Annotated in this window: 407 protein-coding genes, 1 tRNA gene, 7 pseudogenes and 1 riboswitch (2 of these 416 running past the window's edge); of the genes and pseudogenes, 240 read left to right on the top strand and 175 right to left on the bottom strand. The window is 68.1% G+C overall.

Annotation, left to right across the window (positions count from 1 at the left end):
• The 4 genes in view from DYE23_RS00295 to DYE23_RS00310 are tightly spaced (at most 28 nt apart) and all read right to left on the bottom strand, a layout consistent with a single transcriptional unit that may run on beyond the window.
• Nucleotides 1-573 carry the 5' portion of an acyl-CoA thioesterase domain-containing protein gene (locus DYE23_RS00295; protein ID WP_115326165.1) on the bottom strand. It extends 234 nt beyond the left edge of the window, so the window shows 573 of its 807 coding nt (coding positions 1-573); the start codon lies at nucleotides 571-573; the stop codon falls past the left edge of the window.
• Nucleotides 574-601: 28 nt separating this feature from the next.
• On the bottom strand, nucleotides 602-934 hold the full coding sequence (locus tag DYE23_RS00300) for a GNAT family N-acetyltransferase (protein ID WP_115326166.1): 333 nt from the start codon (nucleotides 932-934) through the stop codon (nucleotides 602-604).
• 7 nt (nucleotides 935-941) lie between these two features.
• Entirely contained in the window at nucleotides 942-1,907 is a 966-nt protein-coding gene (locus tag DYE23_RS00305; protein WP_115326167.1) for a pirin family protein, read from the bottom strand.
• Nucleotides 1,904-2,338, bottom strand: coding sequence for an EVE domain-containing protein (locus tag DYE23_RS00310; protein ID WP_115326168.1), 435 nt, complete (start codon nucleotides 2,336-2,338; stop codon nucleotides 1,904-1,906). Before DYE23_RS00310 ends, DYE23_RS00305 begins: the two co-directional genes overlap by 4 nt.
• Before the next feature lie 101 nt (nucleotides 2,339-2,439).
• Between DYE23_RS00310 and DYE23_RS00315 the strand changes: the two genes are divergently transcribed.
• Entirely contained in the window at nucleotides 2,440-2,709 is a 270-nt protein-coding gene (locus tag DYE23_RS00315) for a DivIVA domain-containing protein (RefSeq protein WP_115326169.1), read from the top strand.
• Complete coding sequence (locus tag DYE23_RS00320; RefSeq protein WP_172527678.1) at nucleotides 2,702-4,258, top strand: acyl-CoA carboxylase subunit beta; 1,557 nt, start codon at nucleotides 2,702-2,704, stop codon at nucleotides 4,256-4,258. Before DYE23_RS00315 ends, DYE23_RS00320 begins: the two co-directional genes overlap by 8 nt.
• Nucleotides 4,259-4,437: 179 nt before the next feature.
• Here DYE23_RS00320 and DYE23_RS00325 read toward each other — a convergent pair whose 3' ends face one another.
• The gene (locus tag DYE23_RS00325; RefSeq protein ID WP_099962253.1) at nucleotides 4,438-4,731 is read right to left on the bottom strand and encodes a WhiB family transcriptional regulator; all 294 of its coding nucleotides are present in this window, start codon (nucleotides 4,729-4,731) and stop codon (nucleotides 4,438-4,440) included.
• Between the two features lie 348 nt (nucleotides 4,732-5,079).
• Here DYE23_RS00325 and DYE23_RS00330 point away from each other — a divergent pair, with 348 nt between their 5' ends.
• Nucleotides 5,080-5,814 (top strand): hypothetical protein, encoded by a 735-nt coding sequence (locus DYE23_RS00330; RefSeq protein WP_013470296.1) that lies wholly within the window; start codon nucleotides 5,080-5,082, stop codon nucleotides 5,812-5,814.
• 9 nt (nucleotides 5,815-5,823) lie between these two features.
• Here the strand turns inward: DYE23_RS00330 and DYE23_RS00335 are convergent, their stop codons facing one another.
• Complete coding sequence (locus tag DYE23_RS00335; protein WP_372516204.1) at nucleotides 5,824-7,092, bottom strand: MinD/ParA family ATP-binding protein; 1,269 nt, start codon at nucleotides 7,090-7,092, stop codon at nucleotides 5,824-5,826.
• Between the two features lie 246 nt (nucleotides 7,093-7,338).
• Here DYE23_RS00335 and DYE23_RS00340 point away from each other — a divergent pair, with 246 nt between their 5' ends.
• The 14 genes from DYE23_RS00340 (at nucleotide 7,339) to DYE23_RS00405 (ending at nucleotide 22,426) form a co-directional block, all read left to right on the top strand.
• Entirely contained in the window at nucleotides 7,339-8,190 is an 852-nt protein-coding gene (locus DYE23_RS00340; protein ID WP_115326170.1) for an ESX secretion-associated protein EspG, read from the top strand.
• A 17-nt stretch (nucleotides 8,191-8,207) separates the two neighbouring features.
• Nucleotides 8,208-8,645 (top strand): hypothetical protein, encoded by a 438-nt coding sequence (locus DYE23_RS00345; RefSeq protein ID WP_099962811.1) that lies wholly within the window; start codon nucleotides 8,208-8,210, stop codon nucleotides 8,643-8,645.
• On the top strand, nucleotides 8,642-10,366 hold the full coding sequence (gene eccA / locus DYE23_RS00350; protein ID WP_115326171.1) for a type VII secretion AAA-ATPase EccA: 1,725 nt from the start codon (nucleotides 8,642-8,644) through the stop codon (nucleotides 10,364-10,366). Before DYE23_RS00345 ends, eccA (DYE23_RS00350) begins: the two co-directional genes overlap by 4 nt.
• Nucleotides 10,367-10,369: 3 nt before the next feature.
• Nucleotides 10,370-11,851, top strand: coding sequence for a type VII secretion protein EccB (gene eccB / locus DYE23_RS00355; RefSeq protein ID WP_115326172.1), 1,482 nt, complete (start codon nucleotides 10,370-10,372; stop codon nucleotides 11,849-11,851).
• Entirely contained in the window at nucleotides 11,848-14,076 is a 2,229-nt protein-coding gene (gene eccCa, locus DYE23_RS00360; RefSeq protein ID WP_115326173.1) for a type VII secretion protein EccCa, read from the top strand. The genes eccB (DYE23_RS00355) and eccCa (DYE23_RS00360) overlap by 4 nt, the downstream gene beginning before the upstream one ends.
• Complete coding sequence (eccCb, locus tag DYE23_RS00365) at nucleotides 14,073-15,824, top strand: type VII secretion protein EccCb (protein WP_115326174.1); 1,752 nt, start codon at nucleotides 14,073-14,075, stop codon at nucleotides 15,822-15,824. The genes eccCa (DYE23_RS00360) and eccCb overlap by 4 nt, the downstream gene beginning before the upstream one ends.
• A 178-nt stretch (nucleotides 15,825-16,002) precedes the next feature.
• Nucleotides 16,003-16,299, top strand: coding sequence for a PE family protein (locus DYE23_RS00370; protein WP_011891675.1), 297 nt, complete (start codon nucleotides 16,003-16,005; stop codon nucleotides 16,297-16,299).
• Between the two features lie 26 nt (nucleotides 16,300-16,325).
• Entirely contained in the window at nucleotides 16,326-17,636 is a 1,311-nt protein-coding gene (locus tag DYE23_RS00375; RefSeq protein WP_115326175.1) for a PPE family protein, read from the top strand.
• Between the two features lie 103 nt (nucleotides 17,637-17,739).
• Nucleotides 17,740-18,057 carry a WXG100 family type VII secretion target gene (locus DYE23_RS00380; protein WP_011891673.1) on the top strand — a complete coding sequence of 106 codons (318 nt, stop codon included), beginning with the start codon at nucleotides 17,740-17,742 and terminating at the stop codon, nucleotides 18,055-18,057.
• Nucleotides 18,058-18,090: 33 nt separating this feature from the next.
• A complete protein-coding gene (locus DYE23_RS00385) occupies nucleotides 18,091-18,375 on the top strand; it encodes a WXG100 family type VII secretion target (protein ID WP_011891672.1) in 285 nt (94 codons plus the stop codon).
• A 92-nt stretch (nucleotides 18,376-18,467) separates the two neighbouring features.
• Nucleotides 18,468-19,856, top strand: a complete 1,389-nt coding sequence (locus tag DYE23_RS00390; protein ID WP_115328821.1) for a MinD/ParA family ATP-binding protein — start codon at nucleotides 18,468-18,470, stop codon at nucleotides 19,854-19,856.
• Nucleotides 19,853-21,379, top strand: a complete 1,527-nt coding sequence (eccD, locus tag DYE23_RS00395; protein WP_115326176.1) for a type VII secretion integral membrane protein EccD — start codon at nucleotides 19,853-19,855, stop codon at nucleotides 21,377-21,379. The genes DYE23_RS00390 and eccD (DYE23_RS00395) overlap by 4 nt, the downstream gene beginning before the upstream one ends.
• 7 nt (nucleotides 21,380-21,386) lie before the next feature.
• Nucleotides 21,387-22,112 carry a hypothetical protein gene (locus DYE23_RS00400; RefSeq protein ID WP_115326177.1) on the top strand — a complete coding sequence of 242 codons (726 nt, stop codon included), beginning with the start codon at nucleotides 21,387-21,389 and terminating at the stop codon, nucleotides 22,110-22,112.
• A complete protein-coding gene (locus DYE23_RS00405; protein ID WP_115326178.1) occupies nucleotides 22,109-22,426 on the top strand; it encodes a type VII secretion target in 318 nt (105 codons plus the stop codon). The genes DYE23_RS00400 and DYE23_RS00405 overlap by 4 nt, the downstream gene beginning before the upstream one ends.
• Here the strand turns inward: DYE23_RS00405 and DYE23_RS00410 are convergent, their stop codons facing one another.
• A complete protein-coding gene (locus tag DYE23_RS00410; RefSeq protein ID WP_115326179.1) occupies nucleotides 22,427-23,467 on the bottom strand; it encodes an ESX-1 system-associated protein in 1,041 nt (346 codons plus the stop codon).
• 15 nt (nucleotides 23,468-23,482) lie between these two features.
• Complete coding sequence (locus DYE23_RS31170; protein WP_041787511.1) at nucleotides 23,483-24,346, bottom strand: EspK C-terminal domain-containing protein; 864 nt, start codon at nucleotides 24,344-24,346, stop codon at nucleotides 23,483-23,485.
• Nucleotides 24,347-24,833: 487 nt separating this feature from the next.
• Between DYE23_RS31170 and DYE23_RS31175 the strand changes: the two genes are divergently transcribed.
• Nucleotides 24,834-25,067: a hypothetical protein gene (locus tag DYE23_RS31175; protein WP_235660289.1), complete on the top strand. Its 234-nt coding sequence runs from the start codon at nucleotides 24,834-24,836 to the stop codon at nucleotides 25,065-25,067.
• Between the two features lie 577 nt (nucleotides 25,068-25,644).
• On the opposite strand, the gene DYE23_RS00420 is transcribed toward DYE23_RS31175, so the two are convergent.
• From DYE23_RS00420 to DYE23_RS00445, 6 genes are all read right to left on the bottom strand, one after another.
• The gene (locus tag DYE23_RS00420; RefSeq protein ID WP_235660290.1) at nucleotides 25,645-26,610 is read right to left on the bottom strand and encodes an ESX-1 system-associated protein; all 966 of its coding nucleotides are present in this window, start codon (nucleotides 26,608-26,610) and stop codon (nucleotides 25,645-25,647) included.
• A gap of 192 nt (nucleotides 26,611-26,802) precedes the next feature.
• On the bottom strand, nucleotides 26,803-27,147 hold the full coding sequence (locus DYE23_RS00425; RefSeq protein ID WP_115326181.1) for a YbaB/EbfC family nucleoid-associated protein: 345 nt from the start codon (nucleotides 27,145-27,147) through the stop codon (nucleotides 26,803-26,805).
• Nucleotides 27,144-28,781, bottom strand: a complete 1,638-nt coding sequence (locus tag DYE23_RS00430) for a PPE domain-containing protein (protein WP_115326182.1) — start codon at nucleotides 28,779-28,781, stop codon at nucleotides 27,144-27,146. Before DYE23_RS00430 ends, DYE23_RS00425 begins: the two co-directional genes overlap by 4 nt.
• A 22-nt stretch (nucleotides 28,782-28,803) precedes the next feature.
• On the bottom strand, nucleotides 28,804-30,201 hold the full coding sequence (eccE, locus tag DYE23_RS00435; protein WP_011891662.1) for a type VII secretion protein EccE: 1,398 nt from the start codon (nucleotides 30,199-30,201) through the stop codon (nucleotides 28,804-28,806).
• Nucleotides 30,198-31,544 (bottom strand): type VII secretion-associated serine protease mycosin, encoded by a 1,347-nt coding sequence (gene mycP / locus DYE23_RS00440; RefSeq protein ID WP_115326183.1) that lies wholly within the window; start codon nucleotides 31,542-31,544, stop codon nucleotides 30,198-30,200. Before mycP (DYE23_RS00440) ends, eccE (DYE23_RS00435) begins: the two co-directional genes overlap by 4 nt.
• A gap of 469 nt (nucleotides 31,545-32,013) precedes the next feature.
• Nucleotides 32,014-33,249 (bottom strand): IS256 family transposase, encoded by a 1,236-nt coding sequence (locus DYE23_RS00445; RefSeq protein WP_070356446.1) that lies wholly within the window; start codon nucleotides 33,247-33,249, stop codon nucleotides 32,014-32,016.
• A 178-nt stretch (nucleotides 33,250-33,427) separates the two neighbouring features.
• Nucleotides 33,428-33,539: riboswitch (TPP riboswitch) on the top strand.
• On the opposite strand from DYE23_RS00445, the gene thiC reads away from it, so the two are divergent.
• Nucleotides 33,532-35,118, top strand: a complete 1,587-nt coding sequence (gene thiC / locus DYE23_RS00450) for a phosphomethylpyrimidine synthase ThiC (protein ID WP_011891660.1) — start codon at nucleotides 33,532-33,534, stop codon at nucleotides 35,116-35,118. It overlaps the preceding riboswitch by 8 nt.
• A gap of 229 nt (nucleotides 35,119-35,347) precedes the next feature.
• Here the strand turns inward: thiC and DYE23_RS00455 are convergent, their stop codons facing one another.
• The 4 genes from DYE23_RS00455 to DYE23_RS00470 are packed head-to-tail and all read right to left on the bottom strand — an operon-like array spanning nucleotide 35,348 to nucleotide 39,415.
• Complete coding sequence (locus tag DYE23_RS00455) at nucleotides 35,348-35,605, bottom strand: HPr family phosphocarrier protein (RefSeq protein WP_013470312.1); 258 nt, start codon at nucleotides 35,603-35,605, stop codon at nucleotides 35,348-35,350.
• Nucleotides 35,606-35,643: 38 nt separating this feature from the next.
• Nucleotides 35,644-37,638: a PTS fructose transporter subunit IIABC gene (locus DYE23_RS00460; RefSeq protein ID WP_115326184.1), complete on the bottom strand. Its 1,995-nt coding sequence runs from the start codon at nucleotides 37,636-37,638 to the stop codon at nucleotides 35,644-35,646.
• 14 nt (nucleotides 37,639-37,652) lie between these two features.
• Nucleotides 37,653-38,639 carry a 1-phosphofructokinase gene (pfkB, locus tag DYE23_RS00465; protein ID WP_115326185.1) on the bottom strand — a complete coding sequence of 329 codons (987 nt, stop codon included), beginning with the start codon at nucleotides 38,637-38,639 and terminating at the stop codon, nucleotides 37,653-37,655.
• Nucleotides 38,636-39,415 (bottom strand): DeoR/GlpR family DNA-binding transcription regulator, encoded by a 780-nt coding sequence (locus DYE23_RS00470; protein WP_115326186.1) that lies wholly within the window; start codon nucleotides 39,413-39,415, stop codon nucleotides 38,636-38,638. Before DYE23_RS00470 ends, pfkB begins: the two co-directional genes overlap by 4 nt.
• Nucleotides 39,416-39,487: 72 nt before the next feature.
• Here DYE23_RS00470 and ptsP point away from each other — a divergent pair, with 72 nt between their 5' ends.
• Nucleotides 39,488-41,242: a phosphoenolpyruvate--protein phosphotransferase gene (gene ptsP / locus DYE23_RS00475; RefSeq protein WP_115326187.1), complete on the top strand. Its 1,755-nt coding sequence runs from the start codon at nucleotides 39,488-39,490 to the stop codon at nucleotides 41,240-41,242.
• A gap of 18 nt (nucleotides 41,243-41,260) precedes the next feature.
• On the opposite strand, the gene DYE23_RS00480 is transcribed toward ptsP, so the two are convergent.
• Nucleotides 41,261-41,506, bottom strand: coding sequence for a hypothetical protein (locus tag DYE23_RS00480; RefSeq protein WP_115326188.1), 246 nt, complete (start codon nucleotides 41,504-41,506; stop codon nucleotides 41,261-41,263).
• Nucleotides 41,507-41,565: 59 nt separating this feature from the next.
• Here DYE23_RS00480 and DYE23_RS00485 point away from each other — a divergent pair, with 59 nt between their 5' ends.
• Nucleotides 41,566-42,540, top strand: coding sequence for a pirin family protein (locus DYE23_RS00485; RefSeq protein ID WP_115326189.1), 975 nt, complete (start codon nucleotides 41,566-41,568; stop codon nucleotides 42,538-42,540).
• Between the two features lie 3 nt (nucleotides 42,541-42,543).
• Here DYE23_RS00485 and DYE23_RS00490 read toward each other — a convergent pair whose 3' ends face one another.
• Nucleotides 42,544-44,682, bottom strand: coding sequence for an FUSC family protein (locus tag DYE23_RS00490; RefSeq protein ID WP_115326190.1), 2,139 nt, complete (start codon nucleotides 44,680-44,682; stop codon nucleotides 42,544-42,546).
• A gap of 106 nt (nucleotides 44,683-44,788) precedes the next feature.
• Nucleotides 44,789-45,367, bottom strand: a complete 579-nt coding sequence (locus DYE23_RS00495; protein ID WP_115326191.1) for a TetR/AcrR family transcriptional regulator — start codon at nucleotides 45,365-45,367, stop codon at nucleotides 44,789-44,791.
• A 167-nt stretch (nucleotides 45,368-45,534) separates the two neighbouring features.
• On the opposite strand from DYE23_RS00495, the gene DYE23_RS00500 reads away from it, so the two are divergent.
• The 8 genes from DYE23_RS00500 to DYE23_RS00535 all read left to right on the top strand — a co-directional run bounded on the left by DYE23_RS00500 (nucleotide 45,535) and on the right by DYE23_RS00535 (nucleotide 52,494).
• Nucleotides 45,535-46,170, top strand: a complete 636-nt coding sequence (locus DYE23_RS00500; RefSeq protein ID WP_172527869.1) for a TetR/AcrR family transcriptional regulator — start codon at nucleotides 45,535-45,537, stop codon at nucleotides 46,168-46,170.
• A gap of 99 nt (nucleotides 46,171-46,269) precedes the next feature.
• Nucleotides 46,270-47,199 (top strand): class I SAM-dependent methyltransferase, encoded by a 930-nt coding sequence (locus tag DYE23_RS00505; RefSeq protein ID WP_099962269.1) that lies wholly within the window; start codon nucleotides 46,270-46,272, stop codon nucleotides 47,197-47,199.
• A 75-nt stretch (nucleotides 47,200-47,274) separates the two neighbouring features.
• Complete coding sequence (locus tag DYE23_RS00510; RefSeq protein WP_011891648.1) at nucleotides 47,275-48,681, top strand: aldehyde dehydrogenase family protein; 1,407 nt, start codon at nucleotides 47,275-47,277, stop codon at nucleotides 48,679-48,681.
• Between the two features lie 29 nt (nucleotides 48,682-48,710).
• Entirely contained in the window at nucleotides 48,711-49,574 is an 864-nt protein-coding gene (locus DYE23_RS00515) for an SDR family oxidoreductase (RefSeq protein ID WP_011891647.1), read from the top strand.
• Nucleotides 49,575-49,576: 2 nt separating this feature from the next.
• Entirely contained in the window at nucleotides 49,577-50,539 is a 963-nt protein-coding gene (locus DYE23_RS00520; protein WP_115326193.1) for an NADPH:quinone oxidoreductase family protein, read from the top strand.
• A 5-nt stretch (nucleotides 50,540-50,544) separates the two neighbouring features.
• Entirely contained in the window at nucleotides 50,545-51,246 is a 702-nt protein-coding gene (locus tag DYE23_RS00525) for a haloacid dehalogenase type II (RefSeq protein ID WP_115326194.1), read from the top strand.
• A 21-nt stretch (nucleotides 51,247-51,267) separates the two neighbouring features.
• Nucleotides 51,268-51,978, top strand: a complete 711-nt coding sequence (locus DYE23_RS00530; RefSeq protein WP_115326195.1) for a methyltransferase domain-containing protein — start codon at nucleotides 51,268-51,270, stop codon at nucleotides 51,976-51,978.
• A 30-nt stretch (nucleotides 51,979-52,008) separates the two neighbouring features.
• Nucleotides 52,009-52,494, top strand: a complete 486-nt coding sequence (locus DYE23_RS00535; RefSeq protein ID WP_115326196.1) for a DUF456 domain-containing protein — start codon at nucleotides 52,009-52,011, stop codon at nucleotides 52,492-52,494.
• 11 nt (nucleotides 52,495-52,505) lie between these two features.
• Here DYE23_RS00535 and DYE23_RS00540 read toward each other — a convergent pair whose 3' ends face one another.
• Genes DYE23_RS00540 through DYE23_RS00555 form a run of 4 tightly spaced genes read right to left on the bottom strand, consistent with a single transcriptional unit; the run spans nucleotide 52,506 to nucleotide 56,192 of the window.
• Nucleotides 52,506-53,399 carry an alpha/beta fold hydrolase gene (locus DYE23_RS00540; protein WP_115326197.1) on the bottom strand — a complete coding sequence of 298 codons (894 nt, stop codon included), beginning with the start codon at nucleotides 53,397-53,399 and terminating at the stop codon, nucleotides 52,506-52,508.
• Between the two features lie 7 nt (nucleotides 53,400-53,406).
• Entirely contained in the window at nucleotides 53,407-54,207 is an 801-nt protein-coding gene (locus DYE23_RS00545; protein ID WP_011891641.1) for a tyrosine-protein phosphatase, read from the bottom strand.
• The gene (locus tag DYE23_RS00550) at nucleotides 54,207-55,463 is read right to left on the bottom strand and encodes an acyl-CoA dehydrogenase family protein (protein ID WP_011891640.1); all 1,257 of its coding nucleotides are present in this window, start codon (nucleotides 55,461-55,463) and stop codon (nucleotides 54,207-54,209) included. The genes DYE23_RS00545 and DYE23_RS00550 overlap by 1 nt, the downstream gene beginning before the upstream one ends.
• 57 nt (nucleotides 55,464-55,520) lie before the next feature.
• A complete protein-coding gene (locus tag DYE23_RS00555) occupies nucleotides 55,521-56,192 on the bottom strand; it encodes a hypothetical protein (protein ID WP_011891639.1) in 672 nt (223 codons plus the stop codon).
• Nucleotides 56,193-56,295: 103 nt separating this feature from the next.
• Here DYE23_RS00555 and DYE23_RS00560 point away from each other — a divergent pair, with 103 nt between their 5' ends.
• Entirely contained in the window at nucleotides 56,296-57,804 is a 1,509-nt protein-coding gene (locus tag DYE23_RS00560; RefSeq protein ID WP_115326198.1) for an FAD-dependent oxidoreductase, read from the top strand.
• A gap of 1 nt (nucleotide 57,805) precedes the next feature.
• On the opposite strand, the gene DYE23_RS00565 is transcribed toward DYE23_RS00560, so the two are convergent.
• Nucleotides 57,806-58,786: a helix-turn-helix transcriptional regulator gene (locus DYE23_RS00565; protein ID WP_115326199.1), complete on the bottom strand. Its 981-nt coding sequence runs from the start codon at nucleotides 58,784-58,786 to the stop codon at nucleotides 57,806-57,808.
• 310 nt (nucleotides 58,787-59,096) lie between these two features.
• On the opposite strand from DYE23_RS00565, the gene DYE23_RS00570 reads away from it, so the two are divergent.
• Both DYE23_RS00570 and DYE23_RS00575 read left to right on the top strand, forming a co-directional pair.
• A complete protein-coding gene (locus tag DYE23_RS00570) occupies nucleotides 59,097-59,741 on the top strand; it encodes a response regulator (RefSeq protein WP_011891636.1) in 645 nt (214 codons plus the stop codon).
• 1 nt (nucleotide 59,742) lies between these two features.
• Nucleotides 59,743-60,939 (top strand): sensor histidine kinase, encoded by a 1,197-nt coding sequence (locus tag DYE23_RS00575; protein ID WP_115326200.1) that lies wholly within the window; start codon nucleotides 59,743-59,745, stop codon nucleotides 60,937-60,939.
• On the opposite strand, the gene pntB is transcribed toward DYE23_RS00575, so the two are convergent.
• Both pntB and DYE23_RS00585 read right to left on the bottom strand, forming a co-directional pair.
• The gene (gene pntB, locus DYE23_RS00580) at nucleotides 60,936-62,375 is read right to left on the bottom strand and encodes a Re/Si-specific NAD(P)(+) transhydrogenase subunit beta (protein WP_011891633.1); all 1,440 of its coding nucleotides are present in this window, start codon (nucleotides 62,373-62,375) and stop codon (nucleotides 60,936-60,938) included. The genes DYE23_RS00575 and pntB overlap by 4 nt on opposite strands.
• A gap of 12 nt (nucleotides 62,376-62,387) precedes the next feature.
• On the bottom strand, nucleotides 62,388-63,935 hold the full coding sequence (locus DYE23_RS00585) for a Re/Si-specific NAD(P)(+) transhydrogenase subunit alpha (RefSeq protein WP_011891632.1): 1,548 nt from the start codon (nucleotides 63,933-63,935) through the stop codon (nucleotides 62,388-62,390).
• 179 nt (nucleotides 63,936-64,114) lie between these two features.
• Between DYE23_RS00585 and DYE23_RS00590 the strand changes: the two are divergent.
• The 5 genes and pseudogenes from DYE23_RS00590 (at nucleotide 64,115) to DYE23_RS00610 (ending at nucleotide 68,462) form a co-directional block, all read left to right on the top strand.
• A pseudogene (locus DYE23_RS00590) lies at nucleotides 64,115-65,205 on the top strand (NAD(P)-dependent alcohol dehydrogenase).
• Between the two features lie 65 nt (nucleotides 65,206-65,270).
• A complete protein-coding gene (locus DYE23_RS00595; protein ID WP_115326201.1) occupies nucleotides 65,271-66,143 on the top strand; it encodes an ABC transporter permease in 873 nt (290 codons plus the stop codon).
• Entirely contained in the window at nucleotides 66,140-67,177 is a 1,038-nt protein-coding gene (locus DYE23_RS00600) for a taurine ABC transporter substrate-binding protein (RefSeq protein WP_115326202.1), read from the top strand. The genes DYE23_RS00595 and DYE23_RS00600 overlap by 4 nt, the downstream gene beginning before the upstream one ends.
• Complete coding sequence (locus DYE23_RS00605) at nucleotides 67,161-67,970, top strand: ABC transporter ATP-binding protein (RefSeq protein WP_115326203.1); 810 nt, start codon at nucleotides 67,161-67,163, stop codon at nucleotides 67,968-67,970. The genes DYE23_RS00600 and DYE23_RS00605 overlap by 17 nt, the downstream gene beginning before the upstream one ends.
• A 90-nt stretch (nucleotides 67,971-68,060) precedes the next feature.
• Nucleotides 68,061-68,462 (top strand): hypothetical protein, encoded by a 402-nt coding sequence (locus DYE23_RS00610; RefSeq protein WP_235660535.1) that lies wholly within the window; start codon nucleotides 68,061-68,063, stop codon nucleotides 68,460-68,462.
• On the opposite strand, the pseudogene DYE23_RS31180 reads toward DYE23_RS00610, so the two are convergent.
• Nucleotides 68,432-68,542: pseudogene (locus DYE23_RS31180) on the bottom strand (CAP domain-containing protein); the annotation flags it as partial. The gene DYE23_RS00610 and the pseudogene DYE23_RS31180 sit on opposite strands and share 31 nt — an antisense overlap.
• A 153-nt stretch (nucleotides 68,543-68,695) precedes the next feature.
• Here DYE23_RS31180 and DYE23_RS00620 point away from each other — a divergent pair.
• Complete coding sequence (locus DYE23_RS00620; protein WP_172527679.1) at nucleotides 68,696-69,364, top strand: TetR/AcrR family transcriptional regulator; 669 nt, start codon at nucleotides 68,696-68,698, stop codon at nucleotides 69,362-69,364.
• Here DYE23_RS00620 and DYE23_RS00625 read toward each other — a convergent pair.
• On the bottom strand, nucleotides 69,348-70,439 hold the full coding sequence (locus DYE23_RS00625; protein ID WP_011891625.1) for a M42 family metallopeptidase: 1,092 nt from the start codon (nucleotides 70,437-70,439) through the stop codon (nucleotides 69,348-69,350). The genes DYE23_RS00620 and DYE23_RS00625 overlap by 17 nt on opposite strands.
• Before the next feature lie 50 nt (nucleotides 70,440-70,489).
• Between DYE23_RS00625 and DYE23_RS00630 the strand changes: the two genes are divergently transcribed.
• Entirely contained in the window at nucleotides 70,490-71,218 is a 729-nt protein-coding gene (locus DYE23_RS00630; RefSeq protein WP_011891624.1) for a DUF72 domain-containing protein, read from the top strand.
• 37 nt (nucleotides 71,219-71,255) lie between these two features.
• The gene (locus tag DYE23_RS00635) at nucleotides 71,256-71,696 is read left to right on the top strand and encodes an SRPBCC family protein (protein WP_011891623.1); all 441 of its coding nucleotides are present in this window, start codon (nucleotides 71,256-71,258) and stop codon (nucleotides 71,694-71,696) included.
• Between the two features lie 7 nt (nucleotides 71,697-71,703).
• Here the strand turns inward: DYE23_RS00635 and DYE23_RS00640 are convergent, their stop codons facing one another.
• Nucleotides 71,704-72,390: a GntR family transcriptional regulator gene (locus DYE23_RS00640; RefSeq protein ID WP_013470334.1), complete on the bottom strand. Its 687-nt coding sequence runs from the start codon at nucleotides 72,388-72,390 to the stop codon at nucleotides 71,704-71,706.
• A gap of 143 nt (nucleotides 72,391-72,533) precedes the next feature.
• Here DYE23_RS00640 and fadD5 point away from each other — a divergent pair, with 143 nt between their 5' ends.
• The 18 genes and pseudogenes from fadD5 (at nucleotide 72,534) to istB (ending at nucleotide 91,917) form a co-directional block, all read left to right on the top strand.
• Entirely contained in the window at nucleotides 72,534-74,216 is a 1,683-nt protein-coding gene (gene fadD5, locus DYE23_RS00645) for a fatty-acid--CoA ligase FadD5 (RefSeq protein ID WP_115326206.1), read from the top strand.
• Between the two features lie 213 nt (nucleotides 74,217-74,429).
• The gene (locus DYE23_RS00650) at nucleotides 74,430-75,227 is read left to right on the top strand and encodes an MlaE family ABC transporter permease (protein WP_011891620.1); all 798 of its coding nucleotides are present in this window, start codon (nucleotides 74,430-74,432) and stop codon (nucleotides 75,225-75,227) included.
• A gap of 1 nt (nucleotide 75,228) precedes the next feature.
• Entirely contained in the window at nucleotides 75,229-76,101 is an 873-nt protein-coding gene (locus tag DYE23_RS00655) for an MlaE family ABC transporter permease (RefSeq protein ID WP_011891619.1), read from the top strand.
• A 4-nt stretch (nucleotides 76,102-76,105) separates the two neighbouring features.
• Nucleotides 76,106-77,323 carry an MCE family protein gene (locus DYE23_RS00660; RefSeq protein ID WP_115326207.1) on the top strand — a complete coding sequence of 406 codons (1,218 nt, stop codon included), beginning with the start codon at nucleotides 76,106-76,108 and terminating at the stop codon, nucleotides 77,321-77,323.
• Entirely contained in the window at nucleotides 77,320-78,351 is a 1,032-nt protein-coding gene (locus DYE23_RS00665; protein WP_115326208.1) for a virulence factor Mce family protein, read from the top strand. Before DYE23_RS00660 ends, DYE23_RS00665 begins: the two co-directional genes overlap by 4 nt.
• Nucleotides 78,348-79,919, top strand: coding sequence for a virulence factor Mce family protein (locus tag DYE23_RS00670; RefSeq protein WP_115326209.1), 1,572 nt, complete (start codon nucleotides 78,348-78,350; stop codon nucleotides 79,917-79,919). The genes DYE23_RS00665 and DYE23_RS00670 overlap by 4 nt, the downstream gene beginning before the upstream one ends.
• A gap of 14 nt (nucleotides 79,920-79,933) precedes the next feature.
• On the top strand, nucleotides 79,934-81,571 hold the full coding sequence (locus tag DYE23_RS00675) for a virulence factor Mce family protein (protein WP_115326210.1): 1,638 nt from the start codon (nucleotides 79,934-79,936) through the stop codon (nucleotides 81,569-81,571).
• Nucleotides 81,568-82,713, top strand: coding sequence for a virulence factor Mce family protein (locus DYE23_RS00680; protein WP_115326211.1), 1,146 nt, complete (start codon nucleotides 81,568-81,570; stop codon nucleotides 82,711-82,713). Before DYE23_RS00675 ends, DYE23_RS00680 begins: the two co-directional genes overlap by 4 nt.
• 3 nt (nucleotides 82,714-82,716) lie before the next feature.
• Nucleotides 82,717-84,279 (top strand): MCE family protein, encoded by a 1,563-nt coding sequence (locus DYE23_RS00685; protein WP_115326212.1) that lies wholly within the window; start codon nucleotides 82,717-82,719, stop codon nucleotides 84,277-84,279.
• Nucleotides 84,249-84,878, top strand: coding sequence for an Rv1363c family protein (locus tag DYE23_RS00690; protein ID WP_115326213.1), 630 nt, complete (start codon nucleotides 84,249-84,251; stop codon nucleotides 84,876-84,878). The genes DYE23_RS00685 and DYE23_RS00690 overlap by 31 nt, the downstream gene beginning before the upstream one ends.
• Nucleotides 84,875-85,858: an RDD family protein gene (locus tag DYE23_RS00695; protein WP_099962285.1), complete on the top strand. Its 984-nt coding sequence runs from the start codon at nucleotides 84,875-84,877 to the stop codon at nucleotides 85,856-85,858. Before DYE23_RS00690 ends, DYE23_RS00695 begins: the two co-directional genes overlap by 4 nt.
• Nucleotides 85,855-86,427 carry an Rv1363c family protein gene (locus tag DYE23_RS00700; RefSeq protein WP_115328823.1) on the top strand — a complete coding sequence of 191 codons (573 nt, stop codon included), beginning with the start codon at nucleotides 85,855-85,857 and terminating at the stop codon, nucleotides 86,425-86,427. Before DYE23_RS00695 ends, DYE23_RS00700 begins: the two co-directional genes overlap by 4 nt.
• Entirely contained in the window at nucleotides 86,394-87,335 is a 942-nt protein-coding gene (locus DYE23_RS00705) for a mammalian cell entry protein (protein WP_115326214.1), read from the top strand. Before DYE23_RS00700 ends, DYE23_RS00705 begins: the two co-directional genes overlap by 34 nt.
• Nucleotides 87,336-87,350: 15 nt before the next feature.
• Nucleotides 87,351-87,809, top strand: a pseudogene (locus tag DYE23_RS00710) (DUF1275 family protein); the annotation flags it as partial.
• A gap of 448 nt (nucleotides 87,810-88,257) precedes the next feature.
• On the top strand, nucleotides 88,258-88,590 hold the full coding sequence (locus DYE23_RS32055) for an Rv1352/Rv1906c domain-containing protein (RefSeq protein ID WP_483310428.1): 333 nt from the start codon (nucleotides 88,258-88,260) through the stop codon (nucleotides 88,588-88,590).
• A 106-nt stretch (nucleotides 88,591-88,696) separates the two neighbouring features.
• Nucleotides 88,697-89,098, top strand: coding sequence for a DUF2510 domain-containing protein (locus DYE23_RS00715; RefSeq protein WP_011891606.1), 402 nt, complete (start codon nucleotides 88,697-88,699; stop codon nucleotides 89,096-89,098).
• A 397-nt stretch (nucleotides 89,099-89,495) separates the two neighbouring features.
• Nucleotides 89,496-91,118 (top strand): IS21 family transposase, encoded by a 1,623-nt coding sequence (istA, locus tag DYE23_RS00720; protein WP_115326215.1) that lies wholly within the window; start codon nucleotides 89,496-89,498, stop codon nucleotides 91,116-91,118.
• Nucleotide 91,119: 1 nt separating this feature from the next.
• Nucleotides 91,120-91,917, top strand: a complete 798-nt coding sequence (istB, locus tag DYE23_RS00725) for an IS21-like element helper ATPase IstB (protein WP_067388237.1) — start codon at nucleotides 91,120-91,122, stop codon at nucleotides 91,915-91,917.
• Between the two features lie 225 nt (nucleotides 91,918-92,142).
• Here istB and DYE23_RS00730 read toward each other — a convergent pair whose 3' ends face one another.
• The 3 genes from DYE23_RS00730 to DYE23_RS00740 form a co-directional block, all read right to left on the bottom strand.
• The gene (locus DYE23_RS00730; RefSeq protein WP_115326216.1) at nucleotides 92,143-93,249 is read right to left on the bottom strand and encodes a phosphodiester glycosidase family protein; all 1,107 of its coding nucleotides are present in this window, start codon (nucleotides 93,247-93,249) and stop codon (nucleotides 92,143-92,145) included.
• Nucleotides 93,250-93,378: 129 nt separating this feature from the next.
• Entirely contained in the window at nucleotides 93,379-94,710 is a 1,332-nt protein-coding gene (locus DYE23_RS00735; RefSeq protein ID WP_115326217.1) for a PQQ-dependent sugar dehydrogenase, read from the bottom strand.
• Nucleotides 94,688-95,455: a pirin family protein gene (locus DYE23_RS00740; RefSeq protein ID WP_115326218.1), complete on the bottom strand. Its 768-nt coding sequence runs from the start codon at nucleotides 95,453-95,455 to the stop codon at nucleotides 94,688-94,690. The genes DYE23_RS00735 and DYE23_RS00740 overlap by 23 nt, the downstream gene beginning before the upstream one ends.
• 96 nt (nucleotides 95,456-95,551) lie before the next feature.
• Here DYE23_RS00740 and DYE23_RS00745 point away from each other — a divergent pair, with 96 nt between their 5' ends.
• Nucleotides 95,552-96,004, top strand: coding sequence for a MarR family winged helix-turn-helix transcriptional regulator (locus DYE23_RS00745; protein ID WP_115326219.1), 453 nt, complete (start codon nucleotides 95,552-95,554; stop codon nucleotides 96,002-96,004).
• A 2-nt stretch (nucleotides 96,005-96,006) separates the two neighbouring features.
• Here DYE23_RS00745 and DYE23_RS00750 read toward each other — a convergent pair whose 3' ends face one another.
• Entirely contained in the window at nucleotides 96,007-97,017 is a 1,011-nt protein-coding gene (locus DYE23_RS00750) for a sigma-70 family RNA polymerase sigma factor (RefSeq protein ID WP_235660292.1), read from the bottom strand.
• 66 nt (nucleotides 97,018-97,083) lie between these two features.
• Here DYE23_RS00750 and DYE23_RS00755 point away from each other — a divergent pair, with 66 nt between their 5' ends.
• The 6 genes from DYE23_RS00755 to DYE23_RS00780 all read left to right on the top strand — a co-directional run bounded on the left by DYE23_RS00755 (nucleotide 97,084) and on the right by DYE23_RS00780 (nucleotide 102,176).
• Nucleotides 97,084-97,923, top strand: coding sequence for an alpha/beta hydrolase (locus tag DYE23_RS00755; protein WP_115326220.1), 840 nt, complete (start codon nucleotides 97,084-97,086; stop codon nucleotides 97,921-97,923).
• Nucleotides 97,920-98,918 carry a hypothetical protein gene (locus DYE23_RS00760; RefSeq protein WP_115326221.1) on the top strand — a complete coding sequence of 333 codons (999 nt, stop codon included), beginning with the start codon at nucleotides 97,920-97,922 and terminating at the stop codon, nucleotides 98,916-98,918. Before DYE23_RS00755 ends, DYE23_RS00760 begins: the two co-directional genes overlap by 4 nt.
• 81 nt (nucleotides 98,919-98,999) lie before the next feature.
• On the top strand, nucleotides 99,000-99,752 hold the full coding sequence (locus DYE23_RS00765; RefSeq protein WP_115326222.1) for a DUF2786 domain-containing protein: 753 nt from the start codon (nucleotides 99,000-99,002) through the stop codon (nucleotides 99,750-99,752).
• Entirely contained in the window at nucleotides 99,749-100,240 is a 492-nt protein-coding gene (locus tag DYE23_RS00770; protein ID WP_115326223.1) for a TIGR04338 family metallohydrolase, read from the top strand. Before DYE23_RS00765 ends, DYE23_RS00770 begins: the two co-directional genes overlap by 4 nt.
• Nucleotides 100,241-100,262: 22 nt before the next feature.
• Nucleotides 100,263-100,925, top strand: a complete 663-nt coding sequence (locus DYE23_RS00775) for an O-methyltransferase (RefSeq protein ID WP_115326224.1) — start codon at nucleotides 100,263-100,265, stop codon at nucleotides 100,923-100,925.
• Between the two features lie 45 nt (nucleotides 100,926-100,970).
• On the top strand, nucleotides 100,971-102,176 hold the full coding sequence (locus DYE23_RS00780) for an IS4-like element ISMfl1 family transposase (RefSeq protein ID WP_011891513.1): 1,206 nt from the start codon (nucleotides 100,971-100,973) through the stop codon (nucleotides 102,174-102,176).
• Nucleotides 102,177-102,401: 225 nt separating this feature from the next.
• On the opposite strand, the gene DYE23_RS30700 is transcribed toward DYE23_RS00780, so the two are convergent.
• A complete protein-coding gene (locus DYE23_RS30700; protein WP_158022048.1) occupies nucleotides 102,402-102,563 on the bottom strand; it encodes a hypothetical protein in 162 nt (53 codons plus the stop codon).
• A 152-nt stretch (nucleotides 102,564-102,715) separates the two neighbouring features.
• Between DYE23_RS30700 and DYE23_RS00790 the strand changes: the two genes are divergently transcribed.
• From DYE23_RS00790 to DYE23_RS00805, 4 genes are read left to right on the top strand one after another with little or no spacing between them, the layout of a single operon-like run.
• A complete protein-coding gene (locus tag DYE23_RS00790) occupies nucleotides 102,716-102,886 on the top strand; it encodes a hypothetical protein (RefSeq protein WP_011891512.1) in 171 nt (56 codons plus the stop codon).
• Nucleotides 102,886-103,665 carry a DAPG hydrolase family protein gene (locus tag DYE23_RS00795; protein WP_115326225.1) on the top strand — a complete coding sequence of 260 codons (780 nt, stop codon included), beginning with the start codon at nucleotides 102,886-102,888 and terminating at the stop codon, nucleotides 103,663-103,665. Before DYE23_RS00790 ends, DYE23_RS00795 begins: the two co-directional genes overlap by 1 nt.
• A gap of 25 nt (nucleotides 103,666-103,690) precedes the next feature.
• Entirely contained in the window at nucleotides 103,691-104,071 is a 381-nt protein-coding gene (locus DYE23_RS00800; protein WP_115326226.1) for an SRPBCC family protein, read from the top strand.
• A gap of 18 nt (nucleotides 104,072-104,089) precedes the next feature.
• Complete coding sequence (locus DYE23_RS00805; RefSeq protein WP_011891509.1) at nucleotides 104,090-104,527, top strand: SRPBCC family protein; 438 nt, start codon at nucleotides 104,090-104,092, stop codon at nucleotides 104,525-104,527.
• A 73-nt stretch (nucleotides 104,528-104,600) separates the two neighbouring features.
• Here the strand turns inward: DYE23_RS00805 and DYE23_RS00810 are convergent, their stop codons facing one another.
• The 3 genes from DYE23_RS00810 to DYE23_RS00820 form a co-directional block, all read right to left on the bottom strand.
• Nucleotides 104,601-105,077 (bottom strand): DUF4262 domain-containing protein, encoded by a 477-nt coding sequence (locus DYE23_RS00810; protein WP_115326227.1) that lies wholly within the window; start codon nucleotides 105,075-105,077, stop codon nucleotides 104,601-104,603.
• 122 nt (nucleotides 105,078-105,199) lie between these two features.
• Entirely contained in the window at nucleotides 105,200-106,387 is a 1,188-nt protein-coding gene (locus DYE23_RS00815) for an ABC transporter substrate-binding protein (protein WP_115326228.1), read from the bottom strand.
• Nucleotides 106,388-106,406: 19 nt separating this feature from the next.
• On the bottom strand, nucleotides 106,407-114,815 hold the full coding sequence (locus DYE23_RS00820; RefSeq protein ID WP_235660293.1) for an Ig-like domain-containing protein: 8,409 nt from the start codon (nucleotides 114,813-114,815) through the stop codon (nucleotides 106,407-106,409).
• Nucleotides 114,816-115,169: 354 nt separating this feature from the next.
• Here DYE23_RS00820 and DYE23_RS00825 point away from each other — a divergent pair, with 354 nt between their 5' ends.
• Nucleotides 115,170-116,264: a coiled-coil domain-containing protein gene (locus tag DYE23_RS00825; RefSeq protein WP_115326230.1), complete on the top strand. Its 1,095-nt coding sequence runs from the start codon at nucleotides 115,170-115,172 to the stop codon at nucleotides 116,262-116,264.
• Between the two features lie 6 nt (nucleotides 116,265-116,270).
• On the opposite strand, the gene DYE23_RS00830 is transcribed toward DYE23_RS00825, so the two are convergent.
• The 3 genes from DYE23_RS00830 to DYE23_RS00840 form a co-directional block, all read right to left on the bottom strand.
• The gene (locus tag DYE23_RS00830; protein WP_115326231.1) at nucleotides 116,271-117,038 is read right to left on the bottom strand and encodes a DUF1906 domain-containing protein; all 768 of its coding nucleotides are present in this window, start codon (nucleotides 117,036-117,038) and stop codon (nucleotides 116,271-116,273) included.
• A gap of 74 nt (nucleotides 117,039-117,112) precedes the next feature.
• On the bottom strand, nucleotides 117,113-118,543 hold the full coding sequence (locus tag DYE23_RS00835; protein WP_115326232.1) for a GntP family permease: 1,431 nt from the start codon (nucleotides 118,541-118,543) through the stop codon (nucleotides 117,113-117,115).
• A gap of 36 nt (nucleotides 118,544-118,579) precedes the next feature.
• On the bottom strand, nucleotides 118,580-119,092 hold the full coding sequence (locus DYE23_RS00840; RefSeq protein WP_013470398.1) for a gluconokinase: 513 nt from the start codon (nucleotides 119,090-119,092) through the stop codon (nucleotides 118,580-118,582).
• Between the two features lie 124 nt (nucleotides 119,093-119,216).
• Here DYE23_RS00840 and DYE23_RS00845 point away from each other — a divergent pair, with 124 nt between their 5' ends.
• Nucleotides 119,217-119,930, top strand: coding sequence for a FadR/GntR family transcriptional regulator (locus DYE23_RS00845; protein WP_013470399.1), 714 nt, complete (start codon nucleotides 119,217-119,219; stop codon nucleotides 119,928-119,930).
• 24 nt (nucleotides 119,931-119,954) lie between these two features.
• Here DYE23_RS00845 and DYE23_RS00850 read toward each other — a convergent pair whose 3' ends face one another.
• The 5 genes from DYE23_RS00850 to DYE23_RS00870 form a co-directional block, all read right to left on the bottom strand.
• Nucleotides 119,955-122,090: a DNA gyrase subunit A gene (locus tag DYE23_RS00850; RefSeq protein WP_115326233.1), complete on the bottom strand. Its 2,136-nt coding sequence runs from the start codon at nucleotides 122,088-122,090 to the stop codon at nucleotides 119,955-119,957.
• Between the two features lie 19 nt (nucleotides 122,091-122,109).
• Entirely contained in the window at nucleotides 122,110-124,143 is a 2,034-nt protein-coding gene (locus tag DYE23_RS00855; protein WP_115326234.1) for a toprim domain-containing protein, read from the bottom strand.
• A gap of 94 nt (nucleotides 124,144-124,237) precedes the next feature.
• Entirely contained in the window at nucleotides 124,238-125,653 is a 1,416-nt protein-coding gene (locus tag DYE23_RS00860; RefSeq protein ID WP_011891495.1) for a serine hydrolase domain-containing protein, read from the bottom strand.
• 48 nt (nucleotides 125,654-125,701) lie between these two features.
• A complete protein-coding gene (locus DYE23_RS00865; protein ID WP_115326235.1) occupies nucleotides 125,702-126,370 on the bottom strand; it encodes an NADPH-dependent F420 reductase in 669 nt (222 codons plus the stop codon).
• Between the two features lie 72 nt (nucleotides 126,371-126,442).
• Nucleotides 126,443-128,818 carry a PEP/pyruvate-binding domain-containing protein gene (locus DYE23_RS00870; RefSeq protein WP_115328825.1) on the bottom strand — a complete coding sequence of 792 codons (2,376 nt, stop codon included), beginning with the start codon at nucleotides 128,816-128,818 and terminating at the stop codon, nucleotides 126,443-126,445.
• A 27-nt stretch (nucleotides 128,819-128,845) separates the two neighbouring features.
• Here DYE23_RS00870 and DYE23_RS00875 point away from each other — a divergent pair, with 27 nt between their 5' ends.
• The 4 genes from DYE23_RS00875 to arr all read left to right on the top strand — a co-directional run bounded on the left by DYE23_RS00875 (nucleotide 128,846) and on the right by arr (nucleotide 130,765).
• Nucleotides 128,846-129,427 (top strand): TetR/AcrR family transcriptional regulator, encoded by a 582-nt coding sequence (locus DYE23_RS00875; protein ID WP_011891492.1) that lies wholly within the window; start codon nucleotides 128,846-128,848, stop codon nucleotides 129,425-129,427.
• Nucleotides 129,428-129,511: 84 nt separating this feature from the next.
• Nucleotides 129,512-129,745: a hypothetical protein gene (locus DYE23_RS00880; protein ID WP_013470401.1), complete on the top strand. Its 234-nt coding sequence runs from the start codon at nucleotides 129,512-129,514 to the stop codon at nucleotides 129,743-129,745.
• A gap of 44 nt (nucleotides 129,746-129,789) precedes the next feature.
• Nucleotides 129,790-130,227: a hypothetical protein gene (locus DYE23_RS00885; RefSeq protein ID WP_115326236.1), complete on the top strand. Its 438-nt coding sequence runs from the start codon at nucleotides 129,790-129,792 to the stop codon at nucleotides 130,225-130,227.
• A gap of 109 nt (nucleotides 130,228-130,336) precedes the next feature.
• Entirely contained in the window at nucleotides 130,337-130,765 is a 429-nt protein-coding gene (gene arr, locus DYE23_RS00890) for an NAD(+)--rifampin ADP-ribosyltransferase (RefSeq protein ID WP_011891490.1), read from the top strand.
• A 5-nt stretch (nucleotides 130,766-130,770) separates the two neighbouring features.
• Here the strand turns inward: arr and DYE23_RS00895 are convergent, their stop codons facing one another.
• The 4 genes from DYE23_RS00895 to ilvD all read right to left on the bottom strand — a co-directional run bounded on the left by DYE23_RS00895 (nucleotide 130,771) and on the right by ilvD (nucleotide 134,746).
• Complete coding sequence (locus tag DYE23_RS00895) at nucleotides 130,771-131,586, bottom strand: nitroreductase family protein (protein ID WP_011891489.1); 816 nt, start codon at nucleotides 131,584-131,586, stop codon at nucleotides 130,771-130,773.
• 40 nt (nucleotides 131,587-131,626) lie between these two features.
• Nucleotides 131,627-132,379 (bottom strand): chymotrypsin family serine protease, encoded by a 753-nt coding sequence (locus DYE23_RS00900; RefSeq protein WP_142360631.1) that lies wholly within the window; start codon nucleotides 132,377-132,379, stop codon nucleotides 131,627-131,629.
• 84 nt (nucleotides 132,380-132,463) lie between these two features.
• A complete protein-coding gene (locus DYE23_RS00905) occupies nucleotides 132,464-132,898 on the bottom strand; it encodes a hypothetical protein (RefSeq protein WP_011891487.1) in 435 nt (144 codons plus the stop codon).
• Nucleotides 132,899-133,012: 114 nt separating this feature from the next.
• Complete coding sequence (gene ilvD, locus DYE23_RS00910) at nucleotides 133,013-134,746, bottom strand: dihydroxy-acid dehydratase (RefSeq protein WP_041799738.1); 1,734 nt, start codon at nucleotides 134,744-134,746, stop codon at nucleotides 133,013-133,015.
• Nucleotides 134,747-134,822: 76 nt separating this feature from the next.
• Between ilvD and DYE23_RS00915 the strand changes: the two genes are divergently transcribed.
• Genes DYE23_RS00915 through DYE23_RS00925 form a run of 3 tightly spaced genes read left to right on the top strand, consistent with a single transcriptional unit; the run spans nucleotide 134,823 to nucleotide 136,951 of the window.
• A complete protein-coding gene (locus DYE23_RS00915; protein ID WP_115326237.1) occupies nucleotides 134,823-135,446 on the top strand; it encodes a DUF305 domain-containing protein in 624 nt (207 codons plus the stop codon).
• Nucleotides 135,443-135,757 (top strand): copper-sensing transcriptional repressor RicR, encoded by a 315-nt coding sequence (ricR, locus tag DYE23_RS00920; protein ID WP_011891484.1) that lies wholly within the window; start codon nucleotides 135,443-135,445, stop codon nucleotides 135,755-135,757. Before DYE23_RS00915 ends, ricR begins: the two co-directional genes overlap by 4 nt.
• Before the next feature lie 42 nt (nucleotides 135,758-135,799).
• Complete coding sequence (locus DYE23_RS00925) at nucleotides 135,800-136,951, top strand: glycosyltransferase (protein ID WP_115326238.1); 1,152 nt, start codon at nucleotides 135,800-135,802, stop codon at nucleotides 136,949-136,951.
• Between the two features lie 5 nt (nucleotides 136,952-136,956).
• On the opposite strand, the gene DYE23_RS00930 is transcribed toward DYE23_RS00925, so the two are convergent.
• The gene (locus DYE23_RS00930) at nucleotides 136,957-137,253 is read right to left on the bottom strand and encodes a thiamine-binding protein (RefSeq protein WP_013470405.1); all 297 of its coding nucleotides are present in this window, start codon (nucleotides 137,251-137,253) and stop codon (nucleotides 136,957-136,959) included.
• Nucleotides 137,254-137,430: 177 nt separating this feature from the next.
• On the opposite strand from DYE23_RS00930, the gene DYE23_RS00935 reads away from it, so the two are divergent.
• The 7 genes from DYE23_RS00935 to DYE23_RS00965 all read left to right on the top strand — a co-directional run bounded on the left by DYE23_RS00935 (nucleotide 137,431) and on the right by DYE23_RS00965 (nucleotide 143,032).
• On the top strand, nucleotides 137,431-138,405 hold the full coding sequence (locus DYE23_RS00935; protein ID WP_013470406.1) for a L,D-transpeptidase: 975 nt from the start codon (nucleotides 137,431-137,433) through the stop codon (nucleotides 138,403-138,405).
• A gap of 99 nt (nucleotides 138,406-138,504) precedes the next feature.
• The gene (locus tag DYE23_RS00940; protein ID WP_115326239.1) at nucleotides 138,505-139,461 is read left to right on the top strand and encodes a DUF4129 domain-containing protein; all 957 of its coding nucleotides are present in this window, start codon (nucleotides 138,505-138,507) and stop codon (nucleotides 139,459-139,461) included.
• Entirely contained in the window at nucleotides 139,458-139,940 is a 483-nt protein-coding gene (locus DYE23_RS00945) for a hypothetical protein (RefSeq protein ID WP_011891478.1), read from the top strand. Before DYE23_RS00940 ends, DYE23_RS00945 begins: the two co-directional genes overlap by 4 nt.
• Nucleotides 139,937-140,890, top strand: a complete 954-nt coding sequence (locus DYE23_RS00950) for an AAA family ATPase (protein WP_115326240.1) — start codon at nucleotides 139,937-139,939, stop codon at nucleotides 140,888-140,890. Before DYE23_RS00945 ends, DYE23_RS00950 begins: the two co-directional genes overlap by 4 nt.
• A gap of 4 nt (nucleotides 140,891-140,894) precedes the next feature.
• Nucleotides 140,895-142,106, top strand: a complete 1,212-nt coding sequence (locus tag DYE23_RS00955; protein ID WP_115326241.1) for a DUF58 domain-containing protein — start codon at nucleotides 140,895-140,897, stop codon at nucleotides 142,104-142,106.
• The gene (locus DYE23_RS00960) at nucleotides 142,106-142,513 is read left to right on the top strand and encodes a hypothetical protein (protein ID WP_115326242.1); all 408 of its coding nucleotides are present in this window, start codon (nucleotides 142,106-142,108) and stop codon (nucleotides 142,511-142,513) included. Before DYE23_RS00955 ends, DYE23_RS00960 begins: the two co-directional genes overlap by 1 nt.
• Nucleotides 142,514-142,591: 78 nt before the next feature.
• A complete protein-coding gene (locus DYE23_RS00965) occupies nucleotides 142,592-143,032 on the top strand; it encodes a thiol-disulfide oxidoreductase DCC family protein (protein WP_115328826.1) in 441 nt (146 codons plus the stop codon).
• Between the two features lie 20 nt (nucleotides 143,033-143,052).
• On the opposite strand, the gene DYE23_RS00970 is transcribed toward DYE23_RS00965, so the two are convergent.
• Nucleotides 143,053-145,053, bottom strand: a complete 2,001-nt coding sequence (locus tag DYE23_RS00970) for a M13 family metallopeptidase (protein ID WP_115326243.1) — start codon at nucleotides 145,051-145,053, stop codon at nucleotides 143,053-143,055.
• Between the two features lie 63 nt (nucleotides 145,054-145,116).
• Between DYE23_RS00970 and DYE23_RS00975 the strand changes: the two genes are divergently transcribed.
• From DYE23_RS00975 to DYE23_RS01000, 6 genes are all read left to right on the top strand, one after another.
• Entirely contained in the window at nucleotides 145,117-145,671 is a 555-nt protein-coding gene (locus DYE23_RS00975) for a dihydrofolate reductase family protein (protein ID WP_115326244.1), read from the top strand.
• A 25-nt stretch (nucleotides 145,672-145,696) separates the two neighbouring features.
• Entirely contained in the window at nucleotides 145,697-146,302 is a 606-nt protein-coding gene (locus DYE23_RS00980) for an Rv1363c family protein (RefSeq protein ID WP_115326245.1), read from the top strand.
• Nucleotides 146,299-146,988, top strand: coding sequence for a hypothetical protein (locus DYE23_RS00985; protein ID WP_011891470.1), 690 nt, complete (start codon nucleotides 146,299-146,301; stop codon nucleotides 146,986-146,988). Before DYE23_RS00980 ends, DYE23_RS00985 begins: the two co-directional genes overlap by 4 nt.
• A gap of 11 nt (nucleotides 146,989-146,999) precedes the next feature.
• Nucleotides 147,000-148,580 (top strand): glycosyltransferase family 39 protein, encoded by a 1,581-nt coding sequence (locus DYE23_RS00990; RefSeq protein WP_115326246.1) that lies wholly within the window; start codon nucleotides 147,000-147,002, stop codon nucleotides 148,578-148,580.
• Between the two features lie 115 nt (nucleotides 148,581-148,695).
• Entirely contained in the window at nucleotides 148,696-150,891 is a 2,196-nt protein-coding gene (locus tag DYE23_RS00995) for an MMPL family transporter (RefSeq protein WP_115326247.1), read from the top strand.
• On the top strand, nucleotides 150,891-152,135 hold the full coding sequence (locus DYE23_RS01000) for a glycosyltransferase (protein ID WP_115326248.1): 1,245 nt from the start codon (nucleotides 150,891-150,893) through the stop codon (nucleotides 152,133-152,135). Before DYE23_RS00995 ends, DYE23_RS01000 begins: the two co-directional genes overlap by 1 nt.
• A 3-nt stretch (nucleotides 152,136-152,138) precedes the next feature.
• Here DYE23_RS01000 and DYE23_RS01005 read toward each other — a convergent pair whose 3' ends face one another.
• Together DYE23_RS01005 and DYE23_RS01010 are read right to left on the bottom strand one after the other, a co-directional pair.
• Nucleotides 152,139-152,645 carry an XRE family transcriptional regulator gene (locus DYE23_RS01005; RefSeq protein WP_115326249.1) on the bottom strand — a complete coding sequence of 169 codons (507 nt, stop codon included), beginning with the start codon at nucleotides 152,643-152,645 and terminating at the stop codon, nucleotides 152,139-152,141.
• On the bottom strand, nucleotides 152,642-155,578 hold the full coding sequence (locus DYE23_RS01010; RefSeq protein ID WP_115326250.1) for an MMPL family transporter: 2,937 nt from the start codon (nucleotides 155,576-155,578) through the stop codon (nucleotides 152,642-152,644). Before DYE23_RS01010 ends, DYE23_RS01005 begins: the two co-directional genes overlap by 4 nt.
• A gap of 270 nt (nucleotides 155,579-155,848) precedes the next feature.
• On the opposite strand from DYE23_RS01010, the gene DYE23_RS01015 reads away from it, so the two are divergent.
• The 4 genes from DYE23_RS01015 to DYE23_RS01030 all read left to right on the top strand — a co-directional run bounded on the left by DYE23_RS01015 (nucleotide 155,849) and on the right by DYE23_RS01030 (nucleotide 158,955).
• Nucleotides 155,849-156,259 (top strand): hemophore, encoded by a 411-nt coding sequence (locus DYE23_RS01015; protein ID WP_115326251.1) that lies wholly within the window; start codon nucleotides 155,849-155,851, stop codon nucleotides 156,257-156,259.
• 149 nt (nucleotides 156,260-156,408) lie between these two features.
• Nucleotides 156,409-156,810, top strand: a complete 402-nt coding sequence (locus DYE23_RS01020; RefSeq protein ID WP_115326252.1) for a heme-binding protein — start codon at nucleotides 156,409-156,411, stop codon at nucleotides 156,808-156,810.
• 8 nt (nucleotides 156,811-156,818) lie between these two features.
• Entirely contained in the window at nucleotides 156,819-157,565 is a 747-nt protein-coding gene (locus tag DYE23_RS01025; protein WP_011891462.1) for a response regulator transcription factor, read from the top strand.
• Nucleotides 157,566-157,611: 46 nt separating this feature from the next.
• Nucleotides 157,612-158,955, top strand: a complete 1,344-nt coding sequence (locus tag DYE23_RS01030) for a HAMP domain-containing sensor histidine kinase (RefSeq protein WP_115326253.1) — start codon at nucleotides 157,612-157,614, stop codon at nucleotides 158,953-158,955.
• A gap of 5 nt (nucleotides 158,956-158,960) precedes the next feature.
• Here DYE23_RS01030 and DYE23_RS01035 read toward each other — a convergent pair whose 3' ends face one another.
• Both DYE23_RS01035 and DYE23_RS01040 read right to left on the bottom strand, forming a co-directional pair.
• Complete coding sequence (locus tag DYE23_RS01035) at nucleotides 158,961-159,350, bottom strand: DUF3054 domain-containing protein (protein WP_115326254.1); 390 nt, start codon at nucleotides 159,348-159,350, stop codon at nucleotides 158,961-158,963.
• Nucleotides 159,351-159,359: 9 nt separating this feature from the next.
• Nucleotides 159,360-160,463 (bottom strand): lysylphosphatidylglycerol synthase transmembrane domain-containing protein, encoded by a 1,104-nt coding sequence (locus DYE23_RS01040; protein WP_011891459.1) that lies wholly within the window; start codon nucleotides 160,461-160,463, stop codon nucleotides 159,360-159,362.
• Nucleotides 160,464-160,540: 77 nt separating this feature from the next.
• Here DYE23_RS01040 and DYE23_RS01045 point away from each other — a divergent pair, with 77 nt between their 5' ends.
• Complete coding sequence (locus DYE23_RS01045) at nucleotides 160,541-161,692, top strand: AI-2E family transporter (RefSeq protein WP_011891458.1); 1,152 nt, start codon at nucleotides 160,541-160,543, stop codon at nucleotides 161,690-161,692.
• 84 nt (nucleotides 161,693-161,776) lie between these two features.
• On the opposite strand, the gene DYE23_RS01050 is transcribed toward DYE23_RS01045, so the two are convergent.
• The 3 genes from DYE23_RS01050 to trmB are packed head-to-tail and all read right to left on the bottom strand — an operon-like array spanning nucleotide 161,777 to nucleotide 166,656.
• Nucleotides 161,777-165,094 carry an efflux RND transporter permease subunit gene (locus DYE23_RS01050; RefSeq protein ID WP_115326255.1) on the bottom strand — a complete coding sequence of 1,106 codons (3,318 nt, stop codon included), beginning with the start codon at nucleotides 165,092-165,094 and terminating at the stop codon, nucleotides 161,777-161,779.
• 60 nt (nucleotides 165,095-165,154) lie between these two features.
• A complete protein-coding gene (locus DYE23_RS01055; RefSeq protein WP_011891456.1) occupies nucleotides 165,155-165,868 on the bottom strand; it encodes an NYN domain-containing protein in 714 nt (237 codons plus the stop codon).
• The gene (gene trmB / locus DYE23_RS01060) at nucleotides 165,865-166,656 is read right to left on the bottom strand and encodes a tRNA (guanosine(46)-N7)-methyltransferase TrmB (protein ID WP_115326256.1); all 792 of its coding nucleotides are present in this window, start codon (nucleotides 166,654-166,656) and stop codon (nucleotides 165,865-165,867) included. The genes DYE23_RS01055 and trmB overlap by 4 nt, the downstream gene beginning before the upstream one ends.
• Nucleotides 166,657-166,846: 190 nt before the next feature.
• On the opposite strand from trmB, the gene DYE23_RS01065 reads away from it, so the two are divergent.
• The 5 genes from DYE23_RS01065 (at nucleotide 166,847) to DYE23_RS01085 (ending at nucleotide 173,629) form a co-directional block, all read left to right on the top strand.
• Complete coding sequence (locus tag DYE23_RS01065; protein ID WP_172527681.1) at nucleotides 166,847-167,815, top strand: hypothetical protein; 969 nt, start codon at nucleotides 166,847-166,849, stop codon at nucleotides 167,813-167,815.
• A 20-nt stretch (nucleotides 167,816-167,835) separates the two neighbouring features.
• A complete protein-coding gene (locus tag DYE23_RS01070; protein WP_115328828.1) occupies nucleotides 167,836-169,062 on the top strand; it encodes a hypothetical protein in 1,227 nt (408 codons plus the stop codon).
• Nucleotides 169,063-169,223: 161 nt separating this feature from the next.
• On the top strand, nucleotides 169,224-171,053 hold the full coding sequence (locus tag DYE23_RS01075; protein ID WP_115326257.1) for a phosphoenolpyruvate carboxykinase (GTP): 1,830 nt from the start codon (nucleotides 169,224-169,226) through the stop codon (nucleotides 171,051-171,053).
• Nucleotides 171,054-171,194: 141 nt separating this feature from the next.
• Complete coding sequence (gene fadD4 / locus DYE23_RS01080) at nucleotides 171,195-172,745, top strand: fatty-acid--CoA ligase FadD4 (protein ID WP_115326258.1); 1,551 nt, start codon at nucleotides 171,195-171,197, stop codon at nucleotides 172,743-172,745.
• Entirely contained in the window at nucleotides 172,742-173,629 is an 888-nt protein-coding gene (locus tag DYE23_RS01085; protein WP_115326259.1) for an enoyl-CoA hydratase/isomerase family protein, read from the top strand. Before fadD4 ends, DYE23_RS01085 begins: the two co-directional genes overlap by 4 nt.
• Nucleotides 173,630-173,730: 101 nt before the next feature.
• Here DYE23_RS01085 and DYE23_RS01090 read toward each other — a convergent pair whose 3' ends face one another.
• Both DYE23_RS01090 and DYE23_RS01095 read right to left on the bottom strand, forming a co-directional pair.
• Nucleotides 173,731-174,453 carry a GntR family transcriptional regulator gene (locus DYE23_RS01090; protein ID WP_115326260.1) on the bottom strand — a complete coding sequence of 241 codons (723 nt, stop codon included), beginning with the start codon at nucleotides 174,451-174,453 and terminating at the stop codon, nucleotides 173,731-173,733.
• A complete protein-coding gene (locus DYE23_RS01095) occupies nucleotides 174,453-175,580 on the bottom strand; it encodes an acyl-CoA dehydrogenase family protein (protein ID WP_276051619.1) in 1,128 nt (375 codons plus the stop codon). Before DYE23_RS01095 ends, DYE23_RS01090 begins: the two co-directional genes overlap by 1 nt.
• 84 nt (nucleotides 175,581-175,664) lie before the next feature.
• Here DYE23_RS01095 and DYE23_RS01100 point away from each other — a divergent pair, with 84 nt between their 5' ends.
• The 3 genes from DYE23_RS01100 to DYE23_RS01110 are packed head-to-tail and all read left to right on the top strand — an operon-like array spanning nucleotide 175,665 to nucleotide 179,097.
• Nucleotides 175,665-176,693 carry a MaoC family dehydratase gene (locus tag DYE23_RS01100; protein WP_115326262.1) on the top strand — a complete coding sequence of 343 codons (1,029 nt, stop codon included), beginning with the start codon at nucleotides 175,665-175,667 and terminating at the stop codon, nucleotides 176,691-176,693.
• 41 nt (nucleotides 176,694-176,734) lie between these two features.
• Nucleotides 176,735-177,829, top strand: coding sequence for a CoA transferase (locus tag DYE23_RS01105; protein WP_115326263.1), 1,095 nt, complete (start codon nucleotides 176,735-176,737; stop codon nucleotides 177,827-177,829).
• Nucleotides 177,823-179,097: an amidohydrolase family protein gene (locus DYE23_RS01110; protein ID WP_115326264.1), complete on the top strand. Its 1,275-nt coding sequence runs from the start codon at nucleotides 177,823-177,825 to the stop codon at nucleotides 179,095-179,097. Before DYE23_RS01105 ends, DYE23_RS01110 begins: the two co-directional genes overlap by 7 nt.
• Here DYE23_RS01110 and DYE23_RS01115 read toward each other — a convergent pair.
• Both DYE23_RS01115 and DYE23_RS01120 read right to left on the bottom strand, forming a co-directional pair.
• Nucleotides 179,094-179,999 (bottom strand): alpha/beta hydrolase, encoded by a 906-nt coding sequence (locus DYE23_RS01115; protein WP_115326265.1) that lies wholly within the window; start codon nucleotides 179,997-179,999, stop codon nucleotides 179,094-179,096. The genes DYE23_RS01110 and DYE23_RS01115 overlap by 4 nt on opposite strands.
• A gap of 33 nt (nucleotides 180,000-180,032) precedes the next feature.
• Nucleotides 180,033-182,240: an acyl-CoA dehydrogenase family protein gene (locus tag DYE23_RS01120; protein WP_115326266.1), complete on the bottom strand. Its 2,208-nt coding sequence runs from the start codon at nucleotides 182,238-182,240 to the stop codon at nucleotides 180,033-180,035.
• A 183-nt stretch (nucleotides 182,241-182,423) separates the two neighbouring features.
• Between DYE23_RS01120 and DYE23_RS01125 the strand changes: the two genes are divergently transcribed.
• Both DYE23_RS01125 and DYE23_RS01135 read left to right on the top strand, forming a co-directional pair.
• The gene (locus DYE23_RS01125) at nucleotides 182,424-183,653 is read left to right on the top strand and encodes an alpha/beta hydrolase (RefSeq protein WP_115326267.1); all 1,230 of its coding nucleotides are present in this window, start codon (nucleotides 182,424-182,426) and stop codon (nucleotides 183,651-183,653) included.
• A 124-nt stretch (nucleotides 183,654-183,777) separates the two neighbouring features.
• On the top strand, nucleotides 183,778-185,196 hold the full coding sequence (locus DYE23_RS01135) for a WS/DGAT/MGAT family O-acyltransferase (RefSeq protein ID WP_013470418.1): 1,419 nt from the start codon (nucleotides 183,778-183,780) through the stop codon (nucleotides 185,194-185,196).
• A 68-nt stretch (nucleotides 185,197-185,264) separates the two neighbouring features.
• On the opposite strand, the gene DYE23_RS01140 is transcribed toward DYE23_RS01135, so the two are convergent.
• Nucleotides 185,265-185,573, bottom strand: coding sequence for a hypothetical protein (locus tag DYE23_RS01140; protein WP_011891439.1), 309 nt, complete (start codon nucleotides 185,571-185,573; stop codon nucleotides 185,265-185,267).
• Between the two features lie 98 nt (nucleotides 185,574-185,671).
• Between DYE23_RS01140 and DYE23_RS01145 the strand changes: the two genes are divergently transcribed.
• A complete protein-coding gene (locus DYE23_RS01145; protein ID WP_115328829.1) occupies nucleotides 185,672-186,202 on the top strand; it encodes a TetR/AcrR family transcriptional regulator in 531 nt (176 codons plus the stop codon).
• Here the strand turns inward: DYE23_RS01145 and DYE23_RS01150 are convergent, their stop codons facing one another.
• The 3 genes from DYE23_RS01150 to DYE23_RS01160 are packed head-to-tail and all read right to left on the bottom strand — an operon-like array spanning nucleotide 186,203 to nucleotide 189,845.
• Complete coding sequence (locus DYE23_RS01150; protein WP_115326268.1) at nucleotides 186,203-187,471, bottom strand: alpha/beta hydrolase; 1,269 nt, start codon at nucleotides 187,469-187,471, stop codon at nucleotides 186,203-186,205.
• Nucleotides 187,464-189,098, bottom strand: a complete 1,635-nt coding sequence (fadD12, locus tag DYE23_RS01155; RefSeq protein WP_013470420.1) for an acyl-CoA ligase FadD12 — start codon at nucleotides 189,096-189,098, stop codon at nucleotides 187,464-187,466. Before fadD12 ends, DYE23_RS01150 begins: the two co-directional genes overlap by 8 nt.
• Nucleotides 189,099-189,101: 3 nt before the next feature.
• On the bottom strand, nucleotides 189,102-189,845 hold the full coding sequence (locus tag DYE23_RS01160) for a 1-acyl-sn-glycerol-3-phosphate acyltransferase (protein WP_255207097.1): 744 nt from the start codon (nucleotides 189,843-189,845) through the stop codon (nucleotides 189,102-189,104).
• A 413-nt stretch (nucleotides 189,846-190,258) separates the two neighbouring features.
• Here DYE23_RS01160 and DYE23_RS01165 point away from each other — a divergent pair, with 413 nt between their 5' ends.
• The 5 genes from DYE23_RS01165 (at nucleotide 190,259) to DYE23_RS01185 (ending at nucleotide 194,938) form a co-directional block, all read left to right on the top strand.
• A complete protein-coding gene (locus DYE23_RS01165) occupies nucleotides 190,259-191,086 on the top strand; it encodes an arylamine N-acetyltransferase family protein (protein ID WP_013470421.1) in 828 nt (275 codons plus the stop codon).
• 59 nt (nucleotides 191,087-191,145) lie between these two features.
• Entirely contained in the window at nucleotides 191,146-192,069 is a 924-nt protein-coding gene (locus DYE23_RS01170; RefSeq protein ID WP_013470422.1) for a helix-turn-helix domain-containing protein, read from the top strand.
• Complete coding sequence (locus DYE23_RS01175; protein WP_011891432.1) at nucleotides 192,070-192,591, top strand: dihydrofolate reductase family protein; 522 nt, start codon at nucleotides 192,070-192,072, stop codon at nucleotides 192,589-192,591.
• Between the two features lie 68 nt (nucleotides 192,592-192,659).
• Complete coding sequence (locus DYE23_RS01180; protein WP_115326269.1) at nucleotides 192,660-194,495, top strand: acyl-CoA dehydrogenase; 1,836 nt, start codon at nucleotides 192,660-192,662, stop codon at nucleotides 194,493-194,495.
• A gap of 44 nt (nucleotides 194,496-194,539) precedes the next feature.
• Nucleotides 194,540-194,938: a YybH family protein gene (locus DYE23_RS01185; protein ID WP_115326270.1), complete on the top strand. Its 399-nt coding sequence runs from the start codon at nucleotides 194,540-194,542 to the stop codon at nucleotides 194,936-194,938.
• An 86-nt stretch (nucleotides 194,939-195,024) separates the two neighbouring features.
• Here the strand turns inward: DYE23_RS01185 and DYE23_RS01190 are convergent, their stop codons facing one another.
• Together DYE23_RS01190 and DYE23_RS01195 are read right to left on the bottom strand one after the other, a co-directional pair.
• Nucleotides 195,025-196,503, bottom strand: coding sequence for an aldehyde dehydrogenase (locus DYE23_RS01190; protein ID WP_013470424.1), 1,479 nt, complete (start codon nucleotides 196,501-196,503; stop codon nucleotides 195,025-195,027).
• 54 nt (nucleotides 196,504-196,557) lie between these two features.
• Nucleotides 196,558-197,325: a class I SAM-dependent methyltransferase gene (locus tag DYE23_RS01195; protein ID WP_013470425.1), complete on the bottom strand. Its 768-nt coding sequence runs from the start codon at nucleotides 197,323-197,325 to the stop codon at nucleotides 196,558-196,560.
• Nucleotides 197,326-197,363: 38 nt separating this feature from the next.
• Between DYE23_RS01195 and DYE23_RS01200 the strand changes: the two genes are divergently transcribed.
• On the top strand, nucleotides 197,364-198,524 hold the full coding sequence (locus DYE23_RS01200) for a glycosyltransferase family 4 protein (RefSeq protein ID WP_011891427.1): 1,161 nt from the start codon (nucleotides 197,364-197,366) through the stop codon (nucleotides 198,522-198,524).
• Nucleotides 198,525-198,527: 3 nt separating this feature from the next.
• On the opposite strand, the gene DYE23_RS01205 is transcribed toward DYE23_RS01200, so the two are convergent.
• Entirely contained in the window at nucleotides 198,528-199,748 is a 1,221-nt protein-coding gene (locus tag DYE23_RS01205; RefSeq protein WP_115326271.1) for a cytochrome P450, read from the bottom strand.
• Between the two features lie 81 nt (nucleotides 199,749-199,829).
• On the opposite strand from DYE23_RS01205, the gene DYE23_RS01210 reads away from it, so the two are divergent.
• Genes DYE23_RS01210 through DYE23_RS01220 form a run of 3 tightly spaced genes read left to right on the top strand, consistent with a single transcriptional unit; the run spans nucleotide 199,830 to nucleotide 201,166 of the window.
• Nucleotides 199,830-200,051, top strand: a complete 222-nt coding sequence (locus DYE23_RS01210) for a hypothetical protein (protein WP_235660294.1) — start codon at nucleotides 199,830-199,832, stop codon at nucleotides 200,049-200,051.
• The gene (locus tag DYE23_RS01215) at nucleotides 200,048-200,905 is read left to right on the top strand and encodes an oxygenase MpaB family protein (protein WP_013470429.1); all 858 of its coding nucleotides are present in this window, start codon (nucleotides 200,048-200,050) and stop codon (nucleotides 200,903-200,905) included. Before DYE23_RS01210 ends, DYE23_RS01215 begins: the two co-directional genes overlap by 4 nt.
• The gene (locus DYE23_RS01220) at nucleotides 200,906-201,166 is read left to right on the top strand and encodes a hypothetical protein (RefSeq protein WP_013470430.1); all 261 of its coding nucleotides are present in this window, start codon (nucleotides 200,906-200,908) and stop codon (nucleotides 201,164-201,166) included. It abuts the gene before it with no gap.
• On the opposite strand, the gene DYE23_RS01225 is transcribed toward DYE23_RS01220, so the two are convergent.
• Both DYE23_RS01225 and pgfA read right to left on the bottom strand, forming a co-directional pair.
• Complete coding sequence (locus tag DYE23_RS01225) at nucleotides 201,107-202,864, bottom strand: MmpA family trehalose lipid delivery protein (protein WP_115326272.1); 1,758 nt, start codon at nucleotides 202,862-202,864, stop codon at nucleotides 201,107-201,109. The two genes, DYE23_RS01220 and DYE23_RS01225, sit on opposite strands and share 60 nt — an antisense overlap.
• Before the next feature lie 20 nt (nucleotides 202,865-202,884).
• Entirely contained in the window at nucleotides 202,885-204,090 is a 1,206-nt protein-coding gene (gene pgfA / locus DYE23_RS01230) for a cell envelope lipid trafficking protein PgfA (protein ID WP_011891422.1), read from the bottom strand.
• Between the two features lie 181 nt (nucleotides 204,091-204,271).
• Between pgfA and DYE23_RS01235 the strand changes: the two genes are divergently transcribed.
• Complete coding sequence (locus DYE23_RS01235) at nucleotides 204,272-205,477, top strand: acyltransferase family protein (RefSeq protein WP_115326273.1); 1,206 nt, start codon at nucleotides 204,272-204,274, stop codon at nucleotides 205,475-205,477.
• A gap of 14 nt (nucleotides 205,478-205,491) precedes the next feature.
• Here DYE23_RS01235 and DYE23_RS01240 read toward each other — a convergent pair whose 3' ends face one another.
• From DYE23_RS01240 to DYE23_RS01250, 3 genes are read right to left on the bottom strand one after another with little or no spacing between them, the layout of a single operon-like run.
• Nucleotides 205,492-209,682 carry a DUF3367 domain-containing protein gene (locus tag DYE23_RS01240; RefSeq protein WP_218566994.1) on the bottom strand — a complete coding sequence of 1,397 codons (4,191 nt, stop codon included), beginning with the start codon at nucleotides 209,680-209,682 and terminating at the stop codon, nucleotides 205,492-205,494.
• A 34-nt stretch (nucleotides 209,683-209,716) separates the two neighbouring features.
• A complete protein-coding gene (locus DYE23_RS01245; protein ID WP_011891418.1) occupies nucleotides 209,717-209,890 on the bottom strand; it encodes a DUF2613 domain-containing protein in 174 nt (57 codons plus the stop codon).
• Nucleotides 209,891-209,944: 54 nt separating this feature from the next.
• Nucleotides 209,945-210,430 carry a universal stress protein gene (locus DYE23_RS01250; protein WP_011891417.1) on the bottom strand — a complete coding sequence of 162 codons (486 nt, stop codon included), beginning with the start codon at nucleotides 210,428-210,430 and terminating at the stop codon, nucleotides 209,945-209,947.
• 200 nt (nucleotides 210,431-210,630) lie between these two features.
• On the opposite strand from DYE23_RS01250, the gene DYE23_RS01255 reads away from it, so the two are divergent.
• Nucleotides 210,631-211,830, top strand: coding sequence for a glycoside hydrolase family 3 N-terminal domain-containing protein (locus DYE23_RS01255; protein WP_041787542.1), 1,200 nt, complete (start codon nucleotides 210,631-210,633; stop codon nucleotides 211,828-211,830).
• A 75-nt stretch (nucleotides 211,831-211,905) separates the two neighbouring features.
• On the top strand, nucleotides 211,906-212,553 hold the full coding sequence (locus DYE23_RS01260) for a TetR/AcrR family transcriptional regulator (protein ID WP_172527683.1): 648 nt from the start codon (nucleotides 211,906-211,908) through the stop codon (nucleotides 212,551-212,553).
• On the opposite strand, the gene DYE23_RS01265 is transcribed toward DYE23_RS01260, so the two are convergent.
• The gene (locus DYE23_RS01265; RefSeq protein ID WP_011891414.1) at nucleotides 212,543-213,391 is read right to left on the bottom strand and encodes a MaoC/PaaZ C-terminal domain-containing protein; all 849 of its coding nucleotides are present in this window, start codon (nucleotides 213,389-213,391) and stop codon (nucleotides 212,543-212,545) included. The genes DYE23_RS01260 and DYE23_RS01265 overlap by 11 nt on opposite strands.
• Nucleotides 213,391-214,743, bottom strand: a complete 1,353-nt coding sequence (locus tag DYE23_RS01270; RefSeq protein ID WP_115328830.1) for a 3-oxoacyl-ACP reductase — start codon at nucleotides 214,741-214,743, stop codon at nucleotides 213,391-213,393. The genes DYE23_RS01265 and DYE23_RS01270 overlap by 1 nt, the downstream gene beginning before the upstream one ends.
• Nucleotides 214,744-214,893: 150 nt before the next feature.
• On the opposite strand from DYE23_RS01270, the gene DYE23_RS01275 reads away from it, so the two are divergent.
• The 4 genes from DYE23_RS01275 (at nucleotide 214,894) to DYE23_RS01290 (ending at nucleotide 218,817) form a co-directional block, all read left to right on the top strand.
• Nucleotides 214,894-216,195: an acetyl-CoA C-acetyltransferase gene (locus DYE23_RS01275; protein ID WP_115326276.1), complete on the top strand. Its 1,302-nt coding sequence runs from the start codon at nucleotides 214,894-214,896 to the stop codon at nucleotides 216,193-216,195.
• Between the two features lie 273 nt (nucleotides 216,196-216,468).
• Nucleotides 216,469-216,711, top strand: coding sequence for a hypothetical protein (locus DYE23_RS31185; protein ID WP_235660295.1), 243 nt, complete (start codon nucleotides 216,469-216,471; stop codon nucleotides 216,709-216,711).
• Complete coding sequence (locus DYE23_RS01285) at nucleotides 216,708-217,712, top strand: IS3 family transposase (RefSeq protein ID WP_011891385.1); 1,005 nt, start codon at nucleotides 216,708-216,710, stop codon at nucleotides 217,710-217,712. The genes DYE23_RS31185 and DYE23_RS01285 overlap by 4 nt, the downstream gene beginning before the upstream one ends.
• A gap of 184 nt (nucleotides 217,713-217,896) precedes the next feature.
• Nucleotides 217,897-218,817, top strand: a complete 921-nt coding sequence (locus tag DYE23_RS01290) for a TIGR03564 family F420-dependent LLM class oxidoreductase (protein ID WP_115326277.1) — start codon at nucleotides 217,897-217,899, stop codon at nucleotides 218,815-218,817.
• Nucleotides 218,818-219,153: 336 nt separating this feature from the next.
• On the opposite strand, the gene DYE23_RS01295 is transcribed toward DYE23_RS01290, so the two are convergent.
• A complete protein-coding gene (locus DYE23_RS01295; protein ID WP_099962318.1) occupies nucleotides 219,154-220,989 on the bottom strand; it encodes an acyl-CoA dehydrogenase in 1,836 nt (611 codons plus the stop codon).
• Nucleotides 220,990-221,227: 238 nt separating this feature from the next.
• Between DYE23_RS01295 and DYE23_RS01300 the strand changes: the two genes are divergently transcribed.
• Nucleotides 221,228-222,316 (top strand): NAD(P)H-dependent amine dehydrogenase family protein, encoded by a 1,089-nt coding sequence (locus DYE23_RS01300; protein WP_011891409.1) that lies wholly within the window; start codon nucleotides 221,228-221,230, stop codon nucleotides 222,314-222,316.
• 81 nt (nucleotides 222,317-222,397) lie between these two features.
• On the opposite strand, the gene DYE23_RS01305 is transcribed toward DYE23_RS01300, so the two are convergent.
• The 3 genes from DYE23_RS01305 to DYE23_RS01315 all read right to left on the bottom strand — a co-directional run bounded on the left by DYE23_RS01305 (nucleotide 222,398) and on the right by DYE23_RS01315 (nucleotide 234,800).
• Nucleotides 222,398-223,189 (bottom strand): SDR family oxidoreductase, encoded by a 792-nt coding sequence (locus DYE23_RS01305; RefSeq protein WP_011891408.1) that lies wholly within the window; start codon nucleotides 223,187-223,189, stop codon nucleotides 222,398-222,400.
• An 18-nt stretch (nucleotides 223,190-223,207) separates the two neighbouring features.
• On the bottom strand, nucleotides 223,208-223,684 hold the full coding sequence (locus DYE23_RS01310) for a TspO/MBR family protein (protein ID WP_372516238.1): 477 nt from the start codon (nucleotides 223,682-223,684) through the stop codon (nucleotides 223,208-223,210).
• Between the two features lie 76 nt (nucleotides 223,685-223,760).
• A complete protein-coding gene (locus tag DYE23_RS01315) occupies nucleotides 223,761-234,800 on the bottom strand; it encodes a type I polyketide synthase (protein WP_115326279.1) in 11,040 nt (3,679 codons plus the stop codon).
• 238 nt (nucleotides 234,801-235,038) lie between these two features.
• Here DYE23_RS01315 and DYE23_RS01320 point away from each other — a divergent pair, with 238 nt between their 5' ends.
• The 4 genes from DYE23_RS01320 to pe all read left to right on the top strand — a co-directional run bounded on the left by DYE23_RS01320 (nucleotide 235,039) and on the right by pe (nucleotide 242,543).
• Nucleotides 235,039-236,460, top strand: a complete 1,422-nt coding sequence (locus DYE23_RS01320; RefSeq protein WP_115326280.1) for a condensation domain-containing protein — start codon at nucleotides 235,039-235,041, stop codon at nucleotides 236,458-236,460.
• 36 nt (nucleotides 236,461-236,496) lie between these two features.
• Nucleotides 236,497-239,502, top strand: a complete 3,006-nt coding sequence (locus tag DYE23_RS01325) for an MMPL/RND family transporter (protein ID WP_115326281.1) — start codon at nucleotides 236,497-236,499, stop codon at nucleotides 239,500-239,502.
• 113 nt (nucleotides 239,503-239,615) lie between these two features.
• Complete coding sequence (locus DYE23_RS01330) at nucleotides 239,616-241,337, top strand: AMP-binding protein (RefSeq protein WP_235660296.1); 1,722 nt, start codon at nucleotides 239,616-239,618, stop codon at nucleotides 241,335-241,337.
• A gap of 63 nt (nucleotides 241,338-241,400) precedes the next feature.
• The gene (pe, locus tag DYE23_RS01335) at nucleotides 241,401-242,543 is read left to right on the top strand and encodes an acyltransferase PE (protein WP_011891402.1); all 1,143 of its coding nucleotides are present in this window, start codon (nucleotides 241,401-241,403) and stop codon (nucleotides 242,541-242,543) included.
• 26 nt (nucleotides 242,544-242,569) lie between these two features.
• On the opposite strand, the gene DYE23_RS01340 is transcribed toward pe, so the two are convergent.
• Nucleotides 242,570-243,226 (bottom strand): GAP family protein, encoded by a 657-nt coding sequence (locus DYE23_RS01340; RefSeq protein ID WP_115326283.1) that lies wholly within the window; start codon nucleotides 243,224-243,226, stop codon nucleotides 242,570-242,572.
• Nucleotides 243,227-243,300: 74 nt separating this feature from the next.
• Here DYE23_RS01340 and DYE23_RS01345 point away from each other — a divergent pair, with 74 nt between their 5' ends.
• Nucleotides 243,301-243,801, top strand: coding sequence for a flavin reductase family protein (locus tag DYE23_RS01345; protein ID WP_011891400.1), 501 nt, complete (start codon nucleotides 243,301-243,303; stop codon nucleotides 243,799-243,801).
• 12 nt (nucleotides 243,802-243,813) lie between these two features.
• Here DYE23_RS01345 and DYE23_RS30705 read toward each other — a convergent pair whose 3' ends face one another.
• Nucleotides 243,814-243,975 (bottom strand): hypothetical protein, encoded by a 162-nt coding sequence (locus DYE23_RS30705; RefSeq protein WP_013470440.1) that lies wholly within the window; start codon nucleotides 243,973-243,975, stop codon nucleotides 243,814-243,816.
• Between the two features lie 104 nt (nucleotides 243,976-244,079).
• The gene (locus DYE23_RS01350; RefSeq protein ID WP_115326284.1) at nucleotides 244,080-245,819 is read right to left on the bottom strand and encodes an acyl-CoA dehydrogenase family protein; all 1,740 of its coding nucleotides are present in this window, start codon (nucleotides 245,817-245,819) and stop codon (nucleotides 244,080-244,082) included.
• Nucleotides 245,820-245,855: 36 nt separating this feature from the next.
• On the opposite strand from DYE23_RS01350, the gene DYE23_RS01355 reads away from it, so the two are divergent.
• The gene (locus DYE23_RS01355; protein ID WP_011891398.1) at nucleotides 245,856-246,338 is read left to right on the top strand and encodes an Lrp/AsnC family transcriptional regulator; all 483 of its coding nucleotides are present in this window, start codon (nucleotides 245,856-245,858) and stop codon (nucleotides 246,336-246,338) included.
• A gap of 11 nt (nucleotides 246,339-246,349) precedes the next feature.
• Here DYE23_RS01355 and DYE23_RS01360 read toward each other — a convergent pair whose 3' ends face one another.
• The 5 genes from DYE23_RS01360 to DYE23_RS01380 form a co-directional block, all read right to left on the bottom strand.
• Nucleotides 246,350-246,793, bottom strand: a complete 444-nt coding sequence (locus tag DYE23_RS01360; protein WP_115326285.1) for a hypothetical protein — start codon at nucleotides 246,791-246,793, stop codon at nucleotides 246,350-246,352.
• 40 nt (nucleotides 246,794-246,833) lie between these two features.
• On the bottom strand, nucleotides 246,834-247,586 hold the full coding sequence (locus DYE23_RS01365) for a succinate dehydrogenase/fumarate reductase iron-sulfur subunit (protein WP_115326286.1): 753 nt from the start codon (nucleotides 247,584-247,586) through the stop codon (nucleotides 246,834-246,836).
• Between the two features lie 4 nt (nucleotides 247,587-247,590).
• The gene (locus tag DYE23_RS01370) at nucleotides 247,591-249,525 is read right to left on the bottom strand and encodes a fumarate reductase/succinate dehydrogenase flavoprotein subunit (RefSeq protein WP_115326287.1); all 1,935 of its coding nucleotides are present in this window, start codon (nucleotides 249,523-249,525) and stop codon (nucleotides 247,591-247,593) included.
• 55 nt (nucleotides 249,526-249,580) lie between these two features.
• Nucleotides 249,581-250,402: a succinate dehydrogenase subunit SdhC gene (gene sdhC / locus DYE23_RS01375; RefSeq protein WP_115326288.1), complete on the bottom strand. Its 822-nt coding sequence runs from the start codon at nucleotides 250,400-250,402 to the stop codon at nucleotides 249,581-249,583.
• A gap of 72 nt (nucleotides 250,403-250,474) precedes the next feature.
• Nucleotides 250,475-250,777 carry an Rv0250c family protein gene (locus tag DYE23_RS01380; RefSeq protein ID WP_115326289.1) on the bottom strand — a complete coding sequence of 101 codons (303 nt, stop codon included), beginning with the start codon at nucleotides 250,775-250,777 and terminating at the stop codon, nucleotides 250,475-250,477.
• A gap of 114 nt (nucleotides 250,778-250,891) precedes the next feature.
• Between DYE23_RS01380 and DYE23_RS01385 the strand changes: the two genes are divergently transcribed.
• Nucleotides 250,892-251,653 carry an isocitrate lyase/PEP mutase family protein gene (locus tag DYE23_RS01385; RefSeq protein WP_115326290.1) on the top strand — a complete coding sequence of 254 codons (762 nt, stop codon included), beginning with the start codon at nucleotides 250,892-250,894 and terminating at the stop codon, nucleotides 251,651-251,653.
• Between the two features lie 94 nt (nucleotides 251,654-251,747).
• On the opposite strand, the gene DYE23_RS01390 is transcribed toward DYE23_RS01385, so the two are convergent.
• The 3 genes from DYE23_RS01390 to DYE23_RS01400 form a co-directional block, all read right to left on the bottom strand.
• Nucleotides 251,748-252,197, bottom strand: a complete 450-nt coding sequence (locus tag DYE23_RS01390; protein ID WP_115326291.1) for a universal stress protein — start codon at nucleotides 252,195-252,197, stop codon at nucleotides 251,748-251,750.
• Between the two features lie 55 nt (nucleotides 252,198-252,252).
• A complete protein-coding gene (locus tag DYE23_RS01395; protein WP_115326292.1) occupies nucleotides 252,253-252,684 on the bottom strand; it encodes a hypothetical protein in 432 nt (143 codons plus the stop codon).
• A 71-nt stretch (nucleotides 252,685-252,755) separates the two neighbouring features.
• Nucleotides 252,756-253,196: an Hsp20/alpha crystallin family protein gene (locus tag DYE23_RS01400; protein WP_172527685.1), complete on the bottom strand. Its 441-nt coding sequence runs from the start codon at nucleotides 253,194-253,196 to the stop codon at nucleotides 252,756-252,758.
• Nucleotides 253,197-253,395: 199 nt separating this feature from the next.
• Here DYE23_RS01400 and nirB point away from each other — a divergent pair, with 199 nt between their 5' ends.
• From nirB to fdxA, 3 genes are all read left to right on the top strand, one after another.
• Nucleotides 253,396-255,954, top strand: coding sequence for a nitrite reductase large subunit NirB (nirB, locus tag DYE23_RS01405; protein WP_115326293.1), 2,559 nt, complete (start codon nucleotides 253,396-253,398; stop codon nucleotides 255,952-255,954).
• Between the two features lie 5 nt (nucleotides 255,955-255,959).
• On the top strand, nucleotides 255,960-256,319 hold the full coding sequence (gene nirD / locus DYE23_RS01410; protein WP_115326294.1) for a nitrite reductase small subunit NirD: 360 nt from the start codon (nucleotides 255,960-255,962) through the stop codon (nucleotides 256,317-256,319).
• A gap of 131 nt (nucleotides 256,320-256,450) precedes the next feature.
• A complete protein-coding gene (fdxA, locus tag DYE23_RS01415) occupies nucleotides 256,451-256,804 on the top strand; it encodes a ferredoxin (RefSeq protein ID WP_115326295.1) in 354 nt (117 codons plus the stop codon).
• A 17-nt stretch (nucleotides 256,805-256,821) separates the two neighbouring features.
• Here fdxA and DYE23_RS01420 read toward each other — a convergent pair whose 3' ends face one another.
• From DYE23_RS01420 to DYE23_RS01440, 5 genes are all read right to left on the bottom strand, one after another.
• Entirely contained in the window at nucleotides 256,822-257,562 is a 741-nt protein-coding gene (locus DYE23_RS01420; protein ID WP_115326296.1) for a sirohydrochlorin chelatase, read from the bottom strand.
• The gene (locus DYE23_RS01425) at nucleotides 257,559-258,701 is read right to left on the bottom strand and encodes a uroporphyrinogen-III synthase (protein WP_115326297.1); all 1,143 of its coding nucleotides are present in this window, start codon (nucleotides 258,699-258,701) and stop codon (nucleotides 257,559-257,561) included. Before DYE23_RS01425 ends, DYE23_RS01420 begins: the two co-directional genes overlap by 4 nt.
• A gap of 120 nt (nucleotides 258,702-258,821) precedes the next feature.
• Nucleotides 258,822-259,364: a GNAT family N-acetyltransferase gene (locus DYE23_RS01430; RefSeq protein ID WP_115326298.1), complete on the bottom strand. Its 543-nt coding sequence runs from the start codon at nucleotides 259,362-259,364 to the stop codon at nucleotides 258,822-258,824.
• A 32-nt stretch (nucleotides 259,365-259,396) separates the two neighbouring features.
• Nucleotides 259,397-260,293 (bottom strand): 5-oxoprolinase/urea amidolyase family protein, encoded by an 897-nt coding sequence (locus tag DYE23_RS01435; protein ID WP_115326299.1) that lies wholly within the window; start codon nucleotides 260,291-260,293, stop codon nucleotides 259,397-259,399.
• The gene (locus DYE23_RS01440) at nucleotides 260,290-261,045 is read right to left on the bottom strand and encodes a 5-oxoprolinase subunit B family protein (RefSeq protein WP_115326300.1); all 756 of its coding nucleotides are present in this window, start codon (nucleotides 261,043-261,045) and stop codon (nucleotides 260,290-260,292) included. Before DYE23_RS01440 ends, DYE23_RS01435 begins: the two co-directional genes overlap by 4 nt.
• A 392-nt stretch (nucleotides 261,046-261,437) precedes the next feature.
• Between DYE23_RS01440 and DYE23_RS31190 the strand changes: the two genes are divergently transcribed.
• Nucleotides 261,438-261,680 (top strand): hypothetical protein, encoded by a 243-nt coding sequence (locus tag DYE23_RS31190; protein ID WP_235660295.1) that lies wholly within the window; start codon nucleotides 261,438-261,440, stop codon nucleotides 261,678-261,680.
• On the top strand, nucleotides 261,677-262,681 hold the full coding sequence (locus tag DYE23_RS01450; RefSeq protein ID WP_011891385.1) for an IS3 family transposase: 1,005 nt from the start codon (nucleotides 261,677-261,679) through the stop codon (nucleotides 262,679-262,681). Before DYE23_RS31190 ends, DYE23_RS01450 begins: the two co-directional genes overlap by 4 nt.
• A 57-nt stretch (nucleotides 262,682-262,738) precedes the next feature.
• Here the strand turns inward: DYE23_RS01450 and DYE23_RS01455 are convergent, their stop codons facing one another.
• The 6 genes from DYE23_RS01455 to lysE form a co-directional block, all read right to left on the bottom strand.
• The gene (locus tag DYE23_RS01455) at nucleotides 262,739-263,419 is read right to left on the bottom strand and encodes a queuosine precursor transporter (protein ID WP_115326301.1); all 681 of its coding nucleotides are present in this window, start codon (nucleotides 263,417-263,419) and stop codon (nucleotides 262,739-262,741) included.
• Nucleotides 263,420-263,433: 14 nt separating this feature from the next.
• Nucleotides 263,434-264,390, bottom strand: a complete 957-nt coding sequence (locus tag DYE23_RS01460; RefSeq protein WP_115326302.1) for an ABC transporter substrate-binding protein — start codon at nucleotides 264,388-264,390, stop codon at nucleotides 263,434-263,436.
• 13 nt (nucleotides 264,391-264,403) lie between these two features.
• Nucleotides 264,404-265,519, bottom strand: coding sequence for a YeiH family protein (locus DYE23_RS01465; RefSeq protein WP_115326303.1), 1,116 nt, complete (start codon nucleotides 265,517-265,519; stop codon nucleotides 264,404-264,406).
• Nucleotides 265,516-265,638, bottom strand: coding sequence for a hypothetical protein (locus DYE23_RS31105; protein WP_115326304.1), 123 nt, complete (start codon nucleotides 265,636-265,638; stop codon nucleotides 265,516-265,518). The genes DYE23_RS01465 and DYE23_RS31105 overlap by 4 nt, the downstream gene beginning before the upstream one ends.
• Before the next feature lie 66 nt (nucleotides 265,639-265,704).
• The gene (locus DYE23_RS31680; RefSeq protein WP_272940046.1) at nucleotides 265,705-266,226 is read right to left on the bottom strand and encodes a hypothetical protein; all 522 of its coding nucleotides are present in this window, start codon (nucleotides 266,224-266,226) and stop codon (nucleotides 265,705-265,707) included.
• 47 nt (nucleotides 266,227-266,273) lie between these two features.
• Nucleotides 266,274-266,882 (bottom strand): L-lysine exporter, encoded by a 609-nt coding sequence (lysE, locus tag DYE23_RS01480; protein WP_115326305.1) that lies wholly within the window; start codon nucleotides 266,880-266,882, stop codon nucleotides 266,274-266,276.
• A 316-nt stretch (nucleotides 266,883-267,198) separates the two neighbouring features.
• Between lysE and DYE23_RS01485 the strand changes: the two genes are divergently transcribed.
• On the top strand, nucleotides 267,199-268,029 hold the full coding sequence (locus tag DYE23_RS01485; RefSeq protein ID WP_234810329.1) for a TnsA-like heteromeric transposase endonuclease subunit: 831 nt from the start codon (nucleotides 267,199-267,201) through the stop codon (nucleotides 268,027-268,029).
• A 211-nt stretch (nucleotides 268,030-268,240) separates the two neighbouring features.
• Here the strand turns inward: DYE23_RS01485 and DYE23_RS01490 are convergent.
• Nucleotides 268,241-269,469 (bottom strand): IS3 family transposase gene (locus tag DYE23_RS01490; protein WP_115326306.1). Its coding sequence is split into 2 segments (ribosomal slippage): nucleotides 268,241-269,157 and nucleotides 269,157-269,469, totalling 1,230 coding nucleotides; the frame shifts between segments, so codons are not numbered across the junction.
• Nucleotides 269,470-269,578: 109 nt separating this feature from the next.
• On the opposite strand from DYE23_RS01490, the gene DYE23_RS01495 reads away from it, so the two are divergent.
• Both DYE23_RS01495 and DYE23_RS01500 read left to right on the top strand, forming a co-directional pair.
• Nucleotides 269,579-270,463, top strand: coding sequence for an FAD-dependent oxidoreductase (locus DYE23_RS01495; RefSeq protein ID WP_235660298.1), 885 nt, complete (start codon nucleotides 269,579-269,581; stop codon nucleotides 270,461-270,463).
• Between the two features lie 94 nt (nucleotides 270,464-270,557).
• Nucleotides 270,558-271,802: a cytochrome P450 gene (locus DYE23_RS01500; protein ID WP_115326308.1), complete on the top strand. Its 1,245-nt coding sequence runs from the start codon at nucleotides 270,558-270,560 to the stop codon at nucleotides 271,800-271,802.
• Between the two features lie 87 nt (nucleotides 271,803-271,889).
• Here DYE23_RS01500 and DYE23_RS01505 read toward each other — a convergent pair whose 3' ends face one another.
• From DYE23_RS01505 to DYE23_RS01515, 3 genes are all read right to left on the bottom strand, one after another.
• Complete coding sequence (locus tag DYE23_RS01505) at nucleotides 271,890-273,281, bottom strand: ISNCY family transposase (RefSeq protein ID WP_435404777.1); 1,392 nt, start codon at nucleotides 273,279-273,281, stop codon at nucleotides 271,890-271,892.
• A 352-nt stretch (nucleotides 273,282-273,633) separates the two neighbouring features.
• Complete coding sequence (locus tag DYE23_RS01510; protein ID WP_115326309.1) at nucleotides 273,634-274,845, bottom strand: acetyl-CoA acetyltransferase; 1,212 nt, start codon at nucleotides 274,843-274,845, stop codon at nucleotides 273,634-273,636.
• Nucleotide 274,846: 1 nt separating this feature from the next.
• Complete coding sequence (locus DYE23_RS01515; RefSeq protein WP_115326310.1) at nucleotides 274,847-276,304, bottom strand: zinc ribbon domain-containing protein; 1,458 nt, start codon at nucleotides 276,302-276,304, stop codon at nucleotides 274,847-274,849.
• Nucleotides 276,305-276,453: 149 nt separating this feature from the next.
• Between DYE23_RS01515 and DYE23_RS01520 the strand changes: the two genes are divergently transcribed.
• The gene (locus DYE23_RS01520) at nucleotides 276,454-277,596 is read left to right on the top strand and encodes an acyl-CoA dehydrogenase family protein (RefSeq protein WP_115326311.1); all 1,143 of its coding nucleotides are present in this window, start codon (nucleotides 276,454-276,456) and stop codon (nucleotides 277,594-277,596) included.
• Here the strand turns inward: DYE23_RS01520 and DYE23_RS01525 are convergent.
• A complete protein-coding gene (locus DYE23_RS01525) occupies nucleotides 277,593-278,978 on the bottom strand; it encodes a TetR-type transcription factor C-terminal domain-containing protein (protein ID WP_235660299.1) in 1,386 nt (461 codons plus the stop codon). The genes DYE23_RS01520 and DYE23_RS01525 overlap by 4 nt on opposite strands.
• Before the next feature lie 248 nt (nucleotides 278,979-279,226).
• Between DYE23_RS01525 and DYE23_RS01530 the strand changes: the two genes are divergently transcribed.
• From DYE23_RS01530 to DYE23_RS01555, 6 genes are read left to right on the top strand one after another with little or no spacing between them, the layout of a single operon-like run.
• The gene (locus DYE23_RS01530; RefSeq protein ID WP_115326313.1) at nucleotides 279,227-280,465 is read left to right on the top strand and encodes a CaiB/BaiF CoA transferase family protein; all 1,239 of its coding nucleotides are present in this window, start codon (nucleotides 279,227-279,229) and stop codon (nucleotides 280,463-280,465) included.
• A gap of 19 nt (nucleotides 280,466-280,484) precedes the next feature.
• Nucleotides 280,485-281,453 (top strand): hydroxymethylglutaryl-CoA lyase, encoded by a 969-nt coding sequence (locus DYE23_RS01535; RefSeq protein WP_234810334.1) that lies wholly within the window; start codon nucleotides 280,485-280,487, stop codon nucleotides 281,451-281,453.
• Complete coding sequence (locus tag DYE23_RS01540) at nucleotides 281,450-282,712, top strand: acyl-CoA dehydrogenase family protein (RefSeq protein WP_115326314.1); 1,263 nt, start codon at nucleotides 281,450-281,452, stop codon at nucleotides 282,710-282,712. Before DYE23_RS01535 ends, DYE23_RS01540 begins: the two co-directional genes overlap by 4 nt.
• Nucleotides 282,709-283,215, top strand: coding sequence for an FAS1-like dehydratase domain-containing protein (locus tag DYE23_RS01545; protein ID WP_083157640.1), 507 nt, complete (start codon nucleotides 282,709-282,711; stop codon nucleotides 283,213-283,215). Before DYE23_RS01540 ends, DYE23_RS01545 begins: the two co-directional genes overlap by 4 nt.
• Nucleotides 283,212-283,634 carry a MaoC family dehydratase gene (locus DYE23_RS01550; RefSeq protein WP_083157641.1) on the top strand — a complete coding sequence of 141 codons (423 nt, stop codon included), beginning with the start codon at nucleotides 283,212-283,214 and terminating at the stop codon, nucleotides 283,632-283,634. The genes DYE23_RS01545 and DYE23_RS01550 overlap by 4 nt, the downstream gene beginning before the upstream one ends.
• A 3-nt stretch (nucleotides 283,635-283,637) precedes the next feature.
• Nucleotides 283,638-284,381, top strand: coding sequence for an SDR family NAD(P)-dependent oxidoreductase (locus DYE23_RS01555; protein ID WP_115326315.1), 744 nt, complete (start codon nucleotides 283,638-283,640; stop codon nucleotides 284,379-284,381).
• A gap of 10 nt (nucleotides 284,382-284,391) precedes the next feature.
• Here DYE23_RS01555 and DYE23_RS01560 read toward each other — a convergent pair whose 3' ends face one another.
• On the bottom strand, nucleotides 284,392-285,516 hold the full coding sequence (locus DYE23_RS01560) for an acyl-CoA dehydrogenase family protein (protein ID WP_083157649.1): 1,125 nt from the start codon (nucleotides 285,514-285,516) through the stop codon (nucleotides 284,392-284,394).
• A gap of 186 nt (nucleotides 285,517-285,702) precedes the next feature.
• Between DYE23_RS01560 and DYE23_RS01565 the strand changes: the two genes are divergently transcribed.
• The 9 genes from DYE23_RS01565 to DYE23_RS01605 all read left to right on the top strand — a co-directional run bounded on the left by DYE23_RS01565 (nucleotide 285,703) and on the right by DYE23_RS01605 (nucleotide 297,493).
• Nucleotides 285,703-286,152: a nuclear transport factor 2 family protein gene (locus DYE23_RS01565; protein ID WP_235660300.1), complete on the top strand. Its 450-nt coding sequence runs from the start codon at nucleotides 285,703-285,705 to the stop codon at nucleotides 286,150-286,152.
• A 50-nt stretch (nucleotides 286,153-286,202) separates the two neighbouring features.
• Nucleotides 286,203-287,402, top strand: a complete 1,200-nt coding sequence (locus DYE23_RS01570) for a cytochrome P450 (RefSeq protein ID WP_235660301.1) — start codon at nucleotides 286,203-286,205, stop codon at nucleotides 287,400-287,402.
• Entirely contained in the window at nucleotides 287,395-289,521 is a 2,127-nt protein-coding gene (locus DYE23_RS01575; RefSeq protein WP_115326316.1) for an acetate--CoA ligase family protein, read from the top strand. Before DYE23_RS01570 ends, DYE23_RS01575 begins: the two co-directional genes overlap by 8 nt.
• Nucleotides 289,522-289,607: 86 nt before the next feature.
• Nucleotides 289,608-290,789: an amidohydrolase family protein gene (locus DYE23_RS01580; RefSeq protein ID WP_218566973.1), complete on the top strand. Its 1,182-nt coding sequence runs from the start codon at nucleotides 289,608-289,610 to the stop codon at nucleotides 290,787-290,789.
• Between the two features lie 4 nt (nucleotides 290,790-290,793).
• On the top strand, nucleotides 290,794-291,600 hold the full coding sequence (locus DYE23_RS01585; protein WP_083152503.1) for an SDR family oxidoreductase: 807 nt from the start codon (nucleotides 290,794-290,796) through the stop codon (nucleotides 291,598-291,600).
• On the top strand, nucleotides 291,597-293,033 hold the full coding sequence (locus DYE23_RS01590; protein ID WP_115326317.1) for an aldehyde dehydrogenase family protein: 1,437 nt from the start codon (nucleotides 291,597-291,599) through the stop codon (nucleotides 293,031-293,033). Before DYE23_RS01585 ends, DYE23_RS01590 begins: the two co-directional genes overlap by 4 nt.
• 16 nt (nucleotides 293,034-293,049) lie before the next feature.
• On the top strand, nucleotides 293,050-294,216 hold the full coding sequence (locus DYE23_RS01595) for an acyl-CoA dehydrogenase family protein (RefSeq protein WP_115326318.1): 1,167 nt from the start codon (nucleotides 293,050-293,052) through the stop codon (nucleotides 294,214-294,216).
• 33 nt (nucleotides 294,217-294,249) lie between these two features.
• The gene (locus tag DYE23_RS01600; RefSeq protein ID WP_083152509.1) at nucleotides 294,250-295,890 is read left to right on the top strand and encodes a GMC family oxidoreductase; all 1,641 of its coding nucleotides are present in this window, start codon (nucleotides 294,250-294,252) and stop codon (nucleotides 295,888-295,890) included.
• Nucleotides 295,877-297,493, top strand: coding sequence for an AMP-binding protein (locus DYE23_RS01605; RefSeq protein WP_083152510.1), 1,617 nt, complete (start codon nucleotides 295,877-295,879; stop codon nucleotides 297,491-297,493). Before DYE23_RS01600 ends, DYE23_RS01605 begins: the two co-directional genes overlap by 14 nt.
• A gap of 405 nt (nucleotides 297,494-297,898) precedes the next feature.
• Here DYE23_RS01605 and DYE23_RS01610 read toward each other — a convergent pair whose 3' ends face one another.
• Both DYE23_RS01610 and DYE23_RS01615 read right to left on the bottom strand, forming a co-directional pair.
• The gene (locus tag DYE23_RS01610) at nucleotides 297,899-299,188 is read right to left on the bottom strand and encodes an NAD(P)/FAD-dependent oxidoreductase (RefSeq protein WP_083152513.1); all 1,290 of its coding nucleotides are present in this window, start codon (nucleotides 299,186-299,188) and stop codon (nucleotides 297,899-297,901) included.
• Nucleotides 299,185-299,517, bottom strand: coding sequence for a 2Fe-2S iron-sulfur cluster-binding protein (locus DYE23_RS01615; protein ID WP_308207171.1), 333 nt, complete (start codon nucleotides 299,515-299,517; stop codon nucleotides 299,185-299,187). The genes DYE23_RS01610 and DYE23_RS01615 overlap by 4 nt, the downstream gene beginning before the upstream one ends.
• Before the next feature lie 320 nt (nucleotides 299,518-299,837).
• Here DYE23_RS01615 and DYE23_RS01620 point away from each other — a divergent pair, with 320 nt between their 5' ends.
• From DYE23_RS01620 to DYE23_RS01670, 11 genes and pseudogenes are all read left to right on the top strand, one after another.
• Nucleotides 299,838-300,773 carry an SDR family NAD(P)-dependent oxidoreductase gene (locus DYE23_RS01620; protein WP_083152516.1) on the top strand — a complete coding sequence of 312 codons (936 nt, stop codon included), beginning with the start codon at nucleotides 299,838-299,840 and terminating at the stop codon, nucleotides 300,771-300,773.
• Complete coding sequence (locus DYE23_RS01625) at nucleotides 300,773-301,939, top strand: thiolase family protein (protein ID WP_115326319.1); 1,167 nt, start codon at nucleotides 300,773-300,775, stop codon at nucleotides 301,937-301,939. Before DYE23_RS01620 ends, DYE23_RS01625 begins: the two co-directional genes overlap by 1 nt.
• Nucleotides 301,936-302,358 carry a Zn-ribbon domain-containing OB-fold protein gene (locus tag DYE23_RS01630; protein WP_083152522.1) on the top strand — a complete coding sequence of 141 codons (423 nt, stop codon included), beginning with the start codon at nucleotides 301,936-301,938 and terminating at the stop codon, nucleotides 302,356-302,358. Before DYE23_RS01625 ends, DYE23_RS01630 begins: the two co-directional genes overlap by 4 nt.
• Nucleotides 302,358-302,807 (top strand): FAS1-like dehydratase domain-containing protein, encoded by a 450-nt coding sequence (locus DYE23_RS01635; RefSeq protein ID WP_083152525.1) that lies wholly within the window; start codon nucleotides 302,358-302,360, stop codon nucleotides 302,805-302,807. The genes DYE23_RS01630 and DYE23_RS01635 overlap by 1 nt, the downstream gene beginning before the upstream one ends.
• Complete coding sequence (locus DYE23_RS01640; RefSeq protein ID WP_083152528.1) at nucleotides 302,804-303,226, top strand: MaoC family dehydratase; 423 nt, start codon at nucleotides 302,804-302,806, stop codon at nucleotides 303,224-303,226. Before DYE23_RS01635 ends, DYE23_RS01640 begins: the two co-directional genes overlap by 4 nt.
• 22 nt (nucleotides 303,227-303,248) lie before the next feature.
• Nucleotides 303,249-303,677: a nuclear transport factor 2 family protein gene (locus DYE23_RS01645; protein ID WP_083152531.1), complete on the top strand. Its 429-nt coding sequence runs from the start codon at nucleotides 303,249-303,251 to the stop codon at nucleotides 303,675-303,677.
• Nucleotides 303,674-304,930: an acetyl-CoA hydrolase/transferase family protein gene (locus DYE23_RS01650; RefSeq protein WP_115326320.1), complete on the top strand. Its 1,257-nt coding sequence runs from the start codon at nucleotides 303,674-303,676 to the stop codon at nucleotides 304,928-304,930. The genes DYE23_RS01645 and DYE23_RS01650 overlap by 4 nt, the downstream gene beginning before the upstream one ends.
• Nucleotides 304,927-305,412, top strand: a complete 486-nt coding sequence (locus tag DYE23_RS01655; RefSeq protein WP_083152537.1) for a MaoC family dehydratase — start codon at nucleotides 304,927-304,929, stop codon at nucleotides 305,410-305,412. Before DYE23_RS01650 ends, DYE23_RS01655 begins: the two co-directional genes overlap by 4 nt.
• 28 nt (nucleotides 305,413-305,440) lie before the next feature.
• Nucleotides 305,441-306,040: an aldehyde dehydrogenase family protein gene (locus DYE23_RS01660; protein WP_235660303.1), complete on the top strand. Its 600-nt coding sequence runs from the start codon at nucleotides 305,441-305,443 to the stop codon at nucleotides 306,038-306,040.
• A gap of 55 nt (nucleotides 306,041-306,095) precedes the next feature.
• A complete protein-coding gene (locus tag DYE23_RS01665) occupies nucleotides 306,096-307,643 on the top strand; it encodes an IS1182-like element ISMgi3 family transposase (RefSeq protein ID WP_011892097.1) in 1,548 nt (515 codons plus the stop codon).
• 159 nt (nucleotides 307,644-307,802) lie between these two features.
• Nucleotides 307,803-308,789 (top strand): annotated as a pseudogene (locus DYE23_RS01670) (aldehyde dehydrogenase family protein); the annotation flags it as partial.
• Between the two features lie 185 nt (nucleotides 308,790-308,974).
• Here the strand turns inward: DYE23_RS01670 and DYE23_RS01675 are convergent.
• On the bottom strand, nucleotides 308,975-310,369 hold the full coding sequence (locus DYE23_RS01675) for an IS1380 family transposase (protein WP_115326321.1): 1,395 nt from the start codon (nucleotides 310,367-310,369) through the stop codon (nucleotides 308,975-308,977).
• A 331-nt stretch (nucleotides 310,370-310,700) separates the two neighbouring features.
• Between DYE23_RS01675 and DYE23_RS01680 the strand changes: the two genes are divergently transcribed.
• Nucleotides 310,701-312,638, top strand: coding sequence for a flavin-containing monooxygenase (locus DYE23_RS01680; RefSeq protein ID WP_115326322.1), 1,938 nt, complete (start codon nucleotides 310,701-310,703; stop codon nucleotides 312,636-312,638).
• A gap of 161 nt (nucleotides 312,639-312,799) precedes the next feature.
• On the opposite strand, the gene DYE23_RS01685 is transcribed toward DYE23_RS01680, so the two are convergent.
• Entirely contained in the window at nucleotides 312,800-313,345 is a 546-nt protein-coding gene (locus DYE23_RS01685) for a hypothetical protein (protein ID WP_133056558.1), read from the bottom strand.
• A 748-nt stretch (nucleotides 313,346-314,093) separates the two neighbouring features.
• On the opposite strand from DYE23_RS01685, the gene DYE23_RS01690 reads away from it, so the two are divergent.
• The 9 genes from DYE23_RS01690 (at nucleotide 314,094) to DYE23_RS01730 (ending at nucleotide 323,913) form a co-directional block, all read left to right on the top strand.
• Nucleotides 314,094-314,804, top strand: a complete 711-nt coding sequence (locus DYE23_RS01690) for an MlaE family ABC transporter permease (RefSeq protein ID WP_083152548.1) — start codon at nucleotides 314,094-314,096, stop codon at nucleotides 314,802-314,804.
• Nucleotides 314,801-315,655, top strand: coding sequence for an ABC transporter permease (locus DYE23_RS01695; protein WP_083152562.1), 855 nt, complete (start codon nucleotides 314,801-314,803; stop codon nucleotides 315,653-315,655). Before DYE23_RS01690 ends, DYE23_RS01695 begins: the two co-directional genes overlap by 4 nt.
• Before the next feature lie 5 nt (nucleotides 315,656-315,660).
• Complete coding sequence (locus tag DYE23_RS01700; protein WP_115326323.1) at nucleotides 315,661-317,007, top strand: MCE family protein; 1,347 nt, start codon at nucleotides 315,661-315,663, stop codon at nucleotides 317,005-317,007.
• Between the two features lie 28 nt (nucleotides 317,008-317,035).
• Nucleotides 317,036-318,061 (top strand): MCE family protein, encoded by a 1,026-nt coding sequence (locus DYE23_RS01705; RefSeq protein WP_083152568.1) that lies wholly within the window; start codon nucleotides 317,036-317,038, stop codon nucleotides 318,059-318,061.
• On the top strand, nucleotides 318,058-319,398 hold the full coding sequence (locus DYE23_RS01710; protein ID WP_083152571.1) for an MCE family protein: 1,341 nt from the start codon (nucleotides 318,058-318,060) through the stop codon (nucleotides 319,396-319,398). The genes DYE23_RS01705 and DYE23_RS01710 overlap by 4 nt, the downstream gene beginning before the upstream one ends.
• Entirely contained in the window at nucleotides 319,395-320,708 is a 1,314-nt protein-coding gene (locus DYE23_RS01715; protein ID WP_115326324.1) for a virulence factor Mce family protein, read from the top strand. Before DYE23_RS01710 ends, DYE23_RS01715 begins: the two co-directional genes overlap by 4 nt.
• A 44-nt stretch (nucleotides 320,709-320,752) precedes the next feature.
• Nucleotides 320,753-321,844: an MCE family protein gene (locus DYE23_RS01720; protein ID WP_115326325.1), complete on the top strand. Its 1,092-nt coding sequence runs from the start codon at nucleotides 320,753-320,755 to the stop codon at nucleotides 321,842-321,844.
• A gap of 1 nt (nucleotide 321,845) precedes the next feature.
• The gene (locus tag DYE23_RS01725) at nucleotides 321,846-323,300 is read left to right on the top strand and encodes an MCE family protein (RefSeq protein ID WP_083152577.1); all 1,455 of its coding nucleotides are present in this window, start codon (nucleotides 321,846-321,848) and stop codon (nucleotides 323,298-323,300) included.
• A gap of 154 nt (nucleotides 323,301-323,454) precedes the next feature.
• The gene (locus DYE23_RS01730; RefSeq protein WP_083152580.1) at nucleotides 323,455-323,913 is read left to right on the top strand and encodes an Rv1363c family protein; all 459 of its coding nucleotides are present in this window, start codon (nucleotides 323,455-323,457) and stop codon (nucleotides 323,911-323,913) included.
• Between the two features lie 317 nt (nucleotides 323,914-324,230).
• Here the strand turns inward: DYE23_RS01730 and DYE23_RS01735 are convergent, their stop codons facing one another.
• Nucleotides 324,231-325,466, bottom strand: coding sequence for an IS256 family transposase (locus tag DYE23_RS01735; protein WP_115326326.1), 1,236 nt, complete (start codon nucleotides 325,464-325,466; stop codon nucleotides 324,231-324,233).
• Between the two features lie 404 nt (nucleotides 325,467-325,870).
• On the opposite strand from DYE23_RS01735, the gene DYE23_RS01740 reads away from it, so the two are divergent.
• Complete coding sequence (locus DYE23_RS01740) at nucleotides 325,871-326,368, top strand: CAP domain-containing protein (RefSeq protein ID WP_083152583.1); 498 nt, start codon at nucleotides 325,871-325,873, stop codon at nucleotides 326,366-326,368.
• 1,110 nt (nucleotides 326,369-327,478) lie between these two features.
• On the opposite strand, the gene DYE23_RS30710 is transcribed toward DYE23_RS01740, so the two are convergent.
• A complete protein-coding gene (locus DYE23_RS30710; RefSeq protein WP_172527688.1) occupies nucleotides 327,479-327,718 on the bottom strand; it encodes a hypothetical protein in 240 nt (79 codons plus the stop codon).
• A gap of 104 nt (nucleotides 327,719-327,822) precedes the next feature.
• Here DYE23_RS30710 and DYE23_RS01745 point away from each other — a divergent pair, with 104 nt between their 5' ends.
• A complete protein-coding gene (locus DYE23_RS01745; protein WP_115326327.1) occupies nucleotides 327,823-329,241 on the top strand; it encodes a pyridoxal phosphate-dependent decarboxylase family protein in 1,419 nt (472 codons plus the stop codon).
• 150 nt (nucleotides 329,242-329,391) lie between these two features.
• Here the strand turns inward: DYE23_RS01745 and DYE23_RS01750 are convergent, their stop codons facing one another.
• Together DYE23_RS01750 and DYE23_RS01755 are read right to left on the bottom strand one after the other, a co-directional pair.
• Complete coding sequence (locus DYE23_RS01750) at nucleotides 329,392-330,357, bottom strand: alpha/beta fold hydrolase (RefSeq protein WP_115326328.1); 966 nt, start codon at nucleotides 330,355-330,357, stop codon at nucleotides 329,392-329,394.
• 7 nt (nucleotides 330,358-330,364) lie between these two features.
• Nucleotides 330,365-330,733: a SpoIIAA family protein gene (locus DYE23_RS01755; RefSeq protein ID WP_115326329.1), complete on the bottom strand. Its 369-nt coding sequence runs from the start codon at nucleotides 330,731-330,733 to the stop codon at nucleotides 330,365-330,367.
• A 235-nt stretch (nucleotides 330,734-330,968) separates the two neighbouring features.
• On the opposite strand from DYE23_RS01755, the gene DYE23_RS01760 reads away from it, so the two are divergent.
• On the top strand, nucleotides 330,969-331,265 hold the full coding sequence (locus DYE23_RS01760) for a hypothetical protein (protein ID WP_115326330.1): 297 nt from the start codon (nucleotides 330,969-330,971) through the stop codon (nucleotides 331,263-331,265).
• A gap of 76 nt (nucleotides 331,266-331,341) precedes the next feature.
• Here the strand turns inward: DYE23_RS01760 and DYE23_RS31685 are convergent, their stop codons facing one another.
• Nucleotides 331,342-331,476 carry a hypothetical protein gene (locus DYE23_RS31685; RefSeq protein ID WP_264032950.1) on the bottom strand — a complete coding sequence of 45 codons (135 nt, stop codon included), beginning with the start codon at nucleotides 331,474-331,476 and terminating at the stop codon, nucleotides 331,342-331,344.
• 85 nt (nucleotides 331,477-331,561) lie between these two features.
• Between DYE23_RS31685 and DYE23_RS01765 the strand changes: the two genes are divergently transcribed.
• Both DYE23_RS01765 and DYE23_RS01770 read left to right on the top strand, forming a co-directional pair.
• A complete protein-coding gene (locus DYE23_RS01765; protein ID WP_115326331.1) occupies nucleotides 331,562-332,371 on the top strand; it encodes a DUF5718 family protein in 810 nt (269 codons plus the stop codon).
• A gap of 51 nt (nucleotides 332,372-332,422) precedes the next feature.
• Nucleotides 332,423-333,445 carry an NAD-dependent epimerase/dehydratase family protein gene (locus DYE23_RS01770; RefSeq protein ID WP_115326332.1) on the top strand — a complete coding sequence of 341 codons (1,023 nt, stop codon included), beginning with the start codon at nucleotides 332,423-332,425 and terminating at the stop codon, nucleotides 333,443-333,445.
• Here DYE23_RS01770 and DYE23_RS01775 read toward each other — a convergent pair.
• Complete coding sequence (locus DYE23_RS01775; protein WP_115326333.1) at nucleotides 333,442-334,140, bottom strand: TetR/AcrR family transcriptional regulator; 699 nt, start codon at nucleotides 334,138-334,140, stop codon at nucleotides 333,442-333,444. The two genes, DYE23_RS01770 and DYE23_RS01775, sit on opposite strands and share 4 nt — an antisense overlap.
• A 98-nt stretch (nucleotides 334,141-334,238) precedes the next feature.
• Here DYE23_RS01775 and DYE23_RS01780 point away from each other — a divergent pair, with 98 nt between their 5' ends.
• Nucleotides 334,239-335,900 carry an alpha/beta fold hydrolase gene (locus DYE23_RS01780; RefSeq protein WP_011891366.1) on the top strand — a complete coding sequence of 554 codons (1,662 nt, stop codon included), beginning with the start codon at nucleotides 334,239-334,241 and terminating at the stop codon, nucleotides 335,898-335,900.
• A gap of 138 nt (nucleotides 335,901-336,038) precedes the next feature.
• Here DYE23_RS01780 and DYE23_RS01785 read toward each other — a convergent pair whose 3' ends face one another.
• Both DYE23_RS01785 and DYE23_RS01790 read right to left on the bottom strand, forming a co-directional pair.
• On the bottom strand, nucleotides 336,039-336,701 hold the full coding sequence (locus DYE23_RS01785; RefSeq protein ID WP_115326334.1) for a TetR/AcrR family transcriptional regulator: 663 nt from the start codon (nucleotides 336,699-336,701) through the stop codon (nucleotides 336,039-336,041).
• A complete protein-coding gene (locus DYE23_RS01790; RefSeq protein WP_115326335.1) occupies nucleotides 336,694-337,923 on the bottom strand; it encodes a cytochrome P450 in 1,230 nt (409 codons plus the stop codon). The genes DYE23_RS01785 and DYE23_RS01790 overlap by 8 nt, the downstream gene beginning before the upstream one ends.
• 180 nt (nucleotides 337,924-338,103) lie before the next feature.
• Here DYE23_RS01790 and DYE23_RS01795 point away from each other — a divergent pair, with 180 nt between their 5' ends.
• Genes DYE23_RS01795 through DYE23_RS01810 form a run of 4 tightly spaced genes read left to right on the top strand, consistent with a single transcriptional unit; the run spans nucleotide 338,104 to nucleotide 341,963 of the window.
• On the top strand, nucleotides 338,104-338,973 hold the full coding sequence (locus DYE23_RS01795; protein WP_115326336.1) for a LysR family transcriptional regulator ArgP: 870 nt from the start codon (nucleotides 338,104-338,106) through the stop codon (nucleotides 338,971-338,973).
• A gap of 22 nt (nucleotides 338,974-338,995) precedes the next feature.
• Nucleotides 338,996-339,760, top strand: a complete 765-nt coding sequence (cobF, locus tag DYE23_RS01800) for a precorrin-6A synthase (deacetylating) (RefSeq protein ID WP_115328834.1) — start codon at nucleotides 338,996-338,998, stop codon at nucleotides 339,758-339,760.
• Nucleotides 339,757-341,232, top strand: a complete 1,476-nt coding sequence (locus DYE23_RS01805) for a cobyric acid synthase (RefSeq protein ID WP_115326337.1) — start codon at nucleotides 339,757-339,759, stop codon at nucleotides 341,230-341,232. Before cobF ends, DYE23_RS01805 begins: the two co-directional genes overlap by 4 nt.
• Nucleotides 341,232-341,963: a cobalt-precorrin-6A reductase gene (locus DYE23_RS01810; RefSeq protein WP_115326338.1), complete on the top strand. Its 732-nt coding sequence runs from the start codon at nucleotides 341,232-341,234 to the stop codon at nucleotides 341,961-341,963. Before DYE23_RS01805 ends, DYE23_RS01810 begins: the two co-directional genes overlap by 1 nt.
• Here DYE23_RS01810 and DYE23_RS01815 read toward each other — a convergent pair.
• Nucleotides 341,951-343,333, bottom strand: a complete 1,383-nt coding sequence (locus DYE23_RS01815) for an aspartate aminotransferase family protein (RefSeq protein WP_013470457.1) — start codon at nucleotides 343,331-343,333, stop codon at nucleotides 341,951-341,953. The genes DYE23_RS01810 and DYE23_RS01815 overlap by 13 nt on opposite strands.
• 18 nt (nucleotides 343,334-343,351) lie before the next feature.
• Entirely contained in the window at nucleotides 343,352-344,857 is a 1,506-nt protein-coding gene (locus tag DYE23_RS01820) for a CoA-acylating methylmalonate-semialdehyde dehydrogenase (RefSeq protein ID WP_013470458.1), read from the bottom strand.
• Between the two features lie 80 nt (nucleotides 344,858-344,937).
• Between DYE23_RS01820 and DYE23_RS01825 the strand changes: the two genes are divergently transcribed.
• Together DYE23_RS01825 and DYE23_RS01830 are read left to right on the top strand one after the other, a co-directional pair.
• Entirely contained in the window at nucleotides 344,938-346,536 is a 1,599-nt protein-coding gene (locus DYE23_RS01825) for a PucR family transcriptional regulator (RefSeq protein ID WP_115326339.1), read from the top strand.
• Nucleotides 346,537-346,572: 36 nt separating this feature from the next.
• Nucleotides 346,573-347,097: a bifunctional adenosylcobinamide kinase/adenosylcobinamide-phosphate guanylyltransferase gene (locus tag DYE23_RS01830; RefSeq protein WP_115326340.1), complete on the top strand. Its 525-nt coding sequence runs from the start codon at nucleotides 346,573-346,575 to the stop codon at nucleotides 347,095-347,097.
• A gap of 3 nt (nucleotides 347,098-347,100) precedes the next feature.
• On the opposite strand, the gene DYE23_RS01835 is transcribed toward DYE23_RS01830, so the two are convergent.
• From DYE23_RS01835 to DYE23_RS01865, 7 genes are read right to left on the bottom strand one after another with little or no spacing between them, the layout of a single operon-like run.
• The gene (locus tag DYE23_RS01835) at nucleotides 347,101-347,400 is read right to left on the bottom strand and encodes a hypothetical protein (RefSeq protein ID WP_115326341.1); all 300 of its coding nucleotides are present in this window, start codon (nucleotides 347,398-347,400) and stop codon (nucleotides 347,101-347,103) included.
• A complete protein-coding gene (locus DYE23_RS01840; protein ID WP_115326342.1) occupies nucleotides 347,390-348,466 on the bottom strand; it encodes a spore photoproduct lyase family protein in 1,077 nt (358 codons plus the stop codon). Before DYE23_RS01840 ends, DYE23_RS01835 begins: the two co-directional genes overlap by 11 nt.
• A gap of 24 nt (nucleotides 348,467-348,490) precedes the next feature.
• Nucleotides 348,491-349,129 (bottom strand): 5,6-dimethylbenzimidazole synthase, encoded by a 639-nt coding sequence (gene bluB / locus DYE23_RS01845; protein WP_011891354.1) that lies wholly within the window; start codon nucleotides 349,127-349,129, stop codon nucleotides 348,491-348,493.
• On the bottom strand, nucleotides 349,126-349,896 hold the full coding sequence (locus DYE23_RS01850; RefSeq protein ID WP_115326343.1) for a cobalt-precorrin-4/precorrin-4 C(11)-methyltransferase: 771 nt from the start codon (nucleotides 349,894-349,896) through the stop codon (nucleotides 349,126-349,128). The genes bluB and DYE23_RS01850 overlap by 4 nt, the downstream gene beginning before the upstream one ends.
• Before the next feature lie 39 nt (nucleotides 349,897-349,935).
• Complete coding sequence (locus DYE23_RS01855; RefSeq protein ID WP_115326344.1) at nucleotides 349,936-351,177, bottom strand: amidohydrolase family protein; 1,242 nt, start codon at nucleotides 351,175-351,177, stop codon at nucleotides 349,936-349,938.
• 53 nt (nucleotides 351,178-351,230) lie between these two features.
• Nucleotides 351,231-351,809, bottom strand: a complete 579-nt coding sequence (locus DYE23_RS01860; protein ID WP_013470464.1) for a TetR family transcriptional regulator — start codon at nucleotides 351,807-351,809, stop codon at nucleotides 351,231-351,233.
• 38 nt (nucleotides 351,810-351,847) lie between these two features.
• Complete coding sequence (locus tag DYE23_RS01865; protein WP_115326345.1) at nucleotides 351,848-353,272, bottom strand: WS/DGAT/MGAT family O-acyltransferase; 1,425 nt, start codon at nucleotides 353,270-353,272, stop codon at nucleotides 351,848-351,850.
• 335 nt (nucleotides 353,273-353,607) lie between these two features.
• On the opposite strand from DYE23_RS01865, the gene DYE23_RS01870 reads away from it, so the two are divergent.
• Together DYE23_RS01870 and DYE23_RS01875 are read left to right on the top strand one after the other, a co-directional pair.
• Entirely contained in the window at nucleotides 353,608-354,198 is a 591-nt protein-coding gene (locus DYE23_RS01870) for a TetR/AcrR family transcriptional regulator (RefSeq protein ID WP_011891349.1), read from the top strand.
• Nucleotides 354,199-354,246: 48 nt separating this feature from the next.
• Nucleotides 354,247-355,863, top strand: coding sequence for a diflavin oxidoreductase (locus DYE23_RS01875; protein WP_013470465.1), 1,617 nt, complete (start codon nucleotides 354,247-354,249; stop codon nucleotides 355,861-355,863).
• Nucleotides 355,864-355,878: 15 nt separating this feature from the next.
• Here the strand turns inward: DYE23_RS01875 and DYE23_RS01880 are convergent, their stop codons facing one another.
• The 6 genes from DYE23_RS01880 to DYE23_RS01905 all read right to left on the bottom strand — a co-directional run bounded on the left by DYE23_RS01880 (nucleotide 355,879) and on the right by DYE23_RS01905 (nucleotide 361,893).
• Nucleotides 355,879-357,291, bottom strand: coding sequence for an NCS2 family permease (locus DYE23_RS01880; RefSeq protein WP_011891347.1), 1,413 nt, complete (start codon nucleotides 357,289-357,291; stop codon nucleotides 355,879-355,881).
• Nucleotides 357,292-357,300: 9 nt separating this feature from the next.
• On the bottom strand, nucleotides 357,301-357,561 hold the full coding sequence (locus tag DYE23_RS01885; RefSeq protein ID WP_013470466.1) for a hypothetical protein: 261 nt from the start codon (nucleotides 357,559-357,561) through the stop codon (nucleotides 357,301-357,303).
• A 10-nt stretch (nucleotides 357,562-357,571) separates the two neighbouring features.
• Nucleotides 357,572-358,738 (bottom strand): acyl-CoA dehydrogenase family protein, encoded by a 1,167-nt coding sequence (locus tag DYE23_RS01890; protein ID WP_115326346.1) that lies wholly within the window; start codon nucleotides 358,736-358,738, stop codon nucleotides 357,572-357,574.
• Between the two features lie 25 nt (nucleotides 358,739-358,763).
• Nucleotides 358,764-359,948: an acyl-CoA dehydrogenase family protein gene (locus DYE23_RS01895; protein WP_099962338.1), complete on the bottom strand. Its 1,185-nt coding sequence runs from the start codon at nucleotides 359,946-359,948 to the stop codon at nucleotides 358,764-358,766.
• Nucleotides 359,949-360,089: 141 nt separating this feature from the next.
• A complete protein-coding gene (locus DYE23_RS01900) occupies nucleotides 360,090-360,497 on the bottom strand; it encodes an STAS domain-containing protein (RefSeq protein ID WP_011891344.1) in 408 nt (135 codons plus the stop codon).
• 157 nt (nucleotides 360,498-360,654) lie between these two features.
• Nucleotides 360,655-361,893 carry a DNA polymerase domain-containing protein gene (locus DYE23_RS01905; RefSeq protein WP_115326347.1) on the bottom strand — a complete coding sequence of 413 codons (1,239 nt, stop codon included), beginning with the start codon at nucleotides 361,891-361,893 and terminating at the stop codon, nucleotides 360,655-360,657.
• 55 nt (nucleotides 361,894-361,948) lie between these two features.
• On the opposite strand from DYE23_RS01905, the gene fadD2 reads away from it, so the two are divergent.
• Nucleotides 361,949-363,658, top strand: a complete 1,710-nt coding sequence (fadD2, locus tag DYE23_RS01910; RefSeq protein ID WP_115326348.1) for a long-chain-fatty-acid--CoA ligase FadD2 — start codon at nucleotides 361,949-361,951, stop codon at nucleotides 363,656-363,658.
• A gap of 78 nt (nucleotides 363,659-363,736) precedes the next feature.
• Here fadD2 and DYE23_RS01915 read toward each other — a convergent pair whose 3' ends face one another.
• The 8 genes from DYE23_RS01915 to DYE23_RS01950 all read right to left on the bottom strand — a co-directional run bounded on the left by DYE23_RS01915 (nucleotide 363,737) and on the right by DYE23_RS01950 (nucleotide 372,088).
• Nucleotides 363,737-364,057 carry a hypothetical protein gene (locus DYE23_RS01915; protein ID WP_099962341.1) on the bottom strand — a complete coding sequence of 107 codons (321 nt, stop codon included), beginning with the start codon at nucleotides 364,055-364,057 and terminating at the stop codon, nucleotides 363,737-363,739.
• Nucleotides 364,058-364,085: 28 nt separating this feature from the next.
• On the bottom strand, nucleotides 364,086-365,354 hold the full coding sequence (locus DYE23_RS01920) for an NAD(P)/FAD-dependent oxidoreductase (protein WP_115326349.1): 1,269 nt from the start codon (nucleotides 365,352-365,354) through the stop codon (nucleotides 364,086-364,088).
• The gene (locus DYE23_RS01925) at nucleotides 365,351-366,253 is read right to left on the bottom strand and encodes a ferredoxin family protein (protein WP_115326350.1); all 903 of its coding nucleotides are present in this window, start codon (nucleotides 366,251-366,253) and stop codon (nucleotides 365,351-365,353) included. Before DYE23_RS01925 ends, DYE23_RS01920 begins: the two co-directional genes overlap by 4 nt.
• Nucleotides 366,250-367,458, bottom strand: coding sequence for a cupin domain-containing protein (locus DYE23_RS01930; RefSeq protein WP_115326351.1), 1,209 nt, complete (start codon nucleotides 367,456-367,458; stop codon nucleotides 366,250-366,252). The genes DYE23_RS01925 and DYE23_RS01930 overlap by 4 nt, the downstream gene beginning before the upstream one ends.
• 10 nt (nucleotides 367,459-367,468) lie before the next feature.
• Nucleotides 367,469-367,648 (bottom strand): hypothetical protein, encoded by a 180-nt coding sequence (locus DYE23_RS01935; RefSeq protein ID WP_013470467.1) that lies wholly within the window; start codon nucleotides 367,646-367,648, stop codon nucleotides 367,469-367,471.
• A 112-nt stretch (nucleotides 367,649-367,760) separates the two neighbouring features.
• A complete protein-coding gene (locus tag DYE23_RS01940) occupies nucleotides 367,761-369,947 on the bottom strand; it encodes an acyl-CoA dehydrogenase family protein (protein ID WP_115328835.1) in 2,187 nt (728 codons plus the stop codon).
• 60 nt (nucleotides 369,948-370,007) lie between these two features.
• The gene (locus DYE23_RS01945) at nucleotides 370,008-370,955 is read right to left on the bottom strand and encodes a 2-hydroxyacid dehydrogenase (protein WP_115328836.1); all 948 of its coding nucleotides are present in this window, start codon (nucleotides 370,953-370,955) and stop codon (nucleotides 370,008-370,010) included.
• Entirely contained in the window at nucleotides 370,952-372,088 is a 1,137-nt protein-coding gene (locus DYE23_RS01950; RefSeq protein WP_115326352.1) for an alpha/beta hydrolase, read from the bottom strand. Before DYE23_RS01950 ends, DYE23_RS01945 begins: the two co-directional genes overlap by 4 nt.
• A 108-nt stretch (nucleotides 372,089-372,196) precedes the next feature.
• On the opposite strand from DYE23_RS01950, the gene DYE23_RS01955 reads away from it, so the two are divergent.
• Complete coding sequence (locus tag DYE23_RS01955) at nucleotides 372,197-372,772, top strand: VOC family protein (RefSeq protein WP_115328837.1); 576 nt, start codon at nucleotides 372,197-372,199, stop codon at nucleotides 372,770-372,772.
• 6 nt (nucleotides 372,773-372,778) lie between these two features.
• Here DYE23_RS01955 and DYE23_RS01960 read toward each other — a convergent pair whose 3' ends face one another.
• Nucleotides 372,779-373,408 (bottom strand): TetR/AcrR family transcriptional regulator, encoded by a 630-nt coding sequence (locus DYE23_RS01960; protein WP_115326353.1) that lies wholly within the window; start codon nucleotides 373,406-373,408, stop codon nucleotides 372,779-372,781.
• 98 nt (nucleotides 373,409-373,506) lie between these two features.
• Here DYE23_RS01960 and DYE23_RS01965 point away from each other — a divergent pair, with 98 nt between their 5' ends.
• The 12 genes from DYE23_RS01965 to eccE (DYE23_RS02020) all read left to right on the top strand — a co-directional run bounded on the left by DYE23_RS01965 (nucleotide 373,507) and on the right by eccE (DYE23_RS02020) (nucleotide 389,060).
• Nucleotides 373,507-374,412, top strand: coding sequence for an oxygenase MpaB family protein (locus DYE23_RS01965; RefSeq protein ID WP_115326354.1), 906 nt, complete (start codon nucleotides 373,507-373,509; stop codon nucleotides 374,410-374,412).
• Nucleotides 374,413-374,579: 167 nt separating this feature from the next.
• Nucleotides 374,580-376,430, top strand: coding sequence for a type VII secretion AAA-ATPase EccA (gene eccA / locus DYE23_RS01970; protein WP_218566974.1), 1,851 nt, complete (start codon nucleotides 374,580-374,582; stop codon nucleotides 376,428-376,430).
• Nucleotides 376,427-377,965, top strand: coding sequence for a type VII secretion protein EccB (gene eccB, locus DYE23_RS01975; protein WP_099962350.1), 1,539 nt, complete (start codon nucleotides 376,427-376,429; stop codon nucleotides 377,963-377,965). The genes eccA (DYE23_RS01970) and eccB (DYE23_RS01975) overlap by 4 nt, the downstream gene beginning before the upstream one ends.
• Nucleotides 377,962-381,948, top strand: a complete 3,987-nt coding sequence (gene eccCa, locus DYE23_RS01980; RefSeq protein WP_115326356.1) for a type VII secretion protein EccCa — start codon at nucleotides 377,962-377,964, stop codon at nucleotides 381,946-381,948. The genes eccB (DYE23_RS01975) and eccCa (DYE23_RS01980) overlap by 4 nt, the downstream gene beginning before the upstream one ends.
• Nucleotides 381,948-382,256 carry a PE family protein gene (locus DYE23_RS01985; RefSeq protein ID WP_011891327.1) on the top strand — a complete coding sequence of 103 codons (309 nt, stop codon included), beginning with the start codon at nucleotides 381,948-381,950 and terminating at the stop codon, nucleotides 382,254-382,256. Before eccCa (DYE23_RS01980) ends, DYE23_RS01985 begins: the two co-directional genes overlap by 1 nt.
• A 35-nt stretch (nucleotides 382,257-382,291) precedes the next feature.
• Complete coding sequence (locus DYE23_RS01990; protein WP_013470468.1) at nucleotides 382,292-383,884, top strand: PPE family protein; 1,593 nt, start codon at nucleotides 382,292-382,294, stop codon at nucleotides 383,882-383,884.
• Entirely contained in the window at nucleotides 383,881-384,174 is a 294-nt protein-coding gene (locus DYE23_RS01995; RefSeq protein ID WP_011891325.1) for a hypothetical protein, read from the top strand. Before DYE23_RS01990 ends, DYE23_RS01995 begins: the two co-directional genes overlap by 4 nt.
• A 13-nt stretch (nucleotides 384,175-384,187) precedes the next feature.
• The gene (locus DYE23_RS02000; protein ID WP_011891324.1) at nucleotides 384,188-384,475 is read left to right on the top strand and encodes a WXG100 family type VII secretion target; all 288 of its coding nucleotides are present in this window, start codon (nucleotides 384,188-384,190) and stop codon (nucleotides 384,473-384,475) included.
• Between the two features lie 9 nt (nucleotides 384,476-384,484).
• The gene (locus DYE23_RS02005; RefSeq protein WP_011891323.1) at nucleotides 384,485-385,357 is read left to right on the top strand and encodes an ESX secretion-associated protein EspG; all 873 of its coding nucleotides are present in this window, start codon (nucleotides 384,485-384,487) and stop codon (nucleotides 385,355-385,357) included.
• A complete protein-coding gene (gene eccD, locus DYE23_RS02010) occupies nucleotides 385,339-386,787 on the top strand; it encodes a type VII secretion integral membrane protein EccD (RefSeq protein ID WP_115326357.1) in 1,449 nt (482 codons plus the stop codon). The genes DYE23_RS02005 and eccD (DYE23_RS02010) overlap by 19 nt, the downstream gene beginning before the upstream one ends.
• Before the next feature lie 3 nt (nucleotides 386,788-386,790).
• Nucleotides 386,791-388,158 (top strand): type VII secretion-associated serine protease mycosin, encoded by a 1,368-nt coding sequence (gene mycP / locus DYE23_RS02015; protein ID WP_099962354.1) that lies wholly within the window; start codon nucleotides 386,791-386,793, stop codon nucleotides 388,156-388,158.
• The gene (eccE, locus tag DYE23_RS02020) at nucleotides 388,155-389,060 is read left to right on the top strand and encodes a type VII secretion protein EccE (protein ID WP_115326358.1); all 906 of its coding nucleotides are present in this window, start codon (nucleotides 388,155-388,157) and stop codon (nucleotides 389,058-389,060) included. Before mycP (DYE23_RS02015) ends, eccE (DYE23_RS02020) begins: the two co-directional genes overlap by 4 nt.
• Here the strand turns inward: eccE (DYE23_RS02020) and DYE23_RS02025 are convergent.
• Entirely contained in the window at nucleotides 389,047-390,252 is a 1,206-nt protein-coding gene (locus tag DYE23_RS02025; protein ID WP_115326359.1) for an alpha/beta hydrolase family protein, read from the bottom strand. The genes eccE (DYE23_RS02020) and DYE23_RS02025 overlap by 14 nt on opposite strands.
• Nucleotides 390,253-390,291: 39 nt before the next feature.
• On the opposite strand from DYE23_RS02025, the gene DYE23_RS02030 reads away from it, so the two are divergent.
• Both DYE23_RS02030 and DYE23_RS02035 read left to right on the top strand, forming a co-directional pair.
• A complete protein-coding gene (locus DYE23_RS02030) occupies nucleotides 390,292-391,059 on the top strand; it encodes a trans-aconitate 2-methyltransferase (protein WP_099962357.1) in 768 nt (255 codons plus the stop codon).
• A 91-nt stretch (nucleotides 391,060-391,150) separates the two neighbouring features.
• Nucleotides 391,151-392,689: an HNH endonuclease signature motif containing protein gene (locus DYE23_RS02035; RefSeq protein WP_099962358.1), complete on the top strand. Its 1,539-nt coding sequence runs from the start codon at nucleotides 391,151-391,153 to the stop codon at nucleotides 392,687-392,689.
• Nucleotides 392,690-392,702: 13 nt separating this feature from the next.
• Here DYE23_RS02035 and DYE23_RS02040 read toward each other — a convergent pair whose 3' ends face one another.
• On the bottom strand, nucleotides 392,703-393,185 hold the full coding sequence (locus DYE23_RS02040) for a hypothetical protein (RefSeq protein WP_011891314.1): 483 nt from the start codon (nucleotides 393,183-393,185) through the stop codon (nucleotides 392,703-392,705).
• Between the two features lie 134 nt (nucleotides 393,186-393,319).
• Here DYE23_RS02040 and DYE23_RS02045 point away from each other — a divergent pair, with 134 nt between their 5' ends.
• Nucleotides 393,320-393,988: a phosphatase PAP2 family protein gene (locus DYE23_RS02045; RefSeq protein ID WP_099962359.1), complete on the top strand. Its 669-nt coding sequence runs from the start codon at nucleotides 393,320-393,322 to the stop codon at nucleotides 393,986-393,988.
• Here the strand turns inward: DYE23_RS02045 and DYE23_RS02050 are convergent.
• A complete protein-coding gene (locus DYE23_RS02050) occupies nucleotides 393,942-395,435 on the bottom strand; it encodes a bifunctional phosphatase PAP2/diacylglycerol kinase family protein (protein ID WP_011891312.1) in 1,494 nt (497 codons plus the stop codon). The genes DYE23_RS02045 and DYE23_RS02050 overlap by 47 nt on opposite strands.
• A 58-nt stretch (nucleotides 395,436-395,493) precedes the next feature.
• Between DYE23_RS02050 and DYE23_RS02055 the strand changes: the two genes are divergently transcribed.
• Entirely contained in the window at nucleotides 395,494-396,153 is a 660-nt protein-coding gene (locus DYE23_RS02055; protein ID WP_013470475.1) for a L,D-transpeptidase family protein, read from the top strand.
• 11 nt (nucleotides 396,154-396,164) lie between these two features.
• Here the strand turns inward: DYE23_RS02055 and DYE23_RS02060 are convergent, their stop codons facing one another.
• On the bottom strand, nucleotides 396,165-396,623 hold the full coding sequence (locus DYE23_RS02060; protein ID WP_011891310.1) for a nuclear transport factor 2 family protein: 459 nt from the start codon (nucleotides 396,621-396,623) through the stop codon (nucleotides 396,165-396,167).
• Nucleotides 396,624-396,702: 79 nt separating this feature from the next.
• Here DYE23_RS02060 and DYE23_RS02065 point away from each other — a divergent pair, with 79 nt between their 5' ends.
• Nucleotides 396,703-398,499, top strand: a complete 1,797-nt coding sequence (locus DYE23_RS02065) for an Hsp70 family protein (protein ID WP_115326360.1) — start codon at nucleotides 396,703-396,705, stop codon at nucleotides 398,497-398,499.
• Between the two features lie 162 nt (nucleotides 398,500-398,661).
• Nucleotides 398,662-399,615 carry an L-lactate dehydrogenase gene (locus DYE23_RS02070; protein WP_013470478.1) on the top strand — a complete coding sequence of 318 codons (954 nt, stop codon included), beginning with the start codon at nucleotides 398,662-398,664 and terminating at the stop codon, nucleotides 399,613-399,615.
• On the opposite strand, the gene DYE23_RS02075 is transcribed toward DYE23_RS02070, so the two are convergent.
• The 4 genes and pseudogenes from DYE23_RS02075 to DYE23_RS02090 all read right to left on the bottom strand — a co-directional run bounded on the left by DYE23_RS02075 (nucleotide 399,604) and on the right by DYE23_RS02090 (nucleotide 403,312).
• Complete coding sequence (locus tag DYE23_RS02075; RefSeq protein ID WP_099962360.1) at nucleotides 399,604-400,326, bottom strand: hypothetical protein; 723 nt, start codon at nucleotides 400,324-400,326, stop codon at nucleotides 399,604-399,606. The genes DYE23_RS02070 and DYE23_RS02075 overlap by 12 nt on opposite strands.
• Before the next feature lie 63 nt (nucleotides 400,327-400,389).
• Nucleotides 400,390-401,168, bottom strand: a pseudogene (locus DYE23_RS02080) (SDR family NAD(P)-dependent oxidoreductase).
• 10 nt (nucleotides 401,169-401,178) lie between these two features.
• Nucleotides 401,179-402,408, bottom strand: a complete 1,230-nt coding sequence (locus tag DYE23_RS02085) for an FAD-dependent oxidoreductase (RefSeq protein ID WP_216701232.1) — start codon at nucleotides 402,406-402,408, stop codon at nucleotides 401,179-401,181.
• Between the two features lie 40 nt (nucleotides 402,409-402,448).
• Complete coding sequence (locus DYE23_RS02090) at nucleotides 402,449-403,312, bottom strand: endonuclease/exonuclease/phosphatase family protein (RefSeq protein ID WP_235660305.1); 864 nt, start codon at nucleotides 403,310-403,312, stop codon at nucleotides 402,449-402,451.
• A gap of 69 nt (nucleotides 403,313-403,381) precedes the next feature.
• Between DYE23_RS02090 and DYE23_RS02095 the strand changes: the two genes are divergently transcribed.
• Genes DYE23_RS02095 through DYE23_RS02105 form a run of 3 tightly spaced genes read left to right on the top strand, consistent with a single transcriptional unit; the run spans nucleotide 403,382 to nucleotide 405,872 of the window.
• The gene (locus DYE23_RS02095) at nucleotides 403,382-403,882 is read left to right on the top strand and encodes a peroxynitrite isomerase (protein ID WP_115326361.1); all 501 of its coding nucleotides are present in this window, start codon (nucleotides 403,382-403,384) and stop codon (nucleotides 403,880-403,882) included.
• Between the two features lie 3 nt (nucleotides 403,883-403,885).
• Nucleotides 403,886-405,352, top strand: coding sequence for an MFS transporter (locus DYE23_RS02100; protein ID WP_115326362.1), 1,467 nt, complete (start codon nucleotides 403,886-403,888; stop codon nucleotides 405,350-405,352).
• 49 nt (nucleotides 405,353-405,401) lie between these two features.
• Nucleotides 405,402-405,872, top strand: coding sequence for a hypothetical protein (locus DYE23_RS02105; RefSeq protein ID WP_115326363.1), 471 nt, complete (start codon nucleotides 405,402-405,404; stop codon nucleotides 405,870-405,872).
• Nucleotides 405,873-405,948: 76 nt separating this feature from the next.
• Here DYE23_RS02105 and DYE23_RS02110 read toward each other — a convergent pair whose 3' ends face one another.
• Entirely contained in the window at nucleotides 405,949-407,172 is a 1,224-nt protein-coding gene (locus tag DYE23_RS02110; protein ID WP_115326364.1) for an esterase/lipase family protein, read from the bottom strand.
• Between the two features lie 34 nt (nucleotides 407,173-407,206).
• Entirely contained in the window at nucleotides 407,207-408,997 is a 1,791-nt protein-coding gene (locus DYE23_RS02115) for a lipocalin family protein (protein ID WP_115326365.1), read from the bottom strand.
• A gap of 260 nt (nucleotides 408,998-409,257) precedes the next feature.
• Between DYE23_RS02115 and DYE23_RS02120 the strand changes: the two genes are divergently transcribed.
• Nucleotides 409,258-410,070 carry a glycoside hydrolase family 16 protein gene (locus DYE23_RS02120; RefSeq protein WP_115328838.1) on the top strand — a complete coding sequence of 271 codons (813 nt, stop codon included), beginning with the start codon at nucleotides 409,258-409,260 and terminating at the stop codon, nucleotides 410,068-410,070.
• 57 nt (nucleotides 410,071-410,127) lie between these two features.
• On the opposite strand, the gene DYE23_RS31690 is transcribed toward DYE23_RS02120, so the two are convergent.
• The 3 genes from DYE23_RS31690 to DYE23_RS02135 form a co-directional block, all read right to left on the bottom strand.
• Complete coding sequence (locus DYE23_RS31690; RefSeq protein ID WP_147292253.1) at nucleotides 410,128-412,566, bottom strand: Calx-beta domain-containing protein; 2,439 nt, start codon at nucleotides 412,564-412,566, stop codon at nucleotides 410,128-410,130.
• Nucleotides 412,567-413,374: 808 nt separating this feature from the next.
• Nucleotides 413,375-413,448 (bottom strand) — tRNA-Gly (locus DYE23_RS02130).
• Nucleotides 413,449-413,573: 125 nt separating this feature from the next.
• Entirely contained in the window at nucleotides 413,574-414,932 is a 1,359-nt protein-coding gene (locus DYE23_RS02135) for a hypothetical protein (protein WP_235660306.1), read from the bottom strand.
• Nucleotides 414,933-415,520: 588 nt separating this feature from the next.
• On the opposite strand from DYE23_RS02135, the gene dcd reads away from it, so the two are divergent.
• The 8 genes from dcd (at nucleotide 415,521) to rfbA (ending at nucleotide 423,044) form a co-directional block, all read left to right on the top strand.
• Complete coding sequence (gene dcd / locus DYE23_RS02140) at nucleotides 415,521-416,093, top strand: dCTP deaminase (RefSeq protein WP_115326368.1); 573 nt, start codon at nucleotides 415,521-415,523, stop codon at nucleotides 416,091-416,093.
• A 229-nt stretch (nucleotides 416,094-416,322) separates the two neighbouring features.
• Nucleotides 416,323-417,966, top strand: a complete 1,644-nt coding sequence (locus DYE23_RS02145) for a DUF7159 family protein (protein ID WP_115326369.1) — start codon at nucleotides 416,323-416,325, stop codon at nucleotides 417,964-417,966.
• 77 nt (nucleotides 417,967-418,043) lie between these two features.
• Complete coding sequence (locus tag DYE23_RS02150; protein ID WP_115326370.1) at nucleotides 418,044-419,378, top strand: UDP-glucose dehydrogenase family protein; 1,335 nt, start codon at nucleotides 418,044-418,046, stop codon at nucleotides 419,376-419,378.
• 9 nt (nucleotides 419,379-419,387) lie between these two features.
• Nucleotides 419,388-419,711, top strand: a complete 324-nt coding sequence (locus DYE23_RS02155; protein ID WP_115326371.1) for a DUF1330 domain-containing protein — start codon at nucleotides 419,388-419,390, stop codon at nucleotides 419,709-419,711.
• Nucleotides 419,711-421,045 (top strand): cytochrome P450, encoded by a 1,335-nt coding sequence (locus tag DYE23_RS02160; protein ID WP_115326372.1) that lies wholly within the window; start codon nucleotides 419,711-419,713, stop codon nucleotides 421,043-421,045. The genes DYE23_RS02155 and DYE23_RS02160 overlap by 1 nt, the downstream gene beginning before the upstream one ends.
• Nucleotides 421,046-421,047: 2 nt before the next feature.
• A complete protein-coding gene (locus tag DYE23_RS02165; RefSeq protein WP_115326373.1) occupies nucleotides 421,048-421,794 on the top strand; it encodes a maleylpyruvate isomerase family mycothiol-dependent enzyme in 747 nt (248 codons plus the stop codon).
• A gap of 18 nt (nucleotides 421,795-421,812) precedes the next feature.
• A complete protein-coding gene (locus DYE23_RS02170; RefSeq protein ID WP_115326374.1) occupies nucleotides 421,813-422,181 on the top strand; it encodes a nuclear transport factor 2 family protein in 369 nt (122 codons plus the stop codon).
• The gene (rfbA, locus tag DYE23_RS02175) at nucleotides 422,181-423,044 is read left to right on the top strand and encodes a glucose-1-phosphate thymidylyltransferase RfbA (protein WP_011891286.1); all 864 of its coding nucleotides are present in this window, start codon (nucleotides 422,181-422,183) and stop codon (nucleotides 423,042-423,044) included. The genes DYE23_RS02170 and rfbA overlap by 1 nt, the downstream gene beginning before the upstream one ends.
• A 5-nt stretch (nucleotides 423,045-423,049) precedes the next feature.
• Here the strand turns inward: rfbA and DYE23_RS02180 are convergent, their stop codons facing one another.
• From DYE23_RS02180 to DYE23_RS02195, 4 genes are read right to left on the bottom strand one after another with little or no spacing between them, the layout of a single operon-like run.
• Nucleotides 423,050-425,149 carry a xanthine dehydrogenase family protein molybdopterin-binding subunit gene (locus DYE23_RS02180; protein WP_115326375.1) on the bottom strand — a complete coding sequence of 700 codons (2,100 nt, stop codon included), beginning with the start codon at nucleotides 425,147-425,149 and terminating at the stop codon, nucleotides 423,050-423,052.
• Complete coding sequence (locus DYE23_RS02185; protein ID WP_011891284.1) at nucleotides 425,146-426,138, bottom strand: FAD binding domain-containing protein; 993 nt, start codon at nucleotides 426,136-426,138, stop codon at nucleotides 425,146-425,148. The genes DYE23_RS02180 and DYE23_RS02185 overlap by 4 nt, the downstream gene beginning before the upstream one ends.
• On the bottom strand, nucleotides 426,135-426,656 hold the full coding sequence (locus tag DYE23_RS02190) for a 2Fe-2S iron-sulfur cluster-binding protein (protein ID WP_013470508.1): 522 nt from the start codon (nucleotides 426,654-426,656) through the stop codon (nucleotides 426,135-426,137). The genes DYE23_RS02185 and DYE23_RS02190 overlap by 4 nt, the downstream gene beginning before the upstream one ends.
• Nucleotides 426,657-426,697: 41 nt before the next feature.
• Nucleotides 426,698-427,933 (bottom strand): YibE/F family protein, encoded by a 1,236-nt coding sequence (locus DYE23_RS02195; RefSeq protein ID WP_115326376.1) that lies wholly within the window; start codon nucleotides 427,931-427,933, stop codon nucleotides 426,698-426,700.
• A 66-nt stretch (nucleotides 427,934-427,999) separates the two neighbouring features.
• Here DYE23_RS02195 and DYE23_RS02200 point away from each other — a divergent pair, with 66 nt between their 5' ends.
• A complete protein-coding gene (locus DYE23_RS02200; RefSeq protein WP_011891281.1) occupies nucleotides 428,000-428,632 on the top strand; it encodes a DUF4304 domain-containing protein in 633 nt (210 codons plus the stop codon).
• Between the two features lie 61 nt (nucleotides 428,633-428,693).
• Here the strand turns inward: DYE23_RS02200 and DYE23_RS02205 are convergent, their stop codons facing one another.
• The 4 genes from DYE23_RS02205 to DYE23_RS02220 form a co-directional block, all read right to left on the bottom strand.
• Complete coding sequence (locus tag DYE23_RS02205) at nucleotides 428,694-429,962, bottom strand: pyridoxal phosphate-dependent aminotransferase (RefSeq protein ID WP_011891280.1); 1,269 nt, start codon at nucleotides 429,960-429,962, stop codon at nucleotides 428,694-428,696.
• A 100-nt stretch (nucleotides 429,963-430,062) separates the two neighbouring features.
• Nucleotides 430,063-433,233, bottom strand: coding sequence for a 4Fe-4S dicluster domain-containing protein (locus DYE23_RS02210; protein WP_172527689.1), 3,171 nt, complete (start codon nucleotides 433,231-433,233; stop codon nucleotides 430,063-430,065).
• Between the two features lie 141 nt (nucleotides 433,234-433,374).
• Nucleotides 433,375-435,876, bottom strand: coding sequence for an isoniazid response ATPase/transcriptional regulator IniR (gene iniR / locus DYE23_RS31110; RefSeq protein WP_115326377.1), 2,502 nt, complete (start codon nucleotides 435,874-435,876; stop codon nucleotides 433,375-433,377).
• A 3-nt stretch (nucleotides 435,877-435,879) separates the two neighbouring features.
• The gene (locus tag DYE23_RS02220) at nucleotides 435,880-437,703 is read right to left on the bottom strand and encodes an Hsp70 family protein (protein WP_115326378.1); all 1,824 of its coding nucleotides are present in this window, start codon (nucleotides 437,701-437,703) and stop codon (nucleotides 435,880-435,882) included.
• Nucleotides 437,704-437,906: 203 nt separating this feature from the next.
• Between DYE23_RS02220 and DYE23_RS02225 the strand changes: the two genes are divergently transcribed.
• The 5 genes from DYE23_RS02225 (at nucleotide 437,907) to DYE23_RS02245 (ending at nucleotide 444,976) form a co-directional block, all read left to right on the top strand.
• Nucleotides 437,907-438,422 carry an Rv0340 family IniB-related protein gene (locus DYE23_RS02225; protein ID WP_011891276.1) on the top strand — a complete coding sequence of 172 codons (516 nt, stop codon included), beginning with the start codon at nucleotides 437,907-437,909 and terminating at the stop codon, nucleotides 438,420-438,422.
• Between the two features lie 261 nt (nucleotides 438,423-438,683).
• Nucleotides 438,684-439,700 carry an IniB N-terminal domain-containing protein gene (locus DYE23_RS02230; protein WP_115326379.1) on the top strand — a complete coding sequence of 339 codons (1,017 nt, stop codon included), beginning with the start codon at nucleotides 438,684-438,686 and terminating at the stop codon, nucleotides 439,698-439,700.
• A 100-nt stretch (nucleotides 439,701-439,800) separates the two neighbouring features.
• Nucleotides 439,801-441,627, top strand: coding sequence for a dynamin-like GTPase family protein (locus tag DYE23_RS02235; RefSeq protein WP_115326380.1), 1,827 nt, complete (start codon nucleotides 439,801-439,803; stop codon nucleotides 441,625-441,627).
• 9 nt (nucleotides 441,628-441,636) lie between these two features.
• Nucleotides 441,637-443,130 carry a dynamin family protein gene (locus tag DYE23_RS02240; RefSeq protein ID WP_115326381.1) on the top strand — a complete coding sequence of 498 codons (1,494 nt, stop codon included), beginning with the start codon at nucleotides 441,637-441,639 and terminating at the stop codon, nucleotides 443,128-443,130.
• Between the two features lie 37 nt (nucleotides 443,131-443,167).
• Complete coding sequence (locus tag DYE23_RS02245; RefSeq protein ID WP_115326382.1) at nucleotides 443,168-444,976, top strand: Hsp70 family protein; 1,809 nt, start codon at nucleotides 443,168-443,170, stop codon at nucleotides 444,974-444,976.
• Here DYE23_RS02245 and DYE23_RS02250 read toward each other — a convergent pair whose 3' ends face one another.
• From DYE23_RS02250 to DYE23_RS02275, 6 genes and pseudogenes are all read right to left on the bottom strand, one after another.
• On the bottom strand, nucleotides 444,977-445,498 hold the full coding sequence (locus DYE23_RS02250) for a hypothetical protein (RefSeq protein WP_115326383.1): 522 nt from the start codon (nucleotides 445,496-445,498) through the stop codon (nucleotides 444,977-444,979).
• A gap of 26 nt (nucleotides 445,499-445,524) precedes the next feature.
• Nucleotides 445,525-445,968, bottom strand: a complete 444-nt coding sequence (locus DYE23_RS02255; RefSeq protein ID WP_308207157.1) for a hypothetical protein — start codon at nucleotides 445,966-445,968, stop codon at nucleotides 445,525-445,527.
• A 39-nt stretch (nucleotides 445,969-446,007) separates the two neighbouring features.
• Nucleotides 446,008-446,949 (bottom strand): LLM class F420-dependent oxidoreductase, encoded by a 942-nt coding sequence (locus tag DYE23_RS02260; protein ID WP_011891269.1) that lies wholly within the window; start codon nucleotides 446,947-446,949, stop codon nucleotides 446,008-446,010.
• Nucleotides 446,950-447,335: 386 nt separating this feature from the next.
• Nucleotides 447,336-447,797: pseudogene (locus DYE23_RS02265) on the bottom strand (transposase); the annotation flags it as partial.
• 91 nt (nucleotides 447,798-447,888) lie between these two features.
• The gene (locus DYE23_RS02270; protein WP_079654850.1) at nucleotides 447,889-449,109 is read right to left on the bottom strand and encodes an IS110 family RNA-guided transposase; all 1,221 of its coding nucleotides are present in this window, start codon (nucleotides 449,107-449,109) and stop codon (nucleotides 447,889-447,891) included.
• Nucleotides 449,110-449,323: 214 nt separating this feature from the next.
• Nucleotides 449,324-450,127, bottom strand: a pseudogene (locus tag DYE23_RS02275) (IS256 family transposase); the annotation flags it as partial.
• A gap of 676 nt (nucleotides 450,128-450,803) precedes the next feature.
• On the opposite strand from DYE23_RS02275, the gene DYE23_RS02280 reads away from it, so the two are divergent.
• The 7 genes from DYE23_RS02280 (at nucleotide 450,804) to DYE23_RS02310 (ending at nucleotide 456,287) form a co-directional block, all read left to right on the top strand.
• Complete coding sequence (locus DYE23_RS02280; RefSeq protein ID WP_115326385.1) at nucleotides 450,804-451,520, top strand: hypothetical protein; 717 nt, start codon at nucleotides 450,804-450,806, stop codon at nucleotides 451,518-451,520.
• Nucleotides 451,517-452,881 carry a cutinase family protein gene (locus DYE23_RS02285; RefSeq protein WP_115326386.1) on the top strand — a complete coding sequence of 455 codons (1,365 nt, stop codon included), beginning with the start codon at nucleotides 451,517-451,519 and terminating at the stop codon, nucleotides 452,879-452,881. Before DYE23_RS02280 ends, DYE23_RS02285 begins: the two co-directional genes overlap by 4 nt.
• A gap of 49 nt (nucleotides 452,882-452,930) precedes the next feature.
• Nucleotides 452,931-453,251 (top strand): hypothetical protein, encoded by a 321-nt coding sequence (locus DYE23_RS02290; RefSeq protein ID WP_115326387.1) that lies wholly within the window; start codon nucleotides 452,931-452,933, stop codon nucleotides 453,249-453,251.
• Nucleotides 453,252-453,904: 653 nt separating this feature from the next.
• Nucleotides 453,905-454,165 (top strand): type II toxin-antitoxin system Phd/YefM family antitoxin, encoded by a 261-nt coding sequence (locus DYE23_RS02295; protein WP_115328840.1) that lies wholly within the window; start codon nucleotides 453,905-453,907, stop codon nucleotides 454,163-454,165.
• A complete protein-coding gene (locus DYE23_RS02300) occupies nucleotides 454,162-454,566 on the top strand; it encodes a PIN domain-containing protein (protein WP_115326388.1) in 405 nt (134 codons plus the stop codon). Before DYE23_RS02295 ends, DYE23_RS02300 begins: the two co-directional genes overlap by 4 nt.
• Nucleotides 454,563-454,943 carry a hypothetical protein gene (locus DYE23_RS02305; RefSeq protein ID WP_115326389.1) on the top strand — a complete coding sequence of 127 codons (381 nt, stop codon included), beginning with the start codon at nucleotides 454,563-454,565 and terminating at the stop codon, nucleotides 454,941-454,943. The genes DYE23_RS02300 and DYE23_RS02305 overlap by 4 nt, the downstream gene beginning before the upstream one ends.
• A gap of 348 nt (nucleotides 454,944-455,291) precedes the next feature.
• Nucleotides 455,292-456,287, top strand: coding sequence for a hypothetical protein (locus DYE23_RS02310; protein ID WP_235660307.1), 996 nt, complete (start codon nucleotides 455,292-455,294; stop codon nucleotides 456,285-456,287).
• Between the two features lie 35 nt (nucleotides 456,288-456,322).
• Here the strand turns inward: DYE23_RS02310 and DYE23_RS31920 are convergent, their stop codons facing one another.
• Entirely contained in the window at nucleotides 456,323-456,643 is a 321-nt protein-coding gene (locus DYE23_RS31920) for a four-helix bundle copper-binding protein (RefSeq protein WP_072501656.1), read from the bottom strand.
• Nucleotides 456,644-456,883: 240 nt separating this feature from the next.
• Here DYE23_RS31920 and DYE23_RS02320 point away from each other — a divergent pair, with 240 nt between their 5' ends.
• The 4 genes from DYE23_RS02320 to DYE23_RS02330 all read left to right on the top strand — a co-directional run bounded on the left by DYE23_RS02320 (nucleotide 456,884) and on the right by DYE23_RS02330 (nucleotide 459,836).
• Nucleotides 456,884-457,537, top strand: coding sequence for an LOG family protein (locus DYE23_RS02320; protein ID WP_371304220.1), 654 nt, complete (start codon nucleotides 456,884-456,886; stop codon nucleotides 457,535-457,537).
• A gap of 16 nt (nucleotides 457,538-457,553) precedes the next feature.
• Nucleotides 457,554-457,964, top strand: coding sequence for a hypothetical protein (locus tag DYE23_RS02325; protein WP_235660308.1), 411 nt, complete (start codon nucleotides 457,554-457,556; stop codon nucleotides 457,962-457,964).
• Nucleotides 457,965-458,229: 265 nt separating this feature from the next.
• On the top strand, nucleotides 458,230-458,394 hold the full coding sequence (locus DYE23_RS30720; RefSeq protein WP_159449420.1) for a hypothetical protein: 165 nt from the start codon (nucleotides 458,230-458,232) through the stop codon (nucleotides 458,392-458,394).
• A gap of 218 nt (nucleotides 458,395-458,612) precedes the next feature.
• Nucleotides 458,613-459,836, top strand: a complete 1,224-nt coding sequence (locus tag DYE23_RS02330; RefSeq protein ID WP_115326391.1) for a L,D-transpeptidase — start codon at nucleotides 458,613-458,615, stop codon at nucleotides 459,834-459,836.
• A 77-nt stretch (nucleotides 459,837-459,913) separates the two neighbouring features.
• Here DYE23_RS02330 and DYE23_RS31210 read toward each other — a convergent pair whose 3' ends face one another.
• Nucleotides 459,914-461,032 carry a recombinase family protein gene (locus DYE23_RS31210; RefSeq protein ID WP_235660309.1) on the bottom strand — a complete coding sequence of 373 codons (1,119 nt, stop codon included), beginning with the start codon at nucleotides 461,030-461,032 and terminating at the stop codon, nucleotides 459,914-459,916.
• 42 nt (nucleotides 461,033-461,074) lie between these two features.
• Between DYE23_RS31210 and DYE23_RS02340 the strand changes: the two genes are divergently transcribed.
• A protein-coding gene (locus DYE23_RS02340; RefSeq protein WP_235660310.1) for a discoidin domain-containing protein crosses the window boundary here: on the top strand, nucleotides 461,075-461,373 show its start. 358 nt of this gene lie beyond the right edge of the window; only the first 299 of its 657 coding nucleotides appear in the window; its start codon is at nucleotides 461,075-461,077; its stop codon lies beyond the right edge, outside the window.

Consider the following 461,373-nt stretch of genomic DNA (forward strand, 5'->3'; position numbering starts at 1 on the left):
GCTGGCCATGTCGCCGGCCAGGGCCGCGCGTTCGAACGGTGTCAGCTCGGTGCCGGCGACGATCGGGGCGAGTTCGAGCGCCCAGATGTACTTGGGACCGTCGTAGGTCCACGCGCCGAGGCCCAGGCTCGGTGTGTCGCCGTCCTTGCCGTAACTCCATACCAGCGTGGCGATGTCGTCGGGGATCGGATCCGGCCTGGGCACTGCCGGCATCGGAACCGTGGTGGTGAAGCGGGGTCCGGGCGGCTGCTCTCCGCGACGCAGGAACAGCGTGCTCGCGCGGGCGACGACGGTGCCGGCCTGGGTCATCACGGCATCGACGAGCTTGAGCCGGCGCCCTTCGCGCACGACGGTCGTCTCGACGCGCACGGGTTCGGCGAGGCCGGCGGGCCGGCACAGGTCGACGGTGAATCGTGCCGGCTGGAGATCGGCGTCGCCCGCGTCCCGCTCGACGACGTGGCCGAGCAGGCCGCCGACGTAGTTGCCGCTGATGGTCTTCCCCCAGGGCCCGCGGGCCCATTCGATCGGGGCGAACGCGTCACCGTCGGGGAGGAAGAAGGCCCGGCTGCTCACCGCGGCGACGATAGCGCAGCCGCGGGGATCACTTCTGCGACAGGAGCCGCTTGACCTCGGTGGTGACCGGATCGGCGATGTCCTTGTACTCGGGGTTCTTGTCGATGAAGCCGGCGACCATCGAGCAGACCGGCACGACGCGCAGCCCTGCGTCGCGGGTCGCGTCGAGGGCACCGCGGACGAGAATCGTGGCGAGTCCGCGCCCGCCGAACTCGTCGTCGATCTCGGTGTGCGGGAAGATTCGCTGGTTCTCGTGGTCGACAAACTCCGTGAAGCCGGCCTTCTTTCCGTCGACGGAGATGCTGAAGCGGTCGGATTCCTGGGTGACCTCGGTGGGGGCGCCGGTCTTGTCGGTGGTCATGGGTCCTCTATACCCCTGGCGCGGGCCGCGGACGCAGGGTGGCGTTCGGCAGCGGTGGGGCGGGCAGGTGAGTGACGGCGCCCGTGTAGCCGTCGACGGCGCCGAACCGCTCGTCGTGCTGCTGCCACTGCTCGCGGTAGGCGACGATCTCGTCGTGGCTGCGGCCGACGAAGTTCCACCACATCACCAGCTCTTCGCCGAACGGGGTGCCCCCGAGCAGAATCACCCGGGCCGGGTTGTCGCCGCGGTTGACCAGCCGCAACCGGTCGTGCCCGGTGCCCTGGTAGGCGAGGTCGGCGACCGCCAGCGCGGATCCGCAGGCCTCCACGTCGCCCTGGTCGACGAGCACGCCGTGCTCGAACGATGTGTCGACGTCGAGGGTGACCTCGACGCCCGGGTCGAGGTCGAGCTGGGCTCCGAGCAGCGGGGTGAAGGTGTGCACGGGGGAGTGCTCGCCCTCGAGTTCGCCGAGGAAAACCCGGGTCGTCACGCCGCCCGAGGCCCGGGCGGGGGGTGCGTAGTGCGCGAAGTCGCGTTCGGTGTTGCGGTCGGAATCGGGGAGCGCCACCCACAGCTGGGCGCCGTGCAGCACAGACGTCGACGCGGTCGACACCTCGGAATGGCAGATGCCCGCGCCGGCGGTCATCAGGTTGAGCTCACCGGGCCGCACCATCGCGTGCACACCGGCGCTGTCGCGGTGTTCGACCTCGCCGCTGAACAACCAGCTCACGGTCTGCAGGCCGGTGTGGGGGTGCGGTGGAACGTCCATCCCGGCGCCGCCGCGGACGTCGTGCGGACCGTAGTGGTCGGCGAAACACCAGGCGCCGATCAGCGAACGCTCGCGCTGCGGCAGCGTGCGCCGCACCCTTATCGCCCGGGGACCGCCGAGTGGCACCTCGCGCGGATGAAGCACCCCGGTGAAACCCGAAGCGACGCAGTCCACTTCATCAGGGGCGGTGTCGGTGTTGCTCACCCCTCCAGAGTAGGAGCTACAGCGGTCATCGCCGAGCGGATCACGTCGAGGTCGTGGTCGTCGATCCGGAACACCCCGAAGCGGAACTTGTAGCCCCACCGGGCCTTGTCCTCGATGAAGTCGAGCGCGTCGATCAACGGCCGGATCGGCGTCTCGACGCACTCGAGGAAGTCGACGTTGCGCCGCCACGGCTGGAAATCGGGCGTCATCTCGACCTGGTAGGGCTCGTCGTCGGCGACCCGGCCGATCGCTGTGAACGCCTGCAGCGGCGCACCGTTCGGGTGTTCGGTCCTCGGCGAGTAGAAGATGATCCAGTCGCCGCGTGACATCTTGCGCAGCATGTGGGGCTTGCCGTGGTTGGCCTGAGTGAAGCGGCCGCGAACGCCGCGTTCGACGTGATCGCGGCTGACCGTGTTGATCCAGTTCGTCATGACCGCACGCTATGCCCGGCACCCGACATTCCACAGGGGCGATATGTCCGCCTGTGGACAACGTCGGGTCAGCCGTTGGTGCCGGCGTCTAGTCTGGCGCCATGAGCGACGGCGCCGTCACGGCTGAGTACCTGCGCAACTTCGTTTTCGACAAGCCCCCCTTCGGCAAGCGGGGCTACAACGAGAAGGCCGTCGCCGATTTCGTCGCACTGTGCGCACGCCGGTTGGAGGGCCGCGGCCATCTCACGGCCGACGACGTCCGCAGCGTGCGCTTCAACAAGCCGCCCATCGGCCGGCGCGGCTACGACGATGCCCAGGTCGATCAGCTTCTCAACGAAATCGCCACGGCCATCGCCGAACTCGATGCCTGACCCCGAGTCCGTCCGCGACGATCTGGCCGAGCTGACGCGGCGCCGCGCACTGAACGAGGACGGCGCGCGGCCCGACGCCGTGAAGCGGCGTCACGACGCCGGCGGCCGCACCGCGCGGGAGAACGTCGCCGATCTGGTCGACCCGGGATCGTTCGTCGAATACGGCCGCTTCGCCGTCGCCCCGCAGCGCATGCGCCGCGACGTCGAGGACCTGATCGCACGCACCCCCGCCGACGGTCTGATCGCCGGCACCGCGCGGATCCACGGCGGCGCGTGCGCGGTGCTGTCCTATGACTACACGGTGCTGGCAGGCACCCAGGGCGGCCTGGGCCATCGCAAGAAGGACCGGCTGTTCGAGCTCATCGAACGGATGCGGTTGCCGACCGTGTTCTTCGCCGAGGGCGGGGGAGGCCGGCCCGGCGACACCGACTATCCCGCGGTGTCCTCGCTCGACACCCGGGCATTCGCGTTGTGGGCCAAGCTGTCCGGGCTGGTGCCCCGTATCGCGGTGGTCAAGGGACGGTGCTTCGCGGGCAACGCGGTGATTGCGGGCGCGTCCGACCTGATCGTCGCGACGCGGGACGCGTCCCTGGGCATGGGCGGGCCGGCGATGATCGCCGGGGGCGGGCTGGGCGACGTCGCACCCGACGACGTCGGACCGATGGCGGTGCAGGAACCCAACGGCAACGTCGACGTCGTCGTCGACGACGAGGCCGAAGCGGTCGCCGTCGCGAAGCGGTTGATCGGCTACTTCCAGGGACCGGTCGCACAGTGGTCGGCGCCGGATCAGACCGCGTTGCGTACTGCCGTACCAGAGCGTGCCCGCCGCGCCTACGACGTCGCGCCGGTGATCGAGACCCTGGCCGACGAGAACTCGGTGACGTTCCTGCGTCCGCGGTTCGCGCGGGAGATGGTGACGGCGCTGGCACGGATCGAGGGCCGACCGGTCGGGGTGATCGCCAACGACACCAGGTTCACCGCGGGGGCCATCACGGCGGCGGCGTCCGACAAGGCCGCCCGCTTTCTGCAGCTGTGCGACGCGTTCGGGCTCCCGGTGCTGTCGTTGATCGACTGCCCGGGATACATGGTGGGCCCGGCCGCCGAGGCGGAGTCGCTGGTGCGGCGCGCGTCGCGAATGTTGGTGGCGGGAGCCGCACTTCGGGTGCCATTGATCGCGGTGATCCTGCGTCGCGGTTACGGCCTCGGCGCACAGGCGATGGCCGGCGGCAGCCTGCACGAACCGGTGCTGACGGTCGCGTGGCCCGGGGCTCATCTCGGACCGATGGGTCTGGAGGGCGCGGTGCGGTTGGGCATGCGCAAGGAGCTGGAGGCGATCGCCGACGAAGAGGAACGGGAAGCGCTCGTCGCGGCTGCCACCGCCGCGGCGCAGGAGAACGCGAAGGCGCTCAACGCGGCGATGCTGTTCGAGATCGACGACGTGATCGACCCGGCCGAAACCCGCGCCGTGGTCGCGGCGACGCTGGCGGCGGCCGAGCCCGGCACGAAAAAACCGGCTCCTGACCGGAGCCGGTTCATCGATACCTGGTAGCTCGCTACCCGGTAGGGGACGGTGCCGTCTGCGCCTCTCGGCGAGCGGTGGCTCGTGGCGACTGATGTGGATGGGGCCCGGGGCATGCCCGGCACCGTCGCACTGTGTAACCGCCCGGGGGCGACACCTATTCCGCGTCCGTCCGCCGCCGACCCCCCGAGACCGGCGGCGGACGGGGGTCATGCGCTCTCGGCGTAGTACACGCGGCGTTCACCGACGGGGTAGCCGTTCTGCTCGGCCAAGGACTTCAGCTGCCGCAGCGCGAAGGTTCGGCCGCGGCCGGCCTCGGGAACATAGATCCCGGCCCAGAGGCCCTCGGCGCGCGGTGACTCGTAGGCCTCGCGGGCGCACAGCCAGCGCCGGGGGCATGAGCGGCAGATCGTCTTGGCGTCGTCGTCGGCGGTTGTCGTCCACCGCTCCGGATCCCGCGTGCACTCACCGATCGGCGTGTCGTCCCATGACTGTGCGTTCATTCGCTGTTCCTCCCCTGGTCTACCGGCGGGCCGTGTGCCGCGATGCGCACAACGTAACCACAAAACCGTAGCGATGCAACGGTAACTGCTTCGGAATAGGCCACCCGTAGGTCGGGGGTGCGAGGACACACAACACAGAAACATGTGCTGACGTCGGAAAACAGCTTCTGGATCGAGATGCGACCCGCACCGGAAATTCGTGCAGATTCACCGTTGCATTGGTACGGTATAGACCAGCGCGATGATGTAGTTTTGGTGCGGGTCCGCGCCAGGAATCGACGCTGAACCGTGAATACAAAGCTCGGTACGATGACCGCACCGCACCAACCGCATGAGGGATTCCGGTAGATGACCAACGCCGAGCCGATCGACGAGTCGATCGGTGCACCGGACCCGGGTATGGCCCGGGCGGGTGCCGCGGCGGCCGCGCGACGCCGTGAGCTCAACATCAGCCAGCGGAGTCTGGCGGCCGAAGGGATCATCAACGCCGGCGCGCTGATCGCGTTCGAGAAGGGCCGCAGCTGGCCCCGCGAGCGGACGAGGGCACGACTCGAGGACATCCTGCAGTGGCCGCCGGGCACCATCGCGGCGTTGCGCCGCGGTGAACCGGCCAAGGCGCCGGCCCCCGAGGTCCGCCCTCCGGCGAACGGAGACGAGGTGTCGCTGATCGCTCAGGCCGTCATCACCGCGGTCCATGCCTTCGGCTCGACCATCTCCACCCTGCCGCCCGCCGACGACGCGGCGTTCATCCCGAGGGTGACGGCGATCCTGTCCGATCTACGTCAGCTCGAGGCCGTCGCCGCCCGCGCCGCGCGGATCGGCCGCGTCACGCCGGCGCTGATCAAGGCGCTGAGCACGGTCCGCAGCCTGTACGACGACCTGATGCTGCGGGCCGCCGGCGCACCGCAGGCCGGTCTGGGGCACCGGCTGTACGCCGCACGCCGCGGAGCCAACCTCACCGTGCTCGAAACCGCGCAGGCCGCAGGCGTTTCCGAGCGGGCGATCGAACAGGCCGAGGCGGGGGAACCCGTCACCGCGAGCGAGGCCGACGCGATCGAGACGCTGGTCGGTCAGATCGCGTGAGCACCGGTCTCAGCGACGCTGACGCGAGCGGTCGTCCTGGGTGGGAAAGAACGCGGCGAGCGCCGCGCACACCTCGACGAGCTTGCTCCGCGCCGTCCGCGACATCTGCGCCGTCCCGTCGATGACGCCCCCCGGTCGTAGGTGACCGTCGAACGGAACTTCGACCACCAGTTGACCGTGCCCGGAGAACTGTTGGGCGAGGACTCTTTTCGTCCGCTTGTCGGCGTGCCCATCCGAATCGTTGAGGACGACCACGGTGTGTTGCAGCAGTGTCGTCATCCCTCTGGCCACCAGCCAGTCCAGGGTCTGCCCGGCGGCCGCGGCACCGTCGACCCACGGTGAGGACACCACCACCAGCGCGTCGAGATCGCGCAACACCTCCTCGGTGACCGGTGAATCCATCGTGGAGCTGCAATCCACGACCGTGATGGTGAAGTAGCGGTCCAGGCGGGCCGTCGCCTCGCGGTAGACAGCGGCATCGAGCACCCGGCGCCGGGCCGGGCTCTCCTCGCCGGCCAGGACGAAAAGGCCGGCGGCGTTGCTGCCCAGGTGATGACGGATGTCGGCGAACGTCTCCAGGTACTGGTCGGCCGTGAGTTCCCAGAACGAATGCCGGGCCCGCGGGTCCACCCGGCTGCCGAGCTTGCCGAACGCGGTGTCGGCGTCGACGGCGACCACGCGGTCGTCGTGGCGCAGTTCGGCGAACAGCGACCCGATGCACGCCGAGACCGTGGTCTTGCCGACCCCGCCCTTGCCCATCACGCCGACCTTGAAGTGTCCGCGCAGCGGTGCGCGGATGGCGGCCTCCAGCGCGGCCGATCGGCGTTCCTCGGGCGACGGGCCGACGTTGACCAGTCCGAACGTGGCCTTCAACAGTGCGAGCCGCCAGCCGTGACCGGGTAGGGGCTTGCGGCTCGGAACGAGGTCGGCGGGCCGGATACGGTCGGTGTACGTCGACGGCTGCGGCGGGACCGGTTGGTGACCCTGTGGCCGGGGATGGTCCGGCCACGGTGGTCGCGGCGGGTAACCGGGCGCAGGGGCCGGCACCGGACGCGTCGGCGGCGTCCAGTCCTGCGGTGGTTGCGGGTTGGGCTGACGGAACATCCCTCCGGGGCGTTCCTGGTCGGGCCGCTGCGGCACCTCGCGGTCGGTCACCCGGCCAGGGTAGCGCCACTGCCTTGACAGCAAACAAATCGTGCCGGGCGGACGGTAGGTTGACGGGTGAGCGCGGCGGGGCCGGCTCCGAGGGTGCCCGGCGGTCGGGCCGATGAGCTGCATATCTGATCGATCACGGTACCTCTCGTTGCTGTGTACGAATATCAGGACTACACAGCGCATTATTGGCATTGCCTACGCCGGTGCATTCCTGCGGACAGGACACCCGAAAAGGTGAGAAATTAGTGTCAGGACCTGCCCGTTCACGCTGGTACAGTCCCGTGAGGAAGGGGTGTGACGCATGACGCGGTTCGACGGCCCGCACGGGTTCGGCAAAGTAAAAAGCCCGTCCGCTGTGGGCGGTACCGGATGACGACACCGCTCTTCGCGGACGGCGAGCCCACCCACTACGACGACGTGGTGGGTGTCGAGCTCACGATCGACGGGATGCTCGTGGTCGCCGACCTGCTCCATCTCGTCGACTTCCCACTGGCCTTGGGCATCCGCCCCAACATCCCGTACGAGGAGCAGCGCAAGGTCGTCTGGGATCAGGTCACCCACGATCTGACCGCGCAGGGCATTCTGACGGCGTACGGCGACCCGCACCCCGAGGTCGCGGCGATGGTCGACGCGCTCAGTCGAGCCGACCGCACGCTCGACTGCCGCTGGTGGCGCCGCGACGTCGGAGGCAAGATGGTGCGCTTCGTGGTGTGCCGCAAAGGGAAGCGGCACGTGGTCGCCGCGCGCGACGACGACATGCTGGTGCTGCAGCGGGTCGCACCGCAGATCGGTCTCGCCGCGATGGTCAACGTTGTCATCGGCGCCGGCGCACCCGCGAATGTGGAACCGCTGACCGGTCTCGCCACCGAACTGGCCCAAGCCCGTTCCGCCGAGCAACTCGGCCGGTACGGCCAACCGCCGCATTCGGCGAAGGTCTACGCCGAGGCGAGTGCGTCGCCCGACAGTTGGGTCGAGATCACCGCCAACGAGCGGCATCCCGGCGGCACGTACTCCCAGGCGGGTGTCGGCGCCGGCGTCCTGGACTCGTCCCACGGCAGGATCGTGTCGATCCCGAGGCGCGTGAACGGTGAACTGTACGGAAGTTTCCTACCGGGGACTCCGGAGAATCTGCAGCGCGCGCTCGACGGTCTGATCGAATTCCTGCCGTCCGCAACGTGGTTCGAGCATCAGGACGCCGCCGAGGGCTCCGTCAACGATTGAGAAAGGCGCACGACACCGTGGTCACTCCCCCGCCCGGTCCCTACGCCTCGTCAGAGTTCGACGAGGACGGGGACCACTACGATCCGGCGGCGCTGGACCTGCGCTCCCAGGTCGACGACGGGGAGATGCCGATGTTCACCGTCACCAACCCGCCGGGAACGGTGTCCGTGACGACCTGGCTGGACGGGCGTGTGCGCGACGTCGCACTCTCACGTCACGCCGCGGTGCTCAGCGAGATCGCACTGGCCGACGAGATCGTCGTCATCGCAGGCCTCGCCACGCAGGACGCGAGATCCGCGCAGTACACCGTGATGTTCGACGGTATGCGCGAGCACGGACACGACACCGTCACCACCCGGGACTTCCTGACCCGGGATCTGCATCTGCCCAGCCCAGAACAGGCCCGGGCCGCCCGTGCCGAGCTGTTCACGACCCGTTACGCAGGTGAGGAATGACCGAACATCTGGCAAGCGTCTTCGGCACCGCCGTGGGACTGCTGCCCACCGCGCAGGCCAAGTCGCTCGAACTGTTCACCGAGATCACGACGTTCGACGAGACCGCCTGTGACGCCTGGGTGGGGCGGATCCGCTGCGGCGACACCGACCGCGTCACGATGTTCCGAGCCTGGTACTCGCGCAACAACTTCGGCCAGCTCGCCAGCGCCGCGGAGATGTCGATGAACAGCCTGGGCGCCAGGGTGCCGATAGGCGGAATGTTCGGCGACATCACGTATCCGGTGAACTCGCCGCTGGCCATCACGCTGAGCTTCGCGGTCAGCGAGGCGGCCGTCGGCAACTACGCGGATGCGATCGAAGCCCTGGAAGGGGCGCCGGCGTCCGGCGGCGAACATCTGGTGTCCTGGGTGAAGGCCGTCATCTACGCCGCGGCCGAACGCTGGACCGATGTCGTCGACGAGGTGCGCACCGCTGCGGCGTCGTGGCCGGACAAGTTCCTGGTGGGCGCCGCACTCGTCGCGCACGGTGTGGCCGCGGCCAACCTCGGCCTGTTCACCGAGGCCGAGCGGCTTCTGGTGGAGGCCAATTCGGGCCCTGCGGGCCAGGCCTGCAGCCGGGTGATCGCGTGGTATTCGGCGATGGCCTACCGCGGACTCGGCAACGAAGAGGCCGCGGTGCGTCTGCTCGAGTGGCTTCAAGCCTCCCATCCGACGCCTGAAGTCGCTGCCGCGCTGAAGGATCCGGGGTTCCGGTTGCAGACGACATCGGGGGAGAAGATCGCCTCGCGCCGAGACCCTTGGGATCCCGACAGCGCGGAGGCGGACAACTCGGGGCGGGAGACGCTGCTGGCCGAGGCGCAGTCCGAACTGGACCGCCAGATCGGACTGACCCGCGTCAAGGAGCAGATCGAGCGATACCGGGCGGCCACGCAGATGGCGAAAGTGCGCGCGGCCAGGGGAATGAAGGTCGCCCAGGCGTCCAAGCACATGATCTTCACCGGTCCGCCCGGCACCGGAAAGACGACGATCGCGCGGGTGGTGGCCAACATCCTGGCGGGCCTCGGGGTGATCGGTGAGCCCAAACTGATCGAGACGTCCCGCAAGGATTTCGTCGCCGAGTACGAGGGACAGTCCGCGGTCAAGACCGCACGCACCATCGATCGGGCCATGGACGGGGTCCTGTTCATCGACGAGGCGTACACACTCGTGCAGGAGCGCGACGGGCGCGCCGATCCGTTCGGCACCGAGGCCCTCGACACACTGCTGGCCCGGATGGAGAACGACAGGGACAGGCTCGTGGTCATCATCGCCGGCTACAGCAACGACATCGACCGCCTGCTGGAGAGCAACGACGGACTGCGGTCGAGGTTCGCGACCCGCATCGAGTTCGAGCCCTATGCACCGCAGGAGATCGTCGACATCGCCAAAGTCATTGCCGCCGGCAATGACTCGAGCCTCAGCGAGGACGCCGCCAAGCACGTCCTGGAAGCCGCGACACTGTTGACGCAGAGCACGTCCAACGGCAAACCTGCGCTCGACGTCGCCGGCAACGGCCGCTACGCGCGCCAACTGGTCGAGGCGGGCGAGCAGAACCGGGACATGCGGCTGTCCCGCTCGCTGGATTTCGACAACCTCGACGTCGAGACGCTCAGCGAGATCACCGGCGACGACATCGCGGCGGCCATCGCCTCGGTGCACGCCCGACTGAACATCAGCGGGTGACCCGTGGCAGGTTTCCGGCTCACCACCAAGGTGCAGGTCAGTGGATGGCGCTTTCTGCTGCGTCGTGTCGAGCATGCGATCGTCCGGCGCGACACACGCATGTTCGACGATCCGCTGCAGTTCTACAGCCGCGCCGTGTCGGCGGGCATCGTGATCGCGGTCCTGATCTGTCTGGGCGCGGTGCTGCTGGCCTACTTCAAACCGTTGGGTAAGCGCGGTGACGACACGCTTCTGGTGGACCGCACGACGAATCAGCTCTATCTGGTGCTGCCGGACAGCAGCCAGTTGCGGCCCGTCTACAACCTGACCTCGGCCCGACTCATCCTCGGAGAAGGCAAGACGCCCGTCGCGGTGAAGTCCGATGAGCTCGACAGGATGCCGAAGGGCCTGCCCGTCGGGATCCCGGGCGCCCCGTACGCGACGGCGGTCTCTGCGTTTTCGGAATCCCAATGGAGCCTGTGCGATACCGTCGTCAAACCCGACAGCGTCGCGCCGGCGGTCGAATCCTCGGTGCTGGTGACCCCGTTGGCCCTGGACGCTTCCGTCGGTGCGATGCGCCCCGAGCAGGGCATGCTGGTGACCTATAAGGACCGGACGTGGCTGGTCACCCCGCAGGGACGCCATCTGATCGACATGGCCGACCGTGCCGTAACCTCCGCGGTCGGTATCCCGGTGACCGCCAGGGCGGCGCCGATATCGGAAGGCCTGTTCAACGCCCTGCCGGACGAGGGTCCGTGGCGGCTGCCCGACATCCCCGGCGCAGGGACGCCCAACACAGTGGGTCTGCCACCGGCGCTGGTGATCGGGTCGGTGTTCGTGACCGTCACCGACATGGGTGAGCAGACTGATGAACAGGGTTACGTCGTGCTGCCCAGCGGGGTTGCGAAGGTCAACAGCACCACCGCTGCTGCGTTGCGGGCCACCAACTCCTACGGGTTGATCGAGCCGCCGTCGATGGAGTCCAGCGTGGTGGCGCGGATACCCGAGCAGGTGTACACCTCGCCGTTGCCCGACCGGCCGATGGATGTGCTCGGGCGGCAAGAGGTTCCGACGCTGTGCTGGTCCTGGCAGCGCGTCGCCGGCGACCAGGCGCCGAAGATGACGGTGATCGCCGGGAGACGGCTGCCGCTGCCACCGTCTGCCCTGGCGACGGGAATCGACCAGATCTCCGGGGATGCGACGGTATACGTCGACGGAGGGCAGTACATCCAATTGCAGTCCCCCGAGCCGAGATACGGCGAGAACCTCTACTACATCGATCCGCAGGGTGTCCGGTACGGGCTGCCGGATCAGGAGACCGCGGCGCGACTCGGGCTGAGCGCACCGCGCACCGCACCCTGGGAGGTGGTGAGTCTGCTGGTCGACGGACCGGTGCTGTCGCAACAGGCGGCGCTGATCGAACACGACACTCTGCCGCCGAATCCCCACCCGCGCAGGGCCGGTGGCGGCGCCGCCGCACCGGCGACTCTTGGAGGCGGAGGATGACCACACGCAAATTCACTCCGATCATCAAGCGCGGGCCGCGCCTGACGCCCGGTGAGATCAACGTCGCTCCGCCCGAGGACCTCGGCGTCGACATTCCGCCGTCGGGAATGCAGAAGGCCCTGCCGTGGGTGATGGGCGGCTGCATGCTCGGCATGATCGCGATCCTGATCTTCGGCGGCCTGCGCAACTTCTCGCCGTACATGCTGATGATGCCGATGATGGTCGTGATGGGCGCGGTCGGCATGATGGCCAGCGGCGGAAGCGGCGGTAAGAAGGTGCCGGAGATCAACGCCGACCGCAAGGAGTATCTGCGGTACCTGGCCGGTCTGCGGACGCGCGTCACATCCTCGGCGGCGGCACAGGTGTCGTTCTTCAACTACCACGCCCCGCATCCCGACGATCTGCTGTCGATCGTCGGGACGCATCGCCAGTGGTCGCGCGCGGCCAACCACGACTTCTACGCGGCCACCCGCATCGGCCTGGGGTCTGAGCCCGCTGTCGACCGTCTGCTCAAACCCGCGGTCGGCGCCGAACTCGCCGGCCCGGCGGGGGCACCCCAGCCGCATCTGGAACCGGTCAGCCACATGTGGGTGACCAAGTTCCTGCGCACCCACGGCCTCATCCATGACTGCCCGAAGTTGGTCCAGCTCAAGACGTTCCCGACGATCGCCGTCGGTGGCGACAGTGAGGGGGCGGCCGGGTTGCTCACCGCGATGATCTGCCATCTGGCGGTGTTCCATCCGCCGGACATGCTGCAGATGCGAGTGCTGACCGACAATCCCGAGGATCCGGTCTGGGCATGGTTGAAGTGGTTACCCCACCTGCAGCACCAGACCGACACCGACGCCGCGGGTGCGACCAGGATGGTGTTCACCCGCACCGACGGTCTCAGCGATCTGGCCGCGCGCGGCCCGCACACCGCGGATGCGACCCCGAGTGGCCCGTACGTCGTCGTCATCGACCTGACCGGTGGCCGGGCGGGGTTCCCGATGGACGGCCGGTCCGGGGTGACGGTGCTGACCCTGGGCAATCACCGGTCGACCTATCGCATCAGGGTCGACGCCGGTGACGGCACGGCAGACGACAAGCTGCCCGGTGCGTCGTTCCGTCTGGTGGCCGGTGAGGTGGACCGGATGTCACCGGCACAGGCCGAACGGCTTGCGCGCAAGCTCGCCGGATGGTCGATCACCGGGACCATCATCGACAAGGGCACCCGGGTGCAGAAGAAGGTCGCGACCGAGTGGCACGAGATCGTCGGCGCGCAGTCTGTCGAGGAGGTGACGCCGGCGCGGTGGCGGATGTTCACCGACACCGACCGCGACCGGCTGCGGATCCCGTTCGGGCATGAGCTCAAGACCGGCGACGTGATGTACCTCGACATCAAGGAGGGCGCAGAGTTCGGCGCCGGTCCCCACGGGATGCTCATCGGCACAACGGGTTCGGGAAAATCGGAGTTCCTGCGGACCCTGATCCTGTCGTTGGCGGCGACGCATCACCCTGACCAGATCAACCTGCTGCTGACCGATTTCAAGGGTGGTTCGACCTTCCTGGGCATGGAGAAGCTGCCGCACACCGCGGCGGTGGTGACGAACATGGAGGAAGAGGCGGAGTTGGTCAGCCGCATGGGGGAGGTCCTCACCGGGGAACTCGACCGCAGGCAGTCGATCCTGCGCCAGGCCGGGATCCAGGTTGGGGCGGCGGGCGCACTCTCCGGTGTTGCCGAGTACGAGAAGCACCGGGAACGCGGCGCCGACCTGCCGCCACTGCCGACGCTGTTCGTCGTCGTCGACGAGTTCGCCGAGTTGCTGCAGAATCATCCGGATTTCATCGGGTTGTTCGATCGGATCTGCCGCGTCGGACGGTCGCTGCGGGTGCATCTGTTGCTGGCCACCCAGTCGCTGAACACCGGCGGCACCAGGATCGACAAGCTCGAGCCGAACCTGACCTACCGAATCGCCCTGCGCACCACCAGCTCCGCTGAGTCCAAAGCGGTGATCGGGACGCCGGAGGCGCAGTACATCACCAACAAGGAGAGCGGTGTCGGCTTCCTGCGGGTCGGGATGGAGGACCCGGTGAAGTTCCAGAGCGTCTACACCGGCACCCCGTACGTCCCGACGGTGGTCGGAGCCGGGGACGACGATGCGCCCCGAGCGCACGCAGACAGCGGAATCCGTATCCACCCGTTCACCACGGCCCCCATCGCCGACGCGACGGTGACCGCATGAGCATCGATTCCGGACAGAAGGTGCTGCGCGAGGTCGTCCTCGAACAGCTGACCACCGCAGACAACCACGCCTACCGGATGTGGTTGCCGCCGTTGGCCGATCCGACGCCGGTCAACGAACTCGTCACACGTGATTACGACCGGCGGCCGCTGCGGGTGGGGCTGGGCATCATGGACGAGCCGCGGCGGCACCGCCAGGAGGTGTGGGGTGTCGACCTGACCACTGCGGCGGGCAACATCGCGATCGGCGGTGCCCCGCAGACGGGCAAGTCGACGCTGTTGCAGACGTTGATCCTGTCGGCCGCCGCATCGCACACACCGCGTCAGATCCAGTTCTACTGCGTCGACATGGGCGGCGGCGGACTGATGTACGTGGAGGACCTGCCCCACGTCGGCGGAGTCGCGACCCGGGCCGAACCGGACCGGGTGAACCGGGTGGTCGCCGAGGTCAAAGCCGTGCTGCGGCAGCGGGAACAGACTTTCAAGCAGTACCGCGTCGGGTCCGTCGCCGATTACCGCGCGATGCGGGAGGATCCGAGCCATCCGGCGTCGGCGGACCCGTTCGGTGATGTGTTCCTGGTGATCGACGGGTGGCCGGCGTTCGCCGCCGAGTTCGACGCGCTCGAGGCCGCAGTGCAGGATATCGCCGGGCAGGGACTCGCGTACGGCGTGCACACCGTGATCTCCACACCGCGCTGGACGGAGCTGCGCGCCCGCATCCGCGACTACCTCGGGACGAAGATCGAGTTCCGGCTCGGCGACGTCAACGAGACGCAGATCGACCGCATCACCCGCGAGATCCCGGTCAACCGGCCCGGGCGCGCGGTGTCGACGGAGAAGCACCATCTGATGATCGGGGTGCCGAGGCTCGACGGTGTGCACAGCGCCGAGGGGCTCGTGCCGGCGATGACCGCCGCGGTCAAGGAGATCGCGGCCCGCCACACCGATGAGGCGCCTCCGGTTCGGGTGCTGCCGAGTCGAATCCATCTGCGGGATCTCGACCAGAGTCCGCCCGGTCCCGACGCGGACTACCGCACGCGCTGGACGATCCCGGTCGGTCTGCGGGAGGCGGATCTGACGGTGGCGCACAACCACATGTACAGCACGCCGCACCAGTTGATCTTCGGCGCGCCGAAGTCGGGCAAGACGACGATCGCGCATGCGGTCGCGCGGGCGATCTGCGCGCGCAACAGCCCGAAGCAGGTGCGGTTCATGATCGCCGACTATCGGTCGGGCCTGTTGGAGGCGGTACCCGAGACGCATCTGCTGCCCGCCGGGGCGATCAACCGGAATCAGGGCACGCTCGAGGAGTCGATCAAGGCGCTCGCGATCATCCTGTCGAAGCGGCTTCCCCCCGCGGACCTGACGCCGTCGCAGCTGCGGGCACGGTCGTGGTGGGACGGGCCCGACATCGTTCTGCTGGTCGACGACTGGCACATGATCACCGCCGCAGGGGGGTTGATGCCGCCGATGACCCCGCTGGGCCCGCTGCTTCCCGCTGCCGCCGACATCGGTCTGCACCTCGTGGTGACGTGCCAGATGAGTCAGGCGAGCAGAGCCACCATGGACAAGTTCGTCGGGACCGCGCACGGGTCCGGCAGCCCGACGATGTTCCTGTCGGGGGAGAAGCAGGACTTCCCGTCGCGCGAGATCATCGTCAAGAAGAGACCGCCCGGTCAGGCGTTTTTCGTGACTCCTGATGTGAAGGAAGTGATTCAGGCGGCGTATGTGGATCCGCCCGATGAATAAGTGTTCGGACCACCCCCTGACGGCGGTTAACATTGAGAAAGCGGACTTTCAGCAAATACGAGTTACCGCGGCGAGGAAGTTATTTGCGGGACAGTAAAAATGGTGTCCACGCACTGTGATCGCGTTTTACTCATAACCGAATAGCTCTGTGTGTGTTGACTGACGAAGGGGACAGCAAATGCAACCGTTGAACCACAATCCCGCGGCCGCCGGAATCGGCGGCCAGGTCACCGCGAACGGTGCGCGCGGACTGGGCGTCGGGACTGCGGCGACCGCCGAAGTCAGCGCCCTCGCACCTGCCGGGGTCGACGAGATCTCAGCGGTCGCTGCGCTGAGCTTCGCCTCGGAGGGCATCCAGACACTGGGCATCAACGCGATGGCGCAGCAGGAGATCGCCCGCGCCGGGGCGACCGTCATCGAAGCGTCCGTCGCCTACGAGGCCACGGACGCCGCGAACGGCGCCAAGCTCATCTGATTCGCAGCGCAACGAGCTGACCGACCATGGCCAACATCGGTATCCCCGTCCCGCCGTCTTGGGTGGCGTTTCCGCCCGAGATCAATACCTCGCGCCTCCAGGCGGGGGCCGGCGCGGTACCGATGCTGCAGGCCGCGGCAGGGTGGGAGGCCTTCGCCATCTCGCTGGAGACCCAGGCCGACGAACTGGCCTCCAGCCTGGCGTCGCTGTCCCAGAACTGGCAGGGCATGGCCAGTGAGCGGGCCGTGACGGCGGCCATGCCGATGGTGCTGTGGCTGCGGATGCTGTCGCTGCAGGCGCAGAAGCGCGCCCTGCAGGCCTCGGCGCAGGCCAGTTCGTGGACCGTCGCGGCGACGGGCACGCCGCAGTTGCCCGAGATCGAACTGAACCACGTCACGAACGCGACGCTGCATGCCACCAATTTCCTCGGTGTGAACGGGATTCCGATCGCGCTCAACGAGGCCGACTACATCCGGATGTGGAATCAGGCGGCGGCGGTGATGACCGCGTATGAAACCGAGACGGTTCTGAACACCACGTTCGAGCCGGTGGCGCCGCCGAAGCCGATCGCGGTACCGCCGGGTTCCGAGGCGGCTTTCGCCGGTGCGATGTCCGGTGCCGTGCCCGGCACGGGTGAGGCCGTCATGCGCAACGCGATCATCTCGAAGGTCAGTTCCACCGCGAAGCTCGACACCGCGAACCAGATCGCCGGCCGTGCCGAGGGCACTCTGCGCGGGGTCGTCGACCGGGCCGGTTCGCACGCGGAGAAGAGCCAGGGACTGGAGCAAGCGCCCCAGCAGGGGATGCAGATGGGCATGCAGATGGCATCCCAGTTGGGTTCGACGCTGGGCCAGATGCCGCAGCAGATGATGCAGGGCGTCACCCAGCCGTTCCAGCAGCTGACCCAGCCGCTGCAGCAGATGTCGTCACTGTTCGGCGGAATGATGAACGGCGACAAAGGAGCTCAGATCGGGATGGTGGGGGCGACGCCGTTCTCGAACCATCCCGCGATCGGGGGGACAGGGCCGGCGACCGGGTCGGGCTTGGTCCGGGCGGCGTCGCTGCCCGGTGCAGGAGGCTCCGCGCCTCAGACACCGCTGATGTCCAACCTCGTCGGATCCGGCCTGCAGCCCACCAGCCCGGTCGCGGTGGGCGCGGGGGCCGGTCCGGGCGCCGGAGTCGGACTGGCTCCCGTCGGCACCGGTGGCGGCATGGGCGCGGGCGGACCCATGGGCATGTTCGGCCAACGCGGAAAGAGCGGCGGCAACAAGCCGGGGCTGAACGCACCGGTGCCGTTGGATCACGATCTCGGCGAAGACGAGGACGACGAATGGTGATCGTCCACAACAGACTTGCCGGCCACCTGGGTCGGGAGGGCTCGCTCTCCATGGGCGAGAACACAGGTAACCGCAGCACACGTTCAACAGAAAGGTCAGGATCATGACATCACCGGGTATGGAGGCGGATACCCCGCAGTTGGTGATCGAGGCAGGGAACTTCGACCGGATCTCCGGCGACCTGACCGCGATTCTCGGCTCGGTGCAGGGCACGGCGGAGGTTCTCAAGGTTGACCTCGCGGGCGGATCGTCGGGTCCCGCGGTGCAGGCCGCGCTGACACGATTCTCTGAGGCCGCACACCAGCAGATCCAGCTGCTCAACGAGATCTCGGAGAACATCCACACCAGCGGCATCGAGTACGACACGGCTGATCAGCACAACGCCGACGCCCTCGCCGCCGAAATCGCACGCAACCTCTGACCCACCACCACACCCAGAAACGGAGAAACAGACATGGCACTCGCTTACAACTTCGCCGGCATCGACAACAACGCCGGGGAGATCATGGGTGCGGTCGGTCGCACCGAAGGCCTGCTGCAAGAGGGCCAGGGATCCCTCGCCCGCCTGTCGGCGGTGTGGGGCGGAACCGCTTCGGACGCCTACGTCGCGGTCCAGAACCGTTGGGACAGCAGCTCGAACGAGCTGAACATGGCGCTCAAAAGCCTGGCGAACGCGATCGCCCAAGCCGGCCACGACATGGGCGCCACCGAAATGCGCAACCAGGGAAAGTTCGCCTGACCCGTCGAGCACGCCGTGGGCGATCGATCACCGACGCATCGCCCACGGCGCGCCTCGTTCCGCTGCACAACGAAAACCCTTGAGAGGTGACCATGTCGGCCGACTATGACCGGCTCTTCCACTCCCCGGACGCTGTCCGAACGGCCGACGAGGACTCGGAGCGCGACATCCCGCCGTCCGTCCGTGACAACGCGCCGCCTCTGGGGAGCCCGCCGGCGAGCGAGGCGACACCTCCGCCGATCCCGGTGGCACCGCCACGGACCCAGGCCGCGCAGCAGGTCCCGCCGCCGTCATGGCAGGCCGAAACCCCCGGCCACGCGGGCAATCAGCATCACGCGGTGCACCATCCGGCCCCGCAGCGCGTCCCGAACAACGGCATGATGCGTGCGCCGCAGGCGTCGCCGCAGGGGGCCCGCCACGAGCAGCGTGCGGCACCCCCGCCCCCCGCGCGCCCCATTCCGGCACCGCCGCCCTCGCACTCCTACGCCGAGAGCAGCGACCAGCGGGCGGCTGCCCAGCCACCGCAGCCCTCGGCCGCCTCCATGGGCAATCACCGTGCCATCGACGCCCTGTCGCATGTCGGGGTGCGCTCGGCGGTGAAGATGCCGTCACAACGCGGATGGCGGCACTGGCTGTACGTGACGACACGCATCAACCTGGGCCTCTCGCCCGATGAGGTGTACGAACTCGACCTGTTCACCCGGATCCGGCGAAATGCGCGCGACTCCTACCAGATCGGCGTGTTCGGGCTCAAAGGCGGTGTCGGCAAGACGGCCGTGACGGTCGCTCTGGGATCGGCGTTGTCGAACATCCGTGGCGACCGCATCCTGGCCATCGACGCCGACCCCGACGGCGGAAATCTCGCGGACCGGGCCGGGCGGCAGTCGGCGGCGACCATCGCCGACCTCCTCTCCGATCAAGAGCTGAGCCGCTACAACGACATTCGCGCCTACACGAGCATGAACTCGTCGAATCTCGAAGTGCTGTCCTCCGAGGAGTACAGCGCGGCGAGGCGGGAGTTCAACGACGACGACTGGCGCGCCGCCACCGACATCGTCTCGCGCTACTACAATCTGGTGCTGGCCGACTGCGGCGCAGGGCTTTTCCAGCCGGGCGCTCGGGGGGTGCTTTCCACGGTATCGGGGCTGGTAATCGTCGCCAGCGCGTCGATCGACGGTGCCCGGCAGGCCGCCATCACCATGGACTGGTTGCGCCAGAACGGCTATCAGGATCTGCTCGGACGGTCGTGCGTGGTCATCAACCACGTGACCCCGGGTAAACCGAACATCGACGTCGAGGATCTCGTGCAGCAATTCGAGCGGCACGTTCCTGCAGGACGAGTCATCGTCCTGCCGTGGGACAAACACATCGCGGCGGGCACCGAAATCCAGCTCGGGCTGCTGGGCAAGGCGTTCCGCCGCCGGGTGGTGGAACTGGCCGCCGCGCTCTCCGACGATTTCGACAGGCTCGAACGGCGTTGACCGCGACCGCATCGCCGTCCTCACCGGCGGCCGTCACGCCCGGTCGGCCCACGACCACCCGAGTGACGATTCTGACCGGGCGTCGCATGACGGACCTGGTGCTCCCGTCGGCCGCGCCGATCGAGACCTACGTCGACGAGACGGTCGCCGTGCTGGGCGACATCCTGTCGGACACGCCACCGGATGTTTTGGCGGGCTTCGACTTCACAGCTCAGGGCGTGTGGTCGTTCGCACGGCCGGGAGCGCCACCGATCAAGCTGACCGACTCACTCGACGACGCCGGTGTGGTCGACGGGTCACTGCTCACCGTCGTATCGGTCAGTCGGACCGAACGCTATCGGCCTTTGGTCGAGGACGTGATCGACGCGATCGCCGTCCTCGATGAGACCCCGGAGTTCGACCGTCGGGCGCTGTATCGCTTCGTCGGGGTTGTTCTCCCACTGGTCGCGCTGTTGACCACTGTCATGGCGGTTTTGTCATGGTCGTCGACCGGTCGCGACTGGTGGTGGGCGGCGGCGCTCGGCGTCCTCGGGGCCGGGTTACTGGGGGGCAGCGCTCTGTCGCAGAGGCGGTACGGCAATCTCGACATGGCCGAGAGCCTGCTGGTGTCAGCGCTGGTGACGATGACAGGTGCGGTGGTGCTCGCCGTTCCACTGCCTGATGGCGTGGAATCCCTTGGGGCGCCCCAGGTTGCCGGAGCCGGTGCACTGATCCTGCTGATGGTGCTGGCCACCCGCGGAGGGCCGCACCGACGGGCGGAGGTGGCCGCGTTCCTCGCGGTGGTCGCACTCGCGCTGACGTTCGCCGCTGTCGCGTACGGGTACGGGTGGAACGCGTGGGTGCCGGCGGGGGCCATCGCGTTCGGGCTGATCGTCGTCACCAACGCGGCGAAGATGACCGTGGCGGTGGCACGCATCGCGCTGCCGCCGATCCCGGCGCCGGGTGAGTCGGTGACCAACGATGAGCTTCTCGATCCGGTCGCGACCACGGATGCGTCAGAGGAGTCCGAGACCTGGCAGGCGATCATCGCGTCGGTACCCGACTCCGCGGCGCGACTGACCGAGCGCAGTCGGCTTGCGAAGAGGCTGCTGATCGGCTTCCTGACCGCCGGTGCACTGATCCTCGTGCTCGGCTCGGTGTTCGTTGTGGTGCAGGGGCATTTCTTCGTGCACAGCATGATCGTCGCCGGGCTGGTGACCATGCTGGCGGGGTTCCGCTCGCGGTTGTACGTGGAGCGGTGGTGTGCCTGGGCGCTGATGGCGGCGGCGGTGGCGATTCCGTCGGGGATCGCGGTCCGCATGAGTCTGTGGTATCCAGACCGCGCGTGGTGGGTGCTCGGGATCTACACCGTCGCGGCGGCGGTCGCCCTGATCGTCGTGGGCGCCACCGACGGCGTGCGGCGGATATCACCGGTCACCAAGCGGATCCTCGAATTACTGGACGGCGCAACAATCGCCGCAGTGATCCCGCTGCTGCTGTGGATCTCCGGCGTGTACGACGTCCTGCGAAACCTGCGGTTCTAGGAGAGATATGGTCTCGGGCGGTCTACCTCCACTGTCGGTCGACCCGGCGCAACTGAGCGCGGCCGGCGGTGCCTTGAAGTCGTCGGCGCTGGATCTTCCCGAGGCGCCGGCACCTTTCATGCCTGTCGGCACGGATCCGTTGTCGGTCGCGATCATCGGGCAGATCCCTGCGATCGAGACGCCGATCGCGACGCAGCTGCCACTGATCAAGGCTGAGGCGACGACGACGGCCTCGAACGTGGAGGACGCTGCGCAGGCCTACGCGGCCACTGACGAACAGAACAGCGCGGCGATCGACCAGGTCATGCAGAAGACTCCGTCGCAAATGCCCTCTGGCGGCGGTGGATCCGCCCCGGGTGGCGGGGCTGATGCGGCGGGCCAGATGAGTCAGATGATGGGCATGCCCATGCAGATGGCGCAGATGCCGATGCAGATGATGAGCGGGATCGCCTCGGCACCACAAGGTCTCATGCAGGGAGCCCAGCAGGCGGGTCAACAGGTCCAGCAGATGGCGGGTCAGTTCGGACAGGGAGCCACCGGCGGCAGCGCGAGCTCTGGCGCCCAGGTGCCGGCGCCTGATGCACCTGCACCCGAGCCCGCCTCCGAGGGCGCCGCAGCGGGCGAGCCCGATTCCGAACGCGCGCCGACGCCGGACGAGAGGTCCGATCGGGAGGACACCGGGGCGCCGGGGCGACACCGGGCTGCTGAGGCGGACGACAGGATTGATCTGTGACCCGGCCACTCGACGTCGACACCGATCACCTGCGGGCCACCGCGGCGTCTTTCGTCGCTGCCGCCGAGCAGATCGCAGAGCTGGATGCCGATGCGCCGCTGGCCGATGCGGCGGCAGCGGTACCGGCGTTGAGGACGGCGGCGGCCTGCGCTGCGGCGATCACCACGGTGCTCGACGACACGACGAGCATCGCCGACAGGGCGCGCACGTTCGGCGCCGACCTGCGGAGCGCCGCCGAGACCTACGAAGCCACGGATGATGCATCAGCTGCCCAGGTCGACGGGGTGGAGGCACCGGCTACCGCGCCCCGGTAGTCAGCTCTGAACCGCGTAGCAGGCCTGATTGGTCAACGCCTGCAGCCGCAGAGCAGTGTTGTCGAGGTGGATGTCGGGCAGGGCGAATGTCGGGATCGCCATCGCGAAAGCCCTGCGGTACTGCGCCGACAAGGCGGCGAAGTCGGCTGCGACCAGGTTGCCGCTCAGCAGGCCGAGCAGCTGGGTCCGGTCGGCGTTCTGTCGCATGACGCCGGCGGTGTCGTCGCCGAGCTTCCGCTGCTCGGGCGCCCAGTAACGTGCCGGGATGTTCGGATCCAATGTTTCGCGCCACGTTCGGGTTACGCCCGCGTAGTCAGCCACCATCGCATTCCATTCCGCGCAGAACGGCGACGGTGTGTCGACGTACCTGGCGGGTGCGTCGGGATTGGTCGGCGACACGTCGGGTACCGGCGGCGGACCCGGCAGCAGCACAGGGCTGCGTGCGGATGCGGAGCCGAAATCGATTGAGGCGCAGATGCCGTTGACTGCTTCGGCGGCGTTGACCGCGGCCCGCGCCAGATGATCGGCAGGTGGCCGGTACGTCTCGATGCTGTCGGCGTAGGTGCGCCAGTACGCGATCGCCTGCCCGTAAAGCTCCCGCATGACCCGGTGCGGTGTCGCCTTCGCGAGGTTGACTGTCCTGTCGGCTGCGGCCCGCATGGAATCGGCCACGGCGAGATGCTGCCTGCGCTGTTCGTCGGTCCACGCGCTGGCCGGCACGGCCGGGTCCCGGCGCAGCCAACCGTTGCCCATATCAGCGTTGAGGGCATTGTTGATCGGCTCCCAGTCCCGACAGGTCGGGTCGTCGGTGATGATGCTGACCGGGTCGTCGTCGGAGGCGGACGCGAAATCGGCGGTGAAGGCCGAAGGGCTCGGTGTCGGAGCAGGAGCCGGCGGGGGCTGCCCCTGCGGCTGGTCACTCCGGCTGAACCACAACGTCGTCAGCGTGATCAGCACCGCCAGGACCAGCGCACTCGAGCCGACGATGCGGTCTCTTCGGTCGTCGTGCCGAAGCCAGGGTCCAGTCGGTGGCAAGGTCATCGGTACCGACGGTACCTAGGCAGAGGCATCCGCGTTCACGGCGTCGTTCATGATGACCGCGAGATGCTGCCAGTACACCCAGTCGGCGATGGCCAGGCGCTGGTCGGCGGGTTCAGCCGCGGTGTGGGCACGGTACACCGCGAGCTCTTGGGCGTGGTTGGCGTAGGTGATGAAGGCCTGCAGGTGAGCTGCGGAGCGTTGGGGATTGGTGCTCATCAGAGGCTTGGCGACCTCGAACCAGAGCGTGGCGGTCTGGTCGGCGGGTGGTTCCAGGTCGGTCGGGGCCGGGGGCAGCAGGTCATTCAGGCCGAAATCTCCGACAGCACTGAGCTGTTGGGCGGCAGTGGGGGAGATCACCTCGAGGCGGGTGCGGCCGGACATGGTCCCGTCGTCGGGGATGTCTTCTGCGGTGAGGATGATCTTGGCGACGCCCGGGTCGAAGTTGGCGAACTGTTCCTCGGTCGCGACCACTGCACGCAACTGAAGCTCGTGGTGCTGTGCCCACCCTTGGACGGCGAGGATCGGGTAGGTGGCCCACTTGGCGCGTTCGTCGGCCGGGATGGTGTCGTCGGCGGACGCCATCCGGACATTCTCGGGTAGCCGGACACCGTCGGGGATGTAGCCGATGCCATAGCTGTTGGCGACGACGATGGTGCCGTCCGTTGTGACCGCGGTGACCCAGAAGAAGCCGAAGTCTTTGACCCCGACGTTGAGGGCAGCGCCGATATGGCGGGCCCGCTGGAGTGGGTCGCTGCCGTTGTTCTTGCGGCGTAAGGCGCCCGCGGTTGATGCGGCGAGAACGGCGTCGCGTTCGGCACGTGCTTGCGAGACGGGAATGGGCGCTGCGGCGGCGCCGCTGCTACTGGATGTGGCCGACATCGGTGCGACACCGGCGCCGAGACCGGCTGGGGCGGCGCCGGGAGCGCCTGTGGGTGGCGGCGCGGGCGGGGCTGGTGATGTAGGCGGCGCGAGTGGGACGGGGGGTGCGGCTGGGGGTGCGGCGCCGGCCGGTGCGCCCGCGACGGGTGCGGGGCCGCCGGAGGTTGATAGGCCACCGCCGGCGCCGGTGCCGGCGGTGGGTGCCGCGCCGGCCGGTGTGGTTGGGGCGGGCGCACTGGACGGGGGTGCGGCCGGCGATTGAGCGGGCGCCGAGGACGCCAGCGGCGCCGACTGATTGAACACCTGCTGGATCGGGGAGGGCTGAGCTTTGGCGGCGCCGGCGGGCGAGGCGTTCGAAGGCTGGGCGCCTGCTGCACCCGAGGTAGTGGGCGAGGCAGTCGACGGGGAACCACTCGCGGGAGACGTTGACGCGCTGGGGGATCCGGAACTCGCGCCGCCAGTGGAGGGGGGCCCTCCGGAGCTGCTCATGGGGCTGGAGGCGGATGGGGTGGAAGCAGACGCGGCCGACGGGGAGTTGGCGGCGCTCACGCCTCCACTGGAGGTGGTCGGCGAGGTCGCGGTGGCGGGGTGGGGGGGTGTGACGGCTGACCGCGGGCCGTGGGGATTCGCGTTCGCCGCCAGCTCGGGCGCCTCCTTCGGCCCGACTCTGTTGGATGCAAGTACCACTCTCGGCGATGTCAGTCGTACCGGACCGAAGTGATCAAGGGATGACTTTGGTACCGAGGCTGCAGACGTGTCGGGAGAGTGCGGTACGCGCACTGGCTGGGGGGGCGGCTGCCACGTAGTGAACGCGGGTACCTTTGCCATTGCTCCAAGAATTATTGCTGTGTTGACTACATTTTGTGAACGAACCCAATTTTGAATGAGCGCTTCCTTTTCGCCGGGCTCCAACTCGGGCGATTTGCGTATTACCGAGAAATAATCTTGTGCGGCCAGGAGATTGTCATTGACCGCGAGTTTCGCATCTACCACGACACGGGCGATCATGCTGTACCAAGCTATCGCCTTCTCGAGCTGCGCTATTAAGGAATGCATTTGCTGCAAGCGGTTTTCGACAGCAGACTTGGCCGCGTCCGCAGCTCCGCCTGTCCAGACTCCATCAACAAACATTTTCGATTGCTGTCCCTGCCAGACAGCCATCGAACTGACGACTTCAGTGACCGTCTTGTTTAGGGCGGTCGAACGCTCGTTGAGAACATCTTCGTCGATGTCTGGCCACCCAGCGGGCTCTGTCATCTGATCTATGTATTCGCCATCTGCCTTCGAAATGGCCATCGCTAGTCCATCACGATTCGACATGCTTCGCTTATGGCGCCTGCCGTTGAACCGGCCGCAACTTGAAGGTCGTTGTCAGAAGGCGAGTAGGTGACGAGAGCGCTTACGTAAGCACGCCGATACTGAGCGCTGAGTGCAGCTAAGTCAGCCCAAATTGGGTTGTTACTCCGTCGGCCTAGTTGCTGTGACTCAGTTGCGAAAGCCTCCATCACGGGGGCTACTGCCGCGTTGACGGCTCGTTGGTCAGCTGTGAGTTCAGACGCCGGGATATTCGGATCGATACCTCGCCAAGCGGCAGTGTCATTAGTGAATTTTTCTGTTGCATAGAGCCATTGCCCACAGGAGGAAGATGGTGACGTCATGAAGGGTTTCGCATTGTCGGGGTCAAGCTCCCTTTCGAGATCCCTCGGGGGAGCCGAGCCAGGAACGAGCGGAGCACGCGCGCCAGCAGCCCCGAAAGCTATTGAATCGCAAATGGCATTGAGTGTGCCCGAGAAGCTGATTGCAACCCGGACAAACCGGTCATCCTGCTCAGTGTAAGTGGACAATTTACCCACGTAGGCACGGCTGTATGCAACAAACTGCTCGTACAGGATTCGCATGACGCGATGAGGTGTTCTCTTTGCCAATTCAACGGTGCGATCCGCGATGCTCTGCATCGCTGCTCCCATCGCTTCGTACTGGCGAGATTGTTCAGGCGTCCAGCTTGCCGCAGGAGACGTGGGGTCCCGAGCGTCCCATCCGTTGCGGGATGCGTCGACGAATGCAGTCACTATTGTCGTCCAACTGGAGCACGTGGGATCCTCGGTGATGATCTCGACTGGGCCGTCGTCATCAGCGCTCGCGATCTCAGAGGTGTCGACCGCGGTCGTCGGCGATGGCTTTGTCGGATCGGGGCCTGCCTCCTCGGACTGACGTCCCGTGACGAACAGCGTCGCGGCCACGGTGAGGACGATGACCACCAGCACCGCGAGTCCACCCAGCACCCACACAGCTGCACCCCTGCCCCGAGGGCCATTGGGTTGCGCTGCGCCCCAGGGGGATCCGCCCGGATAACCCGGCGGGGGGCCAGACGGCGGTGGCGGCGGCCGATCTCCAGGAGGTGTGCTCACATGCACTCCCCACTGTGGCTTGTCATCCCATCCTCCATACTCGTCCCGCTACCCATCGTTCACGTCCGCGATGCCCGCGGTGATCTCCGCGACCACGGCATCGAGCCGCTCACGGTCGGCGTTGATCGCCTCGGTCGCTTCGGCATTCGCCTTCTGCAGCGCCTCGTTGACCCGATCCTCGACGGTCTCGGATCCCAACCGCAGCAGACCGTCCTGGATGTAGACGTCCTTGAGCCAATGATGGCCGTTGAGAGTCACTTCCACAGTGTCGGTCTCATCAGCCGCGGTGAAGGATCCCGTCGCCATCTTCTCGAGCTGCTCGTCCATCAACTCCTGCAACCGCCTCGCCTGCTTCAGAACCGCAGCCACCTCTGGATGCATGTCATCGCTCACGATGTTTCTCCCCTCTTGCCATCCTCAGGCGTGCCCCGCCGCCGCGGTCGAACACCGATCACCGGTTCTGTGTGCGGACGATCCTCCACATAGAGCGATTCATCCACCGACAGTTGCGGATTGCGCTTCTTTTCACCGGCCCCGCCGCCGTGCGCACCGTGCATCGGCGCCATACCACCGACGCCTCCGCCCATCGCGCCACCACCACCGCCCGATCCGGCGGATGCCATCGGGATGGGCGCTCCTGGTCTGGCCGGACTGGGCGCCACCGTCTCCGCTCCGACGGCCGGCTGCAACGGTCCGGCCGGTACTCCGCCGCCCCCACCGCCGCCACCGCTCGAACCACCGCCTGCCGCAGCAGGTTTCAAGCTTGGATCGGTCGGTAACCTCGGCTCGGTGCCTTTGCCGGTCGTCGGCATACCACCTCCGGGTGATCCACCTCCCGGTGATCCGCCTGGTGATCCTCCCGGGGCGCCGCCCTGCTGCCCACCGCCTTGCTGGCCACCTGCCGGCGAACTCTCTTGCTGGCCGCTCTGTTGTGTGGCCTGCGGAGGTTGTTCAGCAACAGGCGGGGAGACCGGTGCTTCCTGGGGCGTCTGCGGTTGCTGCGGTTCGCCACCGGACGGCGCGCCGCCGCCCTGCGCGTTCGGTTGCTCTCCAGCACCCCACGGGTCGCGGCGCTCCTCGTCCTCGGTCCGGGCGGGGACACCGCGATCTCGTGGATCACCGTTCGCCGTCACCGGGGAAGTCGGCGCCACCGAGTCCGGTCGCGGCTGCGGCGGCTGCACGGGCGTTGGACGGCCACCGTTGGCGTATATCTCGCGGACAGCTTCAGACTCCCGGTACAGCTGCTGCAGACGGTCCCGGGACGCTTGGCTCGCCGCCATCCCCTGCTTCACGAACTCTGATTGCAGCGCCTCGAACTCGATCCGGATGGGCGCGTTGGCAGCTTTGGCCTGGTCGTGAGCAGTCGCCAACTTCTCGGCTTCCGCAGCGAGTTGGTTCCACTTCCCCGCGAGTGCCTGGAGCCATCCGCCGAAGGACTTCAGCTTCGTATACGCGGCCTCGGCGGCGACACCTTCCCAGTTCTGCATTCGAACTTCGAAAGGTATGGCGGCTTCGGTGAGCCTGGCGGCGTTCGCGGTCCATTCCGTGGCCGCCGCGCGCAGGGACGCGCCCTGGTCGCCTTCGGCCAGCTTCTTGTCGGTCTGGATCGGGTCGAGCGAGCCGTCGTTGTCGGACACGTACCCGAACGGCTCCATAGGTTGTGGCACCGGCGGCGGGGGTGTCGCGTTCAGCCCGATCGGGATGGGCGCCGGAGCGGAGACGGACGCACCGCCGGGAATCGTCGCGTCGATGTTGCTACTCGATGCCTCGTCGACATCCTGGTACGCCTTCGCGACCAGTCTGAGTGTCTCGGCCAGCCGCCTGCTCTCGGCCTGTCCCCACTTCTGTTCGGCGCCGAGTGCCGTAGCGTTCTTGACCAGATTCTGCACGGAAGCCGTTGTCGAAGAGAGCTTGTCCGGGTCGGACAGAGGGACAGCGGCCGGATCGCTTCCCCACGGTATGCCCTCGACCGTGGCGGCCTTGGTGGTGAGGTCGTTGGGATCGACCTTGAGTTCGCCGTCGGCCACTACGCACCCTCCTGTTTGCGTCTCACGGCTCGAGCGCCATCTGGTAGCGACTTTCCTCGCGCGGGTTGATCAACCTGATCGGTAGTTCCTTGTGCCGCGGAGTGGCGATGAAGTTGTCCCGCAGCACAACCCGGCCCACCCCGGGCTGGGGACGCAGGTAGGTCGTCGCGTGCGGCCATGCGACCTTCGCCGTCGGCCCGATCTGTGCGTTGACGTAACCCGCGAACTCTCCGAACTGCGGTTGCAGCGTGACGTTCGCGCCGGCCGCCGCCGAACGCACGACGAACTGCGTGAACAGCCGCGCGTTCCCGAGGTTGATGCTGACGTCGGTGTCGTCGAACGGCATGTACACCGGATAGCGATCCGCGGTCTCGCCCACGAGGACGCCCGCCGACCCGATCGGGAGCTCGTAGTGGCGATCCGTCACCGGGCTCTCCCCGAGCAGTGCCGCCCGCTGGCCGCCGTACAGGCACGAGAAGCCGCGTGGTGTCGAGGGATTGGCCAGTGTGGTCAGCAGGACGGTCGCGGTCGGCGCCGCGCCGGGAACGATACGTACCCGCGTCAGCGTGTAGTCCGCGCGTGCGGACCACCACACGTCGGGTCCGCCGGGAGCGTGGTAGGCGGCGGTGAATGTGCTGCGGCCCTTGACCATCGACCAGGTTTCGCGTTCGAAGCTGATCTCCGTCGCGCCGTCGAAGTCGTCGAAACTGCGTGCCGGGCGTGCGTCGATGCCGTTGCTTGCCAGATGGTCGGCGATCCGGGTGGTCGACGAGACCACGTACTGGGCGAGGCCGGACACGCCGACGTCGCGGCGCAGAGCGGACTTCCGGGTCTTGTCCGGATCGGCCCGCAGCACGATCCAGGTGCGGCGCCTGGCGGGGGCGGGGTAGGGCCCGACGACCTGCTCGTAGAGTCCGACCAGAGCCGCCGGCGCGGTCCGGCCCACTCGGTAGCCCGCCGACACGATGTCGGCCTCGAGGTCGGGACAGTATGCGGCCAGGAGCTTCTCCAGCTGGCGGCTGTCGATGACGTCGTCGGTGAACGCTTCCCCGTTGACGATGACCGTCGGTGTGAACGGCCGGGGTATCAACTCGATGGCCGAGACGAGATAGCCGTGTTGCCAGCGCAGCGCGACGTGGTCGCCCGGAACCACGGTCGCCCCCACGGCGGGCTCCGACGGTGCGGGCGGTGGTTGGCGGTGCCGGCGCCGCCATGCGAACAGCGCGGCGATCCAGCCGGTGATGCGTCGCCCCCGAATCGTCACCAGCGCGCAGAGCGCGATCAGCACCGCCAGCGTGATGCCCAACCACAGCAGGTTCAGCTGCGCGAAGATCAGGATGCACGCAGGGACGAGCACCGCGGCCCACAACGCGTGACCGGTGGTGAACCGCACACCGAAGATCGACAGGAACCTGCTCATCGGCGCCTCAACGCCCGTCGCGCCATGGCACCGATACCCAGCAGTGCGGCCACCACGATCGCCACAACGACCACTCCGGTGATGGGGCTTCGGTCAGGTGGCGGGATGTGCACCGGCGGAGGTATCTCCTTGATCTGGTACGGAATGTCGGCCGGGCCCGCAGGGACGTCCCACGTCAGCGCCGCCACCGGGTCGATCACGCCGGCGCCGACTACGTTGTTGACCCCGCCACCCGGGTGACGAGCCGTCGCGGTGATCCGATTGATGATCTGGCCCGGCGTCAGCTCCGGGAATCGCTGCTTGATCAGCGCGGCCACCCCGGAGACGAACGCGGCGGAGAACGATGTGCCGCTGATCGGGATCGGTCCGTCCTCGCCCTGTAGCGCGTTGACCGGGTTGCCGTCGTATCCCAGCGCGACGAGATTCTCGCCGGGAGCGGCCGCGCCGACCCACGGGCCCTGCACCGAGAAACCGCTGGGCTGACCGTTGGGGGCGATGCTGCCCACGGTCAGGACCAGCGGCGAGTACCAGGCCGGGGACACGATGGTCTGCACCTGCTGCCACCCGCGCGGATCGGCCGGCACCGCAGGATCGGGCGGGGGATTCTGGGCGCAGTTCTCTCCGGTGTTACCTGCGGCCGCGACGATGACCGTGCCTTTGACGTTGACGGCGTAGTTGATCGCCGCTCCGACGACGGCCTCGTCGATGCGCCGGGTCACCTTGTAGCAGGCGGCCTCGCTGATGTTGATGACCTGCGCGCCGAGGTTGGCGGCATGCACGATCGCTCTGGCGAGACTGCGCAGCGACCCGGCAGTCTGCGTCGCGTTGGGATCGTTCGGATCGTTGCGGGCGCCGACCGGCGAGAAACTGTCCGAGGTCTGCCGTAACGACAGGATTCGGGCATCCGGGGCGACACCGACGAAGGCATCGGTGGGAGCGGGCCTGCCGGCGATGACCGCGGCGGTGAGGGTGCCGTGCGCGTCACAGTCCGACATCCCGTCACCGGCGGCGTCGACGAAGTCGCCTCCGGGTTCGGCCGGCACCCTGGGTGAACCGTTCACCCCGGTGTCGATGACCGCCACCGTGACGCCCGCGCCGGTCGCGAACTGCTGCGCGTCGGCCAGCCGTAGGTAATCGCTCGCCCATGGGCGGTCGGCGAAATTCGCGTTCGGGAAGACCGTCGGCGCCGCGCACACCCGCCGCTGTTCCATCGGTTGGTCGGGTCCGGTCTCGTCCGGAGGTATCGCTGCGGGGTCGATGACCGGCTGCTCGACTGCCCCGGCGGGCGGGGCGGTCAGCAGCACCAGCAACAGTGCGGCGATCAGCGCCCCGATACGCCGCACGCGTCGTCACCCCCGGAAAACAAGCACCCTGGGATATCGGGCCCAGTCGTGATCAGCAAACTCACCGGCGAAGCTGTACGAGCGCAGAGGCCCACGTCGAGCACGCGCGTTACAGACACATCGGCAATGTTAGAGGCGCTTGGGGAGGGGTCTTTCCGCTTTCTTTGGGGGCCGCACCGGGCGCCGGAGCCGGAATCTGGCGACGATTGGCCGACGCCGGGTGAGGCGTCGAAGTCTTTGCTTACGTGGCGCGCATGTGATTTGTCGACCGGACCGCACACTTCCAGTCGTAATCCCACTTCGTCTCAAATCTGGTGAACCAAGAGTGATCGAGTCTTATCGCGCTGGATCTATCTCGGTACGGAAGCAGGAACCCTTGATGGGTGCGGAGGCATCGCCGGATACGTTGCGGGTCAAGTCCAGGGACGTGGTGTACGACGTCGTCGTGTGATTCTTCGAGGTAGTTGGGTCAGGCGGTCAGTGCCGCTGGGGTGGCCTCCTGTTCTGTCGGTGTGTCGTTGACGGTGCGTGATTTGCTGAGGACGTCGAGGCCGAGGTAGCGCCGCGATTCTGCCCATTCGTCGTGTTGTTCGGCCAGGACGGCGCCGACGAGGCGGATCAGAGCGTTTCGGTCGGGGAAGATGCCGACGACGTCGGTGCGTCGGCGGATCTCCTTGTTGAGGCGTTCCTGGGGGTTGTTGCTCCAGATCTGGCGCCAGATCTGCTTGGGAAACGCAGTGAACGCCAGCAGGTCCGCCCGGGCTTCTTCCAGGTGGTCGGCGACCTTGGGGAGCTTGTCCGCGAGGGCCTCGATGATCCGATCATATTGCGCAGCAACCGATTCAGCGTCTGGTTGATCGAACACCGAATGCAACAATGTCCGGACCCACGGCCACGACGACTTGGGAGTGACGGCCATCAGGTTGGTCGTGTAATGCGTTCTGCACCGCTGCCAGGCCGCCCCGGGCAGCGTCGCCCCAATGGCCGCTACCAGCCCGGCATGGGCGTCGCTGGTGACCAATTTGACCCCGGACAGGCCGCGGGCGGTCAGCGACCGCCAGAACGTCAACCAGCCCGCTCCGTCCTCGGCGGTACTGACGTCAATACCCAGGATTTCGCGATGGCCCTCGGCGTTGACCCCGACCGCGATCAGGGCGTGCACGTTGACCACCCGCCCGCCCTCGCGGACCTTGAGCACCAGGGCGTCGGCGGCCACGAACGTGTACGGGCCGGCGTCCAAGGGCCGGGTGCGGAAGGCTTCGACGGCGGCGTCGAGTTCCTTAGCCATCACGCTGACCTGGGACTTCGACAGCGACGTGATCCCCAGGGTCTCCACCAGCTTGTCCATCCGCCGCGTCGAGACCCCCAGCAGGTAGCAGGTCGCGACTACCGTGGTCAGAGCCCGTTCGGCGCGTTTGCGGCGTTCCAGCAGCCAGTCCGGGAAGTAGGAGCCGTGGCGCAGCTTCGGGATCGCGAGATCCAATGAGCCTGCGCGGGTGTCGAATTGGCGGTGCCGGTAGCCGTTGCGGGAGTTGGTGCGCTCGGTGCTGCGTTCGCCGTATCCGGCGCCGCACAGGGCGTCGGCCTCAGCGCCCATCAGGGTGTGGATGAATGTGGCGAGCAGCTCGCGCAGCACGTCGGGATGGGCGGTGGTGAGTCGTTCGGCCAGCACGGTGGGCAGGTCGATATTGTGGGCAGTGGTCATCGCGTCGGTTCCTTTGCTCGAGAAACTTTGGTCGGTCTCTCGAAGAATCACGCGATGACCTTCAATCATTCGGCTACGACACGCCGGTACCGCTGATCAGGTCCGACTCGTACACCACCTTGGTGGACGCAACCACGTTGCGTTCGCGCGGACCATCCATGCGGCTGCTAAGTTCAGGTCGACCACTCGCGGGAGTGCTCACCTAGAGCGCTGAGAGGACGGCTATCGGGCCGTCGACCGTCTGAACCTGACCGGGTAATGCCGGCGTAGGGAGCTTCTGAGATGACTGCTGTGTCCGACACCGTTTCCGTCACCACCGGCCCTATCACGGGCAGTTCGAAGGTTTATCGCGAGTTGTCCGACGGCGGTCGAGTGCCGTTTCGGCGGGTGCACCTGACCACCGGTGATCACCTCGACCTGTACGACACATCGGGTCCGTACACCGACGATACCGCGGTGATCGACCTCGCCGCCGGCCTGCCTGAGCGGTCCGGTGTCGTGCGCGACAGCGGCACTCAGTTGATGCGCGCGCGCAAAGGCGAGATCACCGCCGAGATGGCCTTCATCGCAGAGCGCGAGGGGTTGCCCGTCGAGCTGGTCCGCGACGAGGTAGCCCGAGGCCGAGCTGTAATCCCGGCCAACCACAACCATCCCGAGAGCGAGCCGATGATCATCGGCAAGGCGTTCGCGGTGAAGGTCAACGCCAACATCGGCAACTCGGCGGTCACGTCCTCGGTGGCCGAGGAGGTCGACAAGATGGTGTGGGCCACCCGTTGGGGCGCCGATACGATCATGGACCTGTCCACCGGCGCCGACATCCACCTCACTCGCGAGTGGATCCTGCGTAACTCGCCGGTCCCAGTCGGCACCGTCCCGATCTACCAGGCGCTGGAAAAGGTCGACGGCGATCCCACCCAACTGACGTGGAAGGTGTACCGCGACACTGTGATCGAGCAGTGCGAGCAAGGCGTGGACTACATGACCGTCCACGCCGGGGTGCTGCTGCGCTACATCCCGCTCACCGTGAATCGGGTCACCGGCATTGTGTCGCGCGGCGGGTCGATCATGGCCGCCTGGATGCTCGCCCATCACACCGAGTCATTCCTCTACACCCACTTCGCCGAACTCTGCGAAATCCTGGCCCGCTACGACGTCACCTTCTCCCTCGGCGACGGACTGCGTCCGGGGTCGATTGCCGACGCCAACGACGAGGCTCAGTTCGCCGAACTGCGCACCCTCGGTGAGCTGACCAAAATCGCAAAAGCCCATGGCGTGCAGGTGATGATCGAGGGGCCCGGCCACGTCCCGATGCATAAGATCGTCGAGAACGTGCGCCTCGAGGAAGAGCTTTGCGAGGAAGCACCGTTCTACACTCTGGGGCCCCTGACCACCGACATCGCACCGGCATATGACCACATCACGTCCGCGATCGGCGCGGCGATCATCGCGCAGGCCGGCACTGCGATGCTCTGCTACGTCACGCCCAAGGAACACCTCGGTCTACCCGACCGCAGCGACGTCAAAACGGGCGTCATCACCTACAAGATCGCCGCGCATGCCGCCGATCTCGCCAAGGCCCACCCGCGCGCCCAGGAACGGGACGACGCACTGTCCACCGCACGCTTCGAGTTCCGCTGGAATGACCAGTTCGCGCTGTCCTTAGATCCCGATAGCGCCTGTGGGTTTCACGACGAGACGCTGCCCGCCGTACCGGCGAAGACTGCCCACTTCTGTTCCATGTGCGGCCCGAAGTTCTGCTCTATGCGCATCAGCCGCGACGTCCGCGACGCCTACGAAAAGGGGATGACGGACAAATCGCAAGAGTTTGCCAAGCACGGCAATCGCATCTACCTACCGTTGCATCCGTGACCACCACTTCGCCTAGCGCAAGCGGCACCTGTTCAAGTTTCACGTCCGGGCGACAGGCAGGACTAGCGCCCGGCCCAGAACCCGCGGTCAGTTTCGACTGTTTGCCCACCTACCTCGCGCCATTGCGTCGCGGCACACCATCAACGCGCACGCTCGCGAAACTGGGCGGTTACCGCGCCCGGGCGGCTCGCTGGCGACGATTCGCGGCCCCGGCGTCACGCCTGGGAGGTCAGGCGTCGAGGTCTTTTTCCACCAGGTCGGCGATGGTGTTGAGCGCCGACTCGTCGTCGGATTCGACGGTGACCTCGGCGCCCTTGCCCGCCCCGAGCGTCATGATCATCAGGGCCGATCCTGCGTCGACGGGCTCGCCGCCGTCCACCGAGAGCGTGACGGGAACGCCGGCTTCCACGGCGGCCTCGGAGATGATCGCGGCGGGACGGGCGTGCAGGCCGATCGCGGATCCGACGATGACGGTCTTGCTGGGCATGGGTTCTCCTTATTTCTGGTGAGGGATCTTCGGGACGGTCAGGCAGCGACGAGGTCGGCGTCGGTGCGGTCGGCGGGCTTGATGAACTGCTTGGCCGCGACGACGGTCAGCCCGGCGACGACGGTGCCGACGACGAGCGCGATGACGAACCAGAGCAGGTTGCCGATCGCGAAGAACACGAAGATGCCGCCGTGCGGGGCGCGCAGGGTAACTCCAAACGCCATGCACAGCGCGCCGGTGATGGCGCCGCCGAACATCATCGACGGGATGACGCGCAGCGGGTCGGCCGCGGCGAACGGGATCGCGCCCTCGGAGATGAACGAGGCGCCGAGAAGCCAGGCGGCACGACCATTCTCACGCTCGGGCTCGCTGAACAGTCCCGGGCGGATGGTGGTGGCCAGCGCCATCGCCAGCGGCGGCACCATGCCGGCGGCCATCACGGCCGCCATGATCTGGAAGGAGCCGGTGGTGGCGGCGGCCAGGCCGGCCGTCGCGAAGGCGTAGGCGGCCTTGTTGACCGGGCCACCGAGGTCGAAGCACATCATCAGGCCGAGGATCACGCCGAGCAGCACCGCCGAGGTGCCGGTGAGGCTGTTCAGCCAGTTGGTCAGGCCGGTGTTGATCAGGGCGAGCGGGCGGCCGATCAGGAAGAACATGATCAGACCCACTGCCAGCGACGCGATCAGCGGGATGATGACCACCGGCATCAGACCCCGCAACCATGCCGGCGTCTTGATATTGCTGATCCACAGGGCCGCGAAGCCGGCGATCACACCGCCGACGATGCCGCCGATGAAGCCGCCGCCGACGAACACCGCCAGTGCTCCCGCGGTGAAACCCGGTGCGAGGCCGGGACGGTCGGCGATCGCGAACGAGATGTAGCCCGCCAGCGCAGGAACCAGGAAGCTGAACGCCAGCCCGCCCAGGGTGAACAGGATCGCGCCGAGGTACTGGAGGAAACCGCCGTCGGGGAGGTTGGTCAGCGAGTTGTTCAGCGCGATGTCGTTGCCGCTGTCGGCGATCTCGTAGCCGCCGAACAGGAAGCCCAGCGCGATCAGCAGTCCGCCGGCGGCGACGAACGGGATCATGTAGCTCACGCCGGTCAGCAGGATCTGTCGGGTGCGGGTGCCCCACCCGACATTGCCCGACGGCGCGTCTGAGGCAGCCGCACCAGAGCCCTCCACCCGGGCGGCGTTCGGATTGTCCGCGGCGGCAACGGCTTCGGCGATCATCTTGGCGGGCTCGTTGATCGCGCGCTTCACCCCGGAGGCGACGACGGGCTTACCGGCGAAGCGGCCTTTGTCCTTCACTCCGACGTCGGTGGCGAAGATGACCGCGTCGGCCTTGGCGATCGTGTCGGACGGCACCGGGGTGCTTCCTGACGAGCCCTGGGTTTCGACGACCAGCGTCACCCCGGCCTCCATGGCGGCCTGGCTCAGGGAGTCGGCGGCCATGTAGGTGTGGGCGATGCCGGTGGGGCATGCGGTGATCGCGACGATCGTCTTTGCCGCGGGCGGCGCTGCTGCGGGGGCTGCGGTAGGTGCAGCCGCAGCCGGGGCGGCCGGCGCCGGGTTGACGACCCCTTCGACCAGGTCGACGACTTCGTCTGCCGAGGCGGCGTTGCGCAGCGACTCGACGAAGTCCTTGCGCACCAATGCCCGTGCCAGACTGGACAACAGCTTCATGTGCTCCTGGCCGCCGGAGTCCGGCGCGGCGATCAGGAACGCGAGATCGGCGGGGCCGTCCGGTGCGCCGAAGTCCACGGCGGGCTTCAGACGTGCGAAACCGATGGTCGGGGTGTCGACATACGGTGAGCGGCAGTGCGGGATCGCGATGCCGCCCGGCAGACCGGTGGCGGACTGCTCCTCGCGCGCCATCGCGGCGCCGACGAGTCCGGCAGCGTCGCCGGTGCGGCCCGCCGCGGCCAGGGCGTCGACGAGCCGGGCGATCACCGCCTGCTTGTCCCCGTCGACCGAGGCGTCGAGCAGGACCATGTCGCGGGTGATGATCGGTCCGGGGGTGGAGCTGGTCATGGCGATACCTTCGTTCAGAGTTGCTGCTGGGTCACGGGAACGGGCGAGATCGGCGTCACGCGAACACCGTCGACGTCGATCTCGGCGGGGGAGGGGAGTGTGGTCCCCGGCAGTGCTGCGGCGGCGCTGCCGTAGGCGACGGCCATCTGCAACCGCTGCGGTGCCGGCGCCCCGGCGACCTCGGCGCGCAGATACCCGGCCAGCGACGAATCGCCGGCGCCGACGGTGCTGCGGGGAACGATCGGCGGAGGTGTCGCCAGCCAGGCGCCGTCCTTGTCGACCAGCACGGCCCCCGCGGCGCCGAGGGTGGCCAGCACAGCGCCGATCCCGCGGTCGATCAGCTGGCGGGCCGCCGCGACGACCGGGGCCGGATCCCCCTCGGCCACTGCGGTTTCCAGCGCCGCGGCGTCCAGGCCGAGAACCCCGGCCAGTTCCTCGGCGTTGGGCTTGATGAGGTCGGGCGCGCCGCGGTCGAGGGAGTCGACGAGCGCCGTCAGCGGCGCATCGGAGGTGTCGACGGCGATCCGGCAGTTCTGCCCGGACAGTCGGGCGGTGATGTCGGCGTACCACGACGCCGGCATGCCCGGGGGCAGTGACCCCGACATGACCACCCAGTCTGCGCTCTCGGCGGCGCCGAGCACCGCTGCCGAGAAGGCTTGCAGCGCAGCGCCGTCGAGCGTTCCGCCCGGCTCGTTGATCTTCGTGGTGGTGCCGTCCGGTTCGGTGATGGTCAGGTTGGTGCGTGCGGGCTCGCCGGTGGTGACGATCCGGTAGGGCACCGCGGCGGCCTGCAACGCGGTGATCAGTGGATCGTTGGCGGCGGCCGGCAGCACCGCGACGGCGTCGACGCCGGCCATCGTCAGCACCTTCGCGACGTTGACGCCCTTGCCGCCGGCCTGGCTGGTCACCGAGGTGACCCGGTGCACCGCGCCGCGGCTCAACGCCGACGGCAGCGTGACGGTCCGGTCGATGCTCGGGTTGGGTGTCACGGTGACGATCACGATCGGCCCCCTGCGCAGATGACCTCGACACCGTGTTCGGCCAGCTCGGCGCTGTCGGCGGGCGAGATCTCGGGATCGGTGATGAGGGAGTCGACACTGGACAGCGGCGCGAAGCTGACGAAGTCCTCGCGGCCGATCTTGGAGGAATCCGCCGCGACCACAACGTAATTGGCGGCCTTGACCATCGCCCGCTTCACCGCGGCCTCCTCGCTGTCCGGGGTGGACAGGCCGTGGCGCGCGCTGATCGCGTTCGTGCCGATGAACGCGATGTCGACGCGCAGGGTGTCGAGCACGCGCAGCGCCTGCTCCCCGACGGCGGCCTGGGTGACTCCGCGGACACGTCCGCCGAGCAGCTGCAGTGAGATCGAGGGCGTGGTGGCCAGCCGGGCCGCGATCGGGACCGAGTTGGTGACCACGACGAGCTCGCGGTCGGCCGGGATCTGGCCGGCGATCCTCATGGTCGTCGTGCCCGCGTCGAGGAGCACGCTGGCGCCGCTGAGGGGGAAGAACTCCGCGGCCGCCGCCGCGATCGCGTCCTTGTGCTCGGCGCGGGTCACGTCGCGTTCGCCGACGCCCGGCTCGACGAGCTGCAGTGAACGTGCCGGGACGGCGCCGCCGTGCACCCGGCGCACGATCCCGGCCTTGTCGAGAACCGCGAGATCACGGCGCACGGTCTCGGTGGTGACGTCGTACGCGTGGGCCAGTTCGGTCACCGACGCGCGTCCCTTCGTCATCACCAGCGACGCGATGGCCTGCTGCCGTTCTTCCGGATACATGTGACTCCGAGCGGGTGGTTGGTGTTCGTGTGAGCGTGGAGAGTGTGGAGATGAAGCCAATTCAATGTTGATATGTTTGGTTTTACTCTTGAATGTGTTGACTTGTCAACGGTTTCTTGTAACCTGGTTCACATGACCGCGACAACGCCGCCTACGTCACTGGCAGCCGGCTCGGTGCTGCACGGGGTTCCGGTGGTGCCCGGAGTCCAGTACGCACCCGTGATCCGCCCCGGCAAGCTGCCGGAGACCGACCTCGATGCCGGCGGCGACGTCGCCGAGGCCGACCGCGACGCCGAGAAGGAACGCTTCACCGCCGCCGCGGCGACCGTGGCCGGCCGCCTGCGGGAGCGCGCGGCGCACGCGACCGGAGCGGCGTCGGAGGTCTTGGCCGCAACCGCGACGCTGGCCACCGACCGCGGCTGGCTCGGCGCCGCGGAGAAGCGCATCAGAGACGGGGCACCGGCGGTGCGCGCGGTCGACGGCGCCATCGACCAGTTCGTCGAGATGTTCACCAAGCTCGGCGGTCTGATGGCCGAGCGGGTCACCGACCTGCGCGACATCCGCGACCGCGTGATCGCCGAGCTCAACGGCCTCCCCGAACCGGGTGTTCCGCTGCCGGACGAGCCGTCGATCCTGTGCGCCGAGGACCTCGCGCCCGCGGACACCGCCGGTCTGGATCCGTCGCTGGTCGTCGCGCTGGCGACCACGCTCGGCGGCCCGACCAGCCACACCGCGATCATCGCCCGCCAGCTCGGGATCCCGTGCGTCGTCGCGGTGGCCGGTCTCGACGACGTGCCCGCGGGCACCCCGGTGCTCGTCGACGGGACGCGCGGCACCGTCACCCTCTCCCCCGACGAGGATTCCGCACGCGCGGCGGTCGCCGAGGCGCGCCGCGCCGCGGAGGCCGCGGCCGACTGGTCCGGGCCGGGGACGACCGCCGACGGCCACGCGGTGGCGGTACTGGCCAATGTGCAGGACGGCGCGGCGGCCCGCTCCGCCCGGCAGACTCCCGCCGAGGGCGTCGGACTGTTCCGGACCGAGCTGTGCTTCCTCAACTCCGACAGCGAGCCCACGGTCGACGAGCAGGCCGGCATCTACGCCGAGGTGCTCGAGGCGTTCGCCGGCAACAAGGTCGTCATCCGCACGCTGGACGCCGGCTCGGACAAACCGCTGAAGTTCGCCGGCCATCCCGACGAGGCCAACCCGGCTCTCGGCGTGCGCGGAATCCGCGTCTCGTTCAACAACCCCGGCCTCTTGGATCGGCAGCTCGAGGCCATCGCGGCCGCCGGGCAGCGAACCGGGAACCCGCCGTGGGTGATGGCCCCGATGATCGCGACCGCGGAGGAGGCGAAGACCTTCGCCGACAAGGCCCGCACGCACGGTCTGACGCCCGGGGTGATGATCGAGGTTCCCGCGGCGGCCCTGCTGGCCGACCGGATCCTGGAGCACGTCGATTTCCTGTCGATCGGCACCAACGACCTCGCGCAGTACACGATGGCCGCCGACCGGATGTCCGCAGAGCTCGCGACCCTGACCGACCCGTGGCAGCCGGCCGTGCTGGCCTTGGTCGCCGCCACGGTGAAAGCCGGTGCGGCAGTGGGCAAACCGGTGGGTGTGTGCGGGGAAGCGGCCGCCGACCCGCTGCTGGCCTGTGTGCTGACCGGCTTCGGGGTGACCTCCCTGTCGGCGGCGGCCGCCGCGGTGCAGGGTGTCGGCGCGCGACTGGCGGCGGTGACGGTGCAACAGTGCCGCGACGCCGCCGGGGCCGTGCTCGGCACCGCCAGCGCGGCTGAAGCGCGCGCGGCGGCACTCGACGTGCTGGGCTAAACCCGGGCTAAACCTGGGCTAAACCGTCCAGCCGGTGGCCTGCGGCCACGACTCGACGTCGCGACCGTCGTGGCGCAGCCTGACGTACTCGTAGCCGCGGTCGCCGGCCTGTGCCGTGGTGTCGGAATAGACGCGGCGCGCTTCGAACTCGGTGCCCCGCGCGACGCAGGTCTCCTCGGCGCCGTCTGCCGGGTTGCCCTGGTTGTAGGCGGTCGCGGCCACGACCTCCCAGTCGCCGGCGCCCGCATCGTTCGTGTCAGCCATCGTCGCCGGGTACCCGGGGGAGCCGGAATTATTCGGACTGCAGTCCGGTTCAATGGGGTATGCCTGCTGTCACCGCCAACACACTCGAACTGCCCCGCATCGCGGGCCCCGGTCCGGCCGAGACCGAACGGCCCGTGCGCAGCGTCACCACCGGCCCCCGCGGCTACGAAGGCGAGGGCTTCCCGGTCGTCCGCGCATTCGCCGGGGTGAACCCCCGCGACCTCGACCCGTTCGTGCACATGGACCAGATGGGTGAGGTCGAGTACCAGCCCGGCGAACCGCGGGGCACCGACTGGCACCCGCACCGCGGCTTCGAGACCGTCACCTACATGATCGACGGCCGCTTCGCCCACCAGGACTCCCACGGTGGCGGCGGGTTGATCACCGACGGGGCGACGCAGTGGATGACCGCGGGATCGGGCATCCTGCACATCGAGACTCCGCCCGCCGAACTGGTCGACAGTGGAGGGCTGTTCCACGGCATCCAGTTGTGGGTGAACCTGCCGAAGGTGGACAAGTTCGCCGACCCGCGGTACCAGTCCATCGAGGGTGAACAGGCGGCGCTGCTGTCCTCCGACGACGGCGGTGCGCTGGTGCGCGTCATCGCCGGCGAGATCGCCGGTCACCGCGGACCGGGTTCCACCCATACCCCGATCACGCTGGCGCACACCAGCATCGAGCCCGGAGCGAGGGTGAACCTGCCGTGGAACCGCGACTTCAACGCACTCGTCTACGTGCTGTCGGGCCGCGGCTCGGTCGGGCCGGTCGGGCACCCGATCCAGCAGGGCCAACTCGCCGTGCTCGGCCCCGGCGACCGCATCACCGTCGCCGCGGACGCCGCCCAGGACTCCCATCGCCCGGCCATGGAGGTTCTGCTGTTGGGGGGCAGGCCGATTCGGGAGCCGATTTTTCAGTACGGCCCGTTCGTGATGAACTCCAAGTCCGAGCTGATCGACGCGGTCGAGGACTTCCAGGCCGGAAAGTTCGGCACCGTCCCGCCGAACGCGCTCCAGCCGTACCGGCCGACACGGTGAGGCTCAGGGCGGGCTCGAATTCCACGGATAGATGAGCTCGAGCTCGCCCAGCGCGGCAGCGGCCGTCAGCAGCGGCAGGGCCGCCGCGACTCCCAGGGTGTCCTCGCGTGCCTCCGAGCGCAGCGCGCGGACGAAATCCTCGCTGATCGGGACCCAGGCGGCGGCGGGCTCGGATCTGCCCGACACCCGAGCGCAGATCGCGTCGGTATGCGCTTCGAGCACCTCCCGCACCTTCGGGTACGTGCCCAGCGGCGGCGGGGTGGGAATGTCGGCGATGAGATCCGCGGCCCCGCGCAGTCGGGTGGCGCGGTTGGAGGACCGCACCACCGGGGCACGGAAGTCCGTCTCGCCGCTGCTTTCCGAAAGATATTGCCGCACTGCGTCATCCACGACCCGCGACGCGTCCAGTGCGGCATGGCTGAGTGTGACGACCTCGTTCGTGCGTTCCTCGTAGGCGCCCCGGGTGATGTGCAGCACCGCAGCGCGCAGATACCGGGCCGCGGTGAAGCGCGCCGAGTCGATCGCCCGGGTGACCGACGCCGTCGCGCCGCGCGGCCAGAGCAACACCGACACCGCGACACCCACGAGTGCGCCGACGAAGACGTCCTCCACCCGGATCAGTCCGACCTCCCATCCGGTGGGGGCGATCAGGTTGAACGAGATCAGCACCATCATCGTGAACGCGGCCTGCGCGGCGATGAACGACGCGATCTCCGGCACGTAGGCCGACCCGAACACCGCCAGCGGCATCAGGATCCACATCACCACCGGGTCGACGCCGACGAGGCTGATCAGCAGGGCTCCCAGCAGGAAACCGATCCCGGTGCCCACCACCGCGCGCCACACCCTGGTCCCGGTGGTCAAGGCGCTGCTGCGCAGCACCGACAGCGCGCCCAGGACCACCCAGAATCCGTGCTCGACCGGGAACAGATGGGTGACGGTCACGGCGAGCGCGAGTCCCAGGCCGGTGCGCAGGCTGTTGCGCACCGCGACCGCCCGGTTCCCGACGAAGCCGGTGGTGATCTTCGCTGCGGCAACGGTTTCGGGCAGCAGGCGGTCCGACGCGCCCGTGGGTGGCAGGCGCAGTCCCAGCGCCCGGGCCCACACCGGGCGCGCGTCGGCGGCGGCGGCCGCGGCGATGATCCGGCCGGTGGCACTGACGGTCGCCGCGATCGTCCGCCGGCGCAGCAGATCTCGCCCCTGGGCCACGGCCTGCTCATCGTCGGGGGCACCGAGAATCTCGTCGATGTCCTCGCGCCACCGGCCCCGGGCCAGGGTCCGCAGTGCCAGCAGCGCGCCCTCCAACTCGGCGCGGGCCATCTCGCGGTCGGCCGGGCGCGAGATGCTCAGTACCGCAGCAGACGCGCGCAGAACCCGGACCACGGCGTCCTTGTCGCGCAGGGTGACACCGGTGCCGCGACCGGTGCGGTCGGCGACCCACTCGAGATCGTCGACGACACGCACCAGCGCGCGGCTGCCCGCGGTGAGGCCGACCGGTCGAAAGTCGGCTCCCAGGAACGTTTTTCGGAGTGCGTCCATCGCGCGCTGGACGTCGTCGGGCGTGACCTTGCCGTCCAGGCGGTCGGCCAGCGCGGTGCATGCCCGCGCCGCGCGTCGCCGCAACTGCCCGTGATGGCGTGGCGGTAGCAGGAACAGCGCGGCGGGCACGCACACGGCCAGCGCGATCGTCCAACCGAGCAGGCGTTCGGCCACCGGACCCGGCGGTGTGCACGCGGGAAGCACGAACGTCAGCAGCGTGGCGCGCTGGCCTGCGGCCAGCGTCTCGCTGAGAACCCCGGAGAACGTCACCGCGACACCGATCACGAACATCGCCGCCACCGCCGGCCAGGGATACGGCGCGACCAGGGTTCCGAGGGTGATGAGCAGGAATCCGTTGAGCCCCAAGCCGCCATATGCGACGGCGCGGTTCTGCCGGTTGCCGGGAAAGTCGGAGAACACCAGGAGCGCGACCGCACCGAAAATCGTGAACAACGGTGTTTGTGTACTGCCGCCGGCCACCGCGAAGCTCACCGCTCCGGCCGCCGGCACCACGACGGCGGCGCGCACGGCCCGGCGCAGCGCGTCCCTGTCGGGATCACGCTGTGCGACGCGGTCTGCGACCCGCTGGCGGAGGCTGAGCATCAGTCCGGGTCGACCTCGACGCCGCGGAAAGGCGATCTGAGACGCCAGAGTAAGGGAACTGTAACAATTTGCTGGAGCGTAGACGGCCGCGTCTGTCGCGGGGACATCAGAGCAACATCTCACTCATCGGCGGCACGGAGTCGAAGCGGCCCGAGTCGAGCGCCTCCAGCAGCTGGCTGACGATCCAGCGAAGGCTGGAGATGTCGCGGGGGAGGATGGCCTGCTCGTACCCGACGAGCAGGTACACCGCCCATGCCGCGAACAGCTCGGCCTGGCGGGGACTGTCCAGGATCTGTATCGCCGAATCGTAGAGCACGTCGAAACGCTGTCGGTCCACCGCGGCCTGTACCTCGTGAACCTGCGGATCGATGAAACTCCACACCCGGATGGCGGACTCCGCACCGTGCGGCAGCGCGAGGCCGACCTCGATCAGATGACCGATCCGCCGGCGTGGGTCGGCTTCGGACTGCACCGCCTCGACGACGCGGACCGTCAGGCCCTCGTGCCAGTGCGCCACCAGCTGGCCTGTGTAGGAGCCCCAGTTCGCGAAGTAGTGATAGAACGAGCCGGTCGTGACGCCGAGCCTTTGGCAGACCGTTGCCAGCTTGAGTCCGCCGTAGCCACGATCGGAGAGCACCTCCAGCCCGGCCTCGAAGAACGCCTCCCGCGATGACACTGCCCCCATACCGAAAAACCTTAGTTCGACGGCGCGCTATGGGGAGTCCGCAACGTCCGATCACGAGGGATTCGGGCGCCAGGAAGTCAGGCTGTGAGTTTGCTGGAGGGGTCGAGGCGCGCGGCGTCGACCAGGAGCGTGCGGGAAGGCAGGTTGACGTGTGGCACAATTTCAACGTGCCGTATACGGCTAGTAGAGGTCCAGGACGCCCTCCCGCAGCGAAAGCCGCTGAAACTCGGGAGCGCATCCTGCGTGCCGCGCGCGAGGTATTCAGCGAACTCGGTTACGACGCGGCCACGTTCCAGGCGATTGCCATACGGGCCGATCTCACGCGCCCCGCGATCAATCACTACTTCGCGAGCAAAGGCGTTCTGTGGGCCGAAGTGGTCGAGCAGACCAACGCCACCATCGTCAGCGAAGCGATCGCACGGGCGCACGAGCACACGAGCCTCGTCGAACGTCTGTCCGCGTTTCTGACGGTGGCCACTCAGGCGGAGTCGGACGACCGCTCCGCCGCGGCCTTCCTGGTCACGTCCGTGCTGGAGTCCCAGCGGCACCCAGAACTCATCAACGATGAGCACGACTCGTTGAAGAACTCGCGCAGGTTCGTGTCGGCGGCGGTCAGCGATGCGATCGAGCGCGGTGAATTGAGCGCCGACACGGACGTCACGCACCTGGTGGAGATGCTCGTCGCGGTGGTCTGGGGGATGGGCTTCTACGCCGGATTCGTCGGTGACCGAAGCGATCTGAGCGCTGTCGTGCACAAGCTGGAGCTGCTGCTGGCCGGCAAGCTCTGGAACGTCGCCGACTGAGAACTTCCTGTGGCTTCACTCTGCGAGTGCGGCCGACTGCCGTTGTTTAGATAGACTCGCAATGTATTTTTTGGCGGGTATCGACAACTTGGAGCGCTCATGAGTTCACTACGCACCGACGACGACACCTGGGACATCGCATCCAGCGTCGGAGCGACGGCGGTGATGGTGGCCGCCGCCCGCGCCGCTGAGACCGAACGCCACGACGCACTGATCAACGACCCGTACGCCAAGGTCCTCGTCGAAGGGGCCGGGGCCGGCGCCTGGCGGTTCATCGCCGACGAGGACCTCGTCGCGAAGGCCTCCGAGTCCGATCCCGAGGTCGGCGCGCTGTTCGAGCACATGAAGAACTACCAGGCCGTGCGCACCCACTTCTTCGACGCGTTCTTCAGTGCCGCCGTAGACGCCGGCGTCCGCCAGATCGTCATCCTGGCCTCGGGCCTCGACTCCCGCGCATTCCGGCTGCCCTGGCCGGCCGGCACCGTCGTCTACGAGATCGACCAGCCGCTGGTGCTGGACTACAAGTCCTCCACGCTCGCCGCCCACGGCGTCGCACCCACCGCGGAGCGTCGCGAAGTTCCCATCGACCTGCGTCAGGACTGGCCCGCCGCGCTCGTCGCCACCGGTTTCGACCCCGCCAGGCCGACGGCGTGGCTGGCCGAGGGGCTGCTGATGTACCTGCCGGCCGACGCGCAGGACCGACTGTTCGCACAGATCACCGAGTTGAGTGCGCCCGGCAGTCAGGTCGCCGCCGAGTCCATGGGTGTCCACGCCCCGGACCGCCGCGAACGGATGCGCGAGCGGTTCGCCTCGATCGCCTCGCAGATCGACATCGAACCGATGGACATCACCGAGCTCACCTACGAGGACCCTGACCGCGCCGAGGTCGCCGAGTGGCTCGCCGCGCACGGGTGGACGGCGCAGGCGGTCCCGTCGCAGGACGCGATGCGACGACTCGACCGCTACGTCGAGGTGGCCGACAGTGACGGACAGTCGTTCTCGACATTCACCACCGGGACCAAGCTCTGAACTCTTGACGGGTGTTGCCCAACCGGCTGGTTGGTTAGGATTCGGGTTACTCCTAGGTCAGGAAGGGACCCCATCATGACCACCGAATCCGTCGCACCTGTTCAGGCCGCCGAAGGCGCCGACATCCCCGCCATTGTGCAGCGACTCCGCCGTACCTATGCGACAGGCCGTACCCGCAGCGTCCAGTGGCGCAAAGAGCAACTGCATGCGCTCGAACGACTGATGACCGAGAACGAAGGCGTGATCACCGAAGCGCTGGAAAAGGACCTGGGCCGCGCCCCGTTCGAAGCATGGCTCGCCGACATCGCGAGCACCGCCGGCGAAGCCGCCTACGCCGCCAAGAACGTCGGCAAGTGGATGAAGCGCCGCTACCGGTTGCTGGAGATGTCGCAGCTGCCGGGCAGGGGCTGGGTCGAATACGAGCCCTACGGCACCGTGCTGGTGATCGGGGCTTGGAACTTCCCGTTCGCGCTCACCCTCGGTCCGGCCGTCGGTGCCATCGCAGCGGGAAACACCGTGGTGCTCAAGCCTTCTGAGGTCGCCCCTGCCTCGTCGGCGGTGATGGCCGAACTCGTCCCGCGCTACCTCGACAACGACGCCATCGCCGTCATCGAGGGCGACGGCGCGGTCAGCCAGGAGCTCATCGCCCAGGGCTTCGACCACCTGATCTTCACCGGCGGCACCGAAGTCGGCCGCAAGGTGTACGAGTCCGCCGCCACCCACCTCACGCCGGTCACCCTCGAGCTCGGCGGCAAGAGCCCGGTGATCGTCGCGAAGGACGCCGACATCGAGGTCGCCGCCAAGCGCATCGCCTGGACCAAGCTGATCAACTCCGGCCAGATCTGCATCGCGCCCGACTACGTGCTCGTCGAAGCCCCCATCCGCGACAAGCTCGTCGACAGCATCCGCAGCGCGATCGACACGTTCGAGGCGGGCAACGCCCCCGGCAAGAAGATCGTCAACGAGCGGCACTTCAACCGGCTGTCCAACGCGCTGGCCGCCACCAAGGGCACCGTCGCGGTCGGCGGGGACTCCGACGCGGTCAACCTCAAGATCTCGCCGACCGTCGTCGTCGACCCCGACCCGGCAGAGCCACTGATGACCGACGAGATCTTCGGGCCGATCCTGCCCGTGCTGACGGTGCAGAACCTCGATGAGGCGATCTCGTTCGTCAACTCGCGGCCCAAGCCGCTGGCCGCCTACCTGTTCACCAAGGCCAAGGCCGTCCGTGAGCGGGTCATCAAGGAGGTCCCGGCCGGCGGCATGGTCGTCAACCATCTGATCTTCCACTTCGCGACCCACAAGCTGCCGTTCGGCGGCGTCGGGCCGTCCGGTCTCGGTGCGTACCACGGCAAGTTCGGCTTCGAGGAGTTCAGCCACCGCAAGTCGGTGCTGACCAAGCCGACCCGACCCGACCTCGGCTCCATGATCTACCCCCCGTATACAGAGAAGGCGTTCAAGCTCGCCCGCAAGTTGTTCTGACCGGCGGGCCCATTCAGAGAGGAACATCAGTGCCTGGAGTGCAGGATCGTGTCATCGTCGTCACGGGTGCCGGAGGTGGACTGGGGCGCGAGTACGCGCTGACGCTCGCGCGTGAAGGCGCCAGCGTCGTCGTCAACGACCTCGGCGGCGCACGCGATGGCACCGGCGCCGGGTCGGCGATGGCCGACGAGGTGGTCAAGGAGATCAAGGACGCCGGCGGCCGCGCCGTCGCGAACTACGATTCCGTGGCCGAGCCCGAGGGTGCGGCCAACATCATCAAGACCGCGGTCGACGAGTTCGGCAAGGTCGACGGTGTGGTGAGCAACGCGGGCATCCTGCGCGACGGCACCTTCCACAAGATGGAGTTCGCCAACTGGGACGCCGTGCTCAAGGTGCACCTCTACGGCGGCTACAACGTGATCCGCGCCGCGTGGCCGCACTTCCGGGAGAACGGGTTCGGCCGTGTCGTGGTCGCGACGTCGACCAGCGGTCTGTTCGGCAACTTCGGCCAGGCCAACTACGGCGCCGCCAAACTCGGCCTCGTCGGCCTGATCAACACGCTCTCGCAGGAGGGCGCGAAGTACAACATCAAGGCCAACGCGATCGCGCCGATCGCCGCGACCCGCATGACGCAGGACATCCTGCCGCCCGAGGTCTTCGAGAAGCTCACCCCCGAATACGTTGCACCGATCGTGTCCTACCTGTGCACCGAAGAGGTCCCCGAGACCGCGTCGGTGTTCATCGTCGGCGGTGGCAAGGTGCAGCGGGTGGCGCTGTTCCAGAACGAAGGCGTGACGTTCACCGAGGTGCCCTCGGTCGACGACGTCGCCGCCAAGTGGGGCGAGATCACCGATCTGTCCGCAGCCGAGCGCGCCACCTTCAGCCTCGGCTGAGTATGAAAGCACTTGTCGCACAGGAGCTGACAGGGCCGGCAGGGCTGGCGTACACCGAGGTCGATGAACCGAACGGCGCTGACGCCGTGGTCATCGACGTCGGTGCCGCCGGCGTCTGCTTTCCTGACCTGTTGATGCTGCGGGGCGAATACCAGATGAAGGTGCCCGCACCGTTCGTCCCCGGCCTCGAGGTGGCGGGCACCGTCCGGTCCGCACCCGAGGGGTCGGGATTCGCCGCCGGACAGCGGGTCTCGGGTTTCAGCCTGCTCGGCGCGTGGGCCGAGCGGGTCGCACTGCCGGTCGGCAGCGTCGTGCCGACGAACCCCGCGCTCGACGACGGCGAGGCCGTCTGCCTGCTGGGCAACTACTACACGATGTACTTCGCGTTGCATCGTCGTGGCGCCCTGCAACCCGGCGAGACGGTACTGGTGCTCGGCTCCGGCGGCGGCATCGGCACGGCCTCCATCCAAATCGCGAAGGCGTTGGGCGCCAAGGTGATCGCGATGGTGCACCGTTCCTCGGCCACCGACTTCGTCAGGTCGCTGGGTGCTGATGTCGTGTTGCCGCTGACCGACGGGTGGCTGGACGCGGTCAAGGCCGAGACCGGCGGGCGCGGTGTGGACCTGGTCGTCGATCCGATCGGCGGGCCCGCGTTCGACGATGCGGTGCGTGCGCTGGCCACCGAGGGCAGGCTGCTGGTGATCGGCTTCGCCGCCGGCGGGATCCCGACCGTCAAGGTCAACCGGCTGCTGCTGCGCAACGTCAGCGTGGTGGGCGTCGGGTGGGGAGAGTTCGTCAACCGCACGCCGGGTGCGCAGGCAGAAGTCGGTGCCGCGCTGGCCGATCTGGTCGACAGAGGACTCAAACCCCCGGCGCCGGTGCGTTATCCGCTGTCCGACGGGGTTGCGGCGCTGCAGGCGTTCGCCGACGGCGCAGTGAACGGCAAACTCGTCCTGGAGCCGTAACCGGTATGCCGATCAGAGCGCTGGCCTTCGACGTGTTCGGCACCGTCGTGGACTGGCGCTCCAGCATCATCGCCGAATTGTCGGAGTTCGGCCGCGAACACGGGGTGGACGCGGACTGGTCCCGGTTCGCCGACGACTGGCGGGCCGGGTACGTCCCGGCGATGGACAGGGTGCGCCGCGGCGAGCTCCCCTGGACCCGCATCGACGATCTGCACCGCGGCCGTCTCGTCGAACTTCTCGACCAGGCCGCAATCACGGTCAGCGACACGGACATCGACCATCTCAACCGGGCGTGGCACCGGCTGGACCCATGGCCCGACAGCGTCGCCGGCCTGACCCGGCTCAAGCAACGCTTCCTCATCACCACGCTGTCGAACGGCAACGTGTCGCTGCTGACCGACATGGCCAAGCGGGCCGGGCTGCCGTGGGACTGCGTGCTGTCGGCGGAGATCTTCGGGCACTACAAGCCTGACCGGGAGGCTTACCTCGGCACCGCACACATCCTCGACGTCGCGCCCGGGGAATTGATGATGGTCGCCGCGCACCCGTCCGATCTGCGCGCGGCGCGCGACGCCGGGTTGGCGACGGCCTACGTCCACCGGCCCCTGGAGCAGGGCCCCGACCGAACCCCGAAACCGCCCGACCGCGACGAATTCGACATCACCGCATCGGATTTCGGTGACCTCGCAGACCAGCTGGGCGCCTGATCGGGCGCGTACCGTGGAGCCATGACTGAATCCGCGTTGCGCATGGCCGAGCGGCTGCTCGCCGATCCGCCGGAACATCCCGACGTCAGCAAGGGCTATCTCGACCTGCTCGGCGACCGCCCGGCCGGCGACGCCGGCGCGATCCAGGCGCTGTGGGCGTCGCGGCTCGGATCGCTGTTCTATGACAACGCCCAGACGGTGATGCGCCGCGTGCTGACCGCATGGCATGAGCCGACCGAGTGGCTGAAGCTCCCGGTCGGGGGCGTGGCGCTCGACGTCGGCAGCGGTCCGGGCAACGTCACCGCCGCACTGGGCCGCGCCGTCGGTCCCGGCGGGCTGGCGCTGGGCGTGGACGTCTCCGAGCCGATGCTGGCGCGTGCCGTCGCCGCAGAGGCCGGACCCAACGTCGGGTTCCTGCGCGCCGACGCCCAGGACCTGCCGCTGAGTGACGAGTCCGTGGACGGCGTGGTGTCGATCGCGATGCTGCAGCTCATCCCCGAACCGGCGCAGGCGGTGGCCGAGATGGTGCGGGTTCTGCGATCGGGCCGTCGCGTCGCGGTCATGGTGCCGACCGCGGGACCGGCAGCCGCAGCGCTGCGCTACCTCCCTCACGCCGGCGCGCACTCCTTCGGCGACGACGAACTCGCCGACGTCTTCGAGGGTCTCGGGTTGACGAGCGTGCGGGCCAACACCGTCGGCACCATTCAGTGGGTGCGCGGCAAGAAGCCGTGACCGCCGTGCCGTCACCGTAGTGTCGGGGGCGTGAGCGTTCTCGGGATCGTCGTCGTCGCACTGGTCATCGCCGTCGGCCTGGTCGGCATCGTCGTGCCGATTCTGCCCGGCGGCATCCTGGTGATCGGCGCGATCGGCGTGTGGGCGTTCGTCGTGAACACCGCGGTGTCGTGGATCGTCTTCGGCGTCGCGGCCGCCCTGTTCGCCGCATCGCAGGTGATCAAGTACACCTGGCCGGTCAAACGGATGCGGGCCGCCGACGTGCGCACCTCGGTGCTCGTGGTCGGCGGCATAGCCGGTGTGGTCGGCTTCTTCGTGATCCCTGTGATCGGGTTGCTGATCGGGTTCGTCCTCGGCGTCTTCGCCGCCGAGATGAGCATCCGCGGGGACGCCACCCGCGCCTGGGCGTCGACGTGGCACGCCCTCAAAGGCGTCGCGCTCTCGGTCGGCGTGGAGCTGACAGGCGCCTTGCTGGCGACCGTCGCGTGGGTGGTCGGCGTGGTGCTGACGCTGTAGGCGCGATCACGTCACGTGATCGACCAGACCTCCAGCAGCGTGCGCAGCGTCGCCACCAGCGGCAGGGGTTGGTCCAGCATCGGATGGTGACCCGCCTCGACCAAGTCGACGAAGGGGCCGCGCAACTGCAGGATGTCCCGGACGACATCCGCCATCTCGGGCGGGACCAGTCCGTGCTCGCACCGCAGATACCCGACGCGACAAGGCATCTGGTTCATCATCGCTTCCATGACCTCGCGCTCTGCTGGGGTCTGCTCAGCGAGGTGCCCGCCGAAGATCGCCGGGTCGAACTTCCAGACCCATCCTTTGAGCGTGCGCCGCACGGACTCGCTCGCGATGTGCGCCGAGACATACGGCAGCACACCCTGCTGCGCGGGGACCGGCCGGAACCGGCCGACGATCTCGTCCTTGGAGCGGTACGCCTTCGGGGTGCGGCGACTCAGATGCCGTTCCTCGGGCGCGCGGTCGCGCAGCGGCGAGTCGACGACGACGATGCTGTTGATCTGGTCGCCGAAATGCGACGCCGCGGTCGCGGTGACCCAGCCGCCCAGGCTGTGACCGACGATCGTCGGGTGCCCGTCGGAGAACGCGGCGGCCGCGGCCATGACTTCCCGCGACCAGCGGCGCAGGTCGTAGGAGTCCCTCGTGCCGCTGTCGCCGTGTCCGGAGAGGTCGGGGGCGACGATCCGGTGGGTCGAAGACAGCAGGGGTGCGATGTGGTCCCACCATCCGGAGTGGGCGGCCCCGCCGTGCACCAGCACCAGCGGCGGATTCTCCCGCGCGCCCCACACCCGGACGTGGATCTCACAGCCTTCGACATCGACGTGCGAATGCTCCGGTTTGTCGGCCAGCGCGGTGGTGAACCATGCCGGTGCCTCGTCGACGGACCGGGAGCGCGAGAACATCAGAGGACTAGCCGTGCAGGACTCTGCGCAGCCGCGCCAGATCCTCGTCGGTCACGCCGGCCGACTCGAGATAGTCGCGCAGCGAACCGAACTCGGCTTCGAGGGTGCGCCGCGCCACGTCGAGATAGTCCTCCCGCACGCCGAGCACCGAATCGGTGAGACGGGCCTCGGCGAACTCCATGATCTCGGGTGCCTCGGCGGCCCGCACCCGGATCGTCTCCAAGATGCTCTCCCGTAGTTGCGGAACGGCCTCGTTGCTGCGCAGGTAGTCGGCCATGATCGCGTCGCGGTCGACGCCGGCGGCCTCCAGCACGACCGCGACGGTGAACCCGGTTCGATCCTTGCCGGCGAAGCAGTGCGCGAGCACGCTGCGTCCGGAACCGAGCAGCGTCACCACCCGGTGCACGGCGCGCTGAGCGAGCGGGGCCGTCGCAATCCGGCCGTACTCCTCGGACATGTAGCGTGCGGCGGCTTCCGCGATGGGCTCGCCGTCGGGTTTGTCGGTCATCATCCGCTGGAACGCGTGCTCGTGCGGTGACTCGCCGTCGGCGGCCATCGTCTCGACGAACGGCAGGTGGTGGACCTCCACCTCGGTCGGCACCCGCCCGGGGCCGTGCCGTTCCAGTTCGCGCGCCGTGCGCAGATCGGCGACATCGGTGACGCCGAAGCCGATCAGCGCGCCGCGGCCGTCGTCATCGAGCTTCGACAGCTCGCTGGACCTGAAGAGGTGACCGGGCGCGATACCCGCGGGCTCGGAGACGTCGCGAAAGTTCCACGCGCCGGACAGTTCTCGGCCGGAGAACGGCACTAGCCCGCCGCCCCGGGATGGGAGACGCGGCACGCCGCCGTCGCCAGCGCCGACTTCTCCCTGCCGAGCTCGGCCCGGGCGATGGTGCGCATGTGCACCTCGTCGGGCCCGTCGAACAGCCGCATCGCGCGGTGCCAGCTGTAGAGGCGCGCCAGCGGGAAGTCGTCGGACACCCCGGCGCCTCCGTGCACCTGGATGGCCCGATCGATCACGTCGCACGCCATCTGCGGTGCGACGGCCTTGATCTGCGCGACGAGCAGCTGGGCGTCCTTGCTCTTGTTGCCGTGCTGGTCGATGGTCCACGCCGCCTTGTGACACAGCATGCGGGTCTGCTCGATGTCGTTGCGCGACTTCGCGATCGCCTCGCGGACCACGCCCTGCTCGGCCAGCGGCTTGCCGAAGGCGATGCGCGTCTGCACCCGGTCGACCATCAACGCCAGGGCGCGCTCAGCCGCACCGATCGCGCGCATGCAATGGTGGATGCGGCCCGGGCCGAGTCGCGCCTGCGCGATCGCGAACCCGGAGCCCTCCTCGTCGAGAAGGTTCGACGCCGGCACCCGAACGTTGTCGAAGGTGATCTCGCAGTGCCCGTGCTGGTCCTGCCAGCCGAACACCGGCAGCGACCGCTCGATCGACACCCCGGGGGTGTCGGTCGGGACGAGGATCATCGACTGCTGGCGGTGACTCGGGCCGTCGGGATTGGTGCGTCCCATCACGATCAGGATCTTGCAGCGCGGATCGGCGGCGCCGGTGATCCACCATTTGCGGCCGTTGATGACGTAGTCGTCCCCGTCGCGCAGCATGGTCGTCTCGATGTTGCGGGCATCGCTGGAGGCCACCGCGGGCTCGGTCATCGCGAACGCGCTACGGATCTCGCCCGCCAGCAGCGGCTCCAGCCACTGCGTGCGCTGCTCCTCGGTGGCGAACAGATGGAGCGTCTCCATGTTGCCGGTGTCGGGTGCGGCGCAGTTGGTCGCCTCGGGGGCGATCTCCATGCTCCACCCGGTCAGCTCGGCCAGCGGGGCGTACTCCAGGTTCGACAAACCGGACACCGACGGCAGGAACAGATTCCACAGGCCACGTTCCTTGGCCTGCTTCTTCAGTTCCTCGACCACGGGGGGCACGGTGTGGTCCTTCGGTCCGGCTTCGGCACGGTAGGAGTGGTAGGACTCCTCGGCGGGGAACACGTGTTCCGTCATGAAGTCGGTCAACCGGTCGTGGTAATCCTGCGCCTTGGCTGACATCGCGAAGTCCATGACCGTCACGATATGACACGTGTGAACACCGGACTTGCCGGAGGTGCCCGGACAACCTCAGGACTGCGCGTCGCGGCCCTCCCGGCTGTTTCGGTAGGCGGACCGGCGCAGCGACGTCAGCCATCCGGGCAGCAGCGTGACGTTCGTGCCGCTGCGCACGGTCGGGTCGAACGCCTGATCACAGTCCTCGTCGTCGGCGCACAGCTCACGATCGAAGGTGAGCGTCGCCAGCGGGAAGAACGGGCCGATGCCGAACGCCTGCTCGACGGCGAACTCGATGCCGCCGCTGTTCAGGCGCTCGCGGACGGCGTCGAGCGACAGCCCGTCCCCGTCGAGCGGTGTTGTCATGGTGGCCCGCAGCCAGAAGATGCCGCTGGGGTAGCCCAGCGGCATCAGCGTGGAGTACTGCGCCGCGTTCCAGGTCGCGACGGGCCGCAGCGCCACGCGCGCCGACGACGAGACCGTCAGCACGTCCCACGGGTTCGATCCGTCGGCGTCGCGCGGCATGCGCCACGCCAGCCCCGCGAAGTCGGGCAGCGAGCCCGGGGTGCCCGCCCCCTTGGAGATCCGTCCCACGACGTCGCCGGACACCATCGGCAGTCCCTCACCGGCCGGCGCGGTGCGGGTCAGGGTGCCACCGCACAGCACTCCGGTGGGGTGGAAGAAGCGCTTGTCGCGCAGCGCCGCTCCGGCCCGGAGAGGAAGCGTGGTCAGATCGGAGATCGTCATGCGTCCTGACTGCCCGGTTACGACGTGCTGAAACTCCGACAGCGCACCGTCGGGGAACCTGTCGGGGCGTTTGCGCCGATCAGCACCGGGTAAACGGCGCGCCATGTCATCACTGTGGACCGACGGCCGCGTCGAAACCCCTTCGCGGCCCGACGAGGTGGCCGCGGTCCGGACCGCTGACGTCGTCGTCGTCGGCGCCGGCATCACCGGGTTGACGACGGCCCTGCTGCTGGCCCGCGCCGGCAAGAAGGTCGTGGTGGTCGAAGCGCGTCACATCGGCGCCTGCGCGACCGGCAACACGACAGGCAAGGTCAGCGTTCTGCAGGGCAGCAAGCTCGCGAACGTGGCCGGCAAGCACGGCACCGACACGCTGCGTGCGTACGTCCTCGGCAACACCGAGGGCCGCGACTGGCTGCTGCGCTACTGCGACGAGCACGGGATCAGCGCGCAGCGCGAGGACGATCACGCGTATGCGCAGAACGAGAAGGGCCTCGGCACGGCGCGCAAGATTCTGGCGGCGTGCCGCGAGGCGAACCTGGACGCCCAGTGGGTGGACGAGGCGGACGTGCCGTTCCCGTTCGCCGGCGGGGTCCGGTTACGCGAGCAGGCCCAGATCGATCCGATGCCGTATCTGAGCAGTGTGGTGACCGAGCTCGAAAGGCACGGCGGCACAGTGCTCCAGGGCGTGCGGGCCACGTCGGTGTCCGGCGTGCGGTCGGTGACGGTGACGTTGCGGATGACCACCCGGCCCGATGACACCCGCGACGAGGACTTCTCGATCACCGCCGAACGCTGCGTACTGGCCACCGGCATACCGGTTCTCGACCGCGGATTCTTCTTCGCCCGCGCCGAACCGATGCGCTCGTACTGCATGGCCTTCGACGTGCCCGGTGAGCTGACCAGGTCGATGTACATCTCCGTCGACTCCCCGACGCGGTCGGTACGCTACGCACCCACCCCGGGCGGCGAGAAGCTGATCGTCGGCGGCGCAGGGCATCCCGTCGGGCGGGCGGACGATCCGAAGAGCGCGGTCGACGAGTTGGCCCGCTGGGCCGCGCTGCACTATCCCGGTGCGGTGCAGACCCACTTCTGGTCGGCGCAGGACTACCATCCCGCCGACGAGCTGCCCTACGTCGGACCGCTGCTTCCCAAGCTCGAAAACATTCTCGTGGCAACAGGATTCGACAAGTGGGGGATGACGAACGGCGTCGCGGCGGCGTTGGCGCTGACCTCGCGGATCCTCGGCGGGCGGATGGACTGGGCGCAGGCGTTCGCGAGCTGGAGTCCGCACGAGCTGAGCGGCATCCCGACCGCACTGCAGATGAACTTCGAGGTCGGGCTGCACCTGGCCAAAGGCTGGGTCACCCCGGTCACGACGCCGGCCGGTCCGCCGGGCGAAGGCGAGGGCATCGTCACCGGACCCCCGTGGAACCTGCGGGCGTGCAGCGTCGTCGACGGTGTCGAGCGCACCGTGTCGCCGGTGTGCCCACATCTGGGCGGCATCGTCGAGTGGAACAACATCGACCACGCGTGGGAGTGCCCGTTGCACGGGTCGCGGTTCGCCCCCGACGGCACGCTGCTGGAGGGTCCCGCCACCCGCGGGCTCACCTAGATCAGTTACGCAGCGTGTCAGAAGGGTTGCGGCCGTACGCATCCCGATACATCGACGCGAACCTGCCGGTGTGCCCGAAGCCCCACCGCGACGCCACCATCTGAATCGTGGTGGTCGCCGGGTCCGCCTGGAGCAGATCCCGGTGCGCATGGTCCATCCGGACCCTGCGCAGGTACTCCATCGGCGTCATCTCCAGATGCCTGCGGAACATGTACTGCAGTGCGCGGGGAGTGACGTGGACGCTCGCGGCGATGTCGCCCAGCGCGATGTCACTGTCGGCGTTGCCCTCGATGAACGCGATGGCGCGGCGCAGCAGCGCGGGTTTGGCGTCGAGCCGGTCCGTGGCCGTCGGCTCCAGGCTGGCGTTCGACGGCAGCGTGTGCAGCACCACGGCCGCCAGCATCGACGCCGTGGTGGAAGCGACCAGCGGCGTCGCCTCGAGCCCGTCCGACCGCACCACGGTGCGCACGTAGTCGATCGCATCGGAGAGCCGTTGCTGCGCCTGCGGTGACACGGGGCGGTGGCCGGTCAGACGGATCCCCTGGTCGGCCCGCCCGTTCGCCGGGGCCGCCACGCGGTCGAGCAGCGCGGTGTCGAACATCGTCAGGTCGAAGGTTGCCCCGCAGACACGACCGGAATACGGCAGTTCCGGCGGGCTGAGCAGGGCCACCTGGCCGGGGGCGAACACGTCGGGTTCCTCGCCGATGAAGTTCTCCTCGATACGCCCGTCGTGTACCCGGCACAGGCAGATGCGGCCGAGGGCGGCGGCGTCGTAGGACATGTGGAAGTCGAGTTCGAGCTCGTCGAAGGTGACCGAACCGAGCCACCGGCGGTCGATGCGCGCCGACGGACTCTCCCCCTCGCCGGCGGCGATGCTCATCTTCGTGTATGCGCGGACCAGGAAGTCCTCGGTCTCGGCGAGGTCGTCGCTCTCGAAACGCAGGTTGTCGCCGGATGTCGTCGACGACGGTGATGTGTGCATGCTGACACTCCGCTGTTCGCGGTAAAGCTATGGGGCATCTGCTCAGCCCCCCGTTCGTCCCTCACCATACAGGGAACGAACAAAGAACCGCCAAATGGCCGGCAAGCGAATCCGAGCCGAATGCTGGTGCCGTTCTTTGTATACCGTGAACAGCCCAGTTGCCATTGTGGGAGCTGCCTAGAGGTGGTGTGCCGTGCTTTATGTCCCGGGAAATATACGCGCTCAGGAATGGTCGCTGCTAATCGCAATTCGCGACAATATGCGGCCGCCCGTCGTATCCGTTGTGGGAAGCTGACCGGATGGTGGGGCGATGACCGGTCCGGGCAGAGTGCGTGTGGTGGTCGGCGACGACCACCCGATGTTCCGTGACGGAGTCGTGCGGGCGTTGCAGTCCAGCGGCGCGATCGACGTGGTCGCCGAGGCCGACGACGGGACCGCGGCGCTGGCCGCGATCCGCGAGCACCGGCCCGCGGTGGCGCTGCTCGACTACCGCATGCCGGGGATGGACGGAGCCGAGGTCGCCGCCGCCGTGCAGCGCGGCGCCCTGCCGACGCGGGTGCTGCTGATCTCGGCCCACGACGAGTCGGCGATCGTCTACCGGGCACTGGCGGACGGGGCCGCCGGATTCCTGCCCAAGGAGTCCACCCGCAACGAGCTGATCACCGCGGTGCTGGACTGTGCCAAGGGCCGCGACGTCGTCGCGCCGAGCCTGGCGGCGGGGCTCGCCGGTGAGATCCGCCGCCGCGCCGAACCCGAAGGTCCGGCGCTCAGCCCCCGCGAGCGCGAGGTGCTGGTGCTGATCGCCGCGGGCAGCACGATTCCGGCGATGGCCCGGGAACTGTTCCTCGCCCCGTCGACCGTCAAGACCCACGTGCAGCGCCTCTACGAGAAGCTGGGCGTCAGCGACCGGGGCGCCGCCGTCGCCGAGGCGATGCGCCGCAAGTTGCTGGATTAGCGTGACCGGTCCCTTTCGGTTCCCGAGCGCCTGGCGGGAGTTCCTGGCTGCCGAGCCGGTGCGGGTGTCGGCGGTGCTGCGGCTGCCGCTGATCGGGCTGATCGCGGTACTCGTCTGGATCTGGGAGGTCAACCACTGGCTGCCGGGGCTGTACGCCGCGATCCTGGGCAGCTACGCCGTCGTCGCGGTGGTGTGGCTGCTGGCGGTGTCGCGCGGACCGGTGCCGCGGTGGGCCGACTGGGCGTCCAGCGCCGTCGACGTGCTGGTCATCGTGTCGTTGTGCGTCGTATCCGGTGGGGCGACGGCTGCGCTGCTCCCGGTCTTCTTCCTGCTGCCCATATCCGTGGCATTCCAGGACCGGCCCGCGCTGACCGCGATCATCGGATCGGTCACGGCCGTCGCATATCTCACGGTCTGGGTGTTCTACTCCCGACGCGACGACGAGGTGGGCCTGCCGAACATGGTCTACACCCAGTTCGGGTTCCTGGTGTGGATGGCGGTGGCGACGACGGCTCTGAGCTTCGTGCTGGCCCACCGCGCGGTCCGGCTGAGGAACCTGCAGGAGGTGCGGGTGCAATTGGTCTCGGAGGCAATGCAATCCGACGAACGCCACAACCGCGAGGTCGCCGAGAGCCTGCACGACGGGCCCTTGCAGACCCTGCTGGCGGCGCGTCTGGAACTCGACGAGGCACGCGAACGCCATCCGGATTCCGCCCTCGACGCGGTCTACGCGGCGTTGCAGGAGACCGCCGACGGGCTGCGCGCGACGGTCACCGAGCTGCATCCGCAGGTGCTGGCCCAGCTCGGCCTGACCGCGGGGATCCGGGAGTTGTTGCGGCAGTTCCAGTCCCGGCATCTGCTTGAGGTCGACGCCGAACTCGAGGAGGTCGGCGAGCCGCAGTCCCAGGCGCTGCTGTACCGGGCGGCACGGGAACTGCTCACCAACATCGTCAAGCATGCGGACGCGACCACGGTCCGGGTGCGGCTGGCCCGGCGTGGCGACCGCGTCGTCCTCAGCGTCGCCGACGACGGGGCCGGATTCGATCCGGCGATCCTCGGAACGTCGCTGGGACAGGGCCACATCGGCCTCGGGTCGCTGATCGCGCGGTTCGACGCGATGGGCGGCTCGATGCGCATCACCTCGAGCGACGGTCACGGCACCGAGGTGACCGCGACCTCGCCGCCGGAGCCTGCCTAGACCTTCGCGGTCTCCGACAGCGCCGCGTTGATCGCGTCGACGCGGTCTTTCGCGTCGCCGAACAGCATCTGGGTGTTCTCGCGGAAGAACAGCGGGTTCTGCACGCCGGCGTACCCGGACGCCATCGAGCGTTTGAACACGATCACGTTGTCGGCGTTCCACACCGTCAGCACGGGCATACCCGCGATCGGGCTGCTCGGATCCTCCGACGCCGCCGGGTTGACGGTGTCGTTGGCGCCGATGACGAGCACGACGGAGGTGCCGTCGAAGTCGTCGTTGATCTCGTCCATCTCCAGCACGATGTCGTAGGGCACCTTGGCCTCGGCGAGCAGCACGTTCATATGGCCGGGCAGCCGGCCCGCGACCGGGTGGATGCCGAACCGCACGTCGACGCCCCGCTCGCGCAGCTTGCGGGTCAGGTCGGCGACCCCGTACTGGGCCTGCGCGACGGCCATCCCGTAGCCGGGGGTGATGATCACCGAACTCGCCGAGGCGAGCAGTTCGGCGGCGCCGTCGGCGGTGATCTCGCGGTGCTCGCCGTAATCCTTGTCCTCGGCGGGCCCGGCCTCGATCCCGAAACCGCCGGCGATCACCGAGATGAACGACCGGTTCATGGCCTTGCACATGATGTAGGACAGGTACGCACCGGACGAGCCGACGAGTGCGCCGGTGACGATCAGCAGGTCGTTGCCGAGCAGGAAGCCCGCGGCCGCGGCGGCCCACCCGGAGTAGCTGTTGAGCATCGACACCACCACGGGCATGTCGCCGCCGCCGATCGAGGCCACCAGATGCCACCCGAGCAGCAGTGCGAGCACGGTCACGACGATGAGCAGCCACAGTGCCGGGTCGATGACGAACCACACGGTCAGCGCGGCGAACACCACCAACGCGCCGACATTGAGGAAGTTCTTGCCGGGCAGCATCATCGGGGCGCTCTTCATCTTCGCCGACAGCTTCAGGTTGGCGACGATGGAGCCGGTGAACGTGACCGCGCCGATGAAGACGCCGATGACGACCTCGCCGGAGTGGATGCCGAGCATGCCTTCGGAGGCGAGGTGGGCGGCTTCGGCGCCGCCCGGGTCGCCCTCGACGTGCAGGTAGCCATTCCAGCCGACCAGCACCGCGGCCAACCCCACGAACGAGTGCAGCAGTGCGATCAACTCGGGCATGCCGGTCATCTCGACGATCTTCGCCCGCCACAGTCCGATCGCCGCACCGATGGCCATCGCGGCGAACAACAGCGCCAACCCGAGCGGTTCGATGTCGCGGGCGATCGCCAGCGCGACCGTCGCGATGAGCGCGACGGCCATGCCGGTGATGCCGAACGTGTTTCCTGCCCTGGACGTCTCGTGCTTGGACAGGCCGGCGAGGGCGAGGATGAACAGCAGCGCCGCGACGACGTAGGCGGCGGTGGCGGCGGTTTCCAGAGTGAACATGTGTACGTCGTCCTAGCTTCTCGAGAACATCGCGAGCATGCGGCGCGTGACCGCGAAGCCGCCGAAGATGTTGATACTGGCGAGCAGGATCGCGACAAAGGCGAGCCCGGTGATCAGGGCACCGCCGGAGTCCAGGTCGTGGCCGATCTGCAGGAGCGCGCCGACGACAATGATCCCTGAGATCGCGTTGGTCACCGACATCAGCGGGGTGTGCAGCGCGTGGTGCACATTGCCGATCACGTAGTAGCCGATCACGATCGCCAGCGCGAACACGGTCAGGTGCACCTGCAGCGCGGCGGGGGAAAGCGCGATGAGCAGCAGTAGCGCGGCGGCGACGCCGAACGTCACCCCGAGCCTGCGCGCCGTCGTCATCGGCTTTTTGGCGGGTTTGGGCTCGACCGGCGTCGCGGCGACCGCGGCGGCCGGTGCCGCCGACACCTGCACCGGGGGCGGGGGCCAGGTGATCTCGCCGCCGCGGACCACGGTGACCGAGCGCTGCACCACGTCATCCCAGTCGAGGGTGAGCTGGCCGTCCTTCTCCGGGGTCAGCAGCTTGAGAAGGTTGACCAGGTTGGTGCCGTAGAGCTGCGACGACTGCGCCGGCAACCGGCCGGCCAGGTCGGTGTAGCCGATGATCGTGACGCCGTTGGCGGTGACGACGGCCTCGTCCTTGACGGTGCCCTCGACGTTGCCGCCGTTGGCCGCGGCCATGTCGACGATCACGCTGCCCGGCTTCATCGAGGCCACCATCTCGGCGGTGATGATGCGCGGCGCGGGGCGGCCCGGTATCAGCGCGGTGGTGATGATGATGTCGACGTCCTTGCACTGCTCGGCGTACAGGGCCGCCTCGCGGGCCTTGTAGTCGTCGCCCATCTCCTTGGCGTAACCGGTGGCCGACACCTCGGCCGCGGCCGGGTCTACGGCCAGGTATTCGCCGCCCAGCGACGCCACCTGGTCGGCGACCTCGGGACGGGGGTCGGTGGCGCGCACGATCGCGCCGAGACTGCCCGCCGCGCCGATCGCGGCCAGGCCGGCCACTCCCGCGCCGACGACGAGCACCTTGGCCGGCGGCACCTTACCCGCGGCGGTGACCTGCCCGGTGAAGAACCTGCCGAACTTGTGGGCGGCCTCGATGACCGCGCGGTATCCCGCGATGTTGGCCATCGACGACAGCACGTCCAGCGACTGGGCCCGCGAGATCCGGGGCACGGCGTCCATCGCGAGCACGGTGATCGGGCGGGTCGCGAGTTGCTCGACCAGTTCGGGCTTCAACGCAGGCGAGATCAGGCTGATCAGGGTGGCACCGTCACGCAGGGCCGCGATCTCGGCCTCGCTCGGTGCGTTCACCTTCAGCACCACGTCGGAGGCCAGCACCTCGGTGTTCGGCCCGACGGTCGCCCCCGCGGCGGTGTACGCGTCGTCGGAGAAGCTCGACGCCGCCCCGGCGCCCGTCTCCACGGCTACCTGGTAGCCGAGCTTGACCAGTTGTCCCACGGTCTGCGGGGTCGCGGCGACGCGCGTCTCCCCGGGCATGGACTCTCTCGGTATCCCGATGATCATCGATGTCGATCCGATCTAGGCTTGCTGCGCGCGTATGCGTTGATCCGTCTGTGGACGGTTGGAACTTGACAGTGTAGGAGGTCCGCGAGGGCCCCTGCGCACTCTGTAGCGCAGCTAATCAGTATCCGCGACACCGGCGGACAGTTGACGGCTGTCAAGCGCGGGTTACCGTAGCGCGCATGCCCGAGACCACCGCAGTGTTGTCCTACGCGCCCGAGGGCCCCTTCTCCGTCGCCGAGGTTCGCGTCGACGATCCGCGCGCCGACGAGATCCTGGTGCGTATCGAAGCAGCCGGCGTCTGCCATACCGATCTTGTCAATCGTGTTGCGGCCAGTCAGATCGGCCCGTGTTGCTCGGCCATGAGGGCGCCGGGACCGTCGAACGGGTCGGCGACGGCGTGCAATCGGTGAAACCGGGCGACCGCGTGGTGCTCTCCTTCCGGTCCTGCGGTGCCTGCACGAACTGCAGGGCACGACGACCGGCCTACTGCCGCAAAGCCGTTCGGCTCAATCAGTTCGGTCAGCGGGCCGATGGGACCCCGCGGGTGACGGTCGACGGCCGGCCGGTGCTCGATGGATTCTTCGGGCAGTCCAGCCTCGCGGGTTACGCGCTGACCACGCAGGACAACACGGTCGTCGTCGGTCCCGATGTGGACCCCGTGCTGGCCGCGCCGCTGGGGTGCGGGTTCCAGACGGGAGCGGGGGCGGTGCTCAACCTGATGCAGCCGGCGGCAGGTAGCTCCGTGGCGGTATTCGGAGCCGGCGCAGTGGGTTTGGCGGGTGTGCTGGCGGCACTGGCCGTCGACGTGGAGACCGTCATCGTCGTGGAGCTGTCCCCGCAGCGGCGCACACTGGCCGAAAGTCTCGGTGTACGAGCGGCTTTGAGCCCTGACGACCACACCGTCCGCACCATCCGCGAGATCACCGGTGGCGGAGTGGACTACGCCCTCGACACCACGGGTCGTCCCGAGGTGCTGGCCTCCGCCGTCGCCGCGCTGGCCGTCGGTGGCACGGCCGTGGCGGTCGGCCTCGGGACAGGCGTACCGGCCATCGACCTGGCGGACCTGGTGCTGCGGGGCAAGACCGTGCACGGATGCCTGGAGGGCGACTCCATACCGTCGGTGTTCATCCCCGAACTGCTCGCCCTGCATGCCCGCGGGCGTTTCCCGATCGAACGGCTCGTCACCGAGTTCTCCCACCGCGACGTCACCGAGGCGCTGGCGGCCCAGCACGCTGGGGACGTCGTCAAGCCCGTGCTGACCTGGCCCTGAGCCGACTTTCGCTCAGCATGAGCGCAGCCCTTCCCCGATCATGACGTTTCCGTCAATGTTCGCCGGTGTCCGTTTTCGTCGACATCACGCCGTCCGAGGCCGAGGCGCCTTCCCCGGTGCCCCGCACCGGCGCGCGCCCGGCACGGCAGTGGCGTAGCCGGCTGACCCGTGCGGCGCTGCCGCTGCTGTCGGTCGTCGTCTTCGGCGTCGTGTGGCAGCTCGCCGCCGCCAGCGGCATCTGGAACCAGACCTTCGTGCCCTACCCGGCGACGGTGTGGAACGCGTTCGTCGACGTCTCGACCACCCACGACGGAGTCCGCGGCTACGCCGGCTACCTGCTGTGGGAGCACCTCTACATGACGCTGCGCCGCGTCTTCGCCGGCGTTCTCATCGGAGTGGCCCTCGGAGTGCTGCTGGGCCTGCTGATGGGATCGGTGCCCTGGTTGCGCAGCGTGCTCGAACCGTGGCTGACGTTTCTGCGGGCACTTCCGCCGCTGGCCTACTTCTTCCTGCTCGTCATCTGGCTGGGGATCGACGAGGCGCCGAAGATCACGCTGCTCGCGCTGGCCGCGCTGCCCGCCGCCGCGGTGGCGACCACCGCGGCCGTCGTCGCAGCGCCGGTCGGGCTCACCGAGGCCGCGCGTGCCCTCGGGGCGAGCCGGGGCCAGGTGATCCGCGACGTGGTGATCCCGTCCGCGCTGCCGGAGACCTTCACCGGGATCCGGCTCGCCGTCGGCATGGCCTATTCGGCGGTGGTCGCCGCGGAGCTGTTCAACGGCATCCCCGGAGTGGGCGGACTGGTGAAGGACGCGAGCAACTACAACAACACCCCGGTGGTGCTGGTCGGGATCTTCGCGATCGGCTTCTCGGGCCTGGTCATCGACGGTTTACTGCGCGCTGCGGAACGCCGCAGCGTCCCCTGGAGAGGAATGATATGAGATTCAAGGCCCTTCTCGTCGCGCTCGTCGCGGGCATGCTGGCGTTGGCCGGGTGCTCCGTCGGCTCTGGGGGTCAGTCCGGCAATGACCCGGAGAAGCCCACGATCCGCATCGGGTACCAGACCTTCCCGAGCGGCGACCTGATCGTCAAGAACAACAAGTGGCTCGAAGAGGCACTGCCCGATCACAACATCAAATGGGTCAAGTTCGACTCCGGGGCCGACGTCAACACCGCGTTCGTCGCCGATGAGCTCGACTTCGGCGCGCTGGGCTCCAGCCCGGTGGCGCGCGGGCTGTCCGAACCCCTGAACATCCCCTACCAGGTCGCGTTCATCCTCGACGTGGCCGGCGACAATGAGGCGCTGGTGGCACGCAACGCCGCCGGCATCACCACGATCGCCGACCTCAGAGGCAAGCGCGTCGCCACCCCGTTCGCATCGACGGCGCATTACAGCCTGCTCGCGGCGCTGGACCAGAACGGGTTGTCGCCCAACGACGTTCAACTGATCGACCTGCAGCCGCAGGCCATCCTCGCCGCGTGGGAGCGCGGTGACATCGACGCCGCCTACACGTGGCTGCCGACCCTGAACGAGCTGCGCAAGACCGGCAAGGACCTCATCACCAGCCGCCAACTCGCCGCCGAGGGCAAACCCACGCTGGACCTCGCCGTGGTCTCGAGCGAATTCGCGAAGTCCCACCCCGAGGTCGTCGACACCTGGCGCAAGCAGCAGGCGCGCGCCCTCGACGTCATCGCCGAGGATCCCGCAGCCGCCGCGAAAGCCATCGCCGCCGAGGTCGGTCTGACACCGGAGGACATCGAAGGGCAACTGACGCAGACGGTGTTCCTGACCCCCGAGCAGGTCGCGTCGGCCGAATGGCTCGGAGACGACGGCAAGCCCGGCAATCTGGCCGCCAACCTGCAGAGCGCCTCGGAGTTCCTCGCCGAGCAGAAGCAGATCCCGGCTGCGGCGCCGCTGAAGACGTTCCAGGACGGGCTCTACACCAAGGGACTGCCGGGTGTCCTCACCGAGTGACACCGAACCTGTTGCGCCACAGCGACGTAGCGGTGCGATCCAGATCAGGTCGGTGTCGCACCGCTACGGGCAGGGGCGTGACGAGGTCACCGCGCTGGGCCCCGTCGACCTGACCGTCGAACCGGGATCGTTCCTGGTGCTCGTCGGGGCCTCGGGTTGCGGCAAGAGCACGCTGTTGCGACTGCTGGCCGGGTTCGAGTCGCCCACAGACGGTTCGGTGGACGTCGAGGGTGTGCCGCCCACACCGGGTGTGACGGCGGGCGTGGTGTTCCAGCAGCCGCGGCTGTTCCCGTGGCGCACCGTCGGCGGCAATGTCGAGCTCGCACTGAAGTACGCGAAAGTGCCGCGCGACAAGCGTTCTGAGCGGCGTGACGAGCTACTCGAGCGGGTCGGTCTCGGCGGGACCGCGGGACGGCGCATCTGGGAGATCAGCGGCGGGCAGCAGCAGCGGGTCGCGATCGCCCGGGCGCTGGCCGCCGAGACCCCGCTCTTCCTGCTCGACGAACCGTTCGCGGCGCTCGACGCGTTGACCCGGGAACGGCTGCAGGAGGACGTCCGTCAGGTCAGCGCCGAATCGGGCAGGACGACGGTGTTCGTCACCCACAGCGCCGACGAGGCGGCGTTCCTCGGCTCCAGGATCGTCGTGCTGACCCGCCGGCCCGGACAGATCGCGCTCGACATCCCGGTCGATCTGCCGCGCACGGGCGTCGATCCCGAGGAGTTGCGGCGGTCGCCGGAGTACGGCGAGTTGAGGGCGGAGGTGGGTGCCGCGGTGAGAAGAGCCGCGGCGTAGCCGCAGATCTCGAAACGGCACCGATCGGGCATCGACCTGAAATTTCCCGTGCGTCGGATGCGCTGCGGGCCGCACGATATCGGCGTGAGCATGGTTGTCGAACGCGGGTTAGCCCGATGCCCGCGCTGCGTCGGGGTCGCCGATTACGTCTTCATCGAGCCGGCGGAACCAGGGCCGCGCGGATTGCGATACGAGGTGCGGTGCCGCAAGTGCGGCGAGTACTACAGCGAGGACAGCCGGACGGTGGCCAATCTGCCGGCGGTGGTCGAGGAGTCGTTGCACTGGCCGCCGGATCTGGAGCCGGTTCCGCCGCGCGACTGGCGCAACGAGGTCCGCGAGAAGTGGGCGGTCACCGCGGAGCGCGGCAAGACCGAGCTGGAGGCGCTGGGGCAGCAGGTGCACACCGTGTTCGACCTCACGCGGACGTGGGTCGAGGAGCGCCGGGCGGCGCGGACGCTGAATCAGACCGGCGGGTACGCGGGAGGCGGATAAACCCCGCGCAGGATCCACGCGAACCAGTTGATGCCGTACTCGAGCTCGTCGCTCGCGTCGTAATCCGGATTCGGATCCATCGCGCCACCTCTCCGTCACCCTCGACCACCTACGGTGGCCTGGCACGAGTCTAGACCTGCGTGATTCAGGACAACACCGCAACGGCCTAGACTGCACCAACCAGTTAGTAGACCGCGATCGCCGGTCGTGCCGAGTGCCTGAAGTGAGCCGCCATGTCAGAGTCCGTAGTGAACTCCGGGTCGACCAACGGGATGTCCCGTCGCGAGGAACTGCTGGCCGTCGCCACCAAACTGTTCGCCGCGCGCGGCTACCACGGCACCCGGATGGACGACGTGGCCGACGCGGTGGGTCTGAACAAGGCCACCGTCTACCACTACTACGCCAGCAAGTCGCTGATCCTCTACGACATCTACAAGGGCGCCGCCGATTTCACCGTCGACGCGCTGCACGACGATCCGAGCGCGTCGGCGCGGGAGACGATCTACCACTTCACCCGGCGTCTGCTCGTCGGCATCGCCAGCGACATCGAGCGCGCGGCGGTGTACTTCCAGGAGGGTCCCTACATTTCCGAATGGTTCACCGAGGAGCAGGTGGACTACATCAGGGAGAAAGAGGCCCAGGTCTACGAGCACGTCCGCGACGTGATCGACCGCGGCATCGCCAGCGGCGAGTTCAACGACTGTGACTCGCACGTGCTCGCGCTGGGCTACATCGGGATGACGCTGGGCTCCTACCGCTGGTTGCGGCCCCACGGCAGACGCACCGCACAGGAGATCGCCGTCGAGTTCAGTTCGGCACTGCTGCGCGGGCTGATCCGCGACGAGACCGTGCGCGCGACCTCGCCGCTGGGCGTCGGCATCGACGTCACTGCGAAGCAGTAGGCCTGCTGTCGGGTCCGGGTCCGCCGAGGAAACGGGTCAGCACCGCAGCCATGTCCGGGATCGCGCTGCGGGCGATCACCTCGTACCCGTGGGTGCTCAGCGTCGGCAGGCACAGCAGGCCCGCTCGGGCGCAGGCTCCGTTGGCCTTCGAATGGGACGCGTCGGATTCGAACGCCCCGAGCACCGCGGACTGCGGGTGGAGTTCCAGACCACGCGCGACGTCCATCAGGCCGTCGGCCACGTCCCGGTCGTAGATGCACATCGCGTCGCCGTAGGCGACGATCGGGCCGCCGTGCACCGAGGTCCCGTACTCGGGTTCGGTCGGCCCCACCTCCAGGGCCAGCGTGAGTTCGCCGGGCAGGGTTCGGCTGGCGTACGTGCCGCCGAGCCCGCCGAGTTCCTCGTTGACGGTGAACACGAAGTACACGTCGCCGGTGGGTGCCGGCCCGCTGCTCAACTCTGCCGCGCACATCAGCAGTGCTGTCACCGCGGCGCGGTCGTCGAGGAAATAGCAGCCGAGGTAGTCGTGGCCGACTTCGGTGAGCGTGCGCCGAGTGCGCTCGACACACACCCGGGTCCCCGCAGCGACGCCTGCCTGCGTGAGCTCGTCGGAGGTGAGGCCGGTGAAGACGTACACGTCGGGCCAGTCCAGGGCCTTGTCACCCTGGTCCGGCTTCGTTCGCCAGATCCGGGTGGACTCGTGGGTGGTGTGTTCGGAGCCCAGGGCGAGCACGCCGCACACCGTGGTGTGCGAGCCCAGCACCGCGACCGGGCCGAGCCCGAAGTTGCCCGGGTACATCGTGCCCAGTGGCGTCAGATGCAGGATGCCGTCGGGATCAACGCGTTTGACCAGCATCGACAGCTCGTCCATGTGTGCCATGACCCGCACCGCGGGCCCGTCCCCGCCGCGCAACACCCCGACCAGGTTGCCGGCGGTATCCACCCAGGTCTCGTCGACGATCGGTGCGAGTTCGCGTCGGCAGACCTCACGCACCGCGTCCTCCTGCCCGCACGGCCCGTACGCGAGAAGTAGTTCCTGCAACAGCGTGCGGTAGTCCTGCTCGTCAACGGCCATGCCCTGAGATTGCCCCGAGCCTGCGGCTCAAACCGGGGTACCTGGTCGGGATGAGCGTGCGAATCGGCACCTCGGGCTGGGCGTACACCCACTGGCGCGGCGTTCTCTACGAACCGGGCCTGCCGACCACCCGATGGCTGCAGCGTTATGTCGACGAGTTCGACACCGTGGAGCTCAACGGCAGCTTCTACCGCTGGCCCTCCGACGCGCAGTTCGAGCGCTGGCGAGACCAGTTGCCCGACGGTTTCGTGATGGCCGTGAAGGCGGCGCGGGGCCTGACCCATGCCCGCCGGCTGCGTTCGCCCGAGGTGTGGGTGGAGCGGTTGGAGCGCGGCTGGCGGGCGCTCGGAGAGCGCAAGGGGCCGCTGCTGGTGCAACTGCACCCCGCGCTGGAACGCGACGACGCGCGGCTCGACCGTTTCCTCGGCGTGATGCCCGCGGACATCCCCGTGGCCGTCGAGTTCCGGCATCCGTCGTGGGACGACCCGCAGGTGTACGAACTTCTGGAGCGCCACGATGCGGCCTACGTCGTGATGAGCGGCGCGCACCTCCCGTGCATCCTGAAGGCGACCGCGTCGCTGGTGTACGTGCGGCTGCACGGGCCGGACCCCGACGCGTTGTACGGCGGGTCCTACAGCGCCGACGACCTGCGGTGGTGGGCCGACCGGATCCGGGAGTGGACGGCACAGGGCAGGGACGTGGTGGTGTACTTCAACAACGACCTGGGCGGCAACGCCGTGCGCAATGCGCGGGATCTGAAAGCGGCCCTGAGCCGGTGACGGCGAGACCGCGAACCCGCCTCGATATGCTCTGCCAATGCCGCTGGTGAGTAAGACCGTCGAGGTCTCCGCATCCGCCGAGACGATCATGGCGATCGTCGCCGACTTCGAGAAGTACCCGGAGTGGAACGAAGAGATCAAGGGATGCTGGATCCTGGCGCGCTACAACGACGGCCGACCCAGCCAGCTGCGCCTCGACGTGGTCGTGCAGGGCCAGGCCGGCACCTTCATCACCGCCGTGTACTACCCGGCCGAGAACCAGATCTTCACGATGCTGCAGCAGGGTGACCACTTCACCAAGCAGGAGCAGCGGTTCGCCGTGGTCCCGATGGGCCCGACCTCGCTGCTGACCGTCGACCTGGACGTCGAGGTCAGCATGCCGGTGCCGGCCGTCATGGTGAAGAAGGTCATCGGCGACACCCTGGACTACCTCGCGGAGAATCTGAAGACCCGGGCCGAGCACCTCACCGCGTCGTAGAACGGCGTCAGCTCCAGAGCCCCACCTGCTCCAGCCACGCGATGAGCCGGTGCAGGCCGTCGGTGAACTGGCCCCGGGTCAGCTCGACGACCACGTCGACGTCGCCTCGGCGCAGCGCAGCGATCAGCTCGGCGTGGCTGACCACTGCCTGCGCGCCCCAGTCGTCGTCTGAGGCGAACAACTGCGGTGGCAGGTACCGGGCGGCGTGCAGCAGGAACCACGAGAGTTTGACGCGTCCCGCCGCTCGATTGAAGGTGCGGTGAAACTCGAACTCCGCCTGGGCGATTCGCTGGACGTCGCGTTGCTCCACCGCCGATGCCAGCGTGTCGTTCAGGCGCGACAACTGTTCGATCTGTTCCTCGGTGATACGCCGGGTGGCCGTCGCGGCGAGCTCCTGGGCGATTGTCGACTGTAGCCAGAAGATGTCCTCGATGTCGTTGCGCGACAAGGGAATCACCCGATGCCCGCGGTGGGGCTCGAGCTCGACCATGCCCTCGCCACGCAGTGTGCGCAACGCTTCACGCACCGGTGTGATGCTGACGCCCAACCGGGCCGCTGTCTCGTCGAGCCGGATGAACGATTCGGGCCGGAGGGCGCCGGTCATGATCTCGACCCGCAGTCGCGCGGCCACCTCGTCGGAGAGCTGCTCGCGCCGCACCGCGCCCGCGGTGCGGGCTCTGGCGGGCGCGTTCATCGCATCTGCTGCTCTCACTTCGGTGCCGCGGGCCGAGGGTGGCCGATTCTCCGGGAGGGTTGTCCCGAAGACTCCGGGATCATAGTGTGACCCGGACGACATCATGTTTGATCAAATGTCATACTTCCGCAAATCCCTCGACGATGGAGCGAAAGACGTTGACCGACCCCACGGGCCTGTCCGGATCAGCCACCGAGCAGCCGAACCTGGCGCGCAGGCGGAACTGGGCCAACCAGCTCTCCCGGCACGCGCTGATGCAACCGGACACCGTGGCGCTGAGGTTTCTCGGCCGGTCCACCACCTGGGGTGAACTTGACCGCCGGGTCACCGCGCTGGCAGGTGCGTTGCACGAGCGCGGCGTCGGGTTCGGCGACCGCGTCCTGATCCTGATGCTCAACCGGACCGAGTTCATGGAGTCGGTCCTGGCGGTCAACAAGCTCGGCGGCATCGCGGTCCCGGTGAACTTCCGGATGACGCCGTCGGAGATCGCGTTCCTGGTGTCCGACTGCGCCGCCGAGGTCGTCATCACCGAATCGGTGTTGGAGAACGTGGCGACCGCCGTCCGCGACATCGACCCGAAGCTGGCCACGGTGATCGTCGCCGGCGGCACCTCGCGCGACGACGTCCTCGACTACGACGACGTGCTGGCCTCCACCACCGCAGCGCCGCCGCTGGTCGACATCCCGGACGACTCTCCGGCGCTGATCATGTACACCTCGGGGACCACCGGGCGGCCCAAGGGCGCGGTGCTGACCCACAACAACCTCGCGGGTCAGGCGATGACGCTGCTGTTCACCAACGGCGCGGACATCAACCACGACACCGGGTTCATCGGTGTGCCGTTCTTCCACATCGCCGGCGTCGGCAGCATCGTGTCCGGCATGATGCTTGGCCGGCCGACCGTCATCTATCCCCTGGGCGCCTTCGATCCGAACGAACTGCTCGACGTCCTCGAAGCGGAGAAGGTGACGGGCATCTTCCTCGTCCCGGCCCAGTGGCAGGCAGTGTGCGCCGCCCAGAAGGCCAACCCGCGCAACCTCAAATTGCGCTTTCTGTCCTGGGGCGCCGCGCCCGCGTCGGACACGCTGCTGCGGCAGATGTCGGAGACCTTCCCGGGTGCCCAGATCCTCGCCGCGTTCGGGCAGACCGAGATGTCACCGGTTACGTGCATGCTGTTGGGCGACGACGCGCTGCGCAAACTCGGCTCGGTCGGCAAGGTGATCCCGACGGTGTCGGCGCGCATCGTCGACGAAGACATGAACGACGTCCCCATCGGTCAGGTGGGCGAGATCGTCTACCGCGCACCCACTTTGATGACCGGTTACTGGAACAACCCCACCGCGACCGCAGAAGCGTTCGCGGGCGGCTGGTTTCACTCCGGTGACCTGGTGCGACAGGACGAAGAGGGTTACATCTGGGTCGTCGACCGTAAAAAGGACATGATCATCTCGGGCGGCGAGAACATCTACTGCGCCGAGGTGGAGAACGTCCTCGCCTCCCACCCCGACATCGTCGAGGTGGCCGTGATCGGTCGCTCCCACCGCAAGTGGGGTGAGGTTCCCGTTGCTGTGGCGGTACTGCGGAGTTCGCTGAACTCGACCGGTTCCGGACGGTTGGAGCTCACCGATCTCGAGCAGTTCCTCGGCGACCGCCTGGCCCGCTACAAGCACCCCAAAGCGATCGAAATCGTCGAGGCCCTGCCCCGAAACCCCGCCGGCAAGGTGCTCAAGACGGAACTGCGCGTGCGCTTCGGCAGCGAGGAGTCCGTTGACGCCGGCGAAAGTGCCACTGCGGCAACATCTTCTGCGGCAGCGCCGAAGGATTAGCGGGTGCGTCGGACGTCACCTAACGGTTCAGGACGCAATCGCGTCGATGCGGTACATGCGGCCCAGAGCATCGGGTACAGTCCTGTGGTCTGTAGCACTACTGGCCGGTAGGGAAACCGGCCTCACACGGACGGGGATCAGGCTGGAAGGGAGCGTGCGACAGGTGCTGCCAGTGCGCTACGCCAGTGATGAGGACGTCGCGGGAGCCCGCCGTTGACAACGACTTCGGGACTGTCGGGCTACGTCCGCGAACAGGTCAAGCCCGGCCTACTGGCCGTCGGCGGATTCGTCCGCATGTGCGTGCTCGTCGGCAAGGCGACCTTCCGTACGCCCTTCCAGTGGCGGGAGTTCATCCTCCAGAGCTGGTTCCTGCTCCGGGTGGCCTTCCTGCCGACGGTCGCGGTGTCGATCCCGCTGACCGTGCTGCTGATCTTCACGCTCAACATCCTGCTGACCGAGTTCGGCGCCGCCGACATCTCCGGAGCGGGTGCGGCGCTCGGCGCCGTCACCCAGCTCGGCCCGCTGGTGACCGTGCTCGTCGTAGCCGGCGCGGGCTCCACGGCCATCTGCGCCGACCTGGGCGCCCGCACCATCCGTGAGGAGATCGACGCCCTCGAGGTCCTCGGCATCGACCCGATCCACCGGCTCGTCGTGCCCCGCGTCATCGCCTCCACCTTCGTCGCGATGCTGCTCAACGGCGCGGTCATCACCATCGGCCTGGTCGGCGGCTTCATCTTCGGCGTCTACCTGCAGAACGTCTCCGCGGGCGCCTACGTGTCCACGCTGACCCTGGTCACAGGTCTTCCCGAGGTGCTGATCTCGCTGGTCAAGGCCCTCACCTTCGGTCTGATCGCCGGCCTCGTCGGCTGCTACCGGGGCCTGACGGTCGCCGGCGGCGCGAAGGGTGTCGGGACCGCCGTGAACGAGACGCTGGTGCTCTGCGTCATCGCGCTGTTCGCCGTCAACGTGGTCCTGACGACCATCGGTGTTCGTTTCGGAACGGGGACCTGACGTGTCCGATACCGCAGCAGTCCTGAGGTCGCGCTTCCCGCGCGGCGTCGCGCGCGCCGAGAAGATCGTCGGCGCGCCGGGTCGCGGCCTCGACAGCATCGGCCATGTCGCGTGGTTCGTCGTCACCGCGGTCGGCTCGATCGGTCACGCGGTGCGTTACTACCGCAAGGAGATGCTGCGGCTGATCGCCGAGATCGGCATGGGCACCGGCGCGATGGCCGTGGTCGGCGGCACCGTCGCGATCGTCGGCTTCGTGACGCTCTCGGGCTCGTCGCTGGTCGCGATCCAGGGCTTCGCCTCGCTCGGCAACATCGGCGTGGAGGCGTTCACCGGCTTCTTCGCCGCACTGATCAACGTCCGGATCGCCGCGCCGGTGGTCGCGGGTCAGGCGCTGGCGGCCACCGTCGGCGCCGGCGCGACCGCCGAACTGGGCGCCATGCGGATCAGCGAGGAGATCGACGCCCTCGAGGTCATGGGCATCAAATCGATCTCGTATCTGGTCTCGACGCGCATCGTCGCCGGCTTCGTCGTCATCATCCCGCTCTACGCGATGGCGATCATCATGTCGTTCCTGTCCGCACAGGCGACCACCACGATCTTCTACGGCCAGTCCACCGGCACCTACGAGCACTACTTCCGCACATTCCTGCGTCCTGACGACGTGTTCTGGTCCTTCGTGCAGGCGGTCATCATCTCGGTCATCGTGATGCTCAACCACTGCTACTACGGCTTCTACGCCAGCGGCGGACCCGTCGGCGTCGGTGAGGCGGTCGGCAGGTCCATGCGGGCCTCGCTGGTCGCGATCGTCTGTGTCGTGCTCTTCGCCTCGTTGGCGCTCTACGGCGTCGACCCGAACTTCAACCTCACGGTGTAGCGCGATGACAGCACCCATGAACACCAAACGCCAGCCGCCGTACAAGATCGCCGGCATCGTCCTGGCGCTCGTCACGATCCTGATCCTGGTCCTGGTGTACCTGCAGTTCCGCGGTGATTTCCTGCCGCGCACCCAGCTGACGATGATCTCGGCCCGCTCCGGTCTGTCGCTGGACTCGGGCTCGAAGGTCACCTTCAACGGCGTCGAGATCGGCAAGGTCAGCGAGGTCGAGGAGACGACCGTCGGCGGCGAGCCACGCGCCAAGATCCTGCTCGAGGTGAACCCGAAGTACCTCGACCTGATCCCGCGCAACGTCAACGCCGACATCAGCGCGACGACGGTGTTCGGCAACAAGTACGTGTCGTTCACCTCGCCGGAGAACCCGCAGTCCGAGCGGATCTCGGCGTCGGACGTCATCGACGTCACCTCGGTGACCACCGAGTTCAACACCCTCTTCGAGACGGTGGTCGAGGTCGCCGAGCAGGTCGACCCGATCAAGCTCAACCAGACGCTGACCGCGACCGCGCAGGCGCTCGACGGGCTCGGCGACCGGTTCGGCGAGTCGATCATCAACGGCAACCAGATTCTCGCCGAGATCAACCCGCAGATGCCGCAGATCCGCCGCGACAACCAGTTGCTCGCCGACCTCGGCGAGGTGTATTCGAACGCCGCGCCGGACCTGTTCGACGGTCTGCAGAACGCGGTGACGACCGCGCGCACGCTCAACGAACAACAGGGCGACGTCGATCAGGCGCTGATGGCGGCGGTCGGATTCGGCAACACCGGCGGCGACATCTTCGAACGCGGCGGCCCATACCTGGTGCGCGGCGCCCGGGATCTGGTGCCCACCTCCGCGCTGCTCGACAAGTACAGCCCGTCCTTCTTCTGCATGATGCGCAACTATCACGACGTCGAGCCGAAGATCGCCGATGCGCTCGGCGGCAACGGCTACTCGCTGAAGACCCATTCGCAGGTCCTCGGACTGGGCGCGGGCAACGCCTACGTCTACCCCGACAACCTGCCGCGCGTGAACGCCAAGGGCGGACCGGGCGGACGGCCGGGCTGCTGGCAGCCGATCACCCGTGACCTGTGGCCGGCGCCGTTCCTGGTGCTCGACACCGGCGCGTCGATCGCCCCGTACAACCACATGGAGCTCGGACAGCCGCTGTTCACCGAGTACGTCTGGGGACGCCAAGTCGGGGAGCACACGATCAACCCATGAAAATCACCGGTACTGCGATCAAGCTCGGCGCCTTCGCGCTGGTGCTGCTCATGTTCACCGCGATCATCATCGTGGTCTTCGGCCAGATGCGTTTCGACCGCACGACCGGCTATTCGGCGATCTTCTCCAACGCCAGCGGTCTGCGCTCCGGACAGTTCGTCCGCGCGTCCGGGGTCGAGGTCGGCAAGGTCAAGGGTGTCGAGCTGATCGACAACGGCTCCAGGGTCCGGGTCGACTTCGACGTGGACCGCTCGCTGGAGCTGTTCGACGAGACCACCGCGTCGGTGCGCTACCTCAACCTCATCGGCGACCGGTACCTGGAGCTCGCGCGCGGCGACAGCAACACCCGACTGGCCGCGGGCGGCACCATCCCGGTCGAACGCACCCAGCCGGCACTGGACCTCGACGCGCTCATCGGTGGTTTCCGCCCGGTGTTCCAGTCGCTGGACCCGGAGAAGGTCAACACCATCGCGCAGTCGCTCATCACGGTTTTCCAGGGACAGGGTGGCACCATCAACGACATCCTCGACCAGACCGCGTCGCTGACCTCGGCGCTGGCCGACCGCGATCAGGCGATCGGCGAGGTGGTCACCAACCTCAACACCGTGCTCGACACGACCGTGCGCCACCAGCAGGAGTTCGACGACACCGTGAAGAACTTCGAGGTGCTGATCACCGGGCTGAAGAACCGGGCCGATCCGCTCGCGGAGTCCGTGGCCGACATCAGCGACGCCGCGGGCACGATCGGCGATCTGCTCGCCGACAACCGCCCGCTGCTGCAGAGCACGATCAGCAAGCTGGAGATCCTCAACCAGCCGCTGGTCGATCAGCGCGACCAGCTCAACCAGCTGCTGGAGCAGATTCCCGACGCGCTGGCGATCATCGGCCGCTCGGGTGGCATCTACGGCGACTTCTTCAACTTCTACGCCTGCGACGTCACCCTCAAGCTCAACGGCCTGCAACCGGGAGGCCCGGTCCGCACGGTGCGGGTGTGGAGCCAGCCCACGGGTAGGTGCACGCCGCAATGAGAGTCCTCGAAGGATCGAACCGCGTCCGCGGCGGGTTGATGGGCATCATCCTGCTGGTCGTCGTCATCGGCGTCGGGCAGAGCTTCGCCAGTGTGCCGATGCTGTTCGCGAAACCCACCTATTACGCCGAGTTCTCCGACACCGGCGGTCTCAACACCGGCGACAACGTCCGAATTGCCGGCGTCGACGTCGGCACCGTCAAGTCCCTGGAGATCGACGGTGACCGCGTGCGGATCGGCTACTCGCTGGGCGGCACCGAGATCGGCACCGAGAGCCTGGCGGCCATCCGCACCGACACGATCCTCGGCCGCCGCAACATGGAGATCGAGCCTCGCGGCTCGGATCCGTTGCAGGCCAACGGTGTTCTGCCGCTGGGGCAGACCACCACGCCGTATCAGATCTACGATGCGTTCTTCGACGTCAGCAAGAACACCGCCGGCTGGGACACCCAGACGGTCAAGGAGTCGCTGAACGTCCTCTCCGAGACCATCGACCAGACCTACCCGCACCTGAGCGCAGCGCTCGACGGCGTCGCACGGTTCTCCGACACCATCGGAAAGCGCGACGACCAGATCAAGCAACTGCTCGCCAACGCCAACAAGGTGGCCGGCGTCCTGGGCAACCGCAGCGAACAGATCAACCAGCTGTTCGTCAACGGGCAGACACTGCTCGCGGCGGTCAACGAACGCAACTACGCCGTCAGCCAGCTGCTCGAACGCGTCGACACGTTCTCGACCCAGGTCCGCGGCTTCATCGACGACAACCCGAACCTCAACCATGTCCTCGAGCAGCTGCGGGTGATCACCGACGTGCTGGCCGCGCGCAAGCTCGACATCACCGACACGCTGTCGTCGCTGTCGAAGTTCATGGTCTCGCTGGGTGAGGCGCTCGCGTCCGGCCCGTACTTCAAGGTCATGCTCGCCAACCTGGCGCCGTACTGGATCCTTCAGCCGTTCGTCGACGCCGCGTTCAAGAAGCGCGGGATCGACCCGGAAGAGTTCTGGCGCAACGCAGGCCTGCCCGCGTTCCGCTTCCCGGACCCCAACGGCGTCGGTTTCGAGAACGGCGCGCCACCGCCGGCGCCGACCACGATCGAAGGCACGCCAAAGAACCCGGGACCCGCGGTGCCCCCCGGCTCGCCGTGCTCCTACACCCCGCCCGCCAACGGCCTGCCCACGCCGGGCAATCCGCTGCCGTGTGCGAGCCTGACCCAGGGTCCGTACGGGCCGGTGCCCGGCGGTTACCCGCCACCGAACGTCGTGACCTCGGAGCCGAATGCGCATGGGCCGCAGGCATCCCCGGGTGTTCCCGCCGCCGCCATCCCCGGCCAGCTGTCCCCGGAGGTGCCGGGTGCGCGCCCGCCGTTGCCGTCGGCCCCGCCCGGCGCGCGCACCGTGCCGCTGGCGCCGCAGCCCGCACCGGCGGACTTCACGCCGGGTATCGCCCCTTTGCCGCCCGCACTGACCGGCCCGCCGCCACCGGCGGGACCCGGTCCGGCACCCGCACCCGCGGGGGAGCCGCTGCTGCCGGGTAATCCGCCGTTCCTCCCACCGGGATCGCAAGGGTAGGGGGCGAGAGAATCATGTCGACAATCTTCAACGTCCGAAACATGAAGGGGCCTGGGCTTTCCCGCGCCCTGATCATCGGAACCATCGTCCTGGTGCTCGTCGTGGTCGGCGCGTTCCTCGGGATGAAGCTCTACAAGCAGATGACCACCAAGACCGTTGTCGCCTACTTCACGCAGACCCTCGCCATCTATCCGGGCGACAAGGTCCAGATCATGGGTGTCCAGGTCGGCTCGATCGACAAGATCGAGCCCGCCGGGGACAAGATGAAGGTGACATTCCACTACGAGGACAAGTACAAGGTCCCCGAGAACGCCACCGCGTCGATCCTGAACCCCAGCCTGGTGGCGTCGCGCACCATCCAGCTCTCGCCGGCCTACACCGGTGGAAACACGTTGCCCGACAACGCTGTTCTCGACATCGACCGCACCCAGGTGCCGGTCGAGTACGACGACCTGCGGGACTCGATCAGCAGGCTGCTCACCGATCTAGGACCGACGCCCGAACAGCCCAAGGGCCCGTTCGGCGACATCATCGAGTCGGCGGCCGACGGATTCGCCGGTAAGGGCAAGCAGCTCAACAGCACGCTGAACAACCTCTCCGAGGCTCTGTTCGCCCTCAACGAGGGGCGCGGGGACTTCTTCAGCGTGGTCAAGAGCCTCGCGACGTTCGTCAACGCGCTGCACCAGAGCGATCAGCAGTTCGTCGCGCTGAACAACGATCTGGCCCAGTTCACCAACGCGTTCACCGACACCGATCGCGAGGTCGCCAACGCGCTGCAGGACCTCAACGAACTGCTCACCACCACACGGGGTTTCATCGACGAGAACGGTGAGGTGCTCACACACGACGTGCAGAACCTCGCCGAGATCACCAATGCGATCCTGCAGCCCGAGCCGCTCGACGGTCTCGAGACAGCGCTGCACGCGTATCCGAACGTCGCGGCGAACCTGATGAACATCTCGTCGCCGAACGCCGGTGGAATCGTCACGCTGCCGGTCATCTCGAACTTCGCCAACCCGATGCAGTTCCTGTGCAGCGCGATCCAGGCGGGCAGCCGGCTGGGCTACCAGGAGTCGGCGGAGCTGTGCGCGCAGTACCTCGGGCCGATCCTCGACGCGATCAAGTTCAACTACCTGCCGTTCGGCGCCAACCAGTTGCAGACGGCGATGACGCTGCCCAAACAGATCTCGTACTCCGAGGAGCGGCTGCGTCCGCCCCCGGGTTACAAGGACACCACCGTGCCGGGCATCTTCTCCCGCGACACCCTGTTCTCGCACGGCAACCACGAGCCGGGCTGGATCGTTGCACCCGGTATGCAGGGCGTCGAGGTGCAGCCGTTCACCAGGAACATGCTGACGCCCGAGTCGCTGTCCGAGCTGATGGGCGGCCCGGACATCGCGCCGCCGCCGGCCCCGCCGGCGTTCGGGACGACCCGCTACGGCAACCTGCCCGGTCCGCCGAACGCGTTCGACCAGAACAACCCGCTGCCGCCGCCGTGGTACCCGCAGCCGGGTCCGCCGCCGGCACCGGCTCCGGGCGTCGTCCCGGGCAATCCGGCTCCGGTCAGTGCGCCCGCCCCCGCCGCGCCGGCACCGGCCCCCGCGGTACCGTCGGGACCGCTGTTGCCTGCTGAGGCTGGAGGAACGCGATGAGGAGGCTGGGAACTCTGGCCAAGCGCGCCGTCGCGCTCGGCGCCGCGGCGCTGGTCCTAACGTCGTGTGGGTCCTGGAAGGGCATCGCCAACATCCCGCTGCCGGGTGGTCCCGGCACCGGGTCGGAGCGCACCACGATCTACGTGCAGATGCCCGACACGCTGGCGCTGAACGTCAACAGCCGGGTGCGGGTGGCCGACGTCTACGTCGGTCGCGTCCGCGCGATCGAGCTGCGCAACTGGGTGGCGACGCTGACGCTGGACCTGGAGCCGAACATCGCGCTGCCGGTCAACACGCAGGCCAAGATCGGCCAGACCAGCCTGCTGGGCTCGCAGCACGTCCAGCTCGACCTGCCGCCGAACCCGTCCTCGCAGCGGCTCGAGAGCGGCGACACCATCATGCTGGAGAACGCGTCGGCGTTCCCGACCACCGAGCGGGTGCTCGCGAGCATCGCCTCGATCCTGACCGGCGGCGGCGTGACGAACCTCGAGACCATCCAGTCCGAGGTCTACAACGTGCTCAACGGCCGTGCCGACCAGATCCGGGACTTCCTGGGGCAGCTCGACACGTTCACCGCGGAGCTCAACCAGCAACGCGACGACATCACCCGCGCGATCGACTCCACCAACCGGTTGCTGACGATCGTGGCGCAGCGCAACAACACCCTGGACGCGGTGCTGACCGAGTTCCCGCCGTTGATCAAGCATTTTGCGGACACCCGGGATCTGTTCGGCGACGCCATCGAGTCGCTCGGCCGGATCAGCAACGCCGCCGTCGAGGCGCTGGAACCAGCGAACGCCGACATCAACCAGAACCTGGAGAACCTGCAGCGGCCGCTGCGCGAGCTCGGGAAGTCCGGGCCGTACCTGCTCGGCGCGCTGAAGATCTTCCTGACCGCGCCGTACAGCATCGAGAACGTCCACAAGGCGATCCGCGGCGACTACATCAACACATCGATCGGCGTCGATTTGACGCTCTCGGCGATCGACAACGGGTTCTTCTCTGGCACCGGTATCTCGGGCATGCTGCGCGCCCTCGAGCAGGCGTGGGGTCGTGACCCGGCGACGATGATCCCGGATGTGCGCTTCACCCCGAACCCGAACTCGGCGCCGAACGGGCCTCTCATCGAGAGGAGTGAGTGAGCGATGCTGACCCGCTTCATCAAGATTCAGCTCATCATCTTCACAATCCTGACCGTCGTGGCGCTGGGTGTTCTCGGGCTGTACTACCTGCGGCTGCCGAGCCTGGTCGGCGTCGGGCAGTACACGCTGTACGCCGAGCTGCCACGCTCCGGAGGCCTGTACCCGACGGGCAACGTGACCTACCGCGGCACCCAGATCGGCAAGGTGACCGAGGTCGAGCCGACGGAGACCGGTGCCCGGGCGACGATGAGCATCGACAACGAGTACAAGATCCCGGCCGACGCGACGGCCAACGTGCACTCGGTGTCGGCGATCGGTGAGCAGTATCTGGACCTGGTGTCGACCAGCGGCACCACCCAGTACCTCAGCCCCGGCCAGACCATCACCGAGGGCACGGTGCCCAGCGAGGTCGGTCCGGCGATCGACGCGGCCAACGACGGGCTCGCCGTGCTGCCGAAAGAGAAGATCGACGCCCTGCTCACCGAGACGTCGGAGGCCGTCGGCGGGCTCGGACCGTCGCTGCAGCGACTGGTTGATTCGACGACCAACCTCGCCGAGGGATTCCGGGACAACCTGCCGCAGGTCACCGACATTATCAACAACGCGGCGCCGATCCTGGACAGCCAGGTCCAGTCCGGTGACGCGATCGAGCAGTGGTCGCGCAACCTGAATGTGATCGCATCGCAGACCGCGGAGCAGGACCCCGCGCTGCGCAGTGGTCTGCAGCAGGCGGCCCCGACGCTGGACCAGGTCAACACGGTCTTCAGCGATGTGCAGGAGGCACTGCCGCAGACGCTGGCCAACCTCGCCGTCGTCAACGACATGCTCAAGCGCTACAACAAGGGCATTGAGCAGACCCTGGTCATCTACCCGCAGGGTGCGTCGCTGCTGCAGATGGGCTCGATCTTCCAGGACGGCGGTCTGCTGCACTTCGGTCTGTCCATCAACCAGCCGCCGCCGTGCATGACCGGCTTCCTGCCCGCCTCGGAGTGGCGCTCGCCGGCCGACACGAGCACAGCGCCTATTCCCTCGGGTATGTACTGCAAGATCCCGAAGGACTACCAGGGCAATGTGGTGCGCGGTGCCCGCAACTATCCGTGCGTCGATGTGCCGGGCAAGCGTGCGGCCTCGCCGAAGGAATGCCGCAGCGACGAACCGTACGTCCCGCTGGGCACCAACCCGTGGTACGGCGACCCGAACCAGATCGTGGCGTGCCCGGCCCCCGGCGCCCGCTGCGACCAGCGGGTGGCGCCCGGTCAGGTGGTTCCCGCACCGTCGATCAACAACGGTCGCAACCCGCTGCCCGCCGACGAACTGCCAGCGCCGCAGACCACGGCACCTGTCAGCGATCCGGTGAGCCCTCCGGGCTCCGGTACGGTCAGGTGCAGCGGCCAACAGCCCAACCCGTGCACCTACACCCCCGCCCAGGGTCCTCCCGGCACGACCGCCGGGTACAGCCCGAGCAGCGGTGAGGTCGTGGGGCCTGACGGTGTCAGGTACAACGTGACCAATTCGACGAATCCAGGAGACGACGGATGGAAGGAGATGCTGGCACCAGCCGGCTGATCCCCGAAGCCGACACTGCCGACGAGGTGGTCGACACCCCGACGGCGGAGGCTTCCGACCCGTCACCCGACCAGGACGTTCCTGCCGACACCCGCAGGCCGACGCGGCTGGGCAACGGCTGGGTCGCGACCCTCTGCGCGGTGTTGCTGCTGCTGGCCGGCGGTGCCGTCGCCGCAGGTGTGCTGTCGATGCGCGCCAACGAGCGCGCCGCGGAGGTCGCCCGCTCCGACGAGGCGGCGTTGCAGGCCGCCAAGGACTGCGTGGCGGCCACTCAGGCGCCGGACACCGCGGCGATGACGGCCGCACAGTCCAAGATCCTGGAGTGCTCGACCGGTGAGTTCGGGGTCCAGGCCGGGTTGTTCAGCAGCATCGTCGCCGAGGCGTATCAGGCCGCGAACGCGACGGTCGCCGTCGATGACCTGCGGGCCGCCGTCGAGCGGCACAACGAGGACGGCACCGTCAACGTGCTGGTCGCGGTGCGGGTCCGGATCACCAACGCCGAAGCCGCTGATCAGCGGGTCGGCTACCGGCTGCGGGCCACGATGGCCTGGGACGAGGGGCAGTACCGGATCTCGAGCCTGGACCAGGTCAACTCGTGACGGCGGTGCTGGACGTGACCGCGACGATCTCCGAACCCGAGCCGACGGCGGAAGTCAGGCCGGCGTCCTGGGGTGCGCGGGCCGGGGCGCTGGCGCTGGACATCCTGCCCGCCCTCGGTGTGATCGCGACGTGCGTGGTGCTGGCGTTGACGGCGCCGTTCGACGGCTGGGTCCGGTGGCTGTTCACCGCGCTGGCGGCGGTGGTGTTCGTGTTGATGGTCGTGAACCGGCTGGTGCTGCCCGCGGTCACCGGGTGGACGCTCGGGCGGGCGCTGTTCGGTATCGCGGTGCGCCGCGCCGACGGTGGCACGGTCGGGATCGGCCGGTTGACCGTCCGTGAGGTCGCCCATCTGCTCGACACGCTCTCGCTGTTCGTCGGATGGCTGTGGCCGCTGTGGGATTCGCGGCGCCGCACGTTCGCCGACATGGTGGCGCGGACGCGGGTGGTGCGGGTGGCGTCGCCCCGGCGCGACATGCGCCGGGTGGTATCTGGTGTGCTGATCGCGACGATGGTGGCCGCGGTGGCCGCCGTCGGCCTGGGCTACGCGTTGATCTTCCGCGAGCAGCGCGCGCTGGACTCGGCCCGTGAGCAGGTCGCCGAGCAGGGCCCGCGGATCGTCGAGCAGATGCTGAGCTATCACGTCGACACACTGGTCGACGACTTCGCCAGGGCGCAGACGCTGACCACCGACGGGTACCGCCCGCAGCTGATCGATCAGCAGCAGGCCGTGCAGGGTGCGGGGCCGGTCAACAACGAGTACTGGGCAGTCAACAGTGCGGTGCTGACCGACCCGCCCGTCACCGCGAACCGGGTGTCGATGTTGTTGGCGATGCAGGGGCAGCGGGGCACCAACGCCGAGGACATGAAGCTCATCACCGCGACGGTGCAGGTCGACTTCGAGAAGGCGGCCGACGGCCAGTGGAAGGTGGCCAACCTGACTGTGTTGAAGAGGCCGATGATGAACGCGGGTGGCGGATGAGCCCGCTGCGCAAGTTCGCCGACGGCGATCCCGGTGAGAGCACCGTCGATCCCGGATTCTTCCGGGCAGAGCCCAAAGCTGCTGTGCGCTGGGGGCTTCCGGTTCTTTCGGCGGTTGCCACGCTGGTGGTGATCGCGGCCATCGCGGCGGCGACGTTCATGCTGATCCGTCAGGAAGACGATCGCCGGGCCGCGGTGAACGAGGCGTCTGCGCTGGGATACACCCGCGAGTTCATGGTGACCTACACCAGCCTGGACCCGTTCAACGCCAACGCGTATGCCGACCGGATCAAGGCCCAGGCCACCGGCGAGTTCGCGAAGAACTTCGGTGAGCGGCTCAACGAGATCCTGGTTCAGGTCGCGCGTTCGGAACCGAGCACCGGCGAGGTGCTCGCGGCGGGCGTCCAACGATGGAATGACGACGGCAGTGCCGACGTGCTGGTCGCGACGAAGGTCAGCTCGAGGACTCCGGACGGGAAGGCGACGATCGAGAGCGGAAGCCGTTGGGTCGCAACGACGATCAAGGAAGGACAGCAGTGGAAGATCAGCAACCTGGTTCAGGTGATCTGACCGGCGACGCCCCCGCTGCGCGCCCGCGCCGACGGTTGTTCGGGCGACGTCCGAAGAGCGCGGCTGCGGAGCCGGTAGCGGACGCTGTCGAGGCCGAGACCGAGCAGGCCGCTGCAGCGGATGCTGTGGAGGACGCGCCGAAGCGGCCGATGGGCAAGGGTGCGCGGGCGAAGGGTGCTGTGTCCGAGAACGCGGAAACTGCGCCTGACCTCGAAGCGGAAACACCGGCCGCCGAGGCGGATCCGGCGCCGGCGGATTCCGAGGCGTCGGAGGACGAGTCGACGCCCGAGGTCTCGGAACCCGAAGCGACTGAGCCTCAGGCCGAAGCCGAAGTCGAGGCCGACCCCGAGCCCGAGCCCGTCGTGATGGTCCCGCACCGGCCCGCCGGGCGGGGAGTGCTGATCGCCACGGCCGTCGCGTCGGTGGTGTTCGTCGGGGCGAGCGGCTTCGCCGCGGCAATGGCGCAGCCTTACCTGTCTGAAAGGGCGCTGGTGCAGACGAAGCTCACGATCGCGCGCACCGCGACCGACGCGATCACCACGTTGTGGTCCTACACGCCGGAGGACATGAGCTCGCTCGCCGAGCGGGCGTCGGCGTACCTGACCGGTGATTTCGCTGCCGAGTACCGCCGCTATATCGATGCGATCGTCGAGGCCAACAAGCAGGCGCAGGTCACCAACACCACGCAGGTGATGGGTGCGGCCGTGGAATCGGTGTCGCCGCCGTCGATTCCGACCGAGGCGACCGCTCTGGTCTACACGAACTCGGTGGCCACCAGTCCGGTGACGAAGAACATCCCGTCGCTGCGCTACCTGTCCTACCGGCTGACGATGAACCGCGATGGGGGCGAGTGGCGCATCACCCGGATGTCGACGATCACGTCCTTCGATCTGACACCGCAGCTGTAATCGGGCCCTATCGCCGTGGCGTTCCCCTCACCGGTGTCGCGGAGGCAAACGGTTATCGCGCTGCTGTTGCTGACATTCACCACGGGGCTGGTCGATGCGGTCAGCGTGCTGGTGCTGGGACATGTGTTCGTCGCGAACATTACCGGAACGTTGTGTTCCTCGGCTTTTTGGTACGTGCCACATTCCGGGGGTGGACCTCACTGCAGCGCTGGTCGCGTTCGTCGGCTTCTTCGACGGGACGATCATCGGCGGGCGATTGTCACGCCACCTCGACAGCAATGTGCGGGTGTGGCTGACGACGGCGCTGGGACTCGAGGTCGTTGCGCTCGCGGTGCTCGCTGCCGTTGCCGGGGCCGGTCTGGTGCACTATCACGACTACTCCAAGCTGATCCTGATCGTCGGGCTCGCAGTGGTTTCGGCAGCCAGAACGCAACCGCCCGGCAGTTTGGCATCCAGGTGCGCGCCACGGTTCTGTCGCCCATATTCGCCTGAATCATTGCGGCCGCTATTTCGTGCGGGTGGGTGTGCTTCTCACTCCCTTGCCAGTCCTGATAATCACGATCAGGGGAATGAATCGAGAGCAGAAATCGCGGGCACTGATGGACAGTGGGTTCGGCAGCAGAAGGTTTCACCGCGCAGCATCGAAGACTTCCGGTCCGTCGTCGAATCCGACCGCATATTTCAACTCTGATGCGTTGCACGAAGAAGATCAGGGCGCGATCCGTTTCGTTCTGCTCTGACGGCGGCTGACGGTTCGGGCGCAAAACAAATCTCAGTTGAGTGCAACATCAGCCTCATTCATGATTAACCCCTGGGGGAAGGTGGCGATGTGCGGTGATCAGCTGCCTGCATGATCAAGATGGCCTAGCATCTCCAGCCATGCGGGGGAGGGTTCGGGCTGTGACGACATCTGTCATCGGCATTGCATGCGGCACGTCGATCGCTGCCGTGCGGCGGCAATGGAATAACTTCACCAATAACCGTCACCGAGACAAAGCTGGTCACAATCACAGCGACAGTAGCGCCATCTGCGTCCCACCCTCAACCCCCACCAACGCCCAGGGGGCCGTCCACCTCCATCCCCGGGGACGGCACCCTCATGGTTGGGACCGACATGGCGCCTGGGGTCTACAGGAGTGCAGGCCCCGCAAGCGGTTCGCCGTTTTGCAGCTGGGCACGCCTGAACAAGCTGAGCGGCATTACCGATTTCGACGCGCGGCGATCCTGCGAGGTAATAACACCGGTCAAGGCGTAGTGACGTTTGAACCGAGCGATGTCGCTTCCGCCACCCAGACGTGTCAAACGTGGCAGAAGGTCGGCTAAGAGTTGATCAGCGCAGAACTTTCAGAGGGGATGTAATTGTGAGTCAATCGCCATCACCTGCGCCTGGCTGGTACCCCGACCCGTTGAATCCTGGAAAGCAGATTTACTGGGACGGCGCTTCGTGGGGCGAACCGGTTGGCGTGCCGGACAATTCAAGTAATGCCAAGAAGACGGGTGTTGCGATCGGCGTCTGTGTGCTGGCAGTCGTCGGACTTGTGATGTCAATGCAGTCGGTCAGCCTGATGACCGGCTCGGGGCCGGTGTGGACCGGTGTTGCAGTGGTGGGAGTCGCCACAGCTATCGCGTTTTTCATGGGTGCTGCTACCTGGGTCCGTGTCTTAGCCTGCGTGCTCTTGGCGTTGTCGCTCGTAAACGGCTTCTACATCGAGAGCCAGATGTCCGAAAAGCGTGACGAGTTGACACGGGTGTTCGACAACTAGCCAGGCTGCGTCCAGCGGATCGCTCACCGGCGATCTCTTGCCGGTCTAGTGAATCAGTTCGGGTTCCGTGAAAGTATTACCGTCCGAATGTGATTGTCCGATGGGGGGATTGATGCGTGCGTAGGCGATGACTGGAGTTGGAAGCGGAGCGCTGCTCGTCATCGGTTGCGGCGGGAACCCTGACGGTGGTTCTTCGTTAACTGTCCTCGCAGCGGCTGTGCCTTCCACCGTTACGATTGTCGCCTGCCATGAGGATGGGACCAGTGTGACCTGATTTTTGCCAGGGTGATGGGACCACCTGGATTGCCAGTTATGGGACCACCGGCGCGTCGCGTCGGTGGTCTTTTCATTTGTTCGTTCGATCGCCGTGACAGCTCAAGTCACGGAGGTCGCCGGCATGGCTTTTCGGGAGGTCAGTGTGAACGAGATCAGGGAAGTTCTGCGGGTGTGGCTGGGCGTGGCGGGGTTACCGGCGCCGGGGTACCGGACGATCGCCGCGCATTGCGGTGTGGATCGCAAAACGGTGCGCCGTTACGTCGAGGCCGCCCACGCGGCCGGTCTGCGCCGCGGCGACGACGCCGGCGCGATCGACGACGGTCTGATCGGGATGGTCGCCGAAGCGGTGCGCCCGGTTCGCCCCGATGGTCACGGCGCGGCGTGGGAGCAGTTATTGGGGTTCGAGGATCAGATCACCAAGTGGGTGGCCGGCTCTGGTGAGCAGCGGCCGTTGACAGTGACCAAGATCCACACTCTGCTGGGAAGGCAGGGCTGTGTGGTGCCGTATCGGACGTTGCACCGATTCGCCAGCCAGCGTTGCGGTTTCGGCCGCAAAGATCTCACGGTGCGGGTCGCTGATGGTGATCCCGGGGTGGAGTGCCAGGTCGACTTCGGCTATCTGGGGATGCTCACTGACGTCGATGATGGGCGCCGCCGCAAGGTGCATGCGCTGATCTTCACCGCGGTGTACTCCCGGCACATGTTTGTGTGGCTGTCCTACTCGCAGACTCTGGCCGCGGTGATCGCCGGCTGCGAGGCGGCCTGGGAGTTCTTCGGCGGCGTGTTCGCCGTGCTGATCCCCGACAACCTCAAACCGGTGATCGCCGCCGCCGATGCGGTCAACCCGCAGTTCAGCCAGGGCTGGCTGGACTACGCCGGGCATGTCGGGTTCCTGACCGACCCGGCGCGGGTGGCCTCGCCGAAGGACAAGCCGCGAGTGGAACGCGCCGTGCAGTACGTGCGCCGAAACTTCTGGGACGGTGAAACATTCACCAGCCTGGCCCATGCGCAGCAGGCGGCGACGGTGTGGTGTCGTGACACCGCGGGCACCCGCACACACGGCACCATCTGCGCTCGTCCGCTGGAGGTGTTCACCGCCGAGGAACAGTCCCGGCTGTTGCCGGTGCCAGGGGTTTATGACGTGCCGGTGTTCAAGACGGTCAAGGTGCACCGCGATTTCCACGCCGAGGTCGCCAAGGCGCTGTATTCGCTGCCCGAGTGCTGGATCGGTCAGTACCTGGACGTGCGGGCCGACACCGAGTTGGTGAAGTTCTATCGCCGCGGCGTGCTGGTCAAGGTCCATCCTCGCCAGCCGGCCGGTGGGCGCAGCACCGACCCCGCTGATCTGCCCGAACACAAGACCGGCTACGCGCTGCGCGATGTGACGACATTGATCGCCACCTGCGCCGCGCACGGCCCCAACGTCGGGATCTACGCCGAACGCATCCTCGATGACCGGCTGCCCTGGACGAAGATGCGCACCGTCTACCGGCTGCTGGGCCTGGTGCGCCGCTACGGCGCCGACCGGGTCGAACAGGCCTGCGCACTGTCGCTGGATCTTGATGTCGTCTCGGTGAACAAGATCGCCTCCATGCTCGAGCGTGCCACCGAGACCAGCACACCCGCGCTGCCGAAGGCCGTCCGCCACACCGCCACCCGCTTCGCCCGCGATCCATCCGAATTCAGCTCCACCCCAACACCATTGACCATCATCACGACCACCGTTGCCGAGGAGAACCGCTGACATGACCACCACCGCCCGTGGCGCCACCGACCCGATCGGCGCTGACCTGCTCCGACTGCTCAAGACCCTCAAACTCGGCGCGATGGCCGACACCCTGCCCGAACGCGCCGCTCTGGCCCGCCAACACAAACTCAGTCACATCGGGTTCCTGGAAACGCTGCTGGCCGACGAGGTCTCCCGACGCGAATCCCGCTCCGCCGCGTTGCGGGCGACCAAAGCCGGACTCGACCCCACCATGCGGTTTGATACCTGGACCGCACACGAGGACCTGCGCTATGACCGCACCCTGCTGGGGGATCTGACCTCACTGCGGTTCCTCGACGCCGGCCAGTCCGCGATCGTCCTCGGGCCCGTTGGTGTTGGCAAGACGCATCTGGCAACAGCATTGGGACACATGGCCATTCGACGCAGACACACCGTAGTCTTCGGCCGGGCCGACAAACTGTTCACCCGACTGCGCGCCGCAAGGCTCGACCACACCGTCGACGCCGAGATCCGCCGCCTGGCCGCCGTCGACGTCCTCATCATCGACGACTTCGCGCTACGCCCGCTCGACGCCACCGAAACCAGCGACTTCTACGAAATCGTCGTCGAGCGCCACCGCGCCAAGACCACCATCGTGACGTCGAACCGCGAGCCCGCTGAATGGCTGACCATGACCGCCGACACCCTGCTGGCTCAATCAGCCATCGACCGGCTGACCTCCGCCGCGCACACCCTGGTCATCGAAGGACCGTCCTACCGCCAACGGACCCGGCCCCAGCTTGACCCAGACCCCGCCGACGAGCATCCTCAGTAACGCGCCACGGTGGTCCCATCCCCCTGGCAATCAGGTGGTCCCATCACCCTGGCAAGCGACAACGATCATTGCCTGACAGCGAGAACAGATCGGACGGATAGCTCAAGGCGTCCCCCCGCGAGGCATTCGATCTCAGCGCGCGACACATCCCCCTGCGAGCGTGCGCGAAGTTCGACAGTAGCTCGGCGTGTCTGCCGCGGACACGCACGCTCGCGGGGCTGGGGGTCAGTTGAAGGCGAGCCAGGCCGGCTGGGCGCGCTCGCGGGAGTCGCACAGCACCGCCATGGTGTCGCACGATCCGCGGGGCGCGCCCGCACCCGCCCACATACCGCCGGTGTCGCGGCGCAACACGATCGCCGACGATCCGCCGCCGTCGAGCAATATCGCTGTGTCGCTACCCAATCCGCGGAACAGGTCCTGGATCTGGTCGGGTGTGTAGCTGCCGCCCTGGAACACGTACATCTCGTCGCGGTCCTTGACGTAGGCCAGTGCGGTGCGTGCCGCGCTCGGGCCCGGATCGTTGAGCTGCCCGGCGTCACCCGGCGCGAGCAGCCCGATGCCGGCCACGGCGACGAAGCGCGTGCCCTGGTCGATCAACTGCGTCACCACCGGCGTCGCGGCGTCGTAGTCGTCGTCGCTGCGGGGTGGGACGACGAACGGCGTTCCTTGCACCGGCAGCACCATCGTCGACAGCGCCATCCAGTTCTCGTTGCCGCCGGAGAGCCCCTGCTTCCCGGCGTAGGCCAGCGTCCCGGTGACTTTCGCGTTGGTACGGCCCAGGTTTCGGGTGTTGTCGACGTAGGCGCCCAGCGGGGAGCTGCACCCGGTCGTCTTCCACGAGCCGCCCTGCTGACCCCGCACGTCGAAGAAGTTCGCGTTGATCGCGATCGTCGGCTGGCCGAGCGCCTGCCACGCCTGGATCGGGGTGTAGATCTCGGCGGACTGCCACAGGCCTTCGCCAGTGCGGGCGCGCGGATCCTGTTCGCAGCGGGCCTGATATCCGGTGTGGGAATCGGCGAGCAGGCGCGGCGCGAGACGCTGCGATGCGTTCTTGATGATCATCAGCCGGCCGCCGTTGTTCATCTCGTACCAGTTGCCCGCGGCGTCGAGCATCGGCGCGGCGAACCCGCTGCCGAAGTTGTAGACCAAATACGAGCCGCGGGTGTTGGCGATCGCGCCGGCGAGCAACTCCCGGGCGTTTGCGGCGCGGGCCGGAGGTGCCACCGCCACCGCGGCGAGCATCGCGCACAGGGTCACGACCGCGAGTTTGGCGACGAGCGCGGTGCCGGTCCGCATCGGGAGACGCCGGAAGTTTGCGGTCGGAGTCGTCACCGGCGGCTCCTATCGGAAAAACGGATCAGTCCAGATCACAATAATCCCAGCAGAACCACTGTCAACTTTCGTCACAGCAGCATCACAGGTTGGTCGCGACAGGGTCGCTGCGGCCTTTGCTGTCCGGGATCAGGCCGGTGGTGTCAGCCGGTAGATCGCGTCGGCGGCGTCGTCGGTGATGTAGACGGAGCCGTCCGGCCCGGTCGTCGCGGCCACCGGGCGGCCCCAGCGCGAACCGTCGTCGGCCTGGAATCCGCCGACCAGCGTCTGCTGGTCACCGAGGCCGCCGTCGCGCCACGGGTAGAACGACACCTCGGGCGCCCGGGGCGGCTGCCGGTTCCACGACCCGTGCACGCCGACGAGGGCGCCGCTGGCGTACGGCTCGGGCAGAACCCCGTCGGTGAAGCTCAGGCCGAGCGGGGCCGAGTGCGCGCCCATGCTCTGCTCGACGGGAGGTAGCGCCGCACAGTCGAGTAGTTCGCCGTCGGGGTTGGTCTGTACGTCGCGGACGAACGGCAGGTCCGCCGGTCCACCGACGTTGTTGCAGTACGGCCAGCCGAGTTCGCGGCCCGGCGAGAGCCTGGCGATCTGCTCGGGCGGATTGTCGTCGACGTAGTCCGGCAGCACTTCGCCATAGGACGGCCCGGGATCGGGAAACGCGATGTTGTCACGGCCGTTGTTGGCGATCCAGACCGCACCGTCGGGTGCGACGGCCAGTCCGGTGCCGTTGCGGACGCCGGTGGCGAACGGTTCGGCGGGCCCGCCGCCGGGTGGCACCCGCATGATCGTCGCGCGCGGCGGGGTCGCGTCCCGGTCGTCTGCGGAAATGTTTCCCGTGGAACCAATCGAGAAGTACACCGCGCCGTCGGGGCCGACCGCCACGCTCTTGAGCACGTGCGAGTACGCCCCCCGTAGGTCGGGGCTGCGGTCGTCGGGCAGGCCACCCGCGACCACGCGGGGGTTGGTGGCCGCGCCGCCGGCGTAGTCGTACCCGTCGACCTGATCGCTCTGTGCCACGTACAGCGTCGGCCCGCCGAACGCGAGGCCGTGGGGTTCGTCGAGGTCGTCGAGCAGCACCGACTCCTCGGGCGGACTGTCGCCGCGCGGCCGGAACGACAGCACCTGGCCGGTGCTCGGCACCGACACAAGCAGCGCGCCGTCGGGTGCCCACGCCATCAGCCGGGGACGCGAGGTGCGCGCCCATACCGACAGCGTCCACCCCTCGGGGACCACAGCTTGGCGAGGCTCGTCGAACGGCGAGTCCCCGAGATCGGGTGCGACTTCGACGGTGACCGTCTGCGTGCCGGCGACAGGCTGCGTCGTCGACGTGGAGCTGGAAGACGGTGCCGCGGTCGGGGTCGGGGTCGACGATGGTGACGGCTGCTCGCCGGAGCAGCCGGCAAGCAGCGCGCACCCCAGGACCAGGACGCCGATTCTGTTATGCCGCACCGATTCCCGCATGCATCTCCCAGACCAGGATCTCGGCCGGGGTGGTCGCGGTGATGCGCTGCCCCCCGGTAGCGGTGAAGCGCACCGCGTCGCCTTCCTGCAGCGCGCCGGCGCCTTCCAGCGTGACCGCGCCCCGAGGCACGAACAGGTGGAGGTAGGGCGCGTCCGGAAGGTGCACACTCTGGCCCGGTTCCAGGCGCGCACCGTGCAGCGCGGCGTACCGGTTGCGAATGGTGATCGCGGCCTCGTTGCTGTGCTCGGGCATGCCACTCGCGATGGTGACCAGGTTGCCGCGCAGCAGTTCGTCGTCGATCTCCAACTGCTGGTAGCCCGGTTGGATGCCCGACTCATCGGGCACCACCCACATCTGGACGAAATGCACCGGTTCGCTGTGGGATTGCTGACCGGTCAGCGTCCAGGAGTCGTTCTTCTCCGAGTGCAGGATGCCTCGGCCGGCCGACATCCGTTGTGCCAGGCCGGGATAGATGACTCCGGAGTGCCCGGTGGAGTCCTGGTGGACGAGGGAGCCGCGAAGCACCCAGGTGACGATCTCCATGTCGCGGTGCGGGTGGGTGTCAAACCCCGCACCGGGGGTGACGATGTCGTCGTTGTTGACCAGGAGCAGCCCGTGGTGGGTGTTGTCGGGGTCGTAGTGGCTGCCGAACGAGAAGGAGTGCTTCGAGTCGAGCCACTCGATCGCTGTCTTCGCGCGCTCGTCGGCACGCCGGACGTCGATGACGCTCGTGCTGCGGGTCATGGGCGATCTCCTTCGGAGTCCTCGTCAGCCTAGGTGGCCGACATGCCCTCGACAACATAGATGATGCATCATGTATTCCACGGTTAGGCTGAGGAGATGGAGTGGCTGAGCGACGAGCAGCAGCGGATCTGGCGTGACTACCTGGCCATGGTCAGCAAGCTGCACACCGCGATGCACCGCCAACTGCAACAGGACTGCGAGCTGTCCCTGTCGGACTACGACGTGCTCGTCGCGCTGTCGGAGCGCGGGCCGATGCGCATCAACGAGCTCGGCGAGCTGATCGGCTGGGAGCAGAGCCGGCTGTCGCACCAGCTGCGCCGCATGCGCGGCCGGGGACTCGTGGCGCGCGAGGGCGACGGCGACGACCGCCGCGGCGCCACCGTCGCATTGACCGATGCCGGTCTGGCCGCGGTGCAGACCGCCGCGCCGGGTCACGTCGACCTGGTCAGGACCGTGGTGTTCGACGGGTTGAGCAAAGCCGAGGAGCGCGCGTTCGGCGCGACGATCGCCGCGGTGCTCGAACGGCTGAACGCCCGCTCGGCCGGGTGACCTCAGAGCGTCTCGGGCAGACCGAACTTGCGGAACAGCGACACGTCCATGAACGCGACGACGTGTGCGATGCCTCGGGTGCGCAGGTCGAGGACGTGCAGCTGGAACGCCTCGTGCACGTTGGTCTCCGGGTTGCGCATGTACAGCGCGGCCACCGGCTGACCGTTGGCTGTGGTCCTCAGGAACCGCATATCGCCCGCGCCCGCGGCGGGGCAGTGGTACTTCGACAGCGCGATGATGTCGGCCGGACCCGAATACCAGCCGTCGAACGGCGGCATCTCCCACACCGCATCGGCGGTGAACAGCTCGACCAGCCTGTCCATGTCGTAGTCCTCGAACGCGGCGATGTACTTCGCGAGCGCCTCTGCCGCCTCCGGGGATTCCGGTGAAACCGGCTGATCGTCGCGCGAGGGTGCGACCTCGTCGAGCTGCGCCCGGGCGCGCTGCAACAGGCTGTTGACCGCGGCGGTCGACGCCCCGATCACCTCACCGACCTCGGCCGCCTTCCATTGCAGGACTTCGCGCAGCACCAGAACCGCCCGCTGACGTGGGGACAGGTGCTGCAGTGCCGCGATGAGCGCCAGCCGCACCGACTCCCGGGACTCCGCGATCACCGACGGGTCGGCCGGATCCTCATGCGGGTCGTCGGGGATCGGCTCGAGCCAGGCGATCTCGTGGCGCTCGGTCAGGTCGGCGTAGGGATCCGCCGACGGCCCGCCGAGGCCCGACGGCAGCGGCCGGCGCTTGCGCCCGTCGAGCGCGGTCAGGCAGGTGTTGGTCGCGATCCGGTACAGCCACGTCCGCACCGAGGATTTGCCTTCGAACCTGTCGTAGGACTTCCAGGCCCGCAGATACGTCTCCTGGACCAGGTCCTCCGCGTCGTGGAGCGAGCCGGTCATGCGGTAACAGTGCGCCAGCAGTTCGCGCCGGTACTTCTGTGCATCGGCGAGAAACGCGTCCTTCGCACCGCCCTCGTCGAGAGCCAAGACGGTCACGAAAAGCAGCTTACGCATCGGGTGTGACAACTTCAGCTGTCCGCGGACCGCGGTCGTCCAGCTGGGCCCGATAGTCTCCCTGGCATGCCCGTGACCCACTCCGAACGCAGTTTCGACGGCCTCGGCGGCGTCCGGATCGTGTACGACGTCTGGACGCCCGAGTCGGATTCGCGCGGCGTGGTGGTTCTCGCGCACGGCTACGCCGAACACGCCCGGCGCTACGACCACGTCGCGGCGCGCTTCGCCGAATCCGGCCTGATCACCTACGCGCTCGACCACCGCGGTCACGGACGTTCCGGCGGAAAACGCGTCTATCTGCGCGACATCACCGAGTACACCGGCGACTTCCACACCCTGGTCGGCATCGCGCGGAACGCTCACCCCCACCTGAAATTGATCGTGCTGGGACACAGCATGGGGGGCGGCGTCGTGTTCACCTACGGGGTCGAGCACCCCGACGACTACGACGCGATGGTGCTGTCCGGACCGGCGGTCAACGCCCACGACTCGGTGCCCGCGGTCAAGCTGGTGATGGCCAAGGTGCTCGGCCGGATCGCCCCCGGTCTGCCGGTCGAGAACCTGCCCGCCGACGCGGTGTCACGCGACCCGCAGGTGGTGTCGGACTACGAGAACGACCCGCTGGTCCACCACGGCAAGTTGCCCGCCGGCGTCGGGCGCGCGCTGATCGCGGTGGGGGAGACCATGCCGGCGCGCGCCGCGGCGATCACCGCGCCCCTGCTGGTGGTGCACGGCGACAAGGACCGGCTGATTCCGGTCGCGGGAAGCAGGCAGCTGATGGAGTGCATCGGCTCGCCTGATGCGCACCTGAAGGTGTATCCCGGCCTCTACCACGAGGTGTTCAACGAACCCGAGAAGGAACTGGTGCTCGACGACGTGACCTCCTGGATCGAGTCGAAACTGTGAAAAGGCTTGCCGTCGTAGTGTTTTCGGTACTGCTGTTGGTGGTCGGCTGCGGCCGGGGGGAGGATTCCGCCGAGCAGTCGGGCTGGACCGACGAGGAGGTGACGTTCGAGGCCGACGGCCTCACGTTGCACGGCACCTACCGGCACCGCACCGAGGGAGAGCCCGCTCCGGCGGCCCTGCTGCTCTCCGAGAGCGGCGGCACCGATCGCAACGGTGACAACGTCGTCGCGGGCCCGATCGGCAACATGCGCCAGCTCGCCGAGTTGCTGTCCGACCGCGGGGTGGCGAGCCTGCGCTACGACAAGGTGGGCACCGGACGCACCGGGCTGGGGCCGTTCCAGGACAGGCCCACCGAGGTTGTCAGCGCCGTCTACACCTCGGGCGCGAAGGCCGCGGTGCGGTTCCTGGCGGATCGTCCGGCGACCGACCCCGAGCGGATCTCGGTCTACGCACTCGGCGAGGGCACCGTCCACGCGCTGGCGCTGGCCGGCGACACGTTGCCGGACGCCCCGAAGGTGCACTCGCTCGGCCTCTTTCAACCGCTGCCGGGGCGCTATCTGGACATCATCACCAACCGGGTGACGGCCGACGGAACGCCGGAGACGATCGCGACCTGGCGTGCCGCGGTCGAGGAGATCCGCACCAAGGGCACGGTCCCGGACACACTTCCCGACGGCCTGAACTCCATCGTCAACCCCGGCAACATCGCCGCCGTCATCGCGGCCGACGAGGTCGACCCGGTCGCGTTGGCCGCCGCGGTCCCCGCCGGGACCCCCGTCCTGCTGACCTGTTCGGATTCCGACAGTCAGGCCCGGTGCGACGCCGTGAAGCCGCTCGTCGACGCGCTGGCGCACACCGATCTGACCGTCGTGGAGCTCAAGGGTGTCAATCATGTGCTGCGCGACGACCCGACCGACAACATCGCCAACTACGCCAAGCAGGACCCGCTGTCGGAGCAGTTGGTGACGGCGCTCGACGAATTCGCCGGCAAGTGAGCCTGTGGATGAAATCGGCTGTGGGGATAACGGATACTGGTCGACGATGCCACGTCAGACCCGGCCCCTAACGTCGCCGTCATGAGTACCGACGAGAAGATGCTCGGCCGCATCGCGGCGCTTCTGCGCCAGGCCGAAGGCACCGACAACGCCCACGAAGCAGAGGCCTTCATGGCCGCCGCCCAACGGCTGGCCACCGCGACGTCGATCGACCTGGCGGTCGCGCGCAGCCACGGGGACAAGCGCACCGGGGCCCAGACGCCGGTGCAGCGCACCATCACCATCGGCGAACCGGGCGCGCGGGGCCTGCGCACGTATGTGCAGTTGTTCGTGGTCATCGCCGCCGCCAACGACGTCAAGTGTGATGTCGCGTCCAACTCGACGTTCGTCTATGCCTACGGCTTCGACGAGGACATCGACGCCAGTCATACGCTCTACACCAGCCTCGTCATGCAGATGGTGCGGGCGTCCACCGAGTACATCTCCTCCGGTGCGCACAAGCCGACGCCGACGATCACCGCGCGCCTGAACTTCCAGCTGGCCTTCGGCGCCCGCGTCGGCCAGCGACTGGCCGAGGCCCGCGAGCAGGCGCAGCAGGAGGCCAAGAGCGGACCGTCGGCCATCCCTGGAACAGCGATCGCGTTGCGCAACAAGGACCTTGAGCTCAAGGACTATTACCGCAAGGCGTCGAAAGCGCGTGGGACGTGGCGCGCCACCAGCGCCACGGCAGGCTATTCGTCGGATGCGCGCCGGGCCGGCGACCGAGCGGGACGACGGGCCCGGCTGGGCGGGGACACCGAGCTCACCGGCGCGAGGTCTGCACTGGAGCGATGACCCGGGACGCGCAGCGCGCAAAGGTCTATGCCGCAGAGGGATTCGTGCGCACCATGTTCGACCGAGCGGCCGAACGCGGTGATCCGGTGGCGGATTTCTTCGGCACCCACCTGACCCTGCCGCCCGAGGCCCGCTTCGCCTCGGCGGAATCCGTCCAGACCTATGTCGACGACGTGCTCGCGCATCCGGCGGTCCGGGAGCGCTGGCCGGCAGCCGGTGCGGTGCGGGTGCGGGCACGCCGGGGCGCATCCGCCGCGCACTACGAATCGGCCGGCGGGGAGGCGACGATCGCAGTCCCGCACGGGCGCGACACGTGGGCGCTGCGGGAGTTGGTGGTGCTGCACGAGCTCGCACATCACCTGTGCCCCAGCGATCCCCCGCACGGACCGGAGTTCGTCGCCACGCACTGTGAGCTCGCCGGCGCCGTGATGGGTCCCGAGGTGGCCCACGTGTTGCGGGTGGTCTACGCGAAGGAGGGCGTGCGGTGAGCCGGGGCGTACCGTCACCATCGTGACCACCTCCGAATGGGCCTCTCTCGACAACCTGTTCACCTCCGTGCTGCACAGCGAGGACGACGTGTTGCGCGCGGCCCGTGAGTCTGCCGACGCCGCGGGTATGCCGCCGATCGAGGTGTCGGCCCAGCACGCGAAGCTGCTGTCGCTGCTGGTACGGATGTCCGGCGCGCGGCGGGTGCTCGAGATCGGCACGCTCGCCGGATACAGCACGATCGCGTTGGCCCGCGCCGTGGGCGAGGGTGGCACGGTGGTGACGCTGGAGTTCGCGCAGGCCCACGCCGACGTCGCCCGGCAGAACCTGGAGCGTGCGGAAGTGTTCGACCGCGTCGAGATCATCGTCGGCGCGGCACTCGACTCACTGCCGACGTTGCAGCAGCGCGGCGAGTCCTTCGATCTCGTCTTCATCGACGCTGACAAAGAGAACAACGTCTCCTATGTCGAGTGGGCGATCACGCTCGGTCACCCCGGCACCGTGATCGTGGTCGACAACATCGCCCGCAGCGGCCGCGTACTCGACCCTGCGCCCGACGACGCCCAGGCGACGGGGATTCGCGCGATGTTCGACATGATGGGCGCCGACCCGCGTCTGGACACTGCCGCGATCCAGACCGTCGGCACCAAAGGGTGGGACGGTTTCGCGGTGGCTCTGGTGCGTTAGGCCCAATACCGTTCAGTTAAGACTACATGGGTGTAGTTTGTTGGTATGCCTCGCGCGGGTTGGCGGAAGCCTGAATCGGATCGTCGGTTGTCGGATCTGGTGTCTGTGGGTGTCCTGACGAGGGTGTTCCCGCCGGCGATGGTTGATGAGGTGATCGAGGCGACGGGGCGTACTCAGGTGCGTCATCGTGCACTGCCGGCACGGGTGATGGCGTATTTCGCCATCGGCATGGGCCTGTACTCCGATGGCTCCTACGAGGATGTGTTATCCCAGCTCACGGATGGTTTAGCGTGGGCTTCCGGGTGGCGTGAGCAGTATCAGTTGCCGGGGAAGTCGGCCATTTTCCAGGCGCGGGAGCGATTGGGGTCCCAGCCGTTGGCTGCGTTGTTCGCGAGGGTCGCTCGTCCGTTGGGCGCGGCGGATACGCCGGGGACGTGGGTGGCCGGACGCAGGGTGGTCGCGATCGACGGGACGTGCCTGGATGTGGCGGATAGCCCGGTCAATGAGGAGTTCTTCGGGCGTCCGGGGGTGAACAAGGGTGAGAAGTCGGCGTTTCCGCAGGCGCGGTTGTTGGCGGTCGCCGAGTGCGGCACTCATGCGATCTTCGCCGCCACGATCGGCGCCTACCGCGACGCGGAGTCCACGATGGTCGAGCACGTGCTCGATGCACTGACACCGGAAATGCTCGTGCTGGCTGATCGTGGATTCTTCTCATACGCGTTGTGGCGTAACGCTTCCGATACCGGAGCCGATCTGCTGTGGCGCGTGAGCACCGGACGCAACGGCCCGACCCCCACTCACGTCGAGGATCTCGCCGACGGTTCGTGGCTGGCCCACCTGCGCGCGGCCAAGGACCGACACGGCGAGCCAATGCTGGCTCGCGTCATCGACTACACCGTCGACGACGGCCGCGACAACCCCGTGGCCTACCGGTTGCTCACCACGCTGACCGACCCGGACACCGCACCCGCGGTCGAGTTGGCGGCCGCGTACGCCCAGCGCTGGGAGATCGAGAGCGTCTTCGACGAACTCAAGACCCACCAGCGTGGGTCGAAGGTGGTGCTGCGGTCGAAGTCGCCCGACCTCGTCCTGCAGGAGATCTGGGGATACCTGTGCTGCCACTACGCGATTCGCTCGTTGATGAGCCAAGCCGCACACCACAGCGGACACGACCCGGACCGACTCAGCTTCACCGCCGCGTTGCGCGTCGTGCGCCAATCCGTCGCCCATCAGGGCGCTTTTTCCCCCTAACCGGCGCCGATCCGCCGACCCTCACTGGCAGGCGTTCCTCCGTCGCCTCCTCGACCGCATCAACCCGGCACGCCGCACACGGTCAGCTCCCCGCGTGATCAAACGCAAAATGCCCAAGTGGCATGTCAAAAGATCAGCGCACCAACACTGGCCACAACCCGAACACCCACCCAGCGTCACCGTCATCAGCCACTAACTGAACGGTATTGGCGTTAGGCCTGCAGGTCAGCGTCGCCGGCCGGCGCGCTCGGCGAATGCGTCGAGGGCGGCAAGCACTTCGGGAGAGCGCCACACCCGGTTGCGGGGCCCGCGGGCGGTCTCGATGCCGAGCTCTTGCGACAGCAGCGCCACGTTGACGACGCGTACCGCGCACCGTCCGGCCCCCATCGGACGCCTTCCTATGTGATGGGCCGAAGTGAAGTCGCCGCCATGTGTAACTTCACTCATCCAGCCAAGTGAGGTCGAAGGGCGCGGGTGACCTCAGTTCGCGCCGAGCTCGCCGCGGCCCGCCGTAACACCTAACAGGTCGTCCTGGCCCGGTGCGTGACAGGGCGATCGCCGCGGTGCCGTATGTGCCCGCGGATCTGGAGACCTGGTACGCAGGCATCATGAGCAACTATCCCGACCGGCACCGCTATGCCGCCGACAATATGTGGACCTGCGCGTCGGCGGACGAGCTGATGCCGGGTAGCCGGATGGGACGGATCTGATGGGCACCCGCGCCTACCTGGGATACCGCGGCGACGACGCCAAGACACCGTGGGGCGAGTTCTTCAACCCGGAGATGGCGCCATTGCCGGCGCACGTCGTCGACGCGCTGCACCACGGTCCACAGGCCGATCAGGTTCTCCTCGGATTCGACAGCGCCGCAGAGCTTCTCGAAGCCGGTTACCACCAGACCGAGACCGGGTACGGACATCTTCCCAACGGCGCCTTCCAGGTGTCGGTGCGCACCGACATGCCGGGCGTGACACCGCGGATGTGGGACTGGTGGTTCGGCTGGCACGGCACCGACACCCGCCGCTACAAGCTGTGGCATCCCCGCGCTCATGCGTCGGCACGGTGGGCCGACGGCGGCGGCGACGGGCACTATGTCGGCCGGACCTCGCTGATCGAGGAGTACCTGGGTTCGTCGTATGCCAAGGCCGCGATCCGGTTCGTCGAACCGGACAAGATCGGCGTCCCGGCGCAGAGGCTGGGCGACTCGGTCGCGGTGTGCGCCCGGCTGGGCTCCTCGGAGGTTCCGGTCGACATCGGCTGGTTCGTCCATCACATCCGCAGGACACCCCAGGGCGCCGAGATGCGATCCCGATTCTGGATGGGCGGACCCTACGTCGGCGTCCGGCACGGAAACCTGTTCGCCAACAGCATGGTTCGGCCCGTAGCGGCACGGCAGCTGCCCGACCCGCGGGATCTGATGGTGCATTGCGCCCAGGAGATGAACCACCTGGCCGCATTCCTGCCGGACCTGCACGCGCGTTTCGGATAGCGCGTGGCGGGGGTATGCCCGCGGCATGTGGACGGTGGACAGGACCCTCGATGCACCCGCGGACACCGTGTGGCAGATCCTGACGGATCTCGACGCGTGGCCGCGGTGGGGTCTTACCGTCACCAAGGCTGAGATGGACGGGTCCGCGTTCGAACTCGGGGCGACGGGGCGGGTGTGGACGCCCGTGGGGGTGCCGTTGCCGTTCGTGATCTCCGAACTGGACCAGGGCCGGACGTGGGCGTGGAATGTCGCCGGCGTCCCGGCGACCCGGCACGGAGTCGAGCCGCTGGAGAACGGCTCCCGGGTCTGGATGAGCGCCCCGGTGTGGGCGCCCGCCTACCTGCCGGTGCTGTCGCTCGCCCTGCGGCGCATCGACGAGATGGCCGCGCAGTTTCGAACGGGCTGACTACGGCAATCACACAGCATGGCCATCACCGAAAACCGCGAGATCGTTATCGAGGCGACGCGCGATGAGATCCTCGCAGTGCTCTACGACCTCGAATCCCTGACGGAGTGGTCGTCGGCGCACCAGACCGTCGAGATCCTGGAACGCGACGAGGAGGGTCGCCCGAAACGATCGCGGCAGGTCGTCAAGATCGTCGGCGTCAGCGACGACCAGATCCTCGACTATCACGTGTACGACGACGGGGTGGGCTGGACGCTCGTCCGCTCCGATCAGCAGCGCGCACAGGAGGCCCGATACCGCCTGACGCAGGAGGGTGAGAGCACCCGGGTGCGACTCGAGCTGATGGTCGACCTGAAGGCGCCGCTGCCCGGCTTCCTGGTCAAGAAGGGCGCCAAAGGACTGATGGACACCGCGACCCACGGCCTGCGCAAGCGCGTGCTGAAGATCAAGGGCTGAGCGCAGCGAACACCATCTCGTCGGGCAGGTGCGCGAGAAGTCCGACGCTGCGGTGGAGCGTGCTCTACTGCGCTCAAGGAGAGTGCGCGCTGGGACCGCGATTGCCGAGCACGGGTTGACGGAGTCCGCCCTTGTTGAAGTCAGGACACCACGGCGTATGTCCGTCCCTGTCGCGCCACACGAACTGGAGGCCGCGTAACCCGGGGCCGTACAACTCCAGACCGAGCCCCATGTGCGCGTGCGGTTCTGCCACGGCGACGAACTCGCCGTGCCACTCGTCGGCCAGCTGCATGGTGTCGCCGGGTGCGGGCTCCACCTCGCGGACCATGTAGCCGGCAAGTGTGTTGAGGATCTTCAGCGTCGTCTCGGGCGGCAACCCGGCCACCAGCAACTCGGGCAGCCCGGCCGGGTGCAGCCCGATGGTGTAGCCGAACGGAGTGCGCTCACTTTCGACGTATTGCACGGCCCAGCCGTGCGCGAGAATCTTTCGCCGAAGTACGTCGTGATAGTCGGCTCGTGTGGCCTCGGGGTGATCGCACTGCCAGCACATGGCAGCTCCTTCCTGTCGGCTGTCTCTGTGAACAGCCTCCCCCGAGGGTCCGACAACGATTCGTCGAGGCAACGGGCTCTCCTTGGGCGCGGTCGTGTCCCGATGCGCGACGCTGAAGGCCGTCAGTTGTGTGAGGTGCGCCAGAAGTCGTCCCACGCCGACTTGTTACGGTAGTCGCTGACCAGGTCGGCGCTGCGCAGCGGCGCCATCTGGTCGAGCAGTTCTGCCACACCCGACGGGTCCTTCGGCGCGGGCACCTCAGAGTTCGAGGAGGGCTTGCCGTCGGCGAGCTGCAGGGCGAAGCCTTCCTCCGTCAGCATGTAGTGGATGTAGAGCTTCGCGGCATTCGGGCTGTCCGTCTTCGATGCATACGCGATCGCCGACGGGAACGACTGCAACGTCCAGGGTTTCATGCCGTCACACAGCGCCAGGTGGTAGCCCTTGTCGGCGTTGTTGCGGAACTTCGCCATGGACATCGGTCCGAAGCTCGGCTCCTTCTGGTCGGGGGCGCCGACGGCTTCGGAGACCTCCTCGTCGGTCGGGGTGATCATCGGGTTGTTCTGAGCAAGGCGTTTGACCCATTCGTGGGCGGCGTCGGGCTGGTCGGTCTCGAGGTCCGTGCCGAAGTGCTGCTTGTAGGCCTCCCGCAGCGCGGCGTCGTCGTTGAGCGCCATGGAGTTGAACCAGTAGGGGTACTTGGGATTGCTCAGCGGGTCGGCCATGGCGACGCGTCCGTTGAACTCCGTATCGGTGAGCTGCCAGATGTTGGACACCGGGCAGCTCTCGTAGGTCTGGCTGTTGTAGGCCCAGCCCATCGGGCCATAGTGGACGACGAGCGGGTACTGGTCCTCGGGGTTGATGGTGTCCTTCATGTCCCGGGGCACCCAGTTGACGAGGACACCCTGATCCAGCAGCTCGACGGCGTAGGACGGTAGATCCTCGTTGATGACGACGTCGCCGATGACATCGCCGGACTCGTTCTCCTGCAACACCTTGTCGATGGCGCCGAGCTCGACCTTCACGCCGGTTGCCTCCAGCCCGTACTTGGCGGCGAAGGCTTTGGCGGTGTCGACGACCTTGCCGGTCTGGTCGTAGACGGTGATGCCGGGCTCGGTGCGGGCCGCGGCGATCAGCGCGTCGAGATCGAAGTTCGCCGGGTCCTCGTCGGGTTGGGTCGTCTTCTGCGCCAGTGGCGCCGGCGTGGTGCCGGTGCCGGTGGTGGGGTCGGACGGCGCGCAGGCGGTCACCAGCAGGGCGAGGACGGCGCCGGCCAGCGTGACGCGCCGCATCCGAGAGAGGTTGGTGTGCATCGGTTTTCCTTCGGCAATGTCAGCTGACGTTGAGGGTGACGGTCGCGATCGCACTGTCGACCTTCCCGTCGTTGACCTTGTAGGTGAACGAATCCTGCCCCGTGAAACCGGTGTTGGGCCGGTAGGAGAATGCGCGGTTGGTGCCGTCGAAGAACAGTGTGCCGTGGGTGGTCCCGCTGATCAGCGTCGCGGTCAGCGTGTCACCGTCGACGTCGGATGACCTGTTGGCCAACGAGAATCCGATGAAGCCGTCCTTCGGGAACGGAATCGTGTCGTTCTGCACCACCGGGGTGTCGTTGATGGGGGTCACCGTGATGGTCGCCGTCGCCGGCGCGGACGGTCCGGAGCCGTCGCTCACCTGATAGGTGAACGAGTCCGTGCCGTGGAAATTGGCGACCGGTGTGTAGGTGAAAGAGCCGTCCGAGCGGAGCGTGAACGTCCCGTGCGACGTCGGGCCGGCCGCCACGACCGAGAGGGGGTCGCCGTCGGCATCGGTGTCGTTCGCAAGGACGCCGGGCCCGGTGACGTTCAGCACGCCGTCCTCGGCCACCGTGTAGCTGTCGGCCACCGCCACCGGAGCCTGGTTGTCCACGGCGCTGACGGCGATGGTCACCGTCGCCTGCGCCGTCGACGTTCCGTCGCTGATCGTGTAGGTGAAGGTGTCGGTGCCCGAGTATCCCGCGGCGGGGCGGTAGGTGAAGGAACCGTTGCTGTAGAGCGGATCCACCGTGCCGTGCTGAGTTCCGGTGGCCGCGACGATCGTGAACGAATTGCCCTCGGGATCAGAGTCATTGGCCAGAAGACCCGGGGCGCTGATCACGAGCACGCCGTTCTTCGCGACGGTGTACGCGTCGTCGACGGCGACGGGTGCGTCGTTGACGGGGGTGATCGTGATGGACACGGTGGCCTCGTTACTCGTGGCTCCCTTGTTGTCGTTGACCCGGTACGCGAAGCTGTCCGCGGACACCTCCGCGCCGTTCGATACGTAGGTGACGGTGCCCCCGGCGTTGACGGTCACGCTTCCGGAGGTCGGTTGCCGGGTGATCACGACGGTGGCTGTATTGAGGGTTCCGTCGGTATCGGTGTCGTTCGCGGTGACAGAGAACGTGATGGTGCCGCCTTCGGCGACGGTGGCTGCGTCGTTGGTGGCCAACGGTAGCGAGTTGAATGACGAGGAGGTGCTGAAGAGCAGCACAGTGTGGTTGCTGGCAGCGGCCTGGGTGTAGACGAGACCGGCAGGCAGGACCGGGATGTTGAGCTGTGAGCTGGCGTTCTGCCCAAAGCCGATGGCGGTACCGTCGGAGCGCAGCCGCATCGAATTGTAGCGACCCGCCGCAACCTGGGTGTACCTGAGGCCCGCCGGCAGCGCCGGAACGGTGGATTGTCCCCACTGGTTGTTCCCGAACGCGACGACGCTGCCGTCGGATCGGAGGAGCACTGAGTGCAGATCGCCGGCGGCGACCTGGGTGTATTTGAGTCCTGTTGGCAATGCCGGAATGACGGTTTGTCCAAAGGCGTTGTCTCCGAGCGCGACAGCGGTGCCGTCCGATCGCAGCAGCACGGTGTGGGTCAGGCCGACGGCGGCCTGGGTGTAGGTCACCCCGGGGGGAGGCTGTGGGATGTTGAGCTGCCCGTAAGTGTTGTATCCCGCTCCGACGGCGGTGCCGTCGGAGCGCAGCAGAACCGTGCCGTAGTTGCCCGCGGCGATTCTGGTATAGGTCACCCCGGCCGGTAGCCGCGGGATGTTGAGCTGTCCGTCGCTGTTGTTGCCGACGGCGATGGCGGTGCCGTCGGAGCGCAGCAGTACCGTGTGCTCGGTGCCGTTCGCCACCTGGGTATAGGTCATCCCGGTCGGTAGCGGTGGGATGTTGAGCTGTCCGCGGAAGTTGTCGCCTACGGCGACGGCGGTGCCGTCGGAGCGCAGCAGCACCGTGTGACTCAAACTCGCCGTCGCTACTTGGGTGTAGGTAACCCCTTCCGGCAGCGCGGGGATGTTGCGCTGTCCGTATATGTTGTGCCCGAAGAATACTGCGTTGCTGACCGTGCCGATCGTCAACTGTTTGGTGGCGCTGATGTTTTCGGCATCGGTGACGGTTACGGTGACCGGTAGTTGTGCGCCGGGGTGCGCTCTGGCCCAGGTGGGGTCGATGTCGACCTGGATCGCCCCACCGGGCAGGCGGGTGATGGTGAGCGGGACGGTGGCATTGGCGCTCGTGACGGTGGTTGTCAGTGCGCCGCCATCGTCGTCGGACGCGTCCACAGACAACACCCAAGTGTTGCCGACCCCCGGCGTGGACGTCACTCGGTGGATGACCGGGGCCTCGCTGATGGGAGTGACGATGACGGTGACTGTGGCGGTGGCGCCGCCATTGAGGGTGTAGGTGAAAGTTTCGGTGCCGTGGAAGTTTGGTGCCGAGAAGTAGCGCACCCGGTTGCCGATCACGAGGGCGTGACCGCCGGCCGGCGAAGTGATCGAGGTGATGGTCTTGGGCCCGCCGTCGATGTCGGTGTCGTTGGCGAGGACATCGATGAACGTGGCGAGGGTGTCCTCGGTGATCGTGACCGTGTCGTTCACGGCGACGGGCGCGTCGTCGACGGGTGTCACCGTGATGATGACGGTCGCCGCATTGCTGACCGCGCCGGCGACGTCCCTGACGGTGTATTCGAAGCTGTCGGTGGTGATTTCGCTGCCGTCCGAGGCGTAGCTGACGGTCCCGTCGGAGTTGACAGTGGCGGTACCGGCCGTGGGTTGTCTGACGATGACGACCGTCGCGGTGTCGATATCGCCGTCGGCATCGGTGTCGTTGGCGATGACCGCGAGGGTGGTGGTGCCGCCTTCGTCGACGGTGACCGTGTCGTTCACCGCGACCGGTGGGGTCGCCGTGGCGGTGACGTTGACGGTCACGGTGGCCGGGTTGCTCACCAAACCGGTGGTGTCCTCGACGGTGTACGTGAAGATGTCGGTGGTCGTGGTGGTACCGGTGGAGGTGTAGGTGACGGTTCCGTCGGAATTAACCGTGACGGTGCCGGCCGACGGCTGGGTGCCGATGACGATGGTGGCCGGGTCCACGCCGTTGTCGGTGTCGACGTCGGTGTCATTGGCGGTCAGGGTGATGGTGGTGGTGCCGCCGGCATCGACGGCGGCGGAGTCGTTGACGGCCACCGGTACGTCGTTGACGGGGGTGACGTTGATGGTGATCGTGGCCCAGTTACTGAAAACCTGCCCGTCCCAGACGGTGTAGGGAATGGTGATCTGTCCGGTGTAATTGGCCGGTGGGTAGTAACGCAGAAGTCGCTGTATGCCCAAGTTGTCCGAGTCCACGAACGTGCTGCCAATCGCCGGGTAGGTCACATATCCCCGCCTCAGGGGATCGCCATCGACGTCGGTAGCGCCGTCGGTCAAGTGGATCGCGACAGACCACGTGTCTTCCGAAATGGTGACGACCTTGTCGGGTGCGACGGGCGCGTCGTTGACCGGGGTGACGGTGACGGTGACCTCGGCAGAAGTTCCGCCATTGAGGGTGTAGGTGAAGGTATCGGTGCCGTGGAAGTTCTCGTTCGGGGTGTAGGCGACCCCGGTCGCGGTGATTGTTGTTGTGCCGCTGTTTGGTTGAGTGATGCTCGTGATGGTTTTGGGTCCGGCGTCGATGTCCGTGTCGTTGGCCAGGACGTCGATCACGGTGGTGCCGCTGTCCTCGGCGACGGTCACGGCGTCGTTCACGGCCACGGGTGCGTCGTCGACCGGGGTGATCGTGATGGTCACGGTGGCGGTGTTACTGGTCAGGCCGGTGACATCGTTGATCTGGTACGTGAAGGAGTCGGTGCCGAAGTATCCCGCGTGTGGTCGATAGGTGAAAGAGCCGTCACTCAAGATTCCGTCGAAAGTCCCGTGCCGCGGATTGGTGATCGTGGTGATGTAGATGAAGGGGTGCTCGGAATCAAGGTCGTTGCCCAGTAATCCCGGGGCGTCGATGACCAGCAGGCCGTTCTCGGCGACGGTGTAGGCGTCGTTCACCGCGACGGGTGCGTCGTTGACAGGATTGACGGTGATACTCACCGTTGCCACATTGCTGGTGAGGCCGGCGGTGTCTTTGACGGTGTAGGTGAAGCTGTCGGAGGTGACCTCGCTGCCGTCGGAGACATAGGTGACAGTCCCGTCTCCGTTGACGGTGGCGGTGCCGGCCGTCGGCTGTGTGACGATGACGACGGTAGTGGTGTCGATGGTGCCGTCGGCGTCGGTGTCATTGCCGATGACCGCGATGGTGATGGTGCCGCCCTCGGCGACGGTCACGGCGTCGTTCACGGCCACGGGTGCGTCGTCGACCGGAGTGATCGTGATGAACACGGTGGCCTCGTTGCTCGTGGCTCCCAGGGCGTCGTTGATGCGGTACGCGAAGCTGTCTGCGGTCACTTCGGTGCCGTTCGACACGTAGGTGACGGTGCCGCCGGCGTGGATGGTCACGGTGCCGGCGGTGGGTTGGCGCGTGATGACGACGGTGGCTGTGTCGATCGTGCCGTCGGCATCGGTGTCGTTCGCGGTGACCGAGATGGTGGCGGTACCGCCTTCGGCGACAGTCACGGTGTCGTTGGCCGCCACTGGCGGCGTGTTGAACGGCACGGCTGCCGTGGAGGAGATCAACCAGGTGCTGTAGCCACCCGCGGCGACTCCGGTGTATGTGACTCCCGTGGGTAGTACCGGGATGTCGAGTTGCTCAGAGGTGTTCTGTCCGACGGCGACTGCGGTGCCGTCGGAGCGCAGCAACACCGAGTGGTAACGGGAGGCCGCAATGTTTACGTAGACGACTCCGGCAGGCAGTGCCGGGATGTCGGTCTGCCCCCAGTCGTTTGCCCCGAACGCGACGGCGACGCCATCGGAACGCAGCAGCACCGCGTGTCCCGCACCGGAAGCCACCGCGATGTACGTGACGCCGGCAGGCAACGTCGGGACAGCATCGTTCATTCCCACCGTGACCACGGTCCCGTCGGAGCGCAGCAGCACGCTACGGACGGAGCCGATGGCGGCCTGGGCGTATCTCACCCCTGTTGGGAGAGTTGGGATTTCGAGTTGACCATACTGACCATCCCCCACTGCGACGGCGGTGCCGTCCGAGCGCAGAAGGATCGTGCCCAATTCGCCTGCGGCGACTCCGGTATAGCTGACCCCCAGCCCCGGTTCAGGAATGTCGATCTGCCCTTTGAAGTTGTCCCCGACGGCGACAACGGTACCGTCGGAGCGCAGCAGCACTGTGTGCCAACTGCCGGCTGCCACCTGTGTGTAAGTGACACCGGCCGGCAGCGGCGGAATGTCCAGCTGTCCATAGTTGTTCTGACCCGCCCCGACGACGCTGCCGTCGGAGCGCAGCAAGACTGTGTGGAATGCGCCGCCGGCGACCTGCGTGTAGCTGACCCCGGCGGGTAATGCAGGGACATGTCCCACCCCGGCTGCATCCCACCCGAGGGAGATCACGTTGTAGGCGGTGCCGATGGCCGATGTGGTCGTGGCGCTCGACCCGTAGGTGTCGGTGACGGTCACGGTGACCGCGATCTGAGCGGCCGGGTGAGCGCTGGCCCAGGTGGGGTCGGCGACCACTTGGAAGGTGCCGTCGGTTTGCTTGGTGACGGTGAGTGGGACCGTGGGATCGGCGCTCGCGACAGTGGTTGTCAACGTGTCATTTTCGGCGTCGTCGGCGGAGACCGACACCACCCAGGTGTTGCCCTCTCCGGGGGTTGTCGTCACCTGCCCGATGACCGGAGCGGCGTTGACGGTGACGGTGACGGTAGCGGTGGCTCCGCCGTTGAGGGTGTAGGTGAAGGTGTCGGTGCCGTGGAAGTTGGCGCCTGGGGTGTAGGTGACCCGAGAAACGGTGAAATCGATTGTACCGTTAGTGGGTTGAGTGACAGCGGTGATGGCTATCGGGCCGTTGTCGATGTCGGTATCGTTGGCCAGGACATCGATGGTGGTGGGTCCGCTGTCTTCGGCGACGGTGACGCTGTCACCGACCGCGATGGGTGTGTCGTCGACCCGGTCCACAATCACGGTCACCACGGCGACCGATCCGCCGTTGAGGGTGTAGGTGAAGGTGTCGGTGCCGTGGAAGTCAGAATTCGGTGTGTACGTGACACCGGTCGGGGTGAATGTGACTGTGCCATCGACAGGTTGGGTGACGGCAGTGATGGTTTTGGGCCCGGCGTCGATGTCGGTGTCGTTGACGAGCACGTCGATGATGGTGGGGCCGCTGTCTTCGGCGACGGTCACGGCATCGCCGACTGTGACGGGGGCGTCGTCGACGGGGGTGACGGTTACGGTGACCGTGGCGGTGGCGCCGCCGTTGAGGGTGTAGGTGAAGGTGTCGGTGCCGTGGAAATCGGCGCCTGGGGTGTAGGTGACCTCAGAGGCGGTGAATGTGACTGTGCCATCGACAGGTTGGGTGACAGCAGTGATGGCTATCGGGCCGGCGTCGATGTCGGTGTCGTTGGCGAGCACGTCGATGATGGTGGGGCCGCTGTCCTCGGCGACGGTGGCGGTGTCGCCGACGGCGACGGGGGCGTCGTCGACGGGGGTGACGGTGACGGTGACGGTGGCGGTGGCGCCGCCGTTGAGGGTGTAGGTGAAGGTGTCGGTACCGGTGAAATCCGCTGTGGGGGTGTAGATCACCGTGGTGCCGGTGACCACGACGTTGCCTTTGGCGGGCTGGCTCACTCCGGTGATGGTCTTGGGTCCGGCGTCGATGTCGGTGTCGTTGGCGAGCACGTCGATGACGGTGGGGCTGCTGTCCTCGGCGACGGTGACAGTGTCGCCCACCGCAACAGGTTTGTCGTCCACCGGCGTCACGATCACGGTCACGGTGGCAGTGGAGCCGTCGTTCAGGGTGTAAGTGAACGCGTCGGTGCCGTGGAAATCAGCTGCGGGGGTGTAGCTCAACGAGGGGCCGATCGCGGTGACCGTGCCGTGAGCAGGTGGGGTGACGCCGGTGACGACCTTCGGTCCGCCGTCGACGTCGATGTCGTTGGCCAGCACGTCGATGACGGTGGTCCCGCTGTCTTCTCCGACGGTGACGCTGTCACCCACCGCGACGGGCGCGTCGTCGACGGGGGTGACGGTGACCGTGACGGTGGCTGTTCCTGCGGAACGCCCGTCGGTCGCGGTGTAGGTGAACGTGTCGGTCCCGGTGAAGTCGGCGTTCGGGGTGTACGTGACACCGGAGGCGGTGAAAGTCACTGTGCCGCTGGTTCCCTGGGTGACACCGCTGACGGTCAGCGCGTCCCCGTTGGCATCGGTGTCGTTGTCGAGGACGGCGATGGTGACCGGCCGGTCCTCGACCGTGGTGGCGGTATCGCCGTTGGTCACCGGCGCAACGTGCACAGGGTTCAGCGTCACGGTCACGATCCCCGTGGCTGTGGTGGCACTGCGGGACAACGGGATACCGAAGAAGGTCCTGCGGGCGCCGGCATCGCTGACGGTATAGGTGAAGGTGTCGGTGCCACCGATCAGCGCGTAGGCGTCGTCCGGGTTGTAGGTGAACGTCCCGGTCGTTTGATCGACGGTCACGGTCCCGTGGGTGGGTCCACCCACCGCGCCTCGCCCGGGGACGGTGTAGACCAGCGGATCGTCGTCAACGTCGTCGGCGTCGAACTCTATGGGCCCGCTCACCGACGTCGCGGAGTCCAGCGTGAGGGTCACGCTCTGGGGCGTCGTCGTGGGCGTCGAGTTCGCGAAGGTGCGCTGCAATTCGCGCCGCACCCACGCCAGCACCACCCACAGCAGCGGAGGCTGCGACGGAGCTGCCGGAGCGCCTCCGGAGAACGGTGCCAGCACGGTGCTGACGAGGGCGCCGACGAGGGACACCGGCTGGGACACCGGAGTGGAGAGCGCGCCGACCGAAGATGCCGGCGCCTGGATCGCGGGACTCGTGCGCGGATAGGCGGCGGGGACGTCCGTCCGTGGCGGCTGGGAAGCGGGCTCCTCCGGAGGCGCGCTTGTCGGCAGATCCGCGACGGTCGTTGCCGTGATCGAGTGCACGGGTTCGGGCGTCGAGCCGGACTCCGGGTGAAGAGTCGACGGCGCAAGGGACTCGGCGGGGTCGGGGTCGGCGAGAGCCTCGTCGGTGGTGTCCTCGACGACGGGGTCGGCGGGCGGCTCAGGTGACGTGGCGGGGGTGGACGACGGCTCGGTGTCCTCCTCGGTCGGCTCGCTGCCGTCGGCATTCGGCTCGTCGCCGTCCGGGCCCGATGTTTCGGTGTCGTCCGAGTCCGACGGCCTGGTCGCAGCGGGCTTCGAGGGTGAGCTCGAGGATTCGCGGTCGGAGGTACCGGTGGTTCCGGACGCTGGTTCTCGGGAGGAGGAGCTCACCGACCCGTTGGAGCCGGCTCCTTCGTCCGCGAGGGCGGTGTGCGGGAAGGCGACGGCGGTGCCGACTCCCAGCGCCACTGCTAGAGCTCCGACACGACCGACGCAGCGGCTGACGCCCATTCCATGACTCCGATTGCACAACTGGTTAACAAGATCAGCTAGCCGATCCGGCGTCGCCACCTATATCTACCGCAGCGTAAATGCTCGGTACGGCGTTTTCCGACAATGCACGGTGCTTTGCAGCAAAGTTCAGTAGTCCCGACGCCGGCAACGCCCGTAGCTCAGTAGTCGCTGCAGCATCGACGTCAGCGATCGGCGTCGGCCGCCCAGCGGTCGTCGAGTGGACATCGTCAAGGTCACTTCGTAGCCTGTCCCGGGGGCATCGACGGCGGGCCGGAAGCGGTCCTCGAACGAAGGGTCGGGAGAATTCGCGTGACCGGCGTGCGCCACCCCCTTCGACAAGCGGTCTGCGGTGCCGCGGCTGCCTGCCTGGTCGCCGTGACGGCGATCGGCGATGTCCACGCCGATCCGGCGTCAGACGCCCTCGCCACGCTCAACGACCTCTCCCAGCAGGCCGTTCAGAGTCGTGAAGCCCTCACCGCGGCGCAGCGGGACGCGGACGTCAAGTTCGCCGAGCAGGCTGCCGCCGACGACCGGCACCGCGCCGATCGGGCCGCGCTGGACGCCGCGAACGCCGAGCTGGATCCCCTCCAGAACGCCGTCAACCGGATGGCAGCGATGGACTACACCAGCGGGCGCAACGGGCAGGGCGCTGCCGTGCTGACCGCCTCCTCGCCCCAGAACCTGATCGACCGGTTGTCACTGCAGCGCACGGTCGGCGCGCGGATGGCCGAGAACATGAAGGCCTATCGGGCGGCCCGTGAGCGCGCCGCCGAGGCAACTCAGGCGTCCGAGAAGTCGGCTGCCGACGCCCGCGCCGCGGCCGAGCACGCGGAGGCGGTGCGTGCCGACCTGCAGGCGAAACTCGGTGAGCTGCTGCGCCAGATCGCCGCCGCTGAGGCGCAGTACGCGGCGCTGACACCGCAGCAGCAGGCGATCGTCGACGCCGCGCCGCCGCCGGCCGCCGCGCCCGCCCCGCCGATCCTCGCCCTACCCGGCATACCTCCCGGCGACGTCGCCCCGCCCCCCGCGGCGCCGATCCTGGACATCCCCGAGGCGTTGCCGATGGGTGTCGCGGTCGAGGCCGGGCTGCAGCCGAACGCCATCCTCGCCGCGCGGGCCGTCAGCCATCAGTTCCCGCAGATCGCCGAGATCGGCGGGGTCCGGCCGGACTCCAAACCGTGGCATCCGAGCGGCCTGGCGATCGACATCATGATCCCCAACCACGGCAGCCCCGAGGGCATCGCGCTCGGCGACCAGATCATGGCCTACGCGATGGCCAACGCCGCCAGATTCGGACTCCAGGACGTGATCTGGCGCGGGACCTACTACACGCCGGCCGGTCCGCAGGCGTCAGGCTACGGCCATTTCGACCACGTGCACATCACGGTGATGCCGCGGCGCTGAGCCTCGTCAGGGATGCAGGTTCCACTGGCCGCAGTCCTGGGCCAGCACGTCGTTGACGTCGACGCGGATGCCGCCGACGATCGGCCCCGGATTTGACGCGGTGTCGATGATGCGCTGGTAGAGGACCGCGCCCGGGTAGATCTGACCGTTCGACCAGGACCGCGTCTGCCACGCCCACACGCGGCCGGGGGTCCCCGACCGACCGATGACGCCGTCGGCCGTCGCCCACTGGCACGGCCTGACGCCCGCGTAGATCCCGGTGCGCTGCACTCCGATCACCGAGTTGATGCCGCGGAACCATGGCAGCGCGAGGTCGTTCCACGCCTGGCGGTCGATGTCGTCGTCGACGCTGAAGAAGATCGGCGCGCTCTTGCCACCGCCGGCGGCGGTGTGCAGTGCCCACCCGGTGCGCGCGTCGGCGACGCCACCGGCGAACCCGCGGGTGAAGTCCGACGGCGCCGTTCCGCCCGGCTTGCCGTACTGGTAGTTGCTGACGATCACCAGCCCGGCCGCGGTCAGTTGCTTCGCATACGGCAGCGTGATCGGCTTGGCGCCGAAGTTCGACCCGGGCCGTGAGGTCGACACGTAGTTGATCACCCCGGAGTGCCCGGCCGCCCGGATGTCCTGCGCGGGGATCTGGCGCATCGCGAAATCGATCAGCGTCGGAGCGGCGGCCGACGCCGCCGGTGCCAGCGCAGCAGCTGCTGCGTTCAGCCCGGCCAGCGCCGAGGCCGCGGCGGCGTAGCGCAGCGCGTCACGCCGGGTTATCGACACCGGGCGATGTTAACAATGTGATGGATGTGGCCGGCGGGATCTGCGTCGGGACACGCCGGGGGGCGACGCCCGGTTCAGGCGATAGCCCACAACCCCAGGCTGATCACGAAGACGCTGAGGCCCAGCGTCGTCTCCAGGACCGTCCACGTTTTCAGGGTGGTCTTGACGTCCATGTTGAAGAAGCGGTTGACCAGCCAGAACCCGGAGTCGTTGACGTGGGACAGCACAGTCGCGCCGGCCGCGATCGCCATGACCAACGCCACGAGCTGCAGGTTGCTCAGGTCGGCCGCGGCGACCGCGGCGCTGATCAGACCCGCGGTCGTGGTCAGCGCGACGGTGGCCGAACCCTGCGCGACGCGCAGCAGCGTCGAGATGATGAACGCCTGCAGGATCAGCGAGATCCCGAGATTCGACAGCGAACCACTCAGCGCGTCGCCGATACCGCTGAGGCGCAACACGCCACCGAACATGCCGCCGGCGCCGGTGATCAGGATGATCGCGCAGATCGGACCGAGGGCTTTGTCGAGGATGTCGCTGACCGTGCCCATCGACCGGCCGCGCAGTCCGAGCACGAGGGTCGCCACGATGACGGTGATCAACAGCGCGATCGAGGTCGTGCCGATCAGCTTGAGGTATTCGGCCCACGTCGCGCCCTCCTCGATCACGCCCGCCGTCATCAAGGTGTCGATGACGGTGTTGAACGAGATCAGCACGAACGGCAGCAACAGCACGCCGAGCACCGTGGCGAAGGCCGGTGCGGTACGGGTGGCCGTGGTCGCGGCGCCTGTTCCGGGGGTGTCGTCGGTGGGGTGTTCGGTGTCGCGGCCTCCGTTGATCTCACCGAACAACGCGGTCGGAATGTCGACGTGGATGCGTCGGCCCATGGCCTGGGACACCAGATAGGCGCCGACGTACCAGGCGGCGACGGCCACCGGAGCGCCGACGAGCAGGGTGAGACCGATGTTGGCGCCGAGCAATTCGGCCGCGGCAACGGGACCCGGGTGCGGCGGGACCAACGCGTGCATGGCCGCGAAGGCGCCGGCGGCGGGGAATGCGTACAACAGCAGTGAGCCGCCGAAGCGCCGTGCCACCGTCATGATGATGGGCAGGAACACCACCAGCCCGGCATCGAAGAAGATCGGGAAACCGAACAGGAGCGCCGCGACGCCGAGCGCCAGCGGGGCCCGCTTCTCGCCGAAGCGGCCGATCAGAGTGTCGGCGAGAACCTGTGCGCCACCGGTGATCTCGAGCAGCCGGCCGATCATGACGCCGAACCCGACGAGCAGGGCGACCGAGCCGAGGGTGTTGGAGAAACCGAATGTCAGGGCGCTGGGGACGTCGGCGACCGGGATCCCCGCCGCCAGCGCGGTCAGCAGGCTCACCAGGACCAGCGCGACGAACGCATGCAGTTTGACCTTGATGATCAGGAACAACAGCAGTGCGACCGCGCCGGCTGCGATCAGCAGCAGCGTGGTGGTTCCGAATGCCGGATCAATGGCCTCCATCGTTCCCCCTCACCGCAGCGCTGTGTGTGCCTGAAATCATCGGTCCTCCTCGGCTGTCGGGGAATGCGTTGAGCTGATGTAACTTTCGATGATGCCGTCGATGCTCTGATCGACGTCGATGACGACTCCACGCTCGTCCGGCTCCAGTGGCTCCAGCGTCTGGAACTGTGACTGCAGCAGGTTCGCCGGCATGAAGTGGCCCGGCCTGCTCGCCTGTCTTCTGCTGATCGTCTCGACGGCCCCGGCCAGGTGCAGGAACTCGATGTCCGGGCAGTGCCGGCGCAGCTGGTCCCGGTAGAAGCGCTTCAGCGCCGAGCAGCTCATCACGCCGCCGTGCGGATGGTCGGCCAACCATTCGCCGATGGACTCCAGCCAGGGGTACCGGTCCTCGTCGTCGAGCGGGTGGCCGGCGGACATCTTGGCGATGTTGGCCGGCGGGTGGAAGTCGTCGGCGTCCGCGAAGGGCACACGCAGACGTTGCGCGAGCGCGGCGCCCACGGTCGATTTCCCGGAGCCGGAGACCCCCATGACGACGATCGGTATTGCCATGCCTCTGCCTTGTCAGATGTGTGTGTCGTCACACAGTGTGGTGGAATAGGCAGACTATTGCAAGACCCTCACGGCAATCACTGGTTCTTTCCGACTATGCCGCGCGTTCTGGCATGATCAGCTGATGCTCGAACGGCCTGTTGTCGGTGCTCTCCACAGCAGTCTGGTGACCGCGTTGGGTACCGGCATCGTCTCTGGGAAGTACCCCGTGGGGTGCGTTCTGACTCTCGAGGCGGTCAGCGCCGAGCACGGAGTGTCCCGCAGTGTGGCGCGCGAGGCCGTCCGCGTGCTGGAGTCGATGGGCATGGTCGAATCGCGGCGCCGCGTCGGGATCACGGTCCTGCCCGCCGACCGGTGGAACCTCTTCGACCCCGTGGTGATCCGATGGCGCCTGGAGGTGGGCGACCGCACGGCACAATTGGTCTCCCTGTCGGAACTGCGCATGGGTTTCGAACCGGCCGCCGCGGCGCTGGCGGCTCGACGTGCCAGCCCGCACCAGTGCCGGGTGATGGCGACCGCGGTGTCGGACATGGTGATGCACGGGCGAACAGGCGACCTCGATGCATATCTGTTGGCGGACAAGTTGTTTCACCAGACGATGCTGGAGGCCAGCGGCAACGAGATGTTCCGGGCGCTCAACGGGGTGGTCGCCGAGGTGCTGGCCGGCCGAACCCACCACGGCATGATGCCGGAGAAGCCGAACATGGCGGCGATCGCGCTGCACGACGAGGTCGCTCGTGCGATCAGGATGGGCGAGCAGGAACAGGCGCAGCGGGCGATGCGCGCCATCATCGACGAGTCGGCGACCGCCATAGTCGAGGATGCACCGGGGGAGTAGTCCCGACCGGGAGGGTTTCGCGGGTCAGCCGGCCGGCGTCACGTCCGCGCCGGAGCCTTTCGCGGCCGCCTTGGCGCGGATCTCGGCGCGCACCGGTTTCGTGCCGCGCACGAAGCCGTTCGGCGACACCGATGCCGACACCAGCGTCGTCTCCCCCTTCGCGAACGGGTGGAAGCCGACACCGGCACCGCCGCGGCCCTTCACCGGGATGTCGGCGACGTCGGTGACCTTCCAACCCTTTTCGGACACCGACAGGATCGCCTCGCCGTTACCGCAGGTGAGCGGCAAGGCCGCGATGACAGAATCTTCCGGGTGGCCTGCCGCCAGTTTCACCCCCGCCACGCCGTTGCCGGCCGCGCCCTGGGGATTGACCGCCGCCGGATCGATGCGCAGGACACGGCCGCGCCGCGTGATCAGCGCCAGGTGTGAGCCCGGCGCGAGGACCCCGGACTGCAGCAGCCCGGTGATGTCCGGCGAGACGGGGATGTCGCGGATCTTGAACGGAAGTCCGCCGCCGGTGGTGAACTTGATCCGCCCGTCGGTCCACACCGCCCAGCCCAGGCCGGAGGACAGCAGTGTTCCGTGGCTGTCGGAGAACACCCCGCGGTCGTCGAGGCGCCAGGCGGCGTTCACCTTCCGCTCCCGGGGCCCGTCCTCGGAGTTGTTCGCGGCCACCGGGGTGGCGTCGTAGTCCAGCACGGTCCGCCGGTCGTACTCGGGCCCCTTGAACAGTTTCGCGGTCTCGACCAGCTCCTGGTCGATCACCTTGCGGCGCGCATCCGGGTTGGACACCAGCTCGGTGAGCGCGGCGAACTCCGCATCGAGCTTCTCCGCCTCGGCCTGCAGCTCGATGACATCGAGCTTGGTGAGGCGCCGAAGCTGAAGTGCCAGAACGTAATCGGCCTGGACGGCATCGATCGCGAAACGCTCCTGCAAGCCCTGGCGGGCATCGTCGACAGTGTCGGAAGCCCGAATGATCGCGACGGCAGTATCAATGTCCAGGTGGATCGTCATCAGGCCCGCGACCAGGTGACGGCGCGCGGTGACCTTCTCCAGCCGGTACTCGCTGCGGTGCAGGACCACCGAATCCCGCAGGGACAGGAACGCGGCGATCAACTCACGCACCGACCACCACCGAGGCACCCGGTTCTCGTCGAGAGCGACCAGGCTTGCGGCGAACGACGACTCCAGCGGAGTCAGGGCCAGGAGCTGGTCGCGGATCTGCTCGGCGCTGTGGCCGCGCTTGGCCGTGACCACGATGCGCAGTCCGTTGCGGCGGTCGGTGAGGTCGGACATGTCGGCCACGCCGGCCATCTCGCCGGACTCGACCAGGGCCCGGATCCTGTCCTGCACAGTGCCGCTCGCGACACCGGGTGGCAACTCGGTGATGATGCAGTTCTTGCCGTCGACCGAGACCGTGCCCCGGACGGTGAACAGACCGCGGCCGGTGGTGATGTACTCGCGCAGTCCGTCCGTACCGATCACCGACGCACCACACCCCCAGTCCGGTCCGGGAATGAGCTTGACCAACCGGTCGTCGGTCATGTTGGGCGTCTTGAGCAGTGCCCGGCACGCCGCCATCACCTCGCGAGGATTGTGCGCGGGCACCTTGGTCGCCCAGCCTTCGGCGATGCCGACCGCGCCGTTGCACAGCAGCACCGGCCACTGCGCCGGCAGCACCGTCGGTTCGGTCCACTCACCGTCGAACGTCGCGACCATCGGCACCGCATGGCTGTCGAGTTCGGCGGTCAGCGCCGCGCCCGGTGCGGACAACCGCATCTCGGTGTAGCGGTCCGCGGCGGGGATGTCACCCTGGATACGGGGGAAAGCGCCTTGTCCGTCAATGACTTTCACGCGCTGGAAGTCAGCGGCCATCAGCGCCGCGGCACCGTACATCGAGGCGCCGCCGTGCGGATGCAGGTTGCCGGTCACCGCCGAGCAGATCTTCGAGGACTTCTGGGGCTTGTTCCCGGGCAGCAGCCTCGACTCGTGCATCTGGTAGAGCAGCCGCCGCTGACCGGGCTTGAGCCCGTCGAACGCCGACGGGATGGCGCGGTCGCTGACGCTGTAGAGCGCGAAGGTCAGCTGATAGTGGTTCCAGTACTCGTCGGCGCTCTGGTCGAGCACCAGTTCAGGGTTCTGCTCGATGGTCGCGGTCACGTCTGTTGTCTCCTGCGTACTACGTCAAGTCGAGGGAAGCGGTGTCGACACGGGCGGCGATCTCGGCCATCCACGTGCGCCGGCCCTCGGGTGGTCCGCCGAAAAGCGTGTGGTGCAGCTTCTTCTCGGCATCGTCGGGATGCAGACGAATCACTGTGCGCCGCTGGGGATCCAACACCGTGTTCCAGAAGTCGTCGGCGTCCATCTCGCCGAGGCCCTTGTTGCGCTGCACCTCGACCTTGCGCTTGGACGTCTCCTTGAGCCGGGCCACGGCCGCGTCGCGCTCGGATTCGTCCTGGCAATAGATGCGCTCGTCACCGGCCTTCACGACGAACAACGGCGGCAGGGTCACGTAGACCATCCCGGCCTCGACCAGCGGACGGTAGAAGTCGAGGAACATCGAGATCAGGCTCGAGTTGATGTTTCCGCCGTCGGGGTCGGCGTCGGAGGCGAACAGGATGCGGTCGTAGCGGCACAATTCCGGATCGCAGTTGTCCCGCACACCGCAGCCCAGGATGCGCTCGATCGAATCGAACTCGTCCTTGGCGCGGGCCTTGCTCAGCGCGAACCCGTAGACGTTGGGCGGCTTGCCCTTGAGCGGGAACGCGGCCTGGAAGGTCGCATCGCGCGCCGCCTTGATCGTCCCGAGCGCCGAGTCGCCCTCGCACAGGAACAGTTCAGCACCCGAGCCTCGCCCGGTTTCCCTGCTGGGCAACAGCTTCGGCGGCAGCGACAGGTTCGTGCCCAGGCCTTTGGCCTTCGACGCCGCTCGTGAACGTGCCTTGGCGCCTTCGGCGCTGCGCCGTGCGCGCGCCGACTCGAGGGCGAGCTTCGTCCAGAGCGACACGGTGTCGCTGTTGGCCGGGTTCGCGGCCCACACGGTGACGCTGCGCGCGACGTCCGGTGCCATCGCGATGTTCAGCGAGCGGGACGACACCGCGGTCTTGGCCTGCGAGTCCCACGCCACGTCGGGGGCGCGGGTGTCGACGGCCAGCGCGGTGACGGCGGCGAAGTCCTGCGGCTCCGGGCCCTCTTCGCCCTTGGCCAGGCCCAGGTCGCGGATGCGGGAGGCGCGGTCGGCCAGCGCCTCGGAGAGGCCTTTGACCGCGGCGGTCAGATGCGATCCGCCACCGGGCGTGCGGACGGTGTTGCAGAACGCGGCCACCGTCGCCGGTTCGGCGGGACCGGCGGTCAGCGACCAGCGGAACGGCGTCGGCCCGCGTCCGGTGGTGTACTCGCCGCGGCCTTCGACGACGGCGCGCACGCCGGGGGCCGGGGTGCCGGCGGCGGTGCACATCAGGTCGAGCAGCGTGTCGGTGCCCCATGGGCCCTTGAACGGCTCGAGCAGCGCCGGCGGTATCTCCTCGCCGGGCCAGCCCTCGTCGACGACGAAGAGCTGGACACCCGGGGACATCCGTGCGGCGGCGTGGGCGCGCAGCAACACCTCGCAGACGTCCACCGTGGAATCCGGCACGACGGCCGGGTCGAACAGGATGCGCACCGTGGTGCCGTGCGCGTCGGGCTTGCGGTTGCCGACGCCGCGCAGCTTCTGCGTGTCGGAGCGGGTGAACGGTGCGTCGGGGTCGAACTCCTTGCCCTCGAACACGCCCGGGTAGCCGCGACCGAAGCTCTGCAGATAGGTCTTGCCCCCGCGGCGCACCGTCACATCGGTGCGCGCGGAGATGAATACCGCTGCTGCGGCGCCGATTCCGTTGAGGCCGGCCCCGGTGCTGGTGGCGTCGGTGTGGGCGGAGAACTTGCCGCCCGCGCGGGCGGTGCCCAGCGTCTTGACGATGCCGTTCTTGCCCGTCGTCGGATCGGTGTCGACGGGCAGGCCGCGGCCGTCGTCGGCGACGCTCACCGAACCATCGGCGTGCAGCGTGATCGTGACGACCGATCCGCCGTGGTCGGGGTCGGCGACCTCCTCGACCGCGTTGTCGATCAGCTCGCGCAGCGCGGTGTTCAGCACGTCCAGACCGAGGTTGACCGCCGGCCGCAGGCGGGTGTGCTGGACATCGTCGAGCTCGGTGATGTCAGCGGCGGTGTAACTCACGTCTCAGAATTCTTTCGATCAGCAGTGGGGCTTTCGGGGGAATGGTAGTGGTCCGAGGCGACAATCCCGCACATCCGCACGTGACGAAGATCGCCTAGCTTCCGTAGAGGTGCAGCGCCCTGGCTGCTTCGGTGGCCACGGCACCGCTCAACGGCGTGATCGGGGGACCGCCACGCTGGTGGATCACATTTCCCAGGATGACGACGTAGGTGTCCGACTCCGGATCCAGCCACACCGACACACCGGTGAAGCCCGTGTGACCGAAGCTGCCGACCGGGAACACCGACCCGCGGGGCCCGGAGTGCGCGGTGTCGATGTCCCAGCCGAAGCCGCGCAGGTCCCGGCCCGGCGCGGGTTGCTGCGGTGTCGTCATCATCCGGGCGCCGGCCTGCGAGAGCGGAAACGGACTGGGACGGCCGGCGACGCGATCGAGCAGGGCCTGGGCGAACCGGCCCATGTCGTGGACCGTGGTGAACACGCCGGCACTTCCGGCCACCCCGCCCATCCGGCGGGCAGTGGGGTCGTGCACGGTCCCGCGGAGCGGGTATCCGTAGTCGGGATTGAGGCCCGGGGTGTCCTCGTCGAGAGCCGTCGGGGCGATGCGCTCGAGCAGGTCGATGTTCCACGTCCCGTCCGGGCAGTTGTCGACCGCCTGCCCGTGCGGGTCCGCGGCGATCGCTGTCCCCCGAACACGGTGCGGACCACAGACTTTGGTGACCGGCAGATAGCGTGTTTCCGACATCTTCAGTGGCGCAAAGACATTGCGATCAACATAGGAGTCCTCGGGTTCGCCGGTGATCTTCTCCACCAGAGCGCCGAGGATGATGAAGTTGATGTCCGAGTAGTGGAAACCCTCGCCGGGGTCCGAGACCACCCACGCACCCAGGGCCCGCCGCACCCCGTCGGCTTTGTCGGGTCCGGCCAGTCCCCACGGGCCGTCCAGGCTCAGATCACCCGCGATTCCCGAGGTGTGGGTCAGCAGCATGCGCACCGTGACCGCGGCGCGACGCGGATCGCCGGCCGGGTTGAACCCGGGCAGATACGTCTGCACCGGTTCGTCGATGCGGACCCTGCCCTGCTCGTGCAGCTGCATGACGGCGGTGGCCGTCGCGAGGCTCTTGGTCAGGGACGCGATGTCGAAGACGGTGTCCTCGGTCATCGGCTCGGCGGGGGCCGGCGCGCCGTCCAGACCCGGTTCGCTCTCGAGCTTCCGGACGCCGAATGCGCGCCGGAACACGACCTTTCCGGCATGCCCGACCTGCACCACCGCCCCCGGCAGCCGTCGTGCGGCGATCGCGTCCTCCACGAGTCGGGCGACCGCGGAGAAATCGCCGGTGGGAGTCACCTCGGGAACCGGGGGCGGCGGTGACGGGAGCACCCGGGTCGGGGTGGCCGGTGGGCGGACTGCCGATGTACCGGGTGGCTCAGGTCGATCCCCGCACGCCCCGAGAGCCAGCACGACGGCGCCGGCGGCGCCGAGCCGGCGGAGTCGCGTCGATGACCGCGTCATCCGACCGACGGTAGCCGTGCCCGGCGTCGACGACACCGGATCCGAGGGTCAGGCCGTACGAGCGCTCCACTCCGCTGTCCGTTCCGGAGCCGCCTCGGCGAGCGCGGCGCGGGTCTTCCCGACGCCGAAGTCTTTGCCGTACACCGGTGTTCCGGGCTGCTGGCGCCAGGATTCGGAGACCGGGCCGGCGTTCACGGGGTCGAATCCGAGTTGGTCGACGACGATGTGGACCAGTTCGCGGTTCGGTCCGTCCTCGCCGGCGACCGGCAGTGCGATGCGTCCCGGTGATCCGGTGGAGGTGCCTCGCTCGAGCAGGTGCTTCCAGAAGATCCCGTTGAAGACCTTGTACACCGGCGCGCCGATCTGCTCGGCGACCCAGGCGCTTTCGGGTTGTCCGTCCTCGATGGCCGCGATCTCGCCGTCACGCTGCTGCGGGTAGTAGTTGTTGGTCTCGATCACCGGTGCACCCGGTTTCCGCGCATCGACGATGCCGTCGGCGAGGTCGGGAACGTTCTTCTGCGGGATGCTGACGATGACCAGGTCGGCGTCGGCGGCGGCGTCCTTGGCCCACACGGCCGTCGCGCCGGTCTCCCTTTCCAGGTCCGCCAGGGTCTCAGGGGAACGGGAGTTCGCCACGTTCACCTCGTGGCCCAGTTCCCGTAGCCGGCGTGTCAGTGTCCCGCCGATGTGGCCCGCACCGATGATCCCGATCTTCATGCTTCCTCCGTATGTGTTGCCTGGGCGGGGCAACACCGGGCGTGGGGAGGCTATTCCGCTCGCCGGAAACCGTCAGGGACTGTCGAGTACCGTCACCAACCCGCGGTCGCCGTCCACGCGCACGCGGTCACCGGTGCGCAGCACCTGCGTGCCCACCAGAGTGTTGACCACGCAGGGCAATCCGTACTCGCGTGCCACCACGGCGCCGTGCGACACCGAGCTGCCGATGTCGGTGACCAGGGCGGCGATCACCGCGAAGTACGGTGTCCAGCCGACATCGGTGACCGGAGCGACCAGGATCTCGCCGGGCTGCAGATCGCGCGCCTCGACGACCGAACGTGCCACGCGGACAACACCTTCCACCGTGCCGTGACCGGCCGGCCGTCCCGCGACCACACCGTCGCCGGAGACGGCTGCGCGCACGATCGGCGTCGGCCGCCCGACCGACACGTCGCCGAACTCGAGCGCGGCCTGGAACGGGAGGGCCTCGCGACGCTGCCGGGCGCGGTGCACCAGCTCGGTGACGTCGTCGCCGGACACCACAAGGGGCAGTTCGCGGCGGTCGAAGAAGAACACCAGGTCCGCGTCCGGCAGACGCCCGGCCTCGTGCAAGACCTCACCGAGGTGGCGGTAGCCGCGCTTGAGCAGATGCGCCATCAATGCCATCCGCGACTTGGTCTCCTCCCGGCCGCGGGCGCCCGCCTGCGCCAGGCGGGCCAGCACCCGCAGGGTCCGCGACTGTGCCGGATCCGAGGGCGCGGTGGCGGCGGGGTTCTCCGGTGCCGCCCCGCGCAGCATGACCTGCATCATCGCGCCGAGACCGTCCGGATCATCCGCCCAGGACGGATCCCGCATGCACAGTTCGCGGTAGCCGCGGTGCCCGTGCCGGTCCAGGAACGTGCGGAGGGCGGCCCCGCTCGGCGTCTCCGCCGCCCGCAGCCGGGTGACGGCCTCGCCCGCGGGGGCGGCAAGGAACCGGGCGGCGGCGTCCCCGTCGCGCCGCAGCATCGAGACCACCGCGGTGAGTTCCTCGACCATCAGGGCACTTTCGACGCCCGCCCCGGTCATCAGCCGGATGGCCTCCGCGCTGCCCGCGGTGTCGGACGCGCCACGCTTGGCGGCACGGCGCACGAGGTGGCTCTCCAGCACATTGGCCGCGACCGCTGACCGCGACGACGACCGGACGTGGATCAGCGTGACCTCGCGGTAGATGTCGACGCCGGCCTCGAGGTGGCGCAGTACGACGGCAGGGTCGCGGCTGGTGATCGGCGGAAACGCGGCGATGGTCTGCGGCAGGCGGCGGATCGCGGGAGCCGAGCTGAGCGCGAAGGTGCTGAGCCGGACAGTGTTGATCAGCTTGCGCACGAACGGTTTCGGCGGTCCGGGCTCCAGTTCGTCGATCACGCGGCCGCATACCGACAGCGAGAACTGCTCCAGGGAGTTGCCGAGGATGCCGGAGCTCAGCGCCGTGCCCTCAGTCATGTTCAGGAACATGTGGCCGAAGAAATAGCCGACCTGGCGCGCGCGGTCCTCGTAGCGCTCCTGGACCCCGCCGGCGACCTGGACCATCTGCATCGCGTAATCGATGGCGTGCCCACTGACCGATGCGGTCAACGGGCAGAACGCCCCCGGCATCATCTCGCCGATGTTGCAGCGGGTGTACACATGGGTGGGTCCGGTGACCGGGGTGTCCATCTCGTTGGGGTCACCGGGCAACGTGGTGATCGGGCGCGCCTGCAGCCACCACAGCAGCCCGTCGCGGTCGATCGCCCATTCGAGGTCCAGCGGGCGGCCCCAGTGCGCGGCGGCCAGCAGTGCCCCGGTGCGGATCCGGTCGATCTCGTCGTCGGCCAACGCGGGCTGTGACGAAGCTTCCGTGGTGACGGTGTCCCCCGCGTGGGTCAGCACGAAGTGGTCCGACGCGGTGGACCCGTCGACCAGGCTCTCCCCGAGCCCGCGCACCGCGTCGATCACCAGCAGGTCCCGCCGTCCCGAGGTCGGGTCGGCGGTGAAGACCACGCCCGCGGCGCGGGCGTCGACCATCTGCTGGACCACCAGGTGCATCCTGGCGGCTGCACCGCCGTCCTGGTAGGCCGCTGCGCGCTCGGAACCGGCTGAGCGGACACACTTCTCGACGGCCGCGGTCAGCTCGTCGACAGAACCGACACCCAGCACCGTGTCGTACTGGCCGGCGAACGAGTGCTCGGCGCCGTCTTCTCCTGCGGCCGACGAGCGTACCGCGACCGGGGTCTGACCGGCGGCGCGCATACGCGAAAACCGTTCTGTCACCGCGTCACCGAGCGAGGTGCCGGAGGCGTCAGCGATCACGAACCCCGGAGGAACCGGCAACCCGAGTCGCGTCAGCTCGGCGAGTCCCAGCGCCTTGCCGCCGAAGCTGTCGTCGAGGACGTCGGCGAGATCGACGATCCGTGAACTTGCGTCAAACACCGGCATAACGTTACACCTGTCACGTATATGAGCAGCGACAATGGACGGCCCCGGGACACGCGGATCGACTCCGCGGTACTCGATGCTGCCGCCGAGCTGCTGTTGGCGGTGGGTTATGCGGATCTGACGGTCGCCGCGATCGCCGAGCGGGCGAACACGTCGCGGCCCGCGGTGTACCGGCGCTGGCCGAGCAAGGCCCACCTCGTGCACGAGGCGGTGTTCCGCGAAGCGGACACCTCCCGGGTGCCGGTGACGGGTGATCTGGGCCGGGACCTGCACAGCATCGTCGCGCGCACCGCAGCGCTGCTGACCTCCCCGCTCGCCCGCCTCGCGGTCCCCGGGCTGATCGGGGAGGCGGCCTCGGACCCGTCGTTGAACCAGCGGGTGCTGGACCGGTTCGCCGGCAGCGGCTGGAGCGGTCTGGACGCCTACCTCGCCGATGCCGCCGCGCGCGGGGAGTTGCGCGCGGGTTTCGACGCCGCGGCCCTGCTGGAGGTGGTGATCGGGTCGGCGCTGGCCGCGGTCCTGGTGCGGGGACCCGACGGACTGACCGATACGTGGGTTTCCGACACCACCGCGATCCTGCTCGACGGCGTGCGCGCGCGCTGAGGTCCCGGCGGAATCAATCCGCTGCGTCCCGGGTTTCAGCAGACATCCGGGTTTCCGGTGACGAGCAGGAAAGAGGCGAGGGCCGTGAAGAAGATCGGATTGCTCAGTGTGGTCGCAGGAGCGTTGTCGGCGGCCGTGATCGGCTTCGCCGGAGCGGCGCAGGCCGACGGCACCGGTCCGGCGTTCGGCGGGCAGGGCGACGGAAACGGTTACGGTTGGGGCGATTACGGCTACGGCCGCGACAGCAACAACCCCTGGCTGAACCAGCTCTACCCCCAGGTGAAGGTGCCGAAGGTCGACACGCGGGTGCGCAACTGAGGCCGGGCGCTAACACCTGTGCTCGACTCTCCGATATCCCGGGCATGACAGCGATCCGGGCGGTGGGCACGCTTGCCGTTTCACTCGGCGTGGCATGGGCGGGAGTTCCCACCGCACACGCTGACACATTTGCCCAACTCGCACCCGTTCCGGTGCAGCCGTCCCCGGCATGCGGCGGCACCGTGCGGGCCGAGGCGATGGTGGCGCCGGTGCAGACCGAGGACCGGGTCGAGAACGGCGTGCGGGTGACGATCAACTACGACGCCGGAATCTATGACGGGTCGTGTGCGCTGACCGTGACCGCCGCGTGGACCAACCTCGACACCGGACGTGCCGGAAGCGGTGACATCACCGCGGTGTCGACCATCGACGGGCACTACGGCTTCATCGGTTACGCCAACACGATGTTCGTGACGGGTGAGGAAGACGTCGTGGTGACGCTCAGCTCGCACCCGGACGCCCAGCTGCGGGTGACCGCCTGAACCGGTCTGTCCCACTCTCACTGTAGGCCGGGAAGGGGGTCTTGCGGCAATACCCCCCTGGTGCGGCACAATCGCGCGGTCCGAATGAGCCGGCGAACAGGGAGTGGTTATGGTGCAGCGGCCGAAGCCTTTTGAAGTCCACGCCTCAGGGGCGTATCTGCACGGCACCAAAGCTCAACTGGCTGTGGGCGATTACTTGATGCCCGGGTACCGGTCCAACTACGACGACCGGCGGGTGATGAATCACGTCTACATCACCCAGACCCTGGACGCCGCGGTGTGGGGAGCCGAGTTGGCCGCCGGCGAAGGCCGAGGCCGCATCTACATCGTGGAACCGCAGGGACCCTTCGAGGACGACCCGAACGTGACCGACAAGAAGCTGCCCGGCAACCCGACGCGGTCATTCCGCACCCGCGAACCGGTCCTGGTCGTCGGCGAGATCACCGACTGGGAAGGGCATTCCGACGAACAGTTGCAGACCATGCGGGACAACCTGGCAGAACTGCGGCGCCGGGGGCTCGACGTCATCTACGACTAGAGACCTCAGAGGTCGAACGTCGTCGTCTCGGCGACCGACCGGCGCGACACCGGCGGGAGCGGATCGCCGACCGACTGCGGCCCGAGCCGGATCAGTGCCTGCGGAACCGCCTGCCCGTCGAAGAGCTCGCACGACAGCATCAGGCGGTCGCGGGCCTCGCGCAGCGCCTCGGTGAGCGGGCATGTGACGAGCCCGAGCGCCGCCGCCGACAGCGTGACCGCGCTGAGCGCTTCCCCCGCGCGCAACCGCATCGCCTCGGTGTCGGTGTCGGTCGCCAGCACGAGCATCGCGGCGTCATCACCGGGGTGGCCCGGCGACCCGTCGCCGTAGCGCAGCGCGACGGTGTCCCCGTCCCGGGCCCACCGCGCCGACGGCACCACCGTCAGCCTGACCCCGAAACGTTCCGCACGCAGCATCAGCAGTTCGATCGTGCCCGCGTCCAGGTCGCCTCGGAAGGGTCGGCGATCGGCCCGTCGACGCGATATCGCCTCGACCAGTTCCAGGCTCCCGCCTCCCGGGGGTGCGGGTTCGAGTTCGACCGTCGCCAGCACGTCGTGGTCGGGGAAGCGGTGGATGCGGCTCGACCAGCCCTGCGCCGCCAGCGCGACCGCGCAGTGGTGCAGGACCGCGCCGCAACTGAGGACGACGTCGCGCCGGTCGTGGTCGGAGTCCCCGAGGCGCCGGGTCCAGTCGGCGAACAGCATGACCCCGCGATCATCGACGAGCCAACGCCACGGCTGTGCGTTGCGGGCCGACGGGGCGTGTGCGGCGAGGTCCAGTACGCGCTCCAGAGCGGGCGCGTCGGGAAATGCCGTGGGCATACCGCGATTGTAGGAGAGACGTGGGAAAGCCCTGGTCGGCTCAGCCCCAGGTGCTCAGGCCCCACAACGACATGACCGGCGCCACCAGCGACGCGTGCACGATGCGGCCGAACGCATCGTCACTGTGCGCGAACAGGATTCCGACCGCCGCGACCGTCCCGTCTGGTTGGCGCGCGTACACCGGCGCGCCGGAGTCTCCGAGATCGTCCCAGGCGCGGAAGGACACCTGGTTGTCGGTGACCGACGTGACGGGCCCGCACGACAGCCCCGTGCGTGCGCCGGACTTGCACAGCTCGGGTTGTTCCCGCCGCACGTCGTCGCCGGACATCACCCGGGACACCCGCATGCCGTCGACCTGGTCGACCAGCGGGACCGAGCTGCCCGCCAGATCCACCAGACCGACGTCGCGGACGCCCGGCAGCACCTCCCACCGCACGTAGCGGCCGACCACCCGGTCGCCGGTCGGGGTGCGCTGCAGCACCGTGTCGTTGAGCGGGTCACGGTCGCAGTGGCCCGCGGTGAGCATGCCCGGGCTTCCGCCCGGGGTGCGCACGGTGAAACCGGCGGTGCACTGGTACGGCAGGCCGTTGCCGGCGAGGGTGGTGCTCACCAGGTGCGCCCCCGGGCTGGCCACGGGATACTCGCCGAAGGCGTGCGCAACGGGTGCCTGTGTGAAGGTCAGCGCGGCGAGAGCAGCCGCGGCGGTGCCGCCGACGGTCTTGAGTAGGTTTCGCATCACCCTGCTGCGTACCCACTTCCGGCGACCGATGGTGCGGTGTGACGGTTCTCGCACCGCCCCAGTCTGCGGGACCCGGCGCTGCCCGGCTGTGTTTTTACCCAAATCGGTAATTGCCGCTGGCGCAACAGTATTGGCGCGCTACAGCCAGGCGGGCATCACTTCGATCGGGTTCACCCGCATGCCGTGCCGACCGATGTCGTAGCTGACCAGTATCCGGAGATCCTCGGTCTTGACCGTCCACCCGTTGAGCTTGCTGATCTGGCCCGGTCCCAGCACGAGGTCGGCGGACGGGTCACCCGGCACCGTCCCCGAGATGTAGTACTGCTCACCGGTCGCGAGCAGCACCGCGAGAGGCTTGCCCTTCGGCGAGATCTGGAAGGGCGCGCCGTCGGTCCTGCCGCACACCGTCGCGGGGCGCCCACGTCCCTCGTAGTCGGCGCTGAGCAGGCACCGGATCTGACCGTCGAGCACCCGGATCGTCCGATCCGGGGGAGTCGCGGAGGCGAGCGGTAGGACCGAGACCGCCCCCATGACGGCCATTGCGGCCGATGTCGCGGCAACCACACGAAGCATGTTGTCTCCACCCGGAGTGACCAGTCACTGGCATCGCGATGCTCTCATGTCCAGAAGTCACACACGCGTGAATCGGCGGTAAACATGACCGGTTGCCGCCATCGACCCCCGGCGCTAACTGCAGACCGCGCCGACCGCCGCCGAACCCACCAGCTTCGTGTACTTGGCGAGCACCCCCGTCGTGTAGACCGGCGGCAGCGGTTCGAAGCCCGCCTTGCGCGATTCGAACTCGGCCTCGTCGACGAGGATGTCCAGCGTGCCGTTGGCGACGTCCAACCGGATCCTGTCCCCGTCACGCACGAATGCGATCGGTCCGCCGTCGACGGCCTCCGGCGCGATGTGCCCGACGCACAGACCCGTCGTCCCGCCCGAGAACCGTCCGTCGGTCATCAGCAGCACGTCCTTGCCCAGCCCGGCGCCCTTGATCGCACCGGTGATCGCCAGCATCTCGCGCATCCCCGGGCCGCCCTTGGGGCCCTCGTAACGGATGACGACGACGTCGCCGTGGGTGATCGTGCCGTCCTCCAGCGCGTCGAGCGCCGCCCGTTCGCGCTCGAAAACCCGTGCGGTGCCCTCGAACACGTCGGAGTCGAAGCCGGCCGACTTGACCACCGCGCCCTCGGGGGCCAGCGATCCGTGCAGGATCGTGATGCCGCCGGTCGGGTGGATCGGGTTGTTCATCGCCCGCAGCACCTTGCCGTCGGGGTCCGGCGGCTCGATGTGGGCCAGGTTCTCGGCCATCGTCTGACCGGTCACCGTGAGGCAGTCCCCGTGCAGCAGTCCGGCGTCGAGCAGTGCCCGCATCACCACCGGCACGCCGCCGATCTCGTCGACGTGCTTCATCACGTACGCGCCGAACGGCTTCACATCCGCCAGGTGCGGCACCTTCTGCCCGATCCGGGTGAAGTCCGCCAGCGTCAGCTCGACCTGCGCCTCCCACGCGATGGCCAGCAGATGCAGCACCGCGTTGGTGGAACCGCCGAAGGCCATCACGACGGCGATCGCGTTCTCGAAGGCCTCCTTGGTCAGGATGTCGCGGGCGGTGATGCCGCGACGCAGCATCTCGACCACCGCCTCGCCGGAGCGGCGCGCGAAGTCGTCGCGCCGCTTGTCGATCGCCACCGGAGACGCGCTGCCCGGCAGCGACATGCCGAGCGCCTCGGCGGCCGAGGCCATGGTGTTGGCGGTGTACATGCCACCGCAGGCGCCCTCACCGGGGCAGATGGCCCGCTCGATGATGTCGACGTCCTCCCGCGACATCAGCCCGCGCGCACACGCACCGACCGCCTCGAAGGCGTCGATGATCGTGACTTCCTTCTCGCTTCCGTCGGTGAGCTTCGCGACGCCCGGCATGATCGAGCCGTTGTAGAAGAACACGCTCGCCAGATCGAGGCGGGCCGCGGCCATCAGCATGCCGGGGATCGACTTGTCGCAGCCGGCCAGCAACACCGTGCCGTCGAGGCGTTCGGCCTGCACCACGGTCTCGACGCTGTCGGCGATGACCTCGCGGGACACCAGCGAGAAGTGCATGCCCTCGTGGCCCATCGAGATGCCGTCGGAGACGGAGATCGTGCCGAACTCCAGCGGGTAACCCCCGGCCTCGTGCACACCGCCCTTGACCGCCTGGGCCAGCCGCTGCAACGACATGTTGCACGGCGTGATCTCGTTCCACGACGAGCCGACCCCGATCTGGGGCTTGACCCAGTCGTCGTCGGTCATGCCGACCGCGCGCAGCATGCCGCGCGCGGCGGTGCGCTCGAGCCCGTCGGTCACGTCGCGGCTGCGGGGTTTGATGTCGACCGATGAGCCGCTTGCGCGAAGAGAATGCGAGCGTGAGTCTGAGGGCATGGGGTGATTATGCGCCCGTCGATTCGTCGGCCACATCTCGGTCGATACCCCCGAGGGGTACTAGTACGCTGGCCGCATGACGTCGCTCCTCCTGCGCCTGTTCGCCGTGCTCGCAGTCCTGGCGCTGGCGACGGGCTGCGGCGGTGGCGGTGACGAGGTCTCCGGCGACGGTTCGACCGGACCCCAGATCCCCGAGTCGCCCGTCATCACCGGGAACCCGGCCGGCTACAACGCCGCCGACATCACGTTCGCGTCGACGATGGTCAAGCACCATCAGCAGGGGATCGAGCTCGCGAAACTCGTCTCGGCGCGCTCGGGGAACCAGCAGCTGACCGCGCTCGCCGACCAGATCGTCGCGATCCAGCAGCCCGAGATCAACATCCTCAACGTGTTCCTGGTGCAGTGGGACGAGAACCCGGACATCCGCACCGGGCCGGGAGGCGACGAGCCTCGCGACCAGTCCGTCCCGGGAACCGTCGACGACGCGACCGTCGCCCGGCTCGAGTCGCTGCAAGGGCCGCAGTTCGACACACTGTGGCTGGAAACGATGCTCGGCCACCACCAGGGCGGTGTCGACATCGCCACCCGCGAGATCGACAACGGCGCCAACGTCGACGCCGTCTCGGTGGCGAAGTCCATCGTGGCGGGCCTGAATCCTCAGATGAGCGTGATGAGACAGATGCTGGAGGGGATGCCGTGAGCGACGACTCGACCACACCGCCCGACGAGACCCATGGCTACTCCGCGCAGAAGGAGAACTACGCCAAACGACTGCGGCGTATCGAAGGCCAGGTGCGGGGCATCGCGAAGATGATCGACGAGGACAAGTACTGCATCGACGTCCTCACCCAGATCAGCGCGGTGAACAGCGCGCTGCAATCCGTCGCCCTCGGGCTGCTCGACGAGCATCTCGGGCACTGCGTCAGCCATGCCGTCGCCGCGGGCGGCGCCGACGCGGACGCGAAACTCGCGGAGGCCTCCGCGGCGATCGCCCGCCTCGTCCGCTCCTGACACGGGTGTCTAGCCGCAGGCGATCGCGGCAATACGGGACGGATGCGTGTCGCACTGATCGCCCCCCACCACTTCCCGATCCGTGAACCGTTCGCCGGCGGAATCGAGTCCCACGTCTGGCATCTGGCCCGCGCGCTGATCCGGCAGGGTCACGCCGTCACGCTGTGCGCTGCGGCGGGGTCCGACCTCGCGATGGAACATCCGGCGCTGACCGTCACGGTGATGCCGCGCAGCGCCGCCGCCTCGCGCGTGTTCCCGCCGCCCGGCGCGATCAAGGAGTCCGCCCACCACGCGTTCGTCGAGCTGATGTCCGAGCTCGCCGATCCGGCGAGCGGTGTCGACGTTGTCCACAACCACAGCCTGAACCCCGTCCCGGTGCTGACGGCCCGCCGCCTGCCCGTCCCGGTGCTGACGACGTTGCACACGCCGCCGTTCCCGGCCCTGGAGGCCGCGGTCGGCGCCGTCGCGCGCAGCGGTCAGGCGTTCGCCGCGGTGAGCCCCCAGGCTGCCGCCGCATGGGAGCACGTCGGGATACGTCGAATGGCATTGGTGCGCAATGGAATCGACACGTCGCGGTGGCCTGCCGGCCCCGGTGGTGAAGACCTCGTGTGGTCGGGTCGGCTCCTTGAGGAGAAGGGTCCGCATCTCGCCGTCGACGCCGCGCTGCGGGCCGGCCGCCGGATCGTGCTCGCCGGGCCGATCGTCGACGACCACTTCTTCCGGCGCAGGATCGCGCCGACGCTCGGCAGCCGGGTGAGCTACGCGGGTCACCTCGGCCAGCGGGAGCTGGCAACGCTCGTCGGTCGCGCCGCCGCCGCGCTGGTCACCCCGCTGTGGGACGAGCCCTACGGGCAGGTCGTCGCGGAGGCGATGGCCTGCGGAACACCGGTCGTCGCCTTCGCCGGCGGCGGCATCCCCGAGCTGGTCGACGAACACAGCGGACGGCTGGTCGAACCCGGCGACGTCGCGGCGCTGGCCGCCGCGGTGCCCGAGGCGGTGGCGCTGCCGCGGGCCGGGGTGCGACGGGTCGCCCGGCAGCGGCACGGGCTGGCGCGGATGGTCACCGGGTACGTCGCGCTCTACCGCGCCCTGATCGCCGAGGCCACCCCGCCCCCACGCCCGCCGAAATTGCATTCCAGCAGAGAAAGTGCGAGTGGCGACCTGCTGGAATGCAAGTTCGGCGTCGGAAGATAGGCGGGTCAGGCCAGGGCGTCGTCGATGCGCTGCACCTTCGCGGTGAGCTGCGCGGTGAAACCCGGACGGATGTCGGCCTTGAGCACCAGGCTGACCCGCGGGGAGACGGCGGCGACAGCGTCGACGGCCTGCTTGACCACGGCCATCACCTCGTCCCACTCGCCCTCGATGTTGGTGAACATCGCATTGGTCTCGTTGGGAAGCCCGGAGGCACGCACCACCCGGACGGCTTCGGCGACCGCGGCACTGACGCCGCCGGTCTCATCGGCGCCGGAGGGACTGATGCTGAACGCGACGATCATGGGGTCCAGTGTCACCCGGGCGGCCCCGGCGTAACGATCCGTGGCCGGGCGACGAACATCAATGCAGGTCAAGACCCTCCTTGTCGAGGGTGTGGAGGGCCGGCGCATCCGTCGACCGGCGAGAACGACCGCGACGCTGTGCCACACTGGGGTCAGTCGCCGGACTGGAGGTAATGCATGCGGCAGCGAAACAGGAAACGGCTCATGGCCCTGCTGATGACGGCGGGCGTGGTCGCGGGACTGACGCTCGGCGCACCGTCGGCACTGGCCCAACCGGCCCCGGCCCCGGCGCCCGCCCCGGTCCCGCCACCGCCGGCGACGGCCACCGGAGCGACGACCCCGGCCACCGCCGACCCGTTCGCCGTGATCCCCGGGACGCCGCAGCCGATCCCGGAGGGCACCCCGGCCGGGCAGAATCCGAACCCGTTCGTCGGTCAGCCGCCGTTCGTGCCGCCGTCGTTCAACCCCGTCAACGGCTCGATCGCCGGCGCGGCCAAGCCGATCTACATCAACTTCCAGCGGCCGATCGCCAACCGGCAGATGGCCCAGGACGCGGTCCACATCTCGTCGAATCCCCCGGTCCCCGGCAGGTTCTACTGGGTCACCGACACCCAGCTGCGGTGGCGCCCGCAGGACTTCTGGCCGGCCGGCACCGTCGTCACCATCGACGCGGCAGGCACCAAGTCGAGCTTCACGGTGCCCGAGCAGCTGACCGCGACCATCGACAACGACACCAAGCAGATGGAAGTCCACCGCAACGGCGTCCTGGAGAAGACCTTCCCCGTCTCGCTCGGCAAGCCGGGCTATGACACCAAGAACGGCACCTACTACGTGCTGGAGAAGTTCGACGAGATCGTGATGGACTCCTCGACCTACGGCGTTCCGGTCGACGACCCGTCCGGCGAGGGCTACAAGCTCAAGGTCAAGGACGCGGTCCGCATCGACAACAGCGGCATCTTCGTCCACGGCGCCCCGTGGTCGGTCGGCTCGCAGGGCGAGAGCAACGTCAGCCACGGCTGCATCAACCTCAGTGCCGAGAACGCCAAGTGGTTCCGCGAGAACTTCGGCAGCGGCGATGCGGTGGTCATCAAGAACACCGACGGCGGGCTCTACACCCAGCCCGACGGCGCCTCCGACTGGCAGATGTTCTGACCGGATAGCTTTTTCGCGGCCCCCCGCGCGCCTGCCGTGCCACGATGAGCACAGGCCGGCGGCGGCCCTGCCGTCGGCGCTGCAGCCGAGGGTGGGCCCATGCCCGAACACACCGGACCCGGTGATCACAGGGCGGTCGTGCGGACGATCGCGGTGATCGTGCTGATCGCCGTCGCCCTCGTCGCCCTGCGCGGATATCTGCCCGAGGCCTCCGAACCGCGTCCCGAACCCGAACGCCTCGACAGCGGGTCGGGCAGCGTCGCGGCGGTCGTCGCGATGCTGGCGGTGTCGCTCGCGGCCATCGCGATCTCGGTGCTGGCGCAGGCGCGGCAGCGCTCCGGGATACCCTCGGCGGCCGAACCGCACCGCGCACCGCGTGCCGGCCCGCTGCGACTGCGCTGGCGGCCGTTGCTGATCGCCGCCGCGATCCTGCTGGCCTGGTCGGTGGTGTTGCTGCTGCTGATGCGCTGGGTGTCGCCGTTGCCGCTCGACGAACCGCCGGCCCCGCAGGGCGCGTCCGCGACCGACCCCGCCGAGGGCGCGGAGCCCGGGCCCGCCCCGGCACCGCGCCAGACCGGCGCCGGCGACAGCGTGTTCGGGATCCTGGCCGTCGCGACGGTGGTGCTCCTCGGGCTGTCCGTCGTCGGGACGCTGCGGGGACGCCGGCGGACCCCGGCGCCGGCCGTGCCCGTCGAGGCACCCTCCGACGCCACCACCGGCGGCGCGGGACCTGATCTCGTCCGGGCCGCCGAACTCGGGCTGGCCGAGGTGGACGATCCGAATCGCGATGCCCGCGAGGCGATCATCGCGTGCTACCTCGCGATGGAACGCGAACTGGAGAAGTCGCCGGGCACCACACCGCAGGACTCCGACACCCCGTCCGAAGTGCTGGCCCGCGCGACCCGGCACCACGCGCTGCAGGCCGACAGCGCCGCCGAACTCGTCGACCTCTTCGAGGAGGCGCGCTTCAGCCCCCACGTCATGGACGACGGTCACCGTGTCGCCGCCGTGCGGGCGCTGCAGGCGGTGCTACGGGATCTGCGGGTCGCGCCGTGACGAAACTCGTTGTCGGCGGCGTCGTCCTGGTGATCGCGGTGCAGGCGTTCGCGCTCACCCAGCTCGAGCGTGAAGTCGTCGTCGCGGTCACGGGCGGTGCGCTGGCGTGCGTGCTGATCGCCGTGCGGGCCCGGCTGGATCATGATGCCGTACCGGACGACGACGCGCGCGCCGACGACGCCGCCGCGGCGATCCGGCGGTGGCTCTCGCGCACCGAGACTTTGATCTCATGGTCGGAATCGTCGCGATCGGACTGGGACCGGCGGCTGCGCCCCATGCTGGCCCGGCAGTTCGAACTCGCCGCGGGCCGACGGAAAGCGAAGGACCCCAGAGCATTCGAGGCCACCGGACGGATGGTGTTCGGCGACGAGCTGTGGCAGTGGGTGGATCCGGACAACATCTCGCGATCCGGCAGCCTCGAACCCGGACCGGGACGGCGCACACTCGACGACATCCTGCGACGCCTGGAGCGACTGTGAGCACGCCGGCGCTCACCACCGCGCGGTGCGAAGCCGTGCTCGACGAGATCGGGCGCGGCGTCGTCGGAAAGCGCGGTGCGCTCAACCTGATCCTGATCACGGTGCTGGCCCGTGGCCACGTGCTCGTCGAGGACCTACCCGGACTCGGAAAGACGTTGATCGCCAAATCTTTTGCCGCCGCGCTCGGTCTGGAGTTCACCCGGGTGCAGTTCACGCCCGACCTGCTGCCCGCCGATCTGCTGGGCTCCACCATCTACGACATGCAGTCCGGGCGTTTCGAGTTCCGTCGCGGCCCCGTCTTCACCAACCTGCTCCTCGGCGACGAGATCAACCGGACCCCGCCGAAAACCCAGGCGGCCCTGCTGGAAGCGATGGCCGAGCGGCAGGTGAGCATCGACGGCGCCACCCACCGACTGCCCGAACCGTTCCTGGTTCTGGCCACCGACAACCCGATCGAATACGAGGGCACCTACCCGTTGCCCGAGGCGCAACTCGACCGGTTCGCGATCCGGCTCGAGCTGAAGTACCTCTCCGAGTCGGAGGAGGCGACGATGCTGCGCCGCCGCCTCGACCGCGGATCCGCGCCGGCCACGGTGAATCAGATCGTCGACGCGCAGGATCTGCTGCACATGCAGGAATCCGTGGAACAGGTGTCGGTGCACGACGATGTCGTGCAGTACGTGGTGTCGCTGGCCGCGGCCAGCCGGCAGCACCCGCAGGTCGCCGTCGGCGCCAGCCCCCGCGCCGAACTCGACCTGGTGCAGCTGGCGCGGGCCCGGGCCTTGCTGCTCGGCCGTGACTACGTGATCCCCGAGGACGTCAAAGCCCTTGCGGTGCCGACGATGGCGCACCGCATCAGCCTTCGCCCCGAGATGTGGGTGCGCCGGGTGCAGGGCGCCGACGTGGTCGAGGAACTGTTACGCCGTACCCCGGTGCCCCGGGCGCGGTGAGAGCATGGTCGCCGTCGAACTGCGTTGGCGCGCCTCGGCATTGACCCAGTCGATCGCGACATGCGTGGCGGCGGCGATCACGGTCGCGCTGGTGGCCGGACGCTGGGAGCTGGTCGCGTTCGCCGCGCCACTGGCCGGGGCGCTGTGCTCCATCGGGTGGCAGCGACGGCTGCCGACCGTGACGGTGACCGGAAGTCCGCCGTTTCAGAGGTGTTTCGAGGATGAGCAGGTGTCGGTGGGGATGACGGCCGTGGCCGACGACGGCGCCGCGGTCACGCTGGACTGCACCGCCCCCGCCCCGATGGTGCTCACCCATCGGCCGGCGGGTGAGCTGACCGTGCAGTCGTCTCGGTGGGGCAGGTATCCGGTGCGCGCCGGTGTGCGGGTCTGCGGTCGGGGCGGTCTGGTCACCGGAACCGGAACCGTCGACGCCGCGGAGGTCTGCGTGTTCCCGCTCGCGCCGGCGCAATCCACTGCGATACCGCGCACCGACCTGCTCGACCGGCTGGGTACCCATCTGACCCGGCACACCGGCCCGGGTGTCGAATTCGCCGACATCCGGCCCTACGTGCCCGGCGATCAGCTGCGCATCGTCAACTGGCCGGTCAGTGCCCGCCGCGGAACTCTGCACGTCACCGAACGGCTCACCGACCGGGCCGCCGACGTGGTGGTGCTCGTCGACACCTATCCGCAGCCACCGGGCCCGGCCACCGCGGCCACGGAGCGCACGGCCCGCGGCGCCGCGCAGGTTGTGCAGAGCGCGCTGCGCTACGGCGACCGCGCGGGGCTGGTGGCGCTGGGTGGCCGCAGCACCCGCTGGCTCGGCGCCGACATCGGCCGGCGGCAGTTCTACCGCATCCTCGATACGGTGCTCGGCGCGGACGACACATTCGAGAAGGCCACCGGCACACTGGCTCCCCGCGCCGCCGTGCCGACGGGCGCGATCGTCGTCGCGTTCTCGACGATGCTCGACACCGAGTTCGCGCTCGCACTGATCGATCTGCGCAAACGGGGTCACCCGGTGGTCGTCGTCGACGTGCTCGAAGGCAGCCCGGTCGAGGGCGAGCACGACCCGCTGGTGCACCGCATGTGGGCGATGCAGCGCTCGTTCATGTACCGCGACATGGCCACCGTCGGCGTCGACATCGTGGCCTGGCCGGGCGACGCGACGCTGGACCAGGCGATGGCGCTGGTCCCCGCGCGCCGGAGACGCTGATGACGAGATCGCTGCTGCCGGTCGCCTTCGGGGTGCTGATGACGGGCGCCGCCGCCTACCGGGCGAGCGGGCCGGCACTGCTGGTGCTGGGCGCCGCGGTGGCCGCGGTGGTCGCGTCGGCATGGCTGCGTCCCGCGGGCACGGTGGCGGTCGTCCTGGTCGTCGGAGCCATCGTCCTGAACCCGTCCGCACCCCTGCACACGGTGCTGGCCGGATTGGCCGCGACCGTGTATCTCGTTGTCCTGCACACCGCGGCGACCGTGCCGACGATGGTGTTCGCCGTCGGGTTCGGTGCGGTCGCCGCCGTCGTCGCGGCGTTGCCCCTCGGTGTGCCGTGGCTTCCTCTCATCGCAGCGCCGGCGCTGCTCGCCGGCTATCTGCTGGCCCTGCGGCCGTTCACCCGCTGAACCGGCGTTCCGTTCGTCACAGCGTGCATCACCGGCAGCAGATGGGGAATGCCGTCACAGGACGAGGAGGTCCCCCGAATGTCGCACCCGACGCCCGACCTGACGACCCGGCCCGCCCCCGTGCTGCTCTACGACGGGATCTGCGGATTCTGCAACGGCGCCGTGCAGACCATCCTGCGGCTGGACCCGCACGGCAGCCTACGGTTCGCGGCTCTGCAGGGTGAATTCGCCGACGGCGTGCTCACCCGCCACCCGTACCTGGCGGGGGTCGACTCGATCGTGTTCGTCGAGAACCCGGGACAGTCCGACGAACGGGTGGCCGTCAGAACCGATGCGGCGCTGCGCGTCGCGGCGTACCTCGGTGGTCCGTGGCGGGTGCTGAGGGTGGCGGGTGTCATCCCCGCCCCTGTGCGCGACCGGCTCTACGACGGATTCGCCCGGGTCCGGTACCGCATCTTCGGCACCCACGACACCTGCCCGATCCCCGCGCCGGAGGTACGCGCCCGCTTTCTCGGCTGACGCGCACCCCCGGCGTCGGCTCAGTTCCAGATGTGCACGCGCCGTTGAGGTTCCAGATACAGGGCGTCCTCGGGATCGACGTCGAACGCGTCGTAGAACGCGTCCATGTTGCGGATCACGCCGTTGCACCGGAACTCCGGTGGTGAATGCGGGTCCACCGCCAGCCGCCGGATCGCCTCGGCCTCACGGGATTTCGTGCGCCACACCTGCGCCCACCCATAGAAGACTCGTTGCACACCCGTCAATCCGTCGATGACGGGCGCCGGTTCACCCTTGAGCGAGAGCCGGTAGGCGAGCAGTGCTATCGAGAGCCCGCCGAGGTCACCGATGTTCTCGCCGACGGTGAACGCGCCGTTCACGTGGTGCGAGGGCTCCAGCCCGCGCGGGGTGAACTGCTCGTACTGCTCGATCAACGCCGTTGTGCGCTTGCCGAATTCCGCGCGGTCCTCGTCGGTCCACCAGTCCACCAGGTTGCCGTCGCCGTCGTACTTGGCGCCCTGGTCGTCGAACCCGTGCCCGATCTCGTGCCCGATCACCGCGCCGATACCGCCGTAATTGGCCGCGTCGTCGGCATCGGCGTCGAAGAACGGCGGCTGCAGGATCGCCGCGGGGAACACGATCTCGTTCATCCCCGGGTTGTAGTACGCGTTGACCGTCTGCGGCGTCATGAACCACTCGTCGCGGTCCACCGGCCCGCCCAGCTTCGCCAGATCGCGGTCGTACTCCAGCGCATACCCGCGCCGGTAGTTGCCGTACAGGTCGTCACGCTCGATGACCAGTGCCGAATAGTCGCGCCACGTGTTCGGGTAGCCGATCTTCGGCGTGAACTTGTCGAGCTTGACCAGGGCCTTCTCGCGTGTCTGCGCCGTCATCCAGTCCAGCGTGTTGATGCTGACCCGGTAGGCCTCGCGCAGGTTGGCGACCAACTCGTCCATCCGGGCCTTGGCCTGCGGCGGGAAATGACGCTCCACATAAAGCTTGCCCAGCGCCTCGCCCATCAGGGCCTCGACGACCGACACGCCGCGCTTCCAGCGATCCCGGATCTCCTCGGTGCCCGAGAGGCGCTTGCCGTAGAACGAGAAGTCCTCCGCGATCAGCTCGTCGGTGAGCAGGAAGGCTCGGCCGTGGATGACGCGCCACCGCAGCCAGTCCTTCCAGTCCTCAAGGCTTGAGCCGCTCCACAGCGATGCGAACGCCGTCAGATAGTCCGGCTGGCGCACCACGACCTCGGCGGCCTTGTCCCGATCGGCACCGAGTCCGCCGAGCCAGCGTGTCCAGTCGAAACCCGGTGACTCGTCGGTCAGTTCGGCGAACGTGCGCAGGTTGTAGGTCAGGTCGGCGTCGCGCCGCTTGACCACATCCCAGTGCGCGGCGGCGAGTTTGGTCTCCAGCGCGACGATCCGTTGGGCCGTCGCGGCGTGCTCCCCGGGATCCCCGCCCAGCACGAGCCCGAACATCGCCGCGATGTGGCCGGGGTAGGCGGCCAGGATCTCGGCGTGCTGCTCCTCGCGGAAGTACGACTCGTCGGGCAGCCCGATGCCCGACTGGGTCAGATGCAGCAGGTAGCGACTGGAGTTCTTCGAGTCGGTGTCGACGTAGAGACCGGTCGCACCGCCGATTCCGGTGCGCTGCAGCGAGCCCAGGACCTCGGCCAGCGCGTCGGGTGACCCGGCCGCGTCGATGGCCGCGAGCTCGTCGAGCAACGGCGCCAGGCCGCGGTCGCGGACCGTCTGCTCGTCCATGAAGCTCGCGTACAGGTCCCCTATCCGCTGCTGGTCGGTGCCCTCGGCGGCGTGCGCCGACGCGGCTTCGGTGATCAGATCGCGGATCTGCTCCTCGGCCCGGTCGTACAACGTGCGGAACGCGCCGTCGGTCGCCCGGTCGCCGGGTATCTGGTACTCGGCCAGCCAGCGACCGTTGACGTGACCGAACAGGTCGTCCTGGGGGCGGGCGTCGGCGTCGACGTAGCGCAGATCGATGCCGGATTTCGCAGAGGTGTCAGATGTAGCTTCTACCGTCACCCCACCAGGGTGCCAGAAGGACGCGACCGCTGAGTTTGCACCGGCACGCGGGTCTGAACACCCATGACCGAGATTTTTCTGTCCATCCAGGTGAGTGTCGACGGCTACATCGCCGGACCCGACGGCGATCTGAGCTGGACCGACGTCGGCGACGACGACGTCGACGAGCTGATGGCCGAGCAGCTGCGCGGCATCGACGCGATGATCTTCGGACACACGTCCTACCGGCTGCTGGCGCCGTACTGGCAGGACGGCCCGACCGAACGCGCCGTCGACCGTGAGCACACCCGGCTGATGAACACGGTGACCAAGCTGGTGCTTTCGCACGGCACGCCGGACCTGAGCTGGGGGCCGGCCGAGCGGATCGGCGCCGACCTGCCCGCCGAGATGGCGCGACTCAAGGACAGCGGCGGCAGAGCCGTCGCGGTCTTCGCCGGCGCCGAGACCGCCCGGACGCTGCTGCCCTACGTCGACGAGATCAGGCTGGTCGTCTATCCGGTCCTGCTGGGCTCGGGTCTCGCGCTGTTCGGTGAGCGGCGTCAACCGCTGAGCCTCGTCGGGGCCAGGGAGTTCCCGGCGTCCGGAGTCGTGCAGCTGCGCTACCGCCGCGGGAGCTGACCGGCACCCGGGTACCCTCACGCGCATGCCCGATGACGAGCAGCCTTCCGACCCGGCGCCGGGGGGCGGTGTCTCCGGCGTCTCAGGTGTCTTCAGTGGCTACGGCGTCGCCTCCGCCGTTGCCGGGGTGGTGGCTGTCGTCGCCGTCGTTCTCGCGGGCCTCTTCTGGTCCGGCCACCGCGCCGACACCGACGAACTCCGGTACCGCACGCAGGTGCTGCAGACCGCGGCGGACTGGACGGGCATCCTGATCAACCTGAACAAGGACACCATCGAGGCCGACATGGCCAGGCTGCACGACGGCACCGTCGGCCGGCTCAACGCCGATTTCGAGAGCAGCATGGAGCCGTTCCGCACGCTGGTGCAGACACTGAAGTCGAGCACCACCGGGCAGGTCGACTCCGTCGCGATCGAGACCATCCATCACGACGACCCGGACGCGCCCGCGGCGCCGCCCGCCACGGACCTGACCGGGTTCTCGTCGCGCACTGACACCGTGATGGTGATCGCGACGTCGCTGTCGGAGAACTCGGGCACCGAGGCGCCGCAGACGGTGCGCTGGACGCTGCGCCTGGACGTCACCGACGTCGACGGCGCGCTGAAGGTGTCGCGGCTGGAGTCGGTGCGATGAGGAACCGTTGGCGCGTCCTGGTTTTCGACCTGCTCGCACCGGCCGCCGCGATCGCTGCGCTGGTGTACATCGGGGTTGCGCTGAGCTGGCCGCTGTGGTGGGTGGCGGTGTGCTCGGTGCTGTGCCTGCTGATCGTCGAGGGTGTCGTGGTCAACCTCGTGCTCGCACGCCGCGACGCGGTCACCGTCGGCACCGACGACGAGGGCCCCGGTCTGCGGCTCGCCGTGGCCGGGACCGCGGCGGCGGCGGTGGTCGCCGCGGCCGTCGTCGGTTACGTGTCCTGGACTGTCCCCGACCGCGTCCTGCGCGACGACACCGCCGAGGTGGCCGGCATCGCCAGCAGTGTCGCCGAGGCATCGGCGACCTTCACCCCGCAGAACCCCACCGGATCCATCGACCGGGCAGCGGCGATGATGTCGGCCGCCAGCGCCGAGCGGTTCAAGAGCGAATTCGCCGCCGTGGCCGAGGATCTCGGAAGCAGAAACGTGTCGGCCCAGGCCCGCACCGTCTCCGCCGGCGTCGAGGCCATCGGTCCGGATGCCGCCAGCGTCGCGGTCATCCTGCGCGGAACGCAGTCAGCGCCCGGCCGGCGGCCCGACACCGCGGTGCTGGCGCTGCGCGTCGCGCTGTCGAAGACCGACGGGCGGTGGGTCGTCGAGGACGTGTCGCCGATCCACTCCCGGTAGGCCCCGCGCGAGTGCTTCGGGGGGACGGACCGGGCCCGGCCCGGCAGTGGAGCGCCGACGCCGTCGTGGTCGGTGTGCTGGCGTTCGCGCTCGGCGTCGCGGCCGCCTTCCGCCCGTCGCTGTGGGTCGACGAGGCCGCAACGCTGTCGGCCGCGACGCGCCCGGTGGACGCGCTGTGGACGCTCGTGCACCACGTCGACGCCGTGCACGGCCTCTACTACCTGCTGTTGCGGGGCTGGTTCGAGATCGTGCCGGTCACGGAGTTCTGGGCCCGTGTCCCCAGTGCGCTCATGGTGGGTGTCGCAGCGGCAGGCACCTGCGTGCTCGGCTCCCGGTTGTCGGGCCGGAAGGTCGGGATCGCGGCCGGGGTGGTGTTCGCGGTGCTGCCCCGCACCACGTGGGCCGCCGTGGAGGCGCGGCCCTACGCGCTGTCGATGGCGTGCGCGGTGTGGCTCACCGTGCTGTTCGTGGCGGCCGTGCGCCGCGGCGGACGGCGATGGTGGCTCGGCTACAGCGCGGCGCTCGTCGGCGCGGTCACCGTGAACGTGATGGTGGTGCTGATCCTCGCCGGGCACGCGGCGATGCTGGCGGCGACGAGGCCCGACCGGCGCACCGTGCGGGCCTGGCTGGTCACGGTCGTCGTCGCATCGGTCGCGCTGATCCCGCTGTTCGTCGTCCTGCTGTCCCAGCACGCCCAGATCGCGTGGATCTGGCCGGTGGGGCCGGTGACGCTGGGCCAGATCGCCGGCGAGCAGTACTTCCCGTCGGTGTACTCCGACAGCGTGCGCGCCGTCGGACCGGACCAGCAGCAGTTCAGCGCCGAGCAGCTGCGTGTCGCGATGTCGGCGTGGGCGCGGGTGGCGCCGCTGATCGTGGTGATCGTGATCGTGGCCGCGCTGGCGGTGCGCGCCCGTCGCCGCCACGGTGCCCTCATCGAAAACCCCTCGGGCACCAGGGTTCTGGTGTTCGGCGCGGTGGCGTGGATCGTCGTTCCGACCGTCGTGCTGCTCGGGTACTCGGTGCTGGTGCGGCCGCTGTACCAGCCGCACTACCTGACGTTCACCACGCCGGCGCTCGCACTGCTGATCGGGCTGTGCGTGGTGACCCTGTGCCGGGACGACACCCGGCGGCTGACCGCGACCCTGGCGGTGCTCGCCGTCGCCGCGGCGCCGAACTACCTCGCGCAGCGCGGGCCCTACGCCAAATACGGGTCGGACTACAGCCAGGTCGCGGAGCTGCTGGCCCGCGAATCCGGACCCCGCGACTGCGTCGTCGTCGACGACCGCACGGCCCCGTCGGTGCCCCATGCGATCGAGGGCGCCCGCCGGGCGCATCCCGTCGCCGCGCGCGACCTAGGGCTCGCCCCGCCCGAGCGCACCGCACTGTTCTCCGCGCGGGAACCGCTCGGCGTCCGCGCCGACGACCTGCGCACCTGCGCGGTGCTGTGGACCATCGGCGATGCGGCCCCGGGTTCGCCGGCCGACGCCCCCGTGGACCGGGTCGCGCGCGTACAGGGATTCGTGCCCGCCGAACGGTGGCGGTTCAACCAGACCGAGGTGGTGCGATCGGTGCCGGCCGGCGCGCGTTCGTGACGGACGCGTTCATGACGGATCGGTGACGGTGCGGGCCGCGAGCCGTCATGACGCCGCGGGTGGGTAACCACGTGTGGTTCCGTTGTCGTCGAGCCCGCATTGTCATGAGGTCGGAGTGTTGTCACGCTGTGCACGATGGGCGCTGGAAGCGCCCAGACGCGTCGTCGTGTGCATCGCGCTGCTGACGGTGGCGGCCGGCATCATCGGGTTCCCCGTGGTGTCGCACCTGTCGGCCGGCGGGTTCGCCGACCCCGGTGCGGAGTCCTCGCAGGCGAACCGGGTGCTGTCGGAGAAGTTCGGCAAGGGCGACGTCCAGCTGATCCTGGTGGTCTCCGGCGGCGAGGGTGACGGTGAAGCCACCGCCGCCGAAGGCCGGCGAATCGTCGATCTCCTCGCAGGCAGCCCGAATGTGCTGGGCGTGCTGTCGCCGTGGACGTCGCCGCCCGAGATGGCGGCGGGACTGCGCAGCGCCGACGGGCGGGCCGACCTGATCGTCGCCGACCTGAGGGGCGGGGAGAGCGATGGACCCGGCTACGCGCGGGAACTGGTGGAGCGCATCGACGCCGACCTCGCGGCCGGCGGGTCGTCGGTGTCGGTCACCCCGGGCGGCTCGGCGATGGTCTTCGACCAGATCACCACGCAGACACTGCGTGACGTGCTCATCATGGAGTCGATCGCGGTGCCACTGAGCCTCGCGGTGCTGGTCTGGGTGTTCGGCGGGCTGTTGGTGGCGGCACTGCCGGTGCTGGTCGCGGTGGTCGCGATCGTCGCGACGATGGCGGTGCTGCGGCTCATCGCGATGGGGACCGATGTGTCGATCTTCGCGCTGAACCTCGCGTCGGCGCTCGGGCTGGCGCTCGCGATCGACTACACGCTGTTGATCGTCAGCCGGTTCCGCGACGAGATGACACTCGACCACGACCGGTCGCGAGCACTGCGCACCACGATGGCCACGGCCGGACGCACCATCGTGTTCTCGGCGCTGACCGTCGCGCTGTCGATGTCGACGCTGGTCCTGTTCGACGTGCCGTTCCTGCGATCGTTCGGCTACGCCGGGGTCGCCACCGTGGTGCTGTGCGCCGTTGCGGCGCTGGTCTTCTCACCGGCGTTGATGGTGCTGCTGGGTGATCGTCTGATGAGACGGCCCGGCCGGCACCGTGCGGACGGCGACGGCCGGGACGCGGTGCACCACCGATTCTGGTTCCGCAGCACGCAGTTCGTGCTGCGGCATGCACTTCCGGTGGGCCTGGCCGGTTCGGCGCTGCTGGTGTGCGCCGGCCTGCCGTTCCTCGGCGTGAAATGGGGCTACCCCGACGACCGGGTGCTGCCGGCTTCCGCGTCGGCGCATCAGGTCGGTGATCAGCTGCGCGAGCAGTTCGTCGGCCTCTCCGGCACCGAGACCACCGTCGTCGTCCCCGATGCCAGCGGGATCAGCGACGCGGACTGGGAGCGCTATGCGACCGACCTGTCGCGCGTCCCCGACGTCACCGCCGTCGCGGCTCCGGCGGGCACCTTCGTCGACGGCAGACCGGCCGGACCCGCCGCCGTCGGCGCCGAGATCGCCGACGGCAGTGCCTATCTCACCGTCACCGGAAGTGCGGCGCTGTTCTCGGCGGAGTCGGAGAACCAGTTGGCCGACTTGAAGGCGGTGCCCGGCCCCGGCGGGCGGGACGTGGTGATGACCGGGGCGGCCGCGGTCAACCGCGACAGCATCGACTCGATCGCCGAGAAACTCCCGACGGTCCTGGGCCTGACCGCGGCGGTGATCTTCGTCGTGTTGTTCGCCCTCACCCGCAGCGTCGTCCTTCCTCTCAAAGCCCTTGTACTGAACGGACTCTCACTCACCGCGGCATTCGGCGCCCTGGTCTGGATATTCCAGGACGGGCACCTCGGGGCGTTCGGGACGACGCCGACGGGGACCCTGGTCGCCACCATCCCGGTGCTGTTGTTCTGCATCGCGTTCGGACTGTCGATGGACTACGAGGTCTTCCTGCTCGCCCGTATCCGCGAGTTCTGGCTGCGCAGCGGCCGATCGGCCGCCGACCTCGACCGCAGCGTCGTCCTCGGCCTCGCCTACACCGGCCGTGTCGTCACCGCGGCGGCGCTGATCATGACGATCTCGTTCGCCGGGCTGATCGCCGCGCAGGTGTCCTTCATGCGCATGTTCGGTGTCGGACTCGTCCTCGCGGTGCTCGTCGACGCCACCCTCGTCCGGATGGTGCTGCTGCCCGCGTACATGAAACTGCTGGGCCGGTTCAACTGGTGGGCGCCGCGCCTGCCGACCCGTGCCGTGGTGCGGGAGCGTGTGTGATGGCGGTGATCCTGGCCTACACCGCGCCCGCGCTCGGGCACCTGTTCCCGTTCTGTGCGGTACTGCAGGAACTCGCGCGCCGAGGCCACGACATCCACGTCCGCACCCTGGCCGCCGGACTGCAGATCTGCCGGGACGAAGGATTCACCGCCGCCGCCGTCGACCCGCGCATCGAGGCGATCCAGGCCGACGACACCCTGACCGGGACCGTGCGCGCGGCAGCCGACACCGTCGAAGTACTCACCGCGCGAGCACCTTTGGAGGTCGCCGACCTGCTGTCCGCGGTCGAGTCCGTGCAGCCGGATGTCGTGATCGTGGACGCGAACTGCTGGGGTGCGATGTCGGTCGCCGAGACGCTGGGACGGCCGTGGGTGGTGCTCTCGCCGTTCACGCCGTATCTGCGCTCGCCCGGGGCCCCGCCGTTCGGTCCGGGCGCCACGCCGTGGCCGGGACCGCTGGGAAGGATCCGTGACTGGGGCATCGGGCTGGTCACCACGGCGGTGTTCGACCGGCCGTTCGCCCGTCAGATCGCACCGCTGCGCCGTGCGCTGGGGCTGACGCCGGTGCGTACCGCCGGCGACCTGCTGTTGCGCGCCCCCGCAGTGCTGGTCGCGACGGGCAAGCCACTGGAGTACCCGCACACCGACTGGGGCGAGACGGTCACCATGATCGGCCCGGCCGTCTTCGAACCCCGTGTGGCGCAACGACTTTCGTGGCTGGACCAGATCGACGACCCGATCGTGCTGGTCACCACGTCCTCGGTCGGGCAGTCGGACGCGGCGCTGGTCGAGACGGCCGTCGAGGCATTGCGCGACGAACCCGTCCACCTCGTCGTGACGGCACCCACCGGTGACGTCGACGTGATGACGCGGCCCGGCGTCACCCAGGTCCGGTTCGCCCCGCACTCGATGCTGCTCGAACACGCCGTCTGCGTGATCACCCACGGCGGGATGGGGGTCACCCAGAAGGCGCTCGCCCGAGGGGTTCCGGTCTGCGTGGTCCCGTTCGGTCGCGACCAGTTCGAGGTGGCCCGCCGGGTGGAACTCGCGGGATGCGGCACCAGGCTGCCTGCCGGCAAGCTCAGCGTCGGGCGGCTGCGCACCGCGGTGAAGACCGCCGCGACGATGACCGGCGGCGCGGCACGGGTGGCCGCGGGATTCGCCGCGACCGGCGGCGTGGCCCGCGGCGCGGACGTGGTGGAGAGCCGTCTGGTGGCGCGGTGCGCGCTGCCCGAGGAGCAGTAGCCGCTATGAGGGTGGGCGCTGAGCCCGCATGCGGGCGAACCGGTCCGAGAGCCGTCCCATCCGGATCATCAGCGACGCGGCGGGGCTGACGGAGCCCTGCAGATACGTCGCGAAGTCGTCGGCGGGCACCCCGATGCGGGACGCGAACTCCTGTTCGCCGAGCCCGGAGCGCTCCAGCAGCAGGCGGACGTGGCGGGCCACCTCGGCGCACTCGTTGGCCTCGAGGTGTTCGCGGGTCCGGGTGAGCACCTCGGCCATCGCCTTCGACACGCCGTACGGCCGCGCGGTCTCGAGGACCTCCTCGACCTGGCGGGCGGTGCGCCCGTACGGGTCCCGCTTGATCGCCACGACGATGCGCTGCCACACGCTGAGGTCATCGCCCTCCAGCGCGGCGCGGATCGCGGCGGTCGGCCAGAACTCGACCGGCCGGGTGTCGGCGGGCGGGGGAGTCGCGCTCTCGGCGCCGGTGTCGCGCCGGGTCTGCGGGGTCTGGGACACGCCCGGGGTCACCTGGTCTCCTCCAGCATGGCCACCGCGACCGACAGGCAGCGCTGCCTCACTGTTGCCCATTCCGCCTCTCCGTCGGCTCCGGCCGCCGCGATGTCAGGTCCGTCGGCGGGCGCGGGCTCGGCCAGCCGGCGCACCAACTGGGTGGCGACCCAGTGTCGGGTGCGGGCGCCCGCCTGCTGGTCGCGCGCCGACTGCCCAGAGTAGTACCGGTCCATGGACGCCAGCACTTCCGCCGCGGTGCTGGTGTCCATCGAGTCGACCAGCTCGCTGAACTCGGAGAAATCGCGGGTGCTGTTGCGCTCCAGGATCAGGTAGCTCTTCAGACGCAGGGTCTCGGCCCCGGTCGGGATCTGCAACCGGTCCCCGGTCGGCAGCAGCACGTTGGTGGTCTCCAGCGGGCTGATCCGTTCGATGGTCGGGTGGTCCTCGTTCTGCGCGCGCTCGGTCGCCAGCGCCTCCAGCGCCACGTCGAGCCGGCCCCGCCACATCGTCACCGGATGCTTGGGCAGCTTCACCGCGACGGTCTTGCCGTGCGCCCGGTTGCTGACCGCGGCGGTGATGCGTTCGTCGCGGCCCACCCGGGTGCCGGTCATCTTGTTGCAGGGCAGGCAACCGCTGAACGCCAACGGATCGGCGACGGTGACGGCCTGCGGGACCAGGGTCTTCAGCTTCGCCGCGGACTTGACGACGGTGCGCAGATCAGACCCCGACGGTGCCAGCGCGGAGATGTCGTCGGGGATGATGACCAGGTCGCCGATGTCGGCCTTGGGCAGCGGCTTCTCGAAGTCCACCGACGGCAGGAGCCGGTCCAGCCAGCGGGGCAGCCACCAGTTCCACTCGTCGAACATCGCCATCAGCGCGGGCACCAGCACCAGCCGCACGATCGTCGCGTCCACCGCGATCGCGACTGCACACGCGACCCCGAGCTGGGCGACCAGCGGCATGCCGGCGAACGCGAAACCGATGAACACCGCGATCATGATCAGCGCCGCGCTGGTGATGGTGCGTGCGCTGGTGGACACCCCGTAGGCGACGGCGTCGCGGGTGTTGCCGGTCTGCAGGAAACGCTCCCGGATCCGGGTGAGCAGGAAGATCTCGTAGTCCATCGAGAGGCCGAACGTCAGCGCCAGCACCAGCGGCGGGATGGTGCTGTCCAGCGACGAGAGCTGATCGAAGCCCAGGCTCGACAGCCAGCCCCACTGGAACACCACCACCAGTGAGCCGTACGCGGCGGCCACCGACAGCACCGTCATCAGGACGCCCTTGAACGCCAGGAACACCGACCGGATCGACACCAGCAGCATCACGAACGCGATCAGGGCGACGAACGCGAACACCAGCGGCTGGGTCGCCGAGACCTTGTCGTCGAAGTCCTTGATCAGCGCGGTCGGCCCGCCGACGTCGATGCTCGCGGCGTCCCCGGCGACCGGCGGCAGCTTCTCGCGCATCCAGTCGATGGTCTCGCGTGCACCCATGTCCTCGGGGTCGACCGACAGCACCGCCGACAGCAGCGCGATGCGGTAGTCGGTGCCGAACACCGGCGGCGTCACCGACACCACGTTCGGCGCCCCCGCCATCGTCTGGCGCAGTTCGGCCAGCAGTGGCTCCTTGGCCGACGCCGACGCGGCGTCGCCGTCGGGGAAGGTGATCAGCACGCGGATGGGTCCGAGCGCGCCCGGCCCCAGGGCCTCGGCGGCCGCGCTGACCCCGCCGCGGATCTCGTGGGTGGTGTCGAACTGCCGCTGCATGCTGTTGCCGAGCATCATCGAGAACGCCGGCGCGGCGAACGTGAGCAGCACCGCCGCCGCGGCCATCGCCGACAGCCACGGCCTGCGCATCACCCAGCCGGTCCAGCGGGTCCAGAACTTCGACTGGGTCGCCTCGACGCCGCGGCCCCAGTGCAGGTACGACGACCGCTTGGCGGCCCTGCGGCCGAAGGTGGCCAGCACCGCCGGCGTCAGCGTCGTCGAGGTCAGCACCGCGATCGCGACGGCCAGGATCGCGCCGGTGGCCATCGACTGCAGCACCGGGGTGTTGATGAGATAGATCCCGGTCACCGACGCGATGACGGTCAGGCCCGACAGCACCACCGCCAGACCGGAGGTGGCCATCGCGGCATCGGCGGCGTCCTCGGGCTCGCGCCCGGCGCGCAGCTCCTCCCGGAACCGCATCAGGATGAACAGTGAGTAGTCGATCGCGACCGCGATGCCGAACATCGACACCGTCGAGGTCACGAACACCGACATCGTCGTGTACATCGACAGGACGAAGACCACGCCCATCGTCACGACGACCGTGCAGACCCCGAGCAGCAGGGGCATCGCCGCGGCGGCCAGCGAGCCGAACACCGCCAGCAGGATCACCAGGACGATCGGGAAGTTCCACTTCTCGGCTTGGGCGATGTCGTCCTTGGTGGCCTCGGTCGCCGCGGCCCCGAGCGCGCCCTGCCCGATGACGTAGAGGCGGACCTTGCCGTTCTCGGTCTCCCCGGCGTCCTCGCCGTCGACGCCGACCTTCTCGCGCAGCTGCTTGGCGATGTCGACCGCGCCGGTGTTCTCGAAGTCCATCGCCAGGGTGACGACATACGGTCGGTCGGGCTGCGGGGGCGGTTGCTGTGGCGACGGGACGACGGTGATGCTGGGGATCTCCGCGGCAAGGCTCTCCAGCTGGGCGACGGCGTTGTTCATGTCCTCGAACGAGGCGTCCGGCCTCGGCGCCGCGACGAGCGCCAGCGGGGAGGCGCCCTGATCGGGGAACTGCGCTTCGAGCTGGCGTTGCACGTAGAGAGACTGTGAGCCCTCGACCTCGAATCCGCCCCCGGTGAGGTTGCCCGCCTGGTTCATGGCCAGATAGACCGACGGCAGCAGGAGCAACAGCCACACCGCGAATACCGCCCAGCGGAATCTGCGCAGGTTGCTGCTCACGCGCATCATGAACTGCTGGATCGGAGCTCCCCACTTTCTCCCCGGCTTTTCGTAGCGGAAGCGTACAGCAGGTACCTGTCCTCGGGCTGACCACGAGAGCCCTGCCAGAGATGCCTCATGCAGCCTTAATACCTGCACGTTCGCGCGCTGGGGTCGTCACCCCGACGGGGTCGATGGCACTATGGCGACAGCGCCGCAACAGCGTCGGGGATCCTTTACCAATGATCGCAGTGAGTTTGCGCAGCGGCTGCAACGCGTGCAAACCGTTAGGAGTTCGCAATGAATTCAGCACTCGGTGTCGCGGCGCTCGCCGCGGCTCTGGTCGTGGGTCCCGTCCTACCGTCGGCGTCCGCGGCGCCCGACCCGTGCGCGGCCAGTGAGGTGGCCCGGACGGTCGCCGAGGTGGCCACCTACACCGGCAACTACCTGGAGGCCAACCCGAAGGCGAACAGGGCGCTGACGTCCATCTCGCAGCAGGGCGGACCCGAGTCGATCGCCGCGCTCAAGACGTACTTCGATGCCAACCCGCAGGTCGCCTCCGATCTGCAGCGGTTGCAGGCGCCGCTGGCGACGCTGTCGGGCCGTTGCCGGCTACCCGTCACGCTGCCGCAGATCTTCGGGCTGATGCAGGCCGCCCAGCAGAACGCGGCACAGCCGGTGGCCCACGACGCCGCACCGCCGCCCCGGTGACCCTCGACGGCGTTCGTCTGCTGACTTTCTCACTGTCGATTAACCGCTAGGCAAGAAAGTGTCCGGTTGTTCTGCTTAGCTTCCTAGGATGGTCGTGCCGGCGGCTGGAATGGGTCCCGGTCTCTCTAACCCCTCAAGAAGGAGCCTCCATGTTGAACTCGGCCCCGATGGTGCGCCGCGCGGTTGCAGGTGTACTCGGCGCGGGTGCGGTGTCCGGCGCCGTGCTGTTCGGTGTGCTCGGCGCAGCGCCGGCCTCCGCCCAGCCCGCCCCGCAGAACCATCCGCCGAACTGCACCGCGGCCGACTTCGCCGGTGTCGCATCCGGTGTCTCGGCGGCCACGTCGGCCTACCTGTTCACCCACCCCGAGGTGAACACCTTCTTCAGCAACCTGCATGGTGCGCCGCGCGCCCAGATCGACGCCGAGGTCGCCGAGTACCTCGCCTTGCATCCGCAGGTGGAAGCCGAGCTCAAGGGTGTGCGCCAGCCGCTCGCCGACATCAAGCACCGCTGCGGGTTCACGCCGACGGACCCGGACGGACCTGACTTCTAATCGCACCGATGCGAGACCGGGTGGACGCTCCTCCCGCTCGCGGGGGGGAGCCGTCTGCCCACGACGGCGCGGGCCGGACGGTTCTGATGGTGGACGACGACCCCGATGTCCGTACCTCGGTGGCCCGGGGTCTGCGGCATTCGGGGTTCGACGTGCGGGTCGCCGCGACGGGTAAGGAAGCGCTGCGGCTGCTGTCCAGTGAGTCGCACGACGCGCTGGTGCTCGACGTGCAGATGCCCGAACTCGACGGGGTCGCGGTCGTCACCGCGCTGCGCGCGCTCGGCAACGACATACCGATCTGCGTGCTGTCGGCCCGCGACACGGTCAACGACCGGATCGCCGGCCTGGAGGCCGGCGCCGACGACTACCTGACCAAGCCGTTCGATCTGGGTGAACTGGTCGCGCGTCTGCATGCGCTGCTGCGGCGCGCGCACCACTCCGATCCGACGTCGGACACCATGACCGTCGGATCGCTGACGATCGACACGGCCCGCCGGCTGGTGTTCGTGGCCGGCGAACGGGTCGAGCTGACCAAACGCGAATTCGATCTGCTCGCCGCGCTCGCCGAGAACGCGGGCGTGGTGCTGAGCCGGCAGCGGCTGCTCGAGCTCGTCTGGGGCTATGACTTCGACGTCGACACCAACGTGGCCGACGTCTTCGTGTCCTACCTGCGGCGCAAGCTGGAGCGCGACGGCCTTCCCCGGGTGATCCACACGGTGCGCGGCATCGGCTACGTGCTGCGAGAAGAGGCGTGACGCACGGCCCGCACATCTCGACCGCGCGGGCTTCGTGAGGGTCGCCGTGCCCAGATTGCCGCGCTTCCTCAGCTCCGCCTCGCTGCGCACCCGCGTCGCCATCGCGTCGGCGGCCGCGGCGGCCGCCGTCGTCGCCGCGTTCACGATCCTGACCTCGCTGGTGCTGGCGAACAACGATGCGGCGCAACTGGATCGGCGCCTCGACGCGATCGTCGACGCCAGTGTGTTCCCCGACCAGTTGACCGACCCGCGCCGCGGGGTGCTGCAGACGGGCCGGTCGCGGTCGTCGGGCCAGGTGGTGTTCCAGCGCGGATTCCAGCTGCCGCCGCTGCCGCCGGGCACCGAGACCGTCATCGTCAACGGCGTCGAGTACCGGGTGCGGACCATCCCGGTCGACGAAGGCGGCGGGGTGCTGATGTCGATCGGCATCCGGGCCGACAGCATCCTGCTCAGCGCGGCCCGGGTGCCGTTCTACATCGGCGTCGGGGTGGTCACGGTGCTGCTCGCGGGAGTGCTCGGCTGGCTGCTCGCCGGCCCGGCGATCCGCCCGCTACGCAAGCTGACCGAGCACACCAAGCAACTCGGCGACGGCGCCGAACAGATTCCGGCGGTGCGCGGGGTGCGCGAAGCCGAGGACCTGTCGGAGGCGATGAGCGCGATGCTCGACCGGCTCGCCGCCGCCCAGCGGGTCACCACGAACTCGCTGCAGGCCGCCCAGGATTTCGCCGCGAACGCCGCCCACGAGCTGCGCACACCGTTGACGGCGATGCGCGCGGACCTCGACACACTGCGCATCCACAATCTGCCCGACGAGGAACGCGACGAGGTCGTCGCCGACCTGGCCCGTGCCCAGCGCCGTGTCGAGGGCATCATCACCGCGCTCGGTCAGCTCGCGTCGGGCCAGCTCGCCCAGGTCGAGGACCGTGAGCCGATCGACGTCGCCGACCTGCTCGACCGCGTCGCGCGGGAGAACATGCGGGTCAGCCGCGACGTGCAGATCGACATCGACGCCGCCGACGACCTGGGCACCGTGCAGGGCTGGCCGACCGGTCTGCGGCTGGCCGTCGACAACCTGGTGCGCAACGCCGTGACCCACGGGCAGGCGGGCCAGATCGTGCTCAGCGCCCGCCGGGAGAACTCGGCGATGACGATCGTCGTCGACGACAACGGCCGCGGCCTACCCGCAGACGAGCACCAGACCGTCCTCGGCCGGTTCTCCCGCGGGAGCACCGCGGCTCCCGGCGGTTCCGGGCTGGGGCTGGCGCTGGTGGCTCAGCAGGCCGCGCTGCACGGCGGGACCATCGAGCTCACCGACGGACCGCTCGGCGGACTGCGCGCGACCCTGACGATCTCGACAAGCCTTGTGCCATCGGCTGATTCAGAGTCCTGAGCCGGTCATCGGGTGCGGGCCGAACGGCGCGACACGGCGAGGGCGACACCTCTCCACCCGAGCAGCAGCACCGCGGTCGTCAGCGATGCGACCACGATGAAGCTCGTCGCGGTGCCCTGCCCGGTGACCTTGCGCAGCAGCATCCCGACGACGACCGTCGCCACCCACACGATCACCCCGGTCGGCAGCAACGCGACCGGCCGCTGCCACGCCCTGGCCAGCACCCAGCCCGCGGCGGTGCCCGTCAGGAACGGCCAGGCGGTCTCGGCGATCCCGGCCAGGCTCAGGCCCTCAGCGTGACTGCGGCGCCCGATCGTGCAGAACACCACGACGCACACCAGGTCGGCGGCGAGAGCCTTCAGCGCGGATCCGGGAGAGGAGGGTTCGGTGGTCACGGGTGAAGGCTAATCGTCCGTGCGCGGCGCCGGCTCGGCGCCGTTGCCGGGTGGTGGGGCGTCGGGATCGATCTGCTGCTCGGTGCGGAACATGAAGAAGAACACCACCCAGCCGATCGCCGAGATGAAGATCCAGCTGATCAGTCGGTAGATCAGCATCGCCGAGATCGCCGCGGCCAGCGACATGCCGCTCGACACCAGGCCCGGCACCAGCACCGCCTCGACGACGAGCAACCCGCCCGGCATCAGCGGGATCGAACCGACGGCGCGCGCGGCCGCGTACGCGACGGTGACACCGGCGATCGACGGATGCCAGCCGGTGGCGTAGCACGCGAACAGCAGGCAGGCCACGTCGGCGACCCAGTTGAACAGCGACCAGCCGAACGCCGCGCCGAGGTCACGCCTGCCGAGCTGCACCGCCTCCAGCTGGGACAGGATCTCGCGCCACTTGGCCAGCCCCGTGTCGGCGTCCTTGCCGCGCACCGAGTTGAACCACGTCAGCACCCGCGCGCCGATCCCGTCGATCAGCTCGGGACGCGTCGCGACGGCCTGCGCGAGCAGGATCAGCGCGACGAAACCGCCGACCGAGAAGATCAGCGACAGCGGGTTCTTGCTCGCGCCCAGCAGGAACGCCCCGCCGAGCCCGAGCAGGGCCAGCCCGATCACCTGCAGCACCCCGGACATGACCAGCTGCCAGGACGCCACCAAAGGTGTTGCGCCCCAGAGCCTTTGCTGGCGGTACAGGAACGTCGCCGACAGCACCGGGCCGCCCGGCAGCGTGGTGGACAGCGCGTTGCCCGCATAGAACGCCGCCTCGGACCGCCACTGGTGCACGCGCACCCCGGCCGAGCGCAGCAGGGTGCGCTGAATCTGGGCGAAACTGTGCATCGACGCCATCGCCGCGACCACCGCGGCGATCAGCCACACCCAGTTCGCCGAGAGCAGGCTCTTCCACGCCTTGGCCAGCTGGTCGCGCACCAGCGCGATCTCGACGGCCAGCACGATGACCGCGACCGCGATGACCACCCAGCGCAGCCACCAGTACTTGCCGCGGCCACGCGCGGCGCCGGCGGATCCGGGCAGGGTGTCGCTCGCGGGCACGTCGTGGGACACGCCCCTCAGAGTAAGCCCGGAATCGGCGGGAATCGCAGATCCCGGGCACGGGCCTGCGGCGCCGTTACGCTACCGGAATGTCAGCCCGCCCGCCCTTCGATTCGATCGCCGACGACTCGGTGACCCCCCTGGTCCGCATGGCCGCGGCGTGGTCGTGGCGTCTGCTGGTGATCTTCGCCGCGATCGTCACCTTGCTGTGGCTGGTGCTGCGGCTGGAGATCCTGGTGGTGCCGGTCGCGCTGGCGACCATCATCGCGGCGCTGCTGCTGCCCGTCGTCGACTTCCTGGACCGCCGGGGCGCGCCCCGCGGCGGGGCGGTCGCGCTGGTGCTGCTCACCGGTTTCGCGTTGTTCGGGGGGCTGCTCGCGTTCGTCGTGACCCAGTTCGTCGAGGGCGCACCGGATCTGGTGGGTCAGGTGTCGACGAGCATCGAGGGGGTCGGCAAGTGGCTCACCGACGGTCCGCTGCAGGTCAGTGACCAGCAGATCAACCAGGCCCGCGACACGGCGATCGAGGCGCTGCAGAGCAACCAGGAGAAGCTGACCAGCGGTGCGCTGTCGACCGCGGGCACGCTGACCGAGATCGTCACCGGTGCGCTGCTGGTGTTCTTCACGCTGATCTTCCTGCTGCACGGCGGCCGCAACATCTTCAGCTTCGTCACCCGGATCTTCCCGTCCCATGTGCGGGGCCGGGTGCACGACGCCGGACGGGCGGGTTTCCGGTCGCTGATCGGCTACGTGCGGGCGACGTTCCTGGTGGCCGCCGTCGACGCGATCGGCATCGGGGTGGGCCTGGCGATCATGGGCGTACCGCTGGCGCTGCCGCTGGCGTCGCTGGTGTTCATGGGCGCCTTCGTCCCGCTGGTCGGCGCGGTGGTGACCGGGTTCCTCGCGGTGATCGTCGCGTTGATCGCGAAGGGCTGGATCTACGCGCTGATCACGCTCGGCCTGATCATCGCGGTGCAGCAGCTCGAAGGCCACGTCCTGCAGCCGTTGGTGATGGGCCGCGCCGTGGCGATCCACCCGTTGGCCATCGTGCTGGCGATCGCGGGCGGCGCGGTCCTGGCCGGCATCGTCGGCGCGCTGCTGGCGGTGCCCGTGCTGGCGTTCCTCAACAGCGCGATCCGTGTGCTCACCGCTGATGACCCCGTCGCCGAGGAACAGGCGATGGAAGAGCAGGACGAGGGCCTGGTCAACGCCGAACCCGACGACGTCGAGGCCCGCGAGTAGCGCTGCCGCCTCGCGAAACCGCCATCACGGTAGAGACGCGGCGTGCGCAGCAACCGTGGGGGCGGTTTCGCGAAACGGCAGGCTCTACAGTCGGCCCTCGCGACGCAGCAGGTCCTGCGCGCTGACACCGGAGCCACCGCGGCGCGGTGCATTGGGATCGGGCCGGGTGTTGAGCTTCTCCGTCGCCGCCTCGGCGTCCGGCTTGCGCTGCGCCGGGATGGCCCGGGTGGCGGTGTCGTCGGGCTCGTCGTCGGACGCGGCGTCCTCACCGCTGTCGGGCATCGCCCGGGTCGGTTCGGCCGACGGGCGCATCGGCTGCGGCGCGCCGGCCGGGCCGGTGGTGCCGCCGCCGCGCAGGTCGCCGAGCCACGACTCGATCTCCCGCTCATCGCGGGCCGGAGAGCCCGACGGCGGCGGTGTGGGAGACGGCGGTGTGGGAGACGGCGGAGTGGGAGACGAGGACGGCATCGCGCGCTGCGCTGCGGCCGCGGCTCCGCTGACCGCGTTGCGCACCGCGTTCTTCGCGATCGACAGCCGGGTCGTCTGCGGCTCGTCCTGCGCCGGGGGCGGAGGAGTAACGGGTGGCCGCGGCGGGGCGGTCGGGATGCGGGTGGTCCCGGCGGCCGCCGGGTCCGGGTACGTCGGGGTGCCCATCCGGGTGGTGACGGCGGGAGGCCGCACCGGCGCGGGATGCGTGGGGTCGTGCGGCGGCAGTGCGCGCGGCGGCGCCATCACCGGGGGTCCGCCGGCGCCGACGAGCGCCTCTGCGGGCGCCTCGCGCTCCTCGCGCACGGCGGGACGCTTGCGCTCGTCGGGCAGTTCGGTCTCGCCGAGGCCCAGCTTCTCCTGGATGCGCTTCATCCAGCGCGGCGCCCACCAGCAGTCGTCGCCGAGCAGCTTCATGATCGCCGGCACCAGGAACATACGGATGATCGTCGCGTCCAGCAGCAGCGCGATGAGCAGGCCGAACGCCAGGTACTTCATCATCACCAGGTCGGAGAACACGAACGCACCCGCGACCACGGCCAGCACCAGAGCCGCGCCGGTGATGAGGCGGCCGGTGGTCGCGGTGCCGATGCGGATGGCCTCGGCCGTGGAGAGCCCGCGCTCGCGGGCCTCGACCATGCGGGAGACCAGGAACACCTCGTAGTCGGTCGACAGACCCCAGATCACCGCGATGATCAAGCCGATCATCGGGGCCATCAGCGGCTGCGGTGTGTAGTTCATCAGCCCGGAGCCGTGGCCGTCGACGAACATCCACGTCAGGATGCCCATCGTCGAGCCGAGCGTCAGGGCGCTCATCAACGCCGCCTTGATCGGCAGCACGATCGAGCCGAACGCGAGGAACATCAGGATCGTCGTCGTGACGATCAGCACCAGACCCATCAGCGGCAGCTTGTCGAACAGGCTGTGGATGCTGTCCTGCTCCAGCGCGGGCGTGCCGCCGACCGAGATGTCCACACCGCGTGGCGGCTGGATGGAACGGAGCTCGTCGATCTTCTGTGACGCGTCGTTGCGGTCGACCAGTCCGTTCTGCAGCACCCGGATCGACGGATCCTTGGTTCCCGTGTCCTGGGCGGCGCGCTCCTGCCACATCTTGGACGGATCGTTGTCCGGATCGATGAAGCCGGGGACCGTCATCGCCTTCGCGCGCACCTCGGCGAGCTGCTGGTCGGTGACCGGCTCGCCGTCCTGGCGTTCGATCACCAGCGTCAGCGGCTCGGTGCGGAAGCCGGGGAAGGTGCGGTCGAAGTCCTCCTGCGCCGTACGGACACCGTTGTCCGGCGGCAGATACTTCTCGCTGATACCGCCCAGCGCCAGCTGGCCGAGCGGCAGGATCAGCAGGATCATGCCGATCAGGATCGGCGCGGCGAATGCGATCGGCCGCTTCATCACGACGTTGACGAGTTTGCCCCAGAAGCCCTTCTCGACCTCGGCGCGCGTCTTGGTCTTCTGCGTCTTCTCGGCCAGCCACTCGACCCACCACACGATGGGACCGCGCGCCAGCGGGACGTAGCGCGCGAGTGCCAGGCCTCCGGCGACGACGGCGACGAAGATCACGACGCCGATGAGGACCCAGTACAGGCCGTCGCCCAGGGACTCCCTGTTGGCGATCGCGAGGTAGGCGATCCAGCCGAGCAGCCCGACGTAGCCCAGGGCCAGGCCGATCATGGTCAGCGGCAGCCCCTGCTCACCGGTTTGGCGGATCTGCTTGCGGGCCCGGTGGCCGAGGAAGATGCCCACCGGCGGGAGCAGCAGGCCGGCCGGGATGGAAGCGATGGCGAACTGGTTGGTGCGGGTGTTCGAGGGATCCGAGGACACCTCGTTGTTGACGAACTTCAGCAGCCAGCGGACGCCGAGCGCGTCGACGCGGGGGCCGAGGATGGCCAGCGCGGCGGGCAGCACCGTGACCGACAGGATCGCCGCGAGCATGACCGACGCGATGATGGCGTAGGTGATCGACTTCAGGAAGCCCTGCGGGAACAGCAGCAGCGGTACCGAGGACGCCACCAGGATGACGGCCGAGAACATGACCGTGCGGCCCGACGTCATCACGGCGCGACGGACGGCGGCCTCGGTGTCGTAGCCCTCGGCGATCTCCTCACGGAACCGGCTCACCATGAACAGGCCGTAGTCGATCGCGATGCCGAGCCCCATCAGGGTGACGACGGGTTGGGCGAAGAAGTGGACGGGCATGAACTCGGCGAACACCCGCATGATGCCGAGCGCACCCGCGATGGTCAGACCGCCGATGATGCCGGGCAGGGCCGCGGCGATCACGCCACCGAAGACGAAGAAGAGCACGACGCAGACCAGCGGGATCGCGGCCACCTCGGCGCGCTTCTGGTCCTCGCCGATGGTCCCGGTCAGCTCGCTGGCCAGCGGTTGGAGTCCGGCGAGCTGGATGCCGCCGTCGTTGACCTGGGACAGCTGGGGTTCGATCGCCTGGTAGTTCTTCAGGATCTCGTCGTCGTTCTCGCCCTTGAGCGGGATGCTGACGAAGGTCTTGGACAGATCCTCGGTCTTCATCTGCTGCACGGTCTCGGCCGCCGCGTCCGGTGCGCGCAGCCAGCCGACCCAGCTGACGATCCGGTCCTCGTTCTCGGCGACGAGATCGTTGAGCTCGCCGGTGACCTTTTCCATCCACTCCGGGTTGTCGACCTTCTCGCCGTCGGGCGGCGTGAGGATCGCCACCACGTGGCTCGTGCGGTCGCGGCCGTAGGCCTCGTCGGACACCAGCGACGCATGGACGGACTGGCTGCCCTCGTCGTAGAAACCGCTCTGGGTGACGTGCTGTCCCAGGCTCATGCCGTAGACGCCGCCGCCCAGGCACAGTGCGACCATGACACCGATCACTATGTATCGGTACTGGTACACCGTTCGACCCCACCAGGCGAACACGTTTCGCTCCTTCAGTTCATGTCAATCGGTCCGCGCACGTCGTCACCGATGCTTGTGTGTCTAGACGCGCGAGGTCAGTAGCGACGACAGCGGCCGGAACGGTTGCAGCCATGCGCCCTGCTCGGGTAGCGAATCAAGTCCGATTCTCGGTAACGATTCCCGGAAGACACCAGGGATGTCCTCCAGATCGACGAACTCCAAGGTATCCGACGCTAATGCCCAACTGGCATGTTCGCGAAATCCGAGTACCTGGACCTCGACACCGCTCCTGGCGATGTCCTCCAGCGGTTGTTTGAACGCCTGACCGTCCGCCGAGGCGACGATCAGACCGGCCAGCCCCTGCTCGTTGCGCAGTGCGATGTGGGCGAGCATGTCGCTGTCGACGTCACTGTCCTCGTCGATCTTCGGCTTCGCGAACACCGCGAAGCCGACGTTGCGCAGTGCCTCGACCCAGGGCCGGACGACGTCGGCGCTGCCGGGCGCGATGTTGGTGAAGACGGTCGCCTCGGGTTCCAGCGCCACCGTGCGGCCTGTCCGGGCGTATTCGGTGGACAGGTCGGCGGTGCGCGACAGCAGCCAGCGGCCGAGTGCGTCGAAGCGGGGACGGTGCGCGGCGGTCGGCCGCCCGCCGAGGATCGATCCGAGACCCATGTCGAGGTTCGGCGCGTCCCACACCAGCAGGACTCGGGCCGCGAGGGCCGTGTCGGCGCCGAGGTCGGCCGGCGTGACCGGGGCCTCGTCGGTGCTCGCCGGCATGTTCTCGGTCATGCTCACGGCGTCCGCTCCCAGAGCAGCTCGGTCACGACGGGTCCGGCGAGCGCCTTGCGTTCGTATTTGGTGACGGGCCGGGTGACCGACATCGGCAGGTCAGCGGAGTCCATCGCCACGCGGCGCAGACGGGGCTCGGCGTCGCCGACCTCGGCGATGTGCGCGGCGTACCCCTGATGGTCGGTGGCGGCGTGCAGGACACCGCCGGGCCGCAGGCGATCGGCGATCAGCGCCATCGTGTCGGGCTGCAGCAGGCGGCGCTTGTGGTGGCGTGCCTTCGGCCACGGGTCGGGGAAGAAGACCCGGACGCCGGTCAGCGACGCGGACCCGAACATATGGGTCAGGACGTCGACGCCGTCACCGCGGATCAGCCTGATGTTGGAGACCGGGTGTTCGGTCGCGGCGGTGCGGTCGATCGCGCTGAGCAGCTGGGCCAGTCCGCGCCGGTAGACCTCGACCGCGACGACGTCGATCCCGGGCTCTGCCTGGGCCATCGCCAGCGTCGAGGTGCCGGTGCCACAACCGATCTCCAGCACCACCGGCGCGTGGCGCCCGAACCAGGCGTTCGTGTCGAGCGGGCCGGGCGGCTCGTCGCCGTCGCGGGCCTGCCGTCCGAGCTGCGGCCACAGCCGGTCCCAGGTGGCCTGCTGACCGTCGGAGATCGTCGAGCGGCGGGCCCGGAAGCTGGTCACCCTGCGGTTGAAGTGCGGATGGACACCCTCGGTGTCGGGGTCCGGAGCCACCGGTGCGGCGACCTCGGAACCCGTGGAATGCATCCGTCCATGGTCGCTCATCAAGACCGTGCTCCCCGCATCGTGTTACAGATTGATACCCAACAGTTGCCTACCGCTGGTACAGGCAAGTACCCGTGCACGTACCCAGGGTGCCGGACGCGTAAAAGATGTGTCGTCGGCCACCTGCGACCGATGCCAGGATTTCTTCGGGGACGGTTCCCGCCGGCCCTCGTGGACCGGAGGGTCGGGCGTGCCGATATTCACCGAAGTGCTCGCGCAGTTCGTCGCCGACCGTCCAGCCCTGGCGGCCGTCGACGCGAGGCTGCGGGCGCCGTTGAGCGTCACGGTCCAGGGGCGGGCCGGCGTGGGTTGCCGCACGGTCACGGGCGCGCTGGCCGCCGCCGGAGTGCGGATCGCGCCGCCGTCCACCGCCGCCGACGTGCACGTCGTGGCCGTCGCCGAAACGCTCAAGCCCGAGGACCGGCGGCTGCTGAGGGCTTCGCGACCCGTGGTGGTCGTGCTCACCAAGGCCGACCTGGCGGGCCGGGTGCACGGCGGGCCGCTGGCCCACGCCGAGCGCACCGCGACCGAACTGACCGCGTCGACGGGTGTGCCGGTCGTGCCGATGGTCGCGCTTCTCGCCGGCGTCGAGATCGACGACGACCTGTTCGAGGCGCTGCGGACGCTGACGACCGCACCGGCGGACATGACGTCGGTCGACGCGTTCCTCGCCGGTGACCACGCCGTGCCCGCGTCGGTGCGCCGGGCACTGGTGGCCCGGCTGGACCGCTTCGGCATCGCGCACGCGGTGCTGGCGGTGGCCGGCGGGGCGTCGCGGGCGGAGGTCGCGTCGTCGCTGCACGCGCTCAGCGGCGCCGAACGGGTCCTCGATGTCCTGGCCGGGACGGCCGCCGAGGTCGGCTACCGCAGGGTGCGCAGCGCCCTCGACGAACTGGCGCACCTGGCCGTCGAGACCGGCGACGACGGTCTCTGGTCGTTCCTGACCGGCGACGCGGTGGTGATCGCCGTGATGGCCGCCGCGGTCGACCTGATGCAGGCGGCGGGTCTGCGTGTCGATCCGCGCGACGACGCCGAGGCCCACCTGCGCCGTGCACTCCGATGGCGCCGCTATGCCCACACCCCGATGAACGCGCTGCACCAGCAGTGCGCGGCCGACATCGCGCGCGGTTCGCTGCGGCTTCTCGGACGGTCGCGGTGAGCGCTCCGGAGGTCGTACTCGTGACCGGACCGCCGCGGGCCGGGGTCAGCGCGGTCGCGGCCGGGCTGCGGCACCGGATGCCGGCCGTGCGCGTCCTCGACGGCGCGGAGGCCGGGACGACGCCCGTCGCGGTGGTGTTCGTCGTGTCGGCGGTGGCGCCGTTGACCGAGTCGGACTGCGTGCTGGCCGATGCGGCAGCGGTCGACGCCGAGGTCGTGGTCGCGGTGGTGTCGAAGATCGACGATCACCGCGGCTGGCGCGAGGTACTCGAGGCCGGTCGCGCCGTGGCGGACCGGTCGTCGGGGCGGCTGGCCGGCGTGCCGTGGCTCGGTGTCGCGGCCGCGCCGCGGTTGGGTCAACCCCGGCTCGACGACCTCGTCGACATACTGCGGCGCGCACTCGCCGACCCGACGCAGCGGGCCCGAAACTCGTTGCGCACCAGGCAGTTTCGAGTGAGTCAGCTGCAGGACGAACGGGATGGGCTGGTCGCGCTGCGACGGCGGACCCGGCTGGACGCGGCGGGCAGGTCATCTCGGGACCTTCGTCAGCTCAGGGTGACGCTGTCCCACGACGTCCGGCGCCGGTGCGTCGCGCTGCGCGCCGATCTGCTGCACCGGGCCGGCGCGGTCGGCCGGCGCGACGTCGCGGACTTCCCGCAGCACGCGTGGGAGCGCTGCACCGAGGTCCTTGCCGGCATCGAGCAGGACGTCACCGACGTGACCGGGGCCGACGTCGGGTGCGGGGACGTCCCCGTGAACCTGCCGGCGGACCCGCCTCCGGACCCGCCGTCACGGTCCTGGCGGTTGGAGCGGCGGCTGACCGCGGTGCTGGGTGCGGGGTTCGGGCTCGGGGTGGCGATGGTGGTCACCCGCTTCGTGGCGGGGCTGGCGCCGGGACTGACGGCGGCAGGTCTGGCGGTCGGCGGCGTCCTCGGGTTCCTGACGACCGCGTGGGTGGTGCGCGCCCGCGCCCTGCTGCACGACCGGGCGGTGCTGCAGGCGTGGGCGGCCGATGCGGTCGCCGCGGTGCGGGCCGCTGCCGACGAGCGGGTCGGGACCGGGATCCTCGCGGTGGAGGCGGGCGGGGCGGGAGCCGGCGCGAGGTCCGATGAGGACGTCGCGCTGGGCCGTCGCATCGCCTCACTGGACGCCGAAATACAACGCCTCTCGCAGCGGCCGCCGGACGGGCCCGTGTTACCCGTCGGTAGACCTGCCGGTGGTGGCCATCTGAATCGTTCCTGTGAGTGAATGGACATGCTCCTGGTTAACGGCGGGTATGTCACCAGGGTTAACCTCAATACACAGTGACGGCCGCGGCTGCCTTTCACTGCGAGCGTGTTCCGGCACCGACCGGGCGCTTGCGTCCAGGCAGACCGCTCGCTCAGCAGATGCAGGGGAGACGACACAGCATGACCGCAGCGACCATCCCGGGACTGGATTCCGCGCCGACCAAGCACGAGGGCCTCCTCGCCTGGGTCCGTGAAGTCGCGGAGCTGACGCAGCCCGACCGAGTGGCGTGGGCAGACGGCTCCGAGGAGGAGTACGAACGCCTCTGCGCGCATCTGGTCGAGGCAGGCACCTTTCAGAAGCTGAACCCGGACAAGCAGCCGAACTCCTACCTGGCGCTGTCCGACCCGTCCGATGTGGCGCGGGTCGAGTCGCGCACCTACATCTGCTCCGAGCGCGAGATCGACGCCGGTCCGACCAATAACTGGATGGACCCCGCCGAGATGCGCGGCATCATGACCGACCTGTACCGCGGCTCGATGCGCGGCCGCACGCTGTGGGTCGTCCCGTTCTGCATGGGCCCGCTGAACGCCGAGGATCCGAAGCTCGGTGTCGAGCTCACCGACTCCGAGTACGTCGTCGTGTCGATGCGCACCATGACCCGGATGGGCGCCGCGGCACTGGAGAAGATCGGCGACGACGGCTTCTTCGTCAAGGCGCTGCACTCGATCGGCGCCCCGCTGGAACCCGGCCAGGCCGACGTGCCGTGGCCCTGCAACGACACCAAGTACATCACCCACTTCCCGGAGACCCGCGAGATCTGGAGCTACGGCTCGGGCTACGGCGGCAACGCGTTGCTGGGCAAGAAGTGCTACTCGCTGCGCATCGCCTCGGCGATGGCCCACGACGAGGGCTGGCTCGCCGAGCACATGCTGATCCTGAAGCTGATCAGCCCGGAGAACAAGGCGTACTACATCGCCGCGGCGTTCCCGTCGGCGTGCGGCAAGACCAACCTGGCGATGCTGCAGCCGACCATCCCGGGCTGGCGCGCCGAGACCGTCGGCGACGACATCGCGTGGATGCGCTTCGGCAAGGACGGCCGGCTCTACGCGACCAACCCCGAGTTCGGGTTCTTCGGCGTCGCGCCGGGCACCAACTGGGATTCCAACCCGAACGCGATGAAGACCATCGCCGCGGGCAACACCGTCTTCACCAACGTCGCCAAGACCGACGACGGTGACGTGTGGTGGGAGGGCCTGGAGGGTGAGCCCGACCACCTGATCGACTGGAAGGGCAACGACTGGGTCCTGCGGGAGACGGAAACCAAAGCGGCGCACCCGAACTCGCGCTACTGCACCCCTATCTCGCAGTGCCCGACGCTGGCCCCGGAGTGGGACGATCCGCAGGGTGTGCCGATCTCGGCGATCCTGTTCGGTGGCCGCCGCAAGACCACGGTGCCGCTGATCACCGAGGCCCGCGACTGGCAGCACGGTGTGTTCATCGGCGCCACGCTGGGTTCGGAGCAGACCGCCGCCGCCGAGGGCAAGGTCGGCACCGTGCGCCGCGACCCGATGGCGATGCTGCCGTTCCTGGGCTACAACGTCGGCGACTACTTCCAGCACTGGATCAACATCGGCAAGCAGGCCGACGAGTCGCAGCTGCCGAAGGTGTTCTTCGTCAACTGGTTCCGCCGTGGCGACGACGGCCGCTTCCTGTGGCCCGGGTTCGGTGAGAACAGCCGCGTGCTGAAGTGGGCCGTCGAGCGCATCGAGCACAAGGCCGACGGCAAGAGCACCCCGATCGGCATCGTGCCGACCGCGGCCGACCTGGATCTGTCCGGACTCGACGTCAACGCCGCCGATGTGGATGAGGCGCTGGACGTGAAGGTCGACGAGTGGCGCGCCGAGCTCCCGCTGATCGAGGAGTGGTTCGAGTTCGTCGGCGAGAAGCTGCCGACCGGCATCAAGGACGAGTTCGACGCGCTCAAGACGCGCCTGGCCGAAGAGAACTGACTTTCCCTCACCGCGAGCGTGCGTGTCTGCAGTGGACACGCCGCTCGCGGTGTGCATTCCGCGCACGCTCGCGGCCTGTCTGCGCCGCTGCGATGCGGTACTTCTTGACACGTGTCAACTGTGACTTAGTAGAGTCTGTCCATGCAGATTCGCGACACCGCTGTTGCCACCCCGGACAAGCCCGCCGTCATCATGTATCCCGCCGGAACGGTGGTGACCTTCGGAGAGTTGGAGGCACGGGCGAACAGGCTCGCCCACCTGTTCCGCGACGCAGGTCTCGTCGAGGGCGACGCGGTCGCGCTGCTGATGGAGAACAACGAGCACTTTCACGCGGTGATGTGGGCTGCCCGACGCGCCGGTCTGTACTACGTGCCGATCAACACCCATCTCACCGCCGCCGAGGTGGCCTACATCGTCGACAACAGCGGCGCGAAGGCGATCGTCGGATCGGCCAAGCTGGCCGACACCCTGGCCGGACTCGGGGCCGAACTGCCGAACGGTCTGCCGCAGCTGCTGCTGGTCGCCGGAGCCGAATTGTCGGCGACCAGCGCCTCCGGCGGCGATGTGGACGGCTGGCAGCGCTACCCCGAGTGTGTGGCCGACAAGCCCGACACCCCGATCGCCGATGAGATCGACGGTGACCTGCTGCAGTACTCCTCGGGGACCACGGGCCGGCCGAAGGGCATCAAACGCGAACTGCCGCACCTGCCTCCGGCCGAGGTGCCCGGCATGATGGCCATGCTGGTGGAGTTCTGGATGCACCCCGACGCGGTCTATCTCAGCCCGGCGCCGCTGTACCACACCGCCCCGTCGGTGTGGTCGATGCAGGTTCAGGCCGGCGGGATCACGACGGTCGTGATGGAGAAGTTCGACGCCGAGGGGGCGCTGGACGCGATCCAGAAGTACAAGGTGACGCACGGCCAGTTCGTGCCGGTGATGTTCACCCGGATGCTGAAACTGCCCGAGGACGTGCGCAAATCGTACGACGTGTCGAGCCTGCAGCGCGTCATGCACGCCGCCGCTCCGTGCCCGGTGGAGATCAAGAAGCAGATGATCGACTGGTGGGGCCCGATCGTCGACGAGTACTACGCGTCCTCCGAGGCGCACGGCTCGACGCTGATCACCGCCGAGCAGTGGCTGGAACGGCCGGGCTCGGTCGGTAAGCCGCTGACGGGTGTCGTGCACATCGTCGGCGAGGACGGCAACGAGCTGCCGGCCGGTGAGGCGGGGGAGATCTACTTCGAGGGCGGCTACGACTTCGAGTACCTCAACGATCCGGACAAGACCGCGTCGTCACGGCACCCGCAGGGCTGGAAGACGGTGGGAGACATCGGGTATGTCGACGAGGAGGGCTTCCTCTTCCTGACCGACCGGCGCCACCACATGATCATCTCGGGCGGGGTCAACATCTATCCGCAGGAGGCCGAGAACCTGCTCGTCACCCATCCGAAGGTGATGGACGCGGCCGTCTTCGGCATTCCCGACGAGGAGATGGGCCAGCGGGTCAAGGCCGTCGTCCAGCTCGTCGACCAGGCCGACGCCACCGAAGAGTTCGCCGACGAACTCATCGGCTGGCTGCGGGATCGCCTGGCGCACTACAAGTGTCCGCGGTCGCTGTCGTTCGAGGAGCAGCTGCCCCGCACCGACACCGGCAAGCTGTACAAGCAGGAGCTGATCAAGAAGTACTCGTGAACACTCTGGTCGAGCTCGCGGGCGGGATCGTCGTCGGCGTCGGAACACCCTCCGACGCCGCAACATTCACGCTCACCGACGAGGACACCGACGACCGGCGGGCGGTGCGGGTCGCGTCGGTCGACGAGGCACTCGCCGAGCTGACCGAACGGTGTCTCCGGTGGCCGCAGGCGGCCGCGGTGTGTGACGACGTACTGCGGGCGTTCGATCCGCAGGGGTGCACGTTCACCGGCGTCATCACCGAGTCGCTGGCCTACTCGACCCTGCAGGCCGGGGCCGAGTTCGCCCGGTGGCTCGACGCGCGAGGACCGGCCCGGGTGCCCGAGATCGCCGATCCCGTTGTGGCCGAACGCGTCGACGATGTGCTGACCATCAGGTTCAATCGCCCGCAACGCCACAATGCGTTCTCGACCGACGCGCGCGCGGCGCTGCTGGACGCGCTGGAGGTCGCGCGGCTGGACCCGTCGGTCACCGGGGTGGTGCTCGCAGGAAACGGCCCGTCGTTCTGCAGCGGTGGCGATCTGGCGGAATTCGGCACGTTCACCGACCCGGCCAGTGCGCATCTCGCCCGCACCCGGCACAGCCCCGCGCTGGTGCTCGCCGAGATCACCGCCCGCTTGGGCGAGAAATGCCGGGCCGAGATCCACGGCCAGGTGCAGGGCAGTGGACTGGAGATGGCCGCGTTCTGCGGGACGGTGTCCTGCGACGCCGGTGCGGTGCTCGGACTTCCGGAGCTCGCGCTGGGTCTGATCCCCGGCGCGGGCGGCACGGTCAGCATCACCCGCAGGATCGGTCGTTGGCGCACAGCCTATCTCGTGTTGTCCGGGCGGTCGATCGATGCCGCCACCGGGCTGCGGTGGGGGCTGGTCGACGCTGTCGGGTGAAACCAGCGCGGTCCATGCCCGGTGAGTGAGCGTTCCTGCACGCGACACGCCGCAGATTGATGTGCAAACACGCGCGGCCGCGGAGCTGGGTGCTGCGTCGGCTAACCGGACCGCCGCAGCGTCACCCGGTAGGTGTACTGCTCGGGCAGGAACTGGCTGACGGCCAACTCGACCGGACGACCGTCGACGTCGGCGTACAACCGGTCCACGCGCAGCATCGGATGCCCGGGTGCGCAGTGCACCGCCGCGGCGGCCGCCTCGTCTGCGGACACGACCGTGATGGACTGCGCCGCCTCGTCGATGGGCCGCTCGAGGTGCGGCTCGAGCAGGCCGATGACGGTGTGGGTGCTGACCGCACCGGTCATCAGGTGCGGCGACGCCAGCACCGGCGCGGCCACCGCGGGGGGAAGGTGCACCATGGTGTGCCCGAATGCGATTCCGTCGTGCAGCCGGCGGAACACCACGGTGTAGACGACGTCGCCGTCGAGGCGCAGCCGGCTCGCCGCATCGATGTCGACCCGGCGGCGCAGTCCGTCGAGGACCTCCATCGTGGTGTCCTCCGACAGGCTCAGCAGATCCTCGATCGATCCCAACTGGCGCAGGTACCGACGGCCGCGGTCACCGGCGTAGCTGCCGCGGCCCGGCACCCGGTACACCGCACCCTCGGCGACCAGATCCTGGAAGGCCCGCCGCACCGTCTGGCGGGACAGCCCGAACCGGGCCACCAGCTCCGACTCGGTCGGCAGCCGTGTCCCGTCGGGGTAGCAGCCTGCGGCGATCTCGTCGCGAAGCCGTTCCCGCAGAACCTGATACGCCGGCGGCATCAGATACCGCCCCGGGCCACCAACTGTCCGGTGATCACGTTGCGCTGGATCTCGTTGGTGCCCTCTCCGACGATCATCAGCGGCGCGTCGCGGAAGTACCGCTCGACGTCGTACTCCGTCGAGTAGCCGTACCCGCCGTGGATGCGCACGGCATTCAAAGCGATCTCCATCGCGACCTCCGACGCGAACAGCTTGGCCATACCGGCTTCCATGTCGGCGCGCTCACCGCTGTCGTAACGGTCGGCCGCATACAACGTCAGCTGCCGGGCCGCGGTGAGCTTGGTGGCCATGTCCGCCAGGTAGTGGCCGACCGCCTGGTGCTTCCAGATGGGCCGGCCGAAGCTCTCGCGGTCCTGTGCGTAGGCCAACGCGTCTTCGAGTGCGGCCGACGCCACCCCCAGCGCACGCGAGGCGACCTGGATACGGCCCGTCTCAAGGCCTTTCATCATCTGCGAGAAGCCCTTGCCCGGGGTCCCGCCGAGGATCGCCGAGGCCGGGACCCGGCAGGCGTCGAACGCGAGCTCGCAGGACTCGACCCCCTTGTAGCCGAGCTTGGGCAGGTCGCGTGACACCGTGAGCCCCGGTGTGGGGTTGTCGACCAGGACCACCGAGATACCCGAGTGCTTCGGCGTCGCGTCGGGATCGGTCTTGCACAGCAGCGCGATCAGGCCGGAGCGGCGGGCGTTCGAGATCCACGTCTTCGTGCCGCTCAGCACCAGGTCGTCACCGTCTCGCCGGGCGACGGTTCCCATCGCCTGCAGATCGGATCCGCCGCCGGGTTCGGTCAGCGCCATGGTCGCGCGGATCTCGCCGGTCGCCATCGCGGGCAGATGGCGCTGCTTCTGCTCCTCGGTGCCGAACAGCGTCAGCAGTTTCGCGACCACGGTGTGCCCACCCATCGCACCGGCCAGGCTCATCCAACCCCGCGCCAACTCCTGGGTGACCAGCACGTAGCAGCGGGTCGACACCGGAGTGCCGCCGTAGGACTCCGGCACCGCGAGGCCGTAGATGCCGATCTGCTTCATCTGGTCGATCCACGCCTCGGGATAGGTGTTGGCGTGCTCGACGTCGCGCACCGTCGGCTTCACATCGCGGTCGATGAACGCGCGCACCGTCTGGACCAGCATGGCCTCTTCGCTGCTCAACCCGTCGACCACGGCGTCCTCCTATATGTACGGCCATATTGACATCGCATCGCACCTGGTGCCAGCATGCCAGCCGTGACTTTGTACGGCCAAATACCGGGCGGTCCCTTCTTCGACGACCTGTCGGTGGGCCAGGTTTTCGACGCCGCGCCGTCGATGACGTTGACGCCGGGGGTGGCCGCAACGCACCAGGCAATCCTCGGTGACCGGCTGCGGCTGCCGCTGGATGCCGACCTGTCTTCGGCCGTCACGGGGTCCACCGCGGCACTCGCGCACCCCGCGCTGGTGTGCGACGTCGCGATCGGGCAGTCGACGCTGGTGACCCAGCGGGTCAAGGCAAACCTCTTCTACCGCGGTCTGACATTCCACCGGTACCCGGTGCTCGGCGACAGCATCTACACCCGCACCGAAGTGGTGGGCCTGAAACAGAATTCGGCGAAGCCGGGCCGCGCCACCACCGGCCTGGCCGCACTGAGGATGACCACCATCGACGGCATCGGCAGGCTGGTGCTCGACTTCTACCGGTGCGCGATGCTGCCGCTGAGCTCCGACGACGTGCAGACCGGCCACGACGACGATCTGTCGACGGTCGGGGCCGGGGGAAGTGACGCCGCGAGTGGCACAAGACCCGTCGATCCGACCCGGGACTGGGACGATGCGGCCTTCCGCGACCGTGTGCCCGGCCCGCACTTCGACCCGGCACTGGCCGGCACCGTGCTGCGCAGCACCGCCGACGTCGTCAGCAGCGCACCCGAGCTGGCCCGACTGTCACTGAACATCGCAGCGACCCACCATGATTCGCGTGTCGCCGGCAAGCGGCTGGTGTACGGCGGACACACCATCGGTCTGGCCCTGGCGCAGGCATCGCGGCTGCTGCCGAACCTGGTGACCGTGCTGGGCTGGAAGTCCTGCGATCACACCGGCCCGGTGCACGAGGGGGACACCCTCTACAGCGAACTGCGCGTCGAGGCCGCCCAGCCCCGCCCGGACGGGCGCGGCGGGACGGTGGCGCTGCGCTCGACCGTTTTCGCCGCATCCGACGACAGCGAGGATCGGCGGGTTCTCGACTGGCGGTTCACCGGCCTGCTGTTCTGATTCGGCGTCACCCCCGATTCCGCGTCACCCACAATGGAGGCGTGAGCCCCGTGCGTGTCCCCGTCGCGGTACTGGCGCGCGCGCAGGCCGCGCTCGGTGACCTGCGCGCCGACGCCGAGGTGTTGATCGGCGGCCGCGCGGCGCTGCTCGGGCTGGCGCCCGATGGCCGGATCTCGGCGGGCGGGGCGACGCGGTTGCTCGCGGGTCCCGACGGCTGGTGCGCGCTGACGCTGTCACGGCCTGACGACGTCGACGCCGTGCCCGCCCTGCTCGGCGCCGATGACCTACCCGACGACATGTGGTCGGCGATCGGCCGGGTGATCGCCGAGACCGGGGTGTGGGTGTTCGCCGAACGCGCGCGGCTGCTGGGATTGCCGGTGGGTGTGCTCGGCGAGGCAACCGAAGTGCCAACGGCGTTGTGCCGCAATGGCGAACGCAAAGCATTTGGTGATCTGAACGGTCTCCTGGTGGCCGACCTGTCCTCGATGTGGGCCGGTCCGCTGTGCGGACGGCTGCTGAGCGACGCGGGCGCGACGGTCGTCAAGGTGGAGACGCGCACCCGCCCGGACGGCACACGGCAGGGCTCTGCGGCGTTCTTCGACTGGATGAACTCCGGGAAGCTCTCGTACGCAGCGGATCTGGAGGATCCGGGCCTGCGTCGACTGCTCGGCGCGGCGGACGTGGTGATCGAGTCGTCGCGGCCTGCCGCGCTGCAGCGGCGCGGACTCGGGCCGACGGATGTCGCGGGCCCCGCGGGGCGGGTCTGGGTGCGGATCACCGGTCACGGCACCGACGGCGCCCGCGCCGACTGGGTGGCGTTCGGCGATGACGCCGCCGTGTCGGGCGGGCTGGTGTCGGGTTCCCCGGCGGACCCGCGGTTCTGCGGGGACGCGATCGCCGACCCGCTGACCGGTATCCGCGCGGCCGCCGAAGTGCTGGCGTCGCGCCGTCGCGGGGGCGGGGAACTGATCGAGCTGTCGATGGCGGGCGTTGCCGCGGAGTACGCACAGCTGCCGCGCGGCGACGAAAAACCCTGTGTGGCAACACCGGTGGCGGCGCCACGGGGACCGGCGCTGGGCGCTGACAATGCCGCCGTCGACCGGCTGGTGGCGGACCGGGCGACGCTGCCGTGCTGATCCGCAACGCGGTCCTGATCGACGGCACCAGGACCGACATCCGCGTCGGTGACACGGTCACCGAGGTCGCCGACGACGTGACCGCAGCCCCGGGCGAGGATGAGTTCGACGCCGCCGGCGGTACGGTGCTGCCCGGACTGAACGACCACCACCTCCACCTGCGCGCGGCGGCTGCGGCATTGCGGTCGCTGCGCGTCGGACCGGACGAGGTTCGCGACAGGGCAGCTCTGGCAAGGGTTCTCGCGGCCGCTGTGCCCGATCAGGACGGCTGGATCCGGGCCGTGGGGTATCACGACTCGGTCGCGGGGCCGCTGACCCGCGACCTGCTCGACGCGATCGCTCCCGAAGTGCCGGTCCGTATCCAGCATCGCAGCGGCGTGCAGTGGACGCTCAACACTGCGGGGCTGGCCCGCGTCGGCAAGCACGACCACCCGGACGGGGTGCTGCGCAGCGCCGACCCGAGCTGGACGCTCCCCGCCACCGAACCGGACCTCGAAGGGCTCGGCGCGACGCTGAGCCGGTACGGGATCACCGGGGTCACCGACGCCACACCGGATCTCGGCGCGGGCGACATCACCGAGCTGCAGCGCCGGATGCCGCAGACGGTGCGCGCGCTGGCGCCGGGCAAACGCATCCTGCACGATGACGAGCTCGACCTCGACGCGCTCACCAGCTGGATCCGGCATACCCACTCGGTGGGTGTCCCGGTGGCGTTGCACTGCGTCACCGCCGCGCAGTTGGTGGTGACCCTGATCGCGTTGCGCAGCGCCGGTCGGCATCCCCTCGATCGCATCGAGCACGCCGCCGTGGTCCCCGACGGCAGCGTGACCGACCTCGCCGACAGCGGCGTCACCGTGGTGACCCAGCCGAACTTCGTCGCCGAACGCGGCGACCAGTACCTCGTCGATGTTCCCGAACACGAACACCACGAGCTGTGGCGGGTCGGCTCCCTGCTGGAAGCCGGTGTGCCCGTGGCATTGTCGACGGATGCGCCGTTCGGCCACAGCGACCCGTGGGCGGCGATGCGCGCCGCGGTGCATCGCCGCACGCCGTCGGGAACGGTTCTCGGTCCGAGCGAGAGGATCACGGCGGCAACGGCATTGGCGATGTTCACCGGTAACCGCGCCGGACACCCGGGCGCCGTCGTGCCCGGTGCACCGGGTGATCTGTGCATCCTGGCGGCGCCTCCACCGCAGGCGCTGGCCGAACTCGACGCGGCAGCGGTGGCCGCGACGGTGATCGCGGGCCGTGTCGTCTACGAACGCTAGGCGGCGGCCGGCTCGAACGCGCCGCGCAGCAGCGCGCACTGACTTCTGAAGAACGACTGCGACACTTCGGCTTTGGGCGCGATCCCGTCGAAACCGTGGAACGCGCCCTTGACCACCTCCACCTCGCAGGGCACGCCCGCGGCACGCAACCGCTCGGCGTAGGCGAGGTCCTCGTCGTGGAACAGATCGAGGGTACCGACGCCGATCCACGCGGGCGGGAGACCGGCCAGATCCTCGCGGCGCGCGGGCACCGCCACGTCGCGGTCGGCGTCGCCGAGATAGGCCTGCCAACCGAACCGGTTGCTCGCCTGGTTCCACAACCGGTGGCCGGGATTGTCCAGACCGGTGCGCAGCACCGTGCGGTCGTCGATCATCGGATAGACGAGAAGCTGTGCGGCCAGAGTGATCTCGCCGCGATCCCGGGTGACGAACGCCAGTGCGGCGGCCAGGCCCCCACCGGCGCTGGCGCCGCCGATCGCGACGCGGGAGGGATCTACCGCGGGCAGGGCCGCCAGCCACGTCAACGCCGCGTAGCAGTCCTCCACCGGAACCGGATACGGGAAGTCAGGGGCCAGGCGATAATCGACGGAGGCGACCGTCGCACCGAGTTCGTGGGCGAAGCGCCGGCACAGGACGTCGTCCTGGGCCGCGTCCCCCAGGACGTAGCCGCCGCCGTGGATCCACAGCAGCGCCGGGCCGGGACGGGTGACACCCGCCGGGCGGAACAGCCGGACACCGACGCCCGACTCCAGGGTGAGCACTTCGACGTCGGGTGCGGGGGCCCGCCGCCACATCAGGCGCGACGCCCGGCGGATCAGCGGCAGGGTGACGGGTGTGACCACCTGTCGGGGCAGCATCCGGGCGTGGCGCCGGAGCTCGGGATGGAAGTCGATGCCGTGCATCCGGTCAGTATGCGTGGACGGCGACCTGCTGCGTCAGCGAAGCAGCGGATCCCGTGGCAGACCGAGGATGCGTTCGGCGATCGTGTTGCGGGTGATCTCGGACGTGCCGCCCGCGATCGTCATCGCGCGATTGCCCAGGTAGCTGCGCGTCAGCTGGGGCATCTTCTCGACGACCGCGGCGGTGCCCGCCAGATCGAACGCGAGCTCGGTGAGATGCTGGCCCGACTCGGCGACCACCAGCTTCGTCACGTTGCCCTCCGGACCGGGCTCGGCTCCGGAGATGGCGCGGGTCGCGCGGCGCAGGTTCAGCAGTCGCAGCGAATGGATCTCGGCGATCACCTCGCCGGCCCGCCGCACGAACATCGGGGCATTGTCGGGGGAGCTGTCGAGCAGCTTGATCAGGTGCTCGGGGGTGGTGCCGGTGACGCCGCCGGATCCGCCGCCGATCGACACTCGCTCGTTGCCCAGCGTGGCCCGCGCGACCAGCCAGCCCTTGTTGACGTCGCCGACGACATCCGCGTCGGGCACGAACACGTCGTCGAAGAACACCTCGTTGAAGTGGGAGTCGCCGGTGAGGCCGCGCAGCGGGTTGACCGTCACGCCGTCGGCGTTCATGTCGATCGCCATCATCGTCACGCCCGCGTGTTTGGCGGCGTCGGGGTCGGTGCGCACGGTGGCCAGACCCCACTGGCACATGTGCGCGAGGCTGGTCCAGACCTTCTGGCCGGTGACCCGCCAGCCGCCGTCGACTTTCTTCGCCGACGTGCGCACCGCGGCGGCATCGGAGCCCGCGCCCGGCTCGGAGAACAGCTGGCACCACATCACCTGGCCCCGCAGCACCGGTTCGACCCAGCGTTCGCGCTGCTCATCGGTGCCGGCCTGGGCGATGGTGAGCGCGACCCACCCGGTGATGCCCATGTCGGCGCGCTCGATCGCGGCAAACTCCTCCTCGATGACGAGCTGTTCCAGCACGTCGGCTGCCCGTCCCCACGGCTTCGGCCAGTGCGGGACGAGGTATCCGGAGTCGACCAGATAGTCGCGCTGCTGCTCGGCGGGCAGTCGCCGGACCGCTTCGGCGGCCTCGCGCGCCTGGCTGCGGTACTCGTCGGCCTCGGGCGGCAGGGTGAACGACGCGCCGTGGGCGCGACCGGTGCGCTGGCCGTCGACGATGTCGATCAGCGGGTCGACACCGTCGGCCATCAGCGCCGCCAGCGTGCGCGCGCGGCGGAGATAGAGGTGGGCGTCGTGCTCCCACGTGAACCCGATGCCGCCGTGGAGTTGAATGTTGTTCTGCGCGTTGAAGACCTGGGCCTTGATCGCGAGCGCTGCGGCCACCGCCGCCGCGAACCAGGCGCTATCGAGATCATCGGCGCGCGCGGCGTCCCACACCGCGGCCGTCGCGGTCTCCGCGCTGACGAGCATGTTGGCGGCGTGGTGTTTGACCGCCTGAAAGGTGCCGATGGTGCGGCCGAACTGCTCGCGGACCTTGGCGTACTCGACGGCCATGTCCAGCGCGGCCCAACTGACGCCGACGGCCTCGGCCGCCGTGAGGGTCCGGAACACGGTGCGCGCGTCGCGGGCGGCACCGCGCAGGATGCGGTCTGCGGGAACGGCGACGCCGTCGAGGGTCACCGAGCCGATGCTGCGGGTGGTGTCGAGGCAGTCCAGTCGGGTGACGGTGACACCGTCGTCGCCGGCGTCGACGATCACGACGTCGTCGCCGGCGACCAGAACCAACAGCGAGGCGTCGGGCGCGCCGAGAACGGTGGCGCATTCTCCGGTGGCGGTGTTGTCGGCGCCGACGGCGACCGTGCCGGAGATTCCGAGGGCCGCGACGGTGTCTCCCGACGCCGATCCCGGCAGCAGTTCGGCGCGGACGGAGTCGGGCGCACACCGGTCGATGACCACCGCCGCCGACACGCTGGTAAGGAACGGGCCGGGGGCGAGCTGGTGGCCGAGGCACTCGACGACGACGGCCAGCTCGGCCAGGCCGAAGCCCGACCCGCCGACGTCCTCGGCGAGAGCCAATCCGGTCCAGCCGAGACCCGTGGCCGCCGACCACAGGTCGCTCGGGTTCGACGCACCGTCGGTGTCGGCCGCATCGAGGGTCGCTCGGGCCAGGACCAGCGCTTTCAGCCGATCCAGCTGGCCGCTCACCGCCGCAGCGAGGTCCTGGTGGTCATCGGTGATGGCTAGTTTGGACGCGCTCGCGGTCTTGCTCACGGAAATGGACCTCTTCATCGGTGTCTCGGCGGTGTCGGCGGAGGATCGGCGTGTTGGCGGTCGAAAATCGACGTTAGCGAAGTGCGAAAACGCCTGGATCGGCTGTGATGCCGATCACAAATTGACCACATCTGAACATCAGTAGACAACTTCGATCGGATTGTCGTTTGAGACGTGCGTCACGGGGGTAGGCTCGCGCCCATGACGGCACGTCCGGATACCAGGTATCCCGGTCCCACATTGACCACCCGCTTGGAATGGTTGCTGAACGCGGGTCCATCCGATTACATGCTGGCGCTGAGCGTCGCTTCGGCATCGTTGCCGGTGATCGGCAAACACCTTGAGCCACTGGGCGCGTTGACCGCGGCCGGGGTCTGGGGCGCGCGGCACGCGCCGGACTTCGTCGGTGCGCTCGCGAAGTCGCTGGTCGCGCCCAACGATGCGGGCAAGAAGGAAAAGCAGCAACAGGAACGCGACAGCACCAACGCGATCACCCAGGCCGCCCTGCGCGGCCTGGTGTCCCAGAAGGACCTCGAGATCGAGTGGCCCGCCGCCGAGCGGACCCCGCCGGTGTGGAAGATGCGCGAACACCGCCGGCATGTGCACCGCACATCGGTGCGGTACGGCCCGCGGCCGACCCAACTGCTCGACGTGTGGCGTCGCGACGACGTCCCCGCCGATGCGCCGGTGATGATCTTCGTGCCCGGCGGCGCGTGGGTGCACGGCGGCCGGATGCTGCAGGGCTATGCCCTCATGCACCACCTGGCCGAGATGGGCTGGGTTTGTCTGTCGGTGGAGTACCGCGTCGCCCCGCACAACCCGTGGCCGGCACACATCAACGACGTGAAGACCGCGATCGCGTGGGCCCGCGCCAACGTCGACAAGTTCGGTGGGAACCGCGACTTCGTCGCGATCGCAGGCACCTCGGCCGGCGGCCATCTCGCCGCACTCGCCGGTCTGACCGCCAACGATCCGGAGATGCAGGGCGAACTGCCCGAGGGCTCCGACACCTCGGTCGACGCCGTGGTCGGCATCTACGGACGCTACGACTGGGAGGACAAGTCGACGGTCGAGCGGGTCCGGTTCATGGACTTCCTCGAGCGCGTGGTCGTCAAGCGCAAGTTCGACAAGCATCCCGACGTGTTCCGCAAGGCCTCGCCGATGGCGCGGATCCACTCCGAGGCGCCACCGTTCCTGGTGATCCATGGGACCGGCGACAGCGTCATCCCGGTCGCCCAGGCACAGAGCTTCGTCGAGCGTCTGCGCAACGTGTCGCGCTCGGTGGTCGGGTATGTGGAGCTGCCGGGTGCAGGCCACGGTTTCGACATGACCGACGGCGCGCGCACCGGAGCGGCCGCGACGGCAATCGGCTTGTTCCTCAACCACATTCACCGAAACCGCAGCCTGGTCGGAGCGAAAGAGGTTATATAGTCACCTTCGGCCGACGAGCGCTTGCGCGAGGAGCCGGCGGGCGCCGACGAGCGCTTGCGCGAGGAGCCGGCGGGCGCCGACGAGCGCTTGCGCGAGGAGCCGGCGGGCGTGGGAAGGTGGCACGGTGAAGAGGCTTCGTGGATGGGACGCTGTGCTGCTGTACAGCGAAACCCCCAGCGTCCACATGCACACGCTCAAGCTGGCGGTGATCGAACTCGACGATCTCGGCGGCGCGAAGTTCGGTGTCGAGGAACTCCGCAAGGTGATCCACGGCCGGCTCTACAAGCTCGATCCGTTCCGCTATGAGCTCGTCGACATCCCGTTCAAGTTCCACCACCCGATGTGGCGCGAGAACGCCGAGGTCGACCTCGACTACCACGTCCGGTCGGTCCGGGTGGACGCCCCGGGCGGACGGCGCGAACTCGACGAGGCCGTCGGGCGCATCGCGAGCACTCCGCTGGACCGCAGCAGGCCGCTGTGGGAGATGTACTTGATCGAGGGTCTCGCCGACGGCCGGATCGCAGTCCTCGGCAAGATCCACCACGCGCTCGCCGACGGCGTCGCGTCGGCGAACCTGCTCGCACGCGGTATGGATCTGCAGGACGGACCGCAGGTCGACCGTGACTCGTACGCAACGGATCCCGCGCCGAGCAAGGGTGAGCTGGTCCGCACCGCGTTCACCGACCACCTGCGCCAGATCCGGCGATTCCCGGACGTCGTGCGCTACACGGCGGCCGGAATGCGCCGGGTCCGCAGCAGCGGACAGAAGCTGTCGCCGGAGCTGACCCGTCCGTTCACCCCGCCGCCGTCGTTCATGAACCATCAGATCGATGCGACCCGCAAGTTCGCGACGGCGACCCTGGCGCTCGACGACGTCAAGCAGACCGGCAAGCACCTGGGCGCCACCATCAACGACATGGTGCTGGCCATGTCGGCCGGTGCGCTACGAAAGTTGTTGCTGCGCTACGACGGTCAGGCCGACCATCCCTTGCTCGCCTCGGTGCCGGTGAGCTTCGACTTCTCCCGCGACCGGATCTCGGGCAACTATTTCACCGGAGTACTGGTCAGCATCCCCGTGGAGCTCGACGATCCGGTGGAGCGGGTTCGCGCCGCCCACGACGCCGCGGTGGCCGGCAAGGAGAGCAACAATCTGCTCGGACCGGAGCTGGTCAGTCAGTGGTCGGCGTACCTGCCGCCCGCTCCCGCCGAAGCGCTGTTCCGTTGGCTCGGTACCAAGGACGGCCAGAACAAGGTGATGAACCTGCCGATCTCGAACGTTCCGGGCCCCCGCGAGCGGGCCCGTGTCGGCGGGGCGCTGGTCACCGAAATCTATTCGGTCGGCCCGTTGACCGTCGGCAGCGGCATCAACATCACGGTGTGGAGCTACGTCGACCAGCTCAACATCTCGGTGCTCACCGACGGCAAGACGCTGGAAGACCCGCACGAGCTGACATCGGCGATGCTCGACGATTTCGTCGAGATCCGTCGCGCCGCAGGGCTTTCCGAGGAGCTGACGGTCGTCGAGACCGCCCTCCCGAACTAGCCGAAATTGCATTCCACCAGGGCGTCACTCGCACTTCTTCTGCTGGAATGCAATTTCGGCGGACGGGGTCACGCGGCGTTGCTGCGGTAGCGGGCGAGATAGCGCTCGGCGGCGCTGCGGTCGGTGTCGCCCCGGATGGGGTCGAAACCGAGAACGATGTCGGCGTCGGGATCCGCGGCGGCCATCTGGCGCGAGCGGAGCACGAAACACAACACCGCTAGCGCGTAGCTGGCGACCATCGCGATGCCGAAGAATCCCGCCAGAGTGCTGCCCAATGCCAGTGCGGCGGTGAAGCTTCCCAGGAAGACGAAGCCGACCAGCGTCAGCAGGTAGCCGAATATCGGCAGGGGGGCCTTGTTGAACGACTTACTTCGCATATCCACCATCTCCTGTCTCAATACGCTACGCGTAGCGTAGCGATACGCCCAGTGTAGCGTGAACGGGTCGGATGTGCACGGGCCGGTGAGGAGTGTCGATGGCGGCGAACAGCGGTGACGACGTCGGCGCACGCATTCTCGATGCGGCGCTGGAACTGTTGCGCGCGCGGGGGCCGAAAGCGGTGACCATGCAGGCCGTCGTCGATGCGACGGGCATCGCCAAGACCACGATCTACCGGCGGCACCCCAACAGGCGCACTCTGCTCGCCGCCGCGCTGGAGACACTCGGGGAGCGGCCGTCGGTACCCGCGGCCGCGACCCGCCACGAGCGGCTGAACTGGGTCATCACCCAGTCGGTGGACGTGATCGCCCGCGGTATCGGCGCCGGCGGGTTCGCTGCGCTGCTCACCGATGACGACCCCGAATTCAGCGATGCGTTCCGCGCGATCCTCGGCGCGTACCGCCGGCATGCGATCGACGCACTCGACGTCGACGTCGCGACCGGAGAAACGGTCATCGACCTGATCGTCGGCGGCTACGTCGCCGAGCTGGCACGCACTGGGTCGGTCGACGACGGCTGGAACGCCAGGATGGCCGACGCGGTCGAACGCGTACTGCCGAGCCGCTGATCAGCTGGCGCGCACCGGGCTGGTCGGTCGGTCCGCCGACTCCGACCTGCGGGTCGCCATCACCCAGGACAGGAACGTCTCGATGGCCTGGGCGGTGTAGTGGGCCCGCGGTGAGCCGTAATAGAAGTCGAACGCGTGCTGGGCGTAAGGGATCTCGGCGTAGACGACCGGTGAGGTCGACACCTCTTTGAGCGCTTCGGCGAACTCGCGACCCTCGGGAACGGGGATGATCGAGTCGTCCTGTCCGTGCAGGATGAAGAACGGCGGCGCGTCGGCGCGCAGCCGGTGGGTGGGCGATGCGTCGACATACACCTGACGGTTCCGCGTGACGGGCTTCTTGACGACGAACTTCTGCAGGAAGGCGAGGAACTCCCTACGGCCGCTGCCCTGTGCCGAGACCCAGTCGTAGCGGCCGTAGACGGGGACGGCGGCGACCACCGAGATGTCGGCGTCCTCGAAGCCGGGTTGGAACTGCGGATCGTCGGCGGTCAGCGCGGCCAGCGACGACAGGTGCCCACCGGCCGAGCCACCGGTGATCGCGACGAAATCGGGGTCACCGCCGTATTCGGCGATGTGCTCCTTGATCCAGGCCAGCGCGCGCTTGACATCGACGATGTGGTCGGGCCAGGTGTTACGCGGGCTGACGCGGTAGTCGATCGACACACAGATCCAGCCGTGGTCGGCGAGGTGGCTCATCAACGGATAGCTCTGCGGCTTACGCATGCCGATCGCCCATGCACCACCCGGAACCTGAAGCAGCACAGGCGCTTTACCGTCGCGTGGCAGATCGGGGCGCCGCCAGATGTCGGCTCGGTTGACCCGCAGCGGGCCGTACTGCACGGTGCCCGCCTTCTCGACGTAGCGCCGCCGGATGACCTCGTTGGGGAAGACCCCGAAGTAGCGGCGCCGCGACGACTTCGCCTTCTCCGCGATCTCCTGGTAGTCGTCGCCGAGGACGTCGCGCAGGGGCTCCTCGAAGTGGGGCTGCGACGCGACGTTGCGGCGGTGGATGAGATACAGCAGCGCCCACGCCACAGCCGTGAGACCCAACGCGATCCGTCCGCGCGGCCCGCGGAAGTCACCGCGGATGCCGCGGCGCACCGCGTCGGCCATCGAACCGGCCATGTAGAGCGGGGAGAGTTCGGAGGTCGGCCATCCGAACGCGAAGACGGGGATCGTCGGGTACCCGTCGCGGGCCAGTGGCTGCACACCGTTGGCGGCGTTGAGCAACTCCGCGGCCGCACGGAGGAGGGGCCTGGGTTTAGGCATTATCGAGACGATCCTTCAGGTCCTTGCGCGAGATCTTGCCGGTGATGCTGCGCGGTAACTCGTCGAGCACCGTGATCTCCCTGGGAACTTTGTAGTTCGCGAGGTTGTCGCGGACATGCTGCTTCAGCGCCTCCGGGGTAGCCGCCGCGCCGGGGTTCAAAACCACGAAGGCCGCCAGTCGCTGTCCGAACTTCTCGTCGTCGACGCCCAGCACGGTTGCCTCGGCGACGTCGGGGTGGGACGTCAACGTCTTCTCGACCTCGATCGGGTAGACGTTCTCACCGCCCGAGACGATCATCTCGTCGTCGCGGCCGACCACGAACAGCCGGCCCTCCTCATCGAGGTATCCGACGTCGCCCGAGGACATGAAGCCGTCATGGAAGTCTTTGGTCGACCCTGAGGTGTAGCCGTCGAACTGCGTCGAGTTACGCACCCAGATGCCCCCGGTCTCACCGGTGGGGACCTCGTTGAACTCGGAGTCGAGGATCTTGATCTCGGTGCCCTCGGCCGGGCGGCCCGCGGTGTCCGGCGCGGCCCGTAGATCTCGGGGCGTCGCGGTGGCGATCATGCCGGCCTCGGTGGCGTTGTAGTTGTTGTAGATCACGTCGCCGAAACGGTCCATGAACTTGATGACGATATCGGGGCGCATCCGGGAGCCCGACGCCGCGGCGAACCGCAGGGAGCGTCCGCTGTACTTGTCGAGGACCTCCTCGGGCAGCTCCATGATGCGGTCGAACATCACGGGCACCACGCACAACCCGGTCGCGCGGAACTTGTCGACCAACTCCAGCGTCGCCTCGGGGTGGAACTTGCGGCGGGTGATGATCGTGCAGGACATCGACGCCGCGAAGGCCAGTTGCGAGAAGCCCCAGGCGTGGAACATCGGCGCGACGATCACCACGGGCTGCTCGGCGCGCCACGGGGTGCGGTCGAGGATCGATTTCAGGACTCCGGGGTCGCCGCCGGAGTGCTTGGCGCCCTTGGGGGTTCCGGTGGTGCCCGACGTCAGCAGGATTACCCGCGCCTTTTCCACCGACCGCACCGGTTCCTGCCCGCCGTGCTCGGCGATAAGGCCCTCGACGGTCAGCGCGTCGGTGTCGCTGTCGGTCCAGGCGAGGATGCGGGTTGTCTCGGGGCGGTCGGCCACCGCGCGGTCGACGGTCTCGGTGAATTCCTCGTCGTAGATCACGGCGACGGCGCGTCCTTCACCTTCGCGCTGCAGCACCTCGGCCAGGGCGGGGCCCGCGAACGACGTGTTGAGCAGCAGCACGTCCGCGCCGATCCGGTTGGCCGCGATCAGGGAGTCGACGAACCCGCGGTGGTTGCGTGCCATCAGCCCGATCACCTCGGGCTGCCCTTCCGGAAGTGCCTGCAGCGCCGCGGCGAGGGCATCGGCCCGCTGGTCGATCTGGCGCCACGTCAGGATGCCGAGTTCGTCGACCAGGCCCGCCCGGTCGGGGCAGCGCTGGGCGGCGGCGGCGAAGCCCGACGTGATGGCCATGTTCTCCCGCTGCATCGCGCCGACGATGCGCATGTACTTGTCGGGACGCATCGGCGCGATCACGCCGGCGCGCATCATCGTCGAGATCAGGCCGAGGGCGTTGGTCACGGGGTCGGTGATGCCCATCGCTCAGCCCAGGATCGGGAGCTTGCGCTCTTGGGCCAGTTCGTCGAGCGCGCGTTGCATGACCCGCCGTACGTGGGCGTCGACCTCGTCGATGTCGGGGTCCTCACCGAACTCCTCGACGATGTCGATCGGCGGCAGGGCCTTCATCGTGATCTTGGCGGGCAGCGGCACGTTGAGCGGCAGGACCACCGACAGGCCGAACGGGAACCCGAACGACACCGGGATGATCTTGGTTCGGGCCAGTTTCGCGATCGGGCCGAGCGCCTTGGCCAGGTCGGTGCCCCGTGCCAGGAACAGCTGGCTCTCCTGGCCGCCGATGCCCACCGTCGGCACGATCGGCACGCCGGCGTTCAGTGCGGCGCGGACGTACCCGGTGCGGCCGCCGAAGTCGATCTTGTTTGCCGCCAGCGAGGGTCGGTAGACGTCGTAGTCACCGCCGGGGAAGACGACGACGACGCCGCCGGAGCGCAGTGCCTCGTCGGCGTTCTTGTGGTTGGCCGGGATGAAGCCCGTCTTCTTGAAGAACGCGCCGGTCGGACCGACCATCAGCATGTCGTGGCTCAGCGTGTAGACGGGACGGTCGAAGCCGAACTTGTCGTAGAAACCGCTGGCGAAGACCGGTACGTCCATCGGAAACAGCCCGCCGGAGTGATTCGACACGACCAAGGCGCCGCCGGCGGGGAAGTCGTCGAGGCCGCGGACCTCGGCGCGGTGCCATCCCTTCAGGAACGGCTTGAGGAGCCCCATCACCCGTTCGGTGAGCGCGGGATCCCACTTGGTGATCTCGGACGGGATCTTGTCGGACGCACCCACGCGGCCCCCTTGATGACGACGGTGTCGGACTGGAACGTGTTCTAGTTTTGCTAGTCTACCCGCTGCTCACAGACAGCCATCGCGCTGAGATCAGCATCACGTGACCGAAGAATTCAGTACCGCGGAGCGGCCGTCAAGGTCGTCGGCCAGATCGCAACCTTGATCTTGATCAGGCCGAAGTCTGCGACAGGTGGCCAGGGCGACACAGCCAAAGTCCGGCGGACGCGGTACTCCGCGTTATAGGTTCGGGAGGCACTATGGCGGGACCCGGTCGGGGGATTCCGCCATAGTGCTTTTCGGGCCGGTCTGCTTGACCTGAACCTCCGTTGAGGTCACATGATGTCGACATGTCCCGTCTGTCCGACGCGTATCTCTCCCGTATCGGGTTCTCCGGTCCCGCTGCCGCGACCGTCGACACCCTGCGGCGCATCGTCGCCGCCCACAATGCCGCCATCCCGTTCGAGAACCTCGATCCGCTGATGGGGGTCCCGGTGGTCGATCTGTCGGCAGAAGCGTTGTCGGACAAGCTCATCGGTCGGCGCCGCGGCGGCTACTGCTACGAACACAACGGATTGCTCGGCTACGTCCTCGAAGATCTCGGCTACGCGGTGGAACGTCTCGTCGGCCGCGTCGTCTGGATGCACGAAGGTGACGCCCTCCCCGCCCAGACCCATCAGGTGCTGGCGGTGACGCTGCCGGACGGCGACGGGCCCTGGCTCGTCGACGTCGGATTCGGCGGCCAGACACTGACGTCGCCGATCCGGTTGCAGACCGGCGTCGTCGCCCAGACCCGGCACGAGCCCTACCGGCTGCTCGACCACGCCCACGGGATGCAGCTGCAGGCCTTGATCCGCGATGTCTGGCAGCCGCTGTACCTGCTCGACCCGGCCCCCCGCCCGCGGATCGACCTCGAGGTGGGCAGCTGGTACGTGTCGACGTTCCCGCGGTCGGGCTTCGTCACCGGGCTCACCGCCGCGCTGGTCACCGACGACGCCCGCTGGAACCTGCGCGGCAGGCATCTCGCCGTGCACCGCGCGGGCGGCACGGAGAAGACCCGCCTGGACACCGCGGCCGAGGTGATGGAGTTGCTTGCGACGCGATTCGGGATCGACCTGGACGATCTCGGAAACCGTGCCGACGTGGCGTCGCGCATCACCGCCGTCCTCGACACCTGAACCGGCACAGCAGGAATTGTCATGTCCCTGACGGCGGCGGCCGACGATACTCGGACACCGTGAACGATCCCGCCAGACGAGACCGGCTGCGTGAGTTGCTCGACGCCGTGACCGATGCCGGCAACAGCGGCGTCGGGGACATGGCCCGCAGCACCTACGCCTCGGAGTTCCACTTCTCCCGGGAAGTCCGGCGTCTCACCGGAGAAGCGCCGGCGGCGTTGCGGCGGCGGGTGATGCTCGAACGCGCCGCGTGGCGGCTGCAGCACGGCGAGCCGGTCTCCGCGGTCGCCGCGGACGAGGGATGGTCGTCGCCCGAGGTGTTCTCGCGTGCCTTCCGGCGCACCTACGGGGTGCCGCCGTCGCAGGCCGTCGACGTGCACTTCCGACTGCCCAGCCCCAACGGACTGCACTTCCATCCGCCGCAGTCGCTGTGGCTGGACAGCGATCGCAGCGACGATCCCGGCGTCCCCGACATCGCGGCCCTGATGATCGCCCACGACATCGACGACACCACCTACCTGCTCACCCGGGCCGCGGAACTGACCCGGGCGCAGTGGACGGCCGAGGTCGCACCCGGCCAGACGGTGCTGGAATGGGACGGCCCCGAACCCAGCGTCGGGGCGGTACTGGGTGCGCTCGTGTGGAACAAGGAGGTCTGGCTGGCGACCATCGCGGGTGAGGACTTCCCGTCCAGGGCCGCGACGCAGCCCGACCTCGTCGACGCGCGAACCCTGGCCGCGCACCACGACGACATCGCAAAACGTTGGCGCGCAATGATTTCCGAATACGCGGCGGCGGGCCGTCTCGGGGACACCGTGATCGACGCGCTGTGCGATCCGCCCGAGTCGTTTCAGCTCTACGGCATCGTCGCGCACGTGTTGACCTACTCGGCGCACCGCCGCGAACTCGTCCGCGCCATGCTCGCCGGGCACGGCGTACCGACGGGACTCGGAGACCCCCTCGACTGGATGAGAGGCCGCTAGATGAGCACGATCTACTACACCGCATCGAGTCTCGACGGCTACATCGTCGACGACCACGGCAGCCTGGACTGGCTGACCAGTCGCGCGATCGACGCCGACGGCCCGTTCGGGATCGAACCGTTCATGGCCGACATCGGCTCGCTGGTCATGGGCGCCGACACCTACGAGTGGATCCTGCGAAACCACCCCGGGGAGTGGATGTACACCCAGCCGTCGTGGGTGGTGACCCACCGCCCCGACATCGTCGCCGCCGACCACCCGGTCCGCACGTTCGCCGGTGACGTCGTCGACCTGCACCCGACCCTTCTCGACGCCGCAGCCGGCCGGAACGTCTGGGTGGTGGGCGGCGGCGACCTCGCGAGACAGTTCGCCGCCGCGGGCCTGATCGACGAGATGATCGTGTCCTACGCGCCGTGCACGCTGGGCGCCGGATCCCCGGTGCTCCCGATGCGCTCGGAGTGGACGCTGCAGACCTGCGCCGCCAACGCCGACTTCGTCTGCGCGCACTGGCGTCGCGTTTAGGCGCCTCCCGGCTGCGGACGTAGGCTGACGGCAAACCCGATCGGGCGGCCGGAACCGGAGGATGCAGCATGGGTCACTACAAGAGCAACGTCCGCGACCTGGAGTTCAACCTGTTCGAGGTGCTCGCCCTCGAGAAGGCGCTCGCCACCGGCGATTTCGGTGACCTCGACCTCCAGTCCGCGCGCGACATGCTCGCCCAGGCCGTCGAGCTGGCCGAGGGGCCGGTCGCCGAGGCTTTCTCCGAAACCGACCGCCGGCCGCCGAGCTTCGACCCCGCCACCCACGTCGTCAGCATCCCGGAGCCGTTCAAGAAGTCGTTCCGGGCCTGGTATGACGGCGAGTGGTTCCGCGTCGGCATGGCCGAGGAGATCGGCGGCGTCCCCGCGCCGTCGATGCTGGAGTGGGCGATCAACGAGCTCGCGCTGGGGGCGCAGCCGGCCGCCTTCATGTACGCCGCGGGCCCGAAGATGGCCCACATCCTGCACGCGATCGGCAACGAGCAGCAACGGCACTGGGCCGGGCTGATGATCGAGCGCGCCTGGGGCGCCACCATGGTGCTGACCGAGCCCGACGCCGGCTCGGACGTCGGCGCCGGCCGGACCAAGGCCGTCCAGCAGCCCGACGGCACCTGGCACCTGGACGGCGTGAAGCGCTTCATCACCAACGGCGACGCCGACGACCTGTTCGAGAACATCGTGCACGTCGTCCTTGCCCGGCCCGAGGGCGCCGGTCCCGGTACCAAGGGGCTGTCGCTGTTCATCGTGCCGAAGTTCCACTTCGACCCGCAGACCGGTGATCTCGGGGAGCGCAACGGCGTGTTCGTCACCGGCCTCGAGCACAAGATGGGGCTCAAGGCGTCGGCGACGTGCGAGCTGACGTTCGGCCAGCACGGCGTGCCCGCCGTCGGATGGCTCGTCAACGACACCCACAGCGGCATCGCCCAGATGTTCAAGGTGATCGAGTACGCGCGAATGATGGTGGGCACCAAGGCGATCGCGACGCTGTCGACGGGCTACCTCAATGCGCTGGCGTACGCCAAGACCCGCATCCAGGGCGCCGACATGATCCAGATGACCGACAAGACGGCGCCGCGCGTGACGATCATGCACCACCCCGACGTGCGCCGGGCCCTGATGACGCAGAAGGCCTACGCCGAGGGGCTGCGCGCGCTGTATCTGTACACCGCCGCGCACCAGGACACGACCGTCGCCGACATCGTGTCCGGTGCGGACGCCGCGATGGCAGGACGGGTCAACGATCTGCTGCTTCCCATCGTGAAGGGCGTCGGCTCCGAACGCGCCTACCAGTGTCTGACCGAGTCGCTGCAGACGTTCGGCGGATCGGGCTTCCTGCAGGACTATCCGGTCGAGCAGTACATCCGCGACGCCAAGATTGATTCGCTCTATGAGGGCACCACCGCGATCCAGGCGCAGGACTTCTTCTTCCGCAAGATCGCCAGGGACCAGGGCGGCGCCCTGCTGCACGTGGTGAGCCACATGAGGCGGTTCCTCGACGACGCCGCGGCCCGCCCGGAACTGGCGACGGAGCGGGCACTGCTGGACACCGCCGTCGGCGATGTGCAGGAGATGGTCGCGGCGATGACGAAGTTCCTCGTCGACTCGCAGGAGAACCCGCGCGAACTGTATCGCCTTGGGCTGGAATCGGTTCCGTTCCTGCTGTCGGTCGGCGACCTGCTGCTCGCCTGGCTGTTGCTGCAGCAGGCCGAGATCGCGCTCAACGCCCTCGACGGCACCGTCTCCGAGCGGGACCGCGCGTTCTATACCGGCAAGGTCGCGACCGGGAAGTTCTTCGCCCGCAACGTACTTCCGCGATTGAGCGCCCAGCGCGCGATCCTGCAGGCGGTGGACCTGACGGCGATGGACCTGCCCGAGGCCGCGTTTTGACCGGTGCTCGATGAGTTCCGGGCGCGGCGCCGGTCGGTACACACATGAGCGATGACCAGCGTCAGATCCGGGACACCGTCGAGCGATGGGTCGAGGCGATCCGTGCGCGCGACCTCGACGGCGTGCTCGCCGCCCACACCGACGATCTCGTGATGTTCGACGTACCCCCGCCCTACGACGGGATCCGGGGTATGGACGCCTACCGCGACTCCTGGCCGCCGTTCTTCGACTTCCTCGCCGGTGGGGCGCAGTTCGAGCTCGTCGAGCTCGACGTCGTCGCCGGGGAGACCGCGGGGTTCGCCTACGCGCTGCTGCGGTGCGGTCGGCCGGAGGACTTCGAGGCCGAACCCGACGTCCGCCTGCGGATCACGATGGGACTGCGCAAGGTCGACGGCCGGTGGCTCATCACCCACGAGCACCACTCGTTCCCGATCAAGGGCTGAGCAGTGCGCCGAACGCACGCTTTATGACCGTTTTTCGGTGATTTCACGGCATATTTCGTGCATTCGGCGACCCGCGTCTTCTGGCGTCAGGAAGCCGGCGGGGTGTACCCGAACGGCAGCAGGATGCTCTTCTGCTCGCAGTAGGCCTCGATGCCCTCCCAGCCGTTCTCCCGGCCGATGCCCGAGTTCTTGTAACCGCCGAACGGGGCACACGGATCGAACGCGTACATGTTCACCGCGTAGGTGCCGGTGCGGATACGCCGCGCGATCTTGAGCGCCCGGTCGTTGTCGGTGGTGTACACCGAACCGGCCAGCCCGTAGACCGAGTCGTTGGCGATACGGACCGCGTCGTCCTCGTCCTCGTAGGGGATCACCGACAGGACGGGTCCGAAGATCTCCTCCTGCGCGATGGTCATCGAGTTGTCGACGTCGGCGAAGACGGTCGGCTCGACGAACCAGCCGCTGTCCAGGCCTTCGGGGCGGCCACCACCGGTGACGACGCGCGCGCCCTCCTCGATGCCCTTCTTGATGTAACCCTCGACGCGGTCGCGCTGCTTCTCGCTGATCAGCGGGCCGATCATCGCGGCGGGGTTGTCCGGCAGGCCCGGGGCCATATTGCGGACAGCTTCCCCGAGTTTCTCTATGACCTCGTCGTAGCGCGAACGCGGCGCCAGGATGCGGGTCTGCCCGACACACGCCTGGCCCGAGTTCATCAGGCCCGAGAACACCAGCATCGGCAACGTCGAGTCCAGGTCGGCGTCCTCGAGGATGATCGCGGCGGACTTGCCGCCGAGCTCCAGGGTGCACGGCTTGAGCTTGTCGGCGGCGATCTTCGCGATCTCCTTGCCCACACCCGAGGACCCGGTGAACGTGTACTTGTCCAGGTTCGGGTTGGCGGTCAGCGCCTGACCGGTCTCCGGACCGCCGGGCACGATCGACAGCACGCCCTCGGGCAGGCCGGCCTCGACGAACATCTCGGCCATCGCGAAGACCGACAGCGGGGTCTCGGCAGCAGGCTTCAGCACCACCGTGCAGCCGGCCAGCAGCGCTGGGCCGAGCTTGTTCGCGGCGAGGAAGAACGGCACGTTCCACGCGGTGACAGCGCCGACCACGCCGACCGGCTCACGCACGACCAGGGTCTGGCCGTACACGCCGTCGCGGATGTCCTGCCAGGTGAACTTGTCGGCGGCGCCGGCGTAGAACTGGAACGACGACATCGCGGCGCCGTACTGCATCATGTCGACGATCGTCGGCGGCTGCCCCGTCTCGGCGGCCAGCAGGAACTTCAGCTCGTCGGCGCGCTCCTCCATGAGCTTCACGGCGCGGCCCAGCACCTCGGCGCGCTCGGTCGGCGACATCTGCGGCCACGGGCCGTTGTCGAAGGCCTCGCGGGCGGCGGCGCACGCGGCGTCGACGTCGGCGGCCGAGGCCAGCGGCACCTTGCCGACCACGTCACCGGTGGCGGGGGAGCGCACCTCGATCACCTCCGAGGAGGCCGGCTCGACCCACTTGCCGCCGATGAACAACTTGTCCCATTCGGTTCTGAAGGCAGTGCTTTGCGTCATGTACGTCACACTACCGACCGCGGGCCCAAACGAGAACCTGTTGCAAGACAGCCGTCAAGTCGGGCGCAACACCAGCACCAGGTTGCTCACCAGAAATTCCCGGACCCCGGGCACCCGCGTCAGACCCCACGCCCATCGCGGGTGGTAGCGGGGAAATGCGGCGGCCAGCGCGCCGGTGCTGCGGGCCCAGCGCAACCCGTCGGCCGCCGACACCGCGAACAACGACGATCCGTAGTCGTTCTTGGGCCGGTGGCCGTGTCTGCGCGTGTAGCGTTCGGCGGCCCGGTAGCCGCCGAGGTAGTGCGACAGGCCCATCTCGTGGCCGCCGAACGGCCCCAGCCACACCGTGTAGGACAGCACCGCGAGCCCGCCGGGCCGGGTCACCCGCAGCATCTCCTCGCCGAGCCGCCACGGCTGTGCGACGTGTTCGGCGACGTTCGACGACAGGCAGATGTCGACGCTGCCGTCGGCGAACGGCAGCGCGGTCCCCGACGCCCGGACGAATGATCCGGCGCGACTGTGGGTGCGCGGCGCCGCGGCGTGCATCTCCCCGGGGTCGGGCTCGACACCGACATAGTGCAGGCCGGCCTCGGTGAACGCGCTCGCGAAGTAGCCCGGTCCGCCGCCGACGTCGAGCACCGTCAGATTCCGTGTCGACGTGCCGGTGGCCGCCCGCCACAGGTCGTCGACCATCGCGACGGTGTCTAACGCCAGCGCGCCGTAGAAGCGGTCCGGGTCGGTCTGCTCGGACCGGAACGCCGAGAGCAGCCGTAGCGACCGTGACAGCGTCGCGCGACCGGCCAGGAGATCGGTAGCGGCCACCCGGACACCCTACTGATCGTCCAGTTAGGCTGGCACGGATGTCTGACCTGCCCCTGCGCTCGGTGCTGCTGCTGTGCTGGCGCGACACCGGTCACCCCCAGGGTGGCGGCAGCGAGACCTACCTGCAGCGCATCGGCGCACAGCTCGCGGCGTCGGGCACCGAGGTGACGCTGCGCACCGCGCGCTACCCGGGTGCCGCGCGCGACGAGGTCGTCGACGGAGTGCACGTCCAGCGGCGGGGCGGCTCATACACCGTGTACGTGTGGGCCGGTCTGGCGATGGCCGCGGCCAGGCTCGGGCTCGGCCCGCTGCGCCGGGTGCGTCCGGACGTGGTGGTCGACACCCAGAACGGGCTGCCGTTCCTGTCCCGGCTCGTACACGGCCGACGCGCCGTCGTGCTGGTGCACCACTGCCACCGCGAGCAGTGGCCGGTCGCCGGCCCGGTGATGAGCCGCATCGGGTGGTTCGTCGAGTCCCGCCTCGCGCCGCGGCTCTACCGGCGCAACCAGTACGTGACGGTGTCGCTGCCGTCGGCGCGCGACCTCGCGGTGCTCGGTGTCCCCGCCGACCACGTCGCGGTCGTGCGCAACGGCGTCGACGCCGCCCCCGGGGAATCGCTGACCGTGCCGAGGTCGGCGACCCCGAGGGTCGTCGTGCTGTCACGGCTGGTGCCGCACAAGCAGATCGAGGACGCCCTCGACGTCATCGCCGCGCTGCGCGGCAGGATCGCCGACGTGCACCTCGACGTGCTGGGTGACGGCTGGTGGTCGCAGAAGCTGGTCGAGTACGCGCACCGGCTGGGCATCTCGGACGCCGTCACATTCCACGGCCATGTCGATGATGCGACCAAACATGTTGTGCTGCAACGTAGCTGGGTGCACGTCCTGCCGTCGCGCAAGGAAGGCTGGGGCCTCGCCGTCGTGGAGGCCGCGCAGCACGCGGTGCCGACCATCGGGTACCGGTCCTCGGGAGGTCTGACGGACTCGATCGTCGACGGTGTGACCGGCGTGCTGGTCGACGGCCCCGCCGATCTGGCCGATGCGCTGGAACGCCTGTTGACCGACGACGTCCTGCGCGAACAGCTCGGCGCGAAGGCGCAGGTGCGCAGCGGCGAGTTCTCGTGGAAGGAGAGCGCCGATGCGATGCGCACGGTGCTCGAGTCGGTCCACGCGGGGCGGATGACCAGCGGCGTCCTGTGATCCCTAGGCGGGCACCACTGCCGGGGTGAACTGGACGGGCATCGAACGGATCCCGTTCATCAGCACCGAGCGCACCCGCTCGACCGGTCCCACGAGCCCGATTTCCCTTGTGCGGGTGATCAACTCGCGAAAGATCGCCGCGGCCTCCACTCGGGCCAGGCTCGCGCCGAGGCAGAAGTGCGTGCCTCCGCCGCCGAAGGCCAGATGCGGGTTCGGCATACGGCCGATGTCGAAGCGGTCGGGATCGGCGAAGTGCTTCTCGTCGCGGTTGGCCGACGGGTAGAACATCGCGACCCGTTCGCCTTCGCGCAACCGGATCCCGCCGACGTCCGTATCGCGGGTCGCGGTGCGACTGAACACCGTTACCGGGCTGGTCCAGCGCAGCATCTCCTCGACGGCGGTGGGCATCAACGACGGGTCGGCCGCCAGGCGCCGCCACTGATCGGGGTGCTCGATCAGCGCGAGAGTGCCTGCGGCGACGAGGTTTCGGGTGGTATCGCCACCGGCGTTGATCAGCAGCAGGAAGAAGAGGTTGAACTCCAGGTCGGTGAGGCGCCGGCCGTCGACCTCGGCGTGCAGCAGCGCCGTCGCGATGTCGTCGCCCGGCTCGGATCGCTTGCGGGCGGCGAGCTCGGCGGCGTACTCGAACATCTGCATCTGCGCGGCCACCAGCTCCGGGTCGTGCAGCGGGCGGGTGTTCATGATGTCGGTCAGCGTGTACAGGCGGCGCCCGTCCTCGAGCGGGATTCCGAGCAGCTCGGCGATCACATACGACGGCAGCGCCCCGGCCACCTCGTCGACGAACTCGCACTGGCCGTGCGCCAGCGCGTCGTCGACGATCGCGCGCGCCATGTCCGCGGTCCGCGCGCCCAGCCGGGCGACGTGGCGCGGCGTGAAGCCGCGACTGACCAGCGCCCGCAGCGCGGTGTGCCGCGGCGGATCCATCGTCAGTATCATCAGGGCCAGCTGATAGGAGTCCTCCGGGGCGGGGACGTCGAGAAACACCCCGGTCGCCTGCGACGACCACGTCTCGCTGTCGCGGGACACCGCGTAGATCTCGTCGTATCCGGTGAGCGCCCAGAACCTCGGCTTGTCGACCTGTGGATGCCAGGCGACGGGCGCCTCGCGGCGAAGGGTCCGGAACGCGTCGTAGGGCATGCCCGCGAGATAGGTGTCGGGGTCGGCGAGGTCGGCCCCGCCGAGGGTGATCGCGTCTGCGGGCATAGGCCGAACTGTAGATCGGCCAGTCTGATTCGCGCCCCGGTATTGCAGACAAAGCCGTGAATAGTCATTAACATAATGGGCATGCTCAGCGACCTGCGCCGACTCCTGAGCTACGAGATGACCCTCGCCGAGTGGCTGGGCACCGCAGTTCTGCTCGTGACGCCGCACCTCGTACTCGGGGTGGTCTACGCGGTCCTGCAACCCGGCTACATCACCTCCGTCGACGGTGCGGAGAGGGTCGCCGCGACCGTGGGCACCGTGGTGTTCTGGCCCGTGCTGCTGATCGCCGAGTTGTGCCCATGAATGCCAACAGGATTCAGATCACCCGCCGCACCGCGCGGTGGAGCGACGACCCGGTGCGCGTCGGTGACGCGATGGACTTCTGGTCGTTCGCGGCGGGCGCCGCCAACGTGATCATGCAGCTGTCCCGGCCCGGCGTCGGGTACGGCGTGGTCGAGAGCAAGGTCGACTCCGGCAACCTGATGAAGCACCCGTGGAAGCGGGCGCGGACCACGTTCCAGTACCTGGCCGTCGCGATCTTCGGTTCCGACGACGACCGTGCCGCGTTCCGCGCCGCCGTCGACGAGGCTCACCGTCATGTGAAGTCCACGCCGTCAAGCCCGGTGCGCTACAACGCATTCGACCGCGACCTTCAGATGTGGGTGGCGGCGTGCCTGTTCGTCGGACTGGAGGACACCTACCAGTTGCTGCGCGGCGAGATGACCGCCGAGCAGGCCGACCAGTTCTACGCCTCGGCATGGACCCTCGGCACCACCCTGCAGGTCACCGAAGACCAGTGGCCGCCCACGCGTGCGGATTTCGACCGCTACTGGGACGAGGCGTGCGGGCAGGTCGCGATGGACGACGTCGTCCGGTCCTATCTGCTCGACCTGGTCAACCTGCGGATGATCAACCCCGTCCTCGGGATTCCGTTCCGTCCGCTGCTGAAGTTCCTCACCGCCGGGTTCCTGGCCCCGGTGTTCCGCGACGCGCTGGGCCTGACGTGGGGTGACGGTCGACAGCGGCTCTTCGAGCGGCTGTTCCTGAGCGTCGCGTTCGTCAACCGCTTCATCCCCGGGTTCCTCCGCCAGGGCGGCAGTCATGTGCTGCTCGCCGACGTGCGGATGCGGGTACGCCGACACCGGCAGCTGGTCTGAATGATGTCCCTTCGTACCCGCACCCGCAGCCTGCTGGCCCGCAGGATCTCGGTCGAAGGAATGATCGAGTTCGGCTTGTGGATGGCGATCCCTTACCTCGTGATCGGCTTGACCTGGGCGTTCTTCAACGTCACGAAGGTGCGGCACCTCGAGGAGCTGCTGGAGTCGGCGATCCCCGCGGGCGGGGGTGTGGGGGCCTATCTACTGGTCGCCGGCCTGTGGCCGGTCTACCTCCTGCTCCCGTCCGTGTGCGCGGCGTGACCGCCGTCGCGCGACGAGCATGCCGAGAAGACCGACACCGAGCGCCGCGAGCCACACCGAGTGCGCCGCGATCACGACGCCGCGGTGCGCCGACGACGGGCTGTGGCCACCGACCCGGTACACGGTGAGGTTCTCGTCGCGGTAGGACTCCGGCAGCGCGAGCCGCACCCCGGATCCCTCGACCACGACCCAGCCCACACCGGCAGCCGCCAACTCGTCGCGGTCCGCGCCTGAGGTGAGCATCTGCTGCACCTCACGGGCGCGGGCACCCTCGCCGAGCACCGTGGTCCCCGCGATCGTCAGGTCACCGGTGCTGAGCACGTCGGCCCGCAGCCAGCGCGGCAGCGGGTCGAGTACCGGTGCGCCCGGCGCCCAGGCGAACCGGCGCATGCTGTCGACGGGCAGGACCGCGACGGTGGCGGGCTCGGCGTTGATCACGGACGCCGCCGCCGACCAGCCGGGCGGGTAGTCCACCGGTGTGACGCGTCCGCCGACGCCCCACGCCAGGTCGGGCAGCGTCGCGATCAGGGCCGCGCAGCACACCGCACCCGTCGCGAGCGTCGGGATCCGCGAACGCAGCGCCAGTACCGTCGCGGCGCCGGCCAGCGCGTAGGCGGGCATCGCCAGCGCGACCCACTTCTGTCCGTCGCGCAGCACACCCAGACCCGGGACCGCGCCGATCACCGCCTCGACGGCGAGCAGACCGGGGCCCGTCGCCATCATGGCCGGCGCCACCACCGCCACGACCGCGAGGATGACCAGAGGCACCGGAACCCGGCGACGCACCAGGAGCGGGACACCGACGGCGACGATCGCCAGCAGCACCGCCGTCGACACGATCGCGAAAGGCGTTGTCCGCGACGCCGGGACCGCATCGGCGTTCCAGATGCCTCCCAGGCCCGCGAGACTGCCCAGGGTGCCCAGCCCGGGTTCGGCACGCGCCGCAAACGCCTCGACGCCCGCCTTCTGGCCGGCGTCCGCAGCAGCCCACCCGGGGGCCACCGCCGTCGCGACGAGCCAGGGCAGTGCCGCCGCGAGCGCGGCCGCCATGCCTACCGCGGCACACCACCAACGGGGCCGGCCGGCACCGGGCGCCAGCGCGCACGTCAACGCGATCGTCGCGGCCAGCATCAGTCCCGTCGGGGTCAGCCCGGCCAGCGCCACCCAGAACACCACCGCCGCCACCCCGCCGAACTTGCATTCCAGCAGGCGACTACTCGCACTTTGTCTGCTGGAATGCAATTTCGGCGAGGCGGCCCGGGGGGACCCCGCGCGCAACGACAGCATCGACACCGCCACCCACGGCAGGCACCCGTAGCCCACCAGCAGGCTCCAGTGACCCTGTAGAAGCCGTTCGGCGACGTACGGATTCCAGATCGCGATCGTCACCGCGACGCACTGCCCGGCCACCCCGGCCTGAAGTACGTCCGCGACCAAACGGGCCGCACCCCAGCCGGCCAGCCACAGCCCAAGGATCAGCAGAGCCTTGACCACGACACCGCCGTCGACGACGGTCGAGACCAGCGCGACGAGATAATCCTGCGGAAGGGCCCGCGGTGCGGCCTGCGTCAGACCCAGCGCCGCGTCGGTCAGATACGACCGCGGCGTCGACACGGCGTCGCGCAGCAGCAGGTAGCCGGGCTGCAGCAGCGGCGCGGTCACCGCGACGGTCAGCGCCAGCGCATAGGCCGGCGCCACCGACGCGCGGGTGAGAGCGATCAGACCGGTCGGTCCGGCGGCAGATCAGAGGGTCGCTGCGCCGGGAGCTTCTCGGTCATCGCCTCCGCGCCCGGCACCGGCTCGCCCTCCTCGTCCCGCTTGCCGTAGAAGCGGTCTCCTGCGCCGTCGAGTCCCGGATCGATCAGCATCGACTCCGCGCGCAGGCTGAACGTGCCCAGCACCGCTCCGCCGACGAGGGCCACCAGACCCAGCGCGGTGAAGGTGATCGGCAGGATGCGTCCCCACAGCGAGATGCGGTCGCGCTCGTCCTGCGCGGAGGCCACCTGGGACTCCACCGACTCCTCGTCGGTCGTGACGGTGTAGTCGACGTAGGTCATCTCGGGCTTGAGCGCCTCGCGGGCGTAGTAGTGGTAGCCGCGATCGGTCTGCTTGACGATCGTGCCCGAGACCGGGTCGACCCAGAACGTGCGCTGCGCGGCGTAGTACCGCGTCATCGTGATCGGCTCTTCGGGATCGCCCTCCAGGCCCCACAGCGACGCGCGCGCGGTCACCTGCGCGTCGGCGTCGTCGTCGTAGAGCGACGCGAACCGGACCGGCTCGACCAGCTTGCCGTCGGCGTCGAAGCCGACGTTCTGGGTGAACTTCAGCGCGGTCAGGCCGTTGACGTCCTCCTCGCCGGAGTAGTTGGCGTCGAACGGCTCCTGGGCGATCGGGTCGAACACCTGATAGGTCTTCTTCTCCGTGTCGAACGGGAAGCGGTACGTCAGACCCTCGTGCGGCAACGCGATACTCGTCGGCGGGTTCTCGTCCTCCATCGCGCGCGGCTTCTGCACCGACCCGCCCGGGTTGGTCTCACTGGAGACCGCCTCCGCGGTTTCGCGGTTCATCGTGACGGTGTCGACCATCGCCAGCAGCAGGCCGTTGTCGCCCTGCTGATCGGTGCGCCGCAGCGACGTGCCGACCTGAAGCGTCACGACGTCGGCGTTGGCGGGCGCCTCGACGCTGGTCTGCTGCTGCGACACGACCGGGACGTCCTCGTTGACCACGAAACGTTCCCCGAGCAGCGACGCCGGATCGAACGCGGTCGCGGTGCCGTCGCTGACGAGTGTCGAGTCAACGGTGAGCGGAATCTTCGCGATCTTGCCCTGGGTGTAGGTGGACAAGAGCAGGGCGGCGATGAGCAAGGCAGCTCCGAGCCCCATGATTCCGCACGCGGCGATCCTCAGCGCAACTGCGCGGTTCAATACCGTGTCTCCCTTCGAGCGCCGCCACGGGCGTGGCGGTGGCGGCGCCCAACCAGACGCCCAAAAGTCGGTTCGACACTAACAGCACTGTGTAAGGCCGGCGTTTACTACAACGTCTTCACCGGCAGCCCTGACTACCCGTTTTCGCCACGGGCACGCCCCGGCGGGCACACTGATCGGCGTGAGCGCAACCGGAACCGCGTCCTCCCGCGGGGATGTCGGTGCGACCGGCGACGGCGTCGGAGGCACCCGCAGCTTCCTGCCGGCCGTCGAAGGACTGCGCGCATGGGCGGCCATCGGCGTCGTCATCACCCACGTGGCGTTCCAGACCGGACAGAGCGGCGGCGCCGTCGGACGCATCCTGGGCCGCTTCGACCTCGCGGTCGCGGTGTTCTTCGCGCTGTCGGGTTTCCTGCTGTGGCGCGGCCACGCCGCCGCGGCGCGCGGCCTACGGTCCCGTCCGTCGACCGGCCACTATCTGCGGTCCCGCATCGTGCGCATCATGCCGGGCTACCTCGTCGCGGTGGTGGTGATCCTCACGCTGCTGCCCGAGGCCAAGGCCGACGTCACGGTGTGGCTGGCGAACCTGACCCTGACGCAGATCTACGTGCCGCTGACGTTGACCGCCGGGCTGACGCAGATGTGGAGCCTCTCGGTCGAGATGAGCTTCTATCTGGCACTGCCCCTGCTGGCGCTGCTCGCGCGCCGCGTCCCGGTGCGCGCGAGGATCCCGGTCCTGATCGGTGCCGCCGCGGCCAGCCTGCTGTGGGTGCACATCCCGTTCGACGGCGCCACCGGACACAATCTGTGGAACTGGCCGCCGGCGTTCTTCTCCTGGTTCGCCGCGGGCATGGTGCTCGCCGAGTTGACCGTCAGCCCCGTCGGCTGGGCGCACCGGCTGGCCCGGCGCCGCGTGTTGATGGCGCTGCTCGCGCTGACGGCGTTCCTGATCGCGGCGTCCCCGCTGGCGGGCCGCGAGGGCCTGCATCCCGGGTCGATCGCGCAGGTGACACTCAAGACGGTGATGGGTGCGATCGTGGCCGGCGCGCTGCTGGCGCCGTTGGTGCTCGACCGCGTCGACACGTCGCACCGGATGCTCGGCAGCCCCGTGATGGTGACGCTGGGCCGCTGGTCCTACGGCTTGTTCGTCTGGCACCTCGCGGCGCTGGCGATGGTGTTCCCGGTGATCGGCGCCTTCCCGTTCAACGGGCATTTCACCGTGGTGCTGCTGCTGACGCTGCTGTTCGGCTTCGCGATCGCCGCGGTCAGCTATGCGCTGGTGGAGTCGCCGTGTCGAAACGCGTTGCGGCGCTGGGAGAGACGCAATGCCCCGACGCCGCTGGACTCGTCGGTCACCGAGGAGGTCGAGCCCGAGGTCGCGCGGTAGCCGGCGGGTCTCGATCAGGCCCGCCTCGGGCGCCCGGAATCGGGGACGGACACCGTCGACACCGCGACGGCGACCACCGACAGCAGCGCCAGGAACTGGACACCGGCCGAATGGCCGACGTAGCCGTCGACCGAACGCCACGGGTTCCCGCTGAGCACCGCGCCCGCCAGGATCAGCCCGGACGCCGCGACGCCGACCGTCAGCCGGTCCACCAGCCTCTCCCGGTGCCGCAGCAGATAGCGGACACCGAGGGCGACACCGGTGACCAGCAGTCCGCCCACACCGGAGATCACCGTAGCCGCAACGGCTGCCGCAGCGCCGACAGCCACGGCGGGCGGCTGCCATGGCCGCGCGGCTGTGCTCGCAGCCGCCCCCGCCCGCACCGGCACGAACGCCAGCACGAGAAGCAGCGGCAGCAGGGCGAGGCCGCCGATCAGCCCGGCCCGGTAGGTGCTGTTGGACGTGAAGTGCAGCGTGACAGGGCCTTCGGTGTCGGGGGGCAGCACCCAGCCCTGCTGCCAACCGTTGACCGTCACCGGGTCCAATGTGGCCCCCGACGCGGCGCGTGCCACCCAGCCCGGGTTGACGCTCTCGGGCACCACCAGCACCTGCGTGCTCTCCGAAGGCGGTGTGCTCACCTCGCGGTCAGCGGGGCCCCACCGGTTGACGGACACCGACGATGTTGTCGCCGAGCCGATTTCAACGGCTCTCGCAGTGGACAGCTGGACTCCGTCGACGATCAAAGCGCCACCCGGGCTGATCAACAGCTCCTGCTGGCCCGCGGGAAGACGGATCGGTTGATCCCGGCACGGCTGCGCGGGGACGGGCCGGCCGGCGAGGAGATCGCCGACGGTGGTGGTCACCGACGTTTGCACGAACTCTCCGGCCACGCCGATGACGGGGCCGCGGCCGCAGGGCAGGCTCACGGTGCGCTCCCGATTGGCGGCCGCGTCGGCGGCGCCGATGGGCTGCCCGCGGTCGTCGAGCACCGTCGCCTCGGCCAGGCCGGGCGGTTTGAGCTGATCGAAACCCAGTGCGTTGCGGTCGATCACGTCGTCCCAGTCCATCAGCCACACCGTGACCGAATCGGTCACCCTCGGGTGCAGATCGAAGGTCTGCGTACCGTCGGCGGACATCCTGCGCACCTGCGGTCCGTCACCGAGGTCGACGGCGATCATCCGTGGGTGGGCGGGCAGCGCCGACGAGCTCGGGGCGAGTCGGATCCCGGCGACGTTACGCGGCTCGGGAAGGCGAAGCACGAGCGACGGCGGGGTGTGCGGTTGCACCGAACGCTGGGGGGCGGTCCACGACGTGCCCGGGTCCCCGTCGGCGGCGGCGTAGGCGGAGCCGAGCACGTCGATCGGGTCGGAGTCACCCACCGCCCGCGTGGTGCCGGGCTGGGCGACGAGCTCGGCGAGCTGCGGCCCCTGCCGTGCCCGCACCCACACGGTCGGTGTCACCTCGATCGGCTCCGGCACGGCCAGCGTCCGGCTCAGGTTCGCCGGCTCCTCCGAGGCCAGTGCCATCGCCGCCGCGCACCGGATACCGGTGGGGCTCTCGGCGCACCCGGCGCGGCCCAGCAGCTCGGACCCCAGGTCCCATTGCGCCACAGCAGAACCCGGGGGTGGGCCGGGGACGTCGACGGTGTGGCGCAGCGTCACCGGGTGGGCGAAGCCGTTGGCGTCGTACTGGGTGACGTTGATGTCGGTGAGACCGAACTGCACGCCGGGTGACCCGTCGTCGGTGCCGGTGGCGGTGATGCGCACCCACGGGGACTCGCCGTACGGGAGCGCGACGGTCAACGGCTTTCCGGCCTCCTCGAAGCGCACGGACGTCGTGCCGTTGACGGTGGAGACCTCCATCCGGCGTACCTGGGCGCCGACGGCGGTCGCGCTCGGGGTGATCGTCAGCGTGGCGTTGGTGACCGGCAGGTCGAAGTCGACCTGCAGCCACTGGCCGATCGCGGTCTGCAGGGCGTTGGACACCCAGCTGGTCGAGGTGTCCCCGTCGATCGCCGACGCCGGCCCGGAGGACGGCGAGACATTGGGCAGCGCAGTCGAATCCGATGCCGCACTGGACACCGTCACCCGGCCGCCGTCCCATTGCCCGTAGACCAGGTCGGCGCCCTCGGCGGGATAGTCGGGGACCCTGTTGAAGGTGTTGCGGGCATCGTCGGGGCCGCGGATCGCCGACGAGTGGTCGTCGACCCGCCCGTAGTCGGTCTCGCGGGCGGTCGGGGTGTCGGTGACGGTGACCAGCGGGGCGGGCAGACCGGCACGCGCCGCGTCCTGGGTCAGCAGCACGGGTCCCAGCGCAGGCTCGCCGGTGAGCCTGCGGCGCTCGTCGAGCCGCATCAGCGATTCGGGCCCGCCGTCCACGCGCGCCATCGAATCTGCTTCGGCCACATACGGAGTCAGTGACCCCGGGCTGTCGACGCGGTAGATCTCGACCGCCGGATAGCGCGGCCGCAGCCCACTGTCGGCGACGAACCCGTCGAGGGTGCCGGGCCCGACAGGATCCCCGAACGAGGCGACCCGCGTCAGGCCGGGCGAGCCGTCGACCGCGCGGTGCACCAGGATCGGCCGCGCCGACCGTGACGTCTCGGGATCCAGGTCGTTGCGCACGACGACATACGAAATACCCTGACGGGCAAGGGTGTCGGCGAGACCGTCGGACGGCCGTCCCGCCGCGAAGAGCCGCTGGACCGAATCGAGGGCGCGGATGGTCTCCGGCGGTGTCAGCGGGATCGAGTCCCGTACCCCCCAGGCGCTGTCGCCGAGGACCTGCAGGGGTTCGTCGTGGCTGTTGCCCCAGACCTGGGTGGCGAACGGTGCCCCGGGGGCGACGAGCACCCGGCCCCCGGTGTTGTTGTCGTCCAGCCAGTCCGCGGTGTCATGCCAGTACTGCGGGATCGCGTCGAACGTCCCCGGCGGCGTCAACCGGCCCGTCCAGGCCAGCGAGGTGGCCGCCGTCAGCGCGGCCAGCAGCACGATGCCGACCGCGACCCGACGGTCGTTCTCCGGGTGGGCGAACGCGTCCCGCCACACCGGGCGCCCGACGCTGCCCGGCAGCGGGATGCGGCCGAGCAGATGGATAAGCCCCAGCGCCAGCGGCAGCCTCAGCAGCGGTTCGAGTTTGTGCAGATTGCGCAGCGGTGTGCCGTCGGCGTCGAGGAAGATCTGCACCGCGTGCGCGATCGGCGAGCCCAGGCCACCGGAGTAGGTCGAGGCGAGCAGCACGACACCGACCAACAGCATCGTGATCAGCCGGCCCCGGGCGGGCATCCGCGTCATCGCCAGTCCCGCGAGGCCGCCCGCGGCCACCAGCGTCGTCGCCAGCACCGCGACCGAACCCGTCACCAGCGGCGCCCCGGCGGTCGCGGTCGGCGCAACATACGGCGTCCACGCACCGGTGCCGCGAAGCATCTCGGTCAGCGACATCCACCGCGTCGTGACCCCGGAGGACTCGATGAAGTCCAGGAACGGCGGGCTGATCCGGCCCAGATGCAGCAGCGCGATCACCCACCACGTCACCGCCAGCGCGACGCACGGCAGCCACCACGCCACGAACCGCCACCACACCCGGTTCGGCCGGTGACACAGCAGCCACACCGCGGCGCACAGGCACGCGGTCAACGTCGCGACCGCGTTCACCGCGCCCATCAGCGCGATCGCCAGCGCCGAACGCGCCGCCAGGGTCCGGATCCGGCGGCCGTCGCGAAGCGCCAGGATCACCGGCAGCAGCACCCACGGCGCCAGCATCATCGGCAGGGTCTCCGACGAGATGGCGCCGAGCGTGGTCAGCACCCGCGGCGACAACGCATACGCGACCGCGCCGATCACCCGTGCCGGGGTGGTGCCGATGCCGAGCGCCTCGGCGACGCGCAGGACGCCCCAGAACCCGACCACGAGCAGCAGCGCCCACCAGAGCCGCTGGGTGACCCAGCCGGGCACACCGAGGAGGTCGCCCGCCAGGAAGAACGTGCCGTGCGGAAAGAGGTAGCCGTAGGCCTGGTTCTGCGCCTGCCCGAACGGCAGGTCGCTGTTCCACAGATTGAATGCGCGCGCGAGGAAGCGCAGCGGATTCGCGGTGAGGTCGAGCTTGGTGTCGGGGGAGATCTGGCCGGGAGACTGGGCGAATGTCAGGACCAGCGCCGCCGCACCGGCAACCCACAGCCAGCGCCGGGACAGCGGCGGGGGCGTCAGGTGATCGGAGACCGGTGGCGAAGCGACCGGGGAATCAGGTGCGGTCGCCGTACTCGACCCTGTTGAGCACCGAGGACGCCGGGTCGCCCGCCTGCAGCGGAGGCTTTGTGTCCTCCTGCACCATCAGCGTCACACCGAACACGGCAGCCGCGCCCAGCAGCAGGCCGACGACAATGCTGGCTGCGGCGGGCACGAGGAACCGATTCATGCGGCCAACCTAGCAGAACGGGCGGTGCGGCCTCCGCGCCGCGGAGCGGCGCAATCACGGCTCGGGCGGCACGATGAGCACCGGACGGTGCCCCCGGCGCAGCACGTGGTCGGCCACGCTCGACTGGATCAGGGACCGGAAACCGGTGGTGGCCCTGGTGCCGGTCACGATCAGATCGGCGTCGAGTTCGTCGGCGGCCTCGATGATCGCCTGCCAGACGGTGAAGGTCACCGCGCGGCGCATCGGCTCGGCGGGAAGCCCCGCAGCGACGGCGAGCTCCACCCCCTCGTCGTTGATGCGCTGCGCTTCGGCCAGTGCGATGTCGAGCTCCTCGTCGCGCGGATCGGGCGGGCCGTCGAGGTCGTAGTCGTAGTCCTGCGGGTCCGTCCCGCGGTTCAGCGGCGTCCACGCGGTCAGCACCACCGCGCGGTCGGCGGTCAGGAACCGTGCCGCGTACGCGACCGCGCGGCGCGCGGTGGGAGATCCGTCGAAGGCAATGACGATCACCGTCTTCTTGTCCGTGGGCACGGGGCTCGTCATCACCGCTCCTGTCTACCGCTGCCTCCGGGTATCAGGATATTTGGTTCCGGCTTGCCGTCAGCGCCGTTTCTGGCGCGCCGGACACGATGTGCCGGAAATGCCGACGACCTGCGACGGCCGGTGAGCGGACCCCGCCGGCGGGCCGACGCGGGCGACGAGGACGTGGATCGACGCGTCCAATGCCGTTACTGTCAGGACGCATGCCCGCCCCACGAAGCGTTTCTCACGCCCTGATCGGAGTGCTGGCGGCATCGGCGCTGCTGGTGGGCTGCACGTCTGCCCAGCCCGAGCCCGAGCAGCCGGCGCCCCCCGGCCCGTCGCTGGTCGCAGGGACGGCTCCGGTGCCGGCCGCTCCGGCGCCGGTCGTCCCCGCCGCCCCGGTCTGCGGTGATCCGGCGGCCGCCGTGGCCGCGATGTCGACCCGCGACAAGCTGGCGCAGCTGCTGATGGTCGGTGTCACCGGCGCCGCCGACGCCCGGACTGCGGCCGCCGAGTACCACGTCGGCGGCATCATGGTGGGCAGCTGGACGGACCTGTCGATGCTCACCGACGGCTCGCTGCCCGACATCGCGAACGCGGGCCTGCTGCCCTTGGCGGTCAGCGTCGACGAAGAGGGCGGCCGGGTCTCGCGGCTGTCCGGCCTGATCGGCCCCCAGCCCTCCGCGCGGGTGCTGGCCCAGACGAAGACCCCGGACGAGGTTCGCGCGATCGCCCGCGACCGCGGCGCGAAGATGCGCAACCTCGGGATCACGGTCGACTTCGCGCCCGTCGTCGATGTCTCCGACGCCCCCGACAACACCGTGATCGGCGACCGCTCGTTCGGCGCGGACCCGACGACGGTGACCGATTACGCCGGCGCCTACGCCCAGGGGCTGCGCGAGGCCGGGGTGTTGCCCGTCCTCAAGCACTTCCCCGGCCACGGCAGCGGATCGGGCGATTCGCATGTCGGCAGCGTCGTCGCCCCGTCGCTCGAACAGCTGCAGGCCTCCGACCTGGTCCCGTACCGGACGCTGGCCGCGCAGGCGCCCGTCGGCGTGATGGTCGGGCACGTCGAGGTGCCGGGTCTGACCGGCAGCGATCCCGCCAGCCTCAGCCCGCAGGCGTACGGCCTGCTGCGTTCCGGCGGCTACGGCGGCCCGCCGTTCGGCGGGGTGGTCTTCACCGACGACCTGTCCGGGATGCAGGCGATCTCGGACCGGCTCGGGGTGGCCGAGGCGGTGTTGCGCGCGCTGCAGGCCGGTGCCGACGTGGCGCTGTGGCTGTCCACCGGTGAGGTCCCGGCTGTGCTGGACCGACTGGAGAAGGCCGTCGGTGCCGGCGAGCTGACCATGTCGGGAGTGGACGGGGCGGTCACGCGGATCGTCGCGATGAAGGGTCCGTCACCTCGGTGCGGCGGCTGACCGGCCGACCATTGCATACCCTGTAACCGGCAGGCGTTCGCTGCCGGGGCAGCACGGTATCCGGAAGGTATGGGCATGGCAGGTGGAACCAAGCGGTTGCCGCGTGCCGTGCGTGAGCAGCAGATGCTGGACGCGGCCGTGGAGATCTTCTCCGTGAACGGCTATCACGAGACGTCGATGGACGCGATCGCCGCCGAGGCGCAGATCAGCAAGCCGATGCTGTACCTCTACTACGGCTCCAAGGAGGAGCTGTTCGGGGCGTGCCTACACCGGGAGCTGACCCGGTTCGTCGACGAGGTCAACAGCAACATCGACTTCACCGCACCGCCGAAGGAGCTGCTGCGCACCGCGGTTCTGGCGTTCCTGAACTACATCGACGCCAACCGCGCGTCGTGGATGGTGCTCTACACGCAGGCGACCAGCTCGCAGGCCTTCGCCCACACCGTGCGTGAGGGCCGTGAGCGCATCATCGAGATCGTGGGGCGCCTGCTGCGGTCGGGTACGCGCTTTCCCGAACCCGACACCGACTTCGACATGATGGCGGTGGCGCTCGTGGGCGCCGGTGAGGCGATCGCGTCGCGGGTCAGCACCGGCGACGCCGACGTGCACGAGGCGTCCGAGCTGATGATCAACCTGTTCTGGCGGGGTCTCAAGGGCTCGCCGTCGGCAGCGTCGGACAGGGACGTCGACGCCACCGACGCGACGGCGGTCATCACAAGCTAGTCAGCGTGCCCGTCAGGTGCGGGTGGCCCTTGGTGAGATGTCGCAGCGTGAGGTCCCATCCGTCGGCGCGACGATCGACGTACAGCCCTGCCCGTGCGGGCAGGATCACCGGTTTGGCGAACCGCACCGAGTACTTCACGCCGTCGGGGAGCTGACCTTCGACATTGGCCAACACCGCTGCGGCAGTGAACATTCCGTGTGCGATCACGGTCGGGAACCCGAAAAGCCTCGCCGCGATCCCGTTGGTGTGGATCGGGTTGTGATCGCCGCCCACCGACGCGTAGTGCTTGATCTGCGCGGGCGTGATCCGCAGAACCGCGTTGGGCGGTGGCAGTTTCGGCTGCTTCTGCGGCGGCGGCTTCGGCTCGTCGGACAGGCTGGTGCGCTGCTGGTGCAGAAACGTCGTCACCTGCTGCCAGGCGAGTTCGTTGCCGACCCTGACGTCGGTGAGGATGTCGACCAGCAGCCCCCGGCGATGTTCGCGCATGTTCTCGGCGTGCACCGCCACCGAGACGGTGTCGGTCACCGCGATGGGCCGCAACTGCGTGATGTGGTTCTCCAGATGCACCGAACCCATTGCCGCGAAAGGGAAGTCGAACCCGGTGATCAGTTGCATCACGGTCGGGAACGTCAGAGCGAACGGGTAGGTCAGCGGCACGGTGTTGTCGAACCGCAGCCCTGTCACATCGGCGTATTCGGCGACGTTGACCGGGTCGATGCTCAGGTCCTCGACGGTCAGCGTGCGGGTGGGCAGGGTGTCGCCACGCGGCACGAACGGCAGCGCTCCCGCCGCCGCCAGCGCGAGATTCTTCAGGCCCGAGGGTTGTTTGTCGCTCACTATGCCCCCAGCATCGCCTGGCCGCACACCCGGATCGTGTTGCCCGTGACGGCATTCGAGGCCGGGCTGGCGAAGAAGGCGATGGCCTCGGCCACATCGACGGGCTGGCCACCCTGGAACAGCGAGTTCAATCGCCGGCCCACCTCGCGGGTCGCCAGCGGGATCGCCTCGGTCATCTTCGTCTCGATGAAACCGGGCGCGACCGCGTTGATGGTGATGTTCTTCTCGGCGAACTGCGGTGCCAGCGCGTCGGTCAGCCCGATCATGCCCGCCTTGGTGGCGGCGTAGTTCGTCTGGCCCCGGTTGCCGGCGATGCCCGCCATCGAGGACAGACCGACGATCCGGCCGCCGTCGCCGATCAGCCCGCTGCCGACGAGTTCCTCGGCAAGGCGAAGCGGCGCAAGGAGATTGACCGCGATGACGGAATCCCAGCGGGACTCGTCCATGTTGGCCAGCAGCTTGTCGCGGGTGATTCCGGCGTTGTTGACCAGGATGTCGAGCGTGCCGTCATAGTGCTCGCGGACGTGCTCGGTGATGCGGTCGACCGCGTCGGGGGCGGTCACATCCAGCGTCAGCGCGGTACCGCCGACCTTCGTGGCCGTCTCGGTCAGCGCCTCGACCGCCCCCTCGACGTCCACCGCAATCACCTTCGCGCCGTCGCGCGCGAAGACCTGTGCGATCGTCGCGCCGATGCCGCGGGCCGCGCCGGTGACCACCGCGACCTTGCCGTCGAGCGGCTTGTCCCAGTCGGCGGGCGGGGTGGCGTCGGCGGCGCCGACATGAAAGACCTGACCGTCGACGTAGGCCGACTTGCCCGACAGCAGGAAGCGCAGCGTGGACTCCAGGCCCGTCGCGGCGGGCTTGGCGTCGGCCGACAGGTACACCAGCGAAGCGGTCGATCCGTTGCGCAGCTCCTTGGCCAGGGACCGGGTGAAGCCCTCGAGGGCGCGCTGCACGGTGCGCTCGTGGATGCTGCCGGTCTCCTCGGGTGTGGTGCCGATGACGACGACGCGACCGGAGTGGCCGAGATTGCGCAGCAGCGGAGTGAAGAACTCGTAGAGGCCCTTGAGGCCCTCGGGTTCGGTGATGCCCGTGGCGTCGTAGACCAGACCGCCGAACGAGTCGGCCCACCGGCCGCCGAGATTGTTGGCGACGACGTCGTAATCGTCGGCCAGCGCTGCGCGCAGTGGTTCGACGACGCGTCCCTCCCCGCCGATCAGCAGCGAACCGACCAGCGGGGGCTCGCCCTGCTTGTAGCGGCGCAGCGGCTCGGGCTGCGGAACCCCGAGCTGCTTGGCCAGGAACGAGCCCGGACCGGAGTTGACGACTTGGGAGAGAAGATCGGAAGCCACGGTGCTGCCTTTCGCTGGATCCGGGTACATCTGTTGCGGCGTTGGTGCAGGGGTTACCCAGCACTGCCGCATCCCTCACGAACTTACTCCAGAGTAAGAACGGTGGGTAGTATGACCCTGGACACCCCATGAGCAAGCCGGGAGGCAGACGTGGCAGACAGCAAGACAGCGCGCCGGGTGGCGATTCTCGGAGGTAACCGGATCCCGTTCGCCCGCTCCGACGGCGCCTACGCGCAAGCGTCCAACCAGGACATGTTCACCGCCGTGCTGGACGGGCTGGCAGACCGCTTCAACCTCAAGGGCGAGAAGCTCGACGCCGTCATCGGCGGCGCCGTCCTCAAGCACAGCCGGGACTTCAACCTGATGCGCGAATGCGTGCTGGGCAGCTCGTTGTCGTCGTACACGCCCGCGTTCGACCTGCAACAGGCCTGCGGGACGGGCCTGCAGTCGGCGATCGCGGCGGCCGACGGCATCGCCCGGGGGCGCTACGACGTGGCCGCGGCCGGGGGTGTCGACACCGCCTCCGACGCCCCGATCGCGTTCGGCGACGACCTGCGCAAGGTCCTGCTCGGGCTGCGCCGCGCCAAGTCCAACGTCGACCGCCTCAAGCTGGTGGGCAAGCTGCCCGCATCGCTGGGCGTCGAGATTCCCGTCAACAGCGAACCGCGCACGGGCATGTCGATGGGCGAACACGCCGCGGTCACCGCCAAGGAGATGGGCGTCAAGCGAGTCGACCAGGACGAGCTCGCCGCGGCCAGCCACCGCAACATGGCCGCCGCCTACGGCCGCGGGTTCTTCGACGACCTGGTCAGCCCGTTCCTGGGGCTGTACCGGGACAACAACCTGCGGCCTGACTCCTCTGCGGAGAAGCTGGCCAAGCTCAAGCCGGTCTTCGGAGTGCGCAACGGCGACGCCACGATGACCGCGGGCAACTCCACCCCGCTGACCGACGGCGCGTCGGTGGCGCTGCTGTCGTCGGAGGAGTGGGCCGCCCAGCACTCGATCCCGGTGCTCGCGTATCTCGTCGACGCCGAGACCGCGGCGGTCGATTACGTCAACGGCCGCGACGGCCTGCTGATGGCGCCGACGTACGCGGTGCCGCGGCTGCTCACCCGCAACGGCCTGACCCTGCAGGACTTCGACTACTACGAGATCCACGAGGCGTTCGCGTCCGTCGTGCTCGCGACGCTGGCCGCGTGGGAGTCCGACGAGTACTGCAAGGAGCGTCTGGGACTGGACAAGGCGCTGGGATCGATCGATCGTTCCAAGCTCAACGTCAACGGCTCGTCGCTGGCCGCCGGGCATCCGTTCGCGGCTACCGGCGGCCGGATCGTCGCCCAGCTGGCCAAGCAGCTCGCCGAGAAGAAAGCCCAAACCGGTCAGCCGGTGCGGGGCCTGATCTCCGTTTGCGCCGCCGGCGGGCAGGGTGTGACGGCCATCCTGGAGGCCTAGTTTTACCCCGCCGAAATTGCATTCCACCCTCTTTGCCACGCTCGTTGTGAGTCAGTGGGAGTCAGTGCGAAGGGGATGAGTGTGTCGATCAGTGCAGGGTTCAGTATCGCCGAGATTCGTGAGTTCGTTGTCGAGTATCAGCGGGTGCCTCATGGGCAGAAGGGGTCGTGGCTTGCTGCTTCAGGGGTCTCTGGCGGTCAGTTCAGACGGTGGCAGGCCGCAGTGTTTAGCGGTGACCTCGACCGTGGCCTGATTCCGCGAGAAGGTAGTGAGATGACAGTTCCCCCGGCGCTGCGCAAAGCGTTGGCCAAAGTTGATGCAGCCAGGCAGGACCGCGACGAGGCCGAACTCGCTCAGCTACGAGAGCGAGTTCGCGAGCTCGAGGCAACCAACGAGGCTTTGGGAAAAGCTATCGGGCTCTTGCACACGATGAGCGCGCACGAGCCCGACGCAGCCCCGACGATCCACGATCTCGACGATTCATCGACGCCGAGAACGGACTTGTCACCGAGTTGACCGCGGCGATCGGTTCGCAACGTCAGGCGCTGGCGATGATCGATCTGTCGCGTTCGACGTGGCATTACCGGACCAACCCGCGCCCGCCGGTCAGCGACCCGCTGCCGCAGAAGCATCGGGCTTACCCATCGCGCATCGATGAGGCCGACCGGGCAGTGATCCGAGACAAGATCCTCGCCGGCTGGGAGGCGGGCAGCTCGGTGGACCATGCGTTCGCCGCCAGCTGGGACGAGGGCGTGATGTTGGCCTCGCGGCGTTCCTGGTGGCGGATCGCCGCCGCGATCGAGGACCAAAGTGCGCGCCCAGTCGCACCGACCCGCTCGACGAGCAAGACGCCCCGGCAGGCGCCGGTACTCAAAGCGACAGGACCACAACAGATCTGGAGTTGGGACATCACCGACCTGCGCAGCCCGTGGCGCGGTGTGGCGTTCAAGGCGTACTCGATCCTTGACATCTACTCCCGCAAGATCGTGGGCTGGCGCGTGGAGGAACGGGAATGCGACGACCTCGCCGTGGACATGTTCGAAGCCGCGTTCGCCGGGCACGGCCTCCCCGCGGTCGTGCACGCCGATTCCGGGCCGGCGATGCGCTCGACGGTCCTCAAAGACCTCCTGGCCGGTCTCAAGATTGGCCAAACCCATAACCGGCCCCGGGTCAGCAATGACAACCCGTTCTCCGAATCGGAGTTCCGCACGATGAAGTACCGACCGAACTATCCCGGTGTCTTCACAGATCTTGACTCCGCCCGCGCCTGGGTGAGCGCCTACGTGTCCTGGTACAACCAGCATCACCGCCACAGCGGCGTCGAACTGTTCACCCCAGACTCCGTCCACGACGGCACGTGGGCGCAGCTCTGGGACCGACGAGACACCGCCCTACAGGCCTACTACGACGCTCACCCCGAACGGTTCCGCAACCGTCCACGAACCAAAAGCCCCAGCCCCGTCGTCGGCATCAACCTCCCCACCGAAAACGACCCCGACCGACTCCAAGCAGCTTGACATCGCCCGCCAGCAGGGAAAAGTCGAGTGGACGCCTGCTGGAATGCAATTTCGGCGGAAATTTCTGAAGGTCTGTAACGCCCGTCGTCGCAGCGTCGATACTCCGGATAGCTCCGTGTTGCCGTCTGACCCCCCGACCCGACGGCAACACGGGGCTCTTGTCTGTCAGGACTACATTTCAGACATGCAGATCAGCATGTTCGGACAGATCAGCGCCTTCGGCGGAAACGCGATCGACGCGACGATCGGCTACCTCTCCCAGCTGCGTGACGAGGGTTTCGGCCGCGTCTGGATCAGCCAGCTGCCCTACGAACCCGACCTGCTGACCGTCCTGGCGGTGGCGCTGCACGAGGTCGACACCATCGAGGTGGCCAGCGGTGTCGTGCCGATCCAGAACCAGCATCCGATGCAGATGGCGCAACGGGCGCTGACCGTCAGCCTCGCCTCGAACGGCCGGTTCATCCTCGGCCTGGGAATGACGCACGCCGCGGTCACCGAGGGCATGTGGGGCATTCCGTGGGACAAGCCGGTGCGGCGCCTCAACGAGTATCTCGACGGCCTGCTGCCACTGCTGGCCGGGGAGCCCGCCAACGCGACCGGCGAGACCGTCACCACCCGCGGTGCCCTGATGATCCCGGGCGCCCCGCGGCCCGACGTCTACATCGCGGCGCTGGGTCCGCAACTGCTCCGGCTCGCGGGACGTCGCACCCAGGGCACCTGTACGTGGATGACGGGCCCGGCGACCCTGCGCGACCACGTCAGCCCGACGCTGCGTCAGGCCGCCGCCGACGCGGGCCGGCCGGACGGTTCGGTGCGGGTGGTCGCGTCGCTGCCGGTGGCGGTCACCGACGACGTCGACGAGCTGCGGAAGCAGGCGGCCGACCAGTTCGCGATGTACGGGACGCTGCCGTCGTACCGCGCGATGCTGGACCGGGAGGGCTACGCCGGCCCCGAGGACGCCGCGATCATCGGCGACGAGGCGACCGTGCGCGACCGGATCGCCGAACTCGGTGCGGCGGGTGTCGACGAGTACGTGGGCGCGGTGTTCGACAGCTCCGTCGAGGGCCGCGACCGCACCCGTGCGCTGCTGCGCGAACTCGGCTGAATTTTCTTGGCCTCAGGGCTTTTCGTGGGTCTGAGCCAGGCGTAGCATCGTTCTCACGACGGGTTCGGGAGTGACTGAATCAAAGAGTCGGCAAAGGGATGAAAGCCGACCGCGCGATCCATATGAGACGCACCCACATGTCCTCCCGAACCCGCCCTTATGTCCGGGGCCCGTTGAGCCCGTCGGTCCCTCCGCGAGCAGACACACAATCGCGTGACACGCCGCGGACACGCCTGACTTTGCGTCTGCTCGCGGGGAAGACGCTCGCACTGCGCAACGCAAGACGCCCCCGGGAAGAGTCCGGGGGCGTCTCGGGTCCGAAGCGAACAGAGGGGGTCAGAAGCTCGCTTCGTCCAGTTCCATGACCTCGTTGTCGAGGTTCTCGATGATGGACCGGGTGCTGGTGAGCAGCGGCAGGAAGTTCTTCGCGAAGAACGACGCGACCGCGATCTTGCCCTCGTAGAAGGCGCGGTCCGCACCCTCGACGCCGGCGTCCAGCTTCTCGATCGCCACCGCGGCCTGCTGCTGCAGCAGCCATCCGATGACCAGGTCGCCGACGCTCATCAGGAAGCGCACCGAACCCAGGCCCACCTTGTAGATGGCGGCCTGATCCTCCTGTGAGGCCATCAGGTAGCCGGTCAGCGACGCGGCCATGCCCTGGACGTCCTCCAGCGCGGTGGCCAGCAGCGCACGTTCGGCCTTCAGCCGGCCGTTGCCGGTCTCGGCCTTGACGAACTGCTCGATCTGGCCGGCTACGTGAGCCAGCGCCACACCCTTGTCGCGGACGATCTTGCGGAAGAAGAAGTCCTGCGCCTGGATCGCCGTGGTGCCCTCATAGAGCGAGTCGATCTTGGCGTCACGGATGTACTGCTCGATCGGGTAGTCCTGCAGGAAGCCGGAGCCGCCGAAGGTCTGCAGCGACTCGGTCAGCTTGGCGTACGCCTGCTCCGAACCCACACCCTTGACGATCGGCAGCATCAGGTCGTTGACCCGGACCGCGAGGTCGGGCTCGATGCCGTGGATGACCTTGGCCATCTCGGCGTTCTGGTGCGTCGCGGTGAACAGGTACAGCGCGCGCAGGCCCTCGGCGTACGCCTTCTGCGTCATCAGCGAGCGACGGACGTCGGGGTGGTGCGTGATGGTCACCCGCGGCGCGGTCTTGTCGGTCATCTGGGTCAGGTCGGCGCCCTGGACGCGGTCCTTGGCGTAGGCCAGCGCGTTCAGGTAGCCGGTGGACAGGGTGGCGATCGCCTTGGTGCCCACCATCATTCGGGCCTGCTCGATGACGTCGAACATCTGCGCGATGCCGTCGTGCACCTCGCCGACGAGCCAGCCGACGGCGGGGGTGCCGTGCTGGCCGAGCGAGAGCTCACAGGTGGTCGAGATCTTCAGGCCCATCTTGTGTTCGACGTTGGTGACGAACACGCCGTTGCGCTCACCGGGCTCGCCTGTCTCGGGGTCGAAGTGGAACTTCGGCACGAAGAACAGGGACAGACCCTTGGTGCCCGGGCCCGCGCCCTCGGGGCGTGCCAGCACCAGATGCATGATGTTCTCGAACAGGTCATCGGAGTCGGCGGAGGTGATGAACCGCTTCACGCCGTCGATGTGCCAGGTGCCGTCGGGCTGCTGCACGGCCTTGGTGCGTCCGGCGCCCACGTCGGAGCCGGCGTCCGGCTCGGTCAGCACCATCGTGGAGCCCCAGCCGCGGTCGGCGGCGAGCTTGGCCCACTTCTTCTGCTCGTCGGTGCCCAGGTGGTAGAAGATGTCGGCGAAGCCGGCGCCCATCGCGTACATGTAGACCGCGGGGTTGGCGCCCAGGATGTGCTCCTGCAGAGCCCACGAGATCACGCTGGGCAGTGCGGCGCCACCGATCTCCTCGCTGGCCGACAGCTTGTCCCAGCCGCCGTCGGTGACGGCGCGGACCGACTTCTTGAACGCCTCGGGCAACGTCACCGAGTGCGTCTTGGGATCGAAGACCGGAGGGTTGCGATCGCCCTCGGCGAAGGAGTCCGCGACGGGCCCCTCGGCCAGCTTGGCCATCTCGCCCAACATCTCGGTGACGGTGTCGACGTCGAGCTCGGCGTACGCGCCCTGGCCCAACGCCTTGTCGACGCCGAGAACCTCGAACAGGTTGAATACCTGGTCGCGAACATTGCTCTTGTAGTGGCCCACGATTCCTCCTCGGTGAGAACGCCACATGCGGTTGGGTACTCGTCCATAAGTTACCCACCAGTAACTGCGCGTAACTATACCGCTCGGTAACTTCAACGCAAGACGAGTGTGAGCAATTTCCCCCCAACTCCCAACCGAGCGGTTGGCCGGTGCGGTCACGACGCCTGATTTCCGGCGTTGAGCTGGGCTTTCAGCGGTTTGTGATGATACTCACGTTTGGGCGCATAGGGTGTTCGACATGCAGAGGGCAATCGGGGTCGCGGTCTGGGGTACCGGCAACATGGGGTCCACGGCGATCCGGTCGACGGCGGCGTTCCCGGGGCTTGCGCTCGCGGGGGTGATCACCTCGTCAGCTGACAAGGCCGGCCGCGATGCGGCGACCTTCGGGGGACTGGAGGCGCCGACCGGGATCGCGGCGACCACCGACGTGGACGCGGCCCTGGCCGCCTGCGATGCGGTTGCGTACATGGCGTCCGGCGACATCCGGCCCGACGACGCCCTCGCCGACATCGAGCGGTGTCTGCGCGCGGGGCGGCACGTCGTGACGCCGTCGCTCTACTCGCTCTACGACCCCGCGTCCGCGCCCGCCGAATGGATCGAACGGTTGACCGCGGCGGCCGAGGAAGGCCGCGCCACACTCCTGGTCAGCGGCGTCGACCCGGGGTGGGGCAACGACGCGCTCGCGGTGACGGCGGCGAGCCTGTGCACCCGCATCAACACGATCACCTGCCAGGAGATCTTCGACTACTCCACCTACGACCAGCCGTTCGCGGTCAAGGTGTCCTGTGGTTTCGGAGGATCGATGGACGAGACGCCGATGATGCTGCTGCCGTCGATCCCGACGATGGTGTGGGGCGGCAACGTGCGCCTCGTCGGCCGCGGGCTCGGCATCGAGATCGACGAGATCACCGAGGAAGTGGAACGCCTGCCGCTGGAGGAGACCGTCGAGACGGTGATGGGAACGTTCGAGAAGGGCACCCAGGGCGCGTTCTGGCTCAAGGTCATCGGCTGGTCGGACGGCAGACAGCGCATCGTCATCGACCACATCACCCGCATCCACCCGTCCTGCGCACCGCACTGGCCCCAACCCGATCAGGGGGACGGGGAGCATCGCGTGGTCGTCGACGGCGACCCGCAGCTGACGATCACCAGCCGCGCCGACGTGCCCGGCGGTACCCGTGCCGACGGAGGCAACACGACGGCCGCCAACCGGCTTCTGGGCGCGCTGAACTGGCTGGTGGAGCAGAAGCCCGGGATCTACGACGGACTCGCGGTGCCGCTGCGCTCGGCGTTGCCCCCGGAGGCAGAGGACGCGCGCTGGGCGTGATCGCGTCGCGAGAGTGCACTCACGGTCGTGTGCGGACGGAATTCACGACGGTGGTGTGAATCTCGCGACGCCGAGGCGCGCTCAGCTGCCGGCGAGGCCCTTGTTGACCAGGCGGGTGAGCCACGCCGGTGAGAATCTGGCCCCGAGCGCCAGCGCCTTGGCCTGAAGGCCGACCGGAAAGTGCACCTGCGCCAACGCTTTCCGGGCCCACGTCGCGTCGACGGCGGCGACGATGTCGTTGGCGATGTCCTGGGCGGTGAGCCGGATGCCGAGGCTCTGCGTGGTGCCGGTCTTGACGTCCTTGGTCATCGCGGTGTTCACGTACAGCGGCCACATGTCGATCACGCGGATGCCGTAGTGCCCCCACTCCAGGTTCAGCGCCTCGGTGATCGCCCTGACGAAAAACTTGGTCGCGCTGTAGTTCGCGAGTTCGGCCTGACCGTAGATCGCCGACGCGGACGCCAGGTTCACCACGACCGCGCCCGGAGTGCCCTTCAGATACGGGAACGCCGCGTGCAGCCCGTTGACCACACCCTTGACGTTGACCTCGATCTCGCGGTGGTGCACCTCCAGCGGGATCTCCTCGAAGCGGCCCGCGTTCAGCAGACCCGCGTTGTTGATCAGCACGTCGATCCGTCCGCCCGATCCCTCGGCGAACTCGGCGAGCCGCCGTGCCACCTCGTCGGGATCCGTGACGTCCAGGTGGGCGACCACAGGCGTCCCGCCGACGGCCGTGATGTCGGCGGCCAGCACCGCCAATCCGTCCTCGTCGAGGTCATAACCGCCGACGCGGTACCCGCGGCCGGCGAAGAGCAGCGCGGTGGCGCGACCGATTCCCGTCGCCGCTCCGGTGATGAACACAGATTTCGTCACACGAACTCCTCGTCACACTCAGTTGTTCAGCTGCCACACCGCGAAATTGAGGCACAGTGCGAACGTCGACCACGCCAGGTAGGGCAGCAGCAGCGCGCCGGCGAGGGTGCTGCGGCGCCAGAACATGACGACGGTGGCGATGAGCACCACCAGCAGCGCGCTCAGCTCGAAGAACGCGACGCCGCGCCAGCCCAGACCGAAGAACAACGGCGTCCACGCCGCGTTGAGCACCAACTGGACGCCGTAGAGCGTCAGCGCGCGCCGCGTCTCGGGGGACGGACCGGTGCGCCACACCAGCCACGCCGCGATCGCCATCAACGCGTACAGCAGCGTCCAGGTGGGGCCGAAAACCCAGGAGGGCGGCGCGAATCCGGGTTGCTCCAGTTGCGCGTACCCGTCGGCGCTGTTGGCCGACAACCCGCCCAGCGCGGAGGCCAGGATGACGGCGGCGAACGAGATCGCCAAGGCGAGCCACGGTGTGGTGCGTGCCGACACCGAAGTCGACACCGAATCGGACGTCATGGGCGGCAGGCTACCCGGCGGACCCCGCCGTCAGACGGGCCAATTGTGGTCATTCGGTGACATCGGGGCCGGGTTCGGATTCGGACTGCGGTGCGGACTGCGGCGTCTCGGCGTCGGGCAGCTGTGCGACCAGGTACTCGGCGAGCCCGCCGATGGTCGGGTAGTCGAACACCGCGGTGGCGTTGATGGTGAACGCTCCGCCGAACTGGCTGTGCAACCGGTTTCGGAGCTCGATCGCCATCAGCGAGTCGGTGCCCAGGTCGAGGAACCGGCTGGTCGCCGCGGGCGGTTGGGCCAGGCGCAGGAAGTTCTGCACCTCCTTCTGCAGGAACTCGGTGACGAACCCGGCGCGCTGGGGCACCGGGATCTCCTGCAGCTGCTTGAGCAGTTCGCTGTCGCCGGTGATCTCCCCGACGGCGCTGGGCAACACCAGATCCAGGATCGGCGGCCGGGAACTGCCGAGCACCTTCGCCGCCCGCTGCCAGTTCGCCTTCAGCACGGTGGCCTGCGCCGTGCCGTTGGCGACGACCTCGGCCATCGCGGTCAGCGCCGCGGACGGCTCCAGCGGAATCAGGCCCTGGGCACTGATGTTGGCCGCCGCGGCCTCCGACGACGCCATGCCGCCGCGGGCCCAGGGCCCGAAGTTCACGCCGGTGGCGGGTAGCCCCTGTGCCCGCCGCTGCGCGACGAGGCCGTCGAGGAACGCGTTGGCGGTCGCGTAGTTGGACTGACCGGGCGACCCGAACAGACTGGAGACCGACGACGACACCAGGAAGAAGTCCAGGTCATCGGCTCTGGTCAACCTGTCCAGATGGACGGCGCCGAACGCCTTGGGCGCCAACGCCGTCCGGAACCGCTCGACGCTCTGCTGGGACAGCAGCGCGTCGTCGAGCACGCCGGCCAGGTGGGCGACGCCCGCCAGCGGCGGGAGTTCGGCGCGGATCCGCTCCAGCAGTGCGGCCACGTCGGCCTCGACGCCGACGTCCGCGGTGAACACGTGCAGACGGGCCTTCGTGCGGTCGGCGATGTCGGCGATCGCCTGCTGTGCGGCCGCGTCGGGGGCACGCCGACTGGTCAGGACGATGTCGCCGGCGCCGAGCTGCGCCAGGTACCCGGCGGTGTGCAGGCCGATGGCGCCGAGCCCGCCGGTGATCAGGTAGCTCCGATCCGGTTGCGGCTGCAGCGGATTCGGGATCTGCACGACGATCTTGCCGATGTGGCGCGCCTGCTGCATCCGCCGGAACGCGGCCCGCGCCTCGGTCAACGGGTAGACCTCGGCGGGCAGGGGGGTCCACACGCCGTCCCGCAGACCCGTCGACACCTCGGTGAGCAGGTCACGGATCCGGTCGGGCTCGGTGAACATCACGGTGTCGAGGGCGACGATCTCGTAGGCGAGGTCGGGGCGGGCAGCCGCCATCTGCTCGACCGTCCAGATGTCGCGTTTGGCGATCTCGGCGAAGCGGCCGCCCTGGGCGGTGGCGCGCAGGGTGGCCTCGATGAAGCCCTCGCTCGTCAGGCTGTTGAGGACCACGTCCACCCCGGCACCGTCGGTGTCGGCGAGGATCTGCTCGGCGAAATCGGTGGTGCGCGAATCGTAGACGTGCTTCACGCCGAGCTTGCGCAGCGTGGCGCGCTTGAACGTGCTGGCGGTCGCGTACACCTCGGCGCCACACTGCTGTGCCATCTGGACCGCCGCCAACCCCACGCCGCCGCTGGCGGCGTGGATGAGCACCTTGTCGCCGGACTTCACCTGCGCCCAGTCGAACGACAGCCGCACCGTGAGCGCGGCGGCGGGGATCGTCGCAGCCTCGACGGCGCTGACCCCGTCGGGGATCGGCGCCAGGAACTGGCCCGGCACGTTGAACCGGCTCGCGAACGCACCCTGCATCGAGCCGTAGACCCGTTGACCCACATCGAGTCCGGTGACGCCCTCGCCCAGCTGGGTGACGGTGCCTGCGAAGTCGCCGCCGATCGGCCCGGGGTCGCCGGGGTAGAGACCGAGCACGTTGAGCACGTCGCGGAAGTTCAGCCCCGCGGCTTCGACCCGGACCTGCACGTACCCCTCGGCCGGGGGCGGCACCTCGGAGTCGGTGAGCCGCAGGTTGTCGATCGCACCGCGCTCGGTCGGCGCGAGCACGTAGTCCCCACCGCGCGGGACCGTCAGATGACCGCTGCGCGACCACGGCAGCAGCCGCGAGGCCAACAGTTTGCCCTGGCGCACAGCCAGTTCCGGCTCGTCCACCGGTGTCGACAGCAGCGCGGCCAGCGCCTGCACCGCCTGCGGTGACCCGTCGCAGTCGACGAGCCTGCACCGCAGCGCGGGCTCCTCGTTGATGGCCGTTCGCCCGAAGCCCCACAGCGCGGCCTGCACCGGGTCGACCGGCTCGCCCGATTCGGTCGCGACGGCGCGTTCGGTGACGATCCACAGCCCGCCGGGCAGTTTCACCTCACCGCCCTGCACGGTGTGCACCGCGCCGAGCAGCTCGGCGATCTCCGCCTCCAGTCGCGCGGCCACCTCGGCATCGGACTCGTCACCGTCGGACCGGGCCGCGCGCCACACGACGCCGGAGAACGGCAGACCGCGGCCGTGCGCGTCGGTCAGCAACTGCCGCAGTGATTCCGGGTTGGTGCGGTCGGCGGGGATGCAGCCCGGAACCGACGCGGCCAGCTCGTCGAAGCCGCCGATCAGCCAGGTGCCCTGCGGCGCGGCACCGTCGCCGGACTCCGGGACCGGAACCTCGTGCCAGCCCAGCGTGTAGAGCAGACGGGTGGCGTCGCCGCCGAGACCGCGCAGCAGCGCCTCGCGGGGCGCACGCTTGACGGTGAACTCCCGGATGCCGCCGAGATGGCGGCCGTCCCGGTCGAGGTACTCGAGGTCGAACACCTGGGTCTCGCTGTCGAGCGGGGCCTCGTGCCAGGTGGCCCGGCAATAGAACCGCCGGGGCATCTTCTCCTGCAACGAGACCTGACCGTACCGCAGCGGCAGGTACAGGTCGTTGACGCCCTGTTCGGCGGCCAGCAGCGCCGGGAACGCCGGGAACGCGACCCCGGTGCACAGATCCATCAGCACCGGGTGCATCGGCTCGGTGCCGAGCTGTTCGGCGAGTTCCGCCCCGACGAGGATGTCGCCGATCGCCTCACCCTCCCCGAGCCACAACGACTTCAGCGAGCCGGACCAGGTCGGACCCCACGCCAGCTCGAGATCGGCGAACGTCTCGAACAGCTCCTGCGGTCGCATCCGGTTGAGCCGTTCGATGGCCTCGTCGACCGGATCCTCCAGATCACCCGCGGCTGCCGGCGAATCCCCGACGCCACTGGCCACGACACCCTCGGCGTTGAGCGCCCACTCGGCACCGCGCTCGCCGTACGGCCGGCTGTGCACCTGGAACTTCGACTCGCCGTCGACCGACGGGTGAACGGTCAGCTGAACCTCGCGGGAACTCTTCTCCGGCAGGATGATCGGCTCGTAGAAGAACACGTCCTTGGCGTGCGCCGGGGTGCCCACGGCGGCCAGCGCCATCGCGGCGTAGGTCGCGCCGGGGACGACGACGGTGCCGTAGATGACGTGGTCGGACAACCACGGCTGCGTCTTGACCGACAGCCTGCTGGTGTACACCGAGTCCCCGGACGCGAGATCCTTGCCGCTGCCGAGGATTCCGGATCCGGCTGAGGCCCCGACCCCGCCGTCGATCGCCATGCCCGCCGACTTGGGCCAGAAACGCCGACGCTGGAACGGGTAGGTCGGCAGCTCGAGCCGGACGCCCCGCTGCTCGTGCAGCGCAGCGAAATCGGGCTTGTGGCCGCCGATGTAGGCCGCGGCCAGCGCATCGGCGATCTGCCGCCGGTCCGCCACACCCTTGCGCAGCGACGCGATCGCACGCGGTGCGGCCATATGCTCGGGCCACACCTGCACCGCAGCGCCGGTCAGCACCGGCTGGGGGCCGATCTCCATCAGCACCGAACATCCCAGTGCCGCAACGGTCCGCACGCTCTCGGCGAACTGCACCGGTTGCCGCGAATGCCGCCGCCAGTACTGGGCGTCCAGCGACGTCTGCCCCGTCAGCACCGCGCCGGTGCGGTTGCACACCAGCGGCAGGGTCGGGGCGGCGAACTGCAGTTGTGCGGCGTAGGACTCGAACTCGTCGAGCACCGGATCGAGCAGCTCGGAGTGGAACGCGTGGCTGGTCTCCAGCCAGGTGCAGCGGATCCCGTCCTCACCGAACGTCCCGACGATCTGCTCCAGATCCTCCCCGGGTCCCGAGAGCACGGTGTTGGGGCCGTTGTACGCCCCGACCGACACGCGGGGGAACTCGGCGGCGACCTGTTCGACGCGCTTGGCGTCGGCGAACACCGCGACCATCCGACCGCCTTCGGGCAGGCTGCCGAAGAGCCGACCCCGCTCGGCCATCAACCGCGCGCCGTCCTCCAGGCTGAACACGCCCGCGACACAGGCCGCCGCGTACTGACCGACGCTGTGGCCGAGCACCACGTCGGGCACGATCCCCCAGGACTGCCACAACCGTGCCAGCCCCATCTCGACCGCGAACAGGGCGGGCTGGGCGAAGGAGGTGTGGCGCAGCGTCTCGGTGGGGGGCACCCCCGCTTCGCGGCCGCCGGCGAACATCACGTCGAGCAGCGGCCGGGGCAGCAGGTCGGCGACCGCGTCCGCGCAGCGGGTCACGGTGTCGGCGAAAACCGGTTCGGTGTCGAACAATTCGCGTGCCATGCCGGGGTACTGGCTGCCCTGGCCGGTGAACATCCACGCCGTCGTCGGGTGGTTGAGGTGTTCGCCGCGCACCACGCCGGGCCGCAGGCGGTTCTGCGCCAGGTCGGTGAGCGCGATGCGGGCGCTCTCGACGGAGTCGACGACCAGCGCGGCGCGGTGTTCGAAGTGGGAACGGCCGGTGCCGGCGGTCCGGCAGACGTCGGCGAGGTCGGCCTCCGGATGGGCGGTCAGCCAGGTCTCGTAACGCTGCGCGAGCGCCACGAGGGCTTCCGGTGAGCGCGCCGACAGCGGGAGCACCTCCACGGGAGCGGGGGCGGGGTCGGCCGCGGCGTCCTCGTCGACAGGCTCGGCGGGCGCCGTCGGCTCCGTCGGCCCTGCCAAATCCGTCGGCGCCTCTTCGATCAGCACGTGGGCGTTGGTGCCGGTGAACCCGAACGAGCTGACCCCGGCGCGGCGCGGCCGGCCGTTGGGCTGCCACGGCATCGCGGTGTCCACCACGCGCACCGGAAGCGAGTCCCAGGGGATGTGCGGCGACGGCGTGTCGAAATGCAGGCTCTGCGGCAGGGTCTCGTGCTGCAGCGACAGCACGACCTTGATCAGACCGGCCGCGCCGGAGGCGGATTCGGTGTGGCCGATGTTCGTCTTGACCGAACCCATCAGCAGCGGACGGTCGGCGTCGCGGGCACCGGCGTAGGCCGCGGCAGCGGCCTGCACCTCGATCGGGTCGCCCAGCGGGGTGCCTGTGCCGTGGGCCTCGAGGTAGTCGACCTCGCCTCCGGTGATACCGGCGCGGGCGAGCACCGTGCCGATGAGGCGTTGTTGCGCACCGCCGTTGGGCACGGTCAGCCCGCTGGAGGCACCGTCCTGGTTGACCGCGCTGCCGGCGATGACCGCGCAGACCCGGTCGCCGTCGCGCACCGCGTCGCTCAGCCGCTTGAGCACCAGGATGCCGCAGCCCTCGCTGCGCACGTAGCCGTCGGCCGACGCGTCGAAGGTCTTGCACCGGCCCACCGGGGACAGCATCCGGGCGCGAGACGCGGCGACCACGGTGACCGGGCTCAGCAGCACGTTCACGCCGCCGGCCAGGGCCATGTCGCAGTCACCGGAGCGCAGCGCCTGGGTGGCCTGGTGCACCGCGACCAGTGACGAGCTGCACGCGGTGTCGACGGCGACGGCCGGTCCCTCCAGCCCGAGCGCGAACGCGACCCGGCCGGAGATCGCGTTGAGCGCGTTGCCGGTGATGAAGTGCGGTTCGATCTTGTCGATGGACTCGGCGGACAGCAGGTGGGCGTACTCGTTGGCGGCGACCCCGACGAACACGCCGGTGCGGCTGCCCCGCAGTGCCGAGGGTGCGTACCCGGCCCTTTCCAGTCCCTCCCAGACGGTTTCGAGCATCAGCCGCTGCTGAGGCTCGATCCAGACGGCCTCCCGCGGCGAGATGCCGAAGAACTCAGGGTCGAATTCGTCGATGTGGTCCAGGAATCCGCCGTAGCGGGTGTAGGTCTTGCCGGCCGCGTCGGGGTCGGGGTCGTAGAACTCGTCGATGTCGAACCGGTCCTCGGGGACCTCCCGGATCGCATCGACGCCCCCGGACAGCAGGTCCCAGAAGGCCTCCGGATTCGGGGCGCCCGGGAACCGGCACGAGACCGCGACGATGGCGATCGGTTCGTCGGCGGCGGTCGAGACCACCGTCGCCGCCTTCGGTGCCGTCGCGGCCTCCGTCAGGCCGAGCACGTCGCCGAGCAGATAGTCGGCCGCGTCGGACAATCGCGGGTGATCCATCACGAGGGTGACCGGTATCTCCTTGCCCACACCGGTTTCGATGCGGCGCCGCAGCTCGACGGCCATCAGCGAATCCATGCCGAGGTCGAAGAAGCCGGCGTCCTCACGGATCTCGGCGGCATCGACGCGCGTCACCTCGGCCACCGCATCGCGCAGGTAATCGGTCAGAAGCCTCTTGCGTTGCTGCAGGGGCGCGGTGGTCAGTCGTTCGACCAACGGGGTCCTGCCCGACGCGGTGACGGCGGGCCCCTGCTGGGCCGGCGCAGCGGGTAGCTCGCGTTCCAGCTCGGCGAGGAAACCACGCCGGCCCGCCTGCTGATAGAGCGGCAGGAACCGGGACCAGTCGACCCTGGCCACCACCGGGTGCGGCGCGGCGCTGATGACCGCATCCGACAGGCCTGCCAGCGCATCGGCAGGGGAGAGGGTCTTGATGCCGCGTTGCTCCAGGCGCGCCCGCGACTGTGCGTCGGCCATCCCGGCCGACCACGGGCCGAAGTTCACGCTGACACCCGCGACGCCCTGTTCGCGCAGCCGCCAGGCCAGTCCGTCGAGGAACGCGTTGGCTGCGCCGTAGGCGGCCTGGCCGAACCCGCCCCACACCGACGCGATCGAGGAGGTGCTGATGAAGAAGTCAAGTTGCAGATCGGACGTGGCCTCACTGAGATGCCAAGCGCCCCAGACCTTTCCGGCGAACACGCGGTCGACTTCGGCGTCGTCGAGGTCGGCCAGCGGCGTGGTGCCGATCTCGCCTGCGGCGTGCACGATGCCGGCCAGTGGCGGCATCTCGGCCTGCACGGTGGCGAGCAGCCGCGCCACGGCGTGCGCGTCGGCGACGTCGGCGGTGACGACACGCACTTCGCACCCGTGGCGTTCGCGCAGGGCCTCGATGCGGGACGCGGCGGCCTCGTCGGGTGTGCGTCTGCTGGTCAGCACCAGATGCCCGGCGCCATTGGCGGCGAGGTACCCGGCGATCTCCAGTCCCAGAGAGCCGAGCCCTCCGGTGACGAGATACGTTGCGTCGGCACGAAGGTGGAGTGGCTTGCCGCTGGGAAGCGTGTCCCGGTGCACCAGGCGGGGGACGTAGCTCGTGGAGCCGCGGACCGCGACCTGATCCTCCATGACCGCGGGGTCGTGCGTCGCGGCGATGCGGTTGAGCAGCCGCGACCATTCGTCGGAGGTGCCGCCGCCCAGGTCGGCCAGGCCACCCCAGATCTGCGGATGCTCCAGGGACGCGGCTCGACCGAAGCCCCACAGACACGTCTGATCCGGTGCGACGACGTCGGTGTCGGTGACGTGCTGGGCGCCGCGGGTCACCAGCCACATGGGTGAGCGCAACTGGGCGGCCACCGCAGCGCCGAACAGCCGGCGCGTGCCACCCAGAACCCGGTGCTGCATCCGCAGCAGCGATTTCATGGAGGTGTCGCTCTCGGCGGCGTCCAGTGCCGCGACGTGCACGATGCGCAGGTCCGTGGCGTCGGCCGCGGCGTCGCGCAGCGTGTCGGCGAGTTCGTGCTCCTCGGCGCCGGATTTCGGCAACCCGAGGATCCGGTAGCGGTGACCGCGGGCGGCCAGCACGTCGACCAGCGGGCGGGTCGCGTCGGTGTCGTCGCCGACCAGCAGCCACGTGATGCCGTCGGCGGCGTCCGCCCCCACCGGCGGCTCGGCCGCGGTCTCCCAACGGATCTGGTATCGATCGTCGGCGATGGACTCCGTAGACCTCTGCTGATTGTGCTGTGCGGCAAGCCGGTTGAGTACATCGAAAGTGAAGGGGTCGTCGACCGTGCCGCCGAGCAGCGCGGCGAGCTCCTCGATGCGGCCGTCCTCGAGCAGACGGACGGTCTCGGTGCGTGCGCCCCGCTGCGGCGCGGCGGCGACGGGTTCCCGGCTGTCGGAGAACCAGTACTGCCGGTGCTCGAACGGGTAGGTGGGCAGGTCGAGCACGCGTGCGCCGTCGCGCCGGAACGCGGCGAACCGGGGCAGATGCCCGAGGACGTAGGCGTCGGCCACCGCCTCGGTGATCTGGCGCTGATCGGCGGTGGTGCGGCGCAGCGAGGCGATCACCCGCGGTGAGGTGGCGGGGTCCGGCCAGGCGCTCAGCGCCGCCGCGGTCAGCACCGGCCGGGGGCCGATCTCGACGAGCAGCTTGCAGTTCATGTCGGCCAGCGTGTGCACGCTCTTGGCGAACTCCACGGGCTGGCGGGCGTGGCGGCGCCAGTACGCGGCGTCGAGCGTGACGCTGCGGCCCAACGCGGCTCCGGTGCGGTTGTCGATCAGGATCCGTTGCGGCGCAGTGAAAGTGATGCCGCGGGCATACGATTCGAAATCGTCGAGGATCGGGTCGAGCAGCGCCGAGTGGAACGCGTGGCTGGTCTCCAGCCAGTCGCAGCGCACCCCGTCGGCGACCAGGCCGGCCACAGCCCTCTCCAGATCTGTTGCAGGCCCGGACAATACGGTGTTGGCGCCGTTATAGGCGGCAACCGACAGTGCCGGGTACTCGTCGGTCAGGGCCTCGACACGCTCGGCTGCCGCGAACACCGCGGCCATGCGCCCGCCCGACGGAAGGCTGCCGAAGAGGCGCCCGCGTTCGGCCATCAATCGTGCTCCGTCCCGCAGGCTCAGCACGCCCGCGACACAGGCCGCCGCGTACTGGCCGACGCTGTGGCCGAGGACCACGTCGGGTTCGAATCCCCACGACTGCCACAGTCGGGCTAGGCCCATCTCGACGGCGAACAACGCCGGCTGCGCGTAGCTCGTGTGGCGCAGGGTTTCGTTGCTGTCGGTGTCAAGAACCCCGTCGGTATCGAAAATGACGTCGAGCAACGGCTTTTCGAGCATTCCGTCAACAGCGGCCGCGCACTCGCGCAGCGTCTCGGCGAACAGCGGCTCGGTGTCGAACAGCTCGCGCGACATACCCGGGTACTGGCTGCCCTGACCGGTGAACAGCCACGCGGTCTTCGGGGTGTCGTGGGATTCCCCGCGCACCAGGCCGGGTGCGGGACGATCGTCGGCGAGCGCACCGAGCAGATCCAGTGCGGCCTCACGGGTGTTGACGACCAGCGCGGCGCGGTGCTCCAGGTGGGACCGGGCGGTCCCCGCGGTGAAGCACAGGTCGGCCAGCGTCGCGTCCGGGTTCGCGACCAGCCAGTCGCGGTAGCGGTCCGCGACGGCCATCAGCGCGGCGGGGGTGCGCGCCGAGAGCGGGAGGAGGGTGAAGCGTCCGTCGTCGACGGACTCCTGCGCCGGCTCCGCTGCCAGAGGCGCCTCTTCGAGGATCACGTGGGCGTTGGTTCCGGCGAAGCCGAACGAACTCACCCCGGCGATGCGCGGCCGCCCGCCGCGCTGCCCGCGCCTCCAGGGGATGGACTCCTTGACCACCTCGACCGGCAGCCGGTCCCACGGAATGTGCGGTGACGGGTTCTCGAAGTTCAGGTGTTTGGGCAGGGTCTCGTGCTCCAGCGACAGCACGACCTTGATGACGCCGGCGATCCCGGCGGCCGCCTCGAGGTGCCCGATGTTGGTCTTCGCCGAGCCGATCAGCAGCGGTCGCTGAGGCTCCCGGCCCGGGCCGAGCGCGGCGCCCGCGGCCTGTGCCTCGATCGGGTCTCCCAGCGAGGTGCCGGTGCCGTGGGCCTCCAGGTAGTCGACGTCGCCTGGCGCCAGACCGGCACGACTGAGGGCATCGCCGATAACCCGTTGCTGCGCAACACCGTTCGGTACGGTCAGACCGCCCGAGGCGCCGTCCTGATTGATCGCGCTGCCGCGGATCACCGCCCGGATCCGGTCGCCGTCGCGCACCGCGTCCTCGAGACGCTTGATGACGATGACGCCGCAGCCCTCGCCGCGGACGTAGCCGTCGGCGGCGGCGTCGAAGGTCTTGCATCGACCGTCGGGGGCGAGCATGTGCGCGTTGGAGAACGTGATCATGGTCGCGGGCGTCAGGATCACGTTCGCGCCACCGGCCAACGCGAGATCGCACTCGCCGAGGCGCAGCGCCTGGCAGGCCTGGTGGATGGCCACCAGGGACGAGCTGCACGCCGTGTCGACGGCGACCGCGGGGCCCTGCAGGCCCAACCGGTAGCTGATCCGTCCGGCCGCGGCCGCGTTCGAGGTCCCGATGGCCATGTAGGCCTCGATCTCGGGGTAGCTCAGCTCGTCGGAGGCCATCCCCAGGTAGTCGTGGGTGGCCAGACCCACGAACACCCCGGTGTTGGTGTTCGCCAGCTCCGACGGCGCGGTGCCCGAGTGCTCGATGGCACGCCACGCCGTCTCCAGCAGCAGCCGGTGCTGGGGATCCATCAGCCGGACCTCGCGGGTCGACATGCCGAAGAAGGGCGCATCGAATCCGGAGACGTCGTCGACGAAGCCCGCGCGCCGGGTCACGACCTTGCCGGGGGTGGACGGGTCCGGATCGAAGAACGCCTCGACGTCCCAGCGGTCCTCCGGTACCTCCGAGATCGCGTCGCGGCCGTCGGCGAGCAGCTCCCAGAAGCTCTCGGCGTCGCGCGCCCCCGGAAACCGGCCGGCATATCCGACGATGGCGAAGCGATGGGCCGACTCGCCCTGATGTGCGGCGGAACCCATGCCTTGTCCTCCCGTGAATCGGCGGTCCGACAGCGGCGCTGCGACAGCGCTGTCACGCCGAGATCGGACTCCCCCGACGGACACTATTGCACGGGCGGGAGGGGCATGCGAGAGGTTGCTGTCCGCGATCGGCCGTGACCCGGCGACGGCGTGCTGGTGTTGGGTATGTTGATCCGGCGAACACGGGTGCTGCGGATCCGAACGCGGATATTCGGGCACGACTCGGGAGGACCACGCTTTGCGCATCGGCAAGATCACGGTTGGCGCACTTGAGGAATGGTCGCTGAAGCCCGGCAAGGTCATTTCCTGGCATCCGACGGCGGCGTCAATAGACAAGGCGCGGCAGGCTCCTGTCAGTTCGGTGCCGGTCAGCTACATGCAGGGCCAGCATCTTCGTAACTACTGCGACCGCACGACCGAAGGATTGAACTTCTCCCGCCAGATCATCGCGAGCTGCGACGTCGCCGGCGTGTGCGACATCGAGGCCATGGACCACGCGGTGAACGCGTATCTGCGCCGGCACGACACATTCCGCAGTTGGTTCGAACACAGCGGTGACGGCGAATTCGTCCGCCGGGCACTCGTCGACCCCGACGACATCGAATTCGTTCCGGTCGAGCACGGCCATATGAGTGTCGACGAAATCCATACCCACGTGGTGGCCATTCCGAGTCCGCTGGAATGGGGTTGTTTCACCTTCGGGATCATTCAGAACGACGACCATTTCAGTTTCTTCGCCTCCATGGACCATGTGCACGGGGACGCGACCCTGATCGGCACGACGATGATGGAAGCCAACGGGATGTATTCGGCGCTCAGCAGCGGCGGTGCGGCCCTCGCGCTGCCCGACGCCGGCAGTTTCGACGACTTCTGCGTGCGTGAGCGGGAGTACACGGCGGAGCTGACCGAGGATTCGCCCGGCGTGCGGGCGTGGATCGAGTTCGCCGAGAACAACAGCGACGGGTTCCCCGAATTCCCCCTGCCACTGGGCAATCCGAAGGATTCCACACGCAGCGTGATGACGTCGGCGGTCCTGATGGACACCGCGCAGACCGAGCGCTTCGACGCGGCCGCCACGGCCGCCGGCGCCCGCTTCGTCGGCGGCCTGTTCGCCTGCCTGGCGCAGGTGGAACACGAATTGACCGGCGCACTGACCTATTACGGGCTCACGCCGAGGGATTCGCGCAGCGGATCGGACAATTTCATGACCCAGGGCTGGTTCACCGGCCTGATTCCGATCACGGTGCCCATCGGTGCGGCGTCCTTCGGTGAAGCCGCATGGGCCGCGCAGAGTTCGTTCGACTCGGGCCTGAACATGGCAAAGGTGCCGTATTACCGCGTTCTGGAATTGGCGCCGTGGCTGGGATGGCCGCGACCGAATTTCCCGGTGTCGAATTTCTTCCACGGCGGCGCCGCGCCGCTGAACGCCATTCTCGCGGCCAGTGAAATGGGGCTGGCCGACAACATCGGCATCTATCCCGACGGCCGGTTCTCCTACCAGCTGACGATCTACATCTTCCGGTACGGCCAGGGCACCGAGATGGCGATCATGCATCCGGACAATCCGGTCGCGAAACGATCGGTCGAGCGCTACATGCAGACGATGAGTTCGGTGGCCTCGCTGGTCGCCGACACCGGGCACTGGGGACGCGTCGCGTAGCGTGGAGCAAATCGCTGGGGCGGAGGTGTGGCCGATATGCGACGGCTAGCCGATGTCGTGGTGCGCTGGCCCTGGGCCGTGATCGGGGTGTGGATCGCGCTGGCCGTGGCGCTGCCGCTGTCCTTCCCGTCGCTGGGCCAGATGGCCGCGAAGAATCCGCTGCAGATCCTTCCCGCGGATGCGCCGTCGAGCGTCACCGCGCAGAAGATGGCCGAGGCGTTCGACGAGCCCGGCTCCGACAACCTGCTCGTGGTCGCGTTCATCAACGAGAGCGGGCTGGTCCCCGAAGACGAACTCACCTACCGCAACGTGGTGGACGCGCTGCGCGACGACGTCGCCGACGTGGTGTCGGTGCAGGACTTCCTCGGCACGCCGCAGCTGCGGCAGTTCCTGACCAGCGAGGACAAGACCACCTGGGTGCTTCCGGTCAGCCTCGTCGGCGAGCTGGGCACCCCGCGGGCCTACGAGTCCTTCAACCGTGTCGCCGACGTGATCCGGCACGAGGTGCCCGACGCCGGAACCGGTGGCAGCTCCCTGACCGTCCACGTCACCGGCCCCGCCGCCACCGTCGCCGACCTGACCGTCGCCGGCGAACAGGACCGGTTGCCGATCGAGATCGCGATCGCCGTGCTCGTGCTGGGCGTGCTGCTGCTGGTGTACCGCAACCCCGTCACGATGCTGCTGCCGCTGCTGACGATCGGTGCGTCGGTGCTGATCGCGCAAGGCGTGGTCGCCGGCTATTCCGAACTGACGGGCGCGGGCGTCTCGAACCAGTCGATCGTGTTCCTCAGCGCGATCCTGGCCGGCGCCGGCACCGACTACGCGGTGTTCCTGATCAGCCGCTACCACGACTATCTGCGACGGGGCGCGGAGGCGGGTGAGGCGGTCCGGGCCGCGATGGCCTCGATCGGGAAGGTCATCACCGCGTCCGCGTCCACGGTCGGCATCACCTTCCTGGCCATGAGTTTCGCCGAGATGGGCGTGTTCAGGACGATCGGGGTGTCGGCGGCGATCGGCATCGGCGTGGCCTACCTCGCCGGGGTGACGCTGCTGCCGGCGATCCTGGTGCTGGCCGGCCCAAAGGGCTGGATCAAACCCCGGCGTGAACTGACGGCGCAGTTCTGGCGGCGCTCCGGTATCCGCATCGTGCGCAGACCGGTACCGCACCTGGTGGCCAGCGCGCTGGTGCTGGCACTGCTCGCCGGCTTCGCGATCGTGGCGGACTTCAACTACGACGACCGCAAGGCCGTCGACGCGGCGGCGCCCAGTTCGGTCGGCTACGCCGCGCTGGAACGCCACTTCCCGATCAGCCAGTCGATTCCGCAGTACATCCTGATCCAGTCGCCCAAGGATCTGCGCAATCCGCAGGCGCTGGCCGATCTCGAGCAGATGGCGTCGCGGATCGCGCAAATCCCGGACGTCTCGCTGGTCTCCGGCGTCACCCGCCCGCTGGGTGAGGTCCCCGCGGAGTTCCGCGCCACGTTCCAGGCCGGCATCGTCGGTGACCGGCTGGCCGCGGGCTCGGCCCAGATCGGCGAACGCAGCGGCGACCTCACCACACTGGCCGACGGCGCCACCACGCTGGCCGACAGCCTCGGCGACGTCCGCTCCCAGGTCAACGAGATCGCACCCAGCCTCAAAGGGATCATCGACACCTTCTCGTCGGTGCGCACCGAGTACGGCGGCGACAAACTCGTCCGCGACGTCGCGACCGCCGCCAAGCTCGTCGACAGCGTCAACAAGCTCGGTCTGTCCATGGGCATCAACTTCCGCGCCGTGCGCGACATGTTCGCCTGGATCGGACCGGTGCTCACGGCGCTGCAGGGCAACCGGGTGTGTGACGCCAACCCGTCGTGCGTCGACACCCGCATGCAGTTCGAGAAGCTGGTCGCCGCCCGCGAGGACGGCCGCGTCGACGAGATCAACCAGCTGGCCGGCCAACTCCAGGGTGTCGACGACCGGCAGAGTCTCACCGCGACGGTGAACCAGCTCAACGGCGCGCTGGCCCAGCTGACGAAGGCGATCTCGGCAATGGGTCTCGACACCCCCGCCGGCGCGCGGGCCGGCCTCGACGACCTGCAGGACGGCGCCGACCGCCTCGCCGACGGCAGCCGTCAGGTCGCCGGGGGTGTCGACCAGCTCGTCGAGCAGATCAACGTGATGGCGGCCGGCCTCGATCAGGCCGCGGCGTTCCTGCTGACGATGCGCAACGACGCGTCCAGCTCGAACATGGCGGGCTTCAGCATTCCGGCCGAAGTGCTCGGCGCCGTCGAGTTCCAGAAGGCGTCCGAGGCGTTCGTCTCCCCGGACGGCCACTCGGTGCGCTACCTCGTGCAGACGAAGCTCAACCCGTTCACCTCCGAGGCGATGGACCAGGTCAACACGATCAGCGACATCGCCCGCGGCGCACAGCCCAACACGATGCTGTCCGACGCGTCGATCTCGATGGGCGGCTTTCCCGCCGCGCTACGCGACACCCGCGACTACTACGAGCGCGACATCCGGTTCATCATCATCGTGACCCTGGTGATCGTGATGCTGGTGCTGATGGTGCTGCTGCGGTCGCTGATCGCACCGCTGTACCTGGTCGGCTCGGTGGTGGTGTCCTACTTCGCCGCGATCGGCATCGGGGTGCTGGTCTTCCAGCTGCTGCTCGGCGAGCAGTTGCACTGGAGCGTGCCGCCGTTGGCGTTCGTGGTGCTCGTCGCGGTCGGCGCCGACTACAACATGCTGTTCGTGTCCCGGATGCGTGACGAATCCCCGCACAGCGTCCGCTTCGGCATCATCCGGACGCTGGGGTCCACGGGCGGCGTGATCACCGCCGCGGGATTGATCTTCGCCGCGTCCATGGCCGGTCTGCTGTTCTCCAGCATCGGCATCGTGGTGCAGGGCGGATTCGTGATCGGTGTCGGCATCCTGCTGGACACGTTCGTGGTCCGGACCATCACGGTGCCCGCTATCGCGACGCTGCTCGGACGCGCCAACTGGTGGCCGTCGCGGGTCGCGGCCCCCGCGCGTGAACGAGTTAGCGCGGACACCTGATGTGTGCAAAACTTCGCCCAACGAGCCGGTCGGCAGCGCAGGGCTGACGGTGCTCCTCGCAGATTCAGTACGGACGTGATGTGACAGCTACGCCCCAGTCGACAATCCTCTCGATGTTGCACGGCCGCGCCAGCATGCGCCCCGACGACGTCGCGTTCACGTTCACCGAATACGCCGACGATCCGGCCGGTGTCGCCGAAACCGTCACCTGGTCGCAGCTGTCGCGGCGCACCGCCAACGTCGCGCGGGTCCTGGCCCGGCACGGGTCGGCCGGGGACCGGGCGGTGATCCTCGCCCCGCAGGGCCTCGAGTACATCCTGGCGTTCCTGGGCTCGATGCAGGCCGGGATGATCGCCGTGCCACTTCCGTTGCCGCACCGGGGTTCCAACCACGACCGGGTCAGCGCCGTCTTCACCGACACCACGCCGGCGGTGGTCCTGACGACCTCCGCGGTCGCCGGGGACGTCGGCGCCTACGTCGACGAGGCACGGATGCAGATCGCGCCGACGATCGTCACGGTCGACACCCTGGATCTCGACGGCACGCCCTCTGACGACGAGCCTGCGGTGGCCGCCGGGGAGGCCCCCGACATCGCCTACCTGCAATACAGCTCGGGATCCACCCGGCTGCCCACCGGCGTGATGATCTCGCACCGCAACCTGCAGTCGAACTACGAGCAGCTGATGCGCAGCTTCTTCGCGGTACCGCACATTCGGTCGACGGCCGAGTTGACGATCGTGTCGTGGCTGCCCTTCTACCACGACATGGGCTTGGTGCTCGGGGTCTGCGCGCCGATCCTGGGCGGCCACCCCGCGAAGCTGACCAGCCCGGTGGCGTTCCTGGAGAAGCCGTCGCGCTGGGTGCGGGCACTGGCCGAAAACCCGCAGGCCTTCTCGGCCGCGCCGAACTTCGCGTTCGAGCTGGCGGCCCGCAAGACCCGCGACAGCGACCTGGCCGGACTCGACCTCGGCGGCGTGCTCGGGATCATCAACGGCGCCGAGCGGGTCAATCCGGCGACCCTGGAGCGTTTCGCAGATCGCTTCGCACACTTCAACTTCCGCGACAACATGCTGCGGCCGTCCTACGGGCTGGCCGAGGCCACCGTGTTCGTCGCGAGCGGCATCTACCGCGAGTCGGCCGACGAGGCCCGGTTCGACAGCAACGAACTTTCGGCGGGCCGGGTGGCGCGGCGCACCACCGGCGGCACCGCGCTGGTCAACTACACGCTGCCGCAGGCGCCGACGGTGCGCATCGTAGATGTCGAGACGAACCGCGAGTGCGCCCCCGACGTCGTCGGCGAGATCTGGGTGCACGGCGAGAACGTCGCGGCGGGCTACTGGAGCAGGCCGGCCGACGAGCAGCAGTGCTTCGGCGCGACGCTCGCCGACCCGTCCCCGGGCACCCCGGCCGGCCCGTGGCTGCGCACCGGCGACCTCGGATTCGTCCACGGTGGCGAGCTGTTCATCGTCGGCCGCATCAAGGATCTGCTGATCATCCGTGGCCGCAACCACTACCCCGAGGACATCGAGGCGACCGTGCAGGGAATCACCCGCGGGCGCGTCGCGGCGATCTCGGTGCCGGAGAACAGCACCGAGAAACTGGTCACCGTCATCGAGCTGAAGAAGAGCGCCGAACCCGACGCGGACGCGACGCGCTGGCTCAGCGAGGTCAAGAGCGACGTCACTTCGGCGATCTCGAATGCGCACGGTCTCAACGTCGAGGATCTCGTGCTGGTGCCGCCCGGGTCGATCCCGACCACCACGAGCGGAAAGGTGCGCCGTTCCGCCTGCGTCGACCATTACCGGCAGGATCAGTTCGATCGACTGGACGCCTGAGAGCATGCGTGTTCGTCAGGTAGCTTGGTGGCAGGTGCGAGGTCGAGCAGGGCGGGGAATCACATGAGGCGACATCTCGCATTCGCTACTGCGATAACCACTCTGGGCGCGACGGGCATCCTGGGTCTCGGGATCGCCGCGGCGCAGCCCGCGCCCGCGCCGCCACCCCCGCCGGCCCCGGGCGCCGCTGCGGGAGCCCCGACGCCGCTGGGCACGCCGGGACGGGGTTACGCCCTCGGCGGCGCGCACGTGCTCGGTATCCCGTACGACGAATACATCATGCGCACCGGTGCGGACTGGTTCCCCGGGCTGGACCGCGAGATCGTCGACTATCCGGCCGGTCAGGTCCAGGGCCACACGCTGGAGCGCCTGTTCCCCGGTATCGGCGCGTTCGGGGACCGCATCGCCCCCGGCCTCGGCCTCGACGGACCCAGCTACGGCGAGTCCATCGACGTCGGCGCGCCCAACCTGATCGGGGCGATCCGCCGAGGCGGCCCCGGCACCGCGATCGGACTGTCCGAGGGCGCGTCGGTGCTCGACGAGGTGCAGGCGCGGCTGGCCTACGATCCGGCGGCGCCGCCTCCGGATCAGCTGAGCTTCGCGACGTACGGCAACCCGGTCGGAAAGCATGCGTTCGGCGAGAGCTTCCTGACCCAGAACTTCCCGGTCGGCAGCGTGGTGCCGTCGCTGGACTATCGAATCCCGGCGCCGGTGGAGAGCCAGTACGACACCTACAAGTTCGTCTCCGCCTACGACAGCATCGCCGACTGGCCGGACCGGCCCGACAACTGGCTCTCGGTGGCGAACGCGATCGTCGGGCTCGCCACCGGTCACACCGCGGTCGCCTTCACCGATCCGAGCATGGTGCCGGAGCGCAACATCCGGACCACCGTGAACTCGCGCGGCGCGACGACGACGACGTACATGATCCCCGAGGAGCATCTCCCGCTGGTGCTGCCGTTCAAGTACCTCGGGGTGCCCAAGGACACCCTGATGGAGCTCGACAAGGTGCTGCTCCCGTACGTCGACGCCGGATACTCCCGCAACGACGATCCGGCCACCGCGCCGATCACCGTCGACCCGGTCAACGGCTACGACCCCGCCGAGGTCACCGCGCCGGCGACCCAGGCCGCGTTCGGCGGCGGAGCCGACCCGGTCTCGCAGCTCCTTTCGGGTCTGCAGTACATCCTGAACAACCCGCCGTAGGCCAGTTCTGGGCCGGAATTCGCCCGCTACAGGCCGGCGAGACCCACGACGAGCAGCACGCCTCCCACTATCGCCATCAACGCGCACACCCCGACGCGTCCCCGTGCCCGGATCCAGGAATTGAGCGACGCCAGCACTGCGCGGGTCCGGTCCGGGCTCACCAGATAGCACAGCAGCGGTATCTCGATCAGGGCGAACGCCACCGCGTTGAACGCCATCAACGCGCCGAACTGGGTCGCGGCCGCGGCGCCGGAGGCGGCGATCAGCGCCAGCGCGGCGAGGTAGTCGACGGACGGCAGGGCGGTCCCGAGGCCCACGGCGGCGGCCGTCCACAGCGAACGGCCGTCGAGCAGACGCCGGGCGCGCATCTCCAGCACACCCGGTGCGCGGCCCGGGTCGCGAGGGCGCCCCACCAGCCCGGAACCCACCGCGGCCGCGGTGCACAGCACCACCAGCCCGACCACGACCTGCACCCGCGGCAGCGTGAACTGCGCCGAATCGAGCACCGGTCGCAGCAGGAACAGCACCGCGACACCCACCGCGGTGCCCATCGCGAACCCGCCGGTGAGGAAGGCGAGCAGCTGCAGGCCCGGCCGCGGCCGGTTGATCATCAGGACCGTCATGCCGATCCGGAACGGCTCCAGGCTGACCGCAACGGCCATGGCCAGGAGCGTGATCCACATGATGGCGTCACGTTACCGGCTCGCCGGCGGGGGGATGTGGCCACAGCGCGTGGGTTCGTGCAAGGATTTCGGCGATGAGCGGCTCAGAACCCCAACGGATCAGCCTCGACCCGTCCTCGCTGCGGGAGGCCTTCGGTCACTTCCCGTCCGGCGTCATCGCGATCGCCGCGGAGGTGGACGGCACCCGCGTCGGGCTGGCCGCGAGCACCTTCGTGCCGGTGTCCCTGGATCCGCCGCTGGTGTCGTTCTGTGTGCAGAACTCGTCGTCGACGTGGCCGCTGCTCAAGGACCTGCCGTATCTGGGCATCAGCGTGCTCGGGGAGGCCCACGACGAGGCCGCGCGCACGCTGGCCGCGAAGACGGGCGACCGGTTCGCGGGCCTGGAGACGGCGTCGTCAGAGCGCGGCGCGGTGTTCGTCCACGGCACCAGCGTCTGGCTGGAGACCAGCATCGACCAGCTGGTTCCGGCCGGCGACCACACCATCGTGGTGCTTCGGGTCGCCGATATCACCGTGCATCCCGACATCGCGCCGATCGTGTTCCACCGCAGCGTGTTCCGGCGGCTGGGAGCCTGACGAGCGGTCAGCTCAGGGGCGTGCGCCCAGCTCGTCGCGGTAGCCCCGGACACGCCGGTCCAACTCGGCGGCATCGGCGCTGCGTCCCTCTTTGCGGGCCAGGTCGGCGCGGACACTCAACTCACGGATGGCCGTGCGGATGTCGGTGATGCTGTGGGGCTCTCGAAGTGCCATGAGAGCTGCCTTTCTTCGGGGACTGGCTGCTGTCACGAGCGTACGCCTGCTCGCGGTCGCCGGGACCGGACTGCGAGTCCCGGTCCGATCTGCCGGCCGGCCTGTCAGGGGCGCATCGTGTAGACGCCGTCGTAGCCCCTCACCTGTTCCCACACCCGGTCGAATCGCCCGGAGTCCGGCTCGGGTTTGCGCACCGCCGACAGTGCCCAATCCTGTTGCGCACTCGTGGAGCCGGGTTTTCCGTGCAGCGCCACCGCGTACGCGGAGAAATCGCGGACCGCGACGTCGAAGATCTGGTCGATCAGGTCACGGTCGAGCCCGGTGATCTCGGCCTGTTCGAGGATCAGCTGGCCGTACACCACAAGGCTGAACAGGTGCCCGACGACAAGGACGAAGTCGAGGTCGGACTGCTGATCGGCATCGGGCGCCGCGGCCGTCAGCAACTCCTTGAACGCCTGCACCTGTTCGTAGAAGCGGCCGACATTCGGAACGTCGCAGTGGCGCTCGTACACCGGCGCCCAGTCCGCGAACCGCACCTTCGACGCGCCGCGCGCGGGCCCCTGGGACCAGAAGAAGACATCGTCGGCCGGATCGTCACGGGTGCCGATCGGCGGGTACTCGGCGGGATTGAACATGTAGTTGGGCATGAACTTCAAGATCTGCGCGACGTTGACGTGGACAGTGCCCTCCAGTCGCGGCAGCGCCCCGATGAGCCGGGTCACCTGATAGAAGTAGGTGTCCTTCTCGAAACCTTTGGCGGCCAGCACATCCCACAGCAGTGTGACGACCTTTTCGCCCTCGGAGGTGACCTTCGACTTGGTCACCGGGTTGAACAGCAGGTACCGGCGGTCGTGCGGGCCCGCGCTGCGGAAGTAGTCGATCGCGCGGTCGCTGAACAGCTTCATCGCGATCAACCGGGCATACGCGTCGACGAACGTGGCCCGCACATGGGGGAAGTCGGTGACGGGGTTTCCGTACAGGATGCGATTGTTCGCATGGGTGATCGCCTCGTAGAACGCGTGCTCACACATGCCGATGGAGCCGCTGCACAGGTTGAATTTGCCGACGTTGACGGTGTTCAGCGCGGCCGAGAACGCGTCCTGGCCGGTGGCGAGGATGTCCTCCTCGTAGACCGGGTAGTCGCGCAGCGCGAAGTTGCTGACGAACATCTGGCCGTGCACGACGTTGCCGATCAACTCGTAGTCCGGGTGCCGGCTGTCGGCGACGAACCACACGTATCCGTCGGCGCCCTCCACGTCGGTGCGGCGACCGAACACCGACACCATGCCGGCGACGTTGCCGTTGCCGATGTAGTACTTCTCGCCGGACGCGCGGAACACCACGGGATCGTCAGCTCCCGGCGAGGCCGGGGTGAGCAGCATGTCGGTGTTGTAGATGTCGGCGCCGTGCGCCCGCTCGGAGAGTCCGAACGCCATCACCTCACCGGCCTCGAGCTGCGCCGCCGCGCGTTCCCTGGCCTTGACGTTGTCGCTCTGCCAGATCGGGCCGAGGCCCAGGATGGTGACCTGCTCGGCGTACCAGTAGGACAGGCCGTAGAAGCCCAGGATCTCGCTCAGCACGGCGTTGCGGGCAGTGTCCCACCGCTTGTTCGGGTCGCCCTCGGCGAACTCCGACGGCGTCAGGAACGTCGCGAACAACCGTTCCTTCTTGACGAACTCCAGGAAGTCGGCGACCCAGACGCCGTCGAGATCGTCGCGCAGCAGCCGTGCCTTGCCGCGCTGCTCGAACCAGTCGATGAGCGCGCGCAGCAGGCGCCGGGATTCGGGGTCCAGCCATGCGGGGTCGAAGTGGTTCGGGTTCAGCAGAAGTCCGCGGGCGGCCATGTGTGAAATCTAGTCCCGCTTTCCGGCGCTGAACCGGTGTTCGATGCGATCATCGGCGGTATGGGGGACGACGACCGGATCGCGCTGGATCGCACGGACGAGGCGATCCTGAAGGCGTTGCAGGACGACGGCCGGATCAGCACCGCCGATCTGGCCCGCGCGGTGTCGTTGTCGCCGAGTTCGACGGCCGACCGGGTCCGCCGCCTCGTCGACGCCGGTGTCATCACCGGCTACACCGCGACGGTCTCGGCGACGGCGCTCGGTTACACAATCACGGCGTTCGTCCGGCTGGCCTACCCGTCGGGGAACTACAAGCCGCTGCACAGCCTTCTCGACGTGACGCCCGAGGTCGTCGAGGCCCACCATGTCACCGGCGACGACTGCTTCATTCTCAAAGTGCTGGCACGGTCGATGTCGGACCTGGAGCGGCTGACGGGCCGGCTCGCGACGCTGGGGGCCGTCACGACCAACGTCGTCTACTCGAGCCCTCTGACGCGGCGCAGGCTGGAGCCAGGTTAGATTCGCACCGGTCAGGCGGCGTGGACGCCGCGCAGCCCGACGGCGCCGCGCAGGCCCGAGCAGTCGATGCATCCGACACAGCCGATGCAGTCCTCACAGTCGATGCAGCCGACGCACGCCTTGCAGCTCGTGCACGCGATACAGCCCAGGCAGGCCAGGCATTTCGCGCACGCGAGCGACAGCACGACCAGGATCGACTTGGCGATCGCCGCGCTGCCGGCCGTCGCGATCGACTGTGCGACGGCAGCGCTACCCGCGGTGGCAATGGAATTGGCCACCGCGGCGCTCCCGGCGGTGGCGATCGAGCCGGCCACCCCCGCGCTGCCCGCGGTGGCTATCGACCCGGCGACGACCGCGCTGCCCTGTGTCGCCACCGATCCTGCGACGACGTAGCTGTCCTCGGTGCGCAACGACCGCACGACGGCACGTGAGGTGTCGTCGTCGCGTTCGTCCATGTCCGCTACTTCCGCTGCTGTCTTCTCTTCGCGCAAGCACTCATCGCCGGAACAGCTTGTTGCCCAGCCACACCACCGGGTCGTACTTGCGGTCCGCGGCACGCTCTTTCATCGGGATCAGGGCGTTGTCGGTGATCTTGATGTGTTCGGGGCAGACCTCGGTGCAGCACTTGGTGATGTTGCAGTAGCCGAGGCCGTTCTCCTCCTGCGCCTGCTCGGAACGGTGACCGTGTGTGTCGAGCGGGTGCATGTCCAACTCGGCCTGCCGCATCAGGAAGCGCGGGCCGGAGAACGCGAGCTTGTTCTCCTCGTGGTCACGCACCACGTGGCACACGTTCTGACACAGGAAGCACTCGATGCACTTGCGGAACTCCTGGGACCGGTTCACGTCCTCCTGCTGCATCCGGTACTCACCGGGCTGCAGGTCCTTCGGAGGCGTGAACGCCGGGATCTCCCTGGCCTTCTCGTAGTTGAACGACACGTCGGTCACCAGGTCGCGCATCACCGGGAACGTCCGCAGGGGAGTCACCGTGACGACCTCGTCCTCGCCGAAGGTGGACATGCGCGTCATGCACAGCAGGCGCGGACGGCCGTTGATCTCGGCCGAACACGATCCGCACTTGCCGGCCTTGCAGTTCCACCGCACGGCCAGATCCGGCGTCTGGGTGGCCTGCAGCCGGTGGATGATGTCGAGCACGACCTCACCCTCGTTGACCTCGACGGTGAAATCCTTCAGTTCACCGCCGGTGTCGTCGCCGCGCCAGACCCGGAGCTTTGCGTTGTAGGCAGCCATCGATTCAGCCCTTCTGTTCCGGGTGTTCGGCCAATTCCTCTGGCGTGTAGTACTTCTCCAATTCGGACAGCTCGAAGGTCGCGAGCAGATCCGGCCGCATCGGCGGCTGCGGTTCCACCTCGACCGAGACCTCCGGGATGATCGGATCGCCCGGTTCGTCGCCGCCGCCGACGGTCTTGCACACCAGCAGCTTGTTGCGCCAGTGCGAGTCCATCTTGGGGTAATCGTCGCGGGTGTGTCCGCCGCGACTCTCGGTGCGCTGCAACGCCGCCTTGGCCACGCACTCGCTGACGAGCAGCATATTGCGCATGTCGATGGCCAGGTGCCAGCCGGGGTTGAAGATGCGGCCACCCTCGACGACGACGTTCTGGTAGCGCTTCTTGAGCTCGTCGATCTTGGCGAGAACCTCGTGCAGCTCATTCTCTTTGCGGATGATGCCGGCGAGGTCGTTCATCGACTCCTGCAGTTCCGCGTGCAGCGTGTACGGATTCTCGGCGTCGCCCTTGGGTTCGAACGGCAGCAGCGCCAGCTTCTCGGCCCGCTCCAGGGCCGCGTCGGTGACGGCGGGCCGGTTGTCGAGGGAGCGGACGTAGTCCGAGGCGCCGAGTCCGGCGCGGCGGCCGAACACCAGCAGATCCGACAGCGAGTTGCCGCCGAGGCGGTTGGAGCCGTGCATGCCGCCGGAGCATTCACCGGCGGCGAACAGGCCGGGTGTCGCGGCTCCGCCGGTGTCCGGGTCGACCTCGATGCCACCCATCACGTAGTGACAGGTCGGGCCGACCTCCATCTCGTCCTTGGTGATGTCGACCTCGGCCAACTCGATGAACTGGTGGTACATCGACGGCAGCCGGCGCTTGATCTCCTCGGCGGGCATCCTCGACGCGATGTCGAGATACACACCGCCGTGCGGGGTTCCGCGACCGTTCTTCACCTCTTCGTTGATGGCGCGGGCCACCTCGTCGCGGGGGAGCAGGTCAGGGGTGCGCCGCGCCGAGTCGTTGTCCTTGAGCCACTGGTCGGCCTCTTCCTCGGACTCGGCGTACTGGCCCTTGAACACGTCGGGGATGTAGTCGAACATGAAGCGCTTGCCCTCGGAGTTCTTCAGAACCCCGCCGTCGCCGCGCACGCCTTCGGTGACGAGGATGCCCTTCACCGACAGCGGCCAGACCATCCCGGTCGGGTGGAACTGGATGAACTCCATGTTGATCAGGCCCGAGCCCGCCCGCAGCGCCAGCGCGTGCCCGTCGCCGGTGTACTCCCAGGAGTTCGACGAGACCTTGAACGACTTGCCGATGCCGCCGGTGGCCAGCACGATCGCGGGCGCCTCGAACAGCACGAACTTGCCGGTCTCGCGGTAGTAGCCGAACGCGCCGGCGACCCGGCCGTTCTCCTTGATGATCTCGGTGATCGAGCACTCGTGGAAGACGCGGATGCGGGCGTCGTAGTCGCCGAGCTCGCGCTTGTCCTCCTGCTGCAGTGACACGATCTTCTGCTGCAGGGTGCGGATGATCTCCAGGCCGGTGCGGTCGCCGACGTGGGCCAGCCGCGGATAGGTGTGTCCGCCGAAGTTGCGCTGGCTGATGCGGCCGTCCTTGGTGCGGTCGAACAGCGCGCCGTAGGTCTCCAGCTCCCAGACCCGGTCGGGCGCCTCCTGTGCGTGCAGTTCGGCCATCCGCCAGTTGTTCAGGAACTTGCCGCCGCGCATCGTGTCACCGAAGTGCACCTGCCAGGAGTCCTTGGTGTTGACGTTGCGCATCGCGGCGGCGCAGCCACCCTCGGCCATCACGGTGTGGGCCTTGCCGAACAGCGACTTGGTGACCACGGCGACCCGCAGGCCCCGTTCGCGGGCCTCGATCACCGCGCGCAGTCCGGCCCCGCCGGCACCGATCACGACGACGTCGTACTCGTGCCGCTCTAGCTGTGCTTCCTCCGAAGCCATCAATCCTCGCTCATCTATCGGTATGTCAGTGAATGTGTCTGTGGGAAGGGCTGTCTCAGCCGACGAACCTCAGGTCGGAGAACCACCCGGCGGCCAGGGCCATCACGTAGAAGTCGGTCAGCATCAGCGTGCCCAGGGTGATCCAGGCGTACTGCTTGTGCCGCACGTTGAGCTTGCTGATCTGAGTCCACATCCAGTAGCGGACGGGGTGCTTGGAGAAGTGCTTGAGCCGGCCCCCGGCGACGTGCCGGCACGAGTGGCACGAAACCGTGTAGGTCCACAGCAGCACGACGTTGACGACGAGGATCAGGTTGCCCAGACCGAAGCCGAAACCGCCGTCGGGCTTGGAGAACGCGATGATCGCGTCATAGGTGTTGACCAGTGAGATGAGCACCGCGATGTAGAAGAAGTAGCGGTGGGTGTTCTGGATGATCAGCGGGAAGCGGGTCTCGCCGGTGTACTTCGCATGCGGTTCGGCGACGGCGCAGGCGGTCGGGGCCTGCCACACCGTGCGGTAGTAGGCGCCGCGGTAGTAGTAGCAGGTCAACCGGAACAGCAGCAGGAAGGGCAGCGACACCGCCGCGTACGGCAGCCACCAGACGTCGGGCAGGAACTGGCCGAAGTGGCTGGCCTCGGGCACGCAGCCGGTGCTGACGCACGGCGAGTAGAACGGCGTCAGGTAGCCGTACTCGGCGACGTAGTAGTTGCTCTGCATGAACGCACGCACCGTCGCGTAGATGATGAACGTCGCGAAGCCCAGGTCGATGAGGATGGGCGACTTGAGCCAGTTGTCGGTCCGCAGCGTGCGCTGCCGGATCTGGGCTCGGCCAGGCGAGAAGACGCCGGTCGCTTTGCGGTCGGCGGTGGGTGCGCTCACGGTTACCTTTCGATGAAGTTATGTCCCCCGGGTGCGTGCCGCCTCGCCGTGGCGAAGAGCGGCACGCACGTCTCAGCGTGTGCCGCCGAGACCCTCGTCGTCGACACCGCGCCAGAACTCGGTGTCGTACTGGGTGTCGGGGATCGGGATCCGCTCGGCGACGTGATGATGCCGGCTGACACCGCGCGCGAGTTCCAGCTCCTCGGCATCGATGTCGAGACGATCGATGTCGTTGAGAATGCGCTCGGCGTCGTTGACGATGCGACGGGTGGCTGGGCTGTCCCCGTATCGCGACGCCAGCGACGTCACGCATCGCCTCAGGCTGCCGATCAGATCGTGAAGCTGGGCGAGTTCGGTGGTGCTGGTGCTGGACAAGCGACCTCCTTGGGCTGAAGGGTGTCATGGATCACAGTACGCAACCGATGGTAGCCACATCATGGTTGTCAGCGTGAGACAGATCACTTTGAGGACGGAAAAGTCGGAGGGCACATGGCGACGAAGGACGATTTGAAGGCGCGGGCGGAAGCGTTGCTCAGGCTGCATCAGCCCGGGAACCCGGTGATTCTGCCGACGGTGTGGGATGCGTGGTCGGCGCACCTGGCGGTCGACGCGGGTTTCTCGGCGCTGACCGTGGGGAGCCATCCGCTCGCGGACTCAATCGGCAAGCCCGACAACGAGGGGATGGTGTTCGACGACGTGCTGACCCGGGTCGCGCAGATCACCGCGGCGGTCGACGTCCCGGTGTCGGTCGACATCGAATCCGGGTACGCCGAGGAGCCCGCCCGGCTGATCGACGGTCTGCTGTCGGTCGACGCGGTCGGGCTCAACATCGAGGACACCGTGCACAGCGAGGGTGGTCGCCTGCGGTCGTCCGAGGAACACGCGGCGCTGGTCGGCGGTCTGCGCGCGGCGGCCGACGCCGCCGGGGTGCACGTGGTGATCAACGCGAGGACCGATCTGTTCCTGCGTCAGGACGGTGACGAGGCCGACCGGGTGGACCGGGCCATCGCGCGCCTGAAGGAGGCCGCCGACGCGGGTGCCGACGTGCTGTACCCGGTCGGTGTGCACCCGCCGGAGGTGATGCGGCGCCTGACCTCCGAGTTGCCGTTGCCGGTCAACGCGATCGCCCGCCCCGACCAGTCCGACCCGGCGTCCTACGGTCCGCTCGGTGTCGCGCGGATCAGCTTCGGGCCGTTCTGGCAGGCGGCGCTGGCCGAGCGGTCCAAGGAGCTGCTGGCGCGCTGGCGCTAGCCGGCGGCGATACCCGCGAGACTGTACCCACGGTCGTGAAACCGGCCTGACAGCGACCCTGAGTGCAGTCTCGTGAGACTCCGGTACCGCGCTGCTACTTCGACGTCTCGACGACGAGCACTTCGGTCGTCGAGTTCTTCGACACGATGCGCGGAACGGATCCGACGAGGCGGCCCACCATCGACTTGAACCCGACGTCGCCGACGACGAGCAGGTCGGCCTGTACCTCTTCGGCCAGCGCGATCAACGCGTCTGCCGGGGTGCCCGCGAGGGCGCGTTCCTCGACGTTCTTCGCGCCGGCCGAGCGCGCCTTCGCCGCGGCGTCGCGCAGCAGATCGAAGACGGGCGCGTCGCCCGCCGTCCGGTAGTTCTCATCGCGCGGCTGGTCCGGGTCCGGGGCGCCGCCGTCGCGCGCGGTCGGTGTGTAGGCCGACGCGACGATCAGCCGGGCGTCCGCCTCGGCGGCGAGGGTGGCCGCCCGCTGGACCGCTCGCATCGACGTCTCCGACCCGTCGGTGCCTACGACGATCACGCGGTATGCCACGGCGACTCCTCACTGAGTGAACACTTGTTCTTACTTTACAGTAAGAAAATCGCGGTTAGAAGAGCTGCCCGACCACGAATCCGGTCAGCAGCACCGCGAATCCGCCGATCTCACCGACGATCAGCGCGGCCATCGCAATCCTGATCGTGGTGTCGACGTGTTCGAACTGGTTGGTGGTGTCGCGCCGGATGCCGTGCAGGACATAGGTGGCGATGGCCAGCACGAAGAACGCGACGACCACCGCTGCCGCGGTCAGGTTCACCGCGGTGGGCCATGCGCTCAGCTCCACGAACACGGCGAGCAGCATCGTCGCGAACGCGTACAGCAGCGCGGCGCGGTGAGCGATGTCGACATACGGATGCGCGAGGTGGTCGGCGCTGGTGGCCATCTGCCGGTACTTCCACACGCCGAGTACCAGCGCCCACAGGAAGATCAGGCCGGCCGCCAGCACGGTCAGTGTCGTGTCGATCCCGAGTGCTGCATCCATGGTCTGAGCAGAGTATCGGCATCGACGCGAAGAGCCGGTGGACCTCAACGGTCCACCGGCTCTTTCGGCGGTTACCTGCTCTCGATCTCGATGCGCCGGGCCTCGGCGCCCTTGTGCGCGCCGGCGACCCGCACGGTCAGCACGCCGGCCTCGTAGCCGGCAGAGACCGCGTCACCGGTGAGGTGCGAGGGCAGCGCGAAGGACCGGTGGAACGATCCGTACCGGATTTCGCTGACCTTGCGGCCGTTCTTCTCCTCGGCACGCTCGTCGCGGCGCTCCCCGCGGATTACCAGGCGGCCGCGGTCGACTTCGACGGTGACGTCCTTCGCGACGTCCACACCGGGAAGATCGACACGGATCACCGCGTCCTCGCCGTCGCGGTCGACCTCGACGGCGGGGTTGATCCCGGCGGCCCACTCGCCGGCGGTCGCAGGTCCGAAGAACTCGCGTACGAAGCGGTCGGTGTGGGAGTTGGTCCATGCCGGCCAGTTCCGCAGTGCGACATTGCTCATTGGTGTCATCTCCTTGGTCGGGACCGGCTCCGTGCCGGTTCTGCCCATACAAACTTGAGTCGACCACGCTCATGTTCCTGGAATGCGTTCGCTGTCGGCGAACGGCCTCACATCAGCGGCGGCGCGGACGTGAGCACACCGTGATGGGGGCTTCACACGGGGCGACATAGAAGCAATATCGGCTCCCTAGCGTGAGGGCATGGCGTCAAACTCGCACGTCGTGGTCGTCGGCCACGGCATGGTCGGTCACCGTTTCGTCGAAGCGCTTCGCTCCCGGGACACCGAGGGAGGCTGGCGGGTCACCGTGCTCGCCGAGGAACTCGATCCGGCCTACGACCGCGTCGGGCTCACCGGCTACACCGACCACTGGGACCGCGCGCGGCTCGCGCTGCCGGGTAACGATTACGCCGGCGACGACCTCGTCGAGGTCCGGCTCGGGCAGCGGGTAGCGGCACTGGACCCGGCCGCGAAGACGGTGACGACGGCGGACGGCACGCAGATCAACTACGACGCGCTGGTCCTGGCCACCGGCTCCTACGCGTTCGTGCCGCCGGTGCCGGGGCGCGACCTGCCCGGCTGCCACGTCTACCGCACGCTCGACGACCTCGACGCGATCCGCGCCGATGCGCAGCGCGCCCGGGAGAGCAGCCGTGCCCCCGTCGGCGTGGTGATCGGCGGCGGACTGCTGGGGCTGGAGGCCGCCAACGCGCTGCGCGGATTCGGCTTGAACGCCCATGTCGTGGAGCGCTCCGGACGCCTGATGTCCCAGCAACTCGATGAGGCGGGAGGCGCCCTCCTGGGCAGAATGATTAGCGAACTCGGCATCGCCGTGCACACCGACGTCGGCACCGAGTCCATCAGACCCGCGCAACGGAACCGGCCGCTGAAGCGGTCGGCCGAGGACAACTCGATGCGCGTGGCGCTGAGCGACGGCACATTCATCGACGCAGGTGTCGTCGTTTTCGCCGCAGGCGTCCGTCCTCGCGATGAACTGGCCCGCGACGCGGGTCTGGAGGTCGCCGAGCGGGGCGGAGTCCTCACCGATCTGGGTTGTGTGACAAGCGATCCCGCCATCTACGCAATCGGTGAGGTGGCCGCGATCGAAGGGCGGTGCTACGGCCTGGTCGGACCGGGCTACACCAGCGCCGAGGTGGTCGCCGACCGTATCCTGGGCGGCGCGGCCGAGTTCCCCGAGGCCGACATGTCGACCAAACTGAAGTTGCTCGGCGTCGACGTGGCGAGCTTCGGCGACGCGATGGGTGTCACCCCGAGCTGTCTCGAGGTCGCCGTCAACGATGCGGTCAACCAGACCTACGCCAAGCTCGTGCTCTCCGACGACGCCAAGACACTGCTCGGCGGGATCCTCGTCGGTGATGCGTCGGCCTACGGCGTGCTGCGCCCGATGGTCGGCGAGGAGCTTCCCGGTGACCCGCTCGCGCTGATCGCACCCGCCGGAACAGAGGGTGGGGCAACGCAGTTGGGTGTGGGCGCGTTGCCCGACGCGGCCCAGATCTGTTCGTGCAACAACGTCACCAAAGGCGACCTCACCGGCGCGATCGCCGGCGGATGCTGCGACGTCGCCGATCTGAAGAAATGCACGCTGGCCGGCACGTCCTGCGGATCGTGTGTGCCGCTGCTCAAGCAGTTGCTCGAAGCAGAAGGCGTCGAACAGTCGAAAGCGTTGTGCGAGCACTTCTCCCATTCTCGCGCCGAACTGTTCGAGATCGTCAGCGCCACATCGATCCGGACGTTCACCGGGCTCATCGAGCGTATCGGAACCGGAAAGGGTTGCGACATATGCAAACCCGTCGTCGCATCCATCCTGGCGTCGACCAGCTCGGAGCACATCCTCGACGGCGAGCAGGCCTCGCTGCAGGACTCCAACGACCACTTCCTGGCCAACATCCAGCGCAACGGCAGCTACTCGGTGGTTCCGCGTGTGCCCGGCGGTGACATCACCCCCGAGCACCTCATCCTGATCGGGCAGATCGCCAAGGACTTCGGTCTCTACACCAAGATCACCGGCGGGCAGCGTATCGACATGTTCGGCGCCCGGGTCGATCAACTGCCCGAGATCTGGCGCCGGCTCGTCGAGGGGGGCATGGAATCCGGTCAGGCGTACGGGAAGTCGCTGCGCACCGTCAAGAGCTGCGTGGGCAGCGACTGGTGTCGCTACGGCCAGCAGGACTCGGTGCAGATGGCGATCAACCTCGAGCTGCGCTACCGCGGCCTGCGGGCACCGCACAAGATCAAGATGGGGGTGTCCGGGTGCGCCCGCGAATGCGCCGAGGCCCGCGGCAAGGACGTCGGTGTCATCGCGACCGAGATTGGGTGGAACCTCTACATCGGAGGCAACGGCGGCATGACCCCCAAGCACGCCCAGCTGCTCGCCGGTGACCTCGACGACGAGACGCTGGTGCGCTACATAGACCGGTTCCTGATGTTCTACATCCGCACCGCCGACCGGTTGCAGCGCACCGCGCCGTGGGTCGAACAACACGGCCTGGAGCATCTGCGTGAGGTCATCTGTGACGACTCTCTGGGTCTGGCAGCAGAATTCGAAGCGGCGGTGCAACGCCACGTCGACGGATACTCCTGTGAGTGGAAAGGCGTGCTGGAGGATCCCGACAAGCTGGCGCGCTTCGTCTCGTTCGTCAACGCCCCCGATGTCGCCGATCCGACAATCGAATTCACCGAGATCGCCGGTCGCAAGGTGCCTGCACCCGTGTCGATCGGCATGCCGAAGGTAGGAAGGTAGCCGCCGTGACAGTGCTCAACGAGGCGCTCAGTGGAACCGAGGTCTGGACCACGGCGTGCCGGTACGACTTCCTGATCCCCAACCGCGGGGTCGGGGTGCTGCTGCCCGCCGGTGAGCAGGCCGCGCTGTTCCGGCTCGATGACGGCACGCTGCGCGCGGTCGGCAACATCGACCCGTTCAGCGGTGCGGCGGTGATGTCGCGCGGCATCGTCGGGGACCGCGGCGGGCGGTTGACGGTGCAGTCGCCGATCAAGAAACAGGCGTTCGCGCTCGACGACGGCAGCTGCCTCGACAACCCGGAGTATGCGCTGCCGGTCTATGCGACGCGGATCACCGAAGACGGCGAAGTCCAGGTCGGCTCCTGACCATCCCGCCGAAATTGCATTCCAGCAGGACTTTTGCGAGTACACGCCTGCGGGGATGCAATCTCGTCGTGACCTAAGAAGGGACTTTCGGCCCCTGACGACGGGCACCCCGCGGCCCTACCGTCGGCGGTATGACCTACGTGATCGGTAGCGCGTGCGTGGACATCGTCGACAAGTCCTGCGTGCAGGAGTGCCCTGCGGACTGCATCTACGAGGGCGACCGCGCCATGTACATCAATCCGAACGAGTGTGTGGACTGCGGCGCCTGCCGCATCGCGTGCCGGGTGGACGCGATCTACTACGAGACCGATCTGCCCGACGAGGAGCTCGCGTTCCTCGACGACAACGCCGCGTTCTTCACCACGACGTTGCCCGGCCGCGACGAGCCGCTCGGCGATCCCGGCGGTGCGGCGAAACTGGGCCGCGTCGGCGCCGACACGCCCCTGGTGGCCGCGCTACCGCCGTCGACGACCTCGCACCCCTGACCCCTGACCCCTGACCCTCACCGCCGAAATTGCATTCCAGCAGGCGCGTACTCGAAAGTTCGCTGCTGGAATGCAATTTCGGCGGGACTGTCGTATCCGGCGCGCTGGAATCGACTGACGATCAACCGTGCCACCCCGGGGTGGGTGCCCAGCGGGTCGGTCACCACATCGGCGCCGCTGTCGCGTAGCCGATCCTGGAAGAGGCCTTCCGACAGCAGATACGACGCGACGACCACACGCCGTCCGCGCCCGCGCAGGGCGGCGACGGCGTCGGCGATGCGGGGTTCACCGGTGGCGGCGAACGCCAGTTCCACCCGCGAACCGATGGTGGCGGACAACCAGGCCGCAGTCGTGTGCAGATCGCGCATCGCCCCGCGATCCGATGTGCCCGCCGCCGCCAGAACCACCGAATCATCAGGCCGCCAACCGGATTCGATCAACCGGTCGACGAGTACCCGCACGAGCTGCGGGTCGGGGCCCAGCGCGCGGGTGACGGTGACGTCGGGGTGTCCGCTGGCTGTGACGTGGTCGGGGATGTCGCTGCTGACGTGATAGCCGCGGGACAGGAACGCGGGCACCAGCACCGTCGGCCGGTCCGGCGTCGCAGCGAGAAGCTCGGCGGGTGTGGGGCCGAGGACGTCGACGAACGCCACATGCACGGGCCGGTCCAGCGCCGAGGACACCTGCGCGGCGAGGTCGCCGATCAACGACACCCCGCGTCGCTTGCGGGTGCCGTGTGCGACCAGGAGCAGGCTCATGACGCGAACGCCTCGTCGACGGGCAGCCGGTATCCACGCTTGACCACGGTCGAGACCATCTTCTTGTCGCCCAGCGCGGTGCGCAGCCGAAGCACCGCCGTCTCGACGGCGTGGGTGTCGGTGCCGCTGCCCGGCAGCGCCCTCAGCAGGTCGGTGCGCGACACCACGGCCCCCGGTTTGAGGGCTAGCGCCCGGATCGTCGCCATCGCCGCGGGCGACAGCGCCTTGACCGTGCCGTCGACCAGCACGCAGGTGCCGCGGATCTCCAGCAGGTGGCCGGCGACCCGCACGGTGCGTGCCTGCAGGAGCGGGAGCTCGTCGGTGATGTGGCGGGCCAGCGCGCCGAGGCGCATCCGCTCGGGCGCCGAGGTCGGCACGCCCAGGCGGACCAGTGGACGCGCGGTGACGGGTCCGACGCACATCGCGTGCACCCCGTTGCGCAGCGCCGAGAGCACCTCGGCCTCCAATCCCATCTCGGTCGCGCGCATCAGCACCGACGCCACCGCGGGCGCCGAGGTGAAGCTGACCGCATCGAATTTCTCCTCGGCGATCGCGGCGACCAGCTGGTCGAAGTCACCGTTGCGCGGCGCGGGGTGCCAGCGGTACACCCGGATCGGCACGACTTCGGCTCCGGCGGCCCGCAATTCGTCGAGGAACTCGGGGAACGGATCCCAATCGGCGGTGGCCCCGTGCAGCTGCACCGCGATCCGCATCCCGGCGATACCGCCCTCGACCAGGTAGTGCAGCACTTCGCGGGAAGACTCCGACTCCGGTGACCACTCCTCGGGCAGGCCCGCGGCGCGCAGCGCGCCGGTGGCCTTCGGGCCGCGGGACACGATCCGGGCCCGGCTCAGTGCGGCGGTCAGCTCGGCGTCCATGCCCCAGCCGTCGGCGGCGGCGATCCAGCCGCGGAAGCCGATCCCGGTGGTCGCGATCACGATGTCAGGGGGTGTTTCGATCAGCGACTGCGTGCGCTGACGCAGTTCGTCGTCGTCGGGGAGTGGCACCATCTCGATTGCCGCGGCGCTGGTCACCGTCGCGCCTCGGCGACGCAGCAGCGCGGCCAGTTCGTCGGCGCGCCGCGCGGAGGTGACCGCAACCCGGAATCCGGTGAGCGGCGCCCAGTCCGGATCACTCATGCCCACTGTCTATTCAGCCCGTGTTTCGGGGTGATTAACCAGCGGTTGCGCGGCTGTGTCGCGCCCGCTCAGGCTGTGAACTTGCGTTCACCGCGGGCAGGCGCCCGCTGTGAGATCGCCTCACCACACGTCGCCGCCGCGCCAGTCGCAGGCGATCGGAGAGCGCGGGTCCAGTGTGACCGAGGACGGCAGTTCGACGGGGAGCACGAACACCGCGCCGTCGTCGTCGGGCGTCGGTGTCAGGCCGCCGGGCGCCAGCACCGACGTCGGGCCCTGCCACCGGATCCAGCCTCGGCGGGTGTACAGCGGCTCGCCGAGGTCGCTCGCCCCCAGCGCACCCAGGTGGTAACCGCCGCGCACCACCTGCTCGACGGCGTCCATCAGCACCCCGCCCAGCCCGTGCCCGCGGTGGTCTTCGGCGACCGCGACACCTTCGACGTAGCCGCACCGCAGCGCGTGCTCACCGTAGTACAGGCGGCGCTGCACCACGGCCGCGTGGCCGATGACCTCGCCGCGCTGGCAGATCAGCGCATGCATCCCGCCGAGTGCGTGCTCCCAGTCGTCGTCGGAGAAGTCGCCGTCGAACGCGTCGATGACCATCCGGCGGGCATCCTCGCGGGTCTCGTCGTCGAGATCGGAGGTGTGGACGAGGCGTGCGCGCACACCTGAGTTCTACCAGCGTCGGACGGAATCCGTCAGGACTCGAACGGACGGCGCGGACGCGACCAGTGCAACCGGACCGTCTGGCCGGGCCGGGCCTGGGCGATCTTGTCGACGTCGTCGTCGGTGACGACCCCGATCACCGGGTAACCGCCCGTCACGGGGTGGTCGGGGCCCAGGATCACCGGGAATCCGTTGGGCGGGACCTGGATCGCGCCGCGCGTGGCCCCCTCGCTGGGCAGCTGGCGGTCGGGCCGCCGGTACTCCAGCGGCATACCGACCAGCCGCATCCCGACCCGGTCACTGCGGTTGGTCACCTGCCAGTTGGTGCGTATCAACACGTCGGGGTCGACGAACCAGTCGTCGCGCGGCCCGGGGACGACCTTGAGCTCGAGCAGGTCGCCGTCGATCGCCGCGACGGGGGCCTGGTCCAGTTCGGGGAAGTCGTCGGTGTGCGCCCCGACGGGAAGCACGTCGCCGGCGCGCAGCGGCACCGGTCCGATCGCCGACATCACGTCGTAGCTGCGCGATCCGAGGACAGGGCTCACGTCGATCCCGCCGCGCACCGCCAGATAGGACCGCAGCCCCGCCCGCGGCGGTGCCAGCGAGATCACCTCGCCGTCGTGGGCGTGGTGAATGCTGTTGGTGCCGAACGGAACACCGTTGACCGACGGGTTGGTGTCGGCGCCGGTGACCGCGATCGCGACGCCTTCGCCGTTGCCGCCGTGCACTCTGGCGGTGAATCCGCCGAGGGTGACCTCGACCGTGGCGCGGTCGTCGGGGTTGGCGACCAGACGGTTGGCCAGGGTGTGGGCGCGTCGGTCCGCGGCGCCCGAGCGGGTCACGCCGATGTGCGACAGACCGGGTCTGCCGAGGTCCTCGACGAGCGCCAGCGGCCCCGGCTGCAGGATCTCCAGCGTGACCGCACTCATGGCTTCAGCTCCGTCGAATCGCTCCTCGCGTCCGCTGTGCCTGAATCGCTCCTCGCGTCCGCGGTGCCTGTTTCGCTCCTCGCGTGCGCGGTCTGAAACTGCACCCACGTGCCCGGGGGCAGCAGCGCCGGATTTTCGCGGTCGATGTCCCACAGCACCGCCGAGGTGCGGCCGATCAGCTGCCATCCGCCGGGGGATTCGCGTGGGTAGATGCCGCTGAACTCGCCGGCCAACCCGACCGAGCCGACGGGCACCCTGGTACGCGGCTCGGCTCGGCGCGGGACGGCGAGTCGCTCGTCGCCGCCCACCAGGTAGGCGAAACCCGGTGCGAATCCGCTGAAGCCGACCCGCCACATCTGACCCGTGTGTGCGGCGACGACCTCGTCCACACTCAAGCCGGTGAGCCGGGCCACCTCGTCGAGGTCCTCACCGTCGTACACGACGTCGATGACGACGTCGGCCGTCGCGGGGGCGACCGCGTCGGCGGCGGCCTCGTCGGTCATCTGCAGTCCGGCCAGCCGTTGCCGGGTCGGTGCCAGGTACCGGCTCCCCGCCAGCTTCACCAGAATCGTCCGCGCCGCCGGGACGATGTCGACGGCGCCGGGCAGATCGGCACCGCGCACCACCTCGATCCACGCCAGTACCTCTGCGCTGCTGTCGAACTCGAGCAGCAGCGCCCGATCGCCGTAATCCAGAATCCGCCGTACGCCCCCGGTGCGCACTGTGTCGATCGCATCCGCAGTCACGCTCATGAACCAAAGCTACCGCCGGGTAAGTTGGAAAGCTCGGGCTCGGACAAACCTCTCTGACTCTTGCCAGAGCGTCCTTACCGATGGCTCAAAATCCCTCCGCCGAAATTGCATTCCGGCAGGCACGCACTCGCACTTTTCCTGCTGGCCCTCTTTGCCACGCTCGTTGTGAGTCAGTGGGAGTCAGTGCGAAGGGGATGAGTGTGTCGATCAGTGCAGGGTTCAGTATCGCCGAGATTCGTGAGTTCGTTGTCGAGTATCAGCGGGTGCCTCATGGGCAGAAGGGGTCGTGGCTTGCTGCTTCAGGGGTCTCTGGCGGTCAGTTCAGACGGTGGCAGGCCGCAGTGTTTAGCGGTGACCTCGACCGTGGCCTGATTCCGCGAGAAGGTAGTGAGATGACAGTTCCCCCGGCGCTGCGCAAAGCGTTGGCCAAAGTTGATGCAGCCAGGCAGGACCGCGACGAGGCCGAACTCGCTCAGCTACGAGAGCGAGTTCGCGAGCTCGAGGCAACCAACGAGGCTTTGGGAAAAGCTATCGGGCTCTTGCACACGATGAGCGCGCACGAGCCCGACGCAGCCCCGACGATCCACGATCTCGACGATTCATCGACGCCGAGAACGGACTTGTCACCGAGTTGACCGCGGCGATCGGTTCGCAACGTCAGGCGCTGGCGATGATCGATCTGTCGCGTTCGACGTGGCATTACCGGACCAACCCGCGCCCGCCGGTCAGCGACCCGCTGCCGCAGAAGCATCGGGCTTACCCATCGCGCATCGATGAGGCCGACCGGGCAGTGATCCGAGACAAGATCCTCGCCGGCTGGGAGGCGGGCAGCTCGGTGGACCATGCGTTCGCCGCCAGCTGGGACGAGGGCGTGATGTTGGCCTCGCGGCGTTCCTGGTGGCGGATCGCCGCCGCGATCGAGGACCAAAGTGCGCGCCCAGTCGCACCGACCCGCTCGACGAGCAAGACGCCCCGGCAGGCGCCGGTACTCAAAGCGACAGGACCACAACAGATCTGGAGTTGGGACATCACCGACCTGCGCAGCCCGTGGCGCGGTGTGGCGTTCAAGGCGTACTCGATCCTTGACATCTACTCCCGCAAGATCGTGGGCTGGCGCGTGGAGGAACGGGAATGCGACGACCTCGCCGTGGACATGTTCGAAGCCGCGTTCGCCGGGCACGGCCTCCCCGCGGTCGTGCACGCCGATTCCGGGCCGGCGATGCGCTCGACGGTCCTCAAAGACCTCCTGGCCGGTCTCAAGATTGGCCAAACCCATAACCGGCCCCGGGTCAGCAATGACAACCCGTTCTCCGAATCGGAGTTCCGCACGATGAAGTACCGACCGAACTATCCCGGTGTCTTCACAGATCTTGACTCCGCCCGCGCCTGGGTGAGCGCCTACGTGTCCTGGTACAACCAGCATCACCGCCACAGCGGCGTCGAACTGTTCACCCCAGACTCCGTCCACGACGGCACGTGGGCGCAGCTCTGGGACCGACGAGACACCGCCCTACAGGCCTACTACGACGCTCACCCCGAACGGTTCCGCAACCGTCCACGAACCAAAAGCCCCAGCCCCGTCGTCGGCATCAACCTCCCCACCGAAAACGACCCCGACCGACTCCAAGCAGCTTGACATCGCCCGTGGAATGCAATTTCGGCGGGAGTGGCGCGCGGCGGGAGTGGCGCGCGCTTACACCGGCACGCTCTGATAGGTCGGCTCCCGATGCTTGATGAACGCGATCACCCGGTAGGTGATCGGCAGCAGCGCGACCTCCACGGCGGTTTTGTAGAGCCAGCCCTGGGCGGTGTAGGTGACGAAATCGCCGAACGACGTGATGCCGATGACGCCGGCCGCGATGGCGCAGAACACGAGGGTGTCGCCGAGCTGGCCGACGAATGTCGACCCGACCAGCCGCGCCCACAGGTGCTTCTCGCGGGTCCGCTCCTTGATCAGCACCAGTGACCACGCGTTGAGCGTCTGGCCGACGAGGAATCCGGCCATCCCGGCGATGATCAGGCCCGTGTAGGCGCCGACGATGTTCTCGAAGTGTTCCTGGTTGGGGTAGAAGTCCGCCGCGGGCAGGTAGACGGTGGCCCAGAATGCCAGGGCGGCAAGGATGTTCATCGCGAAACCGGTGTAGATGGCGCGGCGCGCGGCCTTGAATCCGTACACCTCCGACAGCACGTCGCCGATGACGTAGGTGAGCGGGAAGACGATGAAGCCGCCGTCGGTGATGATCGGCCCGAACTCGACGCCCTTGGTCGCGGTGACGTTGGAGATGATGACCAGCGCGGTGAACACCGCGACGAGGACCGGGTAGTAGGCCGACCCGACGCGGGCGAAGGAGGCGTGCAGGTTCCGGTCGTTCACCGCCCCATTAGACCTCAGGTCAGCGCGTCGTCCAGCATCGGCGGTAGCCGCTCGGCGAGCACCGGATACGACAGCGTCGACGCGTAGGCGATGGCTCCGGCGAGCTCCTTGCCGGTGAAGACATGCCTGTTGGCCGCGGTCGCCCGCAGGCCGGCCACGACAGGGTCGGCGAGCAGTGCGGCCTGCTCCTGGTCGTTCTCCGTGGTCCAGATGAGCACATCGGCCTCGTCGAGCACCGTCGTGAGCCGGTCCCGCGGGATCTCGTCGTCGGTGTCGAGGACGGTCAGTCCCATCGCGGTGAGGAACTCGCGTCGCCAGGGCGGTCCGCTGACCTGTACCCCGTCGCCGGTCAGAGTGCCCGCGAGCAGCAGGGCCTTCTTCCCGGTGAACTGCGGGTGGGCGTCCTTGACAGCGCTGAACCGGGCGTCGACGTCGGCGATGAGCTTCTGCATGTCGTCGTGGCGGAACACCGCCTGCCCGATCGCGCCGGCCTGGTCGCGCCACGGTTCGAAGAACGCCGCGCGACCGGACTGCGCGACGGTCGGGGCGATCTCGGAGAGCCGGGTGTAGGTGTCCTGATCGAGTCCGGCGTCGGTCGCGATGATGAGGTCGGGACTCAGCGCGGCGATCTGCTCGACCTGGACACCGTCGGCGAGGCTGAGCACGGCGGGCTGGGCCGCGCCGAGTTGGGGGCGCGCCCACGGCCACACCCCGAACGGTTCGCCGCCGAACCAGTCGGTGACCGCGATCGGCACGACGCCGAGAGTGAGCAGGTCGTCGGCGTCGGTCAGACCCGCGCTGACGACCCGCGTCGGCGGCCCGGGAATCCTGGTCTCGCCGAACGCATGCGTGACCGTCACCGACCCGTCGCCGGCGACCGTGCCGGGCTTCTCGGAGCCGCAGGCTGTCAGCGTCGCTGCGGCGCCGGCAGCAAGCCCGAGGAAACTGCGCCGGGACCACACACGGGACACCCGGCGAGCGTAGCTAACCGAGTTCGAAGTTTCCGAACAACACGAGCGCCAGCCCGAGAGCCACGACGATGTTCACGACGGTGGCCGAGGCAAACACCGCGACCGGTCGCCAGCCGGCTTCGCGCAGGCCGCGCAGGGAGAACTCCAGCCCGATCGCGACGAACGCGAAGATCAGGAACCAGGTGCGCAGGTCGTTGACCGTGCTGATGGCCGCCTTGTCGCCGCCCCACTGCAGATACAGGGTGCCGACGATCGACGCGGCGATGAAGCCGAGCACGAACTTCGGGAACCGCTCCCAGAACTGCCCGATCGTCGGTCGGGCACTGTCGCCGCGTTTCTCCACCTTCAGCGCGAAGTACGCCGTCAGTGCGATCGCGACGATCCCGATGAGCGCGTTCTGGGTGGTCTTGACGATGGTGGCGATCTGCAGCGCGTCCTCGCCGGCGATCGCGCCCGCAGCCGCGACGGCGGCGGTGGTGTCGATGTTGCCGCCGATCCATGCTCCGGCGACCGCGTCGGGGAGTCCGAACACCCCGGCCAGCCACGGCAGCAGGAAGATCGACGGCAGCGCGAACACGATCACCAGCGACGCCGCGTACGCCAGCTGTTCGCGTCTGGCCTGAACCGCGCCGGCCGCGGCGATCGCGGCGCTGACACCGCAGATCGAGACCGCCGACGCGAGCAGCGCGCGCAGTTTGTCCTCGATGCCGAGGCGTCCACCGAGCCACCAGGTGAAGCCGAAGACGATGGTGATCAGCAGCAGGGCCTGGATGATCGCGGGGGCGGCAGCGGTCACGAGGAGTTTCAGGTTGATCGACGCGCCGAGCAGCACCAGGCCGGTCTTGATGAAGAACTCGGTGCGGAACCCGGCTGCCAGCGCGTCGCGCAGCGCCAGCTTGGACAGCACGAGGTTGCCGAGCAGGCCCAGCGCGATGGCGTAGACCGGGAATTCGACGGATTTGGCGATCCCGGCGAAATCGGTGCCGGCAGCCCACTTCGGCACCTGCTGTTCGAGGAATCTGGTGGCGGCGCCCAGGACGAGGACGACGAGGACACCGGCGACGGCGTAGCCGGTGCCCGACGGCGTGCGCTGCTGCGGCTCAGAGCCCTGGGTGGTCTGCTCGGTCACGGGATGACGCTCCCGGGGATGGCGCCGACGAGGACGAGGGCGAGCAGAGTCAGGCCGACGACGACGGCAAGCCAGTCCTCGTTGAGCGCGCGGCGGGGAGTGTCCTGCTGATCCGGCATGGGTGCCGACCGTAGTCAGCGGGACGCGCAGCGTCGTCGGTTGAGATCAGCGAGAACCGAAGGGGATCAGGGAGCGGGCGCGGGCACCGGCACCGGCGGCCAGACCGGCGGCGGTGCCGACGCCGGGAGCGGCGGCGAGCCGGGGGCCGGCGGGGGAGGCGCGGCGGCGGGATCGCCGTACGGCGTCGGCGGCACCCACGTCGAGGGATCCATCTGACCCGGGCCCACGGACTGCATGAACTCGGGTGAGTTCCGCATGTTCCACAGGTCGCGCAGGAAGTCGAACTGGCCGGTGTTGCCGAAGTTCGCATTGGGCACCGGCGGGATGAACGGGGCACCTGCCGGGGGCGGTGCCGGCGGCGCGACCGGACCGGCCGGGGCGGCCGGCGAGCCCGGCGCGGCGCCCTCGGCGATCGGGATGTACTGGAAGACCGGCGTCGGCGGCTGCGCCGGCGCGGCGGCGGGCGGAGGTGGCGGCGGGTCGAAGGGGACTGCCGGTTGCGCACCGGCCTGCGTCGCGGCGGCCAGCGCCGCAACGGCGAGGAGCGCGTTGAGCGCGGCGACTTTGACTAGGTGCACGACAGTCACATCGACGAGGCTAACCCCTGGCGTTACATCGCGATACTCGTGCGGGCTCACCGAATCAGCAGCGACACGCCGAGCGCGATCATGACGACCGCGATCGCGGCGTCGAGCAGGCGCCACGTCCGGGCCGAGGCGAACCAGTGGCGCACCCGCGTGGCGCCGAATCCGAGCGCGGCGAACCACACCGCGCTGGCGGTGACGGCCCCGACGCCGAAGAGCCAGCGGCTGTCCTGATGTTCGTTGGCGAGCATCCCGAGCAGGACGACCGTGTCGAGGTAGACGTGAGGGTTGAGGAATGTCAGCGCCAGGCAGGTGGCGAGCACCGCGGTCAGGCGGGCGGGTGCGGCGTCGGTGGGGATCAGGACGTCGGGCCGGACCGCCCGCCGCGCCGCGAACAGGCCGTAACCGATCAGGAAGGCCGCGCCCCCGTACCGGGTCACGGTGACGATGTCGGGGTGGGCGGCGATCAGCGCACCGACACCGGCGATCCCGGCGGCGATCAGCACGAGATCGGACACCGCGCACAGCGCCACGACCGGCAGCACGTGCTCGCCCCGGATGCCCTGGCGCAGAACGAACGCGTTCTGCGCACCGATGGCGGCGATCAGCGCCAGCGAGCTGGCGAAGCCGCTGAGGACGACGAGGTAGGCGGTGCTCACGAGTGTCGACGCTAGGAGGCTGTCGACCAGCAGTACAGCTAATGATTCTTCAGGTGAGTAAGCAATTCTTATCTCGTCGTGTCCACGTGACCGGTCCGGTGCGCTGCTGCTGTAGATTGCCATTCTCGATGGCGGCTTGCCATTTGAGATGGCGGCAGTTGGCGGATCCGCCATCTGTATGGCAAATCATATGACTTTTGAGTGTCCGAGCGTCGCCGCTACATGGATCTGCGCGGCCGGAATTCCTTTTTGCTATTGCTTTGTCCCCGGCTGGAGGCGCACGCTTCTTGGACGCCCTCGGTGGCGGAGCAGTCAAATGTTGGCATGGGATGGTTCATCTATCGCAGCCACGGCCGCTGAGCGGTCGTCGGCGGACGGACTGACGCCGCAACACTGGAAAGTGCCCGGTTCCGTTGAGGTGGATATCTCGACGGCGACCATCGATCTGCGCCTCGCGAACGGTGAAACTGAGCGTTTCGCGGCGGTTGAGGTGTCGGAGGCGGCATTGTTTGCCGCGATTCCGTGGCGGACGTTTGGCTGGTACAAAGGGCAGCGTCATTACTCGGGCAGCTATTGGGCCGCCACTGAAGACAACCATGTTATCTACGAGTCACGGTTGGAACTGTCGTCGCTGTTGATGGCGGATTTCGATGTCTCGGTGCTCGAGATCGCTGCTCAGCCGTTCCTGTTGCAAGCGGTGGTGAATGGTCGACTGCGACGCCACATTCCGGATTTCCTGTGGCGCACCACGGCTGGGTTGGTCGCCGTTGATGTGGTCCGCAGGGAACGTCTTGACGGAAATCCGAAGATTCAGGTGCTGTGCTCTTGGACTCGCGAGGTTATCGGATCCCTGGGTTGGGACTATCGGGTGGTCAGCGAACAACCGGCAGTCCTGCTGGGAAACGTGCGATTTCTTGCCGGGTACCGCCGCAAGCGATACATCTCGACGGACGCGCTCGACCAGATACGTTGCCGTCGGGATGATTTGGTTGGCCGGCGGATTGATGATGCGGAGTCGGTGATTGGTACGGCGGTTGCGCTGCCGGTGATGCGTAGTGCACTGCTGCACGCATTGTGGACTCAAGAGTTCTGGGTTGACCTCGACCAGCCGCTTCGACCCTCGAGCGTATTGGGGTTACCGCGATGACGGGTGCATCGACACCTGTGCGTGTCGGTACTCGCTTCACCTATGAAGGCAGCGTGCACGAGATCGTCGATATGCATGTCCTCGGTGGCTGTTTGGAAGTACTCGCGAAAACGGTGCGCGGTAACGTCCTGCGTCGCTTGTCTATCCATGAGTTGTTGATGTCTGATCGTGTCCGGGCCTTGCCCCCATGTAGTGGACACGGGATTTGTGGTTATGCGGCTTCGGGCAGCGTAGCCGGTGTCAGGTTCCTTTCGTAGGTCGCGGGGCTGGAATGACGGCAGTAGGAGTGCCGTCGTGTGGTGTTGTAGCGGGCCAGCCACCGAAAGACCTCACGGCGGCAGATCGCCGCGTCCGGCCAGCAGGCACGGTCTTGCAGAATCTCGCGCTTGAGGGCGGCGTTGAACGATTCGGCCAACGCGTTATCGGCACTTGACCCCACCGCACCCATCGACTGGACGACCCCCAGATCGCGGCAGAGATTCGCGAAATCCCGTAAGGTGTACTGACTTCCATGATCTGCATGGAATATTGCACCAGCCAGTGAACCCCGCAGTGCAGCAGCGGCTTTGAGCGCATCGATGACCAGTTCGGTGCGCATGTGATCGGCGATCGCCCACCCGGCGACCCGCCGTGAACAGCAGTCGATCACGGTGGCCAGGTACAGGTTGGCGCCGGTCGCCAATGGCAAGTAGGTGATGTCGCCGACGTAACGGGTGTTGACCTGCGCGGCGGTGAAATCCCGTTTGAGCAGGTCGGGGACCTTCTGGTTCGCCGGGTCCGCCACGGTCGTCTTGACCCGACGTCGGCGTCGATAACCGGCGATCCCGGCGCCGCGCATCACCCGAGCCACCCGCTTGTGGTTGACCCGCTGCCCCTCGGGCGCACCGTCGTTGAGCTCGGCGGTGATCCGCGGCGCCCCGTAGGTGTTGTCCTCGTCGTGGACGGCGCGGATACGCTCGGCCAGCGCCTCGTCAGCAGCCCGACGGGCCGCTCGTCCGTCAGCACCGGCCAACCACGCGTAGAACGACGAACGCGCAACCTCGACGACTGCGCAGAGCCACTTCACCTCGAAGGCGTGCAGGTGGTCGGCGACAAACTGAAAGCGGCTCACCAGTTCGTCTCCCCGGCGAAATATTTGGCCGCCGACCGCAAGATGTCACGCTCGGTGGACAACCGCGCCTCGGTGGCGCGTAACGCCTTGACCTCACTGCGGAGGCGGGCCAGCTCCTGCTCAGGGCTCTCGGCCCCTGGCACAGGCTCGGCCACTACGACACCGCGGCGGTGCCGAATCGGCACCCCGGCCGACTTGCACCACGCCGAGAGCGTGGCCTCGCTGACACCGAGCTCGGCAGCGATCTGGGCGATCGTCGCGCCCTCGGTGTCCCGGTAGAGCGCGACCGCGTCACGCTTGAACTCATCGGGGTAATTTTTCCTTGCCATCGGGTTGGATCATCTCGCTTCCCCCAGCACATTCCTGGGATTGAGCGTGTCCAACACACGGGGTCAAGTCCCCTGCATCGGGACCAATGACTGCATCCACCGAGTCACCGTGGAGGGGTTGCGATTCGGGTGTTCAGTCAACCCCGGAGTCGGGCGCGAAACAGAACCCGAGCCCGCTCCGGCCGCTGGACCGCAGTCGGTACTCGTCGCCGGCGGTGGGCCCGCCGGGTTGGAACTGGCCGCACTACTGGCGGCGAAGGGTCATTCCGTGAGTCTCTGGGAACGTGAAGCTGAACTCGGAGGTCAGGTCCGCACGGCCGCCCGTGCCGCCGAGAACCAATCTTCGTACCTGCAATATCTTAACTTCCAGCGGCGCCAGCTCGAACGGCTCAACGTGACAATCCAGACCGGATACACCGCCACTTCCGAGCGCATCCTGGCCGCGGGCTTCACGGTCGTCGCTGTGGCGACGGGGGCGATGCCGCGGCGGCCCACCGTGCCCGGCATCGACTTGCCGCACATCATTGAGGGACGCGACGTATTGGACGGCAAGGTCGACGTCGGCAACCGAGTGGTCGTCATCGCGATGGAAGACCACATGCAGCCGCTGACCATCGCCGGCTTTCTTGCAGATCTCGGCAAACAGGTCCGACTCATTTATGCCTCACCGTCGATTGCTCCGCTTGTCGGCCCATATTCGATCGGCGCCCCGCTTGCCAAACTTTCCCGCGCAGGCGCGGAGATTACGGTCTGCCAACGACTTGTCTGTGTCGAAACCGATCGTTTGATGCTGCGGAACATCCATTCGGGCGCACCCAGTTCGGTCTGCGACTTCGACTCGGTGGTGCTGGCCTGTGGTGGTGTCTCCGACGCGGGGCTCTATGACGATCTCGCCGGCCGCGTACCCTCGCTCCACGTACTTGGCGACGCGTACGCGCCCCGGCGGATCTCCTTTGCCACCCGTCAGGCCTTCGAACTCGCCCGCAAGATCTAATTTTTTCACCTAATTCTGCTTAGATTCATGTTAAAATTTGGACATACACCGCCCCCAAGTGGCGCGGGAGTTCCCTCGCCCGAAGGAGTCCGCCATGACCAGTTCCACCGAGCGAACCGCCGCCTCGTCTCGCATCGAACCGAGCCAGTTCCACATCCTGGATCCGGAGTTGGTGGCCGACTTCTGGCCCAAGGTCAACGATCTCCGTGAACGTTGCCCGGTGGGCTGGAGTGATCAACCGTGGAGCGATTCGGACTCCGGATACTGGTTCATCAACGATTACGCAGACGTCATGGCCGCGGCGACCAACTGGCGGGCATTCTCGAGTGCCCAGGGCGCATCGCCGGTCCAGTTCAATCTCGACATCTTGCGCATGATCCCTCTCGAAACCGACCCCCCGTTGCACCGAGACATCCGCAAGGTGCTCAATCCGTTCTTTACCCCAGACGCGTTACAGGCACGGGAAGACGAGATCAAGGACATCGTCAACGGCCTTATCGATCGATGCCTGGCGATCGCTGCTGCGGGTGACGGCACGGTCGACTTCATCGCCGAGTTCACCCAGCGTCTACCTCCGCTGGTGTTCTTTGTCGGGTTCCTCGGTCAGAAAGAAGATGAGCTCGATTGGATCATCGAGACTCTCCAAGAGCTCATTTCTGCGCCGGAACGAGCACTGGAATTGGCGCCGCGACTATTGATGTGGGATGCCGAATTACTTGAAAGGCGGCGACAGGAAGGTCGCCGGGACGACATGCCCGGTGTAATCGCCCATCTCGGCCTCGACGGGTCAGACGGGCTCGAACTCGACGAGCGGCAGCGAATGGAAACTCTCAACCTCATGATCATGGCGGGTATGGAGACCACGATGGGCGGTCTTGCCAGCATCGCGCTCAGCGTCGCCCAGCAACCCGAAGTGAGACAAACGCTCATCGACGGCGGTGAGCAACTGCTGGACCGCGCGGCTGACGAGTTCTTGCGTCTTGAAACGCCGGTCACCGCAGCGGGCCGTACCCTGACGAAGGATGTCGAGATGAGTGGCTGCCCAATGCATGCAGGCGATCGGATCGTGATCAACTGGGCCGCCGCCAACCGTGACCCCGCGCAGTTCCCGAACCCCGACCACCTCGACTTCCAGCGGGCCAATGCCGCATCCCACGTGGCCTTCGGCGCGGGGATCCACCGCTGCCTGGGCAACCACCTTGCCCGACGCGAAGTGAAAGCGATGATTCGGGCGATCTGCGCCCTGAGCGTGTTTGAGATACCCGCCGATTTCAAGCCCACCTACCGCGTTTCAATCGCCCGCGGTCCGGTGAGCCTCCCAGTGCGCATCGCGCGTTAGTTACTTCGACCTGAAAAAGGGTTGATGGCCAGTGCGGCCTCTGGCTGGTCCTGTTTCGAATGGGCCGCTCGGGTGGGGAACTGGTTGTCACCCGGCCAGGGCGCTGATCTTGACCAGGTTGTGGGCGAAGACTCCGTGTCCGCACCAGGTGCGGGCTCCGGTCAGTGTGGTTAATTCGGAGCGGTTCCATCCGTAGCTGCGTTTGAGGTGGTTGATCCGGCCTTCGCATCCGGTTCGCCATTTGATCTTGGTGCGGAATGCTTTTCGATGTTCGAACTCCCGCCGGGCGGCGCCGGGTCTACTGGCTCGGGGGATGGCCACCCGGCGCACCCCGATCTCGTGCAGATCGTTCTCGACCGAGGCGTAGCCGTAGCCGCGGTCGGCGGTCACCGCGGTGGGGGTCCGCCCGGTCCGCTCGGTGATACGGGCGATCGCCGGCGCCAGCTGGTGGGCGTCCGGAGGGTTTCCGACGTGCACGCTGTGGTCGAGGATGATCCCGTCGGCGTTGTCGACGACCTGGGCTTTGTAGCCGAATTCCACCGGCTTGCCGAGCCGGCCCTTGCGGATCGGACGGGCATCGACATCGTGGAAGCTCACGATGCGACTAGCCGAATCCGGCACCACCCCGGCCAGCCGGCTGCGGGTCCGAGCCACCACCTGCTCGGCACGCTGGAGCAGGGTGCTCAGGTCGTTGATCGCCCGCTGCAGTCGACCGCGGCGTCGGCCCGTCGCCTGCCGTAAACCCCTGCGAGCATTGCGGATCACCACGTCGGCGTCAGCGATCGCCGCATCGGCGAGGTCGGCCAGCTGGCCGGTGATCCGCAGCACGGCTGCCTGGCCCTCCTCGCGGGCTGCCGCACCGCGTAGCCGTAGTTTCGCGTCGATCGACCGGGCTCGCTGACCTGCTGACCGGCTGCGATCACGGACCCGTGTGCGGGTCGCTCCGCCAGCGGCCTGAATCCGCTTCACCGTCTTCGCGATCCCACCCACGGCCTTGGCCAACAAGCCCGAATCGGTCGGATAGGCCACCGCGGCCTCGACCACCGTGGTGTCGGCGCGGACCTTGTCGGTCCGGATCAGCTTCGCGTCGGCCGCCTTGATCACCAACGCGTCATTGAGTCCGGCGACCGCGGCCTCCCCGCATCGGCTGGTCAGCTTCATCAACGTGGTCGGATGCGGCACCCGCGTCCCGAACGGGATACGACAGAAGCGTTGCCAGGAAATCGAATCCCCCACCTCGCGGCACAGTGACTCGAAGCCCAGCCGGTAGCGGAACTTCAGGAACATCATCCGCAGGTACGTTTCCATCGGCACTGACGGCCGCCCGATCCGCGGATCGAAGAACGGCGTGAACGGCGCGAAGAACACCGGATCGTCCAGCAGCGCGTCTACCCGGGCCAACTCGCCGGGCAACACCAACAGCTCCGGCGGCAGGATTGCATCCCACAACGACAACTGGTCATTTACAGTTCTGAGCACGATGGCTTCGATCCCTTCTTGCCCAAGGGTTCGAGGCCACCATCGCGCCGAACAAACACCAGCTCAGGGACCGCCACGCCCCGACTTTTTCAGGTCGAAGTAGTTAGCCCCCAGCGGCGTCGCCGATTTCACTCGTCGACGACAGCTCGTGCTTGTGTCGGCGACGTTTGCCCTCACCGCCCGCGGTTTGGGTAGCCGCCCAGCGCAGCTGGTCTGACTCCGCCACCGCGCGGTCGTGCCCGTGACGTTCATTGATCCAGATCGACCAGTTCTGGCGGTTCGGTCACGGTCAGGTGGGATCCGATGGCGTGGTTGCCGTGCGAGATGTCTCGGTGAGCCGCGAAGCTCAGGCTTAGGAGTTAGGTTCCGTGCCGACGAGGGACACAAACGAGACACATTCACCGGGGCCTCCACCGAGGTTGTGGGTGAGGCCGATGGTTCTGCCGGGGGCGACTGTGTGAATCCGTCTGTCCTCAGGGGCTTCGCCGCGAAGCTGCAGCCAGCATTCGAAGATCATCCGCAGCCCACTGGCGCCCACAGGGTGTCCGAAGGCCTTGAGCCCACCGTCGGGATTGACCGGTAAACTTCCGTCGAGGTCGAAAGTGCCCGCTAGTACTGCCTTCCAGGCGGTGCCCCGCTCGGCGAAGCCGAGATCCTCCATCAGTACCGGCTCGGTGATGGTGAAGCAGTCATGTACCTCGGCCATCGCGATCTCGGACGGCGGGTCCGTTATCTCGGCTTCGGCGTAGGCGTTCTGCGCCGAGGCAACCACCTCCGGGAACGTCGTGAAGTCGTAGCCGGGGTCGACATTGCCGTCGGCGGCCCCGGAGACCAGTGAGAGCGCCTTGATGAACAGCGGTTTGTCGGTGTATCGATGGGCGTCTTCGGCTCGAACGACGATAGCGGCGGCGGCGCCGTCAGATACACCCGAGCAGTCGAACACGCCGAGTTGTCCGGCGACCAACGGGGAGCATGAGATCGTCTCTGTGGAGACCTCTTTGCGGAATTGCGCGCGCGGGTTGCGGGCACCGTTGTGGTGGTTTTTCCAGGCAATGCGAGTGATGACTTCCTTGAGCTCGCCGGGGTCGACCCCGTACTTCTTCGCGTACGCCGGACCAAGCAGGCTGAAATTTGCTGGCGCACTGGTTGTTCCGAGGGTGCCGCCGGTGCCGTCAGAGGGTATCGAGGGGCGCAGCAGTCCGGAGAAGCCTGAGTCCTTGAGTTTTTCGACGCCGACCGCCATCGCCATGTCGTAGGCGCCACTGGCTACGGCGTAGGAGGCGTTGCGCAGCGCCTCCGAGCCGGTGGTGCACATGTTCTCCACGCGGCTCACCGGCTTGCCGTGCAACCGCAGGGGGCGACTCAGGCTCAGTCCTGACAGGCCCGAGGTGTAGGTCCCGAGCCAGAACGCGTCGATATCGTGCAGCGCCACCCCGGCACTTGCGGTCGTGCAGTTCACCGCATCGATCACCAAGTCATCGACCGAGCGGTCCCAATGCTCCCCAAAGTCGGTGCAGCCCATCGCGATGATCGCCACGCGGTCACAGATTCCGTGTGTAGCCATGTCAGCTCTCCTCGGTCTTGCGGCGGGCCGGGCGGGCTTTCCAGAAGTAGTTATGGACCCCGCCTCCCGATGTGGTCAGCCGTCGAAAGGTCATTTCGACCCAGCCTCCGATCGACACCTCCGCAGAGCTGTCGGTCAGTTCGCAGCGAAAACGTCCGCCGCCATCGAAGTCGACGACCACCGCGATCATCGGCGGGCTGGGGGTGTAGGCGAGCCGGTCGATCGTGTACGTCGCCACCCGCGCCGCCGTGTCGGCCATCGGTTGGCGATGCATACGATCAGCAGAGCCGCACTGGTAGCACACCCGTACCGGCGGTAGGTGAACGGTGCCGCATTCTTCGCAGCGAGAACCTACGAAGCCGTACTTCCATTGCTCGGATCGATGACTGGGCGGTCCGGCGGGCGCCTCGGGTTCGGGCCTGCGGGGCGGTTCGCGACGCAGCATGCCGCGCCAGGTCAGGAAGGTGCCGTAACTGAGTGAGTCGTCGGCCGCCGCAATCTGATCGGCGACCGTCGGTGCCGTGTGTTGATGGCCGTCAAGTGCGTCGGTGGTGCGCAGGATCAATGTCGAAGCACCGTCGGCCAGCACAGTGAGCGCGATCACTTGATCGGGTTGCGCGCGTTCGAGCACGTCGGCGAGAAGTACACCGGGTTGGGCGGTTCCCGGGTTGCCGATCGCTGAAGTCAAATCCGAGCTGAGGGCCCCGCGTGGGACACCGCTGGCGCCCGCGAACTGTCGGTTCGCCCGAGGCGACAGGCCGCACACGACCAGGTGATCGACACCATCAGGGGTCAGATCGGCCTGTTTAAGTGCGGCCGCAAACGAATCCATGGCCAACGGGACGTAGACATGCTCCCCGAACCGCTCTTCCCATACCCGCGACGTCGGTGCTCCCGGGACGCGCCAGCGATCGAGAAACTCCTCGGTAACCGACGCGCTGGTGATCAGTTCAGCCAGTATCGGAGCCTCGGCAGTACCGGGACCGAACAGAACCGCCGCGGCGGCATCACCGCCGTGTCGTTCGTCGGCGCTCCCGGGAAGGCCGGTGCGCATGTCCGCCAAGACGGCCAGAGCACCCTCGGGGCTGTCGGCAGCGGCCAGAAGCGCACCCAGCGCTGAGCGTGGTGCCCCACCGAGATCGACCGCCAAGGTGCTGCGAGGCAAGTTGAGGGCGGCGTGAATGACTGCGGCATTGGTCTTGTCGAGATATGCCGGATCGGTCGTGGCGAAGTACACCCGCGGCGGCATCGATTCCGGCGGAAGGCCACGCAGAACAGCGCGCGCGGCCTCGACGGCCATCGAGGTGGTGTCCTCGTCGTAGGAGGCCACCGACCGGGTGCCGGGGGGTTGAGCACCACCGAGCACCGATCCGATCTCGCTCAGCTGCAGACGATGAAACGGAAGGTAGGCCGCGCAGGCCACGACACCCGTCGCGGCGCTGCTTCGTTGAGACGGCATGAATATGCAATCTAATCTGATTCTGGTTAGATTTCAATCGAGCGCCGCGGGACGGACGAGTGCCGAGAAGAACTCACGGCCGAAGCCGTGATCGGTGCAACGCCCAGAGCGGCGGTCCGGAGACGACAACCCGTTGGAAAGGCATACCGATGAAGCGACTGGTTTTTGAACCCGAACACGAACAGTTGCGCGAAACAGCGCGACAGTACATCGAGTCTGTTGTGGCCCCACAGGCCCAGAAATGGGAACAGCAACGTCTCGTGGATCGCGCCGCCTACGTAGAGGCCGGCAAGTACGGGCTCATCGGATTCAATCTGCCCGAGCGGTTCGGCGGCGGCGGATCGGATGATTTTCGGTTCAATGCGGTGATCGTGGAGGAGTTGGCGAAGTTCGGCTCCGTGACTCCGGCGCTGAGTTTGCAGAACGACATCGTCGCCCCGTACCTGAAATCGTTGGCCAACGAGGAGCAGCAGGCTCGCTGGCTGCCCGGCTACATCACCGGCGAGATCATCGGTGCGATCGCGATGAGTGAGCCCGGGGCGGGTAGCGACCTGGCCGGTATCCGAACTACTGCCACGCGTGACGGCGATGACTGGATTCTCAACGGCTCCAAGACATTCATCTCAGCCGGGGTTAACTCCGATGTGGTCATCGTGGTGGCCCGCACCGATCCCGACGCGGGTCATCAAGGGTTCTCGTTGTTGGTCGTCGAGCGCGGTATGGAGGGTTTCAGCCGCGGGCGCAAACTGGACAAGATGGGTCAACACGCCCAGGACACTGCCGAGTTGCACTTCGACAGTGTGCGGATCCCCGGCCGCAACCTGCTGGGCGAGCCGAATCGCGGTTTCTACCACCTGATGCACAACCTACCCTCGGAGCGGCTGTCCATAGCGGTCGGCGCGGTTGCCGGTGCGCGCGAAACATGGCGGCAGACACTCGAATACGCCAAGGACCGCAAGGCGTTTGGGCAGCCGATCGGCAGCTTCCAACACAACCGGTTCGTGCTCGCCGAACTGGACACCGAGTTGGACATCGCCGAGCAGTACATCGACCGGTGTCTGCGCGCCGTAGTGGACGACGAACTGACCGCGGTGCAGGCCGCGAAGGCGAAATGGTGGTGCACTGAGCTTGCGAAGAAGGTCGTCGACGCCTGCGTCCAACTGCACGGTGGGTACGGCTACATGAACGAGTACAGGGTGGCCAAAGACTACGTCGACGCCCGGATCCAGACCATCTTTGGGGGCACCACCGAGATCATGAAGGACATCGTCGGACGCGACCTGGGCCTCTAGCGGACCTTCGACTTCCTGGACGCCGCGGTTGACCGCGGTGCACGCTTCTGCCGATCAGCTGCTGTCGACGAGCCCTGGAGGCTTTGTCGTTCGGCGGGGACTTTGGTGACTCCGTCGAACACCAAAGTCGCAACCTGGCGCGCCAACTCTTCGGGGCTCAGGTTACCGTCAGGGTGGTACCACTCGACCGCCCAGTTCAACGCACCTGTGATCAACATCGTGGTGACCGAGGAGTCGGTGTTCTTCCTGATCTCACCGGAGGCGATGGCGTCCTCGATGAGGCCGTGCCAATACTCCAGATAGGCACGCTGGTGGTTGACGGTCTGGTCGCGGACGGTGTCGGGGATATGACCGAGGATGCGCACGAGGGCCGAGGTGTACATGGTGTTTCGCAGCACAGACAGCAGATGGGCGGCCATTGCGGTGGATAATCGATCCAGCGCCGTGGCGTCGGCGGGGAGTGCGTCGACGCTCAGGCGGGCCAGATTATCAGTGCGTTTCCAGGCGACCAGCACCATTTCGACCACAAGGTGCTCACGGGACTTGAAGTAGTAGTACATGCTGCCCGTCTGGATCCCAGCAGCTGCCGCGACATCGGCCAGCCGGGCGCCGGCGTAACCCTTTTCCCGGAAGACCTTGGCGGCCGCATCAAGGATTCGTTGGGCACCCTCGGACTTGGTGTCGTCGGCTCGACTTGCGCGAAGGACCTCCTCCTCCGCGACGGCGATGGCGGCCAGGTTGTTGTCAATCGACCGGGTCGCCTGGCGATGTACGGCGAGGCCTTCGAGGAACAGCGAATCGAATTGCGCTTTGAGCTCGGTCGTGGACATTCCATCGGCGCGGGGTCGGAACCACTCGGGCACGGAGTTCATCGCGCCGAGCAGCAGCATCCGCATCGCCGAACTGTTGAGGTCTGTGCGGATATCGTCCGTGCCTTGAGTGGCGTTGACAAGTGATCGCCAGAATTCTCCGTATTCGCGCTGTTCGTGGATTCGGCGCTTGCGAATTTCGTCGGGAACTTGGCCGATTATTCGGATTGTCGCCGCGGTGTAGTCGCCAATTTCCAGGACGGTGTCAAGGTGCGCGGAGATGGCTTCACGAAGCCGGTCGAGGGCGGACGCGTCGTCAGGAAGGGCGGCGACGCGTCGCCGCACGAAGCCGCTGGTGCGTTCTTGGCCGACCCTCAGGACCTCTTCGACGAGTTCCTCTCGCGAGGGAAAGTGATAGTACAGGCTGCCGGCTTGGGTGTTCGCGGCCGCGGCGACGTCAGACAGCCGGGTGCCGGCATACCCTTTGTTGCGGAACGTGAGGGCGGCCGAATCGAGAATCCGCGCCCGAGTCGCCACGCCCTTCTTGCCGGGGCGGACGCGCTTGTTAGCCATCAGTGCACCTCACGCTCCGTTTGTCCCGAACTCCGGTCTTCTGCACGATTGTTGATTCTATGTGAGTTTTGGTCGATACAGCAGACAGGTGCACTGTGAGAGTCACCGCATGCTGCGGTTTCTCCGCGACGGGCCAGCGGCACCGGCCGGAGCCTCACAATACCCCCTGGACATTGACCCTAATCTGAATTAGGTTAGAATACTCAGCTGCGCGTGGTTCACGGCGCCGGAAGGGAGTGTTGAAGCACATGATCAAGCTGTTGGAGGGCATTCGGGTGCTCGAGTGCGCCATGCTGCCCACCGGCGACCAGACCAGCAGGCTGCTCGGGGACCTCGGCGCCGACGTCATCAAGATCGAGCGGCCGGGGACCGGTGATTATCTGCGTGAACTCGGCGACCGCATCACCGACCAGAACAGCGTCTTTCACCTCTTCTGCAACCGCAACAAGCGCAGCGTCGAGGTGAACCTTCGTAACGATGAGGGCCGCACGATCTTCTTCGAACTTCTCCGGACGGCCGACATTTTCGTCGATGGATTCGCCGGCGACGCGTGCGACAAACTCGGCATCGGCTACGACGCGCAGCGCGCTGTCAAGCCCTCCATCATCTACTGCCAGGCCAATGGTTTCGGGACACGCGGGAGCTACAGCCAGATCCCGGTGCACGGGTACATGATGGGTGCGGTGGCCGGTCAGTCCGAGTTTCGGGTCTCCGATGACGGTGTCGTCACCGAGGTCGTTGACCCTGAAGGCCTGTACTTCCCCGGTTCGATTGACGGACCCTTGTCGACTGCGCTTTACGCGGCCCTCACCGCAGCCGCGGCGCTGCGCCATCGCGACAAGACGGGCCAGGGGTGCTACATCGATGCCGCAGGAGCCGACGCGGTGTTGGCCAATCAAAGCCTGGATGCGGTGATCGCCTGGAACAGGGACCGGATTACCGACCGGCGAAACCCTCCGCCACCGGTCGGCCTGGATCCGCGTCGTCGCCCGAAGTACACCTACTACCAAACCAAGGACGACAAGATCGTGCTGCTCGCCGCCATCGAGCACAAGTTCTGGGACAACTTCTGCCGGGCGATCGATCGCGACGACCTACTCGACGTGCAGAACAAGACGTTCGCGGTCGACTTCGCTGACGGCGGTAAAGCCGACCTGCTCGACGAACTGATTCCTGTCTTCCGCTCCCGCACCGCCGCGGAATGGATGGACACCGCGCGGATGTACGACATCCCGTTGTGTCCGGCAAACTCTAAGACCGACACCCTGACCGACGCCCACCTGGCTGCCCGCGAGATCGTTCATCATTCCCAACATCCGGTGGCCGGTCCCTACACGAGCACCGGCTGGCCGGCCCCGGTCAGCGGTCAACCCTTCGACATCACGCGCCCGGCGCCCGCGCTGGGCGAACACACCAACGAGGTGCTCGCCGAGATCGGCTACAGCGCCGACGACGTTGCAGCACTGCACAACCGTGGCGTGGTGTGAGGCCCCCATGGTAATGCGTATGCCAAGCCGGGTGCCCGCCACCGGCCTGCCGGAACGGGTGACGATCTACGAGGTGGGTCCCCGGGATGGCCTGCAGAACGAAAAGGGCGTCATCCCAACCCCTGTCAAGGTCGAGTTCATTGAACGGCTCGGCGCCGCCGGACTGCGCACCATCGAGGCAGCCGGCTTCGTACACCCCGCGCGGGTGCCGCAACTCGCCGACGCCGAAGCGGTCGTCGACGCCTTGGACCTCGATGCCGGCCGACGCTACCCGGTGCTCGTGCCGACGGTCAGTGGGCTGGATCGAGCGTTCAGTCGCGGTGTGCGTGATATCGCCGTGTTCGGCAGCGCGACCGAAACGTTCTCGCGGCGCAACCTGGGCCGCACCATCGACGAGTCGTTGGCGATGTTCGCCCCGGTGGTGGCGCGGGCGCGCGAGGCCGGGGCCGGTGTGCGCGGCTACGTGTCAATGTGCTGCGGAGACCCCTGGGAAGGAACAGTGCCGATCGCGCAGGTGGTCGACGTCGCCACCCGAATGATGGACCTGGGCTGCACGCAGTTGGCGCTGGGCGACACGATCGGTGTCGGCACGCCCGGCCAGGTCAAGGCGCTCATCGAGGCCGTAGTGTCTGCGGGCATCGATGTGGGCTCGATCGCGGTGCATTTCCACGACACCTACGGACAGGCTCTGGCCAACGTGCTGGTGGCGCTGCAATCGGGAATCAGCACCATCGACAGCTCGGCAGGCGGCCTCGGGGGGTGCCCGTTCGCGGAGAGTTCGGCCGGAAACCTGGCCACCGAAGACCTGGTGTGGATGTTGGAAGGTCTGGGCATAGACACGGGTGTCGACCTCGGCGAGCTTGTGTCGGTCAGCCTGTGGATGGCCGGACAGCTCGGCAAGCCGTGCGTATCGCGCACCGTGCAAGCGTTGGCTGGATGCGCTCAGGTCCCACCAGGGGACGGTGAACCCGCGGCGGTGGCCCGATGACCGGCCTTGAGGTGCCCGTTGAGGAGTTGCGGGCACGGTTGCGCGATTGGGTCGCCGACAACGCTCCGGTTGGACTGGCAGATCTGATCGATTGGCGGCTTCGGGCCGACCTGCCCGGTTCGGTGAGCAGCCGGCAAAGCGAATCCGAGCTCGCCGGCGCACACAGCCACCCCTTGTTCCAAGAGTGGGAGCAGCGGTGTGCGCAGGCGCGGCTGATTTGTCCCGCGTGGCCCACCGAGTACGGGGGACGCGGCTGGGATGCGCCACAGATGACGATTCTTGACGAAGAGTTCTATCGAGCCGGAGTCCCGCGTATCGACCGCGTGCAGGGGGAGTCGATGGTCGGTCCCTCGATCATCCTGCACGGCACCGCGGAACAGAAGGCGTATTACCTGCCGCGGATCATTTCCGGCGAGCACCGGTACTGCCAGGGATTCTCTGAGCCCGAATCGGGATCGGACTTGGCCTCGGTGCGGACCCGCGCGGTCGTGGAGGGTGATCATCTCTTGATCAGCGGGCAGAAGGTGTGGACCTCCCGCTTCAACACCGCAAACATGATTTTCGTCCTGTGCCGCACCGACCCCACGGCCTCGAAGCACCGCGGACTGTCCTATGCGATCACCGAGTTCACCCCCGGACACAACGGCATCGAAGTCCGCCCCATCCGGCAGATCACCGGTGCTGCGGAGTTTGCCGAGATCTTCTTCGACAACACCACGGCACCTTTGTCAGGGGTGATCGGCGGGCTCGGGCAGGGATGGCAGGTCGTGCAGTCCACCCTGGGATTCGAGCGCGGCGGAGCCGGACGCGCGACCACCATGGTGCTGGCGGCTCGCGAACGTGAACTCGAACAGCTGGTGGAGTTCGCCCGACGACAAGGGCGGCATCGCGACCCTCTCGTGCGCCGCGAGCTGGCCTGGGCCAAGACCCAGGTCACCATTTTGCGCAGTAGTTGGCAGCGGACCGTGGCAGAGGTCGCCGCCGGCGTGCAGCCAGGAGCGCAGATGTCGACGTGGAAGCTGGCGTGGAGCGAATACCACCTGCGGCTCGGGGCGCTTGCCTTGGAGATCGCAGGTCCTGCCGCAATGGTGCGGCCGGCGGGCCCTGACTATGCCCTGGACCCGTGGCAGGACACATTTCTGGTGGCGCATTCCGGCACCATCTACGCCGGTACCAGTGAGGTGCAACGAAACATCATCGGCGAGCACGTACTGGGGTTGCCCCGCGAGCCCCGAGTGCCCGAAGGGCAGCGCTCATGACTGACGATGCGTCAGCCCAGGAGGCGCAGAGTTTCCGGTTTCCCGTGGAGCGCGGGCACATCCTGATGTTCGCGCGGGCGTTGGGCGACGACAATCCGGTCTACTTCGATGAGGACCACGAGAGCACGCGCCGACGTGGCGGACTGGTCGCCCCTCCGACGTTCGTGGCCGCCGCGGCGCAGTTCGATCCCGAGTGGCCCTACCGCCCAAGGCCAGGCGCCGAGTGGAACGGCTCGGGTCGCGGACCCGGCTTCGTCCCCGCCTCCTCCGGGGGTGGCACCAGCTTGCATGCCGAGCAGCATTACGAATTCCACGTTCCGCTGCGTCCCGGTGACGTCCTGACCGTCTCGCGGGAAGCCGGCAAAACTTGGGAGAAGCAGAGTGCACGTGGCGGAACATTGCGGTTCTCCGAGGAGATCACCCGCTTCGTCAACCAGCGCGGAGAACTCGCCGTGACGGCTCGGCGGGTGCGGGTGGTCACCGAGCGGGCGGTAGACCAATGAAGCTCGCCGAATTGTCAGTCGGCGACCGGCGCGACGCAACGGTGGTCGAGGACCTATCCCGAACCCAGATCGTCATGTACGCCGGCGCGTCGGGCGATTACAACCCGTTGCACACCGACGAGGTCTACGCCACGAAAGCGGCTGGCTATCCCAGCGTCATCGCCCACGGCCAGCTCACCATGGGCCTGACGGCCAAGGTCATCACCGACTGGATCGAGGACGGTGAGCTCACAGGTCTCGGTGTGCGTTTCCGGCGGCAGGTGTGGCCCGGCGACACTCTCACCGCGACCGCCACGGTCACCGCGACCGAGGACCCGGACGAAGGTGGGTTGCGCATCGTGGAACTGGACGTGTCGACAGTAAACCAGGACGGTGAGCCGGTCATGGCGGGCTACGCGCGGCTGCAGGAACGCCGGTAGCACATGGGTGAACGATTGGCCCTGGTTGCCGGTGGTAGCGGTGGCATCGGATCAGCCATCTGCCAGGCGCTGGCCCGGGATGGCTTCGACGTCGCGCTGACCTACCGGCACAACGTCGAGGCCGCCGAGCGCACGGCCGAGGCCGTGCGAGAACTTGGCGCCACGGCGTGGGCGCACCAGGTGGACCTCACCGACATTGAGGCGACCGCCGCTTTGGTCCGCGCGCTGCCGAGGCTGGACACCGTCATCTATGCCGCCGGACCGTCGATTCCGATGCGCTACACCGCCCAAATCACACCTCAGGAGTTCGCTCACCAGCTCGCGGCGGACGCCGCGGCATGTTTCAACCTGCTGCAACCCGCGATCGAGCGGCTGCGGGTCAGCCGGGGCTCGATGGTGGCCCTGGTGACTACCGCACTGCTGCGCTATGCCACCCGCGACCTGCTATCGGCGGCACCCAAGGGCGCCGTCGAACAGCTGGTGCGAGCCATCGCCGCCGAGGAAGGCAAGAACGGTGTGCGCGCCAACTGTGTAGGGGTCGGGGTGATCGCGACCGGGGTGCTAGACGACCTGATCGACAGCGGCGACTACCACCAAGAGGCCCTCGAGGCCGCGCGCCGTGCGATTCCGATGCGCCGATTCGGGTCGGCCGAGGAACTCGCCGACGTGGTGGCCTTTCTTGCCGGGACCCGCTCGGCCTATGTCACCGGACAGACCCTTCGGGTCGACGGCGGATACTCGGTCTGACGCGGCCAATTCACAGGTTCATCGATGCGGCCACCACGTCGCGGTGATAGTCGATACCACCCAACAGCGCCTCGGAGGCCTTGGCCCGTTTCAGGTACAGGTGCGCGTCGTGTTCCCAGGTATAGCCGACGCCGCCGTGGATCTGGACCATGGCGCCGGCCGACCGCGAGAAGACCTCCGAGCAATACGCGTGGGCCAGCGACGACGCCAGCGCCACATCGGTGTCGTCGGCAGCGGAGGCCATCGCAGAGTAAGCCGCGGAGCGGGCCGATTCGACGTCGAGCAGCATGTCGGCGCACCGGTGCTTGATCGCCTGGAAGGAGCCGATGGGCCGACCGAATTGTGTGCGCATCTTCGCGTACTCGACCGAGGCGTCCAGACAGTGCGCCGCGCCGCCGAGCTGCTCAGCGGCCAGACACACCGCCGCCCGCTGCAAGGTGCGCCGCAACGCGGCCGCCCCGTCATCATCTGGGCCGCCCAGCAGCTGTGCCGGTGTCCCCTCGAAGCGCAGTTCGGCCAGCTTGCGGGTCTGGTCCAGCGTCGGCAATGACGTGCGCCGCAGACCCTCGGCGTTGGACGCGTCCACGGTGAACAAGGAGACCGCCCCGGTACCGGGGCGTCGCGCGGACACGATGATCAGCTGGGCGGTATGGCCGTCGACAACGAGGGTCTTGGCGCCGTGCAGCCGATACTGCGCGCCATCGACGATGGCCTCGGTAGCTATGTCGTACGGCGCCCAGGCGTCGGTGCGCTCGGCGAAGGCCAGCGCGGCGCGTAGGTCACCGGAGGCGATGGCGGGAAGTAGCCGCTCACGATTGTCTTCGGTACCGCCGACGAGTATTACATTGGCGCCCAACACAATCGATGACAGGAACGGCGCGCACAGCAGTGCGCGGCCCATTTCCTCCATCGCCAAGCACAACTCGACCAGGGAAAAGCCGGCGCCGCCGAAGCGCTCCGGGATCGCCAGCGATTGCAGGCCCAACTCGCTGCCAAGCTGGTGCCACACCGCAGGGTCGAAGCCCGCCTCGGTGTCCATCAACCGTCGCACCTCGGCGACGGGCGACTTGGCCTCACAAAACTTACGGACCAGCTGCTGCAGTTGGCGCTGTTCCTCGGTCGGAGCGAATGTCAACAATCTTCTCCCGTGCTCGGCGACAATCTAATTTAACACAGACTGTTGATGGTCTGGGAGTGCGCTGACCGTTGACGAACTACCAAAATCTGTGTAGAAAAAGAATCAAATAGACACTTGCGTGTCCACAAGCGGAGCGATCCAGGAAGGGGGCTGTCGGTGCCTGGACCGCACAACGTAGACATCGTGCGCAGATTCACCGAGGGCTTGCGCACCGGAGACGTCGACGCCTGCGCGGCGTTGCTCGACCCCACGAACGTCTTCTCCGAGGCGCCCAGCCTGCCGTTCGGTGGTGACTACATCGGCGTCGACGGATTCCAGCGGATGCTGGCGGCGGTGAGCCGGGATTTCCGGGTAACGCTGGAACCCCCGGAGATCGCCGGGACTGACGACTGGGTCGCTGTCGTGGTACACGCCACGTTCACTTCGCGGCGTACCGGGCGCAGCATGCCCGTCGAGTGCGTCGACATCTACCGGCTGCGGGACGCCAAGATCGTGCGCGTCGACGTGCACTACAAGGAGCCGGGCGCCCTGGCTGAGCTCTGCCGCCAACCGGCCGGCTCCGACTTGGCCCCAGCGGCGCCTGGCCCGTCCCTGTCCAACACTTGCCAAACGAATCGAGGTGAGCTCACGTGAGCGATCAACAACCCGGTACACACCCTGGCCGTTGCACTGCGCTAGAGGCGTTGGGTCACGACTATGACCACTACGACCCGCAGTTCGCGCTGGACCCGCATGCGGACTACACGGCACTTCGGGCCAAATGTCCAGTGGCGCACACCGATAACTACGGTGGGTTCTACGTGATCACGAAGTACGAGGACATATCCGCGGTCCTGCTCAATGCCCAGGTGTTCTCGTCATGGCCGGCTGACACCCCGCCGACGCCCGGTCACACCCGTGCGCTGATCCCGCTGGAAGTCGATCCCCCCGAACATCGCCGCTATCGCACGATCATCGATCCGTTGTTCCGGCCCAAGGCCATCGAGCACATCGCCGACGAGGTGCGCCGTTACGCGGCTGAGCTGGTCGACACCATGGTCGCCAAACGCGAATTCGACTTCATGACCGAATTCGCCGAGCCCTACCCGAGTTCGGTGTTCCTCCGGTTGGTCGGGCTGGATTTCGATGTGGCCCAACGTGATCAGTTGTGCAGCTGGGCCAGTACCATTCTGCACACCACGACCAACGGTGTTGAGCACGGCGATGTCGAGGCCCAGACCACCGCGCGTCTGCAGGCCGGTAAGGCGCTCAACAACTTCCTCCGCGCCTTGCTCGATGAACGCCTCGCCAATCCTGGTGAGGACATCATTTCTTATCTGACGACCGCGGAGATGCCGGGCGCCCGCAAGCTCGACTACCGCGAAATCCTCAACTTCGCCTACGTGATGGTGCTGGCCGGACTGGACACCGTCTCCACCGCAATTGGATTCAGCTTCCTGCATCTGGCTCGTCGACCGGATCTCCAAGACCGCCTCGCTGCCGATCCGTCATTGATTCCCGCGGCGATCGAGGAACTTCTGCGTTATGAACCGATCGTTCACGGCAGCCGCACCGTCACCGAAGAAACCGCCATCAACGGGGTCGAATTACACCCCGGCGACCGTGTGGTCATCCCGCTGGCCTCGGCACATCGCGACGAAGACGCCTACCCTGACGCCGACCAGATCCTGATCGACCGGCACGCCGACAAGTCGATGATCTTCGGCGCCGGAAATCACCGCTGCGTCGGTTCGCACCTGGCACGGCTCGAGCTGAACATCGCCTTTGAGGAGATCTTCCGGAAGATCCCGAAATTCTCCATTCCCGAGCACGCTCAGCTTGCCGCCTATGGCGGCCAGACGCGCAGCTTGATCACATTGCCGTTCAGGACATGGCGTGACTGAGGCACTGGCAACCACCGCCCGCCCGCGCGCTGACGTCGCGAAGCGCTTCCTCGAGCCGGCCTCGGTCGCCATCGTCGGCGTCTCGACCAGCATCGGTACGGCTTACAAGGCGGGCGGGCGAGCCGTCCTCGAACACCTCAAGGTCTACGGCTACACCGGTGAGGTCGCCGTGATCCACCCCACGGCAACGTCCGTCGACGGTGTTCCGGCGTTTCCGTCGCTTCGTGACCTTCCCACGGTTCCTGACGTTGTGGTCATCGCGGTGCCGGCCGCGGCCGTGCAAGCAGTATTGGCTGAATGTGCCGAGGTCGGGGCGCGACAAGCATTGATCTTGACCGCTGGATTCGCCGACATGGGTGTGGCCGGCCACGAACTGGAGCGCTCCCTGCTGGACTTCGCCCGCGACAACGCAATTCGAATCGTGGGCCCGAACAGCACCGGACTGGTCAACGTCCGGACCGGGCTTGCCATGAGCATGACCTCCGTACTCACCGAAGGCGTCCCCATCGCCGCCGGCGGAATCGCGGTGATCGCGCAGAGCGGTGCGATCGGCAGCACCGTCGTGGAGAGGGCCCGCGACGCCGGTGTGGGAATCTCCCACATCGTCAGCACCGGCAATCAACGGGACATGGACATCCCTGACTTCGTGTCGTATTTCGCGGGGCTGCCGGAGGTTCACACCGTCGCGCTGTACCTGGAATCGATCCGCGACGGCCGGCGTTTTGCTGCCGCGGTGCGTGAGTTGCATGCCGCCGGCAAGCGGCTGATCACCTATCTCGGCGGCCGTACCGCGGCCGGCGAACAGGCCGCGGCCAGTCATACCGGCAAGATCATCGGCCGCGGAGCGCTCGAGCTGGCGCTGCTGCGGGCGCTTGATGTGACTGTGGTCGACGACCCCGACGACTTGTGGGTACTGGGGGCGATGAGCGCCCCACGGCACCGGCAGTTCCCGCGCAGGTGGGGCATGGTCGCCTACTCCGGAGGCATGGCGGTGTTGGCCACCGAGCAGCTGGCCAGTGCCGGGGTGGCATTTCCCCCGCTGGGAGGGTCGACGATCGAACGGCTCAAAGAGCTGTTGCCCAGCTTCGCCGCCATCCCCAACCCGCTCGATGTCGGCCCGGGCTCTATGCCCGCGCAGTTCGGCGGCTACCTGGCCGCGGTGGCCGCAGATCCTGCAATCGAGGCGGTGTGCGTGCCGCTGCCGATGGGAGCGCGAGGGTGGAACGCTCAAAGCGTCGCCGACATCCTGGCGGTGGGCCACGACACCGGCAAGCCGTGCATCGTGCTGTGGTACGGGGGGCGCGCCGTCGACCCCTACATCAAAGAGCTGCGCGCGGCTGGGGTGCTGGTGGCCCAGAGCCCCTCGGATCTCGGCCGACTGGTCCGCGCGCTCCTCGGACCGGAGCGAGTGCTGGAACCCGACCCCGCCCCGGACGGCGAGCCGGCCGGTCATGCGATCACGGTCGGCGGCGCCCAAGCACTGCACCTGTTGGCCGACTACGGCCTGGACGTCGCGCCGATGACATTGTGCGACAGCTCGTCTGCACCACGTGCGGCTGAGGAGCTCGGCTACCCCGTGGTCGTGAAGTCCGCCGATGAGGACATCACGCACCGCACCGAGCTTGGTCTCGTCGCGATCAACCTGTCCAACGCCGACCAGGTCGGGCAGGCGGTGGCGCGGATGGCGGCTCGCCGTGAGGTCCCGGACCCGACCTGGCTCGTGCAGAAAATGGTGACCGCCGGAGTGGAGCTGATCCTGACCGTGCGCACGGCTGACGATCTCGGGGTGTTCGGCACCGTGGGGATCGGCGGCGCTGCCGTGGAGGTGCACCGTGACGTGGAGCATGTCCCGCTGCCGTGCGATCCAGACACGTTGCACAAGGCGCTGACCCGGCTGCGGCTAGCCGAATTGCTTTTCGGATTCCGTGGCAGCGAGCCGGTAGATGAATCATGGATCGGCGACACGCTGAATCGGATGGCTGCTCTGCTCACCGAGCAGGGCTTGGCAGAGATCGAGGTCAACCCCGCAATCGTCGACAAGAGCGGCGGCACGATTGTCGACGCTTTGTGCGTTCGAACACCCACGCCGACCCTTGTACGAATACCAAATTCTGAGTAGATTTAGAAGACGAGAAGCGAACAATTCGGCTAGTGCGGCGCGCTGCGGTACGCATCCCTAAGACCCGTCAACCTTTGGAGGACCACGTGATTGGCACCGACCGTCTCCCCGTGCTGGACGTCGACCAGCACTACTACGAACCTCTCGACGCCTTCACCCGGCACTGCCCCAAGGCGTGGCGCGAGCGCACCGTACAGACCGCGGTCATCGACGGCCGCACCCGCCAGATCGTCGGCGGCAAGATCGACCGCACCGTGACCAATCCCACCTTCGACCCCATCGTCAAGCCGGGGGCGATGACGGACTACTTCCGCGGCAATCCGCAGAAGCGTTCACTTATCGACATCCTGTCCGACCGTGAACCGATTCCGGGCCATTACCGCAACCGTGACGACCGGCTGGCCAAGATCGACGAGCAGGGCCTGCAGGCGGTGTGGATGCTGCCGTCGCTTGCGATGGGCTACGAAGAGGGGCTGCAGTACGACCCACCTGCCGCCGCACAGGCGTTCAAAGCCTTCAATCGCTGGCTGCTCGATGACTGGGGCTACAACTACCAGGACCGCATCTTCAGTTCGCCCTACCTGACGTTCGCGGATATCCCCGCGGCGATCGACGAGGTCGAACACGGGCTGGCCAACGGTGCTCGCATCTTCGTGGTGCGCGCGCAGGCTACCTACACCGACGGAGGGTGGCGTTCTCCCGGTGACCAGATCTTCGACCCGATCTGGGCCCGTCTGCAGGAAGCCGAGGCCATCACGGTCGTACACGTCGGCGAGGTCGGCGGCGCCGGCCTCGACAAGTACGTCGAACACCGCACCAACATCATCGGCGAGATCGCCTCCCCGCTGCAGATCGCCGTCGGACACGAGCGGGCGATCGCCAACTACCTGGCCGCGGTGACGTGCGACAAGCTCTTCGAGCGTTTCCCGCAGCTGAAGATCGCCTCGGTGGAGAACGGAGCGGAGTTCCTGCCGCTTTCGATTTCCGGGCTCAACCGTGCCGGGTTCCAACGCCCCGGCTACTTCGCCTCGGATCCCGTTGAGCAGTTCCGCGAGCATGTGTGGGTGGCCCCGTTCTGGGAGGACAATCTCCTGGAGGTGGTCAAGCATCTGGGTGTCGACCAGGTGCTGTTCGGCTCGGATTATCCGCACCCGGAGGGCCTGGCCGAGCCGCGCCAGTACGAGAAGGTGGCCGCCGAGCTCAACGATCCCGTCTCCGAACGCAAGGTCATGTGGGACAACGCGGCGAAACTGACGAAGCTGGCCTAGGCCGGTGGAACCAGCAGGCAAAGTCATTGTCGTCACCGGTGGTGCCGCCGGCATGGGGGAGGCCATGTGTCGGCGGTTTGCCGCAGTCGGCGCCGCGGTGGTCGTCGCCGACATCGACGCGCCGGGGACTGCACGCGTGGCCGACGAGATCGGCGGCTTAGGTGTTGTCACCGATGTCTCTGACGAAGCGCAAGTAATCGATCTCGTCCACGCCGCCATCGCCGAACATGGCCGCATCGATGTCTTCGTATCCAACGCCGGAGTGCTCTGGGGCGAACCGCACGACGGCGTGACACCATTGCACGAGCGGGGCAACCCGTGGGCCTCCAACCAGGCGTGGCAACGGGTATGGGATGTCAACGTCATGCCGCAGGTCTACGCAGCACGGGCGGTACTGCCACACATGGTTGAGCGGGGATCTGGCTATCTCATCCAGAATGCCTCCGCGGCAGGCCTTTTGACCGCGCTCGGCAACGCTCCCTACGCAACCAGCAAGCACGCCGTTCTCGGACTGACCGAATGGCTGTCGATCCACTACGGGGGCAACGGCATTCGGGTGTCCTGCATCGTCGCCGAAGGCGTGCGAACTGCGATGCTGCGCGGCGCACAGGGAGAGTGGTTCGCGGTGGCCGGCGCGATCACCGCCGAGGAAGCGGCCGACTGCGTCATTGACGGGATGAGAAAGGAACAATTCCTCATTCTCACCCACCCGCAGGTGGAGAAGTACTTCCGCGGCAAGGCCGCCGACTACGACGAATGGATCGCCAAAATGCGCAAGCTACATGCCAAGACTCCGGGGCTGGCGTCATGAGCATCCACGACCGCGACGAGGTCTACATCGGGGGAAGCTGGCGGCGTTCCGCGGGCGGTGTCATTGAGGTCGAGTCAGCCATCACCGGTGCCGTCATGGGCCGGGTTCCCGATAGCACGCCCCACGAGGTAGCGGACGCCGTGGCGGCCGCGCGCGCGGCATTTCCGGCGTGGTCGCAGACGACCGTCGACCATCGACTGCAATACCTGACGCTGCTGGCGAAGAAGGTCGACGAGCGCAACGACGAACTGACCCGGCTGATCAGCTGCGAGGTCGGCACACCGCTGCGGGTGTCGACGGCGGTGCAGGTCGGGCTACCGCGCCGTGTGCTGGAGAGTTACCGGGACCTCATGTACAGATTCGAGCTCCAAGAACGCATCGGTGACTCGCTGGTACTGCGGGAACCGATCGGCGTCGTCGCCGCGATCACGGCGTGGAATTACCCGCTGCAGCAGGTGTTGGGCAAGGTGGCTGCAGCCTTGGCGACCGGTTGCACCGTAGTGCTCAAACCCTCAGAAGTCGCGCCGCTCAGCGCGTTCGTGGTTGCCGACATCATCGACGAGATCGGGCTGCCGCCCGGAGTTTTCAACTTGGTGTCGGGACGCGGGGACACCGTGGGCGAAGAACTCGTTGCCCACCCCGATGTCGACATGGTGACATTCACCGGTTCGACAGCGGCGGGTCGGCGAATCGGGGAAGTTGCGGCACGCACGGTCAAACGAGTGGCCTTGGAACTCGGCGGCAAGTCGGCCAACATCATTCTCGACGACGCGGACCTGGCTCAAGCAGTCAAGGTCGGGGTGGCCAACTGCTTCACCAACACCGGCCAAACCTGCACCGCGCTGACCCGCATGCTCGTTCCCCGAACACAGCTCACCCAGGTGGAGGATCTCGTCCGCGCCCGACTGGCCACCTACACACTCGGGGATCCACTGGAGTCGTCCACGACGATGGGGCCGCTGGCGTCGGCCGCGCAACGCGACAGGGTGCGCGACTACATCCGCGTCGGCATCGCTGAGGGCGCAGACCTCATCTATGGCGGGCTCGACGAGCCGACAGACGTGCCTCCAGGGTTCTTCGTCACACCCACCGCGTTTTCAAACGTGCGTCAAGACATGCGTATTGCCCGGGAGGAGATTTTCGGGCCGGTGCTGTCGATCCTGCCCTACGACACCGAAGACGATGCCGTCGAAATCGCCAACGACACCGAGTACGGCCTCGCCGGTGCGGTGTGGTCGGCCGATCACGACCGGGCGCTTCGCGTCGCGCGCCGGATGCGCACCGGCGCGGTGGACATCAACGGCTCTTTTTTCAACATGCTGGCCCCGTTCGGCGGCTACAAACAGTCCGGCAATGGTCGGGAGCTCGGCCTGTACGGACTGCTGGAGTTCTACGAGCTGAAGTCGGTGCAGGGCGCGCCGGTGGAATCGTGACGGGAGGGCGTCAGAAGTGGACTTCTCGGCCGACACCGATCTTGACCTGATACGCGAAGGTATCGGCGCGATCTGCACAAAGTTCGACGACGACTATTGGGCCGAGCGCGATCGGCGCCACGAGTTCCCGTGGGACTTCTACCGGGCGCTGGCCGATGGCGGTTGGATCGGTATCGCGATACCCGAGGCCTACGGCGGCAGTGGGCGGGGGCTGCTGGAGGCCTCGGTCATCTTGCAGGAGGTCGCCGCGTCCGGCGCTGCGATGAACGGATGCAGCGCCATCCACCTGTCGATCTTCGGCATGCATCCGCTCATCCTGCACGGCTCGGAGGACATCAAGCAGCGGTATCTTCCCCGAGTCGCCTCCGGAGAGCTGCATGTGGCCTTTGGGGTGACCGAACCCGACGCCGGTACCGAAACGCTGGCCATCAAGACCCGCGCTGTCCGCGATGGCGACTCGTATGTCATTCGCGGACAGAAGGTGTGGACCTCCAAGGCCCAAGACGCCGACCGGGTGCTGCTGCTGGCCCGGACGACGCCCGTCGAGCAGTGTAAGCGGCGTACCGACGGGCTGACTCTTTTCATGGTGGACCTGCATGACCCCGCCGTCACCATCACGCCGATCGCCAAGGCCGGCCGCAATGCGGTGTCCTCGTGCGAGACCGTGTACAACGATGTGGTGGTGTCGGTCGACGACCGTGTCGGCGAGCAGGACAAGGGCTTTTATTACCTTCTCGACGGGCTCAACGCTGAGCGTGTGCTGATCGCGTCGGAGGCCATCGGTACCGGCCAGGCGGCGCTGCGCCGCGCGGTCGGCTACGCCAACCAACGCGTGGTGTACGGCAGACCTATTGGGCAGAATCAGGGTGTCGCGTTCCCGCTTGCCGAGGCCCATGCCCGGCTGGAGGCCGCCGAGCTGATCACCCGGCGTGCCGGCTGGATGCTGGATCGCGGACTGCCCAGCGGCGCCGAAGCGAACATGGCCAAGTTGCTGGGAGCCGACGCCGGCTTCCAAGCCGCCGACACGGCCATGCAGGTCCACGGCGGGTTCGGCTACGCCGAGGAATACCACATCGCGCGGTACTGGCGCGAAGCGCGGCTGATGAAGATCGCGCCGATCCCCCAAGAGCTGATCTTGGCCTACATCAGCCAACACGTCCTCGGCCTGCCCAAGAGCTATTAGGCCGTAGCGTTCGTCAGAAAGGAAGGCCGACAGGTGACTACGAGCGGTGACACCTTCGACTACGTCGTCGTTGGCGGGGGCTCCTCCGGATCGGTGGTGGCGGCCCGGCTGGCTCAAGCCGGTGCCGACGTGCTGCTGCTGGAAGCCGGCGGTAGCGATCGGCGCATCGATGTGCGGATCCCTGCCGCGGTTGGTATCGCCTACCAGAAAGTGAACTGGAAATACCCGGCTGAGCCGGACCCGACGCGCACCGGCAATCCCGAAGCCTGGATGGCCGGCAAGGTGATGGGCGGTGGCGGCTCGATCAATTCGTGCGTTTTCGTCCGCGGCAACCGGGCCGACTACGACGGCTGGGCCAAGAACGGATGCACCGGCTGGGACTACGACTCGGTCCTGCCCGCATTCAAACGGATGGAGACGTGGGAGGGCGGTCCAAGCGAATTGCGCGGGGGTTCGGGTCCCATTTCGGTGAACGTGCAGACCAACCGCGGCCAGGCCAACATGGCGTATATGAAGGCCTGCCTGCAGGCAGGTTATCCGTCCAACCCTGACTACAACGGCACCTCCCAGGACGGTGTCGGGCTGGCCCAGGTGAACCATCGTCGCGGCACTCGCTCACAAGCATCGCGCGAGTACCTTCGGCGCGTCGCACCCAAAGGCAAGGTTACCGTTCGCACCCACAGCTACGTGTATCGCATTGTGCTGGAAGGCAACAGGGCAGTCGCAGTGCAGTATCGGCACCAGGGCACGGTCACGCAGGCCAGGGCGCGCGAGGAAGTGGTGATCAGCGCCGGCTCGATCGGCTCTCCCCGGTTGCTGCAGCTGTCCGGAATCGGGCCTCGTTCGACGCTGTCGGATGCCGCGGTGGAAACTGTGATGCACCTGCCCGGGGTAGGCCAAAACCTGCACGAGCATCCCTACCTGATGCAGCGTTGGCGGTCAAAGATCGCCACTATCAACAAGATGCGCATTGGCACTGCCGTCGAAGGCATCGTGGACTACGTGCGCAACGGCAGCGGTCTGCTGGCGATGACGATGGTGCAGGTGCAGTGCATGGCACGCACCGATCCCGGTTTGGAGTCACCTGATCTACAGCTGCAGTTCGTTCCTTTTGCCATCACTCGTGCAGTCGACGCCAACGGAATGTTCAACGTGCAGAAGGCCAAGGAGCAGGGCTTCCTGTCGTCGTCGACGTTCCTGCGGCCCCGCACCCGTGGATCGATCACGTTACGTGGATCAGCTCCTGACGCCATGCCACGCATCTCGTATCAGTTCCTAGCCGACCCGGACGACCTGCGAGACTGCGTGCGTGGGCTGCGCGAAGTGCAGCGAGTGATGGCTCAGCCGGCGATGGCAGAGATCACCGACGGACAGCTCGAACCTGAAGCGGACTGTCGCACCGATACCGACTGGCAGCAGTACGTGCGCCGCACCGTGACACCGTCCTACCACCCGGTGGGGACCTGCAAAATGGGCATCGACGACCTCGCGGTGGTCGATCCTGAACTCAGAGTGCACGGCACCGCCAACCTGCGCGTCGCCGATGCCAGCATCATGCCCACCATCACCACGGGCAATACCAACGCCCCCTCGATGATGATCGGCGAACGGGCGGCCGAGCTCATCCTCGGTGCACGACCCAACCCGAATGGAGTGACCAATGGCTCACGATGATCACCGCTTTGGACGGACCCTGGGCGCATGGCTGCGCGAGGAAGCTGCGCTCGACCCCGGCCGGCCCTTCGTCCAATGTGACAGCGACTGGGTCACTCTGGGCGAACTCGACGCACAGTCCGATCGCGTCGCTGCGGGGCTGCAGGCGGCAGGAGTGGGCAAGGGCGACCGGGTCGCGATCAATCTGCCCAACCGCATCGAGAACATCGTGCTCATCTATGCCGTGGCCAAGGCAGGTGCCATCCAGGTTCCGCTCAACACCTACCTGCGGGGAGATTTTCTGCACCACCAGCTTGTTCAGACGTCCCCCAAGGTTTACGTCGGTGACAGCGAAGCCCTCGACTTGCTCTCACCGATTCTTGCGACCCTCACTGAGCGGCCGCGATTGGTCCTGGTGGGACAGCCCTCGCAGGACGCAATGCTTCAGCCCGACCTGCACTACACGCAGCTGCAGGACTGCGGTGTAGCTCTTGCGGAGCCAGAGATCGACCCCACCGACGTGTGCGCGATCGTCTACACCTCGGGCACGACCGGGCCGTCGAAGGGCTGCACCACCACCCACGGGTACTACTGCAACCTCATCAACGTGTTCGTCGAGCACGGCTGGTATGAGAAGGGCGACATCATCTTCGGAGCCACTCCGCTGTTTCACTTCAGCGGCCAAACCTGGCTCGTCGCAGCAGCATTAGCTGTTCGCGGATCGGCGATCGTGGAACCCGCGTTCCACGCAAGCACCTATATGGCACGCATTCGGGAGACCGGTGCCACTGCTGCGCTCGGTATGGGAGCGATGGGCATGGCGATCATGGCCCAGCCGCCCCACGAGGACGACCGCAACCACAAACTGCGCCACATCACCTTCACGCCGTCGACACCTGAATTCATCGAGCAGTTCGAGAAGCGCTTCGGCATAGCCCCGTTCTCCGAGGTCTTCGGCCAGTCGGAGTGCTGGCCGGTGCTGCTGGGCGATCCGCGGGATAAACGCCACCCCGGCAGCATGGGCAAGCTGACCAGAGGGCTGCAGGTGAAGATCGTCGACGATCACGACCGTGAGGTGGCGGTAGGGGAGGCCGGCGAGATGATCGTGCGGCCCGACGAGCCGTTCCGCATGTTCTCTGGGTATTGGAACGACGATGCGGCGACCGTACGCACATTTCGGAATCTGTGGCACCACACGGGGGACTGCGCCCGTGTCGACGACGAGGGATATTTCTGGTTCGCCGACAGGAAAAAGGACTCGTTGCGCCGTCGTGGCGAGAATGTATCCTCGATCGAACTCGAGCAGGCCATCGTCGCCCATCCCTTGATCGCACAAGCAGCCGTGCACGCCGTACCCTCCGAGCTTAGCGAGGACGACGTCAAAGTTTGCCTGGTGTTGGCCCAAGGGTGTGAGATTCAACCGCGGGAATTGTTCGAGTTCTTCCGGAAGTCAATGCCCTACTATGCGATTCCGCGCTACGTCGAGGTGCTCGAGTCGCTTCCGGCCAACGTCAACGGTCGGGTGCAGAAGTTCAAGTTGCGCGAGCGGGGCATCACCGAAACCACACTCGACTTTGAGGAGCTGGGTCTTGTGGTCGCCCGTGATGACCGTCGACGGCGGTGATTGCGCGATGTCCGATGCGTGAGTGCTCAAGCCCATTCGGGTGATGCCGGACGAGATGGTTGACGGCATGGGCGCCTGGAATTTCACGAACGATTGTGTTCCTGCAAGGCGTGAGTCGCGACGCCTGCGGCGAAGTGGTCTGAACTTCACCATTGCCGCCCGCTTGCCGGCATGCCGTCGAGCGAGTGCCTAGAACTAGCTGCCGACGTTGCTGCATGAGGCCATGAACTGCCAGTCGAATGCTGACGGCAGCCGCGGGCTTGGCCCTCAAACGATTTCAGCGATCGTGGTAGTGGCCGGTGCCCACCCAGAGGCACAGCTCATCATCGCCGCCAATGAGGCTTTTACATTCGAGCACAAGGCGATTCACTGAGCCAATCTTGCCAAGAGTCGACCGCAACCGCGTCAGCCCGGCGCCGGCGCACGGTGCTCCCTGACCTCAGGCTCGCCGGTTGAGGCCGTGATGTGCGCGCGCAGGTCCAAGTTGAGGTCGTTGGCCTGTTCAGGGGTCAGGCAATCGCCGAGAGCAAGCAATTTGCGGGCGGCCATGTGGTCGCCGGGTCGGTTGAGTGATTCGACGCTACGTAGCACGTCGTTGTGGAAGCAGAAGACCGAAAAGCGACCACTGGCGGGGTCTCCGCGAAGCACGGCCCGGCTGGGTTGTGTGCTGAGTCCGGCGATCTGCAACTTGAGGTCGGCTTGATCGCTCCAGAACCAGGGGACGCTGTCGTAGGGTTCTGGGCGTCCGACGAGTCGGGCGGCCAGAACGCGGGCCTGTGCTGTGGCATTGTGCACCGACTCCAGGCGCACCCGGAGCTCGCCGGCGTAGCGGTTGGGGCATGACGTGCAGTCGCCGACGGCAGAGATTCGGCCGTCGTCGGTGGCCAGGTATTCGTCGACAACGATCCCGTTGTCGACGCGAAGACCGGCGTCCTCGGCGAGGTCGGTGTTCGGCACCGCTCCGATGCCGACGAGGACCATGTCGGCGGGGAATTCGCGGCCCTCGGTCGTTGTCACAGCGCTGACCCGGCCGGCTGCGCCGGTCAATCCGGCCACGCTGGTGCCGAGTTCGATGTTGAGGCCTCGGGAGCGGTGAGCGTCGAGGAGGAAGCCGGCCATCTGGGGAGACAGCACACGACCCATCAGGCGATCGGAAATCTCGATGACGACCGTATCGAGGCCGAGCCTGGTCGCGGTCGCCGCGACCTCGAGTCCGATGAAGCCGCCACCTACCACCACGACGTGGCGGGCGCGGTCCAACCGGGCGCGGATGTCGTCGGCTTCGGCGAGGTTTCGCAGCCCGACGACACCGTCGAGCTCGGTTCCCGCGACTGGCAGGGCGCGGTTGTGGGCACCCAGCGCAAGCACCAGGTGGTCGTAGTCCAGCCAAGCGCCGCCGCGGAGTTGGACGCGGCAGTTGGTGCGATCGATGCTGCTCACCGTTTCGGCCAGCAGTAGCTCGATACCGTGCTGCTCGTAGAAGCTGCCAGGGTGCAGCCAAAGGCTCTCGCGCGTGGATGCACCGGTGAGGTGGCCTTTGGACAGCGGTGGCCGCTGATAGGGCAGGAACGGTTCGTCGCCGACCAGCACGATCCGACCCTTGAACCCAAACTCGCGCAAGGAGGCGGCCGTATGGGAACCCGCTTGCCCTGCACCGGCGATGACGATGGTGGAAGTCTCGGACGTCCTGGTCATAACTGCGTCGGTGGCACTCGCACAACGAGACCGTCCAGTTCGGGACCGACCTTGATCTGGCAACTGAGTCGGGAGTTGGCCTGGCGGGGAGAAGCGGTGTAGTCAAGCATCTCCTCCTCGTCGGCGCTGGCCGCGCCGAGGCGGCCCAAATCATCGTCGTTGACGTAGACGTGACATGTCGCACACGCCAGGGTGCCGCCACATTCGGCGACGATCTCGGAAATGTTGTTGGCCACCGCCGCTTGCATGACCGAGGTTCCCTCGGTGACCTCGACGATGACTTCTTCACCGCCGGACCGTATGTACGTTACTTTCACCACGATCAGCACCTCCTACGCGCTTCTCGGGAGAGTCTAAACCAAAACCGATTCTGCAGCACTAAACAGTCTTCGACCGCAGTGTCCATCGGCCTAGGCCCTAACCCCGTCGGCGAATCGTGTGCCTGGCACAATGCGGTCGTAGTGTGACGCGCTTGACAGCGCAGGGGAGTGCGGGATAGAAACGGTGCAGTTCTAAATCTACGTAGGATTTGGAAACCAATCTGATGTAGATTTCGACTGGGCATGCGTGGCTGGGCCTGGGTCGTCCCCGACGACGGGCCACGTAGCGCCCATGCGCCGGGCGAGTGATTTCAGACAGGAGCCGCACCATGAATAGTCGCGACATCGCCGAGCGGGCGTCGGCGGATACTTCCGCGGGAACTCTGGATGGACGCGTCGCCATCATCACCGGGGGCGGCCGCGGCATCGGCGGCGCGGTGGCCAAGCTCTTCGCTCGCGAGGGAGCGACCGTCGTCGTCAACGACATCGGTGCTTCGCTGAGTGGACTGCAAAGCGACGGCAACCCCGCGAGTGAACTGGTTCGTGATATCGAGGCCGCCGGCGGCACCGCGGTGACCAATGGCGCCGACATTTCCGACCATGAAGCCGCCCGCGATCTGGTGGAGTCGACCATTGACCGCTTCGGCAAACTCGATGTCCTGGTCAACGTGGCGGGAATTCTGCGTGACCGGATGATCTTCAACATGTCCGAGGAGGAGTGGGACGCCGTCATCAGGGTCCACCTGAAGGGGCACTTCAACACCATCAAGCCCGCTGCTGCGCATTGGCGCAAGATCGGTGATCCCGACGCCCAGAACAGGATCATCAACTACACCTCCCGGGCCGGACTGCACGGCGCGCCGGGGCAGCCCAACTACTCGGCGGCGAAGATGGGCATCGTCGGGCTGACCTACTCGTGCGCCGTGGCGCTGCGCAGGTACGGCGTCACCACCAACGCCGTGTCGCCCGCCGCAGCGACCCGGATGACGGCCACCATCCGAGACGATGCCTATAGCTCGGGCGCGAATGAGTTGTCGCCCGACAGTATCGCCCCGATCGCGGCCTACCTGGCCTCCGAGCACTCCGGCTGGCTTAACGGCCACGTGATTCACGCCCGGGGCTATGAGGTCTCGCTCTACAGCGACCCCGAGCCGCTGGTCACCCTGCGTTCGGACGGCCCGTGGGACCTCGATGAAATGGCCAAAGAGGTGGAGTCGCAGTTCCGTCCGATCACCGAGGCGGCGCCGCCGAACCCGTTCGTCTGATGTCGATCAGGGGAAAGGCGTTCATCGCCGGAGCTTACGAACACCCGGGGCGCGAACTGCCCGACAAGTCGATTCCGCAGATCCACGCCGAGGTGGCGCTGGGCGCGCTGGCCGACGCCGGCCTTGATCTTGCCGACGTGGACGGCTACTTCTGCGGAGGCGATGCGCCCGGGCTGGGCGGGCTGGCGATGGCCGACTACCTCGCCCTGAAGCTGCGCTACATCGACAGCTCCGATATGGGGGGATCGGTGTACATGTCCCACGTCGGGCATGCGGCCGCGGCGATCGCCGCCGGCAAATGCCGGGTTGCTCTCATCACGTTGGGCGGGCGCCCGCGCACGACGTCGTTGCGGGCGCCCGGCCAACTGATGGGTGAGCCGCCAGAGAAGTCCTTCGAGCCGATCTTCGGCGCGAACGTCAGCGCACTGTACGCGCTGGCCGCGCAACGGCACATGCACCAGTACGGGACCACCAGCGAACAGCTGGCCGAGATCAAGGTGGCCGCATCCACCCATGCCCAGCACAATCCGCACGCGATGTTGCCCAACGTCGTGACGGTCGAGGACGTGGTGAATTCCCCGATGGTGTCCTCGCCGCTGCATCGACTTGACTGCTGTGTGGTCACCGACGGCGGCGGCGCGCTTGTCGTCGTCGCGGACGACGTCGCCGCCGCACTGGACCGTGACTGCGTGAAGGTTTTAGGGCATGGAGAGGCGGTCGAACACACTCGCGGCGGCTGGCAGGACATCACCGTGACCGGCGGGGTGCGCTCAGGCGCGGACGCATTCGCCGAGGCAGGTGTGCGTGCCGCCGACATCGATTACGTCGGTCTCTACGACTCGTTCACCATCACCGTCTTGCTGGCACTCGAGGACCTGGGATTCTGCGCCAAAGGTGACGGCGGCAAGTTTGTGTTGGATGGCGCGCTGCAAGCCCCCGATGGCCGATTGCCGTTCAACACCGACGGCGGGTCCCTGTGCAACAACCACCCGGCCAACCGCGGCGGGATGACCAAGATCATCGAGGCGGTCCGCCAGCTGCGGGGCGAAGCGCATCCCGCTGTGCAGGTCCGCGACTGCAACCTGGCACTGGCCCACGGCACCGGTGGCTGGCTGAGCACGAGAATGGGCAACGCGACGCTCGTCCTGGGTCGGGAGGACGCGTGAGCACGCCCCAATTGCCCTCGCCTGCACCAAGTGTCAGCTCCGAAACCGCGACATTCTGGGCAGCTACTCTTGCCGGCAAACTTGTGCTGCAGCGCTGCTCGAACTGCGGCCGGGCCGGCTACTACCCGCGTTATGTGTGCGCGAACTGTCACAGCACCGACCTGGTCGACACCGAAGCCAGCGGGCGGGGAACTATTTACAGCTACACCGTCACGACCCGTGGAATCCTCGAGTACGCCAACGCCGGCTCGTACGTGCTGGCGATGGTCGAACTCGATGAGGGACCCAAGATGGTCACCAACATCATCGACTGCGATCCCGACGCCCTGTCGATCGGCCAGCGTGTCGAGGTGGTCTTCTGCGACACCGGCGGAGACGGCGCACTGCCCCGCTTCCGCCCCGCGGCCCCGGGGCTGTGATGGGCGACTACGTATTCGACGTCGAGCCGGGTCATGTGCTGGCATTTGCTCGCGCCGTCGGTGACGAGCGGCTCGCCCACGATGTGCCTGCGCCCGGGACGCCGGCGCCGCTGACGTTTCCCGCCGCTTCGGTCCAATTCGATCCGGTACACATGCGCGGGCTGCTCCCATCAGGGGCGCTTGATCTCAAACCCTCGACGCCGGGAGGCAGTGTCCTGCACGCCGAGCAGGAGTTCGAATACTTCGCCTCCGTGCGTGTGGGTGAGCGCCTCGTTGTCGCCGAGTATGAGGGCGCGAGCTGGGGCAAACAGAGCCGACGCGCGGGCGCTCTGACGTTCCACGAGATCACCAGGGACTACCGCGACGCAGCAGGCGAACTCGTCCTGCGGTCGCGCATGGTATTGGTAGACACCGAGTTCCCGGCCTCCGCGGGCGGCGGTGAGCCATGAGCGGTTACAGCCACACGGGCGAGACGTTGGTCGTCGGCGCCAGCCGCGAGCACACGGTCATCCCCGAAGTGACCCGCACCCAGATCGTTCAGTATGCAGGCGCATCCGGCGACTACAGCCCACTTCATACTGACGAACCGTACGCCGTGCGCGCCGGCTACCCGGGCGTGATGGCTCACGGAATGCTGGTGATGGGCGCCGCTGAACGGCTGCTCGCTGAGTGGGTGGGTCGGGAACGACTGACGCGCTACCGGGTTCGCTTCGTCAACCCGGTGTGGCCCGGTGACTCGCTGCATGCCGTCGCGACCGTGGTCGATGTGCGCGACAGCGAGCAGGGTAAGTACGTCGACTTCGAAATCCTGGCGACCAATCATCACGGTGTCGTCGTGCTGTCGGGCACCTCCACGGCCTGCGTCTGACTCATGAGGAAGGAACCGACCGATGGCTGAACATCCGAACGCGCAGATCGTGCGCCGCCTCATGGCGGCGTTATCGCAGCAGAACCGCGCCGACATCGAATCCCTGCTTGCCGAGGACTGCATCTGGCGCGTGCCCGGCGCCAACGTGCTGTCGGGCGTCTATGAAGGCCGCCGAGCGATCTTGTCGCTGTTCGGCAAGATGAAGCGCATCTTCACCGGGCCTGCCCAATTCGACGTCATCGACATCACCGCCAGCGCGCAGTACGCGGCGGCCTACCAGTACGGCATCGTTGAAGTCGGCGGCAAGACCGTGCGGCTGCGCGAGTGCCTCGTATACCGCATCACCGACGGACGCGTCGTCGAGGTCGACGAGTTCCAGTCCGACGAGCGCGCTTTCGACGAGGCCTTCTCCCCGGCGGCTGTCGAGGCCGCGATGGCACGACCGAAATGAACAGCCCCGCCGCCCGTACCGTCGACCCAGTCGCCGCACTGGAGCTGGCGCCCGACGGTGCACACCTCGTCGCGGCACCGGGCTGCGGGGCTCCCACCACCTTGTTGCACACGCTGAACACCCAAGCCGCGGGCCACAACTGGACCCTCAGCTCAGGACTGCTGCTCGGCGACTATCCCTTCCTCGATGCCGTGCGTGCGGGCCACCTTAGCTACCGGACCTGGCATGTGATGGCACCGGTCGCTGGGCTGGTTGCCGATGGAACTGCGGCATTTGTGCCGGTTCGCGCCTCGCGGATCGCGGCCCAGCTGCAGGCTTGGGGTGTGGACGTCGCGATGGTGCGGGTAACGCCGCCGGATCGGCACGGCTACCACTCACTGGGGCCGTCCGCCGGCTACAGCCTTGATGCACTGCGCCTGGCTCGGGTGCGGATCGGCGAGGTCGATCCCGAACTGCCATGGACGTTCGGCAACACCACCGTGCACGAGTCCGTTTTCGATGCCTTCGTCGACACCGCCGATGCGACACCACAGTACGGCTCGGCCAAACCGAGCCCGGTCAGCAACCGCATTGCCGAACACATCGTCGACCTGCTGCCCAGGAACCCGACGTTGCAGATCGGGATCGGCTCGATTCCCGAGGCAGTGGTCAATGCGCTGGCCGCCGCCGACCTCGGGAAGATTCGGTTCACCGGGATGGCCACCGACGAGATGGTGGAACTGTTCGAGCGCGGCGTTATTCCCGCCGACGGCGACCAGCCCGCGATCTTGTCCCCGGAGTTGATGGGCACGCGGCGGCTGATGAGATTCGCCGACCGCAACCCTGCGCTGGCCGTCCATCCGTCGTCCACGGCACACAACGCTGATGTCTTGGCTCGCACGCCGCGCTTGGTATCGATCAACACCGCCATCGAAGTCGATGTCAACGCCCAGGTCAACAGCGAGGTGCTGCGAGGGCGCCAGATTTCCGGTGTCGGCGGCAGTCTCGACTTCGTCGACGCGGCCAGCCGATCAGCGGGTGGTCTGCGCGTGATCGCGCTGCCTTCGGCCACTCCGGACGGTTCACACCCGAGGATCGTCGATTCGGTGGCCGCGGTCACTATTCCGCGGTCGATGGTCGATGTGGTCGTGACCGAGTACGGTGTGGCTCGCCTGGATGGTCGCAGCGTCGCCGAGCGACAACAGGCCCTGATCGCGATCGCCCATCCCGCCCACCGACAGGCGCTTGCATCCGCCGCGGAGGTGATGGCGTGACCGTGCACCATCGTCGCGGCAAGTACCTCGAGGAACTCATCGTCGGCGACATCTACGAGCACCGACCCGGCCGTACCGTGACCGAGGCGGACAACGTGCTCTTCACCACACTGACGATGAACACCCAAAGCCTGCACTTGGATGCGGCGTTCGCCCAAACTCAGGAATTCGGCCAGCGCCTCGTCAACAGCTTGTTCACCATGTCGACCGTGGTGGGCCTCAGCGTCGCCGACCTCACCGAGGGAACAACGGTGGCCAACCTCGGATTCTCCGAAATCCGTTTTCCCGCACCAGCGTTCATCGGCGACACCCTGATTGCGGAGACTGAGGTCATCGACAAGCGGCTGTCCAACTCGCGGCCGGACCAGGGGGTGGTGACATTCGAGCACCGCGGCCGCAACCAGCGCGGGGAGATCGTCTGCACTGCGCGGCGGGCCGCCCTGGTGCTCTGCACCAGTTCATCAGCCGCCCGCAGCGGCTAGCCAGTTGTTCACTGCCGAGGAGTTGAAAATGGCCACAGCACAAGCGAATACCCGATCCGGAGACGGTGGGGTCACTGGTCGCGACGACGCCGTGATCGAGGTGCGCTGCCCCGCCGACGGACGGGTGGTGGGGTGTGTGCCCGGCATGGGGCCCGCCGCAGTGGCGGCGGCTGCCGCCCAACTGCGCGACGCCCAGCCGGCGTGGGAAGAACTCGGGCCGAACGGTCGGGCGATCCACATGCGAAGTTTCCTGGACTGGATCCTCGACAACGAATCCCGTTTGGTCGGCATCATGCAGGAGGAGACCGGCAAATCGTGGGGTGACGCTGCCCTGGAGATTTCGATGGCGGTGGACCTGATCAACTACTACAGCGCTCACGCCGCCGAATTCCTCGCCGACCGCAAGGTTGCCAGCTGGGGAGCCGGTGGCTTGACCAAGAAGCTGCGCGTCTTCGCCCGCCCCTATCAGCTCGTGGGGATGCTCACGCCGTGGAACGGCCCGCTGGGCGGTCCGATGCTCGATGGTGTGGCCGCCTTGATGGCAGGTGCTGCGGTGCTTTTCAAGCCATCGGAGTTCACCCCGTTGACATGGGGGGAGGCCACCCGAGGGTGGCTAGGAGACTGCTGAATTATTCCCGCGTGGCGGGTGGGGTTGTCCTGGGGTTTTTGGGGATGATTGATGGGTGCAGGGTCGCTCTGATGATCAGCGTGAGTTCTTGGATGCGGAGTCGGTTGCCGGGCATCTTCTGAAGTCTGACAGCGTGTTTGCCTTCCTGGCGGCGTACCGCAGGCAGTTGTTTCCCGAGGAGATGTTCGCCGATCTGTTCCCGTCGCGGCGGGGCCGTCCCAGCGTGCCTGCCGAAGTGATGGCTTCGGTGATCACATTGCAGGCCTTGCACGGGCTCTCGGATAACGAGACCGTCGATGCAGTCACCTTCGACCTGCGGTGGAAAGCCGCCTGTGGGCTCCCGATCACCGCTGGAGCGTTTCATTCCACGACGCTGACGTACTGGCGGCGCCGGTTGGCTGCCTCGGATCGCCCGAACCGGATCTTCGAGGCGGTCAAGACGGTCGTGGCCGCCACCGGGGCACTGACCGGCAAGACGCGGCGGGCCTTGGACTCCACGATCCTCGACGACGCCGTAGCTACCCAAGACACCGTGACCCAGTTGATCGGCGCGATCCGCAGAGTGCGACGAGAGGTCCCCGGAGCGGGCGAGGTGGTGGCGTCCCAGTGCAGCGCCCACGACTACGACGACCCGGGTAAACCGGCCATCACCTGGGATGACGCTGCGGCCCGGGAAATGTTGGTCAACGCTTTGGTCACCGATGCCCATCGGCTGCTGGGTCATCTGCCTGACCAGGAACTCGGCGTCCGCGCCGCTGAGGCGGTGGCGTTGTTGGCGTTGATCGCCGGCCAAGACGTCGAACCTGTTGACGATTCTGATGGCACCGATGGGCGGTGGCGTATCGCCCAGCGAGTCGCCCAGGATCGGGTGATTTCCACCGTCGATCCCGATGCCCGCCACGCGCATAAAAGCGTGCACCGCCGCCAAGACGGATTCAAAGCCCATATTGCGGTCGAGCCCGATACTGGCCTGATTACCGACTGCGCCTTGACCAAAGCCGGTGGTGCCGGCACCCACGACGCGGCAGTGGCTCCGCAGTTGCTGGCTGGTGAAAGTGCACCAGTGACAGTGCTGGCTGATTCGGCCTATGGCAGTGGGGATTTCCGCGCTCAACTCAGGAAGTCACGTCATCGCGATCGGGTCAAACCCGCACCCCTGCGCGCCGCTGTGCCCGGCGGGTTCACCATCGATGACTTCACTGTTGATCACCGCGGCCATCGCGTGACCTGCCCAGCGGGAGTGGCTCGGAGCATCAGCGCACGCGGCAACGCCACCTTCGGGGCCGCGTGCCGGGGCTGCGCGCTACGCCCACAGTGCACCACCAGCATCGACGGCAGAAGCCTGAAAATCGGGCCCCACGACGCACTTCAACGCGCTGCCCGTAAGAGGTCACAAAAACCACGGTGGCTCAACGAATATCGTCAACACCGCCCGATGGTGGAACGCACCATCGCCTGGCTGACACGCGGCAACCGCAAAGTCCGCTACCGCGGGGTCACCCGCAACGATCAATGGCTGCATCATCGCGCCGCCGCGGTGAACTTACATCGCCTAATCACCCTGGGATTGACCCACACCGGCGCTGGCTGGGCCATCGCCTGACCCCGGCACAGCCGGGTCTTGGCTCACCGGGCACCACATGCACCCTCAACACGGCCGCGGTGACACTCGTAACTGTCGACTCCCGGGTTTGACTCAACCACGGCCCACAGAGCGCTCTGAGGCACCCGCCCCCAACACACCTAATTCAGCAGTCTCCTAGAGGACATCGGGGCACCTCCGGTCCTGGCAAACGTGACCGGTGGTCCGCAGACCGGCGCGGCCGTGGTCGAAGAAGTCGACATGATCATGTTCACCGGCTCGACACGCACCGGTCGTAAAATCGCCGCCCGTGCCGGTGAGCGGCTGATCCCCTGCAGCTTGGAACTTGGCGGCAAAGATCCGATGATCGTCTTGTCCGATGCTGATATCGACCGTGCCTCCCGCGCCGCGGCGTGGGGCGCGATGTGGAATTCGGGCCAAATCTGTATCTCGGTGGAACGCGCCTACGTTGAAGCCCCCGTGTACGACGAGTTCGTCGCGAAGGTCACCGACAAAGTGAAAGGCCTTCGCCAAGGGATGGACCCGGACGGCAGCTTCAGCACCGACATCGGCGCGATGTGCACACCCGCTCAACTGGACATCGTGGAAAGCCACGTCAACGACGCGGTGGACAAGGGCGCGCGGGTGCTCACCGGCGGTAAGCGCGGCGAGAATGGTCAATTCTTCGAACCCACCGTGCTCGTCGACGTGGACCACAGCATGCTGTGCATGCGCGACGAAACCTTCGGTCCCACATTGCCGATCATGAAGGTCGCCGACGAAGCCGAAGCCGTTCGGCTGGCCAACGATTCGCGTTACGGCTTGAGTGCCAGCGTGTGGACCGGCGACCCTGCGCGTGCCGACCGGATCAGCCGCCAGCTCGAAGCGGGTGCGGTCAACCAGAACAACGTGATGATGAGCACTTTCCAGCTGACCATCCCGATGAGCGGCTGGAAGGAATCGGGTGTGGGCAGCCGCTCGGGCGGGGCCGCCGGAATCCTCAAGTTCTGCCGACAACAGTCGGTGGTGTCCGAGCGCATTCACCTGGGCTCCGAGCCGCACTGGTATCCATATGTGCCCAGGAAGAACAAGATCCAAGCCAAACTCGTGCGCCTGCTCGGCGCCCACGACTGGCGCCGCCGGTTGGGACTTCCGCCTCGGCGTTAGGCGCGTGCTTCGCCGTCCCGTAGCTTAGCCTCGATCCACCGGTGAGCTGTCGGTGTGAAGTCGATTTCGATTGTGTGCGTTGGGCCCGGGGTGTGCCGTGAGGTGGGTGTGTGTGATGGCCCGATCTCGGTATCGGCTTGTTCCTGTGGGTCTTTCGTCTCGTGCGGGCGGTTGGGGTTGCTCTGTTAGGCCAGCAGTGGCCGGTTTCGGCCAAACAGACTGTGGAACAGGGTGTTCCACGCGGTTTCCCAGGGCCAGTTGCGTGGCAGGTGCAGGGTCAGGCGTCGGGCCGAGGAGGCGATGCGTGCCGGCACGCTGATCAGGGTGCGGCGGATGGTGCCGGTGCGGGCTTTGGCCAGCGCTGGTCCGGTCAGGGTGGCCGCGGCGCGGGTGAGGTTGAACGCCATCGCTGCGCACACCAGCCAGGCGGCGTTGGCGCCGAATCGCCCCGAGGGCAGATGGGCCAGAGCAGAGTCTTTGAGGTCGGCGTGGACCTGCTCGATGAGCGCGTGGCCGCGGTGGGTCTTGTCGGCGGTGACGGTATCGAGGTCGGTGGTGGTGAAGAAGGCATGGAAGCGCCAGGTGTCGAACAGGGTGGTCTGCCCCTCGCCGCTGGCGGGGTTGAGGTCGGGGATGCGCCGCACCACCAGCCTGCCGGGGATCTGCTCGCTGGTTTTGCGGGAGCTGAACGCGGTGAAGTCGATCTCGGCGACCTCGGCGCGCGAGATCCAGCGCTGGGTGTTCTCGTCGTAGATCGCGTCGGTGTACTGGATCGGGATCCAGGCGTCCTCGGGTATGGCGGCGATGGCGGCTTTGACTTTTGGGTCCAGGCGCACGGTGATCGACACGTCGGCACCACCGCGCAGAGCAGCCGCCACGGTTGGGTAGCCGTAGAACGCCGAGTCGGCTCGCAGCAGCGGCCGGGTGGCTGCCGCCGAAGAGCGCAGTCGTGTCACGGTGGCCAGCGTGTCGCCGACGATGCGGGCAGCTCCACGTGCTGATCCGCAGGCGCCTTTGCGTAGGCGTTGGCCGCAGATGATCGGTGCACCATGCTCAGTGGTGAGCGTGGCGATCAGCGCATTTAACCCACGGACCCCGGAGTATCCGTAACCAGATCCCTGTTTGGTGTAGCCGTGCACTTCGATGATGGTGTCATCGAGATCAACACACACCGGACCGTCAACACCGGCCAGCACCGGAGTGCGTTCGTGCAGACCGGCCAGCAACCGCGCCGCCACGGCGTCGAGTTGGCGGACATGACCGAAGCTGAATTCGCGCAGGAACGATCCCAGCGTCGACGGGGCGTACGGGCGGTCGAACACGGTGCCCATCGCGCCGTGGCGCAGCAAGGCCATGTCATCGATGCTGTCAGCACCAGCTACCATGCCCGCGACCAGCGACAAGACTTTCGCCCCGGCGTTGGCGCCCTTGTCGGTCGGCACCGTGATGTGCTCATCAGCCAGGCTGCTCAACCCGCACTGATGAGCCAGAGCGGCCATCGGGACCAGCCCGGCACACGACACCAGATTGGGGTCATCAAAGCGGGCTGACGCCACAGGACGAGTGTGAGATAGTTGCATCTACGAGATGCCCTTCGTTCTGACCGAATGTGATCCTAGACAAATCCCATTCTTTCACCGCGACAGGGCATTTCGTTTTTACAACCCGCCCCAACTCCTATTCGATCGGTGGATCAAGGCTTAGTGGGTGCTGCGATTGCGCCCGGCTCGTTTTTCTACATTCATTCCGTCCTCCTGCGGATCGTGTGGTGTCCGTAATACGGCGGTATGCTGGCAAATTTACGCTACCGAGGGTGTTCCGCCGAGGCCACCCTGATAGTATAATCTAAACTAATTTAGAACCGCGTCCTGGCCGCCGACATGGCTCAGGCATACAAGGGAGAAGGCCGCTATGTCGATGACCTCGCCGGTGAGCCCGATCGATCAATCGCGCTTGGAACAGGCCATAGGCGTCGCCAATCTGCCGACGCTCACGATGGTGCTCTTTCAGTTGACCGGCGAGCAACGCTGGCTCCATGAACCTTTTCGGCCCACCCGTTCACCGGGGTTGAGTCCCAACGACTCCGGCGGATTCGAACCCGAGGTGGCCGACGAGATCCGCCGATGCGCAGTGTCCGCGATCTCGGCGTGGTCAAAGGGCAGGCCGGCCGCCGTTCCCCTGCCTGATCCTGATCTGTTGCGCACGATGCTGAGCATCTGCGTGGACGAGGAGGTTCCGCAGGAGTACGAGCGGGTGATGCGAGAGGAGATGGGGCTGGAGCCGACGGCAGCACCTGAACCCGTGGAGGTCGACGACTTCTCCGTCGTCATCATCGGCGCCGGTATTTCGGGCATCATCGTAGCTGCGCGGCTACAGCAACTCGGGATTCCCTTTGTCATCCTGGAACGTCACAGCGAGGTCGGTGGAGTGTGGCTGACCAACAGCTACCCGGGGTCGGGTGTCGACACGCCAAGCTACCTCTACTCCTTCTCCTTCTTCCCGCGTGACTGGTCGATGCACTTCGGTAAGCGCGACGAAATGGCGACCTATCTGCGAGAAGCTGTAGACCACTTCAATATTCGCCGCGACATCATGTTCGACACCGAGGTTCAGCGCGCGGAATACGACGAAAGTACCCAACGGTGGACGGTCTACGCCCGTTCCGGGGACGGCTCGATGAAACGCTATTCCGGCAACATCCTGATCAGCGCGGTCGGATTGTTCGGCAAGCCGAAAACACCCGACATCCCGGGCCTTGAGTCCTTCCGGGGACCGAAGTTCCACACCGCGGAGTGGCCCGACGATCTGGACCTCAGCGGAAAGCGTGTTGCCATCGTCGGAAGCGGCGCCAGCGCTATGCAGGTGGTGCCGGCCATCGTCGACAAAGTGCAGCAACTGACAATCTTCCAACGCTCACCGCAATGGGTCGCACCGTGCGCCGAGTACTTCGCGGCTATTCCCGAGGACGTGCACTGGTTGATGAACCACGTGCCGAATTACCATGCGTGGTATCGGTTTCGGCTGGCATGGTTGTTCAACGATCGCGTGCACCCGTCGCTGCAGATGGACCCGGAGTGGCACGATCCCGGCAGATCGCTCAACGCGGTCAACGACGCTCACCGGCGGCACTTCACGCGCTACTTGGTCGATCAGCTCGACGGTCGGCCAGACTTGATCGAGAAGTGCCTGCCGGACTACCCGCCCTTCGGCAAGCGCATGCTGCTCGACAATGGCTGGTTCGCTGCGCTCAAGCGGGACAACGTAGCGCTCGTTACTGACGCAGTCGCCGAGGTCACTGAGACAGGCCTCGTCACCACCACGGGGGAGAAGTTCGACGCCGATGTCCTTGTGTTCTCCACCGGATTCCAGACGATTCGCTACCTGCAGCCGATCGAGTTCGTCGGGCGGGGTGGGCAGCGGTTGAGCGACGTCTGGGGCGACGATGATGCCACCGCCTATCTCGGCATTACCGTGCCCCAATTCCCGAACCTGTTCCTGATGTATGGGCCCAACACGAACTCAGGTTCCGGCGGCTCCTACTTCTTCATTGGCGAGTCGCAGGGTCGGTACATCCTCGATGTCATCGCCAAGATGGTTCGCGAGGGCATTGGCGCGGTGGAATGCCGAGCCGAGGCACATGACCGTTGGGTGCGCGAGGTGGACGCGGAGCATTCGAAGATGGTGTGGAATCATCCCGGTATGACGACGTACTACCGCAATACAAGCGGTCGAGTTGTCACCAACTCGCCATATCGAGTCGTTGACTACTGGCTGATGACCCACGATGCCGACCTGGCCGACTACATCACCGAGCCGGCGCTGCGGCCAGACATTGCGGTAGGGCGATAAGCCGCCACACGCTCTGTTGATCCGACATCGCGACCTGTGATCCCATCTCACCTCAGGCCTCATGCGCGGCACGGCGCAGGCGCAGCAACAGGATTACCAGGGCAGGCTACGGAGTTGGTTCCGGCCCTTTGCATATCGGAACACATCGATCGACGTTGCTCCTAATCAACCTGTGCGCCAACAGGTCTCGACTGGAGTCGGTCGTCCCTCTCTTGGCTGCCGATGGCTCGTAGGGTGACCACCACGGTCACCACAATCCAGGCGAAGAACGCCACCAGTGACAGCCACCAGGAGAACAGGCCGTTCCAGGCCAGCGGTCCGTCCTGGAAGAACACATCCAGACTGGCCGGGCAGTACAGGAGCGCTGTCCATAGACAGAAGTAGCCGTACCACCGCGGGTACACCGGGTTGGCGCGCTGGTCAGTTAGCACAGCAATGCCGATGACCAGATTTTGAACGAAGATCGCGTAGATGATTCCGGTGAAGGGAAGCCAGCCCATGTCATTGAGTGTCTGGATCGCCTCGTGCGATCGGTCGGGCCGGTATGCCGCGACTTGGAAGTAGTAGAGCGCCGGGAAAAACGCAACGGGGAGCGTGCAGCCTATGCCGAGCTGGGCGTAGGTCAGCGGTGTGTGTAGGCCTTCGATCCGTTTGAGCTGCACCGAGATTGCTGCAGAGAAGGGGACGAAAAAGACCAGCGCGTACATGCTCAGGACCATCCCGGTACGGATGGTGTGGGCGTTGTCGCGGTAGAACTGCGCGACATCTGCTGCTGCTCGAGCCGGAGGTGGAGGTGGTATGTATCGGGCGACCAGCCCAAATCCGACGAAAAATAAGACTGTGAATAGGACGCCGCTCCACACGCATAGTCGCTGTGAACTGGTGCGATTCACGCTGACTCCCTTGTTACCACTTCATGGTCGAATCAATATTCTAATCCGAATCATATCGAGCAGGACGCCGTTTCTCGTGCGCATCCGCTGGCCGACCGGCTCGCGACGCTTTTGGCTGCGGCGCGGGTTGTCCCGCGCTCTCGCCCCCCTCCCGACTCCCCCCGAAACCCGCAGGAGAACCGCGAGAGGGTTACCTGACAAAGAACCGAAAAATTGCTGCGGACGTCAGACAGTCGAATGGCGACTCGGACAATCACTGCCTGTCATTTGCAACTTCTTGCTTTGAATGTGATCCAAGTCTAACTTAGATTTGGTTCGTCCAGGGTGGCGCTGGTGCCGCCCTTGACGATGTCGTCACAGGGAGGAAGACGCCATGGTTGGCGCGCGAAGCGATGGAGCTGTCCTGTTCGGTGAGGGCGGGGCTTCCTGGGGGGACCCGCCGACGCCTCACGCGGAGGGGCGCGCAGGCCGCCCGGAGGCGACCCACAGGACCCTCGCAAGTGAAACCCGCTACCGAGCGGTCGCGTCCAAACCGGTTCGCGCATTCGGTGACTTCGTTGCGATGTCACTGGACACCGCTGTGGCGATCGTGACGAAACCGATTGCGTGGCGGGAGTTCTTGCTGCAGTCGTGGTTTGTGGCCCGGGTGTCGTTGCTGCCGACCGTGCTCTTGGCCATCCCTTTCACGGTGCTTCTGGTCTTCACGTTCAACATCTTGTTGGTCGAGCTGGGTGCCGCAGATCTATCGGGTACCGGCGCAGCCTACGGAGTGGTGTCCCAGCTGGGGCCGGTCGTGACAGTCTTGGTAGTGGCCGGGGCGGGTGCCACGGCAATGTGCGCTGACCTGGGGGCGCGCACCATCCGCGAGGAACTTGACGCGCTCAAAGTGATGGGGATCGACCCGATTCAGGCGCTGGTCGTGCCACGAGTGCTGGCGGCCACCGTCGTTGCGACACTGCTGTCCTCGGTGGTGATCCTGGTCGGTCTGACGGGCAGCTTCGCCTTCGCGGTGTACGTCCAGCATGTCACCCCCGGAGCCTTCGTCGGGGGTCTTACGTTGCTCACCGGACCCGCCGATGTGGTGATCTCCACTATCAAGGCCACCTTGTTCGGTATGAGCGCTGGACTGATCGCTTGCTACAAGGGGATCTCAGTCGGAGGGGGCCCGGCCGGGGTCGGGAACGCTGTCAACGAGACCGTGGTGTTCACCTTCATGGCGCTGTTCGCCATCAACATCATCACCACCGCGGTCGGCGTCCAGGTGACGATATGAGCGCCGGTGTCCCGAGCAAGCTCCGCCCGAGGCTCCATCGCGCCGTGGCGGCATCGGTGGACGGTTTGACCACGATCGGCACCCAGGCGCAGTTCTTCGCAGGCACCATCGGTGCGATCCCTACCGCCTTCGCCAAGTACAAGACCGAAATGGTGCGGCTGATCGCCAACATGAGTCTTGGCGCGGGCGCGCTGGCTGTCATCGGAGGCACCGTCGTCATCGTCGCCTTCCTGACGTTGTCGACGGGCGCACTGATCGCGGTGCAGGGCTACACACAGTTCTCCAATATCGGGGTGGAGGCCTTGACCGGATTCGCTTCGGCGTACTTCAACGTGCGACTGATCGCACCTTCGGTTGCCGCCATCGGAATGGCTGCCACCATCGGAGCCGGTGCCACGGCGCAACTGGGCGCGATGCGGATCAACGAGGAAATCGACGCGCTGGAAGTGATCGGCATCCGTTCGGTGGCTTATCTGGCGGCCAATCGGGTCGTCGCCGGGGTGATCGTGGTGATTCCGCTGTACTGCGTCGCGATGCTGATGGCCTTTCTGGCCGCCCGGTTCGGCACGACGTTCATCTATGGACAGTCGACCGGTGTGTATGACCACTACTTCAACACGTTCCTCAATCCAACCGACATGGTGTGGTCGTTTGTTCAGGTGATCGTCATGGCGATCGTCATCATGCTGGTGCACACCTACTACGGCTTCACCGCCTCGGGCGGGCCTGCGGGCGTCGGGGAAGCAGTGGGACGTGCGGTGCGCGCGTCCCTGATCTCTGCCGTGTTCGTCACTCTGTTCATGACACTGGCCATCTATGGACAGTCCGGCAACTTCCACCTGTCCGGATAGCCGCCATGGATGTGAGTTGGAAGCAAAGGCGTATCCACCCAATATGGTGGACACTCGGGCTTTTTGCCGTCATCGCCACGATCGTGGTGGTGTGCGCCGGCCTGTTCATGGGATCGTTCAATACCTACACCCCGGTAATATTGGCCTCGGACCGGACCGGTTTGGTGATGGAGACCGGCGCGAAGGTCAAGCTCCGTGGCGTCGAGGTCGGCCGCGTCGCGGGCATCAAATCCGGCACGCAGCCGGTGAGCCTGACATTGGAAATGTTCCCCGATCAGCTCCGCTACATCCCGGCCAATGTCGAAGCCGAGATCCGAGCCACCACCGCGTTCGGCGCAAAGTATGTCGACCTGGTCTATCCCGAGAATCCCAGCCCCAAACGCCTGGCGGCAGGGCAGGTGCTGCAGTCGCGCAACGTCAGCACAGAAGTCAACACCGTCTTCGAAAATCTGGTCGGGGTGCTGGACCAGATCGACGTCGCCAAGCTCAACGCCACACTGACCGCCTTCGCCGACGGCGTGCGCGGTCAGGGACCACGCATCGGTGAAGCGACAACTGCGGCCAACGAAGTCCTGCTCGAGATCAACCCGCGAATGGACACCGTGGCCCAGGATTGGCGCTCCTTCAAGGGATTCAACGACACCTACAGCGTTGCCGCCCAAGACATTCTGGCCACGCTGAATGCAGCGAGCTCGACCAGTTCCACCATCACCAGCCATGCCAAGGATCTGGATGCATTGCTGCTCAACGCAATCGGGCTCTCTACCAGCGCCACCAACCTGCTGGGTGCGAACAAGGACAACCTGGTGCAGGGAATCAACGAGCTGACGCCGACGACGGACCTGTTGCTGAAGTACAACCCGGTGTACACCTGCATGCTGCAGGGGGCGAAATTCTTCCTCGACAACGGCGGCTATGAAAATATCGGCGGCAATGGCAAGTCCATCATCCTCGACGCCGCGATCCTGCTGGGTGATGACCCGTACAAATACCCCGAGAACCTGCCGATCGTGGCAGCCAAGGGCGGTCCTGGCGGCAAGCCCAGCTGCGGCTCGTTGCCCGATGTGCGGAAGAACTTTCCGGTCCGCAAGCTCATCACCAACACCGGGTGGGGCACCGGCCTGGACTGGCGCCCCAACCCCGGCATCGGCCACCCCTGGTATGTCGACTACTTCCCGGTGACTCGGGCGGTGCCCGAGCCGCCGAGCGTGCGCGGCGAGGGTCCGCCGGCCATTGGACCGGTGCCCTACCCGGGCGCGCCGCCGTACGGGGCTCCGCTCTACGGGCCCGGCGGTGTGCCGCTCTATCCCGGGGTGCCGCCCGCACCGCCACCACCACAACCGTCGCCGTGAGGCAGCCGAGCAATCGAGGAATGCATTCGTGAAAGACAAACTCAGACCGGCCGTGTGGCGGTTCGCGATCTTCACAGTGGTGTGCCTGATGGGCGCGTTCGCCGTGATGGCGATCTTCTCGCAGTTGCGGTTTCGCCCCGAAACGACCTACCGCGCCGAGTTCACCAATGTGACGGGTCTAGAGCCCAACAACCTAGTGAGGATCGCGGGGGTGGAGGTCGGCAAGGTCAAGACGATCTCCATAGAAGGCCCGGTCGCGCTGGTGGAGTTCTCCGCCGACGACACGGTGGTGCTCACCCAAGGCACTAGGGCTTCCATTCGGTGGGCTGACCCGATCGGCGGCCGCTACCTCGCCTTGGAGGAGGGCGTCGGCGGGGTCGGGCGCCTCAATGCCGGCCAGGCCATTCCTGTGGACCGGACCGAACCAGCGCTGGATCTGGATACCCTGCTAGGCGGGTTCCGGCCGTTGTTTCGCGCCCTGAATCCCGCGCAGGTGAATGCGCTGTCGGCTCAGCTGATACAGGCCTTCCAGGGTGAAGGTGCCACGATCAGCTCATTTCTCAGCCAGGCCGCCATGGTGACAAATACCCTCGCCGATCGAGACACCTTGGTACAGCAGGTGATCGATAATCTCCACTCCGTGCTTGGCTCTCTGGGAGACCAGAGTAGCCAGTTCGAGAAGGCAGTCGATTCACTGTCGGAGTTGGTGGCCGGCCTCGCAGCCCGTCGCGACGACATCAGCAACGCGGTGGCCTACACCAACGCCGCGGCCGGAACGGTTGCCGACCTCCTGCAGCAAGCCCGACCACCTTTTCAGAACACCGTGCATCAGATGGACCGCACGGCCGGGAACGTCGTCGCCGACCACGGCTACTTCGACAATCTGCTCAACACACTGCCCGACACCTATAAAGCGCTGAGCCGATTGGGCATCTACGGCGACTATTTCACCTTCTACCTGTGCGATCTGCTGTTGAAGGTCAATGGCAAAGGCGGACAACCGGTTTACATCAAGTTGGCCGAACAAGCGAGCGGACGGTGCACTCCGAAATGAAGACCTTCTCCGAACGCAACCCGATGATCCTCGGCGCGATCGGGTTTGCCCTGATCAGCGGAATCGTGGTGCTGGCCCTGCAATACCAGAAACTCCCGTTCATCAATTCGACGCAGAGCTACTCTGCGTACTTTGCCGAGGCGGGCGGGCTTCAAGCCGGCGCGCCGGTTCAAGTCATGGGCCTACGGAAAGGGAAGGTGTCGCGCGTCGAGCTCGATGGAGCACGGGTGCTCATCGAATTCGACCTCGACGACGGCGTGCGCCTGGGCGATCGAACCGAAGCCGCGATCAAGACGAAGAGCCTCCTGGGTGCCAAATTCCTCGAGATCGCACCCCGCGGCGACGGTGAACTATCGCAAACCATCCCCATCGAGCGCACCACCGCGCCCTACCAGTTGCCAGACGCGCTCGGCGACCTCTCGGGAACCATCAGCGAACTGAACACCACACAGGTGTCCGACGCGCTCGACACCCTCGCGCAGACGTTCGCGCACACCGCCCCCGACGTGAGGGTAGCCGTGGACGGCGTGGCACGATTCTCCGAGACGCTCAACGAGCGAGACGCGCAGCTGCGAAACCTGTTGGCGAACGCCGCGAAGGCCACCACCGTGCTAGCCGAGCGCAGCGACCAAGTGGTGAGCCTCGTCGCCAACACCAACGCCCTGCTCGCACAGTTGCAGACACAGAGCAGTGCATTGGATCAGATTTCACAGAACCTTTCGACGTTCGCTCAGCAACTGTCGGGTTTCATCGCCGACAACCGCGCTCAGTTGCGGCCCGCGCTGGATAAGCTCAACGGCGTGTTGACGATCGTCGACAACCGCAAAGGTCAAGTGCAGCAGTCGATCAAATACCTGAATCAGTACGCGCTGTCGCTGGGCGAATCGGTGGCTTCGGGCCCGTTCTTCAAGGCCTACGTCGCCAATCTGCTTCCCGGTCAGTTCGTGCAGCCCTTCGTAGATGCCGCGTTCTCCGATCTCGGGCTCGATCCCAGCGTGTTATTGCCCTCCGAGCGCACCGACCCGCAGGTCGGTCAGCCGGGCACCCCGGCACTGCCGGTGCCCTTCCCGCGCACCGGTCAAGGCGGCGAACCGCATCTCACGCTTCCCGACGCGATCACCGGAAAGCCCGGCGACCCCCGCTATCCCTACCGCGAACCTCTCCCACCTCCACCACCGGGCGGTCCACCGCCCGGGCCGCCGGCCTTGGTGCCCCCCGAACTTGCAGTCACACCGGTGCCCACGCCGGCACCAGTAAATGAACCGGCACCCGGACAGACACCCTCGCCCAGCGCACCTGCACCCGGCCCCACCACGCCAGCCGAGGCAGGACAATGACCAACACGCGAATCAGCAGAATCGCCTTGGCGATCGTGCTCACGATGTGCCTCGTCGCGGGAGTTGTTGTGGCAGTGCAGATGCGCACCTCGATAGGCAAGACCCTCATGGTCGGCTACTTTGACAACAGCAACGGTCTGTACGCCGGGGACGAGGTGCGCATCCTCGGCGTCCCGGTCGGGGAGATCGACACGATCGAACCTCAGGCGCAACGCGTCAAGATCTCATTCTGGGTCGACAACAAATACAAAGTCCCCGCCGGCGTGACAGCCGCGATTGTGTCGCCGCAGCTCATCACATCGCGGGCTATCCAGCTCACGCCGGCATACACCAGCGGACCCGTGATGGACTCCGGCGCCGTCATCCCGCAGGAGCGTACCGCTGTTCCGGTGGAATGGGATGATCTGCGCACGCAGTTGCAGACGCTCACCGACATGCTGCAGCCAACCCAGCCGGGCGGGGTCAGCACCTTGGGTGCGTTCATCAACACCGCGGCGGACAACGTGCGCGGCCAAGGCGTCAACATCAGGGATGCGCTGATCAAGATGTCGCAGGCGTTCTCCATCTTCGGCGATCACAGCCAGGACATCTTCGGCACCATCAAGAACCTCTCGGTCCTGGTATCCGCTCTGCAGGACAGTACGACCGTGCTCGGGCAGCTGAACCGGAACTTGGCCGCGGTGACCGCATTGCTGGCTGACAACCCCGATCAAATCGGGCAAGCCGTAGCCGATCTCAGTACCGCGGCCAACGACGTACAGAGCTTCGTGGCCGACAACCGCGACGCCTTGGGCACCACGACGGACAAGTTGTCCTCGATCTCTGCGGCGGTCATCGACAGTCTCGACGACATCAAGCAGACGTTGCACATCGCGCCGAACGCGTTTCAGAACTTTCTCAATATCTACCAACCGTCGCAGGCCGCGCTGACAGGCGCGTTGGCGCTCAACAACTTCGCCAATCCGATCACCTTCCTGTGTGGGGCGATCCAAGCGGCGTCGCGCCTCAACAGTGAGCAGGCGGCCAAACTCTGCGTGCAATATTTGGCGCCCATCGTCAAGAACCGTCAGTTCAACTTTCCGCCACTGGGTGAGAACCTCTTCGTCGGCGCGGCCGCACGACCCAACGAGCTCACCTACAGTGAAGACTGGCTGCGTCCGGACTACGTCCCGCCGATGGCGGCCGTGCCATCCGGCGGGCCCCCGGGGCCGCAGCCCCCGGCCGAAGCGCCATTACCCGCGGAAGCGCCTGCGCCCACTGATCCATCGGCAGGATTGCCCGGCATGATGGTGCCCGGGGGTGGGTCGTGAGCCGTAACCGTCTGCGATACCTGGGCCGTGGCGCGCTGTCTATCATGGTGCTCGCCGCGTTGTCGGCGTGTCAGTGGCAGGGCCTGAACTCGCTGCCACTGCCCGGTACCGAGGGCGGTGGCCCGGGCGCCTACGTGGTGACGGCGCAACTGCCCAACGTCGCTTATATGGAACCCAATGCACGTGTGCGTGTCGGTGACGCGACAGTCGGCAACGTCACCAAGATCGAGCGTCAGGACTGGCATGCGCTGGTCACGATGAAGCTCAACGGTGACGTGGATTTGCCCTCGAACGCCACCGCCAAAGTCGGTCAGACCAGCCTGTTGGGCTCACTACACATCGAGTTGGCACCGCCCACCGATATCGCACCGCAAGGCAAACTTCACAACGGTTCGTTGATCCCGTTGTCGAGAGGCGGCGCCTATCCCGCGACCGAGCAGACCCTGTCGGCGATGTCGCTGCTGCTCAACGGCGGCGGCCTGGGCCAACTTCAGGACATCACCGCGGCCTTCAGTACAGCATTCGCCGGGCGCGAGAAGGATCTCAAGAGCCTGATCACCCAACTCGACCAATTCATCACGAAGCTCAACGATCAAACGGGCGACATCATCGCCGCCACCGAGAGCCTCAACCATCTGGTCGGCCAGATCGCCGACCAGAAGCCCGCCTTGGACAAGGCGTTACGCACCATTCCCGACGCGCTCTCGGTTCTTAGGGAACAGCGCAACAATCTGGCTGATGCCCTGGACACCTTCGGCAAATTCAGCGCCTTGACCGCGGACACCGTCAACCAGACGAAGGACAATCTGGTCAAGGAGCTCCGTGCTCTCGGGCCCGTCTTTGAGTCACTGGCCAACGCCGGGCCGGACCTGACCCGCTCACTGAGCTTCCTGGGCACCTTCCCGTGGCCGAAGGAGACGCTGACGAACTGGGTTCGCGGTGACTACGCCAACCTCACCGCCATCATTGACCTCACTTTGAGCCGAATCGACTCTTCTTTCTTCACCGGCACCCGCTGGGAGGGCGACCTCACCGAACTGGAACTGCAATGGGGTCGAACGATTGGACAGCTTCCCAGCCCCTACACCTCCGGCAATCCGCTCGTCGTTCCCTACCAACACAATCAGGGGCCATAGCATGCGCCTGAACCGACACACCGTCATCCAGTTGGCCATCTTCTCCACCGTCGCCCTGGTTGCTGGCGCCGTGATGCTCTTTGGCTACTTCAAGGCGCCGGTCACCTGGTTCGGTATCGGCCAGTACCAGGTGACGGTGCAACTTCCACAGGCCGCCGGTCTGTACAAGTCCGGCAACGTCACCTACCGCGGCACCAAGGTCGGCCGCGTCGAAGGTATCCATCTCACCGACACCGGTGTTGAGGCCGTGCTGTCACTACGCTCCGACGTGCCGATACCCTCCGACCTCCAAGCCGAAGTGCACAGCGTTTCGGCAGTCGGCGAACAGTACGTCGCACTCGTCCCGCGCAGTGCCGACGCACCACCGCTGAAGGACGGCGACGTCATACCAGTAAGCAACAGCCAGGTACCACCAGACATCAACACGCTGCTCGACGCCACCAACCGGGGCCTGCAGGCGATCCCGCGGGAAAACCTCACCACCGTGATCGACGAAAGCTACACGGCCATAGCAGGATTGGGTCCCGAGATATCTCGATTTGTCAAGGGCTCCACCCAGCTGGCGATCGACGCCCGCATCAATCTGGAACCGCTGACCGCGCTAATCGATCAGTCCCAATCCGTGCTGGACTCGCAAAGCCAAAATTCTGACGCGATCGACGCGTGGGCCACAAACCTCGCGACCATCACCAGCCAACTCCAAGACAACGACGAGTCAGTGGCCGCACTCTTGGAGAAGGGTCCCGCAGCGGCAGACGAGGCCAGACAACTCGTCGACCGACTTCAACCGACCCTGCCGGTGTTGCTGGCCAACCTGGTGAGTGTGAACACCGTTGCGATCGTCTACCAGCCCGCCATTGAACAACTGCTGGTATTGCTGCCCGCGGGAACCGCCGAATTCCAGGGTATGTCTGTGCCGAACATGAATACCAAGCAGGCATACCGGGGTCTGTTCTTGGACTTCAACCTCAACATCAATATCCCACCACCGTGCAACACCGGGTTCCTACCTGCCCAGCAGCAACGCACGCCCACATTCGAGGACGCACCGGACCTCGGGCCCGGCGACATGTACTGCCGCATCCCGCAGGACTCACCGTTCACTGCCGTACGCGGCGCGCGGAATTATCCATGTCTAGCGACGCCCGGCAAACGCGCCCCCACCGCCAAAATGTGCGAGAGCGACGAACAATACGTACCCCTCAACGACGGCACCAACTGGAAAGGCGATCCGAACGCCACTCTGTCGGGACAGGCGGTCCCCCAACTGCCGCCAGCCCCCCCGCCGGAGCTGCCAGCGCCCCCGCCGCCGCCCCTCGCGACCGCCAGCTACGACCCAGCGACCGGCGCCTACATCGGACCCGACGGACACGTCTACACCCAAGCCGACCTCGCACGATCAGCCCCCGAGGAGCAGACATGGCAATCGATGTTGATTCCCCCGACAGAGAAATAGACCCAATCACCGCCGGCGAACCGCAGCACGGAAGCCGCGGAGAAGAGGCAACCTCGGATGGATCCCGGCGGCATACACCCACGGCGGATCCCGACAGGTCACCGGACTCCGATGCCGCGCCGGCCCCCGGCACGCGCTCGGGATCCGATCGGCCATGGTCGGTGCACTGCTTGTTGTTGTGTTGCTGATCGGTCTCGCGGCCTGGTCAGGCTACCGGGCCTTCGAGTCGAGTCGCGCGGAGGACCAGCGCAATCTGTTCCTGCAGGTGGGTCGTCAAGTGGCATTGAACTTGTCGACCATTGACGCGAGAAACGCGGACACCAATGTGCGACGTATTCTTGACCCGACCGGCACATTCCATGACGACTTCCAGCAGCGGTCTCAGGCATTCGTCGAATTAGTTCGGCAAGCGCAGTCGAAATCTGAGGGCGCGGTGACAGAAGCGGGACTGGAGTCCCAGCAAGGAAATGTGGCGCGGGTCCCGGTAGCGCTGACGGTGAAGACGGTGACCCCAGGTACACCCGGTGGGCCGCCGCGGTCCTGGCGCATGCGGATCCATCTACAAGATGACGGTGTCGGTACCAAAGCATCGAACGTCGAGTTCGTCCCGTGATGCCCGGTCTACGGTCGCATATTCGAGTCGGCGCTGCCGGCAATTGCTTATGAGGCCCGAGCACCAGTCGACTATTCGACCGGACGTAGCGATGTGGAGAAACGCCGACGCCGTCAACCCAGCAACCCCGACGGATCCGAACATGCCGCGGGCAAACGGTGCCTCGACATTGGCCGACTTGACCGAAGCCGTCGAACTTCCCACCACATGTGTCAGCGAAGAGTATGGGAGCACGACTACCGCGAGGCTGAACCAACCCAGGTCAAGTCCAGGGACGTGGTGTACGACGTCGTCGTGTGATTCTTCGAGGTGATGGTTCAGGCGGTCAGTGTCGCCGGGGTGGCCTCCTGTTCGGTCGGGGTGTCGTTGACTGTGCGTGATTTGCTCAGGACGTCGAGGCCGAGGTAGCGCCGGGATTCGGCCCATTCGTCGTGTTGTTCGGCCAGGACGGCTCCGACGAGGCGGATGAGGGCGTTGCGGTCGGGGAAGATACCGACGACGTCGGTGCGCCGGCGGATTTCCTTGTTGAGCCGTTCCTGGGGATTGTTGGACCAGATCTGGCGCCAGATCTGTTTGGGAAACGCCGTGAACGCCAGCAGATCCGGCCGTGCCGCTTCGAGGTGATCGGCGACCGTAGGTAGCTTGTCGTCCAGGGCGTCGATGATCCGGTCATATTGTGCAGCAACGGATTCAGCATCAGGCTGGTCGAACACAGAGTGCAGCAGGGTGCGCACCCAGGGCCACGACGACTTCGGGGTCACCGCCATCAGGTTGGTCGTGTAGTGGGTTCTGCAGCGCTGCCACGTCGCACCGGGCAGCGTGGCGCCGATCGCGGCGACAAGCCCGGCATGGGCGTCGCTGGTGACCAGTTTGACCCCCGACAGGCCGCGGGCGGTCAGAGCCCGCCAGAACGTTAGCCAGCCGGCGCCGTCCTCGGCGGTGGTGACATCGATGCCGAGGATTTCGCGGTAGCCCTCGGCGTTGACCCCGACCGCGATCAGCGCGTGCACGTTGACGACCCGGCCGCCCTCGCGGACCTTGAGCACCAGGGCGTCGGCAGCGACGAACGTATACGGGCCGGCATCGAGCGGTCGGGTGCGGAAGGCCTCGACGGCGGCGTCGAGCTCTTTGGCCATCACCGACACCTGCGACTTCGACAGGCTGGTGATGCCGAGGGTTTCGACGAGCTTGTCCATCCGCCGCGTCGAGACACCGAGTAGGTAGCAGGTGGCGACCACGGTGGTCAGGGCCCGCTCGGCGCGTTTGCGGCGTTCCAGCAGCCAGTCCGGGAAGTAGGAGCCCTGGCGCAGCTTCGGGATCGCGAGATCTAATGTGCCTGCGCGGGTGTCGAATTGGCGGTGCCGGTAGCCGTTGCGGGAGTTGGTCCGCTCGGTGCTGCGTTCGCCGTAGCTGGCGCCGCACAGGGCGTCGGCTTCGGCACCCATCAGGGTGTGGATGAACGTGGCGAGCAGCTCGCGCAGCACGTCGGGATGTGTGGTGGTGAGTCGTTCGGCCAGCACGGTGGGCAGGTCGATATTCTGGGCAACGGTCATCGCGTGGTTCCTTTGCTCGAGTGACTTTGACGGGTCCCTCGAAGAATCACGCGATGACCCTCAATCAGTCGGCTACGACACGCCGGTACCGCTAATCAGGTCCGACTCATACACCACTCTGCTGGACGCAACCCCAACCCAAGCGGTCCACGCCACCCATGACGCCTGGAACACTGATATCGCGGCGCGCAGAGACGCATTCACGGTCAGAACAAAGTTCGCCTGATCACGGCTGCCCGCTACATCATGTTAGCCGTGTCCACCCACCATGATCGAGGCGAAAGCGAGCGACACCGCCTCTACGGTCGGGTCACATTGCAAGGGCCGAGCATTGCTGATGTCGAAGTGCAACCACGGGAAGAACGGACCGCCGAGGAGATCGCCCGATGAGGGTAAAGGCCGCAATGCAACGCTACGCCGTCACGCCAGCGGTGATGCTGGTTACCGCCACCACGCTGTTAGTGACCTCGCCTGCTGCCTCCGCTGACAACAAGCGGCTCAACAACGGCGTCTTCGCCAACATTTACACCGCTCAACACCAGAACGGCTGTACTACAGAACCCCGGTTGGACGAACGTCTCATCGAAGCTGCGCGACGGCACACGTTCGACGTGCGCGACAACCGTTTCGTCGACGGCGACATCGGTTCGGACGGGTCCACGCCGCAGGACCGAGCCAACGCGGCCGGCTTCCAAGGCAAAGTGGCCCAAACGGTGGCGATCAACCCCGCCCTGTCCATAAACGGAATCGAGATCCTCAACCAGTGGTGGCACGACGCCCACGCGCGCGCGATCATGCAGGACTGCGCCAACACGGCCATCGGAGTGTGGTCTGAGAACAGCCTTGACCGCAGCGTGGTGGTCGCGGTCTACGGCCAACCCGGCAACGCCCCAATCAAGTAAACGAGTAATGGAGGTACCGCGATGACCCGAAAAACTGCGAAGAGGCAAGCTAGCGGTCGCCAGGCGATCGTCTGCGGTACGTGCGCGAGGGTCACCCGCGCAGAGCAAAACCGCGACACGATGGATGGCGTCGGCGCCCGTGCGGAAAACCAGACGCCACCCTGGAATCACTCAGCACCCGAACTGAGCCCGACACCAGTTCGTATGCTCCAGATTTCACTGGCGCAGTACTGGACTACTCACGAATGACCGACTGGATCTTGCCGCGTGTGGTGACGGCTATCAATTGTCGGAGGCGGACGTCATCGAAGCGTCTACACCCGACATTCGTGCCCGAAGAGCTAGGCGGCGCGGCGTTGTCGGGCGAGCGATACGGACGTGGTCCGACAGCGTCTCCGGCGAGGGTCTGGCCCCGCACTTATCACCGCCGACGTAGCCACAACGGATATGTGTGCGCTCAAGCAATGTCAGCACAACGAAGTCGGCACTTGCTGCTCCACGCGGTGGCGCTGGCGACGTTGGGGTTTGCATCGACCGTTTTCGGCCCCGCGGACACAATAGTGACGGCAAGGCCCTCGCCGAGCCCGGCAGACAAACCTTCGTGCGCCTACACGTTGTCCCTGCCCCAGCTGGTTGAGGTTTCGGGCGCCAACATGGTGACCGCAACCGTTACTCCATACCCATGCACCGGGTCCATTGTTCCCACCCGGCAAGTCGTCTGCATCAACGCAGAAGGAAGCTCCGGCGCCGGTCAATGTGCGAGCCGCCCCGCTGAGTCTACCGCGCAGGTGTACTTCACCCCGTACGTTCCGGGGGCCACGTACATCTCGAGCGGCAAGGGCTGCGGCGTGGAGCTCGCCCGGACCGCGGGCGGCCCCCAGAGCGCGGTCTGTGTAGGCCTGGGCCCATATTCGGCCGTCTTGTGACTATTCGCGAAACGATCGCATAGGCGTCACCGACGCTAGCGATCGACGCGGCAATCCCCTCCAGGACAAGGTTTTCCGCGAACGCGATCGACGACTAGCAGCTTGCAGGAACGACTCCGCGCGAGATGTCAGCGGTGACACCGTGCGATTTCTGGGACAACCGTTCGGTTCTAGGATTCGACATTTAGATGGCAAAGCCCGGCCGGCATTTCAATGGCAATGCCACGGTTGTACCTGGTCGACGCGCGGACAAATGACACGCAATTTGGCAACCTACAGCTGCTGTAGGTTGCCATTCGCGATGGCGGCAGTTGGCAATTCCCAAAACGTTGACGTGGGTGAACGCCGAGCTGACGGTGGCGATGGACTGGTACAGCCGCTGCATCACCGGGTTGCGGCTGACCCCGCTGTCGACGAAATCCATTGACGCGGCAGCGGTGTGCGACCCCGGCGGTCGTGCCCGACACCCTGGGTGTGGATCACGGCACCCCTGTGCACGACACGAACTCGAGAACAAGGATGGTTTCAATGGATCAGCATTCTGCCCCGGTTGGAACCGACGACGTGTACGCGGCTCTGCCAAGGGCGTTGGAACTGGCGACCGAATACCTCCAGGGTCTGCCACACCGGCCGGTCGACGCGAAGACGAGCTATGACCAGGTCGTCGACGCACTGAGCGGCCCGCTGCCCGACCAAGGTACGAATGCGGTCGCGGTAGTCGAGCGGTTGGCCGCCACTCTCGGTCCGGCAACCATTGCGTGCGCCGGCCCTCGCTACTTCGGCCTCGTCGTCGGAGGAACGCTACCCGCGGCGCTGGCTGCCGACTGGCTGGTTTCGACCTGGGACCAGACCGCGTACAGCCGGATGTCGTCGCCGGCCGGCGCTGCGATCGATGCCGTCACCGAGCAGTGGGTTCTCGACGCTCTCGGGCTGCCCCCGCGCGCGGCCGTCGGGTTCGTCACCGGAGCCACGGCGGGAAACGTCGTCGGGTTGCTTTCCGCACGGCACGTTCTCTTGGCGCGGCAAGGCTGGGACGTCGAGGCCGATGGGCTCGCCCAGGCGCCCCGTGTTCGCGTACTCGTGGGCGACGAGGTCCATCCCTCCGTACTGCAGGCGTTGCAGATGATCGGTCTTGGATCGCGCCGCGTCGAGCGCGTAGCAGTCGACGCACAAGGAGCGATGAGAGCCGACGCGCTCGCCGACGCGCTCGCCGCCGACTCCGACCCCGCCATCGTGTGCGCACAAGTCGGCAACGTGAACTCCGGAGCATGCGACCCGATGTCAGAGATCGTCGCGGCGACCCACGAGCACGGCGGCTGGATTCACGTCGACGGCGCATTCGGACTATGGGCTAGCGCATCGCCGCGACTGTCGGCACACGTCCGAGGTGTCGAGCTGGCCGATTCCTGGTCGACCGACGCACACAAGTGGCTCAACGTCCCCTACGACTGCGGCCTGGCCATAGTCGCCGATCCCCAAGCTGCCCGCTCCGCACTAGGCGCCAACACCAGCTATCTGCCCACAAGTGCCGAGCGCGAACCCGGCGTCCTGGTGCCCGAGATGTCCCGGCGTGCACGCGCGGTACCCGTCTACGCAGCATTCGCGTCGCTAGGCAGGCAGGGGTTGCGACAACTGATCGAACGCTGCTGCGAGCATGCCCGCCGCCTGGCCGAGACGATGCAAGCCTCCGACGGCTTTTCTGTATGCAACGACGTGGTGCTCAACCAGGTCCTGATCCGTGCCGACGACAGCGACGAGCGCACCTGGCATGTAGCTGAACACGTGCGACGCAGCGGAGAGGCGTGGGTCGCGGGAACCGAATGGCACGGTCGAGCGGCGATACGCGTGTCCTTCTCCAACTGGGCGACTGCAGACGACGACGTCGACCGTCTCGCTGAAGCGCTGCGGCAATCGCTGGCGGCGGCGCGTAAGGCTCAGCAGGAGTAGGGCCAAGGCTGAGGCTTAGCCGCGCCGTATGGCTGACGTGGCCAGATCCGCCATGTGGATGGCAATACTCCTCCGCCATCTCTTTGGCAAGGCAAGAGAAGCGGCAGGCCACACGACCGGCGGATGTCACGCAGTTTGGCAACCCACACGTCAGGACGCGGTCGAGGTCGACAGCAGGTCAAGCAGTGCTGCGTTGACGATGTCGGGTCGCTCTTGCTGAATGCAGTGTCCGGCGCCGGGGACGATGATCTCCCGGTAGGGGCCGGTGACCACCTCGCGGCTGCGGTCGGTGCGGGTGAACGTCAGCACAGGATCGTCGGCGCCTGCGATGAACAAGGCGGGGGCCGTAATGGTGGAGGTCGGTGGGCGAGAAGTCAGCTCCCAATTGCGGTCGAAGTTGCGATACCAGTTCAGCGCACCGGTGAATCCGGTGCGGAGGAATTCGCCTACGTAGACGTCGAGCTCGTCCTGTGGCAGCCATGGCGGCAGCTCAGTGGGTTCGGGGAGCCTGTCGACATAGCCGTGTGGCCCCGGGCGTTGCATGGTGGCGAGCTGGTCGCGATCGAAGTGGGGTGCGGCGAGGACGCGGCGCACGGTGGTCGCGGTGTCCCGGCTCAGCTCCGCGTCGGCGACACCGGGCTGTTGGAAGTAGAGAAGGTAGGAGAAGTTCGCGCCTGCGGCGTCGCGCCAGATGTCGGTGGGCGGCCTGCGCGGTCGGGGTACCGGCGGGCCGCTGAGGCCGGCTACTGCAGCCACGCGCTGCGGATACAACAGCGGGAGCGTCCAGGTGACGATCGATCCCCAGTCATGGCCGACGAACGCCGCCTTCTCGACGCCGGCGTCATCGAGCAGGCCGATGAGATCGGCAGTCAGTTGGTCGATCGCGTACGCGTCGACCTCGGCGGGTCGGGAGGATCCGCCGTAGCCACGTTGGTCGGGGGCCAGCACGTGGTACCCGGCGGCGGCGAGCACACCGATCTGGTGGCGCCACGAGAAGGCGAGCTCCGGAAAGCCGTGGGCCAGCACGACCAACGGACCACCAGGAGTGCCCGCCTCCAGCGTGCGCAACTGCACACCGTTGGTGGAGATCATGCGCTCGCGCACGCCCGGGATCATGGTTGGCTTACTCCGCGGCCCACCTCTTGGCCTGCTCCAGTTCGTCGAGGCCGAACAAGGCGACTTCGCCGGGGACCATCCACGCCAGCGCGTGCATCGTGTGGATCACCCATTCCTTGTCGGTGACCACGGCGACGCGTTTGAAGGCAGAGTGGTGATGGATCAACGTCCCGAAGCCCATTTTGAGGTCCTCTGTCAGCCCGCCGGGGCCGAAGCCCTCGTAGTTGGGCGCGATGACCTCGACGATGCGCACTTCGCCTGCCTTCAGCATCTTCTCCATGGTGGGCCTGAAGTTGCGCAGGTCCTCACCGCTGGCCCGTCCGGAAACCCTGAACCCGGACACACCCTCGGGCATGTCGGGCAGCGTCTCGATCATCGGAGACTCCTTTCCGCCGGTCCGTAGGGGAACTGCCCCCGACGCGCAGCACGGCTCGCCGCGTTCCATTCTCGAAGGATCGACGGTCGCGGCGCCAGGGCCATTGGTCCCGGGTCGGATTCGGAGGTTAGGAGGGCCGGAGCAGGGGAACCCGTACTGCGAGGCGCGCTCGGTGCGTACACCGCTCGTACGCACAGTCCTGTTGCGCCCCAACCGAATCCAGAAGAGGTGTGTCATGAATCGTTCCCTGTTCGTGGCCGGCGTCGGATCGGCAGCGGCCGCGTTGGCACTGGGACTGTCCGGTGTCGCGTCGGCCGAACCCGAGGATCCGGCCCCTGTGGTGGACGGCACGGCCGCGGAGGCGCCATCCGCCGCCGACGAGGTGGCCGCGCTGCGAGCCGAAGGTAAGAGTGTCCAGGTCATCGGCAACGACAACGGAATGCTGGCGAACTGCGACGTCGTCAACACCACCGAAGGCGGCGAGGCCAACACGGTGGTGATGGAGGTCGACTGCGGCCTCAATTACCCGTAGCGCTGAGCACACACGACGAAGGCGCGGCGCCCCCTGGGGACGCCGCGCCTTCGTCGTGTGGTGATCGTCGGTCGACTCAGTCCTCGTCGGGTTCGGCGACCTCCGGGGCGACCTCACGTGTCGCCATACCGCCCTCGCGGCCGTGGTCGGCGGGGCCGGGCGGGGTCGGATCGTGCGCTTCGGTCGACTCGTCCTTCGAGTGTCTGCCCATGGTGATGTGGCCTCCGTTCTGTCGTCGCACCGGGTACCCCGATCGTCGGTGAATCAGACGTCGGCCGGGGCGTACGCTGCTGCTCGTGATCGAGATTCCCCTGAGCGAGATGCGCTCCTGGTTCGGTTTCGGCGTCGCGGGCAACTTTGCGGGCCATCTCGAACAGGCAGGTGAAGCCGTCGATTTCGTCAACGTGGCCAGTGAGGGCACCGCACCGAAGGGCATCTTCCCGTGGTACGCGCCCGGCTCGGACACGTTTCTCGGCGAGTTTCCGCTGTCCAACGACGCAATCGTGCTCCCGGCCGAGAGTCCGGAGTTCTCCGGACCGCTGAATCTGCAGATCGAGCCCGAGGTCGGGCTGGTCTGCCGCGTGGTGTGGGACGGCGACACGGTCGTGACGCTGCAGCCGTTCGCGCTGGGTGCGTTCAACGACTGCTCGATCCGCAGGCCCGGCGCGCCGAAGATCAGCCACAAGAAGAACTGGGGCCCGTCGTCGAAAGGCGTGTCCCCGGAGTTCTTCGACATCTCCGACCTCACGCCGGACGGTCCGACCGCCTCGCTGCGGCTGGTCTGTTTCCTCGACAGCGACGGCGAGGAGCGCGAGTACGGCGTCGACAGCCCCCTGATCGGCTATTCGTACTACGGCGAGGTGCTGCTCGACTGGATCGTCGAACGGCTCGCCAACCAGAAGGGCTCACCGGACACCCCACTGGAGGACGTCGGTGCCCTGATGGTCGCCTGCGGACACCCCGAGAACGTGCTGATCGGCATCGGGGCCACGCGCTACACGCCGTTGGGGGAGTCGACGTTCCTCAAGAAGGGCGACCAGGCGATCGTGCGGGTGTACGACACCGCGTCCGATGCCGCGGCGGAGTTGCGCCAGCACGTGCGGTAGTTCCCGAACTGTCGTTCTTACGGTAGCCGTCGCGGTTACCATGTCGCTGACATGACGAGCGACGATGTGACAGTGGCGGGCCAGCGGGCCCTGGTGATGGGCGCGAGCGGCAACGTCGGGGCGTGCGTGACCCGTCATCTTGCGGCCGGAGGCGCCGATGTGCGGGTCCTGCTGCGCCCGACGAGCTCCACCCGCGGCATCGACGGTGCCGACATCGACCGGCGGCTGGGCGATCCGTTCGATCCCGCGACGGCCGCCAAGGCGATGGCCGACCGTGACGTGGTCTATTACTGCATCGTCGACACCAGGGCCGAACTGAAGGACCCGGCGCCGCTGTTCGCGACGAACGTCGAAGGTCTGCGGAAGGTTCTCGACGTGGCGGCCGACGCGAACCTGGACAAGTTCGTGTTCCTGAGCACCATCGGCACGATCGCCGTCGGGGCTGACGGGGAGCAGGTCGACGAGGACACCCCGTTCAACTGGGCCGAGCGCGCCGGAAGCTACATCGAGTCACGCCGCGCCGCAGAACAATTGGTGCTCTCGTACGCCGCCGAGCGTGGTGTTCCGGCGGTCGTGGTCAACGTCTCGAATCCCTACGGCCCGCCGGACTGGCAGCCGCGCCAGGGCATGTTCGTGCAGATGGCGGCGCTGGGGAAGATGCCGTTCTACGTCCGTGGGGTCGGATCCGAGGTCGTCGGCATCGACGATGCCGCCGACGCGATGCTGCGCGCGTCGGTGCGGGGTCGCGTCGGGGAGCGCTACATCGCCTCCGAGCGGTTCATGACCCATCGTGAGCTGGTGACGACGGCCGCCGACGCGGTGGGGGCGCGCCGGCCGCGGATCGGCATCCCGATGGCTGTGGTGTACGGCTTCGCGTACCTGGCTGATGCGATCGGATCGGTTCTGCCCGTGCAGGTTCCGATGAGCCGGCAGAGTGCGTTCCTGCTCGCGCACACGTCGCCGGCGAGCCACGCCAAGGCGACCCGTGAGCTCGGCTGGACTCCGAAGCCCACCGAAGGGTTCATCGCGCGCGCCGCGGAACATTACGTGCAGCGACAGCAGGCCGGCGTCTAGCGTGGCCTGAAGACCTGTTGGGGCGCAGGCGGATCGGCGAGGATCGCAGGAAGGACGAACGTTCGGACATACCGGCGCGCGGTCTCGGGGTCCTCGATCCCGGGGATGACACCGAGCAGCATCGTCAGGGCGGCCGTGATCAGGAACTGGCCGACATCTCCGGCTTCGACGCCGGGGCGAAAGATCTCTTCGGACTCACCGCCGTCCGTCGCGGCGATCAGTTGCTCCACCTGTTCGGGAATCCGCGCGGCTCCGGCGACCAGGTGGGCGACGGTGCCCTCGTCGGTCTGCTCGGATAGCGTCCGCAGCAGCGGGTCGTGGATCAGCTCGGTGGCGACGATGACCAGCCCTTCGGTGAGAAGGTCTGCCAAGCTTGCATTTTCGGTCAGGCGGGCGCTGATTTCGGTCTGGTGCCTGCGGGTCTTGCGCTCTACCAGAGCCTCGAGTAGGAGGCGACGACTCGGGAAATGCCGGTATATCGCAGCACGGGAGTATCCGGCTTCGCGGGCGACGAGCTCCATCGTCGACGCCTGGAATCCCCGACGGAGTATCGATCGCTCCGCCGCGTCCATGAGCACCGTCCGGGCCTGATCCGAGGTGTTGCCGCCGCCGACGGGCCGTCCCCGGCGTCGGGCCGGCGAGGTCGATCGGCCGGATGCCGACGGTGCGAAGGGTTCGGAATCAGCCTCTGCCATCGCGCTCCACAGTATGCCGCCTCTTGTCTTCCGCGCGCGGTGCACCTATAAATAAACAAACCGCGTCATTTGTCTAAATATCGTGCGAGGAGCAGTCGATGGCACACCGACGGGCACGCCTGCTCCTGTCCGCTTCCGCCGCCGCGGCGATATCGGGCCTGCTGCTCATCGCCGCTCCGGCCGTCTCGGCCGAGCCGGACGGCGGGGGTACGGAGACCACGGTGCGGTCCAGTGCGAAGCCTGCGGACGGCGACGACCGGGCCGCAGAGGCTGATGACGCGAGTGGACCCGAGCGTACGGACCGCAAAGCCGGGTCGGACACCGACGAGGCGCCGCGCAAGCCGAGAAAGCCGCAGGGCGACAGGATGATTCTCGACTCACCCGACGCCGAAGCGGCCGAAGACCCCGAGACGCCGGAAGAAGCTGCGGACACTGAACGTGCCTTGACCGAGACCACGCAGATCGACCCTCTTCCCGAAGCGCCGCCGGAGACCTCGACCGTGGTCCCGGCGGAGCGCTCTGAGTCCACACCCACCGATCCGGTCCCGGACACGGACATCGACACCACGGCCCCGGGGGCGGCAATCGTGCCCATCGCGACGGTCGAAGCGACCGAAGCTAATCGAGCCTCCGAGGCCGGCGACCGCAGACCGACGCTGCTGAACGTCGTCGGTTCGCTGGTGCTGAACCTGCTCGTCGGTTTCATCCAGGTCATCGACGGGCCACCGGTCCTGCCTCCGAACAGCACGGTGACGGTGCGGACCTCGTCGCTGACCCTGCCGATCGGCGGCGGCAGGTCCGTCCAGGCGGACTGGTACTTCCCGGAGGAATACTCGTCGGGCCAACTCGACAGTGCCACGCGGTTGGTTTATCTGCAGCACGGTTTCCTCGCAAGCGGTCCCCTGTACAGCTACACCGCGGCACGGCTCGCCGAGCGCACCGGAGCGATTGTCGTCGCGCCGTCGCTGACGTCGAACTTCTTCGCCGCCGACGCCGCGTGGGTCGGCGGATCGACCATGCACCGCGCCGTGGCCGACCTGTTCGCCGGCGATCGTCCTGCCCTGACGCAAAGCGCCAGTGCGGCAGCCGGTTACGTAGTGAGACTGCCTGAGAAGTTCGTCCTTGTCGGGCATTCCGCCGGCGGCTCGCTGGTCACCAGCGCAGCAGGATTCATGGCCGACAACGGCGCGATCGACGCACTCACCGGGATCGTGATGCTCGACGGTGTGGAGCCCGCGGGGTCGCGCCTGGTCGGGTCGGCGCTGGCGAAGTTGCGCGGCAGCAGCGATCGGCCGGTGTATCTGATCTCCTCCGAACGCTACTTCTGGAGTCGGGGCGGAGACATGGCTGACAAGCTTCAACTCGCACGCCCCGGCAGGTTCAACGGCGTGGGTCTCCAGGGCGGCCTTCATATCGACTACATGGAAGGCGGAAATCCGCTCGTCCAGTTCGGCGAGTACGTCGTCGCGGGCTTCTCGCTGCGGCGCAATGTCGATGCGGCCTCTGAGATCACCATCGGCTGGGTTGACGATCTTTTCGCAGGAACCGCGGCCGGTGTCTACGGGTCCCCAGGTGACGTCGTTGCGGTCGTCACACCGTCGGGAACCGCGACTGCGGTGGTGCTGCCACTCGGTGAACCGGCCCGCCCGGTGTGGCCACCGCTGCTCGACGCGGCCCTGACCGCAGTGTTCGACTTCGCGGGGCGTCATTTGTTCGTCTACGAACCACTACGGGGATACGACCTGCAGCCGACAGGGTGACCGCTCTGGGTTGCCGGCAGTACGGGGCGGTACGCCCCGGGAGGATGGAATTTCACGCGCTCGCCAACCCGTCGGCCAGGATCGGTCCTGAGCAACGGTGCCGACCAGGTGTGTTCGGCCGTGGCCCGGTGGACGTGATCAGCAGCGCATCGGCGACGCTGGGCTGACCCCTGGTGCGGTGATCGCGTCGACCGCCCGTGCGAGCCGCGGGTAGAGGATCGCCGGCCCGAGCCAGCCCGCGACGAACCTGCGCAACTCAGCGCCTTCACGCGCCGGGTCACCCGGATCGACCAGGATCGAGTGGACCGTCCTGATGCTCAATTCGGCGAGCCGGTCCAGCCCTGCGGTGTCGAATCCGTGCTGCTCCCAATCGATGTCGAAGCGGTGCAGGATGGTGCGCGCGAACGTGAGGGCCGTGTCGGAGGTCAGCGACACCGCGCGCGCACCGTGGCGACGGGCGGTGACCAGCACTTCGAACTGGGGATCTCCGGCCAGCCGTTCCACGGCGGAGGCCACGCATTCGACCATCACCGCGACCGGATCCGTCATGCCGCCGACCTGTTTGGCGAGCCGGTCGAAGAAGCCGTCGGCAGCGCGCATCGCGCACGCGAGCCGGATCGCCTCCGGGTGGGGGAAGTAGCGGTACACGGTCTGGCGGGTGACACCGAGTGCCCTGGCGACATCGGCGATGCGCAGGACCGAGGCATCCGCGGCGACGAGTTCGTCTGCGGCATCGAGAATTCGGGCGATCGCCTCCTCGTCGGAGGCGGGCCACTGGCCCGACCAGCCCCGGCTACGCACCGAACTCGAGCTCCAGCGCCGTCGGGCCCGTCATCCCGAGCATCGGCTTCCACGGAGCTTCGCCACTGATTCGCGGATTGGGCAGACGGGCGGCGAGAATCCGAAGTGCTTCGGCGAGTTCGCGTCTGGCCAGATTGGCGCCCAGGCAGTAGTGCACGCCGCCCCCGAACGTCAGGATCGCCGGCGCCCCTTCCCTGCGCAGATCCAGCCGCTCGGCGTCGTCGTAGAGGGCCGGGTCGCGGTTGGCGGTGAAGGTGTTGACGAAGACGAAAGTCCCTGCGGGGAATAGGTACCCGGCGAACTCGACGTCGGCGACGACGATTCGAGGGGTGCCGCACACGACGGGGGAGTGGCGCATCGTCTCCTCCACGGCGCGCATCGCGAGGTCGGGCTGTTCGGCGAGCAGGGCCCACTGGTCCGGTTGTTCCCCGAGCGCCTGGACGGAGGCGGCCAGCTGATTGCGGGTGGTGTCGGTGCCCGCCATCAGCAGGCTCACCGCGAGCATCTGCAGTTCTGCGCTGCTCAGCCGGTCGCCGTCGTCCTCTGCCCGGATCAGCTCGGAGATCAGATCGTCGGTCAGGCGCGTGCGGCGGTCTTCGACCATCGCGTCGACGTAGTCGTCGAGGGCGTTCCATGCGCGCATGACGTGGTCCTGGCGGGCGGCGACGTCGACGCTGAAGCCGAACACCCGCACGACGTCCTCCGCCCACTGGGAGAACAGCCGCCAGTCCTCGCGCGGCGCTCCGAGGAGCGCGCAGATGATCGGGATCGGGTACGGCCGCGCGATGTCGGCGACGACATCGCATCCACCGGCGTCGACGACCTGATCGATCAGCTCGTCGACGACCGCGACGATGGTGTCGTGCAGCCGTTCGGTGGCCCTGGGCGTGAACGCCTTCGATACGAGCTTGCGCAGCCGCTGGTGTTCTGCCCCCTCCAGGCACAGCAGGCTGGACATCACCTTGTCGAACAGCGGTCCGGACGTGACGCCCTGGGCGGCGAGGTTGATCCCGGGCGGGATCGCGAACCGTGGATCGCGCAGCATCGCCCGGGCCAAGTCGTAGGACAGCACCTCCGGGCCCAGCGGTCCGACGGCGACCGGCGCGAGGGACCGCGCCTCCCGCAGACTCGGCCACACCTCTGCCGGGGTCGAGGACAGGTCGTAGGTCAACGCGGGCAGGTCGGCGTCGAAGACGTTGCGTGCTGTCGTGGAGGCGGTCATCGGGTGCCTTCGTCTCGGGAGGTTTGACGTATGCATGGAAACGTATGACCACGGCGGCTGCAGTGTGGATGAATCGACGAATTGGTCTGACATCGATGCATCGGGTGTATGTCCACACCGCGTCACAGCATGCGGGTGCGAGGATGGTGGCCCGTCCGCAGGCATGTTGTTGGGGGGCACGTGACCGACCACCTCGACACCGCACACCTCGCCGCGCTGTCGGCGGTCGTCGAATTCGGCAGCTTCGACGCCGCGGGCGCCCACCTGCACATCACCCCGTCGGCGGTCAGCCAGCGGATCAAAGCGCTGGAACAGCGAGTCGGGCAGGTACTCGTGCTGCGGGAGAAGCCCTGCGTGGCGACCCCGGCGGGCGCCCCACTGCTGCGACTGGCGGCACAGACCGCGCTGCTGCAGGCCGAGGCGCTCGCCGAGTTGCGCGGCGGCACCGCGGACCTGCCGAGGATTGCGCTCGCGGTCAACGCGGATTCGATGGCGACGTGGTTCACCGAGGTGCTGACGCGGCTGCCGCACGTGCTGTTCGACGTGCGGATCGAGGATCAGGACCATTCGGCCCGGTTGCTGCGCGAGGGCGTGGTGATGGGCGCGGTGACGACCGAACGCGCACCGGTGGCCGGCTGCCGGGTGCACGCCCTCGGGGTCATGCGCTACGTGCCGGTCGCCTCCCGCGACTACGTGGCGCGCCACTTCCCGGACGGGTTCACCCGCGAGGCGGCGTCGAAGGCGCCGTCGCTGGCATGGAATCGTGACGATGCACTCCAGGACCACTTGGTGCGCAAGGTGTTTCGCCGGTCTGTGCAGCGACCCACCCACTACGTGCCGACGGCGACCGGCTTCGGTGCGGCGGTGCACGCCGGGCTGGGCTGGGGGATGTACCCGATCGCGCTGCTCGACGGGTCGTTCGTGCCGATCACCGAGCAGCACCTCGATGTGCCGCTGTACTGGCAGTGCTGGAAGCTCGACAGCGCTGTGGTCGCGCAGGTGACCGCGGCGGTCGATGCGGCTGCGGCGGGGCTGCTCCGCGACAGGTGAGCGCGCCAGGGACAATCGCTGCATGGCCGCCGCAGTCACGATCCGGATTCTCGGTGTCGGCATGGGCCCCCAGCACGTCACGCCGGAGGTCGCCGACGCGCTGAACGGTGTCGACTACGTGCTCGCCGCCGACAAGGGCGAGGACGACGCCCTGCTCGCGCTGCGCCGGGAGATCGTGCGCGCCCACGGGGGCGCCGAGGTCCTCGGACTGCGCGATCCCGCCCGCGACCGGTCCGACGGTCTGAGCACCGGGGCCTACGAGTCGGCGGTCGCCGACTGGCACGACGCGCGCGCCGCCCAGTACGCGGACGTGCTGCGCCGCCGCGGGGGCACGGCCGCGTTCCTGGTCTGGGGAGACCCGTCCCTGTACGACTCGACGATCCGGGTCGTCGAGAAGGTGCGCGACCTGCTCGGCCCGGACACCGACGTCGACTTCGACGTGCTGCCCGGAATCAGTGCACCGCAACTGCTGGCCGCCCGGCACCGCATCGTGCTGCACGAGGTGGGCCGACCGGTGCACATCACCACCGGACGCCGCCTGCAGGAGGCGGTCGCCGCGGGCCTCGACAACATCGTCGCGATGCTGAACCCGGCACCGGACCGGCTGGACTTCACCGGACTGGACGACTGGGCCATCTGGTGGGGCGCCAATCTCGGTGCGGCAGGGGAGCGGCTCGTGGCAGGTCGGGTGGGCGACGTGCTGCCCGCGATCGCCGACGCCCGCGCGGCGGCCCACGCCGACGACGGCTGGGTGATGGACGCCTTCCTGATCAGGCGGACACGGTGACCGGTCTTCTCGTCGCGGGCACCACCAGCGACGCCGGCAAGACCGCGGTCACCACCGGACTGTGCCGGGCGCTGGCCCGCCGCGGCGTCAAAGTCGCGCCGTACAAGGCGCAGAACATGTCCAACAACTCGATGGTCTGCACGGCCGTCGACGGCGCCGGCGCGGAAATCGGTCGCGCGCAATGGGTTCAGGCTCTTGCCGCGCGCGCCACTCCGGAGCCTGCGATGAACCCGGTGTTGCTCAAACCGGGTAGTGACCGCCGCAGCCACGTGGTGCTGATGGGACGCCCCTGGGGTCAGGTGTCCTCCTCGGACTGGCTGGAGGGGCGCCGGGCGCTGGCAACGGCGGCGCACGCCGCGTTCGACGATCTGGCGGGCCGCTACGACGTCGTCGTGGCCGAGGGTGCCGGCAGCCCCACCGAGATCAACCTGCGCGCAGGCGATTACGTGAACCTCGGGCTGGCGCGTCACGCCGGCCTGCCGACCGTCGTGGTCGGAGACATCGACCGCGGAGGGGTGTTCGCAGCGTTCTTCGGCACCGTCGCGCTGCTCTCGCCGCCGGATCAGGCACTGATCGCGGGGTTCGTGGTCAACAAGTTCCGTGGCGATGTCGCGCTGCTGGAGCCGGGGCTGCGCGATCTGGAACGTCTCACGGGTCGCCGGGTGTACGGCACCGTGCCCTGGCACCCCGACCTCTGGCTGGATTCCGAGGACGCCTTGGATCTGCAGGGCCGACGGTCGGCACAGTCCGGTGCCCGCCGGGTCGCGGTCATCCGGCTGCCGCGGATCAGCAATTTCACCGATGTCGACGCGCTCGGTCTGGAGCCCGAGCTCGACGTCGTCTTCGCCTCGCACCCAGGCGGTCTCGCCGACGCCGATCTGGTGGTGCTGCCGGGCACCCGTGCGACGATCGCCGATCTGGCCTGGATGCGGTCACGCGGTCTCGACTCCGCGGTGCTCCGGCACGCTGCTGCGGGCAAACCGGTGCTCGGGATCTGCGGTGGCTTCCAGATGCTGGGGACGGTGATCCGCGATCCGCACGGGGTCGAGGGAGCCACCACCGAGGTCGACGGCCTCGGCCTGCTGGACGTCGAAACGACATTCGGGCCCGACAAGGCACTGCGGCTGCCGAGTGGTCAGTGGCTCGGTGCGCCCGCGACGGGCTACGAGATCCACCACGGGCGGATCACCCGCGGCGACGGCGTCGACGAGTTCCTCGCCGGCGCGCGCCGCGGTCAGGTGTTCGGGACGATGTGGCACGGCGCCCTCGAAGGTGACGAACTGCGGTCCCGATTCCTCGGTGAGGCACTGAATCTCGCGCACTCGGGGGTGTCGTTCGCCGACGCGCGGGAAGCCCGTCTGGATCTTCTCGGAGATCTGGCCGAACGCCACCTCGACGTCGACGCGCTTCTGGAACTGGCCAGAACCGGTCCTGCTCCGGGGCTTCCGTTCCTGCCCCCGGGAGCGCCCTGATGCGCGTCCTGATCCTGGGTGGCACCGCGGAGGCCCGGGCGCTCGCCGAACTCCTCACCGCGGACGGCATCGACGTGATGTCGTCGCTCGCCGGCCGGGTCGCCGACCCGCGCCTGCCGGTCGGTGAGGTCCGCATCGGAGGCTTCGGCGGAGTCGACGGTCTGTGCGCCGCGGTGAGGGACTACACGGCGGTCGTCGACGCGACCCACCCCTTCGCGAAACACATCTCGGCCAACGCCGTGGCCGCCTGTGCGGAAGCGGACACACCGTTGGTGCGCCTGGAGCGGCCCGGCTGGGCCGAACGTTCGCAGGACTCGTGGCACTGGGTGGACACCCACGAGGAGGCTGGGGCCGCCGCGGCGCGACTGGGCGCGCGTCCCTTCCTGACCGTCGGCCGTCAGGAGATGCACCGCTTCGTCCCCGATCTCGGTGACCATGCGGTGTTGGCCCGGGTGGTGCAGGCCCCCGAGTCGCCGCTGCCGGCGGCGTGGCGGTTGCTGACCAGCCGCGGTCCCTACGAACTGGCCGGCGAGCTGGTGCTGATGCGCGAGCACGCCGCCGACGTGTTGATCACCAAAGACTCAGGCGGAGAACACACCTGGCCCAAGATGGCGGCCGCGGCGACCCTCGGCGTCCCTGTCGTCGTGGTGCGCCGCCCCGCCCGGGCGCCCGGTGTGCCCACCGTGCACACCGTCGCCGAGGCTGCTGCCTGGGTGCGTCAGACCGTGTAGTCGTCGGCGACGGCCAGGGCCGCGTCGAGGATCCGCAAACCCTCGGCCACCTCGTCGTCGGTGACATTGCACGGCGGAACGGCGTGGATGCGGTTGAAGTTGGCGAACGGCAGCAGGCCGCCGGCCTTGCAGGCGGCCACGACCGCGGTCATCGCCGGACTCGAACCGCCGTACGGCGCCAACGGTTCCCGGGTCTGCTGGTTCGCGACGAGCTCGATGGCCCAGAACACGCCCAGGCCACGGACCTCGCCGACCGACCGGTGACGGGCCGCGAGGTCACGCAGACCGGGGCCGAGCAGGTCGCGCCCGATCCGGGCGGCGTTGTCGACCATGCCCTCGTCCTCCATCGCGGTGATGGTCGCCACCGCGCACGCGCACGCCAGGGGATGGCCCGAGTAGGTGAGACCGCCCGGGTAGGCGCGCTCGGCGAAGCTCGAGTAGATCGCCTCGCTGATCGCGACGCCACCGAGCGGCACGTACCCCGAGGTGACCCCCTTGGCGAACGTGATCAGGTCCGGGACGACATCGAAATTCTCGATGGCGAACCACTTTCCGGTACGGCCGAAGCCGGCCATCACCTCGTCGGCGATGAACACGATGCCGTGCCGGTCGCAGATCTCGCGCACCCCGGCCATGTATCCGGGAGGGGGCACCATGATGCCGGCCGTTCCCGGCACCGACTCCAGGATGATCGCCGCGATCGTCGACGGACCCTCCATCCGGACCAGCCGGTCGAGGTGCTCCAGCGCGCGCTGGGCCTCCTGTTCCTCGGTCTCGGAGTGGAACGCCGACCGGTAGAGGAACGGACCGTCGACATGGACGATGCCGGCGTTGCCGTGGTCGTTGGGCCAGCGGCGCGGGTCGCCGGTGAGGTTGATCGCGGTCTCGGTGCCGCCGTGGTAGGAGCGGTAGCGGGACAGCACCTTGTAGCGGCCGGTGTGCAGGCGCGCCATGCGGACCGCGTGCTCGACGGCGTCGGCGCCGCCGTTGGTGAAGAAGATCCGGTTCAGCTCGCCGGGGGTGCGCTCGGCGATGAGGCGCGCGGCCTCGGAGCGGGCGTCGTTGACATGTTGCGGGGCGACCGTGCAGAGCTTGGCGGCCTGATCGGCGATCGCGGCCACGACTTTCGGGTGCTGGTGGCCGATGTTGGTGTTCACCAGCTGTGACGAGAAGTCGAGCAGCTTGTTGCCGTCGCCGTCCCACACGTACGAACCCTGGGCGGCCAGCACCGTCATCGGGTTGATCTGGGCCTGTGCCGACCACGAGTGGAAGACGTGCTTGCGGTCGAGTTCATAGGCTCGCCGACCGCGGTCGATGGCGGAGTCGACGTCCTCGCCGGTCGGCAGGGTGCGCATCGTCGTGCTTGTCATGTCGAAAGTCCTCGCCGGTCAGCTGTTTTCGGGGAATCCGAGGTTGATGCCGCCGTGGCTGGGATCGAGCCAGCGGGTGGTGATGGCCTTCTGGCGGGTGAAGAAGTTGACGCCGTCCATGCCGTGGGCGTGGCTGTCACCGAACAGCGAGGCTTTCCAGCCGCCGAAGCTGAAGTAGGCCATCGGGACCGGGATGGGGACGTTGATGCCGACCATGCCGACCTCGACCTCGTTCTGGAAGCGGCGGGCGGCGCCGCCGTCGTTGGTGAAGATCGCGGTGCCGTTGCCGTAGGGGTTGGAGTTGATGAGTTCCAGGGCCTGGTCGTAGGTGTCGACGCGGAGCACGGAGAGGACGGGACCGAAGATCTCGTCGGTGTAGACGCTCATGTCTGGGGTGACGTTGTCGAGCAGGGTGGGGCCGAGCCAGAAGCCCTCTGAAAGACCGGAGTTGCCGCCGCCGATCTCTACATTGCGGCCGTCGACGACGACTTTGGCGCCGTCGGCTTCGCCGGCGTCGATGTAGGAGGCGACCTTGTCGCGGTGGGCCTGGGTGACCAGCGGCCCCATGTCGGAATCCTTGGTGCCGTCACCGATCTTGAGCGGCGTGGTGCGCTCGGCGATCTTGGCGACCAGATCGTCGGCGATCGGGCCGACCGCCACGCACGCGCTGATGGCCATGCAGCGTTCGCCGGCCGAGCCGAACCCGGCGTTGACCATGGCGTCGGCGGCCAGGTCGAGGTCGGCGTCGGGCAGGATCACGGCGTGGTTCTTGGCTCCACCGAGGGCCTGGACGCGCTTGCCCGCCGCGGTGCCGGTGGCGTAGACGTACTGAGCGATGGGGGTGGAACCGACGAAGGACACGCTCTTGATCGCGGGGTTGGTGAGCAGTTCGTCGACGGCGGTCTTGTCGCCGTGCAGGACGTTGAACACCCCGTCGGGGAGGCCGGCTTCCTTCCACAGCGCCGCCAGCCACAGCGAGGCCGACGGATCCTTCTCCGACGGTTTGAGCACCACGGTGTTGCCGCAGGCGATCGCGATCGGGAAGAACCACATCGGGACCATGGCGGGGAAGTTGAACGGGGAGATGATGCCGACCGGCCCCAGGGGCTGGCGGATCGAGTAGACGTCGACCTTGGTCGAGGCGTTCTCGGTGTAGCCACCCTTGAGCAGATGGGGGATCCCGCAGGCGAATTCGACGACTTCCTGGCCGCGCGAGACCTCACCCAACGCGTCGGAGACGACTTTGCCGTGCTCCCTGGTGATGATCTCGGCGAGTTCGCCCTTGCGTTCGTTGAGCAGCTCTCGGAAGGTGAACAGGACCTGGGTGCGTTTGGCCAGCGAGGTGTCGCGCCAGGCCGGGAACGCCGCGGCTGCGGCGTCGATGACGGCCCGCGCATCGGTCACCGAGGCCAGCGCGACCCGGCCGGTCGTCTCACCGGTGGCCGGGTTGGTCACCGGCGCGGTCGCGTCCGAGGCGCCCGCGAAGGGCGCATTGTTCATCCAGTGCGAGATCGTCTCAGCCATGCACTCATTCTGCGACGGCGGAGCGTGCCGACGGGGTGACGATGTGTATCGACCTGTCCGTTCGCGAATACACTGTGTAAATGCTGACGCTGGCCGATGTGCTCGCGCTCCCCGTGGTGCAGCGGGGCAGGCCGGAGGTGCTGAGCGCCTGTCGCCGGGACGACACGATCCGCTGGGTCCACGTCAGCGATCTCGCGGACCTCTCCACCCTGCTGCAGGGTGGGGAACTGGTGCTGACGACGGGCGCCGCGATGGTCCGGTCCCCGCGGACGTACCTGCGCGGGCTGGCCGACGCCGGTGCCGTCGGCGTGGTGGTCGAGGTCGGGACGGTCGTGCCCGAGTTGCCGCCCGGTGTCGGGGACATCGCCGAACAGCTCGATCTGGCATTGGTGGTCCTGCATCGAACGGTCCGCTTCGTCGAGGTCACCGAGGCGGTGCACCGGATGATCGTGGCCGAGCAGTACGACGTCGTGGAGTTCGACCGCCGCGTCCACGAGACCTTCACCGATCTGAGCATGAAACGGGCCTCGCTGAGCGGGATCGTCGACGCGGCCGCCAAACTGCTCGATGAACACGTCGTGCTGGAGGATCTCTCGCACCAGGCGTTGGTCGCCTCGACCGGCATCCCGGCGGAATTGCTCGCCGATTGGGAGCGTCGGTCCCGGCGCAGTCCCGGCGACGGTGTCGACGCCGAGCCGTGGTCGGCCACCGACGTCGGTCCGCGGTTCGAGCAGTGGGGCCGTCTGGTGGTCCCCTACGCTCCCGCCGACGCCGCCCGTGCGTCCACGGTGCTGGAGCGTGCCGCGTCCGCGCTGGCGATGCACCGGATGGTCGAGCAGAACCGCACGGGCCTGCAGCACCAGGCCCAGAGCGGGCTCATCGACGACGTCCTGCGCGGCCGCGTCGTCGACGACCGCGACGTGGCGGCGCGCGCCCAGGCGCTCGGTCTGCGCGGCGGCGGGCAGTTCTTCCCGGTCGTCGTGCGCGTCGAGCGGCCGGGGCGGGTCGGGGACCCGGTCGCCGGTCACCGTCGCAACGTCGCCGTCCTCGACGCGGTCGCGCACACCGTCAACGCCTCCGGTCACACCGGGCTGTTCTCGCTGCGCGGTGACGGAGAAGTCGGTGCTGTGGTGGCACTGAGGGATTCGCGGACGCGATCGGCCGAGCAGACCTTCGGTGCACTGGCACGCAGAATCCACGCGGAGATCCGCAGGGTCGACGGCTCCGACCGGGTCGTCGTCGCGCTCGGACCGTCTGCACACGAGGTCACCGACGCCATCGCAGGGCTCGCCGAGGCGACCGACACCGCCGAGGTCGCGCTGTCTCTGAGAGGAGACGTCCGTGAGTTCTACCGGACCTCCGACATCCGCCTGCGCGGCCTGATCGCGCTGCTGCGGGACGACCGGCGGATCCAGCGGTTCGCGGAGACCGAGCTCAAGGCGCTGTTGGTGCACGACGCCGGCGCCGAGCCGTCGAGCCTCTCGGTGCTGCGCGAGTACCTGCGTCTGGCCGGCAACAAATCGGCACTCGCCGAGCGCCTGCACATGAGCAGGCCCGCCCTGTACAAGCGGCTGCGGGGGATCGAGGATGCGCTCGGGGTCGATCTGGACGATGGCGAGTCGATGACCTCGCTGCACGTGGCGGTCATGGTGCTCGACAGCCTCACCGGCAGCGGCTGAACTCCTCGCCGTGGCGTGGCTTTCTAGGATGTCCGGGTGAGGATCCTGGTGACCGGCGGCGTGCGCTCCGGTAAGTCCCGCCACGCCGAGGAGCTGCTCGCCGGCGCCGGGCACGTCACCTATGTCGCGCCGGGTCGGGCCGCCGACGGCACCGACCCCGACTGGGACGCGAGGGTCTCCCGCCACCGTGCCCGCCGGCCCGCGCACTGGCGTACGGTCGAGACCGCCGACGTCGCCGTCGCGGTGCGCGACGCGCAGGGGACGGTGCTGGTCGACTGCCTCGGCACCTGGCTGACCGCTGTTCTCGACGACAACGGGTTGTGGGACAAGGGTTCCCGGAAGGCGACCGACGAGGTCGAGATCCGGGTGACCGCCCTGTGCGACGCGCTGACCGGTGCGGCCGAAGCCGTGGTGGTGACCAACGAGGTCGGACTCGGTGTCGTCCCGTCGCACCGGTCCGGCGTGTTGTTCCGGGACCTCCTGGGCACCGTGAACCAGCGGGTCGCGCAGGTGTGTGACGAGGTCCACCTGGTGATCGCCGGGCGTGTTCTCACGCTCTGACCGTCAGCGCGGCGGCTCGGGAACGTCGGCCTCCCACCGGGCTCGTCGCTGCGCGTCGCTCTGCTCCCACCACGGTGGCGAGCCCCGCTCGCCCAGCGCGGTCTTGGCCGCCTGCACACCCGCACGCGACGCCGCCTCCCCGTCGGTGCCGCGGGTGCGCCGCACGTCGCGTCGCCACGCCATCAGGATGCGGGTCAACTCGGCGCGACGCTGCTCGGGGATCGCCGGATCTGTTGCCCGCCAACGTCTCCCGTTGATCACGACGTAGTGGCCGTCATCGGTCTTCGGTGGGTCAGAAGGCATAGCGGATCCGGCAGTCCGGCAGCTTCTCGGCGACCAGGTCGGTGAGCTGGCGCACCCAGCGTCCTTTCCACCCGGTCCGGTAGCGGACGTTGAGCTGCCCGTTCTGGCTGCGTTTGGGTTGCTGCAGGTCGGGCCGCCACAGCAGGTCCTCGGCTTTGGGGTGCCACCCCAGGTTGATGTCGTGCAGGCCCTCGTTGTGGGTCAGGAAGATGATCTCGGCGGCGAGCTGGCGGCGGGTGCGTTCGCTGGTGTTGTCGGCGATCTGTTCCAGCAGCTCGGCCCAGTCGGCGCGCCAGGTCTCGTGCACGATGACCGGGCTGAAGTTCAGGTGGACCTCGTAGCCGGCCTCGACGAAGTCATCGAGGGCCGCGATGCGGTCGGCGACCCCGGAGGTACGGATGTCGACCAGCCGCGACGTCTCGCCCGGCATCAGGCTGAACCGGATGCGGGTGCCGCCGCGTGGCTCGTAGGTCAGCAGATCCGGGTTGACCAGCTTGGTCGCGAAACTGGCCTTGGCGTGGGGCAGTCGCGCGAACAGGGCGACGAGGTCCGCGACGTTGTCGGACACCATCGCGTCGACCGAGCAGTCACCGTTCTCGCCGATGTCGTAGACCCAGTCCACCGGATCGCACTGGTTCGGCTCGGGTTTGACGCCTTGGCGGGCGGCATGACGCTCGAGGTAACCGACGATCTCCTCGATGTTGGTGAACACCGTGATCGGGTTCGCGTAGCCCTTGCGCCGCGGCACGTAGCAGTACGCGCAGGCCATGGCGCAGCCGTTCGACGTGGACGGCGCGATCCAGTCGCTGGACCGTTCGTTGCGCCGTGCGGTCAGGCTCTTCTTCTCGCCGAGGACGAGCACCTGCTGCTTGATCCGCACCCAGTCCGCGATGTTGCCCGCGTTGCCGTACAGACCCGGTATGGCCTGATGGGACGGCACCTCGATGCGCTCTGCGTCCGGGAAGCGAGCGAGCACCTCGGCAGCGCGCGGGGACCCCTCGATGCCGGGCTCGTGGTAGATCCGGGTGATGTCGAGGAGGCGCTCCGCCAGGGGCGTCGCAGTCATGGACGGTCAACGATCGGTGCCGGATCAGGGTTCCGGGTAGCGCTCCCGGTGCACCACGGTGTCCAGCGATCGGCGGGCCTGCCATCCGAACCGTTCGAGGTCGGGAACGTCGGGCAGATCGGCCACCGGGCCCACGCACAACCACGCCACGGGCCGCACATGGTCGGGCATTCCCACCAGTGAGCGCAGCGTCTCCTCGCGGTAGAACGACACCCAGCCGACGCCGAGGCCCTCGGCGGTCGCGGCGAGCCACAGATTCTGGATCGCGCAGACCACGGAGTACAGGCCCGCGTCCGGGATCGCGTGGCGGCCGAGCACCGCAGGGCCGCCGCGGGTCGGGTCGTAGCCGACGACGATGCCGAGACCGGACTCGCAGATGCCCTCGATCTTGATGCGGTCGAAGACGTCGGCGCGCTCGCCCGAGAGCTCGGCGGCGAAGACCTCCCGTTCGCCGGCCACGTGATCGCGGAACGCCCGCAACGTCTCCGGCGAGCGGACCAGCACGAAGTCCCACGGTTGTGACATCCCGACCGACGGCGCGGCGTGCGCGGCGAGCAACACCCGCTCAAGGACCTCGTCGTCGGTGGGGGCGCCGGTGAACTCGCGTCGGGTGTCCCGACGGCGGTTGATCACGTCGTACAGCGCGGCAGTCTCGGCGCTCACCGGTCCCGTCCCGACCGGTCCCGCGACGCGTCGTACAGGTAGCTCTCGCCTGCTTCGGGGTCGGGCCTACCGGCCAGGGCACGTCCGACCAGGATCACCGCCGCCTGCCGCAGGCCGGCGGATTCGACCGCATCGGCGATGTCGGAGACGGTGCCGCGCAGCACGATCTCCTGCGGCTGTGACGCCCGGTAGACCACCACTACCGGGCAGTCGGGCCCGTAGTCGCCCTCGATCTCGGCCATCAGTTCCCGGATCCGGGTGATCGCCAGGTGCAGCACCAGGGTGGCGCGGGTCGCGGCGAACGCGGCGAGCGACTCCGTGTCGGGCATCTGCGTCGACCGCGCGCGGGTCCGGGTCAGTACCACCGACTGCGCGACGAGCGGCACGGTGAGTTCGCGTCCGACCCGCGCGGCGGCCGCCGCGTACGCCGGCACCCCGGGGGTGACCTGCCACGGCACCCCGGCCGCGTCCAGCCTCCGGGTCTGCTCCGAGACCGCCGAGTACACCGACGGATCACCCGAGACCAGCCGCACCACCGCCACACCCGCGCGGTGACCGTCGACCAGTCGCGCGACGATCGCGCCGAGATCGAGGTTCCCGGTGTCGACGAGGTCGGCCGACGGGGAGCAGTGGGCGAGCACGTCGGGGTCGAGGTAGGTGCCGGGGTAGAGCACCAGCCCGGCGTCGGCGAGCAGTCGGGCCGCGCGCACGGTCAACAGGTCCGCGGCGCCGGGTCCCGCGCCGACGAACTGTACCGGGTGATTCATCGGGTGGGAGTCTTCATCGCGTAGGAGTTTAGGCGGGCCTCAGGCGGTGCTCAGCGCCGGAGGCCTGGCAGCTTCGGGGTCGGGGTTGGCGATGGGCAGGCCCATGAAGCGCCGTGCGTTGTCGCCCATGAAGTCATAGGTGCGGCGGACGTCCATGCCTTCGGCGTACTTCCAGAAGCCCTTCGGTTCGGCCAGACCCTCCGGGTGGGGGTAGTCGGAACCGAACATCACCTTGTCCCACCCGACGGTGTTGACGACGTCGGAGACGCAGCCCTCCCAGAACGGGCTGACCCAGATGTTGCGGCGGAACACGTCGAGCGGATGCTCACCGAAGTTCTGCGGCATCTTCTTGGAGAGTTCCTTGAAGTCGTTGAACAGCGGGAAGATCCACGAGCTCCCGTTCTCGACGCTGGCGATACGCAGCTTCGGGAATCGTGTCAGGGTGCCGTGGCAGATCAGGGCGGTGATCATGTCGGCGATCTCGCGGTGGCCGAGCACCATCCAGCGGAACGCGCTCTGGGTCATGAAGTTCTGGGTGTGCGGCGGCTCCCACTTGCCGACATAGTCGTCGAGCGGCGGGTAGCTGGCGTGCAGCACGATCGGCAGCCCCGCGGACTCGACGTCGCGCCAGAACGGGTCGAACTCGGGCAGCGCCGGTGAGCGCCAGCCCCGCAGCCCGTTGACCGGGCCGGGTTTGATCAACGCCACCCTGGCGCCCTGGGCGAGGATGTACTCGAGTTCCCGCTGGGCGCCGTCGACCTCGGAGAGGTTGATGATCGGGGTGGAGAACACCCGGCCCTGGTAGTCGAAGGTCCAGTGTTCGGCCATCCACTGGTTCAGCGCATGGATGACGGCGAGGGTGAGCTCGGGGTCGTCGGCGGTGGCGTGCTCGATCAGGCTGGCCAGAGTCGGATAGTTCAGCGCCTCGCGCACACCCTGGCGGTCCAGTTCGGCGATCCGGTCGGCGGGGTTGCGGGTTGCCGGCGGGGCCTCGATCGCCGGTCCCTGCATCTCCCGCAGCGTCAGGCCCTCGGTGTTCTCACCGGCGAAGAACTTCTCGTGGGCCCCGGGCGCGGCGACCCGCTCGAACGTCGGGTTCGGGATGAAGTCCGACACCCGGTTGTTGATGACGATCCGGGTGTGGCGGCCGAACTGCGCGTACTGCACGGCACGTGAGTACCGCTCGGGGAGGAACTTGGTCAGCGCGTCCGGCGTCTCATACATGTGCTGGTCGGCGTCGAAGATCGGCGCATCGCGGAACTGCGTGGCGGACTCGGGCATACAGGCACCTTACTGTAATGCCAACGGTAGGCGCTACGGGCACCGGTTACGAGCTACCGGGGCAGGCCTCGGTCCAGCAGGTCGAGCGCGTCGAGGAACGACTCCCCGGACATCGGCGCGTCGTCGGAGGCGGCCATGAACACGCCGATGATCGCGCCCGCGGTCACCCGTGCCTGATGGTCGTTTCCGGGTCTGTCCAGTCGCGTCGCGATGGCGTTCGTGAGCCGCCGGATGGCGCCGACGTGCTCGTTCCACAGCGCGCCCTTTGCTTCGGGAAGGCCGTACAACAACTGCTGCCGCGCGAGGATGTAGTCGTAGTCGGACCCCGCCATCGTCTCGAAAACCCGGGCGGCGGCGTGCCGGTAGGCCGCGACCGGTGACAGTTCCGCCGGCGCGGCCAGGAACTCCTCGATGATCGGGTCGAACAGATCGTCGGAGAACAGCACCGATTCCTTGGTGGGGAAGTACCGGAAGAACGTCCGGGGTGAGACGAAGGCCGCTTCGGCGATCTGGTCGACGGTGGTCTGGGCGTAGCCGTTCAGTTGGAACAGCCGGAAGGCTTCCCGGCGCACCGTCTCGCGGGTGCGCGTCTTCTTGCGTTCCCGCAATCCGGGTTTCTCGGCACCGCTCATGCCGTCCATTGTTGCAAGCGGAAAGACTACGGTAGTGGTCAACGCCGCCCACGTTTGCGGGGCTTCGGCCGCGTCGGATCGTCGACCAGGCCGGCCGCGACCTCGAGGTCGTGCAGGGCGGGTTCGATCTGGTCGGCGAGGTCGGCGATGTCGGCGGCGATCTCCGGAGTGGTGATGAAGCCGAAATCAACTGCGCCGCAATAGCTGAAGCACGTCACGTTGAGGGCCACGTCGAACAGCAGGGGGCCCACCGGCATCAGGTGCTCGACCCGCGCGCCACCGAGGTAGAGCGGGAACGTCGGCCCCGGCACGTTACTGATCACCACGTTCATCGGGGCGATGTTGCTCCCGATGCCGCTGGCCGCGTAGGCGCGCGATGCCAGCGCGAGCAGTCCGGGCGGTGTGGTCTCGGTGTAGCCCATGATCTGATGGGCGGTAAGGGCTTTCGTCATCTCCTTGGCGCCCTGGGTGTAGGAGTAGATGGCCTTGATGCGCTCGGCGGGATCCGCGACGTCGGTGGCCAGCACGACGGTCATCGCGTTGACCTGGTTGCCGACGGTGTCGTCGGCCTCGGCGCGGGTGGACACGGGGACCTGCGAGACGAGGGATTTGGTCGGCAGTTCGCCGCGGTCCTTGAGGTAGTTGCGCAGGGCGCCGGACACCAGCGCGAGGACGACGTCGTTGAGTTTGACGTCGAAGGCGTTCTTGACCGCCTTCACCCGCTCCAGCGGGACACTCGCCCCCGCCACGCTGCGATGAGGTGAAATCGGGCCGTTGAAGCGAACATTCGGGGCGTCGAAGTACCGCGGGGGTTTGTTGTCGATGTTGCGGACGGCGATCTGCTGGCGCACCGTCTGTTCCAGCAGCCGCGTGATCCGGTACGGCGTCTTGAACCACACGTTGATCAGGCCGTTGACCGCCTGACGCTCGCGCGACGGCGGCTTGACCCCGACCAGGGAGCGGCTCGCGTCCACCGCGGGCGGGCGCGGTTCGGGAGTGACGTCGAGCAGGATCTCGCTGATACCCGCGCCTGACACCCCGTCGACCACCGCATGGTGCATCTTGGTGACCACCGCGACCCGACCGTTCTCCAGGCCCTCGATGAACCACAGCTCCCACAGCGGTTTCGACCTGTCCAGCTTGTAGGACATCAGCCGTCCCACGAGTTCGTCGAGTTCCTTGCGCCCGCCGGGCGACGGGACGGCGATGCGGCGGATGTGGAAGTCGACGTCGATGTCCTCATCCTCGACGAAGTACGGCCGGTCGAGCCCCAGCGGCGCTCCGACGACGCGCCAGCGCAGCTGGGGCAGTTCGGGCAACCGGCTGATGATCAGGTCGCGGACCTGCTCGAAACCGAAGTCCGGCACATCGGACGGGTCACACAGGGCTATCGCGCCGATATGCATGTGCCATTTGAGATTCTCAGCGAACCAGAAGGCGGCATCGACGCTGGACAGTCGCATTGCATGAGCGTACGGACGCCCCGCTGGCAGCGCCGCCGAATCCGGTGATTGACACGTGTCCGGTCATCGATGCGTCACCGGACGTCCCGGTTTCAGCAACGGCGGCGAGCGTCAGTTTCGAGGCGGGCCGGTGGTGCCCCGATCGGGATGGTCGACGCCGGGGCTAACGGAATGCCGGACAACGGCTTTCGCAACGCCCTCCGACGAGCCGGGCGCGGGCCCGCGCGTTCAGCCTGCCCCGCAGCTGACGTCCCCGTAAGATCTCCCGTGTTGAGACCCGCCGAAAACACAACGCGACCGAGCGTCGTCGCCGCCTCTGCGACGCCGCCATCGCGTTGTTGGCCGAGGACGGGCCGCGCGGTCTGAGCCACCTCAAGGTGGACCGCCGCGCGGAGGTCCCGGACGGGACGACCTCGTTCTACTACCGCACCAGGACGGCGCTGCTGCACGGCGTGGCCGACCAGTTGGTGCGCTACGACGCCGAGGCGTTCACCGACGCGTTCGAGACCGCACCGCTGGACGACGGGGACGTCATCGCCGCGCAGTTGGCCAGACAGATCCTGTCGATCCGTGACGAACCCCAACTCTCCCGCACGCGCGCCCGGCTGGAACTCACGCTGCTCTCCCGCAACGATCCGGTGATCTCGGCCAACTTCCAGCAGATCGGCGAGAGCATGCGGGCACTCGTCGAGCGTCTGGTCGTCGCGGTGCAGGCCGGCAGCAGACCGCTCGAGCGAGGCCTTCTCGACGAGCAGGTGTCGGTGGTCCTCAGCTATCTGGGCGGGCTGATCCTCGCGTTCGCCAACGGGTCACCCGAACCACTGAGCGGCGAGGACATCTCCCGGCAGTTCCGCGCGGTCATCCGCGGGGTGGCGGCCGAACGGGCCGACCGCCGAAGGGAGCCCGCACAGAGCTCCTCCTTCTGAGTAAGGTCACCCTAAGTAAGGGTGTGGCTCACAACGGAGGGTTCGTCGATGGCCGAAGTTCCGCCGTTCTCGCTGATTCTCGGGTTCGCCACCGAGACCGGCAATTCCGCGATGGTGGCGAAGAAGTTCGCTCAGGCGGCAGCCGCGGCCGGCATCGACGTCGAGCCGCAGTACCTCAACGACCTCGACCTCGACGCGCTGAGGGCGGCGACACATTTCGTCGTGGTCACCGCGACCTACGGCGACGGCGAGTTGCCGTACGACGCGGAGGTGTTCTGGGAGGAGCTCAGCGCCGACACCGCCGGCCGCCTCGGCCAGTTGTCCTTCGCGGTCTGCGGTCTGGGCGACAGCTTCTATCCGTACTTCAACAATGCGGGCAAGCTGGTCGACGCCCGGCTCGAGGAGCTGGGCGCCACCCGCATCGTCGACCGCGTCGACTGCGACCTCGAATTCGAAGAGCCTTCCGAGGCGTGGACCGCCGAGGTCGTCGCGCGGCTGGCCGAGCTGACGACGACCACGGGCCGGGCCGCGGTCGTGCCCGCCGACCTGGCACCCGATTCAGCGTGGACCCGCAGAAACCCGTTCCCGGCACGACTGGCGGCCAACCGGCTCCTGACCTCGCCGGGTTCGGACAAGTCGGTGCGCCACTACGAGCTCGACGTCGCCGACAGCGGGATCGTCTACCGGGCCGGTGATTCGGTGGGTGTGCACCCCGTCAACGACCCCCGGCTGGTCGACGCCGTGCTGGCCAGACTCGGCGTCGACGCCGATGTCGTTGTGCCCGAACATGTTCACCCGGTGGGGCTGCTGCTGACGGAACATCTGGAGTTGCGTGTCCCGTCCGGCGCCCTGCAGGCTCTGGTGGCGGCACGGACGAGTGACCCGCAGGTCAGAGCGATCCTGGAGGGTGGTGATTCCGCGGCCTTGACGGGCTGGCTGTACGGCCGCGACGTTCTGGATCTGCTTGCCCTGGCCGACCTCGGCGCCGACGAGGTGATCCCCACCCTGCGGCCCCTGCAGCACCGCGACTACTCGATCGCATCCAGTCCGCTGGTGCATCCCGACCGCATCCACCTGACGGTCGCCGCCATCGATTATCGCGCCCGCGATCGCGCCTACCGGGGAGTCGCCTCCGGCTACCTCGCCGAGCGCGCCGAACAGGTACGAATCCATCTGGCACCCAACGACGGATTCCGGCTTCCGGCACCGGACGTCCCGATCGTCATGGTCGGGCCGGGCACCGGCATCGCGCCGTTCCGCGCGTTCCTGCAGGAGCGCCAGGCCACCGCCGCCACAGGCGGATCGTGGCTGTTCTACGGCGGCCGCCACCGTGCCGACGACTTCCTGTACGGCGACGAACTCGTCGGCTTCCAGAAGTCCGGCACCCTCGACCGGCTGAGCTGCGCGTTCTCGCGCGACCGAGGGCCGCAAGGACCCAAAGACTATGTGCAGCACCACATGACGGCTCATGCCGGCCGGCTGTACTCCTGGCTGCAGGACGGTGCGCACTTCTATGTGTGCGGGGATGCCGACCACATGGCCAAGGATGTCCATCGCGCTCTGCACGAGGTGATCCGGTCTGCCGGCGGACTGTCCGAGGACGACGCACACATCTACGTGAACGACCTGATCACCAGTCGGCGCTATCTTCGCGACGTGTACTGATCCGGATCGGGGATCTCACACGCCCAGCAGGGATTCCAACGGGGTGCGGGCGAAGTACACGGCGAAGCCTGCCGCGACCACCCACAGCAGCGGGCTGATCTCGCGGCCCTTGCCGGCTGCGGTGCGCAACACCGCCCATGAGATGAACCCGACCCCGATGCCGTTGGCGATCGAGTAGCTGAACGGCATCACCGCGACCGTGAGCACCACCGGCAGCGCCACCGAGAAATCCGTGAGGTCGATGTGGCGCAGTTGGGACACCATCATCGCGCCGACGACCACCAGGGCCGCCGCGGCCACTTCCGTCGGCACTATCGACGCCAGCGGCGAGATGAACATCGCCGCCAGGAACAGCACGCCGGCGACCACGTTGGCCAGACCCGTGCGGGCGCCCTCCTCGATACCGGCGCCCGACTCGATGAACACGGTGTTCGACGACGACGAGGTCGCGCCGCCGACGACGGCGCCGGCGCCCTCGACGATCAGCGCCGACTTCAGCCTCGGGAATGTGCCCTTCGCGTCGGACAGGCCAGCCTCGCGGGACAAGCCCGTCATGGTGCCCATCGCGTCGAAGAAGTTCGCGAAAACCAGTGTGAACACCAGCATCACCGCGGCGAGCACCCCGATGCGACCGAAGCTGTCGAGGCTGAACTCGCCGACGAGCGACAGGTCGGGCAGCGCGAACGGCGATCCCGACAGCGTCGGCACCGACAGGCTCCAGCCGCCGGGCTTGTCGACGGCCGATCCCAGATGCCAGACGGCTTCGATGATCACCGCGACGACGGTGCCGCAGACGAGACCGATCAGGATGCCGCCGCGCACCTTCCGGATGACCAGGGCCGCCGTCAGCAGCAGCGTCAGGATGAACACCAGCGTGGGCACGGTGCTGATCGAACCGAGACCGCCGGAACCCAGGCCCACCGGCGGCGACGGCCTGCCCGTCGATCCGATGAAGCCCGCGTCCACCAACCCGATGAACAGGATGAACAGGCCGATACCCGCGGTGATCCCCAGCTTGAGTTCCATCGGCACCGCGTCGAAGACCAGCCGACGCAACCCGGTCACCGCCAGCAGCACGATGAGCAGGCCGTTGATGACGACCAGACCCATCGCCTCGGCCCAGGTGAGGTCGCCGACGACGGTGGTGGCCAGGAAGGAGTTGATGCCCAGCCCGGCGGCCAACGCGAACGGCAGCCGCGCGATCAGGCCGAACAGGATCGTCATCACGCCGGCCGCCAGCGACGTCGTCGCCGACACCTGGGCGAAGTCCAGCTTCGCGCCGGTGACGTCCTCCGACCCCGACAGGATGATCGGGTTCAGCACGATGATGTAGGCCATCGCGATGAAGGTGACGACGCCACCACGGATCTCGGTGCCCAGCGTCGACTGGCGGGCCGTGATCTCGAAGAATCGGTCCACTGAGTTCACGTCGCGGTCCTAGAAGCGCGGCGCGGGTGCCGGCGGAGGCGGCGCGACCGGCATGCAAAGCCCGGTCTGGGTGTCGAGGAACTTCCCGGCGACGCAGAACGGCGAGCAGCCGTAGATGACACCGGTCTGACCGGGAGGGCACTGCGCGTGGGACGTGGCCGGCCCGGTCTGCAACGCGGCGGCCAGCGGCGCCCCGACGAGTGCAGCAGCGACGGCTATGATGCCGAGATATCGCGAAATCTGTTGTCTCGCAGTTGTCTTGGCCAGCATGGTGTCCCTCTCAGCTCGGCATACCGGTGGCGACGCGAGGTGCGTCCTTCTCGGGCGCGACATCGAGCACGAAGTCGGCCACCCGGGCCCGGTGTTCCTCGGCGCCACCCAGCAGGGCGGCGTCGGTGTAGGCCCGCTTGTAGTACAGGTGGGCCTGGTGTTCCCAGGTGAATCCGATACCACCGTGGACCTGAATGGTGTCGGTCGCAACCCGAACGAACGCCGCGGAGGTGGTCGCCTGCGCGATGCTGACCGCCAGCGCCGGGTCGTCGGAACCGTCGCTGAGCGCCCAGACCGCGTGGTAGGCGGTGGACCGGGCGTGTTCGAGGGCGACCAGGTCGTCGGCGAGCCGGTGCTTGACGGCCTGGAAGGAGCCGATGGGCCTGCCGAACTGCAGACGGTTCTTCGCGTAGTCGACCGACAGGTCGAGCAGATGCTGCGCCGCACCGACCTGTTCGACGGCGAGCAGTGCCGCGCCGACCTGAAGTGCGTGGGTGATGACCCGCTCGGCCTCCTCGGGGCCGGCGATCAGCTGCGCCGGCGCGTCGAGCAGCCCGACAGTGGCCTGCGGCCGGGTCAGATCCAGAGTCGTCAGCCGGATGCGTTGCACGCCAAGCGAATCAGCCTCGACAGCGAAGAGGCCGACTCCGTCGGGCGTGGTGGCGGCGACCAGCAGGACATCGGCGGCACCGGCATCGACCACCCGCTCGACCGTGCCGGAGAGAGCCCAGCCCTGCTCGGTGGGCACGGCCTGCACCTCGACCGAGGACGCGTCGAACGCACCGGCGTCGTCGCGCACGGCGAACGCCGCGGTGCGCGTGCCGTCGACGAGCGGACCCAGCAATTCCTCGCCGCCCGAGGCGGCGACCAGCGCGGGGATGGCGAGATACACCGTGCCGAACAACGGTCCGCACGCCAGCGCGGCGCCGAGTTGCTCGACGGCCACGGCCTGGTCGACCAGGTTGCCACCGGCGCCGCCGGCGGACTCCGGAACAGCCATGCCCAGGACGCCGAGCTCGGATCCCAGCCTCGACCAGACCTTCGCGTCGAACGGCGGATCGGATTCCATCGCCGCCCGTACCGAGCTCTCGTCGACGTGGTCGGCGCAGAACGCCCGCACCGCGGCGCGCAGCTGGTTCTGCTGATCGGAGAAGACCCACTCAGCCACCTCAGCCATGCTCCTGGGCTGATCCGCAAGCTCCTCAGCCACGCGGAATCTCCTTCCACGCCATTCCCGCATCCGCCCTCAGATCGCCCGGCAGTCCCAGTACCCGCTCGGCCAGGATGTTGCGCATCACCTCCGACGTGCCTCCCTCGATCGTGTTCGCGCGGCTGCGCAGGAAACGCTGCTGGATCGGTCCGCGCCAGTCGGCGGCATCGCCGTCGCCCATGCCGTACCCGTCGTACAGGATCCCCTCGGGGCCGAGAAGATCCATGCAGAACTCGTAGATGTGCTGGTTGAGCTCCGCGCCGACGAGCTTGCCGACCGAACCCTCCGGGCCCGGCCCGCCGACGGTCGCCGCGGCCCGCGACCGCTCCGAGGTGAGCCGCTGGGCTTCCGAGCGCAACCACAGCGAGCTGAGCCGGTCCCGCAGGACGGGCGTGTGCAGATCCGGCCGGGACGTCCACAGCGCGACCGCATCCGAGATGGTGCCCGCGCCGCGCCTGCTACCGCTGCCGCCCAGGGCGCTGCGCTCGTTCATCAGCGTCGTCATGGCGACCCGCCAGCCGTCGCCGACCGCCCCGAGACGGAAGGTGTCCGGGATGCGTGCGTCGGTCATGTAGACCTCGTTGAACTCCGCGTGCCCGGTCAGCTGGCGCAGCGGGCGGGTCTGGACGCCCTCGCCGTGCATGTCGATGACGAAGTAGGTGAGCCCTTTGTGCTTGGGCATGTTCGGGTCGGTGCGGGCGAGCAGCAGGCCCCATTTGGCCCGGTGCGCGAGGCTGGTCCAGACCTTCTGGCCGTTGACCACCCAGGTGTCGCCGTCGAGCACCGCCGAGGTCGCCAGACCGGCGAGATCCGAGCCGGCACCCGGCTCGGAGAACAGCTGACACCAGATGTGCTCGGTGGTCGCCAGCGGACGGAGCAGCTGGCGGCGGACGTCGTCGGTCTGCGCGTGCTCGCGCACCGTCGGGGCGGCCATGCCGTACCCCATCGGGTTCAACCCCAGCGGTACCGGGCTACCGGCGCCCTGCAGGATCCCGTCGGCGACAGCCTGCAGGCCGCGGGACACCCCGAGGCCGCCGAAACCTTCGGGGAAATGGACCCAGGACAGCCCGGCGTCGAAACAGGCGCCGAGGAACTGCTGGATCGGGACGGTCTTCGGATCGTGTTCAGCGACCACCCGCCGCGCGGTGTCGGCGACGAGGTCGGCGTCAGTGCCCATACGAGCACATTAGCCAGTGCCTCTCAGGCAGGTACGCGCAACCGACTCAGTGAGCGGTCAGCGCGAGGTGCTCGTGATGAGCCCTGTGACGACGCTGGAGGAGGAATCGGAGCCACCGAACATCAAGTAACACAGTGATCCTTACGCAGTCTTGGTGAGCAGGGGGAGCAAACGGCGGCGCGCGACCATCGCATCGGCGAAGTGGTTGAGCGCCTCGGGGACCGAGCCAGCCGCCGGGAATTCGATCCCGGAGTCGCGGAGGGTCTGCTCGACCGCGCGACTGGCGATCAGCGACCACTCCTCACCGGCAGCGGTGCAGAGGTCATCGATGACGAACAGCAGCGAAATGGCTTCCTCGCCAAAGGAATCGACCTCGCTGAGGTCCAGGACGAAAGGCTTCTCCGGAAGGATGAAGCGGTCGATGTAGCGGCCGGCGCGTTCGACGTTGGCATTGTCGAGGCGGCCGGCCACCTTCACGACGGTGGCCAGCTGACGACAATGCGCCCTAATGTCAGCGCCGGCGCAGTGAAACGTCGGATTGCCGTACATCGCAGCCCCCTCGATCTGTTGCTCGCGTACCTCCCAGGGCGGGCGGTATGTAGCTCAAGGTAGTAAGCCAATTTAAGGCTGTCGGCAGTAACGACTAATTGTTCGGTAAGAACCTGGAGCAGGCTCGTCAGCAAACTCGTCGGTAACTTAGCGCGCGTCAGTCACGGCGCTGTTGCTGGGCGCCCGTGTAATGGGTCCACGGGCTGTAGTCGGCCAGCAGCTCCTCCTGGGGTGGCCGTTGGTCCTCGGCGACGTGCTGCAGGTTGATCCGGATCCGGTACCAGATCGAGCTCGGTCCCCTCATGCCGTCGACGAGAACGTCTGCGGGCTCAAGCTTTTCGGACACGGCCGGATACTTGTCGCGCCACTGCGCGAGCGCCGACAGGGCTTCGTCCTTGGTCTTCGTCCGTGCGATCTCGATCAGCGGCATCACCGACGCGCGCCGTCCGTCGACGGATTTCTTCGCGCCGCGGGGCGCCTTCTCGGCCGGGCCGAGCCGGTCGGAGAGCTCCAGCAGCGCCTCCAGGCCGCCCGCGGCGTCATCCATGCCCTCCCACGGATCACCGAGCTCGGCGAAACGGGCCGGCACGGTGTGCACGGTGAACTCCTCGGGCTTGCAGCCGGCCACCTCGTCCCAGAACAGCGGCGTCGACACCCGGGCGTCCGGGGTGGCCCGTACCGAATACGCCGAGGCCACCGTGCGGTCCTTGGCGTTCTGGTTGAAGTCGACGAAGACGCCGTGGCGTTCCTCCTTCCACCAGCGGGCCGTCGCGGACTCCGGCGCGCGGCGCTCGACCTCGCGGGCGACCGCTTCGGCGGCGAGCCGCACCTGCTTGAACGGCCAGCGTGGGTGGATGCGGGCGTAGATGTGGAAGCCGCGCGAACCGGAGGTCTTCGGCCACGCGACCAGTCCGTGGTCTTCGAGGACCTCGCGCGCCACGAACGCGACGTCGAGGATCTGGCGCCAGCCGACGCCGGGCATCGGGTCGAGGTCGACCCGCAGCTCGTCGGGATGGTCGAGATCCTCGGCGCGCACCGGATGCGGGTTGAGGTCGACGCAGCCGAGGTTGACCGCCCAGACCAGACCGGCCGGGTCGCGCAGGACGGCCTCGGCGGCCGACGTGCCGGACGCGTACTTCAATTCGGCGACGTCGACGAAATCGGGACGGTTCTTCGGGGCCCGTTTCTGGAAGACGGCCTCCTCGTCGATGCCCTTGACGAACCGCTTGAGGATCATCGGCCGGTCCCGCACGCCACGCAGCGCGCCGTCGGCGACCGATGCGTAGTAGTCGATCAGATCGAGCTTGGTGAGCCCGAGTTCACCGAAGACCACCTTGTCGAGGTGGGTGACGGGCACGGTCCGTCCGCCGATCTCGTAGGACTCGCGGGCGGCCATTTCTTCATCGTAGGTTCCAGGCCGAACTGCGACCGATGTCACATAAGGTTCAGTCATGTCAAAGCTCAGCGACCTTCCGGCGCAGGCGCTCGCCACCGTTTCGCAGACGCTCGGCAAATCCGTGGGCAAGTACGTCGAACGCGGTTCGGCCGAGCTTCACTACGCGCGCAAGATGTTCGAGGCCGGCGCGCTCAAACTGGAGCCACCGCAGGACATCGCCGCGTTCGTCGCGGACATGCGGCGCTGGGGCGAATTCGGCATGATCCCCGCGCTCAACGCCCGCCGTCACCCGAACCGCACGGCGATCATCGACGACTTCGGCGAGTTCACGTTCGGTGAGCTCGACGAGGCGGTCAACGCGGTCGCCAACGGACTGCTCGCCAAGGGTGTCACGGGCGGTGACGGGGTCGCGATCCTCGCCCGCAACCACCGGTGGTTCCTCGTGTCGGTGTACGCCGCCGGCAAGGTCGGTGCCCGCATCATCCTGCTCAACAGTGAGTTCTCCGGTCCGCAGATCAAAGAGGTGTCGAACCGCGAGGGCGCCAAGCTCGTCATCTACGACGACGAGTACACCGCCGCGGTCAAGGCGGCCGAACCCGAACTCGGCAAGCTGCGCTCGCTCGGCGTCAACCCCGATAAGGATGAGCCGTCGGGAAGCACCGACGAAACCCTCGAAGAGTTGATCGCCCGTACCAGCTCGGCCCCGCCGCCGAAGGCCACCAAACACTCCTCGATCATCATCCTGACCAGTGGCACGACCGGAACGCCCAAGGGCGCCAACCGCAGTGCTCCGCCGTCGCTGGCCCCGATCGGCGGCGTCCTGTCGGCGGTGCCGTTCAAATCCGAAGAGGTCACCTCGCTGCCGGCGCCGATGTTCCACGCGCTGGGCTTCCTGCACGCGACCATCGCGATGATGCTCGGCTCGACCCTGGTGCTGCGCAGGCGATTCAAGCCCTCGACGGTACTCGCCGACATCGAGAAGCACCGGGCGACCGCGATCGTCGTCGTGCCGGTGATGCTGTCGCGCATGCTCGACGAGCTCGACAAGACCTCGCCCAAACCGGACCTGTCGTCGCTGCGCATCCTGTTCGTGTCCGGCTCGCAGCTCGGCGCCGAACTCGCGACGCGGGCGTTGAAGGACCTCGGCCCGATCGTCTACAACCTGTACGGATCCACCGAGGTGGCGTTCGCCACGATCGCTGGGCCGCAACATCTTTCGATCAACCCGGCGACCGTCGGGCCTGTGGTCAAGGGCATGAGGGTCAAGATCCTCGACGACAACGGCAACGAGCTGCCCCGCGGGGAGATCGGCCGGATCTTCGTCGGCAACTTCTTCCCGTTCGAGGGCTACACCGGCGGCGGCGGCAAGCAGATCATCGACGGCCTGCTGTCCTCCGGCGACGTCGGCTACTTCGACGACAACGACCTGCTCTACGTCAGCGGCCGCGACGACGAGATGATCGTGTCGGGCGGCGAGAACGTGTTCCCCGCCGAGATCGAGGATCTGGTCAGCGGCCATCCCGAGGTCGTCGAGGCGACCGCGCTCGGTGTCGAGGACAAGGAGTGGGGACACCGGCTGCGGTGCTTCGTGGTCAAGGCCGAGGGCGCGACGATCGACGAGGATGCGATCAAGGCCTATGTGCGCGACAACCTGGCCCGCTACAAGGTGCCGCGCGAGGTGATCTTCCTCGACGAGCTGCCGCGCAACCCCACCGGCAAGATCCTCAAGCGCGAACTGCGGGAGATGGACGTTCCGGAGTCCTGACGCCCGATCTGAAGAAGATGCCGAAGATCAGCTGGATCTGCGGCACCAACCTCAGACTCGGCTGCGAACAGCGGCGCCTCAGCCCGCGAATGCGGCCGAACCCGGCACCGCGAGGGTGAGCAGCATCAGCAACAACAGGAACCAGCCGGCGCCCTGCCACGCCGTCCAACCGCTGCCGGCCTTCCACTCGCGGTACGTGCGGATCAGTGCGCCGACGCCGCCTGCGAACAGGAAGGCCGGCACCAGCGCGGCGCTGAACACCGAGTCCCGCGGCCCGAGCGCGTAGACGGCGAAGGCCGCCGCGGCGAGGGCCACCACGATCAGCGAATAGACGACCGCGGACCGGTACTCGGCGGGTCGGTTGAACCGCTTCTCGACAAAATCACGATCATTGGTCATGGGGGTGGAGTTCCCCGGTTCGCGTGCCCTACGCGTGGGCGGTGTCGCTGCGTCGGTCACACCGATCGATGGCCTGGGCCACCCGTCGACCGCTGACCAGCGCGCCCTGGATCGACGCGGTGTCGCGGTGATCCCCGCACAGCCACAGCCCGTCCGGGGTGCGCACCGACTGCCGCACCCGCAGCGGCGGTGGCTGCACCGGCAGCGCCTCGGGCACCACGTGACGCGTGACCAGCGACCACCCTGCTGCGGCGACCCCGAGGATCTCGGACGCGTGCGTGCGGGTGACCGACTCGGACGGTGGCGCGCCGTCGCTGCCGATCAACGCCGACGCGGCCACCAGCTGGCGTCCGGCGGGGGCATAACCGCGCGCGACCTCGCTGATGACCGCGGTGTTCACCAGCGGTCCGGACGGCGTCGGTCTTCCGTCGACCCAGAGCAGCGCGGGACCGGGGATCGGATCATCGGCCGCCCACCAGTCCGTCACGACGCCCTTCATCTGCGGTGCCGGTGCGCCGGTCAACGTCTCGGCGGTGTGCGGGTCCGTGGCGACGACGACCTGCGTGGCACGCGCGGTGTCGCCCGCGGCGCTGACCGCCCAACCCCGTCCGTCACGGACGATCCGGTCGACCCTGCGGTTCAGCGTGATCCGGTCGGCGATCGGTTCCGCCATCAGGCGCGGCAGCGCCTGCATGCCCTCGGCGGGAAGGCCCGGCACCCCCAGCGCGAACATCCGGGCCAGCAGCAGGGTGAAGGCGTTCGAGGTCGAGCCCCGGTCGTCGAGGACCACCCCTGCGAGGAACCGGTCGACGACGCGACGGGCGAGCCCGTCGACTCCGCTGCGGTCCAGGGCTGCGGCCACCGCCACGTCGCCGCGGCGCGCCTTGAGCTTTGTGGGCAGTAAAGCCGGTGTCGCCCAATGCATCAAGGCCGTCACGTCCCGCGGGCCCAGCCCGCCCCGGACGAGCATCCCGGGTACGCGACGTGGTGCGCGCAACGGGTGCACCCACCGGCGGGCCCGATCGGTGTCACGGATCGCGACACCGGGGACGAAGGGTTGCAGTGCGAGCGCCGAGACGTCCACCGCTCGGCGGAGTTCGGGGTACGCCGGATTGAGCACCTGAAAGCCCCGGTCGCAACGGAATCCGTCGACGACGTCGGTACGGACCCGGCCGCCCACCGCGTCGCCGGATTCCCACACCGCCACCGAGCGTCCCCGAGCGGCCAGCAGCGCTGCGCATCGGAGGCCGGCCAGCCCGGCCCCGATCACGAGGACGTCGTAGTCGCCATGGCTCATGACGGGTGCATACCCGTGTCACTCAGGGATCGCAGCGTGAACGTTCGCACGGGGCCCGCCGTGGCCGCCCGGCACTGCGAGAACAGCGGCTCCGACATCACCACGTCGAGCACCACCTCGATCGGTCCGGGCCCGGCCGCCAGGACGACCCGGACGGTGTCGTCGCCGCCCTCCATGGAGACGAGTGGATAGGCCTCGATGCGGTCGTCCCCGTAGGCGACTCGGGCGAAGTGCTGCGCGGCCTGGACCGCGTGCGGCAGTGAGGTGCGGCCGCGCAGGAACCGGTCGTCGAGTCTGCCGTCGCAGTAGAGGCGTACCAGCTCGGCCGCGTCGGTGCTGTCGACACGGCCGTAGCACAGTCCTTCCGGCAGGATCAGCATCGTGGCGGCGAACCGGTCGCCGCCCAGATGTGAACACTCCCAGGTCGATTCGGGATAGGCGGCGCTGATCGCGGAGACAGCCGACCGGCCGCGCACCGCGCAGCACTGGTCGTGTCTGCCGTGTGCGCAGACGGCCACGAGCGGACCGTCGGTAGCCACGCCGTCGGCGCCGTCGAGGCTCACGTCGAGGTAGTCGCGCGCCTCGTCGACCTCACCGCTGAACAGCGCGTGCCGGCCGACGTCGGCCTTCGCGACGAACCACCGCCAGCACGGCGTCGCCGAACGGCGTCCGTGCCGCCGGATCGCCGCGATGCGCATGCCCGCGGCCTCCGCTCTGCGGACGATGGCGCGTCCGAGGTCCGGTTCGATGGATCCGGGGGACTCCAGGAAAGCCGAGGGCCCCCAACCGCCTTCGAGCTCCAGCAGCAGCCAGGAGGAGCCCGCCGACGCGGTGCCGTACATCGGTTCGTCACGAGCCAGGGATTGCTCGCTGCACGGCGGGCGCTTGGTTGCCGTCACGAGGCCGGCACCACGACGCCTTCGCGCAGCAGGCGCCGGAGCAGCACCGCGCCGTCGGCGCCGTCCAGACCGGGCAGGGTGTCGGCGTCGGCGACACGGCCCCCCAGGATCTCCTCCAGCGCCGCGGCGCACAGCGCGGGAAACGTGACGGTCTTGTCGGTCAGGTGAATCGACACCCGTCCGTCGGCGCCGTGGCGGACGGTCGCGGCCAACCCTTCCCGCCGGCGGACCCGGATCGTCGCCGCGTGTTCTGCGGCGCGCAGGGATTCCAGCGGTCGCAGGGCCTCGGGGCGGGTGCGCGACCGGTGTCGGGCCTGCAGGCGTTCGGCGGCGGCCGTGCTGAGCGCGGCCGCGTCCTCCTGAAGGTGGCCGACCATCTGGGCGATGACCTTGGCGGCGATGGCGGCCGTGTGATCCCCTGCGGCGGGGTCGATCCCGAGCGGCAGGGGAGCGCGGAACTCGTCGATGCCGGCGAGTTCGTCGAGCACGGCGCGCGCCACGTCGACCCCGGTGGTCGCCGACACACCGACGGTCAAGTGGATCGAGGTGGTGTCCAGCGCCTGCGCCGCGTGCACCCAGCCACGCGGTAGGTACAACGCGTCACCCTCGGTGAGCGCGGTGTCGATCACCGGATCGGCGGTGACGCGCTCATCGATCAGGTCCCGGAACTGTGTCCAGGACTGGTCGGGTAGCGGGTGCGCATGCACGGGCTCGTGGACGATCCAGCGTTTACTGCCCGCGATCTGCAGCACGAACACGTCGTGCACGTCGTGGTGGAAGTCGAACCCCCGGTTGCCCGGCGGCGTGATGTAGGCGTTGACCTGCACCGGATGGCCGATGTCGGCGACCGCCCGGTGGGTGAAGTCGATCAGCGGCGGCCACAGCCGGTGCAGACCCTGGAGCACCACGGTCGCACCCGCGGCCAGCTGGGTGAGCACCTTGGCCGGATCCACCTGATCGGTGATCTCGGCGCCGAACCCCGCGGGCCCCAGGTAGCTGTCCTTGGCCAGGACCTGCCCCTCCTTCGCCAACCGGATGAACGGCGCGCGTACCCCGCGTTCCGCGATCAGCTCGTCCACCATCGCGGGGGAGAGCAGATCGCAGAAGTCGCGGGGCAGCGCGTCGGCGTGGCTCAGCAGCGGCCTGCGGCCCCAGTACTCGGCAGCGAAGACCTCGGGGTCGATCGCGATGCAACGGCTGAGCATGAGGGAGGCCTCAGGCGGTGCCGTCAGCGCCGCCGTCGTGGCCCTCGGGGTTGCTGCCGCCGTCAGCGGTGCCTTCGCCCGAGGCGGTGCCGTCGGCGCCGCCGTCGTGGCCCTCGGGGTTGCTGCCGCCGTCAGCGGTTCCTTCGCCGGAACCGGGCGTGGTGTCGATGTCGTCGTCGTCGAGTGCCATCGCAGTCTTCTTTCTGCCGTGGACCCCGCGGCGGGGTCCTCCTTGGCGCGGTGTGCGCGTCGACGGGTTGCCCCGCACACGATCACCCGAAACGCCAGGGTCGGCTTATCTCCTAGGGATCGCGGGGGAGTCCGAGCAGCCGCTCGGCGATGATGTTGAGCTGCACCTCCGAGGTGCCGCCGTAGATCGTCGTGGATCGGCTGGCCAGCAGGTAGTCCGCCCACCGTCCGGTCGGCTGGGCGGGGTCGCCGACGATGGCGTCGGTGCCGAACGAGCTCACGGCGAATTCGGCGTAGCCCTGCCCGGTCTTCATGGACAGCAGCTTGGAGATCGCGGCGGCGGGCATCGGGTCGCCGCCGGCCAGGGTCAGCAGCGTCGAGCGCATGTTGAGGATCTTGGCGGCGTGCCCCTCGGCGATCAGAATGCCGGCGTGGTTCTGGGCGATCTGGTCGAAGTGTCCTTCGCCGACGAACTCGACGAACTTGTCGAGGCTGGGCAGGAACGGCGGCTCGCTGCTGCCGAGGGACACCCGCTCGTTGGTCAGGGTGTTGCGGCTGACCTCCCAGCCGCGGTTCACGTCCCCGAGTACCAACTCGTCGGGGACGAAGACGTCGTCGATGAAGACCGTGTTGAACATCGCGTTGCCGGTCAGCTCCCGCAGCGGCTTGACCTCGACTCCGTCGGCGGCCATGTCGAGGAGGAAGTAGGTGATGCCCTGATGCTTCGGGGCTGAGGGATCCGTGCGGGCCAACAGCGCGCCCCACTGCGAGTACTGCGCACCGGTGGTCCAGATCTTCTGCCCGGTGATCCGCCAGCCGCCGTCGACCTTGGTGGCCTTCGTCGACAGGGCGGCCAGGTCGGAACCGGCGCCGGGCTCGGAGAACAGCTGGCACCAGATCATCTCGCCGCGGAAGGTCGGCGGCAGGAACCGCTCCTTCTGCTCGTCGGTGCCGAACGCGACGATCGACGGGATGATCCAGGCCGCGATGCCCATCTGCGGTCGCTTGACCCGGCCCGACGAGAACTCCTGGGCGATGATGATCTGCTCGACGGGCTTGGCCGCGCGCCCCCACGGCACCGGAAGGTGCGGTTGCACCCAGCCGGCCTCGGCGATCGCCGCGGCCCGCTTCTCGCGCGGAATCTCTTTCAGCGCAGCCACGTCCGCGCGGATCTCGTCGCGCAGCTTCTCGGTCTCGGGATCGAGGTCGAGGTCGAGGGCCCGCATCCCGGTCGACGTCGCGAGGTCGACCACGCGCTGCGGATACTCCGACGCGCGCCCGAACGAGGCGGCCAGCACCAGGGCGCGGCGGTAGTAGACGTTGGTGTCGTGTTCCCAGGTGAAACCGATCCCGCCGTGCACCTGGATGCAGTCTCCGGTGGTGTGCTGCGCGGCGACCGGCGCGAGTGTGGCCGCCACCGCGGCGGCGAATTCGTAAGCGGTGTCCGGGTTCTCGCGGGCCTCGTCGATGGCGCGCGCAGCGTCCCAGACCGCTGCGGTCGCACGCTCGGTCTCGGCGATCATGGTGGCGCACTTGTGCTTGATGGCCTGGAACTGGCCGATCGGGCGGCCGAACTGCTCACGGATCTTGGCGTAGGCCGACGCGGTGTCGGTGGCCCACCGCGCGACCCCGACGCACTCGGCGGACAGCAGCGTCGACATCAGCGCGCGGGCGTGGGCACGGCTCAGATTGCTCAGCACACGGTCGTCGCCGACCTCGACGGCGTTGGCGCGCACGTGCGCCACCGGGCGCAACGGGTCGACGCTGGGCACCGGCTCGATCTCGAGCTGCGCCGCGTCGATCAGCACCCACTCCTCGCCGGACTCGATCGCGACCGGCAGGACGAGCAACGACGCCTGGGCCGCCGCCGGCACGGCGCGGACCTCGCCGCGGATGACGAGGTTCTCGCCCTGCCGGGTCGCGGTGAGACCGGAATCGATCGCGTAGGTCGCGATGACGTCCCCGGAGGCCAGACCGCCGAGGTCGGCGGCGTCGGGATCGTGGGCGGCGATCAGCGCCGAGGCGATCGCCGACGGGACGAACGGGCCGGGCACGGCGCCGTAACCGAACTCCGCGACGACGATGGCGAGCTCGAGGATGCCGAAGCCCTGACCGCCGACCGACTCGGCGAGGTGGACGCCGTGCAGGCCCTGCTCGGACGCCGACCTCCAGTAGGGGGGCGGGTTCGGGACGGGCGTTTCGAGGGCTTCGTGCAGCACCTCCGACGGGGCCACCCGCTCCACGAACGCGCGGACGGAATCGGCGAGGTCGTTGTGCTCTTCGAGGATGGCGATGGGCATGGCGTGCTGCACCTCTTCACGTCGTCGTGACTGGTCCCAACCGGTTGGTTGGGACCGAGATTACCCCGAGGGGTCGTTCACGACGTGGGCGAGCGCGCGGCCGTCACGAAGCCGTTCGCAATTGTCGAGCGCGAACTCCAGATACCGCCGCATCGTGTCGGCCGTGTACCAGGTGACATGGGGGGTGAGCACGACATTGGGCAGGCCCAGCAGCGGATTATTGGACGGGACGGGCTCGACGGCGAATACGTCGAGCCCCGCCGCGGCGAGCGTGCCCGCGCGCAACGCGTCCACGAGCGCGGCCTCGTCGACGATCGCGCCGCGGGAGGTGTTGACGAGGACTGCGTCAGTCTTCATCTGCGCCAGGGCTTTCCGGCCGAGCAGACCCTCGGTGGCGCCGGTCAACGGCAGGTGCAGCGACACGATGTCGGATTCGGACAGCAGGTCGGGCAGGGTGCGCCATCCGGGCAGCCCGTCGTCGCGGGTGCTGGTGTGCACGACCTCGGCGCCGATGGCCAGCAGGATGCGCTCGACCTGCTTGGCGATGTTGCCGTACCCGACGAGGCCGACGGTGCAACCACCGAGGTCGCGGACGCTCTCACCGAGCGTCGGGTCCGACGGCCAGCCGTTGCCCGTCCTCGTGGCACGGTCGAGCTCCGGCAGCCTGCGCAGCGCGGCGAGCATCAGCAGCAGGGTGCCCTCGGCGACCGACGGCGCGTTGGCGCCCGGCATGTTGGCAACCGCGATTCCCCTCCCGGTCGCGGCGTCGACGTCGATGGTGTTGACCCCCGCGCCCAGCTTGTGCACCAACCGCAGCTTCGCCGCCTGTGCCAGATCGTCACCCGAGATCGGCCGCAGCACATGCCAGATCACCTCGGCGGACGGCAGCTCACGGTAGAAGGTCTCGTCGTCGTCCTCGGCGCAGTACCGGATGTCGAGCCAATCGGTGTGCGGTGAAAGGAATTCGGTGACCTTCGGACCGGGGAGGAAGTGCGCCAGGACTCTCACCAGCGGCGCGTGATCCACTTGGCGATGGTATCGGCCTTCTCCGAACGGGCTCCCGGGGTGGTGAAGTAGTGGTCGGTGTCCATCGCGCACATCGTCTTGTCCTCGCCCGCGAGCGCGTCGTAGATGCGCTGTGCATCCGACGGGAACACCCCGGTGTCCTGCTCGGCGTTGATCACCAGCGCGGGGCAGTCGATACGGGCCAAATGCGGTTCGGCCCGGGTCTGGGCATGGCGCAGACTCCACATCCCCAGCCAGTTGCGCAGCGTGCAGGCCGCGGCGATGCCGTGCGTCGAGCGGTTGGCTTTGACCGGCACGCCCGCGTAACACATGTTGGGTGGTCTCTTGGTGGGTTCGAGCAGCGGATCGACCATGCGGGGGTCGGCCCAGGTGCGCATCACGGTGAACGGGCGGTCGGAGAAGCCCGCGGCGCGCACGCGGGTCAGCTCTGCCTCGGCCCAGTCGGTGATCGCCTCGTTGCGGGAGACCTGCGCGGCGCGGTAGCGGGTCACGAACTCGTCGTCGTAGCTCGGCCCGTTGCGTTCGTTGAACAGATCGAGATCGGGATCGGTTGCCACGGCATCGTTTTCGTCGATCACCGACGCGTCCATCCATGCGGTCAGGACATCGGGGCGGCCGGGGTGCGCCGCGCTGGCCACATACCCGTCGGCCGCAGGCAGATCGTCGAGGCTGGCGGCGGGTCGCATCCCCTCCAACGGGGTGACGTGCTTGTCGACGGCATTGGCCTGGTAGGCGGCCATCAGAGATCCGCCTCCCGAATTACCAAGCAGGATCACGGTTTCGATGCCCTGGACCTCGCGCAGCCAGCGGACCCCCACCCCGATGTCGACGAGGGCGTGGTCGAGGAGAAAGCTGCTCTCGAAGCCGCGGAAGCGGGTGTTCCAGCCCAGGAATCCGATGCCCCGGGTGGCCATGTAGTCGGCGAGATAGTGCTCGGAGAAGTCGATCTGGTAATGCGTCGCGATCATCGCGACCTTGGGTCTGCGTCCCATTCCGCGGTGGTAGAGCCCCTGGCACGGATGCCCGCCCGAACCGGCCCGCCGGGCGGTGGTCGAGTCGAGACCGACGAATTCGCGGGTGACTCCAGGCGCCTGTGCGGCGGTGGTGCGGCTCATGGATGTCCGGCCTCCGGCGGGCGTCTTTGGCGGTGGAGAAGCTGTGCCTGATGTTAGATTCAGTTTCAGTCCGTGACCAGACTTCAGCCGGTCCAGGAAGGCGCGATCATGATCAAGCCGGACAACACCAACACCGAATTCGCCCTCGGCGGCATCAACCACGTCGCTCTGGTCTGTTCCGACATGGCGCGCACCGTCGACTTCTACAGCAATGTGCTGGGCATGCCGCTGATCAAGTCGCTGGATCTGCCCGGCGGTATGGGCCAGCACTTCTTCTTCGATGCGGGCAACGGCGACTGTGTCGCGTTCTTCTGGTTCGCCGAGGCGCCCGACCGGGTCCCGGGAATGTCGTCGCCCGAGGCGATCCCCGGGATCGGTGACATCGTCAGTGCGGTCAGCACGATGAACCACCTGGCCTTCCACGTGCCCGCCGAGAAGTTCGACGAGTACCGGCAGAAGCTGAAGGCCAAGGGGGTTCGCGTCGGCCCTGTGCTCAATCACGACGAGAGCCCGGCGCAGGTCTCGGCCACGCTGCACCCGGGGGTCTACGTGCGGTCCTTCTACTTCCTCGACCCCGACGGCATCACGCTGGAATTCGCCTGCTGGACCAAGGAATTCGGGGACAGCGATACGGCCACGGTGCCGAAGACCGCCGCGGACCGCCGGGTGCCCGTCAACGGATGACTCTGCTCAGTCCCGGTAGAGCGCGGGATCGGCGAGCTGGTCGATCAGCGCGCCGAGCTGGGCCGCGAGCTGCGCCTCGGTGAACGTCAGATCCCCGGCCAGCCAGGCGCTGAGGGTCTGGGCCACTCCGCCGACCACGAAGTGCGCCGCGGAGGTGATCCTGTCGTTGCGCTCCAACCGCAGCGCCGACCCCGCGTGCTGACCTGACAGCAGCGCGAACAGCGCGCCGGATTCGGCGCGCTTGCGCACCACCACCGGATTGTCCAGGTGCGCGTTGAACAGCAGCCTGCCCACGCGCGCGTCCTCGGAGATCGCGCGCACGATGTTGGCCATGCCCTGACGGCTCTGCTCCCGCGGGGGCGCGGCCGCGACCGCGGCCTGCGTCGTGGTGGCGATGTCGGCGATGACCCGGTCGAACACGGCGCCGACGAAGACGTCCTTGTCGGTGAAGCTCTCGTAGAAGTACCGCGCCGCAAGTCCGGACTGCGCGCAGATCGCGCGAACCGTCAGCTCGGGCGGGTTCAGCTGACCGCCCAGCAGGTCCAGTCCGGCCTCCAGCAGGCGCCGCCGGCGTTCGGCGACTCGTGCGGGGGCATCAACCCCGCGATACGGACGGACCTGGGCCATGCGTCCCATATTGACACTGCGGCCTGCGCGGTAGCAATATCAGGAAACAGGCGTTCGCACTTTGCGGACCCTGGTGACGCCGGTGTCGCCGAGAGGAGCCCTACCCCATGACGCTGAACGAGTCGGTGCCCGCGGTGCTGCCCGTGGTCGAGCGCCCGATCAACGACGTGGTGGTCGACGTCCCGACCGGCCGCCGTGCGCAACGCGGGGACGACGGCATGCTGGGACTGGGGCTGCTGGCCGGCCCCGCGAACGTGATCATGCAGCTGGCGCGTCCGGCGGTCGGGTACGGCGTTCTCGAGAGCCGTGTCGAGAGCGGACGGGTGGACCGTCACCCGATCAAGCGGGCCCGCACCACGTTCACCTATCTGGCGGTGTCGACCAACGGCACCCCCGAGCAGCAGAAGGCCTTCCGGCGCGCCGTCAACGGCGCACACGCCCAGGTGTTCTCGACCGACGAGAGCCCGGTGAAGTACCACGCGTTCGACAAGGACCTCCAGCTGTGGGTGGGCGCCTGCCTGTACAAAGGCGTCGTCGACGTCCACCGGCTGTTCGTCGGGGAGATGGACGAGGAGACCGCCGACCGCCTGTATGTGCAGGGTCGGGCGCTCGCCACCATGCTCCAGGTGCCCGAGAGCATGTGGCCGGCCGACCGCGAGGCGTTCGACCGGTACTGGGCTGCGTCGCTGGACGAGGTGCACATCGACGACACCGTGCGCGAGTACCTGTACCCGATCGCCGCATCCCGGCTGCGAGGGCTGAGGCTGCCGGGGCCGCTGCAGCGGCGCAACGAAGAGCTGGCACTTCTGATCACGACCGGTTTCCTGCCGCAGCGTTTCCGCGACGAGATGCGGCTTCCGTGGGGGCCGGACCACCAGCGCAGGTTCGACCGGCTCATGACGGTGCTGCGCGTCGCCAACACGGTGTCGCCGAAGTTCGTGCGTCAGTTCCCGTTCAACCTGTTGTTGAAGGACGTCGACCGCCGGATCCGGACCGGGCGGCCACTGGTCTGACCAGGCACTCGCGGCTGTGCCGGAGAGTGTGAGACCGTGCGTCTCGACACTTTGCTTATGCAATGCTAACTTTCAGCGAAAGTTAGCTTAGCCATACATAAGCAGAGCAAGGAGATGGCGGGGGTCGGGGCCTGGAGACGGGTCGCTCACCGGCACCGCGAAAGTCCATGGACATTGGAAGTGACACGCTCGCGCCTCCGGCCGGGACATCCCGCGTCGACCAGGACGTGGTCAGCCGGTTCGCCACCTGCTGCCGCGCACTGGGCCTCTCCGTGCACGAGCGCAGGCGGCCCGCGGATCTGACCGCCGCCCGGGCCGGCTTCGCCGCGCTCACCCGCATCGCGAGCGACCAGTGCGACGCGTGGACGGGACTCGCCGCGGCCGGCGACGTCACCCCGCAGGTGATCGAACGGGTGTGGCAGACCTCCGGCGCCACCGCCGGGCTGCTGTCGCGCAGGATCGAGCTCGCGCCCCAGGCCCTCGGGTTCACCTACGACAGCGGCCTGTACCTGCAGTTCCGCGCGTCCACCCCCGACGACTTCGCGCTGGCCTACACCGTCTGCCTCTCCGATGCCGCGTGCTACGAGGAGGCCGACCAGCTCCTCGAAGGCCTGCTCGAACGTCGCCGCGACTGGTTCGAGGCGCGCTGGGTCCGGATCGCGATGTATCACCGTGCCGCTCGATGGTCGGATGTGGTGCGGATGCTGACCCCGCTGGTGACCGACGCGACCCTCGACGAGACGTCCGCCCACGCGGCGCGGGTGACCCTCGGCATCGCGCTGGCCAGGCTCGGCATGTTCGCTCCCGCGCTGTCCTACCTGGAGCGTCCGGAAGGGCCCGTGACGGTCGCAGCCACCGACGGTGCCCTGGTCAAAGCGCTGTCGCTGCGCGCGCAGGGCGAGGACGAGGAGGCGTTGCAGCTGCTCCAGGAGCTCTACGCGGTCAACCCCGAACACGCCCAGATCGAAGAGGCGTTGCTCGACACCAGCTTCGGGATCCCGACGACCACCGCTGCCCGCATCGAGGCGCGCAGCAATCCGTGGGATCCGGAGACAGAACCCGGCGAGGCCGACTTCGTCGACTCCGGCGCCAAGGACCGCAAGGCGCACCTGCTCGTCGAGGCCGAGGCGGAACTGGCCGAGTTCATCGGGCTCGACGAGGTCAAGTATCAGGTCGCGCGACTGAAAAGCTCTGTCGCGATGGCGATCCGCCGTCAGGAACGCGGCCTGGCCGTCGCTCAGCGCACGAACCACCTGGTCTTCGCCGGCCCACCCGGAACGGGTAAGACCACGATCGCCCGGGTGGTCGCCAAGATCTACTGCGGGCTCGGCCTGCTCAAGAAGGAGACGGTCCGCGAGGTGCACCGCGCGGACCTGATCGGCCAGCACATCGGTGAGACCGAGGCCAAGACCAACGCGATCATCGACAGCGCGCTCGACGGGGTGCTGTTCCTCGACGAGGCCTACGCGCTGGTGTCGACCGGCGCCAAGAACGACTTCGGACTGGTCGCGATCGACACGCTGCTGGCCCGGATGGAGAACGACCGCGACCGCCTGGTCGTGATCGTCGCCGGGTACCGCAAGGATCTCGACACCTTCCTCGACGCCAACGAGGGTCTGCGTTCCCGGTTCACCCGCAGCATCGACTTCCCGTCGTACTCACCGAAGGAGCTCGTCGAAATCGCCGTGCGCATGGCCGAGAAGCGCGACTCGCACTTCGAGGATTCAGCCCGTTCCGACATGGAGAGCCTGTTCTCCTACCTCGCCGAGTCGTCGAGCCCCGACGCCAACGGCGTGAACCGGCGCAGCCTCGACATCGCCGGCAACGGCCGCTTCGTCCGCAACCTGGTCGAACGGTCCGAAGAGGAGCGCGAGTACCGACTCGACCACTCCGATGCGGAGGACTTCACCGACGACGAGCTGATGACCATCACCGCGGCCGACGTCGGCCAGTCGGCGGGCCCGCTGCTGCGCGGCCTCGGACTGGCTGTGCCACAGCACGCTTCGGACGAGCGGTGAGCGGCGCCGACGGGGACAGGCGGTCGTTCACCTCCCGTACCCCCACCAACGAGAACCCCGACCGGGTGTCGTTCCGGCGCGGGTTCGTGACCCGCCACCAGGTCAGCGGATGGCGGTTCATGGTGCGCCGCATGGCCTCCGGTGTCGCGTTGCACGACACCCGCATGCTGGTCGACCCGCTGCGCACGCAGTCCAGGTCGGTGCTCGTCGGTGCCCTGATCCTGGTGACGGGCCTGATCGGCTGCTTCCTGTTCTCCCTGATCCGGCCTGCCGGCGACGTCGGCACCGATTCGATTCTCGCCGAACGCGATACGGCGGCGCTGTACGTGCGCCTCGGTGATCAGGTGCATCCGGTGCTGAACCTGGCCTCGGCGCGCCTCATCACCGGAAGGCCCGACAACCCGGCCATGGTGAAGAGCAGCGAACTCGACGAACTTCCCCGGGGCAACATGCTCGGCATCCCGGGAGCCCCGGGGCGGATGGCGGTCAACACGACTCGGGACGCGTACTGGACGGTGTGTGACGCCGCCGCCGGCGCCGTCACCGGGGTCACGGTGATCGCCGGCGCCCCCGACGACACCGGCGAGCGCGCGACGGTCCTGCCGGACGGGCATGCGGTACTTGCCGAGAACGGCGGGCGCACATGGCTGTTGTGGGACGGCAGGCGCAGCGCGATCGATCTCGCCGACCGGGCGGTCGCCGGAGGCGTCGGGATCGGCGTCGGCGTCGCGGCACCGCACCCGATCGCGACGGGACTGTTCAACGCGATCCCGGAGGCGCCTGCGCTGATCACCCCGGTGATCCCGAATGCCGGCCTGCCCTCCGACCTCGGGCTTCCCGAGCCCTTCCCGGTCGGCTCCGTCGTGGTCTCCTACGACGAGGACAACACCCTGCGCCACTACGTGGTGCTGACCGACGGTCTGCAGCCGATCTCTCCGGTGGTCGCCGCGATCCTGCGCAATTCCAACTCGTGGGGGCTCGCGTCCCCGCCCCGGCTCGATGCCGATCTGGTGGCGCGCACCCCGCAGGCCGAGGTCGTCGACGTCGACGCCTACCCCGCCGAGCGGGTGACCCTCGTCGACACCGCCGCTGAACCGGTGATCTGTGCCGCGTGGTCGGAACGCGAAGGAGCGCAGGAGAGTTCGATGGAGCTGCGGTCGGGTGCCGCGCTCCCGGTCGCCGACGGGGTGAGCACTGTGGCGCTCGTCAGCGCCGGAGCCCCGGGTGGGCCCGCGAACCAGGTCGCTCTGCCGCAGGGCACGGGGTATTTCGTGGACAATGCCGGTTCGTTGTTCTGGCTGAGTGACACGGGTGTCCGCTACGGCATCGACACCGGCGCAGATGCGGACGGCGCCGACACCGTCGCCGCGCTGGGCCTGACCACCACACCGCTTCCCATCCCGTCGTCGGTGCTGTCCTTGTTCGCCGCAGGCCCGACGCTGTCGCGCGGCGACGCGTTGCTGGCCCATGACACGCTGGCGCCGAACCCGTCGCCGGCCCGGGTGGAGGCCCTGCCCGGTTTGGAGAACCCATGAGCAGGTTGATCTTCGAGCACCGCAAGCGCCTCCCGGCGCCTGTCGCGCGCAAGGGCACCATCACGATCGAACCGCCGCCCGAGCTGCCCCGGGTCGTACCGCCGTCACTGCTGCGGCGTGCGCTGCCGTACCTGATCGTCATCCTGATCGTCGGGATGATCGTCGCGTTGGTGGCGACGGGTCTGCGGCTGATCTCGCCGACCACGCTGTTCTTCCCGTTCGTGCTGCTGCTCGCCGCGACCGCGCTCTACCGCGGCACCGACAACAAGATGCGCACCGAGGAGGTCGACGCCGAGCGCGCCGACTATCTGCGGTATCTGTCGGTGGTCCGGGACAACGTCCGGGCCCATGCCGACGAGCAGCGGACCGCGCTGCAGTGGTCGCATCCCGAACCCGCTGCGCTGAACGGCATTCCGGGTACCCGACGGCAGTGGGAACGCGACCCTCACGACCCCGATTTCCTGGTGCTGCGCGCCGGCCTGCACGACCAGCCCCTCGATGTCACCCTGCGGGTCAAGGACACCGCCGACGAGATCGACCTGGAACCGGTGTCGCACACGACTCTGCGCGGGCTGCTCGACGCCCAGCGCACCCTGTACGACGTCCCGGCCGGCATCGCGCTGACCAGGGTCTCACGCATCACGGTGCTCGGGGACGACGCCGAGGTCACCGGTGCCCTGCGCGCGTGGGTCGCCCAGGCGATGACGTGGCACGACCCGTCGGTGCTCGGAATCGCCTTCGCCGGAGAAGCTCTCGAATCCGAGGCGTGGTCGTGGCTGAAGTGGCTGCCCCATGTCGACGTACCGGGCCGGATCGACGGCGTCGGACCCGCCCGCTATCTGGCCGGCGATGCGTCGGATCTGCGCACCCTGCTCGCACCCGCGCTCGCCGACCGCGGTGGCTTCACCGGCGACGCGACCGGCACCACCAAGCATCTGCTGATCGTGCTCGACGATCCCGATGCCGATCCGTCGGAGTTCATCGGCAGCGGACTGGCCGGCGTCACCGTCATCCACCGGTCGGCCACCGAGCCCGACCGTGACCAGTACTCCGACCCGGAACGCCCGGTGCTGAGGATCTCCGGGGGCCGGATCGAGCGCTGGCAGAACGGAACCTGGTCCTCCTACATCGATTCCGCCGACCACCTCGGCGCCGCGGATGCCCGGCACATCGCCCGGCGGTTGGCGCGCTGGGACTCCAATCCCGACCATGCCCGGTCCGCGACCACCGGCGGCGCCGCATTCACCACGCTGCTGGGCATTCCGGACGCGTCCGCGCTCGACGTGGCCGCGCTGTGGGCGCCGCGCAACCGGGATGACGAGCTGCGGGTGCCGATCGGTGTCACCGCGACCGGTGAGCCGCTGATCTTCGACCTCAAGGACGAGGCGGAAGGAGGCATGGGTCCGCACGGCCTGATGATCGGCATGACGGGCTCGGGCAAGTCGCAGACACTGATGTCGATCCTGCTGTCGCTGTTGACGACCCATCCCGCCGATCGGCTCATCGTGATCTACGCCGACTTCAAGGGCGAGGCCGGCGCCGACATCTTCCGCAACTTCCCGCAGGTCGTCGCGGTGATCTCCAACATGGCCGAAAAGCGTTCGCTGGCCGATCGATTCGCCGACACGCTGCGCGGCGAGGTCGCCCGGCGGGAGCAGTTGCTCAAGGACAGCGGCCGTCGCGTGCAGGGCAGTGCGTTCAACTCGGTCACCGAGTACGAGAACGCTGTCCGGGAGGGACACGATCTGCCGCCGATCCCGACGCTGCTGGTGGTCGCCGACGAGTTCACGCTGATGCTCGCCGACCACCCCGAGTACGCGGATCTGTTCGACTACGTCGCGCGCAAGGGCCGGTCGTTCCGCATCCACCTGCTGTTCGCCTCGCAGACCCTCGACGTCGGCCGGATCAAGGACATCGACAAGAACACGTCGTACCGGATCGGCCTGAAGGTGGCCAGCCCCAGCGTGTCCCGGCAGATCATCGGGGTCGAGGACGCCTATCACATCGAATCCGGCCGGGAGCACAAGGGCGTCGGCTTCCTGGTGCCCGCGCCGGGCGCCCTGCCGGTCAAGTTCCGCAGCACCTACGTCGACGGCATCTACGAACCACCCAGGGTCGACAGATCGATCGTCGTGCACGCGATTCCGAAGCCTCAGCTGTTCAGTGCGGGGTGGGTCGATCCCGAACCGGACACCGTGATCGTCGACGACGGCGCCGACGTCGAGGTGCTGCCCCCGCGCAAGCTGATCGCCACGATCGGCGAGCAGCTGGCCCACTACGGGCCGCGCGCCCCGCAGCTGTGGCTCCCCCCGTTGGAGGAGGCGATTCCGCTGCAGGGTCTGCTCGAACGCTCCGGTATCGGTGCGGGGCAGTGGCGTTGGCCCCTCGGCGAGATCGACCGTCCCTTCGACATGCGGCGTGACCCGTTGGTGTTCGACGCCACCTCCGCAGCGGCGAACATGGTCATCCACGGCGGACCGAAGTCCGGGAAGTCCACGGCACTGCAGACTTTCGTGCTCTCGGCCGCCGCCCTGCACGCACCGGGCGACGTGTCCTTCTACTGCCTCGACTACGGCGGCGGTCAGCTGCGGGTACTCGACGGCCTCGCTCACGTCGGCAGCGTCGCGTCGCCGTTGGAGTCGGAGCGGATCCGACGCACCTTCGGTGAGCTCGAGCAACTGCTGCAGGCGCGGCAGCGTCACGGCGCCGCGGTGAACAACGGTGGCTACCGCGACGGCTACGGTGAGGTGTTCCTGCTCATCGACAACCTGTACGCGTTCAGCCGCGACAACACCGACACCTTCAACACCCGTAACCCGTTGCTGGCCAAGGTGACCGAGCTCGTCAACACCGGTCTCGCCTACGGCATCCACGTCGTCATCACCACCCCGAACTGGCTCGAGGTGCCGCTGGCCATGCGCGACGGTCTCGGCCTGCGACTGGAGCTGCGTCTGCACGACGCGCACGACAGCAATGTGCGTGTGGTGGGGGCACTGCGGCGACCCGCCGAGGGCGTGCCCGCCGACCAGCCGGGGCGCGGCCTGACCATGGCCGCCGAACACTTCCTGTTCGCCCGGCCCGCACCGGAAACCATCCCGGCGCTCAACGCCCGCTTCCCCGGACAGAGCGCACCCGAGGTACGGCTGCTGCCCACCCGCCTGTCCCCGAGAGCCTTCGCGTCGCTGTACCCGGCGCCCGAGCGCGTCGTCATCGGCCAGCGGGAAGAAGACCTGGCGGCCGTCAGTGTCGACTTCGCCGACAACCCGCTGCTGATGGTGTTCGGCGACACCAAGACCGGCAAGACGACGCTGCTACGGCACCTGATCCGCACCCTGCGGGAGAACTCGCGGGCCGATCAGGTCGCCTTCACGGTCATCGACCGACGTCTGCAGCTCGTCGACGAGCCGATCTTCCCCGACAACGAGTACACACCGAACATCGACCGGATCCTGCCGGCGATGCTGGGGTTGGCGGGTCTGCTCGAAAAGCGCCGTCCGCCGGCAGGTCTGAGCCCGCAGGAGCTGCGCGGGTGGGACTTCCGCTCCTCCGCGAACGGTTCGGGCAGCCACCTGCACTACCTGATCATCGACGACGTCGACCAGATCCCCGACGGACCCGCCGTCAGCGGACCGTACGCCGGACAGCGTCCGTGGACACCGGTGATCGGATTGCTCTCGCAGGCCTCCGAACTCGGACTGCGGGTGATCGTCACGGCCAGGGCGGCCGGGTCGGCACATGCGGTCATGACGGCACCCCTGCTGCGCCGCCTCAACGAACTGCAGGCGACGACGCTGCTGCTGTCCGGTAATCCCCAGGACAGCGGCAAGATCCGCGGGCACCGTTTCAGCCGGCTACCCGCCGGCCGCGGACTCCTGCTCGACGACTCGAATCTGTCCGACACACCCACCTATGTGCAGCTCGTCGATCCGCTCGCCGACGACGCGACCGCACCGGCCGGCCACCTCGGAAAGGAATACAGCTGATGACCCTGCGCGTGGTTCCCGAAGGTCTCACGGCCGCGAGCGCGGCCGTCGAGGCGCTCACCGCCCGGATGGCTGCCGCGCACGCGGCGGCGGCGCCTCTGGTGACGGCGGTGCTGCCACCGGCCGCCGACGCCGTATCCCTGCAGACCGCAACAGGACTGAGCGCCAACGGGGTTGAGCACCAGTCGATCGCCGCCCGCGGTGTCGAGGAGCTCGGCCGGTCCGGGGTCGGGGTCGGCGACTCGGCGGCGAGCTACGTCAGCGGTGACGCGATGGCCGCGACGTCGTATCTGATCGCCCGGGGCTGACCGCTGTGACATCCCCCGTCGCTTCGCTCGCCCCGGTGACATCCCCCGTCTGGATGGCCCTGCCCCCCGAGGTCCACTCCACCATGCTCAGCAGCGGCCCTGGCCCGGGATCCCTGCTGGCCGCCGGTGTCGCCTGGCAGTCCCTGAGCGCCGAATATGCCTCTGCGGCAGCGGAGTTGACCAGCATCCTGGCCGGTGTCCAGTCCGGTGCCTGGGAAGGGCCCAGTTCGCAGCAGTACGTCGCCGCACACACGCCCTACCTGGCGTGGCTGGCGCAGCAGAGCGCGGTGAGCGCCGCGACGGCCGTGCAGCACGACACCGCCGCAGCGGCGTACACGACGGCGCTGGCGACGATGCCGACGCTGCCGGAGCTGGCGCTCAACCACACCACGCACGCGGTTTTGGTGGGTACGAACTTCCTGGGGATCAACACGATTCCGATCGCGCTCAACGAAGCCGACTACGTCCGCATGTGGATCCAGGCGGCGACCACGATGGCGACCTACCAGTCGGTTTCCGGGGCAGCACTCGCCGCGACGCCGACGTCCGCGCCGGCGCCGTCGGTGCTGCTGCCCGGCGTCGGCGAGGCCGGACGGGCCGCCGCCGACATGTCCGCGTTCGCGGCACAGCCGATGGCTGCCCAGGCCGGTGCGGCATTCGACGTGTCGAACATCATCGCCGACATCATCAGGCTCTATGGCGAGGTCCTCCGGTTCCTGTTCGAGCCGATCTTCAACTTCCTGCGCGACCCGATCGGCAACACCTTCGCGCTGATCACCGACTTCCTCACCAATCCGGTCCAGGCGTTGATCACCTGGGGCCCTTTCCTCCTCGCAGTGGTCTACCAGGCCGTCTCGTGGGTCGGGGCGTCGATCCTCTACCCGTCGCTGTTTCTGCTGCCGCTGCTGGCGACCACCCTGGCCATCGTGGCGGGGGTCGGTCAGCACCTGCTGAGCCTGCTCAACACGCCGCCGGCCGAGGAGGCCGCCGAAGAGCCCGCCCCGGCCCAGAGCGCACCGTCGCGGCCCGATCAGCAGAGCTTCCCGGCCACCATGTCCGCGCCTCCACCGCCCAGCGGTGCCCCCATCGCCGCCAACACCGTCAGCGCCGGTTCGCCGCCCGCCCCGGGTGCTCCGGCGGCGGCGGCCGCGACGTTCGTGCCGTACGTCGTCGCCGGCCGGGATCCCTACGAGGGCTTCTCTCCGACCGTGCGTGACTCCACGGGCGCCAAGGCGCCCGCGGGCACCATCCCGGCAGCGGCGTCGGGGATCGCGGCCTCGGCGGCGGAACGGCGTAAGCGGCGCCGGCGCCAGAAGGAGGAGATCAAGGGCCGCGGCTACGCCGATGCGTACGCGGACTACGAGGAACTGCCCGACGACGGGCCGCCGGAACAGCCCGCCCCCCGGGTCACCGCCTCGACACGCGGTGCGGGACCGATGGGATTCGCCGGCACGGTGTCGCGAGGCGACGAGCAGGCCGGTGGACTGACCACCCTCGCGGGTGACTCCTTCGGCGGTGGTCCCAGGGAACCGATGCTTCCCGGGACCTGGGATCCCGACGCCACAGACGACCGCCACACCGACGGCCGCGATGGACACGATGGACACGACGGAAAGGAAAAACCATGAGCCTCTTGGATGCTCACATTCCCCAGATGATCGCCTCGGAGGCGGCCTTCGGCGCGAAGGCGGGCCTGATGCGCAGCACCATCGCCCAGGCCGAGCAGGCCGCGCAGTCCGCGCAGGCCTTCCACATGGGCGAGTCCGCCGGCGCCTTCCAGGCGGCGCACGCCCGGTTCGTCGAAACTTCGGCGAAGATCAACGCGCTCCTCGACATCGCGCAGGCCAACGTCGGCGACGCCGCCGGGGCCTACGTCGCCGAGGATGCCGCGGCCGCCAGCACCTACCCCGCCGTCTGATCGGAGAATCCTGATGTCGCAGATCATGTTCAACTATCCGGCCATGCTCAACCACGCCGGTGAGATGTCGTCGTATGCCGGTGCGCTGCAGGCGATCGGCGCCGATATCGCCGCCGAGCAGGCCGCGCTGAAGAGTGCGTGGCAGGGTGACACCGGTGTGACCTACCAAGCATGGCAGGCGCAGTGGAACACCGCCATGGAGGAACTCGTGCGGGCCTACCGCGCCATGGCCAGTACCCACGAGATGAACACCACGTCGATGGCCGCGCGGGATCAGGCCGAGGGCGCCAAGTGGGGCTGACGGATCTCCGTGCGCGCTAACGCAGTCGAGCTGAGCGCCGCCTCGGCGTGGTTCCTCGCCGAGGAGCTCGGCGCGGGATCGTATCCGTGGGTGCTGGCGATAACGCCGCCCTACAGCGATGTTTCGGCGCGCGGGCCGTTCGAACGGGAGCAGACCGAGAAGTTGCGCGGTGCGGGCATCATGACCGCCGAGCGGACCGTCGATCCCGCGGTGGCGCGGTGGATCCGTCGCGTGTGCCGGCCCACCCAGTGGCTCGAACTTCGGTTCGTCGGAAGCCGTGGCGCGGTCCTGCGGGGGGTGCTCGCACGGGACGGCGCAGGCACCGTCATCGCGCTGCGCAGCGGCGGGTTGATCACGCTGACGGAGTTGGACATCGACCATCCGGAGGCGCTGGTGCCGGTCGTGACGGCGGGCCTGTCCGGACGTGCGCCCGCACGCTTCGACGGGTTCTCGCTGCCCGCACGCGTCGGCGCCAAGGCCGACGAACAGATCCGCAAGGGTGCGGCCGTCGGAGGCCTTCTCGACTACCTCGGCATCCCGCCGTCGGCGCGGCCCGTCGTCGTGGCCGCGTTCGAGGACAGCCGCACCTACGTCGAGATCGTCGCCGGACAGCACCGCGACGGACACCGGGTCAGCACCGACGTCGGTGTCAGCGTCGTCGACACGGTGCTCGGCAGGGTGCTGGTCAGCCCCGCCAAAGCGCGTGACGGCGAATGGATCTCCACGTTCGCTCCCGGCGATCCCGTGGCCATCGCGGCCGCGGTCGAGCGCCTCACCGCCGCACTGCCCGACGGGCCGTGGTTCCCGGACCACGCGCTCACCAGAGACTTCGACGAACGCACGGCCGAGAGAAGAGAAGAACGATGCCACAGTCCGCTCTGAGCGACACCAACACCGCGATGCCCATCGTGCGGGTCGCCGTCCTCACCGCGACGGCGGGCGACGAGGACGGGGATCGCGCCGGGCGACTCACCGAGATCGCCCTGCCCGCACAGCTTCCGCTGCGCGAGATCATCCCCGCTGTGCAGCGCATCGTGGCACCGTCGGACGACGCACCGGGGGTGGACCCGGTGAGCCTGGCGCCGATCGGTGGTGCGCCCTACAGTCTGGACGCGACCCTGACCACGGTCGGGGTGGTCGACGGTGATCTGCTCGCGCTGCAACCCATCCCCGCGGGGCCGCCCGCGCCGCGCATCGTCGAGGACATCGCCGACGCCGCGATGATCTTCTCCGCGGCTCGCGAGAAGCCTTGGGGGACAGCGCAGATCCAACGCGGTGCGACCGTCGCCGTCGTCGGGCTGATGCTGGTCGCGACGGCACTGGCCGTCGCCCACCGGGTGGTGACCGACTCGATCATCGGGGTGTTCGCCGTCAGTGCGGTGGCGATCGCCGCCGTACTGGGTGCACTGGTGGCCCGAACGGGGTCACCCCGCGTGGCCACCGCGCTGGCCGCAGCCGCACTTCCGTCGGTCGGCGCGGCGTTCGCGCTCGCCGTGCCCGGTGACTTCGGCGCGTCCGGAGTTCTGTTGGGAGCCGCGGGCATTGCCGCGTGGTCGATCATCAGCATCACCGTCGGAGAGCGGGCGATCGCGGTGTTCACCGCCGTCGCCGCGGCCGCCCTCGGCGTGGCCGTCGCCGCGGCCGCCGCGACGGTGTGGTCGCTGAGCCTGCTCGACATCGGGTGCGTGCTGATCCTCATCGCGCTGCTGATCACCGTGCAGGCCGCCCAGCTGTCGGCGATGTGTGCCCGTCTTCCCGTGCCCGTCATCCCGGCGCCGGGCGACCCTGCGCCGTCGGCGCTGCCGCGTCGTGTCCTCGAGGATCTGCCGCGCCGCATCCGTGCCGGCGACGCGTACCAGACGGGGTTCATCGCCGCCGGTGTCCTGCTGGCCGTGACAGGTTCGGTTCTCGTGGTGTGGCCCGCGGTCAGCGGCGACGGCGGTGTGCCGGTGTGGAGCTGGTATCTCGTGACGGCGACCGCCCTTGCCGCCGCACTGCGGGCCCGGGTCTGGGACTCCAGCGCCTGCAAGGCATGGCTTCTCGGCCACGGCTATCTGGTGACGACGGTTCTGCTCGTCCTGTCGGCGGCCCACGAGAACTACCCCGCGGCATGGTGGGCGCTGGGTGTGCTGGCGGTGCTGGTGGCGGCGTGGGCAGTGGCGGCACTGAATCCGCGCATCGCACAACCCGATACGTACTCGCTGCCGATGCGCCGTGTCGTCGGGTTCGTCGCGACGGCTCTCGACGCATCGGTGATCCCGGTGATGGCCTACCTGGTCGGCCTGTTCACCCTGGTTCTGAACGGTTTCTGACGAATGACCCCGGTGATACGGCCGGCGGCCGCCCTCGCGGTGGCCGCGGCGGTGTTCACGATCGGCGCTGCGCCCGCCGGCGCGATCCCGCCGCCGGACGTCGACCCGGCGGCGACACCGCCCAGTGGCGCCGCCGGACCCGTCGCACCGATGACACAGCGCAACCCCTGTGCTGTCACCGGTGTCGTCCCCGGCTCCGACCCGGCCGCGCCGAGCCCGAACCAGCTGTCGCTCAACATGAGCGACGCGTGGCGGCACAGTGATGGCAGGGACCAGCTGGTCGCCGTGATCGGCACCGGGGTGACACCGGGGCCGCGGCTGCCCAACGTCGATCCGGGAGGCGACTTCGTCGGATCCGGAGACGGGCTCACCGACTGTGACGGCAGCGGAACCCTGGTCGCGGGGCTCATCGCCGGAGCGCCCGGACCGGACGGGTTCTCCGGGGTGGCGCCCGCCGCCCGGATTCTCGCGATCCGACAGACCTCGCCGCGCTATGCGCCGAGCAGCACCGGCGAGGATCCGGCGCTGACCCGGGCGAGCATCGAGACCCGGACACTCGCCCGGGCGGTTGTGCGGGCCGCCGACTCCGGTGCCCGCGTCATCGCGATCTCGTCGGTGACCTGTGTTCCGGCCGGGATGAGCGTCGACCAGAGTGAACTCGGTGCCGCGCTGCGGTATGCCGCGGTGGAGAAGGACGCGGTGATCGTCGCGGCGGCCGGCGACACCGAGGGCTCGACGGGTTGCGGGGAGAATCCGCTCAATGATCCGGCCCGACCGGCCGATCCACGCAACTGGGCGGGGGTCTCCACGCTGGCGATCCCCGCGTGGTGGGAGCAGTACGTGCTATCGGTCGGCTCGGTCGGACCCCAGGGTCGTCCGTCGGCGTTCACGATGGCGGGGCCGTGGGTCGGGATCGCCGCTCCCGGGGAGGACATCACCTCGGTGAGCAACGACGCGGCGGGCGGCCTGGCGAACGGCACGCTGAACGGCGAGCAGCAGTACGACCCGCTCAGTGGCACCGGCTATGCGACCGCCTACGTCGCCGGGGTTGCGGCGCTGGTGCGCAGCAGGTTTCCCGCCCTGACGGGACCGCAGGTACGGGAGCGTCTGACGGGGACGGCGAATCAGGCCGCGCGGGCGCCGTCGAATCTGGTCGGTGCGGGTCGCGTCGATCCCGTGGCCGCGCTGACCTGGAATGTACCGGCTGCCGGCGTGGACGCTTCCGTCCCGAAACAGGTTGCCGCGCCTCCTGATACACCGCCCGCTGACCCATTGCCGCGCCTGGTCGCCTACGCCGGGGTGGGGGTGCTCGCCGCGGTGGTGATCGCCGCGGCGGTGCTGCGCGCGAAACGAAAGGACCCGTCCGCATGATCGTCCGGCTCAGTCTGGCCGCGCTGTTCGTCATCCCCGCGGCGATGGCGTATCCCTGGCAGACCACTTTCGACCGTTGGCTCCTCGGTGCCGCGGTGGCTGTGGTCGTCATCCTGTTCGCCTGGTGGCGGGGACTTTTCGTCACCACGCTGGTCGCGCGCCGGATCCGGCTGCTCACCCGTCGTGGTCGCAGTGCCGATGACGGGGACGCGGGCGAGTTCGCCACGGTGGCGCTGCGGGTGGAGCAGGGACAGGCCGACCTGCCGCTCGCCCTGGCGGCCGACCACCTGGACCGCTACGGCATCGCCTTCGACAAGGTCCGCGTCACCAGCCGTGAGGCCGCCGGTCATCGCACCACGTGGGTGAGCCTGACCCTCGGTGCCGCATCGAACATCGCGGCGCTGACGGCGAGGTCGCCGCAGATCCCGTTGCAGGACACCGTGCAGGTCGCCGCGCGGCGGCTCGCCGACCATCTGCGCGAACGCGGCTGGGAGGTGACGATCGACGATGCGCCCGGACCGCTGCCCGGTGACGGAGGCAAGGAGACCTGGCGGGGTGTCGTCGACGGGCACGGACACCTGGCCGCCTACCGCGTCCGCGTCGACGAACGACTGACCGAAACCCTGGCCGCCGCGGGATCGGCCGGGACGGAATTCTGGTCCGCGGTCGAATTCACTGGCAGCAGAACCAGTCCCGAGATCGCCGCATCCTGCGCGTTGCGCACCACGGACCGTCCGCCGGCGATCGCCGGGTTGACCGCGGAGCGGGGCCTGCACCGCTCGGCGCTCGACGCGCTGGGCCCGACGTCGCACCGGCGGCTGCTCGCACCTCCGGTCCCCGCGACACCGGAACTGGTGGCGCAGCTGCGCTTGCCGGTCGGCGCGATCCTCAGCCGAACATGAACGGCGCCAGGAACTTCGTCATCCGGCGCAGGTAGTCCGGTTGGCTGACGTGCAGCACATGGTTGCCCGGGAACCAGTGGAAGGCACAGTGATCCCAGTGTCTCCACAGCATCTCGGCCTGCTCCGGAGGCGCCAAGCGGTCACCGAGGCCGGCGATGATCAGCCGACGGTCCTTGGCGGGTAGTGGGCGGTAGTTCAGCGGCGACGAGTACATCGTCGCCGCGTCGACCAGCGCGGTGTCGGTGCCGGCGATCCGGTCACGCAGCGCGACAACCTTGTTCGCGGGGAACCACTCGTCGACCGTGCGGTCCGGCGTCACCACGGGCACATTCGGGATGACCGCCTGGATCCGGTCGTCCACGCTCGCGATCAGCGCGGAGGTGTAGCCGCCCAACGACATCCCGGTCAGCGCGACCCGGTCGACGCCGGTGAACTCGAGGTAGTCGAGGAGAGACCGGAAGTCGTGCACCGCCTGGGCCATGGCTTCGGCGAAACCGGCCATGCCGTGGGCGAAGTAGCCGTGACCGCTGAACGGTGAGTACTTCTCGGCGCGGCGCCCGTGGAACGGAAGCGTGTAGAGGACCACGTCGTATCCGCACCGGTAGAACCAGGGCAACGAGAAGAACAGCCCGTTGAACAGGTACGCCGACCCCATGAAACCGTGGATCAGGCAGAGCGTCGGTCGCGGACCGTCGTCGTGCCGCCAGTGCTGGGCGTGCACGATGTTGTTGCGGGCGAAGCCTGCCCGGTGGTCACGCAGCGCGGGGTTCACCGCGCGGAAGCTGCTCTCGAACCGGATGTTGCGGACGTTCCCGTGCGCCACCCACTCGGCGACCGGGTTGGCCGCGCGGGACGACACCCGCGGCGGTGACTGCGGTGCGGGGAACGACAGCTGGGGATCTTGGGCCGCGGCCAACTCGGCGTAGAAGCGCAGGTGTTCCTGTTCGGTGGCAGCGGCGGACCTGTTCAGCGCTTGGGCGAGCGTGGGCACCATGGTGACGCTGAGAAGCGAGGCGATGGAGGTGCGCAGCGCGAGGTCAGCGACGGCCGAGGAGTCCACGATGAGGCGCTGGCGCAGGGTCAGGTCGACGCGCCGGGGGAGTCCGCGGGCAGTGGCGTCGGCGCCGGGGACATCGGGTACCGGAAGGGGTAGCACCTCGTCGGGCACACTGTCGGGCTCCACGTCTCGCATGCTAACCCGTGCATCGCCCGCAGATGCCACACTGGCGCCATGTGGAACCCCGCCGTCTATCTGACCTATGCGGACCACCGGGGCAGACCGTACTACGACCTGCTGTCGAGGGTGGATGCCCGGGAGCCGCGCCGCATCGTCGATCTCGGTTGCGGCCCCGGAAATCTCACCCGCACGCTCACCCAACGATGGCCCGGCGCGGTCGTCGAGGCGTGGGACTCCTCGGAGGAGATGGTGACCGCGGCACGGGAGCGGGGAGTCGACGCGCGGGTGGGTGACGTCCGGGACTGGGCTCCGCTGCCGGACACCGACGTGGTGGTCAGCAACGCGACGCTGCACTGGGTACCCGAGCATCCCGACCTTCTGCTGCGTTGGGCGGGGCAGCTGGGTGCGGGCTCCTGGATCGCGTTTCAGGTGCCCGGCAACTTCGACGCGCCGTCGCATCGGGCCGTGCGCGACCTCGTTTCGAGCGCGCGATGGGCACACCTGTTGCGGGACTTCCCATTCGAGAAGTCCGAGGTCGTCAGGCCGGCCGCGGGCTATGCCGAATTGTTGACCGACGCCGGCTGCACCGTCGATGCGTGGGAGACCACCTATGTCCACGAGCTGACCGGCGAGAACCCTGTCCTGGAGTGGATCGGAGGCACCGCGCTGCGGCCGGTTCGTGCGGCGTTGCCGGACCACGACTGGCAGGAGTTCCGCGCCGAGCTGATCCCGCTTCTCGACGCGGCGTATCCGCGCCGCGCCGACGGGATCACCTTCTTCCCGTTCCGGCGGATCTTCGTCGTGGCGCGGGTGAAGAACTAACGACGCCAACTTATCCCCACATCCGAGTTCATCCACAGGCGGCGTATTCGGCGATGGTCGACACCGCCGAACGGCGATTACTGTCGCTCATATGTTCGAAGAGTTGATGGACGCGGCGGGGCGTGCGCGGGGCGCGGCGGCGATCGGCGCATGGGCGCGCATCGAGAATGCCGCAGTTGCGCAACGGCTCTCGGCGATGGCCGACCTGCTCGAAAGCAGGCTGACGGACAAGGACAGTGCCGAGCGCGATCAGTGGTGCCTCGACAACTGGGACGCGGTGTCGGCCGAGGTGGCAGCAGGTCAACACACGTCGCTCGGTGTCGCGTCGAACGAACTCCTCGATGCGTGGACACTGAGGAGGCGGTTGCCGCGAGTCGCCGAGGTCTTCGCCTCCGGGGCGATCTCCTACCGCCTGGTGAAGTCGGTGGTGAAACGCACCCGACTGGTGGTCGATCCGGAGGTCATGGCGAAGATCGACGCCGAGATCGCTGCGCACATCCGCGGGTGGGGCCCGCTGTCGGTGGCCAAGCACGAGGCCGAGATCGACCACTGGGTCGACCTCTACGACCCCGCGGCGGTCGTACATGCCGAGAGTGCCGCCCGTTCGCGGCATGTCGACGTCACACCGGCTGCCGACGGATCGGGGACCTGCTTCGTCGAAGCCGTCCTGTACGCCCACGACGGCGAGGTGATGGACCGGCGACTGGACGACATGGCGCGCGGCGTGTGCCTCGCGGACCCGCGCACGCATGAGCAGCGACGGGCGGATGCTCTCGCCGCGATCATGAACAAGGCGGACCGGCTGTCGTGTCTGTGCGGTGCCGAGGACTGCGAAGCTGGTGCGCGCACAACGAGTTCGGTCGTCGTCCACGTGATCGCCGAGGAGTCGAGCCTGACCGACGACACGCCGGTGGCTCTGAACGGCGACAAGCCCGCTTCCCCCGAACCGGAGCCCGAGTCGGAGCCCAAGCCGGAGCCCTCGCGGTTCGAGTCGCTGCTGGGACCCGTCCCGGCGGCGGGGCCGGCGAAGACCAATCCGGCGGTGGTCCTGGGCGGCGGGTTGTTGCCAGGGCCGCTGCTGGCAGCCACGCTCGCGCAGACCGCGACGATCAGGCGGCTGGTTCATCCGGGGGATTCACCAGCGGAACCTCGCTACGTGCCGTCGGCCAAGCTGGCGGACTTCGTGCGGTGTCGCGACATGACGTGCCGTTTCCCGGGTTGCGACGTGGCAGCCTACAGCTGTGATCTCGACCATACGATCGCGTATCCGGTCGGGCCGACGCAGGCGTCGAATCTCGCCTGTCTGTGCCGAAAACATCACCTGCTCAAGACTTTCTGGGGCTGGCGCGATGTCCAGTATCCGGACGGAACTGTCCTGTGGACGTCCCCGGGTGGGCAGACGTTCACGACGCATCCTGGGAGCCGGGTGTTGTTCCCGTCGTTGTGCCGGCCCACCGCGCCGGTCGCGGTCGACGCCGGCGTCCGGGCTCCCACGCCGAGCGCACCGTCCGGGCTCGGCATGCCTCGCCGCACGCAGACCCGGGCGCAGGTGCGGGCCAGGCGCATCCACGACCAACGAGCCGAGAACCAGGCACTGTTGGAGGGTCGCAACCATGCCCCTCCGTTCTGAATCCCGCCGCGACCTAGGGGTGGTAGGGCACTCCGACGGCGCGGAACACGAACTCGGGGGACGCGTCGAAGGCCAGCGATGTGCGGGGCAGTCGGGCGAGGACGTCGCGGGGGATGTCCTCCTTGTAATGCAGCGACAGCTCGCCCGAGCAGCGGGGGTCGACAGCGGAGACGTCGACATCGAGGGTCAGCCCCGTCTCGGACAGCTCGGCCTTGACCGACCCGGTCTGCGGGGCGTCCCAACGCTGGTCGATCGTGCGGCCTGCCAGTTTCGGCACCGTGGACAGCGTGCCGAGCACGCGTTCGTTGGTCAGCACCAACGACCCGACATAGCTGGCGATGCTCCCTCCGGAGCGCAACCCGGGGACGGTGCCGCGGAAACGCCGTGTCACCGCGACGTACTCCGACATGAAAAGCACCCCCTCGGCCTCCACCTCCGCGCGCAACGCGCTGGGCAGCTTGCCGATTCGGAACAGCTTCCGAAGAAAGACAGCCATGTGCGAACCGTAGCTCAGCCGCGGGGAACGCCGAGAGCGCCGTAGACGAACTTCGGCGGAGTGGTGGGCACTGTCGCCGGCATCGCCATTGCGGGCGCTCGATTTGCTCGGTGATTTGGGGTACAGGTGGTCACGTGACCCCGGACAACAGGCGGCTACTGGCCGGCGTCGTCGCCGCCCTCGCCGTGTACGGGCTCCTGTGGGCCGGCTGGGCGCAGGACTGGGGATGGCTGACCCGCGCCGACGACGCCGCGCTGGACGCCGCGTACCGCGTCGGCGAATCTCACAGCGGCTGGGTGACGGCCTGGGACGTGTTCTGCACGGTCCTGGGGCCCGGAGCGTTCCGGCTCGCGGTGCTCGTTCTCATCGTGCTGGCACTGCTGCGGCGCAGGATCCGGCTCGCGGTGTTCCTGGTCGTCACCGTGGAACTCAGCGGTCTGGTCACCGAGATCGCCAAGCACCTGGCCGGCCGCGCCCGACCCGACACCGCGTTCGTCGATGCGTGGGGGCTGTCGTTCCCGTCGGGGCACGCGCTCGGCGTGCTGGTGGCCGTCGCCGCGCTGCTGTCCGTCGCCGTGCCCGCGGTCGCTCCGTCGAGGCGGGCGTGGCTGATCGCCCTCGGTGTCGTCATCGTCGTGACGGTCGGCGTGGGTCGGGTGATACTCAACGTGCACCACCCGTCGGACGTCCTGGCCGGATGGGCGCTGGGCTACGCGTACTTCCTCGTCTGCCTGCGTCTGGTTCCCCCGGCGACGCTCACACGGCGGGACGAAACACCGGCAGAGCTCGATATTGCACGCTGAAACTCGCCTCGTCGATCTCGGTCCCGACCTCGCCGTCGAGTGCCAGCACCGTCGGCCCGTCCGGTGACCTGAACGAGAATTCCGGCACCTTGAGCTCGTGATACAGCGGGCTGCGCGTCAGCCGCCCCAGCACCAGCGCGGTCAGGATCCGCAGCCTGCTCAGCCGTCGCCCCGTCTCGAGGATCCGCACGTCGAGCAGGCCGTCGTCCATCCGGGTTCGCCGCGACGGCGCGAATCCGGTCGGGAGATAGCCCGAGTTCCCCAGGAAGAACAGGGAGGTCTGCAGCGTCTTGTTGTCGTACTCGATCCGCACCGGCTCGCCGCGCCGCAAGGTGTGGAACATCGCGTAGACGCCGGCCAGCGGCTTGCCGATCTTGTGCTCGAGTTTCTCGCGCGTCTGTACGAAGCGCGGGTAGGCGCCGATGCTGGCGGTGTTGACCACCATCTGCTTCTCGTTCATGCAGACGATGTCGACACACGACACGGTGCCCTGCCTGATCGCCGCCACGGTCTTGGCCGTCGTATCGCAGCCGATGTCCTTCGCGAAATGGTTGAACGTGCCCGCGGGGAAGACCGCCAGTGGCAGACCCGCCGCCACCGCGATCGACGCCGCGGCCGCGACCGTCCCGTCACCGCCTCCGACGCCGAGCACCTCCGCGCGGTCGGCGGCCGACTGCAGAACGGATGCCACGTCGTCGTCCTCGTCGAGCTCCACGATCTCGGCCTTCGGCAGCGCCTCGCGGACCTCGTCGACCACCCGTGCCCCGGTACCGCTGCCCGACGCCGGATTGATGACGAGCACGAGACCCTCACCCTCGGGTCGCTCCGGGGTGTCGACCCGCAACGGATCCGAGACGGGCAACCGGGTCTCGACGATCGGCGGCACGATCCGCGCACCCAGCACCGCGATGCCCGCGCCGAGGCCGAATCCGGCGAGCACATCCCCCGGATAGTGGGCGCCGGTGGCGACCCTGGACATGCCGACCAGCCCTGCCAGCAGCGCCAGACCCAGCCCGGCCGGCGGGTTCTCCAGTCCGACCCCGATGGAGAACGCGGCCGCGCTGGCCGAGTGACCCGACGGCAGCGAGTTCGACGTCGGATGGCGCCGTGTCTGGCGGGCCAGCGGCACGAAACTCCAGTTCGGCCGCTCACGCTTCCACACCCTCTTGGCGCCCTGATTGGTCACCAGGCTGGTCACGGCCAGCGTCGCCACCCCGCGCACCGCACCGCGCTTCACCGACGGGCTTCCCAACGCCATCAGACCGGCCGCGATCCCGAACCACAGCTTCGAATGGTCGGCGGCCCTGGTCAGGCGCGGCATCACCGCATCGAGCAGCGGGCTCGGCGACTCCGCGATCGCTTCGAAGACCTCCCTGTCCAGCGTGCCGAGGCCCACCCCGATCTGTCGGATACCGCGGCCACGTCGCCCCACAGGCAGAAGGTCCATGGCGCCCAACTTACGCAGATGCGCGGAAATCGAACTCACCGATGGCACAGTTGTGGCCATGCTGCGCCGCCTGTCGACTTTGCTGTGCGCCATCGCCGTCGCCGGACTGCTCACCGCGCCGCACGCCGGCGCGTTCGCGCCGTGGTTCGCGAACTCGGTCGGTGCGGCCACCCAGGTACTCGCGGTCACCGGGGCCGGCGGGTCCGATGCGAAACTCGACGTCTGGCAGCGCACCCCGGCAGGGTGGAAGCCGGTGGACGGCGGCGTCGGCATCGCGGCCAAGGTGGGTGCGAAAGGACTGTCGCCCAACCATTTCGAGGGCTCGATGATGACCCCGACGGGGGTCTACTCGCTCGACTTCGCCTTCGGTACCCGGCCCGATCCCGGGAGCGGACTGAAGTACGTGCAGGTCGGCTCGAACCACTGGTGGGACGGGGACGTCGCAAGCCCGACCTACAACACGATGCAGGTGTGCGACCGACAGAACTGCCGCTTCGCGACGAGTGGCACCGGCACGGAGAACCTGAACATTCCGCAGTACGCCCACGCGGTGGTGATGGGCGTCAACAAGGAGCGCATCCCCGGCAAGGGCAGCGCCTTCTTCCTGCACAGTTCGACCGGGGATGCGACCGCCGGATGCGTGGCGATCGACGATGCCACGCTGGTGACGATCATGCGCTGGCTGCGACCGGGCGCGGTGATCGCGATCGCGGAGTAGCCCGCGACGGTTCAGATGTTCAGCGCGCGCCCGGGTTTGACCTTGAACTCGACCGCGTCCAGCTTCATCGACGCGTCATAGGTGCGGTCGTACCCCGTCTCGCAGATGCGCCAGCCGTCGGCGGTGCGCCGGTAGCGATCGTGGTAGAAACCCGCACCGATCAACATGAAGTTGAAGTCCGGCGCGATCACCCGGTCCTGCAGGTACCAGGTCGCCGACGCCTCGTCACCGTCGACGGTGATCTCGGGGTGGTTCACCCGGTGCTCGGTGAGCACCTCGGGGCCGAGCGAGTTGCGCATGAAGCCGACGAGATCATCGCGGTTGGTGAAGTGGTGCTCCTCGCCGATCGACTCGCCGTAACGACCGACGACGTCCTCGGTCAGGGTGTCGGCGAAGTCGTCCCAGTGCTTGGTGTCCAGGGCGCGAAGGTAGCGATACTTGACCTGCTTGATCTCGTCGATGTCACTCATGGCCGCCATTGCAGCACACCGCGGCCCGCTGCGTGTCAGATGCGTCCGACCGCCCACCCCGTCTAGGGTGGCCTCAATCATGAGCGATGCGTTGGGACTGTCCATCGGTTCGACCAACCTCGTCGCGGCAACCGTCGGCAACGAGCCGGTACTTCGTCGGTCGGTCCTGACCGTGTACGGCCACGCCGCGCCGCAGGTCGGTGACGGAGCCGATGCCGGCGGTGCGACGCTGACCGATTTCGTCGAACGCGTCGGGGATCCGGTTCCGCTGGTGGCCTCCGACGGTGCGACCTACCCGGCCGAACAGCTCCTGGTCGAGGCGCTCGAAACCATGGCGGGCCTGGCGACCTCGCAGCGGCTGGCCGACGTGGTGATCGCCGTGCCGTCGTATTGGACCGTGGAGGCGACCCGCGCGCTGGCACAGACGTTGACCGCGAGCGACCTGCTGGCACCGTCGGGAGCGCCGCCCCGGCTGATCTCCGATACCGAGGCGGCGCTGACCGCCCTCAACGCCAACCCCGGCCTGGACCGTCGAGGCGTCGCGGTGCTGCTCGACTTCGGGGGCAGCGGCACCAGCATCACCGCCGTCGACGCGGCGGCGTTCACGGTGATCGGCACCCACCGCCACCCCGATTTCGCCGGAGACCAGATCGACCAGGCGCTGCTCGGTCATGTGCTCGCGGCCGCCGGCGGGGACACCGATCCTGCGCAGACGGCCGCGGTCGGATCGCTGGCCCGGTTGCGCGACGACTGCCGGGTCGCCAAGGAACGCCTCTCGAACCAGACCGCGACCCAGCTGACCGTCGAACTGCCCGGCGCCGGGACCGAAATACGCGTCACCAGAGCCGAACTCGACGATCTGCTCAGGCGCCCCCTCGACGGCGTCTTCACCGCGCTCGACGAGCTGCTGTCGCGCAACGGAATCGCGCCGGACGCAGTCACCTCCGTCGCGATGGTCGGCGGCGGCGCATCGATACCGCTTATCGGCCAACAGGTTTCGCAACGACTTCAGGTACCGGTGATCACCACCGCGCGGCCCGCCCTCGACGGCGCCGTCGGCGCCGCGATGTTCGCCGCGTACGGCCGAAGCGCGGACACCTCGACCGTCGCCGCGGCGCCTGTCGTCCTGCCTCCCGGCGTGGACAGCGGTGACAGCGGTGACGCCACGTATGCGCTGGCGTGGTCGCAGGACGACCCGTCGGCCGACGACATCGTGCCCTACACCGGCGAGGAGCCCGCGGAGCGGCCCAATCCGTATGTGCTCTCGGACCCGTACGGTCCCACCGAGGTCATCGCGCAGGAGGCCCCGCCCGCCGACGAGCCCCGGCCCCGAGTCCCGCTGACGCTCACCGGGATCCTGGCCGCCGTCGCCCTGTTGGCGGTCGGCGGGGCGGCCATCGCGCTCACCAGCGTCCAGACCTCCGACCGGACGCCGCCGAAGCCCGCCAACGCGCCGCTCAGCAGTCCCTTCGTACCGCCCAGCGCTGCACCCGAGACGGTCACGGTCCCCCAGCAGCAGGGCGAGCCGGCACCGCCGCCGGCCACGGCGGAGGCGCCTCCACCGGTGGTCGTCACCACCGCGCCCCCGGCGGCGCCCGAAACCACCACGGCAACGACGACGACCACGACGACCACCACGACGTCGCCGACCACCACCACGACCACGACGACGACCACCACGACGACCCCACCCACGACCACGACGACCGCGCCGACAACAACGACCGCGCCGCCCACGACGACCGCGCCGACAACCACGGTGCCGCCGACAACAGTGCCGCCGACGACAACGGGGGGCATCGCCACGACGACGACGTACCTGACCGTGCCGTTCGTCCCCGTGCCCATCCCGATCCTGGTGCCCGACGTCCCCTGACGCGTCAGCGTCGGCCCCCCGGTCATTGCCGCAGCAAGAAATAGGGTTTTCCCCGATTCCTCGGGGGGTCCCCCGCACATAATGTTCTCTGCAGTCGGTTCGATCGGCTGCGGAGGGGACAGCCGATCGACCGACATTCTGTTGTGGGGCGAGGATGGACCCATGCCAGTCGAACAGAACACCAAGGTTTCCGTCATCGGGATGGGCAGTGTCGGCACCGCGATCGCCTACGCCTGCCTGATCCGCGGCTCGGCGGGCGCACTGGCGCTCTACGACCTCAACGCTGCAAAGGTGAGGGCCGAGGTGCTCGACCTCAACCACGGCAGCCAGTTCGTCCCGCACTGCCGCATCACGGGCTCCGACGACATCGCGGTGACGGACGGGTCCGCGGTGATCGTGGTGACCGCAGGCGCCAAGCAGAAGCCGGGCCAGAGCCGGCTGGAGCTGGCCGCGACGAACGTCGCCATGGCGCAGACGCTGACGCCGCAGCTGCTCGAGCGCTCCCCGGACGCGGTCATCGTGTTCGTCACCAACCCCGTCGACGTCGTGACGTTCGCCGCGGCGCGGTCGGTCAACGCCGCTCCGGGCCACATCTTCGGCTCGGGAACGGTGTTGGACTCCAGTCGTTTTCGCTATCTCATCGCCGACCGCGCCGATCTCGCGGTCGCCAACGTGCACGGCATCATCGTCGGCGAGCACGGTGATTCGGAGATCTCACTGTGGTCGAGTGTCTCGGTCGGGGGTGTGCCGGCCGCACAATTCCGGCGCGACGGTGTGCCGGTGTTCGACGAGGACACCCGGAAACGCATCTCGGCCGAGGTGGTCAACGCCGCCTACGAGATCATCGCCGGCAAGGGCGCCACCAACCTGGCGATCGGATTGTCCACCGCCCGCATCGTCGAGGCGGTGCTCGGCGACGAGCACCGGGTGCTGCCCGTCTCGACCGTGCAGGAGGGCGCGTACGGGATCTCGGGGGTGGCGCTGTCGCTGCCCACCGTGGTCTCGGCGCACGGCGCGGGCCGCGTCCTGGAGGTGGCGCTCTCGGAGGACGAACGGGTCGGCCTGCAGGCGTCGGCGACGACGCTGCGGCAGGCGCAGGAACGCTTAGGGCTCTGACCGGGCCGGTTTCTCCAGCCAGCGGCGACCCTGTTTGGCCGCACGGGCGAGCGCGCCGCACTCACCGATGTAGGCGGCGACCGCGCCGACACCCGGCAGCAGCCCCAGGTACTTGATCGGCCCGCGTGGGTGGGGCCGCTTGGCGAGTTCGTCGGCGATGGCGTCGAACAGGCCGACCAGATTCCAGATCGCCTTGGCGACACCCGTCGCGCTGTGCGGTATCGAGGCCAGCGGCCGGCGATCGTCCCCGTCGAACACGACGACCGACAGGTCACGCTCGCACAGCACCGCCGCCAGCATCCGCACCTGCGTGCGCTGGTCGGTGACCCCGAGCTCACGGGCCACCGCGCACAGCACCACGGCCTGGCTGACGAAGCCGAACAGATCCTGCAGCGGCAACTGGCGGGCGACGATCCCGAGAACCCCGGGGAACGCGACCGCGACGGTGTTCACCGCCCCGACCCGCCACACCCACCAGTGGATGCGGGCATCGGTGTCCATATCCTCCCAGGCGGGGGTCCCCGGCACGTCGACAGCGTTGAGGAGCCGGCCGAGCGCGTCGTCGCGGCGTTTGAGGTCGAGCGGGTCGGTCTCCCACAGCACGTCGAGCAGCGGGTTGATGATCCGCACCGCGGCGCTGAGCGCGGCTTCGACCCCGGTGTCGGTGATGCGCACGTCCGGTGCCGGCAGCGCGGACAACAGCAGGTTCACCGTTGCATCATGTCCAACCCGGCGGTCGCTCAAACGTCGACGCGGCTGATCAGAACTCGCGGATCAGAACTTCAGGTAGCCGCCGTCGAGCCGCAGCACGTCCCCGGTGTGATAGGCGCTGGCCGGGCCGGCCAGGTACACCGCGACCCCGGCGACGTCCTCGGCCGCGCCCCAGCGCCGCACCGGAACACGCGGCAGGACGCGGGAGGTGAACCTCTCGTCGGCCATCCCCTCGGACGTCATCTCGGTCTCGAACCATCCCGGGGCCACCGTGTTGGCGCGGATGCCGTGCCGGGCCAACTCCACCGCGAAGCTGTCCATCATCGACGTGACGCCGGCCTTGGACGCCGCGTAGGCCGGCTGCCGGGGCATGCCCTGGAAGGCGCCGAGGCTCGACACCCCGACCAGGCTCCCGCCCCGACCTGCGGCGACCATCTGTCGCGCCGCCTCCCGCAGGGTCAGGAACACGCCGTCGAGGTCGACGCTGGTCACCGACCGGAACTCCGCCAGCGAGGTCTCCAGACCGGGGTGAACCGCCCCCGCACCCCGGCGTTGGCGAAACAGGAATCAAGCCAACCGAATTCGTCACGTATGCGCGCCATGGTCTCGGTGACGGCCTCCTCGTCGGTGACGTCGCACACCAGGGGCAGCACAGGGTTGCCGTGGGTGCGCAGCGTGGCCGCGGCATCGTCGAGGCGTTGTGCGTTGCGGCCGAGGATCGCCACGGTCGCTCCGGCGCGGGCAAGCCCTCCGGCCATCCCGAGGCCGATGCCGGAGCCGCCGCCGGTCACGACGGCCACGTGGCCGGTCAGGTCGAAAGGATTCGCGGAGGTTGTGGTCACGTGCGTGACCTTACTGGGGTCGTCTGCGCGCGAACCCGGGTGCGCGCTCCGGACGCACCCCGACCCCGACGAGGTAGGCGGGGATCACCGTCAGCCACGGCAGCCGCTCGACCGTCCGGATCAGGCCGGGTGAGGGCCCGGCGGATCCGCCGCGGACGATGGGGCCCAGCAGCCGCCGGTCGATCAGGCGTTGCAGCGCCTGCGTCACCACGGTGGGCAGGATGCGTCGCCGCCGTACCCGGGCCAGGTCGCGGCCAGTGACCGTGCCGCGGCGCAACGGCTCGGCGAGCAGTCGCGCGGCGGCGACCGCATCCTGGATGGCCAGGTTGATCCCCACGCCGCCGGCGGGGGACATCGCGTGGGCCGCGTCACCGATACAGAGCATGCCCTCGATGTGCCAGCAGCGCAGCCGGTTGAGTTTGACGTCGAGCATCTTGACCTCGTCGAGACTCGCGATCGACCCGACGGTTCCGGCCGCCTCCGGCAGCAGCGCGAGCACGTCGGCGTGGAACGCGTCCAGGCCGCGGGCCCGCAGGGCGGCGTCGGTGCCCTTCTCGATCAGCAGCGCGATCTGCAGGTAACCCTCGCGCGGGATCACGATCATGGCCCGCCCCGGCGCCAACCGGGGGAACAGCGTGTACATCTCATCGGTCTCCGGTCGTGGCAGCCGGAACCACCACACGTCGAACCCGACCGGGAACTCCTGTGTGCGCAGCCCGGTCTTCTCACGCAGCAGTGAGCCGCGACCGTCGCAGGCGACGGTCAGGTCGGCCTGCAATTCCCCTGTGCCGTCGGCGGTTTCGTAGCGGACACCGGTGACCCTGCTTCCTTCCCGCAGGACGCCGGTAACCTCGGTGCTCATCCTGAGCGTAAACGTCGGCTCGGCGCGGCCGGCGTCGGCGAGCAGGTTGAGCAGGTCCCACTGCGGCACCATCGCGATGTAGGGATGCGGCTGGCGCAGCCGCCGGAAATCGACCATGGTGACCGACCTCCCGGCGCCGACGTCGACGGTCGCGTGGTCGAGCCGGCTGTGGGAGATGTCGGCGAACCTGGGCCACAGGCCCAGGTCGTCGAGCAGCCGCAACGTTGTGGGATGCACAGTGTCACCGCGGAAGTCGCGAAGGAAGTCGGCGTGCTTCTCCAGCACCGTGACCTCGACGCCGGCCCGCGCCAGCAACAGCCCGAGCACCATGCCCGCCGGCCCGCCGCCGACGATCGCGCATGTGGTCGTGTCACTCACGGTGTCATCGTCGCGCATCGCGCCGCCGACGCGGGGGCATTCACCCGGTGTTGCGCACCAGAACGCAGCGCAGCCCGAAATGATCCGACGGGAAGACCCGCGGGTGCGCCGGCGAGATCGGCTCGGTGCCGATCAGTTCGACGCTGTCGGGGCGCCACTGCTCGCCCTTGACCAGGACGCGGTCGAAGCGGACGAACCGCTCCTTGCCGGTGGCGTCGAAGCGCATGTGGTTGATCGAGGTGTCCTCGGTGAACCCGGGTTCGGGCGCGCGCAGCGCCGGCCACACGTCGCACCACGGGGCGGTGATACGAGAGTTCTCGTCGTCGCGCATGTTGAAATCGCCGAGCAGCACGACGTCATCGGCATGTGCGAACTCGGCATCGATCTCGCGAAACTGCCTGGCGCGCAAAGCGGAGTTACGTTTTCCGCTGTCCAGGTGTACCGAGCACAGCACCGTCTCGGTCCCGCCGCTGATGAGCACCGCGGTCAGGAAGCCGCGGTGGGCCGCGGTCGGCAGGCGTGTGTAGGTCACCTGCGACAGCGGGATGCGGGACAACAGCAGCATGCCGTAGTTGCCGACACGACGGCCGGTGACCGCAGCCGCGGCGTAGTCACGCCTGATCCACGGCTGCGCCAGAAGCACATCGAGCGCGCGATCGGTGACCTCCTGGAACACCATCACATCGGCGGGATGCGCAGCCAGCAGGTCCGCGAGCGCACGGTAGCGCTCGTCGGCGAAGTACGCGTCGAACCAGATGTTGAAGGTGGATACGGTGAGAACCGGGCACACGATGTCGTCGCGGCGTCGTGGGGCGGTGACCCATCGCGCGGCGCCGGCGTCGTGGCATCGCAGAGGGATCCGGCGCCGGCGCGGCCAGATGTTCCATCTCTGCTTTCCCAGCACGATGTCGACGATCGTATCGGTCGACCCGCGACCAGTCCTGCGCGCCGGACCGGGGCGTACCCTGGCCGGGTGGTCGCGCTCGTCCCGCTGCATCCCGACGTCGTCGCGTTGGCGCCGCTGCTGGGTGTCTGGGTCGGGGAGGGCACGGGGGAGTATCCGACGGTCCCGTCGTTCGCCTATACCGAGGAGATCACCTTCGGCCACGTCGGAAAGCCGTTCCTGAGCTACGTCCAGCGCACCCGCGCCGCCGACGACGGCCGCCCGCTGCACAGCGAGACCGGCTACGTGCGCTCACCCGCGCCGCACTGCGTCGAGTGGATCCTCGCGCACCCGACGGGAATCACCGAGATCCTGGAGGGCATTCTGGAGCGCATCGTCACCGGCGAGGGCGACACCCTGCGGATCGACGTCGAATCGACGGCGGTCGGGCGCAGCGCGTCGGCGAAGGAGGTGTCGGCCGTGGGCCGCACCATCGAGCTGGCCGGGGACACCCTGACCTACAGCGTGCGGATGGCGGCCGTCGGAATGCCGCTGCAGCATCATCTGTCGGCCGTGCTGCACCGCGCCTGACCGATGACCGGGCTGCGCATGGGCACGGCCGCCGGCCGCTGGGTACTGCTGGCGACGGTGCTGGGATCGGGCATCGTGATGGTCGACGCCACGGTCGTCAACGTGGCGTTGCCGCATATCGCCGCCGACCTCGGTGGTGGATTCGGAGATCTGCAGTGGGTGGTCAACGCCTACACATTGACCCTGGCCTCGCTGATCCTGCTCGGTGGTTCACTCGGGGACCACTTCGGCCGTCGCAAAGTCTTTGTCCTCGGGGTGGTCTGGTTCGCGCTGGCATCGATCGCGTGCGGGCTGGCCCCGAGCATCGAGGTGCTGATCGTCGCGCGCGCCCTGCAGGGTGTCGGCGGCGCCCTGCTGACACCGGGCAGCCTGGCCCTGATCTCGGCGGCCTTCGCCAGCGGTGACCGGGGAGCGGCCGTCGGCGCCTGGTCGGGACTCGGCGGCATCGCGGGCGCCATCGGACCGTTCCTCGGTGGTGCACTCGTCGAATGGAACTGGCGCGCAGCGTTTCTGATCAATGTGCCGCTGGCTGCCTTCGTGATCGCGGTGACGCTCCTGCGGGTGCCCGAGAGTCGCGACCCGTCCGCGTCGCGACGCCTGGACGTGGGCGGTGCGGTGCTGACCGTCGTCGGACTGGGAGCGCTGACCTTCGGTCTGACCGAACTCGGCAACCGTGGCGCGTCTCCGGCTGCGGTGGTGTCCGTGGGTGGCGGACTGGTGGCGCTGGTGGTGTTCGTTCTGGTCGAGCAAAGGTCCAGCCATCCACTGATGTCGCCGAAGTTGTTCGCCGACAGGAACTTCGGCGTGGCCAATGCGGTGACGCTGCTGATCTACGGTGCGCTGGGCGCGGTGTTCCTGCTCCTGGTGCTGCAGTTGCAGACGGTGTCCGGGTTCAGCCCCGTCGCCGCGGGCACGGCGCTGCTGCCGTTCACCGTCGTCATGCTGCTGTTCTCCGCGCGGGCCGGAGCGCTGTCGGGCCGCATCGGTCCCCGGCTGCCCATGACGGTGGGTCCGGTCGTTGCGGCGGCGGGACTGCTGTTGATGCTGCGCATCGGTGAGGGCGCCTCCTGGGTCTTCGACGTCGCCCCTGCCGCGATCGTGTTCGGCGCCGGGATGGTGCTCGTCGTGGCGCCGCTGACGGCGACGGTGTTGGACGCGGCACCGGAGCACATGGCCGGGTCGGCGTCGGGGGTGAACAACGCGGTGGCCCGCGCCGGAGGACTGCTGGCGGTCGCCGTGCTGCCCGGCGTGTCAGGCATCAGCGGGGACGACTACACGGACCCCGCCGCATTCTCGGCCGGCTTCCACACCGCGGTCGTGATCTCGGCGGCGCTGATGGTGGCTGCGGCGGTGCTGGCAGCTGTCGGCATTCGCCGCACCTCGGCGCATTCGGATCAACGGATCGCCGTGGAGAACTGCACGCACTGCGCGATCACCGGGCTGCCGTCGCACCCGACTGAGAGGGGGTGAGAACAGCCGCGTGCGTTTCGAACCTTCGCACGTGGGGTAGTGGGCCGTCATGTCCCTGAAATCGTGGAAGTACAGCCCTTTGGCGCTGGCCTGTTCAGCCGCCGCCGCCTTTGCGGTCGCTCCGCTCGCCGCTGCCGGAGGTCCTCCCGGCTGCGTTGACATGCACGGCACCGGTTGTGCAGCACCGCCTCCCGTGTACGCACCGCCGCCGGCCGGCTGGGCTCCGCCGCCCCCGGCATGGGCTCCTCCTCCGCCCGCGCCCGCTGTCGCCGGCGCGGTTCCGGGTGGACCCGGTGGCGTGGCCGGTCCGGGTGGAGCTGCGGGCACGATCCCCGGTGGACCCAGTGGTGCGGCCGGTCCCGGCGGCGCCACCGGTGCCATTCCGGGCGGACCCAGCGGAACAGCAGGGCCGGGCGGAGCCACCGGGGCGATCCCGGGCGGACCCAGCGGAACGGCCGGACCCGGCGGGGCTGCGGGCTGCATCCCCGGCGTGGGCTGCGCCAGCGTCCCTGCCCCGTAGGCACTCACCCTCCTACTGGATACTGCGAAAACCCCGCAGCCTCACCACCCGGTGAGACTGCGGGGTTTTCGCTGCTTCAGGTCGCGGTCAGCCACTCCCGCAGCCGGACATAGATGTCCGGGTGGCTGAGCAGATCGAAGTGGTGCAGTCCCGTCAGGGTCAACCCCGACTCCGCACGGAACGGGACGTTGCGGCGCCGGCCACGACCGGAGGCGCTCGAGGGGCGCACCAGATGATCGCCGAGGACGGCACCGAGGTATCTCGGCGCGGCCGACGTGGCGACGAAATGGTATGTCGCAGTGGGGAGGAACGGCACCTCCCGGCATCGGTCCCGCAGGAACTCGTCTGGGTCCGACTCCGCCCAGTCGTCGTCGAGCAGCGCCCCGAAGCGAAGATCTTTGATGCCGTCGCTGCGCAGGTTGAGCAGTTCGGCGATCGACCGCGTCTCGCCGAGCCGGGCCATCGCCCACGTCGCGACGTTGACCCCCTTCTCCAGATCAGCGCCCAGGTGCGGTGATCCGAGGCAGATGACCTGACGGGTGGCGCGGACCCAGCGCCGGTTCTGTTCGTGTCCGTAGTGGCAGGCGCTGCGGATCACCAGACCGCCCATCGAGTGCCCGATCAACGCGATGCGTCGCACCGGTACCGGCCACACCTCCAGAAGACGGGTGAGGGTCTCGTCGAGTTGGCGGCCGTTGGTCGAGATGTGCAGACCGGTGTTGTACCGGAGGTCGACCGGCGTGAAGCCGAGGTCGGTGTGCAGCCGCTCGCCGTAGGACCGGTCGTCAGTGTGCGCCGACGGCCGGGGAGCCCGCTGCCACGAGGACTCCGTCTGGCACAGTCCGTGCACGAATACCGCGATCGCGTCGGTCGGGCGCGGATAGGCGGCCCTGACGGCATCCGGTGTCAGCGGCACCGGCCGCCCGGAAACCCGCAGTGTCATCGGAGGTGCCAACGGACTGCCGCGCTCGGCGAGCTCGTCGCCGTAGATCCCGTCGAGGGCGGCGAGAAACTCGGCCAGCCGCGGGTGCTCGTCGAGTGCGGCGTCATCGTCGAATGCCAGGCCTGCGGCCGCGAACGAGCTGAGCACCGGTGGCAGGCGGTGGGCGGCGGCGCCGAGCAGGTCATAAACCGTGCCGGCGATCGCGTCGTGGACCGTCTCGACGGGTTTGGCGGCCGGCCCGATCGAGGCGAAGACCCGCCCCGCGATACCCGAGTGCATGCCGCGGATCAGGTTGTTCAGGACGGTCAGGCCTTCGGCGGCGACATTGCCGAGAGCCTGCATATCGGCCGTTCGCATACAGGACTCCGATGTTGAGTGAACAAGTGTTCTCTCAAATGGTAGTCGCCTGCGCAGCCGGCTGGCGGGTGGGCGTGATACGTCCCTTCACCCCGTAGACGGAGGCCCGGTCCAGCAGCTCCTGATAGAAGTCGTCGCTGACGACCGCGTCGCGGCTGAGCAGGAATCCGCTGAGCCCGGTGGAATCGGTGACGACGGCCCACCGGTAGTCGGGATCCAGATCGACGATCCAGTAATTGCCCGGTGGCGCGGCCGACGGGGGACCGAAGAATCGCACGTTGAGCCTGTTGTTCGTGGCGTCGACCGGTAGCGCCGAGCCGACGATCGAGGACTGCGGTCCGTTGTTGACGAAGTAGTTGCCGGAGTTCTCGACCCGCACCGAACCGTCGGGGTTGAGGCTGTACTGCGCCTTGGTGTTGACCAGGCCGATCGAGAAGAACTGCTTGACGCTGCCGACCTCGAACCAGGTCCCCAGGTAGCGGTCGAGGTCGACCAGCGGCGGGGGAGCCAGCACGACGGCGGCGGTATCGCCCATCACGATGTACTGGTCGGGGGCGCCGTAGATGCCGGTGCCGTCGGCCGGGCCCAGCCCCGAGTACATGTCGTTGATCCATCCGGTGGCGAGCGTGTACGCGGCCGCGGTGTTGCCCGCCGGGGACCGTCCCGTCACCAACTGCAGCAGGAGGTCGGTGATCGGATTACTGCCGATCAGCGAGTCGGAATGTGACCCGTTGGCGACCGTGACCCCGACGAACTGGCCCGGGCGCGCCGCCACCAGTTCCCTTGTGGAGGAACCATTGCCGTTCCACGGCTGGGACGGCGCGGCGATCTGATAGACGGGGATGAACGGATCGTCGAGCTTGGCGAGACTGTCGGCGAGCACGCCGTCGAAGGCGAAGCCGTCGAACATCACCACGCCGCGCAGGTCGTCGTCACTGAGCGGATTCGTCGCGTAGTAGCCGCCGACGGCCGCGGCGAACCCGCCGCCCGCCGACTGGCCCGACAGCACGAAATCCTCGGGCAGGGCGCCGAGGTATCCGGCGGCCTGCGCGCTGGCGGTCAGCGATGCCCGCTGGTCGAGGAACATGCCCGCCACGGCTTCACGCAGCGGGACGCCGTTGATCCAGCAAGCGGCGCAGGCGAGCGGGAACGACGAGAGGTTCGGCGCCACGACGATGCTGTTGGTCTGTTGCGACAGGTTCTTGGCCAGCGCGGAGACGAAAGACTTGTTGCCGAGGAAGCCGTGCTGCAGCCAGATCACCCCCGTCGCCGCGACGGTGCCGTCGCCCTGGGTCGGCAGGTACCAGTCGGCCCGGGTCCTGTAGCCGCTGTCGCCGACCGGGATGGTCAGCGGAGCGCGGCCGGTCTTGACGCCGGTGGGCGTGGACGCGACCGCCAGTGCCGGCGCCGGTGCGGGCGCAGATGCCTGCTCGACGGCATCCTGAGTCGCCGTCCCCGGGATCACCTCGCGATGTTCGGTCCTCGGCTTCTGCGCGGAGACCGACTCGACCGAGGGCTCGTCGTACGTGGTGTCGGCGGCGGTGTCCTCGGTGTCAGTGTCTTCGGTGTCGGAGTCTTCGGTGTCGGAGTCTTCACTCGCGGACTCCGCCGCGGCCGCGGCTTCGGTCTCGGTCTCGGGCTTGTCCGGCTCGCGCGCCGGCCCGGCAGTCGCCGTGGAGGTCCTGGTTTCCACGGACTGGCTGGAGGTGTCTGCGCCGTCGGTGGTGTCGCTGTCGGCGGCAGCAACACCGTGGCCGGCGCCCAGCGCGAGGCACGCACCGGCGCCGAACGCACCCAGCCAGATGGCCCATCGTTGAGACGTCACGGGCGGACTCTAACGCCGCGCCAGGCGCCGTCCCAGCAAATTCGCGCGGACGTCAGCGACCTGTCATTTCCGCGCCGCGACGTGCGTCCGAGCACCGCCCGAATGCCCAGCGGCACAGTGTCGACCCGAGGACAGTGAAAGGCATCTGCAGCGTCAAGTTCGGTCGACGGGACACGATGGCGTGCTGCGACGAAAGGGGCTCAGCCGCGTATGCGGTCGTTTAGGGTGCTGCTGTGCCTGAATTCGATCGCCGCAAGGCCATGTTGATGATGGGGCTCGGTGCCGCCGTCGTGGCGAGCCCGATGGGCTCCGCTCACGCTCAGCCGCCCGCGGCCGACGAGTCGGGACCGTTGATGCTGTTCCAGGATGAATTCGACGGGCCTGCGGGATCTCCGCCGGACCCGGCCCGGTGGTTCATCGTCCCGGCCCGGGAGACGATCCGTAACCCTGTCGAATGGGACAAGCCGTTCAACATGGGCCGCTACGTCACCGACCAGGAGCATGTGTTCCAGGACGGCAACGGCAACCTGGTCATCCGTGCCACCCGAGGTGAGGGCACCACGATCCAGGAGAAGTACGCGAGCGCGAAGATCATGGGTCTGTGGCGCGGCGGTATCGGCACCACGTGGGAGGCGCGGGTCAAACTGGACTGCCTCACCGACGGCGCCTGGCCGGCCTTCTGGCTCGTCAACGAGAACCCCGTCCGCGGCGGCGAGGTCGACCTCGTCGAGTGGTACGGCAACAACGACTGGCCGTCGGGCACCACCGTGCACGCACGACTCGACGGCACCGCATTCGCGACCGACCGCCACCCCGTCGACAACGCCTGGCACACCTGGCGCATGACGTGGCAGCCGAGCGGCCTGTACTTCTGGAAGGACTACCAGCCGGGTATGGAGCCGTTCTTCACGGTTCCGGCCAACTCGATTCCCGACTGGCCGTTCAACGATCCGGGCTTCACGATGGTCCCGGTGTTCAACATCGCCGTCGGCGGTTCCGGCGGGCGTGAACCCGCCGGGGGAACCTATCCCGCCGAGATGCGCGTCGACTGGATCCGGGTCTTCGCCAGCTAGCTATTGCTCGGCTGCACAAGTGGCTGGAGGGGACCGGAACCTAGTCGGGGTTCGACCTCATAGCGCAGTGGAAGTTCGTCGGTTGGTATCGCTCTCCATCAGCGCGAGCGCGGCAGCTTTCGGACTAAGATCCTTGCGGAGGACCCCGAAGTTCTGTTCGCCGTCCGACGGGTCGGTCCCACCATCGACCAACTCGTAGTACACCAGCGGTCCAGCCCAGTTCCACTGCGCGACCTGCTGGCGCGCCGCCAAAAGGATCGCCGCCTGCTGCTCCTCTGAGACTGCGTTCACGCTGGTGCCTGTCGGCGCGCCGAACTCGGTGATCCAGATCAGCTTGTCCCCGTCTCCGTGTCCGGCCATCACGGCCTGGAGTTCGGGCAAATCGGCGAATCCACCCTCCTGCCGCTGCTGCGGGTCCATCGGGAGATGGGGGTAACTGTAAGGATGAACGGCGATACCGTCGGCGAGCTGAGCAGCGCCGTTGCCGTACAGCTGGTCGAGGTACTGCGCCGGAGGTATCTCGGCGCCCGGTGTGTCGTATTGCGGCCCAAGTCCACCGATGAGCAGCGTGGCTCTTGAGTCGACTCCGCGTATAGCCGTCGCAGCTGTGCGGAACAGCGCACCGTACTCGTCAGCATCAGGACGAGCCGGCCAGAACTTGGCCGTGTTCGGTTCGTTCCATATCTCCCAGCTGCGCACACCGAGTGGTGCGTAACGCGCGGCGGCGGTACTCGCGAAAGCTCCGAAAGCGGCAAGGTCCTTGGCCCGGGCGTGGCTTGGGTAGGAGAGAGACTTGGTGTCCGCCGAACGTGCCCATGCCGGAGTGAATCCCAACATCACGAGCACGTTCATGTTGTGGGCCACGGCCTCTCGAACGAGCAAATCGGTGGATTCCCACTGAAATTTGCCGCGCCGCGGCTCGACTGCAGACCAGTCCACGTCGATCCTGACCCAGGAGACGTTCATGGCCGCCATGAGATCGAACTCGCGCTTGACGGTCGCTGCGTCAGCGCCGCGAAGGTGCAGCGTCATACCGATCCCGCTGGCCCGGTCGTCGTTGTTGAGAATCAGGTTGCTCTGACCCGCCAGTTGACCGTCTGTCGCGGTACGCACGATGAGAGCACCGATGGCACTGGTCAACTCGACGTATACCGTTTCGTCCGGCTCGTAGTCGGTGTCTCCGTACACCGTGACAGGAATGGTGGCCGAGGTCTGACCTGGTGCGAAAACGACTGACCCCGTGGCCGCGGCGAAGTCTTCTCCTGCGGTCGCCTTGTATTGCGCCCCAGTGTAATTGGACACCGAGTAGGTGACCGTCACTGCGGTCGCGGATCCGCCGGACAACTGGACCGTCAAGAGCTCCACCCGCGCTCCGCTGCCACCCTCGGTGACGTAGGTGCCGCTGCGCGGGAACCCGACGGTGACAGGGGCGGGCGTGCCCTTGCCGGGCTTACCTCTGACTCCCAACATTCCGCTGTCACCGCCGACACCCGCGGTGGTGACGGACCGCAGTGATGCCCCGGCGTCGCCGCCGTCGCCGCCGTCGCCGGAGATCAAGCCCCCCCGACCGCCATTGCCGCCGCTACCGTCGGGCCGGCCGTCGCCTCCGTCCCCGCCGCGACCGAATAGTCCCGCGGCCCCGCCGTTTCCCCCATTGAAGCCATGGCCCGCACTACCGCCCAGCAGTCCGGCGTTCCCTCCGTGACAGGCAGCAGTCCCCGTGCAGGAGGACCCGTCCCAGCTGAAGCCGTTGCCGAACAGCAACCCGGCATCGGGATGTTCGGCAGTGCCGTCGCCGAAAAGCCGCGATGCGCGCTGGTCTGCGGTCGGCTCAGTCAAGGCGGTCGTTCGGCGCCCTACAGCTGCAGTACCGAGCATCAACGGGGCGACGGCGGGAGCGAGGGGATCTCCACCTGAACCATGCGTGTTCATGTTCAAGAACGTGGAGAGCTGCGACGGTGCCCGATCTCGAAGTGCCGGCGACGTCCGACCAGGCATCGAGACCGTGGCGGCAGTGATCTCAGCCCCGGTCGGCGCGCTTGGCGGCTCAACCATGTCAGGGACGGGTTCTGAGGCCTCAGGGGTGGATGCCTCTTTTTCGTCCTCGGATGCCGGGGTAGCGGTAGCTCCCGACGTAGTCTCGGTGCCGGCGTCTTCCTGCTCTGAACGAGGTGAGGCGACCGTGTCCCGAGGCGACCACGGCACGTCCTGATCGCTCACAGGGTCGGCCGCCGGCTCAGCAGGATCGGCTGCCAGGTTTTCGTCATCTTCGCTGACACCATCCGACTCCGGGGTGTCGGACGGACCTCCGTTCGCAGCGTGGTCCGCAACCTCGCTTCGTGAATGAGTTTTGAGCTCCGAATTCGGCTTTGCCGTCTCGGTCCGTGTGCTCTTGGAACCGGAATCGGATGCCATCGAGCTGGATGTGGTGGCGCCCGCCAAACCATCCGACCCATCAGTCTCAGCAAAGGCTACCGACGGCATTGCCGCGATCACCGCACCGATTCCGAGTGCGGCAGCCAGAGCTCCCACGCGCCCGATGTTCGGGGAAATGCTCCGCCTCCTAGACAAGGTCTTGGGGCAGTCCGCGTATGGGAGGGATCCGGTCCGAGTGGCGTCCGGCGCTTGATGCGCGTCTGCCCATTCAAGAAGTGATTGCCGCGCCGAATATGGCTGTCGCTGCCTTGTTTTCAAGTCCGTCCTCCACCTGAACCAAATCCCAGGTGGAGGACGAAATGCCTGCGCGCCTGTTGACTGAATCCGTAGGCAGCGTAGCGTCCACACCGCTACTGGCAAACACGAACCGTTCAAACTGTCCCCACATTCGATGGGGGTTGATTTCCGCGAAACGCGGCAATGTCGGACACGGCCCCTCGGACCTATGGCGAACTACACCGAGTTCGACCTGCACATCGAACGACAGCGAAAAGAACAATCTCGCCCTTGGTGGTCAGTACTCGACAGTCCACCCAGCGATGTACTGGAGCATCGCGCGATGGTGCTTGATCGTGTGCGCGGCGGTAGCAAGTTTCAGCAAATACCTCGGCACTCGGCACAGCGGTCGATGTCCGAGCGAGGTCCGTTCGCGGGTGTCATTCACACGTGTTCAACACATGGGCTCGGGTGCTGCAGAGCCGAGTGACTCGCGCGCGCCCTGTCGGCGAGACACCCAGGCGGCGGAGACGTCAACGTTGTGTCCGGCATCGACTACGTCGACGAATAGTCAGCCGTCGTTCACCATTGACCGTGTGCGGAGAACCCCGAAGCGCCATCCACAAGGGCTCCGTTCGCACACCTCGCAATGTGGAGCCGATGACGGGAATCGAACCCGCGTATTCAGCTTGGGAAGCTGATGTTCTGCCATTGAACTACATCGGCATGTATGTGGTCAGTGAGGTTAGCACCTGAGCTCGGGCGCGGGCGCGCCCCCGCCCAGACGACGGCCCCCTCGTCACCGAGGGGGCCGCCGCTGTTCTATGTTCCGGCTGTTCTACGTTCCGGGACTAGTCGTCGCTGCCGGAATCCGACTTGCTGCTGCTGCCCGAGTCCGAGCTGTCGCTGCTGCCCGAGCCGGAGCTCTCGCCGGCCGAGGACCGTTCGGTCTGGCTCGGCTTGCCGGACGTGCGCTCCTCGCCGGAGTCGGCGCTGTCCTTCGAGTCCGAATCGGCCTCGTCGGTGGCGGGCGCCTCGGCGGCGCCGTCCTCCTCGGCTTCGGTCTCTTCGGTGGCCGGAGCCGTCTCGGGGGCCTCTTCGGTCTCCTCGACGGGGGCAACCACGTCCTCGACCGGAGCGGCCTCGTCGGCGACCGGCGCGGTCTCAGCCGCCTCGCCCTCGGCGGCCGGAGCGGCCGACTCGATCTCCAACGTCACCGTGCGCGCGGCGAGCAGGGTGGTCGAATCCGCGGCGGCGAGGCTCGGAGCCGGCGGGGTCCACGGGGCGCCCGGCACCGGATCCGGCTTGAGCGCCTCGGCGATCGCCTTCGGGAGCTCGGAGAACAGGCTGATCAGGGTGCCGCCGGCATTGATCAGGCCCGGGAACACCTCGCAGTTGCTGCCCTCGCACTCGGGGTTGACGTAGCCGTTGAGGAAGGTGTTCAGCATGACGCCGGGCGCGTTCACGAGCGTGCGCACCAGAGCTTCGCCATCGCCTTCCTTGATCGCGAGAGTCACGGCGTCGGCGAGCAGTGCGACCTCGAAGCCCAGGCCGAGGAACGGCCCCAGGACCGTCTTCGTCATCTCGTTGACGATCGAGTTGCGGTCGAAGACCAGCGAGACGACCTGCTGGAAATTGATCGCCATCTGCTCCGGAATGCCCATGTTGCCCTCGGGATTCTGCTGGCTGGGGGCCTGCGACCAGAACGCGGAGTACAGCGGCGAACCGATGTTCAGTGCGTACACGAACGAGCGGTTGAGTCTGTCCCAGCCATCGGCGAACTCACCGTTGCTGAAGTACTCGAACCCGGCCTCGATCATCGCCTTGCCGTTGGCGCCGGTCCACCACGAGTTGAAAGCGTTCGGAACGCCCGCGATGCCGGAGATGAACTTCGTGCCGTAGGCCAACTGGTTGGCGGCCACCTGGCTCAGGATCGGGAACGGATCGGTCGCGAACGCCTGGAAGAGGTTCTGGAAGTTCGCGGAGGACTGACTGAACAGGTTGCCGTACACAGCGGACGTGTCGCTGCCGTACGTCGGGTTGGCGGCGGCGGTCAGCGCCACCGCGTGGGTCTGGCTGCGGACATCGTCGGCGACGATGGGGGACACCGGGGTGATGGCGACGGCACCGGCTCCGACGACGGCGACACCGGCAGCGAGGAACTTGCTGACGCGCGGCTTCGACGGGGCGACAGAAAGGCCCGTTTCCATGGCTGGAGCTAAGTGCACTTGTTCTCCTGGTCTAAGTAACTACGTGGGTGCGCCTCGAAGGCAGCGCGAACGTAACTGAACGCAACCTGAGGAACAAGACCTACGTCTTACCTGCAGTGATGTGCAGAAGCTGCGAACTGTGCGCGGTGAACCTGAAAAGTTGATGAGAAGAATGGCATTAGCTGATAGGGGTGCAATGCGACGAATGCCGGGTGGGAATCGGCGGGAAATCGCGCAATCGCAATACGTAGCCCACTACGAATTCGCATTTCTTGCGATAGTCAGCAAATAGACGTAAGCCCTCACGAGAGCTTCCGCCTGCATAGTTTGGGTAGCCTTACCTAATTAGGCTAACCTAATTCGTTTGTTCTGACGGCGTCGAATATTTGCGTCGGACGACTTCGGTATTCGCTGTTCTCTGACCGCGAGATCGCGGAGTATTCGCGGTTTGTGCGGCTGTCCCGCGGCGCGGTGACCTGCCGCTGGCCGAGTCGCTGTGATTCTCGTCACAGCCTCTGCGTTCCGGCTCGACGGACGGGCGGACCCTCGGGAGGCCCGGGCTGCGCCCCCTCCGGATACGCTCGTGCGGTGCTGCTCTCCGACCGCGACATCCGGGCCGAGATCCAGGCCGGCAGGCTCGGCCTCGATCCGTTCGACGACAGCCTGATCCAGCCGTCGAGTGTCGACGTCCGTCTGGACAACCTCTTCAGGGTCTTCAACAACACGCGCTACACCCACATCGACCCCGCGCAGCGTCAGGACGACCTGACCACGCTCGTCGAACCCAAGGAGGGCGAACCGTTCGTCCTGCACCCGGGCGAGTTCGTGCTCGGCGCCACGCTGGAACGCTGCACCCTTCCCGACGATCTCGCCGGACGTCTCGAGGGCAAGTCGTCGCTGGGCCGGCTCGGGCTGCTCACGCACTCGACCGCCGGGTTCATCGACCCGGGATTCTCCGGCCACATCACCCTCGAGCTGTCCAACGTCGCGAATCTGCCCATCACGCTGTGGCCCGGTATGAAGATCGGCCAGCTGTGTCTGCTGCGGCTCACCAGCCCGGCCCAGCACCCGTACGGCAGCAGCCAGGTCGGCTCGAAATACCAGGGGCAGCGCGGTCCGACGCCGTCGAAGTCGTACCAGAATTTCGTGAAGTCGAGCTGAGCAGATTCGTCACAGACGAATCGCGACCGACGCGGGTACTGTCTTTGAACACCGGCGCCACCGCTGCACTCGTGCCGTGCGTCCGGCCAGGTCTTCAACCGCGCTCAGCTAACAGCGGCAGGTGTAACGCAGCAGCTGATCGCGACGATGAAGTATCTAGTTGTCGGCGCGTCATGGCTGTTCACGCGGTGCCGACCACCAGGCTGCAGCAAACTTTTGGAGGGGTTCCGTGGACATCGTATTAGGTGTGTCGATGACACCTACCACGGTGCGAATGGTGCTGGTTGAGGGCGAGAAGGCCGACGGTGTCACCGTCGACCACGACACTTTCGCCGTCGACTCCGTCGAGGGGTCGGCAAACGCGGCGGAGCACGTTGTCTCCGCCGTTCTCGGCACCAGGGAGAGCGCCGAGACCGGCGGGCATCACCTGAAATCCATCGGCGTCACGTGGAGCGACCACACCGAGGCGACCGCACTGCGCGACGCGCTGGCCGCACACGGCATCGACGACGTCATGCTGGTCTCGGAGAGTCACGCCGCGGCATCGCTGGCACAGGCCGTCGGCCGGGCGGTCGACTACGACACCACCGCGCTCATGTTCGTCGACCGTGACACCGCGACCCTGTCGGTGGTCAAGACCGACGACGGCTCGGTGGTCAAGGTGCTCAGCCGCTCGCTGCACAGCACCGACGCGATGGCGGTGCTCACCGAGATGGCCGGGGCGGTCGCCGCGCAGGACGCCCCGCCGCAGGGCATCTTCGTCGTCGGGTCCGGCGTGGACATCAGTTCGGTCAAGGACCACCTCAAACACCTCGTCGCGCTCCCGGTCCACGCACCGGACGACGCCGAACTGGCACTCGCGCGCGGCGCGGCTCTCGCCTCTGCGTCCGCACCGGCGTTCGAGGCGACGACCGTCGGGCTCGCCTATTCGCAGGACCCCGACGGCACCACCGCAGGGTCGGTGTTCGCCGGCCTCGCCGGCGCGCAGACACAGATGGCGCCCGTCGGGGGTGACGTGCCCGTCGACGAGTTCGCGGCCACCGAGATGCGCCCGGTCGACGAGGAGCGCAAGCCGTTCCTGCTCGTCGGAAGCGCGTTGACCTCACTGTTCGTCGTCGGTGTTGTCGCACTGGTCATTTCACTGGCCATCAGCATCCGTCCCACCGCCGACCGACGCCCCAGCCCCGCCCAGGCCGCGATCGTGCCCAGCAGCCAGGCCCCGACCGCGGAACCGGCTCCGGCCCGGCAGGAGGCGGCGCAGATCCCGCCGCCCCCGTCGACGGCCGAGACGATCAAGCCTCCGGTACCGGTTGTCCAGCAGGCACCGCAACAGGCGCCACGGACGGTGTTCGTCGAGCAGGCTCCTGCGCCGGCACCCGCGGCCCCCGCACCGGCGCCTGCTCCGGCGGCACCGGCCCCGGCGCCCGCTCCGGTTCCCGTCGCGCCGCCGCCCGTGGTCGCACCGGTGGTGCTTCCCCCACCGGTCGTCGTGCTCCCGCGGCCGCAGTGGAATCCGCCGCGGCCGGCGTGGACGTGGCCCAACCAGCGGCCCGATGTCGACGACGACGACTCCGACGACAGCCCGTGGACCCCGCAGAAGCCGTGGACGCCCTCACAGCCACCCACGACGCGGCCCCCGGTGACGCAGGTTCCGCAGGTCCCCCAAGTTCCGCAGCTTCCGCAGCCGCCGCAGTGGCCCGGAGCGGGTTCGGGCTCGGGCTCGGGGTCCGGCAGCAGCAGTGGCGGTGGCCGCGGTGACAGCGGCGGCCGTGGCGGCGACAGCGGGTCCGGTCGAGGCTCCGGCAGCGGGGTCCCCGGCGACATCAACGGCGACGGCTGCTTCCTGATCTTCTGCGGTTCGGGCCGCAACTGACGGCCGTTACCTGACGTTGGTCCGACGCTCAGGGGCACGTCAGCTTCAGCTCATCGCGACCGGGTACTGAGGGCGGTATGCGTTGCACCGTCTTCGGAACCGGCTACCTCGGCGCCACTCACGCGGCCGGTATGGCCGAACTCGGCCACGAGGTCGTGGGCGTGGACATCGACCCCGGCAAGGTCGCCAAACTCGCCGCCGGCGAGGTTCCGTTCTACGAGCCGGGTCTGCGAGAGGCGCTGCAACGCAACATCGAAGCGGGGCGGTTGCGCTTCACCACCGACTACGCCGAGGCGGCCGAATTCGCCGATGTGCATTTCCTCGGGGTCGGGACACCGCAGAAGAAGGGTGAGTACGCCGCTGATCTGCGGCATGTGTACGCCGTGATCGACACGCTGGTGCCGCTGCTGCACCGGCCGGCGGTCATCGTCGGCAAATCGACCGTGCCGGTGGGCACGGCCGCCGAACTGGTCGAGCGGGCCGCAGGCCTCGCTCCGGAAGGAATCACCGTCGAGGTGGCCTGGAATCCGGAGTTCCTGCGGGAGGGTTTCGCCGTCCAGGACACCTTGCATCCCGACCGCATTGTGCTTGGGGTGCAGAAGGATTCGCGGATGGCCGAGCCGGTGCTGCGGGAGATGTACGCCGCACTGCTCGCCGACGGGGTGCCGTTCCTGGTATCGGACCTGCAGACCGCGGAACTGGCCAAGGTGTCGGCGAATGCGTTCCTGGCCACCAAGATCTCGTTCATCAACGCGATCTCGGAGGTGTGTGAAGCCGCCGGCGCCGATGTGACGCTGTTGGCCGACGCCCTCGGTCACGACGCTCGCATCGGTCGGCGATTCCTCAATGCGGGCCTGGGTTTCGGCGGCGGGTGCCTGCCCAAGGACATCAGGGCGTTCATGGCCCGCGCCGGTGAGCTCGGCGCCAACCAGGCGCTGACCTTCCTGCGCGAGGTCGACAGCATCAACATGCGCCGGCGTACCCGGATGGTCGAGTTGGCCACGACGGCGTGCGGCGGGTCGCTGCTGGGCGCGAACGTCGCCGTGCTGGGTGCGGCGTTCAAACCGGAATCCGACGACGTGCGCGACTCGCCCGCGCTCAACGTCGCAGGGATGCTGCAGTTGCACGGCGCGACCGTCAACGTCTACGACCCGAAGGCGATGGACAACTCGCGCCGGCTCTTCCCGACGTTGAACTACTCCGCATCGGCGCTGGACGCCTGCGAGCGCGCCGACGCGGTTCTGGTGCTCACCGAATGGAGCGAGTTCGTCGGCATGCACCCCGACGACCTGTCGACAGCCGTGCGGACGAAAGTGATTGTCGACGGCCGCAATTGCCTCGATGTCGGAATGTGGCGGGATGCGGGGTGGCAGGTCCACGCGCTCGGCCGGGCCTGCCAGGCGGGCGCGTAGCGTCAAGGCATGCCGGTCTATGCACTGAACCTCTTCGACATCGCCGACCGCGACGAGTATCTCGCGTACTCGAAACGATCGCCGGCCGAAGTCGCCAAGCACGGCGGGCGGGTCGTGGCACTGGGCCGGTTTCGCGAATCCGTCACCGGTGACATCGCGCCGCGGACCGTACTGATCCTGGTGGAGTGGGAATCCAAGGCGGCCTTCGACGCGTATTGCAACGACCCGGAACTGGCCGACCTGCACGCGCACCGGGAGAACGGCTCATCGTCGTATGTCTGGCACCTGTTCGATCGCTTGGACGACCTGCGACCGCTCCTTAAGGTGGTGTGATGGCGGCATCTTCCTTCACCCAACGGATCCGGTGGTTGGCGCTGCACGGGGTGATCCGCGGGTTGTCGAAGCTCGCCGCGCGACGCAGCGGTGATCCGCAGGCCAGGCTGATCGCCGACCCCGAGGCGCGCAACGATCCCGCCGCGTTCGCCGACGACCTGCGCGCCCAGGGCCGCGTCGTGCGGTGCCGCGCGGTGCTGATCACCGTCGATCATCAGGCGGCCAACGAGATCCTGCGTTCCGACGACTTCCGGGTGTCCTCCCTCGGAGCCGGGCTGCCCAAACCCCTGCAGTGGGTCAACCGCAAGACCCACCCCGGTCTCCTGCACCCGATCGAGCCACCGTCGCTGCTGTCGATCGAGCCACCCGACCACACGCGTTGCCGCAAGCTCGTGTCCTCCGTGTTCACCACCCGGGCGGTCAACGCGCTGCGCGACCGGGTCCAGCTGACCGCCGACCAACTGCTCGACGACCTCGAACGGGATTCCGGCGTCGTCGACATCGTCGAGCGCTACTGCTCGCAGCTCCCCGTCGCCGTCATCAGCGACATCCTCGGCGTCCCCGAGCAGGACCGGGAACACATCCTGCACTTCGGAGAGCTCGGCGCACCCAGCCTCGACATCGGATTGTCCTGGAAGCAGTTCCAGCAGGTCGAACAAGGCCTCGTCGGATTCAACGCGTGGCTCGGCGGCCACCTGGAATCGTTGCGGCGCAACCCGGGCGACGACCTGATGAGCGAGCTGATCAAGGCCAGCGCGGCCGCCGACGACGCCGGCCGGCTCTCCGACCGGGAGCTGCAGGCGACGGCCGGACTGGTGCTCGCCGCAGGCTTCGAGACGACGGTCAACCTGCTGGGCAACGGCATCCGGATGCTGCTGGACACCCCGCAGCACCTCGAGACGCTGGCGGCGCGTCCCGAACTGTGGCCCACCACCGTGGAGGAGATCCTGCGGCTCGACTCGCCGGTACAGATGAGCGCACGATTCGCCCGCCGCGACGTCGAGGTCGCCGGAACGCGGATCGAGCGCGGCGAGCTGGTGATCGTGCACCTCGCCGGCGCCAATCGGGACCCGGAGGTGTTCGACGACCCCCACCGCTTCGACATCGAACGCGACAACGCGGGCAGGCACCTGTCGTTCTCCGGAGGCAGGCACTTCTGCCTGGGCGCCGCGCTCGCTCGGGCCGAGGGCGAGGTGGGACTGCGGACGTTCTTCGAGCGCTATCCCGACGCCCGGCTGGCCGGGTCGGGCAGCCGCCGTGACACTCGGGTGCTGCGGGGGTGGTCAACCTTGCCGATCACGCTTGGAAAAGCGCGCGCCGCGCTAGGTTCGTAGGGGTGGACTTCCGGGCAGCCCTGCTCGAGCAGACTCGAGCCTTCGGCGAACTGATCCGGTCGGGAGATCCGGCGACGCCGGTCCCGACGTGTGGAGACTGGACCCTCACACAGTTGTTCCGGCACGTCGGTCGCGGAAACCGTTGGGCCGCACAGATCGTCAGCGAACGTCGCACCGAACCGCTGGATCCCCGCGATGTCCGCGACGGCCGTCCGCCTGAGGATCCCGACGGAGCGATCGAGTGGCTCAACGCCGGTGCGCAGGTGCTCATCGATGCCGTCGACCGCGCCCGCCCCGACACCAAGGTGTGGACCTTCACCGGCCCCCGCCCGGGCGGCTGGTGGCTGCGCAGGAGGCTGCACGAGGTGGTGGTGCACCGCGCCGATGCGGCACTCGCGCTGGGCGCAGACCTGCGCCTGGAGCCGGAGATGGCCGCCGACGGCATCAGCGAATGGATCGAGCTGGCCGCCAACAACCGCCGCGGCCCGGCGCCGCTGGACCGCGGGGAGTCCCTCCACCTGCACGCCACCGACGACAAACTCGGACCGACCGGCGAATGGACCGTCGTCCACGACGAGGACGGTGTCTGGTGGTCGCACAATCACGGCAAGGCCGGCGTGGCGCTCAAGGGTCCCGCGACCGGCCTGTTGCTGGCGATCACCCGCCGCGTGACAGCTGAGCAGGCCGGACTCGAGATGTTCGGCGACACCGCCGTCTGGGACGCGTGGTTGGAGCGCACTCCGTTCTGAGTTCGGTAGCTTTCGAGTATGACCACCTCCGAACTGGCCACCGTTCTCGCCTGGCATGACGCCCTCAACGCGGCGGACATGGACACGCTGCTGTCGTTGTCCAGCGAGGACATCGAGATCGGCGACGCCAGCGGCGCGGCGCAGGGCCACGCCGCCCTGCGCGAGTGGGCCCAGGCGCTCGACGTCCGGATCGAACCGGGCCGGGTCTATGTCAACGACGGCATCGTCGTCGCCGAACAGCAGACGGTGTCGGTCACCGGCGAGACCGGATCTGAGGCGTCGGCGTTCCGGGTGGTCCACGACCACGTCACGTCGGTGTTCCGCCACGACACCCTCGCCGCGGCGCTGGCGGCGACCGGACTCGGCGAAGCGGACCTGACCGGCTGATGCGCGGCATCGTCCTCGCCGGCGGCTCGGGAACCCGGCTGTATCCCATCACCCTCGGGGTCAGCAAGCAGTTGATGCCGGTGTACGACAAGCCGCTGATCTACTACCCGCTGTCCACGCTGATGATGGCCGGCATCCGCGACATCCTCATCATCACCACACCGCGGGACGCGCCGGACTTCCACCGGCTGCTCGGCGACGGTTCCGCGTTCGGCGTGAACCTGACCTACGCCGAGCAGGAGGAACCCGAGGGGCTCGCGCAGGCCTTCGTGATCGGGGCGTCGCACATCGGGTCGGACCCGGTCGCTCTGGTCCTGGGCGACAACATCTTCTACGGTCCCGGGCTGGGCACCGGTCTGCAGCGATTCCAGAACGTCACGGGCGCCTCGATTTTCGCGTACTGGGTGGCCGACCCGGCGGCCTACGGGGTCGTCGAGTTCGATGCCGACGGCAATGCGCTGTCTTTGCAGGAGAAGCCCGCCCGGCCCCGCTCGCACTACGCGGTACCCGGGCTGTACTTCTACGACAACGACGTCGTCGAGATCGCCCGCCATCTCAAGAAATCCGACCGCGGCGAGTACGAGATCACCGAGGTCAACCAGACCTACCTGGATCAAGGACGTCTGCGCGTCGAGGTGCTCGCCCGCGGCACCGCATGGCTGGACACCGGCACGTTCGACTCGCTGCTGGACGCCAGCGACTACGTGCGCACCCTCGAACGCAGGCAGGGACTCAAGATCAGCGTGCCCGAGGAGGTGGCGTGGCGGGTCGGCTTCATCGACGACGCCACGCTCGAAGCTCGCGGCAAGGCGCTGCTGAAGTCCGGATACGGTGCGTATCTGCTGGAGCTGCTCGATCGCTGAGGCGCTTACGGAAGTCCGGCGAGCACCTTGTCCAGGGTGACGGGAAGATCCCGGACCCGAATGCCGGTGGCGTGGTAGACGGCGTTGACGACGGCCGCGGCGGACCCGACGATGCCGATCTCCCCGGCGCCGCGCGACCCCATCGGGTTGAGATGCTCGTCGACCTCGTCGAGCCAGATCGCGTCGATGTCGACCACGTCGGCGTGTGAGCTGATGTGATAGGTCGCGAAATCCTGTGTCACCACATGCCCGAACCGCGGATCGCGCACGCTTTCCTCGTGCAGGGCCATCGACAGACCCATCGTCATACCGCCGATCAGTTGGGACCGCAGTGTGCGCGGGTTGATCGCGCGCCCGATCGAGAACACACCCAGCATCCGCGGCACGCGGATCTCCCCGGTGTGCCGGTTGACGTGCGCCTCGACGAAATGCGCACCGAAGGACTGCACGGTGACCTCGTCGTTCTCCGGATCGGGCGCCTCCGTCACGGTCGTCGCCCCGATCACCGGCGGGTTGCCGTGATCACGCCGGAACTGTTGGGCGGCAAGCACGATCGTGGTTCCCCACGATGTCATCCCGGAGGATCCGCCGGCCACCGACGCCGCGGGCAGGTCGGTGTCGCCGATCTGCAGCGTGATCGCCGCGAGATCGCAGTCCAGCGCGTCCGCCGCGATCTGGGACAGCGTCGTCCACGTGCCGGTGCCGATGTCGGCCGCACCGATGTGCACGTCGTAATGGCCTTCGGCGCTGTAGGTGATGCGGGCCGCGTTGCCCGGCATGGCCATACCCGGATAGGTGGCCGAGGCGACGCCGGTGCCGACCAGCCAGTCGCCCAGGACGCGCGTGCCCGGTTCGGGGTCTCGCGACGACCAGTCGAACCGCTCGGCGCCGACCTCCAGGCACTCCACCAGATGCCTTTCGGACCAGGGCTTTCCGGTCTCAGGATCGGTCGGCGGGTCGTTGCGGATACGCAACTGGATCGGATCGATGCCGGCCGCGACCGCCAGTTCGTCCATCGCGACCTCGGCGGCGTACGTGCCCGGGCATTCCCCGGGGGCGCGCATCCAGAACGGGACAGGGACGTCGAGCGCCGCAAGACGGTGCGAGGTCCTGCGGTTCGCGGCGGCGTACATCTTGCGCGACGTGACCGCCGTCTGCTCGGCGAACTCCTTGACGGTCGCGGTCTGGCCGATCGCGTCGTGCACGAGCGCGGTCAGCCTGCCGTCGCGGTCCGCGCCGAGACGCACCCGCTGGATGGTCGGTGTGCGGTAGCCGACGAGGGAGAACATCTGCTGGCGGGTCAGCGCGAGCTTCACCGGGCGACCCCCGGCACGCTGCGCGGCCATCACCGTGAGCACGTCGTGCGCGTGCGGGGCGCCCTTCGACCCGAACCCTCCGCCGACATGTGGTGCGACGACCCGCATCTGCTCCGGTTCGAGACCGAAGATCGGCGCCAGCGTCTTGCGCACGACGTGGACGCCCTGGGTCGAGTCGTACATCGTGACGGCGGGAGTCCCGTCGCGGACCGTCCACTGCGCGACACACGCGTGCGGTTCCATCGGATTGTTGTGCTCGGTCGGTGTCCGATAGGTCTGATCGACGGTGAATTCCGCTGCGGAGAGCGCGGATTCGACATCGCCCTGATCGGAGTCGGGTGGATACGACGGGTTGACCGACTCGGGCGTGTACAGCCCCGGATGGTCGGCACGCAGCGCCGCGTCGTGCTCCTTCTCCTGATACTCGACGTGGACGAGAGCGGCTGCCTCCCTGGCGATCTCGGCGGTCTCGGCGACCACGCCGCCGATCAGCTGACCCCGGAAGTGGACGGTCGCGTCCTGCAGGATGGCGAGCTCGCCGTCGGAGGCGTCCGCGAGCTTCGGCGCATCGGACACCGTCAGGATGTCGAGCACCCCGTCGACCGCGCGCGCCAGGTTGGTGTCCATCGCGATCACCCGCCCGCGGGCGATGGTGGCCTGAACAGGATGCAGGTACGCGGGCGAGTCGACCTGTTGTTCGTAGGCGTAGGCGGCCGCGCCGGTGACCTTGGCCTGTCCGTCGCGGCGGGCGGTCGGCGCACCGATCGCGCGTGGTTCCAGCATGGTCATCGTGTCCCCCGCTCGGTCAGCATGCGAAGCTGCGCCATCAGTGTGCGGCGCGCGAGCTCGACCTTGAACTCGTTGCCCGGCAGGGGTTCGGCGGCGGAGATCTCGGCGTCGGCGGCAGCGGCGAAGGTCTCGTCGGTGGCCTCGGCGCCGGCCAGCATCTGCTCCGCGCGGCGCGCACGCCATGGCTTGTGAGCGACCCCGCCCAACGCGATCCGTGCCGTCGCGATCGACTCCCCGACGAAACTGAGCTCGGCGGCCACCGACACCAGGGCGAACGCATACGACGCGCGGTCACGCACCTTGCGGTAGTCGGATACCGCGTGCGGCGGGGGCGCGGGAAGTTCCACCGCGGTGATCAATTCGCCGTGGTCGAGCACGGTGTCGAACTGAGGCTCATCCCCGGGCAGTCGGTGGAAGTCGGTCGCCGGTATCCGCCGGCTGCCGTCGGCCCCCTCGACCACGATGTGGGCGTCCAGTGCGCTCATCGCGACCGCCATGTCGGACGGGTGCGTGGCCACGCAGTGCCGGGACGCGCCGAGGATCGCGTGATAGCGCACGTATCCGCCCAGGGCAGCGCATCCACTGCCGGGTTCACGCTTGTTGCACGGTGTGGTGACATCCTGGAAATACACACAACGCGTGCGCTGCAACAGATTCCCGCCCGTCGTCGCCGCGTTGCGCAGCTGCCCCGAGGCGCCCGAGAGCAGCGCGCGGGCCAGCATCGGGTAGCGCGAACGCACCACCGGGTGCGCCGCGAGGTCGCTGTTGCGCACGTTCGCCCCGATGCTGAGACCGCCGTCGTCGGTGAGGGCCACCTCGGTGAGGTCCAGTCGGCTCACATCGACGAGCAGGCGAGGTTCCGCCACACCGAGTTTCATGTGGTCGACGAGGTTCGTGCCGCCCGCGAGATAGGCCGCATCGGGATGGCGGGCCAATGTGGCGACCGCGTCGGCGGGACTGGTCGCCAGGTGATACTCGAAGGGCTTCACCGGTCCGCCGCCCGCCCGATGGCGGCGACGATGTTCGGGTACGCCGCGCAGCGACAGAGGTTGCCGCTCATGCGTTCCCGGATCTCGTCGGCGGTGAGTTCAGGTGGTGCGTCGAGGTCGTCGCTGACGAAGCTCGGCGCGCCGGACTTGACCTCGTCGAGCATCCCGACCGCCGAGCAGATCTGCCCGGGCGTGCAGTAGCCGCACTGGAATGCGTCCTCGTCCTGGAAGGCCTGCGCCACCGGGTGGAGGGTGTCCGCGTCGCCGAGTCCGGCGGCGGTCGTGACCCGCATGCCGTCCGCGGCGACGGCGAACGTCAGGCAGCTGGTCACGCGGCGCCCGTCGACGAGCACGGTGCACGAGCCGCACTGGCCGTGGTCGCAGCCCTTCTTGGGGGCGGTGGCGCCGAGTTTCTCGCGCAGCGCGTCCAGAAGGGTCAGACGGTTGTCGATGTCCAGCGAGCGCTGGTCACCGTCGACGGTGAGATCGATGTGGGAGGTGTGAAGGGGCTGGCTCACCGTCGGCGGGTACCCGAGGCGATACCGGCCAAACAGCGGGGTCAGTGACGCCGCTGCTGCGGGGTGGCCAGCATGGCCGCGATGCCCGTCGTCAGCGGCACCGACAGCGCCAGCGCGATCCCGCCCACCGCGGAGCGGGCCACCTCGATGGCGACGCTCTCGCTGGTCAACACGTCACCCAGCGAGCGGTTCGCGACGCTGAACAGCAGCAGCAGCGGCAGCGCGCTTCCGGCGTAGGCGAGCACCAGCGTGTACACGGTGGACGCGATGTGGTCGCGGCCCACCCGCATCGCCCCGACGAACACCTGCCGGCGCGTCGCGCCGTCGCCGACGGCGGCCAGCTCGAACGCCGTCGAGGCCTGCGTGACGGTGACGTCGTTGAGCACACCCAGCGAACCGATGATGAACCCGGCCAGCAGCATCCCGGTGATCGACACGTTGCCCAGGTAGGCGGCGACCTCGTTGTTCTGATCCTCCGACAGCCCGGTGATATGCGTGAATTCGATTGCTGCCCAGGACAATCCCGCTGCCAGCAGGAGCGAGGCCAGCGTGCCGAGCAGTGCCGCGCTGGTGCGCAGGCTGACACCGTGGGCGAGGTAGAGCACCGCGTAGAGGATCGCCGCGGACGCGACCAGGGCCACGGGTACGGCCGGCGCACCGTCGCGCAACGCCGGGAGCAGGAACACCACGAGCACGCCGAACGCGATCACGATGCCCACCAGAGCGCGCAGTCCCCGCCACCGGGCGACCGCCACGATGACGATCGCGAACACGAGCGCGAACGCGGTCAGCGGCCACGTCCGCTCGAAATCGTAGAACGCATAGGTGGTGGTGCCCGCGTCGTCGACCTGACGGCTGAGGCGGACGTCGTCACCGACCGCGAGGCTCGGCTGACCAGGACCCACACCGATCTCCAGCAGGGTGTCGGCGCCTTCGTTCGGACCCGAATCGATCGACACCAGAGACTGCACGCATTCGGCTCCGCCGCCCTCGGCGGGCAGCGGCGGGGAGGTGAGCACCGATCCTGCCGACGGGCTGCCGCACGTCGCCGCGACGCTGGACAGCACGTGACCGGACTCCGTGGTGACGGCGCCGCCCGCGGCGTTCTGGAACGGCAGGGGGATGTCGGACTTCTGACCGTCGGGCCACAGCAGGGCGGCGCCGATCATCACCGCGACGCCGATCACGACGAGCAGCCCGACCACGACCTTGGCGGCCAGCGGTCCCAGCGGTGACGGGCCGCTCAGCGAATGCGTGTGTGAGTGTGAGTGCGCCACCCGCACAGGGTAGTTGTCGAGAAATTGGTGCCCGGGGGGTCCGTTCCGGCGACTTAGCCTGAGGGCATGGTCAGAAGCGCGGCCGAACGATCGGCGCTGAAGCGAGTGTACGAGTCCGTTCTGTCCGGCGAGGTGATGCCGCTTCTCGGCTCCCGCGGGTTCACCAGGTCCCAGAACACCTTTCGCAGATCACGCGGACCGCTCTACGACGTCATCAACTTCCAGGCCAACTGGAACAACAGCGTCACTCCCTGGTACGGATTCTTCGTCAATGTCGGCGTCGGGTCCGTGGAGATCGACCAGGCCTGCCCCGGCCATCCGCACGTGCATCCCCCGGAGGGATTTCTGCTCGACCGCCGCTGGGAGCACCTCGTGCCTGACGCGCCGTATGAGGTGCGGTTCGACCTGAGAACCGACATGTCGGCGTTCGGCGCGAACCTGTGCACCAACCTGGAGCGGGTGATCGACGAAGTCGAACGAACGACGTCAACTCGCGAACTCGTCGAGTACGCCGTCACGAACAACCTGCTGATCGCCTACGAGAAGACCTGCTGTTACCTCGCGGCGACCAACGACACCGACACCCTGAACGCCTACGTCGGCCGGTTGCATGAGTACTTTGGGCATCAGGACCGGTGGAAGACCTTGAGCGACAGCATCAGCGCGGTGGCCGGGCCGGTTGTGCTCCGCCGAATCTGAAGTCGTGCCCGAACTTCGGGCCGGACGTCGGCAACAAGTTCAGATTCGGCGCGCGGCCTTCTTACTGCCGGTAGCTGACGAGGAAGTTGCCGAGCCGCTCGATGGCCGCTGACAGGTCGCGGGCCCACGGCAACGTCACGATGCGCAGGTGATCCGGTGTGGGCCAGTTGAATCCGGTGCCCTGGACCACCAGGATCTTCTCCTGCAGGAGCAGGTCGAGGACCAGTTGCTCGTCGTCGGCGATGTCGTAGACCTCGGGGTCCAGGCGCGGGAACGCATACAACGCACCCTGGGGTTTGACGCACGACACCCCGGGGATCTCGTTGAGTGTCTCCCACGCGATGTCACGCTGCTCGAGGAGGCGGCCACCGGGCAGAACCAGGTCGTCGATGCTCTGATGGCCACCGAGCGCCACCTGAATCGCATGCTGGGCAGGGACATTCGGGCACAGCCGCATGTTGGCCAGCAGGCTGATGCCCTCGATGAAACTGGCGGCGTGTTCCTTGGGCCCGGTGATCACCAGCCACCCGGAGCGGTACCCGGCCACCCGGTAGGCCTTGGACAGCCCGTTGAACGTCAACGTCAGCAGGTCGGGCGCCACCGAGGCCAGCGAGATGTGCTCGGCGTCGTCGTAGAGGATCTTGTCGTAGATCTCGTCGGCCAGCAGCAGCAGCTGGTGCTTGCGCGCCAGGTCCGCGATCTGGGTGAGGACCTCGCGGCTGTAGACCGCGCCGGTCGGGTTGTTCGGGTTGATCACCACGATCGCCTTGGTGCGGTCGGTGATCTTCGACTCGATGTCGGCGACGTCGGGGTTCCAGCCCTGCGTCTCGTCGCACAGATAGTGCACCGGGGTGCCCCCGGCCAGCGAGGTGCACGCGGTCCACAGCGGATAGTCCGGTGCCGGGATCAGCACCTGGTCGCCGTTGTCCAGCAGCGCCTGCAGCGTCATCTGGATCAGCTCGGAGACACCGTTGCCGAGGAACACATCGTCGATGTCGAAGCGCGGGAAGCCCTCGACGAGCTCGTAGCGGGTGAACACCGCGCGGCGGGCGCTGACGATGCCCTTGGAGTCGGAGTAGCCCTGCGCGTAGGGGAGCGCGGCGATGATGTCGCGCATGATCACATCGGGGGCCTCGAAGCCGAACGGGGCGGGGTTGCCGATGTTGAGCTTCAGGATCCGGTGGCCCTCGGCCTCCAGCCGCGAGGCGTGCTCGTGCACGGGCCCACGGATCTCGTACAGGACGTCCTGCAGCTTGCTGGACTGCGCGAACTCGCGCTGACGCGCGTGCTGGCCAGTGCCTGCCTGCCAGTGCGCCTGGTGCGTACTCATGCCGATCAGTGTCCCACGGGTGTCCAAGTCGATTTCCGGGCCGAAAACACCGAGGCCGCCGTCGCGAGGTGCGACGGCGGCCCTGGTGTCGTGAGTGGGATCAGCGCTTGCCCGGACGGCGGGCGCCCTTGGCGATGCCGAGACCCTTCACCGGCGCCTCGTCTCCGACGACGCGGTCGTCGCCTTTCGAGCCGTCCGAACCGTTCGACGACGGTGTCGCGGGTGCGGATTCCGGCGCGGCGGCCTCGGGTTCGGCGGGCTCGGGCTCGGGCGCTGCGGCCGGAGCCGAGTCCGGGGCCGCGGCCGGGGCCTTCTTCTTCGCACCCGGACGACGTGCGCCCGCCGCGATGCCCAGACCCTTGACCTCGGGTTCCGGCTTCGGAGCGTCGTCGAGCCCACGGTCGGAATCGGCGGTGCCGGCGGACTCGGTGCCGGCCTCGGCCTTGTCCGGGTCCACGTTGGGCGGCTGCACCACGGTGCCGGACGCCTTCTTGGCGCCGGGACGCTTGGCGCCGCCGGCGATGCCCAGACCCTTGGCCTCGGGCTCGGCCTTGGCCGGTGCGTCGGCGGCGGGAGCCGCCTCAACCGCGGGAGCCGCCTTCTTGGCGCCGGGACGCTTGGCGCCGCCGGCGATGCCCAGGCCCTTGACCTCGGGCTCGGCCTTGGCCGGTGCGTCGGCGGCGGGAGCCGCCTCAGCCGCGGGAGCCGCTTTCTTGGCGCCGGGACGCTTGGCGCCGCCGGCGATGCCGAGACCCTTCGCCGGAGCCGCCGCGGCGGCCGGCTTGTCCTCGGCGGGCGCAGCCGCGGTCTTCTTGGCGCCGGGACGCTTCGCACCACCGGCGACACCGAGGCCGGTGACGGGCTTGGTTTCGGTCGCTGTGCCGGCCTTGGCTTCGGCGGGTGCGGCCTCCTCGGCCGGGGCGGCCTCCGGCTCTTCGGCCTCGACTTCGGCGGGTGCCTCGGCCGCGATCCGTGCCGCGCGCTCCTCGGATTCCTTGGCCGCCGTGCCCTTCTCGGGCAGCGTGAAGGTGCTCTTGTCCAGCGACCCGAGCAGCAGCTGGGCCACGTCGAGCACCTCGACCTTTTCGATGTCGCGGGTCGCGGACACGTCGTCGACGCCGTCGGTCATCATCACGCGGCAGAACGGGCACCCGGTGGCGATCGCCGAGGCGCCGGTGTCGATGGCCTCCTCGGTGCGCTCGGTGTTGACGCGCTTGCCGATGTGCTCTTCCATCCACATCCGGGCGCCACCGGCGCCACAGCACAGACCACGGTCGGCATGGCGGGGCATCTCCGTCAGCTTCGCGCCGGAGGCCCCGATCAACTCACGCGGTGCCGAGTACTCCTTGTTGTGCCGGCCGAGGTAGCAGGGGTCGTGGTAGGTGATGTCCTGACCGTTCGGGCTGCCGTCGGTCGACTTCACCGGGACGAGCTTCTTGTCCCGGACGAGGCGGTTCAGCAGCTGGGTGTGGTGCAGCACGGTGTAGTTACCGCCGACCTGCGGGTATTCGCGGCCCAGCGTGTTGAAGCAGTGCGGGCAGGTGACGACGACCTTGCGGTCCACCCGCTCGATGCCGGAGAACAGATCGTTGAGGGTCTCGACGTTCTGTGCGGCGAGCTGCTGGAACAGGAACTCGTTGCCTGAGCGGCGCGCGGAGTCGCCGTTGCAGGTCTCGCCCTCGCCGAGGACCAGGTACTTCACTCCGGCGGCGGACAGCAGCTCGGCGACGGCCTTCGTCGTCTTCTTGGCTCGGTCCTCGTAGGCGCCGGCGCAGCCGACCCAGAACAGGTACTCGTAGCCCTCGAACGAATCGACGTCCTTGCCGAAGACCGGCACGTCGAAGTCGACCTCGTCGATCCAGTTGGTGCGGTCCTTGGAGTTCTGGCCCCACGGGTTGCCCTTGGTCTCCAGGTTCTTGAACAGCACACCGAGCTCACCGGGGAACTCGGACTCCATCATCACCTGGTAGCGGCGCATGTCCACGATGTGGTCGATGTGCTCGATGTCCACCGGGCACTGCTCGACGCACGCGCCGCAGGTCGTGCAGGACCACAGCACGTCGGGGTCGATGACGCCGCCCTCTTCGAGGGTGCCGACCAGTGGGCGGGTCGCCTGCAGCGGGGAATCGGCGGGGATGCGCTCGAAGCCGGACTCCGGGACGTGCTCGTGGGAGTGCTTCTCGCTGTGCTTCTCGCCGCGCAGCTCCTCGCCGAGCCCACCCTCGGGGGTGTTCTCCAGCGGCGACTCCTTGCCGTCGAGGAAGTACGGCGCCTTGGCGAACATGTGGTCGCGCAGATTCATGATCACGAGCTTCGGCGAAAGCGGCTTACCGGTGTTCCATGCCGGACACTGCGACTGGCAGCGACCACACTCGGTGCAGGTCGTGAAGTCGAGATAGCCCTTCCAGGTGAAGTCCTCGATCTTGCCGCGGCCCAGCACGGCGTCCTCGGCGGGATCCTCGAAGTCGACGAGTTCGCCCTTGGACTCGACGGGCAGCAGCGGGCCCAGCCCGTTGGGCAGGCGCTTGAACGTGACGTTGATCGGCGCCAGGCCGATGTGCAGGTGCTTGGAGTGCAGCACGATCAGCAGGAACACCAGCATGATCGCGATGTGCGCCAGCAGCGCGATCGTTTCGATCCACTCGTTGGCGGTGTGGCCGAGCGGACGCATGATCCAGCCCATGAACTGGGAGAAGAACGCGCCGTTGCCGTAGGGCAGGTTGCCGACGACGGCGGCCGCGCCACGGACCAGCGCGTAGGTCCAGATGACGTTGAAGATCATGAACAGGATCAGCCAGGCGCCGCCGGTGTGCGAGCCGTAGAACCGGGAGTCGCGGCCGTGCTTCTTGGGCTCGCGGACGATGCGGATGATCGCGAAGGTGATGATGCCGAGCAGCACCGCGACGGCGAAGAAGTCCTGCAGGAAGCCCAGCGCGTCCCACCGGCCGATCAGCGGGATGTGGAAGTCGTGGTCGACGAGCAGGCCGAACGCTTCCAGGTACACCGTCGCCAGGACGAAGAAGCCCCACATGGTGAAGAAGTGGGCGATGCCCGGGATGGACCAGCGCAGCAGGCGCGTTTGCCCGAAGACCTCTTCGAACTGCGTGGTGATGCGCTTCTGGAGGTGGTCCTTGCGGTTGTTGCCCTCGCTCAGCGGTTGCCCGGAGCGGATCAGCTTGGTCAGCCACAGCACTCGCTTGGCGGCGAACACCCCGACGACGGCGAGCATCAGAACCCCGGCAATGATCCTGATCAGCATCTGCGTTTCCACGCGGGCCTCCGGTTTTCGTGTTACCCGTGGGTAACTTAGAGTAGGTTACTGGCGAGTAACTTCAGCTCGGTGCCTGCTCATAGTTACATCAGCCGGATAATCAGCGCTACGAAGGCTGACCTAACTAGTTGGGCGGGCCGGTCAGCGCGAGGCCGGGGTGTCGAGTGCGGCCCGCAGCATCGACAGCATCTCCGACCGCGATTCCGCGCCGAGACGACGCCGGATCCGGGCGACGTGGTGCTCGACGGTCTTTGCCGAGATGAACAGTTGCGACCCGATCTCGCGATAGGGCAGGCCCTGGAGCAGCAGCTCGGCGACTTCGCGTTCGCGTTCCGACAACTGCGTCGACGACACCCGCTGGGGCACCGCCGGCGGGGGCGCGACCGTGTCGGTCGCGGACGAGGGGACGGACGCATCGGAGACGGCGACCGTGGCCTTCAGATCCCGGGCGAGCTGCAGCATCGCCTGGGCTGCCCGGGAGTCGGTGGTCTGCAGCGCCGCCTGACCGGCGAGCCGGGTGGCGTCCCAGGTGTGGCCGTGCAGCGCCAGACCGCGAGCCGCAGCCGTGACCTCGGCGACGTCGACGCGGTCGGCGAGTACCCGCAGCCAGGTCCGACCGGCCGCTGCCAGGGCCTTCGCGAACTGCGCGTGCGGGGCTGCCGCGGTCAGCGCCGCGCCGTGAGGCGCGACCGCATCCGGGGAGTTCGCAAGGATGCCCGCGTGCACCCCGGCCCAGTGCAGGGGTATCGACCACAACAGCGGATCGCCCAACGCCGCCAGCAGTCCGAACACCTCGTCCAGCGAGTGGCGCACCTGGTCGACCTGACGCAGCCGCGACGCGGCGATCCACAGCTCACCGAGCGGGAGGACGGTGAACAGGTCGGCCGAACTCTCCGCGAGCACGTCCATCGCCGAACGCCAGTGCATCTGCATCGCGCCGGTGTCACCGCTGCGCCGTGCGATCCCGGTGTGCAGCGCCGCCGCCCACAACGCGTCCCGTCGGTGCAGGCGCGGGTCGCCGTCAGCCGGGATGGCCGCCGCCGCGGCCGCCAACTGCCCGTCCTGCATGTACGCCCAGCCCTGAAGCAGACGGTGCCGGGATGTGACGAAGGTCGCGTCGGCGCGATCGGGACGGCTGTCGGCGAGGACGGCGCGGCCGATCACGCTGCGGGCCCGCACCGGATCGCCGCCGTGCAGCGCGGCCAGTGTCACCAGCGCGGCGGGGGTGTCGGGCAGAACGCCGTGCACCGCATCCACCGCGATCGCCTGACTCAACCGCGCGATCGCGGCGGGGTAGGGCTGATCGAGGGTCATGACCAGGCCCTCGGTGATGGCCCGTGCCGAGCGTGCGACGGAGGTCGGCGGACCCGACGGCGGGCCCTGCGCGGTCGACCTGACCGCGGCGGCGTCGCCGACGGCCAGCGCGGCGATGGTCTCGGCCGCCCCGACGACGGCGTCCGGTGCCGGACCCAGCCACGCGAAGAGGTCCGCTGCCTGCCGCGCGGCGCCGTCGTGCAGCGCGATGCTCGCCGCGATGCGCACGGCGGCGGCGCGCTCGTCGGGGTCCTGCGAGGTCAGCAGATCATCGGCGAGCCGGCCTGCCGTCACGCAGTCCCCGGTGAGCACGAGCGCGTCGGCGAGGGCCGGTCGCACCGCGGTGGTGCCGGCGTCGGTCGCGGCGCGGTACAGCCGCGCGGCGCGCGCAGGACGGTCGGGGACGCGCGCGGCGAAACCGGTGAGTGTGGTCGCCAGCCGATCGTCCCGGACGCCGTGGTCGGCGATGCGCAACGCGAGGTCGGCGGTCAGCGTGCACAGCGCCAGCTGCGAATCGAGCACCGCCATCTCGACGTCGTGATGCCTTGCCGCACCGACGATCTGGGCGATCCCGTCGTGCACCGCGGCGAGGAACTGCGATGTGTGTGCAGGATCGATCAGCGCGGTCGCGCGGGCCGAGTCCACCGCGGCGACCGCCTCGTCCGCCGGTGTCCGCAACGCGGCGGCGACATCGTCGGGTCCCAGACCGGGGCTCAGCGTCATCACGAGCAGTGTGTCGAGCAGGTGCCCGTCGAGCCGGGCGAGCCGCTCGATCAGCGCGAAGTGGGCGGCCTGGCGCGCGGACTGTGCGCCGTCGGGGATCGCCGACAGGGCCGCCGACACCAGGAACGGGAAGCCGCCCGTCACCGAGACCAGCAGCCGGGTCAGCTCGGGCACGACCGATGCGCCCAGTGCCGACGTCGCCGCCTCCTGCACCTGCGCCGCCGTCAGTGGGCGCAGCGCGACCTCGGGGTTCTCGCGCGCCAGCACGGTCATCAGGACCTGCAGGCGAGACCGGTGCATCAGCGCCTGCGTCGCGATCACCACGGTGGACGCCGGGTCGCCCGCCAGGTCGGTGAGACGGTCGAGGTCGTCGTCGCCGAGCAGATGGGCGTCGTCGACGACGAGCGCGTACCCGGCCCCGTCGCCGGGGGTCCCTGCGTCGGGTGGTCGGGAGAGGACCTGACGACCCGCGGACCGGAACGTGGTGCGCATCGCCGCCAGCAGCGTCGTCTTCCCGGTGCCGATACCCCCGGTCACCAGTGACTTGGTTGCCGCGCGCGGATCGGCGTCGACGGCTGCGATCGCCTCGCGGGCGGCCGGCAACACAGGTCAGGCGCCGCCGTCCGGAATGACCGTCGTGACGATCGGGTCCGGCGGATCGACCGTCGGAGGCGGTTCCTCCGTCGTCGGCGGGGGCGGTGCCTGGGTGGTGGTCGGCGGCGGTGTCGTGGTCGGTGGCGCCGTGGTGGTCCGCGTGGTCGTGGTCGTCGGCGCCGTGGTGGTGGTGGTCGTGGTGGTCGTCGTCGTGGTCGTCGTGGTCGTGGTCGACGAGGACGGCGTCGTGGTGGTGGTCGACGAGGTCGACGACGGCGGCGGAGGCGGCGGCTGACTGACCGTGGTGGTCGCCACGCCGTCGGGCCCGATCGTCACCGTGGTCACCGGGGGCGGGAGCTCTACCGGGGTGGTGTCCGAAGGTGCTGTGGTGCTTGCGGTTTCGGTGACCGTCGTCGATCCTTCCGACGAGGTCAGCGTCACCGCCAGACCACCCACCGCCAGCAGCGCGGCCGCGGCGGCGAGCCCGAACAGCACCGGCGGCCGCTTGTACCAGGGCAGTGGTGGCAGGTCGTCGGAGTAACCGTCGTCGCCCGGCGCGAACGCGACCGGAGGGCGGGCGCCGGTCGCGGCGTCGCCGTATCCCGCCGGTGAGGTGTAGTCGGCGCCGGTGTAGGGCAACGGATCCTGGACGCCGTCGTCGTCCTGGGACCACGCGAGCGCGCCGCCGGCGACGGGTGGGGCCGCGGGTCCCAGCGCGGTGGGTGCGTCGACGGCCGGGCCCATCGCGGTCGGTACGTCGGCCGCGGCGGCCATGCCGGTCGGCGCCATGCCCGTCGGGGCGTCGGCGTCCAGCGTCTGGTTCGCGATCAGCGCGGCGCCGGCGCCGATGTTGAGCAGGGCCTGCGGTGTGGTGACCACCGGCGCGCGCAGACGTTCGGACAGCCGCTGGGTCACCAGCGGTATGGCGGCACCGCCACCCACGGTGGCGATCGCCGAGATGTTCTCTGTCGCAACGCCATTGCGCGTCAGCGTGTCGTCGATGAGGCTGAGCAACCCGTCGAGCGGACCGGCGATCATCTGCTCCAGCTCGGGGCGGGTCACCCGGACCTCGGAGCGGAAGCCCGGCAGGTCGACCGGGACGGCGGTGGCGGTCTCGGAGGACAGCCTCTCTTTCGCGGCGCGGCACTCCTCGCGCAGTCGCATCAGCGGACCGACCGCGGCGGTTCCCGCGGTGTCGGCCTGGTCGGTGTCGGCGACCCCGGCGAGCACATGGTCGAGCAGGGCACGGTCGATGCCGTCGCCGGAGAACTCCGGATATCGGACCGTCTGACCGACGACGACGAGGTTCGCGCCCGCGTCGGCCAGGGTCACGCTGGAACCGCCGCCGCCGAGATCGACGAGGACGACGACGCCGCTGCCGGGCAGTCCCGGAGAGACGCGCAGTGACGCCAGTGCCGCGGTCGAATCCGGGATCAGCGTGGCGGGCACCCCGCCGGGGGACAGGCTTGGCACGGTCCGCAGCGCACCGCGCAGCGCACCCACCGTGCCCGGGCCCCAGTGCGAGGGCACGGCGATCGCGACCGGGGAGCCACCGTCCACCAGTCGCGCCATCGCGTCGAGCGCGGCGGCCAGCACCTGTTCACCGCGATGGGCGCTGCCGTCCTCGGCGATCAGCGGCACCGGGTCGCCGACCCTGTCGACGAAGCCCGTCAGAACCACGCCGGACGGGTTGTTGCCCGCGTTCTCCTCGGGGGTGCCGACCTGAGGGGCCTGGCCGGCGACGAGGGTGAGAATGGCGCGGCGGGTCACAGGTGGACGGCCCACCCGGGCCGCCACCAGGTTTGTCGTGCCGATCGACAACCCGAGGGGTTCGGTCATGCTGCGGCGCCTCTCCTGTCTGGACCGTGCACCACCATAACCGCTCGCCGACACCCGGCGGTGGACGTTCCCCTAGTGTGGCGAATCCCCTAACGGGCCTGCCCCTAACGCCCGAAGCGGCAGCGCGGGGTGTGCACCGATCCGGTCGACGGTCGACCGCACCTACCATCGAGGACACGTGAGCCCGGGGGAAGGAGACGGTCGTGGCGAACTCGCTACTCGATTTCGTGATGGCGTTGGTGCGCGACCCCGATGCCGCGGCCCGCTATGCCGCGGATCCGGCCCAGGCGATCGCTGATGCGGACTTGGGCAGTGTGACCAGCACGGATGTGCAGAACTTGATCCCTGTCGTCGCGGAGTCACTGTCCATGTCGGTCCCTGCCCACGGCCTCGACGCCTTCGGCGCCGAACCGCAGGCCAATGTGTGGGCAACCGGTGCCGCGACCGCGGCCTTCGACGCGTTCGACGTTCAGGTGCCCGCCACGGTCGTCGCGGATTCCACCCCGTTCGCGCCTGCCGTCGTCGAGGACATCGAGCCCGAGGGGGCGGTGCCGACGGCCCTCGATCTGGTGGAGCCGGCGGTATCGGTGCAGATGGACGACCCTGCCGTGCTCGACGATGTCCCATCGACCGGGGTCGGCCTCGGGGCGGAATGGGATACGCACCTCGTCGATACCGACCCCGGGGATCTGCCGTCCTCGTTCGACCTCTTCGACTGACCCCTCTCTACTCCGAGACCCGCACGGATCCTGTGATCCGTGCGGGTCTTTGTCGTTTCTGTGGTTCTGGCCTGCGCCAATGGAGGGCCGTGGGGATCCCCCGATGTATCCCCCAATCCCCTAATAGGGGCGCCCCCGCAGCCCTAGTGGGCCGTGCTGGGGATTGGGCACGAGCCCCGTTTCCGGCACGTGCCAGGCTCCATACATTGGTTCCCAGACGCCGGGAGGAACCGGCGAGACACACCCAGAAAGGGGACTCTCATGAACACTCTCATCGACTTCATCCTCGACCTCTTCCGCAGCCCGGCCGCGGCCCAGTCCTTCGTCATCGACCCCGACGGCGCACTGCGCGACGCCGGCCTGCCGAACGTGACCGCCGCCCAGCTCGCGTCGGTGGCCGCGACGGCCGCACCGGCCGGCTACGCCCTCGGCGGCGGCGACCCGATCGTCGGCCTGCAGCGCGCGGTCGCCGACCATCACCAGCTCGCGTCGAACTTCGCGTCGCCGTTCTCGCCGCAGACGTCCTACGCACCCACCTTCGCTCCGGAAACCACCACCGACCTGCTCAGCGGAAACAACGTCCCGGTGGCCAGCCCGGTGCAGGACGCCGGCGCGAACGCCCAGAACGGTGCGTTCAACCTCGGCTTCGGCGACATCACCTTCGGTGACAAGACCAGCAACACCGCCACCGACGGCGGCGTCGTGGTCGACGGCGACAACGACGGCGACATCGTCAGCGGCGACGGCGCGGTCCTCGGGGACGGCAACACCATGAACAACGGTGACATCCTGGCCGGCTCGGGCTCCAACGTCGTGGTCGGCAAGGACAACGAGGTCGAGGACAACTCGAAGACCGCCGGCGGCGACCTGATCGCCGACAACGACGCCCCGGTGCTCAACGACGTCGACACCAGCGGTGGCAACGGTGGCGGCGCCGACGGCGGCGGCAGCCTGATCGGCATCGGTTCCGGCACCGCGGTCGGCGGTTCCGGCGGCAACGGCGGCGGCATCATCATCACCGACACCGACGTCAACAGCGGCACCCAGGTCGACGGTGACTACGGCAGCGGCAACGTCGAAGACAACAGCACCAACACCTCGGTGCAGACCGACATCGCGACCTCGACCGAGAGCTCGATCGAGGACAACTCCTCGACCTACGAGTCCAACATCGGGTCGGGCAACGACACCAGCACGGACTTGTTCTCCGACAACGTCACCGGTATCGACACCGATCTGGCGTCGAACAACGACACGACGCTGGTGGACGCGTTCTGATCTGTTGACCAGGCTGCCGGCGGGGACCGAACGATGGTCCCCGCCGGTTTGTCCGCCTACCGTGAGACAGCGCAGCACACGCCCGCCTGAGTAGGGAGCCATGACGCAACCGAACGACCCGAAGAAGGTCGTCCTCGAGCTCATCGAGCACACCAGGAAGATCGCCGACACGCAGGACCGCGGCGACCTCGTGGCCCGGCTCGACCGCGCCGCGCGGCGCGTCGAGGACCCGCAGATCCGCGTCGTGATCGCCGGCCAGCTCAAACAGGGCAAGAGCCAGTTGCTGAACTCGTTGCTCAACATGCCGGTCGCCCGCGTCGGGGACGACGAATCGACGGTCGTGGCGACGGTGGTGTCCTACGGGGAGCAGCCGTCGGCGCGACTGGTCGTGGCCGGCGGGGACGGTCGGGAACCGGAGCTCATCGAGATCCCGACCGCGGACCTGCGCAACGATCTGCGTCGCGCCCCCCAGGCCGGCGGCCGGGAGGTGCTGCGGGTGGAGGTCACCGCACCCAGCCCTCTGCTCAAGGGCGGGCTCGCGTTCATCGACACCCCGGGGGTGGGCGGACACGGCCAACCGCACCTGTCGGCGACCCTGGGGCTGCTGCCCGATGCCGACGCGATGCTGATGATCAGCGATGTCAGTCAGGAGTTCACCGAACCCGAGATGACGTTCATGCGACAGGCTTTGGACATCTGCCCGGTCGCCGTCATCGCCGCGACCAAAACCGACCTGTATCCGCACTGGCGCCGCGTGGTCGAGGCCAACGCCGCACATCTGCGGCGCGCGGGGATCACCACCCCGATGGTCCCGGTGTCCTCGACGCTGCGCAGTCACGCGGTGGCGCTCAACGACAAAGAGCTCAACGAGGAGTCGAACTTCCCGGCGATCGTGAAGTTCCTCTCCGATGAGGTGCTGTCCCGGCACAACGGCGGGGTCAGGGAGCAGGTCGTCGCCGAGATCCGCGCCGCCGCAGAACATCTGACGCTCGCCGCGGAGTCGGAACGCTCCGCGCTGACCGACCCGCACACCAGGCAGCGGCTGACCGCCGACCTGGAGGCGCGCAAGCTGGAGGCCCAGGACGCGTTGCAGCAGACGGCGTTGTGGCAACAGGTGCTCAACGACGGTATCGCCGACCTGACCGCCGACGTCGACCACGATCTGCGAGAGCGCTTCCGCAACATCACCTTTCACACAGAGCGCGTCATCGAGACCGGCGACCCGACGCTGCACTGGGCCGAGATCGGCGCCGAACTCGAGGACGCCGTCGCCACCGCCGTCGGCGACAACTTCGTCTGGGCCTACCAGCGTGCGGAAGCCCTCGCCGCCGACGTGGCGCGAACCTTCACCGAGGCGGGGCTCGACGCCGTGCGCATTCCCTCGCTGAACGCCCGCGACATGGGCGCCGATCTCGGCGAGTTCCGCTCGCTGGCCCAGCTGGAAGCCAAGCCGTTGAAGTTCGGGCACAAGGTGGTCACCGGGATGCGCGGCTCCTACGGCGGCGTCCTGATGTTCGGCATGCTCACCTCGTTCGCCGGCCTGGGCATGTTCAACCCGCTGTCGCTGGGTGCGGGCTTCGTGCTCGGCCGCAAGGCCTACAAGGAGGACATGGAGAACCGGCTGCTGCGGGTGCGCAACGACGCCAAGACCAATGTCCGCCGCTTCGTCGACGACGTCGCCTTCGCGGTGGGCAAGGAGTCCCGCGACCGGCTCAAAGGGATTCAGCGTCAACTGCGTGACCACTACCGCGAGATCGCCAACCAGACCACGCGTTCGCTCAACGAGTCGCTGCAGGCCACACTCTCCGCGGCCAAGATGGAAGAGGCCGAACGCACCGCCCGCGTCAAGGAGCTGGACCGCCAGCTCAACGTCCTGCGCCAGGTCATCGACCACATCGACCACAAGCTGAGCGCGCCGGCTCACTAAGCTCGGGGGATCAGTACCAGCGACCACGTACGGGCGATCCTCGACGGCACCATCGGTGCCTACCGCAGCGACCCCGCGTACCGGCACCGTCCCGACGTGCACGCCGAACTCGACCGAATCGGACGCCGACTCAACGAACCGATGCGGATCGCGCTCGCGGGAACGCTCAAGGCGGGCAAGTCGACGTTGGTCAATGCGCTTGTCGGAGAGACGATCGCGCCCACCGACGCGACCGAGGCGACCCGCATCGTCACCTGGTTCCGGCACGGGCCCACGCCGAAGGTCACCGCCAACCACCGGGGCGGGCGCCGCACCAACGTGCCGATCGCCCGCGACCCCCACGCGGGCGGCCTGACGTTCGACTTCGCCCGCCTCGACCCCGACGACGTGCTCGACCTCGACGTGGAATGGCCGGCGTCCGAACTGGTCGACGCGACGATCATCGACACCCCCGGCACTTCGTCGTTGTCCAAGGACGTGTCGGCGCGCACGCTGCGGTTGCTGGTTCCCGACGACGGCGTCCCCCGGGTGGATGCGGTGGTGTTCCTGCTGCGGACGCTCAACGCCCCGGACATCGCGCTGCTCAAGCAGATCGGCGAACTGGTCGGCGGGTCGTCCGGTGCGCTCGGCGTGATCGGTGTCGCGTCCCGCGCCGACGAGATCGGGGCGGGACGTATCGACGCGATGATGTCGGCCGGCGACGTGGCGGCGCGCTTCACCAAGGAGATGGAGCAGACCGGCATCTGCCAGGCCGTCGTCCCAGTCTCCGGTCTGCTCGCGTTGACCGCGCGCACGTTGCGGCAGAGCGAGTTCGGGGCGCTGGACAAGCTCGCCGGCGTCGAACCCGCCGAGCTGGCCAAGGCGATGCTGTCGGTGGACCGCTTCGTGCGCGAGGACAGCCCGCTGCCCGTGGACGCAGCGACCCGGGCGGCGCTGCTGGACCGGTTCGGAATGTTCGGCCTGCGCATCTCGATCGCGGTGTTGCGCGCCGGAGTGCGCGATTCGGTGGCGCTGGCCGAGGAACTGCTGGAGCGCAGTGGGCTGGTCGCGCTGCGCGACGTGATCGACCAGCAGTTCGCGCAGCGGTCCGATCTGCTCAAGGCACACACCGCGCTGCTGTCGCTGCGGCAGTTCGTGCAGCGCAATCCGGTCTATGCGACGCCGCGGATCCTCGCCGACATCGAGCCGCTGCTCGCGGACACCCACGCGTTCGAGGAGCTGCGGCTGCTCAGCCGGCTGCGGTCGCGCCCGACGACGCTCAACGACGACGAGATGGCGTCGTTGCGGCGGGTGATCGGCGGCTCCGGCACCGACGTCGCGAGCCGGCTCGGCCTGCCGCCGGGCGACGAGTTCGACGGCCCCCGCGCGGCCTTCGCCGCAGTTCAGCGGTGGCGTCGGCGAGCGGACCACCCGCTCAACGACCCGTTCACCGCGAGGGCATGCCGCGCCGCCGTGCGCAGCGCCGAGGCGATCGTGGCCGATTACGCCCGCAGGGGGCGCTGAGGCCTAACGTTTCGGGCCGCCGCAACGACGTACAGGTATGCGCAGTTGTCTGGGTGTCTCGCTGGGCACAGCCAACCTCGTCGCCGTGGCCGACGGGCGGGCGACCGTCCGCCCCGCGGCCGTCACGGTGCCGTCGGGTCTGTCGGTGACGGGGTTCGTGGAACGGGTCGGGGATCCGGTGCCGTTGGTGCTTGCCGATCACTCGGTCCACCGGCCGGAGACGCTCGCGGCAGCCGCGGTCGAGGACCTGACCCGCTGGGCCAGCCCGCAGCGGCGCCCGGATCTGGTCACGGTCGCGGTCCCCGCCCACTGGTCCGGCGCGGCGATCGGTGCGTTCCGGTCCGCGGCTCCGCACGTCACGGTCGTCTCGGAGGTGTCGGCCGCGGTGACGGCACTGCAGGCCTCACCCGGACTGCCGACCCGCGGCGTGATCGCGCTGTGCGATCTCGGGGCGGGGGGAAGCAGCATCACGCTGGTGGACGCCGGCAACGGGTTCGCCCCTGTCGGGGACACCGTGCGGCTCGACGTGCTCTCCGGCGACGGTGTCGACGGCGCGGTCCTGCAACACGTCCTCGCCGAGATCGAGACCGACCCCGGCGGCACCGCGCACGTCGCGGCACTGTCGGGGTTGCGTGACCGGTGCCGGGCCGCCAAGGAGCGGCTCTCTGTCGAGACGGCGACCGGACTCGTCTGGGGCCGCACGACGGTCCGACTGACGCGCCCCGAGCTCGAAGCCCTGATCGACGACGCCGTCGGCGGCTTCGTCGACGCGGTCGTGACCACGCTCCACCGGTACGGCGTCTCGCCCGCCGCGCTCGCCGCGGTGGCGACCGTCGGCGGTGGGGCGCGGATACCGCTTGTGACCGAACGACTTTCGGAGGCTCTGCAACGCCCGGTGGTCACCACCCCGGGTGCCGCACTCGCGGCGGCCGCTGGTGCGGAACTGCTCGCGCGACGTGGCGCGGAGCCGGTGGCGCAGACGGTGTCGGTGGCGGCGCCGATGACGGCCGCGAACGCGACGGTGGCCGCACCGGTGACGCCGCTGGCGTGGTCGGCAGAGGCAGACGATCCTGGGGCGCACGCCGTGTTCGAGGACGAGACGGTGTACGCCACCGCGTACGCGCGCCCCGATGTCCATTTCGAACCCGACGAGATCGACGAGGCCGACGTCGAACCGCTCGGGTGGTACCGCCGGCCCGGCGTATTGTTCGCCGCTGCAGCGTGTCTGGCCGCGGTCGCGACGACCGGGCTGGTGCTGACCGCTCAGGTCGGACCCGTGGAAGCGGACGCCTCGGACATCGCGGCGCCGGTGGCGACCGCGCCGGTGCAGGCTCCCACCATGCCGGTGGAGATCGCACCGCCGCCCCCGCCCGTCACCGAGACCGTCGCGGCAGCCCCGGCGCCACGGGTCGTCCAGGCCGCCCCGCAGTCCCCGGCCCCGCAGCGGGTGGTCGCGAAACAGGCTGCGCCGCAGGCGGTGCCGCGTCCGGCAGCACCGGCTACGGAGACGGGCGCGGCTCCCGCGCCGAGCACCACGCCGACCCCGACACCCACTCCCAGCTCGACGCCCACACCCACGCCCAGCTCGACACCCACACCGACGCCGAGCTCGACACCCACGCCGACCCCGACACCCACCTCGACGCCGCCGCCGACGCCGACCCCGACACCCACCTCGACGCCCGCGCCTACCTCGACGCCGCCGCCGGTGACGTCACAGCCTGTGCCCGTCGAGACACCGACTGCGACTCAGGAGCCGGCTCCTGCGGAGACGACGGTCAGCGAGACGCCGGCCACCGAGACGCCGGCTACGGAGTGTGTGCCGACGGCGGAACTCGCCTGCTGATCAGGGGGTCGGCGGCGCCGGCGGAGGCTCGGTGACGGTCTCGGTCTGCGTCTCGGTCTGAGTGACCGTGCTGGTGCTCGTGCTGGTGGACACCGACGTGCTCGGCGTCGTCGTGGTCGTCGGTGTTGTCGTGGTGGTGGTGGTCGTCGGCTCGGTGGTGGTGGTCGTCGTGGTCGGCTCGGTGGTCGTCGTCGCCGACTCGCTCGCGGTCTCGGTCACGGTGGCCGGAGGTACCGCGGCGGGAGCCGACGTCGTGGTCACCGGGGTCAGGGACGATGTCGGCGTGGTCTCGGAGTCCGAGTCGCCGGTGATCGCCTTGGCCAGGCCGAACACGATCAGCGCGATGAGAACGGCGCCGAGCGCGCCGAGCCCGACCAGCGCGGCGGGTTTGCGGTACCAGGGCACGGGCGACTCGGCATCCGGCGGCGGCGCCTGCTCGTACTCGCCGTAGGCGTAGTTGCTGAGCTGGGTCGGATCGTCGTCGGAGTAGTTCGGGTCATCGGAATCGCCGTAACGTGCCACGGAACCCGATAGTAGGCGCTGGCCCGTCAGGTTCCGGGGTAGAGCGTGCGTGTCACGTTGGTCCGAGGCGCCCGCGTGGTGCGCGTGGTCGTCCGGTCGTCGTTCTCGTCGGACTCTCGTGTCCGCGGCGGACGGGTACTGCGGGTCGTCGTGGACTCCGACGGCGTGGTCGACGTGCTGGTGTCGTTGATGTCGCTGGTCATCGGGGGGCTGGTGCTGGTGATGGTCCCCGACGTGGTGGACGTCGTCGAACCGGTCACCGTGGCCGACGAGGACGACGGCGGGATGTAGTAGAGCGGCGGCGGGTCGGGCTCGCTGAACTGCCGTGCGATGACCGTGATCAGCCAGATGATCAGCGCGATCGCCGCGATCGCCGCGATCCCCGCGATGCTGGCCCCGAGCAGGGTCGACGTCTGGTTGTGCCACGCGTCGGGCGGCACCTCGGCGGCGTCGTCGTCCCGTCGGTTCACGGGCACTGATAGTAGCGGCGACCTCCCCGGACGGCCCGGTCAGTGGATCTGGGGGATGACCTGCTCGGCGAAGAACTCGACGTGCTCGAGGTCCGACATGTCCAGAACCTGCAGGTAGACGCGCTCCACGCCGGCTTCCAGGAACGGCCCGAGCTTGTCGACGACCTCGGCCGGGGTGCCGACCGTGGGGGAGTTCGACCGCATCTCGTCGACCTCGCGGCCGATCGCGGCGGCGCGCCGGGCGATCTCGGCGTCGTCGCGCCCGACGCACACCACGAACGCCGCCGAGTAGGTCAGCGAATCCTTCGCGCGGCCGGCGTCCTCGACGGCCGCGGCGACCCGGGCGTACTGGGTGGTGAGCTCGTCGAGGGGGACGAACGGGATGTTGAACTCGTCGGCGAACCGTGCCGTCAGGGCCGGGGTCCGCTTGGCGCCCCGCCCGCCGATCACGATCGGCGGGCGCGGGCTCTGCGCAGGCTTCGGCAGCGCCGGGGAGTCGGCGATGCTGTAGTGCGTCCCCGAGTAGTCGAAGGTCTCTCCCGTCGGCGTCGTCCACAGGCCGGTGAGGATCTCGAGTTGCTCGGTGAGCCGGTCGAATCGTTCGCCCAGCGGCGGGAACGGGATCGCGTACGCCTTGTGCTCGGCTTCGAACCACCCCGCGCCGAGGCCCAATTCGACTCGGCCACCACTCATCTCATCGACCTGGGCGACCGAGATCGCGAGCGGCCCGGGATGGCGGAACGTCGCCGAGGTGACCATGGTGCCCAGCCGGATCGACGACGTCTCCCGTGCCAGACCGGCCAGCGTCACCCAGGAATCCGTGGGTCCCGGAAGACCGTCGCCGGCCATCGCGAGGTAGTGGTCGGACCGGAAGAACGCCGAGTAGCCGGCCTGTTCGGCCGTCCGCGCGACGGCGAGCTGGTCGGCGTAGGACGCGCCCTGCTGGGGTTCGACGAAGACGCGGAAATCGACGGAACTCACGCTGACCACCCTAATGGGATCTGATCAGCGAGCCTGCGATCGGTAATGGTCGGTCCGGGTGATGCTGATTGCTGAGCCGCCGGCTCGGTGAGCACTGCTTCGCCTTGGAGAATCGTTCGACTCCTAAGCCTAGATCGTGCCCCGACTGGTTGGTGAGGTCACCTTTAGCGCTGATGGGGTGTCGTGCTCCGAGCACTGATCCATTAGGTTGCCGCCGGGTGTCCTTGGGCTCGTAAAAGGTTCCATGACATCGCGTAGGGAGGCGAGTTGACGCTATTTATTGGAGACGACTGGGCTGAAGACCACCACGACATTCATCTGGTGGACGCCGAGAGCCTGTCACGAATTTTGTGTAAGTCAGAGGTGATTTGACTACGAATTGTATTCTAACACAACGGAAGTCGCCCTGGAAACAGCTTGGCGAGTGTGTTCAATGCCACAGTCCAGTTGTATGTTCCGGTGCCCGAGAACCCTCCTCTCTCGCTGGAGATGTTGCGCAGCCCGAGGTACAGCAACTTCATCGCGGCGTCCTTGTCGGGGAAATGGCCGCGGTTCTTGGTGATCTTGCGCAGTTGGAAGTTGATCGATTCGATCGCGTTGGTGGTGTAGACGATCTTGCGCAGCTCGACCGGATAATCCAGGAACGGCACGAACTCGGGCCAGGCGTTGCGCCACACGTCGATCGCGCCCGGGTACTGGGCGCCGTAGGCGGTGTCGAAGTCCTTGAGCGCGAGCTCTGCGGCCTCCACGGTCGGCGCGCTGTAGATCGCGCGCATCGATGTCGCGACCTTCTTGCGGTCTTTGTAGGACACGAACCGCATCGCGTTGCGGATCACGTGCACCACGCAGACTCCCGCTGTCAACCTTCTGATTCCGGACGCGTTCGTTCGCGCTGCAGCGATTGTTTGCTGCCTGCAGCGGGACGCTTCTGTAAACCAGTTAGGCCGCGGTCGGGCGGTGATGAACTGCCGGGTCGTAAGCGGTGTGGTCTTGCCAGCAGCGCCACAGGATCCGCACCCAACGAGCACCGAGACCGCGTAACGCTCGATGGTGGGCATGGCCGGCAGCACGGGCCTGCTGGTAAATCTCGGCCGACCACGGATCTTCACGGGTGGCGACGAACATCCACCAGTCAATGGCGTGCCGCATGCGGCGGTTAGCGGCGTAACGGAACCGAACCTGCCGTGTGCGCCCGGAGGCCTTGGTAACTGGCGCCAAACCGGTGTCGGCCAGCAGCGACGACGGCGAGGGAAACCGGGTGCGCTCTTCACCCATCTCCGAGATCAGCACTGCGGCGGTGACGGGTCCGATACCGGGGAAGCTGGTGAAGATGTGGGTGTCGGGGTGAGCGTCGAGTAGTTCACGTAGACGCTTGTCGTGGCCTCGTAAGTGGGTGTTGAGCAAGGCGAGTTGTTCGGTGAATGCTTTCGCCGCCACCGCTTTACCGGCCACAGTGCCTTCGCTAGCGGACAAAAGGTGCGGCTGCATGCGCTCGATGAGCGCTTCGGGCTTCTGGCGGCCGCTATAGCCGTGACGGCCGGTGAATCCACCCATCCGCGTCGCGGTGATCCTGCCCGCTTGCGCGGGCGTGGGATAGGTCTGGATGAAGGCCAGGGTGATGTCACGGTCCAGTGAGGAGAACAGGTGCAATGGCGCGGGATGGTAGGCCTCCAAGATCGAACGCAGCCGGTTTTCGGTGTCGACCTGCATGTCGAGGATGCGTTGACGGTCGCGACTGATCGCGGTCAGCTCGGCAAGGACCGGCGACGGGGTGGCTAACGGCCGCCACTGGGCATGCTGGTGACGCAACGTGTCGGCCAGCACGTAGGCGTCGAACTCGTCGGATTTTGCTGCCGCCATCCGATACCGTTCACGGGCCCGAGCCGAGATCTTCGGTGATACGCAATAGATTTCAGCTTCGCATTGCTGTTGGAGATGTTCGACAAGCAAGCCCTCGGCGCGTTCGATAGCGATGAGCACTGAGCCGGCCAACGAAGCGATCACCTCGACCAGGGCCATCAGACCGTCGACGGTGTGCGCGATTTTGCGGCTGAGGAGCTGTTGGCCGTCGTCGTCGAGGACGCAGAGGTGATGGGAGCGTCCGCCCCAATCGATGCCGCACCAGAAACGTTTCCCACCGTCCGGACTATCCTGAATCACTGCAGTCAGATCCCTTCGATCCGAAAGTTCACGCTGCAATGACGGGGCGTGCCCGGAACCTCATCTCGGCACTCACCGCTGATACCGGTGGTGCTGCTCTCGCTGGCCGGTCCATGCCCCGCAGCCACCACGGGCGGACGGGTCTGCATGTGGACCTCGAAGGTGACGCGTTTGCACAGGTCCTGCCCGTGGTGGTGCAGGTGAACGCCGAGACCATCCCGGCTCGTCCATTGTTAATAGATGAGGTCTGCACCACGGTCTCGGGGTAGATCGAGCGGATCGCGTCGGGCAGCCCGGTCAGCCCGTCGCAGCAGGCGATCAGGATGTCGCGCACCCCGCGGTTGCGCAGATCGATCACGACTTTCTGCCAGAACTTCGCCCCCTCGGAGTCTTGGATCCAGACCCCCAGGGCGTGTTTGCGGCCGTCGAGATCCACGCCGATGGCCAGATAGGCCACCTTGGTGGTGACGACCCCGTTGTCTTTGATGCGCAGCCGCAGCCCGTCGATGTAGAGGATCGGATAGACCTCGTCGAGCGGGCGCGATTGCCAGGCCTTGATCTCATCGACCACCACCTCGGTGATGTTGGAGATCAGCTCTCGCGACACCGACGCGCCGTACACCTCCTCGAGATGTGCTTCGATGTCGCGGGTGGTCATGCCGCGCGAGTACAGCGACAACACCACCGAGTTGAGGTTGCCCAGCCGGCGGACCTTTTTGGGCACGATCGCCGGCTCGAACGAGCCGTTACGATCACGCGGCACCGCGATGGCCACCGGGCCGTTGACCGTGGACACCGTCTTCGGTGTCGTGCCGTTGCGGGAATTGCCGCTGCCGCGCCCGGCCGGGTCACCGGCCTCGTATCCCAAGTGGTGGGTCAGTTCCGAATCCAACGCCCGTTCCAGCACCGCCTTGGTCAACTCGTTGAGCAAACCATCGGCGCCATCAATCGGGGTTCCCGACTTCACCGCATCCTTGATCAACGAATCCAGCGTCTCAGCCGAAAACGTCTCCGCCAGTTGCCGAGCCGCCGACTTTCCCGAACCCGACGACGCTATGGCCTTGGTCACAAATCACTCCTTCTGTCCGCCCGAACGGCGGTCCGATCTTGGACCACCCCGGACTTACACAGATGGAATGACACGCCCCGGTGGTGTTCGAGCAGCCCCTTATGACCCCTGCGACCCCGAAATCCCGACAACCGCATATGGTAACGAATTGATAACGCATACGCGCGTATGCGCCGCATATGTTCGCTAGATGCTTGACAAGGGGATTACGCTCGGGATCTCGGAGCTTGCGTAGAGGAATCCCGAGCGACACCCCTAGTGCAATTAGCTCGACAACTATTCGCCAACCGCATCACCGCATATGCGGCGCACACGACCTGGGCGAATACCTCCCGCGCCCGCACGTACCGCACCAGCGCGTCCTCACGTGCGATTCCGCCGGCCCGGCGCCGCATCTTCTGGGCATCCCCAGCAATGCACAGCGACGTTCGGTCCGCCGCGCACACCACTTCCCTGACAACCCAGTTGTCAACCACAAAAGGCCACGTCACCGACTCCTACTGTGACCCAGATCACTTGCTTTTCGCGGCGTTGACAATGCCGCGGCCAACTCCTGTGCAAACCCCCGCAACAACCCCCGCGGATTCCATGAACGCGTCACCAACCCGCGACGCCAAGGAATTCGATGAACACCTGGGACCACCTCGCCGAGCAGGCCCACCGCCTCCTCACCCGGCCGAGCCGCGGCGACCTCACCCCCTCTGTGACCCTCGTCCAATCACTGCACAAGCAGCCGCCGCCCTCGCCGGCCGCGATCTGCGCGCACCTGGAGACCGCCTCCGCCGCCCTACCTCAGATCGCCCGCTATGCCCGCAGCGGTGACCGCCATGCCCTCCTGATGGCCGCAGTCCTCATGCGCCACCCGCTGCGACGCATCGCCGACATGGCCGACCCCGACGGTTACCGCTCCAGCGACCGTGACGCCCGCGACAACGACACCTTGCGCATCTTCTTCGAGATCATCCGCACCGCGGGGGACCCCCAGCTGCTCAACTCGCGCTACCTCTACGGCCAGACCCTCAAGCGCGTCCTCAAAGCCCGGCCCGCCGCCGAATCACCGGCAGTCGCCGTGCGCGTCGATCCCCACTCAGTCGTCCTCGACAGGGCCGATCTGGGCAACGACTACGACCACACCTCCACCCTGCTGCAGCAGGCTCGCGACCGCCGCATCATCACCGCCCTGGAGCACGACACGCTGCGCGCTCTCTACCTCACCTCCGACGTCTTCAGCCCCTCCACCGCAGCCCGCGTCCTGGGCGCCAACGTCAGCGCTGTCGAACGCCGCGCCCAGCGCGCGATCCGCAAGCTGTGCACCTTCTACGACGGTGCGGTCGCCGCATGATCCGCACCCGCCGCCTCACCGCACTGGCGCTCGCACCCGCCGTCAGCGTCGCCCTGCTGCTGAACACCGCACCTACGGCACTGGCCGCCAACTGCCCCGCCGTGGAAGCCATCGCCGTCCCTGGCACCACGCAGACCAACCCGAAGGCCGACCCGGACAAGCCCGTGGGCGTCCTCGGCAACATCCTGGAGCCGCTCCGTAAGAACGCCCCCGTACGAATGGTCACCTACTACACGCCCTACCCCGCGACCATCGTCGGCGGCACCGACGGCGGCGGATACCGCGCCTCCAAGAACGCCGGCATCGACGCCACCAATGCTCGGCTGAAAGCCGTCGCGAACGCCTGCCCGAACACCGTGTTCATCCTCACCGGCTACAGCCAAGGCGCCGACGTCGCCGGTGACGTCGCCGCCGCCATCGGGCACAACCGCGGCGTCATCCCCGCCAACAAACTGCTCGGCGTAGCCCTGGTCGCCGACCCGTCCCAGGCCCCAGTCGGACAACCCACCATCGGCCTGCGCGATCCAGGCATGGGCTTCGCCGGCGTCCGCTCGGGAGGGTTTGGGTCACTGCTGCAGCGCAACGGGCTGCTCTCTGTCTGCGCCCCCCGGGACTACTACTGCAACCTGCCCCAGGGTGACCTCGTGATGCGCATGATCGGTCACCTCGGCTCTCAGCTCGACGCCGCCGACCCCTCCGGCTCCGCCCAGAAGCTCGCCACCATCTTCATGGGAGGCCTCATCGCGCCCGCCGCCGCCGCCATCAACCAGATCCTGCAGCTGGTCAACGATCCCAACCTGATCCCCAACCTGATGAGCCGCGGCGTCGCCTTCGCCAAGGCCCTCGCCCAGCAGCTGTTCTACCTGGCCGGCCCCCAAGTCGCCGGCGCTGCCACCAACCTCGTCAACGCCGTCACCAACGTCATCAACCTGGTGACCTCCCGTGCGTGGGCGGCCATCCCCGCCGCCATCACCACCATCGCCACCACCGCCAGTAGCGTCGGCGCCGCACTCGCCCAGATGAAGGACCGCACCACCACCATCAACGTCAGCGGCTTCGGCCCCGTCGGAGCGGGCATCTCCCAGGGGGGCGGCGTCAACATCGGCGATCTCGCCACCGCCGTGCTCAACGCCATCAGCGTCGCCACCGGCGGCGTCGGCAGCCAGTCCACCGGAATGTTCGGACCCACCTTCTCCCAGTTCTCCGCTGCCAACGTCGCTCAGGCCGTCAAGCACTACGCCGAGTTCATCAAGGGTGGGTTTCACGAGAACTACGCCACCACGCCACTGGACAAGGCCGGCCACACCGGCACTCAGATCGTGCAGCGCTACTTCGTCAACCAGATCAACAAGCTCGTCTGAAAGGCACCGCCCCCATGACCATCGACACCGCACCCCGCGAGCGCTGCTAATGCAGAAGGGACTCCTGTACATGGACTACGGCTTATGGCTGCTCGCCGACGACACCGGCCGCATCACCCTCACCGGATGGTCGGAGACCGGCAGCGGTGACGCCGTTTCCGGCGCCCCGGCCCGCACCGACCATTGGCCCGTCTACGACTTGTGCGACGACCGCGAGCAGCTGCCCGACTGCCTGCACGATCTTGGTCTCGATCTGGCTCCTGGAGCCGACCTCAACGACCTCGACCGGAACTGGGACGTGTACGTCCGTCACCCCGACATTGCCTCCCTGCGTAGCGCTCTCGACGGCCGGAAGGCCACCGCGAAATGACCGCCCAGATCAGCTGCGCCACCCTGCGCCAGAGGGTGCTCACACACGCTCAGTGAATGCAGCCAAGCTGACCCACTGACACTTCTGCGGGGCTCCTCGGGTCCACACACGGTGCTCGGCTGTTCGACCATCGCGTCGCATGCGCCGGCATTCCTCAGGGAGACAGATCGGGACGTGTGTCTGGGCTCGGCCGCTGGCCCCTCGGCGGGCGGTCGCGGTACCCGCGTACGGGGCGCACCATTGCGCACCACCACCAAGTTCCGGGGCCGGATGGGTACGGGCGGGCGGATCGGGTCGACGCCCGGCCTGATGTCGCTTGAACGCCCGTCTGCCGCCGGTGCGCAGGCTGTGCGCCACCGCTCGCCAGGGCGCGCCAACGACCCGCGCCACGGCCTCACCAACCCCGGCCGCTGGCGAGGGGGCCGCCCACCTCGGACCGACACGGGCGGTCACAGCGGCCGACCGAACCGAGGGTGTACCCAAGGTTGTGCCGCAGGCATCCGGCTGATCCTCGCGCAGCTCGTTCACCCGTGGCCCCGGCGATGAATGCGGCTTCGCAGCTCGCTACCCCCACGCCTCGGCGCGTCCAACGCCGCCGGCCCTCTCACATCGACTTGTGTACACGGTGTGCTACTGGGAGCTACGCTGTGTACATGAAGAGCTACGGTGTCCGTGAACTGCGTCAGAATGCAGCCATGGTTCTACGCGAGGTGGCCGCCGGAGAAACCGTCGAGATCACCAACAACGGGCACCCCGTCGCGCAGATGATCCCCGCCGCTTACGACCCCTGGACCGCGCTCATCGCCAGCAAGGAAGTCACTGCCGCCCGACACAGTGTCACCGACATCCTCAAACGCCCACCCCGCTCGTACCGCCAGACCGCCAGTACCGCCGCCCCACGGGACGACCGGTGATCTACCTCGACCCCACCGCCCTCATGAAACTCATTGACGAAGCGCCCGAATCCGCCGCCCTGACCGCATACCTCAGCGCGCACACCGACACCCGGTGGATCACCTGCGCGCTGTCACGAGTCGAGCTGCTCCGCGCAGTGGCCGCCCTACCGCCAGAAGCCACCGGTCACGCGCACCACGTCCTGGCCGGGCTCGACACCGTGGCCGTCACCGAGCGCCTCCTCGACGCCGCCGTGGCGCTGGCCCCCAGCCCCGCACGCACCGTCGACGCACTGCACATCGCCTCGGCCCTGAGCGCCGGACCACGACTGCGCACCCTCGTCACCTACGACCCCGAACTCGCCGGCGCCGCCGCCGGCCACCACATCACCACCGTCAGCCCCGGAGGAGGATCACCGTGATACGCACCCTGATCATCGCGGCGCTCATGACCGGCGCCGCGACACACTTCCTGCACACCGACCCCTACGAGGCCTTCGGGTACAGCCTCGTCCTCAGCGTCACGCTGTGGTTCTTCTGGCCCCTGCTGCGCCGTCTCGTGCGCCTGGCGCTCCGCCGTCGCCGCCGCCACAGGGCTCCCGCCCGCACACCCAAGACGGCTTCGCCGCAGCTGACTCAGGTGAACCACTACCACTTCTACGGCCACGTACCCGCGGCAGCACAGCCGATGCCGCGACCCGACTACAGCCGCCCGGCCCTGCCGGTGCGCACCGAGGGCCAGAAGGCCCACGACGCGATCTACGACATCATCGACATGAACGACGACACGACACGATGAGCATGGGCACAGACAACGACGACAACGATCTGCCGATCGACCGCAGCTGGGACAACCGGCGCCTGATCCTGGCGTCGCTGGCCCCACGCTCAGCCACGCGCCCGGCCCGCCGCAGCACACCCGCTGACGGTGACAGCGCCCCTCAGGCCGACCCGGACGGAACCCGCAAATCCGGTCTTCTCAGCCGCGGAATGCGGGCCTCCGACCGTGCCGTGACCGCCGGCGGACGTGCCTTCAACAACCGGGTACCGCGGGAGAACCGCGCCCGCGTGGCCATCATTGCCTCGGCTGCGACCGCCCGCGCCAAGGCTGTCAAGTCGTTGCGGGAGGGCACGTTGACGGACGCCGGTGGCTTTCAGCAGCGCCGCGCCTTGCGCTCAGCTCGTCGGAGCGGCCCCGGTGCGCCGCGCCGCCGCGTGGTACCGGGCGCATGGCCGGTTGCGCACCGGGGATCCGATCGCGATGGCCGCCGACGCCCTGGCCGCCTATCGGGCCGACACCGCGGCGGGCAAGGATGCGCTGCTGATCTGCGACACCAAAGAGATGGCCGATGCGCTTAACCGGCGCATCCACGACGAATCGATTGACGCCCAGGCGCCCACCGTCACCGCGGCGCGCGGACATCGCATCGCCAAAGGCGATGTGATCATCAGCCGCCGCAACGACCCGGCCATCCCGGTCGTCGAGGCCACCGACATCACCACACCCGCCGCCGATCCGGTGCGCAACGGGCAACGCTGGCGCGTCTTGGCTGTCGACCCGGAGAAGCACCGCATCGCCGCCCGCCGGCTCGACGACGGCGCGCGCACCGTGTTCTCCGGGGACTACCTACACCAGCACGTCACCCACGGCTATGCGGTCACCGTGCACTCGGCCCAAGGGGTCACCGCCGAGACCACGCATGCCGTGCTGGGCGAAACCACCACCCGCTCGCTGCTGTATGTCGCGTTGACCCGCGGCCGCCACACCAACCATGCCTACCTGTATGAGCGTTTGGCCGGCGAAACCGAACACGAACACGCCGACCAACAGCCCGGTGTGCACGTGGCTCGTCGCGGCACCAGCGCCGATGCCGCTCAGCTGGTGCGCGGCATCATCGCCAATCGCGACGAGCGGGCCCGCACCGCCCACGACATCGCCGCCCACACCCAGGACCGCGCCCGGCTACCCAAGCGCGTCCAACGCCTGCTCGACCGCCGTGATCGGGCTGTACAGCAGCGATGGGCCGCCTACAGAAACTGGCACGGCCAGCGCGTCGAGCAAGCCCTCGAACACCAGCACTGGCTCGACCAGCACCGCAGCCGCAGCCAATACCAGAGCCTCGACTCCGGACTCGAACTTTAAAGCCTGGATTGATTGCGCGCGTGCGCTTGATCGGATCAGGCCATCGCCCGGCACTCTTGAGCGCAGCGGCGACACGACTCTGCGCAGGCGCGGCAGTGATCGTTGTCGTACTTGTCGCACTCGGCCGCGCACGCATCACAAATCTCTGCGCACAGCTGGCACAACTGGGCCGCCCAACGCGACCCGCGGGACACCAGCGTCACACACACCGCGCAAATCGCTGCGCAGTCTAGGCATAACCGGGCGCAGTCGGCCATCTTCGCGTCGTTGACGCAACAGTTGTAGGCGCACGCTTCGCACGCCGCCTGACATTTCGCGCACGCATCCAGACAGGCCTGGTTGGCCGTTACCGCCATGACAGATCTCCTCACTCGTCGTTACCCCGTGAGGGTATAAGCTAGCAGCCCCTCGTAAGTCGAGTAAACAGTTGGCTTTTCGAACTTTGAGTTAATCCCCGGTGGGTTCCAGTTGGGGTGCGTGCAGTGTCATCGGCGGCTTCGTGTGGCACGATCGGGTCAATGCCTGGATCCGAAGCGCACCGCCCCGCCACGTGTGATGAGGAGCTGCTGTGCTGTCTAGGACCAGGGTTTCCCGCGTTGGCGGGCAGCGATCCTGACCGTGTGGTGAGGATCCGCGATGAGGTGGCGCACGGGTTTGCGGCGCTAGCCGACGTGACCCGTGCGGTGTCGTTCTTCGGTTCCGCGCGCACCCCGCCGGATCATCCGTACTACCAGCTGGCGCGCACGCTGGCCGCACGGCTGGGGGCCTTGGGGTTCGACATCATCACCGGCGGTGGGGCCGGGATCATGGAGGCCGCCAACCGGGGCGCCCGCGAGGCGGGGGTGCGCTCGATCGGCCTGGTTATCGAGCTGCCCTACGAGCAGCGCATGAATTCATTTGTGGATCTCTCGCTGGAGTTTAAGTATTTTTTCGTCCGTAAGCTGATGTTGGTCCGCTACGCGTCGGCGTTTGTGGTGTTTCCGGGCGGCTTTGGCACGCTTGATGAGCTGTTCGAGGCGCTCACGCTCATCCAGACCCAGAAGATACGACACTTCCCGGTCGTGCTTGCGGGCTCGCAGCACTGGGGCGGACTAGAGCAGTGGATCCGGACCCAGCTGCTTGAGCTGGGAATGATTTCGCCAGACGACGTCCAGCTGCTCGTGGTCGCTGACGATCCCTACGAGATTGGCGAGGTCATCGAGGGTGGGCTCCGTCGCCAGCTACAGACCTATCGCCCAACCACGCCGTGAGCGAATCGCCGAGATCATGAAAGGCGCCGACCCGCGACTGCGTTGCTTAGCTGCCGTCTGCGCCGACGTCGGTGGGGAACAAAAGTTTTCGGGATTGGTGTGTTTGTTTGGTGGACTGGCAGAAGTGATGGACTCAGACGCGGGCATGGCGTGGCTGCTGGCTGACGCGGCAGGGCCATGCCTAACCGGTGACCAGCGCGCGATGGTGTTTGTCGAATTGGGTTGCGGGGAAAATCATCTGGCGATCGAGAGGATTCTTAATGCCGTCGTAGAAAACGGCTTCCCGTTGTCGACTGCCGTGCTGGCGGCTCTCACGGAATGGCTGGATTTATACGTCGGCAGCCCCGAGGAGCGGCTGCTGCGGGACCTGGTCCTCCAGGTCCGTGCGCAACGACCCGACTTCGAATCGGGACAGCATTGCGATTAACGTGCAAGCACTGCTGGTAAGCCTGCTTTGCGGCGGCCACGCCGATCGACGGCTTTGCCGTGTGGGGGGGCCGCCACCTTGCCAGGGGGTATGCGACCGCCCTGGCCAGCGGCGCGGCACGCACTCCCGTAAACGGTGAGCGTGGACTTTCCGAGAGGCAGACCGACGCACACCTCCGTAGCTGTCGGGCCGAAATCAGCAACTCTGAGGGCTTAACCAGCGGACCACCAAGCCGTCCACGGCTTTACGCGTCGTGGAATCAGGAGTGCTGATAGGCATCGTGTCAGGACGTTTGTCGGTTTTGGAACGCAACGCATGGCGCGCCGGGCCAACCATCTACGGCGCACGCGCCTACACCGCATTATGCCGGATTCGCCAGCACACCCTTCTGCGCGAAGCGACGATGTCGGTGACACTACTGGCTGTTTGATACCGTACCCGGGCGGGGTACAGATACCCGCAGGGGGTACAAACCAGACTGTGACGATGCTCGTCTCAGCGGGAATGCGACGCGCATACGCACCCAAAAATTGCTGCCCGACACATAGATCCCAACGACGGTGCGGCACACATACACCGGGCGGCGCCGGCGGCGACGAATGTGAGAAAGGACAGGAGGCGTCTGTGGCTATCGATCGACGAACTCGCATGAGTCTTATCGCGGTCGCTGTGATCAGTGTGATGGTGGTGGCCGTGGTGGCCGTGGTGATCGGGCGAGGCGATGACCACAATGGTGCGCTGCCCGCAGCGTCGGTCCTGCGCGCGGAAACGCCTGCGACCGTCACTGTCACTCCGGGCCCCGACGCGGTGAACGTTGACCCGCTGGGCGCGGTCATGGTGAGCGCGGCCAACGGCACCCTGTCCGATGTGCAGATGGTCAACGACCAAAACACGCCGATCCCGGGTGTTATGACCCCTGACCACCTGGTGTGGAAGCCCGGCGTGCCGCTGGGGTATGGCCGCAGCTACACCCTGACCGTGGCCAGTCGCGGGCCGACGGGAACTTTCGCGTCGCAGATGTCGAGGTTCACCACGCTTACACCCAGCAATCAGGCTGCGGTGTCGCTGACCACGACGTCGGGTGCGGCGCTGCGCGACGGCGGCACCTACGGGGTGGGCACGGTCATTGTTGCCCACTTCGATGAACCCATCATCGATCGCGCGGCCGCGCAGCGCCGACTGACCGTGACGACCGCTCCGGCCGTGGACGGCTCCTGGTATTGGGTTGATGACCAGAACGCCCATTGGCGCCCGGAGCACTACTACGCGGCGGGCACGAAAATCACCGTGGCGGCCAACATCTACGGCGCGCCGCTGGGTGGCGGACTGTACGGCCAAGAGGACCAGCAGACCTCGTTCACCATCGGTGACGCGCATGTGTCGATCGCCGACGACAACACGAAACAGGTCAACGTTTACAACAACGGCGTTCTGGTGCGCACCATGCCCACCTCGATGGGCATGGGCGGCACGCAAACCGTCGCCGGGCAGACCCTCACGTTTTGGACCCCACCCGGGGTGTACACGGTGATGGATAAGTCCAATCCGGTCGTGATGGATTCGTCCACCTATGGCTTGCCCGTCAATTCCCACCTCGGCTACCGCGAGACCATCAACTACGCCACCCGCATCAGCCCCGACGGCATCTATCTTCACCAACTCGACAGCACCGTGTGGGCTCAAGGCAACACCAACACTTCCCATGGCTGTCTAAACCTCAACGGCGACAACGCCAAATGGTTCTTCGGGTTTTCCCAACCAGGCGACATCGTCGAGGTCCGCAACACCGGGGGCCCGCCCCTGTCGTTGCAGAACAACGGTGACTGGAGTGTGCCCTGGGCGCAATGGCAGGCCGAAAGCGCCCCCGCCTGACCCGGCCGGGTGCTCTTCAAGACACGGCACGGGCTCCGTCAACGGTAGTCGCTGTCTCGTTGTAGAAACGCCGCTGCTCAAAACGTTTGCAGCGCTTGGCTCGCCAGATGAACCAAATCTGTCGCGGCAGTTTGGCCCAGGGCGCCGACGCCAGCCGTGATGGCGTAAAGGAGAAGCTGCTTTAACCGGCTGGGATTTGGTTGAGGCTCAGCGGCTTCCCTTTTGATCTCCACGGCGATCTGATGGGCGTGCTCCACTGCTTCAGGAGGCCCATCCGCGGCCGCCTCTAGGGCGTCGGCAACCGCCAGCGCTCTTTTAATCTGCTCGGCCACCGTGTACGTCTGGGTTGCGCCAGGGCTGCCGATAGCGACATTGGCGCTGTTACTGATGTGAATCGTGGTCGCTCCCTGTGGGTCTGCCGGCGCGTTACCGCCCCGCACCGACTTTCCCGCATCAGCTAGCGCCTCGCCCTTGGCGGTGATGGATGGGCGCACCACACCATGGCCCCAAGATGCGGTGCCACTGATGTACTCCTGGTCCCGAAGCCACTCAGAGGCCTCCGCGACCTCTTGTTGTGTCAGCGAGTCGCCTTGCCACTCAACGGCATTCGCGATGTCGTCGGCCTTCAGCACCGGGTGTCTGTTGCCATCGACCATCGCCTTGAGATACAGCCATTTCAGGACCGCGTCCCGCACGCTCCATACCCGGTCAATCGGACTACTCGTCATCTCTTCCCCATCTTGTTCTCTGCTTCCATTCAGAGCCCGGTACACCGTCGAGCGCCCGACCAGCAAGGTGTCAGCGATCTCGGCCACCGGCATACCGGCGGCGGCCAGCTTTCGCGCGTGAGCCAGTCGGCGCCCCCTCAACGCCGGCGGTCGGCCGCCAATGCGGCCTCGAGCACGCGCGGCGGCCAGGCCCCCCATCGTGCGTTCGTGGTTAATGCCGCGCTCGAACTCGGCGAGCGCCCCAAACACATGCAACACCAGCCGGCCGGTGGCGCTGCTGGTGTCGATCTCCTCGGCCAGCGACCGTAGCCCTACCCCGGCGGCCGCCAGATTTTCCACCAGGCCGAGGAGATGCGGCAGCGAACGGCCTAGCCGATCCAGCCGCGTAACAACCACGGTGTCGCCCGCGACGACGGCCGCCACCAGTTCATCCAGGCCCGGGCGGCGCGCACGGGCCCCAGAGGCCACATCGGTCCATACACGCTCGCACCCGGCCGCCCGAAGTCCATCATGACCGTCGCCGCGGTCGCGATCCTGTTAGTCGCCCTGGCCGGCGTCAACTACCTCACCACCGACGTCAATCCGCCGGCACCGGCGACGCCGGCCACCGCGGCTCCACCACCACCACCCAGCCAGGCACCGCTCAACCGCGACACGATCCTGTCCGGGGCCACCGCCTCCGACGTCTGCCCCCGCGACCCCAACTATTCGGACGCCAACCGCGCGTTCGACAGCGACTTCAACACCGCGTGGGTGTGCACCCGCGCCAAGAACCAGGACGGCCAGCAGATCCAGATCGACTTCGGCCG

This window comes from Mycolicibacterium gilvum (genome assembly GCF_900454025.1).
GTDB lineage: Bacteria > Actinomycetota > Actinomycetes > Mycobacteriales > Mycobacteriaceae > Mycobacterium > Mycobacterium gilvum.

Coding starts and splice junctions, on each gene's coding strand:
- DYE23_RS00300 (WP_115326166.1), bottom strand. CDS start 934: ATGACCACCGACAAGACCGGCGCCCCCACCGAGGTCACCCAGGAATCC.
- DYE23_RS00310 (WP_115326168.1), bottom strand. CDS start 2,338: ATGACGAACTGGATCAACACGGTCAGCCGCGATCACGTCGAACGCGGC.
- DYE23_RS00315 (WP_115326169.1), top strand. CDS start 2,440: ATGAGCGACGGCGCCGTCACGGCTGAGTACCTGCGCAACTTCGTTTTC.
- DYE23_RS00320 (WP_172527678.1), top strand. CDS start 2,702: ATGCCTGACCCCGAGTCCGTCCGCGACGATCTGGCCGAGCTGACGCGG.
- DYE23_RS00325 (WP_099962253.1), bottom strand. CDS start 4,731: ATGAACGCACAGTCATGGGACGACACGCCGATCGGTGAGTGCACGCGG.
- DYE23_RS00330 (WP_013470296.1), top strand. CDS start 5,080: ATGACCAACGCCGAGCCGATCGACGAGTCGATCGGTGCACCGGACCCG.
- DYE23_RS00335 (WP_372516204.1), bottom strand. CDS start 7,092: ATGCAGCTCATCGGCCCGACCGCCGGGCACCCTCGGAGCCGGCCCCGC.
- DYE23_RS00340 (WP_115326170.1), top strand. CDS start 7,339: ATGACGACACCGCTCTTCGCGGACGGCGAGCCCACCCACTACGACGAC.
- eccA (WP_115326171.1), top strand. CDS start 8,642: ATGACCGAACATCTGGCAAGCGTCTTCGGCACCGCCGTGGGACTGCTG.
- eccCa (WP_115326173.1), top strand. CDS start 11,848: ATGACCACACGCAAATTCACTCCGATCATCAAGCGCGGGCCGCGCCTG.
- eccCb (WP_115326174.1), top strand. CDS start 14,073: ATGAGCATCGATTCCGGACAGAAGGTGCTGCGCGAGGTCGTCCTCGAA.
- DYE23_RS00370 (WP_011891675.1), top strand. CDS start 16,003: ATGCAACCGTTGAACCACAATCCCGCGGCCGCCGGAATCGGCGGCCAG.
- DYE23_RS00375 (WP_115326175.1), top strand. CDS start 16,326: ATGGCCAACATCGGTATCCCCGTCCCGCCGTCTTGGGTGGCGTTTCCG.
- DYE23_RS00380 (WP_011891673.1), top strand. CDS start 17,740: ATGACATCACCGGGTATGGAGGCGGATACCCCGCAGTTGGTGATCGAG.
- DYE23_RS00385 (WP_011891672.1), top strand. CDS start 18,091: ATGGCACTCGCTTACAACTTCGCCGGCATCGACAACAACGCCGGGGAG.
- DYE23_RS00390 (WP_115328821.1), top strand. CDS start 18,468: ATGTCGGCCGACTATGACCGGCTCTTCCACTCCCCGGACGCTGTCCGA.
- DYE23_RS00400 (WP_115326177.1), top strand. CDS start 21,387: ATGGTCTCGGGCGGTCTACCTCCACTGTCGGTCGACCCGGCGCAACTG.
- DYE23_RS00410 (WP_115326179.1), bottom strand. CDS start 23,467: ATGACCTTGCCACCGACTGGACCCTGGCTTCGGCACGACGACCGAAGA.
- DYE23_RS31170 (WP_041787511.1), bottom strand. CDS start 24,346: ATGTCGGCCACATCCAGTAGCAGCGGCGCCGCCGCAGCGCCCATTCCC.
- DYE23_RS31175 (WP_235660289.1), top strand. CDS start 24,834: ATGGGGCTGGAGGCGGATGGGGTGGAAGCAGACGCGGCCGACGGGGAG.
- eccE (WP_011891662.1), bottom strand. CDS start 30,201: ATGAGCAGGTTCCTGTCGATCTTCGGTGTGCGGTTCACCACCGGTCAC.
- DYE23_RS00445 (WP_070356446.1), bottom strand. CDS start 33,249: ATGACCACTGCCCACAATATCGACCTGCCCACCGTGCTGGCCGAACGA.
- thiC (WP_011891660.1), top strand. CDS start 33,532: ATGACTGCTGTGTCCGACACCGTTTCCGTCACCACCGGCCCTATCACG.
- DYE23_RS00455 (WP_013470312.1), bottom strand. CDS start 35,605: ATGCCCAGCAAGACCGTCATCGTCGGATCCGCGATCGGCCTGCACGCC.
- DYE23_RS00460 (WP_115326184.1), bottom strand. CDS start 37,638: ATGACCAGCTCCACCCCCGGACCGATCATCACCCGCGACATGGTCCTG.
- DYE23_RS00470 (WP_115326186.1), bottom strand. CDS start 39,415: ATGTATCCGGAAGAACGGCAGCAGGCCATCGCGTCGCTGGTGATGACG.
- ptsP (WP_115326187.1), top strand. CDS start 39,488: ATGTTTGGTTTTACTCTTGAATGTGTTGACTTGTCAACGGTTTCTTGT.
- DYE23_RS00480 (WP_115326188.1), bottom strand. CDS start 41,506: ATGGCTGACACGAACGATGCGGGCGCCGGCGACTGGGAGGTCGTGGCC.
- DYE23_RS00485 (WP_115326189.1), top strand. CDS start 41,566: ATGCCTGCTGTCACCGCCAACACACTCGAACTGCCCCGCATCGCGGGC.
- DYE23_RS00490 (WP_115326190.1), bottom strand. CDS start 44,682: ATGCTCAGCCTCCGCCAGCGGGTCGCAGACCGCGTCGCACAGCGTGAT.
- DYE23_RS00495 (WP_115326191.1), bottom strand. CDS start 45,367: ATGGGGGCAGTGTCATCGCGGGAGGCGTTCTTCGAGGCCGGGCTGGAG.
- DYE23_RS00505 (WP_099962269.1), top strand. CDS start 46,270: ATGAGTTCACTACGCACCGACGACGACACCTGGGACATCGCATCCAGC.
- DYE23_RS00510 (WP_011891648.1), top strand. CDS start 47,275: ATGACCACCGAATCCGTCGCACCTGTTCAGGCCGCCGAAGGCGCCGAC.
- DYE23_RS00520 (WP_115326193.1), top strand. CDS start 49,577: ATGAAAGCACTTGTCGCACAGGAGCTGACAGGGCCGGCAGGGCTGGCG.
- DYE23_RS00525 (WP_115326194.1), top strand. CDS start 50,545: ATGCCGATCAGAGCGCTGGCCTTCGACGTGTTCGGCACCGTCGTGGAC.
- DYE23_RS00530 (WP_115326195.1), top strand. CDS start 51,268: ATGACTGAATCCGCGTTGCGCATGGCCGAGCGGCTGCTCGCCGATCCG.
- DYE23_RS00540 (WP_115326197.1), bottom strand. CDS start 53,399: ATGTTCTCGCGCTCCCGGTCCGTCGACGAGGCACCGGCATGGTTCACC.
- DYE23_RS00550 (WP_011891640.1), bottom strand. CDS start 55,463: ATGGACTTCGCGATGTCAGCCAAGGCGCAGGATTACCACGACCGGTTG.
- DYE23_RS00555 (WP_011891639.1), bottom strand. CDS start 56,192: ATGACGATCTCCGATCTGACCACGCTTCCTCTCCGGGCCGGAGCGGCG.
- DYE23_RS00560 (WP_115326198.1), top strand. CDS start 56,296: ATGTCATCACTGTGGACCGACGGCCGCGTCGAAACCCCTTCGCGGCCC.
- DYE23_RS00565 (WP_115326199.1), bottom strand. CDS start 58,786: ATGCACACATCACCGTCGTCGACGACATCCGGCGACAACCTGCGTTTC.
- DYE23_RS00570 (WP_011891636.1), top strand. CDS start 59,097: ATGACCGGTCCGGGCAGAGTGCGTGTGGTGGTCGGCGACGACCACCCG.
- pntB (WP_011891633.1), bottom strand. CDS start 62,375: ATGTTCACTCTGGAAACCGCCGCCACCGCCGCCTACGTCGTCGCGGCG.
- DYE23_RS00585 (WP_011891632.1), bottom strand. CDS start 63,935: ATGATCATCGGGATACCGAGAGAGTCCATGCCCGGGGAGACGCGCGTC.
- DYE23_RS00600 (WP_115326202.1), top strand. CDS start 66,140: ATGAGATTCAAGGCCCTTCTCGTCGCGCTCGTCGCGGGCATGCTGGCG.
- DYE23_RS00610 (WP_235660535.1), top strand. CDS start 68,061: ATGGTTGTCGAACGCGGGTTAGCCCGATGCCCGCGCTGCGTCGGGGTC.
- DYE23_RS00620 (WP_172527679.1), top strand. CDS start 68,696: ATGTCAGAGTCCGTAGTGAACTCCGGGTCGACCAACGGGATGTCCCGT.
- DYE23_RS00625 (WP_011891625.1), bottom strand. CDS start 70,439: ATGGCCGTTGACGAGCAGGACTACCGCACGCTGTTGCAGGAACTACTT.
- DYE23_RS00630 (WP_011891624.1), top strand. CDS start 70,490: ATGAGCGTGCGAATCGGCACCTCGGGCTGGGCGTACACCCACTGGCGC.
- DYE23_RS00635 (WP_011891623.1), top strand. CDS start 71,256: ATGCCGCTGGTGAGTAAGACCGTCGAGGTCTCCGCATCCGCCGAGACG.
- DYE23_RS00640 (WP_013470334.1), bottom strand. CDS start 72,390: ATGAACGCGCCCGCCAGAGCCCGCACCGCGGGCGCGGTGCGGCGCGAG.
- fadD5 (WP_115326206.1), top strand. CDS start 72,534: ATGGAGCGAAAGACGTTGACCGACCCCACGGGCCTGTCCGGATCAGCC.
- DYE23_RS00660 (WP_115326207.1), top strand. CDS start 76,106: ATGACAGCACCCATGAACACCAAACGCCAGCCGCCGTACAAGATCGCC.
- DYE23_RS00665 (WP_115326208.1), top strand. CDS start 77,320: ATGAAAATCACCGGTACTGCGATCAAGCTCGGCGCCTTCGCGCTGGTG.
- DYE23_RS00670 (WP_115326209.1), top strand. CDS start 78,348: ATGAGAGTCCTCGAAGGATCGAACCGCGTCCGCGGCGGGTTGATGGGC.
- DYE23_RS00675 (WP_115326210.1), top strand. CDS start 79,934: ATGTCGACAATCTTCAACGTCCGAAACATGAAGGGGCCTGGGCTTTCC.
- DYE23_RS00680 (WP_115326211.1), top strand. CDS start 81,568: ATGAGGAGGCTGGGAACTCTGGCCAAGCGCGCCGTCGCGCTCGGCGCC.
- DYE23_RS00685 (WP_115326212.1), top strand. CDS start 82,717: ATGCTGACCCGCTTCATCAAGATTCAGCTCATCATCTTCACAATCCTG.
- DYE23_RS00690 (WP_115326213.1), top strand. CDS start 84,249: ATGGAAGGAGATGCTGGCACCAGCCGGCTGATCCCCGAAGCCGACACT.
- DYE23_RS00700 (WP_115328823.1), top strand. CDS start 85,855: ATGAGCCCGCTGCGCAAGTTCGCCGACGGCGATCCCGGTGAGAGCACC.
- istA (WP_115326215.1), top strand. CDS start 89,496: ATGGCTTTTCGGGAGGTCAGTGTGAACGAGATCAGGGAAGTTCTGCGG.
- istB (WP_067388237.1), top strand. CDS start 91,120: ATGACCACCACCGCCCGTGGCGCCACCGACCCGATCGGCGCTGACCTG.
- DYE23_RS00735 (WP_115326217.1), bottom strand. CDS start 94,710: ATGCGGGAATCGGTGCGGCATAACAGAATCGGCGTCCTGGTCCTGGGG.
- DYE23_RS00740 (WP_115326218.1), bottom strand. CDS start 95,455: ATGACCCGCAGCACGAGCGTCATCGACGTCCGGCGTGCCGACGAGCGC.
- DYE23_RS00745 (WP_115326219.1), top strand. CDS start 95,552: ATGGAGTGGCTGAGCGACGAGCAGCAGCGGATCTGGCGTGACTACCTG.
- DYE23_RS00750 (WP_235660292.1), bottom strand. CDS start 97,017: ATGCGTAAGCTGCTTTTCGTGACCGTCTTGGCTCTCGACGAGGGCGGT.
- DYE23_RS00755 (WP_115326220.1), top strand. CDS start 97,084: ATGCCCGTGACCCACTCCGAACGCAGTTTCGACGGCCTCGGCGGCGTC.
- DYE23_RS00765 (WP_115326222.1), top strand. CDS start 99,000: ATGAGTACCGACGAGAAGATGCTCGGCCGCATCGCGGCGCTTCTGCGC.
- DYE23_RS00770 (WP_115326223.1), top strand. CDS start 99,749: ATGACCCGGGACGCGCAGCGCGCAAAGGTCTATGCCGCAGAGGGATTC.
- DYE23_RS00780 (WP_011891513.1), top strand. CDS start 100,971: ATGCCTCGCGCGGGTTGGCGGAAGCCTGAATCGGATCGTCGGTTGTCG.
- DYE23_RS30700 (WP_158022048.1), bottom strand. CDS start 102,563: ATGGGGGCCGGACGGTGCGCGGTACGCGTCGTCAACGTGGCGCTGCTG.
- DYE23_RS00795 (WP_115326225.1), top strand. CDS start 102,886: ATGGGCACCCGCGCCTACCTGGGATACCGCGGCGACGACGCCAAGACA.
- DYE23_RS00800 (WP_115326226.1), top strand. CDS start 103,691: ATGTGGACGGTGGACAGGACCCTCGATGCACCCGCGGACACCGTGTGG.
- DYE23_RS00805 (WP_011891509.1), top strand. CDS start 104,090: ATGGCCATCACCGAAAACCGCGAGATCGTTATCGAGGCGACGCGCGAT.
- DYE23_RS00810 (WP_115326227.1), bottom strand. CDS start 105,077: ATGTGCTGGCAGTGCGATCACCCCGAGGCCACACGAGCCGACTATCAC.
- DYE23_RS00815 (WP_115326228.1), bottom strand. CDS start 106,387: ATGCACACCAACCTCTCTCGGATGCGGCGCGTCACGCTGGCCGGCGCC.
- DYE23_RS00835 (WP_115326232.1), bottom strand. CDS start 118,543: ATGGAGGCCATTGATCCGGCATTCGGAACCACCACGCTGCTGCTGATC.
- DYE23_RS00840 (WP_013470398.1), bottom strand. CDS start 119,092: ATGGCAATACCGATCGTCGTCATGGGGGTCTCCGGCTCCGGGAAATCG.
- DYE23_RS00845 (WP_013470399.1), top strand. CDS start 119,217: ATGCTCGAACGGCCTGTTGTCGGTGCTCTCCACAGCAGTCTGGTGACC.
- DYE23_RS00860 (WP_011891495.1), bottom strand. CDS start 125,653: ATGACGCGGTCATCGACGCGACTCCGCCGGCTCGGCGCCGCCGGCGCC.
- DYE23_RS00865 (WP_115326235.1), bottom strand. CDS start 126,370: ATGAAGATCGGGATCATCGGTGCGGGCCACATCGGCGGGACACTGACA.
- DYE23_RS00875 (WP_011891492.1), top strand. CDS start 128,846: ATGAGCAGCGACAATGGACGGCCCCGGGACACGCGGATCGACTCCGCG.
- DYE23_RS00885 (WP_115326236.1), top strand. CDS start 129,790: ATGACAGCGATCCGGGCGGTGGGCACGCTTGCCGTTTCACTCGGCGTG.
- arr (WP_011891490.1), top strand. CDS start 130,337: ATGGTGCAGCGGCCGAAGCCTTTTGAAGTCCACGCCTCAGGGGCGTAT.
- DYE23_RS00895 (WP_011891489.1), bottom strand. CDS start 131,586: ATGCCCACGGCATTTCCCGACGCGCCCGCTCTGGAGCGCGTACTGGAC.
- DYE23_RS00905 (WP_011891487.1), bottom strand. CDS start 132,898: ATGCTTCGTGTGGTTGCCGCGACATCGGCCGCAATGGCCGTCATGGGG.
- ilvD (WP_041799738.1), bottom strand. CDS start 134,746: ATGCCCTCAGACTCACGCTCGCATTCTCTTCGCGCAAGCGGCTCATCG.
- DYE23_RS00915 (WP_115326237.1), top strand. CDS start 134,823: ATGACGTCGCTCCTCCTGCGCCTGTTCGCCGTGCTCGCAGTCCTGGCG.
- DYE23_RS00925 (WP_115326238.1), top strand. CDS start 135,800: ATGCGTGTCGCACTGATCGCCCCCCACCACTTCCCGATCCGTGAACCG.
- DYE23_RS00930 (WP_013470405.1), bottom strand. CDS start 137,253: ATGATCGTCGCGTTCAGCATCAGTCCCTCCGGCGCCGATGAGACCGGC.
- DYE23_RS00935 (WP_013470406.1), top strand. CDS start 137,431: ATGCGGCAGCGAAACAGGAAACGGCTCATGGCCCTGCTGATGACGGCG.
- DYE23_RS00940 (WP_115326239.1), top strand. CDS start 138,505: ATGCCCGAACACACCGGACCCGGTGATCACAGGGCGGTCGTGCGGACG.
- DYE23_RS00955 (WP_115326241.1), top strand. CDS start 140,895: ATGGTCGCCGTCGAACTGCGTTGGCGCGCCTCGGCATTGACCCAGTCG.
- DYE23_RS00960 (WP_115326242.1), top strand. CDS start 142,106: ATGACGAGATCGCTGCTGCCGGTCGCCTTCGGGGTGCTGATGACGGGC.
- DYE23_RS00965 (WP_115328826.1), top strand. CDS start 142,592: ATGTCGCACCCGACGCCCGACCTGACGACCCGGCCCGCCCCCGTGCTG.
- DYE23_RS00975 (WP_115326244.1), top strand. CDS start 145,117: ATGACCGAGATTTTTCTGTCCATCCAGGTGAGTGTCGACGGCTACATC.
- DYE23_RS00980 (WP_115326245.1), top strand. CDS start 145,697: ATGCCCGATGACGAGCAGCCTTCCGACCCGGCGCCGGGGGGCGGTGTC.
- DYE23_RS00985 (WP_011891470.1), top strand. CDS start 146,299: ATGAGGAACCGTTGGCGCGTCCTGGTTTTCGACCTGCTCGCACCGGCC.
- DYE23_RS01000 (WP_115326248.1), top strand. CDS start 150,891: ATGGCGGTGATCCTGGCCTACACCGCGCCCGCGCTCGGGCACCTGTTC.
- DYE23_RS01010 (WP_115326250.1), bottom strand. CDS start 155,578: ATGATGCGCGTGAGCAGCAACCTGCGCAGATTCCGCTGGGCGGTATTC.
- DYE23_RS01015 (WP_115326251.1), top strand. CDS start 155,849: ATGAATTCAGCACTCGGTGTCGCGGCGCTCGCCGCGGCTCTGGTCGTG.
- DYE23_RS01020 (WP_115326252.1), top strand. CDS start 156,409: ATGTTGAACTCGGCCCCGATGGTGCGCCGCGCGGTTGCAGGTGTACTC.
- DYE23_RS01025 (WP_011891462.1), top strand. CDS start 156,819: ATGCGAGACCGGGTGGACGCTCCTCCCGCTCGCGGGGGGGAGCCGTCT.
- DYE23_RS01045 (WP_011891458.1), top strand. CDS start 160,541: ATGTCAGCCCGCCCGCCCTTCGATTCGATCGCCGACGACTCGGTGACC.
- trmB (WP_115326256.1), bottom strand. CDS start 166,656: ATGAGCGACCATGGACGGATGCATTCCACGGGTTCCGAGGTCGCCGCA.
- DYE23_RS01075 (WP_115326257.1), top strand. CDS start 169,224: ATGACCGCAGCGACCATCCCGGGACTGGATTCCGCGCCGACCAAGCAC.
- fadD4 (WP_115326258.1), top strand. CDS start 171,195: ATGCAGATTCGCGACACCGCTGTTGCCACCCCGGACAAGCCCGCCGTC.
- DYE23_RS01090 (WP_115326260.1), bottom strand. CDS start 174,453: ATGCCGCCGGCGTATCAGGTTCTGCGGGAACGGCTTCGCGACGAGATC.
- DYE23_RS01095 (WP_276051619.1), bottom strand. CDS start 175,580: ATGCTGGTCCAGACGGTGCGCGCGTTCATCGACCGCGATGTGAAGCCG.
- DYE23_RS01100 (WP_115326262.1), top strand. CDS start 175,665: ATGCCAGCCGTGACTTTGTACGGCCAAATACCGGGCGGTCCCTTCTTC.
- DYE23_RS01115 (WP_115326265.1), bottom strand. CDS start 179,999: ATGCACGGCATCGACTTCCATCCCGAGCTCCGGCGCCACGCCCGGATG.
- DYE23_RS01120 (WP_115326266.1), bottom strand. CDS start 182,240: ATGAAGAGGTCCATTTCCGTGAGCAAGACCGCGAGCGCGTCCAAACTA.
- DYE23_RS01125 (WP_115326267.1), top strand. CDS start 182,424: ATGACGGCACGTCCGGATACCAGGTATCCCGGTCCCACATTGACCACC.
- DYE23_RS01140 (WP_011891439.1), bottom strand. CDS start 185,573: ATGCGAAGTAAGTCGTTCAACAAGGCCCCCCTGCCGATATTCGGCTAC.
- DYE23_RS01145 (WP_115328829.1), top strand. CDS start 185,672: ATGGCGGCGAACAGCGGTGACGACGTCGGCGCACGCATTCTCGATGCG.
- DYE23_RS01150 (WP_115326268.1), bottom strand. CDS start 187,471: ATGCCTAAACCCAGGCCCCTCCTCCGTGCGGCCGCGGAGTTGCTCAAC.
- fadD12 (WP_013470420.1), bottom strand. CDS start 189,098: ATGGGCATCACCGACCCCGTGACCAACGCCCTCGGCCTGATCTCGACG.
- DYE23_RS01160 (WP_255207097.1), bottom strand. CDS start 189,845: ATGGGGCTCCTCAAGCCGTTCCTGAAGGGATGGCACCGCGCCGAGGTC.
- DYE23_RS01165 (WP_013470421.1), top strand. CDS start 190,259: ATGTCCCGTCTGTCCGACGCGTATCTCTCCCGTATCGGGTTCTCCGGT.
- DYE23_RS01175 (WP_011891432.1), top strand. CDS start 192,070: ATGAGCACGATCTACTACACCGCATCGAGTCTCGACGGCTACATCGTC.
- DYE23_RS01180 (WP_115326269.1), top strand. CDS start 192,660: ATGGGTCACTACAAGAGCAACGTCCGCGACCTGGAGTTCAACCTGTTC.
- DYE23_RS01185 (WP_115326270.1), top strand. CDS start 194,540: ATGAGCGATGACCAGCGTCAGATCCGGGACACCGTCGAGCGATGGGTC.
- DYE23_RS01190 (WP_013470424.1), bottom strand. CDS start 196,503: ATGACGCAAAGCACTGCCTTCAGAACCGAATGGGACAAGTTGTTCATC.
- DYE23_RS01200 (WP_011891427.1), top strand. CDS start 197,364: ATGTCTGACCTGCCCCTGCGCTCGGTGCTGCTGCTGTGCTGGCGCGAC.
- DYE23_RS01205 (WP_115326271.1), bottom strand. CDS start 199,748: ATGCCCGCAGACGCGATCACCCTCGGCGGGGCCGACCTCGCCGACCCC.
- DYE23_RS01210 (WP_235660294.1), top strand. CDS start 199,830: ATGCTCAGCGACCTGCGCCGACTCCTGAGCTACGAGATGACCCTCGCC.
- DYE23_RS01215 (WP_013470429.1), top strand. CDS start 200,048: ATGAATGCCAACAGGATTCAGATCACCCGCCGCACCGCGCGGTGGAGC.
- DYE23_RS01220 (WP_013470430.1), top strand. CDS start 200,906: ATGATGTCCCTTCGTACCCGCACCCGCAGCCTGCTGGCCCGCAGGATC.
- DYE23_RS01245 (WP_011891418.1), bottom strand. CDS start 209,890: ATGAATCGGTTCCTCGTGCCCGCCGCAGCCAGCATTGTCGTCGGCCTG.
- DYE23_RS01250 (WP_011891417.1), bottom strand. CDS start 210,430: ATGACGAGCCCCGTGCCCACGGACAAGAAGACGGTGATCGTCATTGCC.
- DYE23_RS01255 (WP_041787542.1), top strand. CDS start 210,631: ATGCCCGCCCCACGAAGCGTTTCTCACGCCCTGATCGGAGTGCTGGCG.
- DYE23_RS01260 (WP_172527683.1), top strand. CDS start 211,906: ATGGCAGGTGGAACCAAGCGGTTGCCGCGTGCCGTGCGTGAGCAGCAG.
- DYE23_RS31185 (WP_235660295.1), top strand. CDS start 216,469: ATGACAGTTCCCCCGGCGCTGCGCAAAGCGTTGGCCAAAGTTGATGCA.
- DYE23_RS01290 (WP_115326277.1), top strand. CDS start 217,897: ATGCAGATCAGCATGTTCGGACAGATCAGCGCCTTCGGCGGAAACGCG.
- DYE23_RS01300 (WP_011891409.1), top strand. CDS start 221,228: ATGCAGAGGGCAATCGGGGTCGCGGTCTGGGGTACCGGCAACATGGGG.
- DYE23_RS01315 (WP_115326279.1), bottom strand. CDS start 234,800: ATGGGTTCCGCCGCACATCAGGGCGAGTCGGCCCATCGCTTCGCCATC.
- DYE23_RS01325 (WP_115326281.1), top strand. CDS start 236,497: ATGCGACGGCTAGCCGATGTCGTGGTGCGCTGGCCCTGGGCCGTGATC.
- DYE23_RS01330 (WP_235660296.1), top strand. CDS start 239,616: ATGTTGCACGGCCGCGCCAGCATGCGCCCCGACGACGTCGCGTTCACG.
- pe (WP_011891402.1), top strand. CDS start 241,401: ATGAGGCGACATCTCGCATTCGCTACTGCGATAACCACTCTGGGCGCG.
- DYE23_RS01340 (WP_115326283.1), bottom strand. CDS start 243,226: ATGTGGATCACGCTCCTGGCCATGGCCGTTGCGGTCAGCCTGGAGCCG.
- DYE23_RS01345 (WP_011891400.1), top strand. CDS start 243,301: ATGAGCGGCTCAGAACCCCAACGGATCAGCCTCGACCCGTCCTCGCTG.
- DYE23_RS30705 (WP_013470440.1), bottom strand. CDS start 243,975: ATGGCACTTCGAGAGCCCCACAGCATCACCGACATCCGCACGGCCATC.
- DYE23_RS01350 (WP_115326284.1), bottom strand. CDS start 245,819: ATGGCCGCCCGCGGACTTCTGCTGAACCCGAACCACTTCGACCCCGCA.
- DYE23_RS01360 (WP_115326285.1), bottom strand. CDS start 246,793: ATGGACGAACGCGACGACGACACCTCACGTGCCGTCGTGCGGTCGTTG.
- DYE23_RS01365 (WP_115326286.1), bottom strand. CDS start 247,586: ATGGCTGCCTACAACGCAAAGCTCCGGGTCTGGCGCGGCGACGACACC.
- DYE23_RS01370 (WP_115326287.1), bottom strand. CDS start 249,525: ATGGCTTCGGAGGAAGCACAGCTAGAGCGGCACGAGTACGACGTCGTC.
- DYE23_RS01385 (WP_115326290.1), top strand. CDS start 250,892: ATGGCGACGAAGGACGATTTGAAGGCGCGGGCGGAAGCGTTGCTCAGG.
- DYE23_RS01395 (WP_115326292.1), bottom strand. CDS start 252,684: ATGGATGCAGCACTCGGGATCGACACGACACTGACCGTGCTGGCGGCC.
- DYE23_RS01400 (WP_172527685.1), bottom strand. CDS start 253,196: ATGAGCAATGTCGCACTGCGGAACTGGCCGGCATGGACCAACTCCCAC.
- nirB (WP_115326293.1), top strand. CDS start 253,396: ATGGCGTCAAACTCGCACGTCGTGGTCGTCGGCCACGGCATGGTCGGT.
- fdxA (WP_115326295.1), top strand. CDS start 256,451: ATGACCTACGTGATCGGTAGCGCGTGCGTGGACATCGTCGACAAGTCC.
- DYE23_RS01420 (WP_115326296.1), bottom strand. CDS start 257,562: ATGAGCCTGCTCCTGGTCGCACACGGCACCCGCAAGCGACGCGGGGTG.
- DYE23_RS01425 (WP_115326297.1), bottom strand. CDS start 258,701: ATGAGTGATCCGGACTGGGCGCCGCTCACCGGATTCCGGGTTGCGGTC.
- DYE23_RS01435 (WP_115326299.1), bottom strand. CDS start 260,293: ATGAGTGCGGTCACGCTGGAGATCCTGCAGCCGGGGCCGCTGGCGCTC.
- DYE23_RS01440 (WP_115326300.1), bottom strand. CDS start 261,045: ATGAGCGTGACTGCGGATGCGATCGACACAGTGCGCACCGGGGGCGTA.
- DYE23_RS31190 (WP_235660295.1), top strand. CDS start 261,438: ATGACAGTTCCCCCGGCGCTGCGCAAAGCGTTGGCCAAAGTTGATGCA.
- DYE23_RS31105 (WP_115326304.1), bottom strand. CDS start 265,638: ATGCCGGATCAGCAGGACACTCCCCGCCGCGCGCTCAACGAGGACTGG.
- DYE23_RS01485 (WP_234810329.1), top strand. CDS start 267,199: ATGTTGGCATGGGATGGTTCATCTATCGCAGCCACGGCCGCTGAGCGG.
- DYE23_RS01500 (WP_115326308.1), top strand. CDS start 270,558: ATGACCAGTTCCACCGAGCGAACCGCCGCCTCGTCTCGCATCGAACCG.
- DYE23_RS01510 (WP_115326309.1), bottom strand. CDS start 274,845: ATGGCTACACACGGAATCTGTGACCGCGTGGCGATCATCGCGATGGGC.
- DYE23_RS01515 (WP_115326310.1), bottom strand. CDS start 276,304: ATGCCGTCTCAACGAAGCAGCGCCGCGACGGGTGTCGTGGCCTGCGCG.
- DYE23_RS01520 (WP_115326311.1), top strand. CDS start 276,454: ATGAAGCGACTGGTTTTTGAACCCGAACACGAACAGTTGCGCGAAACA.
- DYE23_RS01525 (WP_235660299.1), bottom strand. CDS start 278,978: ATGGCTAACAAGCGCGTCCGCCCCGGCAAGAAGGGCGTGGCGACTCGG.
- DYE23_RS01530 (WP_115326313.1), top strand. CDS start 279,227: ATGATCAAGCTGTTGGAGGGCATTCGGGTGCTCGAGTGCGCCATGCTG.
- DYE23_RS01535 (WP_234810334.1), top strand. CDS start 280,485: ATGCCAAGCCGGGTGCCCGCCACCGGCCTGCCGGAACGGGTGACGATC.
- DYE23_RS01540 (WP_115326314.1), top strand. CDS start 281,450: ATGACCGGCCTTGAGGTGCCCGTTGAGGAGTTGCGGGCACGGTTGCGC.
- DYE23_RS01545 (WP_083157640.1), top strand. CDS start 282,709: ATGACTGACGATGCGTCAGCCCAGGAGGCGCAGAGTTTCCGGTTTCCC.
- DYE23_RS01550 (WP_083157641.1), top strand. CDS start 283,212: ATGAAGCTCGCCGAATTGTCAGTCGGCGACCGGCGCGACGCAACGGTG.
- DYE23_RS01555 (WP_115326315.1), top strand. CDS start 283,638: ATGGGTGAACGATTGGCCCTGGTTGCCGGTGGTAGCGGTGGCATCGGA.
- DYE23_RS01590 (WP_115326317.1), top strand. CDS start 291,597: ATGAGCATCCACGACCGCGACGAGGTCTACATCGGGGGAAGCTGGCGG.
- DYE23_RS01605 (WP_083152510.1), top strand. CDS start 295,877: ATGGCTCACGATGATCACCGCTTTGGACGGACCCTGGGCGCATGGCTG.
- DYE23_RS01610 (WP_083152513.1), bottom strand. CDS start 299,188: ATGACCAGGACGTCCGAGACTTCCACCATCGTCATCGCCGGTGCAGGG.
- DYE23_RS01620 (WP_083152516.1), top strand. CDS start 299,838: ATGAATAGTCGCGACATCGCCGAGCGGGCGTCGGCGGATACTTCCGCG.
- DYE23_RS01625 (WP_115326319.1), top strand. CDS start 300,773: ATGTCGATCAGGGGAAAGGCGTTCATCGCCGGAGCTTACGAACACCCG.
- DYE23_RS01635 (WP_083152525.1), top strand. CDS start 302,358: ATGGGCGACTACGTATTCGACGTCGAGCCGGGTCATGTGCTGGCATTT.
- DYE23_RS01640 (WP_083152528.1), top strand. CDS start 302,804: ATGAGCGGTTACAGCCACACGGGCGAGACGTTGGTCGTCGGCGCCAGC.
- DYE23_RS01645 (WP_083152531.1), top strand. CDS start 303,249: ATGGCTGAACATCCGAACGCGCAGATCGTGCGCCGCCTCATGGCGGCG.
- DYE23_RS01650 (WP_115326320.1), top strand. CDS start 303,674: ATGAACAGCCCCGCCGCCCGTACCGTCGACCCAGTCGCCGCACTGGAG.
- DYE23_RS01660 (WP_235660303.1), top strand. CDS start 305,441: ATGGCCACAGCACAAGCGAATACCCGATCCGGAGACGGTGGGGTCACT.
- DYE23_RS01675 (WP_115326321.1), bottom strand. CDS start 310,369: ATGCAACTATCTCACACTCGTCCTGTGGCGTCAGCCCGCTTTGATGAC.
- DYE23_RS01680 (WP_115326322.1), top strand. CDS start 310,701: ATGTCGATGACCTCGCCGGTGAGCCCGATCGATCAATCGCGCTTGGAA.
- DYE23_RS01685 (WP_133056558.1), bottom strand. CDS start 313,345: ATGTACGCGCTGGTCTTTTTCGTCCCCTTCTCTGCAGCAATCTCGGTG.
- DYE23_RS01690 (WP_083152548.1), top strand. CDS start 314,094: ATGTCACTGGACACCGCTGTGGCGATCGTGACGAAACCGATTGCGTGG.
- DYE23_RS01695 (WP_083152562.1), top strand. CDS start 314,801: ATGAGCGCCGGTGTCCCGAGCAAGCTCCGCCCGAGGCTCCATCGCGCC.
- DYE23_RS01700 (WP_115326323.1), top strand. CDS start 315,661: ATGGATGTGAGTTGGAAGCAAAGGCGTATCCACCCAATATGGTGGACA.
- DYE23_RS01710 (WP_083152571.1), top strand. CDS start 318,058: ATGAAGACCTTCTCCGAACGCAACCCGATGATCCTCGGCGCGATCGGG.
- DYE23_RS01715 (WP_115326324.1), top strand. CDS start 319,395: ATGACCAACACGCGAATCAGCAGAATCGCCTTGGCGATCGTGCTCACG.
- DYE23_RS01720 (WP_115326325.1), top strand. CDS start 320,753: ATGGTGCTCGCCGCGTTGTCGGCGTGTCAGTGGCAGGGCCTGAACTCG.
- DYE23_RS01725 (WP_083152577.1), top strand. CDS start 321,846: ATGCGCCTGAACCGACACACCGTCATCCAGTTGGCCATCTTCTCCACC.
- DYE23_RS01730 (WP_083152580.1), top strand. CDS start 323,455: ATGGTCGGTGCACTGCTTGTTGTTGTGTTGCTGATCGGTCTCGCGGCC.
- DYE23_RS01735 (WP_115326326.1), bottom strand. CDS start 325,466: ATGACCGTTGCCCAGAATATCGACCTGCCCACCGTGCTGGCCGAACGA.
- DYE23_RS01740 (WP_083152583.1), top strand. CDS start 325,871: ATGCAACGCTACGCCGTCACGCCAGCGGTGATGCTGGTTACCGCCACC.
- DYE23_RS30710 (WP_172527688.1), bottom strand. CDS start 327,718: ATGGATTTCGTCGACAGCGGGGTCAGCCGCAACCCGGTGATGCAGCGG.
- DYE23_RS01745 (WP_115326327.1), top strand. CDS start 327,823: ATGGATCAGCATTCTGCCCCGGTTGGAACCGACGACGTGTACGCGGCT.
- DYE23_RS01750 (WP_115326328.1), bottom strand. CDS start 330,357: ATGATCCCGGGCGTGCGCGAGCGCATGATCTCCACCAACGGTGTGCAG.
- DYE23_RS01755 (WP_115326329.1), bottom strand. CDS start 330,733: ATGATCGAGACGCTGCCCGACATGCCCGAGGGTGTGTCCGGGTTCAGG.
- DYE23_RS01760 (WP_115326330.1), top strand. CDS start 330,969: ATGAATCGTTCCCTGTTCGTGGCCGGCGTCGGATCGGCAGCGGCCGCG.
- DYE23_RS31685 (WP_264032950.1), bottom strand. CDS start 331,476: ATGGGCAGACACTCGAAGGACGAGTCGACCGAAGCGCACGATCCGACC.
- DYE23_RS01770 (WP_115326332.1), top strand. CDS start 332,423: ATGACGAGCGACGATGTGACAGTGGCGGGCCAGCGGGCCCTGGTGATG.
- DYE23_RS01775 (WP_115326333.1), bottom strand. CDS start 334,140: ATGGCAGAGGCTGATTCCGAACCCTTCGCACCGTCGGCATCCGGCCGA.
- DYE23_RS01780 (WP_011891366.1), top strand. CDS start 334,239: ATGGCACACCGACGGGCACGCCTGCTCCTGTCCGCTTCCGCCGCCGCG.
- DYE23_RS01790 (WP_115326335.1), bottom strand. CDS start 337,923: ATGACCGCCTCCACGACAGCACGCAACGTCTTCGACGCCGACCTGCCC.
- cobF (WP_115328834.1), top strand. CDS start 338,996: ATGGCCGCCGCAGTCACGATCCGGATTCTCGGTGTCGGCATGGGCCCC.
- DYE23_RS01810 (WP_115326338.1), top strand. CDS start 341,232: ATGCGCGTCCTGATCCTGGGTGGCACCGCGGAGGCCCGGGCGCTCGCC.
- DYE23_RS01815 (WP_013470457.1), bottom strand. CDS start 343,333: ATGACAAGCACGACGATGCGCACCCTGCCGACCGGCGAGGACGTCGAC.
- DYE23_RS01820 (WP_013470458.1), bottom strand. CDS start 344,857: ATGGCTGAGACGATCTCGCACTGGATGAACAATGCGCCCTTCGCGGGC.
- DYE23_RS01825 (WP_115326339.1), top strand. CDS start 344,938: ATGCTGACGCTGGCCGATGTGCTCGCGCTCCCCGTGGTGCAGCGGGGC.
- DYE23_RS01835 (WP_115326341.1), bottom strand. CDS start 347,400: ATGCCTTCTGACCCACCGAAGACCGATGACGGCCACTACGTCGTGATC.
- DYE23_RS01840 (WP_115326342.1), bottom strand. CDS start 348,466: ATGACTGCGACGCCCCTGGCGGAGCGCCTCCTCGACATCACCCGGATC.
- DYE23_RS01850 (WP_115326343.1), bottom strand. CDS start 349,896: ATGAATCACCCGGTACAGTTCGTCGGCGCGGGACCCGGCGCCGCGGAC.
- DYE23_RS01855 (WP_115326344.1), bottom strand. CDS start 351,177: ATGCCCGAGTCCGCCACGCAGTTCCGCGATGCGCCGATCTTCGACGCC.
- DYE23_RS01860 (WP_013470464.1), bottom strand. CDS start 351,809: ATGAGCGGTGCCGAGAAACCCGGATTGCGGGAACGCAAGAAGACGCGC.
- DYE23_RS01865 (WP_115326345.1), bottom strand. CDS start 353,272: ATGCGACTGTCCAGCGTCGATGCCGCCTTCTGGTTCGCTGAGAATCTC.
- DYE23_RS01875 (WP_013470465.1), top strand. CDS start 354,247: ATGGCCGAAGTTCCGCCGTTCTCGCTGATTCTCGGGTTCGCCACCGAG.
- DYE23_RS01885 (WP_013470466.1), bottom strand. CDS start 357,561: ATGCTGGCCAAGACAACTGCGAGACAACAGATTTCGCGATATCTCGGC.
- DYE23_RS01890 (WP_115326346.1), bottom strand. CDS start 358,738: ATGGCTGAGGTGGCTGAGTGGGTCTTCTCCGATCAGCAGAACCAGCTG.
- DYE23_RS01895 (WP_099962338.1), bottom strand. CDS start 359,948: ATGGGCACTGACGCCGACCTCGTCGCCGACACCGCGCGGCGGGTGGTC.
- DYE23_RS01900 (WP_011891344.1), bottom strand. CDS start 360,497: ATGTACGGCAATCCGACGTTTCACTGCGCCGGCGCTGACATTAGGGCG.
- DYE23_RS01905 (WP_115326347.1), bottom strand. CDS start 361,893: ATGGCCGCCCGCGAGTCCTACGAGATCGGCGGACGGACCGTGCCCGTC.
- fadD2 (WP_115326348.1), top strand. CDS start 361,949: ATGTCAAAGCTCAGCGACCTTCCGGCGCAGGCGCTCGCCACCGTTTCG.
- DYE23_RS01915 (WP_099962341.1), bottom strand. CDS start 364,057: ATGACCAATGATCGTGATTTTGTCGAGAAGCGGTTCAACCGACCCGCC.
- DYE23_RS01920 (WP_115326349.1), bottom strand. CDS start 365,354: ATGAGCCATGGCGACTACGACGTCCTCGTGATCGGGGCCGGGCTGGCC.
- DYE23_RS01930 (WP_115326351.1), bottom strand. CDS start 367,458: ATGCTCAGCCGTTGCATCGCGATCGACCCCGAGGTCTTCGCTGCCGAG.
- DYE23_RS01935 (WP_013470467.1), bottom strand. CDS start 367,648: ATGGCACTCGACGACGACGACATCGACACCACGCCCGGTTCCGGCGAA.
- DYE23_RS01940 (WP_115328835.1), bottom strand. CDS start 369,947: ATGCCCATCGCCATCCTCGAAGAGCACAACGACCTCGCCGATTCCGTC.
- DYE23_RS01950 (WP_115326352.1), bottom strand. CDS start 372,088: ATGAGCCGCACCACCGCCGCACAGGCGCCTGGAGTCACCCGCGAATTC.
- DYE23_RS01955 (WP_115328837.1), top strand. CDS start 372,197: ATGATCAAGCCGGACAACACCAACACCGAATTCGCCCTCGGCGGCATC.
- DYE23_RS01960 (WP_115326353.1), bottom strand. CDS start 373,408: ATGGGACGCATGGCCCAGGTCCGTCCGTATCGCGGGGTTGATGCCCCC.
- DYE23_RS01965 (WP_115326354.1), top strand. CDS start 373,507: ATGACGCTGAACGAGTCGGTGCCCGCGGTGCTGCCCGTGGTCGAGCGC.
- eccA (WP_218566974.1), top strand. CDS start 374,580: ATGGACATTGGAAGTGACACGCTCGCGCCTCCGGCCGGGACATCCCGC.
- eccCa (WP_115326356.1), top strand. CDS start 377,962: ATGAGCAGGTTGATCTTCGAGCACCGCAAGCGCCTCCCGGCGCCTGTC.
- DYE23_RS01985 (WP_011891327.1), top strand. CDS start 381,948: ATGACCCTGCGCGTGGTTCCCGAAGGTCTCACGGCCGCGAGCGCGGCC.
- DYE23_RS01995 (WP_011891325.1), top strand. CDS start 383,881: ATGAGCCTCTTGGATGCTCACATTCCCCAGATGATCGCCTCGGAGGCG.
- DYE23_RS02000 (WP_011891324.1), top strand. CDS start 384,188: ATGTCGCAGATCATGTTCAACTATCCGGCCATGCTCAACCACGCCGGT.
- eccD (WP_115326357.1), top strand. CDS start 385,339: ATGCCACAGTCCGCTCTGAGCGACACCAACACCGCGATGCCCATCGTG.
- mycP (WP_099962354.1), top strand. CDS start 386,791: ATGACCCCGGTGATACGGCCGGCGGCCGCCCTCGCGGTGGCCGCGGCG.
- eccE (WP_115326358.1), top strand. CDS start 388,155: ATGATCGTCCGGCTCAGTCTGGCCGCGCTGTTCGTCATCCCCGCGGCG.
- DYE23_RS02025 (WP_115326359.1), bottom strand. CDS start 390,252: ATGCGAGACGTGGAGCCCGACAGTGTGCCCGACGAGGTGCTACCCCTT.
- DYE23_RS02030 (WP_099962357.1), top strand. CDS start 390,292: ATGTGGAACCCCGCCGTCTATCTGACCTATGCGGACCACCGGGGCAGA.
- DYE23_RS02035 (WP_099962358.1), top strand. CDS start 391,151: ATGTTCGAAGAGTTGATGGACGCGGCGGGGCGTGCGCGGGGCGCGGCG.
- DYE23_RS02040 (WP_011891314.1), bottom strand. CDS start 393,185: ATGGCTGTCTTTCTTCGGAAGCTGTTCCGAATCGGCAAGCTGCCCAGC.
- DYE23_RS02050 (WP_011891312.1), bottom strand. CDS start 395,435: ATGGACCTTCTGCCTGTGGGGCGACGTGGCCGCGGTATCCGACAGATC.
- DYE23_RS02055 (WP_013470475.1), top strand. CDS start 395,494: ATGCTGCGCCGCCTGTCGACTTTGCTGTGCGCCATCGCCGTCGCCGGA.
- DYE23_RS02060 (WP_011891310.1), bottom strand. CDS start 396,623: ATGAGTGACATCGACGAGATCAAGCAGGTCAAGTATCGCTACCTTCGC.
- DYE23_RS02065 (WP_115326360.1), top strand. CDS start 396,703: ATGAGCGATGCGTTGGGACTGTCCATCGGTTCGACCAACCTCGTCGCG.
- DYE23_RS02070 (WP_013470478.1), top strand. CDS start 398,662: ATGCCAGTCGAACAGAACACCAAGGTTTCCGTCATCGGGATGGGCAGT.
- DYE23_RS02100 (WP_115326362.1), top strand. CDS start 403,886: ATGACCGGGCTGCGCATGGGCACGGCCGCCGGCCGCTGGGTACTGCTG.
- DYE23_RS02105 (WP_115326363.1), top strand. CDS start 405,402: ATGTCCCTGAAATCGTGGAAGTACAGCCCTTTGGCGCTGGCCTGTTCA.
- DYE23_RS02110 (WP_115326364.1), bottom strand. CDS start 407,172: ATGCGAACGGCCGATATGCAGGCTCTCGGCAATGTCGCCGCCGAAGGC.
- DYE23_RS02120 (WP_115328838.1), top strand. CDS start 409,258: ATGTTGATGATGGGGCTCGGTGCCGCCGTCGTGGCGAGCCCGATGGGC.
- DYE23_RS02135 (WP_235660306.1), bottom strand. CDS start 414,932: ATGGAAACGGGCCTTTCTGTCGCCCCGTCGAAGCCGCGCGTCAGCAAG.
- DYE23_RS02150 (WP_115326370.1), top strand. CDS start 418,044: ATGCGTTGCACCGTCTTCGGAACCGGCTACCTCGGCGCCACTCACGCG.
- DYE23_RS02155 (WP_115326371.1), top strand. CDS start 419,388: ATGCCGGTCTATGCACTGAACCTCTTCGACATCGCCGACCGCGACGAG.
- DYE23_RS02160 (WP_115326372.1), top strand. CDS start 419,711: ATGGCGGCATCTTCCTTCACCCAACGGATCCGGTGGTTGGCGCTGCAC.
- DYE23_RS02170 (WP_115326374.1), top strand. CDS start 421,813: ATGACCACCTCCGAACTGGCCACCGTTCTCGCCTGGCATGACGCCCTC.
- rfbA (WP_011891286.1), top strand. CDS start 422,181: ATGCGCGGCATCGTCCTCGCCGGCGGCTCGGGAACCCGGCTGTATCCC.
- DYE23_RS02180 (WP_115326375.1), bottom strand. CDS start 425,149: ATGACCATGCTGGAACCACGCGCGATCGGTGCGCCGACCGCCCGCCGC.
- DYE23_RS02200 (WP_011891281.1), top strand. CDS start 428,000: ATGGTCAGAAGCGCGGCCGAACGATCGGCGCTGAAGCGAGTGTACGAG.
- DYE23_RS02205 (WP_011891280.1), bottom strand. CDS start 429,962: ATGAGTACGCACCAGGCGCACTGGCAGGCAGGCACTGGCCAGCACGCG.
- DYE23_RS02220 (WP_115326378.1), bottom strand. CDS start 437,703: ATGACCGAACCCCTCGGGTTGTCGATCGGCACGACAAACCTGGTGGCG.
- DYE23_RS02230 (WP_115326379.1), top strand. CDS start 438,684: ATGAACACTCTCATCGACTTCATCCTCGACCTCTTCCGCAGCCCGGCC.
- DYE23_RS02235 (WP_115326380.1), top strand. CDS start 439,801: ATGACGCAACCGAACGACCCGAAGAAGGTCGTCCTCGAGCTCATCGAG.
- DYE23_RS02245 (WP_115326382.1), top strand. CDS start 443,168: ATGCGCAGTTGTCTGGGTGTCTCGCTGGGCACAGCCAACCTCGTCGCC.
- DYE23_RS02280 (WP_115326385.1), top strand. CDS start 450,804: ATGAACACCTGGGACCACCTCGCCGAGCAGGCCCACCGCCTCCTCACC.
- DYE23_RS02285 (WP_115326386.1), top strand. CDS start 451,517: ATGATCCGCACCCGCCGCCTCACCGCACTGGCGCTCGCACCCGCCGTC.
- DYE23_RS02290 (WP_115326387.1), top strand. CDS start 452,931: ATGCAGAAGGGACTCCTGTACATGGACTACGGCTTATGGCTGCTCGCC.
- DYE23_RS02295 (WP_115328840.1), top strand. CDS start 453,905: ATGAAGAGCTACGGTGTCCGTGAACTGCGTCAGAATGCAGCCATGGTT.
- DYE23_RS31920 (WP_072501656.1), bottom strand. CDS start 456,643: ATGGCGGTAACGGCCAACCAGGCCTGTCTGGATGCGTGCGCGAAATGT.
- DYE23_RS02325 (WP_235660308.1), top strand. CDS start 457,554: ATGAAAGGCGCCGACCCGCGACTGCGTTGCTTAGCTGCCGTCTGCGCC.
- DYE23_RS02330 (WP_115326391.1), top strand. CDS start 458,613: ATGAGTCTTATCGCGGTCGCTGTGATCAGTGTGATGGTGGTGGCCGTG.